At 39.1% G+C, this 461,373-nt stretch carries 471 protein-coding genes, 1 tRNA gene, 2 pseudogenes, 4 riboswitches and 2 other annotated features (1 of these 480 running past the window's edge); of the genes and pseudogenes, 373 read left to right on the top strand and 101 right to left on the bottom strand.

All coding sequences use genetic code 11. From position 1 onward, the window contains the following. Nucleotides 1-79 precede the first annotated feature (79 nt). Nucleotides 80-2,515: a DUF6359 domain-containing protein gene (locus KUV80_RS07435; RefSeq protein ID WP_222462014.1), complete on the top strand. Its 2,436-nt coding sequence runs from the start codon at nt 80-82 to the stop codon at nt 2,513-2,515. A gap of 50 nt (nt 2,516-2,565) precedes the next feature. On the opposite strand, the gene KUV80_RS07430 is transcribed toward KUV80_RS07435, so the two are convergent. Further along, nucleotides 2,566-2,769, bottom strand: coding sequence for an alpha/beta-type small acid-soluble spore protein (locus KUV80_RS07430; RefSeq protein WP_066237019.1), 204 nt, complete (start codon nt 2,767-2,769; stop codon nt 2,566-2,568). Nucleotides 2,770-3,073: 304 nt separating this feature from the next. Between KUV80_RS07430 and KUV80_RS07425 the strand changes: the two genes are divergently transcribed. The 4 genes from KUV80_RS07425 to KUV80_RS07410 all read left to right on the top strand — a co-directional run bounded on the left by KUV80_RS07425 (nt 3,074) and on the right by KUV80_RS07410 (nt 8,430). Beyond that, nucleotides 3,074-4,012 carry a DMT family transporter gene (locus KUV80_RS07425; protein ID WP_222462013.1) on the top strand — a complete coding sequence of 313 codons (939 nt, stop codon included), beginning with the start codon at nt 3,074-3,076 and terminating at the stop codon, nt 4,010-4,012. Nucleotides 4,013-4,091: 79 nt separating this feature from the next. After that, nucleotides 4,092-4,868, top strand: coding sequence for a Cof-type HAD-IIB family hydrolase (locus KUV80_RS07420; protein ID WP_222462012.1), 777 nt, complete (start codon nt 4,092-4,094; stop codon nt 4,866-4,868). 199 nt (nt 4,869-5,067) lie between these two features. Then, on the top strand, nt 5,068-6,711 hold the full coding sequence (locus tag KUV80_RS07415; protein WP_222462011.1) for an SH3 domain-containing protein: 1,644 nt from the start codon (nt 5,068-5,070) through the stop codon (nt 6,709-6,711). Between the two features lie 861 nt (nt 6,712-7,572). After that, complete coding sequence (locus KUV80_RS07410) at nt 7,573-8,430, top strand: patatin-like phospholipase family protein (protein ID WP_222462010.1); 858 nt, start codon at nt 7,573-7,575, stop codon at nt 8,428-8,430. A 77-nt stretch (nt 8,431-8,507) separates the two neighbouring features. Here KUV80_RS07410 and KUV80_RS07405 read toward each other — a convergent pair whose 3' ends face one another. From KUV80_RS07405 to KUV80_RS07395, 3 genes are read right to left on the bottom strand one after another with little or no spacing between them, the layout of a single operon-like run. Continuing rightward, nucleotides 8,508-9,476, bottom strand: a complete 969-nt coding sequence (locus tag KUV80_RS07405; RefSeq protein ID WP_222462009.1) for an ABC transporter ATP-binding protein — start codon at nt 9,474-9,476, stop codon at nt 8,508-8,510. 13 nt (nt 9,477-9,489) lie between these two features. After that, nucleotides 9,490-10,275 carry an ABC transporter permease gene (locus KUV80_RS07400; protein WP_246625043.1) on the bottom strand — a complete coding sequence of 262 codons (786 nt, stop codon included), beginning with the start codon at nt 10,273-10,275 and terminating at the stop codon, nt 9,490-9,492. 3 nt (nt 10,276-10,278) lie between these two features. Next, on the bottom strand, nt 10,279-11,058 hold the full coding sequence (locus tag KUV80_RS07395; RefSeq protein ID WP_222462007.1) for an ABC transporter permease: 780 nt from the start codon (nt 11,056-11,058) through the stop codon (nt 10,279-10,281). 311 nt (nt 11,059-11,369) lie between these two features. Between KUV80_RS07395 and KUV80_RS07390 the strand changes: the two genes are divergently transcribed. Both KUV80_RS07390 and KUV80_RS07385 read left to right on the top strand, forming a co-directional pair. Continuing rightward, nucleotides 11,370-12,212 (top strand): EAL domain-containing protein, encoded by an 843-nt coding sequence (locus KUV80_RS07390; protein WP_222462006.1) that lies wholly within the window; start codon nt 11,370-11,372, stop codon nt 12,210-12,212. Nucleotides 12,213-12,355: 143 nt separating this feature from the next. Further along, nucleotides 12,356-14,446, top strand: coding sequence for a peptidoglycan D,D-transpeptidase FtsI family protein (locus tag KUV80_RS07385; RefSeq protein ID WP_222462005.1), 2,091 nt, complete (start codon nt 12,356-12,358; stop codon nt 14,444-14,446). A gap of 116 nt (nt 14,447-14,562) precedes the next feature. Here the strand turns inward: KUV80_RS07385 and KUV80_RS07380 are convergent, their stop codons facing one another. After that, on the bottom strand, nt 14,563-14,649 hold the full coding sequence (locus KUV80_RS07380; protein WP_246625121.1) for a YjcZ family sporulation protein: 87 nt from the start codon (nt 14,647-14,649) through the stop codon (nt 14,563-14,565). Nucleotides 14,650-14,870: 221 nt separating this feature from the next. On the opposite strand from KUV80_RS07380, the gene KUV80_RS07375 reads away from it, so the two are divergent. From KUV80_RS07375 to KUV80_RS07365, 3 genes are all read left to right on the top strand, one after another. Then, nucleotides 14,871-15,392, top strand: coding sequence for a copper resistance CopC family protein (locus tag KUV80_RS07375; RefSeq protein ID WP_222462003.1), 522 nt, complete (start codon nt 14,871-14,873; stop codon nt 15,390-15,392). A gap of 138 nt (nt 15,393-15,530) precedes the next feature. Beyond that, on the top strand, nt 15,531-17,303 hold the full coding sequence (locus tag KUV80_RS07370) for an ABC transporter ATP-binding protein (RefSeq protein ID WP_222462002.1): 1,773 nt from the start codon (nt 15,531-15,533) through the stop codon (nt 17,301-17,303). Next, nucleotides 17,300-19,045: an ABC transporter ATP-binding protein gene (locus KUV80_RS07365; protein ID WP_222462001.1), complete on the top strand. Its 1,746-nt coding sequence runs from the start codon at nt 17,300-17,302 to the stop codon at nt 19,043-19,045. Before KUV80_RS07370 ends, KUV80_RS07365 begins: the two co-directional genes overlap by 4 nt. Nucleotides 19,046-19,092: 47 nt before the next feature. Here KUV80_RS07365 and KUV80_RS07360 read toward each other — a convergent pair whose 3' ends face one another. Next, nucleotides 19,093-20,022 (bottom strand): metal ABC transporter solute-binding protein, Zn/Mn family, encoded by a 930-nt coding sequence (locus tag KUV80_RS07360; RefSeq protein WP_222462000.1) that lies wholly within the window; start codon nt 20,020-20,022, stop codon nt 19,093-19,095. 219 nt (nt 20,023-20,241) lie between these two features. Between KUV80_RS07360 and KUV80_RS07355 the strand changes: the two genes are divergently transcribed. The 6 genes from KUV80_RS07355 (at nt 20,242) to KUV80_RS18825 (ending at nt 22,978) form a co-directional block, all read left to right on the top strand. After that, the gene (locus KUV80_RS07355) at nt 20,242-20,664 is read left to right on the top strand and encodes a CBS domain-containing protein (protein WP_222461999.1); all 423 of its coding nucleotides are present in this window, start codon (nt 20,242-20,244) and stop codon (nt 20,662-20,664) included. A 46-nt stretch (nt 20,665-20,710) separates the two neighbouring features. Further along, on the top strand, nt 20,711-21,100 hold the full coding sequence (crcB, locus tag KUV80_RS07350; RefSeq protein ID WP_338083470.1) for a fluoride efflux transporter CrcB: 390 nt from the start codon (nt 20,711-20,713) through the stop codon (nt 21,098-21,100). After that, nucleotides 21,097-21,441: a fluoride efflux transporter FluC gene (locus KUV80_RS07345; RefSeq protein WP_222461998.1), complete on the top strand. Its 345-nt coding sequence runs from the start codon at nt 21,097-21,099 to the stop codon at nt 21,439-21,441. Before crcB ends, KUV80_RS07345 begins: the two co-directional genes overlap by 4 nt. Nucleotides 21,442-21,462: 21 nt before the next feature. Then, the gene (locus KUV80_RS07340; RefSeq protein ID WP_222461997.1) at nt 21,463-22,047 is read left to right on the top strand and encodes a DedA family protein; all 585 of its coding nucleotides are present in this window, start codon (nt 21,463-21,465) and stop codon (nt 22,045-22,047) included. A 134-nt stretch (nt 22,048-22,181) separates the two neighbouring features. Further along, a complete protein-coding gene (locus tag KUV80_RS07335; RefSeq protein WP_222461996.1) occupies nt 22,182-22,376 on the top strand; it encodes a hypothetical protein in 195 nt (64 codons plus the stop codon). A gap of 320 nt (nt 22,377-22,696) precedes the next feature. Then, the gene (locus KUV80_RS18825; protein WP_222461995.1) at nt 22,697-22,978 is read left to right on the top strand and encodes an adhesin; all 282 of its coding nucleotides are present in this window, start codon (nt 22,697-22,699) and stop codon (nt 22,976-22,978) included. A gap of 57 nt (nt 22,979-23,035) precedes the next feature. On the opposite strand, the gene KUV80_RS07325 is transcribed toward KUV80_RS18825, so the two are convergent. Further along, nucleotides 23,036-23,740 carry a thermonuclease family protein gene (locus tag KUV80_RS07325; RefSeq protein ID WP_222461994.1) on the bottom strand — a complete coding sequence of 235 codons (705 nt, stop codon included), beginning with the start codon at nt 23,738-23,740 and terminating at the stop codon, nt 23,036-23,038. Between the two features lie 130 nt (nt 23,741-23,870). Here KUV80_RS07325 and KUV80_RS07320 point away from each other — a divergent pair, with 130 nt between their 5' ends. From KUV80_RS07320 to KUV80_RS07310, 3 genes and pseudogenes are all read left to right on the top strand, one after another. Next, nucleotides 23,871-24,053, top strand: coding sequence for a hypothetical protein (locus tag KUV80_RS07320; protein ID WP_222461993.1), 183 nt, complete (start codon nt 23,871-23,873; stop codon nt 24,051-24,053). Between the two features lie 15 nt (nt 24,054-24,068). After that, a pseudogene (locus tag KUV80_RS07315) lies at nt 24,069-24,386 on the top strand (redoxin domain-containing protein); the annotation flags it as partial. A gap of 113 nt (nt 24,387-24,499) precedes the next feature. Beyond that, nucleotides 24,500-24,862 (top strand): cytochrome C oxidase subunit II, encoded by a 363-nt coding sequence (locus tag KUV80_RS07310; protein WP_222461991.1) that lies wholly within the window; start codon nt 24,500-24,502, stop codon nt 24,860-24,862. Nucleotides 24,863-24,907: 45 nt separating this feature from the next. Here KUV80_RS07310 and KUV80_RS07305 read toward each other — a convergent pair whose 3' ends face one another. From KUV80_RS07305 to KUV80_RS07280, 6 genes are all read right to left on the bottom strand, one after another. Then, nucleotides 24,908-25,633, bottom strand: coding sequence for a hypothetical protein (locus KUV80_RS07305; protein ID WP_222461990.1), 726 nt, complete (start codon nt 25,631-25,633; stop codon nt 24,908-24,910). 15 nt (nt 25,634-25,648) lie between these two features. After that, nucleotides 25,649-25,933 (bottom strand): hypothetical protein, encoded by a 285-nt coding sequence (locus KUV80_RS07300; RefSeq protein WP_222461989.1) that lies wholly within the window; start codon nt 25,931-25,933, stop codon nt 25,649-25,651. Between the two features lie 89 nt (nt 25,934-26,022). Beyond that, nucleotides 26,023-26,784: an IucA/IucC family C-terminal-domain containing protein gene (locus KUV80_RS07295; protein ID WP_222461988.1), complete on the bottom strand. Its 762-nt coding sequence runs from the start codon at nt 26,782-26,784 to the stop codon at nt 26,023-26,025. Then, complete coding sequence (locus KUV80_RS07290) at nt 26,759-27,577, bottom strand: ABC transporter ATP-binding protein (protein ID WP_222461987.1); 819 nt, start codon at nt 27,575-27,577, stop codon at nt 26,759-26,761. The genes KUV80_RS07295 and KUV80_RS07290 overlap by 26 nt, the downstream gene beginning before the upstream one ends. 17 nt (nt 27,578-27,594) lie before the next feature. Beyond that, on the bottom strand, nt 27,595-28,638 hold the full coding sequence (locus KUV80_RS07285) for a FecCD family ABC transporter permease (RefSeq protein WP_222461986.1): 1,044 nt from the start codon (nt 28,636-28,638) through the stop codon (nt 27,595-27,597). Next, entirely contained in the window at nt 28,635-29,645 is a 1,011-nt protein-coding gene (locus tag KUV80_RS07280) for a FecCD family ABC transporter permease (protein ID WP_222461985.1), read from the bottom strand. Before KUV80_RS07280 ends, KUV80_RS07285 begins: the two co-directional genes overlap by 4 nt. A gap of 182 nt (nt 29,646-29,827) precedes the next feature. Between KUV80_RS07280 and KUV80_RS07275 the strand changes: the two genes are divergently transcribed. The 4 genes from KUV80_RS07275 to KUV80_RS07260 all read left to right on the top strand — a co-directional run bounded on the left by KUV80_RS07275 (nt 29,828) and on the right by KUV80_RS07260 (nt 33,186). Continuing rightward, on the top strand, nt 29,828-30,787 hold the full coding sequence (locus KUV80_RS07275) for an ABC transporter substrate-binding protein (RefSeq protein WP_222461984.1): 960 nt from the start codon (nt 29,828-29,830) through the stop codon (nt 30,785-30,787). 261 nt (nt 30,788-31,048) lie between these two features. Continuing rightward, complete coding sequence (locus KUV80_RS07270) at nt 31,049-32,272, top strand: MFS transporter (RefSeq protein WP_222461983.1); 1,224 nt, start codon at nt 31,049-31,051, stop codon at nt 32,270-32,272. A 105-nt stretch (nt 32,273-32,377) separates the two neighbouring features. Then, nucleotides 32,378-32,800: a DUF1992 domain-containing protein gene (locus KUV80_RS07265; RefSeq protein ID WP_222461982.1), complete on the top strand. Its 423-nt coding sequence runs from the start codon at nt 32,378-32,380 to the stop codon at nt 32,798-32,800. 11 nt (nt 32,801-32,811) lie between these two features. Next, a complete protein-coding gene (locus tag KUV80_RS07260; RefSeq protein ID WP_222461981.1) occupies nt 32,812-33,186 on the top strand; it encodes a cupin domain-containing protein in 375 nt (124 codons plus the stop codon). An 84-nt stretch (nt 33,187-33,270) separates the two neighbouring features. Here KUV80_RS07260 and KUV80_RS07255 read toward each other — a convergent pair whose 3' ends face one another. Next, nucleotides 33,271-33,450, bottom strand: coding sequence for a small acid-soluble spore protein H (locus tag KUV80_RS07255; protein WP_222461980.1), 180 nt, complete (start codon nt 33,448-33,450; stop codon nt 33,271-33,273). 140 nt (nt 33,451-33,590) lie between these two features. Here KUV80_RS07255 and KUV80_RS07250 point away from each other — a divergent pair, with 140 nt between their 5' ends. Both KUV80_RS07250 and KUV80_RS07245 read left to right on the top strand, forming a co-directional pair. Then, nucleotides 33,591-34,526: a magnesium transporter CorA family protein gene (locus tag KUV80_RS07250; RefSeq protein WP_222461979.1), complete on the top strand. Its 936-nt coding sequence runs from the start codon at nt 33,591-33,593 to the stop codon at nt 34,524-34,526. Between the two features lie 55 nt (nt 34,527-34,581). After that, the gene (locus KUV80_RS07245) at nt 34,582-34,932 is read left to right on the top strand and encodes a hydrolase (RefSeq protein WP_222461978.1); all 351 of its coding nucleotides are present in this window, start codon (nt 34,582-34,584) and stop codon (nt 34,930-34,932) included. 19 nt (nt 34,933-34,951) lie between these two features. On the opposite strand, the gene KUV80_RS07240 is transcribed toward KUV80_RS07245, so the two are convergent. Together KUV80_RS07240 and KUV80_RS07235 are read right to left on the bottom strand one after the other, a co-directional pair. Continuing rightward, a complete protein-coding gene (locus tag KUV80_RS07240) occupies nt 34,952-35,170 on the bottom strand; it encodes a hypothetical protein (protein WP_222461977.1) in 219 nt (72 codons plus the stop codon). A 45-nt stretch (nt 35,171-35,215) separates the two neighbouring features. Beyond that, the gene (locus KUV80_RS07235) at nt 35,216-35,875 is read right to left on the bottom strand and encodes a deoxynucleoside kinase (RefSeq protein WP_222462281.1); all 660 of its coding nucleotides are present in this window, start codon (nt 35,873-35,875) and stop codon (nt 35,216-35,218) included. Between the two features lie 231 nt (nt 35,876-36,106). On the opposite strand from KUV80_RS07235, the pseudogene KUV80_RS07230 reads away from it, so the two are divergent. The 3 genes and pseudogenes from KUV80_RS07230 to KUV80_RS07220 form a co-directional block, all read left to right on the top strand. Beyond that, nucleotides 36,107-36,688 (top strand): annotated as a pseudogene (locus KUV80_RS07230) (DsbA family oxidoreductase); the annotation flags it as partial. Between the two features lie 367 nt (nt 36,689-37,055). Beyond that, nucleotides 37,056-38,279, top strand: a complete 1,224-nt coding sequence (locus tag KUV80_RS07225) for an MDR family MFS transporter (RefSeq protein WP_222461976.1) — start codon at nt 37,056-37,058, stop codon at nt 38,277-38,279. Between the two features lie 16 nt (nt 38,280-38,295). After that, the gene (locus KUV80_RS07220; RefSeq protein WP_222461975.1) at nt 38,296-38,670 is read left to right on the top strand and encodes a VOC family protein; all 375 of its coding nucleotides are present in this window, start codon (nt 38,296-38,298) and stop codon (nt 38,668-38,670) included. Nucleotides 38,671-38,779: 109 nt separating this feature from the next. On the opposite strand, the gene KUV80_RS07215 is transcribed toward KUV80_RS07220, so the two are convergent. Next, on the bottom strand, nt 38,780-39,115 hold the full coding sequence (locus KUV80_RS07215; protein WP_222461974.1) for a toprim domain-containing protein: 336 nt from the start codon (nt 39,113-39,115) through the stop codon (nt 38,780-38,782). 102 nt (nt 39,116-39,217) lie between these two features. On the opposite strand from KUV80_RS07215, the gene KUV80_RS07210 reads away from it, so the two are divergent. Both KUV80_RS07210 and KUV80_RS07205 read left to right on the top strand, forming a co-directional pair. Then, entirely contained in the window at nt 39,218-40,330 is a 1,113-nt protein-coding gene (locus KUV80_RS07210) for a hypothetical protein (protein WP_222461973.1), read from the top strand. A gap of 298 nt (nt 40,331-40,628) precedes the next feature. Further along, nucleotides 40,629-41,054, top strand: coding sequence for a collagen-like protein (locus KUV80_RS07205; RefSeq protein WP_246625042.1), 426 nt, complete (start codon nt 40,629-40,631; stop codon nt 41,052-41,054). Here the strand turns inward: KUV80_RS07205 and KUV80_RS07200 are convergent. Then, nucleotides 41,032-41,568, bottom strand: a complete 537-nt coding sequence (locus KUV80_RS07200) for an NUDIX domain-containing protein (RefSeq protein ID WP_222461972.1) — start codon at nt 41,566-41,568, stop codon at nt 41,032-41,034. The genes KUV80_RS07205 and KUV80_RS07200 overlap by 23 nt on opposite strands. A 66-nt stretch (nt 41,569-41,634) precedes the next feature. Then, on the bottom strand, nt 41,635-43,110 hold the full coding sequence (locus KUV80_RS07195) for a methyl-accepting chemotaxis protein (RefSeq protein ID WP_222461971.1): 1,476 nt from the start codon (nt 43,108-43,110) through the stop codon (nt 41,635-41,637). Between the two features lie 132 nt (nt 43,111-43,242). Between KUV80_RS07195 and KUV80_RS07190 the strand changes: the two genes are divergently transcribed. Together KUV80_RS07190 and KUV80_RS07185 are read left to right on the top strand one after the other, a co-directional pair. Further along, on the top strand, nt 43,243-44,109 hold the full coding sequence (locus tag KUV80_RS07190) for a hypothetical protein (RefSeq protein ID WP_222461970.1): 867 nt from the start codon (nt 43,243-43,245) through the stop codon (nt 44,107-44,109). A 122-nt stretch (nt 44,110-44,231) separates the two neighbouring features. After that, entirely contained in the window at nt 44,232-44,801 is a 570-nt protein-coding gene (locus KUV80_RS07185) for an MEDS domain-containing protein (RefSeq protein ID WP_222461969.1), read from the top strand. Between the two features lie 457 nt (nt 44,802-45,258). Here the strand turns inward: KUV80_RS07185 and KUV80_RS07180 are convergent, their stop codons facing one another. After that, on the bottom strand, nt 45,259-45,459 hold the full coding sequence (locus KUV80_RS07180) for a cold-shock protein (protein WP_222461968.1): 201 nt from the start codon (nt 45,457-45,459) through the stop codon (nt 45,259-45,261). Between the two features lie 219 nt (nt 45,460-45,678). Continuing rightward, nucleotides 45,679-45,969 (bottom strand): late competence development ComFB family protein, encoded by a 291-nt coding sequence (locus KUV80_RS07175; RefSeq protein ID WP_222461967.1) that lies wholly within the window; start codon nt 45,967-45,969, stop codon nt 45,679-45,681. Nucleotides 45,970-46,180: 211 nt separating this feature from the next. Here KUV80_RS07175 and KUV80_RS07170 point away from each other — a divergent pair, with 211 nt between their 5' ends. From KUV80_RS07170 to KUV80_RS07085, 18 genes are all read left to right on the top strand, one after another. After that, complete coding sequence (locus KUV80_RS07170) at nt 46,181-46,855, top strand: GntR family transcriptional regulator (protein ID WP_222461966.1); 675 nt, start codon at nt 46,181-46,183, stop codon at nt 46,853-46,855. A 1-nt stretch (nt 46,856) separates the two neighbouring features. Beyond that, nucleotides 46,857-47,780 carry a 2,4-dihydroxyhept-2-ene-1,7-dioic acid aldolase gene (gene hpaI, locus KUV80_RS07165; RefSeq protein WP_222461965.1) on the top strand — a complete coding sequence of 308 codons (924 nt, stop codon included), beginning with the start codon at nt 46,857-46,859 and terminating at the stop codon, nt 47,778-47,780. After that, complete coding sequence (locus KUV80_RS07160; RefSeq protein WP_222461964.1) at nt 47,781-48,572, top strand: fumarylacetoacetate hydrolase family protein; 792 nt, start codon at nt 47,781-47,783, stop codon at nt 48,570-48,572. Continuing rightward, nucleotides 48,556-50,070, top strand: coding sequence for a 5-carboxymethyl-2-hydroxymuconate semialdehyde dehydrogenase (hpaE, locus tag KUV80_RS07155; RefSeq protein ID WP_222461963.1), 1,515 nt, complete (start codon nt 48,556-48,558; stop codon nt 50,068-50,070). Before KUV80_RS07160 ends, hpaE begins: the two co-directional genes overlap by 17 nt. A gap of 12 nt (nt 50,071-50,082) precedes the next feature. Beyond that, nucleotides 50,083-51,558: a 4-hydroxyphenylacetate 3-monooxygenase, oxygenase component gene (hpaB, locus tag KUV80_RS07150; protein WP_222461962.1), complete on the top strand. Its 1,476-nt coding sequence runs from the start codon at nt 50,083-50,085 to the stop codon at nt 51,556-51,558. A gap of 13 nt (nt 51,559-51,571) precedes the next feature. Continuing rightward, a complete protein-coding gene (gene hpaD / locus KUV80_RS07145) occupies nt 51,572-52,555 on the top strand; it encodes a 3,4-dihydroxyphenylacetate 2,3-dioxygenase (RefSeq protein ID WP_222461961.1) in 984 nt (327 codons plus the stop codon). A 143-nt stretch (nt 52,556-52,698) separates the two neighbouring features. Further along, a complete protein-coding gene (gene iadA / locus KUV80_RS07140; RefSeq protein ID WP_222461960.1) occupies nt 52,699-53,874 on the top strand; it encodes a beta-aspartyl-peptidase in 1,176 nt (391 codons plus the stop codon). Nucleotides 53,875-53,960: 86 nt separating this feature from the next. Beyond that, on the top strand, nt 53,961-54,416 hold the full coding sequence (locus KUV80_RS07135) for a pyridoxamine 5'-phosphate oxidase family protein (protein WP_222461959.1): 456 nt from the start codon (nt 53,961-53,963) through the stop codon (nt 54,414-54,416). Between the two features lie 79 nt (nt 54,417-54,495). After that, nucleotides 54,496-54,873, top strand: coding sequence for a hypothetical protein (locus KUV80_RS07130; RefSeq protein ID WP_222461958.1), 378 nt, complete (start codon nt 54,496-54,498; stop codon nt 54,871-54,873). Between the two features lie 100 nt (nt 54,874-54,973). Then, a complete protein-coding gene (locus KUV80_RS07125) occupies nt 54,974-55,579 on the top strand; it encodes a TVP38/TMEM64 family protein (protein WP_222461957.1) in 606 nt (201 codons plus the stop codon). Nucleotides 55,580-55,762: 183 nt separating this feature from the next. Further along, on the top strand, nt 55,763-56,512 hold the full coding sequence (map, locus tag KUV80_RS07120) for a type I methionyl aminopeptidase (protein ID WP_222461956.1): 750 nt from the start codon (nt 55,763-55,765) through the stop codon (nt 56,510-56,512). A 142-nt stretch (nt 56,513-56,654) separates the two neighbouring features. Continuing rightward, nucleotides 56,655-57,056 carry a DoxX family protein gene (locus tag KUV80_RS07115; RefSeq protein ID WP_222462279.1) on the top strand — a complete coding sequence of 134 codons (402 nt, stop codon included), beginning with the start codon at nt 56,655-56,657 and terminating at the stop codon, nt 57,054-57,056. A 173-nt stretch (nt 57,057-57,229) separates the two neighbouring features. Beyond that, nucleotides 57,230-58,588: a magnesium transporter gene (gene mgtE, locus KUV80_RS07110; RefSeq protein ID WP_222461955.1), complete on the top strand. Its 1,359-nt coding sequence runs from the start codon at nt 57,230-57,232 to the stop codon at nt 58,586-58,588. Nucleotides 58,589-58,845: 257 nt separating this feature from the next. Beyond that, entirely contained in the window at nt 58,846-60,666 is a 1,821-nt protein-coding gene (locus tag KUV80_RS18820; RefSeq protein ID WP_222461954.1) for a GAF domain-containing sensor histidine kinase, read from the top strand. 1 nt (nt 60,667) lies between these two features. Then, complete coding sequence (locus KUV80_RS07100; RefSeq protein WP_222461953.1) at nt 60,668-61,309, top strand: response regulator; 642 nt, start codon at nt 60,668-60,670, stop codon at nt 61,307-61,309. A 141-nt stretch (nt 61,310-61,450) separates the two neighbouring features. Continuing rightward, entirely contained in the window at nt 61,451-62,872 is a 1,422-nt protein-coding gene (locus KUV80_RS07095) for a S8 family serine peptidase (protein WP_425308484.1), read from the top strand. Between the two features lie 201 nt (nt 62,873-63,073). Then, nucleotides 63,074-65,554, top strand: coding sequence for a S8 family serine peptidase (locus KUV80_RS07090; RefSeq protein ID WP_246625040.1), 2,481 nt, complete (start codon nt 63,074-63,076; stop codon nt 65,552-65,554). 310 nt (nt 65,555-65,864) lie between these two features. Next, nucleotides 65,865-66,692, top strand: coding sequence for a GNAT family N-acetyltransferase (locus KUV80_RS07085; RefSeq protein WP_222461950.1), 828 nt, complete (start codon nt 65,865-65,867; stop codon nt 66,690-66,692). Nucleotides 66,693-66,723: 31 nt separating this feature from the next. On the opposite strand, the gene KUV80_RS07080 is transcribed toward KUV80_RS07085, so the two are convergent. Together KUV80_RS07080 and KUV80_RS07075 are read right to left on the bottom strand one after the other, a co-directional pair. Continuing rightward, nucleotides 66,724-68,319, bottom strand: a complete 1,596-nt coding sequence (locus KUV80_RS07080; RefSeq protein WP_222461949.1) for an MDR family MFS transporter — start codon at nt 68,317-68,319, stop codon at nt 66,724-66,726. Nucleotides 68,320-68,392: 73 nt separating this feature from the next. After that, entirely contained in the window at nt 68,393-68,824 is a 432-nt protein-coding gene (locus KUV80_RS07075) for a MarR family winged helix-turn-helix transcriptional regulator (RefSeq protein WP_222461948.1), read from the bottom strand. A 271-nt stretch (nt 68,825-69,095) separates the two neighbouring features. On the opposite strand from KUV80_RS07075, the gene KUV80_RS07070 reads away from it, so the two are divergent. Beyond that, nucleotides 69,096-69,734, top strand: a complete 639-nt coding sequence (locus tag KUV80_RS07070; RefSeq protein ID WP_222461947.1) for an N-acetylmuramoyl-L-alanine amidase — start codon at nt 69,096-69,098, stop codon at nt 69,732-69,734. Here KUV80_RS07070 and KUV80_RS07065 read toward each other — a convergent pair. Further along, entirely contained in the window at nt 69,731-70,093 is a 363-nt protein-coding gene (locus tag KUV80_RS07065; protein ID WP_222461946.1) for a DUF2243 domain-containing protein, read from the bottom strand. The two genes, KUV80_RS07070 and KUV80_RS07065, sit on opposite strands and share 4 nt — an antisense overlap. A gap of 142 nt (nt 70,094-70,235) precedes the next feature. On the opposite strand from KUV80_RS07065, the gene KUV80_RS18720 reads away from it, so the two are divergent. The 9 genes from KUV80_RS18720 to KUV80_RS07020 all read left to right on the top strand — a co-directional run bounded on the left by KUV80_RS18720 (nt 70,236) and on the right by KUV80_RS07020 (nt 87,055). Beyond that, nucleotides 70,236-71,066, top strand: coding sequence for an STAS domain-containing protein (locus KUV80_RS18720; protein WP_222461945.1), 831 nt, complete (start codon nt 70,236-70,238; stop codon nt 71,064-71,066). Between the two features lie 319 nt (nt 71,067-71,385). Further along, nucleotides 71,386-71,745: a hypothetical protein gene (locus KUV80_RS07055; RefSeq protein ID WP_222461944.1), complete on the top strand. Its 360-nt coding sequence runs from the start codon at nt 71,386-71,388 to the stop codon at nt 71,743-71,745. A 105-nt stretch (nt 71,746-71,850) separates the two neighbouring features. Beyond that, nucleotides 71,851-72,504, top strand: coding sequence for a serine/threonine protein kinase (locus KUV80_RS07050; RefSeq protein ID WP_222461943.1), 654 nt, complete (start codon nt 71,851-71,853; stop codon nt 72,502-72,504). A gap of 77 nt (nt 72,505-72,581) precedes the next feature. Beyond that, nucleotides 72,582-72,669: riboswitch (cyclic di-GMP riboswitch) on the top strand. Nucleotides 72,670-72,748: 79 nt separating this feature from the next. Then, complete coding sequence (locus tag KUV80_RS07045; protein WP_222461942.1) at nt 72,749-73,684, top strand: GGDEF domain-containing protein; 936 nt, start codon at nt 72,749-72,751, stop codon at nt 73,682-73,684. 113 nt (nt 73,685-73,797) lie between these two features. Next, on the top strand, nt 73,798-74,874 hold the full coding sequence (locus KUV80_RS07040) for a GGDEF domain-containing protein (protein ID WP_222461941.1): 1,077 nt from the start codon (nt 73,798-73,800) through the stop codon (nt 74,872-74,874). Nucleotides 74,875-75,218: 344 nt separating this feature from the next. Further along, nucleotides 75,219-78,722 (top strand): helicase-exonuclease AddAB subunit AddB, encoded by a 3,504-nt coding sequence (gene addB, locus KUV80_RS07035; RefSeq protein WP_222461940.1) that lies wholly within the window; start codon nt 75,219-75,221, stop codon nt 78,720-78,722. Next, nucleotides 78,719-82,462 carry a helicase-exonuclease AddAB subunit AddA gene (gene addA / locus KUV80_RS07030; RefSeq protein ID WP_222461939.1) on the top strand — a complete coding sequence of 1,248 codons (3,744 nt, stop codon included), beginning with the start codon at nt 78,719-78,721 and terminating at the stop codon, nt 82,460-82,462. Before addB ends, addA begins: the two co-directional genes overlap by 4 nt. Nucleotides 82,463-82,472: 10 nt before the next feature. Continuing rightward, a complete protein-coding gene (locus tag KUV80_RS07025) occupies nt 82,473-83,654 on the top strand; it encodes a metallophosphoesterase family protein (protein WP_222461938.1) in 1,182 nt (393 codons plus the stop codon). Further along, nucleotides 83,651-87,055, top strand: coding sequence for an AAA family ATPase (locus KUV80_RS07020; RefSeq protein ID WP_222461937.1), 3,405 nt, complete (start codon nt 83,651-83,653; stop codon nt 87,053-87,055). The genes KUV80_RS07025 and KUV80_RS07020 overlap by 4 nt, the downstream gene beginning before the upstream one ends. Nucleotides 87,056-87,097: 42 nt before the next feature. On the opposite strand, the gene KUV80_RS07015 is transcribed toward KUV80_RS07020, so the two are convergent. Genes KUV80_RS07015 through KUV80_RS07005 form a run of 3 tightly spaced genes read right to left on the bottom strand, consistent with a single transcriptional unit; the run spans nt 87,098 to nt 90,862 of the window. Beyond that, nucleotides 87,098-88,222, bottom strand: coding sequence for a Ger(x)C family spore germination protein (locus KUV80_RS07015; RefSeq protein WP_222461936.1), 1,125 nt, complete (start codon nt 88,220-88,222; stop codon nt 87,098-87,100). Further along, complete coding sequence (locus tag KUV80_RS07010; protein WP_222461935.1) at nt 88,219-89,313, bottom strand: GerAB/ArcD/ProY family transporter; 1,095 nt, start codon at nt 89,311-89,313, stop codon at nt 88,219-88,221. Before KUV80_RS07010 ends, KUV80_RS07015 begins: the two co-directional genes overlap by 4 nt. Then, nucleotides 89,306-90,862, bottom strand: a complete 1,557-nt coding sequence (locus KUV80_RS07005) for a spore germination protein (protein WP_222461934.1) — start codon at nt 90,860-90,862, stop codon at nt 89,306-89,308. Before KUV80_RS07005 ends, KUV80_RS07010 begins: the two co-directional genes overlap by 8 nt. A gap of 159 nt (nt 90,863-91,021) precedes the next feature. Here KUV80_RS07005 and KUV80_RS07000 point away from each other — a divergent pair, with 159 nt between their 5' ends. Both KUV80_RS07000 and KUV80_RS06995 read left to right on the top strand, forming a co-directional pair. Continuing rightward, nucleotides 91,022-91,693, top strand: a complete 672-nt coding sequence (locus tag KUV80_RS07000; RefSeq protein WP_222461933.1) for a hypothetical protein — start codon at nt 91,022-91,024, stop codon at nt 91,691-91,693. A gap of 18 nt (nt 91,694-91,711) precedes the next feature. Then, nucleotides 91,712-92,791: an efflux RND transporter periplasmic adaptor subunit gene (locus KUV80_RS06995; RefSeq protein ID WP_222461932.1), complete on the top strand. Its 1,080-nt coding sequence runs from the start codon at nt 91,712-91,714 to the stop codon at nt 92,789-92,791. 220 nt (nt 92,792-93,011) lie between these two features. On the opposite strand, the gene KUV80_RS06990 is transcribed toward KUV80_RS06995, so the two are convergent. Next, nucleotides 93,012-94,769 (bottom strand): B12-binding domain-containing radical SAM protein, encoded by a 1,758-nt coding sequence (locus KUV80_RS06990; protein ID WP_222461931.1) that lies wholly within the window; start codon nt 94,767-94,769, stop codon nt 93,012-93,014. A 196-nt stretch (nt 94,770-94,965) separates the two neighbouring features. Between KUV80_RS06990 and KUV80_RS06985 the strand changes: the two genes are divergently transcribed. Genes KUV80_RS06985 through KUV80_RS06975 form a run of 3 tightly spaced genes read left to right on the top strand, consistent with a single transcriptional unit; the run spans nt 94,966 to nt 98,127 of the window. Further along, complete coding sequence (locus tag KUV80_RS06985) at nt 94,966-95,850, top strand: fumarylacetoacetate hydrolase family protein (protein WP_222461930.1); 885 nt, start codon at nt 94,966-94,968, stop codon at nt 95,848-95,850. Nucleotides 95,851-95,887: 37 nt separating this feature from the next. Next, entirely contained in the window at nt 95,888-97,312 is a 1,425-nt protein-coding gene (locus tag KUV80_RS06980; RefSeq protein WP_222461929.1) for an NAD-dependent succinate-semialdehyde dehydrogenase, read from the top strand. A 26-nt stretch (nt 97,313-97,338) separates the two neighbouring features. Next, entirely contained in the window at nt 97,339-98,127 is a 789-nt protein-coding gene (locus KUV80_RS06975) for an SDR family oxidoreductase (protein WP_222461928.1), read from the top strand. Nucleotides 98,128-98,460: 333 nt separating this feature from the next. On the opposite strand, the gene KUV80_RS06970 is transcribed toward KUV80_RS06975, so the two are convergent. Continuing rightward, nucleotides 98,461-99,669, bottom strand: coding sequence for an ornithine--oxo-acid transaminase (locus tag KUV80_RS06970; RefSeq protein WP_222461927.1), 1,209 nt, complete (start codon nt 99,667-99,669; stop codon nt 98,461-98,463). Nucleotides 99,670-99,815: 146 nt separating this feature from the next. On the opposite strand from KUV80_RS06970, the gene KUV80_RS06965 reads away from it, so the two are divergent. Continuing rightward, on the top strand, nt 99,816-100,172 hold the full coding sequence (locus tag KUV80_RS06965; RefSeq protein WP_222461926.1) for a YisL family protein: 357 nt from the start codon (nt 99,816-99,818) through the stop codon (nt 100,170-100,172). A 159-nt stretch (nt 100,173-100,331) separates the two neighbouring features. Further along, a complete protein-coding gene (locus tag KUV80_RS06960; protein WP_222461925.1) occupies nt 100,332-103,259 on the top strand; it encodes a bifunctional diguanylate cyclase/phosphodiesterase in 2,928 nt (975 codons plus the stop codon). A gap of 24 nt (nt 103,260-103,283) precedes the next feature. Here the strand turns inward: KUV80_RS06960 and mtnK are convergent, their stop codons facing one another. Both mtnK and KUV80_RS06950 read right to left on the bottom strand, forming a co-directional pair. Continuing rightward, nucleotides 103,284-104,501 (bottom strand): S-methyl-5-thioribose kinase, encoded by a 1,218-nt coding sequence (gene mtnK / locus KUV80_RS06955; protein WP_222461924.1) that lies wholly within the window; start codon nt 104,499-104,501, stop codon nt 103,284-103,286. 85 nt (nt 104,502-104,586) lie between these two features. Continuing rightward, nucleotides 104,587-104,760: riboswitch (SAM riboswitch) on the bottom strand. Between the two features lie 109 nt (nt 104,761-104,869). Continuing rightward, the gene (locus KUV80_RS06950) at nt 104,870-105,658 is read right to left on the bottom strand and encodes a carbon-nitrogen family hydrolase (RefSeq protein ID WP_222462278.1); all 789 of its coding nucleotides are present in this window, start codon (nt 105,656-105,658) and stop codon (nt 104,870-104,872) included. Nucleotides 105,659-105,758: 100 nt separating this feature from the next. On the opposite strand from KUV80_RS06950, the gene KUV80_RS06945 reads away from it, so the two are divergent. From KUV80_RS06945 to KUV80_RS06925, 5 genes are all read left to right on the top strand, one after another. Beyond that, a complete protein-coding gene (locus KUV80_RS06945; RefSeq protein ID WP_222461923.1) occupies nt 105,759-106,925 on the top strand; it encodes a pyridoxal phosphate-dependent aminotransferase in 1,167 nt (388 codons plus the stop codon). Between the two features lie 68 nt (nt 106,926-106,993). After that, nucleotides 106,994-107,115: riboswitch (SAM riboswitch) on the top strand. Nucleotides 107,116-107,191: 76 nt separating this feature from the next. Beyond that, the gene (locus tag KUV80_RS06940; protein WP_222461922.1) at nt 107,192-108,433 is read left to right on the top strand and encodes a 2,3-diketo-5-methylthiopentyl-1-phosphate enolase; all 1,242 of its coding nucleotides are present in this window, start codon (nt 107,192-107,194) and stop codon (nt 108,431-108,433) included. Then, entirely contained in the window at nt 108,430-109,098 is a 669-nt protein-coding gene (locus KUV80_RS06935) for a 2-hydroxy-3-keto-5-methylthiopentenyl-1-phosphate phosphatase (protein ID WP_222461921.1), read from the top strand. Before KUV80_RS06940 ends, KUV80_RS06935 begins: the two co-directional genes overlap by 4 nt. After that, entirely contained in the window at nt 109,095-109,772 is a 678-nt protein-coding gene (locus tag KUV80_RS06930) for a methylthioribulose 1-phosphate dehydratase (protein ID WP_222461920.1), read from the top strand. Before KUV80_RS06935 ends, KUV80_RS06930 begins: the two co-directional genes overlap by 4 nt. Then, entirely contained in the window at nt 109,750-110,286 is a 537-nt protein-coding gene (locus KUV80_RS06925) for a 1,2-dihydroxy-3-keto-5-methylthiopentene dioxygenase (RefSeq protein WP_222461919.1), read from the top strand. Before KUV80_RS06930 ends, KUV80_RS06925 begins: the two co-directional genes overlap by 23 nt. A 204-nt stretch (nt 110,287-110,490) precedes the next feature. On the opposite strand, the gene KUV80_RS06920 is transcribed toward KUV80_RS06925, so the two are convergent. Next, complete coding sequence (locus KUV80_RS06920; RefSeq protein WP_222461918.1) at nt 110,491-111,579, bottom strand: AI-2E family transporter; 1,089 nt, start codon at nt 111,577-111,579, stop codon at nt 110,491-110,493. 158 nt (nt 111,580-111,737) lie between these two features. Between KUV80_RS06920 and asnB the strand changes: the two genes are divergently transcribed. After that, the gene (gene asnB, locus KUV80_RS06915) at nt 111,738-113,585 is read left to right on the top strand and encodes an asparagine synthase (glutamine-hydrolyzing) (protein WP_222461917.1); all 1,848 of its coding nucleotides are present in this window, start codon (nt 111,738-111,740) and stop codon (nt 113,583-113,585) included. 48 nt (nt 113,586-113,633) lie between these two features. Here asnB and KUV80_RS06910 read toward each other — a convergent pair whose 3' ends face one another. Together KUV80_RS06910 and KUV80_RS06905 are read right to left on the bottom strand one after the other, a co-directional pair. Continuing rightward, on the bottom strand, nt 113,634-114,989 hold the full coding sequence (locus tag KUV80_RS06910; protein WP_222461916.1) for an MATE family efflux transporter: 1,356 nt from the start codon (nt 114,987-114,989) through the stop codon (nt 113,634-113,636). Between the two features lie 105 nt (nt 114,990-115,094). Beyond that, nucleotides 115,095-116,819, bottom strand: coding sequence for a glycoside hydrolase family 13 protein (locus KUV80_RS06905; RefSeq protein WP_222461915.1), 1,725 nt, complete (start codon nt 116,817-116,819; stop codon nt 115,095-115,097). A 325-nt stretch (nt 116,820-117,144) separates the two neighbouring features. Here KUV80_RS06905 and KUV80_RS06900 point away from each other — a divergent pair, with 325 nt between their 5' ends. From KUV80_RS06900 to KUV80_RS06880, 5 genes are all read left to right on the top strand, one after another. Continuing rightward, on the top strand, nt 117,145-118,410 hold the full coding sequence (locus tag KUV80_RS06900; protein WP_222461914.1) for an extracellular solute-binding protein: 1,266 nt from the start codon (nt 117,145-117,147) through the stop codon (nt 118,408-118,410). A gap of 155 nt (nt 118,411-118,565) precedes the next feature. After that, nucleotides 118,566-119,828 carry a sugar ABC transporter permease gene (locus tag KUV80_RS06895; protein ID WP_222461913.1) on the top strand — a complete coding sequence of 421 codons (1,263 nt, stop codon included), beginning with the start codon at nt 118,566-118,568 and terminating at the stop codon, nt 119,826-119,828. Between the two features lies 1 nt (nt 119,829). After that, the gene (locus KUV80_RS06890; RefSeq protein WP_222461912.1) at nt 119,830-120,666 is read left to right on the top strand and encodes a sugar ABC transporter permease; all 837 of its coding nucleotides are present in this window, start codon (nt 119,830-119,832) and stop codon (nt 120,664-120,666) included. A 27-nt stretch (nt 120,667-120,693) separates the two neighbouring features. Beyond that, nucleotides 120,694-122,220 (top strand): alpha-amylase family glycosyl hydrolase, encoded by a 1,527-nt coding sequence (locus KUV80_RS06885; protein WP_222461911.1) that lies wholly within the window; start codon nt 120,694-120,696, stop codon nt 122,218-122,220. A 127-nt stretch (nt 122,221-122,347) separates the two neighbouring features. Next, a complete protein-coding gene (locus tag KUV80_RS06880; RefSeq protein ID WP_222461910.1) occupies nt 122,348-123,370 on the top strand; it encodes a LacI family DNA-binding transcriptional regulator in 1,023 nt (340 codons plus the stop codon). 42 nt (nt 123,371-123,412) lie between these two features. On the opposite strand, the gene ligD is transcribed toward KUV80_RS06880, so the two are convergent. The 3 genes from ligD to KUV80_RS06865 are packed head-to-tail and all read right to left on the bottom strand — an operon-like array spanning nt 123,413 to nt 126,152. Then, nucleotides 123,413-124,333: a non-homologous end-joining DNA ligase gene (ligD, locus tag KUV80_RS06875; RefSeq protein WP_222461909.1), complete on the bottom strand. Its 921-nt coding sequence runs from the start codon at nt 124,331-124,333 to the stop codon at nt 123,413-123,415. Beyond that, nucleotides 124,306-125,268: an RNA ligase family protein gene (locus tag KUV80_RS06870; protein WP_222461908.1), complete on the bottom strand. Its 963-nt coding sequence runs from the start codon at nt 125,266-125,268 to the stop codon at nt 124,306-124,308. Before KUV80_RS06870 ends, ligD begins: the two co-directional genes overlap by 28 nt. After that, nucleotides 125,265-126,152 carry a Ku protein gene (locus KUV80_RS06865; RefSeq protein ID WP_222461907.1) on the bottom strand — a complete coding sequence of 296 codons (888 nt, stop codon included), beginning with the start codon at nt 126,150-126,152 and terminating at the stop codon, nt 125,265-125,267. Before KUV80_RS06865 ends, KUV80_RS06870 begins: the two co-directional genes overlap by 4 nt. A gap of 168 nt (nt 126,153-126,320) precedes the next feature. Here KUV80_RS06865 and KUV80_RS06860 point away from each other — a divergent pair, with 168 nt between their 5' ends. Next, nucleotides 126,321-127,454 carry a histidine kinase N-terminal domain-containing protein gene (locus tag KUV80_RS06860; RefSeq protein WP_222461906.1) on the top strand — a complete coding sequence of 378 codons (1,134 nt, stop codon included), beginning with the start codon at nt 126,321-126,323 and terminating at the stop codon, nt 127,452-127,454. 286 nt (nt 127,455-127,740) lie between these two features. On the opposite strand, the gene KUV80_RS06855 is transcribed toward KUV80_RS06860, so the two are convergent. Both KUV80_RS06855 and KUV80_RS06850 read right to left on the bottom strand, forming a co-directional pair. Further along, nucleotides 127,741-127,878 (bottom strand): hypothetical protein, encoded by a 138-nt coding sequence (locus KUV80_RS06855; RefSeq protein ID WP_222461905.1) that lies wholly within the window; start codon nt 127,876-127,878, stop codon nt 127,741-127,743. A 59-nt stretch (nt 127,879-127,937) separates the two neighbouring features. Next, nucleotides 127,938-128,801, bottom strand: a complete 864-nt coding sequence (locus tag KUV80_RS06850) for a DegV family protein (protein WP_222461904.1) — start codon at nt 128,799-128,801, stop codon at nt 127,938-127,940. Nucleotides 128,802-129,001: 200 nt separating this feature from the next. Here KUV80_RS06850 and KUV80_RS06845 point away from each other — a divergent pair, with 200 nt between their 5' ends. Continuing rightward, on the top strand, nt 129,002-129,826 hold the full coding sequence (locus KUV80_RS06845) for a YitT family protein (protein ID WP_425308482.1): 825 nt from the start codon (nt 129,002-129,004) through the stop codon (nt 129,824-129,826). An 87-nt stretch (nt 129,827-129,913) separates the two neighbouring features. Here the strand turns inward: KUV80_RS06845 and KUV80_RS06840 are convergent, their stop codons facing one another. The 4 genes from KUV80_RS06840 to KUV80_RS06825 form a co-directional block, all read right to left on the bottom strand. Beyond that, complete coding sequence (locus KUV80_RS06840; RefSeq protein ID WP_222461902.1) at nt 129,914-130,177, bottom strand: hypothetical protein; 264 nt, start codon at nt 130,175-130,177, stop codon at nt 129,914-129,916. A gap of 129 nt (nt 130,178-130,306) precedes the next feature. Next, nucleotides 130,307-130,582, bottom strand: a complete 276-nt coding sequence (locus tag KUV80_RS06835) for a hypothetical protein (RefSeq protein ID WP_222461901.1) — start codon at nt 130,580-130,582, stop codon at nt 130,307-130,309. Nucleotides 130,583-130,802: 220 nt separating this feature from the next. Beyond that, nucleotides 130,803-131,417 (bottom strand): hypothetical protein, encoded by a 615-nt coding sequence (locus KUV80_RS06830; RefSeq protein ID WP_222461900.1) that lies wholly within the window; start codon nt 131,415-131,417, stop codon nt 130,803-130,805. A 32-nt stretch (nt 131,418-131,449) separates the two neighbouring features. After that, entirely contained in the window at nt 131,450-131,719 is a 270-nt protein-coding gene (locus KUV80_RS06825) for a hypothetical protein (RefSeq protein WP_222461899.1), read from the bottom strand. Nucleotides 131,720-131,878: 159 nt separating this feature from the next. On the opposite strand from KUV80_RS06825, the gene KUV80_RS06820 reads away from it, so the two are divergent. After that, complete coding sequence (locus tag KUV80_RS06820) at nt 131,879-132,691, top strand: BsuPI-related putative proteinase inhibitor (RefSeq protein ID WP_222461898.1); 813 nt, start codon at nt 131,879-131,881, stop codon at nt 132,689-132,691. Nucleotides 132,692-132,927: 236 nt separating this feature from the next. Here the strand turns inward: KUV80_RS06820 and KUV80_RS06815 are convergent, their stop codons facing one another. Both KUV80_RS06815 and KUV80_RS06810 read right to left on the bottom strand, forming a co-directional pair. Further along, nucleotides 132,928-133,188: a NifU N-terminal domain-containing protein gene (locus tag KUV80_RS06815; protein ID WP_222461897.1), complete on the bottom strand. Its 261-nt coding sequence runs from the start codon at nt 133,186-133,188 to the stop codon at nt 132,928-132,930. 19 nt (nt 133,189-133,207) lie between these two features. Next, on the bottom strand, nt 133,208-133,660 hold the full coding sequence (locus tag KUV80_RS06810; protein ID WP_222461896.1) for a GNAT family N-acetyltransferase: 453 nt from the start codon (nt 133,658-133,660) through the stop codon (nt 133,208-133,210). Between the two features lie 148 nt (nt 133,661-133,808). Here KUV80_RS06810 and KUV80_RS06805 point away from each other — a divergent pair, with 148 nt between their 5' ends. Beyond that, nucleotides 133,809-134,396 carry a GDSL-type esterase/lipase family protein gene (locus KUV80_RS06805; RefSeq protein WP_222461895.1) on the top strand — a complete coding sequence of 196 codons (588 nt, stop codon included), beginning with the start codon at nt 133,809-133,811 and terminating at the stop codon, nt 134,394-134,396. A gap of 19 nt (nt 134,397-134,415) precedes the next feature. On the opposite strand, the gene KUV80_RS06800 is transcribed toward KUV80_RS06805, so the two are convergent. The 3 genes from KUV80_RS06800 to KUV80_RS06790 form a co-directional block, all read right to left on the bottom strand. After that, a complete protein-coding gene (locus KUV80_RS06800; RefSeq protein WP_222461894.1) occupies nt 134,416-134,730 on the bottom strand; it encodes a DUF3813 domain-containing protein in 315 nt (104 codons plus the stop codon). 3 nt (nt 134,731-134,733) lie between these two features. Further along, nucleotides 134,734-134,877, bottom strand: a complete 144-nt coding sequence (locus KUV80_RS06795; protein WP_222461893.1) for a hypothetical protein — start codon at nt 134,875-134,877, stop codon at nt 134,734-134,736. Between the two features lie 138 nt (nt 134,878-135,015). Continuing rightward, complete coding sequence (locus tag KUV80_RS06790; protein ID WP_222461892.1) at nt 135,016-135,828, bottom strand: Cof-type HAD-IIB family hydrolase; 813 nt, start codon at nt 135,826-135,828, stop codon at nt 135,016-135,018. Nucleotides 135,829-135,931: 103 nt separating this feature from the next. On the opposite strand from KUV80_RS06790, the gene KUV80_RS06785 reads away from it, so the two are divergent. Then, nucleotides 135,932-136,750 (top strand): prolyl oligopeptidase family serine peptidase, encoded by an 819-nt coding sequence (locus tag KUV80_RS06785; RefSeq protein ID WP_222461891.1) that lies wholly within the window; start codon nt 135,932-135,934, stop codon nt 136,748-136,750. 2 nt (nt 136,751-136,752) lie between these two features. Here the strand turns inward: KUV80_RS06785 and KUV80_RS06780 are convergent, their stop codons facing one another. Beyond that, the gene (locus tag KUV80_RS06780; RefSeq protein ID WP_222461890.1) at nt 136,753-136,944 is read right to left on the bottom strand and encodes a hypothetical protein; all 192 of its coding nucleotides are present in this window, start codon (nt 136,942-136,944) and stop codon (nt 136,753-136,755) included. Nucleotides 136,945-137,048: 104 nt separating this feature from the next. On the opposite strand from KUV80_RS06780, the gene KUV80_RS06775 reads away from it, so the two are divergent. The 4 genes from KUV80_RS06775 to moaD are packed head-to-tail and all read left to right on the top strand — an operon-like array spanning nt 137,049 to nt 139,529. Beyond that, nucleotides 137,049-138,368: a molybdopterin molybdotransferase MoeA gene (locus tag KUV80_RS06775; RefSeq protein WP_222461889.1), complete on the top strand. Its 1,320-nt coding sequence runs from the start codon at nt 137,049-137,051 to the stop codon at nt 138,366-138,368. Further along, on the top strand, nt 138,308-138,841 hold the full coding sequence (gene mobB / locus KUV80_RS06770) for a molybdopterin-guanine dinucleotide biosynthesis protein B (protein WP_222461888.1): 534 nt from the start codon (nt 138,308-138,310) through the stop codon (nt 138,839-138,841). Before KUV80_RS06775 ends, mobB begins: the two co-directional genes overlap by 61 nt. Further along, entirely contained in the window at nt 138,828-139,289 is a 462-nt protein-coding gene (locus tag KUV80_RS06765; RefSeq protein ID WP_222461887.1) for a molybdenum cofactor biosynthesis protein MoaE, read from the top strand. Before mobB ends, KUV80_RS06765 begins: the two co-directional genes overlap by 14 nt. Next, the gene (gene moaD / locus KUV80_RS06760; protein ID WP_222461886.1) at nt 139,290-139,529 is read left to right on the top strand and encodes a molybdopterin converting factor subunit 1; all 240 of its coding nucleotides are present in this window, start codon (nt 139,290-139,292) and stop codon (nt 139,527-139,529) included. A gap of 24 nt (nt 139,530-139,553) precedes the next feature. Here moaD and KUV80_RS06755 read toward each other — a convergent pair whose 3' ends face one another. Continuing rightward, on the bottom strand, nt 139,554-139,709 hold the full coding sequence (locus tag KUV80_RS06755; protein ID WP_222461885.1) for a hypothetical protein: 156 nt from the start codon (nt 139,707-139,709) through the stop codon (nt 139,554-139,556). A 206-nt stretch (nt 139,710-139,915) separates the two neighbouring features. Between KUV80_RS06755 and KUV80_RS06750 the strand changes: the two genes are divergently transcribed. Both KUV80_RS06750 and KUV80_RS06745 read left to right on the top strand, forming a co-directional pair. After that, a complete protein-coding gene (locus tag KUV80_RS06750; protein ID WP_222461884.1) occupies nt 139,916-140,242 on the top strand; it encodes a hypothetical protein in 327 nt (108 codons plus the stop codon). A 101-nt stretch (nt 140,243-140,343) separates the two neighbouring features. Beyond that, nucleotides 140,344-140,523 carry a YjzC family protein gene (locus KUV80_RS06745; protein WP_222461883.1) on the top strand — a complete coding sequence of 60 codons (180 nt, stop codon included), beginning with the start codon at nt 140,344-140,346 and terminating at the stop codon, nt 140,521-140,523. A 31-nt stretch (nt 140,524-140,554) separates the two neighbouring features. Here KUV80_RS06745 and KUV80_RS06740 read toward each other — a convergent pair whose 3' ends face one another. Further along, nucleotides 140,555-140,734, bottom strand: coding sequence for a YjzD family protein (locus KUV80_RS06740; protein ID WP_222461882.1), 180 nt, complete (start codon nt 140,732-140,734; stop codon nt 140,555-140,557). Between the two features lie 424 nt (nt 140,735-141,158). Here KUV80_RS06740 and KUV80_RS06735 point away from each other — a divergent pair, with 424 nt between their 5' ends. The 3 genes from KUV80_RS06735 (at nt 141,159) to KUV80_RS06725 (ending at nt 143,676) form a co-directional block, all read left to right on the top strand. Beyond that, a complete protein-coding gene (locus KUV80_RS06735; RefSeq protein ID WP_222461881.1) occupies nt 141,159-141,899 on the top strand; it encodes an alpha/beta hydrolase in 741 nt (246 codons plus the stop codon). Nucleotides 141,900-142,013: 114 nt separating this feature from the next. After that, nucleotides 142,014-142,919: an NAD-dependent epimerase/dehydratase family protein gene (locus KUV80_RS06730; RefSeq protein ID WP_222461880.1), complete on the top strand. Its 906-nt coding sequence runs from the start codon at nt 142,014-142,016 to the stop codon at nt 142,917-142,919. Nucleotides 142,920-143,493: 574 nt separating this feature from the next. Next, on the top strand, nt 143,494-143,676 hold the full coding sequence (locus tag KUV80_RS06725) for a ComZ family protein (protein ID WP_276516600.1): 183 nt from the start codon (nt 143,494-143,496) through the stop codon (nt 143,674-143,676). Nucleotides 143,677-143,717: 41 nt separating this feature from the next. Here KUV80_RS06725 and KUV80_RS06720 read toward each other — a convergent pair whose 3' ends face one another. Further along, on the bottom strand, nt 143,718-144,029 hold the full coding sequence (locus KUV80_RS06720; RefSeq protein WP_222461879.1) for a YppG family protein: 312 nt from the start codon (nt 144,027-144,029) through the stop codon (nt 143,718-143,720). A 189-nt stretch (nt 144,030-144,218) separates the two neighbouring features. Here KUV80_RS06720 and KUV80_RS06715 point away from each other — a divergent pair, with 189 nt between their 5' ends. The 3 genes from KUV80_RS06715 to KUV80_RS06705 all read left to right on the top strand — a co-directional run bounded on the left by KUV80_RS06715 (nt 144,219) and on the right by KUV80_RS06705 (nt 147,317). Continuing rightward, a complete protein-coding gene (locus tag KUV80_RS06715) occupies nt 144,219-145,151 on the top strand; it encodes a beta-ketoacyl-ACP synthase III (protein ID WP_222461878.1) in 933 nt (310 codons plus the stop codon). A gap of 42 nt (nt 145,152-145,193) precedes the next feature. Beyond that, nucleotides 145,194-146,432, top strand: coding sequence for a beta-ketoacyl-ACP synthase II (gene fabF / locus KUV80_RS06710; protein WP_222461877.1), 1,239 nt, complete (start codon nt 145,194-145,196; stop codon nt 146,430-146,432). A 138-nt stretch (nt 146,433-146,570) separates the two neighbouring features. Then, nucleotides 146,571-147,317: a YjbA family protein gene (locus KUV80_RS06705; RefSeq protein WP_222461876.1), complete on the top strand. Its 747-nt coding sequence runs from the start codon at nt 146,571-146,573 to the stop codon at nt 147,315-147,317. 83 nt (nt 147,318-147,400) lie between these two features. On the opposite strand, the gene trpS is transcribed toward KUV80_RS06705, so the two are convergent. Together trpS and KUV80_RS06695 are read right to left on the bottom strand one after the other, a co-directional pair. Further along, nucleotides 147,401-148,390 carry a tryptophan--tRNA ligase gene (gene trpS, locus KUV80_RS06700; protein ID WP_222461875.1) on the bottom strand — a complete coding sequence of 330 codons (990 nt, stop codon included), beginning with the start codon at nt 148,388-148,390 and terminating at the stop codon, nt 147,401-147,403. 58 nt (nt 148,391-148,448) lie between these two features. Continuing rightward, nucleotides 148,449-148,696, bottom strand: a binding site (T-box leader). A 28-nt stretch (nt 148,697-148,724) separates the two neighbouring features. Further along, on the bottom strand, nt 148,725-149,096 hold the full coding sequence (locus KUV80_RS06695) for a DUF3899 domain-containing protein (protein WP_222461874.1): 372 nt from the start codon (nt 149,094-149,096) through the stop codon (nt 148,725-148,727). Between the two features lie 430 nt (nt 149,097-149,526). On the opposite strand from KUV80_RS06695, the gene KUV80_RS06690 reads away from it, so the two are divergent. From KUV80_RS06690 to KUV80_RS06665, 6 genes are all read left to right on the top strand, one after another. Beyond that, nucleotides 149,527-151,209, top strand: a complete 1,683-nt coding sequence (locus tag KUV80_RS06690) for a peptide ABC transporter substrate-binding protein (protein ID WP_222461873.1) — start codon at nt 149,527-149,529, stop codon at nt 151,207-151,209. 236 nt (nt 151,210-151,445) lie between these two features. Further along, complete coding sequence (opp3b, locus tag KUV80_RS06685) at nt 151,446-152,375, top strand: oligopeptide ABC transporter permease (RefSeq protein WP_222461872.1); 930 nt, start codon at nt 151,446-151,448, stop codon at nt 152,373-152,375. Beyond that, the gene (gene opp3C / locus KUV80_RS06680; RefSeq protein WP_222461871.1) at nt 152,375-153,397 is read left to right on the top strand and encodes an oligopeptide ABC transporter permease; all 1,023 of its coding nucleotides are present in this window, start codon (nt 152,375-152,377) and stop codon (nt 153,395-153,397) included. Before opp3b ends, opp3C begins: the two co-directional genes overlap by 1 nt. Before the next feature lie 16 nt (nt 153,398-153,413). Then, entirely contained in the window at nt 153,414-154,433 is a 1,020-nt protein-coding gene (locus KUV80_RS06675) for an ABC transporter ATP-binding protein (RefSeq protein WP_222461870.1), read from the top strand. After that, on the top strand, nt 154,433-155,431 hold the full coding sequence (locus tag KUV80_RS06670) for an ABC transporter ATP-binding protein (RefSeq protein WP_222461869.1): 999 nt from the start codon (nt 154,433-154,435) through the stop codon (nt 155,429-155,431). Before KUV80_RS06675 ends, KUV80_RS06670 begins: the two co-directional genes overlap by 1 nt. A gap of 137 nt (nt 155,432-155,568) precedes the next feature. Then, complete coding sequence (locus KUV80_RS06665; RefSeq protein ID WP_222461868.1) at nt 155,569-156,420, top strand: DegV family protein; 852 nt, start codon at nt 155,569-155,571, stop codon at nt 156,418-156,420. Nucleotides 156,421-156,457: 37 nt separating this feature from the next. Here KUV80_RS06665 and KUV80_RS06660 read toward each other — a convergent pair whose 3' ends face one another. The 3 genes from KUV80_RS06660 to KUV80_RS06650 all read right to left on the bottom strand — a co-directional run bounded on the left by KUV80_RS06660 (nt 156,458) and on the right by KUV80_RS06650 (nt 159,137). Then, a complete protein-coding gene (locus tag KUV80_RS06660) occupies nt 156,458-156,997 on the bottom strand; it encodes an HD domain-containing protein (RefSeq protein WP_222461867.1) in 540 nt (179 codons plus the stop codon). Between the two features lie 105 nt (nt 156,998-157,102). Further along, nucleotides 157,103-158,863, bottom strand: coding sequence for a UbiD family decarboxylase (locus KUV80_RS06655; protein ID WP_222461866.1), 1,761 nt, complete (start codon nt 158,861-158,863; stop codon nt 157,103-157,105). 91 nt (nt 158,864-158,954) lie between these two features. After that, nucleotides 158,955-159,137, bottom strand: a complete 183-nt coding sequence (locus tag KUV80_RS06650; protein ID WP_222461865.1) for a hypothetical protein — start codon at nt 159,135-159,137, stop codon at nt 158,955-158,957. 125 nt (nt 159,138-159,262) lie between these two features. Between KUV80_RS06650 and KUV80_RS06645 the strand changes: the two genes are divergently transcribed. From KUV80_RS06645 to spxA, 3 genes are all read left to right on the top strand, one after another. Continuing rightward, nucleotides 159,263-159,874, top strand: coding sequence for a GNAT family N-acetyltransferase (locus tag KUV80_RS06645; RefSeq protein WP_222461864.1), 612 nt, complete (start codon nt 159,263-159,265; stop codon nt 159,872-159,874). A gap of 36 nt (nt 159,875-159,910) precedes the next feature. Beyond that, nucleotides 159,911-160,045 (top strand): hypothetical protein, encoded by a 135-nt coding sequence (locus KUV80_RS18715; RefSeq protein WP_276516599.1) that lies wholly within the window; start codon nt 159,911-159,913, stop codon nt 160,043-160,045. Nucleotides 160,046-160,309: 264 nt separating this feature from the next. Next, entirely contained in the window at nt 160,310-160,708 is a 399-nt protein-coding gene (gene spxA / locus KUV80_RS06640; RefSeq protein ID WP_222461863.1) for a transcriptional regulator SpxA, read from the top strand. Between the two features lie 97 nt (nt 160,709-160,805). Here the strand turns inward: spxA and KUV80_RS06635 are convergent, their stop codons facing one another. Next, nucleotides 160,806-161,471: a TerC family protein gene (locus KUV80_RS06635; protein WP_222461862.1), complete on the bottom strand. Its 666-nt coding sequence runs from the start codon at nt 161,469-161,471 to the stop codon at nt 160,806-160,808. Between the two features lie 323 nt (nt 161,472-161,794). Between KUV80_RS06635 and mecA the strand changes: the two genes are divergently transcribed. The 3 genes from mecA to pepF all read left to right on the top strand — a co-directional run bounded on the left by mecA (nt 161,795) and on the right by pepF (nt 165,700). After that, on the top strand, nt 161,795-162,463 hold the full coding sequence (gene mecA, locus KUV80_RS06630; RefSeq protein ID WP_222461861.1) for an adaptor protein MecA: 669 nt from the start codon (nt 161,795-161,797) through the stop codon (nt 162,461-162,463). Between the two features lie 153 nt (nt 162,464-162,616). Further along, nucleotides 162,617-163,804: a competence protein CoiA gene (locus KUV80_RS06625; protein ID WP_222461860.1), complete on the top strand. Its 1,188-nt coding sequence runs from the start codon at nt 162,617-162,619 to the stop codon at nt 163,802-163,804. A 78-nt stretch (nt 163,805-163,882) separates the two neighbouring features. Continuing rightward, the gene (gene pepF, locus KUV80_RS06620; protein WP_222461859.1) at nt 163,883-165,700 is read left to right on the top strand and encodes an oligoendopeptidase F; all 1,818 of its coding nucleotides are present in this window, start codon (nt 163,883-163,885) and stop codon (nt 165,698-165,700) included. Nucleotides 165,701-165,745: 45 nt separating this feature from the next. On the opposite strand, the gene KUV80_RS06615 is transcribed toward pepF, so the two are convergent. The 5 genes from KUV80_RS06615 to KUV80_RS06595 form a co-directional block, all read right to left on the bottom strand. Then, nucleotides 165,746-165,922 carry a hypothetical protein gene (locus tag KUV80_RS06615; RefSeq protein WP_222461858.1) on the bottom strand — a complete coding sequence of 59 codons (177 nt, stop codon included), beginning with the start codon at nt 165,920-165,922 and terminating at the stop codon, nt 165,746-165,748. Between the two features lie 104 nt (nt 165,923-166,026). Continuing rightward, a complete protein-coding gene (locus KUV80_RS06610) occupies nt 166,027-166,926 on the bottom strand; it encodes a ClpXP adapter SpxH family protein (RefSeq protein WP_425308480.1) in 900 nt (299 codons plus the stop codon). Beyond that, entirely contained in the window at nt 166,913-167,329 is a 417-nt protein-coding gene (locus KUV80_RS06605) for a globin (RefSeq protein ID WP_222461856.1), read from the bottom strand. Before KUV80_RS06605 ends, KUV80_RS06610 begins: the two co-directional genes overlap by 14 nt. A gap of 275 nt (nt 167,330-167,604) precedes the next feature. Beyond that, nucleotides 167,605-168,270, bottom strand: coding sequence for a lytic transglycosylase domain-containing protein (locus KUV80_RS06600; RefSeq protein WP_246625036.1), 666 nt, complete (start codon nt 168,268-168,270; stop codon nt 167,605-167,607). Next, nucleotides 168,267-168,857: a CYTH domain-containing protein gene (locus tag KUV80_RS06595; RefSeq protein WP_222461855.1), complete on the bottom strand. Its 591-nt coding sequence runs from the start codon at nt 168,855-168,857 to the stop codon at nt 168,267-168,269. The genes KUV80_RS06600 and KUV80_RS06595 overlap by 4 nt, the downstream gene beginning before the upstream one ends. 125 nt (nt 168,858-168,982) lie before the next feature. On the opposite strand from KUV80_RS06595, the gene KUV80_RS06590 reads away from it, so the two are divergent. Genes KUV80_RS06590 through KUV80_RS06575 form a run of 4 tightly spaced genes read left to right on the top strand, consistent with a single transcriptional unit; the run spans nt 168,983 to nt 171,732 of the window. Beyond that, on the top strand, nt 168,983-169,381 hold the full coding sequence (locus KUV80_RS06590; RefSeq protein ID WP_222461854.1) for a hypothetical protein: 399 nt from the start codon (nt 168,983-168,985) through the stop codon (nt 169,379-169,381). Between the two features lie 2 nt (nt 169,382-169,383). Continuing rightward, nucleotides 169,384-170,025, top strand: a complete 642-nt coding sequence (locus KUV80_RS06585; RefSeq protein WP_222462275.1) for a GTP pyrophosphokinase — start codon at nt 169,384-169,386, stop codon at nt 170,023-170,025. A 14-nt stretch (nt 170,026-170,039) separates the two neighbouring features. Further along, entirely contained in the window at nt 170,040-170,834 is a 795-nt protein-coding gene (locus KUV80_RS06580; RefSeq protein ID WP_222461853.1) for an NAD kinase, read from the top strand. A 1-nt stretch (nt 170,835) separates the two neighbouring features. Beyond that, nucleotides 170,836-171,732 carry an RluA family pseudouridine synthase gene (locus KUV80_RS06575; RefSeq protein ID WP_222461852.1) on the top strand — a complete coding sequence of 299 codons (897 nt, stop codon included), beginning with the start codon at nt 170,836-170,838 and terminating at the stop codon, nt 171,730-171,732. 64 nt (nt 171,733-171,796) lie between these two features. Here KUV80_RS06575 and prpE read toward each other — a convergent pair whose 3' ends face one another. After that, a complete protein-coding gene (prpE, locus tag KUV80_RS06570) occupies nt 171,797-172,537 on the bottom strand; it encodes a bis(5'-nucleosyl)-tetraphosphatase PrpE (RefSeq protein ID WP_222461851.1) in 741 nt (246 codons plus the stop codon). A 66-nt stretch (nt 172,538-172,603) separates the two neighbouring features. After that, nucleotides 172,604-173,761 (bottom strand): FtsW/RodA/SpoVE family cell cycle protein, encoded by a 1,158-nt coding sequence (locus tag KUV80_RS06565; RefSeq protein WP_222461850.1) that lies wholly within the window; start codon nt 173,759-173,761, stop codon nt 172,604-172,606. A 149-nt stretch (nt 173,762-173,910) separates the two neighbouring features. Between KUV80_RS06565 and KUV80_RS06560 the strand changes: the two genes are divergently transcribed. The 3 genes from KUV80_RS06560 (at nt 173,911) to fabI (ending at nt 177,065) form a co-directional block, all read left to right on the top strand. Further along, the gene (locus KUV80_RS06560) at nt 173,911-175,755 is read left to right on the top strand and encodes a monovalent cation:proton antiporter family protein (RefSeq protein ID WP_222461849.1); all 1,845 of its coding nucleotides are present in this window, start codon (nt 173,911-173,913) and stop codon (nt 175,753-175,755) included. A gap of 275 nt (nt 175,756-176,030) precedes the next feature. After that, nucleotides 176,031-176,177, top strand: coding sequence for a hypothetical protein (locus KUV80_RS06555; RefSeq protein ID WP_222461848.1), 147 nt, complete (start codon nt 176,031-176,033; stop codon nt 176,175-176,177). A gap of 108 nt (nt 176,178-176,285) precedes the next feature. Then, nucleotides 176,286-177,065 (top strand): enoyl-ACP reductase FabI, encoded by a 780-nt coding sequence (fabI, locus tag KUV80_RS06550; RefSeq protein WP_222461847.1) that lies wholly within the window; start codon nt 176,286-176,288, stop codon nt 177,063-177,065. A gap of 162 nt (nt 177,066-177,227) precedes the next feature. On the opposite strand, the gene KUV80_RS06545 is transcribed toward fabI, so the two are convergent. Continuing rightward, on the bottom strand, nt 177,228-177,593 hold the full coding sequence (locus tag KUV80_RS06545) for a hypothetical protein (protein ID WP_222461846.1): 366 nt from the start codon (nt 177,591-177,593) through the stop codon (nt 177,228-177,230). Nucleotides 177,594-177,838: 245 nt separating this feature from the next. Here KUV80_RS06545 and KUV80_RS06540 point away from each other — a divergent pair, with 245 nt between their 5' ends. The 3 genes from KUV80_RS06540 to KUV80_RS06530 are packed head-to-tail and all read left to right on the top strand — an operon-like array spanning nt 177,839 to nt 179,798. After that, nucleotides 177,839-178,075, top strand: coding sequence for a hypothetical protein (locus tag KUV80_RS06540; RefSeq protein WP_222461845.1), 237 nt, complete (start codon nt 177,839-177,841; stop codon nt 178,073-178,075). 57 nt (nt 178,076-178,132) lie between these two features. After that, the gene (locus tag KUV80_RS06535) at nt 178,133-179,059 is read left to right on the top strand and encodes a glycosyltransferase (RefSeq protein ID WP_222461844.1); all 927 of its coding nucleotides are present in this window, start codon (nt 178,133-178,135) and stop codon (nt 179,057-179,059) included. A gap of 13 nt (nt 179,060-179,072) precedes the next feature. Further along, a complete protein-coding gene (locus tag KUV80_RS06530) occupies nt 179,073-179,798 on the top strand; it encodes a glycosyltransferase family A protein (protein WP_222461843.1) in 726 nt (241 codons plus the stop codon). 72 nt (nt 179,799-179,870) lie between these two features. Here KUV80_RS06530 and KUV80_RS06525 read toward each other — a convergent pair whose 3' ends face one another. Beyond that, nucleotides 179,871-180,944 (bottom strand): glycosyltransferase family 4 protein, encoded by a 1,074-nt coding sequence (locus tag KUV80_RS06525; protein ID WP_222461842.1) that lies wholly within the window; start codon nt 180,942-180,944, stop codon nt 179,871-179,873. Between the two features lie 121 nt (nt 180,945-181,065). On the opposite strand from KUV80_RS06525, the gene KUV80_RS06520 reads away from it, so the two are divergent. From KUV80_RS06520 to KUV80_RS06470, 11 genes are all read left to right on the top strand, one after another. Beyond that, on the top strand, nt 181,066-181,323 hold the full coding sequence (locus KUV80_RS06520; protein WP_222461841.1) for a hypothetical protein: 258 nt from the start codon (nt 181,066-181,068) through the stop codon (nt 181,321-181,323). A gap of 3 nt (nt 181,324-181,326) precedes the next feature. Beyond that, nucleotides 181,327-181,833 carry a sulfotransferase domain-containing protein gene (locus KUV80_RS06515; RefSeq protein WP_338083480.1) on the top strand — a complete coding sequence of 169 codons (507 nt, stop codon included), beginning with the start codon at nt 181,327-181,329 and terminating at the stop codon, nt 181,831-181,833. Nucleotides 181,834-181,957: 124 nt separating this feature from the next. Then, nucleotides 181,958-183,049 carry a non-hydrolyzing UDP-N-acetylglucosamine 2-epimerase gene (gene wecB / locus KUV80_RS06510; protein WP_222461839.1) on the top strand — a complete coding sequence of 364 codons (1,092 nt, stop codon included), beginning with the start codon at nt 181,958-181,960 and terminating at the stop codon, nt 183,047-183,049. Beyond that, nucleotides 183,042-184,028 (top strand): polysaccharide biosynthesis protein, encoded by a 987-nt coding sequence (locus KUV80_RS06505; RefSeq protein WP_222461838.1) that lies wholly within the window; start codon nt 183,042-183,044, stop codon nt 184,026-184,028. The genes wecB and KUV80_RS06505 overlap by 8 nt, the downstream gene beginning before the upstream one ends. Further along, nucleotides 184,025-184,852 carry a dTDP-4-dehydrorhamnose reductase family protein gene (locus KUV80_RS06500; protein ID WP_222461837.1) on the top strand — a complete coding sequence of 276 codons (828 nt, stop codon included), beginning with the start codon at nt 184,025-184,027 and terminating at the stop codon, nt 184,850-184,852. Before KUV80_RS06505 ends, KUV80_RS06500 begins: the two co-directional genes overlap by 4 nt. After that, nucleotides 184,845-185,774 (top strand): NAD-dependent epimerase/dehydratase family protein, encoded by a 930-nt coding sequence (locus KUV80_RS06495; protein WP_222461836.1) that lies wholly within the window; start codon nt 184,845-184,847, stop codon nt 185,772-185,774. Before KUV80_RS06500 ends, KUV80_RS06495 begins: the two co-directional genes overlap by 8 nt. 47 nt (nt 185,775-185,821) lie before the next feature. Beyond that, nucleotides 185,822-186,799: a glycosyltransferase family 4 protein gene (locus KUV80_RS06490; RefSeq protein ID WP_222461835.1), complete on the top strand. Its 978-nt coding sequence runs from the start codon at nt 185,822-185,824 to the stop codon at nt 186,797-186,799. Between the two features lie 13 nt (nt 186,800-186,812). Further along, entirely contained in the window at nt 186,813-187,919 is a 1,107-nt protein-coding gene (gene sat / locus KUV80_RS06485) for a sulfate adenylyltransferase (protein ID WP_222461834.1), read from the top strand. A gap of 3 nt (nt 187,920-187,922) precedes the next feature. Further along, entirely contained in the window at nt 187,923-188,516 is a 594-nt protein-coding gene (gene cysC, locus KUV80_RS06480) for an adenylyl-sulfate kinase (RefSeq protein ID WP_222461833.1), read from the top strand. A 5-nt stretch (nt 188,517-188,521) separates the two neighbouring features. Then, nucleotides 188,522-189,247 (top strand): glycosyltransferase, encoded by a 726-nt coding sequence (locus KUV80_RS06475; protein ID WP_222461832.1) that lies wholly within the window; start codon nt 188,522-188,524, stop codon nt 189,245-189,247. 12 nt (nt 189,248-189,259) lie between these two features. Next, nucleotides 189,260-190,471: a glycosyltransferase family 2 protein gene (locus KUV80_RS06470; protein WP_222461831.1), complete on the top strand. Its 1,212-nt coding sequence runs from the start codon at nt 189,260-189,262 to the stop codon at nt 190,469-190,471. 40 nt (nt 190,472-190,511) lie between these two features. On the opposite strand, the gene KUV80_RS06465 is transcribed toward KUV80_RS06470, so the two are convergent. Both KUV80_RS06465 and KUV80_RS06460 read right to left on the bottom strand, forming a co-directional pair. After that, complete coding sequence (locus KUV80_RS06465) at nt 190,512-190,667, bottom strand: hypothetical protein (RefSeq protein ID WP_222461830.1); 156 nt, start codon at nt 190,665-190,667, stop codon at nt 190,512-190,514. Next, a complete protein-coding gene (locus tag KUV80_RS06460) occupies nt 190,660-191,700 on the bottom strand; it encodes a hypothetical protein (protein WP_222461829.1) in 1,041 nt (346 codons plus the stop codon). Before KUV80_RS06460 ends, KUV80_RS06465 begins: the two co-directional genes overlap by 8 nt. A 120-nt stretch (nt 191,701-191,820) precedes the next feature. Here KUV80_RS06460 and KUV80_RS06455 point away from each other — a divergent pair, with 120 nt between their 5' ends. Both KUV80_RS06455 and KUV80_RS06450 read left to right on the top strand, forming a co-directional pair. Beyond that, complete coding sequence (locus KUV80_RS06455; RefSeq protein WP_222461828.1) at nt 191,821-192,954, top strand: hypothetical protein; 1,134 nt, start codon at nt 191,821-191,823, stop codon at nt 192,952-192,954. A gap of 138 nt (nt 192,955-193,092) precedes the next feature. After that, nucleotides 193,093-193,983, top strand: coding sequence for a hypothetical protein (locus tag KUV80_RS06450; RefSeq protein WP_222461827.1), 891 nt, complete (start codon nt 193,093-193,095; stop codon nt 193,981-193,983). Nucleotides 193,984-194,237: 254 nt separating this feature from the next. Here the strand turns inward: KUV80_RS06450 and KUV80_RS18710 are convergent, their stop codons facing one another. Continuing rightward, nucleotides 194,238-194,366, bottom strand: a complete 129-nt coding sequence (locus KUV80_RS18710; RefSeq protein WP_276516596.1) for a hypothetical protein — start codon at nt 194,364-194,366, stop codon at nt 194,238-194,240. Nucleotides 194,367-194,472: 106 nt separating this feature from the next. Here KUV80_RS18710 and KUV80_RS06445 point away from each other — a divergent pair, with 106 nt between their 5' ends. Next, the gene (locus KUV80_RS06445; protein ID WP_222461826.1) at nt 194,473-194,703 is read left to right on the top strand and encodes a hypothetical protein; all 231 of its coding nucleotides are present in this window, start codon (nt 194,473-194,475) and stop codon (nt 194,701-194,703) included. 75 nt (nt 194,704-194,778) lie between these two features. Continuing rightward, nucleotides 194,779-195,702 (top strand): MBL fold metallo-hydrolase, encoded by a 924-nt coding sequence (locus tag KUV80_RS06440; RefSeq protein ID WP_222461825.1) that lies wholly within the window; start codon nt 194,779-194,781, stop codon nt 195,700-195,702. Here the strand turns inward: KUV80_RS06440 and KUV80_RS06435 are convergent. From KUV80_RS06435 to KUV80_RS06420, 4 genes are all read right to left on the bottom strand, one after another. After that, nucleotides 195,674-196,369, bottom strand: coding sequence for a DUF421 domain-containing protein (locus KUV80_RS06435; RefSeq protein WP_222461824.1), 696 nt, complete (start codon nt 196,367-196,369; stop codon nt 195,674-195,676). The two genes, KUV80_RS06440 and KUV80_RS06435, sit on opposite strands and share 29 nt — an antisense overlap. An 86-nt stretch (nt 196,370-196,455) precedes the next feature. Further along, a complete protein-coding gene (locus tag KUV80_RS06430; protein ID WP_246625034.1) occupies nt 196,456-196,893 on the bottom strand; it encodes a GNAT family N-acetyltransferase in 438 nt (145 codons plus the stop codon). A gap of 4 nt (nt 196,894-196,897) precedes the next feature. Further along, nucleotides 196,898-197,413, bottom strand: coding sequence for a YjcG family protein (locus KUV80_RS06425; RefSeq protein ID WP_222461822.1), 516 nt, complete (start codon nt 197,411-197,413; stop codon nt 196,898-196,900). Between the two features lie 59 nt (nt 197,414-197,472). Further along, nucleotides 197,473-198,204, bottom strand: a complete 732-nt coding sequence (locus KUV80_RS06420; RefSeq protein WP_222461821.1) for an alpha/beta hydrolase — start codon at nt 198,202-198,204, stop codon at nt 197,473-197,475. Between the two features lie 139 nt (nt 198,205-198,343). Between KUV80_RS06420 and KUV80_RS06415 the strand changes: the two genes are divergently transcribed. The 5 genes from KUV80_RS06415 to KUV80_RS06395 all read left to right on the top strand — a co-directional run bounded on the left by KUV80_RS06415 (nt 198,344) and on the right by KUV80_RS06395 (nt 201,813). Beyond that, entirely contained in the window at nt 198,344-198,901 is a 558-nt protein-coding gene (locus tag KUV80_RS06415; protein ID WP_222461820.1) for a phosphatidylglycerophosphatase A family protein, read from the top strand. Nucleotides 198,902-199,183: 282 nt separating this feature from the next. Then, nucleotides 199,184-199,259 (top strand) — tRNA-Val (locus KUV80_RS06410). Nucleotides 199,260-199,566: 307 nt separating this feature from the next. After that, nucleotides 199,567-199,983 (top strand): CotD family spore coat protein, encoded by a 417-nt coding sequence (locus KUV80_RS06405; RefSeq protein ID WP_246625033.1) that lies wholly within the window; start codon nt 199,567-199,569, stop codon nt 199,981-199,983. 113 nt (nt 199,984-200,096) lie between these two features. After that, a complete protein-coding gene (locus tag KUV80_RS06400) occupies nt 200,097-200,843 on the top strand; it encodes an SDR family NAD(P)-dependent oxidoreductase (RefSeq protein ID WP_222461819.1) in 747 nt (248 codons plus the stop codon). A 91-nt stretch (nt 200,844-200,934) separates the two neighbouring features. Further along, nucleotides 200,935-201,813: a cation diffusion facilitator family transporter gene (locus tag KUV80_RS06395; protein WP_222461818.1), complete on the top strand. Its 879-nt coding sequence runs from the start codon at nt 200,935-200,937 to the stop codon at nt 201,811-201,813. Between the two features lie 4 nt (nt 201,814-201,817). Here the strand turns inward: KUV80_RS06395 and KUV80_RS06390 are convergent, their stop codons facing one another. Next, nucleotides 201,818-202,180, bottom strand: coding sequence for a VOC family protein (locus KUV80_RS06390; RefSeq protein WP_222461817.1), 363 nt, complete (start codon nt 202,178-202,180; stop codon nt 201,818-201,820). A gap of 4 nt (nt 202,181-202,184) precedes the next feature. After that, nucleotides 202,185-202,916, bottom strand: coding sequence for a sulfite exporter TauE/SafE family protein (locus KUV80_RS06385; RefSeq protein ID WP_222461816.1), 732 nt, complete (start codon nt 202,914-202,916; stop codon nt 202,185-202,187). 120 nt (nt 202,917-203,036) lie between these two features. On the opposite strand from KUV80_RS06385, the gene KUV80_RS06380 reads away from it, so the two are divergent. The 5 genes from KUV80_RS06380 (at nt 203,037) to KUV80_RS06360 (ending at nt 207,767) form a co-directional block, all read left to right on the top strand. After that, entirely contained in the window at nt 203,037-203,906 is an 870-nt protein-coding gene (locus KUV80_RS06380; protein WP_222461815.1) for a LysR family transcriptional regulator, read from the top strand. Nucleotides 203,907-203,974: 68 nt separating this feature from the next. Continuing rightward, nucleotides 203,975-204,691, top strand: a complete 717-nt coding sequence (gene dapD, locus KUV80_RS06375; protein ID WP_222461814.1) for a 2,3,4,5-tetrahydropyridine-2,6-dicarboxylate N-acetyltransferase — start codon at nt 203,975-203,977, stop codon at nt 204,689-204,691. Nucleotides 204,692-204,720: 29 nt separating this feature from the next. Further along, complete coding sequence (locus tag KUV80_RS06370; RefSeq protein ID WP_222461813.1) at nt 204,721-205,845, top strand: N-acetyldiaminopimelate deacetylase; 1,125 nt, start codon at nt 204,721-204,723, stop codon at nt 205,843-205,845. A 229-nt stretch (nt 205,846-206,074) separates the two neighbouring features. Beyond that, nucleotides 206,075-206,320, top strand: coding sequence for a YkuS family protein (locus KUV80_RS06365; RefSeq protein ID WP_222461812.1), 246 nt, complete (start codon nt 206,075-206,077; stop codon nt 206,318-206,320). A 124-nt stretch (nt 206,321-206,444) separates the two neighbouring features. Next, a complete protein-coding gene (locus KUV80_RS06360; RefSeq protein ID WP_222461811.1) occupies nt 206,445-207,767 on the top strand; it encodes a hemolysin family protein in 1,323 nt (440 codons plus the stop codon). 10 nt (nt 207,768-207,777) lie between these two features. Here the strand turns inward: KUV80_RS06360 and KUV80_RS06355 are convergent, their stop codons facing one another. Further along, on the bottom strand, nt 207,778-207,981 hold the full coding sequence (locus tag KUV80_RS06355; protein ID WP_222461810.1) for a ChaB family protein: 204 nt from the start codon (nt 207,979-207,981) through the stop codon (nt 207,778-207,780). Nucleotides 207,982-208,232: 251 nt separating this feature from the next. Between KUV80_RS06355 and KUV80_RS06350 the strand changes: the two genes are divergently transcribed. Together KUV80_RS06350 and KUV80_RS06345 are read left to right on the top strand one after the other, a co-directional pair. Beyond that, nucleotides 208,233-208,775 carry a peroxiredoxin gene (locus tag KUV80_RS06350; RefSeq protein WP_222461809.1) on the top strand — a complete coding sequence of 181 codons (543 nt, stop codon included), beginning with the start codon at nt 208,233-208,235 and terminating at the stop codon, nt 208,773-208,775. A gap of 177 nt (nt 208,776-208,952) precedes the next feature. Further along, the gene (locus KUV80_RS06345) at nt 208,953-209,618 is read left to right on the top strand and encodes a potassium channel family protein (protein WP_222461808.1); all 666 of its coding nucleotides are present in this window, start codon (nt 208,953-208,955) and stop codon (nt 209,616-209,618) included. Between the two features lie 44 nt (nt 209,619-209,662). Here KUV80_RS06345 and rnjA read toward each other — a convergent pair whose 3' ends face one another. After that, entirely contained in the window at nt 209,663-211,333 is a 1,671-nt protein-coding gene (gene rnjA, locus KUV80_RS06340; RefSeq protein WP_222461807.1) for a ribonuclease J1, read from the bottom strand. 3 nt (nt 211,334-211,336) lie between these two features. Then, nucleotides 211,337-211,546: a DNA-dependent RNA polymerase subunit epsilon gene (locus KUV80_RS06335; RefSeq protein ID WP_222461806.1), complete on the bottom strand. Its 210-nt coding sequence runs from the start codon at nt 211,544-211,546 to the stop codon at nt 211,337-211,339. A 625-nt stretch (nt 211,547-212,171) separates the two neighbouring features. Between KUV80_RS06335 and KUV80_RS06330 the strand changes: the two genes are divergently transcribed. Continuing rightward, nucleotides 212,172-213,062, top strand: a complete 891-nt coding sequence (locus KUV80_RS06330; RefSeq protein ID WP_222461805.1) for a DMT family transporter — start codon at nt 212,172-212,174, stop codon at nt 213,060-213,062. 42 nt (nt 213,063-213,104) lie between these two features. On the opposite strand, the gene KUV80_RS06325 is transcribed toward KUV80_RS06330, so the two are convergent. Together KUV80_RS06325 and def (KUV80_RS06320) are read right to left on the bottom strand one after the other, a co-directional pair. After that, nucleotides 213,105-214,660, bottom strand: a protein-coding gene (locus tag KUV80_RS06325) for an IS3 family transposase (protein WP_222461804.1) whose coding sequence is annotated in 2 segments (ribosomal slippage) — nt 213,105-214,018 and nt 214,018-214,660 — 1,557 coding nt in all. Because the reading frame shifts where the segments join, the coding sequence is not laid out codon by codon here. A 191-nt stretch (nt 214,661-214,851) separates the two neighbouring features. Further along, nucleotides 214,852-215,403 (bottom strand): peptide deformylase, encoded by a 552-nt coding sequence (def, locus tag KUV80_RS06320; RefSeq protein ID WP_222461803.1) that lies wholly within the window; start codon nt 215,401-215,403, stop codon nt 214,852-214,854. Nucleotides 215,404-215,957: 554 nt separating this feature from the next. Here def (KUV80_RS06320) and pdhA point away from each other — a divergent pair. From pdhA to lpdA, 4 genes are all read left to right on the top strand, one after another. After that, nucleotides 215,958-217,040, top strand: coding sequence for a pyruvate dehydrogenase (acetyl-transferring) E1 component subunit alpha (pdhA, locus tag KUV80_RS06315; protein ID WP_222461802.1), 1,083 nt, complete (start codon nt 215,958-215,960; stop codon nt 217,038-217,040). Between the two features lies 1 nt (nt 217,041). Continuing rightward, nucleotides 217,042-218,019: an alpha-ketoacid dehydrogenase subunit beta gene (locus KUV80_RS06310; protein ID WP_222461801.1), complete on the top strand. Its 978-nt coding sequence runs from the start codon at nt 217,042-217,044 to the stop codon at nt 218,017-218,019. A 105-nt stretch (nt 218,020-218,124) separates the two neighbouring features. Then, nucleotides 218,125-219,462, top strand: coding sequence for a dihydrolipoamide acetyltransferase family protein (locus KUV80_RS06305; protein ID WP_222461800.1), 1,338 nt, complete (start codon nt 218,125-218,127; stop codon nt 219,460-219,462). 4 nt (nt 219,463-219,466) lie between these two features. Continuing rightward, nucleotides 219,467-220,879 carry a dihydrolipoyl dehydrogenase gene (lpdA, locus tag KUV80_RS06300; protein ID WP_222461799.1) on the top strand — a complete coding sequence of 471 codons (1,413 nt, stop codon included), beginning with the start codon at nt 219,467-219,469 and terminating at the stop codon, nt 220,877-220,879. A gap of 352 nt (nt 220,880-221,231) precedes the next feature. Here lpdA and KUV80_RS06295 read toward each other — a convergent pair whose 3' ends face one another. Together KUV80_RS06295 and KUV80_RS06290 are read right to left on the bottom strand one after the other, a co-directional pair. Continuing rightward, complete coding sequence (locus KUV80_RS06295; RefSeq protein ID WP_222461798.1) at nt 221,232-222,725, bottom strand: glycine betaine uptake BCCT transporter; 1,494 nt, start codon at nt 222,723-222,725, stop codon at nt 221,232-221,234. Between the two features lie 122 nt (nt 222,726-222,847). After that, nucleotides 222,848-223,291 carry a DUF1885 family protein gene (locus KUV80_RS06290; protein WP_222461797.1) on the bottom strand — a complete coding sequence of 148 codons (444 nt, stop codon included), beginning with the start codon at nt 223,289-223,291 and terminating at the stop codon, nt 222,848-222,850. Between the two features lie 215 nt (nt 223,292-223,506). Here KUV80_RS06290 and KUV80_RS06285 point away from each other — a divergent pair, with 215 nt between their 5' ends. Together KUV80_RS06285 and KUV80_RS06280 are read left to right on the top strand one after the other, a co-directional pair. Further along, nucleotides 223,507-223,806: a DUF3055 domain-containing protein gene (locus KUV80_RS06285; RefSeq protein WP_222461796.1), complete on the top strand. Its 300-nt coding sequence runs from the start codon at nt 223,507-223,509 to the stop codon at nt 223,804-223,806. 111 nt (nt 223,807-223,917) lie between these two features. Further along, nucleotides 223,918-224,043: a GapA-binding peptide SR1P gene (locus tag KUV80_RS06280; protein ID WP_222461795.1), complete on the top strand. Its 126-nt coding sequence runs from the start codon at nt 223,918-223,920 to the stop codon at nt 224,041-224,043. 52 nt (nt 224,044-224,095) lie between these two features. Here the strand turns inward: KUV80_RS06280 and KUV80_RS06275 are convergent, their stop codons facing one another. After that, entirely contained in the window at nt 224,096-225,571 is a 1,476-nt protein-coding gene (locus KUV80_RS06275) for an aminotransferase class I/II-fold pyridoxal phosphate-dependent enzyme (protein ID WP_222461794.1), read from the bottom strand. Nucleotides 225,572-225,699: 128 nt separating this feature from the next. Here KUV80_RS06275 and KUV80_RS06270 point away from each other — a divergent pair, with 128 nt between their 5' ends. Beyond that, complete coding sequence (locus KUV80_RS06270) at nt 225,700-226,659, top strand: NAD(P)H-dependent flavin oxidoreductase (protein WP_222462273.1); 960 nt, start codon at nt 225,700-225,702, stop codon at nt 226,657-226,659. A gap of 101 nt (nt 226,660-226,760) precedes the next feature. Here KUV80_RS06270 and KUV80_RS06265 read toward each other — a convergent pair whose 3' ends face one another. Beyond that, the gene (locus KUV80_RS06265) at nt 226,761-227,390 is read right to left on the bottom strand and encodes a YktB family protein (RefSeq protein WP_222461793.1); all 630 of its coding nucleotides are present in this window, start codon (nt 227,388-227,390) and stop codon (nt 226,761-226,763) included. Between the two features lie 161 nt (nt 227,391-227,551). Here KUV80_RS06265 and KUV80_RS06260 point away from each other — a divergent pair, with 161 nt between their 5' ends. Further along, nucleotides 227,552-227,740, top strand: coding sequence for a hypothetical protein (locus KUV80_RS06260; protein WP_222461792.1), 189 nt, complete (start codon nt 227,552-227,554; stop codon nt 227,738-227,740). 114 nt (nt 227,741-227,854) lie between these two features. After that, nucleotides 227,855-228,649, top strand: a complete 795-nt coding sequence (locus tag KUV80_RS06255) for an inositol monophosphatase family protein (RefSeq protein WP_222461791.1) — start codon at nt 227,855-227,857, stop codon at nt 228,647-228,649. Nucleotides 228,650-228,667: 18 nt separating this feature from the next. Here KUV80_RS06255 and KUV80_RS06250 read toward each other — a convergent pair whose 3' ends face one another. Further along, nucleotides 228,668-228,838, bottom strand: coding sequence for a DUF5325 family protein (locus KUV80_RS06250; protein WP_222461790.1), 171 nt, complete (start codon nt 228,836-228,838; stop codon nt 228,668-228,670). Nucleotides 228,839-228,992: 154 nt separating this feature from the next. Between KUV80_RS06250 and typA the strand changes: the two genes are divergently transcribed. From typA to KUV80_RS06235, 3 genes are all read left to right on the top strand, one after another. After that, on the top strand, nt 228,993-230,828 hold the full coding sequence (gene typA / locus KUV80_RS06245) for a translational GTPase TypA (RefSeq protein ID WP_222461789.1): 1,836 nt from the start codon (nt 228,993-228,995) through the stop codon (nt 230,826-230,828). A gap of 79 nt (nt 230,829-230,907) precedes the next feature. Then, a complete protein-coding gene (locus tag KUV80_RS06240; protein WP_246625112.1) occupies nt 230,908-231,186 on the top strand; it encodes a YlaH-like family protein in 279 nt (92 codons plus the stop codon). A 15-nt stretch (nt 231,187-231,201) separates the two neighbouring features. Then, the gene (locus KUV80_RS06235; protein WP_222461788.1) at nt 231,202-231,480 is read left to right on the top strand and encodes a hypothetical protein; all 279 of its coding nucleotides are present in this window, start codon (nt 231,202-231,204) and stop codon (nt 231,478-231,480) included. A gap of 2 nt (nt 231,481-231,482) precedes the next feature. Here KUV80_RS06235 and KUV80_RS06230 read toward each other — a convergent pair whose 3' ends face one another. The 3 genes from KUV80_RS06230 to KUV80_RS06220 form a co-directional block, all read right to left on the bottom strand. Further along, a complete protein-coding gene (locus KUV80_RS06230; protein ID WP_222461787.1) occupies nt 231,483-231,926 on the bottom strand; it encodes a hypothetical protein in 444 nt (147 codons plus the stop codon). Continuing rightward, on the bottom strand, nt 231,916-232,116 hold the full coding sequence (locus KUV80_RS06225; protein WP_222461786.1) for a YlaI family protein: 201 nt from the start codon (nt 232,114-232,116) through the stop codon (nt 231,916-231,918). The genes KUV80_RS06230 and KUV80_RS06225 overlap by 11 nt, the downstream gene beginning before the upstream one ends. 95 nt (nt 232,117-232,211) lie before the next feature. Continuing rightward, a complete protein-coding gene (locus tag KUV80_RS06220) occupies nt 232,212-232,844 on the bottom strand; it encodes a YhcN/YlaJ family sporulation lipoprotein (RefSeq protein ID WP_222461785.1) in 633 nt (210 codons plus the stop codon). A 138-nt stretch (nt 232,845-232,982) separates the two neighbouring features. Between KUV80_RS06220 and KUV80_RS06215 the strand changes: the two genes are divergently transcribed. Next, nucleotides 232,983-234,317: a PhoH family protein gene (locus KUV80_RS06215; protein ID WP_222461784.1), complete on the top strand. Its 1,335-nt coding sequence runs from the start codon at nt 232,983-232,985 to the stop codon at nt 234,315-234,317. 217 nt (nt 234,318-234,534) lie between these two features. Here the strand turns inward: KUV80_RS06215 and KUV80_RS06210 are convergent, their stop codons facing one another. Then, nucleotides 234,535-235,032, bottom strand: a complete 498-nt coding sequence (locus KUV80_RS06210) for a peptidyl-prolyl cis-trans isomerase (protein ID WP_222461783.1) — start codon at nt 235,030-235,032, stop codon at nt 234,535-234,537. 143 nt (nt 235,033-235,175) lie between these two features. Between KUV80_RS06210 and KUV80_RS06205 the strand changes: the two genes are divergently transcribed. The 3 genes from KUV80_RS06205 to pyc all read left to right on the top strand — a co-directional run bounded on the left by KUV80_RS06205 (nt 235,176) and on the right by pyc (nt 240,282). Beyond that, nucleotides 235,176-235,445 carry a YlaN family protein gene (locus tag KUV80_RS06205; RefSeq protein WP_425308476.1) on the top strand — a complete coding sequence of 90 codons (270 nt, stop codon included), beginning with the start codon at nt 235,176-235,178 and terminating at the stop codon, nt 235,443-235,445. Between the two features lie 201 nt (nt 235,446-235,646). Beyond that, on the top strand, nt 235,647-236,816 hold the full coding sequence (gene ftsW, locus KUV80_RS06200) for a putative lipid II flippase FtsW (protein ID WP_338083469.1): 1,170 nt from the start codon (nt 235,647-235,649) through the stop codon (nt 236,814-236,816). Nucleotides 236,817-236,838: 22 nt separating this feature from the next. After that, nucleotides 236,839-240,282, top strand: coding sequence for a pyruvate carboxylase (gene pyc, locus KUV80_RS06195; protein ID WP_222461781.1), 3,444 nt, complete (start codon nt 236,839-236,841; stop codon nt 240,280-240,282). Nucleotides 240,283-240,332: 50 nt separating this feature from the next. Here the strand turns inward: pyc and KUV80_RS06190 are convergent, their stop codons facing one another. Then, nucleotides 240,333-241,220, bottom strand: a complete 888-nt coding sequence (locus KUV80_RS06190) for a COX15/CtaA family protein (RefSeq protein ID WP_222461780.1) — start codon at nt 241,218-241,220, stop codon at nt 240,333-240,335. Nucleotides 241,221-241,603: 383 nt separating this feature from the next. On the opposite strand from KUV80_RS06190, the gene cyoE reads away from it, so the two are divergent. From cyoE to KUV80_RS06155, 7 genes are all read left to right on the top strand, one after another. Next, a complete protein-coding gene (gene cyoE, locus KUV80_RS06185) occupies nt 241,604-242,497 on the top strand; it encodes a heme o synthase (RefSeq protein WP_222462270.1) in 894 nt (297 codons plus the stop codon). Nucleotides 242,498-242,671: 174 nt separating this feature from the next. Next, a complete protein-coding gene (gene coxB, locus KUV80_RS06180; RefSeq protein ID WP_222461779.1) occupies nt 242,672-243,691 on the top strand; it encodes a cytochrome c oxidase subunit II in 1,020 nt (339 codons plus the stop codon). Nucleotides 243,692-243,722: 31 nt separating this feature from the next. Then, nucleotides 243,723-245,567: a cytochrome c oxidase subunit I gene (gene ctaD, locus KUV80_RS06175; RefSeq protein WP_425308311.1), complete on the top strand. Its 1,845-nt coding sequence runs from the start codon at nt 243,723-243,725 to the stop codon at nt 245,565-245,567. Further along, nucleotides 245,567-246,187, top strand: coding sequence for a cytochrome (ubi)quinol oxidase subunit III (locus tag KUV80_RS06170; protein WP_222461778.1), 621 nt, complete (start codon nt 245,567-245,569; stop codon nt 246,185-246,187). Before ctaD ends, KUV80_RS06170 begins: the two co-directional genes overlap by 1 nt. 3 nt (nt 246,188-246,190) lie before the next feature. Further along, nucleotides 246,191-246,535 carry a cytochrome C oxidase subunit IV family protein gene (locus KUV80_RS06165; RefSeq protein ID WP_222461777.1) on the top strand — a complete coding sequence of 115 codons (345 nt, stop codon included), beginning with the start codon at nt 246,191-246,193 and terminating at the stop codon, nt 246,533-246,535. 134 nt (nt 246,536-246,669) lie between these two features. Then, on the top strand, nt 246,670-247,542 hold the full coding sequence (locus KUV80_RS06160) for a cytochrome c oxidase assembly protein (RefSeq protein ID WP_222461776.1): 873 nt from the start codon (nt 246,670-246,672) through the stop codon (nt 247,540-247,542). A 131-nt stretch (nt 247,543-247,673) separates the two neighbouring features. Next, the gene (locus tag KUV80_RS06155) at nt 247,674-248,396 is read left to right on the top strand and encodes a nucleotidyltransferase domain-containing protein (RefSeq protein ID WP_222461775.1); all 723 of its coding nucleotides are present in this window, start codon (nt 247,674-247,676) and stop codon (nt 248,394-248,396) included. Nucleotides 248,397-248,427: 31 nt separating this feature from the next. On the opposite strand, the gene KUV80_RS06150 is transcribed toward KUV80_RS06155, so the two are convergent. Beyond that, the gene (locus tag KUV80_RS06150; protein WP_222461774.1) at nt 248,428-248,778 is read right to left on the bottom strand and encodes a YugN family protein; all 351 of its coding nucleotides are present in this window, start codon (nt 248,776-248,778) and stop codon (nt 248,428-248,430) included. A 160-nt stretch (nt 248,779-248,938) separates the two neighbouring features. Between KUV80_RS06150 and KUV80_RS06145 the strand changes: the two genes are divergently transcribed. From KUV80_RS06145 to KUV80_RS06135, 3 genes are all read left to right on the top strand, one after another. Further along, nucleotides 248,939-249,367 (top strand): CBS domain-containing protein, encoded by a 429-nt coding sequence (locus tag KUV80_RS06145; RefSeq protein ID WP_222461773.1) that lies wholly within the window; start codon nt 248,939-248,941, stop codon nt 249,365-249,367. A gap of 112 nt (nt 249,368-249,479) precedes the next feature. Further along, the gene (locus KUV80_RS06140; RefSeq protein ID WP_222461772.1) at nt 249,480-250,511 is read left to right on the top strand and encodes a CAP domain-containing protein; all 1,032 of its coding nucleotides are present in this window, start codon (nt 249,480-249,482) and stop codon (nt 250,509-250,511) included. 63 nt (nt 250,512-250,574) lie between these two features. Further along, nucleotides 250,575-250,811: a hypothetical protein gene (locus KUV80_RS06135; protein WP_222461771.1), complete on the top strand. Its 237-nt coding sequence runs from the start codon at nt 250,575-250,577 to the stop codon at nt 250,809-250,811. 184 nt (nt 250,812-250,995) lie between these two features. Here KUV80_RS06135 and KUV80_RS06130 read toward each other — a convergent pair whose 3' ends face one another. Continuing rightward, a complete protein-coding gene (locus KUV80_RS06130; RefSeq protein ID WP_222461770.1) occupies nt 250,996-251,478 on the bottom strand; it encodes a PaaI family thioesterase in 483 nt (160 codons plus the stop codon). A 170-nt stretch (nt 251,479-251,648) separates the two neighbouring features. On the opposite strand from KUV80_RS06130, the gene ylbD reads away from it, so the two are divergent. The 4 genes from ylbD to KUV80_RS06110 all read left to right on the top strand — a co-directional run bounded on the left by ylbD (nt 251,649) and on the right by KUV80_RS06110 (nt 253,410). Beyond that, nucleotides 251,649-252,050 carry a YlbD family protein gene (gene ylbD / locus KUV80_RS06125; RefSeq protein ID WP_222461769.1) on the top strand — a complete coding sequence of 134 codons (402 nt, stop codon included), beginning with the start codon at nt 251,649-251,651 and terminating at the stop codon, nt 252,048-252,050. Between the two features lie 15 nt (nt 252,051-252,065). Next, the gene (locus tag KUV80_RS06120) at nt 252,066-252,374 is read left to right on the top strand and encodes a YlbE-like family protein (RefSeq protein ID WP_222461768.1); all 309 of its coding nucleotides are present in this window, start codon (nt 252,066-252,068) and stop codon (nt 252,372-252,374) included. A gap of 48 nt (nt 252,375-252,422) precedes the next feature. After that, a complete protein-coding gene (locus KUV80_RS06115; RefSeq protein WP_222461767.1) occupies nt 252,423-252,860 on the top strand; it encodes a hypothetical protein in 438 nt (145 codons plus the stop codon). A 115-nt stretch (nt 252,861-252,975) separates the two neighbouring features. Next, on the top strand, nt 252,976-253,410 hold the full coding sequence (locus KUV80_RS06110) for a YlbF family regulator (RefSeq protein ID WP_222461766.1): 435 nt from the start codon (nt 252,976-252,978) through the stop codon (nt 253,408-253,410). Nucleotides 253,411-253,414: 4 nt separating this feature from the next. Here KUV80_RS06110 and KUV80_RS06105 read toward each other — a convergent pair whose 3' ends face one another. Continuing rightward, a complete protein-coding gene (locus KUV80_RS06105; protein ID WP_222461765.1) occupies nt 253,415-253,738 on the bottom strand; it encodes a hypothetical protein in 324 nt (107 codons plus the stop codon). A 98-nt stretch (nt 253,739-253,836) separates the two neighbouring features. Between KUV80_RS06105 and KUV80_RS06100 the strand changes: the two genes are divergently transcribed. Further along, complete coding sequence (locus KUV80_RS06100; protein ID WP_222461764.1) at nt 253,837-254,112, top strand: YlbG family protein; 276 nt, start codon at nt 253,837-253,839, stop codon at nt 254,110-254,112. A gap of 45 nt (nt 254,113-254,157) precedes the next feature. Here the strand turns inward: KUV80_RS06100 and KUV80_RS06095 are convergent, their stop codons facing one another. After that, complete coding sequence (locus KUV80_RS06095; RefSeq protein ID WP_222461763.1) at nt 254,158-254,535, bottom strand: DUF7147 family protein; 378 nt, start codon at nt 254,533-254,535, stop codon at nt 254,158-254,160. A gap of 345 nt (nt 254,536-254,880) precedes the next feature. Between KUV80_RS06095 and rsmD the strand changes: the two genes are divergently transcribed. Next, nucleotides 254,881-255,435 carry a 16S rRNA (guanine(966)-N(2))-methyltransferase RsmD gene (gene rsmD, locus KUV80_RS06090; protein ID WP_222461762.1) on the top strand — a complete coding sequence of 185 codons (555 nt, stop codon included), beginning with the start codon at nt 254,881-254,883 and terminating at the stop codon, nt 255,433-255,435. Nucleotides 255,436-255,455: 20 nt separating this feature from the next. Further along, on the top strand, nt 255,456-255,944 hold the full coding sequence (gene coaD / locus KUV80_RS06085; RefSeq protein ID WP_222461761.1) for a pantetheine-phosphate adenylyltransferase: 489 nt from the start codon (nt 255,456-255,458) through the stop codon (nt 255,942-255,944). Here coaD and ylbJ read toward each other — a convergent pair. Next, nucleotides 255,941-257,158, bottom strand: coding sequence for a sporulation integral membrane protein YlbJ (gene ylbJ / locus KUV80_RS06080; protein ID WP_222461760.1), 1,218 nt, complete (start codon nt 257,156-257,158; stop codon nt 255,941-255,943). The two genes, coaD and ylbJ, sit on opposite strands and share 4 nt — an antisense overlap. Before the next feature lie 122 nt (nt 257,159-257,280). On the opposite strand from ylbJ, the gene KUV80_RS06075 reads away from it, so the two are divergent. After that, nucleotides 257,281-258,078, top strand: coding sequence for a patatin-like phospholipase family protein (locus tag KUV80_RS06075; protein WP_222461759.1), 798 nt, complete (start codon nt 257,281-257,283; stop codon nt 258,076-258,078). Next, entirely contained in the window at nt 258,065-259,108 is a 1,044-nt protein-coding gene (locus tag KUV80_RS06070; RefSeq protein WP_222461758.1) for a SepM family pheromone-processing serine protease, read from the top strand. The genes KUV80_RS06075 and KUV80_RS06070 overlap by 14 nt, the downstream gene beginning before the upstream one ends. A 336-nt stretch (nt 259,109-259,444) precedes the next feature. Here KUV80_RS06070 and KUV80_RS06065 read toward each other — a convergent pair whose 3' ends face one another. Continuing rightward, nucleotides 259,445-260,653: a nucleotidyltransferase gene (locus KUV80_RS06065; RefSeq protein WP_246625032.1), complete on the bottom strand. Its 1,209-nt coding sequence runs from the start codon at nt 260,651-260,653 to the stop codon at nt 259,445-259,447. A 149-nt stretch (nt 260,654-260,802) separates the two neighbouring features. On the opposite strand from KUV80_RS06065, the gene KUV80_RS06060 reads away from it, so the two are divergent. The 4 genes from KUV80_RS06060 to KUV80_RS06045 all read left to right on the top strand — a co-directional run bounded on the left by KUV80_RS06060 (nt 260,803) and on the right by KUV80_RS06045 (nt 263,043). Beyond that, nucleotides 260,803-261,321 (top strand): YceD family protein, encoded by a 519-nt coding sequence (locus tag KUV80_RS06060; RefSeq protein ID WP_222461757.1) that lies wholly within the window; start codon nt 260,803-260,805, stop codon nt 261,319-261,321. A 51-nt stretch (nt 261,322-261,372) separates the two neighbouring features. Continuing rightward, nucleotides 261,373-261,546 (top strand): 50S ribosomal protein L32, encoded by a 174-nt coding sequence (gene rpmF, locus KUV80_RS06055; protein WP_066240492.1) that lies wholly within the window; start codon nt 261,373-261,375, stop codon nt 261,544-261,546. 78 nt (nt 261,547-261,624) lie between these two features. Next, nucleotides 261,625-262,386 (top strand): enoyl-CoA hydratase/isomerase family protein, encoded by a 762-nt coding sequence (locus KUV80_RS06050; RefSeq protein WP_222461756.1) that lies wholly within the window; start codon nt 261,625-261,627, stop codon nt 262,384-262,386. 90 nt (nt 262,387-262,476) lie between these two features. Next, complete coding sequence (locus KUV80_RS06045) at nt 262,477-263,043, top strand: RsfA family transcriptional regulator (protein ID WP_222461755.1); 567 nt, start codon at nt 262,477-262,479, stop codon at nt 263,041-263,043. A 39-nt stretch (nt 263,044-263,082) separates the two neighbouring features. Here the strand turns inward: KUV80_RS06045 and KUV80_RS06040 are convergent, their stop codons facing one another. After that, a complete protein-coding gene (locus KUV80_RS06040) occupies nt 263,083-263,562 on the bottom strand; it encodes an N-acetyltransferase (protein WP_222461754.1) in 480 nt (159 codons plus the stop codon). A 165-nt stretch (nt 263,563-263,727) separates the two neighbouring features. Here KUV80_RS06040 and KUV80_RS06035 point away from each other — a divergent pair, with 165 nt between their 5' ends. The 47 genes from KUV80_RS06035 to KUV80_RS05805 all read left to right on the top strand — a co-directional run bounded on the left by KUV80_RS06035 (nt 263,728) and on the right by KUV80_RS05805 (nt 313,578). Further along, the gene (locus KUV80_RS06035) at nt 263,728-265,071 is read left to right on the top strand and encodes an acetyl-CoA carboxylase biotin carboxylase subunit (protein WP_222461753.1); all 1,344 of its coding nucleotides are present in this window, start codon (nt 263,728-263,730) and stop codon (nt 265,069-265,071) included. Nucleotides 265,072-265,090: 19 nt separating this feature from the next. Beyond that, entirely contained in the window at nt 265,091-265,303 is a 213-nt protein-coding gene (locus KUV80_RS06030; RefSeq protein ID WP_222461752.1) for an acetyl-CoA carboxylase biotin carboxyl carrier protein subunit, read from the top strand. Nucleotides 265,304-265,352: 49 nt separating this feature from the next. Beyond that, the gene (locus KUV80_RS06025; protein WP_222461751.1) at nt 265,353-266,894 is read left to right on the top strand and encodes an acyl-CoA carboxylase subunit beta; all 1,542 of its coding nucleotides are present in this window, start codon (nt 265,353-265,355) and stop codon (nt 266,892-266,894) included. Between the two features lie 139 nt (nt 266,895-267,033). Further along, entirely contained in the window at nt 267,034-267,927 is an 894-nt protein-coding gene (locus tag KUV80_RS06020; RefSeq protein WP_222461750.1) for a ketopantoate reductase family protein, read from the top strand. A 4-nt stretch (nt 267,928-267,931) separates the two neighbouring features. Further along, on the top strand, nt 267,932-268,315 hold the full coding sequence (locus KUV80_RS06015) for a DUF3397 domain-containing protein (RefSeq protein WP_222461749.1): 384 nt from the start codon (nt 267,932-267,934) through the stop codon (nt 268,313-268,315). A gap of 79 nt (nt 268,316-268,394) precedes the next feature. Beyond that, nucleotides 268,395-270,017 (top strand): bacillithiol biosynthesis cysteine-adding enzyme BshC, encoded by a 1,623-nt coding sequence (bshC, locus tag KUV80_RS06010; RefSeq protein WP_222461748.1) that lies wholly within the window; start codon nt 268,395-268,397, stop codon nt 270,015-270,017. Nucleotides 270,018-270,146: 129 nt separating this feature from the next. Continuing rightward, nucleotides 270,147-270,578 (top strand): division/cell wall cluster transcriptional repressor MraZ, encoded by a 432-nt coding sequence (gene mraZ / locus KUV80_RS06005; protein WP_222461747.1) that lies wholly within the window; start codon nt 270,147-270,149, stop codon nt 270,576-270,578. Nucleotides 270,579-270,610: 32 nt separating this feature from the next. After that, the gene (rsmH, locus tag KUV80_RS06000) at nt 270,611-271,543 is read left to right on the top strand and encodes a 16S rRNA (cytosine(1402)-N(4))-methyltransferase RsmH (RefSeq protein ID WP_222461746.1); all 933 of its coding nucleotides are present in this window, start codon (nt 270,611-270,613) and stop codon (nt 271,541-271,543) included. A 16-nt stretch (nt 271,544-271,559) separates the two neighbouring features. Beyond that, nucleotides 271,560-271,913 carry a cell division protein FtsL gene (ftsL, locus tag KUV80_RS05995; protein WP_222461745.1) on the top strand — a complete coding sequence of 118 codons (354 nt, stop codon included), beginning with the start codon at nt 271,560-271,562 and terminating at the stop codon, nt 271,911-271,913. A 15-nt stretch (nt 271,914-271,928) separates the two neighbouring features. Next, complete coding sequence (locus KUV80_RS05990) at nt 271,929-274,124, top strand: penicillin-binding protein (RefSeq protein ID WP_222461744.1); 2,196 nt, start codon at nt 271,929-271,931, stop codon at nt 274,122-274,124. A gap of 74 nt (nt 274,125-274,198) precedes the next feature. Next, the gene (locus tag KUV80_RS05985; RefSeq protein WP_222461743.1) at nt 274,199-276,133 is read left to right on the top strand and encodes a stage V sporulation protein D; all 1,935 of its coding nucleotides are present in this window, start codon (nt 274,199-274,201) and stop codon (nt 276,131-276,133) included. Nucleotides 276,134-276,230: 97 nt separating this feature from the next. After that, complete coding sequence (locus tag KUV80_RS05980) at nt 276,231-277,697, top strand: UDP-N-acetylmuramoyl-L-alanyl-D-glutamate--2,6-diaminopimelate ligase (protein ID WP_222461742.1); 1,467 nt, start codon at nt 276,231-276,233, stop codon at nt 277,695-277,697. Then, complete coding sequence (locus KUV80_RS05975; RefSeq protein WP_222461741.1) at nt 277,694-279,076, top strand: UDP-N-acetylmuramoyl-tripeptide--D-alanyl-D-alanine ligase; 1,383 nt, start codon at nt 277,694-277,696, stop codon at nt 279,074-279,076. Before KUV80_RS05980 ends, KUV80_RS05975 begins: the two co-directional genes overlap by 4 nt. After that, complete coding sequence (gene mraY, locus KUV80_RS05970) at nt 279,073-280,047, top strand: phospho-N-acetylmuramoyl-pentapeptide-transferase (RefSeq protein WP_222461740.1); 975 nt, start codon at nt 279,073-279,075, stop codon at nt 280,045-280,047. Before KUV80_RS05975 ends, mraY begins: the two co-directional genes overlap by 4 nt. Continuing rightward, nucleotides 280,048-281,400 carry a UDP-N-acetylmuramoyl-L-alanine--D-glutamate ligase gene (gene murD / locus KUV80_RS05965; RefSeq protein ID WP_222461739.1) on the top strand — a complete coding sequence of 451 codons (1,353 nt, stop codon included), beginning with the start codon at nt 280,048-280,050 and terminating at the stop codon, nt 281,398-281,400. A 36-nt stretch (nt 281,401-281,436) separates the two neighbouring features. Next, nucleotides 281,437-282,537 (top strand): stage V sporulation protein E, encoded by a 1,101-nt coding sequence (gene spoVE, locus KUV80_RS05960; RefSeq protein ID WP_222461738.1) that lies wholly within the window; start codon nt 281,437-281,439, stop codon nt 282,535-282,537. A gap of 227 nt (nt 282,538-282,764) precedes the next feature. Continuing rightward, on the top strand, nt 282,765-283,682 hold the full coding sequence (gene murB / locus KUV80_RS05955) for a UDP-N-acetylmuramate dehydrogenase (RefSeq protein WP_222461737.1): 918 nt from the start codon (nt 282,765-282,767) through the stop codon (nt 283,680-283,682). 241 nt (nt 283,683-283,923) lie between these two features. Then, nucleotides 283,924-284,700 (top strand): cell division protein FtsQ/DivIB, encoded by a 777-nt coding sequence (locus KUV80_RS05950; RefSeq protein WP_222461736.1) that lies wholly within the window; start codon nt 283,924-283,926, stop codon nt 284,698-284,700. Beyond that, nucleotides 284,687-285,382: a DUF881 domain-containing protein gene (locus KUV80_RS05945; protein WP_222461735.1), complete on the top strand. Its 696-nt coding sequence runs from the start codon at nt 284,687-284,689 to the stop codon at nt 285,380-285,382. The genes KUV80_RS05950 and KUV80_RS05945 overlap by 14 nt, the downstream gene beginning before the upstream one ends. A gap of 5 nt (nt 285,383-285,387) precedes the next feature. Next, entirely contained in the window at nt 285,388-286,089 is a 702-nt protein-coding gene (locus KUV80_RS05940) for a DUF881 domain-containing protein (RefSeq protein ID WP_222461734.1), read from the top strand. Between the two features lies 1 nt (nt 286,090). Then, nucleotides 286,091-286,444, top strand: coding sequence for a small basic family protein (locus KUV80_RS05935; protein ID WP_222461733.1), 354 nt, complete (start codon nt 286,091-286,093; stop codon nt 286,442-286,444). A gap of 143 nt (nt 286,445-286,587) precedes the next feature. After that, the gene (ftsA, locus tag KUV80_RS05930) at nt 286,588-287,868 is read left to right on the top strand and encodes a cell division protein FtsA (RefSeq protein WP_222461732.1); all 1,281 of its coding nucleotides are present in this window, start codon (nt 286,588-286,590) and stop codon (nt 287,866-287,868) included. 32 nt (nt 287,869-287,900) lie between these two features. Then, entirely contained in the window at nt 287,901-289,091 is a 1,191-nt protein-coding gene (ftsZ, locus tag KUV80_RS05925; protein WP_222461731.1) for a cell division protein FtsZ, read from the top strand. A 666-nt stretch (nt 289,092-289,757) separates the two neighbouring features. Next, nucleotides 289,758-290,669 (top strand): sigma-E processing peptidase SpoIIGA, encoded by a 912-nt coding sequence (gene spoIIGA / locus KUV80_RS05920; RefSeq protein ID WP_222461730.1) that lies wholly within the window; start codon nt 289,758-289,760, stop codon nt 290,667-290,669. 29 nt (nt 290,670-290,698) lie between these two features. Further along, complete coding sequence (sigE, locus tag KUV80_RS05915; RefSeq protein ID WP_222461729.1) at nt 290,699-291,421, top strand: RNA polymerase sporulation sigma factor SigE; 723 nt, start codon at nt 290,699-290,701, stop codon at nt 291,419-291,421. A gap of 122 nt (nt 291,422-291,543) precedes the next feature. Beyond that, a complete protein-coding gene (gene sigG / locus KUV80_RS05910) occupies nt 291,544-292,326 on the top strand; it encodes an RNA polymerase sporulation sigma factor SigG (protein ID WP_222461728.1) in 783 nt (260 codons plus the stop codon). A gap of 90 nt (nt 292,327-292,416) precedes the next feature. After that, nucleotides 292,417-292,701: a YlmC/YmxH family sporulation protein gene (locus KUV80_RS05905; RefSeq protein WP_222461727.1), complete on the top strand. Its 285-nt coding sequence runs from the start codon at nt 292,417-292,419 to the stop codon at nt 292,699-292,701. A gap of 73 nt (nt 292,702-292,774) precedes the next feature. Further along, nucleotides 292,775-293,596 carry a peptidoglycan editing factor PgeF gene (gene pgeF / locus KUV80_RS05900; protein WP_222461726.1) on the top strand — a complete coding sequence of 274 codons (822 nt, stop codon included), beginning with the start codon at nt 292,775-292,777 and terminating at the stop codon, nt 293,594-293,596. Between the two features lie 7 nt (nt 293,597-293,603). Next, nucleotides 293,604-294,284, top strand: a complete 681-nt coding sequence (locus KUV80_RS05895) for a YggS family pyridoxal phosphate-dependent enzyme (protein WP_222461725.1) — start codon at nt 293,604-293,606, stop codon at nt 294,282-294,284. Nucleotides 294,285-294,296: 12 nt separating this feature from the next. Further along, nucleotides 294,297-294,719: a cell division protein SepF gene (locus tag KUV80_RS05890; RefSeq protein WP_222461724.1), complete on the top strand. Its 423-nt coding sequence runs from the start codon at nt 294,297-294,299 to the stop codon at nt 294,717-294,719. Nucleotides 294,720-294,744: 25 nt separating this feature from the next. After that, nucleotides 294,745-295,017 (top strand): YggT family protein, encoded by a 273-nt coding sequence (locus KUV80_RS05885; RefSeq protein ID WP_222462267.1) that lies wholly within the window; start codon nt 294,745-294,747, stop codon nt 295,015-295,017. A 15-nt stretch (nt 295,018-295,032) separates the two neighbouring features. Then, nucleotides 295,033-295,806 carry an RNA-binding protein gene (locus tag KUV80_RS05880; RefSeq protein ID WP_222461723.1) on the top strand — a complete coding sequence of 258 codons (774 nt, stop codon included), beginning with the start codon at nt 295,033-295,035 and terminating at the stop codon, nt 295,804-295,806. Between the two features lie 76 nt (nt 295,807-295,882). Continuing rightward, nucleotides 295,883-296,392 carry a DivIVA domain-containing protein gene (locus tag KUV80_RS05875; RefSeq protein WP_222461722.1) on the top strand — a complete coding sequence of 170 codons (510 nt, stop codon included), beginning with the start codon at nt 295,883-295,885 and terminating at the stop codon, nt 296,390-296,392. Nucleotides 296,393-296,432: 40 nt separating this feature from the next. Beyond that, nucleotides 296,433-296,664: a binding site (T-box leader), on the top strand. A gap of 102 nt (nt 296,665-296,766) precedes the next feature. After that, a complete protein-coding gene (ileS, locus tag KUV80_RS05870; protein ID WP_222461721.1) occupies nt 296,767-299,529 on the top strand; it encodes an isoleucine--tRNA ligase in 2,763 nt (920 codons plus the stop codon). Between the two features lie 145 nt (nt 299,530-299,674). Continuing rightward, entirely contained in the window at nt 299,675-300,139 is a 465-nt protein-coding gene (lspA, locus tag KUV80_RS05865) for a signal peptidase II (RefSeq protein ID WP_222461720.1), read from the top strand. Further along, nucleotides 300,132-301,046 carry an RluA family pseudouridine synthase gene (locus tag KUV80_RS05860; RefSeq protein ID WP_222461719.1) on the top strand — a complete coding sequence of 305 codons (915 nt, stop codon included), beginning with the start codon at nt 300,132-300,134 and terminating at the stop codon, nt 301,044-301,046. The genes lspA and KUV80_RS05860 overlap by 8 nt, the downstream gene beginning before the upstream one ends. Before the next feature lie 190 nt (nt 301,047-301,236). Continuing rightward, nucleotides 301,237-301,779 (top strand): bifunctional pyr operon transcriptional regulator/uracil phosphoribosyltransferase PyrR, encoded by a 543-nt coding sequence (pyrR, locus tag KUV80_RS05855; RefSeq protein WP_222461718.1) that lies wholly within the window; start codon nt 301,237-301,239, stop codon nt 301,777-301,779. A gap of 156 nt (nt 301,780-301,935) precedes the next feature. After that, a complete protein-coding gene (locus tag KUV80_RS05850) occupies nt 301,936-303,255 on the top strand; it encodes a solute carrier family 23 protein (protein WP_222461717.1) in 1,320 nt (439 codons plus the stop codon). Nucleotides 303,256-303,382: 127 nt separating this feature from the next. After that, nucleotides 303,383-304,303, top strand: coding sequence for an aspartate carbamoyltransferase catalytic subunit (locus tag KUV80_RS05845; RefSeq protein ID WP_222461716.1), 921 nt, complete (start codon nt 303,383-303,385; stop codon nt 304,301-304,303). Then, entirely contained in the window at nt 304,278-305,570 is a 1,293-nt protein-coding gene (locus KUV80_RS05840; RefSeq protein ID WP_222461715.1) for a dihydroorotase, read from the top strand. Before KUV80_RS05845 ends, KUV80_RS05840 begins: the two co-directional genes overlap by 26 nt. After that, nucleotides 305,567-306,664 (top strand): carbamoyl phosphate synthase small subunit, encoded by a 1,098-nt coding sequence (locus KUV80_RS05835; protein ID WP_222461714.1) that lies wholly within the window; start codon nt 305,567-305,569, stop codon nt 306,662-306,664. Before KUV80_RS05840 ends, KUV80_RS05835 begins: the two co-directional genes overlap by 4 nt. Continuing rightward, on the top strand, nt 306,657-309,863 hold the full coding sequence (carB, locus tag KUV80_RS05830; protein ID WP_222461713.1) for a carbamoyl-phosphate synthase large subunit: 3,207 nt from the start codon (nt 306,657-306,659) through the stop codon (nt 309,861-309,863). Before KUV80_RS05835 ends, carB begins: the two co-directional genes overlap by 8 nt. Further along, a complete protein-coding gene (locus KUV80_RS05825) occupies nt 309,860-310,630 on the top strand; it encodes a dihydroorotate dehydrogenase electron transfer subunit (protein ID WP_222461712.1) in 771 nt (256 codons plus the stop codon). The genes carB and KUV80_RS05825 overlap by 4 nt, the downstream gene beginning before the upstream one ends. Beyond that, a complete protein-coding gene (locus KUV80_RS05820) occupies nt 310,627-311,565 on the top strand; it encodes a dihydroorotate dehydrogenase (RefSeq protein WP_222461711.1) in 939 nt (312 codons plus the stop codon). Before KUV80_RS05825 ends, KUV80_RS05820 begins: the two co-directional genes overlap by 4 nt. Continuing rightward, on the top strand, nt 311,538-312,272 hold the full coding sequence (gene pyrF / locus KUV80_RS05815; protein WP_222461710.1) for an orotidine-5'-phosphate decarboxylase: 735 nt from the start codon (nt 311,538-311,540) through the stop codon (nt 312,270-312,272). The genes KUV80_RS05820 and pyrF overlap by 28 nt, the downstream gene beginning before the upstream one ends. After that, nucleotides 312,241-312,879 (top strand): orotate phosphoribosyltransferase, encoded by a 639-nt coding sequence (gene pyrE / locus KUV80_RS05810; protein WP_222461709.1) that lies wholly within the window; start codon nt 312,241-312,243, stop codon nt 312,877-312,879. Before pyrF ends, pyrE begins: the two co-directional genes overlap by 32 nt. Before the next feature lie 24 nt (nt 312,880-312,903). Further along, on the top strand, nt 312,904-313,578 hold the full coding sequence (locus tag KUV80_RS05805) for a class I SAM-dependent methyltransferase (RefSeq protein ID WP_222461708.1): 675 nt from the start codon (nt 312,904-312,906) through the stop codon (nt 313,576-313,578). Between the two features lie 243 nt (nt 313,579-313,821). Here KUV80_RS05805 and KUV80_RS05800 read toward each other — a convergent pair whose 3' ends face one another. Next, nucleotides 313,822-315,531, bottom strand: coding sequence for an Rqc2 family fibronectin-binding protein (locus KUV80_RS05800; protein ID WP_222461707.1), 1,710 nt, complete (start codon nt 315,529-315,531; stop codon nt 313,822-313,824). Between the two features lie 97 nt (nt 315,532-315,628). Between KUV80_RS05800 and KUV80_RS05795 the strand changes: the two genes are divergently transcribed. The 17 genes from KUV80_RS05795 to spoVM all read left to right on the top strand — a co-directional run bounded on the left by KUV80_RS05795 (nt 315,629) and on the right by spoVM (nt 333,224). Next, nucleotides 315,629-318,301 (top strand): calcium-translocating P-type ATPase, SERCA-type, encoded by a 2,673-nt coding sequence (locus KUV80_RS05795; protein WP_222461706.1) that lies wholly within the window; start codon nt 315,629-315,631, stop codon nt 318,299-318,301. Between the two features lie 307 nt (nt 318,302-318,608). After that, a complete protein-coding gene (gene remA / locus KUV80_RS05790; protein ID WP_066240628.1) occupies nt 318,609-318,866 on the top strand; it encodes an extracellular matrix/biofilm regulator RemA in 258 nt (85 codons plus the stop codon). Nucleotides 318,867-318,881: 15 nt separating this feature from the next. Next, nucleotides 318,882-319,499 carry a guanylate kinase gene (gmk, locus tag KUV80_RS05785; protein ID WP_222461705.1) on the top strand — a complete coding sequence of 206 codons (618 nt, stop codon included), beginning with the start codon at nt 318,882-318,884 and terminating at the stop codon, nt 319,497-319,499. Beyond that, a complete protein-coding gene (gene rpoZ / locus KUV80_RS05780) occupies nt 319,499-319,705 on the top strand; it encodes a DNA-directed RNA polymerase subunit omega (RefSeq protein ID WP_222461704.1) in 207 nt (68 codons plus the stop codon). Before gmk ends, rpoZ begins: the two co-directional genes overlap by 1 nt. A 136-nt stretch (nt 319,706-319,841) precedes the next feature. Further along, on the top strand, nt 319,842-321,053 hold the full coding sequence (gene coaBC, locus KUV80_RS05775; protein WP_222462266.1) for a bifunctional phosphopantothenoylcysteine decarboxylase/phosphopantothenate--cysteine ligase CoaBC: 1,212 nt from the start codon (nt 319,842-319,844) through the stop codon (nt 321,051-321,053). Then, a complete protein-coding gene (gene priA / locus KUV80_RS05770) occupies nt 321,050-323,452 on the top strand; it encodes a primosomal protein N' (RefSeq protein ID WP_222461703.1) in 2,403 nt (800 codons plus the stop codon). The genes coaBC and priA overlap by 4 nt, the downstream gene beginning before the upstream one ends. A gap of 19 nt (nt 323,453-323,471) precedes the next feature. After that, nucleotides 323,472-323,945 carry a peptide deformylase gene (gene def, locus KUV80_RS05765; RefSeq protein WP_222461702.1) on the top strand — a complete coding sequence of 158 codons (474 nt, stop codon included), beginning with the start codon at nt 323,472-323,474 and terminating at the stop codon, nt 323,943-323,945. A 3-nt stretch (nt 323,946-323,948) separates the two neighbouring features. Beyond that, a complete protein-coding gene (gene fmt / locus KUV80_RS05760; protein ID WP_222462265.1) occupies nt 323,949-324,881 on the top strand; it encodes a methionyl-tRNA formyltransferase in 933 nt (310 codons plus the stop codon). A 2-nt stretch (nt 324,882-324,883) separates the two neighbouring features. Beyond that, nucleotides 324,884-326,257, top strand: a complete 1,374-nt coding sequence (gene rsmB / locus KUV80_RS05755; protein ID WP_222461701.1) for a 16S rRNA (cytosine(967)-C(5))-methyltransferase RsmB — start codon at nt 324,884-324,886, stop codon at nt 326,255-326,257. Next, nucleotides 326,250-327,335 (top strand): 23S rRNA (adenine(2503)-C(2))-methyltransferase RlmN, encoded by a 1,086-nt coding sequence (gene rlmN, locus KUV80_RS05750; RefSeq protein ID WP_222461700.1) that lies wholly within the window; start codon nt 326,250-326,252, stop codon nt 327,333-327,335. Before rsmB ends, rlmN begins: the two co-directional genes overlap by 8 nt. 7 nt (nt 327,336-327,342) lie before the next feature. After that, complete coding sequence (locus tag KUV80_RS05745) at nt 327,343-328,101, top strand: Stp1/IreP family PP2C-type Ser/Thr phosphatase (RefSeq protein WP_222461699.1); 759 nt, start codon at nt 327,343-327,345, stop codon at nt 328,099-328,101. Then, complete coding sequence (gene pknB, locus KUV80_RS05740; RefSeq protein WP_222461698.1) at nt 328,098-330,065, top strand: Stk1 family PASTA domain-containing Ser/Thr kinase; 1,968 nt, start codon at nt 328,098-328,100, stop codon at nt 330,063-330,065. Before KUV80_RS05745 ends, pknB begins: the two co-directional genes overlap by 4 nt. 2 nt (nt 330,066-330,067) lie before the next feature. Continuing rightward, the gene (gene rsgA, locus KUV80_RS05735; protein WP_222461697.1) at nt 330,068-330,958 is read left to right on the top strand and encodes a ribosome small subunit-dependent GTPase A; all 891 of its coding nucleotides are present in this window, start codon (nt 330,068-330,070) and stop codon (nt 330,956-330,958) included. Next, nucleotides 330,959-331,606, top strand: coding sequence for a ribulose-phosphate 3-epimerase (gene rpe / locus KUV80_RS05730; protein ID WP_222461696.1), 648 nt, complete (start codon nt 330,959-330,961; stop codon nt 331,604-331,606). A 19-nt stretch (nt 331,607-331,625) separates the two neighbouring features. Further along, nucleotides 331,626-331,732, top strand: a riboswitch (TPP riboswitch). Between the two features lie 95 nt (nt 331,733-331,827). Further along, complete coding sequence (thiT, locus tag KUV80_RS05725; RefSeq protein WP_222461695.1) at nt 331,828-332,397, top strand: energy-coupled thiamine transporter ThiT; 570 nt, start codon at nt 331,828-331,830, stop codon at nt 332,395-332,397. Then, entirely contained in the window at nt 332,394-333,038 is a 645-nt protein-coding gene (locus KUV80_RS05720; protein WP_222461694.1) for a thiamine diphosphokinase, read from the top strand. The genes thiT and KUV80_RS05720 overlap by 4 nt, the downstream gene beginning before the upstream one ends. A gap of 105 nt (nt 333,039-333,143) precedes the next feature. Further along, nucleotides 333,144-333,224 carry a stage V sporulation protein SpoVM gene (gene spoVM / locus KUV80_RS05715; RefSeq protein ID WP_066240671.1) on the top strand — a complete coding sequence of 27 codons (81 nt, stop codon included), beginning with the start codon at nt 333,144-333,146 and terminating at the stop codon, nt 333,222-333,224. Nucleotides 333,225-333,410: 186 nt separating this feature from the next. Here spoVM and rpmB read toward each other — a convergent pair whose 3' ends face one another. Next, nucleotides 333,411-333,599 carry a 50S ribosomal protein L28 gene (rpmB, locus tag KUV80_RS05710; protein WP_066240673.1) on the bottom strand — a complete coding sequence of 63 codons (189 nt, stop codon included), beginning with the start codon at nt 333,597-333,599 and terminating at the stop codon, nt 333,411-333,413. Nucleotides 333,600-333,833: 234 nt separating this feature from the next. On the opposite strand from rpmB, the gene KUV80_RS05705 reads away from it, so the two are divergent. The 11 genes from KUV80_RS05705 to rnc all read left to right on the top strand — a co-directional run bounded on the left by KUV80_RS05705 (nt 333,834) and on the right by rnc (nt 344,232). Continuing rightward, a complete protein-coding gene (locus KUV80_RS05705) occupies nt 333,834-334,196 on the top strand; it encodes an Asp23/Gls24 family envelope stress response protein (RefSeq protein ID WP_066240675.1) in 363 nt (120 codons plus the stop codon). Nucleotides 334,197-334,211: 15 nt separating this feature from the next. Next, on the top strand, nt 334,212-335,888 hold the full coding sequence (locus KUV80_RS05700) for a DAK2 domain-containing protein (protein ID WP_222461693.1): 1,677 nt from the start codon (nt 334,212-334,214) through the stop codon (nt 335,886-335,888). 94 nt (nt 335,889-335,982) lie between these two features. Continuing rightward, complete coding sequence (gene sdaAB / locus KUV80_RS05695; RefSeq protein ID WP_222461692.1) at nt 335,983-336,645, top strand: L-serine ammonia-lyase, iron-sulfur-dependent subunit beta; 663 nt, start codon at nt 335,983-335,985, stop codon at nt 336,643-336,645. 14 nt (nt 336,646-336,659) lie between these two features. Further along, nucleotides 336,660-337,547, top strand: a complete 888-nt coding sequence (gene sdaAA, locus KUV80_RS05690; RefSeq protein WP_222461691.1) for an L-serine ammonia-lyase, iron-sulfur-dependent, subunit alpha — start codon at nt 336,660-336,662, stop codon at nt 337,545-337,547. A gap of 2 nt (nt 337,548-337,549) precedes the next feature. Continuing rightward, a complete protein-coding gene (gene recG, locus KUV80_RS05685) occupies nt 337,550-339,586 on the top strand; it encodes an ATP-dependent DNA helicase RecG (protein ID WP_222461690.1) in 2,037 nt (678 codons plus the stop codon). Nucleotides 339,587-339,759: 173 nt separating this feature from the next. Beyond that, nucleotides 339,760-340,332, top strand: a complete 573-nt coding sequence (gene fapR, locus KUV80_RS05680) for a transcription factor FapR (RefSeq protein WP_222461689.1) — start codon at nt 339,760-339,762, stop codon at nt 340,330-340,332. Between the two features lie 6 nt (nt 340,333-340,338). Next, nucleotides 340,339-341,337: a phosphate acyltransferase PlsX gene (gene plsX / locus KUV80_RS05675; protein ID WP_222461688.1), complete on the top strand. Its 999-nt coding sequence runs from the start codon at nt 340,339-340,341 to the stop codon at nt 341,335-341,337. Nucleotides 341,338-341,340: 3 nt separating this feature from the next. Continuing rightward, nucleotides 341,341-342,291 carry an ACP S-malonyltransferase gene (gene fabD / locus KUV80_RS05670; protein WP_222461687.1) on the top strand — a complete coding sequence of 317 codons (951 nt, stop codon included), beginning with the start codon at nt 341,341-341,343 and terminating at the stop codon, nt 342,289-342,291. After that, nucleotides 342,284-343,024 (top strand): 3-oxoacyl-[acyl-carrier-protein] reductase, encoded by a 741-nt coding sequence (fabG, locus tag KUV80_RS05665; RefSeq protein ID WP_222461686.1) that lies wholly within the window; start codon nt 342,284-342,286, stop codon nt 343,022-343,024. The genes fabD and fabG overlap by 8 nt, the downstream gene beginning before the upstream one ends. A 94-nt stretch (nt 343,025-343,118) precedes the next feature. Beyond that, nucleotides 343,119-343,352: an acyl carrier protein gene (gene acpP, locus KUV80_RS05660; RefSeq protein ID WP_222461685.1), complete on the top strand. Its 234-nt coding sequence runs from the start codon at nt 343,119-343,121 to the stop codon at nt 343,350-343,352. 169 nt (nt 343,353-343,521) lie between these two features. After that, nucleotides 343,522-344,232 (top strand): ribonuclease III, encoded by a 711-nt coding sequence (rnc, locus tag KUV80_RS05655; RefSeq protein WP_246625107.1) that lies wholly within the window; start codon nt 343,522-343,524, stop codon nt 344,230-344,232. 48 nt (nt 344,233-344,280) lie between these two features. Here rnc and KUV80_RS05650 read toward each other — a convergent pair whose 3' ends face one another. Then, nucleotides 344,281-344,505, bottom strand: a complete 225-nt coding sequence (locus tag KUV80_RS05650; RefSeq protein ID WP_222461683.1) for a DUF1128 domain-containing protein — start codon at nt 344,503-344,505, stop codon at nt 344,281-344,283. A gap of 215 nt (nt 344,506-344,720) precedes the next feature. On the opposite strand from KUV80_RS05650, the gene smc reads away from it, so the two are divergent. The 114 genes from smc to mutS all read left to right on the top strand — a co-directional run. Beyond that, a complete protein-coding gene (smc, locus tag KUV80_RS05645; RefSeq protein ID WP_222461682.1) occupies nt 344,721-348,287 on the top strand; it encodes a chromosome segregation protein SMC in 3,567 nt (1,188 codons plus the stop codon). Nucleotides 348,288-348,298: 11 nt separating this feature from the next. Continuing rightward, nucleotides 348,299-349,288: a signal recognition particle-docking protein FtsY gene (gene ftsY / locus KUV80_RS05640; RefSeq protein WP_222461681.1), complete on the top strand. Its 990-nt coding sequence runs from the start codon at nt 348,299-348,301 to the stop codon at nt 349,286-349,288. Nucleotides 349,289-349,571: 283 nt separating this feature from the next. Further along, the gene (locus KUV80_RS05635; protein WP_222461680.1) at nt 349,572-349,895 is read left to right on the top strand and encodes a putative DNA-binding protein; all 324 of its coding nucleotides are present in this window, start codon (nt 349,572-349,574) and stop codon (nt 349,893-349,895) included. 15 nt (nt 349,896-349,910) lie between these two features. Further along, nucleotides 349,911-351,257, top strand: coding sequence for a signal recognition particle protein (ffh, locus tag KUV80_RS05630; RefSeq protein WP_222461679.1), 1,347 nt, complete (start codon nt 349,911-349,913; stop codon nt 351,255-351,257). A gap of 82 nt (nt 351,258-351,339) precedes the next feature. Then, nucleotides 351,340-351,612: a 30S ribosomal protein S16 gene (rpsP, locus tag KUV80_RS05625; RefSeq protein WP_066393596.1), complete on the top strand. Its 273-nt coding sequence runs from the start codon at nt 351,340-351,342 to the stop codon at nt 351,610-351,612. A 22-nt stretch (nt 351,613-351,634) separates the two neighbouring features. Next, nucleotides 351,635-351,862: a KH domain-containing protein gene (locus tag KUV80_RS05620; RefSeq protein ID WP_222461678.1), complete on the top strand. Its 228-nt coding sequence runs from the start codon at nt 351,635-351,637 to the stop codon at nt 351,860-351,862. A gap of 413 nt (nt 351,863-352,275) precedes the next feature. Beyond that, the gene (gene rimM, locus KUV80_RS05615; protein ID WP_222461677.1) at nt 352,276-352,791 is read left to right on the top strand and encodes a ribosome maturation factor RimM; all 516 of its coding nucleotides are present in this window, start codon (nt 352,276-352,278) and stop codon (nt 352,789-352,791) included. Further along, nucleotides 352,791-353,534 carry a tRNA (guanosine(37)-N1)-methyltransferase TrmD gene (gene trmD, locus KUV80_RS05610; protein WP_222461676.1) on the top strand — a complete coding sequence of 248 codons (744 nt, stop codon included), beginning with the start codon at nt 352,791-352,793 and terminating at the stop codon, nt 353,532-353,534. The genes rimM and trmD overlap by 1 nt, the downstream gene beginning before the upstream one ends. Nucleotides 353,535-353,649: 115 nt before the next feature. Continuing rightward, nucleotides 353,650-353,994, top strand: a complete 345-nt coding sequence (gene rplS / locus KUV80_RS05605; RefSeq protein ID WP_066289359.1) for a 50S ribosomal protein L19 — start codon at nt 353,650-353,652, stop codon at nt 353,992-353,994. Between the two features lie 84 nt (nt 353,995-354,078). Then, nucleotides 354,079-354,630, top strand: a complete 552-nt coding sequence (gene lepB, locus KUV80_RS05600) for a signal peptidase I (RefSeq protein ID WP_222461675.1) — start codon at nt 354,079-354,081, stop codon at nt 354,628-354,630. A 15-nt stretch (nt 354,631-354,645) separates the two neighbouring features. Continuing rightward, on the top strand, nt 354,646-355,503 hold the full coding sequence (ylqF, locus tag KUV80_RS05595; RefSeq protein WP_222461674.1) for a ribosome biogenesis GTPase YlqF: 858 nt from the start codon (nt 354,646-354,648) through the stop codon (nt 355,501-355,503). 98 nt (nt 355,504-355,601) lie between these two features. Next, a complete protein-coding gene (locus KUV80_RS05590; RefSeq protein WP_222461673.1) occupies nt 355,602-356,387 on the top strand; it encodes a ribonuclease HII in 786 nt (261 codons plus the stop codon). Nucleotide 356,388: 1 nt separating this feature from the next. Continuing rightward, on the top strand, nt 356,389-357,864 hold the full coding sequence (locus KUV80_RS05585) for a hypothetical protein (RefSeq protein ID WP_222461672.1): 1,476 nt from the start codon (nt 356,389-356,391) through the stop codon (nt 357,862-357,864). After that, nucleotides 357,861-358,139, top strand: coding sequence for an EscU/YscU/HrcU family type III secretion system export apparatus switch protein (locus KUV80_RS05580; RefSeq protein WP_222461671.1), 279 nt, complete (start codon nt 357,861-357,863; stop codon nt 358,137-358,139). The genes KUV80_RS05585 and KUV80_RS05580 overlap by 4 nt, the downstream gene beginning before the upstream one ends. Nucleotides 358,140-358,184: 45 nt before the next feature. Then, complete coding sequence (locus KUV80_RS05575) at nt 358,185-358,343, top strand: small, acid-soluble spore protein, alpha/beta type (protein ID WP_222461670.1); 159 nt, start codon at nt 358,185-358,187, stop codon at nt 358,341-358,343. A gap of 202 nt (nt 358,344-358,545) precedes the next feature. Further along, on the top strand, nt 358,546-359,706 hold the full coding sequence (sucC, locus tag KUV80_RS05570; protein WP_222461669.1) for an ADP-forming succinate--CoA ligase subunit beta: 1,161 nt from the start codon (nt 358,546-358,548) through the stop codon (nt 359,704-359,706). A 37-nt stretch (nt 359,707-359,743) separates the two neighbouring features. After that, the gene (gene sucD / locus KUV80_RS05565) at nt 359,744-360,658 is read left to right on the top strand and encodes a succinate--CoA ligase subunit alpha (RefSeq protein ID WP_222461668.1); all 915 of its coding nucleotides are present in this window, start codon (nt 359,744-359,746) and stop codon (nt 360,656-360,658) included. 119 nt (nt 360,659-360,777) lie between these two features. Then, complete coding sequence (gene dprA, locus KUV80_RS05560; RefSeq protein ID WP_222461667.1) at nt 360,778-361,644, top strand: DNA-processing protein DprA; 867 nt, start codon at nt 360,778-360,780, stop codon at nt 361,642-361,644. 98 nt (nt 361,645-361,742) lie between these two features. After that, nucleotides 361,743-363,818: a type I DNA topoisomerase gene (topA, locus tag KUV80_RS05555; protein WP_222461666.1), complete on the top strand. Its 2,076-nt coding sequence runs from the start codon at nt 361,743-361,745 to the stop codon at nt 363,816-363,818. A gap of 13 nt (nt 363,819-363,831) precedes the next feature. Next, nucleotides 363,832-365,139, top strand: a complete 1,308-nt coding sequence (gene trmFO, locus KUV80_RS05550) for an FADH(2)-oxidizing methylenetetrahydrofolate--tRNA-(uracil(54)-C(5))-methyltransferase TrmFO (protein ID WP_222461665.1) — start codon at nt 363,832-363,834, stop codon at nt 365,137-365,139. Between the two features lie 61 nt (nt 365,140-365,200). After that, nucleotides 365,201-366,103: a tyrosine recombinase XerC gene (gene xerC / locus KUV80_RS05545; protein WP_222461664.1), complete on the top strand. Its 903-nt coding sequence runs from the start codon at nt 365,201-365,203 to the stop codon at nt 366,101-366,103. 24 nt (nt 366,104-366,127) lie between these two features. Then, nucleotides 366,128-366,667, top strand: a complete 540-nt coding sequence (gene hslV / locus KUV80_RS05540; RefSeq protein ID WP_222461663.1) for an ATP-dependent protease subunit HslV — start codon at nt 366,128-366,130, stop codon at nt 366,665-366,667. 25 nt (nt 366,668-366,692) lie between these two features. Continuing rightward, nucleotides 366,693-368,087: an HslU--HslV peptidase ATPase subunit gene (gene hslU / locus KUV80_RS05535; protein ID WP_222461662.1), complete on the top strand. Its 1,395-nt coding sequence runs from the start codon at nt 366,693-366,695 to the stop codon at nt 368,085-368,087. Nucleotides 368,088-368,111: 24 nt separating this feature from the next. Continuing rightward, on the top strand, nt 368,112-368,891 hold the full coding sequence (gene codY / locus KUV80_RS05530; RefSeq protein WP_222461661.1) for a GTP-sensing pleiotropic transcriptional regulator CodY: 780 nt from the start codon (nt 368,112-368,114) through the stop codon (nt 368,889-368,891). 343 nt (nt 368,892-369,234) lie between these two features. After that, nucleotides 369,235-369,621 carry a flagellar basal body rod protein FlgB gene (gene flgB / locus KUV80_RS05525; RefSeq protein ID WP_222461660.1) on the top strand — a complete coding sequence of 129 codons (387 nt, stop codon included), beginning with the start codon at nt 369,235-369,237 and terminating at the stop codon, nt 369,619-369,621. 2 nt (nt 369,622-369,623) lie between these two features. Further along, nucleotides 369,624-370,073 (top strand): flagellar basal body rod protein FlgC, encoded by a 450-nt coding sequence (flgC, locus tag KUV80_RS05520; protein WP_222461659.1) that lies wholly within the window; start codon nt 369,624-369,626, stop codon nt 370,071-370,073. Between the two features lie 12 nt (nt 370,074-370,085). Then, entirely contained in the window at nt 370,086-370,385 is a 300-nt protein-coding gene (fliE, locus tag KUV80_RS05515) for a flagellar hook-basal body complex protein FliE (protein ID WP_222461658.1), read from the top strand. Nucleotides 370,386-370,465: 80 nt separating this feature from the next. Then, entirely contained in the window at nt 370,466-372,061 is a 1,596-nt protein-coding gene (gene fliF / locus KUV80_RS05510; RefSeq protein ID WP_222461657.1) for a flagellar basal-body MS-ring/collar protein FliF, read from the top strand. A 13-nt stretch (nt 372,062-372,074) separates the two neighbouring features. Next, the gene (gene fliG / locus KUV80_RS05505) at nt 372,075-373,088 is read left to right on the top strand and encodes a flagellar motor switch protein FliG (RefSeq protein ID WP_222461656.1); all 1,014 of its coding nucleotides are present in this window, start codon (nt 372,075-372,077) and stop codon (nt 373,086-373,088) included. After that, complete coding sequence (gene fliH / locus KUV80_RS05500) at nt 373,081-373,884, top strand: flagellar assembly protein FliH (RefSeq protein ID WP_222461655.1); 804 nt, start codon at nt 373,081-373,083, stop codon at nt 373,882-373,884. Before fliG ends, fliH begins: the two co-directional genes overlap by 8 nt. Next, nucleotides 373,874-375,193, top strand: a complete 1,320-nt coding sequence (gene fliI / locus KUV80_RS05495; protein ID WP_222461654.1) for a flagellar protein export ATPase FliI — start codon at nt 373,874-373,876, stop codon at nt 375,191-375,193. Before fliH ends, fliI begins: the two co-directional genes overlap by 11 nt. Continuing rightward, nucleotides 375,193-375,630, top strand: coding sequence for a flagellar export protein FliJ (gene fliJ / locus KUV80_RS05490; RefSeq protein ID WP_222461653.1), 438 nt, complete (start codon nt 375,193-375,195; stop codon nt 375,628-375,630). The genes fliI and fliJ overlap by 1 nt, the downstream gene beginning before the upstream one ends. A 14-nt stretch (nt 375,631-375,644) precedes the next feature. Beyond that, entirely contained in the window at nt 375,645-376,217 is a 573-nt protein-coding gene (locus KUV80_RS05485; protein ID WP_222461652.1) for a MotE family protein, read from the top strand. A gap of 14 nt (nt 376,218-376,231) precedes the next feature. Beyond that, nucleotides 376,232-377,386: a flagellar hook-length control protein FliK gene (locus KUV80_RS05480; RefSeq protein WP_222461651.1), complete on the top strand. Its 1,155-nt coding sequence runs from the start codon at nt 376,232-376,234 to the stop codon at nt 377,384-377,386. Nucleotides 377,387-377,392: 6 nt separating this feature from the next. Continuing rightward, nucleotides 377,393-377,845 (top strand): flagellar hook assembly protein FlgD, encoded by a 453-nt coding sequence (flgD, locus tag KUV80_RS05475; RefSeq protein ID WP_338083467.1) that lies wholly within the window; start codon nt 377,393-377,395, stop codon nt 377,843-377,845. Between the two features lie 14 nt (nt 377,846-377,859). Further along, nucleotides 377,860-378,234 carry a TIGR02530 family flagellar biosynthesis protein gene (locus KUV80_RS05470; RefSeq protein WP_222461650.1) on the top strand — a complete coding sequence of 125 codons (375 nt, stop codon included), beginning with the start codon at nt 377,860-377,862 and terminating at the stop codon, nt 378,232-378,234. A gap of 83 nt (nt 378,235-378,317) precedes the next feature. Next, nucleotides 378,318-379,142, top strand: coding sequence for a flagellar basal body rod protein FlgG (gene flgG / locus KUV80_RS05465; protein WP_222461649.1), 825 nt, complete (start codon nt 378,318-378,320; stop codon nt 379,140-379,142). 49 nt (nt 379,143-379,191) lie between these two features. Beyond that, nucleotides 379,192-379,407 (top strand): flagellar FlbD family protein, encoded by a 216-nt coding sequence (locus tag KUV80_RS05460; RefSeq protein ID WP_222461648.1) that lies wholly within the window; start codon nt 379,192-379,194, stop codon nt 379,405-379,407. Then, complete coding sequence (gene fliL / locus KUV80_RS05455) at nt 379,408-379,836, top strand: flagellar basal body-associated protein FliL (RefSeq protein ID WP_222461647.1); 429 nt, start codon at nt 379,408-379,410, stop codon at nt 379,834-379,836. Nucleotides 379,837-379,869: 33 nt separating this feature from the next. Further along, the gene (gene fliM / locus KUV80_RS05450) at nt 379,870-380,862 is read left to right on the top strand and encodes a flagellar motor switch protein FliM (protein ID WP_222461646.1); all 993 of its coding nucleotides are present in this window, start codon (nt 379,870-379,872) and stop codon (nt 380,860-380,862) included. Continuing rightward, nucleotides 380,856-381,995, top strand: coding sequence for a flagellar motor switch phosphatase FliY (gene fliY, locus KUV80_RS05445; RefSeq protein WP_222461645.1), 1,140 nt, complete (start codon nt 380,856-380,858; stop codon nt 381,993-381,995). The genes fliM and fliY overlap by 7 nt, the downstream gene beginning before the upstream one ends. An 18-nt stretch (nt 381,996-382,013) precedes the next feature. Next, nucleotides 382,014-382,376, top strand: coding sequence for a response regulator (locus tag KUV80_RS05440; protein WP_222461644.1), 363 nt, complete (start codon nt 382,014-382,016; stop codon nt 382,374-382,376). A gap of 16 nt (nt 382,377-382,392) precedes the next feature. After that, nucleotides 382,393-383,040 carry a flagellar biosynthetic protein FliO gene (locus KUV80_RS05435; RefSeq protein WP_222461643.1) on the top strand — a complete coding sequence of 216 codons (648 nt, stop codon included), beginning with the start codon at nt 382,393-382,395 and terminating at the stop codon, nt 383,038-383,040. Continuing rightward, nucleotides 383,033-383,713, top strand: coding sequence for a flagellar type III secretion system pore protein FliP (fliP, locus tag KUV80_RS05430; RefSeq protein WP_222461642.1), 681 nt, complete (start codon nt 383,033-383,035; stop codon nt 383,711-383,713). Before KUV80_RS05435 ends, fliP begins: the two co-directional genes overlap by 8 nt. A 17-nt stretch (nt 383,714-383,730) precedes the next feature. Next, on the top strand, nt 383,731-384,003 hold the full coding sequence (gene fliQ, locus KUV80_RS05425) for a flagellar biosynthesis protein FliQ (protein ID WP_222461641.1): 273 nt from the start codon (nt 383,731-383,733) through the stop codon (nt 384,001-384,003). Nucleotide 384,004: 1 nt separating this feature from the next. Continuing rightward, nucleotides 384,005-384,778 (top strand): flagellar biosynthetic protein FliR, encoded by a 774-nt coding sequence (fliR, locus tag KUV80_RS05420; protein WP_222461640.1) that lies wholly within the window; start codon nt 384,005-384,007, stop codon nt 384,776-384,778. Between the two features lie 4 nt (nt 384,779-384,782). Further along, nucleotides 384,783-385,862 carry a flagellar biosynthesis protein FlhB gene (flhB, locus tag KUV80_RS05415; RefSeq protein ID WP_222462263.1) on the top strand — a complete coding sequence of 360 codons (1,080 nt, stop codon included), beginning with the start codon at nt 384,783-384,785 and terminating at the stop codon, nt 385,860-385,862. Nucleotides 385,863-385,884: 22 nt separating this feature from the next. Continuing rightward, nucleotides 385,885-387,918: a flagellar biosynthesis protein FlhA gene (flhA, locus tag KUV80_RS05410; protein ID WP_222461639.1), complete on the top strand. Its 2,034-nt coding sequence runs from the start codon at nt 385,885-385,887 to the stop codon at nt 387,916-387,918. Beyond that, complete coding sequence (gene flhF, locus KUV80_RS05405; RefSeq protein WP_222461638.1) at nt 387,918-389,045, top strand: flagellar biosynthesis protein FlhF; 1,128 nt, start codon at nt 387,918-387,920, stop codon at nt 389,043-389,045. Before flhA ends, flhF begins: the two co-directional genes overlap by 1 nt. Continuing rightward, on the top strand, nt 389,038-389,892 hold the full coding sequence (locus KUV80_RS05400) for a MinD/ParA family protein (RefSeq protein ID WP_222461637.1): 855 nt from the start codon (nt 389,038-389,040) through the stop codon (nt 389,890-389,892). The genes flhF and KUV80_RS05400 overlap by 8 nt, the downstream gene beginning before the upstream one ends. Before the next feature lie 8 nt (nt 389,893-389,900). Then, entirely contained in the window at nt 389,901-390,944 is a 1,044-nt protein-coding gene (locus KUV80_RS05395; protein WP_222461636.1) for a protein-glutamate methylesterase/protein-glutamine glutaminase, read from the top strand. Nucleotides 390,945-390,962: 18 nt separating this feature from the next. Then, nucleotides 390,963-392,957, top strand: coding sequence for a chemotaxis protein CheA (locus KUV80_RS05390; protein WP_222461635.1), 1,995 nt, complete (start codon nt 390,963-390,965; stop codon nt 392,955-392,957). 16 nt (nt 392,958-392,973) lie between these two features. Beyond that, a complete protein-coding gene (locus KUV80_RS05385; RefSeq protein WP_246625029.1) occupies nt 392,974-393,438 on the top strand; it encodes a chemotaxis protein CheW in 465 nt (154 codons plus the stop codon). 1 nt (nt 393,439) lies between these two features. Beyond that, complete coding sequence (locus tag KUV80_RS05380) at nt 393,440-394,069, top strand: chemotaxis protein CheC (RefSeq protein ID WP_222461633.1); 630 nt, start codon at nt 393,440-393,442, stop codon at nt 394,067-394,069. Continuing rightward, nucleotides 394,066-394,554 (top strand): chemotaxis protein CheD, encoded by a 489-nt coding sequence (locus KUV80_RS05375; RefSeq protein WP_222461632.1) that lies wholly within the window; start codon nt 394,066-394,068, stop codon nt 394,552-394,554. The genes KUV80_RS05380 and KUV80_RS05375 overlap by 4 nt, the downstream gene beginning before the upstream one ends. Nucleotides 394,555-394,589: 35 nt before the next feature. Then, nucleotides 394,590-395,354: a FliA/WhiG family RNA polymerase sigma factor gene (locus tag KUV80_RS05370; protein ID WP_222461631.1), complete on the top strand. Its 765-nt coding sequence runs from the start codon at nt 394,590-394,592 to the stop codon at nt 395,352-395,354. A gap of 12 nt (nt 395,355-395,366) precedes the next feature. Beyond that, on the top strand, nt 395,367-396,728 hold the full coding sequence (locus KUV80_RS05365; RefSeq protein WP_222461630.1) for a DUF342 domain-containing protein: 1,362 nt from the start codon (nt 395,367-395,369) through the stop codon (nt 396,726-396,728). A gap of 39 nt (nt 396,729-396,767) precedes the next feature. Then, on the top strand, nt 396,768-397,196 hold the full coding sequence (locus KUV80_RS05360; protein ID WP_222461629.1) for a DUF6115 domain-containing protein: 429 nt from the start codon (nt 396,768-396,770) through the stop codon (nt 397,194-397,196). Between the two features lie 158 nt (nt 397,197-397,354). Then, nucleotides 397,355-398,086 (top strand): 30S ribosomal protein S2, encoded by a 732-nt coding sequence (rpsB, locus tag KUV80_RS05355; RefSeq protein ID WP_222461628.1) that lies wholly within the window; start codon nt 397,355-397,357, stop codon nt 398,084-398,086. Nucleotides 398,087-398,182: 96 nt separating this feature from the next. Beyond that, nucleotides 398,183-399,061, top strand: coding sequence for a translation elongation factor Ts (tsf, locus tag KUV80_RS05350; RefSeq protein WP_222461627.1), 879 nt, complete (start codon nt 398,183-398,185; stop codon nt 399,059-399,061). Between the two features lie 337 nt (nt 399,062-399,398). After that, complete coding sequence (gene pyrH, locus KUV80_RS05345) at nt 399,399-400,124, top strand: UMP kinase (RefSeq protein ID WP_222461626.1); 726 nt, start codon at nt 399,399-399,401, stop codon at nt 400,122-400,124. Continuing rightward, complete coding sequence (gene frr / locus KUV80_RS05340; RefSeq protein ID WP_222461625.1) at nt 400,125-400,682, top strand: ribosome recycling factor; 558 nt, start codon at nt 400,125-400,127, stop codon at nt 400,680-400,682. It abuts the gene before it with no gap. Nucleotides 400,683-400,885: 203 nt separating this feature from the next. Continuing rightward, nucleotides 400,886-401,641: an isoprenyl transferase gene (locus KUV80_RS05335; RefSeq protein WP_222461624.1), complete on the top strand. Its 756-nt coding sequence runs from the start codon at nt 400,886-400,888 to the stop codon at nt 401,639-401,641. 13 nt (nt 401,642-401,654) lie between these two features. Continuing rightward, nucleotides 401,655-402,443, top strand: a complete 789-nt coding sequence (locus KUV80_RS05330) for a phosphatidate cytidylyltransferase (RefSeq protein WP_222461623.1) — start codon at nt 401,655-401,657, stop codon at nt 402,441-402,443. Between the two features lie 16 nt (nt 402,444-402,459). Further along, a complete protein-coding gene (locus tag KUV80_RS05325; protein WP_222461622.1) occupies nt 402,460-403,617 on the top strand; it encodes a 1-deoxy-D-xylulose-5-phosphate reductoisomerase in 1,158 nt (385 codons plus the stop codon). A gap of 5 nt (nt 403,618-403,622) precedes the next feature. Continuing rightward, entirely contained in the window at nt 403,623-404,885 is a 1,263-nt protein-coding gene (rseP, locus tag KUV80_RS05320; protein ID WP_222461621.1) for an RIP metalloprotease RseP, read from the top strand. A 26-nt stretch (nt 404,886-404,911) separates the two neighbouring features. Then, a complete protein-coding gene (locus KUV80_RS05315) occupies nt 404,912-406,627 on the top strand; it encodes a proline--tRNA ligase (protein ID WP_222461620.1) in 1,716 nt (571 codons plus the stop codon). A 76-nt stretch (nt 406,628-406,703) separates the two neighbouring features. Beyond that, the gene (locus KUV80_RS05310) at nt 406,704-411,008 is read left to right on the top strand and encodes a PolC-type DNA polymerase III (RefSeq protein ID WP_222461619.1); all 4,305 of its coding nucleotides are present in this window, start codon (nt 406,704-406,706) and stop codon (nt 411,006-411,008) included. A 155-nt stretch (nt 411,009-411,163) separates the two neighbouring features. Beyond that, nucleotides 411,164-411,634, top strand: coding sequence for a ribosome maturation factor RimP (gene rimP, locus KUV80_RS05305; RefSeq protein WP_222461618.1), 471 nt, complete (start codon nt 411,164-411,166; stop codon nt 411,632-411,634). A gap of 20 nt (nt 411,635-411,654) precedes the next feature. Continuing rightward, nucleotides 411,655-412,758 carry a transcription termination factor NusA gene (nusA, locus tag KUV80_RS05300; protein WP_222461617.1) on the top strand — a complete coding sequence of 368 codons (1,104 nt, stop codon included), beginning with the start codon at nt 411,655-411,657 and terminating at the stop codon, nt 412,756-412,758. A gap of 20 nt (nt 412,759-412,778) precedes the next feature. Further along, a complete protein-coding gene (gene rnpM, locus KUV80_RS05295) occupies nt 412,779-413,045 on the top strand; it encodes an RNase P modulator RnpM (protein ID WP_222461616.1) in 267 nt (88 codons plus the stop codon). After that, nucleotides 413,042-413,347: a YlxQ family RNA-binding protein gene (locus KUV80_RS05290; protein ID WP_222461615.1), complete on the top strand. Its 306-nt coding sequence runs from the start codon at nt 413,042-413,044 to the stop codon at nt 413,345-413,347. Before rnpM ends, KUV80_RS05290 begins: the two co-directional genes overlap by 4 nt. 15 nt (nt 413,348-413,362) lie before the next feature. Then, nucleotides 413,363-415,687 (top strand): translation initiation factor IF-2, encoded by a 2,325-nt coding sequence (gene infB, locus KUV80_RS05285; protein WP_222461614.1) that lies wholly within the window; start codon nt 413,363-413,365, stop codon nt 415,685-415,687. Next, complete coding sequence (locus KUV80_RS05280) at nt 415,684-415,962, top strand: DUF503 domain-containing protein (protein ID WP_222461613.1); 279 nt, start codon at nt 415,684-415,686, stop codon at nt 415,960-415,962. The genes infB and KUV80_RS05280 overlap by 4 nt, the downstream gene beginning before the upstream one ends. A 32-nt stretch (nt 415,963-415,994) precedes the next feature. Then, a complete protein-coding gene (rbfA, locus tag KUV80_RS05275; RefSeq protein ID WP_222461612.1) occupies nt 415,995-416,378 on the top strand; it encodes a 30S ribosome-binding factor RbfA in 384 nt (127 codons plus the stop codon). Nucleotides 416,379-416,474: 96 nt separating this feature from the next. Further along, nucleotides 416,475-417,386: a tRNA pseudouridine(55) synthase TruB gene (gene truB / locus KUV80_RS05270; protein ID WP_222461611.1), complete on the top strand. Its 912-nt coding sequence runs from the start codon at nt 416,475-416,477 to the stop codon at nt 417,384-417,386. A 24-nt stretch (nt 417,387-417,410) separates the two neighbouring features. After that, complete coding sequence (locus KUV80_RS05265) at nt 417,411-418,352, top strand: bifunctional riboflavin kinase/FAD synthetase (RefSeq protein ID WP_222461610.1); 942 nt, start codon at nt 417,411-417,413, stop codon at nt 418,350-418,352. A gap of 138 nt (nt 418,353-418,490) precedes the next feature. After that, nucleotides 418,491-418,760: a 30S ribosomal protein S15 gene (rpsO, locus tag KUV80_RS05260; protein WP_066240919.1), complete on the top strand. Its 270-nt coding sequence runs from the start codon at nt 418,491-418,493 to the stop codon at nt 418,758-418,760. A gap of 210 nt (nt 418,761-418,970) precedes the next feature. Then, nucleotides 418,971-421,085, top strand: coding sequence for a polyribonucleotide nucleotidyltransferase (gene pnp, locus KUV80_RS05255; RefSeq protein WP_222461609.1), 2,115 nt, complete (start codon nt 418,971-418,973; stop codon nt 421,083-421,085). 120 nt (nt 421,086-421,205) lie between these two features. Further along, a complete protein-coding gene (locus tag KUV80_RS05250) occupies nt 421,206-422,180 on the top strand; it encodes a polysaccharide deacetylase family protein (protein WP_222461608.1) in 975 nt (324 codons plus the stop codon). A gap of 81 nt (nt 422,181-422,261) precedes the next feature. Then, on the top strand, nt 422,262-423,503 hold the full coding sequence (locus KUV80_RS05245) for a M16 family metallopeptidase (protein WP_222461607.1): 1,242 nt from the start codon (nt 422,262-422,264) through the stop codon (nt 423,501-423,503). A gap of 282 nt (nt 423,504-423,785) precedes the next feature. Then, a complete protein-coding gene (dpaA, locus tag KUV80_RS05240; protein WP_222461606.1) occupies nt 423,786-424,679 on the top strand; it encodes a dipicolinic acid synthetase subunit A in 894 nt (297 codons plus the stop codon). Nucleotides 424,680-424,685: 6 nt separating this feature from the next. After that, complete coding sequence (dpaB, locus tag KUV80_RS05235) at nt 424,686-425,273, top strand: dipicolinate synthase subunit B (RefSeq protein ID WP_222461605.1); 588 nt, start codon at nt 424,686-424,688, stop codon at nt 425,271-425,273. 140 nt (nt 425,274-425,413) lie between these two features. After that, nucleotides 425,414-426,457: an aspartate-semialdehyde dehydrogenase gene (gene asd / locus KUV80_RS05230; protein WP_222461604.1), complete on the top strand. Its 1,044-nt coding sequence runs from the start codon at nt 425,414-425,416 to the stop codon at nt 426,455-426,457. A gap of 21 nt (nt 426,458-426,478) precedes the next feature. Then, nucleotides 426,479-427,741 (top strand): aspartate kinase, encoded by a 1,263-nt coding sequence (dapG, locus tag KUV80_RS05225; protein ID WP_222461603.1) that lies wholly within the window; start codon nt 426,479-426,481, stop codon nt 427,739-427,741. A 17-nt stretch (nt 427,742-427,758) separates the two neighbouring features. Then, nucleotides 427,759-428,628, top strand: coding sequence for a 4-hydroxy-tetrahydrodipicolinate synthase (gene dapA, locus KUV80_RS05220; RefSeq protein ID WP_222461602.1), 870 nt, complete (start codon nt 427,759-427,761; stop codon nt 428,626-428,628). A gap of 151 nt (nt 428,629-428,779) precedes the next feature. Then, the gene (locus KUV80_RS05215) at nt 428,780-430,447 is read left to right on the top strand and encodes a ribonuclease J (protein WP_222461601.1); all 1,668 of its coding nucleotides are present in this window, start codon (nt 428,780-428,782) and stop codon (nt 430,445-430,447) included. Nucleotides 430,448-430,540: 93 nt separating this feature from the next. Continuing rightward, the gene (locus tag KUV80_RS05210; protein WP_222461600.1) at nt 430,541-431,293 is read left to right on the top strand and encodes a ClpP family protease; all 753 of its coding nucleotides are present in this window, start codon (nt 430,541-430,543) and stop codon (nt 431,291-431,293) included. Then, nucleotides 431,290-431,499 (top strand): YlzJ-like family protein, encoded by a 210-nt coding sequence (locus KUV80_RS05205; RefSeq protein ID WP_222461599.1) that lies wholly within the window; start codon nt 431,290-431,292, stop codon nt 431,497-431,499. Before KUV80_RS05210 ends, KUV80_RS05205 begins: the two co-directional genes overlap by 4 nt. A gap of 115 nt (nt 431,500-431,614) precedes the next feature. Then, nucleotides 431,615-433,981: a DNA translocase FtsK gene (locus KUV80_RS05200; protein WP_222461598.1), complete on the top strand. Its 2,367-nt coding sequence runs from the start codon at nt 431,615-431,617 to the stop codon at nt 433,979-433,981. Nucleotides 433,982-434,588: 607 nt separating this feature from the next. Next, complete coding sequence (locus tag KUV80_RS05195; protein ID WP_222461597.1) at nt 434,589-435,314, top strand: GntR family transcriptional regulator; 726 nt, start codon at nt 434,589-434,591, stop codon at nt 435,312-435,314. 87 nt (nt 435,315-435,401) lie between these two features. Next, on the top strand, nt 435,402-436,469 hold the full coding sequence (locus KUV80_RS05190) for a BMP family lipoprotein (RefSeq protein WP_222461596.1): 1,068 nt from the start codon (nt 435,402-435,404) through the stop codon (nt 436,467-436,469). A gap of 85 nt (nt 436,470-436,554) precedes the next feature. Continuing rightward, nucleotides 436,555-438,081, top strand: coding sequence for an ABC transporter ATP-binding protein (locus tag KUV80_RS05185; RefSeq protein WP_222461595.1), 1,527 nt, complete (start codon nt 436,555-436,557; stop codon nt 438,079-438,081). Then, nucleotides 438,071-439,120: an ABC transporter permease gene (locus tag KUV80_RS05180; protein ID WP_222462262.1), complete on the top strand. Its 1,050-nt coding sequence runs from the start codon at nt 438,071-438,073 to the stop codon at nt 439,118-439,120. Before KUV80_RS05185 ends, KUV80_RS05180 begins: the two co-directional genes overlap by 11 nt. After that, nucleotides 439,120-440,082: an ABC transporter permease gene (locus KUV80_RS05175; protein WP_222461594.1), complete on the top strand. Its 963-nt coding sequence runs from the start codon at nt 439,120-439,122 to the stop codon at nt 440,080-440,082. Before KUV80_RS05180 ends, KUV80_RS05175 begins: the two co-directional genes overlap by 1 nt. 121 nt (nt 440,083-440,203) lie before the next feature. Further along, on the top strand, nt 440,204-441,499 hold the full coding sequence (gene yfmF / locus KUV80_RS05170; protein WP_222462261.1) for an EF-P 5-aminopentanol modification-associated protein YfmF: 1,296 nt from the start codon (nt 440,204-440,206) through the stop codon (nt 441,497-441,499). Next, a complete protein-coding gene (gene yfmH / locus KUV80_RS05165; RefSeq protein ID WP_222461593.1) occupies nt 441,480-442,769 on the top strand; it encodes an EF-P 5-aminopentanol modification-associated protein YfmH in 1,290 nt (429 codons plus the stop codon). Before yfmF ends, yfmH begins: the two co-directional genes overlap by 20 nt. Before the next feature lie 57 nt (nt 442,770-442,826). Then, nucleotides 442,827-443,552 (top strand): elongation factor P 5-aminopentanone reductase, encoded by a 726-nt coding sequence (ymfI, locus tag KUV80_RS05160; protein ID WP_222461592.1) that lies wholly within the window; start codon nt 442,827-442,829, stop codon nt 443,550-443,552. A gap of 69 nt (nt 443,553-443,621) precedes the next feature. After that, nucleotides 443,622-443,879 carry a DUF3243 domain-containing protein gene (locus KUV80_RS05155; RefSeq protein ID WP_222461591.1) on the top strand — a complete coding sequence of 86 codons (258 nt, stop codon included), beginning with the start codon at nt 443,622-443,624 and terminating at the stop codon, nt 443,877-443,879. A gap of 137 nt (nt 443,880-444,016) precedes the next feature. Further along, the gene (locus KUV80_RS05150) at nt 444,017-444,793 is read left to right on the top strand and encodes a DUF3388 domain-containing protein (protein WP_222461590.1); all 777 of its coding nucleotides are present in this window, start codon (nt 444,017-444,019) and stop codon (nt 444,791-444,793) included. Nucleotides 444,794-444,811: 18 nt separating this feature from the next. After that, nucleotides 444,812-445,675, top strand: a complete 864-nt coding sequence (locus KUV80_RS05145) for a helix-turn-helix domain-containing protein (RefSeq protein WP_222461589.1) — start codon at nt 444,812-444,814, stop codon at nt 445,673-445,675. Nucleotides 445,676-445,714: 39 nt separating this feature from the next. Then, a complete protein-coding gene (pgsA, locus tag KUV80_RS05140) occupies nt 445,715-446,293 on the top strand; it encodes a CDP-diacylglycerol--glycerol-3-phosphate 3-phosphatidyltransferase (RefSeq protein ID WP_222461588.1) in 579 nt (192 codons plus the stop codon). Nucleotides 446,294-446,440: 147 nt separating this feature from the next. Continuing rightward, nucleotides 446,441-447,682 carry a competence/damage-inducible protein A gene (locus tag KUV80_RS05135; protein ID WP_222461587.1) on the top strand — a complete coding sequence of 414 codons (1,242 nt, stop codon included), beginning with the start codon at nt 446,441-446,443 and terminating at the stop codon, nt 447,680-447,682. Between the two features lie 123 nt (nt 447,683-447,805). Next, the gene (gene recA / locus KUV80_RS05130) at nt 447,806-448,852 is read left to right on the top strand and encodes a recombinase RecA (RefSeq protein WP_222461586.1); all 1,047 of its coding nucleotides are present in this window, start codon (nt 447,806-447,808) and stop codon (nt 448,850-448,852) included. A 307-nt stretch (nt 448,853-449,159) separates the two neighbouring features. Continuing rightward, nucleotides 449,160-450,725: a ribonuclease Y gene (rny, locus tag KUV80_RS05125; RefSeq protein ID WP_222461585.1), complete on the top strand. Its 1,566-nt coding sequence runs from the start codon at nt 449,160-449,162 to the stop codon at nt 450,723-450,725. A gap of 288 nt (nt 450,726-451,013) precedes the next feature. Beyond that, nucleotides 451,014-451,274 (top strand): stage V sporulation protein SpoVS, encoded by a 261-nt coding sequence (gene spoVS, locus KUV80_RS05120; RefSeq protein WP_018705045.1) that lies wholly within the window; start codon nt 451,014-451,016, stop codon nt 451,272-451,274. A gap of 325 nt (nt 451,275-451,599) precedes the next feature. Continuing rightward, nucleotides 451,600-453,342 (top strand): 2-oxoacid:acceptor oxidoreductase subunit alpha, encoded by a 1,743-nt coding sequence (locus KUV80_RS05115; RefSeq protein WP_222461584.1) that lies wholly within the window; start codon nt 451,600-451,602, stop codon nt 453,340-453,342. 1 nt (nt 453,343) lies between these two features. Continuing rightward, nucleotides 453,344-454,210, top strand: a complete 867-nt coding sequence (locus tag KUV80_RS05110) for a 2-oxoacid:ferredoxin oxidoreductase subunit beta (protein WP_222461583.1) — start codon at nt 453,344-453,346, stop codon at nt 454,208-454,210. Between the two features lie 178 nt (nt 454,211-454,388). Next, entirely contained in the window at nt 454,389-455,429 is a 1,041-nt protein-coding gene (gene tdh / locus KUV80_RS05105) for an L-threonine 3-dehydrogenase (protein WP_246625027.1), read from the top strand. A 17-nt stretch (nt 455,430-455,446) separates the two neighbouring features. Then, on the top strand, nt 455,447-456,622 hold the full coding sequence (locus KUV80_RS05100) for a glycine C-acetyltransferase (RefSeq protein ID WP_222461582.1): 1,176 nt from the start codon (nt 455,447-455,449) through the stop codon (nt 456,620-456,622). Nucleotides 456,623-456,830: 208 nt separating this feature from the next. Then, entirely contained in the window at nt 456,831-458,348 is a 1,518-nt protein-coding gene (miaB, locus tag KUV80_RS05095) for a tRNA (N6-isopentenyl adenosine(37)-C2)-methylthiotransferase MiaB (RefSeq protein WP_246625026.1), read from the top strand. After that, on the top strand, nt 458,348-458,782 hold the full coding sequence (locus KUV80_RS05090; protein WP_222461580.1) for a RicAFT regulatory complex protein RicA family protein: 435 nt from the start codon (nt 458,348-458,350) through the stop codon (nt 458,780-458,782). The genes miaB and KUV80_RS05090 overlap by 1 nt, the downstream gene beginning before the upstream one ends. Before the next feature lie 221 nt (nt 458,783-459,003). Further along, nucleotides 459,004-459,576, top strand: a complete 573-nt coding sequence (gene cotE / locus KUV80_RS05085) for an outer spore coat protein CotE (protein WP_222461579.1) — start codon at nt 459,004-459,006, stop codon at nt 459,574-459,576. A 112-nt stretch (nt 459,577-459,688) separates the two neighbouring features. Further along, a protein-coding gene (gene mutS, locus KUV80_RS05080) for a DNA mismatch repair protein MutS (protein WP_222461578.1) crosses the window boundary here: on the top strand, nt 459,689-461,373 show its 5' portion. 910 nt of this gene lie beyond the right edge of the window; only the first 1,685 of its 2,595 coding nucleotides appear in the window; the start codon lies at nt 459,689-459,691; its stop codon lies off the right edge, out of view.

The raw sequence follows: 461,373 nt of genomic DNA, 5'->3' as shown, positions 1-461,373 counted from the left end.
TTTGAGTTAACAAATTTGTGTTATATTTTTCATGAATTTACTACGTTTTACATACTAAATGATAGGTAGGTGGACTGATATGTTTAGAAAGAAAACAAAGATTTTTAGTCATATAGGTATCATTTTTGCCCTTGTTTTAAGTTTGTTTATTCCTTCACACCAGCTAGCAAATGCAGCTGATGTACTAACGGTGAGTGAGGCGATCGCCAACCAAGGTTTACAGGATCAAACGGTCGAAGGATATATTGTCGGAACGGTGAAGGGTGGAAGTGGTGAAACGATCACGTTTCAGCATGAGGCACCTTTTTCGAGTGAATTTAACTTAGCATTAGCTGATTCATCAAATGAAACAGACATAAAAAAGATACTCACTGTTCAATTACCCGGTGGTGCTGTTCGAGATGGATTGAACTTAAAAACACATCCTGAAAATCTTGGGAAAAAAATTCGAATTTCAGGTGATTTAACAGCGTATTATTCCGTTCCAGGACATAAAAACGCAGACGCTTATGAATTCGTTGATGAAACTCCTGCTGAGCCTCAAGTAGAAGAGGTTAAGGCAGCCCCTCAAGAAGGAATTGTTTCAAAAGGAACTCCTATTTTTTTAGCAAGTGATACACCTGAAGCACGGATTTTCTATACCATTGATGGAACATATCCAACCGTTGAGAGCACACCTTATTCTGAACCGATTACGGTTAATGAAGATACAATCATTAAAGCCATTGCCGTAAAAGAGGGGTTGAAAAATAGTAATATCTCCACTTTTGCCTATCAGGTAGCTTTGTCAGGATTAAGAATCCATGATATTCAAGGGGCAGGACACCAATCACCTGTTATGAATAAACCAGTTGATGGTGTGGAAGGAATCGTTACACATGTTGTTGACGGTAACAATTTTTACATGCAAGACTCACAACCGGATGAGGATGAAAAGACATCTGAAGGAATTCTTGTTTATAAAAAAGGACATGGACAAACAAAAGGAAATGTAGTTGCTGTGAATGGACTCGTTAAAGAATGGGTTCTGGAAGGGTATTCAAATAAATTAACAACAGACCTTGCTGTAACAGAAATTAATGCTGATAAAGGAATGATTTCTTTAGTAGCGGAAGGACAAGAACTTCCTCAATCCACAATCATCGGCATGTTCGGACGTAAACAGCCAACAGAAATCATCGATAACGATAACTTTGGACTTTTTGATCCGAAGGAAGACGGAATTGATTTTTATGAAAGTTTAGAAGGAATGCTTGTTCAAATAAACAATCCTTCTGTTATCGCCCCACAAAAATACGGAGAGATCGTAGTTGTTCCAGATTTTTGGAAACAAAAAGAGTTAAATGCTTCAGGCGGGTTGAACATTACGGAGAAAGACTACAATCCAGAACGGATCTTTATCGATATCAATGACAGCTCTTTTGTCGCAAAATCAGGAGACTTCTTCCTTGGTTCCATCACTGGAGTCGTAAGCTATGGATTTGGTAACTTCAAAGTTTTAGCTAACAGAGAGGAATTACCATCATTTATTGAAGGAAGAACAAAACAGGAAGTAACGAAACTGCACGAAAAACATAAAGAATTAACGATTGCGAGCTTTAACGTCGAAAACTTTTCCGCGAACGAATCAGGAACATCTGATGAAAAAGTAAGAAGAATTGCAGGATCGATTATTCAAAACTTAAACGCTCCCGATATTGTGGGATTAGTTGAGATGCAAGATGGAAACGGAGCAACAAATGATGGAACGACAGATGCAAAAGAAAGTGCTGACCGTTTAATCAGAGAAATTATGGCTCAAGGCGGACCAGAGTATATTTACAGTGATATAGCCCCTGTTAACAACGAAGATGGTGGACAGCCTGGCGGTAATATTCGTGTTGGTTTTCTCTATAATCCAAAACGAGTGTCACTAGCGGAAGGAACGAAAGGCACTGCTGTAGATGCAGTAGATTTTAAGGATGGAAGACTTACATTAAACCCTGGACGTATCGATCCGGCTAATCCTGCCTTTGATGACAGCCGTAAACCGTTAGCTGCACAATTTATGTTTAAAGGAGAAAGTGTGATTGTCGTTGCAAACCATTTTAACTCTAAAGGCGGGGATCAGCCGCTTTTTGGAAAAAATCAGCCACCTTATTTAGGAAGCGAAAAGCAGCGTCTTGAAATCGCTTCTGTCGTCAATGGCTTTGTGAAAGACGTAAAACAAGAAGACCCACATGCAAAAGTAGTATTACTTGGTGACTTTAATGATTTTGAGTTCGCTCCAGCTTTACAAACCTTAAAAGGTGATGAGCTTACAAACATGATTGAGGAAGTTCCTTTTAAAGAACGTTTTACGTATTCATACCAAGGAAATGCACAAGTGCTTGACCACATTCTAGTAACGAAGAATATGGCAAAGAAAACAAAGGTTGATATTGTTCATATCAACTCACCGTTTATGGAGGAGCATGGACGAGCAAGTGATCATGACCCTGTACTTATTCAAGTGAAATTAGATAAAGTAAAATAAAATAATAAAAGTCATCCTTTCTTGGATGACTTTTTTTGTCAAATTGTAGATTAACGACGGTATCCGCCACCAAGCTGCTGTTCAGCCATTTGAACAAGACGCTTAGTGATCTCACCACCAACAGATCCATTCGCACGAGATGTTGTGTCTGGTCCTAATTGAACACCAAACTCAGAAGCGATTTCATACTTCATTTGATCCAAAGCTGCTTGTGCTCCAGCTACTACTAATTCATTTGAGTTGTTACGTGCCATATGTATCACCTCCTTGTACTAATAGTCTGTATATCTATTACAAAATTATTCATGTATTGGTAAATTTTTTTATAGTCATTCAGCAATTAGGTAGGAGCATATTTTTTCATAAGCCTACACCAAATGCTCGGGATTTCGTATGATACATCATCCCCCTATTTTTATTTTTCAAGAAGCACTGTGTTGGATGTCCAGCACAGTGTCTTCTTGTTTTTATTCATAGTGAATTTTTCTGATTCCAGACTTATAATAGAGAAAGGATTTCAGAGATTATTACATCCATTTTAGAGAGCGAAGTGAAGATATGAGTTCACAGAGTAAATATGACTTTTCCAGATGGAAAGGAATCGGCTTAGCGCTAGCAGGTGCATCACTTTGGGGATTTTCGGGAAATGCAGCAGAATGGATATTCTCTCATTCAGCTGTAACCGCAACATGGCTCGTATCTGTACGTATGGTGCTTGCGGGAGCGCTGCTTTTATTGCTCGTCTCATGGAATAGCAATATCTTTACCGTTTGGAAAAACAAAAGAGATCGGGTAACCCTTCTTCTATTCTCGTTAACTGGCATGCTGGGAGCTCAGCTCACCTTCTTTTTAAGTATTGAAGCAGGTAATGCACCAACAGCCACTCTTTTGCAATTTTTAGGACCTGTTTTTATTACGATTTATTTTGCATTAAAGCTGTTTAAGTGGCCAAAACGAAAAGAATGGATAGCCGTGTTGTTGGCTCTATCCGGTACTTTTCTTCTTTTAACAAACGGCAGCCTGGATTACATAACCGTTTCAAAAGAAGCGATTTTTTGGGGAGTATTATCGGGGATTTCTGTAGCTGTTTATACTGTTTATCCAGTAGGATTATTAAAACGATATTCGTCTGCAACGATTGTAGGATGGGCAATGCTACTTGGTGGTTTATCCGTATCCATCTGGACTCAGCCTTGGAAGATTGGATTCGTTGACTGGTCTCAATCTCTCATCTGGATGCTTGCATTTGTTGTAATTTTTGGGACGTTATTGCCCTTCTATTTATATTTGGACAGTTTAAAATACATCACCTCAACAGAAACGAGTTTACTTGGCAGTGCAGAGCCTTTAGTCGCAACGATTGTTTCGGTCATTTGGCTTGGAACTTCGTTTGGAAGCTTTCAATCTATTGGAGGAATGCTGATTATATTAACGGTTTTCCTTCTATCGTTTCCTGAAAAAAGCATAATCAAAATGAATCAGACCGTAAATAAATAGGTATCACCACTTCATTTGACAATTCATAAATATCGTACCACTATGGTAAGGTACGACAAACAACAGGAGTAGATGCAAAATGGACGATAAAATTGTATTTTTTGATATAGATGGAACACTCGTAAACGAACGAAAAGAGATTCCAGAAAGTACGAAAGAAAGTATAGTTCAGCTCAAGAAAAATGGTGTGCATGTTGCGATTGCTACAGGTCGAGGGCCTTTTATGTTTGAACCGATACGGAAAGAGCTTGCAATTGATTCCTTCGTTAGTTTTAACGGATCGTATGTTGTCTTTCAAGATGAAGTCATCCATAAAACACCGCTTTCCGCTGAATTTATTCATAAAATTGAAGAAGAAGCGAAAACAGCTGGTCATCCTCTAGTTTATTTAGATCATCAAAAAGCAACCTGCAATGCAGATGATCATGAAGTCATTAGAAATTGCACGTACAATCTTATGCCCAATTATCCAATGTATCATCCTGGTTTTTATGAGGACAATGAAGTATATCAAGTACTGTTGTTCTGTCAGGAAGACCAAGAAAAAGGGTACCGGGATTCCTATAAAGGAACGTTTGACTTTATCCGGTGGCACGAGGATGCGCTCGATATCCTGCCAACTGGCGGTTCTAAAGCAAAGGGAATTGAAGCTTTTATGGAAAAAATGAACATAAAACAAGAGAACGTTTTTGCTTTTGGAGATGCGTTGAATGACATTGAGATGTTAACAGCTGCCGGGACAGGGATCGCTATGGGAAACGGACTAAAAGAAGCAAAAGAAGCGGCTGATTATGTTACACGATCTGTAGATGAAGATGGGATCTATTATGGTTTAAAACATTTTGGATTAATATAAGCGTTTTACAAACCTTTGCTTAGCAGCAGAGGTTTTTTTGTTGTCACTTTACACTGAAAAAATTGAAAAAACTTGAATTTTTGGAATATTTGTAGAAGGAATATGTCGGAATTACGCGAAAAAAAGATGTATAAAAGGTCAAGGTGTGACGATATAAGATTTACAGCTAGAAAAGACGTCTAAACAGGAGTTGAAACGGTTGAAAGTAAATCTAAAGCGTGTAAATCTAATATTTTGTTTGATCCTTCTTCTATCAACGGTTCAGGCTTTTCCTGCATCTGCTCAGAACAAAGCCACTGTTAACGCAACAAGCTTGAATGTACGAGAACAACCAAGTCTTTCAAGCAAGAAAGTCGGCTCTCTTAAAAATGGTGAAACCGTCACCGTTTTTAAAACAGAAAAAGGCTGGTCTCAGATTTCTTTCAATGGCAAAAAAGCATGGGCAAGTACAGAGTTTTTAAAAATGAACTCCACTTCACCAGCTACTGGTTCATCGCCTAAAAAAGAAGAGCCAAAAACAAGAGTCGTTAAACAAGCGAAAGTTACTGCAACCTCACTAAATGTTAGAAAAGGACCAGCCACCGACCAAGCTATTGTAGGAGCTCTAAAAAATGGAACGATAGTTGCTGTTCTCAAACAAGAAGGAAAATGGTCTTCCATAACATATGGAAAAATGACTGGGTGGGTAAGTAACGCTTATTTATTGGACCAATCCACAAACTTAAAGATTCCAGAAACCCCTCAAAATCCCGACAAGAAAAATGAGAACAACACCCCAGCAAAACAGGGGAAATGGGGAACTGTTACAGCGAATTATTTAAACTTCAGGTCATCTGGCCATCTAAACGCTCCAATCATCGGTTCATTTAAAAGTGGGACAGCTGTTCAAATACTAAGTGAAGTAAACGGCTGGTCATCGGTCCAAACAACTGACGGTAAAAAAGGATGGGTATCCAGCAAATACGTTTCTGTTCAAAATGGAACATCACCCGTTAAAATACCAACTAATTCGGAGACTAAGCCACCCGCTCCTCCTCCTGCCTCTGTATTAAAAAAAGTAGTGGTTATGGCTGACGGGGTAAATATTCGTCAAGGTCCTTCGACGTCTTATCTTATTGTTGGGAAAGCCAATCAGGGGGATGAGTACGTCTACGTTCAATCCAAAAATGATTGGGTACAGCTGAAACTGTCAAACGGTAACAGCGCTTGGATTGCAGGGTGGCTGGTCGCTATCCAACAAACAGGGTCAAGCAAGAATCCATCCAATCCTGGAACATCTGCACCGAAACCAACTACTGCAGGACTTAAAGGGAAACGCATCGTAATCGATCCTGGTCATGGGGGACATGATCCTGGTGCACTTGGAAAAGCTCATGGAACACATGAATCGGACTTAACTTTGATGAGTGCAAGATTAGTTGCAACTGAGCTGAGCAAAGCAGGTGCTGTTGTCATTTTAACGCGAAGCGACAGCACTTACGTATCTCTGAACAAACGCGTAGAGATAAGTCATTACCATTTTGCAGATGCCTTTATTAGCCTGCATTATAATTCGGCACATGATTCAAGAGCTTCAGGGCTTCTCACTTTTTATTACGGCCAAAAAGATACTAAACTTGCAGAGGCTGTCCATTCTGGTCTCGTACATGCAAACACAGGACTTTCAGGTGGAAATGTGAGATTTGGAAACTTTCACGTTCTGCGAGAGAATAAGCAGCCAGCCGTATTAGTAGAGTTAGGGTTTCTCTCTAATCCGTTTGATGAAATGACAGTAAGAAGTAATGCTTTTCAATCAAAAGCGGCAACAGGCATAACAAACGGTTTAGCGAAATATTTTCAATAAGGTAAGGTCCGTCTTCAGAACGTAGAAGGCGGATTTTTTATTAGGGTTGTTCCGGCAATCATTGGTGACCTTGAAAGAGGTTGATTTACTTTACAGTTGCTCGCTTTCCGTGGGGTGGGCGGTGCCTTCTTATCCTTTGGGTCATTAGGAGTCTCACCTGTCTAGTTACAGTGGCTAGCCCCTCTAGGTCAAAAGGTCAAAAGGCAAAAAGGCAAAAAGGCAAATGCGCCTTATTAGCCCATTTCCCTTTTGCTTGTCGGGGCTGAACGAGCCACTTCAACTTTTCTCTAGTCCCACTGATCCCACAGGAGTCTCGCACCTTGCACTTCAATCAACCGCAATCATGGGTGATTTTGAAAGAGGTTGATTTCCTTTACAGATGCTCGCTTTCCGTGGGGTGGGCGGTGAGCCTCCTTACCCTTTGGGTCATTAGGGGTCTCACCTGTCTAGTTACAGTGGCTAGCCCCTCTAGGTCAAAAGGTAAAAAGGCAAAAAGGCAAAAAGCGCCTTATTAGCCCATTTCCCTTTTGCTTGTCGGGGCTGAACGAGCCACTTCAACTTTTCTCTAGTCCCACTGATCCCACAGGAGTCTCGCACCTTACACTTCAATCAACCGCATTCATTGGTTGAAGGTGGTTGAGAGTTACAAATGCTTGCTTTCAGTGAAGTAGGGGTAGGCGGTGTCTCCTTATCCTTTGGATTAGAAGTCTATCGTCAAAGAAGAGAAGAAAAAATCATCAATAGTAACATTTTTTTGAAAAGAGTATCTATTAGAGACTTCACTGGATTTTTAAGTAGAAAGTTCTCTATAATGGAGAACATAAATAGTGAGGCTTGTTAACGATAGGTGGTGGAAGGGTTATGGAAAACTCCGGATTAATCCTTGAAGGTGGGGGTATGCGTGGTGTATACACAGCTGGAGTACTTGATGTATTTATGGAGAATGAACTTTATTTTCCATATGTAATTGGTGCATCTGCTGGAGCTTGTAATGCTGCGTCATATTTATCAAGACAGCTAGGCAGGAATCGTACAGTAAATTTGGATTATTGCTCACACCCAGAATATATTTCGTATAGAAACTGGTTATTTAAGAAAAAAGGGCTATTTGGAATGGACTTTATATTTGATGAGCTCCCAAACCGTCTTGTACCCTTTGATTATCAAGCATTCAAACAGTCTCAAGAAAGATTTGTTGTTGTTGTAACGGATTGTAAGACAGGAGATCCCGTCTATTTGAGCAGAGAGGATTATGAAGAAAAGGATATTTCTACAGTGTTGCGTGCATCTGCTTCCATTCCGTTTATTGCGCCAATGATTGAACTAGCAGGCAAACATGTAATGGACGGGGGCATCGCGGACCCTATTCCTATTCAAAAAGCATTAATAGACGGTGTTTCTAAAGGAGTTGTCGTACTGACCCAAAATAGGGGATACCGCAAAAAGAAACCAAAACTCACATGGGTAACGAAACGGTTTTACCCCGAATACAGCGGACTCGATGAAAGCTTAAAAGCTCGCTATATCAAGTACAACGAAACATTGGACTATATTGAAGAAGAAGAGAAAAAAGGCAATCTGTTTGTTCTTCGTCCATTAGAAAAAATGAAAGTAAAACGAGTAGAACGTGATTCTGGCAGATTAGGTCTTCTTTACGAACAAGGGAGAAAAGACGCAATGAATCAGCTAGAAAGCTTAAGAAACTGGCTCGCAAATTAATAGGGATAGAGATTTTGTTCGAAAAAAAAGCTGGTTCCGAATGTAACGATACATTCGGTTACCAGCTGCTCTCTATTTTAATAAATTTTACGGATTACTTCCTCGATATCAGGTTCTTTCATCTGAATATCAATAGGTTCACCCCACTTCGTCACTTCCTGCAAAAGGGAAGGGGAGGAAAGAACGGAACGGTCGTACTGAAGAACTAGTTTTTCCTCTTCCCATCTCATCTTTTCAATTCCGTCCATCACCATATCACCTATCTCTGGCTTTGTTCGATATTGTACTTCCATGACACTTGGCAGTCCAATATTCTTCCTTAACTCAGTAAGTGTACCATCAAGAACAATTTGACCGTGGTTGATGACAATAACACGGCTGCACAGCTGTTCAATATCATCCATATCATGTGTGGTTAAAAGAATGGTCTTCTTTTCCTTTTCATTCATTTCCTTTAAGAAAGATCGAATGCTTGTTTTTGCGTTCACATCAAGTCCAATGGTAGGCTCATCGAGAAATAAGACATCAGGATCATGAATCATAGCTGCAGCTAAGTCGCCACGCATCCGCTGACCAAGAGAAAGCTTACGAACCGGCGTGTTCATAAAATTGCCGATCTGAAGCATATCATCATACAGCTTTAGAAAGTGCTGATATTTCGCATCAGGCACTTTATACATCTCTTTAAGGATGTCGAACGAATCTCTTAAGGGAAGATCCCACCATAACTGAGTGCGCTGCCCAAACACGATACCGATCTTCTTCGCCACTTCTTTTCTTCTTTTTTGAGGACTCACTCCACCAACTTCAACGTAACCGGCGGTGGGATGAAGAATGCCTGATAGCATTTTTATTGTTGTTGATTTACCAGCACCGTTTGGTCCGATATATCCTACAAATTCGCCTTCTTCAATCTTGAATGAAATCTCGTTTACGGCTTTAACAACTTGGTGTTTTGCAGAGAAAAGAGAAGTCATCGACCCCATCAATCCCTTTTTTGTTTCATAGATTTTAAAATGTTTATTTAAGTGATCTGCTACGATCATACTCATAACCTCCTTAACTCCCTGTGCTGTGATAATGTCGAATTCCAAATTGCCAAAATCGGTAGGCGATAAAAAGGAAAACGAATGCAACTGCCGGCGGCAACAGGAGATTCCACAAGTCTCCGCCTTTATTTAATAGAAAAAGCACTGGTGTGTAGTTCATAAAGCCAACGGGAATAACCGTGAAAAAAATAAGCTTCAACCATCCCGGGTATATGTTCATCGGATAGTTTGCGGCATTAAAGGGTGCATAAAGAGTGAAGGTCTGAAAATCTTTAATACGCTGTGTCCAAAAGGCAATGGTTGCTGTCAACAATCCAAGTGAAAAACAAATAACGACGCCAGAGAGTATGGAGACCGGCAAGTACAAAATGAGAAAAAACGTATCAACACTTTTTTCATGTAGTCCGATAATAGAAATAATCAAGATAATAACACCTTGAAGCGTTCCGCCAATCCTGGAAAGATCCAGATTTTTGGTTAACAGAAGCGAAAGTGGTGAAACAGGACGAATTAATAGACTATCAAACTCTCCTTCAACCATGTAACGCTCAAAATTATGAATCTCAACACCAAACACTCTGTACAGCGTGATAGCTACGGATGAGATGCCGTAAAGCAAGCCTACTTCATAAAGATTCCAGCCTTTTACATCATCAAAACGCTGTAAGATAGCCGCGAGCAGAATAAAATCTACAGCCATAATCAAGGCATATGATAGGGAGGAAATTAGAAAATTCATTTTGTATTGCATACGAGAACGCAGGCTTCCAGATAATAGTTTGAGATAAAGGTGCATCACTTACCCTCCTTGAATCTCAAGTTTTTGACGTGCTTTTTCTGTTAACCATAAGTTGAACAACGTTAAGACGACTGCCCACAATAGCTGAAGCAAAATGACATCATATGAGATTTTTTCTAGCAAAATCATCACTGGGTAATAGATGGCTCCTGCAAAAGGCAAGTATTGAGTGAGCGTTGATAAAGGTGCGGGAAGAAAATCGATAGGTACGAACTGTCCTCCTAGAGCAACGAGTAACGTGAAATTAACGAAGTGAGCCCAATCAATTTCTGTTGTCCAACAAGCACTTATTCCTACCAAATAGTGTAAATTTATGGATATAATAATAGCGAGAAAGATTGAAATACATAAGAAAAGATAAGTCGTCCCTTTTTGAGGTACATAAAAACCAACAGTTAATGCAAATACAAGTCCGATTGGAATTGTACGAAAGAAGAAATTATAAATGAGTCTGCCGGCTTCTTGAGAGGTAACGTACAGAAAAAAATTTGTGGGTCTGACAAGTTCTAGTGAGATGGCTCCGTTTCGGACGCCATTTTGAATATTAAGGCCAGCCGTTAAAAAACCGGATATCCAAAGAATACACTGAACCGCAGCTATGTAATAGGTCATTTCCATCACGTTGTAGGGACTGTTCTGATCTTTCCCTTCGAGCACACCAACCCAGATAGCAATAAACACAAAACCAAAGATCGCACTTGCAGCGTTATTGATAAGGTGTGCAATCTTATACTGCATGTTGCGCAGAAAGCTTTTTTGTAAAAGAATCCAATAAACCATAAAGTCCCCCTTTTGGTGTTTTCTTTTTTTAAGCGCAGAATAATAAAATAGCAAATTTTACAAAAGTTTGCAATTCTTTTTTTTGGAGGTTTTTTTATATGTCTTGTTCTCAATGTCAGCCAGCAGGTCATTTTCCTAGCGAAGGTGTTTTACACATTCGCTAGGATCACCCTGTCCTTCAGCAAAGTTTACTGCAATTATGGAAATCATATTCTTTCCCGATCTCTCATAAAGAGGAAGTTGCAAGCTTTTCTTATGAAAGCTTTTCCACACTTCAAACAATATGTGAAGACCTTCAAGGAACATTTAATTTGAATGCGCTTCATTCGTTCTTTTGCACGTTAGCAAAATCTTCAGAAGAACCTACCGTTTTTCGGAAGTGGATTCCTTTTTTGCATGTGTACGAACGGATTAAGCATGTTGAACTGTATCACGTTATTGAAGAGCAACTGTTTACAACCTATTCACAGCCCATAATAGACTTAAAAACCAACAACATTTATGGATACGAATTTCTGCTGCGCCCTGTAGATCATGGTCCGTCTTTTCGTCCTTATGAGTTATTTCAAATGGCTGAAAGAGCTGGGATGCAAGCCCATTTGGATGCACGTGCCCGAATTGCTTCTATTCAAAATAGCGCAAGTTCAGTTCCACTTGGTGTAAAGCGATTTATTAATTTCGTCCCTTCGTCCATCTATGACCCTAATCATTGTTTAGCAACAACATTTAAAGCAGCAGCAGATGCTGGGGTTGATCCAAAGGATTTGGTGTTTGAAGTAGTTGAGACGGAGGAAATCAACGATATCAAGCATTTAAAAAGTATTTTTAAAGCGTATCAAGAGCAGGGGATGAAAGTAGCACTTGATGATCTAGGAGCAGGTCATGCCACACTCTCTCTACTGAAAGAACTTCAGCCTGATTATGTAAAAATTGACCGTGAAATTGTTTCACTCTGTGATGAAGACCACGCTAAACAGCATATGATCAGGCAGATTGTAGACATCGCAAAAGAAATGGGTGCCATTGTATTAGCAGAAGGAATTGAAAGAAAAGAAGAGGTTCAGATTGTATTACAATGTGGTGTTCAGCTTGCACAGGGCTATTATTTTGGCAGACCTGTTCCAACAGAGAAGCTTAATACAACCTCCAATTAAGCTGTTCAAAACCTTATCAAAAAAAGATAAGGTTTTTTTCATGAATATGTTGGAATTCACCCCAACATCTAGTAATCTATAGATAGATGCTTTTGTAATATAATTGTAAAATTAACGGGAAATTTTCCAAAAGGAGCGGAATGATGGTAACGAAAGCGGATCCAGAAAAAAAGAAGAAAAAAGCACAAGTACCCTTTCGTTTAAATGTCTTATTTCTGGTCGTCTTTTTTCTATTTTCTATCCTCATTTTAAGACTTGGTGTTCTTCAAATTGTGAACGGTGAAGAAAAGCGGCTTGAATCTGAAGCAGTCGAAGAAGTGATCGCGAGAAAAGAAGCGCCTCGAGGAAAGCTTTTGGACAGTAACTTTCGAGAAGTTGTAGGGAATAAACCATTCTTTTCTTTAACCTACACCAAAACGGTAGATACGAAAACAGAAGACACGATGCGAATTGCTACATGGCTGTCGAAAAGACTAGGTGTTACAGAAGATCAGGAGAAAAAGATAACAGAGCGAGACAAAAAAGATTATTTTATCGCTAAGCATGATATAAAAGAATTAATGGAAGAACGGTTAAGCAAGAAAGAGAAAAAATTAAGTGATAAAGAACAATACAAAGCGCTTGTAAATAAAATCTCAGAAGAGGAAATCAACCGTTTAACTAGTGAAGATTTGAAAATTTTGGCATACAAACGGGCGATGGAGACAGGCTACGCGTATTCTGCTCAGCGCATAAAAACGAATTTGACCAACGAAGAAGTATCCATTATTTCTGAAAACTTAGCTGATCTCCCTGGGATTGATATTATGGCAGATTCGGAGAGAATCTATCCTTATGGTGAATCCACTATTTTTGGCCAGGTAAAGCAGATACCTAAAAGCAAAATGGATTATTACCTGAGCAGAAGTTATGACAGAAGTGACCAAGTAGGTATCAGTGGTCTGGAACTTCAATACCAAGAAGTGTTAAGAGGAACAAAAGAGAAATCTGTCTATTTAACGAACCCTAAAACAGGAGCTACTATTGGTGAGCCGAGAACGATTCCCGGACAACGCGGAAAAGATATTGTTCTTACGCTAGACATGGAACTCCAATTCAAATTGGAACAAATTCTAGAAGAAGAAATTTTAAAGGCGAAACCTTTACCCGGGAATGACTTGCTAAAATCCGCATATATCGTAATGATGAATCCAAATACAGGTGCCATTCGAGGTATTGCGGGTAAAAAATATGAAAAAGGGAAGTTCATTAACGATTCGTATGGTGCATTGTTTAACTCTTATGAAATGGGATCGACTGTAAAGGGAGCGACCGTCTTATCAGGTCTTCATAAAGGGTTAATTAAAAAAGGAGATACCTTTTTTGATACTACCTATACGAAATACGGGATGAATAAATCTTCGTGGAAAAATATGGGAAATATAAACGATTTAGATGCACTCAGAATGTCTTCAAACGTATACATGTTTCATATTATGGATCAAATGATTGGACCTGAGCATTATACGAAAACGTATGAAGAAGCTCGCTACATGTACAGCCAATTTGGTCTTGGTGTTGAAACTGGAATCGATTTTCCGAACGAAGCGACCGGATATCGAGGGATACCCCCTGAAGGCGAATTAGGTACTCTTTTTGACTTAGGCATCGGTCAGTTTGATACCTATACGACCATTCAAATGGTGCAATATGTATCCACTATTGCTAACGGCGGCTACCGAGTCAAGCCGCAACTTGTTAAAGAAATACGAGAACCGACTACGGATGGTGAAAATACAGGGAAGCTTTTAACACGCTTTGAACCTGAGATACTGAATAGAATCGATGTAGAAGATGAATATATTGAGAGAGTTCAGCAAGGATTTTGGCAGGTGATGCATGCACCTGGAGGAACAGCCAAATCATACTTTGATGATGTAGAAAAATACCGTAATCCAGCAGGGAAAACAGGTACTGCTCAAAGAAGAATTATTGATCCGAAATCAGGAAGAGTTGTTGAAAAGCATAATTTAACATTGGTAGGTTACGCACCATTTGAAAATCCTGAAATCGCTTTTGCTGTCGTTGTGCCAGATGGCACACCTGTTAATGGTAATCAAAGAATTAACAAATTCATCGGACAGCGCGCTTTGGAAGCCTATTGGGATTTAAAAAAGAAGTACGGTGAAAATGCCGCAACGGTTACTGGAAATCTTACAAAAGAAAAAGAAGAAACAGAAAACTCAGCACAGTGATGCTGAGTTTTTATTCATGCAAAAAAGCCAGCTGTCGCCGGCTTTTTTAAGGATTGGAAAAAATTGTGGTACTGATTGTTCCAGGAGAGGTGCTTTTTATACACTCTCATCGTTTATTAGCAGAAGCAGGCTGCCCCTACAATAATCAATAGAATAAACAACACTACTACTATTGCAAAAGAATTGCCATAAGAATAACCCATCGATTTTTCCTCCTTTAATTCTTGCATTTGTAATTCCTTATATCCTATGCCTGTTTTCAGATTCGAAATGGGCAGGAGCGGAGTTTTAGGCAAAATAGGCTTAAAATGTATGTTTATCCCTGAAAGTGTCAACGATTTGTAAAGACTGATTACTTGTGGAGGGGGATGTTTCTTTGTTTTAATAAAAGGAGAAAGAAAATATGGTTACTGGGAGCCAATTTATGAAAAAAACGGTCTTATCCATTCTTTTATTATTGATGGTTATTTTTCAACTTCCTTCATCTATTGTTGCTCATTCCGATCTTGAATCAGCAACACCGGCAGAAGGGGAAACAGTTACTAATGAATTAGAAGCTGTTGTTTTAACTTTTTCAACTAAGATTGAATCGTTAAGCTCTATGAAGGTTAAAAATGACAACGAAGAGATACCTCTTCAAATTAGTATTGAAGATAATCAGATGACGGGTAAAATTAACAACCCCCTTCAAAATGGAAACTATTCGGTGGAATACAGAATCATTGGAGCAGACAGTCATGTGATTGAAGGCAGTTATACGTTTACAGTTGATCGTCCACAACAAGCTGAAATTGAAGAAAAAGAAGAAAAGAAGGAAGAACAAACACTGCCAGAACCTGATGAGTCGAAGCAGCCCAAAAATCCTGGTTACTTTGCTCCGTTAACAATTGGTTTACTTATCGTAGTAGCAATCATATCGTTCTTTGTTTTTAGAAAGAAAAGCTAATGGAAAAAGTCCTGAACAATTCAGGGCTTTTTTTCGTATGATTTTTGAATAGAGCGAGCAAATATTTCGTTTTTTCTAACAATTCTGTTATATGATGTATATTGTCTTTTATTTTTTAGAAGGGGGAAGGAGATAAATATGGATACATTTAAAAGGTTAAAAAGCTTTTATTGGCCATATAGAAAATATTTTTATTGGTCGATTATAACGCTGATTTTTGTATCGAGCATTACAGTCATTTACCCCATCGTGCTTCAGTTCACGATTGATGAAATTATTATTAATGGTGAATACAAATGGGTTCCGTATGTTGCAATCGGGTTTATTCTGATTATGGCTGTAAAGGGTGCTGCGACCTATTGTCATCAATATTTTGGAGATTTGTTCGGTATTCGCTCCGTCTACCAGCTTCGTGAATCCCTGTATGAGAAACTTCAATTCTTACCGTTCCGTTATTACGATAATGCAAAGACTGGTGACCTCATGTCACGGTTAACAGCAGATGTAGAAGGGTTTCGATTTTTCCTTTCTTTCGGATTTTCACAGCTTATCCATTTTGTGCTGATCGTTAGTTTTAGCCTTTCTGTCATGTTCTTCTATTCTATCCCTTTAGCCTTAATCACTCTTTGCATGCTGCCCTTTCTCGCCATTATCGTTTACAAGTTTGATAAAGAAGTACATCCCGCTTTTAGAGGAATTCGAAAATCGATGGCCAACCTTAACACGAAGGTTCAGGAAAACATAAGTGGAATAAATACGGTAAAATCCTTATCTCGTGAAGATTTTGAGATTGGTAAGTTTGATACTTCGAATGAAGACTATAAATCTCAATTTCTACATACCTCCCACATTTGGGCAAGATATTTCCCTATCATGGAACTAATTGGAAATCTGTCAGTCGTTCTTTTATTGGCATATGGCGGATATTTAGTGATAAGGGGAGATCTGACAGCAGGTGAACTAGTAGCCTTCTTTAGTCTTGTATGGTACATCATGGGACCAATCATGAACCTAGGATTTATAATGAATACGTTTTCTCAATCAAAAGCTTCAGGAGAACGACTTTTGGAGATCTTGGATGAACCGCTTGAGATGGAAAATGAAGACAGAAATGTAACCGTGACGAGATTTGAAGGAGAAGTAACGTTTGATCATGTTACGCACCGATATAAAAATGAGAAAAAGGACGCCTTACAACAGGTATCTTTTTCTGTAAAACCTGGGCAGACAATCGGATTAATCGGAGCAACAGGCTCAGGGAAAACATCGATTACCCAGCTGTTGTCCAGGTTTTATGAACCCCATTCAGGAACCATTTTCATTGACGGCAAGCCTTTGCAAGAATATTCACTAAGGACGTTACGAAAAAATATTGGAACCGTCCTGCAAGAATCTTTTTTGTTCTCTTCAACAATTAAAGATAATATTTCTTATGGAAATCCCCATGCAAATATGGAGTTAATAATCGATGCTGCCAAGCGTGCACAAGCCCATGACTTCATAATGGAATTGCCTGACGGGTACGATACGGTTTTGGGAGAGAGAGGCCTTGGTCTTTCAGGGGGGCAGAAACAAAGGATCTCTATTGCCAGAGCGATTCTAATCAACCCGACCATACTCATATTAGATGATGCGACGAGTGCGGTAGATATGGATACGGAATTTAAAATACAGCAGGCATTAAAAGAAGTCATGAAAGGAAGAACGACCTTTATTATTGCTCACCGGATCTCCTCTTTAAAGCATGCTGACGAAATTTTAGTACTTGATGGCGGTTCTGTTGAGGAACGAGGAACTCATGAAGAACTGATCCATCTAGAAGCGGGAGCGTACCGCCGCATTTACGATATTCAATATAAGGATAAAGATAAAGTCTTTCAACATACACGTTTAAAAGGGGTGAGAGGATGAAAGAAACAAAAAAATCAGACCGGTTTCGATACTCCTCTGAACAAGTAATTGATAAACCGTTCAACTGGAAGCAGATTATTAGACTGTTTGGCTTTATGAAGCCATATAGCAAGAATCTGCTTCCGAAGGCTTTCTTAGCGATGATTGTGACAACCGCCGTCAGACTTGCTGTACCTGTTTTTATAGGGGTACTTACCTTTGATCATGCGATAAAGAATAAGGATACATCACTCCTTGTTACGTTGATATTTGTGATATTGGGTCTTTATCTTGTTTCATGGGGAGCAAATACACTCCGCATAAGGTGGATGAACTATCTTGGTCAATACGTAATCTACGACATTCGGCAGCATCTGTTCAAGCATATCCAGCGCCTGTCTCATCGGTTCTTTGATCAGCGTTCAGCTGGATCGATCCTTGTTCGAATCATTAATGATGTGAATTCCTTACAAGATCTGTTCACAAATGGGGTTATCAATGTTCTGATGGATATTATCCTGCTGTTTGGAATCATTGTTATCATGTTTGTGTATAGCCCGGAGCTCACATTAGCCATCATGGTGATCCTGCCATTAATGTTCTTTATTTCCACGAGTCTTCGCAAAAAGATAAGACGGTCTTGGCAGGTTGTTCGTATCAAACAGGCGAAGCTAAACTCTCACTTAAACGAGAGTATTCAAGGAATAAGAGTCACGAAGTCATACACACAAGAAAAACAGAACATGGAATTTTTTAATGGTGTCAATAATGAGACTTATGACAGCTGGAAAACAGCAACTCAGCAAAATGCCTTGTTCCGCCCGTTTGTGGAAATGTCCAACGCCATTGGGACCGCCATTCTTTTATGGTACCTCGGAATGTTCTGGGAGCCGATTTCTCGGCTAGGTCAAGTTTATAACCAGCTATTAGTCGGGATGGCTTCCTCTGAGCGTATCTTTGAATTTTTAGATGAACGGCCAAATGTCCATGAGAAAAAAGATGCTTATGTGTTTAAAAGAATCAATGGAGAAATACAATTCGATTCGGTTGAATTTTCTTATGATCATACTCGAAAAGCGTTAAAAGGAATCGACCTTTCAATTGAAGCAGGGCAAACTGTAGCCTTTGTCGGTCATACTGGTTCAGGGAAGACAACGATTGCTAATTTGGTCAGCCGATTTTATGATCCCACTCGCGGGGATGTTTTGATTGATGGAGTGAATTTAAAGGATGCTAACCTTGCCAGTCTTCGTAAAAAAGTAAGTGTTGTTCTTCAAGATACTTTTATTTTCTCTGGAACGATTAAAGATAATATTCGCTTCGGCAGACCTGATGCCTCAGATGATGAAGTGAAAGAAGCATCAATAGCCGTTGGAGCACATGGTTTTATTCAAAAGCTTTCTAATGGATACGAAACAGAAGTTGAGGAAAGAGGGAATGTGTTATCTGTGGGTGAAAGACAGTTATTGTCTTTTGCCAGGGCATTGTTAGCAGACCCAGACATATTAATTTTAGATGAGGCGACGGCAAGCATTGATACAGAGTCTGAACAAAAAATTCAAACGGCTCTCAAAACATTGCTTAAGGGGAGAACGGCAATCATCATCGCTCACAGACTTTCTACGATCCGTGAAGCAGATAACATTGTTGTTCTTGATCACGGGGAGATCATCGAACAAGGAAATCATGAGGAATTAATGAGTTCACAAGGAGTATATTATCAATTAGTCGTCTCACAGTTTAAGATGCTTGATGCGATTTAAATATAAAAAACGCCTGGGAAATTTGAATTCCAGGCGTTTAATTCCCTTTATTGAAGTGCTTTTTCCAATGTATCGATATTCTGCTTCATAATGGAAAGATAGTTTCGCTTGTTTTTAATATCTTCTTTTGTGAGTGTTTCAAGATTATGAAGAGTCAGTGTGTTGGCACCTACTTCTTTTTTAACCATAGCAGCTACTTTGTTGTTTACGTTTTCTTCATACAATATATAGCTTATTCCTTCTGCTTTGGCATGTTCAATAATCTCTTGAATCTGATGCTGACTAGGCTCATGGGAAGGTGAGAGGCCGCTGATTGCGATTTGCCTTAGACCGTATCGTTCAGCCCAATAGCCATATGCTGCATGAGAGACAATAAACGCATCTTTAGGTGCATTCTCTACTTTTGATTGGAATGCAGAATGAAGTCCTTTTAAGTCTTTGATTAATTCATCATAATTCTTTTTAAATTCATCTTTTGCTTCTGGTTTAATTTTTCGTAATCCCTCGTAAATATTTTGAGCCATTTGCTCTGCAAGAACCGGATCTAGCCATATATGCGGGTCTACAGAACTGTGATCATGTTGTTCTTCACTGGACTCGTGTTCTTTATGTTCTTCATTATGGGTGTAAGCAATTCCTTTTGCAGCATCAATTATAGGAAGTTCTTCTTCCTTTAACGTTTCTGCTACAGAGGAGGAGAACTCATCAGATTCCCATTTATTGTAGACGAAGGCATCACCCTCTGACATTTCAACCATTTTTTTTGTGGATGGTTCATACGTATGTGCATCTGCTCCCGGTGGAATAATGGACGATACATTGACATGCTTACCGCCAATTCTTTCTGTAAAATATTCCAAAGGATACATGGTAGTATATATATTTAATGTTCCATCTTTTGTATCAGAACTGTTGTTTCCGCATGCAGCAGTTACTAACAGAAGCAATAGTAAACAAAGCAATCCAAGTTTTCGCATAGGTGTTTCTCTCCTTTTTAACAAATCCTTTCTTATTATAAGCGTAATGATTACGATTTGTAAAATATTTTTAAATTTGTTGTGACAAATGAGAATTCTTAAAATGAAGTTAGGTTTTATATAAGCAGACGGAAGTCCTTTTTGATATAATGGAATAGGTGCTAAAAAAGCGTTTTAAATAAGCGTGAATCATGCTTAAAAAGGAGAGCGCGTACTAACATGAATATTGCTTTTTATCTATTGCCAAAAGACGAAGTGAAATTTTTAAATCCAGAAGCGACGATGAGACAGGCGCTGGAAAAATTATCTTATCATAAATACACTTCTGTGCCTCTCGTTTCTGAAGACGGCCGTTACATAGGAACATTAACAGAAGGCGACTTGCTATGGAAGCTTAGAGAATCGTTTGAAAAAGGGTATGAAGAAGTTTTGAAAACAAAGCTAAGTGATGTTCCTCAGCGTGTTAACAACATTTCTGTTTCCATTAACTCGAACATGGAAGACCTTATTACTTTGTCAACAGATCAAAACTTTATACCTGTTACTGATGATGATGGGCATTTTATTGGAATTATTAGAAGAAGGGACATAATAAAGTATTGTTCAAACTTGATTTGGGATAAAGAAGTTGCAAAAGATTAAGGCATGAGTCTTAGTCTTTTTGTTCATACAGGAGGCATATGATCAAGTGAAGATAGTAGCAATCGCATCAGGCGGAATGATTGGAGCTATTTTGCGTTTCTGGATTGGTTTACTTCTGTTTGAACCTGAAGCTCTTTTTCCTTTTCCAACTTTGTTTATAAACCTCGGTGGGACTTTTATTCTTGGTTGGTTCGTCGTCTATGGGACTAAACTGTTTAATAGTAAAACGCTCATTCTGGGAATTCAAACAGGATTTTTAGGTTCGTTTACAACGTTCTCAACATTCAGTGTTGAACTTGTTTTATTGCTGGAAAAAAGCTTTTTCGAAATAGCCCTATTGTATTTCGTCATCAGTGCTTTAGGCGGTATCACAGCAATCCTACTCGGCATAGAGCTGGGATCTCGTTTGGCTAAAAAGGCAGGTGCAGAACAATGATCTTAGTCTCTTTTGCTGTAGCTGCCGGAGGTGCGTTAGGCGCGATTGGCAGATATTACGTCAGTCAGCATTTAAACGGGAGCTTTCCTTTTGGTACTCTAAGTGTAAATATTGTGGGTTCGTTTTTATTAGGATGGTATGTGGCAATGGAGGGGTTACAAATACTTGACTCTTTCTATGCAATTGGATTATTAGGTGCACTGACGACATTTTCAACCATTCAGTTTGAAGCAATTTCAATGTATTCAAAAAACAAAAGAAACGCAGTTGTTTATCTAATGGTTACATACATAATTGGATTGATCGCATCATGGACAGGTTTTATCATTGAAAAAATATAAAATAGTTGGTAAGGAGAAACAATGAAAGAATTAGTGATTTCCCTTTTAGAATGGATTATGAGTTTAGGACATTTGGGTATAGCGCTTGGATTAATGATTGAAGTTATTCCAAGTGAGCTTGTTTTATCTTATGGTGGATATATGGTTGCAAAAGGTCACTTGAACTTCACACTTGCAGTCATTGCAGGAACAATCGGAGGAACACTTGCCCAGTTGTTTTTGTACTGGATGGGTTATTATGGAGGACGGCCGTTTTTAGAAAAATATGGAAAGTACATCTTAATCTCCAGAAAACAGATCGATCTCTCTGAGAGATGGTTTAACAAATACGGTACAGGTGTTATCTTCTTTGCTCGTTTCATTCCCGTTGTGAGACATGCGATAAGTATTCCTGCTGGAATTGCAAAGATGTCATTTACTAGATTTACTTTGTTTACGACACTCGCAGTCATTCCATGGTCTATTTTCTTTATCGAGCTTGGAAGCAGGCTTGGCAGCAACTGGGAAGATATCAAAACGATTGCTGCACCTTACACAAGAGGCATAACAATTGCTGCAGTCGTTATTATTTTCCTCGTTATTTTATATAAAGTGAAAAAGAAATAAGATCAATCTCTTTTGAAAGCCCGCTTAAAATGAAGCGGGCTTTTTTTATTTGTATCTCGGACAAATTCTAATCAGGGTTGTCCATAACATATATATTCCTACTGTGAATGATGTTAGAGAAGGAGGCAGGTGTTATGGAAGTTTTCATTAAAAGCTACCATGAAACGTATGATGCTGCCAAGGTAAACGAACTGCTTCAGCGTATTAAAGCTTATAACGAAAAAGTGGTTATGGCTGCAAGAGTCTCCGAAGCGATGAGGGTATGCGGCTACTCTAAGGGGGACATCGATCAAGTTTTGAAGCAGCTTCGTGGGGGGGACAGTCCCTAGACAAATACATTTTCAGCCGAAATGTCCATTTGGAGCGGACGCTTCGGCTGAAGGATCATAAATTTTTTTGAGGGCTCATAAAATGTATGTAAGGGCCCATAAAAAAATTCGAAGGCTCATAAAACCTGATCAAGGGACCATAAATGTTACATCACACACGTTTTGTACCGCCATCTAAAGAAAAAAAGCCGCAGTTTTTAGTGATCTCTAACTAAAAAGCGGCTTTTCTTCTTTATTAAAAACTGTTCTATCCATGGACAGGCATTTTCTTCACAAAGAAGGCTAAAATACGATATACTACGTAGGAAGAGGTGATTGTTTTGGAAATTACATTAAGCGCTAAAAAATATATAGAAGAAGTGCTTGAAATGAACAACGCTAACGGTATTCGCGTTTATTTTTCGGGTATGGGCTGAGGCGGTCCAAAGCTTGGCCTGGCTCTGGATGAGCCGGAAAACTCGGATATTATTGAAGAAATTAACGGCATTCGTGTCGCTTTTGATCAGAGAATCAAAGACCAGACAACACGTTTGAAGCTTGATTTTGAAGACTCCAAAGAAGGTTCTGGTTTGGTTATGCTAGGACAGGAAGAATGTTGTTAAAACAAAAACCGCTTTTTGACAAAAAACTTTGTCATTAAGCGGTTTTTTCTTTTCCTATTATCGTTGTGATTTTCTAAAACCAGCATCAATAGCTTCTTGTTCTGTACAAAACCATTTCTCTGGCTTAGTAATCTTATAATATCTGCCGGTTTCAACATGGTAGATTTTTTCACCGGATGAGGTGATATTGCCTTTAATGGAACAGTCAGGATTTTCAACATCCTTGTTAGAAGACGTCTCTTTTGCAACAAAACCTTCCTCTTGAACATAGTTCTCAAGACTCCAAATGCCAACACCATCTTCTTGGGCCTGTTTTTGTATGCTTTGGTAGTCATCCACATATTTTGTGTTCGGTTCAAAGATATACGCAACACGAGCAAGGCCATTTTTTAGCAGTGCTTCCTGAACGCTGTTTCCGTCAGCGTAAACGTAAGCAAGAAGTCTACCATATTTATCGCGTTCACCGATACCAAGCTCAAGCTCCACATTGGAGTCAGATAGCAGTTTTTCTGTAAATCGGCTTGCTTCTTTACTAAAAGGTTGAACAGGTTTAGAGGGATGCACGCTCTCAGGTGTATCAACAAGTAAGAATCGCACTGTCTCATTTTTTCCATCTACATTCACTTTTATTGTATCGCCATCTACTACTTCGATTACTTTTACTGAAATTCTGTTTTGGTCAGAAGAATCTTTAGGCGAGCATGCTGCTATCACAACGATTAAAGCGGAAAGGGTAAAAAAGTAAATCCACTTCCTTTTCATATGTATCATCCCTTAATCAATCAATTTACTGTATAGGTATACCCTTTATCTATTATAATAAAGAGTAGATAGGAGATTATAGAATATCACAATTTTGATACATGTGATATTCATAGAAAGGAGAATACCTATGAAAATGTTACATAAGATGCTCATGATCAGTTTTGCTCTGCTTTTAACGTTGGCAGTGGCAGGTTGTGGGAATGATTCAACGTTAGAGAAAGCCCAGCTTGAAGATCAGAATGGGGAACCAGTAACCGTGTTTCCATCTAACAAACCTTCTTTAATCTTTTTGTTTACAACAGCGGGCTGAGGACTCTGTCAAGCTCAGCTGGTTCAGCTGAAAGAGAATATGGACAAGTTTGACGATTTGGATGTGAATATTTACGCAGTGAGTTCAGATACGGTTGACCATTTATCTGCTCTTCATCAGGAGATGCAGCCCACCTTTCCGTTCTTATCAGATGGAGATTTTAAATTGATTGATCATCTGGACATGAAGGGTGAAGGTGTTGCGAAAAGAGGCTATGCATTAGTCGATTCAAAAGGGAAAGTGATCTTCACCCAAGTTAATGATTATTGGGGAGAACAGATCGACCAAACATCAAAACAAATTCACGATGAATACAAAAAACTTGAACAATAGTCCGGAGCAAATCCGGGCTTTTTTTATTGATGCTAACTGTCACAGATTCTCCATATTAGCTTCATTACAATAGGGGTATAATGGATATAGAAACCATCAAGGAGGCAATCGAGATGTTGAAAAAATCATTGTGGCTCGCGGCAATCTCAATTCTGGCTGTGGGAATTCTGGCAGCTTGCGGCGGCGGAAAAGATAAAGAAGAAAGCACAAAGAATGCAGAAGAAACGATTACGATTCAAGCGAGCAATTTTGAATTTGATCAAAAAGAATATAAAATTCCCGCAAATAAAGATGTTGCTCTAAAACTTGAAAATGTTGACGGCAATCACGGATTGATGATTGAAGGAGAAAAAGTGAACATTTCAGGCGGTTCATCTGATGTTGTAAACCTTAAGCCTGGTGAATACACACTTCGTTGCAGCGTTCCATGTGGATCGGGGCACGCAGAAATGGTATCAAAACTAGTTGTGGAATAAAAAATATGCCCTCCGACTAAACTTGTTGGAGGGCTTTTAGTTTGCCTATAAAAGAGATAGGACTTGATAAAGTTTGTCATTGCTCGGAACATCCTTCGTTGTAGAAGCCCATAAATTCCCTAGCAGCCGGGGCATCATTTGATCAGATGGGATGGTACCACGGTTATTAAGAAAATAAACATAATACAAGAGATATAGCCATGAAGAAACAGGCAATAAAATATCATCAGCAAACACATGGCTTTCTGTAATCGTAGCAAAGGAGTGAGATTCCCAACCTGAAACAAAACGCGACCGTTTTCCATTGAGTTTTGATTCTATGTAATGCAGAGAGTGAGCTACTTGAGGATCATCATCACCATCCGCATGTGCTAAACGAGATTGCATTTCTAAAGAAAGATTCTCCAATTTTTCAACTTCGGCAACAACATGGCACAGTGCTTTATCGTATTGACCATTAGCAGGTATCCACCTGTTCCGTTCTAAAATGTCTACAAAAGATAGGTCATCATGGGGTATGTTTTTATAAGGTGGACGAAACGTTTGCCGTCCATATTTAATAAGATGAGGAGAGTCTTTTAAAAAATGAGCTCCTGCATACCACTGATTCTTTTGATCGTGAAATAGTCGTTCACCCGATGAAAGGGAATAAGCTCGAAACAGATTTTTTTTGTTAAACTCATAAGCCGGAAGTTTCTCTTGTTGTAGTGAGCGGATCGTTGATTCTTCTGGCGTTTCAATGGGCGTCAATACAAATGTATGAATTCGCAAAAAGTCCACGTTCCTCTAATTTTTAATTTTTTGAAAGGTATGTTTCAAATCTGAGAAAGCCTCTTTTACAGTTGTAAAGCTGTTCTTCTTCTGATGAAGGTCATATCGCAAATATTCCTTCTTTCCCTGAAGAAGCTGCTGCTGGGTTTTCACGTCATTCATTCGGGCTGTCATGCTGTCACCGGTGCTTTTCATTTTTTCCACAGTCGTAAGTGATTCTTTAATCGCTTTAAATCCTGGGAGTAAAAAAATGACTGCAAGAACGGCACAAGCTAGCAAAAACAAGATTAACCACATCATCAAAAAATCGCCTCCAATCTTCTTTCTCTTCTAAAATACCCGTAAACCTTTAAGAAAAAACAAAAAACCATGGTGATTTTTTCCGTGGTTTATCGTTTTGGGCAAGTAGAGCAGCATGTCCCGTTTTCTGTTTTATAATAAAGGCAGCATGTTTTTCGAACTTTTGTTTGTTCGCACCCGGAAGGAGGAGCGAAACGATGAAACGGATTTTTGGATAATCCAAAATGAAAGGCGGGGGCATCCATAAAGAAAGCATAATCCTCTTGAATGCGTTGTTTCATTTCTTCAGAATGATCTTCACTTAACCATGTTTCATAAATCCAGCGTATGTAAATCCATGCATTCTCCCAGAGTGTTGCTTTTGAAATCCGAGCAGCGCCTGCTACATGACTAAGCATGATCGTGACATTTTCTTTAAATAACGTTTCCAGCACAATGGATCGAAAATCTTCTCTTGACCCATTGCAATGTCGGGCAGCAGAAGCATCTTTTAACGTAAACGAGGGGAGCCACATGCTCTCGGAATTATGATCAATTAAGTAGACGTTCTCAATTTTCATATCAAACGACTTATTCAGCATTGTCATTCCATAAAGACAAGCTGTCAGACTGCAAAAAGCATACCGTTTAAAGAAAAGTGATGCGGTTACAGGTCTCTGTTTTGAACCGATACGTGGTCCAGTTTGATCCAAAAAGTCTAAAAGTTTTACTTCGTCTAATAGCTGTTCAGCCGCCACGACACCTTCATTCTTAAATGGAGCTTGAAAGGAAAATCGATAGTTATGGCTAATATGATTTTTTTCATCTGCCGTCCAGCCGGTAGACTTAGGCGTACTGAGGAGTACTGACATGGCGAAGAACACGCCCCTTTCCATATGGAATACACATTGGAGTACCAAATACAGGATCAGGAATAATGGTACATGTCATTTGGAAAACATCTTTCACAAGTCGTTCATTCATGATTTCTTCAGGTGCACCTTGTGCATAAACCGATTTATCTTGAAGCGCTACAATATGATGGGCGTATCGGCAAGCTAGGTTCAAATCATGAAGCACCATTACGATGGTACGTTGCTCTTTTTCGTTTAATTCAAAAAGCAGATCAAGAATCTCGACTTGATGAGTCATATCTAAATAGGTTGTTGGTTCATCTAGTAAAATCGTATCCGTACCCTGTGCAAGTGTCATGGCAATCCATGCACGCTGACGCTGTCCGCCTGAAAGGGAATCAACCGGAGCTTCCATAAAAGGAAGCAAGTTCGTGGCTTTTAGAGCATTCATAACCGCCTCTTCATCCTCAGAAGACCATTGTTGCAACCAGGATTGATAAGGAAACCTTCCTTGCTTAACAAGCTGAAGAACTGTCAATCCTTCAGGGGCAACAGGACCTTGCGGGAGGATAGCAAGCTCTTTTGCTACTTGTTTTGTAGAACGTTTCACGATATCTTTCCCATTTAATAGAACATTGCCTCCCTTTGGACTTAAAAGTCGGGCCATGGAACGTAACAGCGTGGACTTTCCGCATCCGTTGCTTCCTATTAAGACGGTTATTCTGCCTTTTGGAATCTGTAAATTCAATCCGTCAATGATTGGTTCTTTTCCATAAGCTAACGTAAGGTTTGAAGTTGTGATTACGCCCATTGTGAGATCCACTCCTGTTATTGATTTTTAAACAATAGATAAATGAAATAGGGTGCACCAATCGCTGCTGTAAAAACGCCAGCTGGCACTTCTAAAGGTGAAAAAAGGGTTCTGCCAGCTAAGTCTGCTAAAACGACCATGATTCCGCCAATTAATGCTGAAGCAGGGAACAATCCTCCAAATGAGGAACCTGAAATCCTTCTAGCAATATGAGGTCCGATCAATCCGACAAACCCCATCGCTCCTGCAAAAGCAACTGCTGAGCCGGCTAAAGCTGTACAAGCCATAAGCAGCATAAACCGTTCACGATGGACAGCGATTCCTGCACCTTTCGTAAGATCATCACCAAAAACTTGAATGTTCAACCTTCGAACAAGAAGGATGAGAACTGGAATCATAATAACAAACCACGGCAGCATAGCTTTTACTTCTTTCCATGAGGTTCCGTACACGGTACCTGTGAGCCAGATGGTCGCCTGACTCGCTCGATAAATTGGACCCATCAACATCATTAAAGTAGTAAGTGCTTGAAAGAGTGCCATTAGTCCAATGCCTATTAAAATGAGACGAATGGGAGTAACACCGTCTTTCCAGGCTAATCCGTAGATTAAAAAAGCTACAATAGTTGCACCTATGAATGCGAATGCAGGGAGATAATTAATGCTCATGATAAGGTTATTGCTATCATCACTGAACATTGTCAAAAACGAAACGGCAGCAAAGCCTGCACCACCCGTGATCCCAATCATGTCAGGAGAAGCAAGCGGATTTCGAATTACTCCTTGTAAGATTGCACCAGATAAAGCGAGAGAAGCGCCTGCGATAAAAGCGACCAACACTCTTGGGAGCCTGAATTCCATTACAATGAGCTGATTCATATCTATACCTGAGCCCGTCAAAGCTCTTAAAACATCCAAAGGTGCGATATACATCTCGCCGACACCAATACTAATGAGCATTAAAAAAAGGGCAACGAAAGCCATCAGAACAAGTGCAAGAGTTGTTTTTTTATCGATTAAGTAGGAGTAGGACTTTCTCTGTATGACCCAATACTTTTTCATTTTTGAAAAATTCCTTTACGAACAATGTATATGAAAAATGGTGTTCCGATTAAAGCGGTAACAACTCCAACAGGGGCTTCCTCGGGCATGATGATGTAGCGAGCACCAATATCTGCAGCAACAAGCATAATACCGCCTGTAAGTGCTGAAAAAGGAACAACCCATCGATGGTCATTTCCGACTAGGTATCTAGCAAAGTGTGGTACAACAATTCCTATAAAGCTGATCGGTCCTGCAATCGCTACAGATCCTCCAGCTAGCAAGATTACCATAAGTGCCGCTAAGAATTTGAAGAGTATTGTTTTTTGACCTAAGCTGACCGCCACGTCTTCACCTAATGCAAAAGCATTCAACTGGCGTGAGAGCAGAATGGAAATAACCCATGCAATTAATAAAGCAGGCATAACGGTGGCTAACATAGAAAGTTTTCTGCCTTCAACAGAACCTGCAAGCCAAAACAGTACTTCGTCCAACGCTTTTTCGTTTGTCACAAGCATCCCTTGCGTTAAGGATGCAAACAAGGCGGCCATTACAGCTCCAGCAAGCGTTAATTTTACAGGAGTCAATCCTCCTTTTCCGGCTGATCCGAGCAGATAAGCTAACCCAGATGCAACAGCAGCGCCTAGAAATCCAATCCACATAAATTGCTGTACAGGTGTAATTCCTAAAAATGTAACGCCAAAAACAATAAAAAAACCTGCACCAGCATTTACACCAAAAATATCAGGTGATGCGATTGGATTTCTTGTTAATGCTTGCATGAGAACTCCGGCTATTCCTAGACTGATTCCGACTGCCATTCCAACTAAAGCACGTGGAACCCGGGACAGCTGGATGATTAAATGTTCATTCGACCCATTAAACGCGGTGTATGCTTCAATTGCCATAGCAAGGGTAGTATCAGTGTATCCTAGAACAACACTTAAAATGATCATCATGAAAGCCAGGACTAAACCGATCAGCAGACCCACTGTTTTTATATGAGTATTACGTAGTATTCCATTCATAGAAGCCTCTTTTACTAATGAAAAATATTCTCAATTACAGTTTAAAAGTAAAGTAGTTTTCTGTCAATGACTTTGAAAATCATTATCATTTAGGTGTTGACAACGTATACAAGACATATTATGATACGAAATGTAATTGATTATCATTATCATTTACATAAATGAGAAGGGGAGAGAACAGAATGAAAAAGATTACATACAAATGGCTTGCACTTGCAGCTGTCCTCACATTAATGCTTGCTTTAGCTGCATGCGGAGGGAAAGAGGAAACAAAGAAAGAAGATAATAAAGGCGGATCTGATTCTTCATATAAAGTTGAACATGCTATGGGCACGGCAGATGTAAAAAGCAACAAGCGAGTAGTCGTATTAACGAATGAAGGAACAGAAGCTGTTTTGGCTCTTGGCGTAAAACCTGTTGGAGCCGTTAAGTCTTGGTTAGGCGATCCTTGGTACGACCATATTAAGGACGACATGGAAGGCGTTGAAGTAGTAGGTGATGAAAGTGCGGTTAACATTGAGAAGATCATATCGTTAAAACCAGATCTTATCATCGGAAACAAGATGCGCCAAGAAAAGCAATATGATGAACTGAATAAAATCGCACCTACCGTATTTGCAGAAGACCTTCGCGGTGATTGGAAAATCAACTTTGAACTTTACTCTAAAGCGTTAAATAAAGAAGAAAAAGGCAAGGAAGTATTAGCTGCGTTTGATAAGCGAATCGAAGACTTTAAAACGGAAGCTGGAGATAAGCTGAAAACCGAAGTATCCATGGTGCGTTTCATGCCAGGAAAATCTCGTATCTATCATCAAGATTCGTTCTCAGGTGTGATTCTTAAACAAATCGGTTTCGCCCGTCCTGGTGACCAAAACAAACCTGATTTCGCTGAAGAAGTAACACAAGAACGCATTCCTGAAATGGATGGAGACATGCTGTTCTATTTTACTTACGAAGCTGGAGACGGTAAAGCAACAGAAACGGAAAAAGAGTGGACGAATAACCCACTTTGGAAAAACCTTGAAGTTGTTAAATCAGGAAATGCACACAAAGTAAGTGACGCGGTCTGGAACACAGCTGGCGGTGTAAAAGCAGCGAACTTAATGATCGATGATCTTGAGAAATACTTTTTAGAAAAATAAGGTTTAAACAAGAGGAAGCGGGTCATCGCTTCCTCTTCTCTTTTTTCGAATTTTATGTAGAAATTCCGATAAGAAATTCGCAACGTACAATTAATCCCTCTTAACGTGGAAGAATCAAAAATACCGTTTAATTAATTCAAAAACGTGGATATAAGTATGACTAACTTAAATTTAATATAAATAATGATAATCTCTCATCGTTTTCTTCCATAAAATTTCCTATAATAGATAGAGATATAAATAGCAGGGGATTGACATTCGATGAAGGTATCAGGTGAGATTTTTCGAAACAAAAGTTTTCTTTATTTTTGGATGAGCTCGATGTTAACTGCGATGGGCGACAGCATTTTTATGATCACGTTAATGTGGCTGCTCGTACAGATTTCAGGCTCACCTGTTGTTGTTGGAACATACATACTTGTTGTTACGTTAACTAAATTTTCATTCGTGCTGTTTGGAGGTGTTGTAGTAGACCGCTTTTCAGTGAAAAAGCTTTTAATAGGATCTGCTATTGGCAGAGGTAGTATTTTGCTGCTTTTATTTGCAGTTATAGCAGCTGGTGATCCTAATCTATTCTTTTTCTATGCAGCTGGGGTGATCTTCGGTTTGATCGATGCGGTCAGTGAGCCTGCTGCTATCACGTTCAGAACAAGACTTGTTCCAGAAAAGCATTACACGCAGTCGATGAGTTTATTGATGATGGCTGGTCAGGCTGCAAGTGTCGTTGGTCCTTTGCTTGGAGCGATGCTCTATGCGATATATGATGCTAAAATGGCGTTTTTGTTGAACGGATTCGCGTTCTTTGCAGCTGCAGGATTGTTTCTATTCATTTCGGTAAAAGAAGAGAGGTCAGTAGAAGAGTCTTCATCGTTTTTTGCTGGCATCAAAGAAGGATTTGCTTTTTTTGTAGGTTCACCGGTTCTTGCAACTATGGCGGCTTTTGCTTTCTTTGCAAATGCAGCGGTAGGAGCAGTTATGGTAAGTTTGCCTTTTTTGATGAAGGACCTCAATTATGGTATTCAAGGCTATGGATGGGCTCATACGTCTCTTGCTATAGGAAGCGTCGTTGCAGCCATACTTTTTTCCTTGTTCGTCATCCATAGACCGAAGCCATACATGACGTTGTTGACTTGTTTTTTACAAGGAGCGAGCATCCTTCTCATTGGATTCTTCTCTGAAGACCTTGCTCTATTGTTATTCTTTCTTGCGTTAGTAGGCTTTTTAGAAGCGGCGGTAAACGTTATTGCTCCTAGTGTGAATCATGCGTTAATACCACCAAAACTGTTCGGACGGGTAATTGGAATCATGGTAATCATTATGGGCATTTCTGAACCAATCGCAGCAGGAACCGCGGGTCTCCTTATCGAAAAAATAGGTGCTGATGGCATTTTTGTTTGGGGTGGATCCATGGAAATGCTAGTAGCTGTAATCGTGTTCTCATTTCCTTTTATTCGACATTTTAAATCAAATGAAGAGCGTTCTTAATTTTTTCACAATATTGCAATAAAACTGACATATCTTGTACGAGGGGAATGAAAGTTTCTGCATAAATTAATTAGTAGAAGCAAATTTATTCCTGGAGGTTTTACAATGGAAAAAAAACCGTCATATGAAAAGGAACTGCAAAAACGTGAGATTTTAATGAAGGATGAACAAACGAACGCATGGTTTTACGAAGACCACATAACAGCTATTGTTAAGCGAGCACAAAAAGAAGGTGCCTTTGACGATCTTGAAGGAATGGGGAAACCGCTTAGTATTGATGAAGATTTAGTTTATAACCCCGAGAAGCGGCTTCATAAAGTGATGAATGATAATAACGTATTACCAAATTGGGTGAAACTTGGTAAGGAGATAGACGTATTAAAAGAGGAACTAAAAATGTATGCGGTAGAATACAACATAAAAAAAACAGTAGAAACCATTAATCAAAAAGTGTTTCACCACAACTTAACATGTCCGCCTACAGCTCAGCGGATGAAAGTGAAACTGGAGGACGTTTTGAACAAATAATTGGAGGTTGTATGGCAAAAATAAGTGTTATGAATGCTGAACATTATCAATGGGGAGATGCATGCGATGGCTGGCACCTCCTTAAACAAGACGACTTAAGTATCATTCATGAAAAAATGCCTCCTCATTCTTCAGAAGTAAGGCATTATCATGTGTTCTCCCGGCAGTTTTTCTTTCTGTTAAGTGGTGAGGCTATTATAGAAAAAGATGGTGAAGAATGGACGTTATATCCACAACAAGGTATTGAAATCCCGGCAGGTACTCCTCATCAGATTCGAAACGAATGCAATGAACCTGTTGAGTTCATCGTCACCTCACAACCACCCGCACACGGAGATCGAGTTGTTGTCAAAAAAGTAAAAAGCATCAGTCATGTGACCCTTTAAGTCGTATTAAAGGGTTTTTTTATTTGGACAAAAAAACTAAAACCCCACTTATATGTGATGGTTTTAGTCTCGTCTGTCAATGAATTATTCTTCGGTCAGACTCGAAACAGATACACTTTGCTTATCATTAGGGTTACTTAGCGGATGAATGGTAGCCATTTCGTTCTGCTGGTCTACGTGCTCAATGTATACAGGCTCTCCGTTATAAGTAACGTTCGCCATATGTGTAGATGAAGTAATTTCTTGTGCTCGCTGTGCGTCCATTGTATTTACCTCCTTACCTTACGATTCATAACAAATTTAATATTTGCAACCGTTTTTTGAAATATTCAGGTTGTGTGGTGAAGTTATGCATTCTTAGACGATTGGGAAAGCTATTGAAAAAACGGACTGGAGAAGATGTGATGCTAAAATACAAAAAATCCACAAACAAAACTGTCCGAATTGAAAATTTTGAAGTACCTGATGAAGATGAGACACTTTGGATCTTTTATCATTCACCTGAGGAAATGAAAAAAGACGCCATCCTCGATAAAATCGAGCTTCATCATCTAGCAATAGCAGCATTCTCTACTTTTTCAGAACACCCAAAGATCAACGTGTATGCGAATCATGCTGTTGTTTCAACCTTTTATTTAGAGACGGACAGCCTAGAACCGATTCGGATCAATCTTTTGATCGGCACACAATATTTGATAGTATTGGCTGAACATCCTACACCCTTTAGGGAACAGCTTGTAAAAGACTTTAAGGAGAATCCGGAACACATGCAGCACGTCAGTTATATGCTTTATTATTTTATGAAGGATATTGTGGATTCTTATTTAGAAGTGGTAGATCAGCTTTCCAACGAATTTTTGGAATTGGAGAAAAGTGTATTCGTTGATCCTTTAAAACGAGAGATCGGGCATAAGGTCTACCGGTGGAAAAGCCGATTGCACAAACTAAGACAATATGTTGAGGCAGAAGAAATCGTTATTCAAAAAATGGGTCATGATGATTTTGAATATGCCAATGAGGAGTCAGGGTTTTATTTTAAGGATCTGCTATCATCTTTTTCAAGAGTGACGACGGCGTTTGACAGTTTTAAAGAAAATTTGAAGGGCATTTTAGATCTTCAGATGTCATTAAAGTCAGATCACATGAACCGGATTATGAAAACGTTAACGCTCGTCAGTGCTGTTTTTGTGCCGCTTACTTTTATAGCTGGTTTGTATGGAATGAATTTTGAAGTCATTCCAGAGTTGAAATGGCAATATGGATATTTTTATGTACTCTCACTTTGCTTTGCATTAGCGGTCATAATTATGGGCTATTTTAAGAAAAAAAGATGGTGGTAGTTCTTACATAAAAAATGAGCCGAAGCGAAAAATAACAAAAAGGAGGGCATCTCATTTGGAAAAAAGACCTTATTATGTGAATGTAGAAGGTGGAGAAATTCTTCCGATTAAAACTGCATCGTCATTTCAGTTTGAAATATCTGCCTCTGATGAAGATGTGAGAAAGCTAGCGAAAATGTTTGATGAGATGGAGAGTACGGCAAACGATACATTCGTCCGCACACACTTGCCGTATGTGCCGTATTCCAACGATAGAGATAATGACAGATATGATCATAAGTTACAAGAAGTCTACCGATTCATCCACGACTTGGGGCAGGATGAAACAAGACAATTCATTGAAACGATGAAATTCTGGAACCCAGAAAAGCCCGTAACACGAGAAAAAAGGCTAGAGAATGATTGATCTCTAGGCCTTTTCTTTCTTAATAAACGAAATAAGCAATATAAATCATTATCGTGATAATCACTGTAAATGCAAATATGGCGATAAAAACCGGATTAAGAAGAGCGGTATGCCTTGTTACAGCCGGATTTACTTTATCTTCGGTGTACGTCTTTTGTTTTCTGCCAATTTGAATCGTCCACCATAGCCCTGCCGCAGCAACAAGGACAGACAATAAAATCAGGATTAGTGTCAACAAACGTTTTCACTCCTTATCTTTTTGTTTGTCCTAGTTTTTGTGGAATTACCGGGTTTCATGCATAACGACAGAAGGTTGCTCTAATGAATCAAGAGATTCAAGTTTATCCTTAACGAGTGTCATGATTTTTGCTTGATCACTCTTTTGAAAGATATTGTATTGATCACTGTCTATCATTAAAACAGGTGTTTTGTCGTAAGCTTTAATCCATTCTTTGTATTTTCCATGAAGCGTTTTATAGTAAGCCAATAGTTCAGGATTTTCTTCAATTTGCTCATAAGATCGTCCTCTTTGTCGGATGCGGTCTAGAACCGTATCAAGATCGCTGTCTAAATAAACAAGCAGGTCAGATCGGGATTTTGGCATCTTGTCGATCTCATTCATCATCGTTTCAAGCAAGTCTTTATACGTATCCAGTTCGAGCTGTGTCATGTTGCCAGAATCATAATTCAACTCGGCAAATATCAAATCTTCATAAAGGCTTCGATCCAGTACGTTATCTGGACTTGTGCGTGCCTGGCGAATCGTTTTAAAACGGGTATTTAGGAAATAAATTTGAAGCGGAAAAGCCCATCGCTTCGGGTTTTTGTAATAATCGGGTAAAATAGGGTTATCTACGACGCTCTCGTAAAAAATCTCGCTGCCGAGCTGATTGCTAAAAAACTCAGCATATGTTGATTTACCCGTGCCGATCATACCTGCCATTAAAATCACGGTATGTGTCCTCCGTTCAAGTCGTATGTAAAAATCTATATATGGTATGTATAGCTTGAAAGCCCTTCTAAATATATCACGTAATGACTAAGGTGAACAGAGGTTGTTTATCACCTATAAGATAAAAAAGAATCTACAGAAAAGTAAATAAGTTGAGATGGAGATGAGATAATGACGATCAAAATTAGAGTGTTCTCAGATTTTGTTTGACCATACTGTTTTTTAGCGGAGGCTCCGCTATTAGAGGCAACAAAGGATGAAGATGTAGAAATAGAATGGATGCCGTTCGAGTTGCGTCCATTTCCACAAGAAACGCTTAAGCCGGAAGGAAGCTATATTCAGAGAGCTTGGAATGAATCCGTTCTTCCACAAGCACAAAGGATGGGAGTCAACATGATCTTACCGGAAATATCTCCACAACCGCATACTCATTTAGCGCATGAAGGTCTATTGTTTTCCAAAAAACTTGGAAAAGAAAAAGATTATGCCCATCGTGTTTTTACAAGCTTCTATCAAGAAGGAAAAGACATTGGTCAGATTTCAGTCCTTCGACAGATTGCTGAGGAAGTCGGATTAGAGGCAGACGCATTTGAGCAAGTGCTTGTTTCCCGGGAACTTAGTGATGAAAGAGAAGCATTCTTAAAACAAGCGAATGAAGAAGTAAAGATAACGGCAGTACCGACTATGTTTATTGGGGACAGAGTGTTAAAAGGGCTGCATCCTAAGGCTAATATTGAACGAGCACTGAGAGGCGCGATCCGTGATGATAAAATGGAGTTTTGTGAAGGTGACGATTGCGAGTAAAAAAAGAGCAGAAAAAAGAGCGCTTTGAAGGATTTCCTTCTTGGCGCTCTTTTTTGTTCTTAACAATGAAAAAAGGGGGTTGTTGATAGGGATGTCTATAATATAGCAAGTCTCAAAAAAAAGAAGAGAAATATGTGATTTTTTTGATAAACGTTATCACTTTGTGACAAAGGCGCGCTGACGGACTAAAGTTACGGTACAAAAGAAAGAGCCCTTGTAAGGGGAGGGCTCTTTCAGGGAAAGGGGGGTACACTATTATCAGACGAATCAAATAAAAATAAGTTTCAAAAAATGTGAATTTTCTTATCAATCCTTTCAAAAAGTGATAAAGTTATAAAACAGAAAAAGAAGAGAGAGGGAATTGGGGATGAGTGGCTTTTTTTCTAAGTGGCATCCGGCTGTAATCGTTATCGTATCGGGTACACTGTTTACACGTGCTGCTTTTTTTATGACGATGCCGTTTTTGGCTATCTACTTGTATAGTGAAAAAGGAATAGAGCCTGCGATGGTAGGATTAATTATTGGGGTTAGTGCCTTAACAGGTACATTCGGTGGTTTCTTCGGGGGTTATCTTTCAGACCGAATCGGACGGCTTCCGGTAATGACAGCTGCTATCTTTACATGGAGTGCCGTATTTGCAGGATTTGCTATTGCTGAACATGTTTGGCACTTTTTTTTATTAAATATGTTAAATGGTCTTTGCCGGTCATGGTTTGAACCGATCTCTAGAGCACTCCTTGCTGATGTGACTACAAAAGAAAATCGTCTGCGGGTATTTAATGCTCGTTATTTTGCCATAAACGTTGGAGCTGCAATAGGTCCTCTCGTCGGCACACAGCTCGGGACAACTTCTTCTATGACGGCATTTTATATCACTTCACTAGCCTATCTTTTGTACGGAATTGTTATTTTTGGAACATTACGAGGTTATTCATCTTCTCTAAGTGGTGGAGAAGAAAGAAAGTTTTCTATAAAATCAGCGTTAACGGTCCTCTCTAAAGATAAAGTGCTTGCGTTTTTTTTAATAGGAAACACGATAGTAATGATGGCAGAGTCACAGATGGATACAACGCTGGCGCAATATATAGGGAACGCACCCCAGTTTGAGAATGGCATTAAACTGTTTGCCTACTTGGTCGTCACGAATGCTGTCACCGTCCTTATCTTGCAATATCCTGTTACAAACTACGTGAAAAGGTTTCAGCCGATGAACGCGCTCCGCTTCGGCAGTTTTGCTTTCAGTCTGGCACTGTTAGGGTTTGGATTGTCAACAAATTGGGTGTTTCTAGTAGTTAGCATGGTGTTTTTAACGGTAGGAGAAATTATCGTGTTTGTTATGAGTGATGTGTTGTTAGACGATCTAGCACCAGACCATATGAGAGGTACTTACTTTGGAGCAATGTCATTTCGTTCAATCGGATTTAGTGCAGGACCTTGGATCGGAGGAGTACTTCTTAGTACTTTCGGTTTTGAACAGGGGTTCTATGTATTCGGCTGCTTAACGCTCATATCTTTAACAGCACTGCCTTTTTTTCAATATGGAGAAGTGATAAGAAAGAACGTTGCAAGAAGTCATTCTGTTTTCACTTAAGAAAGGAGTTTACAATATGATTACAGGAATTGAGCATACAGGAATCATGGTATCAAATATGGAGAGGTCACTTGCGTTCTATACGGATACGCTAGGACTGAAGCTTTTAGATCGCTTTCATCATACGAGTGTCCCGGTTGAACTCGCTTTTTTAGGAGTTGACGAGAAGGTGTTGGTCGAATTGATTGCAGGATATACAGGGGAAGTTACAGACGAAGGAAAAGTGCATCACCTCGCCTTTTCGGTCATCAATATTCAAGAGAAGTTTGAGCAGTTGAAAGAAAAAGGAGTCCCGTTAAAAGACAAAGAGATTACTGAGCTGCCGAACGGTAAGTATTTTTTCTTCTTTGGACCTGATCAAGAGTCACTTGAATTTTTCGAACGAAAATAAAAAGGAGAGATTGCAGAGAATTTTCTGCAGTCTCTTTTTTTAAGATATTGTAAAATTGATGAACAAAAAAGAGGGATAAGATCTGAGTCGTAGAAGTTCTTCGAAACCATTAAATACCAGGCAATGTTTCTTTTAAGTACTGATTTGAGCAATATTCTACGCCATATTTGTAGCGATGTTCTCGAACATTTCGGGCTTTATTGGGATCGATGCGAATCCTTCTTATCTCTGGATAGGCTTCCATAATCTTTAGAGCAATCTTATCACCAGGTTCATCGGGGTCTGTTAGAACGTATACATCATCACAAATAAGCAATGCTTCTTCAATCGCTCTTCTTTCTTTATGACGAAAGGAAATTCCATTTAAGATAACAAAATGGGCGTGAGGGTCAACACTCTGAACTCTCAGTTGATCACTTTTGCCTTCAACAATGTATCCGGTCATAGCGCCTCCCTGTAAAACATAAGATTCATTTTCATTTTATGGAGTGCATATCGATAATAGTACAACTTCTTGAAAATACAGCCTTAGAAAGGAATATATACATTGAGAAAGCTTTTGATCATCATGAAAACCATTTTTTATATGGTATTTTGGACCTTTCTGATTTATGGGCTATTCTTGTTGCTTAATGAGTCTCAAGGATTAATCGTAACGGTAATCTCATTGATTGCTTGTTTTCTAATGTGTTGTGTCGGAATGATCGGACTTCTGAATTCGAATAGGACATGGTTCTTCAAGTACAACAAACAAGAATTGATCAGCTTGATGGTGATTGTAATGACGATTGGCGTATCGACAACTCTCTTTTCAATTTCCAATCACATCTTGCACACAACACTTGATTATGAACTATCCCCAAAGATGAAAAGTCAATATTATTCAGAAGCACTAATCTATGAAAGAGAATTTATGTTTAAAAGGATCTCATTTCTAAAGACGCTGGAAACAAAAACTACTGAGAAAGCAGTAGTTTTTCATGAAATGCCGGATGCTGGAATAGCTAAACAAGCCATTTCACATATTCGTAAAGTTCATGCCCTAAATGAGAAATTCATTGCTCGTCATGATGCTGCTCCTGTAAAAGTCATCCTTTATAGAAATCCCTTAATTTTTCAAAAGCAGCTACCCCTCCATTCCTATGAAAATTTACACGCCCTTTACGTTCCAGCTGAAAAGACGATCCACCTTCTTGTGACGAATCAAATGGATGAAGAATCATCCCTATTTTTGGAATTGATCGGTCATGAATATACGCATCACTGGATTGTAAGTTATTTAGCAGAACATGGACTGGATAACAGGCATTTGCCAAGATGGTTTGAAGAGGGAATTGCTGAATACATGGGAGAGAAAAGCATAAGAAAAATTCCTCGTTTTGTCCCTCTTAATCTCATTCCATTTACAAGGCTGGACACGGTAGGGGAATGGTCATACGAAAATCGAAGAAACTCTTCTCATCATCCATACCGGCAAAGTTACTATGCTATCGATCAATTTGTTCGAGACGGAAATAAAGAAAAGATACAAACACTATTATTGAACAAGGAGCAAAACTTTTATCAATTGTTTGAAAGGGAAATGGGCGAATCCATTTTAGCGTTTGAGGTTCGTTTTTTACGAGATGAAATGAAAGAATACAGGGAGAATAGGCAATAAAAAAAGCTCTAGCTAATTCTAGCTAGAGCTTATCTGTTTTTCAATTTTCGTTTTATGATAGGCAATAGTCTCTTTTTACCTTGTTTAAGCAAAAATGCGAAAGCCATTCCTTTTATACCTTTACTAAGTCGTCCCATTTTGTATTTCCTCCTTCGAAACCGATGATGTTTCTTGTAATATACCCTAAAACCTACCTCAGCAATCCTTTCTTTTAAAAACGGGATACTTGTCTATACGGAAAGTTAAATAGATGAATATACTGCTAGAGCACAAAGATTATATACAGGAGTTGGGTAGTTTGACGCAAAGAATGTTTCCGTTCTTTCCAGGTCAAGGTGGAGGCCAAGGACCAGGATCTGGCCAAGGATTTGGACCACCGGGAGGACCTCCGAGTGGACCTCCAGGAGGCGGAGGTGGTGGCAGTTTGGGTATGGCGCCTACATCAGCACCCCCTTCTTTTACTCCACAGCAATCACAAGGATTTAGCCTAGGTGGCGGTGAAGGAGCTGGCGGTGGCCAACCAGGACTTTACGCAGTGGATCCAGGCGCAATCAGACCTTGTTTATATCAATTCGTCTACATTTGGCCAAGATGGGGTCCAGGATTTTGGGCATGGTTAACATTTGTAGGCCGGCGATCTGTAGCTGGTTTTAAATGGAACGGCCGCCGTTGGATTTATTTCGGAATGGACACTCGCCAAATCAGCTCGTTTTATTGTTATTAAAAATATCCGCCAACTGGCGGTTATTTTTTTTATAGAGAGGTGTTTGAAGAACTTGCCAAGTTCGATAGGTTTTCATTTGTGAAGAGATTTCCTTTTCGATAGAATACTGAACGGCTTCCCATACGAGTGGTGAACACCATTCTTCTTGCAAGTGATCGACCTCTGCCCACAATGCACCGATGGAATCTTGATCTGGAATGTCAGCAAGTTTTTGTTTCGAAGTTTCATGTACCTTACATTGATAATAAACAGCAGTATGATGTGAAAATGTCCATTGTTTGTAATTCCATGGAACCTCATAACATCTTTCTCCTATTCTTTTGGCAGAAGATAGGGTATATCCGGTTTCTTCTAAAACTTCACGTACAACCGTTTCCAGTTCCGATTCTCTCTCTTCAGGTGTGCCACCCGGTAGATCAAGCCTGTTTTTATAGGGGCCGCCACACTTTTTCACGACCAACAACTGGCCGTTCTCATTCAAGCAGATCGCATAGATTCCTTTATGTGTATGCATATTTACAGCTCCTTATATAAATAAAGAATGCCTCTCCCGTTTTAACTGAAAAGGCACTCCGCTAAATTATTCTTTTACTAGTTCATTCAACTCAGAAGTTAAGGCTTCTAATCGATTGAAACTCTGCACAACTTCTTCCACACATCTGTGCTGTTCTTCGACACTAGCGAGTATTTCTTCCACAGCTCCGTTAGACGTTTCAGCTGTGCCGGAAACAGACTGGATCTCACCAACGATATATCCTGTTGATTCATATAGCTTATTGATTAATGCCTGCACTTGTGAAGATTGGTTAGCTACTTGATCGGTATTCAGTAAAATCTGACTAAAGTTATTCGCTGTTTTTTGCGTAGCTTCAAGACTTGAAGAAACAACACCTTGAGAACCATCAACGAATTGTGCAGCTTGCTTTGCTTTGTTTCGAATCTCTCCGAGGATGCTTGCAATCTGTTTGGTTGAATTTTGTGAGTCCTCAGCCAATCGGCGAACTTCATCAGCCACGACTGCAAAGCCTCTACCTTGATCACCTGCTCGGGCTGCTTCGATCGCTGCATTTAATGCGAGTAAGTTTGTTTGAGATGAAATTTCGCCAATCGTCGTTAAGATGTCCTCGATCGATTCGCTTTGATCATTTAGCTCATGCATAAGAGCGTTTGTTTGACGCATCAATTCGCTTACTTCTTCCATTTTTGCTGTAAGATCAGATACTTGAGTTTCTCCGGTCTTCGTGACATGTGCGGTTTCTTCTGAGAGTTTTTTCATATCGCTAGAATGCTGAAATAATCCTTTTGCCACATCATTTGTATTGGTAACGGACTCGTTCATTCCCCCTACACTGACGGCTTGAGATTCTACGCCTTTAGCTACTTCTGTAAAGGCAAAAGTAATAGTGTTAGAGATTTCTCCAGTTCTGGTCACATTTTCTTTTACAGTCTGACTATAGTTATGCAGATTTGCTGTTGCTTCTTTTACTTTTGAAAGCAGATGTTGAAGCTTTTCATTGTCGTTTTCGGCTTGCTTTTCTGCTTTTAATATATTTTCCTGCATGCGCTGTCCCATTTTTGCTTGTGCTACAAGGGCACCTGTAATCACAATAAGAAACACATTTAACGATATGATGATCTTTGGATCTTGCCCAGCGAACATCGTATCTTTATATTGAAAAAAGAAAAAATTCGTTAAAACTATTCCGCTTATACCCGATAGTAAGATTGAAAAGTAATTATGGTATAACGTAATGACCGCAAGACATACATAAGTCATTAAATAGGTTGAGATCTTTGGATTAGAGTGGGCCATGATGACAGTTAAGATCGTTAGACCGGTTACGACAAAATATTGCACAGCATGAGGAGCCCATTTCCGGTATGCCCAAACAGTAAGTGAGAGAAGGATGATCAACCCAGATATTCCGTACAACATAACACTATTAATTGTTTTTGTACTAGCGTATGTACTTCCTAGTCCAAGAAAATACATTCCCCACAGCATTTTGGCTACCAGCTTATTCGTTTGTAAATTTGAGGCAAATGATGGATTCAAATTTATTCATCTCCGTTTTAGAATAGATAAGTGCTGTCCTTTATATCGACAGTCTTCTTATAGAATTAAAGATGAAATTGCCAGTTTGTAACATTTTTTATTGAAGCGTCTAAACTTATGAGGTGATCAGACATGACAAAAAAGACTTGGCTAACGAGTTACATCCTTGCCCTTGCGGTAATCCTTTCAGCTTGCAGCAGTGAAGGGGAGGAATTAAAATCAAACGCGCCTGTAGAGAAAACAGGGGAATCCGCCCAACAACAAAAGGATCAAAAAAGTGAACCCCCAACTGAGGAAATCACTTCTATTGAAGAAGAAGGAATTTATGTTGGACAGGTTGACAGCAATTCAATTGAAGTCCAAGCAGGAGGCGAAACGCTCGTTCTACGCTTAACCGATGATGTGCGTGAAACGGTAGCAGGGTTAGAAGACGGTGCGAAAGTGTCCATCGTTTATAAAAAAAATGAAAACGAACAATGGGTGCTTGAAAACATTACAGCGGCTGATTCTGACACTAATGAAAAACTCACAACTAAATTGCTTCAATTTATGGTTAATGACAGTATGATAGAAAAAGAAGCTTCCTTAACAGAGAGTGAGCAAGATTATTATTTTTACAAAGTAGAAGACTTTGAGTTTACAGCTGAAGAGCCGCGAAAGGATCTATTGTTCGCTTCAGCATTTGCTGAAACGTTCGTAAGAATTGAGCCACTCTCACCTGATGCCTCATTGGATGATTTAAAGAAATGGGCTAATGAAGAATTAAGCGCCATTGGGAAAGTGAAAGAAGTCGATGGCAGCGAAACGGCAGGTCCGGCGTTTAAGAATACTTCCTTGTTCCTTACCGCCTCAAAAGATTCATTTAAGAAATACATTGTCATTCAAGAGTTAAAGAGCGGGGATATGATGAAATATACGATCAATCTTCCTCAGCATGAAAAAAGTGTAGAGTGGGAGCAAGCTGTTTGGGCAATGCTGGCCACCTTGCAAAAAAATTAACATAGAGCGACCCAAAAGTTATCATTCTTTTGGTGTCGTTCTTCTTTTTTTGCAGGTTTTATCTTCTTGATAAAGAAAGTATTTTATATCAATAAGAATCATTAATTTAGGGGGTTATTATCTTGCAAACGAAAATAAACCAACTACTGAAAAATCAAAAAAATGCCCATTTATTTTATTCATATCGAGGAATGCAGAATTATATTCGAAACACAGTTGCTTACATCCTTGCTGGGATTAAAGCGGGGGATAGCATTATCCTCATTGAGAATGAACGGATGTTACCTCATTTGCTTCGTGAGCTTAAAAAATATCTTACCAAAAACGAAATGGATAAAATACACAGAATCAATAATTTTGATTTTTATTTTTCGAGCGGCAGCTATCATCCCCCAGCCATTTTTGAACACATTAATAATACGATAAAGCCATACAGAGAGAACAATATTACGTTCCGTACATGGACACATGTAGAATGGAGTACCATTGACGGCCCTTTGGCCATTGTCGAAGAATTGGAAAGAGGAGTTGACCAGCTCGTTTCAGATTTGAATCTGGTTGTCATGTGTGCATACGAAGAAGAGCGAATGCCTGAATCTCTTAGGTTAACCTTATTGCGCACACATAAATTTATTTTGACGGATGATGATATTTTGATCTCAGAACAATACATAGAAAAGGTGGAAAACTAAATCAATTAAGAAAAAAATGAGACATAAAAAGAATCATAAATGTAGCATATGGCATATAATATTTACAAAGGATAAAAAAGTTTCCTTAAGGAAAGATGGGTGATAGCCATGTGGTACAGAGAAAGCTCTTTGTTTAAACTGCAGCAATATACGCTAATCCTTCATAAATTAGGCATATTTTCAAAGGAAGATAAGGCAGATATACTCGGTAAAATAGAAAACTATAAATCAAAGATGTCGTTCAAAGAGTAGAGGTTCCATTAGAGGAGCCTCTTCTTTTTTTGATAATGATTATATAAAGAGTTTAAAAAGTGAAAGGATAGGTATGTCTTTTTTTAATTAGAATTATTAAATGTTCGTATGAGATTTAAATATCCATAATTTCGCATTAAAAAAGAGCTTCACAGTAAAAAGAAAAGAACCGGCAAAAGATGCCGGTTCTATATATGGTTTCTGTTTATTTTGTAGTTACGTTAGCCGCTTGTGGTCCGCGTGCTCCGTCAACGATTTCGAATTCAACATCTTGACCTTCTTCAAGTGTTTTGAATCCTTCAGATTGGATAGCAGAAAAGTGAACGAATACATCTTCTCCACCTTCTACTTCGATGAAGCCAAATCCTTTTTCTGCGTTAAACCATTTTACTTTACCTGTTTGCATGTGAATGCCTCCTAGAACAATTGCACAATTGTGCCATATTACCAAACAACTTTCAAACTCTTTAATAAGACGAAATCCAGTCCTTGATTGGTTGTCCCAAATATATCATATTGGGTGTTGCGCTCGCAAGGCAACATTCAGAAAAATAGGAATAAAGAGATAATAAAAAAACCATTAGCAACAATCTGTTTGAAGAAAGCCAAAAGAAAAAACCATCTTTCACTCGTGGGTGGAGGATGGCTTTAATTCGTGTGAAGGGCGTGTTGCTACAATGCCGGTTGCCTTAACGATCTGGTTAAGAATATTTACCCGTGATTGGTCATCAAAGTTTTGAGCTTTGACATATGCATAGCCATCTTCATTTGAAACATAGCGGGGAGGCAAATTGTTAAGTGTAATGGCAAATACGTCTGCTTTACAAATCTCACATTTGCAAGGAAGCTGAAGCTGTCCCCAGTAATTTCGTAATGCTTCCTCAACAAGTATTTCCATTGCATTTTTTACATTCATGGGTGATTACCCCTTTATACACAATCTATATGAATAGAATAGCTTATTCTTACTACATATGTAAACTTCTAATACGTTTAATATGACCTTTTTACTACTAAGGAGAAGGTGACACACAGAAATCAATACTATGTTACTAAATTAACTATAATATATGATTTTTCTGAAAATAAACTTGAAATCATATATGATTTGGGATTAACATAATGGTATGAATACATCACACAAGCTCAATAAACAGCAATATGCTTATAAGATCATCCGTTCCCGCATTTTAGATGGAAGATATCCGCCAGGTCACAAGCTTGTGATTGACCAATTAGCACGAGAGCTTCATACAAGTGCTATTCCGGTTCGTGAAGCAATCCGGCAGTTGGAATCAGATTCTCTTATTTCATTTAAACCCTACTCGGGAGCGATAGTCACCCCCTTCGATGAAGAAGCATATTTGGAAACATTGTCTGTTTTAGCAGTATTGGAAGGTTTTGCGACAGCAGAATCATCTATCCATTTTCCTCATGAAAAACTAAAAAGTTTAAGAGCGTATACACAACTTATGGAAGATGCACTTCAATCGCTAGATTTTTCTCTCTTCTCCAACTACAACAAAGAATTCCACAAGCTAACGTACAAATATTGCAGAAACCAATTTTTAATGGAACAAATTCAAGATACTTGGGAAAGGCTTAGTACCGTTCGGAAAAGTGAGTCGACTATGAACCCTTCTCGTATGAAGCAATCGATTGCCGAACATTATCTGCTCATTGAAATGCTGGAAAAAAGAGAAGAAGCACAAAAGATTGAGTCATTTGCCAGAAACCATAAAATGAATACGCTAAAAGCTTTTTTAGAGGAACAAGCAAGCCAAAAAAAGGAGATGACCTAAAATGAACGTAGAAGAAGCTAAACGAACTCTTCGTGGATCGATTGCTCCCATTATTACTCCATTCCACGAGGATGAGTCACTCGATCTGGATACACTTAAAAGATTAATCGATTGGCATATTCAATCCGGCAGTCATGGAATTTCAGTAACGGGAACAACAGGAGAGCCGTCCTCGTTAACATTAAATGAACGCGAGAAGGTAATGGAAACAGCGATAAAAGCTGTGAACAAAAGAGTTCCAATCGTACCCGGAACAGGCTCGACAAACCATCAAGAATCCCTTCACTTAACAAAACTCGCTCAAGAAATGGGAGCAGATGCCGCAATGGTCATCGTTCCTTACTACAACAAGCCTTCACAGCATGCCTTATACAAACACTTCAAAACGATCGCTGATAGTGTAGATATCCCACTAATTATCTATAACATTCCTGGACGAACCGCGGTAAATCTTGAGGTGAAAACACTTGCCCGCCTAAATGAAGATTGTTCCAACATTATCGGAGTTAAAGAATCGAACAAAGATTTCGAACACATTAATCGTGTGCTGCTGAACTGTGGACGTGACTTTTTATTATATTCTGGTATCGAACTGCTTTGTTATCCGATGTTAGCCATTGGCGGTGCAGGTTACATATCAGCAACGGCAAACGTCCTTCCGTCAAAAGTGGCAGAAGTCTATAACGCGTGGGATTCTGGAAATGTAAAAGAAGCCCTTGATCTTCATTACGATCTCATGCCATTAAATGATGTTTTGTTTAAAGATACAAACCCTGCTCCTTTAAAAGCAGCTCTTGGCATGATGGGAAAAATTAACCCGAAACTGAGAATGCCAATGGATTTGCCGTCAGAATCCTTACAGATGGAAATTAGAAGTGTTTTAGCAGACTATGGACTAGTAGAAAAAATAGGGAGTGAAGCTTAGATGAAACATGCTAGAGTTATTTTCGAAGGCAGAGAACAAAAAGGAACGGTAAAAGATAACATCATTACATTTACATCTGGTAAAACAGCAAAGGTTAGCGAAATCGAAACATGGCTGCCGCCTTTTCAGCCAAACAAGATGATTGGCCTAGCGTTGAATTATGCAGACCATGCAGATGAGCTAGGTCTTGAGAAACCAGCTGAACCGGTACTCTTTATAAAACCAAACTCATCTTTAGTCGGTCATAAAGGGCAAGTGTTCTATCCAGACGGAGCAACGTATATGCATTATGAAAATGAATTAGCGGTTGTTATCGGTAAAGAAGGCAAAAACATTAAAGCAGAAAATGCGATGGAATATGTAAGCGGTTACACAATTGCAAATGATGTGACCGTTCGTGACTTTGTAAACAACTGGTACCGTCCGCCTGTTCGTGCGAAGGGGCACGACACGTTTGGTCCGATGGGGCCTTATTATGTCGATGCAGCTGATATTAAAGACCCAACCAATCTTGAACTGCGTACGTATGTAAATGGCGAGTTAAGGCAGCAAGGCAACACGAAGGACCTTATGTACTCCATACCTGAAATCATCGAGTTCGTCTCTTCTTTTATGACGCTTGAACCAAACGATGTCATCTGGACTGGAACACCTAAAGGCATTTCACACGTGCATCCAGGTGATGTTGTTCGCTTGGAGATCGATTATCTTGGTGTTTTAGAAAACAAGATTGTGGATGGACGTACAGAAAAGGTATCAACAGGAGGGAAGGAACATGAAACCAGAAGTTAAAGAAACGATCTCTCATTATATGAACGGCCAGTTCGTTTCGGGTCATCTTGGCGAATCCTTCGTTAACGTAAACCCTTTTACGAATGAAAAAATAAACACGGTTAGTGAAGGAACGAAAGAAGATATAAATGCTGCTGCCAAAGCTGCCAAAAAAGCGTTTAAAGAAGGTCCATGGGGCAAAATGAAGCAGGAAAAACGCCTTCAGTATATCTATAAAATTGCAGAACTAATTGACCGCGATATTGAAGAAATCGCCTTGTTGGAGTCTTATGATACGGGACTGCCAATCGCGCAAACGAGAAAAATGGTAGGGCGTGCGGCTGATAACTTCCGCTTTTATGCGGAAATGGTAAAAAACCGTATGTCTGGTGAAGCATACCATGTTGATGATGAGTTTATGAACTACACGATTCAAAAGCCAGTCGGGGTCGCAGGACTCATCACACCTTGGAACGCACCGTTCATGCTTGAAACGTGGAAAATCGCTCCTGCTCTTGCTACAGGAAACACGGTCATCTTAAAGCCGGCAGAATGGTCCCCGCTTACAGCTAACAAACTAGCAGAACTAGTTGATGAAGCCGGTTTGCCAAACGGTGTCTTTAACGTCGTTCATGGATTTGGAGAAACAGCAGGTGCTTCACTTGTTGCACATCCAGACGTTCAATTGATCTCATTTACAGGAGAAACAAAGACAGGTTCTGAGATTATGAGAAACGGAGCCGCTTCGCTAAAACGGTTTTCCATGGAGCTCGGCGGGAAATCTCCAATTATCGTATTTGATGATTGTGATATGGAACGAGCACTGGATGCTTGTGTATGGGGAATCTTTTCGTTTAATGGAGAAAGATGTACGGCTAATTCACGTTTGTTTGTTCAGGAATCGATTAAAGAGGAGTTTGTTGCTCGTTTAAAAGAAAGAGTGGACAACATTATTGTCGGTGATCCATCAGATCCTGATACAGAAGTTGGTCCGTTAATTCATACAGAACACTATGAAAATGTGAAGCGATATTTACAGATTGCAGAAAACGAGGGTGCAGAAGTATATAGTCAAACACTCTCTGACTCTCACAAAAAAGGAAACTTTGTAGCTCCTACTCTTTTATTACATGTAAAGAACGATATGACTGTTGCCCAAGAAGAGATCTTTGGCCCTGTTCTTTCCGTGATGTCGTTTACAGATGAAGAAGAAGTTATCGATTATGCAAACGACATTAAGTATGGTCTGGCAGGATATGTGTGGACGAACGATATGAAAAAAGGATTGCGTGTTGCAAACTCTGTTGATGCCGGAATGCTCTGGGTCAATTCCCAAAACGTACGTGATCTGCGGATTCCGTTCGGTGGATCCAAAAACTCTGGAATTGGACGTGAAGGCGGACATTATGCGTTTGAATTTTACACAGAAATGAAAGTGGTGCACGTGGCACTTACAGATCATCACATTCAACAGTTTGGAAAGAAAAAACAATCGCTTCAAACGGAAGCAAAACATTAAGGAGGGGTTTCTTTGCCTGCACGCACGGGGGAACAATATATTCAAGGGATAAAGAAGGCGAAAAATAACGTTTGGATTCATGGGGAAAAAGTAGATGATGTAGCTTCACACCCAGCATTTCGAAACATTGTAAGATCCATTGCCAACCTGTATGACCTCCAGCATGAAAAAGCAGACAAGATGTTATACACTTCTGAAAAAACAGGGGACCAAGTCGGTCTGTCATTTATTGCTCCTAAAACAGTGGAGGATCTGATTCGCCGTCGCGAGATGATATCTGAATGGGCAAGCTACACAGGCGGAATGATGGGGAGAACCCCAGACTACCTGAATACGAGTGTAATGGCATTTGGCACATCAGGGAATTTCTTTGCGCAAGATGATCCGATGTTTGCTGAAAACGCCAAAAAGTATTATGACTATTGCCGGGAAAATGACATTAGCTTAACGCATACGCTCATTCATCCGCAAACAAACCGATCAAAGAAACAATCTGAACAAAAAGATCCGTACCTTTCAGCCAGAATTGTTGAAAAGAACAAAGACGGAATCGTTGTAAAAGGCGCACGACTTCTCGCTACTCTAGGAGGAGTGACTGATGAGATCGTCGTTTTTCCATCCACCTTAAACAAGGCATCATCAGAAGACGATCCTTATGCGATGGCGTTTGCTCTTCCAAACAATACAGAAGGATTAAAATTCTTATGCCGCGAATCGTTTGATCAAGGCAGAAGCCAGTGGGATCATCCACTCGGTTCTCGTTTTGAAGAGAGTGACGCGATTGTTGTTTTTGATAATGTACTTGTTCCATGGGAGCGCGTATTTGTTAGCGGCAACTCGGATATTTGCAACCGAACTTATGTAGAGACGAACGCGATCGTTCACATGGCACATCAAGTAATCGCGAAAAACACAGTAAAAACAGAATTTGTTCTCGGCGTAATCTTAAGTATGATGGAGTCTATCGGAATTGATGCATTTCCACACGTAAAAGAAAAAGCGTCAGAAGTGATGCTTATCTTGGAAACGATGCGTTCACACCTTTACCGTGCCGAGCATAATGCATCTATTGATAAGTATGGAAACATGACGCCAGATTTCGCACCGTTAAATGCAGCACGTAACTGGTATCCTAAGATGTATCAGCGTATTGTAGAAATCGTAAAAATCTTAGGAGCGTCAGGGTTAATGGGAATTCCAACAGAAGCAGACTTCCATGCTGATGATATTGGTGAGCTCGTTCATCGCTATACACAAGGCGCGAACATCGATGGGTATGAGCGTGTTCAGTTATTCCGTTTAGCTTGGGATATTTCTATAAGTACGTTTGGCGGCCGCCAAGCACTCTATGAATATTATTTCTTCGGTGACCCAGCACGGATGTCTACTATTTACTATGACCAGTTTAATAAGGAGCCGTATAAGCTCATGGTTCAAGATTTTTTAAAGCGGGTCAAATCCTCTAACCATAATTATACGAGCGTATAAGGAGATGGGGACTGTGGATTTTAACATCGTACGAATCGCACGTGTTGTTATGAATGTAACAGATTTAAACGCTTCTCGTGATTTTTATGTGAACGCACTAGGTTTTATCGAAACCGCTTCTAGTGAAGATTGGTTGGCTCTTCGAGGTCTTGAAGAACATTGTCATCATAGTCTTCTTCTAAAAAAAGCGGAAAAACCAGGTGTTCATAAGGTAAGCTACAAGGTTTGGGAAGACAATCAGCTAAACGCTCTAGAGTCCTTTTTTACATCTAAAAATTCAAAGGTGATTTGGAAGGAACCTGATCGATCAGTTGGGATGGGCAGAACACTCTGTGTGGAGGATCCTTCTGGCATTCCGGTTGAATTTTTTACAGAGATGGAAGGTGTGGAGCGGTGCATTCAAAAATATGATCTGTACCGCGGTGCACGTGTCCAGCGTATCGATCATATAAACTGCATGGTTCCTGATGTGGAGGCTGCGGTTTCGTTCTACACGAATGAACTTGGTTTCCGGGTTTCAGAATATACGGCAACAGAAGAAAACAGAACTTGGGCAGCTTGGCTTCACCGTAAACCCACTGTCCATGATGTTGCATTTATGAACGGAGAAGGACCTCGGCTACATCACGTGGGGTTTTGGCTTTCAGATCCGATGAGCCTTATTCATTGCTGTGATGTGATGGCAAGCATGGGGTATGCAGATAACATTGAGCGGGGGCCTGGAAGACACGGTTTATCGAACGCCTTTTTCCTTTATGTTCGTGATCCTGATGGAAACCGAATCGAACTCTACAACGGAGATTATTTGACGAGTGACCCAGATTTCAAACCCATCAAATGGGACATTAACGATCCACGAAGGCAGACGTTCTGGGGACATAAAGCGCCAGACAGCTGGTTTAATGAAGCTATTTCTTTTTTGGATCTTGAAACTGGGAAACCAGTTGAGCCAAAAAAACCGACTCTTGCACAGCGCAAGCCGGATTTTGTTACGTGATATCAAGTGAAAAAAGGAAAGCTGGCTCGCATATCAAGTGCAGAGTCAGCTTATTTAATTAAAAATACTTCTTTTTTTACGGTTAACTGAAAAGGGGATATAATTGAATTATAGATTTTTGCAACTCAAAGGACTGAATAGACATGTTTACACTTATAAAAAATGGAGAAATTTATGCACCGGATTATCTTGGGAAAAAAGATATTCTATTAGCGGCTGGAAAAATAGCCAGCATCTCAGAAACTATTGATTGGCCTGCACCAGATCTCGATATTAAAGTTATAGATGCAACAGGAAAAATGGTGGTACCCGGTTTTATTGATTCTCACGTTCACATTACCGGTGGTGGAGGAGAGGGCGGTTTTAAAACACGCACTCCTGAAATTTATTTGTCTGATATTACAAAAGCAGGTGTGACAACTATTGTAGGGGTAATCGGTACAGATGGGACAGCAAGAACGATGACCAATCTGATAGCAAAAGCAAAAGCACTGAAAGAAGAAGGGATATCATGCTTTGTTCATACAGGTTCGTATCAGGTTCCGGTCAAAACGCTGACGGGAAGTATTGAAACAGACATTATGATGATTGAAGAAGTGATTGGAGTCGGTGAAATTGCGATTAGCGACCACCGTTCAAGTCAGCCTCTTGCTCATGAACTTGCTAGATTTGCCTCTCAGGCACGAGTAGCGGGAATGCTATCTGGAAAGGCAGGAATTGTCAACATTCACCTTGGTGACAGCAGGAGTATGCTATCACTGATTGAGGAAGTAATTGAAACGACAGATCTGCCTATTACACAGTTTTATCCGACACACATTAATCGAAATTCGTATGTGTTTGAAGCGGGGATTAAATACGCGAAAAAAGGCGGATATGTTGATTTTACAACAAGCACGACGAAGCAGTTTATAGAAGAAGGCGAAGTGAAATGCAGCATAGGGTTAAAAAGGATGCTAGACAGTGGGGTATTATCTTCTCAAATAACGTTTACTTCAGACGCACAAGGAAGTTTGCCTGCATTCAATGAAAGAGGTGAGTTTACAGGGCTTCGGATAGGAAAAGTAAGTTCGTTGTATAAAGAAGTGAGAGATGCTGTTTTAACAGAAGGGATACCTCTTGAAATCGCTTTACAGACCATCACTTCCAATCCAGCTTCTGTACTGAAGTTGAAGAACAAAGGTCGTCTTCAAATTGGACTGGATGCAGATGTAGTGCTTCTAAACAAGGATGATCTCCTCATTCATACAGTCATTGCAAACGGACAATTGATGGTGAAAGATAGTAAAGTCCTTATTAAAGGAACATTTGAGAATTAACTGGGCTCGCTTTTTGTTTTTTACGTTACAGAAAAATATGGTAAAATAAACAGCATACATACAAATAATAATAAGGTGGCGATCCAATGGCGAAACAGGAAATACCAACAAAGTTAAGTCCTGAATTGTTTGAACACCTGCAAGGCGAGCAACTCGTATTACTAGGGACAGTTGACGCAGAAAGTAATGCACCGTCTGTAAATGCAATTTCTTGGGTGAAGAGCTTATCAGAAGAAAAGATACGTTTTACTGTAACGAACAACTCTCGCATCGTGACAAACATCCAAGCCAATCCTAATGTCGTACTTACCGTAGTAGGACTTGAGACCGTCTATTCCATAAATGGTAAAACAACAATATTAGAAGATACGATGGCAGATGTTCCTTTAAAGCTTGCTAAAATTGAAGTGGACATCGAGCATGTTTTTGAAAGCATGTTCTGGGGTGCTAAGATCGTGCAAGAACCGGTGTATGAGAAAACATATAATGAAAAGAAAGCAAAAGAGCTTGATGAGCAAGTCTATGCTAGCTTAATGAAATAACAATTCCAAGTTTTTTGCGAAAGCCGTCTAACATCATGTTTGACGGTTTTATTTTTAATTCAGAAAGAAGGTTTTAAGCATGAAATCCGTTTGGCGCATACTTTTTCTATCTGGGATAATTTCTGTTTTTACCGGCATTCTGTATATAACGAGTGTGATAGAGGCGGAATCATCGGGATTGAACGTTTGGGGATACTTCCTTCTTTTTTGGGGTATCTTCGTAATTATGACAGTCTTCAATCGTCTATATAAGTCATGGATAATTAAAGGATTAGCGTCGATCGGTATTTTGCTGCATGGTTCTCTTGCTTTTTTTTGGCTGCTGTTCCCAGGCATTATTGAAACGAAAGAAGCAGGAAGTATAACCATCCTTTATGCTTCTGCTTCCATTATGGTAACGTTTTTTAGTATGTATATCATCGGAAAGAAAGTCAGAAATAATCCATCAAAGTTGTGATAAAATGAAAGGAATGACTCCTTGTTTTTCCTAAAATCGGTTTTAAATAAGTTAACTGTGGCAACGATGAGGGTATGAGGAAGAAAAGGGTGAACGATCTATGGACTGGAGAAACTGGGAACGGTATTTTACGGAGAAAAACATTTTGAATTTGCTTGAACAATACAAGGATCTTGGCTTTTTACCCGGCATTCTGCTTCCGATGCTAGAATCCTTTTTGCCGATATTGCCCTTGTTCATTTTTGTAGCTGGAAATGCAGCAGCATATGGATTTTGGCTTGGCTTTTTATATTCATGGATCGGCGTTTGTGCCGGATCTATCATCGTCTTTTTACTTGTCAGAAAGTATGGGCAGAAGCGTTTTCTTAATTTCCTAAATAGACATACGAACACGACGCGCATGTTAAATTGGGTGGAACGGCATGGCTTTGGAATGCTGTTCTTGATTTATTGCTTTCCGTTCACGCCATCTGCACTAGTCAACGTTGTAGGAGGACTTTCACGTATTGATATGAAAACCTTCTTATTAGCCTTAACGCTAGGAAAGCTGGTCATGATCGGTATCGTTTCTTTCATAGGTTATGATTTTGTAGATGTATTGAAAAGCCCATTAAAATTAGGGTTGATCCTATTCGGTATTTTCGTTTTGTGGCTAGGCGGTAAAGTGGTTGAATCCAGAATTAAACATTCTGAGCATCAGGTGTAGGTTCTACGCCTGATTTTTTTTGTTAAGAAATAATTTCCGCTCGTCTCTTAACGCAAATAGTATGACAAAAAAGCCCTTTTATATTAATAATTGCCCGAGATGATTACAGCGAATGCTCTCTCTATTTTCACGAAAACCTTTTGTCGAGAATATGGTTTAAAAAGGGAAAGGAGAGGTTCCATATTGATCAATATAAAAACAGAATCCGAAATTGAAAAGATGAAAAATGCAGGACACATTCTGGCTGAATGTCATAATAGGTTAAGAAATCTTGTGCAACCAGGCGTGACCACGTTGGAACTGGATCAATATGTCGATCGCTTTCTTCAAGATCACGGTGCAAATGCTGCACAAAAAGGTTATATGGGTTATCCGTATGCAATTTGTGCATCTGTGAACGATGAGGTGTGTCACGGACTTCCAAATAAAAAAAGGCTTAAGAATGGTGATATCCTTACCATTGATTTTGTGGTGGATTTAGATGGGTGGTTAGCTGATTCAGCTTGGTCCTACGGTGTCGGAACAATCTCCAGTGAAGCCGAACGTTTGCTCGATGTAACGAAGAAAGCTCTTTATAAAGGAATTGAAAAAGCTCATATTGGAAATTATCTTGGTGATATAGGGTATAGCATCCAATCATATGCTGAGAAAAAAGGCTATTCCATCGTTAGAGAATTCATTGGTCACGGAATCGGCCGGAATATACATGAAGAACCTCAAGTCCATCATGTTGGTGAACGCTATACAGGCATCCAGTTAAAAGAAGGAATGGTCATTACCATTGAACCGATCCTTAATCAAGGAATGCCATTTATTGCAATGGCGCAGGATGGATGGACAGCATTAACGTTTGATGGCCAACTTTCCGCTCAATACGAGCATACGGTTGCTATAACAAAAAATGGCCCACTCATTTTAACGGAACAACCTTAAATATATTACCGCATACCTTTACAAGAGGTTAGCGGTTATTTTTTATATAAATAATTATTTTTTTTAAGTTACTTGACATAAAAAAGTACCATACCCCAATACACTAATATAAAGTAAGGGAAAAGAAAGAGGGGATTCTATGATGTTATCTTCTGGATTATTGATTATTCGTCTTGCCGTTGGATTGACGTTAATAGGTCATGGTGCACAGAAGTTGTTTGGCTGGTTTGGCGGCTATGGATTAAAAGGTACTGGAGGTTGGATGGAATCAATAGGAATTAAACCTGGCTATACGATGGCACTATTTGCCGGACTGGCAGAGTTTGGAGGGGGATTCCTTTTTGCAGCAGGGTTATTTACAGAAATTGGAGCCATCTTAATTGCGGGAATCATGGTTGTTGCAATCGTAAAAGTCCATTTACAGAACGGATTTTGGGTTAACGCTAACGGCTACGAATTTAATTTAATCTTAATAGCTGTTGTATTCGGTGTTGCCCTTATAGGAGCAGGTAATTACTCACTTGATTACTTATGGCTTAAGTAGGGGAATAAATGAATAATGAATCTGACCATCTATTATTAGGTGGTTTTTTCTACGTAAAAAACGATATGATAAGAGTAGCTACACAAAAGGGACGAATACTACACTCCCTTCATAGTCACATCATTAAATATCCCTTATAATGAGTAAGTATTTTGCAGAGGAGGTGATGTTCCTTGTTTAAAGAGATGTCAGAAAATCAAATCTTATTATATGTTATTAAAAATTTAAAAGAGCTTCGTAAAAAAGAATTTCAGCTCCTTATTGATGAACTTCACCCATATGACATTGCCAATGTTTATAAGAACTTACCAGAAAAGCATCGGCATAAATTTGTAACCTTCTTAACAACAAGGCAGATCGCATCCTTGATACAGGAATTAGAGAGCGACCTTCAGATGGAGATCCTTCATAAATTAGGTATTGAACGGTCATCTCACATCATGAACTTAATGGAAAACGACGACCTAGCGGATTTATTAGGAAACTTAGAAGTTAATGAAATTCAAGATTTCTTGTCATCCATGAAGGCAGACGAATCGAAAACCGTCCAAAGCTTGATGCAATATGATTCAGATACTGCCGGTGGAATCATGACCAACCGTTTTGTTTGGATCCCAAAAGTGTATACCGTCCGGGATGCTGTTGAAAAATTAAAGACTTTTGCAGGGTTCGCTGAAAATATCTACTACTTATATGTTATCGATGATGAAAGAAAGCTCGTTGGAGTTGTTTCTTATAGAGACCTGCTTCTAGCTGAAATGGACGAAAAAATAGAAGAAATTATGTACAGCAGGGTTATTGCAGTTCCTGCAGAGATGGATCAGGAAGAAGTAGCACGGACTATCGAGAGGTACGATTTTATAGCAGTACCTGTATTGGACGAAGAAGAACGATTGATAGGGATCGTAACAGTAGATGACGTTCTCGACGTCTTAATCGAAGAAGCGAACGAGGACATTGAAAAATTATCAGCAACCGGTAAATCGATTGACTTCCAAACAAGCGCCATTGTTGCCTCTTATCGCAGATTGCCTTGGCTGATTCTGCTATTGTTTATCGGGATATTATCTGGCAGTATTATTAGTTCGTTTGAAGGAACGATTGAACGAGCTGTTGCGCTTACGTATTTCATGCCTATGATTGCCGGAATGACAGGAAATACGGGGACACAATCCCTTGCAGTTGTTGTACGTGGACTCGTGTCACACGATATTGACAGGCAGACCATCATTAGATTAATTATGCGTGAATTTGGTGTAGGGATGATTATCGGTGTTACTTGCGGCATCTTGATTTCTATCGTGGCTTACTTATGGAAGGGAAATTTAATTCTTGGATTTGTGGTGGGGAGTTCCCTCTTCTTCACCTTAATAATCGGAACATTAGCAGGAACTCTTATTCCACTATTGTTATACCGGTTTAAAGTGGACCCTGCCGTTGCATCAGGACCATTAATTACAACATTAAATGATATTTTCTCGTTATTTGTTTACTTTGGAACCGCAACCATGTTTTTATCCTATCTTTTATAAATTGTTTTATCATTAGTTAATTCGTACTATCAGAATATGTCTTTCGTGTAATTGGAAATGTAACAGGAACATGCCATACTTATAAAAAACTTTTCGTTTTTCCGAAATTGGTCAGCGGCTATAGAGCCATTCGACTAATTTCGGTTTTTTTCATGGATAGTAAAATATCACATTCACCACATATTGGATAGGATTTGTAGGATTAATCATGTGGTATAATGAATTAACTGAATTTTTTTGAAAAAGAGGTGAGGAAAGTGGGGCTAAATCGTGAAACAGCGGCAAGCCGCTTTGTTTCCGTTATAATAGGACTAGGTATGTTTGTCTGGCTGTTGAGTGCATTCAACTTAAATGGGATTCCTGATCTGCTCATTTTTTCTACATTATTGTTGTTCTTGTTCATCACAGAATATTACCCGATTCCTATTTGGAAAGGACTTAGTGCTCTAAGTTTTCCTCTTCTTTATACAATAGAGCTTCTTTATGGCTGGGGAATTTCACTATTGGCATTTGGTGTTATCGTTTGTCTGGTTAACGCGATGAATCAGCGTCCGCTGCGTGTTGTTTTTTTTAGTCCCGCTCAGCTCGTTATTAGTTTTTATAGTGCGGTTCAAATCACTGATTTTGTACTGTCGCCTGTAAGCGGGCAGTTAAGTGATTTCTGGTTCGCTGAATCTCGGATTATGTTAGTTACCGTTTTATACTATGTGTTTAACAATCTGATTGTAGATGCCGTTTTGCTGATAAGACCTCAGCCATATCCATTGAAGGTATGGAAAACAAAATTTATATCAGAATCCATCGTTACCCTTTTTTCCATCCTTTACGTTACGCTTATGATCATGTTGGGGAACCAGAACCGTGGTGTTGTCGATGTGTTTTCATATATCTTTTTCTTTTCTCCACTAATTGCAATCGCTCTTATTTCTTCGTTTATTGCAAGATTGCAGCAGGAGCGCAACCGACTAAAGGCGCTTTACGACATTAGCACAAAGTTTAACGCCCATCTTCCATCCAAGGATTGGCTGCAGCAAGTAGAGATGCCGTTTTTAGAGTTTTTAGGAACTGATATCGTCTTGTTGTTTTTATATGACGGTAAATCATGGAATAAAGCGTATGAAAGTGGATCGTATTCATTAAAAAAAGAGATGTCTGCCGAATTTATGGAACATCTCGAAACAGACCGGGACATGCATCTATTTAACAACAGAAAAGAAGACAACGAATGGGCGTTCACCTTTTTTTCTCCATCTATTAAATCGGTCATGGTCTCACCATTAACTGCTGAGGATGAAGTAACAGGAGTGCTCATTACAGGGAGAACTAGAGCGCATTCTTTTTCACTTGTAGATACACAATCGATGGCTACTCTTGTTAACCAGCTCGCAGTTGCTTGGAAAACAAAACTGCTTATTTCAGAAAGAGAGAAAAGGGTTTTGCTTGAAGAAAGAAACCGAATTGCTAGAGAAATTCACGACGGAATCGCTCAAACGCTTGCAGGTTCCGTAATGCAGCTTGAAACTGCTCAGCGTGTATTTACGATGAAACCAGAGAAGACGAAGGAACTGGTCGCTGTCAGTACTGAGAAATTAAGGGGCAGCCTAAAGGAACTTCGAGAGTCGATCTATGCATTAAGACCTTATCCTACGGAGAGGATTGGTCTTCATCAAGCAATCAAATCAAAAATAAAATCTGTTAAGCAAGATGGCCATCCGTTTCAAATACGTTTTCAAGAACGAGGTATACCACGTGATTTAAGTACGATGGTCGAAAAAGTGATTTTTGATATTTTTCAAGAAAGCCTTCAGAACACGTTAAAACACGCAGAGGCCAGCAAGGTGGACATTCTGTTAAGTTATTCAACAGATCATGTTCTTTTCAAGATTAAAGATGATGGAAAAGGTTTTTCTCTTTATGAATCGATGATTAAAGCACGAAATGAGCCTCATTATGGAATATTGAACATGAATGAATTATCTGACAGCCTTGGGGCTTCACTCCATATTGATTCAGCTAAAGGCAAAGGGACGGAAATTAAATTAAAGATACCTAATTTAGAACCAAGGGAGGCTTATTGAGATGATCAATATTTTACTAGTAGATGACCACGCTATCTTAAGGGATGGTTTAAAAAACATACTTTCATTTGAAGATGATATGAAAGTGATCGGCGAAGCAATATCAGGTGAGGAAGCGTTGAAACTTGCTGAAGAATTGTCTCCTGACGTTATCATCATGGATATTAACCTTCCTGGAATAAATGGCGTTGAAACCACTTCAATCATTAAGGCGAAGAATAAGGATGCTCGCATTCTTGTTCTAACGATGTACACGCATGATGAGTATTTACTTTCCGCGTTAAAGGCTGGAGCAGATGGCTATCTCTTAAAAGACGCACCTTCTGAACATGTGGTTGATGCCATTAAAGCTGTCTACCGTGGTGAATCGATGATTACGCCAAGCATGACAAAGAAACTCGTGAATATGCACCTTCAGCAATCCCAAGTAAAAAAAGATGATTCAAATTTGACAGACCGTGAGCAGGAAGTTTTAATTGGTCTTGTAGAAGGACTAAGCAATAAAGAAATAGCTGAGAAATTATTTATCAGTGACAAGACGGTAAAGATTCATGTAAGCAAGATCTTTAAAAAGTTAGAAGTGAAAAGCCGGTCACAGGCCGTAATCTATGCCGTGCAAAACCAGCTCGTGCCGATGGGATAAAAGGACAACAACCTTTAAAACACTCTTTTGAGTGTTTTTTTTAATACAAAAGAACTATGAAAATAAAACCTATCGCCAATAGATATCAACAAGTTAAGTTGAGATAATAGCTTAAACTGTTAGAAAATTCTATCAATGGGAGTGAGAATCTTGAAATTAAAACGGTTACTAACTTCGGTCATTATCGCAACGAGCCTAATTTTGCCTTCAGCGGTCTCTATCAATGCTGAGGATACAAGTGGTTCACCTTCTTTAGATAAAAGGCTGTTACAGCAATTAACGAATCATTCTGCTGTTGAAGCAATTGTCACATTTCGTCAAGGAATGAACCAAGATGCTATAAAAACATCCCTTCAAGAAGCTGGTGTTCAACAGGGAATTATTATGGAAGCGTTGCCGATTGCAGGAGTTATGATCTCTCAGGCACAGCTGGATGTAATAACTAAAAAAAGTGATGTCCGTTCAATCTATTATAATGCACCACTTATGTATGATAATGAAGATTCTACCGATTTAACGGGTGTTGACCGAGTTCGTGAAGATGCTGGTTTTCAAAAGAAAAATGGTGGACTCCCTGTCTCAGGTAAAGGAGTAGGAGTCGTTATCAATGATAGCGGTGTAGACGGATCACATAAAGATCACGAATTTGGAAAAAATTTAGTCCAAAATGTTGCAGGACAAGCAAACCTACATGCCATTCATGAACTTTTGCCTGTCCAATACGTTGAAAATGTCCCAGCAACAGATAACAACTCTGGTCATGGAACCCATGTTGCAGGTATAGTTGGCGGAACTGGCGCGATGTCAGGCGGTAAATATGAAGGAGTAGCACCAGGAGCTGATTTGATCGGCTATGGAAGCGGTGCAGGTCTAGCTATATTAGACACGATTGGTGCTTTTGATTATGCTCTAACACATCAAGCGCAATATGGCATCCGTGTAATCACCAATTCTTGGGGTGACACTGGAGATATAGGAACACCATTTGATCCCGACCATCCTGTAAATATCGCAACTAAAACTTTGTACGACCGAAATATTGTAACTGTGTTTTCTGCAGGAAATTCAGGACCGGGGGAAAACACCATTACCGGAAATTATAAAAAAGCACCATGGGTTATTACAGTGGCTGCAGGTGTAAAAGACGGAACATTAGCTGGTTTTTCATCAAGAGGTAAACGAGATACAGGTGGTTCAGCCATCATTGATGGTGTAGAATTTTTATGGCGTGACCAACCTACGATTACAGCACCTGGAAAGGATATCGTTTCAACACGTGTAGCTTCTCCTGTAGGGGCTTTAGGAACACCAAAAGATGTTCAAACGATTGATCCTGCGCATCTTCCTTATTACACGACTTTAAGCGGAACTTCTATGGCTGCACCACATGCTGCGGGGGTAGTAGCTCTTATGCTAGATGCTAATCCTCTTTTAACACCAACTGATGTTAAGCAGATTCTAGTAAACTCAGCAACCCCTATGAATGGTTATGAATCATGGGAAACGGGTGCCGGGTATATAAACGCATACGATGCCGTTACGGCTTCTTTTCTAGCAAAATAAAACCAAGAGCTAAACCACCTACTAAAGGTGGTTTAGCTTTTTTTATTGGAATAGACTCCCTAGCATGGTTAACTCTTTTGTACTATATACATATAGTTCCAGTTTTATATATTTTACAACTGATGGTGAATAGTTTTCTTATTTTTATATTGAGATAATGCAATTAGGTGGAAAATTCAGAAAATGAGAGGAGAATTCACCTTGAGAAAAAGTCTAAAGATTTTGTTTGCTTTAATTATGGTAGTATCGATTGCTCTGCCTCTGAATCAATCTGGGGCTGTGGCTGCACAAACGCAGTCGGCCGTAATCGGGAAATCTCTGCAGAATAAACTAGATTCAGGGATAAACTCTTTGGAGGTAATCGTAACGTTTCATGGGACAGGTGCACCAAATCTAGAACAGCTTGACTTATTAAAAGGAGCGGGCGTTAAAAAAGCCGTTACATTAAAATCGCTGCCAATGGCAGGTGTAATAGCAACTCCAGCTCAAATTCAGGAACTTGCTAAATCAGATCAAGTACGATCCATGTTTTTAAATGAAAAATTAAGCTACTATAACGCAGATGCAACTGCTCTAACAGGCGTTGATAAAGTGAGAACAGACAGCTCGATGACGAAAGAAAATGGTGGTCTTCCTTTTACAGGGAAAGGTATAGGGGTTGTCGTGAATGACAGTGGTGTTGACGGAACTCATAAAGATCATGAACTTGGCAAAAATTTGGTTCAAAATGTAATGGCTTCTGCAAACCTTCACTCCATCTCTGGTCTATTACCAATCAGCTATCAAGAAAACGTGCCAAACACAGATACAAATTCAGGACATGGCACACATGTTGCTGGTACAGTTGGAGGCACAGGGGCGATGTCTGGAGGAAAATATGAAGGAGCAGCACCAGGAGCAGACTTAATTGGATATGGTTCTGGCGCAGCACTATTCGTTTTAGATGGCATAGGTGGATTTGATTATGCGATCTCACACCAGGCGAAATATAACATTCGTGTGATCACGAATTCATGGGGATCTTCAGGTGATTTTGAACCTGAGCACCCCATTAATATAGCGAGTAAATCTGCTTATGACCGTGGAATTACTGTATTGTTCGCAGCAGGAAATTCAGGTCCAGGTGAAAACACACACAATCCTTATTCAAAAGCACCTTGGGTTATTTCAGTTGCTGCCGGTGAAAAATCAGGAAAGCTTGCAGACTTTTCATCACGCGGAACAAAAAATACAGGCGGAACGTTTGAAATGGACGGGAAAACGTGGACATGGAAGGACGAACCGTCTATAACGGCTCCTGGAGTCGATATCGTTTCAACACGTGTTATTGCTCCTGTTTCTTCACTAGGTGCAGCAGAGGATGCAGAAGGAATTGAGCCTGCTTATGTTCCTTATTATACGACGATGAGCGGAACATCCATGGCTACTCCACATGTAGCTGGTATTACGGCACTTCTGCTTGAAGCAGATCCAACACTTTCTCCACAAGAAATCAATGACGTTCTGCAGCAAACAGCAACAAACATGCCGGGTATGGAATCTTGGGAAGTTGGTGCCGGATATGTGAATGCATATGCAGCGATGGATGCGATTGTACATTCTGGTCAATACGGACAAACCGTTAATGCAGACAGAACATTTAACAGCAATGTTGAGATGTCAGCTACAAAAGAAACATTCGCTTTAACGTATGATCCTGCAAAATTAACGTCAACAAACCAGCATAGCTTTACGGTAAGCGAAAACTTAACAACACTCGTTGCACAAATCCATGCAAATGGAATTGACGAAGAGACAGGGAATCCGATCAACCTTGTTTTAATAGATCCTGCAGGCAATGAGTACAGCTCAGGAATTTCTTTGCTGTTCCCATTAGAATCAGATCGGACAGTTGTTGTAGATGCACCAAAAGCAGGTGAGTGGAAACTTGAAATCCGGGGCTTGCGAGGAGCAGAAGAGAATCCGACAGGTGGAGCAGGACTGCCGGAAGAAGTGGATGGAACCATAACGTTTAAAACAGCAGGCGGATATACGGGCTTGTCTGACATTGGTGGACATCCAGCAGCAAGTGCTATCCAAACAGCAGTTAGTGAACGTCTTGTTGATGGGTATTCAGATGGAACATTTAAACCGAACCAACTATTAACTCGCTCTGAACTTGCGAAATTTTTAGTGGCAGGTGCTGAAGTTCGTCAGAGCATTGATTCTAAGACAAATGATTTTACAGATGTAACAGCTTCTGATGCGCCTTTCATCAATGCAGCAACTGCCCGTGGCGGAGCATTTAGAGATGCTAAACAAACTTCAAAAGGAGTCATCTTGCCTAAAACTGCTACTGAGTTTGCTCCAAACAGCTCAGTGAACCGTGCTGAAATCGCATATTCACTTGTTCAGGCACTCGGTTTAGAAAAGCAGGCAGGAGAAGTTAATACAGCAACATTGTCTGTACAATACGGTGATGCACGAATTCCGCTTGATGATGCTTCAAATATTCCGCAAGAGTTAAAAGGATATGTACAGCTTGCATTAGATCTCAATATCTTGAACGCCTATTTTACTGTTGAACAAGGGCCTTACGATTTAGAACCAGTCGTACACGCGACGTTCAAGCCTACAAAAACGGTAACGAGAGGCGATTATGCAGTTGCCGCTGTTCGCCATTACCACGCTTTCTTAAAATAAAGCTTAGGAAAATGCGCAAATTAGCTTGAGAATGAAAAATCCTGCCAGATTTTATAGGCAGGATTTTTTCCTTTTTTGATTTGAGGTGTCAGAATTAAGCATAACCTTCAATTTACGTACATTTATCCAGAAGTTTTAGTTATATATCCAGAAGTTTGTAGCCCAAATCCACGAGTTTTAACTGAATATCCACGAGTCGACAAAAAATCCGATTTTCGACAAATCACCATTCATACACAATTAAAAAATGGTTGCATTTTTCCAATTACTCGTTAGAATGAATAGAAACATAGAAGGGGGTACGTCATAAATGATCGTAAAAACGGATCACACGTGGCATGAAAAAGTCATGGATTACTTAAGTGAAGAACCGGCATTAAATCTTTTTATCCTCGCAGATATCGAAAACTTTGGGTATGAAACAGACTTTCAGGAGATTTGGGCTGATGTTGATAGGGCGGGTGATATTCAAGGAATCCTTCTTCGCTATCTCGGAAACTACCTTCCTTATGGAAAAGATACGATTAACGCAGCAGAGTTTTCTAAAATTATTAATAATGATACCTCGTATGAAATGCTTTCTGGGAAAAAAGAGATCGTGGAGCAGTTTTATCCTTATGTTCAATTTACACGGACAAAAGAAACTTTTTTCGCTGAACTAAAAGATAACAGCCTTTTAAAAGAGGAAATTAAACGAGAAGGAATTCAGCAAGCTGAACTGCACGATGTAGATGATTTAATGGCGCTAAAAAAACAAATCGTAGAATTTTCAATTGGTGAAACCGCACGTCAAAGTTTAGAACAGGCGTTGAAAACAAAAACGGGACGGACCTATTTTATAAAAGAAGGCGAAACAATCGTATCTTGCGCATCCACAACAGCAGAAAATTCTTTGTCAGCCATGATCGTCGGGGTTTGTTCGCATCCAGACAAACGAGGACAGGGATTAGCGTCATTGTGCATGGATGCCCTTTGCCAGGATGTTCTTGCAGAAGGGAAAACATTATGTCTTTTTTACGATAATCCAAAAGCGGGTTCGATCTATAAACGGCTTGGTTTTAAAGATATTGGTTTTTGGAGTATGAATTATCCTTTACGCAATTCTGTGCAAAATGATGAATCGTCTTTTGTAAAATAAAAAGACGGACAGGGATTCCTGCCGTCTCTTTTTACGCTGATCGATCGTTTCGTTCTTCTTCGTTTGTAGTTCTGAGCGGGATCTCTTCTAAGAAGAAGAGAGTGATGAAAAAGGCAACCCCGATAACAACTGCACCGGTTAAAAATACACCGTTTAACGCATAACTTAATGATTCACGTAAAAGTCCGAGAACTTGTTTTAAAAAAATCACAGAATCAGGCGGCAACTGATTAAATTTCTCTAAGACAGCACTTTGGTTCAACAGCACTTGTGGATTTGCTAGTTCACTGACCCTTTCGTCCATTTCAGGTGTTACGTTTGGTGTTGCTTCAATGAGTTTTTGTGATTTTTCATTAAACTGACCTGCTAACATATTGTTCATCACGCTTCCCATGATAGAAACACCTATTGTTCCCCCAAGCTGTCTGAACAATTGAACAGAAGAAGTAGCTACTCCTAGATACTTATGTTCAATCGCGTTCTGAACCGTCAGTGTAAAGATAGGGAAAGCAATGCCGAGTCCTGCACCAACTAAAATCATGTTAAGGATGGCAGTCGTATTTGTTGTTTCTGTATCCATAAAGTGCATACTTGTCATTCCGCTTACCATAATGAAAAGTCCCAGCAAAGCAAGCTTCTTATATGTCCCAGTTTTTGTTACAATTTGTCCACTAATCGCAGAAGCAGCAACCATAGCAAGAGTTAATGGCATCATAACAAACCCTGATTTGGTAGCAGAAGTGCCCATGACACCTTGTATGAAAAAGGGCATATACATGATGGAACCAAACATGCCGGCTCCTAAAAAGAAACCAATAATATTTGAAGAAGTAAACACTTTATTTTTGAACATTTCAAGTGGAAGAACCGGGCTTGAAACTCGTTTTTCGGTACGGATAAACAGGAAAAAGGCGATGGTTGTAACGGCAAAAAGTCCAATAATCTCTGGTGATATCCAGTCATATTGATTTCCTGCCCATGTAAAAGAAAGCAGAAGCGGTACCATCGTTAATGTAAGGAAAAACGAACCTGTATAATCAATAGATTCTTTTTCTTTTCGCTGTACAGACGGAAACAAAAAGTAAATAGCACCAAAAGCAACGAAACCAAAAGGCAGGAAGATCCAAAACACCCATTGCCAGTGAAAATGATCAACAATATATCCGCCAAGTGTAGGACCGAATACACTGGCTAATCCAAAGACGCTGCTCATCATTCCTTGCCATTTTCCACGTTCGCGAGGGGGAAAGAGATCGCCTACTGCTGTAAAGGCTGTAGACATGATCATACCGCCACCGAGACCTTGTATTCCTCGATACAAAATGAGTTCAATTATGCTGTCCGAAACACCGCATAAAAGTGAACCGACAGTGAAAACACCTATACCTAATAGAATAAAAGGCTTTCTTCCATATATATCTGACAGTTTTCCTACGAGTATGGCTGTAATACTGGACGTTAACATAAACATGGTGAAAACCCAGCTGTAATATTCAATGCCGCCAAGATCAGCGATTATTTTAGGGAGGGACGTACCTACAATCGTTTGATTTAGTGCAGCAAAGAGCATCGCTGCCATAATGGAAATCATAATGATGATCTTCCGTCTCATTTCAAGATGTTCCACCTCTGTTCCCTCCTATTCATTTAGTAAATATTTCACAAAGTGAAGTATATAAAAAAAGTAAAACTGCTTATAGTTAATCCAGCAGTTTCGTAGAATAAGTGATCATCATCTTCATTTCATCTTCTGTTAGTTGGCTGAACTTTTTAGCCAAATACTCATTTTTAATAACGTCCATCTCACGCGCTATTTTTTTGCCATCCTCGGTAATTTCCAAATAGACGATACGGCGGTCAGAGTCAGAACGCACTCGCTCAATATAATTTTTACCTACAAGCCGGTCCGTAACGGCTGTGATGTGACTTGAAGAAACCTTAAGTTCATTGGCGATCTCTGAAGCCATCAATGGACTTTGAACATTAAGTGTTTGCAATACGGCAAATTCATTACTGGGAATATAATCTGTGTAAAGCTCATTGAGTCCCTTTCGCAAGGTTCTAAAAAGCTTGCGTAAGCTCATTTCGAGTTCGTGGTGGAGATCATTTCTAGACTGCTCTGTATTTTTCATGTAAACACCCTTGCTTTTTGTTTCTTCTCTTTCTATATGATAGTTTATATTTAATAAGAAAGAAAGTAAAAGGGTTAAGGGGAATAAATGAATGAAAAATACAACGTTGTTTTTTGTACTTCTTAGTATCGGTTTTTTAATCGGAATAGCTTATTGGATCTGGGCGATCACGACACAATCGCAACCAGGTGGAATGTAAAAAGGGCCTAAATGGCTCTTTTTTACTTTTTTAAAACACCTTATAGAGATAGGAAATTGTGGAGGTGTATGAATGAAACAGTACACGATTACGAATCAATACTTACAAAAAAATTTAAAGCAGCGACCTGGCGGCAATCGGGTTCCCCGATATGCCGTTGCGCACGACACTGGAAATCCAGACTCAACTGCCATGCAAAACTTTTTATACTTCAACAGCAAGCAACTGGCATCGTCAGCTCATGTTTTTATTGATGACAAACAAATCTTAGTAATCATTCCTTTACATGAAAAAGCATGGCATGTGCGATCTAATTTGTCTGACGCCAATGAATGGTCAATCGGTGTTGAGCTGTGCTATGGTCCTTCGATTGACTTTCAAGAAGCTTATTTAAGGTACGTTTGGTTCTTTGCCTATTTGTGTAAAACGTATAAATGGGACGCGAACCATCATATTAAAGGACATTTCCAGCTTGATCCGAAGCGAAGAACAGATCCTTTAAACAGCTTTCATCAGTATGATAAAACGTTCCCTGGTTTTATTGAAGATGTAAAACGTGAAATGAAAAAACAATTTCTGAAAAGAGAAAAATCTGAATCACATAAACATCACAAAGTTCAAATCGGTGCATTTTCCTCACGAGAGAACGCTGAAAAACTCGCTCTAAAAGCAAAAACTGCCGGATTTGAGGTGTTTATTGAACATGATTAATTCTGTGGTTGTTCATTTTTCCAGGCGTAATACACGAATCCTGCACCGATCATGATGAAAACAGGTTCAAGCCAATTTGCTTCAGGTCCGCTCGTTATACGGTGCAATTGAAACACCCAATGAAATAAGATGTTATCAACCGTTAGGAATAAGCCGATAGCTGCCAGGAATCCGTGAAAATAAGAAGAGTTATAGCGTTTATAAATGAACAACAAGAGTATGATTAAGATGGCTACCCCTGTTAATACAGCTCCGACCCTTTCAATGGGTGAGACGGCTCTTAGTTCCCATGCATATGCATAGGTTGACCAATGAGACATCGCAAATAATCCGAAAAGAAATCCAATCAAAAGCCTCATAGTACCTCCTTACTAGCTATTTTCGCAAAACACGACATAAAATTAGCATTTTTTAAAAAAATAGGTTTATCACTAGTATAATAGTGGTATATATATTTGGGGTTTGCAATCATTTAGATTTCTATAGGGGGATTAGAGAGAAATGGAAAGTCAATTGCGTGAATTAGGGGAGAAAATAGTTAAGCATAAATACGATTTCGCTAGAAAAATTGATGAAACAAAGAAGAAACATGGAGAACATACCTCTCCTTTGACAGACGAAGTTCTTGAGATTCGAGGAGAACTTTTCACCTTCTTTGGCGAAGCTCTCTATCAAGATTTAGAGGATGTTGAAAGACGTTTTATTGCGTGGGGACACAAATATGGTGAACTCGCTGTTCAATTCGAAATACCTTTAGATATGGCTTTAAAGAGCACTCGTTACTACAGAGTGGTTTTATGGGATTTTATACGTAACGAAATTGATAATGAAAACTTCTCCGTACAAACGGTGTTAAAAGCCGCTTCAATCATCGATCCTTTATTGGATGAAACGGTACATGCATTCAGTTTGGCTTATGTTGAAAAGAACAACCGAGTACTCGGCCTTGCTCGAGAAGCGATCGAAGAGCTTTCTGTTCCCGTTGTCAGGTTAACAAGGTCTGTTGCGGTGCTTCCACTTGTAGGTACGATTGATACACACCGGTCAAAATTAATTATGGAAACTTCTTTAGAGAAATGTACGGAGCTTCAAGTGGAGCATTTATTTATCGACTTATCTGGCGTACCTGTTATTGATACGATGGTGGCTCATAATTTATTTAAAGTCATCAATTCACTTAAACTGTTAGGAGTAAAGGTTACACTGAGCGGAATGCGTCCTGAGTTAGCGCAAACTGTCGTTTCTCTTGGCATCAGTTTTGAAGAAATCTCAATTTCCGGTAATCTCTATCAAGAACTTGAAGCCATGGGAATCGCTCCTCAACCAAATTAATCATGCAAAATATCTGCCATATAAGGCAGGTATTTTTTTCTAGTATAAAAAGAACGTTTGTTCGCATATAATATAAAAAAAGGAGGTTTTATCATGACGAACATGTTTTTGAGATGCATCCAGGAAAGGGGAGCGATAGAGATGATCTATGTTTCGGATAAGGGTGTGATTACTCACAGGCTCGTTACCCCATATGCGTACGACGGGAAACTGATAACCGCCTATTGTAGCGTTCGGAAGCAAATACGAACTTTTAACCTAAATAATATTTTATCTGTACAATTTAGATTTTCATCTTCTTAAGATTGGAGGGGAAGACATGCAATACGGAAATGAAGAAGAGCGTTCTCTCATTGAAAAGTTTGTCATGTATCCGATTGTATTAACGCTCTTTAATCGGGACCTACAGGTTGTGAACCGCTCTCCGTTTAAGTTGAAGCAGCCGTATATTCTATTGATCGAACAAATGATGAATCAAGTTAGTAAAGATCTGCATGATGTTAGGTTAGACCTTCAGAAAAGAAAGATTAAAGTGATGGATGGCCGGCGTGACAATGATATTACAGAATACGAAATATTCATTCGGGGATATCGGGAAATTATGAGATTTCCGAATGTCCACTTAAGAAACAAGGCTGAAACCCTCATGTTAACCTATCTTCGAGTCACAACAAGCTAAGAAACACACATCCCTATTAGTTTCCTTTTAAGTACCTTCTGTATACAATATACGTAGTGCATAAAATCCTGTAAGCACGGAAGAAATCAGAAATTGAGGAAACGAATGGAACAGTTTATACAACTCGCGAGACAATTGAATAAAGAAATCATGATAGAAAGCCGTAGTCCATTTGATCCGGTATGCCCCGTTCATACACCTCATCCGTGGAAGATGTTAGGCTGTGGAAATTATGCAGCTGTTTTTTTTCATCCAGACTATCCATTATATGTTGTGAAAATTTACGGACGGGGAGAACAGGGTCTTCTTGAAGAAAAAAAAGCATATGCGCGTTTAGGGGAACATCCTGGATATTCACTTTGCTATTATACAGAAAAAAGATTTCTTATTTTGAAGCGAATTGAAGGTATTACCCTTTATGATTGTGTTCATAAAGGAATTAGAATTCCAGAGAGCGTCATTCATGATATCGATGCTGCCATTCAATACGCTGAAAAACAAGGGCTTTATCCCAGTGATGTACATGGAAAGAATGTGATGATCTCAAATGGAAAAGGAATCATTGTGGATGTTTCTGATTTTTATAAAAGAGAAATGTGCCGGAAATGGAAAGATTTAAGAAAAGCTTATTTCTCCTTTTATAAAAGAACTTTGTATCGTTTTCCGATCCAAATTCCTTATTTTGTTTTAAATTTAGTTCGAATGGGGTATAGATACTATCGTAAGTTAAAATTAGCCAAAAACAAGGGTATAAAATAATAGTATAAAATACCCATAAAAAGTATTGGCACTTTTTACCTTTATAGGATATACTATCTATAAATGAATAGAAACCTTTGTAATAAGGGCAAACCAGTTGAAAAGCTGGGACGCAAAGCTATGGGCCTAAAGTATGTAAACATACGATGGTAGCCGGTTGCCAAAGGGAAACGGATGAGCCATTTCCCTATTTTTGGGTAATGGCTTTTTGTATGTAATTTTTATGATTTGAGGGGTTGCAAAAATGGAAGATTTCCAACTAGAAATTCGCACACTCAAAAAGAACATTTTTACAAGGATTATGAAGTCCATACCAAGGATGTTACATACACATAATGAAGATTTAAGAAAATATGATGACTTCACCACATTCATGAATGGATTTGTACAACAGTACGAAAAAGTTCTTTGGAAGTTCCTTCGTGGAACTGTACATGCAGTATTTCTGGGGGAGGATCGGTTTCGGTTCTTCTTGAACCAAGCGGAGGCATTGGCTTTCCGTTCAGGAATTCATTTCTTTAAACATCAGCATATTCCCCATCAGGCACTTGCTTGCTTTGCAACGAGTATAAGAGAAGCGGTATTAACTGAAATAAAAGGGCTTATGAAAAAAGAGCCCATACATGTTCAGTTATTTATGTTAGATCGTTGGAACACTGTGGCACACCGTTCTATTACAGGCTTTTTGAGTGGTTATTCTTCTCAGCAGTTTAAAGATCTGAAAGAGATCAGTATCCGTGATCCATTAACAAACCTTTATAACCGCCGCTATTTTTATGATTGTTTAGAGAAGGAAATCAATAACGCTCATACTTACAAAAAGCCAATTACACTCGTCATGTTTGATATTAATAACTTTAAACATATAAACGACGAGTATGGTCATCATGCAGGTGATGAACTTCTGCAGCTGATTGCAGAATTATCAAAGAGGTTGAAATTGTCGTCTGGGTTCCGGTTTGGAGGAGATGAATTTGTTTATTTACTGCCTGGCCTAACTGAGACCGAAGCGTACATACTTGTAGAAAAATTAGAAAGTCAACTTATTGCATGGAACTCATCAATCTCACTAGCCTATGGAGCGATTGAGCTATTAAGTGATGCATGTGAAAACATTGATTATTACCTTCAGCTAGCAGACGAACGGATGTACAGCAAAAAAAGGGAAGTTAAAGCGTAAATTGCTACTAAAGTATGGTTTAAATGATTTGTAAGTAAAAGTATGATTAGTAAAGAAAGACCATATGATGTTTTTAAAATCCTATCATGAAAAATGCAGAGGGAGATGGCAGCATGAGAGAGTTTTTTGTTATTACCGAACATCGATCAGAAACCATCTCGTCTTTATTACGGTGGTTCTTTCTAGTTTTATGTATTCCGTTATTTTATTACCCTCCTATTGCAGATGTTTTACACTTTAATCATGATACTTTTCTTATCCTTTTAACTATTGGGATTGTCTATATGACAGCAACACAGTTTGTCTTGTACCGTTTTCATGAAAAATCATTGTACTATCGCCTATTTACGCGTGGGGGTATCGTGTTTGATTTCGTCTGTTACATATGGCTAATGGCACTTACAGGTGGATCGGAAAGTCCGTTTATGCCTGTCGGCTATTTAATTGTTATCCATGCGGCTCTTTATTGGAGACTAAGAGGATCATTTGTTTTAGCGGCTTTAAGTTTTTCCATGTACTTGTTCTTCTTTATTCGAGATGGTGGTATTCAAAGTACAGAAACCTTTTTTAACTTTTTTATGAAAAGTACGTTTCTGTGGCTGATTGCCTTGTATGGCGGGATTATCGCTTCTAAAGAAAGGCAATATTATTTTGAGAAAAACATGTATCAATTGCAATCCGTTCAAGATTATTTAACAGGCTTACTGAATCATCGAAAGTTTCAGGAAGATGTTTTAGAGAGAACAAAGCTGAAAACTCCGTTTACGTTAGTGCTCTGTGATATTGACCACTTTAAACGATTTAACGACGCACATGGACATGTTATCGGTGATGAAGTACTTAAGATGGTCGGGGCAACATTTAAAAGATATCTTTCCTCTAAGGATGGAACGGCATACCGTTATGGAGGAGAAGAATTTGCTTGGATCATGAACACAGAAAATGAATCTGTCGTAAAAAAGACGATAGAACAAGTGAATCAACATCTGTATCAATTCCCTTATACGACATCTCAAAACAGGAAGCTGCCTGTAACCTTAAGTTATGGCGTTGCTTTTTATGCAGAAGAGGATAGTCCAGCTGATATCATCCAAAGAGCAGATTCGCTGCTTTATGAAGCAAAATCAGATGGTAGAAACACATTAAAAGTAGATAAACTAAAAAGTGAGGAAAATCAGCTGATCGTTTAGCTGCTTTTCTTTTTTTTGGCTGTTTCTAAAAGATTTTTGCTTTCGGCTCATTTTGTCCATTCGCTTCTTTGAAAAGATGATTGGAGTGCAAGGTGCGAGACTCCTAATGGTGCTTGCACGAGGGAGCCTCACCGCACGCCCCGTGGAGAGCAAACATTCTGAAACGGAAATCAATCACTTTCAAGAGCAACAACGTTTGCGAAAACGTTCTTTTTTTATAAACAGTCATATCCTTTAAATACCAGGGGTTTTTGATTCGATTTAACGATACTATCCTTTGCCCTAATACTAGATTGTGAGATAATAAAAAGAGAAATATTGTGTGCGGAACAGGGGTTGAAAATATGAGCTTGCAATTTATTTTGGGACGATCCGGAAGCGGAAAGTCCCACTCTGTCTTTCAAGACATTCAGCAAAAACTTGCAGAGGATCCATCTGGAAGTCCTATCATCTATTTAGTGCCAGATCAGATGACCTTTCAATCTGAGTATAAATTAGCTGCTTCACCAGGTTTACAGGGGTTGATGAGGGCGCAAGTGTTTAGTTTTTCCCGGCTCGCTTGGCGTGTTCTCGGAGAAACAGGAGGTATGACGAGGCTGCACATTACGAGCACAGGTGTACGGATGATGCTTAGAAAAATTATCGAACATAAAAAAGAAGAACTTAAAATCTTTAAAAAAGCTTCTGAACAAAATGGATTCTATGAATTACTCGAATTGATGATGACCGAACTGAAGCGCTATTGTGTAACCTCAGAAGATCTGTCGTGGAATGCAGAAACACTGCTCTCGCTCGGTCAGAAGGAAAACAATAAAAAAGTACTTAAAGATAAACTGTCTGATTTAAGCATTATTTCAAGTTCTCTTGAGAAGTCTCTTGCTGAAAAATATTTGGATTCAGAAGATTACTTGAAATTGATGCAGGAAAAAACTCCTTTTTCTGAAACAATCAAGAATTGTGAGATATACATAGATGGCTTTCATTCTTTCACTCCACAAGAACTTGAGGTTACGGCTGAATTGATGGCCAATGCGAAAAAAGTGACGATTGCTCTTACCGCAGAGCACACGGATGATACCCAATCAACTCCGCATGAATTAGATTTGTTTTATATGACAAAGAAAACCTTACAAGTTCTTACCCAAAAAGCACGTGAACGTGGAGTGGAAATCATTGATCCAATTGTTCTGCATGAAACTCCTAAGTTCCGATCTTCATCCATTGCGCATATTGAACGAAACTTTGACAGAAGACCTGCGGTAGGTTCATCTCATCATGACGGTGTCCATCTTGCAGCTGCAGTTAACTTGAGAGCAGAAGTTGAAGGTGCTGCCCGAAACATTATTGAACTTGTTCGTGATGGCGGTTACCGATACCGTGATATTGCTGTTACAGTTCGAAATGCAGGCTCCTATCAGCCGCTTATTGAAACGATTTTTGCTGATTATGGCATTCCTGTCTTTTTGGATCAAAAAAAATCGATGCTTCACCATCCGTTAGTTGAACTGATTCGATCTTCTTTAGATATTGTTTTAAAGAACTGGCGCTATGAAGCCGTTTTTCGTGCTGTGAAGACAGATATGCTCTATCCCCTCGATGAGATGAGAAAAACAACCTCTGAAATAAGAAGAGGCATGGATGAACTCGAAAATTATGTATTAGCTCTTGGTATTCAAGGAAAAAGATGGACGGATTCCAAGCCGTGGAAGTATAAGAGATTTAGAGGATATGAAGCGGATGACTTTGGAAAAACGACCAGCGATGACGAAAAAGAGCAATTGATCAATGATCTAAGAGATATGATTGTTTCACCTTTAGATAGACTATCAAGAGGCTTATCAAATAGTGTAACGGTGGTGGATTATTGCACGGTTCTTTATAAGTTTCTAGAAGATCTTCATGTTCCAATGAAACTCGAACGGTTGAAGCTGCAAGCAGAAGCTTCTGGAAAGCTAAGAGCGGCAAGGGAGCACGATCAGGTTTGGAATGCTGTTCTCAATCTATTAGATGAGATGGTTGAATTAACAGGAACAGAACGCCTTTCAAAAGACACATGGCTGCAGATGCTTGAAACAGGGTTGGAGAGCATGAAGTTTGCTCTTGTTCCACCGTCACTCGATCAAGTCCTGGCCGGAACTCTTGAAAGATCTCGTTTTACAGATGTAAGGGTAAATTTTTTATTAGGTGTGAACGACGGCGTTATCCCTGCAAAACCAAAGGATGATGGCCTTTTATCTGAAGATGAACGTGAAGCCCTTGAACGAAATGGTGTTGTTCTGGCACCGTCAGCACGCAGAAAATTGCTGGATGAACAATTGATGATCTATTTAGCATTAACAAACGCTAGTGACCGTTTGTTTGTTTCTTATGCACTTGCAGATGAAGAAGGGAAAACCATGCAGCCCTCCATGGTCATCCAAAGGCTAAGAGATTTATTTCCTTCTGTAAAAGAACATCTTTATCAAAATGAGCCTGGATTAGACGAAGATCTTGCATTTGTTCAGCACCCCGTAAAAAGTGTTTCTTATTTAAGTGCACAGCTTCGTGAATGGAAAAAAGGTTATCCCATCTCTTCTGTTTGGTGGGATGTTTATAATTGGATAATCAAGGATGAACAATATCATCGTCATGCCCAAAAGGCTTTATCAAGTTTGTTTTACTTTAATCGTGAAGTACCGTTAGGAAAAGAAGTCTCAAAAGAGCTGTATGGTGAAAGTATTTTAACGAGCATATCACGCATGGAACTGTTTCAATCGTGCCCGTTTTCTCAGTTTGTGTCTTATGGTTTGAAATTAAGAGAACGGCAGATGTATAAGCTGGAAGCTCCAGATATCGGACAGTTATTTCATGCTGCATTAAAACAGATGAACGATGCACTACAGCAGAGAAGAGTGTCTTGGAGAGATCTGTCAAAAGGGGACTGTTACCGGATGGCTGGAGATATTGTGGACCTTTTAGCGCCACAGCTGCAGCACGAAATCCTGCTAAGTTCAAATCGTCATCTTTATATAAAAAAGAAGCTGAAAGAAGTAGTCGGAAAAGCATCGCATATATTAAGTGAACATGCTAAGGCGAGCGGGTTCACTCCAGCTGGTCTTGAACTTGCATTCGGATCAGGGGGACCGCTTCCACCTCTTCATTACAAGCTTCCAAACGGAACAACGATGGAAGTTGTAGGACGTATTGACCGTGTGGATACAGCGAGTAGTTCAAACGGACTTTTAATGCGGGTGATCGATTACAAATCGAGTTCAACAGGATTGAATTTGTCAGAACTTTATCACGGTATAGCACTCCAAATGCTTACGTATCTTGATGTAGCGGTAACACACTCACAAAAATGGTTAGGTCAAGAGTCAATTCCTGCAGGAGTTTTATATTTTCATGTTCATAATCCTCTCTTAAACCAAAAGAAACTTTTAACGGCAGAGGAAATTGAAAAAGAAGTGATGAAAAAATTTAAGATGAAAGGCCTTGTATTAGCAGAAGAAGAAGCGGTTCAGCTTATGGATCACACCATGGAAAAACGGTCCGATATTATTCCGGTTGCCCTCACAGCAAGTGGTTTTCATAAATCACATTCTTCCGTTGCAACAAGGTCTCATTTTCAGACGATGAGACACCATGCGAGAAAGATGGCCGTAAAGAGCGGCACAGGTATATCTGATGGTGTGATTGATATATCTCCTTATGAAATGAAGAAGAAAGTGCCTTGTACGTATTGTTCTTATAAACCAGTGTGTCAATTTGATCAAACTCTTGAAGAGAATCAGTACAGAGAGCTTAAACTCGAAAAGGACGATATCATCTTAGAAAAAATGCAGGAGGAAGGGGGAGAACTCGTTTGAAAACGTTAATCCCGAAACCAGAAGGCTCAACATGGACGGATGAACAATGGCAGGCGATTGGAGCAAGAGGAGAGAATATACTCGTCGCTGCAGCGGCAGGTTCAGGTAAAACCGCTGTTCTCGTAGAAAGAATCATTACGATGATTCGTGAACAATCTACAGATGTGGACAGACTGCTTATCGTTACCTTTACGAATGCAGCAGCAGCTGAAATGCGAAAGCGTATAGGTGAAGCAATTGATAAAGAACTTACTCAGCATCCTTCTTCTCTCCATTTGCGAAGACAATTAAATTTATTAAATAAAGCGTCGATTTCTACTCTTCACTCTTTTTGTATAGAAGTTCTCAGGAAATATTATTATGAAACAGATCTTGATCCAGGATTTAGAGTTGCGGAAGAAACAGAAGCTGAACTGATACGGCAGGAAGTGATAGAGGAGCTTTTTGAAGAAGAGTACAGCAAGGGTGAAGACAACATTTTTTATCAAGTAGTAGATGCCTATAGCTCAGACAGAAATGATATGGATCTTCAAAAGCTTGTTCTCTCACTCTATGATTTTGCACGAAGTCATCCAGACCCTGAAAACTGGTTGGAACAGATGGCTCAAATTTATCAGTTAGGTGCATCATCAATCGATGACCTTCCATGGACAAAAGAACTGATCTCAGATATTTCCCTTCAACTAGAAGGACTTCAAACGATGGCCAAACGTGCAATTGCGCTTGCACATATGCCTGGAGGGCCTCTTCCGTATGCAGCGACATTAGAGGAAGATTTAGAGTTTTTATATGCACTAAATAACAAGAGACATAGCTGGCAAGCATTGTATGAAGTGTTCCAATCCTATGAGCCTCCAAAATTAAAAGCGGTTCGTGGGAAAGATGTAGACGAAACCTTGAAGAATAAAGTAAAAGCGATTAGAGATAGCGTGAAGAAAAAAATGAGCGGCCTGAAAGAAGACTACTTTGAGCGCCATCCTGATTCTTATGTTACACATATTGAAGAAATGGCACCCATTGTAAATGAACTTTCTTCCATAGTAAAGAAATTTGGCAGACGTTATTCACAAGCGAAGCGCGAAAAATCACTTGTGGATTTTGGTGATCTTGAGCATTATTGCCTTCAAGTGTTAAAAGGGGAAGGTTCAACGATGGAAAACCCCGTTCCATCTGATGCTGCGCATGAATATAGAGAGCGTTTTGTAGAGGTTTTAGTTGACGAATACCAAGATACAAACTTTGTACAAGAATCAATCGTAAGGCTTGTTTCAAAGGATTCTGATGGTGGGAATCTATTCATGGTTGGCGATGTTAAACAGTCCATCTACCGTTTTCGTTTGGCAGAACCCTTTCTCTTTTTGTCCAAATATAAGCAGTTTACAAAAGAAGGCGGACAAGGACTGAGAATTGACTTAGCGAAAAACTTCAGAAGCCGTAACAGTGTCCTTCAAGCTACTAACTTTCTGTTTAAACAGATCATGAACGAAACAGTCGGAGAGATCGAGTACAGTGAGGATGCTGAACTGAAGCAAGGTGCGACATACTATCCTGATCAGCCTGGTAATGAACCAGAACTGATCTTAATTAATAAAAGCGAGTCTGTCGTGGATGAAGAAGGTTTGGATACAGGTGAGATGGAAAAGTCAGACTTGGAGACGGTTCAGCTTGAAGCCCGTGTCATTGCTGAAAAAATAAAAAAGATTGTCGGAGCGTCAAACGATTCTCCTCATCTTGTGTTTGATAAACATACAAAAACGATGCGACCTGCTAAATACAAGGACATTGTTATGCTCTTTAGAGCTACGTCTCAATGGGCACCTGTCATCTTAGAGGAATTTAAACAGCAGGGAATCCCTGCGCATGCAGAACTTTCAACAGGATATTTTGATGCAACAGAAATACATGTCATGATGTCGCTGCTGAAAGTGATTGATAACCCACTTCAGGATATTCCGCTTGCAGCCGTACTTCGCTCCCCCATTGTAGGCATGTCAGGGGAAGAACTCGCAATTGTAAGGCTTATTCAAAAAAAGGACAATTATCTTGGAGCTGTTGAGCTATACAGTTCTGAGGGAGACAATCCTGAGATCAAGACTAAAGTGTCACTTTTTTTGAAGCAGCTGGAATCATGGCGATATCAAGCTCGCCAAGGCTCTCTTAGAGACCTCATCTGGGATATTTACAGAGATACTGGTTACTTTGATTATGTGGGTGGCTTGGCAGGCGGGAAGCAGAGACAAGCTAACTTAAGAGCGTTGTATGACCGGGCTAAAATGTATGAAAGCACATCGTTCCGAGGGCTTTTCCGTTTTCTCCGATTTATTGAGAGGATGCAAGAGCGGGGCAAGGATCTTGGTGCAGCAAGGGCGCTAGGAGAGCAGGAAGATGTTGTTCGTATTATGACGATCCATAAGAGTAAAGGTTTAGAGTTTCCGATCGTATTTGTAGGAGGACTAAATAAACAGTTCAACACAAGAGATTTAAAAGAAAAAGTACTTCTTCACAAAGAGCTTGGGTTAGGCACTCAATACATTAATCCTACCTACCGGGTAACGTATCCAACGCTTCCGAAGCTTGCGATCACCGGCAGAAAAAAGAGGGAACTTATCGCAGAAGAGATGCGCGTTCTTTACGTGGCACTTACTCGTGCAAAAGAAAAACTGTACCTGGTAGGAACAGTAAACGACATAGAAAAAGCGGCAGACATATGGAGTGATTCACTATTTGAAGAAAACTGGCTCCTTCCTGACGCTGAACGTGCACAAGCGAAAAGTTATCTTGACTGGATCGGAAGAGCAATTATCAGGCATAAAAATGCTGATCCGCTTTTATCACTGTTATCATCTGCAGAAAGAGGCAGAGGAGAAGTCTATATTGATGAAACAGATTGGAAGATTACAATTTTACAAGCGAGTGATTATGGAGAATTACAACAATTAGAAGAAGAAAAGCAAGAAGAACTATTGTCTAAATTGAAAAGAAACGAACCCATAGAGATAACTAGTGGGGCAAAGGATGAAATTGAGCAGCGTTTACAATGGAAATATCCTTTTACTCATTCCTCTGTTACACGATCTAAACAATCAGTAACAGAGATTAAAAGACAGTATCAATTTAACGATGAATACAGCAGCACGGATTTTGTAAAAGCGGCTCAGCCTGTTATACATGATCGACCCCGATTTATGCAAGAGTCACAGTTGAACGCGGCTGAAGCAGGCACGGCTATGCATATGGTGATGCAGCATATTGATTTATCACGCGAAGCCACTCTAGAGGAATTGCAGATGCAACTTGCTGCTATGGAAGCCAAAGAGCTGCTGACTTCTGAACAATCTCGTTATATACAACTATCTCAAATACACGATTTTATTCATGGACCACTCGGACAGAGAGTGATAGAGGCTCCGAACATTCAAAGAGAAATTCCGTTCAGCATGGCCCTTCCCTTATCTGAAACAAGGGCAGCGTGGAACGGAGAAGAGGAGCATGTTCTTGTTCAAGGTGTTATTGACTGCTTAGTTGAAGAAGACGACGGGTTCATCCTGATAGATTATAAAACAGATAAGATTACAAATCGCTTTGCAGATGGATTTAATGGAGCAAAGCAGACATTGTTCAATCGATACGAAATGCAGCTCACTCTCTATGCAAAGGCAATCGAACGAATACTAAGAAAACCGGTTAAAGAAAGCTATCTTTACTTTTTTGACGGAGGACATATTTTACAAGTGAAATAGGAGGCTTATAATGCGATTGCTTCACACAGCAGACTGGCATTTAGGACGTTCGTTAGAAGGGCGAAACCGAATGAATGAACAGCAAGCGTTCTTGGACGAATTGGTCGAGATCGTTAAACAAGAAAAAATTGATGCTGTATTGATGGCTGGTGATGTATTTGATACAGTGAATCCGCCTGCTGCCGCTGAGCAGATGTTTTATGATACGCTTGCTCGAATCAGCCAAATGGGAAGATGTCCATTTATTGCGATAGCAGGAAACCATGATCATCCAGACAGGCTCGCAGCCTCTTTTCCTCTTTCTAAAGAATTAGGAATTACATTAGTGGGACTTCCCACTTTAGAACTTCAGCGAATCCCCATTAAAAGAACAGATGAGATGCTTGAGATAGCTGCCCTTCCTTATCCGTCTGAATCGCGGCTAAAAATGCTGCTGAGTGAATCAGCTGAAGAGCTTGATGTTCGAAAACAATATGATGATTGGGTAGACTCTTATTTTAAAGAGATATCTCATCATTTTAATCCAGGAAATGTTCATGTTGCGATGAGTCATTTGTATGTGGCAGGGAGCAAAGAAAGTGATTCGGAGCGTCCTGTTCATATTGGCGGTGCATACACAGTCGCTGCAGAAAGTCTTCCTTCTCAAGCTCAATATGTTGCGCTAGGTCATCTCCATAGACCGCAGATCATTAAACGCGCAAAAACAGAAGCTCGTTATTCTGGTTCTCCGCTTTCTTATAGTTTTTCTGAAAGCGGCCAATCCAAATCTGTTACCATTATTGATGTTGAACCGAATCAGAAAGCAAAAGTTGAAGAAATCTTGTTGCAAAGCGGGAAACCACTCGTGATTTGGGAAGCAAAGAATGGTGTCTCAGAGGTTTTTAAAGGAATCGAGCAAGGCTTGCATCATAACAGCTGGATTGATTTGTCTGTTCATGTACAAGATGCTCTTTCTATGGAAGAGATCCAAAGAATTCGAAGAGCACATGAAGGAATCGTGCATATAAAACCTGTTTACACACAAAATGCAGAAGAACAAATCAATGTTTCTGCACAAAAACTGCCAGTTGATGAGTTGTTCACAACATTCTATAAGCGCCAAACAGGCGGTGCAGTTCCAGAAGATGCACTTGTATCCCTTTTCTTAGACTTAATAGGAGAAGAAGGTATGGAAGGAGAGAGGGAAGAATGAGGCCAATAGCATTAAGTGTTTCAGGGCTGCAGAGCTTTCGTGAAAATCAAACCATACCTTTTGATGAGCTTTGTTCAGGCGGTGTGTTCGGTATTTTTGGGCCGACAGGAAGTGGTAAATCTACGATCCTTGATGCAGTAACACTTGCGCTGTATGGAAAAGTAGAGCGAGCAGCAGGCGGAACACATGGCATTATGAATCAGGCTGAAGATAAACTCTCCGTTTCGTTTTCATTCCAACTAGGGCAGAACGATCAAGAAAAGTATTTTACCGTTGAGCGCTCTTATAAAAGAAGCGGCGAGTATACTATTCGGACAAGCACTTCAAGGCTGATTGAGACTGTTAATGGTGAGTCTGTAGTGCATGCAGATAAAGAACGAGATGTTACACGTCTTGTTCAGGAACTGATTGGACTGACTATTGAAGATTTTACCCGCGCTGTTGTTCTTCCGCAAGGAAAGTTTGCGGAATTTTTATCGTTAAAAGGAGCAGACAGAAGACAGATGCTCCAGCGCTTATTCCAGCTGGAGAAGTATGGGGATGTATTAAATCAAAAGTTAAAGAAAAGATCGGACAATCAAAGAAATCGATTGAATGAAATTACTGCAGAACAAGCTGGATTAGGTGACGCTTCGAAGAGTTCGTTAAACGAGGCAGAAAAGCTTCTTAAAGATAATGAAGCCATGCTGCAAACCGTTTCAGATCGCTTGAAAAAAGAAGAAGATCACGTAAAAACGCTTCAAATTTTATGGGAAACTCAGACTGAAAATGAAAAGCTTTTAAACGACCAGGAAGATTTATTAAAACTAAAGCCTGAGATGGAACGTTTAAAGCAACAACTGCAATTTGCTAGAAGCGCAGACAAATTACAACCTTATGCAAAAGAATGGCAGGAATCAGTAAAGACAGAAAGTAAAATCAGTGCCGAAAAAGAAGAGCTCCACAAGCGCACACAAAAATTAAAATCAGCGATGACAGATTTTGAACAACAATATGAGTTTGTTAAAAAAGAGAAAGACGAAGAAGAACCTCGTTTAATCGAGAAGAAAAGCGGCTTAAAAGAAGCATTTGACTGGGAGAATGAAGGAAAAGAAAAGAAGCATACCTTAAAGAAAGAAAAAGAAAAACACGAAGAATTACTTAAAGGGTATGAAGAACTTCAAAAGAGTGAGACAGATGCGGCTCAAGTGTTGAAAAAAGGGAAAGACAAGCAAGCCCTTTTAAAGACGGAATTATCAACGATTGAAATTACATCAAAAGAAAGAGCGATGTTTCAACAGGCATTATTAATATTTCAACGATTTCAAGATGTAGATGCTGAAGAAAAAAAACTGCAGAATGAATTAAAATCAGCAAATAAAGAATTGATAGAAGTAGAGCAAAACAAAAAGCAGTTAGAGAATGTTCTAGCTGAAGAGTATAAACAAGGTAAGACTTTATCACTTGATGTTCAGTGCTTATACGAGGAAGTGTGTTCGGCGGTCAGAGAAAACGAACAGATGACCCAGTCGCTGCAAAACGAATTAGCGATAACAAAAAAAAACCATGAGCAGAACAGGATAAAGCATCTTGCGGCACAGCTCTCTTCACAGCTAAAAGAGAATGAACCATGTGCAGTATGTGGTTCAACGGTGCACCCCTCTCCTATACAAGAGTGGAGTCGTTATGATGATGAACAAAGCACCATTGATGATCTTGAGGCTGCAAAAGAAATACTGAACCGTCTTTATCATGATCTGCACCACATGAAAGATTCTCTTGAAAAGCTCTCAGCTAACATGTGGAATAAATTTCAGGGTGAATCCGTGATAGAGACAGCTGCTGCAAGAGATAGTATTACGATAGAATCGGCAGGAGTCATTCATGGATTTGAGAAGGATCAAATAGATAAGCATGCCACAAGAGTAAAAGGAATTCAGCAAGACCGAATAGCTATGGAGCAAAGATATGATGCTTTACTGAGCCGCTTAGATGAAGAGCAAAAACAATTTGAACGTTTGGAATTTGACTATAGAAATGGTGAAAGACAAACAGAGCGATTAAAGCTAGAGCTTTCGGCGATACAAAAAAAGAAATCCAATTTAAATCTTGAATGGGAGAGTGCAGCTATTCCTTTTTCTAAAGAGGATCTTACTCTAAAGCATCAACAATTTCAAACACGAGATGCGCGGCAAACAGCTATTCAAAAAAGCCTGGATGTGGCTGTTGAGTTTTTGGAAAAGCAAAGTGACCAACTGGAATCAGCACAAAAAGAAAAGACAAAACTGGAACTTGCAATAAACACTAGCTTAAATCAACAAATGATGATCCAAAAAGAAATTGATGCGCTTCAGGAAAAGATTCAAAAGCGGATTGGAAATAAAGCGGCTTCTGAAGAATATGAGACTGTAGAAATGCAATTGAGAGGTCTGCAAACAAAATATAAACGTGCTGAAGAAGATCAAGAAAAAGCGAAATCATTGTTTTTAGAGTGTGACAAAGCTTATCACTCCATTATTCAGCGCTTAGAGGATATACAAGAAAGAAGAACAAAGGCAGAAGAAGAATGGAATAAGCAGCTAGATAATTCAGATTTCACTTCTTACGATGAATACGCCAGCAGTATGACTGACGAACAGAATCAGCAAAGCTGGGAGCTGGAACTGACACGATATACGGATCAATTGAAAGCAAATGAAGCCGCGCTCTTTGCACTGAAAGATAAGCTGCCTAGAGAAAAAATAACAAAAGACCAAATGGATTTCAGAGAGGTTCAGCTTCAAAAGCTGAAGGATGAAACGAATAGCGCGAGAGAAGCGGTCGGACAGGCAAGACAAAACTGGCTGACGATTGAAAGAAACCATTCTCGATTCCAAGAGCTTGAGGAAGAGAAGAAAAAGGTGTCAACCTTGCTCGAGCAGATAGGGAAACTTCAAAGTGTGTTCAGAGGAAACGCTTTTGTTGAATTTATGGCAGAGGAACAGCTTATGCATGTAACACGTGATGCTTCAAGCCGTCTCTCAAAATTGACGAGAGGGCGTTATGCCATTGAAGTGGATTCTAACAGTGGTTTTGTGATTCGTGATGATGCCAATGGAGGAATCAAACGGCCTGTTACTTCTCTATCTGGGGGTGAAACGTTCTTAACCTCTTTAGCATTAGCACTAGCACTTTCAGCTCAAATTCAGCTGCGTGGCAAATTTCCACTTCAGTTCTTCTTTTTAGACGAAGGGTTTGGAACTCTTGATCAGGAACTGTTAGATACGGTAGTTACCGCCCTGGAAAAAGTACGTGTGCAAAACTTTGCGATCGGTGTAATTTCACACGTACCTGAACTGAAAGCAAGATTAACGAAGCGATTAATAGTAGAGCCTGCTGAACATTCTGGTAACGGAACACGAGTAAGACTAGATCAGGGATAGACAAAAAAGACTCAATGGAAACTATCCATGAGTCTTTTTTTATTATTCAATAATTCCATGCCCAATAATCTCAACATCTACAGAAGCTGTAAAATTTATCTTCGGATATTCCTCAGACCATTTGATCTTTTTCCAAGTGGGATAATGAAATGCCATGACTTTTCTTCCGACTCCAAAAGGGTCGCTGTTCATTTCCTGAAGTTGTTTAATGATTTTAGTGGCATCTTTTGTCATGACTCTTGATAAATTTTTTTCGAGTTTTTTTAATACTTTTTCGTCTCCTAATTTATCAGAAGGATATTCTGTTACTACTACCTTTGTTTTTAAGTCAATATGAGCGGATATTTTTCCGTCTGAAGAAACGTTGACTTTGAAGTCGCGTTTGTTTTTTTTGATTTTTATTGAGGCATAGTTCAAAATATTTTCTTTTTGCCCCTTTAAAATTTTTTTCGTCGTGGCCATTGAGATGGTACTCTTTTCTCCGGTAAGTAAAACATAGATAACGGCATCGGGCCCAGTTATCGTACCTGCCATTTTATGACCACTAAAAAGAGCAATCCCTTCAACATCGACAACATCCTTTCTTGGTACAAGATAAGGAAGTGCGAAATCCTGTCCTGGATCAAATAGTAACGGACAAATGGATTGGATGTTTTCCTCTGGTACAGTAGCTGATTCTTCAGCACTCCGAATAATATCTCTTAAATATTCTCCAACGCCAATGGATGACGTGGTTTCTTCAAACTTAGTGCTAATTACATCAGAAGCCTTTCCTTTCGTTATGGCTAACTTAGCATTTAATGAGGATTTAGGATCTCTATAAAAAACATCTAAAAGCAAATAAATATCTTTTTTTGCGGTTTTCTCACCAAAAACTAAAACGAGGTTTTTAGAAGCGTCTAATCGTTCAGAAACTTCCCGGTCTAATTTTAAGCGGCTTTGACGGGCAGTGAATCCCGATGTTGAAAAAATTTGATTCGCCACATTTTCTTCTCCAGACTCTGCTGCGATCGCCTGGGGAACGGCAACCGTTGAAATTACCTTTCCATCATTTTCATAATCAATTCCACCAGCTGATATGAGCTTTGTTTCACTTAGAAGGGACTGATCCCAACAGCCTGATAGCAGAAAGAGAGAACAGAATAAAATCAATCCTTTTTGATTCATGAGGAGATTACCTCTTTCTCTTTTTTATTGCGGATGGCCGCAAGCAGTAACAAAAGAATAGGAGAAAAAACAGAAAGAATCAGAGAGGTCATTCCAATGTATTTACTCCACATAAGGGTTTCTAGTTTCGAACTAGGAATTGTAGCAATGATTCCAACAACGATGCCTAAATAAGGAGCTGCTTTTTTATGATGCTTTAACGATAAGATTTTTTGAACGCCTTTTACTGTAACAAATAAATAGCCAATAAAAGAAGTAGCTACTGATACAACCCAAAGGGAAAGAAAGATTAAGTCTGTCCGTTCAATGATTTTAAAAGAAAAGGCTTTTAACATATACAACACAGGTTCTGGAACGATCACAATTTCCATTGGATTAAAGAAAATGTAGGTCGTGAAAATGATAAAACAATAAAACAGTGTTACACAAAGAGATGCAAATGAAATGACCTTTAATTTTTTTGTGGAAGTTCCATTTGTATAGGCTAAAAACACGAGTGCTGCATCAAAACCTAATAATGAAATCACAGCATCTTTAGAGCCTTTAAGAATGGTTAAAAAGCCCGTCTCACCCATTGGTAAGATATATAGAAAATGAACATCCGTATAGGCATATAAAATAAAAAAGAATAAAACGAGAAGGAGAGGTGTTACCAACATAAAGAATCTCGCCAACTCTCTTGGTGTACTGCTAATAAAATAAACACCTACCATTGCGAGTGTAAATATAATCACCCAGCCTGGTGTCTGAAAAAAAATCCATTTTGATACGATGTTGTTGTATAAGATTAAGATCAAAACTGTAATGAATAAAAAATGCAGCGTGTAAAGAAAGTTAAACACAACCCCTAATTTCCCACCCATTATTTTGGGAAGGATATCAAAGATGGTTTGCTGTGGAAATCGTTCACATAGCTTCCAGATTGCCAGTATCGAAAATTGAACAAATATTCCTGCTAATAACAGAGACATCCAGCCGTCAATCTTTGCGATCGTAAACAATGAAAAGGGGAGAGAGAGGATGCCAACCCCAATTTGCGTTTGAACAATCACAAAAAACAACTGTCTATACGTTATGGTGTGTTTATTCATCCGTATCCCACTTTCTCGTTTGATTATCCTGACTTTCTTTAATCGGTCTAATATTTTTTGGACGTGTATTCATTTTCCAAAATGGCATTCTGAAAAATGTATCCTTAAGATCACTAAAATGAAAGGGTGCTATTGGTGCAAAGTATGGGGTGCCGAATGAGTACAATCGGCATAGGTGAAAAAACAAGATCATAAAGCAGAATACGATGCCTAAAAAACCTAAAGTAGCTGCAGCTAACATTAGCGGAAACCGCAAGAGACGTATAGCTCCACTCATTTCATTAGAAGGAACAATATAAGCGGCAATTGCTGTTACCGCCACTACAATGATCATGAGGTTTGATACAAGTCCTGCTTTAACGATGGAATCCCCGATTACTAAACCCCCAACGATGGCTATCGTAGAACCAATCTTTGTATGAAGGCGGACTGAAGCTTCACGGATCAGCTCAATCGTAAGCTCCATTAACATAGCTTCAAACAGAGGTGGATAAGGAATATTTTCTAGTGAACTCTTCATTAATAATACAAGTGCAGAAGGTATTACCTCAAAATGAAAGGATACAATAGCGATGTAAAAGGACGGTAAACTGATAGCGATAAAGAAACTAAATAGCCGGATAAAACGGAAAAATGATCCGAGAATCCAGCGTGTATTATAATCATCTGGCGATTGGTAAAAAACAAAAAAATCAACAGGAACGACATTTACGGTAGGAGAACTGTCGTAAACTAATGCGATTCTCCCTTCCATTAAATTTGCAGCGACACGATCAGGTCGTTCAGTACTTAGCATTTGAGGAAAAGGGCTGAACGGTTTATCTTCAATACTTTCCTCCACATTTCCGGGAGTCATGACGGCATCTGCTTCAATGGATGTAAGCCTTTTTTCGACCTCTTTGACGTGAGAGGGATTTGCTAAGTTTTCAACATATATCATAGCAACAACCGTATGCGTTTCTTTTCCTAACTTAAAATATTTCACTAGCAGTTTAGGACTTTTTAAACGTTTTCGGATAAGTGCCACGTTCGATGAAATATTTTCAATGAATCCTTCATGGGAACCTCTTATGACTTTTTCGTTCTCAGGTTCAGTGAAATCCCGATCTACTTTTTCAGGAGTAACAACAGAATAGTAACAGGAAGGATCATCAGTAAAAATCAGAGTATTTGAAAGCAAAAGCAACTCTTGTGACTTTGTAAAATCGGTCTGTTTTTTAAGGTCGAGTGAAATGACTTTTTCGAAAGAGATAGTATCTATTTCTTTGCTCATCTCAAATAAAGGATTTAATATCTGCTGTTGTATAATTTGCTTATCAACGATGGAATCAATGAAAAGAAGAGCTATTTTTCTCTTGTCGGAAGCTAGCTCTACCCAATGTGTTCTTAGATCTTCTGTTGAAGAGAAAGGCTCTCTTACTTTTTTTAATAGATCTTCAATCGTTTGAGGTGGTTCATAAACATTGCTCTCAAGTTCACAAGAAGTGTCGCTAACTTTATTTTGATCATTTTCTTTTATGAGTTTTTTAGGCTTCTTAAAGAAAGTCATAGACCCATCCCGTTTCTGCAGTAATTTGGTATAGTTTTAGCTTCAAAAACGGATTTATGCGGAGAAGTTCCTATTTTTTAAAAAACGCCTCAATATTTGTCATTTCCAGTAAAAATCTGTGATACGATAGACACATAAAGAGATAAAGGGGGAGGCCGTATGACAGGAAGAGCGCATTTTATTCCTGCTTTAACTAAGCCTTATACATATTTTTCTATAATTAAAGAAGAGAGAGACCAAGAAGGGTTTTGGCTGCGATTTTTTCTAATCTTAGCGGTTAGTGGATTGCTCCATGCATTGTCCTTTTTCGCTGCTTTTCCCTCATTTAAGACGTTATTATTTGTTGAAGCAGCTAAGCTGTCTGCAGCAGAACTTGAACTGTTACGATATATCGTTACGGTAGTTGGGGGCGTATGGGGTATTATCGTTCCACTATTGGTCATTGGAACTGGGACATTGTTTTTTTATGTTTTCTTTCGAGATGTTGGATATAAACAGCTATTTTATCTCATGAGCGTCGTTTATGTGCTGTTTTTAGCCGGTTTGGCGTTCGAATTGCCTTTTCAGTTTACAACAGGAGCAGAAGAGGTCGTGCAGCCGTTAGGATTTGGATTAGTAGGTGTTCTATTTTTTAAACACGGTTTTTGGCAGGAACTTTTGAACTTTATCAATGTGTTTACGATCTGGGGAACGATCGTAACGTATTTGGCTTTGAGGCAATTATCCTTTAAAGAAAAGAAATATTGCCTTGTCGTTACCGTTGGAAGTTCCCTTTTCTGGATGGTTCTCTATTCTCTATACGCTGCACTTGTGAGCGGACAACTTGTGTAAGGGGAGGCAAACAAAGTAATGAATAAATGGAAATGGACAGCTGCAGCTTTGATGATGATTCTCCTTTTAGTAATGAACCTTTTGATTTTTGATAAAAAAGAATCTAGCGCGATCGAAGCTCCACGACTCAAAACGGTGATTTCAAAAGAACACGATTTTATTAAAAAATGGGATGTAACAGGAACTGCACAGTCTAAGAACACGTTTCACATCTATTACGATCCATCTAGAGGGACGATTCGTGAAATTGCGGTTTCTAAAGGAGAAACGGTGACATCTGGTCAAACGTTGCTCACTTATGAGAATGCAGAAATTGAAAAAGAACTGCGTGAGCTTAATAGAGAAAAAGAAGCGGCCGATGTTCGTGCTGATCATTATTCTTCTCAGATTAGTGAGTGGGAAAGGGAGATTTCCAGTTTCGATGAAAAGAAAGACAATGCTGATGCTAAAGTGATGCTGCAGCAGCAGCTTGCGGAAGCTGAACTGCAAAAAAGTTTGGCTGAGAATGAAAGCTCTGTATTGACAGATGGAATAACAGAATTAACAAAACAAGTTGAAGATCTTTCAGTTAAAAGTCCTGCAGATGGTGTAGTCTCAGAAGTGAATGAAACACATGGAGACGAACCTATTCTTACGATTGTTGGACAAGGAAATTTCGAACTGAAAGCGATTATTGACCAAAACGTTGCACGTGTTGTGAAGACAGGGAAATCGGTTCAAATACAATCACCGAACAATAAGAAGAAGCTTAAGGGAACCGTTCAAACTGTCCTGCCAACAGACAAAGATCAAACCTTTTCGATGACCGTCCTTGTTGAAGAAGAGGCGGATTGGGTGGAAGGCCAGCCCGCTACGATTATTATTTCTGAAACATTGGCAGAAAATGCAGTAAGTATTCCCGAAAAATCGGTTTTCACTGATAACGGAAGTCAATATGTTTGGATACTCGTAAAAGAGAAAGTGTATAAAATCAAAGTAAAAACAGGGTTAAGGCAAGGGGGAGTCGTTGAAATAAATAAAGGGCTCAAAAAAGGACAAGTGGTTGTATTAAATCCTTCACCTGTCTTTGTTTCCGGACAACCTGCTTTAACGAAATAAAGAAAAAAAGGCTGTTTTAAGTGGGAACTGAATTGTTGAGGTGATTTACCCTCTGAATACATGCTTTCCAAGGGGAGTGGAGTGAGCCCATTCCTCAATTTCTGAGTACACAAAATGTATACGAATCTAAAAGAACAAGGACCTCGCACGTACATCACATGCGAAGCCCTTGTTTTTTTATTGAATCAGAAGAAAACCGTTGTTTCAGAAACGCATTGTTTTAAGCATCCCTTTTAATAAGAAGTTTGGATTTTGGGAGTGTGTAGATAGAAGTGTTTTGCTGCTTTGGGTCAAACAATGCTATTAATAAATAATCATTTTCAACATCCCGTTCCCGTTTAGCAGATAAAGGGTCAATCGCTGTTTCCGTTACGAACGCATGCTTATGAAGGTCTTTTTCCGTTAAGTGAGGGAAACCTTCGATCATTCCAGGGTCTTTTGATAACAGCGATAAAACGTTAGACGTTTCTTCCTTGTTCTGTGAATTTTCCCACCAAGGCTTACGTGGCTTAAACTGCTGACGCTCCAAGTAATCTAGCTTCATTAAACTTTCTGCTGCTAAAAGTGCATGTGGTGCAGCTTCCGTCAAAAACGCAATCAAGCGGGTATACAAATCTTCGAGCTGATGGCCAATTCGTGACCACCCTCTTGTTTCCCAATACGTGCCAAACGCTTGGAAGAAATCAAAAGGTGACTCAAAGACATTGTTAATTAAATAGGTTACCGTATGATCCATACGATGGTCGTTCCAATACTTTTCTAGTACATCTTCTACTTGCTTAATTCGAATGATCTCATCGAACGACAATACACGATTTCCTAAGATCTCATATGGAGAATGATCCATATACACGTAATCATGCTGTTCTGCTGTTAGACGAAGGCCAGTTCCGCGCAGCATTTTTAAAAAGCCGAGCTGAACTTCCTCAACACCGAATGCGAAGACGTCGTTAAATGTTTTTCGGAAAGACGTGTAATCTTCTTCAGGTAATCCTGCAATTAAATCAAGATGCTGTACGATTTTTCCTCCATCACGGACGGTCGTTACGGTTCTGGTGAGCTTTTCAAAGTTTTGTTTACGCTGAACGAGCAAGTTCACTGCATCATTCGTTGATTGCACACCGATCTCAAATCGGAACAATCCTTTTGGCGCATGTTCATTCAAATATTCTATAACTTCAGGTCTCATAATATCTGCTGTAATCTCAAACTGGAACACAACCCCAGGCCGGCGGTTTTCTATTAAGAAAGAAAACATATCAAGCGCGTAATCTCGGCGAATATTGAATGTACGGTCAACGAATTTTATTATTTTTGCGCCGTTATCCATTAAAAAGATCAAATCTTCTTTGACAGAATCAGGGTTAAAATACCGCACACCCACCTCGATTGAAGATAAGCAGAACGCACAAGAATAAGGACATCCGCGGCTTGTTTCAAAATACGTAATCCGTTTTGATAAATCTTGAACGTCTTCTTCAAAGCGAAATGGAGAGGGAACATTTTTCAGCTCCAGTTTCTCGCGGGGACCGTTAATCTTTGGTTTTCCCTCTTTTCGATAAGCAAGTCCAGCCACCTTTTCAACTGAACCATTATCTTGTATTTCCTGCAAAAGATGTTTGAACGTTTCTTCACCTTCATTTACGACAATAAAATCCACTTCTGGTATGCGATCCAGCCAATAAGCAACATCATAGGAAACTTCAGGTCCTCCGAGTACGATCTTCGTTTCAGGTTTAATTTTCTTAAACATTTGAATGACCTTTATTGTTTCTTCGATGTTCCAAATGTAACAGCTGAATCCAAGGACATCAGGTGCTTGGCTGTATAGATCTGTTACGATGTTTATGGACGGATCTTTTATCGTAAACTCCCGAATTGCAACAGGAAATTCAGGCTCGCTGTAGGCTTTTAAATAGCGAAGTGCGAGGCAGGTGTGTATATATTTAGCATTTAACGTACTTAGTACAGTTTTCATAGTTTATAACCTCATTACGATTACCCAAAAATAAGGGAGATTTAGATGACACATTATTTTAACATATTTTAAAACGAAGAAAAAACTAGTTATTGTTCATTAATTTAACAGCACATTTCTTTACGGTTGAAAGAAGGAGGTTATATAGTAGAACTAATTGGGTTGAAAGCGTTTTTAAAAGGAGGAAACCCCACAGATGAAATTAGCTACAGCTGTTAAACAGGGAGCTTCATTTATTGGATGTGTTTTTAATGAAAAGATCGTTAACGTATCTGCCCTAGCGAATCTAAATGGAAGAAACTTTCCACCTACTATGTTGGAAGGCATAGGGCAAGGAGAAGCATTTATTGCTTTGATTGAGGAACTTCTCTCTCATCAACAAAAAGAAGAACATACATATCGGTTAGATGAAGTGATATTCCTTGCTCCTATTCCGCGGCCATCAAAAAATATTTTCTGTATTGGAAAAAATTACAGAGATCATGCGATTGAAATGGGAAGTGAAAGTGATATACCAGAAGATATTATGGTGTTTTCGAAAGCTCCAACCGCTGTGATTGGGCATCAAGCAGGTATCCCGAGTCACTCAAACCTTACGAAGCAGATGGATTATGAAGGTGAACTGGCTATTATCATCGGAAAAACGGGTACATGTATAAATAAGGACGAAGCGATGGATCATGTTTTTGGTTACACCATCATCAATGACATCACTGCAAGAGACCTTCAGCAAAGACATAAGCAATTTTTACTCGGAAAAAGCTTAGATGGGTCGTGTCCGATGGGGCCATGGATCGTCCATCATTCGGAAATGGATAATCCACTGAATCTTTCTATTCAGACGAAGGTCAATGGGGAACTGCGACAGAACGGCAACACGTCTAATTTAATCTTTGATATTAAGGTGATGATTGCTGAGCTATCAAAGGGAATGACTCTAGAAGCGGGTGACATTATTGCAACTGGTACTCCTGCTGGTGTTGGTAAGGGAATGAAACCCCCAGTCTTTTTAAAAACAGGGGATACGATCGAAATTACTGTAGAAGGAATCGGAACACTCTGTAATGAAATAGTAGAATGAAAACGAATTTTACAAGTTACATAGAGGAGGAAATCACATGGAAAAGCTTCTTTATATTAACGGTTCTTGGACAGGGAACTCTCTTGAAAAAATAGAAGTATTCAACCCTGCGAATGGTGAAGTGGTTGGGACAGTTCCATCTTGTGGAAAAGAAGAGACGGATGCGGCAATTGATGCGGCACATTCAGCCTTTCCGGCATGGTCGAAACTGACTGCTTATGAGCGAGCTGATTATCTGATGAAACTTCATGACCATATGGTGGATGAAAAAGAAGAGATTGCTGAACTGATGACGCTTGAAATGGGTAAGCCGTTAAAAGAATCTGTCGGAGAAGTGATGTACGCCGCATCATTTATTAAATGGTACGCCGAAGAGGGAAAGCGTGTTTATGGAAGAACCATTCCTTCGAGTGCTGAAAATAAGAGAATGTCTGTGCTGAAACAGCCCATTGGGGTCGTTGCTGCTATAACGCCATGGAATTTCCCAGCTGCTATGATTACAAGAAAGATGGGACCCGCACTTGCTGCAGGCTGCACTTTTATCGTAAAGCCCCCAAAGGAAACACCTCTTACAGCTATAAAACTAGTAGAGCTGGCACATAAAGCAGGATTTCCAAAGGGCGTAATCAATCTTGTAACAGGCTCATCCTCTATTATTGGTAAAGCCATTATGGATAGTGAAAAAGTTAGAAAAGTAACCTTTACGGGTTCAACGGAAATTGGAAAAAAACTGATCGAACAAAGTGCGTCTACAGTAAAAAACATCTCCATGGAACTTGGGGGTCATGCCCCTGCTGTAGTTTTAGACGATGCCGATTTAAAAAAAGCGGTAGCAGGAATCGTAGCATCCAAGTTTCGTAACGCAGGCCAAACATGTATTTGTATCAACCGTGTGTATGTGCAGGAAAACGTATACGACGAATTCGTAACCCTCGTTGCTGCTGAAGCGAAGAAACTAAAAGTCGGAAACGGATTAGATGAAGGAACAGATATCGGGCCGATCATCAATAAAGACGGTTATGAGAAAATTTCGGAACATGTCGAGAATGCCCTTTCTAACGGAGCAGAATGTGTAACTGGTGGAAAAGGAAAGGCAGAGAACGGGGCTTATTACTACGAACCAACCGTACTGAAAGATGTGTCACAAGATATGCTCATTATGAATGAAGAAACGTTTGGCCCAGTCATTCCCATCCATAAAATCACAACAATTGAAGAGGGGATTCAGCTTGCAAACACAAGTCCGTTTGGTTTAGCGGCATATGTTTATACCGAGAGCATGTCAAAAGGAACAAAAGTAGTAGAAGGCCTTGATTATGGTATCATCGGCTGGAATGACGGTGTGCCATCGGCTGCACAGGCGCCTTTTGGCGGGATGAAAGAGAGCGGTCTTGGCCGCGAAGGCGGAAGTGAAGGTATGGAAGCTTACTTAGAAACGAAATACGTAAGTTTCGTCCTATAAAATTTTAGAAAACCGGGTGATTTCAAATGGACTTAGGTTTAAGAGGAAAAAATGTATTGGTTCTTGCTTCAAGTAAAGGACTTGGAAAAGCATGTGCGCTGCAGTTTGCTAGAGAAGGCGCGAATGTTATGCTTACGAGCCGCGATGAAGATCAGCTTTCAAGAACAGTTGAAGAAATCATAAAGGAAACAGGTGCGAGTGTTCATTTTAAAAGATGTGACATTACACAGCGGAATGAGATCGATGAACTTATTGCAGAAACGGTAGAAACGTTAGGCAGCATCGATGTACTCGTGAACAACGCAGGAGGTCCGCCTGCTGGCGGATTCTTTGATTTCGAGGATGACCATTGGCAAGGAGCATTTGAATTAACATTGTTAAGCTTAGTGAGAACTGTTCGGGCTGTTACACCAAACATGCGAAAAAATGGTGGCGGACGCATCGTAAATATCGCGTCTTCTTCATTTAAACAGCCGATCGACGGATTAATCTTATCCAACACGTTCCGTACAGCGATCAACGGATTATCGAAAAGTCTTTCACAAGAGCTTGGAAAAGACGGAATCTTAATCAACACGATCGGACCAGGACGCATAGGTACAGATCGTGTAGGCGAGCTCGATCAGATGATGGCTGAGAAAAAAGGAATATCAGCCCAAGAAGTTAAAGTTAGCATGGAGAGTGGAATTCCACTTGGACGATATGGAACTCCTGAGGAATTCGCAAACATGGTCATCTTCCTCTGCTCTGGGGCAAACACTTACATAACAGGGCAATCGCTCTTGATTGATGGCGGTATGGTAAAAGCGTTATAAAATAGAAACAAGAAAGTCCTTTTGCTTTTTTTAAAGAGCTGGAGGGCTTTTTTTGATGGACGTGGGGTATAAGGGAGGCGAAAGTTGTCGAAGTTTGTAGACTCGTGGATATATGGCCAAAATTTTAGGATTCATGGTAAAAATTCGTGGATAAAGAGGCAAAACTTTTGGATTGGGCACTGCTTTTTATGGATTCAACTTCAATAAAATGGTTTTATACCCCTATTGGTATAACCGAAAATTAGTTTCGGCTTCTGAAACTGACATCTTTTAAAGGGTTTCGTCTTTTATAAAAGGAAAGAGCTGACTCGGTGAGTCAGCTCTTCATATTTATTAAACCGAAAGTACGTTTTCGATACGCTCAATTGCCCAATCAAGATCTTCTTCAGAAATGATAAGCGGCGGCGCGAAACGAATGACATTTTCATGCGTTTCCTTACATAACAGACCTTGCTCTTTTAGTTTCTCGCAATAAGAACGTGCTGGTTCATTCAGTTCAACACCAATGAATAGTCCTTTACCACGAACTTCTTTAATCGCAGGGTTATTGATCTTTTTTAGTTTTCCTAAGAAATATTCACCAAGCTTCAACGAACGCTCTACTAAATTCTCTTCTACTAACACTTCAAGAGAAGCTACAGAGACTGCACAAGAAAGCGGGTTTCCTCCAAAGGTTGAACCATGTGATCCAGGATTGAAAACGCCAAGAACTTCACGGTTTGCAGCAACACAAGAGATTGGCATTACGCCTCCGCCAAGCGCTTTTCCTAAGATATACATATCCGGCTCAACTTGCTCCCAGTCACATGCAAACATTTTTCCTGAACGCCCTAGGCCTGACTGAATTTCGTCGGCTACAAAGAGAACGTTCTCTTCTTTACAAACTTCAAGCGCTTCTTTTAAGAAACCTTCTCGTGGCATAACAATTCCTGCTTCACCTTGGATTGGCTCTAGAATAAACGCTGCGGTGTTAGGAGTTATGGCTGCCTTTAAAGCATCTAAGTCGCCATAAGGAATTACTTTAATACCAGGAAGCATTGGACCGAATCCGCGTTGATAATCAGGATCAGAAGACATGGACACAGCTGTCATCGTACGGCCGTGAAAGTTTCCTTCACATACAATGATCTCAGCTTGGTTGTCGGCAACACCTTTTACATCATAAGCCCAGCGACGAACCGTTTTGATTGCTGTTTCAACAGCTTCGGCACCAGTGTTCATAGGAAGTACCATCTCTTTTTTCGTTAAAGCCGATACTTTTTCGTAAAAATCACCTAGTTGATCGTTATGAAAGGCACGAGAAGTCAAAGTTACTTTGTCTGCTTGATCTTTTAACGCTTGAATGATTTTTGGATGACGGTGTCCTTGGTTTACCGCTGAGTATGCACTAAGCATATCCATATAACGGTTGCCTTCAGGATCTGTTACCCATACACCTTCAGCTTTTGAAATAACGATTGGAAGCGGATGATAATTTTGTGCACCATACTGTTCCGTTTTCGTAATGACCGTTTCCGTATTTTTTGTTTTTGTCTGTTTCATGGAAACACCTCTATTCTGCAAGATTTCTCACAATGCTATTATAACAATGAAAGTGCTTTCTTTACAGAGGGAACTCTTTTCATTGCCTAGATGAACAGACTTCGTGGTATAGTAATATGGAGAATTATACATAGGAGGATATATTTATGATTCATGCTCATGTTACATCTTGGTTTCTGGCGCTTGTTTTATTTTTTGTTGCGTATATGTTATACAAAAAAAATGCCGGAAAAAAATCGAAAATACTTCATATGATTTTACGCGTTTTATATGTAGCCATCCTTGCAACAGGTGGCCATATGCTAGCTAATTACTTAACAGATCCTGGCATCGTCAATCAAGGCCCAATCATTATTAAAGGCATTTTAGGTCTTGTTGTCATAGGATTGATGGAGATCATCCTTGTTCAACGAAAGCGAGGAGAAGGAAGACTTCTTAACTGGGTATTCTTCTGGTTATCTCTTTTGCTCGTTTTATTTTATGGATATGCCGTACTAGGATAATAGCTTGAAAGAAAATCGTCTGAAAGAAATCAGGCGATTTTTTATATGGTAAAAATACCCACATATTCTGCTGTTAAAAATGTGTGCACTTCACCGATATTAAGAGAGGTAGAAATCAGATTTAGACATGATTTTTCTTCAGCAGGTGAGGTGTAAGGCATGAAAACCTTCAATTATTTATATAAAAATAAGAGAAATGTAAAAAGATGGGTCGATGAACATAATCTGAGACAGGAAGAAAATGTTCTTCTTCAAATTTTTACAGGCAATCTTGATAAAGACTGGATAAACAGGCTGAGAGATACCCTTTTAACTGAATTGCCACAAGCAAAACTAATTGGCGTTACAACGGATGGAGAAATATTCAAAAGCCGAGTCACTACAGGTGAAACGGTTATTTCTGTTTCTGTTTTTGAAAAATCTGTCCCACGAACGTTCTACATACCGAGAGAAGCGAATGGGACGAGTTCAGAATTGGGAAAAAGATTGGCAAATACCGTAATCAATGAACGTACCAAGTTGGTCATCATCTTTGGGGACGGGATGAATATGGAGGGTTCATCCTTTCTTCGCGCGATTCACAAATCAGCACCAGGTGTTGTTATAGCAGGTGGTAACGCGGGGGATAATGGATTCTTTAAGAATATTCATCTTTTTACAGAAGAAGGTGTGTATAACAACGGAGTAGTTGCTGCAGCCGTTGATAGTGATGAACTGTATATTCACACCTTATCTTACACAGAGTGGAAACCGGCAGGTAAGGTTTTTACGGTTAGCGACGTTTTGCCATCCGGAGAAATACTTGTTGATGGTATGACGATAAATGAGCTTTATTCACAGTATTTAGGAAAAGATATTGCTGCAAATCTTCCTTCTTCTGCTGTAGAATATCCTTTGATGATTAAGCAAGGCAAAGTCTATCATCCATTATCTATTATCTCGTCAAAACCAGAAGAGCCAACTCTGTTTCACCAAAGCGCAAAAAAGGGAACTAAACTCCAAATTGGATACAGAGATGCAAGTCTGTTATTAAAGTCGATTGATATCGTAACGAGAGATCTGCAAGATAAGCCTGCCGAGGCTATCTTTATCTACTCCTGTATGGCACGGAGAAGATTTTTAAAAAGTACATTAGAAGAAGAGTTTGTAAGGATTGATCAATTCGTTCCTACAGCTGGATTTTTTTCGTATGGTGAATATTTTCATGACGGATCAAGACTGAATTTTCTCTCACATGCCTTAACATTATTAGTAATAAGTGAATCCGTTGATGCAACACTTCAAAAGAAGTTCAATCTTAAAAGACCTGAAAAATCTAAAGAGATTGATGATCTTTTAGCTTTGTCACACTTAATCCAAACAAGCACACAAGAGATGGAGCAGTTAAATGATAATCTGTTAGAATCTGAGCAAAGGTACAAGTCTTTGTTCGATCATAATCCTGACATGATCTATTCAATGGACCTGAAGGGATTTATTACGAGTGTGAATCATGCACTCATTCAAACACTCGGATTCTCGCAAGATGATATGTTAAAAACACATGCATTGGACTTTATATGTCCAAATGATCATCAGCGCGTTGTCGATCATTTCAAGCGGGCTATTCATGACAAACCCCAAACATATGTTACAACGATTCGAAAGAAAGACGGACAAGATATTGTATGCAGCATTACAAACATTCCGATTGTTGTGAATCAAGAAGTTGTAGGGGTTTACGGTATCGGTAAAAATATTACATGGCAGAAAAAAGCCGAAGAAAAGATAGAAAGATTAGCATTTCATGACTCTTTGACAGGACTTCCTAACAGAAGTTTATTTGAAAAAAGACTTCGCGAGTTGCTGAGTGAAAAGACAACTGAAAAACTCGCAGTCCTGTTTATTGACATCGACCATTTTAAAATCATTAACGAAAGTCTAGGCCATCATATCGGTGATGTGGTTTTAAAACATGTGGGTAAACAATTGAGACAGACGATAAAAAGTCATGACTTGCTTTGCCGATTTGCAGGAGATGTATTCACGCTTATCTTACCTTCTATTCATAAGCATGAAGAAGTGCTTGATACAGCAGACAGAATTGCAGAAGCTTTAAAAATGCCAATTTACTTAGATGGTCAAGAGCATACCGTAAGTGCATCGATTGGAATCAGTATATATCCCGATGATACGCACAGCCCAGATATTTTAATTAAAAATGCCGATATCGCCCTTCATAAAGCAAAAGAAAAAGGGCGAGACAAACGTGAATTTTTCACAGGAGAAATGAACGCATATACATTAGAACGCCTAAAACTGGAAAGCTATTTGCGGAAAGCGATACAAAAAGGAGAGCTCGTCCCTTATTATCAGCCGCAATTATGCATGAGGTCGGAGAAAGTAATAGGGTTTGAAGCATTGATTCGTTGGAATCATCCCGATCTCGGGCTTGTTTCACCCATGCAATTTATTCCATTGGCAGAAGAGATAGGTCTCATTGATGATATTGGCAGTTTTGTTTTAGTTGAAGCGTGTAAACAGTTAAAAGTATGGCATGATGAGGGAGCAGGTCATCTCTCCATCTCAGTAAATGTGTCAGGAAAACAGTTTCAAAGGCTATCTTTTGTGTATGAAGTAAAAGACGCACTTAAAACCTCTGGTATACCTGCAGACTGTCTGAACCTTGAACTTACAGAAAGCACAATGATTCAAAATGTCCAATATAGCATCAGCATCATGAAAGAGTTACGAGAGTTAGGAGTGAAACTGTCGATCGATGATTTTGGGACAGGCTATAGCTCTTTAAGTTATTTAAAAGATTTTCCGGTGGATTCATTAAAAATTGATCAAAGCTTTATTCGTCATCTAAGCGATGATTATTTTAACACGAGTGATGCGGCAATCATCAAAGCCATTATCATGATGTGTGAGGGGCTGGCCGTTTCAACAGTCGCTGAAGGTGTAGAAACGTTTGAGCAGATGAAGCTTTTAAGAGAATATGGCTGTCATACCGCTCAAGGATACTTTATTAGTAAACCGATGCCCGCTCATAGTGCCGATCGGTTTTTAAAAGAAACATTTATGATAGAAAACAGCACATCCTAAAAGGTTAGGAGTGCTGTTTTTTGCTTATGCATCTTTAATTTTATTAACAAGTTCTGTAATGGACGTGAATGTTTTTCTGTACTTAATGAGGCAGCTTCCGAGCTCAAGCGCTTTTTTCTTATAGAACACCTCGATGTCTTTTTGTTCAATTGAATCAAGGTCGGCAACATGAGCGAGTCCGATGGTTCTTCTAATGATCTCACATCCTGCAAAACCGACAGCATCTTGAAAGGTTTTGTGCAGGAATCTTTCTAAAACTCCATCTGTTTTAGCAAAAGGATCAAGTGCATGTTCATGCCACAAATTAGTAAAAACTGTTTCATATGTCATCCATGTTTTATTAATGGTTTCCAGCAAATAGCCTTGAACAGACTCACGATGAAAAGGTTCTTTGGCGTGGACGTTTTGTGCAAGATGATTGAGTGCGAGATTTGCAAAAAAGTGAGCGATGTCAAATCCTGCAGGGCCGTAAAAAGCGAATTCTGGATCGATGACTTTCGTTGAATTTTCTTTCACAAAAATGCTGCCTGTATGCAGGTCACCATGAAGTAAGATCTCAGCTCTTGTGAGGAAGGAATACCGTAAATCTGCAACTTCTCTTAAAAGTTCTTTATCGTTCCAGATCTTCTCCACTTGACTCTGCAGTTCTTTTGGAAAATCGTTTGTGTCATGGTTAAAAAATGGGTCTGTAAACACGAGGTCTTCAGTAATTTTACAAAGCTCAGGATTTGAAAAACGTTGCACTTGGTCTTTTTTCTCAAAAGGATGCAGATAAAAATCACTCGTATAAAAGGCCATTTTAGCGGTAAACGTTCCGATGTCTTCTGCTAGTTTTCGATAGGTCTTGCCTTCGACCAGTGCTTTGCGCAGAATAACATGATCAGACAGGTCCTCCATTATAGTTATTGCCAACGTTTGATCGGAGTAATAGATCTTTGGAACAAGTGTAGAAACAAATTCGGATTGCTTTAACAAAGCGTCACTTTCAATTCTTGCTCGGTCTAATGTAAGAGGCCAGCTTTCACCAACTACCTTTGCATAGGGAAGAGCCTGTTTGACGATTAAGGATGTTTGGGATGATGGATGTTCAACATGAAAGACGAGATTTAAATTGCCGTCTCCGATCTCTTTTACCTTTAATTCGTTCTCTGCAGCCGCTTCAAAATAATGGATGTCTTTGACTATCTCAAGCACTGTTAACTCATTCAATGGTTCATATGCTGATTTTACTTTTACACTCATCAATCGTTCCCCCCAGAAAGTTAATGGCATTAAAAAAGCCTCTTTTCGTATGAATAAGAGGCTCGGATTGACAGCAATTCCGTGCCTCTTATCTTAGCAAAACAAAGTGTTTTGCTGGAATTAGCACCGTGCCATACGCTTATTGATACTATCAATTAAGCGGCTCCCAAAATCTGGCGGGCGCCCCATCTCACAATGGTATTACAGTCGGTTGCTGGGTTTCATCGGGCCAAATCCCTCCACCTGCTCTTGATAAGAGACCAAGTTATTTTGTTTGTTTAAAGTGTAATACTATTCACGCAATTCATAATCGTTATACTACAACGAATGGAAATCTTTTGTCAAACTTTTTTTGAAAATGATAAAATTTAATAAAGATCTTCGCGGCGGTCATTGAGGACAGGGACTTTTAATCGCACGTCATCTACCAAGTCAGGTGAAATATTAGCGACTAGTATTTCTTCAGAAGCAGGAGAGGCTTCTGCTACAATGTCTCCCCAAGGGTCGATGATCATGGACTGACCGGCAAACGTATTGTTCGGATCACTTCCTATTCGGTTACAGGCAACCACGTAGCATTGATTTTCAATAGCCCTTGCAATGAGAAGAGCTCGCCAGTGAGTCTGTCTTTGAATCGGCCATTGAGCGGGCACGAAAAGAATCTTTGCGCCTTTTAGAAACGGCTTGCGAACCCATTCTGGGAAACGGATATCATAACAGATCACAGCTGAAGATAATATCCCGTCAACCGAAAACATGCCGTTCTTTTTTCCCGGAGAGATGTACTTTTCTTCTTCCATGAGTGTTATGAGGTGCGTTTTTTTATATGTGCCGATATGCTGTCCTTTTCGATTAAAACTGAGCATCGTATTATAAACGACATCTTCCTCACGAAAGGCGATAGAGCCACCGATTATATTTATGGCATGCTCCTTAGCAAGTGAACGTAACCATTTTTTTGCATGATCACCATTTTGATCACTAATTTCATCTAATCGGGTCAGGTCATATCCTGTATCCCAGAGCTCTGGCAGCACCAATGTATCCGGTTGATGAAGACGAACAGCTTCACGAATGGTTTTCTCCAGATGCACATAGTTTTTTTCAGGTTTGCCAAATTGGACATCAATTTGTAAACAAGCAATCTTCAAAGAAATACCCCCTAGACTAAAAAAGTCTTTACAGAATTTCCTTAAGCGTATAACATAACTCATTAGAATTTCAAGAACATTCAAATTAGACTGGAAGTGATGGAAAGTGAAACGGTTTGAACAGGCAGAGGTTATGGGAAAACTGCCCGAACAATTTTTTGCGAAGCTTGTAAAAAAAGTAAGTTACTATATGGAACAAGGCTATGATGTTATTAATCTAGGTCAGGGAAATCCTGATCAGCCGACGCCATTACATATTGTTGATGCTTTGAAAGAAGGAGCAGATGACCCGAATTTTCACAAGTATTCACCATTTCGTGGGCACTCCTTCTTAAAACAGGCAGCATCCGATTTTTATGAAAGAGAATATGGAGTTACGTTGAACCCAGAAAAAGAAATAGCTATTTTGTTTGGAGGTAAAGTTGGTCTAGTAGAATTATCGCAATGCTATTTAAACGCTGGAGATATAGCCCTCGTTCCAGATCCAGGGTATCCGGACTATTGGTCTGGCATTGCAATGGCCGGAGCAAAAATGGAGACGATGCCCCTAAAAGAAGAAAATCAGTTCTTGCCACGATATGCCGATTTAGAAGAAAGTATACTAAATGAGGCAAAGCTCATGTTTTTAAACTATCCGAACAATCCAACGGCGGGCGTGGCAACAAGAGAATTTTTTATTGAAACCGTGGAACTTGCAAGAAAACATGATATTTTAGTTTGTCATGATTTTGCTTATGGTGCGATTGGTTTTGATGGACAAAAACCTGTAAGTTTCCTGGAGGTGGATGGTGCTAAAGACGTTGGTATTGAAATCTATACCCTTTCTAAAACATACAACATGGCAGGATGGCGTGTAGGTTTTGCGGTCGGGAACGAACATGTTATTGAGGCGATCAATCTCTTGCAGGATCATTTTTATGTCAGTTTGTTTGGGGCGGTTCAACATGCAGCGGCTGCTGCACTAAACGGACCTCAAGTATGTGTAGAAAATCTTGTTTATACCTATGAAAAGCGTCGCAATGCCTTTATTGGCCGACTAAAGCAGCACGGCTGGGATGTAGAGGCACCAAAAGGATCGTTCTTTTGCTGGCTGCCAGTACCAGAAGGCTATACATCAGAATCCTTTGCTGACTATGTGTTAGATAAGGCACATGTGGTTGTTGCACCTGGAATCGGATTTGGTAAAGCAGGTGACAAATATGTGCGTGTCGGATTGCTGACGTCAGAAGAGAGATTGATCGAAGCCGCTGACCGGATTGCAAAACTGATGTAAATTTGTAGTTGACAGATACTTATTGCCCTGTCATAATCACATTTAACAATATATTCAAACAATTTGCACTCTTATTAAGAGCAGGTGGAGGGACTAGCCCGATGATACCCGGCAACCATTCAGTTAACAAGTGTTTAGCTGAAAACGGTGCTAATTCTTGCAGTCTATGATTCGGGCTGAGAGATGAGAGGAAGCGGAACTGCTGATTTTAGTGCCCCTTCCTTGTGAAGGGGCTTTTTATTGTGTTTGAAAGGAGATTAAACAACATGGGGAAAGTAACAGCGACTTATTTGGTGCATGACAACAAAGGAGATCTTGAGAAAAAAGCGGAGGGAATTGCACTCGGTCTGACGGTAGGATCATGGACGAATCTTCCTCAATTAGAGCAAGAGCAGCTAAAAAAACATAAAGCTGTGGTAGAAAGTGTGACCGTCTTGAATAATGACGAATCAGCTAATCAATTCCTAGGCAGCAGAAGAACGAAGGGATTGCTAAAAATCTCCTATCCAAGCGCTAACTTTTCAAATGATCTGCCAGCTATCTTAACGACGGTGTTTGGAAAACTGTCATTAGATGGGGAGATTAAACTTGTAGATTTAGAGTTTGATAAACAGCTTGAGCAACAGTTTCCAGGTCCAAAATACGGAATCTCTGGAATACGCGATATCCTGGGAGTATACGATCGTCCTCTTGTAATGAGCATTTTTAAAGGGGTGCTTGGAAAAGATCTCTCTTTTTTCAAAAAACAGTTATTTGAACAAGCAATTGGCGGTGTGGATCTAGTAAAAGATGATGAGATCCTCTTTGATAATCCGCTAACTCCATTTGAAGAACGAATTAAAACAGCAAAAGACGTTCTGAGACAAGCGGAAAGCGAAACGGGAGAAAAAACACTTTACGCCGTTAACTTAACGGGGAGAACAAGCGAGTTAAGAGATAAAGCAAAAAGAGCTGCTGATTTAGGTGCAAACGCCTTATTGTTTAATGTTTTGGCATACGGTCCAGACGTTCTTCAGGAGCTGGCAGAAGACAAAAACATTCCGCTGCCAATCATGGCCCATCCAGCACTGTCTGGAGCAATAGGTTCATCTTCTCTTTATGGAATCAGCTATTCAGTCTTACTAGGAAAACTGTTGCGCTATGCTGGTGCAGATCTCGTCTTGTTTCCGTCTCCGTATGGAAGTGTCGCCTTGGAAAAGAATGAAGCAATGAGCATTGCTGAATCCTTAACTACAGCCGATATATGTCTAAAAAAAGCTTTTCCAGTACCATCAGCTGGAATTCATCCAGGATTAACCCCTGTCTTATATCATGATTTTGGTCTAGATAGTGTCATAAATGCGGGTGGAGGAATTCATGGCCATCCAGAAGGTGCCTCGGGCGGGGCTCGTGCTTTTCGCCAAGCCATCAATGCTTCTGTAAAAGGCGAGAATTTGGAAGAGTACGCAAAACAACATCCGGAGCTTCAAAAAGCGTTACATCTATGGGGAGGGGTGCCTGTTACATGACTCATCGTCCTGTAATTTTCTGTGACTTTGATGGGACTGTAACAGAGAAAGATAACATCGTAGCCATTATGGAAGAATTTGCACCTGACGGGTGGCAGGCTATCGTAACCGAAATATTAAACGAGACCATCTCGATTCGAGAAGGAGTAGGAAATTTGTTTTCAAAAATTTCTTCTAGCCAAAAAGAGGAAATCATTCAGTTTGTCTTAACCCGTTCTAAAATACGAGAAGGTTTTCAGGAGTTTATTCATTATACAAAAACAGAAAATATACCGCTTTATGTCGTGAGTGGCGGAATCGATTTCTTTGTTTATCCTGTACTTGAGAAGAAATTACGTACAGATCAAATCATCTGTAATTCAAGTGATTTTAGCGGAACTCATATTCGTATCACATGGCCTCATCTATGTGATAAAAAATGTCATAAGGATTGCGGATGCTGTAAACCTTCTGTTATTCGCAGACTAGAATCTCAATTTCCAGAACACAAAAAAATTGTAATCGGTGATTCAATCACAGACCTTCAAGCGTCAAAACTAGCTGATATGGTGTTTGCAAGAGATTACTTGATTGAAAAATGCGAGGAAAACCGAATTCCATATACACCTTTTGAAACATTTTTTGATGTCATTCAAGCTCTCAAAAAAGAGGAGGTAAAAAGTTGACGGCAAAAGAACAACGCTGGAATGAACTGGCCGATGTGAAAGACGAACTCGCTAGAAGGGACTGGTTTCCGGGAACGAGTGGAAATGTGTCTATTAAAGTTACAGATGATCCACTTACCTTTTTTATATCTGCAAGCGGGAAAGATAAAACGAAGCGTACGTCAGAAGATTTTTTGCTTGTTGATGGGATAGGGAATCCGATTGAACAAACGGGGCTTAAAGCATCAGCTGAAACAAGCATTCATTGTGAAGTGTATCGGTTAACAGATGCTGGCTGCTGTCTTCACGTACATACAGTCGACAACAACCTCATATCAGAACTGTATGCAAATGAAGGAGAGATCACGTTTAAACAACAAGAGCTGATCAAAGCGTTTGGAATCTGGGAAGAAGATGGCAGCATCACGGTGCCCATTGTAGAAAACTATGCAGATCTGACTAAGCTATCAAAGGCGGTAGCAAATGGTATAAAAGCTGATACGAAAGCGGTTCTTATCCGTAACCACGGAATAACCGTGTGGGGAAGAAACGCTTTTGAAGCAAAAAAGCATCTTGAAGCCTTTGAGTTTCTTTTCTCTTATCATTTAAAGCTGCAAACCCTTCTCTTTTTAAACAGAAACCAAAAAACAATCTCATTTGGAGGCGTTAAAAATGGCACAATTAAGATTTCATGACAATAACGAAAGAATTGAAAATCAACATGAAGTAGAACTCTATTTAAACAGTCAGGAAGTCATCTATGAAAAATGGGACATCAAAAAGCTTCCGAAACATCTTCGAGAAAATTTTGCGCTGACTGATGAAAATAAAGAAGAAATCATTCAAACCTTCCGAAGTGAAATCGATGATATCTCACTTAGAAGAGGCTACGTAACAGAAGACGTGATCTCGTTATCTGAAGACACACCGAACTTGGATGAACTGTTAAAAAACTTTTTAGCCGAGCATCACCATACTGACGATGAAGTGCGGTTCATCGTTTCAGGTCATGGCATCTTTGCGATAGAAGGACCGAACGGAAGGTTTTTCGATGTAGAACTTGAGCCTGGTGATCTTATATCGGTCCCGGAAAATTATCGTCATTATTTCACCCTTCAAGAAGATAGAAAAGTAGTAGCCGTTCGAATCTTTAAATCAAAAGAAGGCTGGGTACCAATTTACGAAAATCAGCCGCAAGAAGCGAAATAACTCTATTAAAACAAACCATTTTTAGCGAAAATGGTTTGTTTTTTTGATATAGATAGGAAGCGTGGACGTGGAGTAATACTGAAGCTCGTTCAGCGGGATTTATCCTCGCTGAACGAGCGGTCCGAGAGATTTACGAGCGGTCCGAATACAAACATCCTTCCAACAAAAAAGAGCACCGATCCTTATCGGTGCTCTTCTTATTCTCTAATGTTTTCGATCTTTTCGTAAGTTAATCAGTCTGTACGTGTGGAGTACGATTACTTTTAACACGGCATATACCGGTACAGCTAAGATCAAGCCAAGCAATCCTCCTAGACTGCCTGCAACAAGTAAGAGCGAAATGATGGTAAGCGGATGGATGTCCAGCTTTTTACCCATAACTTGCGGGGAGATAACATTCCCTTCAATCTGTTGGGCAATTACCATGACAATCAGCACTTTTATAACCATAGCAGGTGAGTCAACGACTGCAACGATAAGTGCTGGCACAACCCCAATAATCGGACCAAGAAACGGAATCACATTCGTAAACATCGCGATAATGGCTAAGATCAGTGAATATTCGATTCCAATGATTAAATACCCGATGTACAGCATTGTACCTACACATACACTGACTAGAATTTGACCTTGAATATAAGAGCTTAGCGCGATATCCATATCTTTTAAAATCTTTGTTCCATTATTACGCTGTTTTTCAGGCAGTGTTTGCAACACCATCTGAGGAGCTTTTTCGCCTTCTTTTAGCATGTAATACAAAATGAACGGAACCGTAACAAAAATCATAATAATGTTTGTAATGATTCCAATAAAGTTAGCGATGTTCGTTCCAATCGTCTCTACACTATTAGAGAGATAAGCCGTAACTTTTTCCGAAATCTCCTTAACATCAAACTGTTCACTTTCCTGGAAGCGATTCACCCACTCATTCTGTTGAAGATCATTCAATTTCGAGCGAATGGCATCAATCAAGGCTGGCGTGTTTTCGATAAGATTGCTGACCTGTCTTTGTAAAACGGGTCCGATGGAATAAAACAAGAGAACGAACAATCCGATTGCCAGTAAATATATGAGCAAGATGGATAACATCTTTGGAACCTTCCGCTTATGTAGAAACTGGACTACGGGTCTGAATAAATAGTACAAAACACCGCCTAATAAGAATGGGAAAAACAAGGTCTGAACGAGAACAACAAGCGGTCTAAAAATAAAGTCAATCTTTGTTCCAACCCAAATAATAAGAAAAATGAGGAGCAATCCGTAACCAATACGGAAAAACTTCGACTGTGGCATTCGTTTATCACCTTTATCCTCTGAAATATACATTCATTATATACAAAATGGAAGAACTTGCACAATAAATCGTTAACACCCGTACAAGGACGAAAGCATATGCTTAAGTATTGGGCATACGTAAAATACTTGCAGTTTGAAGAGAAAGGATGAAACCAATGTGCGGAATAACCGGTTGGGCAGATTGGAATCGTAACCTCATCAACGAAAAAAATGTTTTATTGAAAATGGCAACTTCTTTATCCAAAAGAGGACCTGACGCTCTAAATGTCTGGAGTACCGCTCATGCTGGTTTTGGTCATGCACGATTAGCGGTAGTGGATATCGCAGGCGGGGCTCAGCCGATGAGCAGAAGAAAAAACGACTTCACTTACACGCTCTGTTATAACGGTGAGTTATATAACACAGAAGAAATTAGAAAAGAGCTGTTTCAAAAAGGATATATGTTTGAAGGGCATTCTGATACAGAGGTTTTGCTGCTTGCTTATATGGAGTGGGGAGAAGCATGCATCGAAAAGTTTAACGGAATCTTTGCATTCGGAATATGGGATGAAGAAAAAGAAAGCTTGTTTGTGGCCAGAGATCGATTAGGAGTGAAACCCTTCTTTTATTCTGAAAGAGGAGGAATGTTTCTCTTTGGATCAGAAATAAAGTCAATTTTGGCTCATCCGGATATAAAAGCTGAGATTGATCGGGAAGGGCTTCAAGAAGTGTTTGGACTTGGTCCTTCAAGGACGCCTGGCAACGGGGTATATAAGGGAATAAATGAACTTCGTCCTGCACATGCAGCAACCTACACGAAAAACGGGCTTAAAATTTGGCGGTATTGGAATGTCGAGAGCAGACCACATCAAGATTCATTGGAAGAAACGATTGAAAATGTCGGCAATCTAGTAAAAGACGCCGTAACACGCCAGTTAGTGGCAGATGTACCCGTTTGTACGTTTCTATCAGGTGGACTTGATTCAAGCGCGATAACGGCAATTGCGGCGAACTATTTCCAAGAAGAAAATAAGGGTGAACTGCATACGTTCAGTGTTGATTATATCGACAATGAAAAGTACTTTAAGGCGAGCGTTTATCAGCCTAATTCTGATGAGCATTGGATTGAAAAGATGGTTGAGGCAACAGGTTCAGTTCATCATCGTTGTGTGATTGATAACGAGCTATTAATCAATCATTTACGTGAAGCAGTTACAGTTCGTGATTTACCGGGTATGGCTGATGTGGATTCATCGCTACTCTGGTTCTGTCGTCAGATCAAACCGCAATCTACTGTAGCTTTGTCAGGGGAATGTGCGGATGAGATCTTCGGAGGATACCCATGGTTTCATAAAGAAGAGCTTATGAACCGAGACATGTTTCCGTGGATGCGCTCAACAGAAGCTAGACAAAACCTTTTACAAGATTCGTGGGCCAATAAGCTGAATCTTGCATCCTATGTTCAGCAAAGATACGAAGAAACGGTAAGTGAAACACCTGTTTTGTTTGGAGAAACACGAATAGAAGCAAGACGCAGGGAAATCTTCTACTTAAATATGCTATGGTTTATGACAACACTTCTTGATCGGAAAGACCGTATGAGTATGGGGGCGAGTCTAGAAGTAAGGGTGCCGTTCGCTGATCATAGAATCGTAGAATATGCTTGGAATATCCCTTGGGAAATGAAGATGTATGACGGCAGAGAGAAGGGAATACTCAGAAAGGCATTAAAAGGGGTTCTGCCTGACGATGTGCTGTATCGCAAAAAAAGTCCCTATCCGAAAACATTCCATCCTGAATACACAAATGGTGTAAAAGACTGGCTGCAAGCTATTGTGAAAAAGAAAAACTCACCACTTTTTGAAATATTGAACCGTAAAAAGGTGCAAAGCATCATTGATACGAATGGAGAAACCTTTAAGGAACCATGGTTTGGTCAACTCATGACAGGTCCTCAGCTTATGGCGCATCTAGCCCAAATCGATAGCTGGCTTACAGACTATAACGTAAATATTTTGGATTAGAAAATATAATAAAAACCGGAGTACGATTCGTTCTCCGGTTTTTGTCTGTTATGCGGTTGCTTCGTTTTGAATGATATATTTATTTTGCCATTTTCGCTTGCGCCATCTCCATAGCATAAAAAGGCCGCGCAGCCATTCATCTGCTGTAAAAGCAAGCCATATTCCCGCTAAGCCTAGGTCGAATGTGATGCCAAGCAAATACGCAAGAGGCACACTAACACCCCACATTGATAGAACACCCATCACGACAGGAAACTTCACATCACCAGCTGCCCGCAGACTTGAGATGATAACCAGGTTGAATGAACGCCCAGGTTCAAGCAGCAGTGTGAGGTATAAAAGAAGCGTTCCTTCTTTAATAATCTCAGGATTATCTGTAAAAATGGATAGAAGCGGTTTTGCGAAAAGTGACGCAACTCCGGCCATCAAGAAACTGATAATCATGGCGTACGTTTGGCTTTTAAGACAAGTCTTATAAGCTCGATCGTATGACTTCGCACCGATTAAATGTCCGATTAAGATCTGGGTACCTTGACCGATTGCGACAGCGAAAAGAAAGATAAACATCATGATGTTAAAGGTATAAACTTTTGTAGTTAGCGCTGTTGTGCCCAATAAAGTAATAAAGAACGTAATTACCATCTGTGAACCGCTATAAGACAGATGTTCTCCTGCAGACGGAAGTCCGATCTTTAACACGCTCTTAATATGAAGAGGAAACAATTTTAACGAGTCACGAAATGGAAGCGGGATAGATGAGCGTTTAAGCAACAAATAAAGAATAACGAACAACCCTAGAAACCGGCTGACAGTTGTAGAGATTGCAACGCCTTCTACTCCTAGGACAGGAAAGCCGAATGCTCCAAAGATGAATAAATAATTTCCAATAACATTTAAGATGTTCATGCCAATCGTGACGTACATCGCATCCTTCGTAAATCCATAACTTCTGATCGCGGCACCGATCGTCATGATCACAGACTGAATGAAAGAAAAACCGCCTACTATGAGTAAATAACTTGAAGCTTCTTTCATTAGTTCAGGAGGGGTGTTCATCCAAGTTAAGAAAACATCTCCCCACACAAATAACGTACCACTTAAAAGCAATCCAAATAACAAGTTAGCGACAATGGCTACCACAGCAACTTGGGCTGCCGTATGATCTAGCTTGGCACCAATCGCCTGAGCGATGACTACTGAGGCGCCGGTAGCAACAAAACCGAACATTACGATGACGATGGAAAGGAGCTGGTTGGTGAGACCAACTGCTGCTACAGAGTGATCTGAATACTGACTAAGCATAAGTGTATCTGCGTTTCCCATCAGCATATGAAGCATAATTTCTATAAAAATGGGCCACGTAATGGCAAAAAGGGAAAGCTTGGCGACGTTTTTTCCTTTCATGTATATCCCTCTCCATCTATACTTTTTGAATATTTTCCTATTGTAGCAGTAAAAAGGAGCACATGAAATAAAATCCCCTTACTTTTTACAGTAAGAGGATAGGATTTATCTTTTTCTATAGACGCCAAAACCGTATGGCGGAAGAGAATGAGAATGCTCTTGACCGAAGAGCAATTCATAATCCTCAGGAATAGTGAATAAATGTTTCTCAACTTTTCCCCCAGCATTTAATAAAATGAGGATGCTCTCATCATATGAAGATCTTTCGTAGAGAAGTACTTTTCCTTCTGCAGAAATAAAACGCATCTCTCCTTCGTTAGCTAATACTTTGTGCTTTTTTCGAAGTGAAAGAAGTGTTTGAATATGCTCAAACAATTCTATGTCTTGTTTGGATTCATCCCATTCCATGCACTTTCTGCAGCCAGGATCACGTCCGCCAGACATTCCAATTTCATCTCCATAATAAATACAAGGTGTTCCTTTAAATGTCAGCATCAATAAGTAAAGAAGTTTTAATTTATCTTTGTTGTCATCACATAATGTTAAAACGCGAGCTGTATCGTGTGACCCGAGAAGATTGAAAGCCACTTCATTCACGTTCTCTGGATACATTTGCATAACGGCTGTCAGTTTTTCTGCGAATACTTTTGCATCAATGGATTCTGTTGCGACAAAATCAAGAACAGCATTCGTGAAAGGATAGTTCATTACCGCATCAAATTGATCACCTTGCAGCCAATTCATGGAATCATGCCAGATTTCTCCTAATATATACGCATCAGGCTTTACCGATTTTACAGCAGTCCTAAATTCTCTCCAAAAGGAGTGGTCGACTTCATTTGCCACGTCAAGTCTCCAGCCATCCACATTAAATTCTTCGATCCAATAACGAGCGACTTTTAGCAAATATTCCCTTACTTCAGGATTTTCTGTGTTCAGCTTTGGCATGGATTTTTCAAAAGCAAACGTATCATAATTTGGACGCGGTTCTGTTTGGATTGGGAACTCGTTAAGATGAAACCAGTTTTTGAAGCGAGAATGCTCTTCATTCTTCAACACATCTTGAAAAGGTTCAAAGAAGAAGCCACTATGATTGAATACAGCGTCAAGCATCACTTTAATGCCATTTTCGTGGCAGATCTTAACGAGTTTCTTAAATGTATCTTTATCCCCAAACTGTGGATCGATCTCCAAATAATCGATTGTATCATATTTATGGTTCGATTTTGCTTTAAAGATAGGGGTAAAGTAGATGCCGGTAACACCTAGTTTAACAAGATGGTCTATATGGTCGATCACACCTTGAAAATCACCGCCAAAAAAATTATTTGGTTTCGGTTCTTCACTAGCCCAAGGAAGAGTGCCTAGAGGGTCGTTGCTTATGTCTCCATTTGCAAAACGCTCAGGGAAAATTTGATACCAAACCGTATCCTTCACCCAAGATGGGGCGCGAAAAATATCGATCGCATTTAAAAAAGGAAAACAAAAATAATAAGCGGTATCGTCAAAAGGCGCTTCTTCATAAAACCCTTTTTCCGTATACGTCAATACCTCATCTTTGTTAGCAATCTCAAACCCATACCGTAAACGTCGGTGAGGGGGTTGGATTTCAATAAAATAATAATCAAACCATTCATCAGATCCGCTTAAGGTCATTGGTGCGGTCGAAGTTTGCCAACCGTCTTCTGTCCAGTCATAAGGATCTCCATAAATGAGAGTTACTTTGTCAGCATCTCCTTTTTTCGTTCGTAGGCGGATATGAAGTGTTTTTTCATCATAAGCATACGCATAATTGTTGCCTGGTCTGTGGTAAATCGCTTCTTTTATCATATGTGTATTTTCTCCCTTCTCTTAAAAAACATAAAAAAAGGGCACAACCTATAAAATACCTAGGTTGTACCCGAATACATGTACATTGCCTTCACTTTGTTACTACTTATAGTATACAAGAATCAAGAAAAAATGAAAGCGAATTCAAAAAAAAATAAAAAACTATTGTAATAATTTAATGCCGATGTATAATGAAATTGAGCAGGTAATGCAATCGTTTTCATAAACGGCAAAACCACATAATCAAACATGATTCTATTTTTTTGCTAGGTTGTGCAAACGTTTGTATGCTTTGAATTTTATATATCAAATGGGGGGTACATTCATGAAAAAGTTATTAGCATTGCCTTTAACTTTTGCTCTTGCTGCAAGTGCTCTAGCTGCTTGCGGACCGCAAGAAGAAAGCGGTTCTACTGGCGGAAAGAAAGAAGCTTCTAGCGATAAGCCAGAAAAGCTAGTCATTTGGGAAGACCAAGAAAAAGGTGTTGGAACAAAGGATGCTGTCAAGAAGTTCGAAGAGAAGTATGGCATCAAAGTTGAGCTGAAAGAAATTCCGATGCTTGATCAACAAGAGAAATTACGTCTTGATGGACCAGCTAAAAAAGGACCAGATGTAATCACAACTCCACATGACCGAATTGGACCTTTAGCAATTGAAGGACTAATCTCACCAATTAAAGTAGCTGATGATGTAACAAAACTTTATACAGAATCATCAATTAATGCATTAACATATGATGGGAACCTTTATGGACTTCCAAAGTCTACTGAAACTCCTGTATTCATCTACAATAAAAAGCTTATGGAAAAAGCACCTGAGTCTTTAGAAGATCTTATGGCTTTCTCTAAAGGTGACAAAGGTGGAGCTGATTATGGCTACCTTGCAAACTGGACTGATTTCTACTTCGCACACGGAGTTCTTTCTGGATTTGGTGGATATGTATTTAAAGATGACAACGGTACTCTAGATCCAGCTGATGTTGGACTAGCTAACGAAGGTGCTGTTGAAGGTTTAGAATATATCACTAGCTGGTACAACGACGGTTTGTTCCCGAAAGGTATCATCGGTGAAAAAGCTGGTTCTACAATCGACGGATTGTTCACTGAAGGAAAAGCGGCATCTGTTATGAATGGCCCTTGGTCTTTCCAAGGTTACAAAGATGCTGGAATTGATATCGGTGTTGCACCAATGCCTAAACTTCCAAACGGGGAGTATGTAAAAACGTTCATCGGTGTTAAAGCTTACAACGTAAGTGCTTTCTCTGAAAACCAAGAATGGGCTACAAAGCTTGTTGAATTCCTTACGAACGAAGAAAGCGCGAAAGTTCGTTATGAAAAAACAGCAGAAATCCCTCCAGTAGTTTCTCTTATGGAGGACCCAATCATTGCAGACAACGAAGCAGCTAAAGCTGTAGCAGTTCAATCAGAACGTGGTGTTCCAATGCCAAACATCCCTGAGATGGCAGAAGTATGGGCGCCAGCTGCGAACTCACTTCAACTATCTGCAACTGGAAAATCTAAGCCAAAAGCAGCGTTAGAGAGTGCTGTTAAAACCATTCAAGACAACATCAAAGCAAACCACAGCAAATAATTAAACAGCAATAAGAGGAAAGCGGTACCCAGACGTCGCGGGTACTGCTTTCTCTCACTTATTGTGTGTGTTGGAAAGGTTTCGCTTAAAATGGGTCCTGAATTCTTTCGAACATATTACAATAATAGGTGAGCAAAAGAGAGGAGAACCCTGTAATGACACATCGTAAGACGGCAGCTCTGCTGTCCATCATTCCAGGAATCGGGCAATTTTATAATAAACAATGGGTAAAAGGATTTGGTTTTTTATTCCTTGCAGTATGTTATTTTATTGCGTTTCTGGATTTTTTAAATATTGGGTTATGGGGACTTGTAACTTTAGGTACTGAAGTTCCTCGTGATCATTCTATTTTCTTACTAGTGAACGGTGTTATTTCAATCATTGTAGTAGCAATCGGGCTAGCATTTTATGCATTGAATTTATATGACGCCTACCAAAATGGTAAGAAGCGTGATATGGGGTTACAGCTAAATACACTTCGTGAGCAATATCACAACGTAATCGATAAAGGGTTTCCTTATTTAATGGTTGGACCTGGATTTCTATTATTGGTATTCGTCGTTATTTTTCCAATCGTGTTTATGCTTCTACTATCTTTTACGAACTACAACCTATATAATTCACCGCCTAACAAACTAGTAGATTGGGTTGGATTTAAAACGTTTATCGAAATGTTCACCCTTGACATTTGGCGTGAAACTTTCATATCTGTATTTGCTTGGACGATAATTTGGACATTTACAGCAACAACTTTACAGATTGGCATAGGAATATTCCTTGCTGTTATTCTTAACCAAAAAGATTTGAAATTTAAAGGCTTTATACGAACATTATTAATTCTTCCTTGGGCAGTACCGGCTTTCGTATCGATTCTCATTTTCTCAGGATTGTTTAATGATACGTTCGGAGCCATTAATAAAGATATTTTAGGAGCAGTTGGAATCGATTCCATACCTTGGATGACTGATCCTTTTTACACAAAGATCGCACTGATCATGATTCAATCCTGGCTCGGTTTCCCGTTCATCATGGCGATGACAACGGGTGTGCTTCAATCCATTCCTGGTGAACTTTATGAAGCTGCAACAGTAGATGGAGCGACAAACTGGGATAAGTTCAGAAAGATAACTTTGCCAATGATCTTATTTACAACGGCACCTATCATGATTACGCAATATACGTTTAACTTTAATAACTTTAACGTCATTTACTTATTCAACAACGGTGGACCTGCAGTGCCAGATCAAAATGCAGGTGGAACTGATATCTTGATTTCCTGGATCTACAACTTAACGATGACTTCTGCACAATACAGCAAGGCGGCTGCCGTTACAGTTATGTTATCAATTATCATCGTTTCCGTAGCTCTTTATAATTTCAGAAAAACCAAATCATTTAAGGATGAAGGAATGATTTAATATGAGTATAAAAACAGCAAAAAGGATCCGTTTAACTCTGTCATATCTTATTTTATCAGGTGCAATTGCTGTTGTGATCTATCCCATCTTATGGGTAGTCGGTTCTTCGTTTAATCCCGGTAATAGCTTATCGAGTTCTACGATCATTCCTGAAAATGCGACACTGGATCACTACAAAAAGCTCTTTGCAGAAACAGAATATTTAACGTGGTACTGGAACACCCTTAAAATCTGTTTTATTACAATGGTGCTATCGGTTATCTTTATTGGCCTTACTGCTTATGCCTTCTCAAGATATAAGTTTATCGGCCGCAAAAATGGCTTGTTATTGTTCTTGATTCTTCAGATGATTCCACAGTTCGTTGCGATACTAGCCATCTATATCCTTACGTATCAAATTGGATTATTAGATACACATCTTGCATTAATCCTTGTTTATGTCGGTGGATTAATTCCAATGAACACCTATTTGGCAAAAAATTATTATGACACGATTCCGAAAGAACTGGATGAATCCGCACGCATTGATGGTGCTGGCCACTTCCGTATCTTCTGGCAGATCATTTTGCCGCTGTCTAAGCCAATCTTAGCGGTTATTGCGTTATTCAGTTTCATTTCACCGTTTGCAGATTTTATCTTAGCATCCATCCTTATCAGCTCAGATGAAAAACAAACTTTGGCAGTTGGACTGTTTAACATGATCTCAAACAAATTTGGCAACAACTTTACACTTTTTGCGGCAGGCTCTGTATTAGTTGCAATTCCGATCGGTCTGTTGTTCTTATCTCTGCAGCGTTATTTCATCTCAGGATTAACAGCTGGCGGAACAAAAGGTTAAACGCAAAGCAAACAAGGAGGAACGGCGATGGGCAAAAGAATGATTTTCTTGGCTATGTCGTTTCTTCTTTTTTTATCTGTGCAAAATAAAGCGCTTGCAGAAAAAAAGGAAGAGCGGTCATGGCAAGATGAAATCATCTATTTTATTATGATAGATCGGTTTCACAACGGAGATAAAACCAATGATTATGATGTGAATACAAGTGATCCATCTGCCTACCATGGCGGTGACTTCAAAGGTATCATACAAAAACTAGATTACCTTAAAAAACTTGGAATAACGGCTATTTGGTTGACGCCAGTTGTGAAGAATGAGCAAAAGGGCTACCACGGATATTGGACCGAGGATTTTTATGAAACAGAAGAACATTTTGGAACGAAAGAAGAATTGAAGCTTCTTGTAAGAGAAGCGCATGATCGTGACATTAAAGTGATTTTGGACCTTGTCGTCAATCACACAGGATATCAGCATCCTTGGTTAGTTGACGGAAATAAAGAGGATTGGTTTCATCCTCAAGAAGAAATCACCAATTGGGATAACCAGCAAAATGTTGAGAATGGGTGGCTGGCTGGACTGCCAGATCTTAATACAGAACATCCAGCAACAAGGAGATATTTACTGGATGTTGCAGCATTTTGGATAAAAGAAACGGATATTGATGGCTATCGTTTAGATACCGTGAAACATGTACCTAAAGATTTTTGGAACGAACTTTCTAATGTAGTAAAAGAAAAGAAGTCTGATTTTTATTTAATCGGTGAAGTGTGGCATAACGATCCAAGGTACATTGCAGCGTACAATAAGTCAGGAATTGAGTCATTCGTAGACTATCCTTTATTTAATGAAATGGTTCGGATATTTAAAGAGAGTGGACAATCGCTTTCAGAACTCTATTCGGTATGGGAAAGAAACAACTATTATTATGAAGATCCGTATACGTTAGGTAACTTTATCGACAATCATGATAATATTCGATTTGTTCGTGAAGCTTTGTTGAAACAGGAAAATCCTGAAAAAAGATTAAAGATGGCACTTATGTATCTCTATACAGCACCTGGAATTCCGATCATATATCAAGGAACGGAACATATGATGGACGGTGCAAAAGATCCTGATAATCGCCGAATGATGGAATTTGATCAAAACAATAAGATGGAAGCATATACGGCAAAACTTGGTGAACTAAGAAAAAAACACCCCGCATTAAGACGCGGAAATTATGAAATGGTGTATGAAAAAGATGCAAAAGCTGTATTCAAGAGAACATACAAAGACGAAACGATGTACATTGTCTATAATAACGAAAAAAGTGATTTCACGATTTCGTTATCAGATAATGACCTTAAAAAACACAAGCTTGTGAACATCCTGAACAAAGAGGAAATAAAAGCGCAAAACAACAACGTGAAAATAGAGATCGAAGCAGAGACTGCTCACGTTTTTCTTTTGAAGGAAAACAATGGAAATATAATGCTTTCAATAAGTATGGGTATCGTTATTCTTTTCCTTGGAACTTTGTCCATCTTTATCTATCAGAAAAGAAAACGTTCATAAATTTCATTGCTGATAGAGAAAAATTAGATATATCTTTTTTGTTTCTGATTTTATACAATTAGTCTTGGATTCTGAAAGCGTATACAGATAGGTTAACAGAGCTTTAGTGAAAGGAGGACTCTTAAAAATGTCAGTGACAATAAAAGATGTAGCAAAATTAGCAGATGTTGCTCCCTCAACGGTATCCAGGGTCATCGCCAACAATCCTCGCATATCAGAAAAAACGAAACGGAAAGTAAAAGAAGCGATGGAGTACCTTGGCTATCATCCAAACTTTAATGCAAGAAGTCTAGCAAACCGATCAACTCAGGCAATTGGACTTGTCATGCCGAGTTCTGCAGATAAAGCGTTCCAAAACCCTTTCTTTCCTGAAGTAATAAGAGGGATCAGTACGATGGCTCATGAGCAGGAATATGCTCTTTATATGTCTACCGGGAATACGGAAGATGAAATCTTTGAAGGTGTAGTCCGTATGGTACAAGGACGCCGGGTTGACGGTATTGTTATGCTGTACTCTCGTGTAGATGATCGAATCATGTGTTACTTGCAAGAACAAAGCTTTCCTTTTACTGTGATCGGAAAGCCGTTTAAGAACGCAGACTCCATAACGCATATCGATAATGACAACTTTAAGGCCGCACAGGAGATGACAGAGTATCTATTGTCACTCGGTCATGAAAGAATTGGGTTTGTCGGTGGTAATCTAAACCTCGTTGTTACGATTGATCGTTTGCTAGGTTACGAGAAAGCGATTCGGAATGCAGGTCTATCCTATAAAGATGAATATATCGTCCACGAAGAGTTCTTAAAAGAAGGCGGTCAAGAAGCAGTAAAAGAGTTATTGGCTCTCGAAAACCCGCCATCTGCTTTACTCGTGATGGATGATCTTATGTCGTTTGGTGTTTTAAGCACATTGAATGAACTAGGGTTAAGTGTGCCTGAGGACATATCATTATTAAGCTTTAATAATGTGATGTTGTCAGAGCTTTCTTCTCCTTCGTTAACATCAGTAGACATTAATATCTTCCAATTAGGATATGAAGCTGCGAAAGGTTTATTGGAGTGTATCCAGTCGCCAGGTAAGCCCGCTAAACGAGTTGCCGTTCCTTTTGAACTAATTGAGCGCCAATCTTGTAAAAACGTAAAATAACCATTTAAAAGCCTCTACACTGATGAGTAATTCCTTTTTCAGTTAAAGGCTTTTTTCTTTTAATGCTTTTATAACAGGTCGTATAGGCTGTAAGTTCTTAGTGGAAAAGAAATTCTGAAACGGGTCACCGCTGTCCTTTATTCTTTTTTCAATGATCGTTAGTGGAAAGAAGTCCGGTTTTAAGGATTGTTTTACCTCATGCCAATAGAGAGGTGTTGCAACGAGTGCATCCTCATTTCCTCTAACAGAATAAGGTGCAATGATCGTCTTGCCTTCAGCGTGTTGGATGTAGTCAATATAACACTTGTTTCCTCGGTTTTTCTTTAATCGTTCGATTGTAAACCAGTCTGGCTCACGTTCGATCAAATAATGAGCGAGAAACTCTGTAAAAAGGCGCGATTCTTCAAATGTTACTTCATTGTCAGGTAATGGAATGTAGATCTGCATGCCCTTATTTCCGCTCGTCTTAATAAACGTTTTCAGGTGTAGGCTGTCACATATTTCTTTAATCATTAAAGAAGCCTCAACAGACAGCTGAAACTCACTAGGAGATGGGGGATCAAGATCCATAACGATTTCAGATGGATAAGACGAGTCTGTTGTACGAAATGGAATATGAAACTCAAAAGCAAGCTGATTACATAGCCACAGCAATGTAGGGAGATTATTGCAAACGATATATTCAATATCATCTTCTTGAACAGTTTCTACATAATGGGGAGCATAATCTGGACAATTTTTTTGATAAAAGCGCTCATCTCCCACTCCATGAGGATATCTGATTACAGTTAGTGCTCTGTTATTCAAAAATGGAAGCATGTACGGAGCTGCTTGAGTTAAATAGTTCATATATTCTGCTTTTACAATTGTGTGTTTGGGCCAAAGCGGTTTGTCAGGACTTGTTAAAGTAACGATCTCACCATTAACGTGGAGATCTAATTGTTTCTTTGCAGCTTTTCCCACGTGCAATCCTCCCAATCTGCATCAAAGCGAAAACGTATAAAACGAGGCTGTCTTAATTGCTCTTTGTACCATTCCAAAAAAGAAAGCTCTACACATAAAGAGGGTTCAATCCTAATGAAGGAACCTTTTTTTTCGCTTTGATTTCTTTTTACGATATGGATTAAAGCTTCTTTTTCTTCTGTGGATATCCCATGTGCAAACAGTCCTACTGGTTGTATGGTAGTTCCTTTTACGAGACCAACATGAAAAAAACTGTTCTCCGTATCATATCCGAGCAAGATAAATACACCAATCTTCAGGTTCTTCACTTTTATCCATTGTGTTGTCCGAGTTCCAGCAGACCATTTGCTATGGATGGTTTTAGCGACAATTCCTTCACTATCCTTTTTTTTAACAAGATCATCGATTGATTTCTCATCTGCTGAATACGGAACAAAATTGATAAACGATGACTTCTCAACATGGCTCACATCGATTCCTAGCATTTCAAAAACACTCTTTAAGGATTTTTTTCTGTTCATAAAAGGTTCTTGAAACGTATACTGGCCGTTAAACGCTAATAGGTCGAAAGCGCAAAACGAAGAAGGAAAAAGCTTTGCTGATTGTATGATTCTTTCAGTTTGTTTAAGCCTGCCTCTTTTTTGAATGTATTCAAAATTTGCTTTATACGAATCAGCTAAAATGCATAATTCCCCATCAACTAATAAAGGCAACAAGTGTTTTACTTTGTGTTGAACACTTTTTAAATAATCCGGAATCTCAGGGAAAATCGTATGGAATGGATGACCATTTCGTGATGTCATCGTAATCAAAGAATGATCCCAATAGAGTAAACATCGAAATCCATCGTACTTTACTTCATACACCCATTTTTCGCCTGTCGGAAGCTCTTCTGACAAGGTTGGGAGCATCGGTTTTAAAAAGGATTGGATCATGAACTAGAGGCTTTCTTTTTACTGGAAGATTTTTTCTTTTTCGTTTTCGTCTCCTCAGTTCCTTTATGGTCGCCAGATTCTTTTTGTTTTGTCTCTTTTTTAGTGGAAGTCTCTTTTCCTTTGCTTTCATTGATTGAGGCTTGAAGTGCTTCCATAAGATCAACAACATTTGATTTTGGTTTTTCTTTTGCTACTTTTATCTCGTTACCAGATATTTTGCTGTTGATCAATTCTAGGACAGCTTCACGGTACTCGTCTTCATATTTTTCCGGTTCAAATGGAGCGGTCAATTGCTCGATAAGCTGTTTTGCCATCTCTAGTTCTTTTTCGTTTAACGTTACCTCATCCTGTAATCCTGGTACATGATCAACATTTCTCACTTCGTCGGGATAAAAGATCGTTTCAAGAACGAGCCCATTTTTATAAACGCGTACTGCAGCTAAATGTTCTTTAGAACGCAGAGTGAACTTTGCAAGGCCGATTTTGCCCGTGTCTTCCATAGCTTGCTTTAATAGAGCAAATGATTTAGTGCCGTTTTCTCCTGGACCGATAAAATAAGACCGGTTATAAAAAATAGGATCGATTTCTTCTAATTGAATAAAATCAATGATCTCAATCGACTTATCTGAAACACCAGCTATTTCATCCAGCTCTTCCTTTTCCACGACAACAAATTTTCCCGGTTCGTATTCGTAACCTTTCACAACTTCTTTCGTATCAACCGTTTCTTCGCAGACCGGACAGATCTTTTCGTATTGAACGGGACTATGGCATTTTTCGTGTAAGTATCGCATCTTAATATCTTTGTTTTCTGTAGCTGCAAAAAGCTTTATCGGTATATTAACAAGGCCGAAGCTAATTGCCCCTTTCCACATTGTGTGCATGGAAACCATCCTTTCACGTCTTTTATACCTTAGTGTTTGATTTCCATCAAATTAAACATCATGTATATTTTTCCAAGCTATACCGACATTTCGACAATAGATTGTAGAATCTGAAATATTCCTTCATAATACAGTTAGAAATTGTTTATATATAAAAGGGTGATTACATTGGGTGAGAGCAGTGCGCATGCACAAAGAAATAAGGAATTGACTCTGTTTTTAAATGAACAGAAATCAAGTATTGTTGAAACGTGGCTCCAAAATGTGCTGTTGCCGTCGAATGACCCTTTTTATGAAGAAGTCAAAAAGAACGGCTATCATACCATCGAGGAGCTGATTTCCTTTTTGGAAACAGGGTCACTTGAGCGAATCAGTTTGTTAACAAGCAAGATCGCAAAAGAACGGATTGAAGCCAAAACAAACATCGGAGACTTTGTTTATAACATTAACATTGGCCGAAGTATTGTTTATGAACGCATGATGTGTTCGTTGTTGAACGAGGATGAAAAAGGGGAAGGCGTTATGCAGATGCAGCGCTATTTTGACCATCTCTTGTATTTGAGTGTAAAAGATTATACCGCGTTAAAAGATTCCATCATTGACCGAAAAAATCAGTTCATACAAGAGATGCATCATGATAGACTGACGATGCTCGGGCAGATCGCAGCGAGCTTTGCCCATGAATTTCGCAACCCGCTCACTTCTGTAAAAGGGTTTATCTATTTGCTTCAACGCGAAGGAAAGAAAACCGATCAATCAGAATACTATTTTGACATCATTCAAAATGAACTGGTGAGCTTAGAAGAAAAGATCAGTCAGTTTTTATATTTGTCAAAGATGAGAGGTCTTCAGGATAAACTTGAAAAAATACCCGTTACATCCCTTTTAAAAGAGATGCTAGAGTTTATGTACCCGCGATTTACAGAAGCCAATATAGTCGTTCAATCCAACTTCGAAAAAGAAGCATTTATTGAAGGGGATAGTGCGCAAATCAAACAAGTTCTTTTAAACATTCTCGTAAACGCCGTTGAAGAGTTATGTGAATGGAATGGTGAACGCACGATTGAAGTGAAGTTAAAAAGTGTGGACGAGACGGTTGAGCTATCGATATGCAACAACGGGAAGCCTATTCCAGAATACTTATTAGAGAATGTATTCCAGCCGTTCGTTACGACAAAATCACTTGGCACAGGTCTTGGCCTGTCTGTCTGTAAGCAGATCGTTGAAAAACATAATGGAACGATTGAAGTAAATTCAAAAGAAGATTTTACATGTTTCACAATAAAGTTTCCTGGAATTTAAGCAAAAACTCACTAGTATTGCAAGAAACTTGGGAATTTTAACAACTGCTGTTCTAGTGAGTCTTGTTGCTCTTGAAAGTGGTTGATGTCCGTTACATGGCTCGCTTTCCGTGGGGCGGGCGGTGAGCCTCCTTTACCCTTTGGGTAATTAGGAGTCTCACCCGGTCTAGTTACAGTGGCTAGCCCTCGATTTAGTCCAGCCTTGAGGATCCATTTCAATCCGCAAGCCTAAGTCAGGTTAATGCAAAAAAGCTCCCCTTACTGGGAGCTTTTTTTTACTAACTGTCTTACAGATGATCTGGCTTTTTAGAGTAAGGCTGTTTGCCTTTTTGTTTGATCTCGAGTTCTGCTTCGTTTTTCAGCTGATTCATCGCCTGATTGTCTTCTGGACGTTTGTTATCATCTTTCGTATTTCGGTGTGTCATTATAGAATCCCTCCTGTACCTAACATCTGTCAGAAGAATCCTGTTTATGCATGATCAGTTTAAGAAACTTTATTTGGTGTATTTAAAAAGAATAAAGCGATAGTTCCTGGACCAGCATGCGCCCCAATCGCACAGCCAATCATCGTAATCAAAATGTTTCGATTTCCGGTTTCTTCAATGATCAGTTCTTTTAGTGCCTGTGCGGTTTCCGTATCATCTGCATGACTAATTCCTATTGTCATACCATCTAATGAACCGGCACGTTCTTTCATAATTTCTACCATGCGGCCTAACACTTTTTTCTTGCCGCGCAGCTTTTCCAAAGGAAAGAGCTTTCCGTCTTCCATATGTAAGACAGGCTTTATCTTAAGAAGAGTCCCCATGAAAGCTGCGGTTTTGCTTACTCGGCCGCCGCGCAATAAATAATCAAGGTCATCAACGGTAAAGATATGTTCAAGATGATCTCGGTAATGCTGTAGAGTTTGTATAATCTCAGAAAAGGTTTTGCCTTCTTTTGCTTGCTTAGCTGCTTCATATACCATCAATCCATATCCAAGTGAAGCGGCCTGGCTATCAAAAACTTCGATCTCTGCATCTGGGTATTCTTCAAGTACTTCATTTTTCATGAGTACGGCAGTTTGATAAGTCCCGCTAATTCCGGAAGATAGGGTTACGTAAATGGCTGACTTCCCATTTTTCGCTAAGGAACTCAATGTTTCCTTAATGATAGAAGGGGGAACTTGTGCTGTTTTTGGGACGGCGCCGTCTTTCATATGTGTATAAAGCTGTTTCGGTTCAATGTTAGACCGATCTAAAAATTCTTCGTTATTCAGCTGAACGATTAACGGCAGCATCATAATTTCATACTCGTCCAATATTTGTTTTGGCAAATCCGATCCGGTATCTGTAATAATATGTATCATTTCATTTTCACCTGCTTATTTCGCTTTTTCTATAGTTTAACTTGTGTTGGAATGAAAAGGCAATGATCATATCTGATATTAGGTAATCTTACTATTGACTTGGTTCCCCTTTTTCTGTTAAAAATGAATCTTGGATAATGAAAGGAGGGACCCGAAATATGAAAGAACGTTTTCGGATTTCTGATCTAGGAATAACTGAAATGAAAAAAATCTTTTTTATCATCGTAGGAGCAATTTTAAACGCGATCTCCTTAAATATGTTTTTAATTCCTGCTAAAGTCTATGCAAGTGGCTTTACTGGAGTTGCACAGCTATTATCATCATTATTAGCGAATACAGCGTTTCCTGTTACAACGGGTATCTTATATTTCATCTTTAACATTCCAGTTACCATTTTAGGGTGGATGAAGGTAGGGAAAGCGTTTACGGTATATAGTTTCTTAAGTGTCATCATGATTACATTTTTTCTTGAGATTATTCCCATTACAGTCGTTTCATCGGACATTTTATTAAACGCCGTTTTCGGGGGAGTAATCGCTGCTCTCGGTGTTGGGATTACATTAAAGTACGGTGCATCAACAGGGGGACTAGACATCATCGCGATGATCTTATCAAGAATGAAGAACAAGCCAATCGGTGGATACTTTTTCGTATTGAACGGCTTAATTATCGTAGCAGCAGGGTTTCTTTTCGGATGGGAAAAAGCACTTTATACACTTGTAGCCTTATATGTATCTTCTCGAGTAATCGATGCTGTTCATACACGTCATGAAAAACTTACAGCCATGATTGTTACGAAAAAAGGAAAAGAGATTCAACAAGCCATCCATGGAAAAATGGTCCGTGGCATCACGATCGTACCCGCAAAAGGCGCATTTTCTAACCAGGAAAAAGAGATGCTTATCATCGTTATTACACGTTATGAATTGTATGATTTAGAACAAGTGCTAAAAGAAGTAGATCCGAATGCATTTACGAACATCGTACACACAACAGGCATCTTTGGCTTCTTCCGGAATGATTAATAGGGGACAGACCCCATACAAATACAAAAACATAAAAAATGTAAACATGGCACGGACAAAGTCCGTGCCATGTTTATTATTAAGCATTTATCTTTCGTTATCTGCTTCGTTTTTCTTGCCAAGAGCAACAGCGCTCTTATACGGGTTATCCGATGCGTTACTCTTCTTTTGAGCAACTGCACTGTTATACGGATTATCAGAAGCATTACTGTGGTCTTGCGCTACAGCACTGTCATCCGGATTATCCGAAGCGTTACTTTTTCCAATTGCAATTGCGCCATTATCAATATAGCCGATAGCTATCTGATAAGGACTATATTTTCTTTTATAAAAGTCGTCTTTACAACTCAAAGGAAATCCTCCTGTCTCAGTGTTATCCAAATATTTGTCTGGTGTACAGGATTTTTTTAAGAAAATTTCTTTTTCCTATCTGCTACGTGTTTGGATCTCGTTTTTGTACATAAACGAATGTTTGTATCCTTACGAAGATTCGTTTTCAGCTTCATTCTTCTTCCCAAGAGCAACTGCACTCTTATTCGGGTTATCAGAAGCATTACTCTTACCTTGTGCTACTGCACTGTTGTTCGGGTTGTCAGAAGCGTTACTCTTCTGTTGTGCTACTGCACTGTTGTTCGGATTGTCAGAAGCGTTACTTTTCTTTATAGCAATTGCACCATTATTGATATAACCAATTGCAATTTGTACGGGATGTTGTTTTTGATCATAATCCCACTTTTTCTTTTCTTTTCTACTCATTTTAAAAAAACACCTCCTTGATGTACTACAATATATTCAAGTGATTCTTCAAATGTACAGGCATGTTTACTAAGTGATTTGTCCAATTTTTCTTTTTTATCTATTTAATAGAGGGATATTCTTAGAAACAGAAGGTAGGATACATGTTTTCGCCGAATAAAGAGAGTAAAAAAACCTGAATCTAACAGTGTAGTTAGATCCAGGTTGTTGACGTGGGGGTCTACCAAATTCGAGCAGGTCTTTGGTTTTCTTTATTTTTTGATAGTTCTTTTAAGGAAGTGGGTGAAACGTCTATTTTTTTTGTTGGAACTCTCATTTCATTTTCTAGAGCTGACTCTACCTCAATTTCTATAGGAAGCTGTACAGATTCAGTTACCGGTTCAATGGTTTCTGGAATTGAAATTTTTTCTGAATCGTTGCTGTTTTTCGATCGCTTACTCTTTTTAACCTTGTTCTTTGCGTTGCTCTTATCTAATGCAACGGCACTTTTAGTCGGGTTATCGGAGGCATTGCTTTTTTCTTGAGCTACAGCACTCGAATTAGGATTATCTGAAGCATTGCTCTTCTCTTGAGCTACAGCACTGTTAGTTGCTCTATCTATAGCATTACTGTCTTTAATAGCAATTGCCGCATTGTCAACGTCACCAACAGCGATTTGTTCAGGGTTTTGTTCTTGTTGAACATTTAGATAAAGATTAAGTTTTACTTTTACTGGATATTCGCTAATTTCTCTTTCCATCTGCTTCTTAAGCTTTTTTCTTAGCTTCTTCTTCAATTTTTTTCTTAATTCTTTTTCTAATTCCTTTTCTAAATCTTTCTTTGATTTCTCGTCCATAATTTTCTCCTTTCTATTAATTTCGGAGTGCTCTATTCGTTCTCAGCCTCATTTTTCTTACCAAGTGCAACAGCACTCTTATTCGGATTGTCCGAAGCATTACTCTTATCCTGAGAAACAGCACTACCAGTCGGGTTATCCGAAGCGTTACTCTTTTGTTGTGCAACTGCACTAGAATCAGGATTATCTGAAGCGTTCGCTTTATTGATCGCGATCGCACCGTTATTAACATATCCAAGAGAAACCTGAACAGGATTGTCTTTATGATCATCTTCATGTCTCTTCTTTTCAAACTTACTCATTAAAACACACCTCCTATGTCACTGTTCAATATATTCATTCTTTTAGTAGAAGGTAAGGGCATGTTTACTAGGTTATCAGAAATTTTTTTTCGATTAGAATCTTTTCGTTAAAATCACCATATAAAGGTAAAGATGAAAGATAAGGTGGTGAATAGATAAATGAAACAGATCATGAAACGATTTTTTGCTTTTCTACCTCTTCTATTTCTAGTTTTTAACCTATCGGCCTGCAGTAAACAAGATGAAAAGAAAGAGGACGAGGATCAGCAAGTTAGCTCACAACTTAGTCCCATTCTATCCATGCAGCAAAATAACGATGGAATTGATTTTTTATTGGCTTTAGAAAACAAAAGCAATCATTCTGTTACATTATCTTTTAATAGTTCGAAAATGTTTGATATCTCTGTTAAAGATTCCGCAGGTAAAGAACATTTTAGACACTCTAAAGAGAAAAATTATAATCAAGAAGCGGTAAAGGTGGAAATACGACCGGGTGCCAGCCATATTTGGAAGGCGAAGTGGAAGCTATCTCCTTCAGAAAGAAAAGCGGGAATATACAAAGTGGATGCTGAGTTAACCCCAAATGAAATATCACCAGGGTCTTTAAAAACAGAAAAGCTGAAAGTAAATGATCGGTTAACCTTGCAATCAGGAACTTCAGATCTAAAGAATCATTCGTTTCGGAATATCCATTTCACAGGTTCGGACGGAAAATATAAGGTATCAGGAGAGGCTAGGGTTTTTGAGGCATCTTTTGCCTATTCTGTTACAGATGGTCATGAAATTTTTGTTGAGAGTCATGAACAAACGGCAGAGGGAGCACCAGCATGGGCCCCATTTTCATTTGATATCACTATTGCTTCCGAAGATTTACCGATTAACGGCACGCTTATGTTAGAACTTTTCTACTTCAGTCCAAAAGACGGTGAGAAAACGGATCTTTTAGCTGTTCCGTTGCAAACATTTAGATAAAAGAATGCATACGTAATTTGTACCAGGATGCTTGCTTTCCAGAGGGTGAAGCCCACTTGGCGTTAAGCACCATTTGGAGTCTCGCACCTTCCGCTCCAATCAACTTGCAAATGGTGAGAATAGAAAAGCCAAAAGCAACAATCCTTCAGAAAATAGAGTTTAAAAAAGCCCAAAATAAAAAACTAACTCATGAGGTTAAGTCCTCGAACTGAGTTAGTTTTTTCCGTTCATTCGTATTAAGCATTTTCATCCAATGCTTTTTCAATTTCAGGCATAAGCTGATTCCAATCACTGTCATTTGTTTTGTTAACAGTAATAAAGTTTTCAAAACCAAATATGGATTCAACACCATCGATAGATAACAATGCTTTTGCAAGCGGTGAATCTGTGTCGTCACCAACACGGGCAGAAAGTCGTCCTTCCAGAAATTTTTCTGATGCGTCAAACTTAATCGCGTTTGGATTAGGTGTTGGTTGAATAGAAAATTCAATAGCCATTTTTAAACACTCCTTTTTATTAAAAATGAAAAGCGTACCTGTTAGAGATGATATCATGAAAATCAAGCGAGTTGTACAAATGCTTCGTAACAGAATTGTTTATACCTGTTTCTAACTCGATGGATTTAATCCCATCACGTTCAGCCCAATAGATTAAATGAAGCAGCATTTTCCGTGCAATCCCTTTGTTTCGGTGTTTTTCTTGAACATAAAGCTCGTTAAGCCATAGATAGGGTCCACCGATGCGAATACTAATTCCTAAATTAAAAAAGGCAAGTCCAATAACTGAATCTTCTTCTTCAGCCACGATGATGCCGCTTTTATCTGGATTTTCTAAAACGAGTTTTATGCCAGCAATCGTTCGAGACTGTTCTTCTGGTTCTCCGTCCATCGTGCGCTGCTGTAAAAAGAGCTGAGCGATTTCTTCAATTACATGGGATTCTGCCTCATTCGTAACACGATATATTTTCATATAATGCCCCCATATTACTAAAAAACATATGACTTGATTAAATATACATAACACATTATAGCAAATTAATTATAGTTATGACGTTTGAGAAATGAAAATTTCTTTCGAATACTTTAAAAATCGATAATGGAAGAGGAGATGAGAGGGAATGAAAACGCTTGTTTGTTTTGGAGACAGCATTACATCAAAAGAGAAGAGTAAAGACGGCAGTTTAAGATTAACTTCTCGTCTGAGACAAGAACTAACCGAGTGGGTAGTGATGAACGCTGGCATACCTGCTGAGACAACAAGGTCTGCACTTGTCAGGCTTCAAGACGATGTTCTTAGGCATGAACCTAATTTTGTAACCATCCTATTTGGAGCCAACGATTCAAGCGACCAGAGACTCATTCCATTAAAAGAGTACGAAAAAAACCTTACGTATATGGTAAATAAAATAGGCGCAAATAGAGTGATTTTAATCAGCCCGGCACCTGTCTATGAAAAAAAACAAAAAGCTCGAGCGAACGAAAGAATGAAAACATATGCCCAAACCGTCAAAAAGGTGGCGAAACATGAAGGAACCGCATATGTACCTCTTTTTGAAACATTAATTGAAATGGACATCGAACATTTTGTCACAGAAGATGGATTGCATTTCAATCAATTTGGATACGAAGAATTAAGTGAATTGGTTCTTAGAAAAGTTCATATGTTAACAGCCATAAGCTTTCCAAAAAAACAGCTTTCTCTATAACGAGAAAGCTGTTTTTCGCTTATTTTTGTTGATTATCTTCTAAAGGATCCTGAAGTGCAGATAAACTTGAGTCAGGCTGTTCAGCTTGCTTCGATGCAGCTGAATGAGAATGGGCATCAAGTTCTTGCTGAAGTTCAGCTAGTTGGGCACGTTCAGCATCAGAAGAATTAGCCATGGCGGAAGACAATGCATTTTGTGCAACTTCCATGTCATGACCTGAAAGCTGTGTTTGTTCGGAAGATGTATGGTTGCTCATATTTTGTGCTGTATCCCCAAATCGTCCAACCGCTTGCTGAACAGCACTTCTGGCAATTTGAAATAATTTATTTGCCATGGATTATATGCCTCCTAAAGAGTTTCTTTCTTCTTTATCACGTTTACGATCTTCTTGTTCGTTTTTGCTGAATGCCATCGTTGTTTCTTGGTTCACCATGTCAGCACCTTGCTTAATTGCACGCTTTGAACGGCTTTTTTTACTCATCTCAACATTCCTCCTTTTCTCCCGTATGCTTAGTGTTCACTGTGGTTGTGACTTTATGTTAAGCAGAAGTTGGAACTGTTGAAATAATGAAATGAAAAATCCCCAGCATCAGCCAGGGATTTTTAACGGTTCGTTCATTTAAAGGATGGCTAACACATTTTGCAAATAGTGAGCAATCCCTTCTTCTTCATTAGAGAGTGTTACATAATCCGCGCGATTCTTTAATTCATCTATCGCATTTTCCATAGCCACACCATGCCCTGCATATTCAATCATTTCAAAATCGTTGTCCTCATCACCAAAGGCAACGATACGTTCTTTCGGAACATTATAATAAGCCGCGACTTTCTCAAGTCCTGTTGCTTTATTAATCCCAGAGCGGATGACCTCTATTATGTTCCATGGTGCAGCCCAAACTCTTTGATCAACAACTTCTGCATGTTCCTGTTCAAGCATAGAACGCAGCTCAGCGATGTGATGATCTTCAGGATGAACAAGAATGGCTGTAGGATCTTCTGTTAATGTTTTTTGAAGATCTCCGATTTGTAATGGATTTTCATTCATGATGAATGTATTGACAATAACCTCATCATGTTTTTTTAAATAAACGTCATCAAGAACTTCAACCATGATATTTTTTACTTTGAACGTTTCGCATGCTTGAATAATCCTTTTTGCCACATCAAGCTCCAGTGGAGAATGGTGGATGCCGAATCCGGCATCGTGAGGATGATGAACAAACGCACCGTTAAAATTGACGATGGGAGTTTTTAACCCTAACTCTTCATAATACATGTTGGATGAACGATAAGGTCTTCCTGTTGAAATACATACATGATGCCCCTTTTCGATCAACGTAAACAACATTTCTTTTGTTTTTCGTGGAATTTTCTTTTCATCCGTTAATAATGTGCCATCTAAATCAAGCGCAATTAAGTATGGTTGTGTCACAAAAGTACCTGCCTTTTTATTTTTGCTTTACATAAAGTGTAATATCTTCCCTTGAAAAAGTCTATTCATATAGGTCTTCATTTATGAAAAAGGGGTGCGTCTCATGATAAGATGGAAAAAAAGAGAAAGAGGAGATAAACATATGGTTTCGATTCTTAAAGGAACGATAGGGGAGATTCCTTTCTTAATGGCAGAAAAGGAAGAAACGGAAGGAACGCCGTTACCGCTAGTTATTTTTTTGCATGGCTATACGAGCGCGAAAGAGCATAATTTACATTTTGCTTATTCTCTTGCAGAAAAAGGACTAAGGGTTATTTTACCCGATGCTTTGCATCATGGTGAACGAATGTCGTCCCATTCGCCTAAAAGCAGGGATTATGATTTTTGGAATATTGTTCATCAAGGAATCGGTGATGTTACAACCCTTATAAACTGGGCAAAAGAGAACGAATATGTTTCTGAGAATGGGGAAATTGCTGTAGGCGGGATTTCCATGGGTGCCATCATGACATATGGATCAATAGTGAACAACCCCGAAATATCAGCAGGATGCGCTCTAATGGGAACACCTGCTCATGAAGAGTTCGCGAGATGGCAAATTGAAAAAATCGGGAAGTCAGGACACAACCTGCCGTTTACAACGGAAGAATTAGAGCAGTCTTACGAACATATTCGCCATTATGATTTAACGCAGAAACTAGATAAATTGAACAATCGTCCTTTATTTATATGGCATAGTGAAGTTGATGATGTTGTTCCATATGAGTTTGCAAATCCATATGTAAAAACACTTATAGAAAATAATCCAAAATCCGTGTATATGCATGACAAAACGTCCGGTCACAAAGTTTCCCGTCCTGCATATTTAAACGCGGTTGAATGGATTGCAGAGCATATAAAAGCAAAGAAAGAAACGGTGTAGGTTTACCCCGTTTCTTCCAATTTTAATCGATACGTTTTTTTTGGCTGATACATATGGTCAATTTCGTCTATTTGCTTTTGTAAAGAATGCATAATTCGAAGAGTCCAAACGCCTTGTTCATTAAATTCCTCTGGGATGTCTGTGATGGTCACTTTATTGCCGGTACGATGGTAATATTCATAAGAAACCTTCATACGAATCTACATCCTTTCACTAATTTTAAAAAAATAATAGCAAACTTTTTGAGAAAAGTAAACTGAAAAGTGTTTATATTCAGATAATTTAAGGAGGGTCAAATTTGTCTGTTACAAAAAGAACACCAATCCCCGTTTCTGAAGCGGTTGAAAGGGTAATGAAACATACGAACCATTGGCATTCAGAAAGGATAAGTCTGACAGAATGTGACGACAGGGTACTAGCGGAAGACGTAACAGCTGCAAATGATGTACCTCCTTTTAATCGTTCACCTTATGATGGGTTTGCTATTTTTTCAAGTGATACATGTGAAGCATCTGAAAACAATCCAATAAAGCTTCAAGTTTTAGAGACGATTGGAGCCGGACATGTGGCTCAGCATTCCGTTACAAGTGGAACAGCAATCAGGATCATGACTGGAGCTCAAATACCTGATGGTGCAGATGCTGTTATCATGCTGGAATTAGTGAAAGAAATAAAAGAAAATGATATATCCTTTATTGAAATTAGACGGACTGTCAAAAGAAACGACAACATTTCGTTTCAGGGAGAGGATACAAAAGAAGGTACGGTATTAGCTGAAGCTGGAACTCTCATAACACCGGGATTGATCGCCGTACTTGCGACATTTGGATTTCATACCGTTTCTGTTTTTAAAAAGCCTGTAGTAGGTATCTTATCAACCGGCACGGAACTTTTAGATATACACGAACCGTTACAGCCTGGAAAAATCAGAAACAGCAACGCTTATATGGCGGCAGCACAAGTAAAAGCTATGGGGGCTGACGTTAAACTGTATCAGCACCGTGAAGACGACTTAGATGCGTTGTATGAAAACGTTCAAGATTGTTTAAATGAATCAGATATCGTGATTACGACAGGTGGAGTGTCTGTAGGAGATTTCGATTACCTACCGGCTGTTTACGAAAAATTAGGTGCTCAAGTGTTATTTAATAAAATTGCAATGAGGCCCGGAAGTGTAACGACAGTAGCTACCTGCAATGGAAAATGGCTTTTTGGACTTTCAGGGAATCCTTCTGCGTGTTTTGTAGGATGCGAATTATTTGTACGGCCTGTAATATTAGCTGGAATGAAACGTTCAAAACCGCACTGTTCCGTACATAAGGCGATATTGACGACTGATTTTCCTAAACCCAATCCATTTACTCGATTTGTCAGGGCTATTCTAAAGGATGGAGAAAACAATCGACACGTAACACCAGCTGGACTAGATAAATCGAGCTCCATTTCTTCTCTTTTGGCAGCAAATTCACTCATCGTTCTGCCTGGCAGGACTAGGGGATGGGAAAGAGGAAGTGAAGTAGGCGTGCTTACTTGGTATGGTGAAGGGAGTGAATGGCCTTGGGATTTCCCGTTATTCTTCAAATCATCGGCTACCAAAACAGCGGAAAAACAACCGTAATTACGAAGTTGTTAAAATCACTTTCTTCAGAAGGGATCAGATGCGGTGTGTTGAAGCATCATGGTCACGATGAACCAATGTTGCATGATTCCGGAAAAGATACACAACGTCACAGGCAAGCGGGAGCAATAATGACAGGGATATCATCATCCCATCAATCGATTTTTTCAATGGATGTGGAAATGCCACTTGAAAAAGGAATTCAGTTGTATAAGATGTTAAATATCGAATGTGTTTTAATAGAAGGTTATAAGCATCATCAATATCCTCGCGTCGTAATGTGCCGGAACGAAAAGGATGAAGAGTTAATTACTTATTCAGAAACGATAGTGTCGATCATTAGTGATCAAAAATTATCTAAAGAACATAAGGCACCCCTCTTTTTATGGTCAGAAGAGAGGGAGTGGTTACCTTTCTTAATAAATATTGTTAAAAAGAGACAGGGAGACATGAATCATCATGAAACTTTTTGAGATTTGCAACGCCCCAATCCAAACTCAGGATGTAATCAATAAGGTAATTCATCATAATTCAGGAGCTGTTTCTGTCTTTATCGGGACTGTAAGAGAAATGACCGGAGAAAAACAAACTCAGTTTCTTCAATATGAGGCCTATGTTCCGATGGCTGAAAAGCAGCTCGAAAAAATTGGTGAAGAAATTCAAACAAGATGGCCGAAAGCAAAGGCAGCAATCACTCATCGTATCGGGACACTTCAAATTTCTGATGTAGCAGTAACGATCGCCGTTTCTACACCACATCGACAAGATGCTTTTGAAGCGAGTCGATACGCGATAGAACGTATAAAAGAGATCGTTCCTATCTGGAAAAAAGAACATTACAGAGACGGTGAAGAATGGGTGGGAAACCAAAAAGGGAATGTAAGCTATCCTCTTGGTCATCCAGAAGGGATTGAAAAATAGATGGTGCATATATTGTTGTTTGCAAACCTTGCTCAAGAAGCAGGTACACAAAAAATAGAGATCGAGATGGATTTGCCTGCATCTGTAGAACAGGTTAGAAAGAAATTTAAAGAAGAAATCGGACATTTGAAGGGTATCGATCATTGTTTGATAGCGGTTAACGAAGAATATGCCGAAGAAATGGATATCGTAAAAGCAGGAGATACGATTGCATTCATACCACCGGTAAGCGGTGGGTGATTTTCAAATTTAGGAAATTGACATTCATTCGGTGTCAATTTCCTTTTTCATTTCATTAACACTATTCATACAAGACATACAGTAGAGGTTGCCATTCTCAGCTACCTCACCTTGAAAGAAGCCATCTAAACAGTACAATTTTTTCTTGCAGCGCTCACAAATTCCCACAAGTTCAAGCATATTATGTTCTCCTTTTTACTGTGATATCATAAACTCCTTCTTTTATTAACTGATAAGGTGATGAATGGGTACTTTACTGCGCATATCTTTACATCGTTCATAAACACTTTCTCTCTGAGACCCATCATTCCCTTTTTCAACAATGACATGGACATTGTACCAACTCGTTTCCTTTTGAATAGGATAGGTTAAAAGGAGGGGGTATTATGTATCCACAACCACATCAGTTTAGCGGTTCTGGTCATTCAGGACAGTCACCACTCGGGATGGGACGTTCACCATTCAAAAAAATCTATAAAACGTGTATGAAAAATAAAAACCAGCACGTTCAGTTAATGTTGATTGACGGCATGACTTATACCGGATTTATTGAACACGTTGATCAGCAGAATGTATATTTTGCCATTCCTTATGTTGAAAACCAAAAAGAAGAAACACGAAATCCAGAAGCCCAATACCACGTAACAGGCTATCAGCTCTATAGGTGTATGTTTCCTCTTCAAGCTGTTGCAGGAGTAAATGGAGCTTTTTAAGAGAAGAAATTTTAAAAAAGAAGATGTGAATCTTTTCTTTTTTTTAGCAAGTGTTATCGTGCAAAGCGCGGGTAACCTATAAGAGAAAGGAGGCATATCAAATGGGACAGCATAGACACTTTAAACATGGTCAAAAAGCACCGAATAATGGTATGTATGTTGAAGTAGGAGAGACAGGAAGCATGGTCAATGACCCGAGGCAAATACATTTGTCAGCTGGTGACCGTTTTCCTGAAACGGCAAATCATAACCGGGTATGGACATACAAAAGAAAACCATAATAAAAAAACCCGGCTAATGACCGGGTTTTCTTTAAATCTCTTCACTTTTAGATGGTAAAACTTCACCAAGAACGGAAATGATTACTGTAAAAATAACTCCAAAGATCGAAGCTTTTACTAAATCGAATGTTCCGCCTTGCATGGAGACCAATACATAAAAGATCATATTACTTAACAATAAAGACCAGATTAATGTCCAAATATAACGCATGCCCACATTCACCTCTTTATGTAAACGAATTCTTTTCCCTTCTGTATAGTAACAAAAGTTTAGACAAAGGAAAAGATTCTTTCATGAAATTATCAGGTACAACGTTACAAATATTAAAAAATTTCATAAAATGTTCAAGCTTAACAGGAATGCCCATCATAAACAAAGAAAGAAATACATAAACCAACACTATATGGTACGAACACCTTTGAACATTTTTTTAGGGGGTCATTTTATGGAACAAAAGTGGGAGGAACTTAAGGCGTTGGAAGAACAGGATGAGAAGAATCTTACACCAGAAGGTAAAGAAGCGTTAGAACAGTTAAAAAAAGAGCTCAATTCGTAAAACATAGGCAGATAACTTTATCTAAAATTTTCCCTCTGCATACATTAGTTAAGAAAAGCTTAATGCGAGGGGAGAAATGTGAGTATCGAAAAACGCACTTTCCAAATAGACAATCAATGGAATATTATTCATCTTCCGCAGCGGCCGAATGGTTTTGCCATCCTGATCATCGGTGACTGCAGCCACTACGTTGACGCTCATACGAGTCTTTGGAAACAAAACACTGAACGCGCCCATCTCATCCAATCCCTCAAAAAAGAAGGCTATACGATATTTTATTCTAACTTATATGGTCGGCACTGGGGAAGTCCAAAAGCCGTCACCCTAGCCAAAAGGCTGTATCATTATGTGATGAAGCATGAAATATTGAATCCTCGAATACATGTAATAGCAGAGGGTATGGGTGCATTGGCAGCACTGCGGCTTATGGAGGATTTGGAAGAATGCATCCGTTCAAGTCTTTTTATTAACCCTTGCTTTGATTTGAGACATCATTTTCACCATGAAAGACAAAATCGATTATTCTTTAAAAGACTTGTTAGAGAATTAAGCCTTTCCTACAACGTGTCTGAAAATGAAGTTCCTTCTCTTATCGATTGTCTCCCACCTATAACAGACTATAAAGCAAAAACTCCCGCAAAAATTTGGCATGCTGCAAGAGGTGTTTCCTTCCATTTTAATGATCATAGCCGAGCATATGAAAAAAGACGGCTTGAAATAAATGCCCCCTTATCTTTATCTATTCATGTCCCTGAAAATACATTCAATCCAGCAAGGGCATTTCATAAATTTTTCAAAGAAAATGAAAAAGTATTATGACCTCATTGTGCGTAAAAAACGGCGATGAGGTTTTTATATGTAAAAAAGTATCGTATTCTCTAGTTTTCTCCCATAGGATAATATGAAGAGAAAAATGATACTGGAGGCTCATACATGAAAAAGGCATTCGTGACAGGAGCAGCAGGATTTATTGGTTTTCATTTGTGCAGCCGGTTGTTGGATGAAGAAATTGAGGTAGTTGGCATTGATATGTCAGACTCACCTGATCGTATAGACTTTATTGGACGTCATGCCGGTTTTCAATACCTGCCATATGAAATTAACGACACAGATCTAAAGCCATACACACAAGACTGTGATGTGATTTTTCATTTGGCATGCTCTGTAAAACCAACAGAACCTTGGGAAAATATTGAGGATGCCGTACAAAGACATGTTGGAGTTTTAAAAAAAATAGCGTCCGTTGCTACCGTTCAAACAAAGCTAATCTATGTATCATCATACGATGTGTACGGTAAGAGGCAAGGAGAGATATCTGAGCACTCACCTAAAAATCCCGAATCGTTGTTTGGTTTGATCAAATTAACGGAAGAAAACATGGTCAAACAATTAGCAGAGCAAAACGGTTTTCCGTTTATCATAATGAGATTGCCTACCGTATACGGCCCAGGGCAGCCTGACCATAACACGTACCATCAGCTTATTTCCATTGAAGAACCAGAAGATCATCCACGGGACTCTATATTAAAAGATTCCGTTACAGAAGATGTACTTTTTGTTGAAGACGCTGCAGAAGCACTATTTTTAGCGGGGAAATCATCTGCCAAAAATGAAATTTATAATGTTTCAAGCGGTAATCCAAATCAGTGGCTAGAAGGACTTACAGAATTAAAAGCTGAAAAGCTAACGTTTACTGAGAAAAGAAAGATGAAGATCAAAGGGGAGAAAGCAGAACTAGAACTTGGATTTCGGGCAAAAACAAAGATTAAAGAAGGCATACAAAAACAGATTCTTCATTTTAAAAATAAAAAAACAGATTCAAATTCAAATGGTATCTAAAGCAGAAGGTGAGCCACAGCTGTTCAACGCTGATGGCCTCGCCTTTTTTTAAATGGAGGCATTTGGCTATAAAAAATCCAGGAGTGAACGAATTCATAACTAGTTTTGAATGAAACTTAATAATTTTTACAGGGACAATTCTTGTTGTTCTTGATTTCCGTTACAGATGCTCGCTTTCCGTGGGGCGGGCGGTGAGCCTCCTTGACCCTTTGTGTCAATAGGAGTCTCACCTGTCCCACTATTCCCACTGGAGTCTCCCATCTTACACTTCAATCAACGTAATGAAAGTTGTTGGAAAGCTGTTCCCCCAATGATTGTTGCTCTTGTATGTGGTTGATTTCCGTTACAGATGCTCGCTTTCCGTGGAGCGGGCGGTGAACCTCCTTGACCCTTTGTGTCAATAAGAGTCTCACTCCACTTTTCAACAGACCCACTAGGCTAATGTATGAAGAAAGTGGACAGACTCAGTAAAAAACCATACAGAATAACAAATAGTTTCAACTCATGACGGTTTTTCATTATAATAAAAAAGAGTCATGCTTAAAAAGTATACATAAAAAAGGTGGAATTCGTGATGATGGACAACGAACGTAATATGAAATTTATGCAGATTGCAATGTCGCATTTACCAGAAGCGAAAGCTTTTTTAGAACAAAAAGGGATTGAGATCGGTATGGAAGATATTCAGCCGATGCTTCAGCTTTTAATGAATGTAATGAATGATGCCTATGATCTTGGTAAAGAAGAAAATCAATAATTTGAGAATCAAAAAAGCCAACCTGTTCCGGTTGGCTTTTTTTACTTCTTCTTAAACGCAGAAAAAATAGGTGAGATCTGTTGAGCAACTTTTACCGATTGATCAATAACGGCAAAGATCTTATTGTAATCAAGTGAACCTTCCTGCGTTCTGAAAGAATGTAAAAATGGGCGCGGATAGGGTGGCTGCTGAAACGGGATTGGCATTTGTTGTCTGAATCCTTGTGCGCCAAAGGCTTGAGGATGCTGCATGCCAGGCTGCATTTGTCGATGCTGCTGTCCATGGCCCATCGGATACTGTCCAGGAAACTGCGGAGGATACATTGGCTGTTGCCTATCTTGAGGATTGTACATGTAGAACCACTCCTAATATCAATTTCACCAAACTTACATTTTTCTTCTATACAGGATATGCCCTATGCCCTGCATTGGTGAAAGAAAACACATTTAACTAGACAAAATCCTTCATTTAACATAAAATTAGTACCAGGTCATAATATTTGATATAAACTTTTTTAAAATTACAGCCAAAGGGGTAATGTTATGAATGCAGGAATCATTGGGATAGGTAGTTATATCCCAGAAAAAATTCTGGCGAACTCCGACCTGGAAAAAATGGTAGATACGAATGACGAGTGGATCAGAACTCGTACGGGAATCGTTGAACGTCGAATTGCAGAAAAATCAATGACAACATCTCATATGGCAAGATATGCTGCAGAAGAAGCATTAAAAGATGCTGGAATTACTGGTGAGGACATTGATTTAATCGTTGTAGCCACTGTGACACCAGATAATCCCTTTCCATCTGTTGCTTGTCTCCTTCAAGACTATTTGGGAGCTAAAAATGCGGTAGCGATGGATGTGAGTGCTGCTTGTGCTGGATTTATATACGGCACCGTTGTAGCAAAACAGTTCATTGAAACGGGAACATATAAGAACGTATTAGTGGTAGGCGCAGAGAAGCTTTCCAAAGTTACAGACTGGAAAGACCGCAACACAGCTGTGTTATTTGGGGATGGTGCGGGTGCAGTTGTTTTATCAGCAGTTAGTGATGGCAGAGGAATTCTTTCCTTTGAATTGGGGTCAGATGGAACAGGTGCAAAACATCTGTATCAGAATGAATTTATTCATATGAACGGACGTGAAGTCTTTAAGTTCGCGGTTAGGCAAATGGGCGAGTCGTCTTTAAGCGTTGTGCATAAGGCTGGCCTTGCAAAGGAAGATGTTGACTATTTAATCCCGCATCAGGCAAATATTAGAATCATGGAAGCAGCTAGAGAACGTTTAGAACTTCCAAAAGAAAAAATGATCGTCACGATAGACAGGTTTGGAAATACATCATCTGCTTCCATTCCGATGGCGTTAAAAGAAGCGTTGAAAGATGGTAAAATAAAAGAAGATCATACAATCGTACTCGTTGGATTTGGTGGAGGATTAACCTGGGGAGCTGTAGCACTTCGATGGGGCAGATAACACATCATCCAACATGATGAATAAAGGAGAGTTGGTTTTACAATGAAAAAAAGAGTAGTCGTAACTGGTATGGGAGCCGTAACTCCTCTTGGAAACAGTGTAGAAGAATCATGGAAAAAGATTGTTGAAGGTCAGAGCGGTGTTGGTCCGCTAACGAGAAGAAACGCAGACAAATTTCCGGTAAAAGTAGCGGCAGAAGCAACTGATTTTAATCCAGAAGAATTTATGGATAAACGTGAAGCGCGCAGAATGGACCGTTTTACTCAATTTGCTGTCGCTTCTTCCCTTATGGCCGTTAAAGATGCAGAGTTAGAGATCACAGAAGACATTGCACCACGAGTTGGTGTTTGGATTGGATCTGGAATTGGCGGTATGGACACACATGAAGAGCAGTTCCGGATTTTTGAACAAAAAGGTGTTAGACGTGTGAGTCCTTTCTTTGTACCGATGATGATACCTGATATGGCAGCCGGTCAAGTTTCCATTACGATTGGGGCTAAAGGAATGAACTCATGTACCGTAACGGCTTGTGCTTCAGGCGCAAACTCGATTGGTGATGCATTTAAAGTGATTCAGCGTGGTGACGCAGATGTTATGGTAACAGGTGGGACAGAAGCGCCGATTACGGACATGGCACTTGCTGGATTCTGTCAGGCTGGTGCATTGTCTACAAATCCAGACCCAAACACAGCGAGTCGTCCTTTTGATAAGAACCGTACCGGTTTTATTATCGGAGAAGGTGCTGGTATATTAATTCTTGAAGAATATGAATTTGCTAAAAAACGCGGTGCAAAGATTTATGCTGAAATTGTTGGATATGGTGCAACTGGTGACGCTCATCATATTACACAGCCAGCTCCAGGTGGAGAAGGCGGAGTTCGTGCCATGAAACAAGCCATTGAAGATGCCGGTTTATCATTAGAAGACATCTCTTATATTAATGCTCATGGAACGAGTACGGATTATAATGATAAGTTCGAAACAGCAGCTATAAAGGCATTGTTTAAAGACCAAGCCTATAAAATTCCTGTAAGTTCAACAAAATCGATGACAGGACATCTGTTAGGTGCCGCAGGCGGAATTGAAGCAATCTTTTCTGTAAAAGCGATTCAAGAAGGTATTTTACCTCCGACGATCAATTATGAAACACCTGATGAAGAGTGTGATCTTGACTATGTACCGAACAAAGCAAGACAGGCTGAAGTGAAGGCTGTAATTAGTAATTCACTTGGGTTTGGCGGCCATAACGCAACACTTGTATTTAAAAAAATAGAAGAATAATATATCTAAAGCCCTGTTTTCTTTATGAGAACGGGGTTTTATTTTTCAGCAGGTAAATTGCCTTATTTTAGAATAAAATGGACAACCTCTGACTATACTGATTTTAAATACAAATCGGTAAAAAAGTGAGGGGTACAAATGTTATACTTACGTGATGTTTGGGTCAACTGGTTTGAAGGAGAGGAGAACGGCTATAACGTTTGTGAGTTTCATGAATGGCGAAAAGACGACTATATAGAGTTGTTGGACCAAGTACCCATTATTAAAATAGAATCTACACTCTTCCATTACATTGAAAATGATTTAAATGATCTCCCAGATGCTCTATTAGAAGAAGTGCATCAAAAAGCGTATGTGAGAAAGAACAACCAGCGTGTACAGCTCGAACATTGCTTTATCATTACGGACGAGAAAAAATCATTAATCATTGATACGATGGGATACAGAATTCCAATCCGAAAAAGCAGACTCATTCCACGACAAGAACAATTAGTTTTTGAGATGGCTGAACAGACAGAAACAAAGATTTACACGTTTAGCGCAAAACAAATGAGCAAGGAATATCACATTCTATCTCCGAATCCTGACATCATGAGAGGGTTAACTCGAAAAGAAAGACAGTTGAAGCAGCTTCTCTTCATGGCGCTGGATCAACTTCATTCAACAAAGAATGCAGCGGAAATGAGATATTGGTGCACAGAGTGGATGCCTGAACAGTATGGGAAGATTCAAAGAATGGAATTTGACGAGGCATGGGAAGCTCTGTATTGCGAATTAAAGAGTGGTTGGTCAAAACAGCATTTAGATATGTGCGAACGGCTAGTGAAAGGCCAGCCGTACTTTGAAAAGATCTGGGAACTTGAAAATGGTACGCACGTTAATTAAAAAAATCAGCGGATTGTAGACTCCGCTGGTTTTTATTTTGTACATATAGTAGAAGAGTTCATCTTCGTAAATCTGGTCTCATGCTAAACGCGTTTACGCGCTAATCCCATCGCACGTTCCGCTTTGTTTAGCGTTTTATTCGCAACAGAATTTGCTTTTTCAGCACCACGGTCAAGGATATCATCAAGCTCGGTAGAATTCACATAGTTCTTATAGCGTTCTTGGATAGGTTTTAACGTGTTGATGATGGCATCAGCAACATCTTGCTTGAACTCCCCATAGCCCTTATCTTCGTATTTACCTACTAAAGAAGAAATGCTTTCTCCTGTCAATTGAGAGTAGATCGTAAGCAAGTTTGAAATACCAGGTTTATTTTCCTTATCAAAGGCAACGACCCCATCAGAATCGGTGGTTGCACGTTTAATCTTTTTCAAAATAACCGATTCATCGTCAAGCATTGAAATAAATGCATTTTGGTTAGGATCAGATTTACTCATCTTCTTTTCGGGATCCACAAGGGACATGATTCGTGCGCCTTCTGAAGCGATTCGCGGTTCTGGCATCACGAAAATGTCACGATATTTTTTATTAAAACGGTCTGCAATGTCACGAGTAAGCTCAAGATGCTGCTTCTGATCATCACCGACTGGTACAATCCCTGTATTGTACAGAAGAATGTCTGCAGCCATTAGTGGGGGATAGGTTAATAATCCAGCTGAAACGGCTTCTTTACCTGTTGATTTATCTTTAAACTGCGTCATACGCTCTAATTCCCCAATATAAGTCACGCATTGCAGCATCCATCCCATCTTTGTGTGGGCAGGAACATCTGATTGAATGAATAACGTAGACTTGTCAGGATCAATACCTGCAGCTAAATAAAGTGCAGCTAAGTTTCTGCTGTTCCTTTTTAATGAAGCAGGGTCTTGTGCAACCGTAATGGCGTGTTGGTTCACCACGCAAAAATAACATTCATGTTCCTCTTGAAGCTCTACAAAATGCCTTAGAGCCCCAATATAGTTTCCAATGGTGATGTTTCCGCTTGGCTGAATGCCTGAAAAGATTACAGACATGATTCATCTCTCCTTTTTCTTTTAAATTCAATATAAAAAGGCCCACTCGTCGCCTCATGCAAGGGACGAATGGACCGCGGTGCCACCCTTATAATTCTCAAATAAAAATGAAAATCACTCAATACGTACAGGAATTCCGATACGCTGTCCATTTATATCGTGCGGACATCTACACGTCTGAGCCTACTACAAGGTTCGGTCAGAATGCTCTAAAGCCCATTCCATGACAATTCACTGCCTGTTTCCACCACCCACAGGCTCTCTATAAGCTTCTCATCATGTACTCTTCTTTATCATCGCATGTAACATTTAGTTTTTTAGTAGTATACACAAATTACAATACATATGCAACGGCTATTGACAGGAATGTTAAAAAAAGACCGCTGTACAAAAATAACTTCATATAAGACACGTTAACACGTTCTGAAAATCGGAAATTGGATTTGAAAGATATTTCATCATGTAATTCCGGGGTACGTGAAAGAGATCTGGCTACTTTCTTAACACTATATGAAAAGAAATCAAAAAATCCGCCGTTAAGAACGAACATTGCTATACCAATTAATGCAATGATGATCGCAAAGTAAAATAATGTATTTACATACTTCTCAAGGGTAAAAGACCCAGAAGTACTAAGTGCAACGATTAAAGAGATAACTATAGAAATCCCCGTTATTATAAGGAATCGATTAAAATTTGGATTCATCATTTATTTCTCCCATCTAGTAAAAAATACACCACAACCACCTAAAAATGTATCACATATTCTCAATTATACCGTCAGACTTTACTCCCATTGTAACAAATGAAATATAAAATTGACGAATGATAAAACAAACTCAACTTAAATCTAATGACACATAAGATCGAGAATGTAATATTCATGCTAGTTTCAACATAATTTTGGTAAAATTTGTAGAATAATCAGAAAATACGAGCTTTCACAATGTAGGTCCTTTTACCTATTTTTTGTTAAGGAAAAGTAAATATCATGGGCTTTTTGTAAAACTCTTAAAAAAAATAAATGCACAATTGTTTGAAAACTTGTATAATCGAACTTGTAGATGAAATGTCTGATAATTCTTGAGACTTTCGTTTGCTTACAAATTAACAGGATAAAAAGGGGAGGTCAACTCATGAAGAAGTCAAAATGGTCATTGCTTCTTACACTAGTTCTTGTCTTGAGTATGTTCCTAGCTGCTTGTAGTGGTGGCGGAGACAAAGAAACAGGTAAGGATACTAAAGGTGGAGACGACGGTAAAGCAGCTGAAAAGCCAGCTGAGCCGCAAGTACTTAACTTGCTAGACTCAGAAGAAATTCCATCAATGGATTCTTCACTTGCAACAGACTCTGTATCTTTTGAAGTATTAAACAACGTTATGGAAGGTTTATACCGTCTTGATAAAGACAACAAACCAACTCCAGGTGTTGCTGAGAAACACGATCTAAGTGAAGATGGAACAGTTTACACATTCCACTTAAATCCAAATGCTAAATGGAGTGACGGATCTAAAGTTACAGCTAACGATTTCGTATACTCATGGAGAAAAGCTTTACACCCAGATACACTTTCTGAGTATGCTTACATCATGGGACCTGTAAAGAACGCTAATGCGATCCAAACTGAAGGAGACCCTTTACAAGGCAAAGTTGAAGAGTTAGGAGTTAAAGCGGTTGACGAGTCAACACTGGAAGTAACTCTTGAAGCTCCAGCACCTTATTTCCTAGGATTGACTGGATTCGCAACTTTCTATCCACAAAAAGAAGAGTATGTTAAATCTAAAGCTGATCAATACGCTCTAGAAGCTAACACACTTTTATACAACGGTCCTTTCGTTCTTAACGAATGGAAACATAACGAAGGATGGCAGTATAAGAAAAATGATAACTATTGGGATAAAGACAACGTAAAGTTAGACGAGATTAACGTTAAAATTGTTAAAGACGTTGCAACTGGCGTAAACCTATATGAAACTGGTCAAACAGATATTACTGGTCTTAGTATGGAATATGTTGACCAATATAAGGGTCACGAAGATCTTTATACTCGTGGAGAAGCAGCAGTATTCTTCTTACGTTTAAACCAAAAATCAGAAGCACTAAAGAACCCTAACATTCGTAAAGCAATCGACATGGCTTACGACAAGAAATCTATGGTAGATGTACTTCTTAACAATGGATCTACACCTGCTTACTACCTAGTACCTGGTGACTTCACACCTGGTCCAGATGGTGATGATTTCCGTAAGACAAACGGCAACTTCGGTAAATATGATTTAGAAAAAGCTAAAGAACTTTGGACTACTGGTCTTAAAGAGCTTGGAAAAGATTCTGTAGAGCTTGAACTATTGAACTACGATTCTGACGGTGCTAAGAAAATGGGTGAGTTCTTTAAGAACCAACTTGAAAAGAACCTTCCTGGAATCAAAGTTAGCATTAAAGCACAACCATTTAAGCAAAAGCTAGAACTTGAATCAAAAGGTGATTATGACTTCTCATATGCTGGTTGGGGACCTGACTATCAAGATCCAATGACATTCCTTGATATGTTCATCACTGATGGAGGTCATAACCAAATGGGATACTCAAATCCTAAATACGATCAGCTAATCAGCGATGCTAAGAAAGAAACAGATCAGAAGAAGCGTTGGGAAATGATGCTTGAAGCTGAGAAAGTACTTTTCGAAGATCAAGCAATTTCTCCATTATACCAACGTGGTGTAACTGGACTTCAGAAGCCATACGTAAAAGGCTTAGCTCATCATTTATTCGGAGCTGATACTTCTTACAAGTGGGCTTACATTGAAGGAAAACAATAAAAAAGCTACTGGAAAATAGTAAATAGTTTTTTTCAGGAGAGTACATGTGTTCCTGACATGTACTCTCCTTTTTGCCTTGAAATCAATGATTGAGAAATATATATATTTATTGAGAAATCAGAAAATGTCGAAAAAAAACTTTTTTCTATTGATATAAAGTTTTCTGTCCCTTAAGATAGATATTACAGAAAGATTTCAAAATATTATGCTTGAAACATTTGGGGGAGGTGTTTGTAATGTTGCGTTATATAGCGAAGCGAGTGTTTTCAATGTTTTTAACACTCTTGATCATTGCAACAATTACATTCTTTTTAATGAAATTATTACCGGGTTCTCCGTTTAACAATCAAGAGAAGTTAACTGAGTCCCAGCGTTTTGCATTAAATGAAAAATACGGGTTAAATGACCCGGTGCCTGTTCAATACATCAATTATTTAGGTAAATTGGCACAGGGTGATTTAGGATATACGTTCCAATATGACGGGCGTACCGTGAATTCAATGATTTCAAACGGTATTGGTCCATCTGCTACAATAGGAGCTGAAGCAATATTATTTGGTACGTTAATTGGCTTAATTTTAGGAATTGCAGCTGCTCTTAAGCATAACTCGGTAATCGACTATGGTGCTATGGTAGTAGCGGTATTTGGCATAGCAATCCCATCTTTTGTTTTTGCGGGACTTTTGCAGTACTACGTAGGTGTTAAGTTAGGTTGGCTTCCAGTAGCGTTTTGGAATGGCCCAGAATATCACATTTTGCCAGCATTCTCCCTATCCGTAGGAGTTATTGCTACCGTAGCACGTTTTATGCGTACTGAAATGCTTGAAATATTAGGCACAGACTATATATTAATGGCAAGATCAAAAGGGATCAGTAAAAATGCAGTTATTTTAAAGCACTGTGTTCGTAACAGCATGATTCCAATCATTACAATCCTTGGTCCATTGTCTATTGGACTCATCACAGGGACACTTGTAATTGAGAACATTTTCGCAATACCTGGTTTAGGCGAACAGTTCGTAAAGAGTATTAATCTAAATGACTATCCAGTAATTATGGGAACAACTTTATTTTATAGTTTTCTACTTATTACTATCATTTTAGTAGTAGATATTCTTTATGGCATCATCGATCCGCGAATTCGTGTAGCAGGAGGTAAATCATAATGAGTATGTCAGAAAGAAAACTAACACCTGATTTATTTCGACCTGCTTCTGTGGACACAGGAAAAAGTGAAGAAATATCGAAGCCAAGCTTAAGTTTCTGGCAAGATGCTTTTAGAAGACTAAAAAAGAATAAAGCGGCAATGCTAGGACTTTTTGCTATTGTATTCATCATTCTGTTTTCGTTAGTTGCTCCAACTTTAAGCAAATACGGAATGGATGATCAAGAGTTGATGCGTGCTAATTTGCCTCCAAAAATCCCAGGATTAGAAAAAATCGGTTTCTTAGGGGTAAATGGTGTAGACATTCGAGGTGTAGATCAGTATGAGATGAAAAATGTACCAGCTAACCAAGAATTTTGGTTTGGTACAGATCCACTTGGTCGTGACCAATGGACCCGCATTTGGAAAGGTACTCAAATCTCACTTTATATCGCATTTCTGGCTGCAACCATCGATTTAATAGTAGGTGTAGTATATGGTGGTATATCTGCTTTCTACGGTGGCAGAACAGATGACATTATGCAAAGATTTGTTGAGATCCTGTATGGTATACCAAATCTGGTTGTAATCATTTTGTTCATCATTATCCTGGATCCAGGTATACTCTCGATTACTCTAGCACTCGTTATTACCGGTTGGATAGGGATGTCGCGTATCGTTCGTGCCCAAATCCTTTCATTAAAGAATCGTGAATTTGTTTTAGCATCTAAAACACTTGGTTCATCAAATGGCAGATTAATTTCGAAACATCTTTTGCCTAACACGTTAGGTGCTATCATTATTACAAGTACATTTACCATTCCTGGTGCGATATTCTTTGAAGCGTTTTTAAGCTTCATTGGACTTGGTATCCAACCGCCAACAGCTTCACTAGGCGCGTTAATTTCTGATGGTTTCAAATCGTTAAGAATATACCCGCATTTAGCGATTTATCCGGCCTCAATTATGTGTGTCTTAATGATAAGCTTTAACTTATTAGGGGATGGATTACGTGATGCACTAGATCCAAAAATGAGAAGATAGGAAGGGGATTAATGATATGGATAAACTATTAGAATTAGAAAACCTGCATGTCTCCTTCCAGACATATGGGGGAGAAGTTAAAGCCGTTCGTGGTGTTAGCTTTACATTAGAAAAAGGTGAATCACTTGCAATCGTAGGTGAATCCGGTTCCGGTAAATCGGTTACTTCAAAAGCAGTAATGAGATTATTGCCAAATAAAATTGGTTCCATTAAAGAAGGAAGTATTCGTTTTGAAGGAAAAGATCTAGCAAAAGCAACAGAACGTGAGATGGAAAAAATCCGTGGCTCTGAAATCTCGATGATCTTCCAAGATCCGATGACATCATTAAATCCAACGATGACAATCGGTAAACAGATTATGGAAGGTCTTCGTAAGCACCAAAACATGAATAAAAGTGAAGCAAAGGAACGTTCAATCAATCTTTTAAAGCTTGTAGGAATTCCTAACCCTGAATTGCGTGTCGACGAATATCCTCACCAATTCTCAGGTGGAATGCGTCAGCGTGTAGTTATTGCAATTGCTCTTGCATGTAATCCTAAAGTATTGATTGCAGATGAACCAACAACAGCATTGGATGTTACCATTCAAGCTCAAATCTTAGACTTAATGCGTGACCTGCAGGATAAGACAGGTACTGCGATCATCTTAATCACGCATGACCTTGGCGTAGTAGCTAACCTTGCTCAACGTGTTGCTGTTATGTATGGCGGTATGATTGTTGAAACAGGTACAGCCGACGAAATTTTCTATAAGCCAAAACATCCTTATACATGGGGTCTTTTAGCTTCCATGCCTAAGATTAACTCTGATTCAAAAGAATTATTGGCAATTCCAGGAACACCGCCTGACTTAATGAATCCTCCGAAAGGATGTCCGTTTGCAGCGCGCTGTCCACATGCAATGGAAGTTTGTATAGATCACATGCCAGATGCAACAGACGTATCTTCAACCCATAAAGCGGCATGCTGGTTGTTAGATGAGCGTGCGCCTAAAGTTGAACCGCCTGAAGCGGCAGTAGTTGGAGGTGCTCGATAATGGCAGTAGTTGAAAGAGAAAAGTTACTCGAAGTTAAAAATCTTAAAAAGTACTTCCCAGCTGGAAAAAAGGGTGTTCTTCAAGCGGTAGACGGTGTATCGTTTGATATTTATAAAGGTGAAACGCTTGGACTAGTAGGAGAATCAGGTTGTGGTAAATCAACAACCGGACGTACAATTATTCGATTATACGATGCTACAGATGGAGAAGTTTTCTACGAAGGGGAAGACGTTCACAATAAGAAATCCCGTTCAGAGTTGAAGAAGTTTAACCGTAAAATGCAAATGATTTTCCAAGATCCTTACGCATCGTTAAATCCGAGAATGACCGTTAAAGATATCATTGCAGAAGGTATTGATATTCATGGTCTTGCGAAAACAACAAAAGAGCGTAACGAGCGTGTTTACGAACTTCTTGAAACCGTTGGATTAAACAGAGAGCACGCTAACCGTTATCCACATGAATTTTCTGGTGGTCAGCGTCAGCGTATCGGGATTGCCCGTGCATTAGCTGTAGATCCAGATTTTATCATTGCCGATGAACCGATTTCAGCTCTTGATGTATCCATCCAAGCGCAAGTAGTAAACTTGATGATGGAGCTTCAAAAGGAACGTGGCCTAACGTATTTATTCATTGCTCATGACCTTTCCATGGTTAAACATATTTCGGATCGTGTTGGTGTTATGTATTTAGGAAATATCGTTGAACTTACAACAAGTGATGAGCTTTATGAAGAGCCATTGCATCCTTACACACAAGCTCTTCTATCAGCGATTCCGGTTCCGGATCCTGAATTAGAAAGAAGCCGTGAACGAATCATTCTTGAAGGGGATGTTCCTAGTCCAATCAATCCTCCAAGCGGGTGCAGATTCCGTACACGCTGTCCTCATGCGATGGATGTATGTGCTGCTGTTAAGCCAAAATGGCAGGAAGCAAGAGAAGGACATTGGGTAGCTTGTCATCTTTATGATGAAGAGGCTGTAAAGCAAAATAACTAACACATTTTAGACGGTCTCCTATATGTATAGGAGATCGTTTTTATGTTAAAATGAAACGAGTGTGTAAAGCGTATACATTTTGTGTACAAATAGCTGCACATCCCTAATAATGATTGAAGCAGAAATGGGGTAATTTTATGAATATTAGTTTTGTAGTCGATAGCGCAAGTGACCTAAAAGTAAATACGGAAGAATTGGATGTATCCTTAACGATTGTCCCATTAAATGTCCAGTTTGGAGAAGACCACTATTTAGATGGGATTAACATAACAGAAGATGAATTTTATAAGCGAATGGCAAGTGAGCCTGAGCTTCCGAAAACAAGTCAGCCTTCACCGCAATCTTTTTTTGAAGCCTTTCAAAAGGAAGTCAATAAGGGGAATGAAGTTCTTTATATCGGCATTTCTTCTAATTTAAGTGGTACCGTTCAGAGTGCTACGATTGGGAAAAGTATGCTCACTGAAGAAGAGCAAGAACGTGTAACGATTGTTGATTCAGGAATTGCTTCTGGCGGCGTACAAATCTTATTAAACGAAGCGATAGGGATGTCAAAACAAAATGTCCCACTTGAAGACATCGTTGCACAGCTTGAGAAAACAAAAGTAAATATTAAAGCTTATGTACTGCTTGAGACGTTAGAAAACCTCAAAAAAGGGGGAAGAATTTCTGCAGTACAAGGCGCAATTGCAGGAATGCTGAATATTAAACCGATGATTTCCATTGTTGACGGTGTTGTCGAGACAATCGGGAAATTTAGAGGCAGTAAAAAAGGAATAGCTAAAATGAAGGAAATCATTCTCGACTGGAAAGAGAATAATCCTGAAAAGACGCTATATCTCATTCATAGCTTCTCGTCTACTGAAGAAGTAAAAAATGAATTTGAAGAATTGTTTTCGTTATCAAGCTTTCCGAACGTGATTTATACTCGATTTGGGAGTACGATCGGAACCTATTCTAGTGAACGGGCTATTGGATTTTTAGCTTATTAACTTCTATGTAAGAATGTTAAAAACACTCTTTTCCATCTTAGGAAACAGAGTGTTTTACTTTTTCTTCTTCATGATATTCATCTACCATTTCATCTAATTTTTTGATCATGGTTTTCGCTTTTCTATCAGTGATTGTGCGGTAGTGATGACTTCCGCCTGGCTCTTCATCTGCTTCATCAGCTAATGATACGACTTTCTGAAGAGGATTTAATTTCAATGTTCCTGCAGGCAAATAAGAATCAGTATGAAGCAAGATCGCCAAAGCAATTTCTTTTGCATGCTTGCGGTTTTCTCCAAGGGAAACTAATATCTTATGCGCCCGTTCAGCCCCTTTAATCGCGTGAATATCATTGTCTTTATACATGTCATAATCCCAATGGCCATTTTTGTACCACGTATAATGTCCGATGTCATGAAGAAAAGCAGCCTTTGTAGCCAAATCAGGATCCACTCCGTTTTTCTTGGCTAAACGATAGGCATGGTATGCTGTTGAGATGGCATGAACCATTCCAGAACGTTTTACATACTTTTGAACATGTGAATGATTGTATAAATCAATTAATTTAATGTTTCGCATATCAGAATCTCCTTTCTGCAAAAATGTATATTGTTATATACAATACCACCCATTGGACAATATATCAACTTAAATAGTAAAAAAAGAAACGCAAATGCGTTTCTTTTACGATCTAAAATATTCATTCCAGCGAGCACTTACTTTTTTATCGATGTCGTCTCTCGTTTCAACCACATCTGGATAGAATGGCTTCATTCGAGCATCAATAATGATTGTTCCTTCATATTTAATACGATTGCGATCAATCGTGCTTTTTGCATAAACATCATATGCTGGATCAAAGCGTGTAAATGTTGTCCATAAAAACTCAGCTTGTGAAGAAGCAATGGATGCATCATCTACTAAAAAGACAAGAGGCCAATCCTTGAAAGAGTCATGTGCGTTTGTTAATAAATGCTCCGCAAAATCAGGTGCCTCATCGAATGATGGTCCGCTTACAGTTAAGCAGCCTCCACAGAACACCCCTACATTTTGAATGCCAGAAATGCTTCCGCCTTTGTACGTTCGCTTCAGCTCTCGAATGGGCTCACCAAGCCCAGTCATTATGGCTTTGGATCCCGTATTAAATTTACGGCCCGTATAATCGAGTGTATCCATCGATGTATCGTGAATGATCAATAGATCCCGTTCAGGAAGGAATCTCTTAAGCACGCCTTCAGCTAATTCAGCAAAGTTTTGCAGGTTAACAGGCTTATTGGTTACCATTAAAAACTTCGTTAACGTGAGTTGTCCTTCACCCATTATTCGAAAAGCATGTGCTAAACCTTCTTTGTAATAGGATTCACGTACTACAGCTCCTGCCAATGCGTGAAATCCTGTTTCTGCATACGTCCACAGATCACGAACACCGTTCATCACAACGGGGAATAAAGGGCTCATCAAGCGCTGCAAATATTCACCGATAAAATAGTCTTCTTGTTTTGGTTTTCCGACAACAGTAGCAGGATAGATAGCGTCTTTTCGTTTCCACATTTTATCTATATTAAAAACAGGGAAGTCATGTGCCCAAGAATAATAACCGTAATGATCGCCAAAAGGCCCCTCTGGTTCCCGAATATGAGGAGGAACAACACCTCCAAATGCGAATTCAGCTTCTGCTATTAAAGGATGCGGATAGCCATCAACGTGGGCGAGGCTAAGCTTTTCTCCCATTAACATCGAAGAAAACATGAGTTCAGGAACGGCTTCAGGCAGTGGCGCAATCGCACTGATCATAAGTGATGGCGGTCCGCCTAGGAACAGTGTAACAGGAAGAGCTTGATTTTTTTGTTCCGCAGCATAGTGGTGAAATCCTCCGCCTTTATGAATCTGCCAGTGGATTCCTGTTTTGTTTTCTTCTCTAATTTCAATCCGGTACATGCCAAGGTTATGTTCATGCTTATCTGGATGTTCGGTGTAAACTAGCGGTAGTGTAACGAAAGGATTGCTGTCAAGGTGCCACCCTGTTAAAGCTGGAAGTTCTTTCATGTTAACATTTGTCGTAAATGTTTCAAGCAAAGGCGCTTTATTTTTACCGACTTTTTTAGTTCCTAACGTTAACACATCTTTGATCATCCCTTTTTTCTTCCATAATACAGAAGGAGAAGGGGGCATGAGTTCATCGATGGATGAAACAAGGTCTTTTACCAATTGTTCAGGTTTAGGACCAAATGCCATATCAACGCGTTTAATCGTACCAAATAAGTTCGTTACGACAGGGGTATTTTTACCTTTAACATTCGTAAAAAGCAAGGCTGGACCTTCTTCAGAAATGACCCTTCTATGGATTTCAGGCATTTCGAGATAAGGATCCACTTCTGCATGGATTTCAACGATTTCTTTTTCTTCTCTTAACTGGCTAATAAATGTTCTAAGATTTCTATGCATTTGTACACCTCAATTATGTATGTTACCCTTATAGTATAAAGCAGTTCGTTCTCTACATGTAAAAAACAACCCCGAGTTTCAGGTTGTTTCACTAAAATCTTCTTTTAATCGGGTTCCAGTTTTGCTGAAAGGACTTCGATTTATCCACGAAATGAGAAACTTTTTTACCGCCGAACAATTTAACCGCGATGACTTGGGATATCGTTCCCATCAGTGCTGTAATGCCAACAACACATATAGCTAATAACGTTAAATCAGTAAAGAATGAAATCAATAGGACTCCTCCTTTATAACATCTTATTCACCACGTACTTCTTTCTCTATTGTATCTGATGATAACATAGGAAGAAAGAGGGAAAACTATAAATGATAAATAAATAAGGAGCTGATGGGGAAACCATGAATTGGTACGAGAAATTAAATCAATATTTTCCGATTGAAGAGATGAAATCAAAGGAACATATGGAACTCTTACTGGATGAGAAAAGTGATATTTATCATAAAGATGAAGGCGAGAATCACGTATTGATGTATGTTGAACTTCCAGACTTTGTTTTTATTGATTATTTATTTGTTTCAAAAAATGCCAGAGGGCAAGGCCTTGGACATAAGCTGCTCGAAAAATTAAAGGAAAAAGGCAAGCCGATCATACTAGAAGTAGAACCTGTTGATTATGATGATACTGACACCGAGAAACGTCAGCGTTTTTATAAACGGGAAGGATTTGAGCATGCTTCAAGTATTGGTTATAGAAGACGTTCACTTGCTACCAATCAGATCAATGAAATGGAAATCCTTTATTGGTCTCCGACAGAAGAATCAGAAGAAACTATTTATGAAAACATGAAAAAGACGTATAATGAAATACACACGTACAAAGATAGTGAGTTGTACGGAAAGTCTTACCAGCCGGCAAGTGAAGTGCTTACCTTGGAAGAACCAGAAGAACTTAAACCAGAAATGGTAAATGACGAGTCATCAGTGACACCGAGGGAACCCGCTTCCGAGTAATTTTACTATTTTCCTTTTTAAAGGAGGAGCAGGTAAATGAAACAAAAAGACAAAAAGAAAAAAACAAGACGCGAGCTATGGAAAGAGATGCTTAAGAAGAACTTAAAAAACTTAAAACCCACAATCTCGCGTAAAGGCCCTGCATCACAAGTAAAGAAAACAATCGCTTAATTAAGAGTGACTTCGGTCACTCTTTTATTTTTATGTTTTATGAAACTTATCTTCGGGTATTACGTCTATATATGTGTAAGAAAATAACGGAAACGTTAAGAGACAAGCTGTATATGTATTACATTTGTATGACAAATTCGTAAAAATGTACAAAAGTCTGTATAACCTCTACCGAAAATGTAAAATGTGTAGTATACTATGAATGTTGATTTAATAACTTTTTTAAAGTACCTAAATCAGAGAGAGGGGAAGGAGATTTCCAATATGGTCACACTATTTACTTCGCCGAGCTGTACATCATGCCGAAAAGCTAAAGCATGGTTAAAAGAAAATGACATTCCTTATCAAGAAAGAAATATTTTTTCGGAACCTTTATCAATAGAAGAAGTTAAGCAAATCTTAAGAATGACTGAGGACGGTACAGATGAAATTATTTCTACTCGTTCAAAAACATTCCAAGAGCTTAACATTAATCTTGAATCTATGCCTCTGCAGGACTTATATCAGTTAATTGCTAATCATCCTGGTTTATTACGTAGACCGATCATTCTCGATGAAAAGCGTCTGCAAGTTGGTTATAATGAAGATGAGATACGTCGTTTCTTACCAAGGAGAGTGCGTACTTTTCAGCTTATGGAAGCACAGCGTCTTGTGAATGAATAAAATAAAAGAACTTCTGCTGATTTAGCAGAAGTTTTTTTTGTTTATGACCTAAAAAATCCTGCCTAAACAGGAGGCAGGATTAAAACAGTTTCGGTTTCTATTTAGCTCTTCGTTTAAACGTGTTCGTCATCATTCCAGCAAAGATAACCCCAACAACCAAAAAGGCATATAATCCATACTGAAGCAAGGTATTATCGATAAATACGGAGTGAATCATTTTTTCTTCAATAATCATACCTGCAGCTGTAAAGGCTAGAACCCCTGATCCGATATAAATCAAAATAGGAAAACGCTCCATAAAGTGTAATATTATTTTACTTCCCCATATAATGATTGGTACAGATACTAAAAGGCCAATAACCACTAAAACGATATTTCCGTGAGCTGCTCCAGCAATTGCCAGCACGTTATCTAGTCCCATCGCGATATCTGCAAAAACGATCGTTTTGACAGCGTCAGATAGATTTTTGCCTGCCTTCACTTCAAGTTCATCATCTTCTTCGAGGATAAGCTTGTAAGCAATAATAAGCAGCAGTACACCACCTATTAAATATAAGAAAGGAATATTTAATAAGTATACGGCTACAATGGTTAGTACGACTCGAACGAGGATAGCAAGTCCAGTTCCTAAGAAGATGGCTTTGTTCCTTTGTTTCTCGGGCAGGTTTCTGCTAGCTAACGCTATGACGATGGCATTATCTCCACCAAGCAGTATATCGATTGCAATAATCTGCAGAAGGGATATCAGAAAATCAGTTTCCAAATGTAAAACCCCCGTATGTAATGAAATTTCATTTGAGTTATGGTACAATATGTTAACCTTAAAGACCTAATGAATTATAGTCCAGCTTGACCATATACGTCAAGTGAGGGCTGACTTCAGCACGATTCTTAAGGATAAAAAAGGGCAGTAAATAAACGCCTTTTTTATTTCCATATTTACCGTTTTGTCATAGAATAAGGTACAAGAGGTTTAATTGTGATTGACGTGTTTTTAGATGGGGAATAAAAGCTAATAAGATTTGCTTTTTTCTAGGGGTATTTATCCCTTCACGAACAAACCGGAGAGAAGGGAGAGAAGCAGAAATGGAAATTGAAAGAGTGAATGAGTTCACCATCAAATTTTTCATAACGTATAGAGATATTGAGGATCGTGGTTTTGACCGTGAAGAGATATGGTCTGATCGCGAAAGAGGAGAAGAGCTATTCTGGGAAATGATGGACGAAGCACACCAGCAAGAACAGTTTCCATTAGAAGGTCCTCTTTGGATTCAAGTCCAGGCTCTGGATAAAGGTCTCGAAATAATTGTAACACGCGCTCAAATGTCTAAGGACGGGAAAAAGATTGAGCTTCCAATAGGTGATGACAAACTAGACTTACCAGTTGATCAAAACATTGAAAAGTTACTCGATCAGCAATTTCAAGTAGAAGAAGACTATGATGAATTAGAAGAAACAGAAGAAGATTATCTTTCATTCTTGTTTGCTTTTAGAGATTTTGAAGATGTCATCCTTCTAAGTCATACCATTGATTCTTCCTCTTTTGAAAACTCGCTGTTTCACTTCGAGGGAAAATATTATCTTTATGTGACGTTTGATGCAGATGCTCCAGATCGGGAACAAGACGATTTGTTAGCTCAGCTGCTTGAATACGGCAATGATTCTGATTTATCTGTATACCGCGTACAGGAGTATGGAAAAACAATTATTGCTGATGGTGCATTAGAACACATACAGAAGCATTTTAAATTATAATAAATTACCGATTTCAGTTTCTATTGAAATCGGTTTTTGTTTTTTCTAAGTAAGGTTATCATAATTGGTCTATTTTTTGGGGTTGAAAATAGTGAAAGGTAGACATGATAATTTCCCCTTTTTCTTTCATTATGGTGGTTGAAGGAGGTATGAATGTCTATGTTAGTTGCGCTTTATAAGGAACAGTATGTTGATATGTTGGGTGAGGTTACAAAAGCACAATGGCATTCAATGGCGAAAACGGGAATGCTCGTATGCCCAGTTTGCAGAAAGCATGTCATACCTAAGTGTGGCACGAAAAAGATATGGCATTTTGCTCACTTAGAGAAAGATTGTACGGGGACTCATGAATCAGAAACGACTTATCACATGCTCGGAAAAAAATATCTGTATCACTGGCTGAAAAGAATGAATGTTGATCCGAAGTTGGAACATTATATTGGGGAAATCGGACAGCGGCCAGATCTGTATCTGCCAAAAAAGAATCATGCATTTGAGTTTCAATGCGCCACCATGGATGATGAAAGATTTAAACAAAGAATTGAAGGATATCGCTCTTATGCACTAAAGTCTGATTGGATATTTGGAATGAAACGTATCCACAAGAAAGGAGACTCGCTATATAACATTCATGGGACAGATTTAGCTGCTGCCAAAAAAGACAAGTTCGGAAATCTGTATCTCAATTATTTTTGCCCGCTGAAGCAACAGTTTTTATTCCTTAAAGACATCCATCCTTTATCACAGAAAAAAGTGTTCGGTAAAGGAATGACGTATGCGGATAAAAACATCACTACTATTGAAATGTTGTTTGAAACTAAAACAAACCATGAAGAATCATTGTTTCGAACGATTTGGAACAAGCAAAAAACAACGTGGAGAATGACAGCATACAAAAACAATTCGCCTGCAAATGTGTACGTAAAGAAAGTCTTATACTTTCATCATAAATTCATATCTTTGTTTTCCCCTTTAGCTGGAGTGCCTTCTTCAAATTATTTTCAATTCCAAACATCCCCATACCTTTGGCAATCTTATCTCCTTCTTTTGATTGAACAACTTCCGACACGTTTATTTACCATACAACAGCTCGTGCATGAATGTTTAAGGCTCGTCGATAGACGTGTTTTCCGTGAACGGAACTTTTATTATTTAGACAAAAATCATGTTTGTGCCATTGAAGGTTATTTAAAATACTTGGAAACGGAAGAAGTAATAGAAGCTGTGAATGAGGGATTGTATAAAAAGAGGACCTCAATCCCTTATCCAAAATCAGTAGAAGAAGCTATTCAACAAGACGAAATTTTCAGTAAAAAAGCCGTAATTTTTGACTTTATATAAGCATTTTCTGGTAATATGTAGATATACATAAGGAGAATGTTTTCATTTTCTTTAATTCTATGGAGGTGTAGTATAGGTATGTCTCAAACTAAAACAAAATCTTTGCCAAAACGTAATGAAGTTCCAGTAGAAGATACGTGGGATTTAGAAGCGATATATGCATCTGATGAGGTGTGGGAAAAAGAATTTGAAGAAACGAAAAAGTTACTTCCTGAACTAAAATCCTTTCAGGGCAAACTAGGAGAATCTGCAGAAACTCTGTTCTCTTATTTTCAAAAACAGGATGAAGTAACGAAAAAGCTTGGAAAACTTTATACATACGCACATATGAGATATGACCAGGATACAACAAACTCTCACTATCAAGGCTTGAACGATCGTGCATCTAACCTTGCAACACAAGTAAGCAGCACCGTTTCATTCGCGGTTCCTGAAATTTTATCTCTATCTGAAGAAGCGCTTGTTCAATTTTTAAATAGCTACGAACCATTAAGGCTTTACAAACATGCACTTGATGAAGTCAATCGTCAGCGTCCGCACGTTCTTTCAAAAGAAGAAGAAGCCTTGCTTGCAGATGTTCGAGAAGTTGCGAACACTTCGAGCAATACGTTTGGAATGCTCAATAATGCAGATTTGAAGTTTCCGGTGATTAAAGATGAGAACGGTGAGGAAATTGAAGTCACGCACGGACGCTACATTCGCTTTCTTGAAAGCTCTGACCGCAGAGTAAGAGAAGACGCTTTTAAAGCCGTTTACGGCACGTATGACTCTTATAAGAACACGTTTGCTAGTACACTAGCGGGCACGGTGAAACGAGATAATTTCTTCGCTAAAACACGTCACTTTGATTCAGCTCGACAAGCGGCTTTAAATAACAATAATATCCCAGAAGCTGTTTATGATAACTTGGTGAAAACCGTAAATGATAACCTCCATCTCTTGCATCGTTATGTTCGCCTTCGTAAAAAGGCACTTGGTTTGGATGAGTTGCACATGTATGACTTATACACACCGCTTGTGAAAGATGCGAAGATGGAAGTAAGCTTTAAAGAAGCACAACAACTCGTATTAGACAGCTTGGACCCAATGGGTGAGGAGTATAAGAATATTGTAAAAGAAGGCTATGAAAAGCGTTGGATTGACGTTCATGAAAATGCGGGTAAGCGCAGCGGTGCCTATTCTTCAGGTGCATACGGTACAATGCCATACATTTTAATGAACTGGCAAGATAACGTAAATAATTTATTTACTCTAACTCACGAGATTGGTCACTCTGTACACAGCTATTATACACGTGAGAATCAGCCTTATCCGTATGCTGATTACTCAATCTTTGTTGCGGAAGTGGCATCAACATGTAATGAAGCTCTTCTGAATCATTATATGCTTCAAAAGACATCTGATAAAAAGGAAAAACTTTATCTTCTTAATCACCATCTTGAAGGTTTCAGAGGAACTGTTTTCCGTCAGACGATGTTCGCAGAATTCGAACAGGAAATTCATGTTCGTGCAGCACAAGGGGAGCCGTTAACGCCTGAATTGCTGACAAAAATCTATTACGATTTAAACGTGAAATATTTTGGGGAAGATCTTGAGATTGATAAGGAGATTGGATTAGAATGGGCGAGGATTCCTCATTTCTATTACAACTTCTACGTATATCAATATGCAACAGGGTTTAGTGCTGCAGCCTCTTTATCAAAACAGATTTTAGAAGAAGGAAAACCAGCGGTAGATCGCTATCTGGAATTCTTAAAAGCAGGTAGCTCTGATTATCCGATAGAAGTATTGAAAAAAGCAGGAGTAGACATGACCACGCCAGAGCCGATCGAAAATGCGCTTAAAGTTTTTGAATCGATTCTAGATGAGATGGAAGAACTCCTTTTTGAAAAATAAGATATATAAAAATCCTGTCCGATACTTCGGATAGGATTTTTAATGTTATAGAATTCTTTTTAGTTTTGATCGGTAATTAAAACATAACGTTGTTAGAAGGACGGCCATAAACAGACCAGGTATGGCCAAAATTTTTGGTGCCATATTTAATAGGGAGAGCACAAAGTAATAAAAGCTCCCTCCTAATGAGACCAGACTAACGATGAACAGCAGTAAATACATGACATTCTCCCTCCTTTGTACATGTTTATTCGTATATAAAGAGGATATGCAAGACTGTACGAAGGCGTAAGGGAAGATTCACGTAAAAACCCGCTGAATAATCTTCAGCGGGTTTTGGTGTAACGCCAAAACGTACCATATTTAACAGGAACTCGTTCTACTTTTTGTTGCAGAACCAGTCTTTTTAACTGCTTTTCAGCCTCTTCATTGCTGATTTGGTAAACTACAGATACTTCCTTTGTTGCAACAAAGGAATAAATGGAAAGGAATTCTTCCAAATCTGGAAGAGGTGCCGGCTCTATGGTTATGCCAGACATTTCTCTTAAGATTTCAACATATACATCATACGAGTAGCAGCCTGATATTTTGATTCCTTCATCATCCGATTTATCGTTAAAAACGATCAATGTTGGGATTTGAGTAACGTCCATTTCCTGAGAAAATTTCAGATCACAATGTAATGCTTTGATCGCTGCTTCGGATGATAAGTCATTCAAAAATTCCTCTTGATCCAGTCCAACTGAACGTGCAATTTCGAGCAAAACCTCTTCATTTCCGATATTTTGCTTATTTAAAAAAAGATTTTCCCTAAGCTTTCTAAGGAATTTTAATCCTTGTTGCTTCCCTTGAAGTTCTGCTGCTTTTATCGCTAATGTTGCTTTATGTGGCGCTTTAATAGGGTTCTCTAACCAAACATCACCATCGCAGCTCATCCCCGTCAATGATGCTGTTTTTTCCCATTTTTCAGCAATCTGCTCCGCTGAGTTCATGCCCTTCTTTTTAGGGATGTAGGTATTTAAAGACTCTAGACTGCCACTTACAAAATGACGCAACGTAAAATAATGACCATACTGAACTTGAAGTTTTTTTAATACAGGTTCCAAAGACCAGCATTCTGGACAAAGCGGATCGATGACAGAATAGATTTCCAATGGCTTTTGACAGGCCTGGCTTTTATGATTTTCTTGATCGTCGAAAAAGGAATTGGAATTATACAGTGTCAGCATTCTCGCCCCTTTCTGAATCCCCCGTTGTATTAACCATATGATATGCCGTCATTTTAAGGCGGCTTAATAGTAATTCCTGTAGTTCTGGTTGGATTTTTTGAAGAGTCATCGCACGTTCCATACAGTTAAGCCAAGCTTTTGCATGCATATTGGTAATAGGGAAAGGCATATGACGTGCTCTAAGCATAGGATGTCCGTGTTCTTCCGTATATAAAGGCGGTCCTCCAAAAAACTGACTCAAAAACTGAGTCTGTTTATAGGCCGTTTCCGTTAAATCATCCGGAAAGAGAGGGGACAACAAAGGATCTTCACTAACCAAATGGTAAAAAGTGGTTACGAGTTTTTCGATTCCTTGTTTTTCTCCTAAAAGTATATAGGGTGATTTTGTTTCTTCTAACATGGTGCAAAAGCTCCTTGCGTGAATTTGTATTTTTATTGTAGCAAGGTTCATGAATTGTAAGCAAACAATATGAATATTGCTCTGTCTTACTAACGGTTGTTTATGTAATCATTGCTGCTATTTTTCAAAGAGTGTTTCCCTTCTTGCACCTGTGGAGTTTCACACCTTAGGGGTCCAATTAACAGCATCTCGGAACGGAAATCAATAACTTCCAAGAGCAACAATGTTTGTGAAAAAAGCACTATTCAAAAACAAAAACCCGCCAAAAGGAGGGTTTAGGTGCTTAATTGATACGTATTCATAACCTTTTTAACATAGCTGATGGTTTCTTTAAATGGTGGAATTCCATTATATTTATCTACATTTCCTGGCCCAGCGTTATATGCTGCAAGTGCAAGCTGCTCATTTCCGTCGTAACGGTCAAGCATCATTTTCAAATATTTAGTACCTGCTTCTACATTTTGTTTCGGGTCAAAAGAATTTGTTACGCCAAGCATTTTAGCTGTTGCTGGCATTAACTGCATTAATCCTTGTGCACCGGCATGGCTCTGTGCTGTACTTTTAAAATTCGATTCATGTTTAATCACTGAACGAATTAACTGAGGATCTACTCTGTACTTTTCAGCCGTTCGCACAATCAAATCATCCAGATTTTTCGAAGGGATATTTAACGTTTCAGGAGCAGTGACCCCACCTGTAATCGTTGGAAACATAACATTATTAGATAAGCTAGATGAAACAGGTAAGGGTACGGATTGAAAGTTCTTATCTTGAAACCCATTACTCCATGGTTTCGTGTTTTCTCCTGCGCTTGCATATGCTTCTTGAAGTAATGATGAAAAGGAGCTTAAACCGGAATCATCATTTGAAGAGGCAGGATTTACTTTAAACTGCTGTAACGCTTGAATTTCCATTAAAGCTCTAAATGATTGTATATTCAAGAGTATTCCTCCGAGTTATGTTTTTCGTAAAAAAAGCGGTGAATCTTACTTTTCGTTTCCCGCATCGGAATATTTTTGGATTGTAACAATTCAAGAAATATTTTCTGTCCTTTATTATAATCGGCAAATTCATATTCGAGTTCATAGTCGATTTTACCTAAATAATGATTTTCATCCAATACAAGTATTCCTTCTTTGTAAGAAAGCTCAACTCGCATTGTAGTTAAATCCCCAAGGAACAAGATGTTAGATACGTTTATACCTAACCTTTGAAGAGCTTCTGTTACTTCTCCATGTGGGAGTGTTTGTCCTTTTAGAACTGTAGAAAATAGTTCTTTACTGATTGGTTGATGAGTTTCAAGAATATGTTTTTCAAATTGCTGTTTAAGTGTGAGTGTATATGTATCCTTTTTCAAACGAACCCGAAGTGCGGATTGGTTGTTTTTTAATTGCAAATCTAATGTATCAAAATAATAGTTTGTTTGTTCCTTAAAATCTGTTTTATCCACACTGAAATCATGGATTAATCGTAAGAATTCATCATAAGTCAGTATATTTTTAAACTCAATCTCGATTTCTTGAGTCACTGTTAATTCCTCCTGTTGTGGTTTGAACGTATTCTGATTATCTCATAGGAAGTGGAGCTTCTCAATTTCTTAATCATTTCCCATTTTGTGTTACACTATTAGTGAAGAAACAGGAGGTTTTTATGATGATGCCACTACGATTGAATGTGCAGTCAACTGCATGGGAACAAAATAAGCTTTTATTACTTCTGCCAATTGATACAAATCAGGAAATCTTAAAATGTACGGATAGTGAAAGAATGCTTGTTGATTCTGACGGTTTAGCTTTTATTTACGTGCTAGAAAACAAAGATGGTTTTGTTTACATATCCATCGGCAACAAGCACTGGGAAGATGTCAGAAAAGCGTTAAGAGATCACTCAGACGTTTTGATTCAAAATGGTACAGGGGATGAGCTTAAATTGTCTGCTTTCTCCAAGGAAATGGAATACTTGACTGAGAATATTCAAGGAAACGCAAACTATGGTCAACAAATGGAAGATGAAGTTGTTAAAATCTTCGGTAAAGAGGAAAAAGCTCAATGAATATGGACTGGGAAGCTCTTTTAATTCCATATAAGCAAGCTGTCGATGAACTTAAAATAAAGTTCAGAGGAATCCGAGAACAATTTGAAAGGTCAAATCAGCACTGTCCTATAGAATTTGTAACCGGAAGAGTGAAGCCTGTAAAGTCCATAGTGAACAAAGCCTACCAGAAAAATATTCCGGATCAAAGCTTAGAACAAGAGATCCAGGACTTAGCAGGACTTCGGATCATGTGCCAATTCACGGATGACATCTCAACGGTTATAAATTTGCTTAAACAGCGCAATGATTTTAAGATTGTTGAAGAACGGGATTACATCACACATAAAAAGCCAAGCGGCTACCGTTCCTATCACCTAGTGATTGAATATCCTGTCCAAGTGTTAAATGGTGAAAAAAAGATTTTGGTTGAAGTCCAGGTTCGTACACTTGCCATGAACTTTTGGGCAACGATCGAACATTCCATGAATTACAAATACCAGGGTCAGATTCCAGAGGATATTCGTCAGCGCCTTCAACGAGCAGCAGAAGCGGCAAATCGCCTGGATGAAGAGATGTCTCAGATTAAAGGCGAAATTCAAGAAGCACAGTTAATCTTTTTGGACCGGAATGATAAATCAAGTGAGACGAATCTAGGATCGTAAAGGATGGATGAACAATGAAATTTGCCATCATTTCTAAAGGAGACAGTAAATCCAATATACTTACCGAAAAAATTCGGGCGTATTTGGAAGAGTTCGAATTGGTTTACGAAGAGAAGGAACCTGAAATCGTTATTACGGTCGGAGGAGATGGAACGTTGCTTCATGCCTTCCATCATTATGTACACCGCATAGACGAAACCGCATTTGTTGGCGTGCACACCGGACACCTTGGTTTTTTTGCAGATTGGCTGCCAGAAGAAGTTGAGAAACTTGTTATACATATCGCGAAAACTCCATTCCAGATTGTTGAATATCCTCTTTTGGAAGTGACTGTTAGATATATCGATGGTATAGATGAAAAAAGATATTTAGCCGTAAACGAGTGTACCGTTAAAAGTGTTGAAGGATCTCTTGTAATGGATGTAGAGATAAAAGGGGAAAGATTTGAAACGTTTCGTGGAGACGGCTTATGCATCTCTACGCCATCAGGGAGTACCGCTTACAATAAAGCCTTAGGCGGCGCAATCATCCATCCTTCGCTTGCATCGATTCAACTGTCGGAGATGGCTTCGATCAACAACCGTGTGTTTCGAACGATAGGCTCTCCGCTTATTCTGCCTCAACATCACACATGTATCTTAAAGCCTGTAAACGATGTTGATTTTCATATCACTATCGATCATTTGTTTTTAGTTCAGAAAAAAGTAAAATCGATTCAATATCGAGTAGCGGAAGAAAAAATACGTTTTGCTCGTTTCCGTCCTTTCCCGTTTTGGAAAAGGGTAAAAGAATCATTTGTTGGAGAATAAGATGAACAATCCGTTTTCAATAAGTTGGAGTGTTACTGAGAGAGACGTACCGATCTTTTTAAGAGAGTTTTTGAAAAATAAACAAATATCTAAAGCAGCGCTGACCGATATTAAGTTTCACGGCGGCGCTCTTTTTGTAAATGATGAAGAAGTTACGGTAAGACGGATGCTAAATGCTGGTGACGAGGTAACGGTTCATTTTCCTAAGGAGTCTATAAGTGATTCAATGGAAGGAGAAGATATTCCGTTAAACATTGAATTTGAGGATGACCATTTTATAGTTATAAATAAGCCACCCTCTATGCCGACCATTCCATCCCTTTATCAGCCAAAAGGGTCACTTGCTGCAGGAGTTATGTTTTATTACCATAAAAAAGGAATTCCTTCAACTTTCCATGCTGTAAACCGATTAGATAAAGATACTTCAGGTATCGTTTTAGTCGCCAAACATCGGTTTGCCCATTCTCTCATGTCCAGACAGCAAAAAGAGAAGACGATTAAACGTGAATATATCGCGTTTGTACATGGAAATGTAAAGAACAAAAAGGATACAGTGAATACCCCCATCGGGAGAAATCCTGACAGCATCATCGAACGTATGATAAGAAAAGATGGACAGCCATCTGTCACACATTATGAAAAAGTAGCATATGTTTCAGCATATGATTTTTCTGTTGTTCGACTCACACTTGAAACAGGAAGAACCCATCAAATTAGAGTTCATATGGCTTCAATCGACCATCCGTTATTAGGTGATGATTTATACGGTGGAAAGCGTCAATGGATTAACCGTCAAGCGCTGCATAGTGTAAAAACAAGATTTCAACATCCGTTTTCCGAGGAACTTGTTGAAGTAGCGGTGGATCTCCCTCTCGATATGAAGAAACTTTGGAAATAAAGAAATGAAGACAATATAAAAAAGGCAGGTCCCAATGAAGGTAAACTTTTGGGACTGCCTTTTTTTAATCATCAAATGAGCGGAATTTTTCAGGAACTAACGGGAGGGAAGAGGCTACACTTACAACTTTCATTTCAGGATACCGAAGTGCACTTAAATGCCCACCAAATACACATCCCGTGTCAATGTTCCATGTGTTTTTCATATGCCTTACCTTCTTTACAGGAGTATGACCGTAAACAATCGTTAACTCTCCTTCATGTTCTTTAGCCCAGTCCCTTCGGACGGGAGATCCATCAGGGTTCGTCTCTCCAGTAATGTCTCCATAGAGGACAAACGTTTTTACTTTTTTATTTGTTTGACCAACATAATCTGCTCGTATCCCTGCATGAGCAACAATTAAGTTTCCATCATGTAGCTTAAGGTAAAGAGGCGCATTTTCATATAAAATGCAAAAATGGTCGCTCACCGTTTTTCTTGTTGTTTCGTCCAGTTCATCAAGTTCTGCAACCGTCGTTTCTAACCCATGTTTAACTTGAACATTTCGTCCTTGCAAGTATCGATAAAGCTTATTGCAATGATTGCCTGGCGTATATAAAGCTAGATCTTGTTGGACAAGCTGGTAAACGTGTTCCATCATGGTTACAGAATTCGGTCCTCTATCAGTTAGATCTCCCAAAAACACGAGTTTTCTTCCTTCTTTATGCTTTGGTAAACCGTCTACCCATTCATAACCGAGCTGCTCAACCAGTGTTTGATATTCCTTAAAACACCCATGAATGTCACCAATAATATCATATTTCATGATTTCACCTCATTCTTCATTAGGATACTTCAATCCAATAAAAAAAACACCTGAAGACTTCAGGTGTTATTCAAACATGTACTTAACTGTGCGCGATCGAACATTAAGGACAAGTCCAAACGCAATCATATAAGCAAGGATTGAACTTCCTCCATAACTGATAAATGGAAGTGGAATACCGGTAATCGGCATAACTTGAATGTTCATTCCAATATTTTGGAACACTTGAAACGTTAGCATTCCGATTACTCCGGCACAAATATAGCTGCCAAACGCTTCGTTGCTTTCAAGAGCAGTATTGATCATGCGATAAACCATAAGGAAAAATAAGGAGATGACAATACTTGTCCCTAAAAATCCGAATTCTTCACCGATAATGGAAAAGATAAAATCAGTCTGTGCTTCTGGTAAATAAACGGACCCTTCTGTAAACCCTTTCCCAAACAGCATCCCACTCCCAATGGCAAGCAATGCGTTTCGGGTGTGATATCCTGCATCTTTGTGCTCATATGGTTCAAGCCAAGCATAGAAACGATTCAGCTGATATTGATCAAGAATATGGTCAACGAAAAATTGCGGAAACGTAAAATATATCCAAACTAGGATTGCAATGAACAAAATAAAGGAAAGAATAAGGAATAGGATAATTCTCCACCTTACCCCTGATACGAGTAAGAGGCTTCCTGTAATCGCCATGAAGACAAGGCTTGTACCAAGATCTGGCTGCATGAGGACAAGTAAAGTTGGTACTCCTGCAATTAAGGCGATTTTCCCAAGCAATAATAGGTCTTCATGCATCGTTCGAATAATATACTTTTCATTATGAGTAGCTATCGTATTGGCTATGGCAATGACAAGTGATACTTTTACAAGCTCAGACGGCTGTAGAGCGAAAGGGCCGAATCTGTACCAGCTTTGTGCACCATTAATATTCGGAACAATGCTTTCAGGTGCAGCAAGAATTCCTAATAGCAAAAGAATTCCTAGACCATAAAGGTACCAGGATAATTTTCTAAACTGATCAAAATCCAAGACCATTACACCAACAACAGCTAATCCGCCAATGAAATACCAAACGAGCTGCTTAATTACGAAGTTGCTTCCATACTGATCCATCATTTGGGCACTATAAATGGCAACACAACTCGTAATAATCATGAGGAATAACAGAAATAAGAGATTATAATCAATTTGTTGCCATGGAGACTTATGATTATTTTGCATGTCGAATCGACTCCTTAAAGTAAAACAATAACATGTATTATCTTACCGAAAAACACAAGCTTTGCCTATCATTTTGAGTATAATCGTTTGACATTTCTTTTTGTACTTTATTATATTAACCAATATGAATTGGAAATTATGGAGGGTCTATGGAAGAACATGCATCTTTTACATCACTCGTATTAGTTATTTTAACAGCATTTTTAATCCCCATCTTATTAAATAAAATGAGGTTGCGTGTCATACCCGTAGTGGTCGCTGAGATCATAGCAGGAATAATTCTCGGGAAAAGTGGTTTTGACATCGTACACCCTGATGCGTGGCTTGAGATCTTATCTGTTTTAGGCTTTATATTTTTAATGTTCTTAAGCGGATTAGAAATTGATTTTAGCATTTTTGCTGGAGGAGCTAACAACAAGAAATCAAAAGATAAAAAGAAAGAACCGAATCGTATATTTGTAGCTTCCGTTATCTTTCTCTTTATTATCATCCTTTCATACTTACTCTCTTTATTGTTTGTATGGGGTGGTTTTGCAAACAGTGCATTATTTATGACGTTAATCATTTCAACGATTTCATTAGGCGTCGTTGTCCCAACATTAAAAGAAGAAAAATTGTCGCGAACCACAATTGGCCAGATTATTTTATTAGTCGCTGTTATCGCAGATTTAGTTACAATGATTCTTTTAGCATTATTTGTTTCCTTTGAATCAGGGGATTCAAACCGAATGTGGCTGCTTCTTATTTTATTCGCGGCAGGTATCATACTCTATTTTGTCGGAAAGCAGCTTCGTCACCAATCGTTCATCGATACGATGTCAAAAGGAACAGTTCAGCTCGACACAAGAGCTGTATTTACATTGATCATTGTATTAGTCGGATTGTCTGAAACGGTAGGAGCTGAGAACATCCTTGGTGCATTTTTAGCCGGAGTTCTCGTTTCGTTATTATCGCCAAACAAACAGCTAGTTCATAAACTCGATTCCTTTGGCTACGGGTTCCTTATCCCGATTTTCTTCGTAATGGTTGGGGTAGAACTGGATATTCGATCGATCTTAGCAGATCCAAAAGCATTAGCACTTATCCCGCTCTTACTTTTAGGATTGTTGATCTCGAAGTTCCTGCCGATTTTATTCTTGAAAAAATGGTATGATTGGAAAACAGTAACAGCGGCGGGCTTTTTATTAACTTCCACATTATCACTCGTGATCGCTGCTGCTAAAATTGGTGAAAGAATTGAGATTATCGATGCCAGAACGTCTTCTGCTCTCATTCTAACAGCCGTAATTAGTTCAATCATTACACCGATTTTCTTTAAAAAATTCTTCCCTAAGCAAAAGGCTGAAGAGGGTGGTAAAGAACAGTTAGTCATTGTAGGAGCGAATCAATTTACGTTGCCGTTAACATCACAGCTTGATAAAACTCGTTTCGAGCAGAGAGTCTATCATACAAAACAAGATGAAAAAGACCAAAAACAACTGGATAGCTTTAACATTCAAGAGATAAAAAATTATGATCTTATCACGTTAAAAGCAGCTAAAGTGTTTGCCACTGATGTGATCATCTGCGCGACTGGCAACGATAAAACAAATGAAGACTTGGCTTTGTTTGCGAAAGAAGAAAAAGTAGGAAGAATCATTGCCCGAATTGAAGATCCAAAAAAGCGGGATTCTCTGAAAGAGCAGGGCATAGAGGTGTATTCTGTTTATTTCTCTTCTCAAGTGCTATTAAAAGCCTTAATCGAGAATCCATCAGTTGTAGATATTTTAACAGGTCAAGAAAATAGCTTGAATGAGATCTTAGTAACAAACAGTTCATATAACAGGACAGCACTTAGAAATTTCCCATTTTTAGGAGACAGCATCATCGTTAGGATCTATAGGGGTACAGAATCGATCGTACCGCATGGGGATACGGAAATTTTATTAGGAGATAAGCTCGTTGTTACGGGAAGCAAACAGCAAATTAAACAAATGAAAGATATGTTATCGTAATTCCAAAAACGCTGGAGATCTCCAGCGTTTTTATTTTTAGCTATTTGCACATGCTACTAGTAGAAGGCTTTTTCTGAAAGGCTGTTGAGTAGCTCATCACGAGACAAGGAAGGGTCTCTTCATTTTTGTTTTTCTTGTAGGGGCACAAACAGCTTTTTCTAATTCACCGTGGCTCACAGCATGCCCGGAGCACTCTGAAACGGAAATCAATTACTTTCAAGAGCAAGAGCAAAAAAGTTGCTAACATATAATCAAAAGAAAAGGTGGATAAAATCATGGTCCCAATCGTTTATTGCCCAAAATGTGAAACACAGCATAACTTAGATAATGAGGTTCTCATCGCGCAATCGAACCAAAATGTCATCTATCGCTGTCATGCTTGCGGGTTTGAAGTGAAAAATATTCAGACAAGCAAAGGTTAACTAGTGAATTCCTCTCCCATATCTGATATACTAATTAGGACTTGGTACTAATATCAATTACTAATACATCGATCTTTATGAAACAGAACCTTTGGGAGGAGTGTTTTTATGTATCAACTATCATTAAAAGATAAAACCTTCGTAGTTATGGGAGTCGCAAACAAACGAAGCATCGCTTGGGGAATTGCTCAATCTCTTTCTAAAGCAGGTGCACGTCTAGTTTTTACATACGCGGGTGAGAGACTTGAAAAAAACGTTCGCGATCTTGCAGAATCGTTAGATCGTAATGATTCCATCGTGTTACCGTGTGATATTACAAACGACGAAGAGATTAAAAAAACGTTTGCTGAACTGAAAGAACAAGTAGGTGTCATTCATGGATTGGCACATTGTATTGCATTTGCAAATACGGAAGAGTTAAAGGGAGAATACTTGAACACAACACGTGAAGGGTTCCTTCTTGCACACAACATATCTTCTTACTCGCTCACTGCAGTGGTTAAAGAGGCACGTCCCCTCATGACAGAAGGTGGAAGTGTTGTCACCCTTACTTATCTTGGCGGTGAAAGAGTTGTATCTAACTATAATGTGATGGGTGTAGCGAAGGCTTCCTTGGATGCGAGTGTGAAATACTTGGCAAGCGATGTTGGTAAAGACGGCATTCGTGTAAATGCCATCTCTGCAGGACCAATCCGAACGCTCGCGGCAAAAGGAATCGGTGACTTTAATTCTGTATTAAAAGAGATCGAAGAAAGATCACCTTTAAGAAAAGCGAACACACAAGAAGAAGTAGGAGACGCTGCCTTATTCTTGATGAGTGACTTAGCAAGAGGAATCACGGGAGAAATCCTGCATGTTGACAGCGGTTATAATACCATTGCTCGATAAAAACATAACAAAAACCCCGAATGCTCTCGATGGGATTCGGGGTTTTTTCTGTTCTTTAGACTGTATCCTATACTCTTCAGTCTTTGGAATGTTGTTGTAGCTGTATCCTATACTCTTCAGCTACTAAAAATAAGCTCTCGCTTACATAGGGGAGTGTAAAAATTAGACTCCTCTACGACCAGGAGGTTCATTTACACAAATAACTCCGCATAAGCAACGGCAGTCAAGAACGACCGTTTGCGTATAGCCGCTTGGTCTAACACCAGTGTAGTATGATAGAACAACACAGCATGTTTCAGGATCAAAGCGAACCAACGTAAATTCAGTTCCGTAATCGCTTCCGTTCACATCTAGTGGCTCATCAGCACCCTTTGGTATTACACGAATCAATGTTGGTTCACCAAGTCTGCACAAATCAGCAGTGTTTACAAGGTCGTTCAACAATTCACACACACAGCCCTTACACTTAAGTTCTTTTTTACCGTGTGTGTTACCACAACATGAGCCATGATTAAATAGGCTACCCATTGTTTTTCCTCCTTTGAAATAGATACATGTACCTGACTTCAGTCCGAATAATCAGGTTAATACACTATATTAAAGTTGGGAGAAAAGGGACTAGGTATCAAACCAATTAATTTAAAATAGGCCAAATATTGGATATATAACTATTTTTTTATATTATGGATATTTGTCCGAACAAGAATTTACACTTTACATATTATACATTACGGCTATTTAAAGCCTGTACTATTTTAAAGGAAGTGTTAAATTTGGCAGGAATTAGTTCACAATCCTTACGTGATTACCTAGTTTCATTGTATATAAATGGAAAAGTGATTACTGAAGTATACCTTGAAAATTCTAACCAAGAACCAGGTACTCCTGATTTAACAGGAGTTACAGTCGTGGAAGTTACTGGAAACTATGTAACATTTGCTCAAGCTGGTTCTGCAGGTGCAGCTACTATGTGTGTACCATTTGAAAAGATTCTTCTAATCGAAGAATAATAAGAGGCTCCGTGCGTTTTTGCATGGAGCTATTTAATAGTTTTTAGGAGTGAGGATTTGAAAACATTCAATCTTCTTTTTATTACGAAAGACCATTCCCAACAATTAGAGAGAAGTAGTTTTTACCTTTCTAAAGAACTTTCAAAACTTGTACATCTAACATTATGGCATGAAAATGGCCATATACAGGACATATTAAACAAAATTCAGGTGAAACCTGATTTTATTTTGTTAAACGATTATAAGAGTGATTACAGACCTTTCATTAGAGGACTTGAAACCTTAACCATACCACATGGCATTATCATGCATGATTTGCACTATAAATTGCCAAGAAGAAGAAGATTAATTGAAAAAGAAAAGCCTGCTTTAATTTTTTCTCATTACCGTGATGCTTTTAAAAAATCATTTCCAAACCATGCTGATAAATTTGTTTGGTTCCCACACCATGTTCCAGAAGAACTATTCAAAGACTTTGGACTTCAAAAAGATATTCCGATGTTAATGGCAGGGGCTATGTTTCCTCATATTTATCCTTTTCGAAATATGCTTTTTAATTATTATCGAAAAGACAAAAGGTTTCACTCTATTCAACACCCTGGATATCGAAAAGTCCGTGATTCAAACAGAGGTTACGTGGTAGGAGAATCCTATGCCAGATATCTTAATCGTTCAAAAATTTTTTTTACATGTGATTCCGTATACAAATTTCCTGTATTAAAGTATTTTGAAGCATTAGCATGTCATACACTATTACTCGCACCCGGGTCTAAAGAATTATTAGATCTAGGTTTTATCGATAACATGACTTATGTTTCCATAAACCAAAATAATTTCGCTCAGAAAGCAGAACACTTTTTGGCAAACGATGCAGAGCGGAACAGAATAATTCGTAACGGTTATGCATTAATTAAACAAAGACATACAACGGCGATTAGGGCGAAGGAAATGGTAAACACGATTAGAAGGTTCTTACAAAAGTAAAATGACAAGGAGAATGGAATTGAAGAAAGTATCAATAATTATTCCTTTCTATAATTGTGAATACGTTGATAAAGCAATCGAAAGTGCGATAAAGCAAACGTACAAAAACATTGAAATCATTGTGGTCAACGATGGTTCTACAATGTACAAGGAGAAGATAATTCCATATTTAAAGAAAATAAAATACATTGAAAAAAGTAATGGGGGAACAGCGTCTGCGTTAAATGCAGGAATTCAAAATGCGACCGGTGACTATTTTTCATGGCTCAGCTCTGATGATATTTATGTTCCGGATAAAATAGAGAAGCAACTACACTTTATGCAATCAAATAAATTTTCAGTCAGTTATTCGAATTTTTTATTAATTAATGAGCGTGGGAGTATTATATCAAGTCCTTTAGGTACGGGGTTAGCAACACAGACTCAATTTTTAAAAAGAATGAGGCGTGGATGTATAATCAATGGCTGTACTGTTATGCTGGATATGCATATTTTCAAAGAGTTTGGTTTATTTGATGAAACATTGCCGTATACTCATGATTACGATTATTGGTTACGAATTCTTTCCAAGTATCACTTTCACTATTACCAAGATCCTTTAGTTAATTATCGAATTCATAACAATATGGGTACTATTAAGCACAGTGCTGAAATAAAGCTTGAAATAAGAAAAACAATTAGAAGGCATAAAGCTCAATTGAATGAACTGGTTCGAAAAGCAGTGCAAAACGGGTTATAAGAATAAAGTAAAAAAACGACAGATCAGTATAAGTTCTTTAATAAAAGAACACACTGACCTACTCGTTTTTTTTTATAATACGTATCCTAATGATCTTAGCATCTGTTTAAAATGATTCACATATAAAGTGGGATTGCAGTTCGCTTCAAGGTGGTTGAATGCATTGATCTTAAAAGCCTCTCTTTGTTGAACATTCGTTAATAATTCTTGGGCTTCTTTTACCGCCTGTTGGATATTGTTTACCGGATAAAATTTACCTGTTTGATTATGAACAATAAATGTTCGAACACCATCAGAATCAGTCGTTAAGACAGGACATCTGCAGCTTATTGCTTCTGCAATGGCATAACCGAAACCTTCCACTTTCGAAGTAGACAAAAGAAACCCACCTGAATCTCCTATCATAGAGTAATAATCTGGCATTTCAACATGCTTTACATTGGACCTTATGACTAAGCTTGAACTTAACCCAAGTTGTTGAACCATTTCTGAAAACTTATTCCGTTCTGAGGGCTTAGAAAGTGTAGCATCTTCAAACATCCAGAGTTTAATAGCAGGATTATCTTGTATAAGCTTGTGACCAATATGGAGGTAATCCGTCCAATTCTTATTCTCCTCTAATCTACCTACCCAGCCGATAATTGGACTATTGGGTTTAGGATTTTTCCGGTAAGTAAAAGATGAGGTATCCATAAGATCATGAAAACAAAAACGTGGAAGTGTTTGATAAAATCTTTCAATTAACTCCATTAGATGTGGTGTTTTTGGATATAAGATACCATTACAAGTACTTAGCACATTACTCTTTGCATCTGAAAGAATTATTTTAGCAGACTCTTTACTACCTAGTCCTTGAACTTCATAGATCATATGTCCTTTAAATCCTAACCTTCTTATACGAGGCAGAATTAAATAGTTGGAACATACAATTATACAATCATAGTTCTGTTTATTAAGTAACTGTCGAATTTCTCTATCTCTACTCATTACAAAGGTTGGAATATCGGTTATGTTCTGCATGCCTGAACCAGCTTGTAAATATAATAGATGACATTCTATCCCTTGTGCTTTAAGTGCTTTACAACGCATACGATTGAGTGTTTCTACACCGCCACTTGGAATATAGAAGGCAAACAATATTTTCATTAAATCTCTCCTCGACACAAAACAGATTAATTTATCTTATGAAAATCAAAAAATTAAGTTCATATTGAAAGCCCTATTTTGATTAATATGCATATACATATGGGTACGAGGAGGGGAAGAAATGAATTACTCAACAGATATATCTCCATTTTTTGTTAACACAATCCCCAAAAGTGGCTCACACCTGTTAAGACAGATATTACTGGGGATACCCGATATGAAGCATGATTGGGATCATCATTGGTATTTTGAAGGCTATCACTATCAGCTTGAAGAACATCAAAAACGACTCCAAACATTAAAGAATAATGAATGTGCATTTGGTCATGTGTATTTTTCAAATGAATGGTATAACATGATAAATCAACTAGCAATGTAACGTATTTTTCTATTTCGCGACCCTAGAGATGTGGTTGTTTCTTTTGTTTATTATGTAATGAATAAACTCCGAACAGATCCCTCTTATCCGTATCTATCCAATAAATGCTCTTCACAAAAAGATCGGTATCAAGCAATGATTGAAGGGTTTCAAGACGGAAATTATAGGAGACCTGGCATTACTGAATGGTATGAGCGGTTTATGAGATGGTCAAAAGATGAAGGAGCACTTGTTCTTAAGTTTGAAGATTTAGTTGGCAGCAACAGAAAGAATGAATGTGAGCGAATTATAAAGTATTTGATGCCGAACGTTAAGCTGCAATCAGATATTCTTTCTCTTATAAATGTGATGGAAGAAAATATAAAGCCTGAGAATTCGTTAACCTTCAGGCAGGGAAAAGTAGGCTGTTGGCGCGATGAATTTGATGAGGAATTAAAACGAATAACAAAAGAACTTTGTGGTCCACTGTTAATAGACTTAGGCTATGAAACTACAAATAGGTGGTTGTAAAAAAAAGCGGTAGTTAAAAGCCGCTTTTTTCTATGTAGAGGTCATTTGTCTATTGCAACTATTGAATAATTTCATAGTTTATTACATATGTACCCTTAGTTTATGACTAAGGAAGGAGAGTATCATGAAAATAGTTACAGTGTTAGGAACACGACCAGAGATTATCAGGTTAAGTTTAATTATCGAAAAGTTAGACCGTTTAGCAGATAAACACATTCTCGTCCATACTGGTCAAAACTTTACGTACACGTTAAGTGATGTGTTTTTTAAAGAAATGAACGTTCGCCTTCCTGATTATACACTTAGTGTGAAACACCCATCATTAGGTCATCAATTGTCCAATATGTTTATTGAACTTGAGAAAATATTTCTCAAAGAACGACCTGATAAAGTTTTAGTATTAGGTGATACAAACAGTGCGATGGCAGCTATTCTAGCAGAAAGGATGAACATTCCAGTCGTTCATATGGAAGCTGGCAACCGATGTTTCGATCTTCGAGTACCAGAAGAAAAGAACAGAAAAGTAATTGATAGTATTTCTACGTTTAATCTACCATACACCCCACAAAGCAAAAAAAACCTTTTGGCAGAAGGAGTACCTGTAAATCGCATTATGCTATCAGGAAATCCCATCCATGAAGTGTTAAAGGCCTATGAAGATCAGATCAGTCAAAGTGTGATCTTATCTACACTTGGTTTAACGAAAAATGAATATTTTCTTGTTACAACTCACCGTGCAGAAAATGTGGATGATCCCTTTTCCTTAAATGAAATTTTGCAAGGTCTGAATCTAGTAGCTGAAAATTATCAAAAACGTGTCATCTGCTCCATCCATCCTCGAACAAAATCTAAGATAGAGGGTATGAAAGATTTAGAGATGAACCCGCTTGTTGAATTTCTTGAGCCTTTCGGATTTTTTGATTTTGTACATTTAGAACAAAATGCCTTTTGTGTCTTAACAGATAGCGGCACTGTGCAGGAAGAATGCTGTATTTTCCATGTGCCGACCGTAACCATTAGAAATAGTACAGAAAGACCAGAGACCATTGATTGTGGGAGTAATACTGTCTCTGGTGTTAGAGCCCACCAAATTTTACAGGCTGTAAAAGTCATGGTTAATCAGACAAACCAGTGGCAGCTGCCAGCCGGATACGATGATCTTGATGTTTCAAGTAAAGTCGTAAAATTTATTTTAGGAGGAAAAAGTTTTGTTTAATAGCACGATTTTGATTACAGGTGGGACAGGTTCATGGGGACATGAGCTTGTAAAGCAGCTGTTGCAAAAGAACCCGAAAGAAATCAGGATTTTATCACGTAATGAAGCGAGCCAAGTAGCGATGCAGCGTCAATTTGACTACAATGAAAAACTGAATTTTATTATTGGTGATATACGTGATAAAGAAGCCATTTTAAAAGCGAGCAAGAATATTGATTATGTTTATCACCTGGCAGCTCTTAAACACGTTCCGATTTGTGAACACCAGCCATATGAAGCTTTAAAGACGAACATTATCGGAACACAATATGTAATTGAAGCAGCAGTTGAAAATAAAGTAAAAAAAGTAATTTATATCTCAACTGACAAATCCGCCAATCCCTCCAATTTTTATGGAATGACGAAAGCAATTGGCGAAAAGTTAATTATTCATGCCAATCTTTTAGAATCAGAAACAAAATTTGTCTGTGTAAGAGGCGGGAACGTTCTCGGTACGAACGGAAGTGTTATCCATGTTTTTAAAGATCATATTAAGAATAAAGGGCAAGTCGGAATTACGGACAAAAGGATGACGCGCTTCTTTCTAACCCTTCAAGATGCCATACAACTATTGTTCAAAGCGACTTATGAAAGCAGGGGCGGAGAAATATTTGTCATGAAAATGCCCACGTGTAAAATAACAGATCTTGCAGAGGTTTTGATCGAGGAATCAGGTAAAGAAGGAATCAAGATGGTGGAGCTTGGTATTCGCCCAGGAGAAAAATTGCACGAACTGCTTTTATCAGAATATGAAAGTACCACAACGGTATATTATGACGAAGAGTACTTTGTAATTTTGCCTACCATTGATATTAAAGGACTAAATGAATATTATACCCCTTTTAGAAAGGTAGAGCTTGAGAGTTATAGTTCAGCAGAAAATTTAATGTCAAAGGAAGAAATTCGCCAAATGCTCATTAAAGGTGGCTTTCTGGAATGATGATACTTGTTCTCGGAGGAAAAGGGATGGCCGGACATATGGTCACCTCTTATCTTAAGAAAAATACACCATACCATATCAGTCACACATCCAGAGATTGTGATGATACCGAAGGGTATTATTTAGATGTTATGGATTTGGAACGTGTTCGCGAATTAATTTTAAGCAAAAAACCTGATGTAATCATAAACTGTGCTGGAATTTTAAATGATTTCGCTGAGCGACATAAACAACAAGCCATATTAGTAAACAGTTTTATACCCCACTTTGTAGCTTCACTTCTTGATTCATACGGTGGAAAGCTCATTCATATTAGTACAGATTGCGTGTTCACTGGTGACCAAGGGAAATATACAGAAACAGCCGTCCCAGACGGAGTTACCATTTATGCTCGCACGAAAATGTTAGGTGAAGTTACCGTCGGAAGACATTTAACGTTGCGCACATCCATTGTAGGCCCTGAATTAAAAAATGGCATTGGGCTCCTTCACTGGTTCATGAATCAACAAGGAAACATTAAAGGTTTTACAAACGTGTATTGGAATGGAATCACTACTCTTGAACTAGCAAAAGCTATAGCAGCGAGTATTGAACAGGATATTACAGGCCTTTATCAATTAACATCACCAGAGATCGTTTCAAAATATGAACTATTAAAACGTTTTCAAACGGTTTTTCAAAAGGATGATGTGACGATCCATCCCTTCCAAACTCAATTTTGTGACAAATCTCTTCTAAATACGAGAACAGATTTTCAATACACAGTCCCTCCTAACTTAGAGATGATTACAGAGCTAAGGGATTGGATGAAAGCACATGAATGATAGCAGGCCTATTATACTCATAACCGGGGCAGGAGGATTTACTGGCATTCATGCATGCAACTATTTTTTTTCCAAAAACTATAGAGTGATAGGTACCTATCGTAATGCAACAAAAGAATCAATGGGAATGTGGGAGAAGAGAGAGGTCAATCTAACCTGTTATTCTTCTGTTGCCAACTTAATAAGAGAAATTCAGCCACATTATGTGCTCCATTTAGCAGGAAGTAATTCGGTGGGTGATTCGTGGAAATATCCTTCTGACTACTTTCAGTCAAATGTTTACAATACATTGAACGTTTTAGAAGCGATAAGAACTACATCACCTCAAACCAAGATTGTCATCGTTAGTTCACTTCTTCAATTCTCTCCAACAAACAATGAACACCCAAATCATCCTTATGGAGTTACGAAAATGTTTCAACAATTACTAGCTAAATATTGGGAATCCCTTTTTTCAATGAACATTGTGATAGCAAAGCCCTCAAATTTAATTGGACCTGGAACGTCAAATGGCATATGTACAGTATTAATAAAAAAGATCATAGCAATGGAAAAGATCAAAGATATTAATCCGGTAATAGAGGTGTCACATCTGCAGAATACTCGTGATTTTCTTGATGTAAGGGATGTTGTTAAAGCGTATGAAGTGTTGTTGTTGCATGGGAAATCAAGTGAAGAGTATGAAATTGCTTCAGGTATTCCTCGAACTCTAGAGCAGCTCCTTTCTATCATCAAATCCCAAACATCAATAGACTTTAAAACGAAACAAGAAAAAGACACAAAGCCAGATATTTATTTATCAAATGATCTATCAAAGATTAAATCTCTCAACTGGGTACCTTTGATTCCCATTGAAGAATCCATTCAAGATATTTTTAAAGATATTAGAGATGAACATGCTAAAAGGAAGTTAACTCCATGAAAATTACGTTTTCAATAATTACCCTCTGTAAAGGGGGCGCTCAAAGAATGCTTGCTGAGTTAATCAATCATTTAACTCGGATGGGCCATGATGTGAAAATTGTTATGCCTTCTTTTGGTTTAGTGGAGTACACAATTCTCGCCAACATTATACGTGTTCCAAATTCAGTGCCAAAGGCAAGTGATTTTCCGGTTTCTGACATACTTGTCTCTAACTATTATACGACTGTGCCTGAAGTGGAGGCTGCAAGCCGTGCAGGAAAAGGTAAGCATGTGCGCTTAAGCTTATGCTATGAACCTACTTTTTTGCCAGAAAACAATGTTTCCTTCAGAAGTTATCATCTTACCCCTCATGTTTTTGTACTATCAAAATGGCAGCAAGACATCATCTTACTTAATCATGGAATTAAAGGAAGTATCATACCTGTAGGAGTCTCTTCAGCATTTAAGCCATTGGGCATAAGAAAAGGGAATGGTCTCAATATTTCAGCCGTGATGAGAAAAACGGAAGATGGTTATTCCTCTCATCGAGAACAGGATTTTTTAGTAGACCAATTATATCAAGTAAAGGTTGCTAATCCTTCAGTAAAAATAAATTTTATTACACCTCCGAATGAGTTTCACACTTCTGATTCACTTCAAAAACTTAAACTAGCTCCTTGGGTAAACTTTTATACACCTGCAGATGATATTGAATTGAACTATCACTTAAACCAGACAGATATTTTTGTGAATTCTTCAACGTATGACAGTGCGTCTCTACCGAGTCTTGAAGCGATGAAAACGGGTGCAGCAGTCGTAACAACCTATGCTGGAGGAAACACAGATTATGGTAAGCATGGAGTGAACTGTTTAATGTCTTATCGGTATGAAGAGAAATTGAGTAAGCAGGTAACTGAACTGATTCAGAATCAAACTTTGCGAAATAGAATTGCAGCAGCAGGGATGCAAGAAGCGCAAAAATGGACATGGGAAAGAAGTTCGAGACTTTTCCATCAAGCTCTTCTTAAACTATTATCTTCATAGATTGGGTGAACTTATGAAAGAAACGAGTAAAAATGAACAGAAACAAAACACCATCGAAATGGATGAAATGGCCCTTACGGATCTGTACATGATTCATATAGGTGCGTACCATCCTCTCGACGGTTTTATGACGAAAGAAGATTATAGAAGTTGTTTAACACACATGCGATTAAAGGATGGACATATTTGGAGTTTGCCCATCGTTCTGCCTGCATCGAAAGAGGAAACGGTAAGGCTGGAAATCGGTGAAACAGCTCTGCTTTTATATAGAAATGACATCTATGGTGAAATAGATATTGAGGAAATTTATGAAGTGGATCGAACAAAGGAAGTTAAAGCCGTTTATTTAACAGATGATACAATCCATCCAGGAGTAAAAGCTGCGTATGGAAGAAAAGCGTTTTATGTTGCTGGCAAAATTCGGATGACTAAAGAAATGGCTTTTCCTTTCAGTCAATATCCCCATACACCAAGTGATACGAAAGCCTATTTTACTGAGAAGAGCTGGAAAACGATCGTAGGCTTTCAAACACGTAATCCCATTCACAGAGCTCATGAATATCTTCAAAAATGCGCATTAGAAACGACTGATGGACTGTTCATACACCCGTTGGTCGGAAAAACAAAATCGGATGACATTCCAGCTGATGTAAGAATGGCCAGTTATGAGAAGCTGTTAACTAACTATTATCCGCAAGATCGTGTTTTGCTCGGTGTTTTTCCTGCCAGCATGAGATATGCAGGACCACGAGAAGCTATTTTTCATGCACTTGTAAGAAGAAATTATGGATGTACACATTTCGTGGTAGGAAGAGATCATGCAGGGGTGGGAGATTATTACGGCACATATGATGCACAACGCATTTTTGACCAGTTTACTCCAGAAGAATTAGGGATTACCCCTCTGTTTTTTGAACATAGCTTCTATTGTAAAGAATGTCAGCAAGTAGCCTCCTATAAAACCTGTCCTCATGACTCAGCCTCTCATCTTATTTTTTCCGGCACAAAAGTAAGAGAGTTACTGCGCCAAGGAATTACCCCTCCAGAGGAGTTCACTCGAAAAGAAGTCGCCGAGATATTAATTAACGGTATGAAACATGATGAAGAAAGAGGGACATAGATTATGAGTGACAACATTTTTTGGCATCAGACACATATAACTAAAACAGATCGTCAAAAAAAACATGGTCATAAAAGTGCTGTATTTTGGTTCACAGGTTTATCAGGTTCAGGCAAGTCTACATTAGCCAATCAATTGGAAAAAGAACTATTTGCATTAAATTATTCAACCTATTTGTTAGACGGAGATAACATTCGTCATGGTTTGAATAAAGATCTTCATTTTTCAAATGCGGATCGAGTAGAAAATATCAGAAGGATCGGTGAAGTGTCAAAGCTTTTTGTAGATGCTGGAATAGTTGTCCTTTCAGCATTTGTATCCCCCTTTGAAGCGGACAGGAATATCGTAAGAAGCTTGTTTTCTGATTCGGAATTTTACGAGATTTATGTAGAATGTCCGGTGGAAGAATGTGAGAAAAGAGATCCGAAAGGTCTATACAAAAAGGCTCGTGAAGGAAAAATTAAAGAATTTACGGGTATTCAATCTCCATACGAAATTCCTGAAAATCCTGATTTGCTTATTAATACCCAGCAAAATAACTTAGAGCAATGCACTGAACTATTAAAAAACTTTATTCAAGAAAAGCTAAAGGATTGAGATCCATGACATTACGAAAAACACCGCTTGTGTCGATCCTTATTCCCTTTTACAACTGTCCCTTTATTCACTTAGCCATTGAAAGTGCCTTAAATCAAACCTACCCTCATGTTGAAATTATAGTCATAGATGATGGCTCTACAATAAACGCCCATTTAATAGATGCCTATCGTTCTAAAATCAAATGCATCAAACAGGAAAACAATGGGGTTTCAGGAGCGTTAAACACAGGGTTAAGAAATGCTGCAGGTGAGTACATTGCATGGCTGAGTTCTGATGACTTATTTGATGAACACAAGATTAATAAGCAGCTGGAGTTCATGCTTACTAGAAATAGTGTTATAAGTTTTACCAACTTCAACTTGATCAACAGTGAAAATAAGATCACCAAATCGAATGTAGGATATCCTTTTAAAGATGAGTGGGACGTTGCAAAAACGATGTTAGTTTCTAACCCGATTAATGGATGTACAGTCTTAATGAAGAAAAGTGTTATTGGAGACGTAGGCTGGTTTGACGAGAATTTGCTATATGCTCAGGATTATGAATATTGGATAAGATGCAGGCTTCGCTATTCCATAGATTATTATCATTGTACGCTAACCAATTACCGAGTACACAACAGCATGGGATCGATTGTTTACAAAGAAAAGCAAATGAAAGAGTTTCATCAAGTGAGATCAAAGTATACAAATGCTATTAATGCATTGATTAACGAACGAAATAATTAAGGAGGTGGAATTTTGAAAAAAAAGACGTATGGACCTTTTCAAAATAAGAAGAAGAAAATAAGTGTTATTCTGCCTACTTATAACAAAGGAATTGAACTGCTTTTAACCTTATACTCTTTGAACAATCAAACGTTTCCAAAATCAGATTACGAGGTTATTGTCGTGGATGATGGTTCTGTTGATGGTACAAACATGATGATCAATAATCATACTTTTCAGTTTTGTCTGCATTATATAGAAAGCGAACAAAATATTGGAAGATCGAAAATAAGAAATTTAGGTATAGAGCATGCAACAGGAGATATCATTATTTTTTTAGACGCCGAAATTCTGGTGAATCCTGATTTTGTTTTTCAGCATTATGTAAAACAGATTGAAAAGGATAAAAGAGTAGTATCAGGAAGTATGGTCTTAAGTGGTATTTATACGATCTATCATCCAGAATTCAATCAAAAACAACTTGATTCCTTTCATGCACTCATTCAAACCTATCCAAATAGTGCTATACAAACTTGGATAAAACATAAAGGGGTAAAACCTGCTCAATTAATAAAGTCTGATCAAATTATCGATCAGTCCTTTAAAAAACTAACTTTTCCGAAACCGCATGTAGCCATCTATAGAGAGAAGCTGTTTGATGTATTCGGTAATGAATTAAAAGGCTTTCATTTTCCATGGCTGCTTTTTTGTACCGGCAATGTATCGATTAAAAGAGAAGCTTTTGATAAATATGGGTTATTTGATGAAGCGTTTTCCGGTTATGGATGGGAAGATATTGAATTAGGGTATCGCTTATATAAAAAGGGATATACTTTTTTGAATCATGAGCCTTTAGTTGCCTATCACCAAGAACACCCTGTTCAAGAGTCAAATGGACAGCAAGCTGTACAAAATTTTTTGAGAGTGTTTAGAAAATACCATGAACTGCAACTACGTGTTTTTATATTACATTATCTCGAAATTGATACGGTGAATGTCCATCATATCTATCATTCTTTTCTAAAAGTTATTGAGCGTTTCCCGGGAAGCTACAAAGAAGTGAAAACGGCTTTTCCTCATGCAATAAATCAATTAGCAGTAAACATCCAATCCAACAAACAGCATCCTTTGTTAACAGGCTATCCTGGAAAAAAAGATGTGGTATTAAAACAACTAGAAGAACTAACTTTAATCAAAGACACTTCTGTATTTGCAAAAAATTTTAAAAACATTCTTAACACCTAGTCGTAGAGAATGAAAAAAAGCCGCTAAACGCAGCTTTTTTTTATATGGATTTTTTTTTCGGTTTCCAAGTTACTTTTCCACAAGAACCGCAGCCTTTTTTGACCGGAGGGGTTAAGAGAGTATCGTTTTTTGCGGCAACTTTGGATTTATTCGCTTTAATTTCTGCATAAAGCTTTTGAAGGTCATCCTTATTCACGTTTTTCATCTCTCCTCTTTCTAAATATACTGGATGCATTGTCAGTATATTCTCGAGTCATGGACGGGGTGTTTTGATTTGTTTGAAATGGACGGATGACGGAAGTATCTTTTTTCCTTGAAGGGTTGGTGTTAAATGGTTGGATAGGCTTTTCTTGATGAGAGCTTGATTTAAATGGATTAATGGCTTGAGCATTTTTTTTCAAGACATGACCTTGTTCATAGGTTTTGGGTACTTTACTCGTTATTAAGGATCCTTTTGCAGAAAAGGGTCTAATTTGCGGTACAGCTATCTTTTCTCCAGAGGGTTTTTGTAGACTAGAATCGGTAAATGAATCTTCTTCCTCTACATAATTAACAATCACTTCTTTTTTGATATTTTCATTTTTTGGTTTGATGGTTGTTTGTGGACTTTTTTCAACATATTGCTCGTTTTTGAGATTTGGAAGCTGCTTTGCAGCAAAAATAGGATTCACCTGAGTGAGCACTTTTTCAGCACATGAAATAAATATTGTTTCTGAGATAGATGTAAGAGATTCAAACGAAAAACGTAAAAAGGATTGAATGACAAGATAGCTGATCCATTCAGCAATTTGTTTTTCATAAGAAGGCTGAACGGCTAAAAATAGTGGACCATCCTTTCTTTTTAATGTAATGCCTTTGTGGATCGCTGATTGTACAGGAAAACGAACAGATGTAGCCGGATTCAAGTAATAAAGCTGTTTATCAGGTGTATTCAATGCAAGTGGCATCGGGTGATTTTCATAAAAATCTACATAAAAACGTTGGTCGCATTTTACTTGATCATTCGATGTAATGGAAATACCAGTATGCTGTAAAAGTTGATCGAGCTCTTTTACTTTTTGTTGTGTTAAGCCTTGAATTCCTATCATAAAAGTGGAGAGAGCACCTGTAATTTCTTCACCTGCTTCAGACATCTGCAATCCCCAATAAGGCAATAGAAGACAAAGAGCTTCATATTCTGATGGTGTTAAGTCGCACACTTTTTCATTGTTGTACCAAACAGTTCTCATAATTGTTCCTCCTTAAGCTCTTTCCTATAAAAATAGGCTTTCGTTCTTGTGTCATAACCCACTCTATTCCCATAGTATGTATGGAATCTTCAGATCATGATGAGGAAAGGAAGGGAAACAATGGGAAACAATCATAAACACTTGCAGGATGAGTGTATCCGCGTCCAGAAAGTTTACGACTGGGTGACTGATACATTAAACGTAAGAAAAACAGTTTCTTTTACTCCTGAACAAATCGCTGCAATTGAAGAAGCGCTGGATGATCCTTCTCGTCGCCCGTTAAGGATGGTATCAAAAGTACCTAAAACACCACCAGCATTCCCGCTTTCAAACGAAACGAATGAAAATTGCAGTGAACATTATCTTTGTGAACAGGTAGGTGAAAAGAGAGATGTAACTGTCGCTATTAACGGAGGATTTGCTGATGCTCAGCTTGTCGAACTCTTGTTTACAACAGATATTAAAGTTCAGGTTGTAGACCGTAATGGAGTGGTAGTATGTGAAATGATGGTTAACGCTTCTGTTTTTGAGTCATTTTGCCTTTGCTACCCAGATGGAACAGACCTGTATTGCAGAATCACAAAGATCTTTGCTCGTATTCCATCAGGAACAGTTATGTTAAACAGTCCTTCACCAACTTCTTTTGTTGTGGACATCACGTTCTGCATCGATATCCAAGTAGAAGCAGAAGTAAAGCTTGAGGTTATGGCTAAATACTGTTCTCCACGTGAGAATGACTTAGTCGCACCAGAGAACGATGGTGAATATTGTCCGCCTATCACTTTCCCTCAGCAATGCCCTGACATTTATCCCAGGCCAGGATGTCTGTGTAAAGCATCTGGAGAGGCAAGCGGATTAACAGGCGAGGGTGCAACGGAAAGCGGGCGTGCAACTGTTTTAGTTGATATTTGCCCAAACTATCAAATGGCAAATAGCTCATTCCGATTAAGCTTTAACGACTCAGACACTTCAAACGGTCAAACCGATTTCAACTACACAGCAACCGAATTTACCCAAGACACACAATGCTGTGATGGTTATGAGGATGGCTGGAAAATGACGATCTCCGGTAGAGGACATATGGATTCAACTGGAGAGAAGTATCAATTCAACCTGGCTCTTGTTCAAACAAGTGACGGTAATCTATTCGAAGCTGAACTGATTAATGCCAGGGGTGAAAGAGTATTCACAACAGGTAAAGTATGTGCTGATGAAGGCAAAATCTCAGTAGATAACTGCTTGCAGCACCACTAAAAATGATCTGAAGAATAAAGAACCGCTGGTACACAAAATACCAGTTGGTTCTTTTTTGTTCTCGAAAAAAGAGTGAACGATTAGATGAGCGTTACATACAATAAAATAAGAGCCTATTTTTTGCAGGGGGGAAGATGAATGGGTACAAAAGATAAACTAAGCTATGAGCGGCTCATATCGAGGGTAGAGTATTACAAGGAAAAAGCGCTTGATCTTGAAAAAAAACTCGTGTTTGCAGAAGAAACGATCGAACGGTTAGAGAGTGAAACCAATACAAATGATTCACTAGCAGTGATCGAAGAAAAGGAAAAGGAACTCATTCAATTGCGCTCACAAGTGGGTGACCTCACTAATAAGATAAATCGGTTTCAAGAACATGAGATGGAAAAAAGAATGAAAAGCTACGAAGAACTCCTCAGTACTATCCAGGAAGAATTAAACGATAAAGACCAGCAGATCGACTTATATCAGCAAAGAATAAAAAGTATGGAAAAACGATTGAACATTAACCGTTCGCCTGAACCTGTTTTTGACGAATCAGAGCCTGAAGCAGAAAACATGAAACCAAGGAACAAAGAAAAACTAAATTGCATGAGCTATTTTGATTACTCCGTGATTTTCACGAAAGATAACAAAGGTTTTGTAAAGGGCTCATTTTATTTGGAAAACACCGGAACTCAAATATTAGAGAACCCGTATGTTTGTTTTCGATTTCACCCAGCAGAGGCATCCGCACTAAAGGGGAAAATTATATCTTTAATGGCATCACCGTCACAAGATGAGATGTCACAGTCTATATGGATGTACATGGATAACGAATGGGCTACAAAAGCAAAAGATAGAGGTGAAATCTGGATTTGTCCACTTCGGGAAACGAAGTTTAAAAGTGGTGACCGGTTATCTCTGGACGACTTTCAAATCCCTGTTAGAAGCAAAATTGATGAGAACATCACAGTCGAAGCTTTTGTATATTTTCATAAGCAAAATTTTAGAGTTAAAGCAGTAAATCATATTGCTATTAATTTTTAGTGAGACAGCCTATAACCAACTCGTAAGAAACGCATAAGATGTACTATACGAGGAGGTTGAAACATGGAAGATTGTTTTTTTCATAAAAAGAAGAAAAAGAAGAAGTGTAAGAAGAAGTACAAGAAGATTAAGGCGCATAAAGTAATCATCAAAGCAAACAAAGTGATCGTTAAGGAAGATAAACACCATAGCGAATCTTCTAGCTCTTGCAAACATGAATCTAGCCATAAAAAGCACGATTCTTCTTCTAAACATCACTCTAGCCATAAGAAGCATGAGTCTTCTTCTAGCTCTAGTTCAAGTTCTAGCTCAAGCTCAAGCTCAAGTTCTAGCTCAAGCTCTAATTCGGGCTTATACGACCCTTGGCTGTAAGCAATTAACATGTTTTTTGAGCACTCTTATAGAAGAGTGCTCTTTCTTAATTTGAATGCATATTTATAAAGGAAAACGGGAAAGAAATAGGGAATAGTTATAAAAGGAGATGAGCATATGGGTTATATTTTGCCGTATATTCCAATTCAAAGAATGCAATATGCCAGCCGTATGGAAAAACCAGAGCAAGGGCTCCCGGTCATTTCTAATGTTTCTCCCATTCAAAATAACGATGTTCATACACCATTACATCAGAAGAAAAATGAATTATTACACGAGAAAAAGACTTTCCACCAAGTGTTGAGTGAAATAGAAGGAAAAGGATTGATTATTAACGAAACCATTTAATAGGTTTCTTTTTTTTTTTATCAATGTCATTAGGGATACAGAGTTTAATAACTTCTTACAAGAGGAGTGATCTTTTTGAAATTTATTGAAATAAAAAAGAACTGCTACTATTTTAATAGTGCTGTTAATATCGGATATATTGTAAGTGAAAGTCGTAAGCAAGGAATGTTAATCGACGCAGGACTTGAATCGTCAGCGGCTAAAAAAGCCATCCAACTTTTACAGAAACATGATCTTCCCATCACCCATTTAATGATTACTCACGCACATGCTGATCATTTTGGAGGAGCACAATATATCCAGAAAAATTATGACGTACACACCATAGCTCCTTCTTTAGAAGAAGCCATTATGAGATACCCAATATTAGAGCCCATCTACTTATTTTATGGTAATTTTCCAATGAAAGAGATGAGAAACAAATTCTTGGAAGCTCCTTCAATCTTTATTGACGAGATTTGTGAGGCAGGAAATTGGGCTGGATGGGATGGCCAGTGGTGTATAGAGTTTATTCCTTTGCCAGGGCACAGTCATAATCAGTTTGGACTTTTATACAATGACATTTTGTATGCAGCAGATGCATATTTAGGTATGGAAGTGTTAAAGAAACATAGCATTCCTTTTATTGTAGACGCCGGGTCAAACTTGTCGACTTTACACTATTTGCTTAATCTAGAGGTGAAGGGGATGCTTCCCGGTCACGGTACTTTTGAAAGTGCGTTTCAAGAGACGGTCCAAGCTAATATTGATGTTCATCAGAGACTGGCAAGCCACGTATACAATATGATTTTGGTTCGTGGTGACCGAGGCATTTCGGTTGAAGAACTTGTTGCCAAAATGCTCATTAAACATGAAATAGAACCTGCAAATTTTGGGGTGTATTCGCTGTTCCGTACAGCGATCACTGCTTATCTGATACAATTTATCGAAGAAGGCAGAGCTGTTTATACAATCCACGAAGGTCGCCCTGTTATTTTTTCGGGTCAATCATCGGCATGATTAAAATCTTTCCTTCTGATATTTCAGCATAAACCACTTCTTCGATGGATTTATAACCTTGTATATGAAGTTGTTCCATCAGCTTCTTTTTTGACATTCCCGCTGTAGATAGGTTATCAACATTTAGTTCACCGTCTAGAATCAATGTAACCGGCAGTTCAGGTTGTTGATCCGTGTGCATATTTAAATCTAGTCTATTTGGAGAACCGTATTGAAATTTTGGAAGTATGCTTATCGTCCCGTTTGTTTCAAGAATCGCATATTCCACTTCACGCAGTCCAAAATAGCCTTTTTGTCTGATTAAGTTTTGCAATTGGTTAATATCGAGTTTATTCTTTTTAAGTTGTTCTCTATCTATCAACCCTTTCCGAATTACAATGGAAGGACCGCCTTCAAGAAACCTTCGAGTGCCCTTAAATTTTTGTGAAATGATTTCTATTATATAAACCATTGAACCCCATATTACGATTGCGTACAAAATGACAAAAATAGAAATTTCATCATCGTACATAGCATTACCAACTAATTCTCCCAAAAAGATTGAAGAAATAAAATCAAATGGGGTGATCTGTGTAATTTGTGTTTTACCTAATACTTTTGTCAGGATAAAAAGCGAAAGAAAGCCCACCGTTAACTCGACTGTCAATTGCCCAACGTGTATGTCCATTCAACCCATGTCTCCTCATAAAAAACGTCTTATTGGACAGTTTTGACTATATTGATTAATTGTAAACAAAAAAAGTATTGAATCCGTCAGATGGACGTGTTCAATACTTTTTTCATAGCTACATGAGGAATATTTGCATCTAAAAAGGGTTCAGCTGAAGTTGTATGATACCCTAGTTTTTTATAAAAGTCTTCTGCTTGAATTTGTGCATATAATATAAGGCTGGAAATTGATTGATTATGGGCAGTCTGCTCCATAGCGCTCATCAGTTCTTCGCCTAATCCTTTATTTCGATGCGATGAAAGGATACAGACACGCTCCACTTTACCATCACTATTTACTTTACGCATTCTGCTTGCTCCAACAGGTTTGTTGTTTTCGTACAGAACAAAATGAATGGAGGAGTCTTCATATCCGTCAATCTCTTCACTTTCATCGATTTGCTGTTCCACAACAAAAACTTCTCTTCTTACGTGTAAAGCATCTTGGTAGCCTTGTTCTTCTGTTGTATACGTTTTAATCAATGATTCAGACACCCTTTCCAAGACGAAACGTTTCATAAACGGTCCATGATCCATTTTCTAATTGGTAAAGTAACTGAAAGCGATCAATCATTTCTTCATGTTCGATGTCAATCATTCGGAGACGTTCCAATACATCTGAATGTTCTTCATCCGAAAGTTTTTGTCCGACTGTTAAATGAGGTACGAAATTATAAGGTTGCTGATGATCAAGTGGTCCCATATAAAGTTGATCATGTAAAGACTTCAATTCTTCAGATTCATTGACTTTTAAGTAGATAACATTATTAACAGGATGGAATGAACCAACCTTGTTAATTAAAATCGAAAAAGGATTTATGGATTGCGCGACTGAAGAAATATAACTAATTTGTTCATGTAGTTCTTCCTGACTCGCTTCATATGGTTCCTTTAACGTGATGTGAGGTGCGATAAGGGCATAATGCGGATCATACCTTTTTCGGTAGGAATTGACTTTGTCTTGTAAATTTTTTGATGGAAAAATAGCAATGCCGTATTTCATAATTCTTCCTCCCTCATCTTTTGAAATAGTATATCAAATATTCGTTTTATTTCCCACAGTTAGTGATTATTGTAAAGAAACGTTAATGCTGGAACCAAATCTTTCTGCCAATTTACCCATAGATGATTTCCTTGAAACTCCGTATATTCGTAGTCAAGTGAAAGATTATTCAGTAGTTTGTTCAACCGGCGGTTAGGATCAAGAAAATCACGTGTGATGCCTTCAGGGTTTGTAAAGGTATGCTCTTCATCACCAATTGAATGATAGATCGTCAAGGCTTGCATCTGCTCCATAGTTTCAATCGTTTCAATAAGTTCTTCTGGAACGTAAGGAGACTGCAGAATCACTTTCCCGAATGTGTTTGGATATAAAAGACTTAGTTTAAATGCAACATATCCGCCAAGTGAATCACCGATTAATCCCATGCCTGCTCCGAGCTGCAACGTATTAAATTTTTCGTTTAGGTAAGAGGTTAATTCGATCGCCATGAACCTGATATAGTTTTCGTGTTTGTCTCCTGTTGGATCGTATTTCGCTTTTCTATCTGAGATTCCCTTATGATTGACTCCAATAATGATGCAGTCCTGCATTTGGTTTTCATCCATTAGGCGATCAGCTGTTTTAGCCAGTTTTCCTAATTGGAAATAATCTCTGCCATCTTGTGCAATTAATATAGGATACTTTACTAATGGAGTGTAACGAGAAGGCAGATAGATAAGCAAATCTATCGTTTCATTCAAATAATTGCTATGTATTTTATCGTCTGTCATGGAACCTTTCAGAATGGCCATAAACGGACCTCCTTTGTAAAAATCAAAATGAGAAGTAAAGCGTTTTCAATCGGCTCGTATAATTGTAACACATAATGATATAATGAAAGAATCAAAGAAAAGCAACTTTTGAGTGATCACTAAGAAGAGGTGAAGTCTGTTGAGAAATAGAGTGCACAGTCAGGAAGTTGAAGCAGCAGCAAGAAGACTGCTAATTGAAAGAGGTGTCACCATACCTGAGATCGCTGAAATCGTATATGAGATGCAAATTCCGTTTTCCCCAGGGTTAACGAAAGAAGAATGTGTCAAAAGTGTTGATGCGGTCTTAATGAAGCGTGAAATTCAACATGCTATTTTAGTAGGTGTTGAACTAGATATATTAGCAGAGCAAAAAAAGCTTTCAGAACCCTTACAAAGCATTGTTGAACAGGATGAAGGTCTGTTTGGAGTGGATGAAACCATAGCCCTAGGAGCGGTATTCGGTTATGGAAGTATTGCCGTTACGACATTCGGTCACTTAGATAAATTTAAAATGGGCATTATACAAAAGCTCGATACAAAAATAGCAGATGGAAAAGTCCACACGTTCTTAGATGATCTTGTTGCAAGTATCGCAGCGAATGCCTCAAGCCGTCTTGCTCATAGACTTCGAGATAAGCAAGAACGACTGGATTCAGAAGAAATTAAAATTCGGGAAGAAGAAGAGAAAATCGGTTAATTAATGAAACCTCCGCAGCCGGCGGAGGTTCTTTTTATGGAGTGGACATTTTGTGGTGGAGTGATGGAGTCGTGGTTTGTCGAAAAGTCTATGAATCATTTTGAAGGATCATAAAAAAATCTGAAGGATCATAAAAAAATTAAAAGGATCATAAATTAATTTGAAGGATCATAAAAAAATTTGAAGGCTCATAAATCAATTATCACACTGTACAAACGATAAAATTATGTTGACAGGCATGAATCGGTATCGTATATTTTAAATTGTTCCAAAAATAATAGAGATCCGATAGCTCAGCTGGGAGAGCGCTACCTTGACAGGGTAGAGGTCGTGGGTTCGAACCCCTCTCGGGTCACCATAAAGTTGTTTAAGAGTAAACTTTCATACATAAATAACACCTCTTTCTTTCTGCAAACTGCGGAAAAAGGGGTGTTTTTGTTTTATTTCTTCATAAATCTTCGAAAAAACTACATTTTTTCATTTCTCGCTTCAACTAACAAATGTATTTCCACAATATGAAGATATAAATAAATCACCACATAGCTTAACCATATATCTATCTCCAAAAGACTACTATTTCTTACTAAATTGGACGAACTTTTTTAATTCGTCCTACATAAAATATAGAGAAATGTAATTTATGTTTTATGAAAGGAGAACTATTTTTGTTTAAACGCCCACGTATTTTCCCTAAAAAGGGAATGGGAATGCCTTCTGCAGCTGCTGGAATGGGACAAATGGGACCAACAATGGGAGCAATGGGACAACAACCGCAAATAGGTGGAAGCGGCTATCCTGCTGTTGTACCTTCACAGTATTATCCTCCACAAGTATTGCCGGCGCAATATAGCCCAACGAATCAGCAAATGCAATATAATCAGCAGGATGTTTATGTTCCAATGATTCATCCGACTCAAACCACACAGGTTAACCAGACGAATTATAAATATGTTCATTATTTCCCTCAAAACACGAATGTTGTGAACCAGACCACTCAGCAAAATCTTTTGGGAACAGCTCAACCTGTTATGCCGTACCCTTGTCCTCCGCCATGTCCTCCATATCCATGCAGGAAAAAATAATCAATCATGCTGTCGACTTTGTCGGCAGCTATATTTTTTGCCTCTTTAATAGTTGGATTTTAAGAAAATTAGGGAATGAATAGTAAAATAAAAAACTGGCTGGAGGGTATATAGTGGATTCAAACCAAAAAATTGTCCTTATAACAGGAGCTGCACAAGGAATAGGTAAACAGATCGCAATGGATTTTGCAAAATTAGGATGGATTCCATCACTGATCGATTTTAACCAAAATGAATTAGAGAATACGTTATCTGAGGTTCGTATGTTTCAGCCTCTATCCATTGGGGTGCCATGTGATGTCAAAAATCCAAATGAGATAATAAAAGCAGTTTCACAAACACATGATAAACTTGGCGGATTGAATAGTGTCATCAACAACGCAGGTATATCAAAATGGAAGTCTCCTTATGAACTATCAGTTAATGAATGGGATGAGATCATTCAAACGAATTTAACAAGTGTATTTCTTTTTTCAAGAGAAGCTGCAAAGTTTATGGCTAAGTCAGGAGGTGGAACCATCATAAATATGGCGTCAACGCGAGCGTTCATGTCAGAGCCACATTCAGAAGCTTATGCTGCAACAAAAGGTGGTATCGTTGCCTTAACACATGCACTTGCCGCCTCTTTTGCGGAAGATCGCATAAGAGTGAACAGCATTAGTCCAGGCTGGATTCATACAGGTAAAGAATCTGAATTACGAAGAATTGATCATGAACAGCACCTCTCCCAAAGAGTTGGAAAGCCATCTGACATATCACGAGCTTGTTTATTTCTTGCAGCTCCAGAGAATGATTTTATAACAGGAGAAAACCTTACAATTGATGGGGGTATGTCTCGGAAAATGATTTATGAACATTAAAGTTTCCTATAGGGAAAAAGATTGCTCTAGACCCACTCGGGAACCATTCTTTATGATTAATGAGGAATTATAGGACGAAGGAGAATAGAGAATGCAATTGGATCAACAAAAAAGAGTGGAACGCGGAGTTTACCTTAGTTTAGGAGCATATATCTTTCTTTCAATTATTAAGCTCATCTCTGGGTTTGTATATCATTCAGACGCACTCATCGCTGATGGTTTAAATAACGCAACTGATATTATTGCGTCTATGGCTGTATTGATCGGATTAAAAATTTCACGTAAACCAGCAGATGAAGATCATCCATATGGTCATCTTCGTGCAGAGACTATAGCCTCCATGGTAGCCTCGTTTATTATGGTTGTAATTGGGATCGAAGTGTTAATTTCATCGATAAAAAAAGTGGTTAGAGGGGTAGAAACTGAGCCGTCTTTAACGGCTGCCATAATTGCAATATTTGGTGCTGCCGTAATGTTTTGTATTTACTTTTATAACATGAAGGTTGCCAAAGAAACGGACAGCCAAGGATTGAAGGCAGCAGCTCTTGACAACCGTTCTGATGCATTTGTGAGTATTGGGGCAGCAGTAGGAATTTTTGGTTCGCAAATTGGATTAGCTTGGCTAGATCCAGCTGCCGCCGTGTTAGTAGGACTTATCATTATAAAAACGGGATGGGAAATTTTCACTGAAACGTCGCATAATCTCTCTGACGGGTTTGATTATGAAGAGGGAAAAGAAATGGAGCATAAAATTCTTGATGTGGATGGCGTTGAGAACGTAGGCGACTTAAAAGCGAGAAAGCACGGGAACCGAGCGATTATTGATGTTACCATTAAAGTCAATCCTTCTTTAAATGTGATTGAGAGCCACGAGATTACAGAAAAGATAGAAGATACGATTAAAGAAGCTTACAATGTTGAAAGTATACAAGTTCATGTTGAGCCAGAAGATGGGGAGAAACAAAATTAATCTCTTATTGCAGTTGCTCTATGAATTCAATTCGATTTTGGAATGGATCGCGAATGGAAAATCGTTCAAAGCCAGGGATAGGGATCTCCTCTTGAATGTCTACTCCATGTGCAATAAGAGTACGTTTACATTCATGCAACCCTTTTACTAAAAAAGCAGGATGATGTTTCCCTCTGAAAGATAGATTTTCGATTCCTATGTGCAATTGTTGGCTTCCGATCTCGAACCAAATACCTCCGTTTTTTTGAAGGGCTTCTGGTTTATTGATTTCACGTAATTGAAGAACTTCACCATAAAACGCTTTAGCTTCTGCTTCTTTACCTGCAGGAATACATAGCTGTACGTGATGAATACCGGAAATTTTCATATTTTTACCTCCATTGTAGAAAAAGTTGAATAATCAGCAACACGGTTACAGTCCTCATAAGGATTGTAACTTGTTTTTTTTGCAGCTTAGGTGCGAGTTTTACAGCTGCTTGTGCACCACAGATGCTTCCGATGGTTAAAGGGATAGCAACGTCCCACCAATAATGACCGGCCAAATAATAAGTGATAACGGCACCCGTGCAGCTTAAGAACGTATTAAATCTTGTAAACGAGACGGTTCTTATATAAGAGAAGCCGTTCCTTAAAAACAACTGCATCTGCATCGTTCCTTGTCCAGGACCGAACATGCCATCATAAGCTCCAATGCCAAACAGGTAAGGATATTTGGTCGGGGGCAATTCTTTCACTTCACTTTCAGCATCCACCTCTTTTTTCGTTCTTAGAAACGTTAGAAACAATGCGCCACTTAACAAAAATAAGGCAATAATCGTTAAATTTTCTCGAGAAATGGAAGATGCGATCAATCCGCCGCTAATTCCTCCAAGTAAACTCACAACACCTGAAATAAAATAAGGAGCAACATTTGTTTTGCTTTTCCGTAATAGTACATAAAAACTAGAAAGTGAGCTGAACATGTTAGCGAACTTATTTGCAGCAATGGCAGAATGAACAGGAACGCCTAACAGAAGCATCACAGGAAAGTTTATCATCCCACCGCTTCCAGATAGAGTTCCGATAAAAGTTGCAACAAACCCGACGACCAAGAGGATGTACATGAAATCACGTCCTTTTTGCGGTTTACATATCTATCCTATGTTACGGTATACTTAAAATAAATTACGTAAAACAGACGATAGTCTATAAGAATAACTTATGGCATGAAAGAAGGCACGATTATGCAGTTATCAGAGTTTCGTATCTTAAAAGTACTCGCCGAAGATTTAAATATGAGGAAAGCATCTGAACGGCTTTACGTTTCCCAGCCTGCGCTTAGCCAACGGCTGCAAACCATCGAGAATAACTGGGGAACCATTATTTTTGTTCGATCTCAAAAAGGCTTGACCTTAACACCTGCGGGTGAAAAAATCATTGGCTTTGTTAACGAAGTCCTTCATAAGGAGGAAGCAGTTAAAGAAGAGCTGCAATCCCTTTCGGAGCATGTTCACGGTACACTAAAGCTTGCGGTAGCTTCCATTATCGGCCAGTATTGGCTGCCGCATGTCTTGAAAGAATATGTGAGTCTGTATCCTCATGTAAATATTTCACTCATTACCGGCTGGAGTTCTGAAATTATAAAGCATTTATATGAAGACCGGATTCATATTGGTATCGTAAGAGGAAATCCAGAGTGGCGGGGCAGTAAAGAGCATCTTCTATCTGATCACCTATATTTGGTGGATACAACGATTTCTTCTATACAAGAACTCTCTGAAACGTCAAAACCTTTTATCCAATTTAGAAGCCATTCGACATACTATCAAGAAATACAGGACTGGTGGCACAGCCAGTTTAAGGCAACACCGCAAAAGACGATTGTCGTTGATCAGATTGAAACATGCAAGCAGATGGCTTTAAACGGAATCGGCTATGCCATTTTGCCGTCCATCAGCCTCAGACCAGAAGATGAGTTTTATAAAATACCGCTTACTGACAAAAAAGGAAATATCCTAAAAAGAGATACATGGCTGATCCATCATGGAACAGGTTCAGAGCTCAAGCAAGTAAATGTGTTTATGGATTTAATTCAGAAATTATCGGAAGAATAACGTTTGAATGTTTCTAAATTTAGTGGTTTAATACAATACAGAATGACTTTTAAGGAGGATATAAAAAGATGAAAATGATGGATGCAAATGAAATTATCTCATTTATTCAAAACAGCACGAAATCAACACCTGTAAAAGTTTATGTGAAAGGAAATCTTGACAATATAGATTTCGGTAAAGAAACGAAAGTATTCCCTTCAGGCAACACTGCAGTACTCTTCGGAGAGTGGAAAGAAATCGATGCTGCACTAAAAGCGAACGAAAGCAACATTGAAGATTTTGTTGTAGAAAATGATCGCCGCAACTCAGCGATTCCGTTACTAGACACTAAAAATATAAAAGCACGTATCGAGCCTGGAGCGATCATTCGTGATCAAGTTGAAATTGGTGATAATGCCATTATCATGATGGGTGCTTCAATCAACATCGGTTCTGTAATCGGTGAAGGCACAATGATCGATATGAATGTTGTTTTAGGAGGACGAGCTACAGTAGGGAAGAACTGTCACATTGGAGCAGGTTCTGTATTAGCAGGCGTAATTGAGCCACCTTCTGCAAAACCTGTAGTGGTAGAAGACGATGTTGTCATTGGTGCCAATGCAGTTGTTCTTGAAGGGGTAACTGTCGGAAAAGGTGCTGTTGTTGCAGCAGGAGCGATTGTTATTGAAGATGTACCTCCATATACGGTAGTTGGCGGAACTCCAGCACGCGTTCTTAAGGAAATTGATGAAAAAACGAAGTCCAAAACAGAAATTAAGCAAGAGCTTCGTCAGTTAAACGACTAATAAACTTTCCAGCTAGGGGATGAGAGAAGATGAAACCATTAATTGAGATCAGAAAAGACCTGCACCGAATCCCGGAGCTTGGTTTTCAAGAACACAAAACTCAACGGTATCTGCTCGATCTCATCTCTTCTTTACCACAAGATCATATAGAGGTTCATACGTGGGAGACAGGAATTTTTGTGAAGGTAGCTGGTGGTAATCCTTCAAAAACGATAGCTTACCGGACTGACATGGATGGTCTGCCTATCACAGAAGAAACGGGCTACGAGTTTTCCTCTCATCATAAAGGCATGATGCATGCGTGCGGGCATGATCTTCATATGACAATCGCTATCGGCTTATTGTCACACTTTGCAGCTAATCCTGCAGACGATCACATGCTGTTTATTTTTCAGCCAGCAGAAGAAGGACCGGGCGGGGCTCTTCCGATGAGGGAAAGTGAGCTCTTTCAACAGCTAAAGCCTGATTTGATTACCGCCCTTCATATTGCTCCTGAATATCCAGTCGGAACAATAGCTGTAAAAGAAGGACTCTTGTTTGCGAATACGTCTGAACTTTTTATCGATCTGATCGGAAAAGGCGGTCATGCCGCGTACCCTCATCTAAGCAATGACATGGTTGTTGCAGCGAGTCATCTCGTAACGCAAATGCAGACAATCGTTTCACGCAACATTGATCCTCTGGATTCAGCAGTTGTTACAGTTGGAAAAATCACAGGGGGAACAAAGCAGAATATTATTGCGGAACAAGCAAGGCTGGAGGGGACGATACGCACTCTTTCTCCTGAAGCGATGAATAAAGTGAAAAAGCGAATTGAGTCTTTAATAGAAGGAATCTCTCGTAGCTTTGGTTGTGATTCAGTAATTGATTACGGATCAAACTACCGCCAAGTAGATAACGAACCTGGGTTAACACGGGAGTTTATTGAGTTTGCTAAACAACAAGGTAGTGTGGATGTTGTAGAGTGTAAAGAAGCGATGACAGGTGAAGACTATGGATACTTTTTAGAAAAAGTTCCTGGCTTCATGTTCTGGCTTGGGGTGGATACACCATTTGGCCTGCATCATTCGAAATTAAAGCCTCAAGAAGCTGCAATTCAATATGCGGTAGACCTGTTAATTCAATATTTCACCTTCAAAGGGACACAACAATAAAAAAACGGCGATTTGCCGTTTTTTTTTTGCTCTAAATGATGTTTGTGAACGGTTATGCTCCTGCAAGCAGATCATGCGATTTCTGATATTTCTTTGTGTTTAGAAAATAATATAGTGTACCATTAAAAAAATATGCCTCTTACGCTTCTGTCTGACCGTTTATTATTCTCCTCCATTACATATTCCCATGGCGAGTTGGAAACATTAACAACAGTAAGGAGGTGGGAATATGGCTAAAATTGGTGTGGAACAATCATTATCAAATGTTTCGGATGCTTTGCGTTCAAAAGGATATGATGTTGTGGAACTTCGACAGGAGCAAGACGCAAATGGCTGTGATTGCTGTGTAATTTCCGGGCAGGATCAAAATGTTATGGGCATTCAAAATGCGGTGACTCAAGGTTCTGTATTGAACGCTCATGGGATGTCAGCAGAGGAAGTGTGTCAGGCTGTTGAAAGTAGATTACAATCATAGCACTGCCGGGGACAGCCATGCTGCCCCTTTATTTCTGTTTAGCGATAGTTTTAAAAGGGAAATAGTTGACCAATCTAACAAAAATAAACTGAATGGATATGTATCGTGACGGGAGGAGGACCCTATGCCAATATTTAATGTTCTGATGATTATTATACTTATCATATTAACGGCCTTCTTTGTTGTAACTGAATTCGCCATTGTTAAAGTGAGAAAAACAAGAATCGACCATTTAGCATCTGAAGGTAACAGTAAAGCATTAGCTGCACAAAAAGTGATTGGGAATTTGGATGGCTATCTCTCGGCGTGTCAGCTAGGCATAACCATTACAGCACTTGGACTTGGCTGGCTTGGAGAACCGACAGTTGAAATCTTTATGCGTCCACTGTTCGTGAACTTTGGATTGAGTGAAGGACTTACGCATACGTTGTCATTTTCTATAGCATTTTTCATTATTACCTTTCTTCATGTTGTTTTAGGGGAGTTAGCACCAAAGACAGTAGCCATTCAAAAGGCAGAAAGTATGAGTTTAGCGACAGCAAAACCTATTATCCTGTTCCATAAGGTGATGTATCCTTTTATTTTTCTATTGAATGGTTCTGCCAACTTACTTACGCGGATTTTTGGAATCAGTCCAGCAAGTGAACATGAGGTTGTACATACTGAAGAAGAGCTTCGGCTCATTCTGTCTGAAAGTCTGCAAGGCGGTGAGATCAATCAGTCAGAATATCGCTATGTTAACCGTATATTTGAATTTGATGATCGTGTGGCAAAGGAAATCATGATACCAAGAACCGAGATGGTTTGTTTGTTTCTTGAAAATTCAAGTGAAGAGAACCTGGGTATCATGCGAGAAGAAAAATTCACACGTTATCCTGTAGGTAAAGATGATAAAGATCATATCGTTGGACTTGTAAATATAAAAGAATTCTTTAATGAGCATTTTAGCAACCAAGAATTTGAACTGAACGACTATATTAGACCAATTATTACCGTTCATGAAACCATACCTATTCAAAAACTGCTTGTGAAAATGCAAAAAGATCGCACACATATGGCAGTTTTGGTGGACGAGTATGGTGGAACGGCAGGAATCGTGACGGTTGAGGATATTTTAGAAGAAATAGTGGGTGAAATCCGCGATGAGTTTGATGCTGATGAAGAGCCAGAGATTCAGCATGTAACAAACACAAAAACCGTAGTTGATGGAAAAGTTCTGCTCTCTCAAATCAATGAAATCTTTGCACTTGATATTGATAATCGAGAAATAGATACAATTGGGGGATGGGTATTAACGAGATCCATTGATCTTGAAAAAGAACACTCCTTTGAATATGAGAGCTACCGATTTACCATTTTGGAGCTCGAAGGCAGACAGATTAAAAAGATAGGGATTGAAAAAGTGTCTGATGGAAAAGAAATCAATGCCCAAAAAGAAGACTCCTGAAGTGAAGTAATCAGGAGTCTTTTCTTATCCAGTAGCCATCCTCTGATTTTTCATACTTGTTTTTGACTGCGCTCCAAGCCACCTTATGAGCTGTTTCTTCTTTTTTATATTCATTAAGAGCTGAATTGAATGCTTCTTTATAGATTTCCTGACCATGGTGGGGGAGATTATCTTTAACTCCTTCAGGCAAATCCTTTAATGAATCATAAGGCATTTACATGCACCTCCTTGACCTATGATTTCCCACGCAATGCTCAAAGTAAACCATGAAAATGAGAATGAAGATTGTAAAATAAGAGCGAAAAATTTCACATTCGTCGTTTAACTTGCTATCATTAAGGAGAAATTAAAAGATGGGCAGAAAAACCTTATTTAAATTAATTATTATTTAATATTGACTAAAAATAAGGTCTGTACTATAATTACCCATGTAAATAAATCATGTTTTTGGAGGGATTTTCACCTATGGCAGAACGTATGGTAGCAAAACAAGCACCTCGATTTGAAATGGATGCAGTATTACCAAATAAAGAATTTGGCAAAGTAAGTTTAGAAGAGAACATGAAGAACGACAAATGGACAGTTCTTTACTTCTACCCAATGGACTTCACTTTTGTATGTCCAACAGAAATTACTTCTCTAAGCGATCGTTTTGATGAGTTTGAAGACCTTGATGCTGAAGTTATCGGTGCTTCTACGGATACTATTCACACTCATAAAGCTTGGATCAACACGCCTCGTGACATGAATGGTCTTGGAGAGTTGAAATATGCTCTAGCTGCAGATACAAACCACACAGTAGCTCGCGACTATGGTGTACTAATCGAAGAAGAAGGTGTTGCTCTTCGTGGATTGTTCATTATTTCTCCAGAAGGTGAATTAATGTACTCTGTTGTTAACCATAACAACATTGGTCGTGATGTGGATGAAACATTACGTGTACTCCAAGCGCTTCAAACAGGCGGACTCTGCCCGGCAAACTGGAAGCCAGGTCAAAAGACTTTATAAGTTTAATAAACAAAAAGGATAACCCAAGACATGTTCTTGGGTTATTTTTATAGGATTGATTCGGAGTTAAGAGGTTTCCATTACAAATGAAAATACATAAGATGCTGTAAGCTATAATTGATAAAAGTATGGTAAAATAAGGCTATATCTTATCGTAAGGGAAATGGAGTGAGGCCTTTGAAGAAGCAATTTGCTGTCATTGGTTTAGGACGTTTTGGCGGAAGTATGTGTAAAGCTTTATCTGATCAAGGTATGGAAGTCTTGGCGATTGACGTGGATGAAGACCGCGTGAATGAGTTTTCTAACATTGTCACTCATGCTGTGATTGCAGATTCTACAGATGAAGGTGTCCTAAAAAGTCTTGGGATCAGAAACTTCCAGCATGTAGTAGTGGCAATCGGCGACAATATACAAAACAGTATTCTAACGACTCTTATCTTAAAAGAACTTGGCGTAGCCAAAATCACGGTTAAAGCGCAAAATGATTACCACGAGAAAGTTCTTCGGAAAATTGGTGCGGATAAAATCATTCACCCTGAACGTGACATGGGAGTGCGAATCGCTCATCAGATCGTCTCAAGCAACGTTTTAGATTATTTAGAGCTTTCTGATGAACATAGTATTGTAGAATTAATCGCCTCAAAGAAGATGGATGGAAAATCTCTTATTGAGCTTGATATCCGTGCAAGATTCGGGTGTAACGTAGTAGCTGTTAAAAGAGGCAAAGACATCTTTGTTTCACCACAAGCGGATGTATCCATACAGCACGGGGATATCCTAATCGTCATTGGTGGAGATAAAGATATTAATCGGCTGGAAAAACATATGGCTAATGAAGAATAAAAAAACCGTTTCCCTTCTTAAAAAAGGGTAACGGTTTTTGTTTTTTATATTTCCATGATGATCGGTAAGATCATCGGGCGTCTTTTCGTTTTCTCGTATAAAAACGGTGCCAACGTATCTGTGATTTCATTTTTAATTTCGGACCATTGAGTCGTTCTTTTTTCGTTCATGATGTTTTGAAGATGCTTGCTTAATAAGCTTTGTGCATCATGAATAAGGTCACCTGACTCCCGCATGTATACGAAGCCACGCGATATAATATCAGGTCCAGCTTCAATTCTAAATTCTTTCATGTCCATACTCACTACAACCACTACAAGACCTTCCTCAGATAAAATCTTTCGGTCTCGAAGTACGATGTTCCCGATATCACCAATACCGCTTCCATCTACATAAACGGAACCGGAAGGAATCTTTCCGGCAATCATAGCTTCGTTTTGGGAGAGAGCAAGTACTTCACCGTTATCCATAATAAAGGAATTCTGTGTCGGCACATCACAATCTGCGGCAAGCTTCGTATGCATTTTTAACATGCGATATTCACCGTGAATCGGCAAAAAGTATTTAGGTTTCATCAGACGCAGCATTAATTTTTGTTCCTGTTGACCACCGTGGCCGGATGTATGAATATCATTTAACGAACCATGAATGACTTCAGCTCCAGCACGATATAATTGATTGATGGTTCGGCTTACACTAAGCGCGTTTCCTGGAATAGGTGAAGAAGAGAACACAACGGTATCTCCAGGGATAATTTGAATCTGACGGTGAGTGCTGTTTGCTATCCTTGATAGTGCTGCCATAGGCTCACCTTGGCTTCCTGTGCATAGAATCGTTACTTGATTATCAGGAAGCTTATTAATTTGATTTGCATCTACAAAAGTGTTCTTTGGAGCTTTAATAAATCCAAGCTCTTGACCGACAGTAATGGCAGAATCCATGCTCCGGCCGAATACTGCAATTTTTCTGTTATTGGCTACAGATGCTTCAACGACTTGCTGCAATCGGTGAATGTTAGAGGCAAATGTCGCGAAAATAACACGGCCTTCCATTTTTCTAAAGATATCCTGAATACTTTCTCCTACACGTCTTTCAGATAAAGTAAATCCAGGAACTTCACTATTGGTACTGTCAGATAGTAAACAAAGTACGCCTTCTTTTCCGATCTCTGCCATCTTCGTTAAGTTAGCTGGTTCACCAACAGGTGTAAAATCGAACTTAAAGTCTCCCGTGTGTACGATGTTTCCTGGAGGTGTTTTCACAACTAGCCCGTATGAATCGGGGATGCTGTGTGTGGTTCGGAAAAAGCTGACAGAAGTCTTTCTGAACTTAATTACATCATCTTCTGTTATTTCGTGAAGCTGTGCACGGCGAAGTAATCCGTGTTCTTCTAACTTATTTTTGATCAAGGCAAGTGCAAGCTTTCCTCCATAAATCGGAATATTAACCTGTCTCAACAAATAGGGAATACCGCCTATATGGTCTTCGTGTCCATGGGTGATAAATAATCCTTTAATCTTATCTTCGTTCTTTACGAGATAGGTGTAATCGGGAATAACGTAATCAATTCCTAACAGCTCATCTTCTGGAAACTTAATTCCGGCATCGATAAGAATGATCTCATCTTGAAATTGAACGGCATACGTATTCTTGCCGATTTCCCCTAGACCACCGAGGGCGAAAACGGCGGCTTGATGGTTTTTAACAAATTTCATATGTTACACATTCTCCAATTCCAATGAATTCGTATCTTTTTCATACTCAAGAAAATTACCGTTAATTTCTTGTATGTATTCAATGTTGTACTTGCGATCAGCGAGTTTTATACGAACGTCATTTATCGTTTTTGCCTCAACATATACGGTTTGTGTGTGTTCGCGAATAGGAACCTCAGTTAGGCTTTTTTGAAAAAATACTTTAAAAATCATGCTTCATGTCTCCTTACCCGTCTGTAGTATTTGAGTATCTTCGTTCTATTATAAAGGAAAGCGACATGTTTTTCATGTATTTTTCATAACGCAACTTTAGTCGTCATAAAAGATAAGAAAAATATTAACTATTAAGAGAGAGTTGAATCCCTTATAATACTCTATATCTCTTTAAATTAATGCATAATCAATTTTCCATTATTATTTTGCTGTCTTACCCATTTTCTAAGCTTTTTTAATAGACGTAATCTCTTTTTCATTTATTCCCCTCCGTTCTAGTTTTTAGTACATAGTATGTGTAAAACAAAAGGGATTTTGAGAGGGAAATTGTGGTTATGTGCTTGTCGTGTCTAAACGGTTGTTTCAGCATTTCATTGTCCAGCTTCAACAACCAGACACTCGAGGTCACAACGTTTTTTCGCACGACACAAAAAGCGTGTTGCACTCAAAAACTTTTGTGCTTGTCGTGTCTACCCGGTTGTTTCAGCATTTCATTGTCCAGCTTCAACAACCAGACACTCGAGGTCACAACGTTTTTTCGCACGACACAAAAAGCGTGTTGCACTCAAAAACTTTTGTGCTTGTCATGTCTATCCGGTTGTTTCAGCATTTCATAGGAGGTCACATGAAACTTTATTCTGCTCTTTTTATTTTAAGCCTGATTTGGGGTATGTCTTTTTTATTCATTAAAGTACTGCTGAATGTCTTTGATCCGTGGCAGATTGTTTTTATACGGTGTGTGCTCGGTATACTTACGATACTTCCTCTTTTTCTTTTAACTAAGCAAAAAGTACATTGGAAAGTCCTTCCCATAAAAGCATTAGTGATCGTTGGTCTATTGAATGCAGGTATCCCTTGGGGACTGATTGCATGGAGTGAGACTTTTTTAGATAGTGGTTATACAGCGATTCTAAACGCTACAACACCGATCTGGACGGCAATGATGGGTGTGTTGTTTTTTTCTGTAAAAATGCAATGGAAACAATGGTTTGGAGTAATGGTAGGATTTGTTGGCATTATTTTTTTAATGGATGCCGATGCTCCTGGGTTAAGTCAGAAAGAACTGATTTTAGGTATCTTTTTAATGCTGATTGCGACATGCTGTTACGGATATAGTTCACAATTTGCAAAAAAACATCTTCAAGAGACGACGGTTTGGATAACAGCATCTACGACTCTGATTGTAGGTTCATTGCTGAGCGCGTTAATAATGAGTTTTTCAGGTGGGTGGCAATTGCCTGAACGTGCCTTAGAAAGTAATGTAATCTTACCACTCATCGGTTTAGGGGTGTTCGGTTCAGGTTTAGCTTATCTTATGTATTATTATATGATTTCTGCGGGTTCGGCTGAGTTTGCTACATTAGTTACCTATTTAGTTCCAGTGTCAGCTGTGATATGGGGAAGTGTGCTGCTGCAAGAACAGATTCCTCCTATTGCTTTTCTAGGTCTGTTTCTTATTTTTCTAGGGGTATATTTAACGGGAAGAAAAAAACGTACAAGAGCAGTAAAGATATGAACTGCACCCCGTCAAGTAGACAGTTGAAATAATAAAAACAGCTTAAGCGGCGTTAGTCCTGTATTCCAAGGGGCTAAGGCCGTTTAATCGTTTTTGATATCTCTTATGATTATAAAAATATATGTACTCATCAATGGCCCCAGAAAGTTCATCAAACGTGTCATATTTATCCAGGTAATATTTTTCGCTTTTCAATGTTCCCCAAAAGGATTCCATTGGACCATTGTCAATACATCTTCCGACTCGGGACATACTTTGAGTCATCTGTGCATTATCTATTCTTCGTTTAAAACCTAAGTGAGTGTACTGGAATCCTCGGTCGCTATGGATGAGTGGACGAGCTCCATCTAAAAGGGCTGTAGCCAGATCCAGTGTTTCAAACACTAGTTTATTGTTGTTTGAATGTCCCAAAACGTAGCTGACAATGGATCCATCATATAAGTCTCGAATTGCACTCAAATAAGCCTTCTTGGCCACTCCATACTTAAATTCAGTGACATCCGTAACCCACTTCTCATTTGGCTTTTTAGCTTGAAATTCACGGTTCAACACATTTTCTGCGACGTGTTGAGGGGTGGATTGTTTGTAACGTTTCTTCTTTTTCCTTATGACACTTTGAATGCCGGCAATCTTCATCAGCCTATAAATTCGTTTAAGATTGAAACTCTTTCCTAACCTACGGTTTAAAGTCATCGTGATCCGGCGGTAGCCATAAATTCCTTTAACCTCCTGATGAAGTGACTTTATTTCTTTTATAAGCTCCTCATTCTGGCGTTGACGCACGGTGGGTGTTCGTTTCAGCCATTTATAATACGCGGACCTAGCTATGCCTGCAATTTTACAAAGTAAGATAACAGGGAACTCCTTCTGATGAAGTTCCTGAATGGCAATATATTTCTCCTCAAGGCGTATCTGGCTTATCTGCGCCTCCTTTCGATTTCTTCTAACTTTTTTAGGAATGCGTTTTCTGCACGTAAACGTTCGTTTTCTCTCTCAATTTTTTGCATCTCTAATTTCATTTTCTGCTCTGCAGAGAGTTCAACTTCTTCCTTTTTCCTCCCTCGCTTATCTCTAAGGGCTTCTTCACCGCCATTCTCATACTTTTTAACCCATTGGTATACTTGTTGGTAAGAGACCTTGAAGGTCTCAGCTGCCGTCTGATAATCTTTCCCGTTCTCAATGCAATAAAATACGATTTCTATCCGTTCATTCAAAGTAGTGTTTCTGCCTTTAGTCATAGTAGTTGTCCTTCCTTTGGAAGTATCCTTTAATTCTCTATGACTAGTATACTTTTTAATCCACTTACGAAGGAGGGTTGTACTAGAAATTTCATAATTTCTGGTAACCTCACTGTAGGAATAGTCCCCGCTAAGATAGTCCTGAACTGCCGCAAGTTTAAGTTCCTTAGAATACTTCTTCCAGGAAGAGGATACATTTAATCCTGCTACTCCGTGTTTTTCATATCTATAGACCCAATTATTAATTGTCCCTTGAGATACTGTGTATTTGAATACCAGTTCTGAAAGGGTATGACTTCCGTTTTTCATTGCCTCTATGACTTTAATTTTATTTTGGAGGGAATGTGCCTTTTTTGACATAATAAATACTCCCCTTAAAGTAAACAGATTTTTATTTTTTAATCTGTCTACCTTTAGGGGAGCATATCAATACCTCATAATCGAACAGCTTAGGGGATTAAAAGCACTTCAATTAAAAAGAAGTGCTTTTTTATATAAAAAAAAGCTGACCTTAACAGACAAACTTGTTAAGACCAGCTAATTATAGTTGTTTACCTATGTGTTACTAAGTCCGAAGGTGGGGTGAAAGGCTGTTTTTTATCTATTCGATCATAAAACATGATGCCATCTAAGTGATCCATTTCATGCTGAAAACAAATGCTTGGCAACCCTTTAAGTTTTAATTGTACTTCCGAACCATCAGGCGTATACCCTTTAACCGTAATCTTCGCATAACGGGGAACTAACCCTGGAACATCTCTATCCACAGACAGACATCCTTCACCTCCATCCAAGTAGGTCATTTGAACAGAATGGCTTATCATTTTCGGATTTAATAAAGCATAGCTGAATAATTTTCCGTTCTCATCTCTAACATGGACAGCGAATATACGTTTTGATACTCCAATTTGTGGAGCGGCTAAACCGATTCCAGCTCTTAGTTGATATTTTTGTGAAACGATGGGGTCCTGACTGTTTATGACAAATTCGAGTAGTTCGTTTGCAATCTTTACATCTTCTTTAGAGAAAGGTAAGGGTACTTCTTCTGCTTTCTGTCGAAGAATAGGTTGACCTTCCTTCACAATGTTTTTCATTGTTAACACAAGCAAAACCTCCGTGCATCTATCTGCCTATAAGATAAATTTCTTCTTATCATAACATAGAGGAAAATTAATAAAAAAGAACAGATATAAAAATTTTTATATCTTTTTCAAAAGCATACCTTGTTAAATTACATCTTTTTTACTACCTTTTTATCTTTGATACTGTCCACTAATACAGAAGTCCTTTTTTTATGAAACAGTTTTATCCAAGAGGTTTGTAGGTAATAGTAAGCAAAGGCTGCAAAATGAAAGAGAACTATATTCAGTCTATGGATTGACTGAGTTTGGCAGCTGGTGTAAACTAATTTACGTAAAAAGGATTATTGTGTTACTCTATATACATATTGAAGTAATACAGCTAGGATGCCACATCATGGTTTAGCTCTTTAGTTCAAGGGAAAACTTGAATGGGGACACACAGGCACGCCTGAAAGCCTTTAATAATAATATACCTGTCTTAAAAATGGGGTACATTGGGCAACCTGTTAAATATGTGCATGTTTTTAAGATAAGGGAAAATTGACTGGGTAAAAGAAAGGAAGAGGTGACTTTTCATGACGAAAACAATTGATGCTGTTCAAGATCAATTTGAAACGTTTCAGATTCTTTCTGAAGATGGAGAAGTAGTTAATGAATCAGCAATGCCTGAATTGTCTGATGAGCAACTGCAAGAATTAATGCGCCGTATGGTTTACACTCGTATTTGGGATCAGCGTGCTATCTCATTAAACAGACAAGGACGTCTAGGTTTCTATGCACCTGTAGCAGGCCAAGAAGCTTCTATGCTAGGAACGCAATTTGCTTTAGACAAAGAGGATTGGATTCTTCCAGGATACCGTGATATTCCTCAAATCGTATTCCACGGACTACCTTTATATCAAGCTTTCTTATATTCTCGCGGACATTTCCAAGGTGGACAAATCCCTGAGGGCGTTAACGTATTAATGCCGCAAATCATCATCGGTGCTCAAATTATTCAAGCAGCTGGTGTTGGATTTGGTTTGAAGAAAAACGGTAAAAAGAATGTTTGTATTACTTATACTGGTGATGGTGGAGCTTCTCAAGGGGACTTCTATGAAGGTTTGAACTTTGCAGGTGCTTACCAAGCAAATACGATTTTTGTCGTTCAGAACAACCGTTTTGCCATCTCTGTTCCAGTTGAAAAGCAATCTGCTGCAAAAACAATTGCACAAAAAGCAGTTGCTGCCGGTATTGAAGGCATTCAAGTTGATGGAATGGATGTACTTGCTGTTTATGCGGCTACACAACAAGCTCGTGAACGTGCAATTGAAGGCGACGGTCCAACATTAATTGAAACACTTACTTACCGTTATGGTCCGCATACAATGGCAGGTGACGACCCAACTCGTTACCGTACGAAAGAATTGGATGACGAGTGGGAAAAGAAAGATCCTTTAGTTCGTTTCCGTAAATTCTTAGAAAAGAAAAAACTTTGGTCTGAGGATCAAGAACAAAAGGTCGTTGATGAAGCGAAGGAAGATATAAAAGCGGCAATTAAAAAAGCGGATGGAGCTCCAAAACAAAAAGTTACAGATCTTATTAACTTTATGTTTGAAGAACTGCCATACAACTTGCGTGAACAATTAGAAGAATATACAGCAAAGGAGTCGAAATAATATGGCTCAAATGACCATGATTCAAGCAATTACAGACGCAATGCGCAATGAATTGAAAAACAATGAAAATGTGCTTGTTTTTGGTGAAGATGTAGGTCAAAACGGAGGGGTTTTCCGTGCGACTGAAGGCCTTCAAAAAGAATTTGGTGAAGACCGTGTATTTGACACCCCACTTGCAGAGTCTGGAATTGGGGGACTTGCATTAGGTCTTGGGCTTACTGGCTTCCGTCCAGTAATGGAAATCCAGTTCTTCGGATTTGTTTTTGAAGTAATGGATTCTGTTGTTGCTCAAATGGCTCGTATGCGTTACCGTTCTGGCGGAGTGTATAACTCACCAGTTACAATCCGTTCTCCATTCGGCGGCGGAGTTAAAACGCCTGAATTGCATGCAGATAACCTTGAAGGGTTAATGTATCAATCGCCAGGCATTAAAGTAGTTATTCCTGCAACGCCTTATGATGCAAAAGGGCTGTTAATCTCTGCAATACGTGATAATGACCCGGTTGTTTACTTAGAGCACATGAAGCTGTACCGTTCTTTCAGAGGCGAAGTGCCAGAGGAAGAGTACACAATTGAAATCGGTAAAGCTGACGTGAAACGTGAAGGTAAAGACATTTCAATCATCACGTACGGTGCGATGGTACACGCTTCTTTAAAAGCTGCTGAAGAGTTAGAAAAAGACGGGATCTCTGCAGAAGTTATTGACCTTCGTACGATAAGCCCGCTTGATATTGATACGATTATTGCATCAGTCGAAAAAACAGGTCGAGCAATCGTTGTGCAAGAAGCACAAAAACAAGCTGGGATCGGAGCTTTCGTTGTAGCAGAAATCAATGACCGTGCAATCCTTAGTTTGGAAGCACCAGTATTGCGTGTAGCTGCACCAGATACTGTATTCCCATTCGCATCTGCAGAAGATGTTTGGATTCCAGATCATCGTGATATTGTAGAGAAAGCAAAGAAAGTCTACAATTTCTAAAAAATACATGAATGGTAGCTGAAAGGGGAGTCAACTTTTGACTGTTTCTTTCAGCCTTTTCACATCAATGACAAAATAGATTGAACAAATTAGGAGGCGTTAATCGTGGCATTTGAATTTAAGCTTCCCGATATTGGTGAAGGAATTCACGAAGGTGAGATTGTAAAGTGGTTTGTTAAAGCAGGGGACACTGTTAAAGAAGACGATATTCTGCTTGAAGTACAAAACGACAAAGCCGTAGTAGAAATTCCATCTCCAGTAGACGGTAAAATTTTAGAAGTAAAAGTAGATGAAGGAACAGTTTCAATTGTTGGAGATGTTCTTGTAACGATCGAAGCAGAAGGTGAAATTCCTGCAGACGCTCATGGCGGAAGTGATGAAGCACCAGAACAGCCTAAAGCAGAAGAAGAAAAAGAAGTAACTGCTGAACAAGCAAAAGAAACGGAGCATTCTGAAGACAAAAAAGAAGCGTCTCAAGATAAAAAAGAAGAAACAAAAGAAGAGCCGGCTGATGACACAAAACGTGTAATTGCAATGCCTTCTGTTCGTAAATACGCTCGTGAAAAAGAAGTGGATATCCGTAAAGTACAAGGTTCTGGAGATAACGGCCGTGTATTAAAAGAAGATATCGATAAATTTGTAAGCGGCGGTGGAGAAGCACCAGCTGAAGCACCAAAAGCAGCTGAAGAAGCTCCAAAAGCCGAAGCGAAGAAGGAAGCTCCAAAAGCAATTCCAGCTGGAGAAATGGAAACGCGTGAAAAGATCAAAGGAATCCGAAAAGCGATCTCTAAAGCGATGGTTAACTCCAAACATACAGCTCCACATGTTACACTTATGGATGAAGTGGACGTTACTGATCTTGTTGCTCACCGTAAGAAGTTCAAACAAGTTGCAATGGATAAAGGCATCAAGCTTACTTATCTTCCATATGTGGTAAAAGCATTAACTTCTGCACTTCGTGAGTTCCCAGTGCTTAACGCATCAATCGATGATGCGAACGAAGAAATTGTGTACAAGCACTATTACAATATCGGAATTGCTGCAGATACAGATAACGGATTAATGGTTCCAGTAGTTAAAGAAGCAGATCGCAAGTCTATCTTTAAAATCTCTTCTGAAATCAATGAACTAGCTACTAAGGCACGAGAAGGCAAGCTTTCAGGCGAAGAAATGAAGGGCGGATCTTGTACGATTACAAACATCGGTTCTGCAGGCGGACAATGGTTCACTCCAGTAATCAACCACCCGGAAGTAGCTATTCTAGGAATCGGCCGTATCGCTGAAAAAGCAGTTGTTAAAGATGGAGAAGTTGTTGTTGCACCAGTATTAGCTCTTTCTCTAAGCTTTGATCACCGTCTGATCGATGGTGCGACTGCACAAAATGCATTGAATCACATTAAGCGTTTATTGAACGATCCACAACTATTAGTAATGGAGGCGTAATTCGATGGTAGTAGGAGATTTTCCAATTGAGTTAGATACACTTGTCATTGGTTCAGGTCCTGGGGGTTATGTAGCCGCAATCCGAGCTGCACAATTAGGACAAAAAGTGGCGATTGCGGAAAAGGCAGAAATGGGCGGCGTTTGCTTAAATGTTGGATGTATTCCATCTAAAGCTCTTATCAATGCAGGTCACCGTGTAGAACACGCTAATCACTCAGAAGATATGGGGATTACGGTTGATAATGTAACGGTTGATTTCAGCAAAGTTCAAGATTGGAAAGCAGGCATCGTTAAGAAGCTTACAGGCGGTGTTGAAGGACTTTTAAAAGGAAATAAAGTTGAAATCATCCGTGGTGAAGCTTATTTCGTAAATGAAAATACAGTACGTATCATGGACGAGAAAAACTCTCAAACCTATACGTTCAAAAATGCAATCATCGCAACGGGATCCCGTCCGATTGAAATCCCTGGTTTCAAATGGAGTGACCGCATCATTTCTTCTACAGGAGCTCTTGCTCTTACAGAAGTACCTAAAAAGATGGTCGTTATCGGCGGCGGTTACATCGGTATGGAACTTGGAACAGCTTATGCTAACTTTGGTACGGAAGTAACCATCCTAGAAGGAAGCAAGCAAATTCTTCCTGGTTTTGAAAAGCAAATGAGCCAAGTTGTTTCGAAGCGCTTAAAGAAAAAAGGCAACGTAGAAGTATTTACTGAAGCTATGGCTAAAGGCGTTGAAGAAACAAAAGACGGTGTTACAGTAACGGCTGAGATCAAAGGTGAGTCAAAGACATTTGAAGCTGACTATGTTCTTGTAACGGTTGGCCGTCGTCCAAACACAGAAGAGCTTGGACTTGAGCAAGTTGGTGTTGAGATGTCTGAGCGCGGTTTAATCAAAATTAACAAAAAAGCTCAAACAAACATCAGCGGCATCTATGCAATTGGGGATATCGTTGAAGGGCCAGCTTTGGCGCATAAAGCTTCCTATGAAGGTAAGATCGCTGCCGAAGTAATCAGTGGACATGCTTCAGAAATCGATTATATGGCGATTCCTGCTGTAGTCTTTACAGATCCTGAACTTGCTACAGTAGGACACGATGAAAAATCTGCTAAAGAAGCAGGATTTGAAGTAGCTGTTTCTAAATTCCCATTTGCTGCTAACGGAAGAGCTCTATCCATGAACGAAACAGATGGCTTCATGAAGCTGATCACTCGTAAAGAAGATGGACTTGTTCTTGGAGCGCAAATTGCAGGTGGAAACGCCTCTGATATGATTGCTGAATTAGGTCTTGCTATTGAAGCAGGAATGACTGCTGAAGATATCGCAATGACAATTCATGCACATCCAACATTTGGAGAAATTGCAATGGAAGCTGCTGAAGTAGCTATCGGATTACCAGTTCACATTGTAAAATAAATTTTAAAACCCCCGTTTAGGCCATTCATCACGGCCTAAACGGGGGTTTTTTGTTTGTTCATATATTTGATATATGTTCATAACCTTTATTAATAACATGTACATGGAGGGCAACATGAACATATTTTTTTCAATCTTCATACAAACCATCATGTGGGTTGGATATTCGCTAGTGCTGTATCTCTCACATCATGACCATACATTTTATGAAACCGTTTTATTGATCATGTTCTTTTACTTTAATTTTCTCTTATCTACCAGGTTGATTCCAAATAGAACAATTGCCGTAAACATCACCATTCTTATAACCATGTTCTATGTTGCTCTAAGATTCCTGATTTAAGCCGATGTCTTATCGTTTTATTTTTTCTTCAGAAAGTGCTTTGTTTAGTGAAACCATCATTAAGATCATGACAAAAGCAAAAGGAAAAGCGGCGATAATTGATGCAGTCTGTAAAGCCTCCAAGCCTCCTGAATATAACAAAATCGCTGCAGCTGCTGAGATAACCATTCCCCAAATAAATTTAGTCATCGACGATGGATTTAAGCGTCCATGTCGTGTCTGCATGCCAAGTACGAACGTAGCTGAATCTGCAGAAGTGATAAAGAACGTACTGATTAAGAAAATAGCCAATATGGACATGATCGTACCAAATGGAAGGTTCTCAAACAGAGCGAATAATGCCACTTCTGTACCTTTATCAGCAATGATTTTGTTTAACCCAACATCATTGAATATTTCGAGATGCAATGCTGCTCCTCCGAAAATAGAAAACCACAATGCTCCAAAAAGGGTTGGTACAAGCAGTACGCCTAGAATGAATTCTCGAATGGTTCTTCCTTTTGAAACACGGGCGATAAAGGTGCCAACAAACGGTGCCCAAGCAATCCACCATGCCCAATAGAAAACGGTCCAACCTTGTATCCAGCCGGCTTCTTTAGGCTGAAACGGACTAAGTTTCAAACTCATGCTTGGCAAGTATTGTAGATAGTTCCCTAAAGATTGAACAAATACGTCCATTATAAAGTTTGTAGAGGAAGCGAAAAGTAAGAACATCATTAATAAAAATGCAATTCCAATGTTAAGATTGCTCAAATATTTTATGCCTTTATTGAGACCGGTTTGGGCAGATAGTGTAAACAGAACGGTTACTATGGCTATGATGGTAAGTTGTGTTGTGAAATTATTCGAAATATCCGTTAAATACGCAACACCTCCGCTTATTTGCACCGCTCCTAATCCGAGAGAAGTAGCAACCCCAAAGATCGTTGCAAAAACAGCAACTATATCTATTGTCTTACCAATGGGTCCTTCCACTTTATCACCTAACAAAGGGGTAAAGATCGAACTGATTAACCCTGGAGAACCTTTTCTGAATTTGAAATAAGCTAAGGAGAGACCTATGAGCGTATAAATAGCCCAGGGATGAAGTCCCCAATGGAAGAAGCTGTACCGAAGAGCGGCTTGTGCAGAAGCTGCATTCCCTCCTTCTCCTGATGGAGGTGCGTAAAAGTGGCTGATTGGCTCGGCTACGCCCCAAAATACTAAACCAATACCCATACCTGCACTAAATAACATGCCAAACCATGTAACGGTATGATAATCAGGTTTGTCATCTGGCTCGCCGAGTTTAATTTTTCCATATTTACTGAATGCTAAGTAAAGTACGAAGATTAAAAAACTTGTAGCTGATAATAAGTAAAACCAGCCGAATTTTTCTTGTAAGAAAGTCTGGACAGTTGTAGCTCTGTCTTTGAATTCGGCAGGAAAGAGAAACCCTATTACAATAAAAACGATCGAGATAAGCAGTGAAACGATAAAAACAGTGTTAGATTGTTTTTTCATTTCTTCACATCCTTTCTAGATATGTATTCTTTTTATTTTCCCCTAAGGTCCCGAAAGTTTACATTTTAGTTGAAATAAAAAAAGAAGTCCAATCATATGATTGGACTTCTCCTTGGAATATCTTATTTTTTGGGGTAATAATACATCACTCTTCCGTTAAAAAGATGAAGTTCACCTTTTAATTTGGTGGCCAAAAACTTACAATATTCATTTGCTTTTCCTTTATCTCCATGGGTGGAGATTTCAGTAAGGGATACTTGAATATAGGATGATTCATTTCTTTGTGATTCTGAGTCAATCTCTTCTCGATTTTCAGTTCCCACTCCAATTAAAATATATCTGTTTTTTTTAGGATCGGTGCCCTTTAAATAGAACCAATTTCCTTCAGATTCGTCTCCTTCTTCAATCGTATATGGAAACGCAGCCTCCGAATATCCCCAAGATAGCTGTTCGCCCGTTTTCGAGGTTATTGTTTTGTAATACAGAAGTAAGTCCTTAACCTCTTCAACGGTGATGCTTTGTTTTTCAGATGCAGGAACAAGCTTTATATAAGCATTTACGGACATTAACACTCACTCCAGTTAGTCATTTTTACAGATATGTATACATACAATAGTTTATCATATTTTAAAAAGATTTTGACAATTTCGGTTTAAGTTTTCAATTTTTAGGGAATTGCTCTTACACTCAATACGCACTTAATCAGTATTTATCATCCATTTGTGGCAGTGAATACGAAACCTTAATCGGTGAACATTTTTATCATACGAGGAGGGATAACATGGAATGGTTTGAAAAATTATATGATGAGAGTGAGTCCGTGAATGTTAGGTTTGTGGGGTTTACAACAGATACAGTCCGGTATGATTTTGGAATTGTATACACAAATATGTTTTTCGGAAAACCTTTAGTCGTCTGTATGCAAACAGGAAGGTCTGCGTTGCTTGATTCGAATGATATGAGAAACTTGGAATACATTAAACAAGTATTTAAAATAAAAAGCTTGAAAGAAGCGGAAGATCTCGCGCTTTTTTTTGAAGAAGCAGTTCCCCATATCCCTGTCATCGAGCAGTATGATTAATGAGCATATTTTTTTAATGTGTCATACTAAAAGGGTTGACAAACTAAATGTGACATAATATTATACAGATATAAACGTAAGCGCTTACAAGTGCGAAGGGAGATGGGACGGATGGGAGTAATCATTTGCCAAACGTGTGAAACAACAATCGAACATTTTGAAGAGGAAAAGGTAACAACTTTGTACTCAAAAACGTGTCCTCATTGCCAAGAACAAGCGAAATTAGATAAAAAATAGAAAGAAGGCCTATTATAAATAGGCCTTCTTTTTTTTGGGATTAATGCATTACCTAGCGGATGGCTACTTGTTCTTGTATGACTTTTAAATAATTTATATCAGCATCTTCTGGGCCTTGTACAGGTAATCCAGCTTCAAGATTCTCTTTTATATAAGCTAAGTTTTCATTCGTTATAATTTCGCCGGGGATAAAGATTGGAATCCCTGGAGGATACACCATAACAAATTCAGCAATAATTCTGCCTGCTGACTCTTCAAAAGGGACGCTTTCTGTATTTGCATAAAAGGCATCACGTGGTGATAGAGCAAGTACTGGAATTTCAGGAACGTGAACGGGCAGTGATTTAATCTCGCCTACTTTAACCGAACTCTTCTCTTTTGATAATTCTGTTAACGCGTGAACAAGCATCATCGTGTCTTTCTCATGATCCGCAGTCGTAATAAGACACAAAATGTTATACAGATCAGATAATTCAACTTCGATGTTATATTTTTCGCGAAGCCACGTTTCTACTTCATAGCCAGTAATCCCAAGGTCTTTTACAGAAATGAGCAGTTTAGAAGGATCGTAATCAAATGTTGCAGAAGAAGCGAGTTTTTCTTCACCAACACAGTAGAGGTTAGGAATCTCGTTGATCCTTGCTCTTGTTTCGTTAGCAAGTCGTATCGTTTTTTCGATTAACGTATATCCTTCAGTTGCAAGCCGTCTACGTGCTGCATCTAATGAAGCTAATAGAATATAAGATGTTGATGTCGTTGTCATCATACTTAAGATCGTTTGGACTCGTTCTGGCGAGACAAGACCTTCTTTTACATTTAAAATAGAACTACCAGTCAATGATCCGCCAAGTTTGTGAACGCTTGTAGCAGCCATGTCTGCACCAGCTTGCATCGCAGACAAAGGCATATGATCATGAAAATGAATCAATACCCCATGGGCTTCATCCACAAGAACGGGAACGTTAAAGCGATGAGCAACATTCACGATTCCTTTTAAATCTGCTGCGAACCCAAAGTAAGTAGGGTTGATTACAAGTACGGCTTTTGTATCCGGATGCTGGTTCAATGCTTTTTCAACACTATCAGGTGTAATTCCATGAGAGATCCCTAACTCCGGATCGATTTCCGGATGAATAAAGATTGGAGTTGCTCCAGAAAAAACAATAGCAGTCATAATGGATTTATGAACATTTCTTGGTACTAGAATTTTGTCACCAGGTGAAACAACCGACATAATCATCGTCATAATAGCGCCACTTGTTCCTTGAACGGAAAAGAATGTGTGATCAGCACCAAATGCTTGGGCAGCCAAATCTTGAGCCTTCTTAATCATCCCTTTTGGATGGTGAAGGTCGTCAAGCGGTGTAATGTTAATAAGGTCGATCGAAAGGGCATTAGACCCAATAAAATCTTTAAATTCTTCATCCATCCCTTGGCCTTTTTTGTGACCGGGTATGTGAAATTGTAATGGGTTTTTGTTCGCATGTTCCCGCAAACCAGTAAATAAAGGAGTTTCATGTTGAGACAATTTATACTACACCTCATCATTCGTGAACTAAAAGTTGTGGTCTATAATTTATAAAACAAAAGAAGTATAACAGAAAATGCATGAAGATGTAAGCAAATGATTTAATTTTCAAGGAGGATTGTTTCGTGATGAAAACACGAGTAACAACTTTGTTAAATATTGAACTTCCTATCATACAAGGAGGTCTTGCGTATTTAGCTTATGCTGAACTGGCTTCTGCTGTTTCAAATGCTGGCGGTTTAGGCCAGATAACAGCAATGTCATTGCCAAGTAGTGATGCACTTCGAGCTGAAATCAGAAAAACAAAAAACCTGACTTCTCGGCCATTCGGCGTTAATTTCGCAATTGGTCAACATGGACGATCCTACGAAGAACAACTTGAAACAGCCATTGAAGAAGGAGTTGAAGTGATAAGTATTACAGGTGGTAATCCAGCTCCTGTGTTAAAACGGTTAGAATCAACTTCCATTAAGAAACTTGTTCTTGTCGCCAGTAAAAGACAAGCGGTAAAGGCCGAACAATTAGGTGCAGATGCTGTCATGGTCGTTGGTCAAGAAGGTGGAGGCCATATTGGAAAAGAGGACACGGGCACGATCGTTTTGATTCCTCAAGTAGCTGAAAGTTTGTCCATTCCTGTAATCGGTTCAGGGGGTATTGGAGATGGAAAAGGGCTGATGGCCGCTCTGGCTCTTGGTGCTGAAGGCATTGAGATGGGAACGAGGTTTATTGCTACGAAAGAATGCGTTCATGCTCACCCTCTCTATAAACAAATGATTGTTGACAGTACAGAGAACGATACGGTCGTTATAAAGAAACAGTTAGGCATGCCGGGGAGAACGCTAAATACACCGTTCGCGCTAAAGATTATTAAGGAAGAGAAGCAAAATCCTACATATGAGAATTTAAAGAATTATATTAGTGGAGACGCGAATAAGAAATTCATATATGAAGGGAAGGAAGATCAAGGTTTTGGCTGGGCTGGTCAAGTAGCAGGAAGGATTAATGATATCGTTTCAGTTGAAGAGTTGTTTCAGCAGATAAAGAAAGAGGTAAGTATTGTTCAGCTGAGATGGAATGGCCTTTTTTAACACTTTTCTAACAATAGTGATACACACCCATACAATTATGTATTACGGCAATATACTAGTGGTAAGAAGCAGTGAATTCTCTGCTTCCTGCCACTTTTTTATTAAAGGTTATTCTTTAAATGATAAAGAGGTAATAGAGTTTTAAATGTTTCATCAATTCGATGGAACCAATCATTTTCAGACATTGAGACTGCCTCGTTCTTGCTGACGCGGATTCCACAAAGTAATTCTGCTTTCTTAACCGTAGAAAGGCGGGTAGCCATTTCTTCCAGTTTGTTTTTTTTAACGTCTCGATGCTGGTAGCTTTCTGGTTTTGTATGATCCTCTGACCAAACATAATCATCGGGTATTTCTTTTTTAATCTTCTTTACGTTCTTTAAGAACGCTTTCCCGTATAAATCTTTCATTGGTGCTTCATAAATCAGAGCAAACCAGACAAAAACGTGGGTCTCAAACAATCCTATCTGAAAATGAGGCAGCATTTTGTACCCTCGTTTACTTGGGGCAAACGCAACCCAAGTGTCATTAGGTGGATTAACGGTTCGTCTAGCATGTTTTGCAACGTGATAGTGCATTTCTTCTCCAGTTAATCCTGTTAGTTCATCAGCATATTTATTGCCAAGAGCTTCTAACTTCGGTCGTATTACTTCAATGATTTGATCCATACGCTGTTCTAAACCTTGAGTTTGAAACACTTTAAAATCTTGTTCTGTAAATCCATTAAAAACCATGAATGTTCCTCCTGATTAAACGATACGAAAATATTAACATACTGTTCCCTCTAATTAAAAAAGTTTGCATTAGAATCCGCAAAGTGCCGTTTCACTATACATTAGTCATTCATAAAATAAGTAAAAGATGAAAACGAAAAAAGAAAGGATGTGCCGGCGAAATGAAACAAGTAATGAATACTTTAAAAAGAACGGATGCAGAAAGAAGAATCCCTGTATTAAAATTAGAGATTGATTATGAGTTAGCTACATTGTTTGATGCTTTAAAAGCGAAAGATCAAAAACAGATTAATGATTCAAAACGTAAACTCGAACGATTACGGCTGGAGCTCGTGAGACTAGAAGCATGATAAAAAGAAATAGCGGGTAGCAAAAACGAATCCATCATGAACGGATGGTTCGTTTTTTTGTGAAGAAGATGATTTTGACATATACTAAAATAAAGAAAGGTGAGGGGTGAGAATATGAACTATGAAGAGTGGTATAAAATAGAAAAACTCGCTAAATCTTGGACGTTAGAGGCTGCTCAATTATTAAAGGACTCGTTCCAAAATTCTTTATCAATTACATATAAATCACATATTTCGGACTTAGTAACGAATATGGATAAAAATATTGAAAAGTTTTTTATTGAAAAAATTCAGAAGACCTTTCCCCATCACAAAGTACTTGGTGAAGAAGGCTATGGCGATGAAATTTACGATAATGCCGGGATAATTTGGATTATTGATCCGATCGACGGAACGACTAACTTTATCCACCAGCAATCCAACTTTGCGATCTCAGTCGGAATTTATGAAGATGGGATAGGAAAGATAGGAATTATATACGATGTAGCTGCAGATGATTTTTATTTTGCGAAAGTCGGCGAAGGGGCTTTCTTAAATAACAGTAAACTGAATACGTTGGAAAAGGTTACTCTGACAGAGGCTGTTGTAGGGATTAACGCAACATGGGTAGGTCCAAATAAACGAGTTAACCACGAAAATGTACAAAATATCGTTAAACAATCAAGAGGTACGCGATCATACGGCTCTGCCGCAATCGAACTCGCCTTTGTGGCAGCAGGGAAAATCGATGCATATATGACGATGAGACTTTCTCCATGGGATTTTGCAGCAGGTCTTATTCTGTTGAATGAGGTCGGAGGAGTCGTAACGAAAACAAATGGAGAACCGATTTCAATTCTTGAACAAAATAGCATTCTGGCTGCAAAACCTGGATTACATGAAGAAATGCTGGAGCATTTATCGAAGTAAAGCAAGAGAGAGCATTCTTCATGAACGCTCTCTTTGTTTTTTCTTTAAAGAAAATCCGTACCCCATTAATATGAAAACAGAAATGATGGATATGATAAATAGTGACCAGCTTTTTTCGCTGATTGCAACACCAATAGCACTGATCGCTAAGGCTGTAAGTATGGCAATTAATAAGAAAACAAGTTTCATGATGACCTCCAAAATTAAAAATCAAGTCCTATTTCCATATAAGTGTATCGAATTTACATAAAAAGAAAAAGCCTTTAAATAAATTTGTGATATAATAGTCAAGTTGAACAAAAAAGATTAGGAAAAAGAGATAGGATATAAGGAGAGAATAATTTTGAATAGAAGAGATGATTTACGTAATATAGCAATTATTGCCCACGTTGACCATGGTAAAACAACGCTAGTAGATAAGTTGCTTCATCAGTCAGGGACATTCCGTGACAACGAACAAGTCAACGAACGTGCGATGGATTCCAATGCTTTGGAACGTGAGCGCGGGATTACAATTTTAGCTAAGAATACTGCCATTAATTACAATGAAAAACGCATAAATATCATGGATACACCTGGACACGCCGATTTTGGTGGAGAAGTAGAACGTATTATGAAAATGGTTGACGGTGTGTTACTCGTTGTAGATGCTTATGAGGGTTGTATGCCTCAAACTCGTTTCGTGTTGAAAAAAGCACTCGAACAAAAGCTAACACCAATCGTTGTCGTAAATAAGATTGACCGTGATTTCGCTCGCCCTGAAGAAGTAGTAGATGAAGTTATCGATCTATTTATTGAATTAGGTGCAGAAGAAGATCAACTTGAATTCCCAGTTGTATATGCATCAGCACTAAAAGGGACAGCAAGTATGGACCCAAGCAAGCAAGATGATGACATGACAGCTTTACTTGACACGATTATTGATACTATTCCAGCGCCTGAAGATAACAGCGAAGAGCCGCTTCAATTCCAAGTTACGATGCTTGATTATAATGACTATCTTGGCCGTATTGGTATCGGGCGTGTTTTCCGTGGAACGATTAAGGTCGGTCAGCAAGTATCACTTATGAAACTTGATGGATCAATGAAAAAGTTTCGTGTTACAAAACTTTTCGGTTTCTTAGGACTTAAACGTATCGAAATTACAGAAGCAAAAGCTGGAGATCTTATCGCCGTCTCTGGAATGGAAGAAATCAACGTTGGTGAAACCGTTTGTCCAGACGGTCAAGAAGAAGCATTACCGATTCTTCGTATTGATGAGCCAACACTAAAGATGACTTTCCTTGTTAACAATTCACCATTTGCTGGCCGTGAAGGAAAATTTGTTACGAGCCGTAAAATCGAAGAGCGTTTGATGGCTGAATTAGAAACGGATGTAAGTTTGCGCGTTGAAAATACAGACTCTCCAGACGTTTGGACCGTTTCAGGCCGTGGTGAACTTCATCTATCGATCTTAATTGAAAACCTTCGTCGTGAAGGCTTCGAACTTCAAGTATCAAAGCCTGAAGTAATTGTTCGTGAAATTGATGGAGTGAAGTGTGAGCCAGTAGAACACGTGCAGATCGATATTCCTGAAGAGTACACAGGTTCAATCATGGAATCCTTAGGAGACCGTAAAGGTGAAATGAAGAACATGGTCAACAATGGTTCAGGTCAAGTTCGTCTTGAATTCATGGTTCCAGCTCGTGGACTAATCGGTTATACTACGGAGTTCTTAACACAAACTCGTGGTTATGGTATCTTAAACCATACTTTCGATAGCTACCAGCCTATGGTTGCAGGTAATGTTGGTGGTCGCCGTCAAGGTGTATTAGTATCTATGGAAAACGGTAAAGCTTCTCAATACGGAATCATGGGTGTTGAAGACCGCGGGACGATTTTTATTGAACCTGGAACAGAAGTTTACACAGGTATGATCGTTGGGGAGCATACTCGTGAGAACGATATTACGGTTAACATCGTTAAAGTGAAACAGATGACAAATATGCGTTCAGCGAATAAAGATCAAACAGTAAGTATGAAAAAGCCTCGTATCATGTCGCTTGAAGAAGCGCTTGAATATTTGAATGATGACGAATATTGCGAAGTAACACCAGAAAGCATCCGTCTTCGTAAAAAAGTATTAGATAAGAACGAACGTGAAAGAGTAGAGAAGAAAAAGAAACTTGCTCAAGGCTAAACTTCTTTTCTAATAAGCGGGAGTGGGAATCGTGAAAGAAACAGAAATCATGGAAGCGACAGGGGAAAATTCATCTTCAATGGCTCTTTTGTTAGGCATTGAAAATGACCCTGTCAGAGCTTTCTTGTTGCTTTATTTAATCATAACGATGCTTAGTATTATTGTTTTTAAATTAGGATTTGCTAAAAAGCTGCCTCCATTGAAAACGGTTGTGATCTATTTGTTTTTGATCATCGGGTGTATGCCATTGGCGTTTTTCGGGATCGGACTTCCTGTTGCTGAAGGGTTGATTGTAGCTGCACTTATCTTAATCATATACAAAGTCAGATTGCACCAAAGCAAAAAAGAAAATAGCTAATAGGGGGTTTCTCTATTGAAGCTCGTTGATGCTCTTTCGAATTGGTTAAGCATTAAAAAAGTATACGAAGAACGCCCCCACGACTTAGCAGCTAAGGATACTTTTGAATTCTTTAGTGAGATTTTGAAAGATGATCATCATGTTGAAAAGATCTCTGTCACCATTCAGGGGCCATTTTATATGGTGGCGTTTGAAGTAGACGGAAATGAAGAGTCAGAGAGATTCTTTGTGGATATGGTTGATGCTCTATATGAAGGTATTCAAAATGAACCTAGATTTAACGAGGAGTGCTGATTTTAATCAGCGCTCCTTTTTTTGTTTATTTTTAATACGTAATAGGCGATCAAACAAGCATATAATAAGTGACCAATAAACCATAGGATAAACGGAAGAAGTAAAGGAGGGAAAAAAGGCTTAGTAACGGCAAAGTTGTAGAGTGGAAAGAAGGTTAAAGCCATTATACTGTTAATCATAATCGCTACGATGTAAGGCCGTTTGTACCCCTTCTGATACATACGATCAACAAAAGCTATAAGTATAACGGAAATGACGATATGCAGCACAAACTGCAAAGGAGCTGAAAAAATAATTTCACGAGGCAGCGGTAAAAAATCGATGTTTACTAAGAAAGTATATAGACGTATGCTCCATACTTTTTCAAGTATAAAAAAAAAACAAGCCAGCAAGGTGCCGGCTATACTTCCAAAAAACACCCATTGATATAATCGGTTACCAATCATTGTTTGTATCAGGACTTCTGTAAAGTGTAAAATTTCCAGTTGCTTCCCGCTGTGCCGTTTTTCTTGTAATCCTTTCTCTGCATGGTTCGCACATAAAGGTGTGTATTGGTCTGTTTCTTAATTTCTTCGCTAGTGTACATTCATTTTCAATGGTTTCAATATTATCACATAATACGCATTTTACACGCATCCTCATTCACCTCTTTTTCCTAGTATACCATAAAGAAAATTGGAGTATAAATGAAAGCCCCGTACGTCATAAATTGTGACATACGGGGCAATGTGTTAGCTTTCTTTTAATCGTTGTGGCTGATCTTTTTCAGCCTTCTCTTGTTTTTTCTGGTTATCTTTTAGTTCCCGTTCTTCTTTTTCAGAAAGCTGGCTGTTATTTGTTTCAGTAGGAGATGGTTTTTTCGTCTGGATGCTGTGCGGAACTTGTGGCATTAAACGGCCAACGATGGCAGACAATTCTTTCGCAATTCCAGCTATAGGATGACCCTGGCGAATCTGTCTGCCCATTTGGCGCAATCTTTCTACAGTATCTGGATCAGCTGTTACTACAGCGTTTCTTCCATTTGGATCAGATTTGAGGGCTTCTGCTACCGAGTACTTAATAGAACCTACTCGTGAATTATCAAGTTGGCGATCAACGTCGATTCCTACAACTGCATATGGTCCTAAAACGACAGCTGTTGCATCTTCAACACCTGGAATTCCTGTTGAGAGCCTTACAAGATGTTTAGAAATTTCTTGTGATCCTTTCGGCTGATCAGGTTTTTTACTATTAGCGGTTTGATTTACTTTTGTAAGTCGAGGTGTATTCTCGTCCTTTTGAGCATTTTTATCATTATTATTCATACAGCCGCCGAACAAAATAAAAAGGGCACTTAAAACGGCAACCATTCGGAATGCTTTCATCGGTATCAATCCTTCCAAGTCATTTCCGTTATTTTTTGTACATTCTTCTAACTTTATTCCTTCACACATACATTTTTAATAGGCAGTCCATAAAAAAGCACAAATAGTTAATGGATTACATTTAAGTCAGGAGGCTGAATGTTGAATAAACGATACGTCCTTGATACGAACGTACTGTTGCAGGATCCTTATTCGATACAATCATTTGGAGATAGTGAAGTAATCATACCAGCTGTTGTGTTAGAAGAAGTGGATTCCAAAAAACGCTACATGGACGAAATAGGCAGAAACGCAAGGGAAGTCTCTCGTTTAATTGATCGCGTGAGACAAAATGGAAAACTACATCAAGGTGTTCCTCTTGAAAACGGAGGCAAACTTCGGGTTGAACTAAACCATAAGTCCTTTCAAAGACTTCAAGAAACATTTGTTGAACAGACGAACGACAATCGTATACTTGCCGTCACCTTAAATTTGAAATTGGAAGAAGAAGCTAAAAAAAGCGGTGTGAAGGTGATCTTAGTATCAAAAGATGTACTTGTTCGCGTAAAAGCTGATGCACTTGGCATAGAGGCTGAAGATTTTTTGAGTGACCGAGTAATTGATACGAATGATCAAACGTATACAGGTTATAAAGAAATATATGTTCAAGGTGATCTTCTCAACAAATTTTATGAAAAAAATGAACTGCAGCTCATTGAGTTAAAAGGTCATTCTTTTTTTCCCCACCAATTTGTGATCTTAAAAGATGTTTTTAGATCATCTGTTTCAGCGTTAGGTAAAGTGGATGAATCGGGGAAAGCACTTAAGCCGCTGCGCTATGATTCTGAACATATATGGGGAATAAGGGCAAGAAATGTGCAACAAAAAATGGCTTTTGACCTCTTGCTTCGAAAAGATATTCCACTCGTTACGCTCATTGGAAAGGCGGGAACAGGTAAGACATTAATCACGCTAGCAGCTGCACTTCTGCAGACAGAGGACCTTAAAGATTATATTAAATTATTTATCGCACGTCCGATCGTTCCTGTTGGAAAAGATATTGGCTACTTGCCTGGGGAAAAAGAAGAGAAATTAAAGCCGTGGATGCAGCCTGTTTATGATAACCTTGAATATTTATTTAATACGAAAAAACAAGGTGAACTGGAGAAAATCTTAGCTGGTATTGGTTCTATCCATGTTGAGGCATTGACATATATAAGAGGCAGGAGTTTACCGGATCAGTTTATTATTATCGATGAAGCGCAAAACTTAACGAAGCATGAGGTGAAGACCATTCTGACTAGAGTCGGGGAAGGAAGTAAGATTGTTCTGCTCGGAGATCCGCAACAGATCGATCATCCTTACTTAGACGAGTTTACGAATGGATTAACGTATGTTGTTGAAAAATTTAAAGACCAAGCCTTGAGTGGCCACGTTAGGCTTGAAAAAGGAGAGCGTTCTTCTCTTGCGCAGATTGCTGCAGATCTATTATAGAATCCATCTAATTCTTCGAGAGTTAGCGGTTAATGTCCGCTCCAGGAGTCACTTTCCGCGGGGCGGGCCGTGAGTTTGCTATGCGGCCAGCACCTGTCCAGATGCATTTGCAGGAGTCTCGCGCCTTGCACTCCAATCAACGTGTTTAAAAAAAGAGAAAACATAAAAAGAATGACACCAATGGACGATTTGGAGTCATTCTAAAATAAAACGAGGTCTATTGAATGGTGATTGCTGTTATATGTTTAATCGGATTTTCTTTGTTTCTTCCATCACCAAAATAAAAATGTACTGGGCCATCGTCTTTTAAAGGTTTCCCGTTATTAGAAAAGGCAAGATAACCTTTTTGAGCTTCCTCAATCGTGATCTCAACATCGCCGTCTCCTGTTTGAATTAACACGCTTTCTGCGTTTGGGAACGGTTGTGCATTATAGATAAAATAAGATAGAGATATGGCAAACGAACTGGTGAGGAGTGTTTCTTTTAAAGTCGTTTTCGGCTTTACTTTTTCAGAAGGAGGTATAGCACCTTCTTGCAGTTCTCTATCCCAATGGGCCGAAACGTCTTTTAAATACTTCTCCTGTTCGCTTTCTGTATCTTCTTTTATGTCAAACAATTTTGTAAGATCTTCTTTTCTTTCATCAAAAATCCAGACTCCAGGATCTAAAGTTAAGGGATAGTTTACTTTCCCGTTCAGAGCAACAATAAATTCCATATGAACCTCCTTAAATTTTAAAACACTAGTAAAAGCATAGCACGATTATCTGAATACTGTAATATGTTGATTTTTTTAATTTAAACCTTTATATTTAAAGGTAGAAATTCGTTCGAACGGAGGGATGATCATTGTCAGCTGAGATGGCAACAGGACATCGGGAAAGGGCATTTGAACTCTTAAAAGCAGATGCAGATAAAATCCTGAAATTAATTGAAGTTCAAATGGAAAACTTAACAATGCCACAATGTCCCCTCTATGAGGAAGTATTGGATACGCAAATGTTCGGTTTATCCCGTGAAATAGATTTTGCAGTTCGCTTAAACCTTGTTGATGAGGAAGCGGGAAAACAATTATTAGAATCGCTTGAAAAGCAATTAACCTCATTACACGATGCATCGTTGAAAAAGTAAAGCACAGCCAGTCCGAAAATAATTTGGGCTGGATTTTTTTATTTATGTCTTTATTCACATTTTTATCAGAAAGCAATAACAGGGTACGAATTAGTATGATCAGGCAAAACGTATGTAATGAAAGACGAAGAAAAAGGTTTTCTATGATACAATATCTAATAATTATAAAGAGTACATAAAAATTCTAACGAGAGGAGAAATGTGAAAAACGTGAAAAAAGCAGTAAGACCCTATGACTATTCTCTGCTTGTAGCCGTGCTTTTGTTGTGCAGTATTGGTTTAGTCATGATCTACAGTGCAAGTATAGGGGTAACGATAAACAAATATGAATACAGCAGCAGTTTTTTCTTCGTCAGACAGCTCATTTTTTTACTTGCCGGACTTTTTCTCATGTATTTTACAATGAGGTTTAATGTTCAAATTTATAAAAAATTAATGATGCCGATCGTGTTAATTTCTATAGGAGTGCTAATAGCAGTATTAGTGTTTGGGCGAGAAGTAAATAATGCAAAAAGTTGGCTTTACATAGGACCGATAGGAATTCAGCCAGCTGAGTTCATCAAATTAACACTTACCATCTATCTAGCGGCCATCTACTCGAAAAAACAAGGAAAGATGCATGACTTTAAAAAAGGGATCATTCCACCGCTAAGTATATTTGCTGTCATGTTTCTGCTGATTCTCATGCAGCCTGATTTAGGGACAGGCATAATCGTAGCAGGAGTGGCAGGAATTATTCTTTTTTGTTCAGGGATTAGATTTAAACACATCTTTTCAATGGCTGCGTTAGCAAGTATCGTAGGTGTCGCTTTGTTCTTTCAACTAAGCGAAGAGCAGTTATCCCGTTTTGATGCAGCATACGAACCGTTTAAAGATCCAAGCGGTGACGGGTATCAGCTAGTGAATGGATACATTTCAATAGCCGCTGGTGGGATGACCGGTTCAGGTCTTGGAGAGAGTATTCAAAAGTATGGCTTTCTGCCTGAACCTCATACCGATTTTATTATTGCGATTATCTCAGAAGAACTTGGATTCGTTGGCGTTCTGTTAATCATTGCGCTATTAGGGTATATCGTATTAAAGGGTTTCTGGATTGGTATGCAGAGCAATGATACATATGCGAGTCTTTTAGCGTTTGGAATATCGGGCATGATCGGAATTCAAACCGTTGTTAATCTAGGGGCGGCAGTAGGATTATTACCGATCACAGGTGTTCCGCTGCCATTTATTTCGTATGGTGGATCATCACTCCTGTTGTTCCTGACTTCAATGGGGATTCTTATTAACATTTCTGCAAAGGTTAAATTAAATAAAAAAGTACCTGACAGACAACCGAATGTAACTGATAAAAGATTAAGAGCTATTACGTAACGGTAAAAGGAGAGGAACTTGTATGAGTAAAAAAATCAGCAAAGTCTTAGTAGCAAACCGAGGAGAAATCGCCATCCGGATCTTCAGAGCGTGTACAGAGCTGAATATTCGCACTGTAGCCATTTATTCAAAAGAAGATACGGGTTCCTATCATCGTTATAAAGCAGATGAAGCCTATCTGGTTGGAGAAGGGAAAAAACCTATTGAGGCCTATTTAGATATTGAAGGCATAATAGAAGTGGCAAAGAAGAACGATATTGACGCCATTCATCCAGGGTACGGATTCTTATCAGAAAACAAAGAGTTTGCTCAGCGATGCCGAGAAGAAGGAATCGTTTTTATCGGTCCTGAAGAACGACATCTCGATATTTTCGGAGATAAAGTAAAGGCAAGGCAAGCAGCCATTGATGCGAACATTCCTGTTATCCCAGGAAGTGATGGCCCTGTTAATAGTCTTGCAGAAGTAAAAGCTTTCTCTGATGAAAATGGATTCCCTATTATCATAAAAGCTTCCATGGGTGGCGGAGGCCGCGGGATGAGGATCGTCAGAAGCGAGAACTCACTTGCAGAAAGCTTTGAACGAGCAAAGTCTGAAGCAAAAGCCGCATTTGGAAAAGATGAAGTGTATGTTGAGAAATTTATTGAGAAACCAAAACATATTGAAGTTCAGATCCTTGCCGACCAGGAAGGTAATCTTGTTCACTTATATGAGCGGGATTGCTCCGTTCAAAGAAGACACCAAAAGGTAGTAGAAGTTGCACCGAGTGTTTCTTTGACGGATGAACTAAGGCACGAAATCTGTCAATCTGCTGTATCGCTCATGGAGCATGTGGGTTACTTAAATGCAGGTACTGTTGAATACCTCGTCACACAAAACGGAGAGTTTTATTTTATTGAAGTTAACCCTAGAGTACAGGTCGAACATACCATTACAGAAATGGTTACTGGCATTGACATTGTGCAATCACAGATTTTAATCGCTCAAGGACATTTGCTGCACGGAAGCGAGCTCAGAATTCCTCTTCAGAAGGATATTTATACTCACGGCTTTGCAATCCAATGCCGTGTAACGACAGAAGATCCATCAAATCAATTCATGCCGGATACCGGAAAGATTATGGCTTATCGCTCAGGAGGAGGGTTTGGAGTTCGTTTGGATGCTGGTAACGGCTTCCAAGGGGCAATCATAACCCCTTATTATGATTCTTTGCTTGTTAAGCTATCAACATGGGCGCTAAGCTATGAACAGGCTGCTTCTAAAATGTTTAGAAATTTAAAAGAGTTCCGGATTCGCGGGATTAAGACGAATATCGCTTTTTTAGAAAATGTAGTCACACATCAAAATTTTTTATCAGGAAATTATGATACTTCCTTTATTGATACAAGCAGTGAATTGTTTGTGTTTCCTAAGCGGAAAGACAGAGGAACCAAAATGCTGTCATATATTGGGTCCACTACCATTAACGGATTTCCTGGTCTTGCAAAACAAGAGAAACCATTATTTGATAAACCGCGAATTCCAAAGCTGAAATACTCTGAACCTATTCCAAACGGCACAAAACAGCTCTTAGACAATGAAGGACCAGAAGCGGTGGCTGAATGGATAAAAAATCAAAAGAAACTCTTATTAACGGACACGACATTCCGTGATGGACATCAATCATTGCTTGCAACCAGGGTGAGAACGAATGACCTTCTTCATATCGCTGAACCTACTGCGAGAATGTGGCCAGACCTTTTCTCTCTGGAAATGTGGGGTGGAGCAACCTTTGACGTTTCATATCGTTTCTTGAATGAAGATCCTTGGGATCGTCTCTTGAAGCTAAGAGAAAAAGCGCCGAATGTGCTGTTTCAAATGCTCTTAAGAGCTTCAAACGCAGTTGGGTACAAAAATTATCCAGATAATGTAATAGAAGAATTTGTGAAAAAATCAGCTATGGCAGGAATAGATGTATTTAGAATTTTTGATAGCCTGAACTGGGTAGAGGGTATGAAGGTTGCTATTAAGGCCGTCCGAGAAACAGGAAAGATCGCGGAAGCGGCAATCTGTTATACAGGTGATATTCTTGACTCTAACAGAACCAAGTATGATTTAAAGTATTACGTAAACTTGGCTAAAGAACTCGAACAAGAAGGTGCTCATATTCTTGCCATTAAGGACATGGCTGGTCTTTTAAAACCACAGGCAGCTTATGATCTTGTCTCAGCTTTAAAAGAAGCAATTACTATTCCGATTCATCTGCATACGCATGATACAAGTGGTAACGGCATTTACACGTATGCTAAAGCAGCGGAAGCAGGTGTAGATATCGTGGATGTCGCTTTAAGTGCTATGGCAGGTCAAACATCACAGCCGAGTGCTAACTCTCTTTACTATGCTTTAGCAGGGAATGAAAGACAGCCTGATTTGAACATCGACCATGCCAAACAGCTTTCTGCTTATTGGGAAGATGTGAGAAAGTATTATTCAGGATTTGAAAGCGGTATGACAGCACCAGATCCTGAAGTGTATGAACATGAAATGCCTGGCGGACAGTTCAGCAATCTTCAGCAGCAAGCAAAAGCAGTAGGGCTTGGAGAGCGTTGGGATGAAGTAAAGCAAATGTATCGAAGAGTAAATGATATGTTTGGTGACGTAGTAAAAGTTACGCCATCTTCTAAAGTTGTAGGTGACATGGCGCTTTATATGGTTCAAAACAACTTAACAGAAGACGAAGTTTATGATAGAGGCGAATCACTTGATTTTCCTGATTCAGTTGTTGAGTTCTTCCAAGGATATCTTGGACAGCCTTATGAAGGGTTCCCAAAAGAGCTACAGCAGATTATTCTTAAAGGCCGTGAGCCATTGACAGTGAGACCTGGTGAACTATTGGAAGCAGCAGATTTTAATGATATAAAAGAGACGCTTTTCCATAAGATTAACCGTCAGATTACAAGTTTTGATGCACTTTCTTATGCACTGTACCCGAAAGTGTTTTTAGATCGGGAAAAAATGTACACTCAATTTGGCGATGTTTCAGTATTAGACACACCTACGTTTTTCTATGGAATGAGATTAGGTGAGGAAATTGAAGTGGAAATCGAGCAAGGTAAAACATTGATTGTTAAACTTGTTTCGATTGGAGAAGCTCAAAATGATGGGTCACGAGTATTGTATTTTGAATTGAACGGACAATCTCGTGAAATTGTAATTGTTGATGAAAGTGCAAAAGTAACAGTATCTGCAAAACAAAAGGTAGATCCTTCAAATCCATCTCAAATCGGAGCTAGTATGCCAGGGACTGTAATCAAAGTTTTGGTTGAGCCAGGCGAACAAGTGAAAAAAGGTGACCATTTAATGATTACAGAAGCAATGAAAATGGAGACAACAGTACAGGCTCCTTTTGACGGAAGAGTAAAAGAATTATCTGTACAAAATGGGGACAGCATCAGTGCAGGAGACCTATTAATCGAGCTAATAAAATAATGCAAACGAAAAGACCAACGTGCATTTGAAGCACGCTGGTCTTTTTTTCTTTACTTTCGATATACGATTAATGCGATAAAGCTTAAGGTTCCAAACAAGAAGGAAATAATTAATCCATGAGACAATGCAACGAATAAGTTCAAATTAGACAGAACGATTAGTGCGCCCGATGCTCCTTGTAATAACACAAACAATAGAGCGAATTGAAAGCCCCTGTTTAAGACAACTTGATTACGGTAGTGCTTTCTGGAATGGTACCAAGAGTATATAATCCATAAAAATAACACTAAAGCAGCTATGCGATGCATGAAGTGGATACCTGCTTGTGATCCAAAAAAGTTTGCGACTGAACCATTGCATAAAGGAAAATCGGGTCCGCAGCCCATACTTGATCCAGTATGTCTTACAAGTGCACCTGTATATACCACTACATATAAATAAGCAAATAACCAATAGATGTTCTTTTTAAAGCCTGCAGAAACCTTCGCTGTGAAAGGTTTTTCCGGATTCTCAAATGAAAGAATCGCAAGTAATAACACACTCGCAAAGGAGACAAGAGAAAATCCGAAGTGCGATGCTAAAACAGCTGATGACTGACTCCAGATAACGGCAGCAGCCCCTAGAAGCCCTTGCAGTACGATGAAGAAAACAGCAGATCCGGCAAGTACTTTGACTTCTTTTCTGTTCTTATCTCTTCGCCAGGCCCAAATCGCTAGAATGATAACCAATATACCAAGCCATGCAGAAACATATCGATGGCTGACTTCAATAATCGTTTCTAACTTAGGCTGAGTAGGAAGAATCTCGCCATAGCACAACGGCCAAGAATTGCCGCACCCATCACCAGAATCTGTTTTTGTTACAACTGCCCCCATGAGCAAAACAAGAAGCATTCCAAGGGATGTAAGTATAGCGTGAATTTGATAAAGTCTTTTCATTTGATTCACCTGCTTTTTATCAATAATTAACTCTTCACAAATTTGTAAAAAATTCAACTAGTATTCAATGGAGCCTGATAGTACAAATAATATAGGGTGTTGTCAATATTAGTCGAAGTATACAAAGTATTTGTTTTGATTTATAATGTTAAAGGACATTTTCTTTCTTTATGTCCATCGTACCATACGATTAAAACAATGAACTTGTTATATTGTGAACAGATAAAGACATTTTTTTTCCGTTGATTTTAAACACAAGCCCATATAGAATGAATGAGGGCTTACATAAACATCATGAATGAAGTAGAACAGAAGTTTACCCTATAAAGGAGGTGTATCTGTTGAGCAAAACACCAACTGCTTATGAAGCAGCGAACAAAGTTATGGAACCTGGACCGCTTTCAGAAGCAAATCCATCAGGCACCTGGAAAGACTTTTTGACTATTGCAAAACTTGGGATCGTAATGAGTAATCTAATCACGACATTTGCTGGTTTTTTCTTGGCCATTAAATATAATGAGGTCATGTTTTCTGAAAACATACTGACATTAGTACTCTGTATACTTGGGGCAGCTTTAGTTATTGCTGGGGGATGCTGTTTAAATAACTACATTGATAGAGATATTGATCAATTGATGGAGCGGACGATTGAGCGTCCAACAGTGACAGGCAGAATATCAGCGAATCAAGTTTTATGGGTTGGTATTATATTATCCGCAATTGGAACTATTTTATTGGCAATGACCACATTAACAGCGGCTGTTATTGGACTTATCGGACTTTTTGTTTATGTTGTTGTTTATACGATGTGGTTAAAACGCACACATTCTATTAATACCGTTGTTGGAGGAATATCGGGTGCAGTTCCGCCGCTTATCGGCTGGGCAGCTGTCGATGCAAACCTTCACTGGGTTGCTTGGATCCTTTTCCTCATCATGTTTCTCTGGCAGCCTCCGCATTTCTTGGCACTTGCCATGAAGCGTTGTGAAGATTACCGAAATGCAGGAATACCGATGCTTCCAGTTGTATCTGGATTCGCGATAACAAAGCGCCAGATGATTTGGTATGTCGCAGCTCTGCTGCCTGTATCACTATATTTGTTTGATTTTGGAATCGTATATTTAATTTTGGCTGCTGTTTTAGGCACAGGGTGGTTAATTTTAGCCCTTTCAGGATTAAAAACGAAAGATGATATGAAATGGGCACGCATGATGTTCGTATATTCACTGAACTACTTAACCATCATGTTCGTAGCCATGATATTAGTAAACATATAGTCTTACTTTGCCGGAACAGCGCACTATTCGTGCTGTTCCTCTAATTGCTCTTACATAAAAGGGCTTTCAAAAGCTATTTAGCTATTTCCATTCAAATAAATTTGTATTTGAATTGAATAGAAAGAAGATCTTAGTCAAAACAGTTTACAACGAGAAAGTGGGGTATATGTAGTGATGAGAAAATGGCTACAAAAAGGACGTATGCTTTCCTTATTTGCCATGTTGGCTCTTCTTTTGATGGGGTGTGGAGATCCGACTCTATCAACTTTAATTCCGCAAGGTGAAGTTGCTGACAAACAGTTCCAGCTAATGCTGATTTCAATTAGTATTATGATTCTGGTTCTCGTGGTAGTATTCGTTCTTTATGCATTCGTATTAGTGAAGTTTAGAAAGAGAAAAGGCGATGAATCTACTCCAAAGCAAGTGGAAGGAAACCACATGCTTGAATTATTGTGGACAGTTATACCAATTCTTTTGTTAATTATTTTAGCGGTACCAACTGTAATGAGAACATTTGAATTCTCTGCAGATGCACAGCCAGCTTCAAAACAAGAGCTAAGTATTAAGGTAACTGGACACCAATATTGGTGGGAGTTTGAGTATCCGAAAGAAGAACTGATTACATCTCAAGAATTAGTATTGCCAGCAAACACAAAAGTGCATGTTGAGCTATCTTCTGCTGATGTTATTCACTCTTTCTGGATACCGTCACTTGCAGGGAAAACAGATACAAACCCAGGGGATAAAAACAAGAACTATATGTGGTTTGATACTGGGAGCAAGACAGATGTTGTTTACAAAGGTAAATGCGCAGAGCTTTGTGGTGCATCACATGCTCTAATGGATTTCAAAGTTAGAGTTGTTTCTAAAGAAGACTATCAAAACTGGGTTGCAGGGTATAAAGCTGCAGACGGTAAATCTTCTGCTAATGCAAACGGACAACAAATCTTTGCTAAGAACTGTCTATCTTGTCACGCAGTTGGACAAGAAGGTGGTAACACTGGACCGAGCTTAACTGGTTTTGGAGACAAAGACCGTGTAGCTGGAATCTTAGACCATAACAAAGAAAATTTAGTGAAATGGATAAAAGATCCTCAGGAAGTTAAACCAGGGAATAACATGCCTAAAGTTAACCTTTCTGATGAGGAAATTGAAGCTGTTTCGGATTACTTGTTAGGTCTTAAATTGAAATAGTCTAAAGCATGGCAAAAAAGGAGGTTACACCGTGGCAACTCACGAAAGTCATAAAAAGAAAAGTGTTTTTATGGACTGGCTCACTACCGTTGACCATAAAAAAATCGGTATTTTGTATCTTTTGGCTGGTGGGTTCTTCTTCTTAATAGGAGGACTTGAAGCCATTTTAATGCGTATTCAATTAATGGAGCCGGATAGTAAAATTTTTACTGGCGAACTTTACAATCAATTATTAACAATGCATGGAACGACCATGATCTTCTTGGCAGCAATGCCGATCATCTTTGGTTTCATGAATGCGATCGTTCCCTTACAGCTAGGGGCTCGTGACGTAGCGTTCCCATTTGTGAACGCAGTTGGATTTTGGTTATTCTTTTTTGGAGGATTACTACTAAATCTGAGCTGGTTCTTAGGCGGGGCACCTGAAGCAGGTTGGACAGCTTATGCACCACTTTCAACAGTTGCAGAAGATACAGGCGTAGATTTCTACGTATTAGGTCTTCAAATCGCTGGGGCAGGTACACTAGCTGGAGGTATTAACTTCCTTGTAACGATTATTAACATGCGTGCACCAGGTATGACATTCATGCGTATGCCATTATTTACATGGGCATCATTCGTAACATCTGGACTTATTTTATTTGCATTTCCTGCACTAACAGTTGGATTCTTCCTTCTAATGTTTGAACGTGTATTTGATGCTAATTTCTTTAATCCAGATATGGGTGGTAACGTATTGATCTGGGAACACATCTTCTGGATTTTTGGTCACCCGGAAGTTTACATCTTGATATTGCCTGCTTTTGGTATCATCTCTGAAATTGTTTCTACATTTTCCAACAAGCGTTTGTTTGGATACAGTGCGATGGTATTTGCAACAGTACTTATCGGATTTTTAGGATTCATGGTTTGGGTCCACCACATGTTTACAGTAGGTCTTGGACCAGTTGCGAACTCCATCTTTGCGGTGGCAACGATGGCAATTGCAATTCCTACTGGAGTTAAGATCTTCAACTGGATCTTCACGATGTGGGGCGGACAAATCCGCTTCTCCACAGCAATGCTTTTTTCAGTTGGATTTATTCCAACTTTCGTTATGGGTGGAGTTACAGGAGTTATGCTTTCTGTTCCTGCAGCTGATTATCAATACCATGACAGCTACTTTGTAGTAGCTCACTTCCACTATGTTATCGTAGGTGGTTTGATTTTAGGTTTGTTCGCAGGGTTATACTATTGGTACCCAAGAATGTTTAACCGAGTGTTGAATGAGACATTAGGAAAATGGAACTTCTGGCTATTCTTTATCGGATTCCATCTAACGTTCTTCCCGCAGCACTGGTTAGGATTAATGGGAATGCCTAGACGTGTGTATACATATATGTCTGGTCAAGACCTGGATGGATCAAACTTTGTAAGTACCATTGGTGCCATTCTTATGGGTGCCGGAACGATTGTACTGTTAATCAATATTATTATATCTGCATCTTCTAAATATAAAACAACGAAAGATCCTTGGGATGGACGTACGCTAGAATGGTCTATGCCGCTTCCAACGCCAGAATACAATTTTGCTCAAACACCTCTTGTTCGTGGTCTTGATGCTTTATATGTTGAAAAATCTGTTGGAAATGGTGAAATGACACCTGCTGAACCGGTAGGAGAAATTCATATGCCGAATGGTTCGATTCTTCCATTTATCTTATCTCTTGGTATGTTTATTGCTGGATTTGGCTTTATTTATTCAAGTTGGATTGTTGCAGGAGCTGGTATGGGATTAGTGTTAATCACGATGTTCCTTCGTTCAGTAATTGATGACCACGGTTATCATATCCATAAAGAAGAAGTAGAAGCAGACATTAAAGGGGGTAGAGCTTAATGAATGCTGGTGAACGTTTAACAGATGCTAATTTTCCCGCTCATCCGGAAAAAGCTACCCTTGAAGGTAAAAATAAATTTTTAGGTTTTTGGCTTTTCTTAGGTGGAGAAACGGTTCTATTTGCAACACTTTTTGGGACTTACTTAGGACTTAGAAACATGCATTTGGATGGCCCTTCGAGTGAAGAGATATTCCAATTGCCGTTAGTGTTTATTGCAACAATGCTGCTTTTAACAAGCTCCCTTACGAGTGTGTATGCAGTACTTTCATTAAAACAAAACAAAGTTCGTTCTTTACAAGGTTGGTTTATCGTAACTTTCTTATTAGGTGCTGCATTCCTAGGCCTGGAAATTTACGAATTCATCCACTATGTACATGAAGGACACACCTTTACTAGCTCTGCATTCGGTTCAGCGTTTTATACTCTAGTTGGTTTTCACGGAGCTCACGTTTTATTTGGAGTACTTTGGATCGCAACTTTATTGGCTAGAAACTGGAACCGGGGTATTACATTATCCAACGCACCAAAGTATTATTTGTTTGCTCTTTATTGGCACTTTGTCGATGTAGTATGGGTATTCATTTTTACAGTTGTTTATCTAATGGGAAAGGTGGGTTAAACGATGGCTGATCACCAAAAGACTCCAGAAACAACCGTGCACCGTCATGAGGAGATTCAGCGTAAACTTGCCTTAAAAGAGGAACGCAAGCACCATAACGTTTCCTTTATTATGATGATTCTTCTTACGATCGTAGCTTTTTTTGCCATTTGGAGTGACAAGATAAGTGATTCTTTCGCTATATTGTTTATTCTCACATTGGCAGTAGTGCAAGTATTTTTCCAGCTGTATGTTTGGATGCATTTAAGCCACAAAGGCCATGATTTCCCTATATGGGGAATGGCAAGCGGTATACTGGTTGCAGCAATTACTGTAGCTACGTTAATGGGATTGATTTGGACCTCGTAATACAAGAAGGGCTGCAGTTAATGCAGCCCTTTTTATATGTTACAATATTACGAATTGTCCTTGAATTCCCATTACAAGCATCCGAAACACTGTTATAGTTAGGGAGGGTACTACCCATTAAGGAGTTGACAAACATGCAACATAATCATCATGATGTAAAACATAGTTTAGCCCACTATAGCTGGTCCGAGCTGTATCCGCCAAGCATTTATATAGTTGCAATCATTCTTGCTTTCGTTTATTTCCGTTGGGTAACACGTGGAAAAAGCGGAGAAGTCATTGCGACATTCTGGCAAAAAGCAGCTATGATATCTGCTCTAGTTTTACTTATCGTAATCAAAGGTACACCTATTCAGATACTTGGCCATCATTATCTTTTTAGTGTGCATATGGCTCAGATGGCTGTCCTTTACTTGATGATTGCTCCATTGATCATTCTAGCCATTCCTGGACTAAAGTGGAGGAGCTGGCTTCATACAAGTTCTATTCTGACTAAGATTTTTCACGCTTTGACAAAACCATTGATTGCCCTGTTACTTTTCAATACGGTGTTCTCTCTTTATCATATACCTTTAGTGTTTGACGCAGCGGTTTCTAATCCAATCCTTCATTATTCTTATCACGCCCTTCTGTTTCTGACCGCTTTTACGATGTGGTGGCCAGTCCTTTGCCCTGTTAAAGAGCTGGATACATTATCAGATATTAAAAAGGTCGGTTATGTGTTTGCTAATGGCGTTTTAATGACCCCTGCATGTGCTCTAATCATGTTCGCTGATTTTCAGCTGTATGAGACGTATCGAAACGTTCCGCAGTTGTTTGCTACTATGACACCTTCTGAAGATCAGCACGTTGGAGGAGTAACAATGAAAATTTTCCAGGAAGTCATCTATGCTTTTGTCCTTGGTTTAATTTTTTATCGCTGGGTTAAAAAAGAACGGGCACGTGATAAGGAAGATTTAGAACTGATTAAACGCCAAAACCATTCATTAAATCCAGAAATGAAATAACCTGGTGAACTATGCAGGTTATTTTTTTTTAGCTTCATCAGCGATAGTAAAAAAGCTGTGTGTAAAAAAATGAATCTGTTGATCATTGTAGAATATATAAAGAAAGATAGAGAAGAAGGAGTAGATCAACCATGAGAATCAGTGCTAGACAAGCTGCTAAAAGATTTGTTGAAACTAACTTCCCAGCATGTGAAGTTGCCTATTTGGCAGGAAGTGTCGTTAGAGGAGAAGAAACTGAAAGCTCTGACCTAGATATTATTATTATTGATAGTTCAGTAGGAGAATCTTATCGCCAATCACTAATGGAATTTGATTGGCCTATTGAAGTTTTTGTACATAATTTGTTTACTTATAAAAATTTCTTTAAAGAAAATGTTGATCGAGCTAGACCTTCTCTGCCTCAAATGTGTGCAGAAGGCATTATTTTACGTGATAACGGTCATGCTTCAAGGATTAAGAATGAAGCTCTTCAATTATTAAAAGCTGGCCCTACCCCTTGGAAGACAGTTGAAATCGAGAATGCAAGATATCATTTAACAGATTTATTGAATGATCTTGAAGGTTCTACAAATTCAATAGAAGATTTATTTATCGTATCTAAACTGGCTGATTTAACACATGAATTTGTTTTGCGTGTAAACGGCCATTGGATCGGAGAAGGCAAATGGATCATTCGTGCGTTAAAAGAATATGATGAATTTTTTGCAGAAAGGTTTGCCGAAGTTTTTGATACTTACTATTCGACCCGTAAAAAGGTAAGTGTTATTCAATTTGTTGATGAGATCATTTCTCCATTTGGAGGTAGATTGTTTGAGGGATACTCTTCTCCTTCACATAAAAGTGCTGTTGAATAAAAAAATCCCTCATGATTTGAGGGATTTTTGCTTATACGTGAAGTTCACTATGAAGAGCTTCAATTAATTTATTGCATTGTTTTACAACGTGTTTTGGAAATTCTTCATCATATTCGACACCATGAGGGTAATAGTGTTTGCCAACATATGGTGTACCAAGTTCAACTTTTGCATGCGGTGTTTCCGTTTCTGCTTCAACAATGTGGCAAGGGAAACGGAAATAATAAACATCACCATTTGTCATATCTTCGAATTTGTAATCGTATGTAATACGGTCATAGTCCCATTGACCTGCGCGGATCATTCCGTGTTCTTCCATAACATGTTCTAATAGTGAGAATTCAATAACCTTCCCGTTTAAGCCGCTTTCTTCAAATTTCATTGTGAAACCTCCTAGGAATTCAATAAAAAATAACAATCACTTCTTAATGATATTATGAAAGCGCTAAAGATGCAATCCTTGTCAAAAACATGCATATTTGTGCCGTTTGCGCAAAAGCTAAGAAATGTGTAAAAAGGCTATACTAGGAAGGATGATAAAAATGAAAAAGATTAGCGAGATCATGACCAGAAATGTTGATTTTGTAACTCCTTTAGACAATGTGTATGAAGTGGCTGTTAAAATGAAACAAGACGGAGTCGGCGTCATACCCGTTTGCGAAAACGATCAATTAGTGGGTGTTATAACCGACCGTGACATCGTTATAAGAGGAGTAGCAGATAAACGGCCGGGATCTACAAAAGTAACAGATATTATGAGTGAAAATTTATATACAGCATCACCAGACATGAGTGTTGAAGATGCTGCGTCTCTTATGGCAGAAAAGCAAATAAGAAGGTTGCCCGTGGTGGAAAACAATAAACTTGTTGGAATTCTATCACTAGGCGACTTGTCACTCACAAAGGAAAGTGATAACGCAGCAGGTCATGCCTTATCAGAAGTCTCAGAGCATAGAGATCAACTTCAATAAAAAGTACAAACGGTCTTGTCATTCGATGAGGCTGTTTTTTGTATCCCCATAAACCATATGCTTCCTCCATGTGCTAAACTAGTTATAGAAGAAAGACACAGGGGGAACCACAATGCGAGGATTGGTTACTTTTTTTCTATCCATACTTATTTTGATCGGATTATTTCTTTACGATCTCTTTCCAGACATAACGCTTCAGGAAAATCCTACGAAAACGAAATTAGAATATACAGAAGAGACGCTTCAGATTCCAGATGAAGCCGTTTCTAATTGGATAGGTAAAGATATTGATGCTTTTAAGAAAGAATGGGGAGAGCCTGACAGAAGTGATCCATCTGCTTATGGATACGATTGGTTGATTTATGGCAATAAGAGTCCGAAAGGGTATTTGCAGGCTGGGGTCGAAAAAGGGAAGATAGTGACCTTGTTTACGATTGGTTCAGAAGTGAATACAAAACCTTTTACAATCGGAGATTCCTCGAACAGCATCATTCAAAAATTTCCGATTGAAAGTGATATCACGATCAATGAAGGTGAAGAATTTTTTAGATTTGAACTATCGGAAGAAGAAGTTATGCTTAGACCGCTTATCAAAGTCAAGGGAGATGTGTGGGCGCAATTATACTTTGACAAATTCACAAATAAGTTATCTAGTGTAAGATATACGACTTCAGATGTACTTTTAAAACAAAGACCGTATTCAATCGTTTATCGGGGGGACCTTCCGGAGGTAACGGTGATTTCAGAAGAAAAGCAGCAAAAGATAGATGCTTCTGAAGAAAGACAAATTTTTGAACTTACTAACATTATTAGGCTGGCTTATAAAAAGTCTCCGTTAGAATGGGATGAAAAAACTTCGGATGTGGCTTTCTTACATTCGGAAGATATGACAAATCAGCAATATTTCTCACATGAAAGTAAAGATGGCAGAACGCTTTCAGATCGGTTACAGGAAGGAAATGTAGCGTTTATACAAGCTGGAGAAAACATTGCTGCGAATTATACAGATGGAATCGCAGCTGTTGAGGGATGGATGAATAGTGATGGACACCGAAAAACATTATTGAACAATGATTTTACTCACTTAGGTGTAGGTGTGTACAAAAAATATTATACACAAAACTTTTTTACCCCATTAAATTAAAAGAGTGCTTTTGTCACACTGATTTTAGTAAATAACGTTTCATTTGGAACGGGTGTTAATGTTATGAAAACTTGGATCTCAATGATAGCAGGACTAGTGATAGGAGTTATACTATCTTTCTTCTTTCTTGATGATAACAGTGTGACTTTAATGGAACTTGATGACAGCGGTAATATGATTAAAACAACGAGTGAATTAGATTTTAACCTCATAACTAATAGATTCTTGATAATAGTTGCCGTATCCATTTTAATTTATAGCATATGGACACTAATAGAAAGAAAAGGAAAAGAGTTATAACTACTTGTTCCCATAAAAATGTGCTTTAAAGGTATAAGGATATAAGGATAGTAGAAAAAAGACCAGATAAAAAAATCTGGTCTTTTTTTGAATTATAGTACAATTTCATCTGCTAAAAGCTTTACTAATTATTTATTATCGACTAAAAGAGTACCATATACCGTATTGCGCAAGTTTTTATCGTCTACTCACTAGACAGTTTAAAAAATGTGCCAGAAGCAGAAGCAATTACGATTCCATTTTCGTTACTTACTTTTCCTTCCATACGAACTAATTGACGGCCATTATGTATGACATGAGCACGACATATGAATTTCTCTCCAACACCTGGATTGATGAAATCTACTTTCAATTCTACAGTAACTGCTCCTCTTTTATTACCGGGAACAAGGCTTGCCATCGTACCCATGGCTGTATCAAGCAAAGTTGCGGTAAGCCCACCGTGTACGATTCCGATTGAATTATCAAGTAACGGTGAGTTTGGCATCTCCATTTCTAGTGTATAATCATCTATCCGTTTTGTTTTAATTTGTAAGAGTGAAGCGATATGAGTAAGGTTTTTATTTTCTCTTTTTGCTTTCAAGCTAGTAAGGAATAATTTGATCGCTTCTTGTTCTTCTGTATCACTTGTTTCTATAAAGTGGTTCCATTCCTCTTTAGTGTCCAATTGTTAATCCCTCAATCTTTTTACATCTATTGTACCTTTTTTGCAGTGACCGAATAAAGTAAACAGGATTATCCTTTATCTTTTTTAAAAAATGGGCGCACCATTTTATGGGCATTTATGTATCATGTAGTAAAACATGATTCGTCAGTGAACGGCTGGGGGTGGAATCTGTGGTAAAGACTGATATTGAAAGTTTCAAGGAATTTGTGCATAAACATCCTGAATTAATTAAGGAAGTTAAAAAAAACAAGCGGCCTTGGAAGGAAGTTTATCAGGATTGGATTGTTTTAGGCGGAGAGCATGAAAGCTGGAATCAGTATGCAAAAGAAAAAAATAATCAAAAACAAGAAAGAACCTCAAAGACTACACATACAAAAACGGAACTGACTGTTGGAGATATTGTAGAGGGATTAAGCAAACTGCAAATCAGTGATGTGCAAAAATATTTATCCCAATTTGGCAGTTTGATGGATGCAGTTCAAGAATTATTGCAACAATTTAACAATCAGTCTGACAGACCAAACCAGCTGCCGGAAAATAAAATGAATGATTATCCTTCTTACAAAGATTAAAAGGATGTGTGTCCGTTGCGAAGAGAAATTCAGGAATATTTAAACACAAGACCTGATCTTAAATATTATATTAGAGAGAAACCCGAGTGGTATCGTAAGCTGAGCCGTAATCCTTTTTCCGTTTCAGAACTGGAAGAAGGAGCTAAGGTATTTTACGGCCGAACTTTTGGTCAGAGAGTTGATCGTTTTCACCAGCAGGTGCAAAATTTTGGATTGTTAATGGAACTGATCTCTGTAATGGGAGATGAGAAACAAGAAGGTACTATACCAGAAGGATTTAATAATCCAGGTCTTGATATTGGGGATAACGGACAAAACGGATAATATAATGAAAATTGGAAAAAACTATTTCTATAAGGAGTGGTTTTTTTCATGGATAAAAAGAAAAGAGTTTTACTCGTTGCTGGGTTATTCATTGTACTTTGTGTCTCAATTGTTACCACAGCTATGGATTCTCCGTTAACAAAGAAAAATGAGCATAATGAAAACATTACTGCTATTGAAGCCGCAAGCCCCTATCCTTTAATGGAAAAGGATTGGTCCGTTAACTACAAAGTTAAAAAACAGAAAATTTATATTGAAAACATAATACCAAGATTCTCATTTCAAGGAAATACGGCAAATTTTCCTAACCAGCTGGATGGTTATATTGCTGTTTTCATGAATGGAAAATGGAAGTTAAATGCCAACCAATCCATTTTCATATTAAAAGATGTGAGTCCTGGTAAGCATTTAATAACATTGCATCTAAAGAAAAAAGACGGTTCAGATTATGGAATGAAAAAAAATATCTATGTCCAAGTAAAATAACTCTTCGATAAGAAGGGTTTTTATTTTTTCATAGAATAGACGACCATGCTTTTATATAGAATCATTATCCGTTATAATAAATAGGAAACCTCATACCGAAAGGGAGGTGTGTTGTATGAGTTTAGATCAAGTTGTTTTGCTGGAAGAGTCTTTGCGCTTAGCAGAGATGGTTTCATTTTCCAGCGCAGCACATGATTATAGAAAATCGAAATATGTTTTAGAGCGGGACGAGCAAGCTCAGGAAATGATATCACGTTTTGCTGATATGAAAGATAAATACGAAGAGGTACAGCGCTTCGGCAAATACCACCCGGATTTTCATTCTGTTTCTACTCAGGTTCGAACACTTAAGAGAGAACTTGATTTTCATGAGAATATTGCTAATTTCAAAAAAGCGGAAAAGGAACTAGAAAAACTGCTCATCGAGTGCAGCCGGATAATTGCACAAAGTGTTTCAGAGCAGATTAAAGTCCCTACAGGCAATCCGTTTTTTGATGAAAGTTCATGCAGTGGTGGATGCGGGTCTGGTGGATCTTGCGGCTGTGCGTAATGCATCACAGATTCCGTAACCTTATACAATCAAAGCAAAGGTTTCCACAGCAGAACATTTTCTCCTGTGGAACAAGGAAACGCATCCGATAAACATGAAGGTTCTCTTCTGACCTGACAAAGTTTAATTCTAGTGTAAGCCGTTTCCCTTGCATTGCTTTAACGGCATGTTTTTTTATGACTTGTGTTGTTAAATCTAATGAAGTATGAGGCTCGACTGTTACATAAACAAAGGGAATTCCCGCCATGATCTTTTTTTCAATAAAGATAACGACGTGGTCTAAATGGATTCGATTGATAAAATCTTCCCAAATATTATTTAAGTCCACTCTGTTTCACATCCTTGTTTCACTTCATTTTATCACGGGCTTCATTTTTACGTGTGTAAATAATATATTTGTAAAGTATAGGTAAAGGGGCTTTAGTTATGATAGGTAATCGTCGAGGTCTTTCTGTTTTTCTACATTCATTAAAATTCTCAAAGCAGCTGCGCCGGTACGGAAATGTTCATTACGTCTCCAGAAGACTGAAATATGCCGTGTTGTATTGTGACGGCAATAAAGCAGACGAGATTGCAGCAAAGCTTGAGTCACTTCATTTTGTGAAAGAAGTTAAAAAATCTCACAAACAAGAAATTAAGACAGAATACGAAAGCAAGATTGTAGATAAAGCAAAAGAATATGATTATAAAATGGGAATATAAAAAACAGGCAAACAAAGCTAATCGTGGCTGCTGCCTGTTTTTTTCTTATGTTAATGGCGGTAGTAGATAATTAAGTCTTAATATGCCAGTTAAGTAGTGATAGAATAACTCTGTTTCAGCGAAATCAGTGGATGGTTTTACGTCAAATGAAATCACATCCTTGTTTAAATCCGCAGCCTTGCTATGAAATAGATCATAACGTTTTGAAGGAACAGGAATCCCTTCACGGCATATGTATAAAGGCAGAAAATTACCTTCTGATGCAGGATGTAATACGACAACAAAGGATGCATATTCTTTGTTTTCTTTTTTAACCTTTAAACATAATAACTGTGAAACTCTTTCTTTGTTTGTATACATAATCTCTAACAATTCGTAAAGGTCAGAATAGCCTTCACCTAGTTCAATGAAACGTTGAATCATATCGTGATGCTCCTTTCTCTATCTAAAATGTAGCATAACAGAAAGAACGGATAAAGAGCTTTTGTCACAAAAAAAAACCTGCAGCCAAAAGCTGCAGGATGCCTCTAAAACAAAACTCACTTCTGTTTAAAGGCGATGGGAGAGGAGAAACCGGATGAAGAACTTATGGGGAGTAAGTCTTCTCCGCGGTTGGCAACAACATCGTTCGCAGATGTTGTTATATGTAGTATGACCTCATTTATTTTGACTTATACTTATAAGAATAAGATTTGATTGTTTGAATACATGATTACTTATGATAGGATAGGTAATGGAAAAAAGGATAAAAGAATCAGGTGAAAAAACGTGAGAGTAATAGCTGGAGAATGTAAAGGAAGACCATTAAAAGCGGTGCCAGGAACAAGTACAAGACCGACCACCGATAAGATTAAAGAGTCTATTTTCAATATGATCGGTCCATTTTTTGAAGGTGGCATCGGATTAGATCTTTATGGCGGAAGCGGCGGCCTTGGATTAGAAGCCTTGAGCCGTGGGATGGAACATTTTATTTTTATCGATAAAGATCAAAAAGCAATACATACGATTAAAGAGAATTTAAAGCAATGTAACTATGAAGAGAAAGCAGAAGTATTTAGAAACGATGCTAAACGTGCGTTGAAAGCGCTTCACAAACGAGAACTTCAGTTTGAAATGATATTTCTCGATCCTCCGTATGCAAAACAGATGCTCTTAAAAGATATAGAGGAAATTGATAAACTAAAACTTTTGTCTCCAGATGGAAGTATTGTAGCTGAATACGGGTCGGATGTTTCCCTGCCTGAACAGATCGGTGATTTTCAACAGGTAAGACAGGAAACGTATGGCAAAACAACTACGATTTCAATTTATAGACGCAATTAAGATAATATGAGGTGAAGATCATGCCAACGACTGCTGTATGTCCTGGAAGCTTTGACCCTGTTACATTAGGTCATTTGGACATTATAAAACGCGGAGCAAACGTATTTGACGAAGTAATTGTAGTAGTAGCAAATAATCAGAGCAAAGATCCATTGTTCTCTGTAGATGAAAGAATTGCTCTTTTAAAAGAGGTTACAAAAAAGTTCCATAACGTAAAAGTAGACTCATTTAATGGTCTATTGATCGATTATGTAAAAAGTATCGGAGCTAATGTAATTTTAAGAGGCCTTCGAGCCGTATCAGATTTTGAATACGAAATGAAAATAGCTTCTATCAACAAAAAATTAGATGATGAAGTAGAAACGTTCTTTATGATGACGAATAATCAATATTCATTCTTAAGCTCAAGCATAGTTAAAGAAGCTGCTAAATATCACGCTAACGTAACAGATCTTGTACCTGATGTTGTGGACAAGGCACTTAAAGAAAAATATAACAGCCCCCGTTAGAAGCGGAGGCTGTTTTTCTTCATTACATTTCTGTTCCATAAAAAGATAGAAAGCAACAAAGAGACAAGTGTTACATAATGACTATACGAAAGAGCCATGATGCCAAATGTTCCTAAGGACTCACTTTTTTCTTGTATAAACGCATATGCAGGGAGAGCGCTGCTTTTAACGTTATACAAATAGGGGAATACTAAAACACAAATTGCCGCTGATAAAAATCCATGTAGAATCCTTGCAAAAAAGAACGGCGAAAACTTAATATCTGTATCGGCAAGGATACTTGCGACTTGAGCCTGAACCGATAGACCGCTAAAGGCTAGAATAAAGCTAGTGATTGTAGCCTGCTGTAAAATTGATGATTGTGCAAGGCTTGTTAAGTTGCTTCCGAGTGTTATCTCAAAGAGTCCTTTTATTAACGGAAGACTTAATGTTTCCGAAAGGGAGAATAAAAGGAAAATATAGCTGATTAATTTTGAAAGAAGTTCGGCAATATGCAAAAGATCCATCATTCGGCTTAAGACGGAAAACAGAATGATAAAGCCTCCAATCATGAGCAATGTTTTTGTGGATTGCTGTACAGCATCTCCTAGTAATTGCCCTATAGGTCGATTATCTGCTAACCGGGCCTCATGCATATGTTTTATGGCGTTCTTTATTCCTTTACCCCTGTATATATCGTTTTGTTGTTTTGGGTTTTGTTTTATTCCATGAAACCTCATGATCAACCCAACAAAAATATTGCCTACATAATGACTGACTGCAAGTATAATTCCGATAGCTGCGTTATGAAAGAAACCAACAGCGATTGCACTGAACATAAATAAGGGATTTGAACAATTCGTAAAAGATACTAATCTTTCTGCTTCAACCGTTGTAATTTGTTTTTGGTGCCATAAACGAGCGGTTAGTTTCGCTCCTGCAGGAAATCCTGAAGAGATTCCCATTGCCCAAACAAATCCACCGCTGCCAGGTACACGAAACAATGGGCGCATGAGTGGTTCAAATAGTACACCGATGAGATGAACGACACCAAAGCCCATTAGTACTTCAGACAAAATAAAAAATGGCATAAGAGACGGGAAAACGACATCCCACCACAATTTAAGCCCGTTAACTGATGCCATATACGTTTCTTTTGGGTATATAATAATAGAGAAGGCAATAATTATAGCCGAAGCTGCCATTACGACAGATTTTATATATGCTTTGTTCATAAGGGGGAGCCCTCCTCTCACCAACATGCTGCTTACTTGTCCTCATCCTTATTTATACGTATAGCGATTCTCTTTAGACCATATGTTAAAAAAAGACGATGCTTCCAAAGGAGGAGCAAAGGATGAATGAACCAAAAATCGGACTTGCTCTTGGTTCTGGAGGAGCAAGAGGATTCGCCCATCTAGGAGTAGTAAAAGCGTTAAGAGAAGCCGGTATTCCTATTGATATGCTCGCAGGAAGCAGTATGGGAGCTTTGGTAGGAGCGATGGTATGCATGGGACATAGCGATGAAAATTTGTATCGCATGGCAACTCTTTTTAAAAGAAAATATTACATGGATTATACGGTCCCGAAAATGGGTTTCATTACTGGCAAAAAAATAAAAGAATTAATGAGACTGCTTACAAAACAAAAGAATATCGATGAAACCGAAATTCCGTTAGCGATTGTTGCAACAGACTTGCTGTTAGGTGAAAAAGTTGTCTTTAGAACCGGACCAATTGCTGATGCAGTGCGTGCGAGTATATCTATTCCTGGCATTTTAGTACCAGAAAAAATCGACGGAAAGCTTTTGGTTGACGGTGGTGTAATTGATCGAGTTCCCGTTTCAGTAGCGAGAGAGATGGGAGCAGATTTAGTCATTGCTGTTGATATTTCGCACTTTAAAGCAGAGCATGAGGTAACCTCCATTTTTGATGTGATTATCCAAAGCATTGATATTATGCAGCGCGAAATGGTCAGATGGCATGAAGTGTCAGCGGATATTATGATTCGTCCGATGGTTGAACAATTCAGTTCAACCGCTTTTAAGGATGTTAACGACATTATTGCAATAGGAGAAGAAGCGGGAAAGAAGCAAGTTCCGAAAATATTAGAAAAGATCAACGAGTGGAAGGAGTCAACGAATGGACATCACTAGGGAGGAGAAAAAGAAAAACTTTTTCTCTAAAAATAAATTTGTTTTATTGTTTTTACTTGCGTTTGCATTTATCACTTTTTATCCTCTTCCTTACTACATAACATCTCCCGGGGATGCAAGGGTGCTTGATCCTATTATCCAAGTAGAAAATGGAGATAAAGATAAGGGGGTGTTCATGCTTACTACGGTTTCGATCGGAACAGCTAACATTCCTCAATACTTATGGGCAAAATTCAGTGACTATCGCGAAGTAATTCCGGCTGATCAAATAAGAAGTGAAGACGAGACAGATGAGGAGTACAACCAGAGACAACTGCAAATGATGGAAGATTCACAGCATGCTGCAACGATTGTCGCCTATCAACAAGCAGGAAAAAAAGTGAATATCGAGTATCACGGGGTGTATGTGACAGGAATCATGTCAGGTATGCCAGCAGAGGGTAAGCTGAAAATAGGGGATAAAATAGTAGCCGTTGACAATAAACCTGTTATGGAAACTAAAAAACTTCTTGATGTGTTAAGTCCTAAAAAAGCCGGAGATAAAGTAGATCTTACCATATACCGCGGCAATAAGAAGATGCAAATCCCTTTAAGCATCGAACAGTTCCCAAAAAAGTATATTGGGGATGAGGGCCCAAAAGCAGGACTTGGGATCACTTCACCGGTAACCGATGTTTCTATCTCAACAGATCCAAAAATTAAAATCGATACTTCTCAAATTGGGGGACCATCTGCAGGTCTCATGTTTACGCTGGAGATTATTGACCAGCTAGAAGACAAAGATATGACTCATGGCAAAAAAATTGCTGGAACCGGCACGATGGATCTTCAAAAAAACGTTGGACCGATTGGCGGTATTCAGCAAAAAATTGTCGCTGCAGATGAAGCAGGTGCCGACATATTCTTTGCACCAGTTGACGGGAACAACTATAAAGATGCGGTAAAAGCACAAAAAGATATTGGATCTAAAATGAAGATCGTTCCGGTAAAAACGTTAGATGATGCCTTAAAGTATTTAGAAAAGTTATAAAAAAAGGATGCAGAGGCTGTTAAGGCGGTTCTGCATCCTTTTAAATTTTGTTCTGTGTATTGCTGCAGGTGATTATTTAGAATCCAGAGCCAAATAATGCTCGTCCTGCAGGTTTTATGCTCGCCCTGCAGGTTTTATGATCGCAATGCGGGTTTTATGCTCGCCTTGCAGGTTTTATGCTCGCCCTGGAGGTTTTTATGCTCGCCTTGCAGGTTTTATGCTCGCCCTGCAGGTTTTATGCTCGTACTGCAGGTTTTATGCTTGCAATGCGGGTTTTATGCTCGTCAGCCAAGAAATCCTTACACCATCCCAGATATACATTCACTATGTACTGAATCATTTCACCATAACTGGCGGCGTGTTAAACTCCTCTTTCTCTGCTTCTTGTCTGTTTTTACCGAATCCCTGCGCATATACTAGGGATGTTTTTGCTTCCATCTTCAGACCAGCAAAATCATATTTCGAAACAGTCGTGACCAATGGGAGGTCTAATGATTTTTTGACAGTGCCAAGATATTGTTTACCTGTCTCCGTCATTCCAAGAACGCGAATATAAGCTGGTGGATTTTCTAAAATCCCGAACATGTCGTCCTTTCGGATTTTGTTTAAGACATGAAGACACGCTCGTTGCAGTCTAGTCCATGTGTAACGCTTCGTTTTTAACAAAGTCATAAAGGAGTAAAAGCTGTTAGATTTTTTCATTGCATCAATCATTCTGTACTCTAATCCTTCTTCCACTTCATAATAGCTGTTTAAATCAGAAGGACTTGAAGATAATAGTTGATAACGAAGCAGCGGATAAAATCTCTCCCAGTTCAACAATGTACCATTTTCCTGTTGTTTTTGTGCAAGGATGTTATATGTATAGGAAGGCATATAACTTTCAGCTTTTGAAAGATCCTCTGAGAACACAGCTTCTCGGATTGCAGTTGCACTAGCGATATCTCCTTTTCCAAGCATCATATCGTGATAATCCGCATTTTTACGTTTAATGGTTAAAGGTTTAAGTTTTGAACCTAGCTCACGGCTCGACCGTATGTATTCAAATCCTAATATATTGTTCGGTCTACTAAGGTCCAACAAATGAGGGGTTTCAAGTAACTCATACGCCTTTGACGTGGCAGAAGGGTAAGATAAACCTTGATTCATAAAATCACGTACATGAGCTTGATAGGCTTCGTTTTGATTACTTAATGCGTCATATGTTTCATTGAAAATGCCTATATCGCCAGATTCACTTCCAAAACAAAAGGATTGCGCACCAACTGCCTGCAACAAAAAGATACTTCCAAAAGCAAAGCGAGGTGCATGGCTAGTGGCAAAGGCATAAGGCAGTTCAATCACAAGATCTGCACCGCCTAGCAGAGCCATTTTTGATCGGGACCATTTCGAAAGTAGAGCAGGTTCACCACGCTGAAGGAAATTTCCGCTCATAACGGCTATCACACAGTCAGCATCTGTTACTTTTTTCGTTTCTTGTAAATGATAATAATGTCCATTGTGGAACGGATTGTATTCTACAACTACACCAGTTGCTTTCAACATGCTCAACTCCTTTGAGAAGCCTTCGATCTTACTTGTTTACATTGTACTAAAAAGAGTTTAGAATCAAAAGTATTACTGTAAAGATATAATATTGACAATTTATATTTTGACCGATATAATTACTACTGTTGCCTTGAGGTGATAAAGACATGAAATGGTCACTACAAGAAATAAAAAATTTTTACCGTAAACCGTTAACGTTTGAACAAAATGTTGATGCGAGCGGTGTGATGGAAAAAGACCGAGAGATCAGAAGCATCGATCCTGTTTATGTAAAAGGACATGCAGATGTTACTCAACAAAAAGCCACTTTTTATTTGACGATAAAAGGAAAAATGGTGTTGCCTTGTGCAAACACATTGGTGGATGTGGAATTTCCATTTTCGGTAAAAACAACGGAAATTTTCATTTTCGACCCGAACTATACGGAATTTGAAGATGAAGAAAGCCTTCATAAAGTTGAGGGACATTACGTTGATCTTCTTCCTGTCATCGAAGAGCATATATTGCTTGAGAAACCGTTGAAAATAACGGCTGCTGATGTTACAGAAAGTCCTGCTCCTGATGAGGGAAAAGGATGGAAGAGGGTTACGGAAGAAGACCTAAGTAACCGGGTTGACCCGCGTTTAGCTGGTCTGGCTAATTTTTTTGATGAAGACAAAAAGTGAGAGAATACGATATAATGTTTCTTTCATGACCTTTAAGGAGGTGGATACAAAATGGCAGTACCTTTTCGCAGAACTTCACAAACTCGCCAAGCGAAGCGTCGTACACACTACAAGCTTTCCATGCCTGGTATGGTAAAGTGTCCACAGTGCGGAGAATACAAGTTATCTCACCGCGTTTGCCGTGAGTGTGGATCTTACAAAGGAAAAGAAGTAGTTAGCAAGTAATGAAAAACAGGAAGCTTTTGCTTCCTGTTTTTTCATATACATAAAAAGAAGCGCTTTCTTTTATTGGAGGTGTAAGGATTGAGTGAAAAACCCGTACTGTGGCATAAAGAAAATAACATAGGCTGGATTACTTTAAATCGTCCTTCGGTTAGAAATGCAATAAATTTTGAAGTGATGAATGAACTAACAGCTCTCTTGAGAAGAGCAAAAATGGATGAGGATGTTAAAATCCTCGTGATTACTGGGGCAGGAACTAAAGCGTTTTGCTCTGGCGGTGACTTAAGCGCGTTTCATTCGTTGAAAACGGAAGACGAGGCATTTGGTATGCTCTCTCAAATGGGAAAAGTTTTAGACGAATTGTTCTTCTTTACAAAACCAACTGTAGCCCTTTTGAACGGTTCGGCGGTTGGAGGGGGATGTGAGATAGCAGCAGCTTGTGATATAAGGCTTGCGCGAGCTGAAGCAAAGGTAGGCTTTATTCAGGGTAGATTAGGGATTACGACCGGTTGGGGCGGCGGCAGTTACTTATTAGAGCGAGTAGGGCAAGCTGAAGGAATGGATCTATTGTACAGTTCATCTCCTATTACAGCCAAGCAAGGGATGGATCGCGGTTTTATTCAGTATGTGATTAAAGGCAGCAGCAAAAGAGAAACAGAACGGTATTTAAAGAGATATACGCAACAGCCGTTAGGAGTCATTGCTTCATACAAAGCATTACAGCTCCAAAGATACGATACACAAAAAATAAAACAGAATGTTCTGCTTGAAATTAAAAGATGTGCAAAACTGTGGGCCTCTGATGAGCACCATAAACGAGTAGATGCATTTTTAAAGAAATAAGTATTTCTCTCCATTTTAGTAGAATAAAAAGTCTATCTTATCTAGTACTAGCATATTCTTATTACAAACCACTAAAATGGGGGGATCAAAATGACGATTTTGCGCCAGGATGCCTGGACAAATGACGAAGATGCTATACTTGCAGAAGTTACACTCAGGCACATTCGCGAAGGAAGTACCCAGCTCGTTGCATTTGAAGAAGTAGGAGAAAAATTAACAAGAACTCCTGCTGCCTGTGGGTTTAGGTGGAATTCACTTATTCGTAAACAATACGAAAAAGCGATTGCAGAAGCAAAAAAGGTTCGTAAAGAGCGTAATAAAAGAAAAAGAAAACAACAAGGGTCTGATAAAGTTGAAAATCCTTTTTCATTAAGTGATGAAGCGTATCAGTATGAAAGAGAAAAGAATCTTTCTCTTCAGGAAATTATTCTATTTTTACAGAAATTGCAATCAGAAGGTACAACAACAAAAAATCTTGAAGCAGAAAATAAAGCCCTGCTAACAAGAATACAGCATATGAAAAAAGAGAATGGAACTCTGAGAAATAAGCTAGATAAAATGAATAAGGAATATGAATCGGTCTGCAAGGACTATAAAGAAGTTTTGCAGATTATGGAAAGAGCGAGGAAGTTAACAGAAGTACCTGTAAGCAATTAAAAAAAAGATGGCAGACGCCATCTTTTTTATTTTATTTTATTAAGCTAACCGTTGTTCACTAACCCCTGTAGGGTACCATACATATGGATTTTGACCGCGGTCACGATCTTTATTATAGGTAACAGCCTCGAATCCCATCTTTTCCCAGAAACCTCCGGATTGTTGTCTTCCGTTCGTCTTGATTGGCAAGGAAAAAGTTTTAGCAAATTCAACAAGTGCTCTGCCAAGTCCCTTTGTTTGATGATGAGGAAGAACCTCGAGTTTCCATAATTCTAAATAATCTTGTGGCGGATCAAAATACTGATCGTAGGCAGCTTCAATTTGATATAAACTCATTCTGGCCACTAGCTTATCACCATAATAAATTCCGTAAAAAGGGGACTCGCTGTCATTTTCAATCATATTCTCTTGAAGATCCTCAAGCATGGACAGTTCCTGTACACCATACTCCTTGAATTGTTTGAACTCTTCTAAAGTTTTATAGTTAACTAAGAGCTTTTTCACTTCGTATTTAACCATTTTCTCTCCCCCAAACATCCTGTACTTTTCTCTATAGATATAGTATATACTAATTAGGCTAAAAATTCTTTAAAAATAAAATATTCGTTTAGTTTACGCTTACAAAAAGGAAATTTACCTTTTTTGTCGAAAAACGTAATGTTGACAACAGGAAGGAGGATGATTATGAAAAAAATCTTAATCGCAAATCGTGGAGAAATCGCACTTCGCATTATCCAAACGTGTAAGGAGATGAATATTGAAACGGTTGCCGTTTATTCTGATGCAGACAAAGACCTCCCATTTGTAAAAGCAGCAGATGAAGCTATACATATTGGGGAATCTCCGGTTGCCAAATCCTACTTGCAGAGTGAAGTAATTTTAGAAGCGGCTATCAACCATAAGGTGGACGCTATTCACCCAGGTTATGGTCTTTTATCTGAAAATGATGAATTTGCCAAAAAAATAGAACAAGCTGGAATTACGTTTATTGGGCCATCCCCTCAAACCATTGAGTGGATGGGTGACAAGATCATGGCTCGTAAAACGATGCAGCAAGCGGGGGTTCCAATTGTACCCGGAACGATTGAGCCTATTGGAGATGTTGAAGAAGGTATAAAGCTTGCAGAGCAGATCGGCTATCCAGTTATGCTTAAAGCGAGCAGCGGTGGGGGCGGCATCGGAATGGTAAAGTGTGAAAATGAAGAAGATCTTCATAAACATTTTATCTCCAGTCAGCAACGTGCAAAGAATTATTTTGGTTCAGGAAGAATGTTTATCGAAAAATATATCGAGAATGCAAGACATATTGAAGTGCAAATCATGGGTGACACACATGGAAATATTGTTCACCTTTTCGAACGTGACTGCAGCATCCAAAGACGAAATCAAAAAGTAGTAGAAGAGTCTCCTTCACCGTTTTTAACCGAAAGTTTACGGTCTAAAATTACGAGTGCTGCAATAGAGGCGGCTAAAGCTGTGAACTATGTTAATGCAGGAACAGTTGAGTTTGTAGTAAGTGAAAATGGAGATTTCTACTTTTTAGAAATGAACACTCGCTTGCAGGTAGAACACCCTGTTACTGAGTCCATTACGGGTCTTGATCTAGTAAGGTGGCAGATTCAAATTGCACAAGGGGAAAAGTTGCCGCTTACTCAAGACGAAATCATCTGCAAAGGGCATGCGATCGAATTTAGACTGTATGCAGAAGATCCGGTTACATTCTTTCCTTCTCCCGGTAAAATTGAAGAGCTGAAATGGCCAAAAATGGATCAGGTTAGAATTGACTCAGGCTATGAAGAAGGAAACCAGGTTACACCTTTTTATGATCCCATGATTGCGAAGATTATTGTAAGCGATTCCAATCGAATAGGATGTTTAAAAAATGCTAAAAAGTTCTTTGGAGAAATCAAAATTAGCGGATTGAAATCCAATGTCCCTCTATTTCAAAATCTATTGATTGAAGAAGAATTTTTAAATGGAGAATACACAACGAGTTTCTTAAGTAAACGATCTGTAAGTAAACCGTAACATAAAAGGGGAGAGAAATATGAAAGAGATAACAGCTTCTATGGCAGGTACAGTATGGCAAGTATTAGTGAGTGAAGGTGATGAAATAACTGCTGGACAAACGGTAATCATTTTAGAGTCTATGAAAATGGAGATTCCTGTTGATGCTACAGATGCCGGAACAGTAGAAAACATTAAATTTGCTTCAGGTGATTTTGTTAACGAGGGAGACGTTCTCGTCACATTAAAATAAAAAATCTGCATACAATCTGAGCGAGCGCTCACTCTCTTTAAGGAGGTACATGATGGTTGCAAAATTAGAAGAACATTTAAAGGAAAAAATAGACCAGATCGAAGCTGGCGGTGCACAAAAATATCACGAAAAAAATAGTGCTCAAAATAAGATGTTTGTCCGCGACCGATTAAAACTTTTGTTTGATAACGGAGAATACTCTGTTGAAGATGCAAAGTTCGCCAACAATCAGGCTGGTGACCTTCCGGCAGATGGTGTTGTAACGGCTATCGGAAAAATGGGTGGTAAGACAGTTTGTGTAATGGCGAATGATTCAACCGTTAAAGCTGGTTCATGGGGAGCACGAACGGTCGAGAAAATCATTCGCATTCAAGAAACAGCTCAAAAACTTAAAGTTCCGATGCTTTATCTTGTTGATTCAGCTGGAGCTCGTATCACAGATCAAATTGATATGTTCCCTAACCGCAGAGGAGCAGGGAAAATTTTTTACAATCAAGTAAAAATGTCAGGAATGGTTCCTCAAATCTGCATTCTCTTTGGTCCATCTGCAGCTGGAGGTGCATATATTCCAGCATTTTGTGATGTTGTAATCATGGTTGATCAGAATGCTTCCATGTATTTAGGAAGCCCTCGTATGGCGGAAAAAGTAATCGGAGAAAAGGTGACGCTTGAAGAGATGGGCGGAGCAAGAATGCACTGTTCAATCAGCGGCTGTGGCGATGTTTTAGCTGCAAATGAAACAGAAGCGATTGAAGAAGCACGCCGTTATCTCACTTACTTTCCTGTGAATTACAAGGAAAAGGCACCTGTAACGGAAGCTGCTTCACCAAAACCAGGAAGAGAGCTTGAAGAGATCGTACCAGAAAATCAAAACGTTCCATTTGATATGTATGAGTTTATTGATGGACTGATTGATGAAGGAAGCTTTTTTGAAATGAAAAAGCTGTTCGCTCAAGAAATTGTAACAGGTTTTGGTCGAATCGATGGAAAGCCAGTTGGTATTATTGCGAATCAGCCTAGAGTAAAAGGCGGAGTTTTGTTTGTAGATTCTGCAGATAAAGCTGCAAAATTCATCACACTGTGTGACGCGTTCTCGATTCCTCTTCTTTTCTTATCGGACGTACCAGGGTTTATGATTGGTACAAAAGTGGAGAGAGCGGGAATTATTAGACACGGAGCAAAATTAATCGCTGCTATGAGTGATGTAACCGTTCCTAAGATTTCTGTTATCGTTCGAAAAGCATACGGTGCTGGACTTTATGCGATGGCAGGTCCTGCCTTTGAACCTGATTGCTGTTTAGCACTTCCTACTGCTCAAATTGCAGTAATGGGTCCTGAGGCAGCGGTGAATGCTGTTTATTCCAACAAAATAAACGAGATTGAAGACATGAAAGAAAGAATTCAATTCGTTCAGCAAAAACAGCAAGAATATAAAGAACATATTGATATTTATAAGCTTGCTTCAGAAATGATCATTGATGATATTGTTTCACCATCTTCCCTTCGAGATGAATTGAAAAATAGATTTGCCTTTTATGAAAATAAAGAAATCGTTTTTAGTGAACGTAAGCATCCGGTTTATCCTGTTTGATTTAAATGAGCTGACATCTTAAGAGCGGGACTCTCGCTACTTCAGGATGTCGGCTTTTTTTATGCCCTACTCGTTTTCATAAACTTTCCTTTAATATGGTAAAATCATACTAAATGACTTACATGTGTGGAGGCTACAGATGAAAGTATGTGTAATCGGCGGAGGAGCGATCGGTTTATTAGTTTCTTATTTTCTAAAGATGAATGGAGTAGAGCCTGTTATTTATACGAGGACAGAAGAACAAGCTCAAAAATTAAACGCTTCAGGAATTACATATCGTGATAAAAACAGAAAAAAACATTCTGTACCCGTTCAAAGTAAACCGATTCAGGCGTTTTCGGGTAGTGAAGAGCGGTGTGTGATTGCTGTAAAGCAAACCGCTATTGAAGAATTAAGTTTTTTAAAAGATCAACAGTATGCATCCCTTTCTTGTCTATTTTTACAAAATGGAATTAGTCATCTTACCTTTTTAAATACAGTTGTACAAAAAGATATATGTGTTGGTGTAGTGGAACATGGTGCTGGAAGAGATGGGTATTCCATGGTAAATCATTTAGGTTCAGGTCGGATTAAAATCTCTTCGTATAGAGGAAACAGATGTGGTGACTGGCAATCTATTTTTAATAACCCTACATTTCCGATTGTTGTTGAACAGGATTATGAACGCATGCTTTTCGAAAAATTAGTAATGAATGCCTCCATTAATCCTGTAACAGCGATGCTTAGAATCACAAACGGTGAACTCTTAGAGAATAAATATGCTTTGAGTTTGATGAACCGGCTATTTGATGAAACCATCATAGTGTTACAAATGGAATTCAAACGGGATGAATTATGGAAGGAATTGTTATCACTCTGCAGAACTACTTCTTTAAACCGCTCTTCTATGTTTAAGAGCGTTGAAATTGGCGAGCAAACGGAAATAGATTCGATTACGGGGGAAATATTAAAACTTGGAAAAAAACGAGACCTGCATTTACCCTTTTCGGAGTTTGTTTATCTTGCGGTGAAAGCCTTGGATTGGAGAGGATGAGTGATTGTCTAGCGTTTTAGGAGCCATTATTGCTACTTTAATAACAGTACCGTACATTGTTTTTTTTATTGTAAACAAAAGTGTTTATAAGTTAACGGGAAAAAGAAAAAAAGCCTTTAAAACCGGAACAGATTTTACAACCTTTTTCTTATTTATCGCCATTGAAAGAATGAGTGTAGAAATTTGGGGCCAATCTTATTATTGGGTCCTCATTTTATTGTTTTTAACGGGTTGTTTACTTTTTACCCTGTTCATCTGGAAAAATGACATTGAACTATCGGTCGGTAAAATACTAACGTTAAATTGGCGTCTGCAGTTCTTGATTCTTTCGTTCGGTTATTTTTTATTAATGACATATGGAATCATTGATCGCATATTAGAAATATAGAGCAAATCTTTTATTGTCTTGGATGAATATTTGCTATACTCGGTTAGGATGTTATTGACACGCAGAAAGGAAGTACAAAATGAGACTGGAGGAAATGAATCTTCAAACATCACCATTTCTAAAAGGGTACTCCAACGGAGATTCGGAAGTTGCTCGGTTTTTTGATTATAAGACATCATTTGATAACGGAGAATGGGCAAAAAGACAGCAGGAACTGAAGCGTCATTTATTTCCTAGAAAAGAACTTACAGAGTATTTGTTAGCATACAATCGAAAAATTGGAAATTCATCTAACACTGTTGAAAACATACAAAAACTGCACCATCCTGAAGGATTAGCAGTTGTTGGCGGTCAGCAAGCCGGACTTCTCACTGGGCCTCTTCTTGTAATCTATAAGTGTATCAGTACGATCCAGCTTGCTAAACAAGCTGAGAAAGAACTTGGCGTACCAGTAGCTCCAGTATTTTGGATCGCTGGCGAAGATCATGATATGGATGAGATTAATCATGTGATGATTCCGAAAAATGATACAGCAAAAAAAATCTCGTTAAAGTCAGCTACTGCTGTAAAGTCGTCTGCTTCTCTTTGGAGGTGGAATCCCGATGATGTCAAGCCATGGTTGGTGGAAGTGTTTCGATCTTTCGGAGAAACGGCGTACACTCAGGATTTTCTTGCTGAAACACAGCGGATTCTGCATGATTCGGACTCAATCGTTACGTTCTTTGCTAAACTACTTGCAAAATGGTTTTCTGATGAGGGTTTAATATTATTGGATTCAGGTGATCCGGCATTTAAAAAACTGCAATCTTCTTACTTAAAGAAGATGATCATAAACAATTCTGAAATTGATAAAGCCTTTATTTCTCAAACAAAGAGATTGAATGAAAAAGGATTTCAAGATCCGATTGAAGTTCAGCCTGATAACGCACATTTGTTTTATACAAAAAATGGAGAAAGAATTCTTTTGTATCGATCTGAAGAAGGTTATACCTCTAAAGAAAAAGATTTTGTTATATCAGAAGAAAAGCTGTTGAAAGAAGCGTTAGATTATCCAGAGAAATTTAGTAACAATGTGGTTACGCGGCCTTTGATGCAAGAGTTTCTCCTGCCTACCTTATCCTTTATTGCAGGACCTGGAGAAATCTCATACTGGGCTGCTTTAGGAGAGATTTTTCATCATTTTGATAGAAAAATGCCTATCCTTACGCAACGGCTTTCGCTTACACTTGTTCTTGAAAACACGGACCAACTTTTAGCTTCCAAACAGTTAACCGTTAAAAACGTAATAGAGAATGGCACAGAAGACTACAAAAGAGAATGGTTTGAAAAAAATAGACCAGTAGAGACAAACGATACGATAGAAAGAGTAAAAGCAGAGATCGCACAATCGTATTCTCAATTAATGAAGTTAGCTGAAAACATTGATTTTGCCTTGCTGCCTGTTACTGAAAAGAATCTAAACCGAGTCTTTGGTGAGATTCATTATATCGAACAAAAAATGGAACAACGGATAAGAAGAAAAGTGAAGAAACCGTTGGCAGAATTTGATGAGATCATGCTCGAACTTAAACCTGGTAACGTCTTGCAAGAAAGAGTCTGGAACGTCTATCAATTTGCGAATGAATGGGGACCAGACCTTATTAAACAACTAGTAGAACACCCTTTTTCATTTAATGAAAAACATAAAATTGTCTACCTATAGGCGATATTAAATAATTTTTCAAAAAATCCTGTGAGACAGCAGGATTTTTTTTTTTGCAAACGAATTATACTTGTAGTGGTGAAAAGTGGAGTGATGTGGTAGATTTAGGGGAGAAAGTGGGGTGATTATATGTTCATGGGAGAGTATCAGCACAGCATCGACGAAAAAGGACGTATGATCATCCCTTCCAAATTTCGTGAAGAATTAGGCACAGAGTTTATTTTGACTCGTGGGTTGGATCAATGTGTATTCGGCTATCCTTTAGATGAGTGGAAGGTTATTGAAGATAAACTTAAGAGCTTACCATTCACAAAGAAGGACGCCCGGGCTTTTACCCGATTTTTCTTTTCTGGAGCTGCTGAATGCCAGCTGGATAAACAGGGAAGAGTGAATATTGCATCTCCACTCAGAGACTACGCAAAACTAGAAAAGGATTGCGTTGTCATAGGTGTGTCGAATAGAATTGAGATTTGGAGCAAATCGATATGGGAAGAATACTTCTCAAAGTCAGAAGACTCTTTTGGCGAAATCGCAGAAAGTCTCATGGACTTCGATTTATAAACCCTTAAGTTTACAGCAGAAAGGAATTTTCCATGTTTGACCATATAACCGTATTAAAACAAGAATCAGTAGATGCCTTAAACGTTAAGCCAGATGGAATTTATGTAGATTGTACGTTAGGCGGGGCAGGGCATAGCGCTCTTTTACTTTCCCAACTGGGATCAGGCCATTTATATGCATTCGATCAAGATGACAAAGCAATCCAGAATGCAAAAGAAGTATTAAAGGAATACGAAGGTAAGTTCACCATTATCCGCCGCAATTTTCGCTATATAAAAGAAGAACTGAACGCTCTTGGTGTTGAGGAAGTGGATGGTATCCTGTTCGATCTTGGTGTCTCTTCACCACAACTGGATGAAGCAGACAGAGGATTCAGTTATCAGCATGACGCTGACCTTGATATGCGAATGGATCAAACGAGTGAGCTTACAGCAAAGCAAGTTGTAAACGAATGGTCTTTTCATGACTTAATGAGAATTATTTCTCGCTATGGCGAAGAAAAATTCGCTAAACAGATCGCTAGGAAAATTGAAGCAGCGAGAGAGAAAAAAGAAATTCAAACAACAGGTGAACTTGTCGAAATAATAAAGGATGCTATACCTGCTCCTGCAAGGAGAACAGGCGGACATCCTGCAAAAAGAACCTTTCAAGCTATTCGGATCGCTGTCAATGATGAATTAAACGCCTTCGAGGATGCACTAAAAGACTCCATTGAACTATTAAAGGTTGGTGGTAGAATTGCAGTCATCACGTTTCACTCACTTGAAGATCGCGCGTGTAAAAATATACTAAAACAAGCAAGCACTGGGCCGGAACTCCCTCCAGGCTTACCCATCATTCCAGAAGAATACAAACCAACATTAAAACTGATTACAAGAAAACCGATAGTGCCGACTGACAACGAGCTGGAAGAAAACAGACGATCTCGTTCTGCGAAACTAAGAATTGCCGAAAAACAGAAATAGAGAGGAGAAAATTATTTTGAGCAATTTAGCATATCAAGTTCATAAACAACAAATACAAACACAAAGTAACCCAAGACCTATTGAACAGCACGGACGTAAACTTTTTACAAAAGGTGAAGTCGTTCTTTGGGGAATGATGGGGATCGTCCTCGTAGCTGGACTTGTTTGGCTCATTTCACTTTATGCATCTGTTTATCAGGCAACCGCAAAGATTGAAACGATTCAACGAGAAATCTCTTCAGAATCCAAGATTGTAGAAGATTATCATCTGCAAGTAACAGAATTAAGCAATCCAGAACGCATCATGAAGATCGCAAAGCAACAAGGCTTTATTTTTGATGATAAGAATGTAAAAGTGGTCCAGGATTAAAAAACAGGTGCTGTTATGAAATTAAAAAGAAAAAATGTAGGAGCAGGTATTCTTATGGTTGCGTTTACCGTGCTCTTTTTTATATTGACGGGCAAGTTTTATCTCGTTGCATCTTCTCAGTCTGCTGAAGGTGTAGATTTAATTGAATATGGAAAAAGAAAATGGTTAAAAAGTGATGTGCTTGATGCAAAAAGAGGTACGATGTTTGATAGGAATGGTGAGGTAGTTGCGCAAGATATCCCTTCGTATAGCGTCATTGCCATATTGGACAAAGATTATCCGAACCACATAAAGGACCCTGAGAAGGCAGCAGAAAAACTGGCAAAGATTTTGGATGCAGACAAAGAGGAACTTGTGGAACTGTTAAGCAAAGAAGGTCGATTTCAAGTGGAACTGCCTGCGGGTAGAAAAGTATCATACAGAAAAAAAGAACAGATTGAAGATTTAAAGATTCCAGGAATTGATTTTATTAGAGAATCAAGACGTTATTACCCCAATCAAACGTTTGCTTCTCATGTCATAGGCTACACAGGTAATGGAGAAGAAGGTGTTCAGTCAGGTTTAATGGGGCTTGAGAAATCTTTAGACAAATACCTAAAAGAGAAAGATGGCAAGATTACCTTTCTTGGAGATGCCTTCAGCCGTGCGATCCCCTCAAACAAGGAATCTATTAAACCGCCAAAGCATGGTCAAGATATCTATTTGACCCTTGACGAAAAAATACAGCTTTATTTAGATGAAGCGATGGGTGAAGCGGCAAAAGAATTTGAGCCTGAGAAGATGACAGCTATCGTGGCAGATCCGAAAACAGGAAGAATATTGGGGATGAGCAGCTATCCTACGTTTAATCCGAATAAAAAAGAGATTGATAACTATACGAATTTTGCTGTCTCTTATCCTTTTGAGCCTGGATCTACGATGAAAATCTTCACGTTAGCAGCAGCGATAGAAGAAGGTGTATATAACGGCAACGAACAATTTCAAAGTGGTTCTTATAAACTCCCTAATATTGGAAGGCCTATCTATGACCATAACCGTAAAGGCTGGGGAACAATTTCTTATGATGTAGGAGTACAAAATTCTTCAAACGTTGCTTTTTCAAAGCTCGTACGTGAAAAACTAGGATATGAAAGATTTAGAAACTATATTTCAAAATTTGGATTAGACCAAAAAACGAACGTTGATATACCGAATGAGAAAAACGGTTCTATTTTATATAACTATGAGATTGAAAAAGTAACGACTGCTTTTGGACAAGGATCAACAATAACGCCAATTCAGCAGATCCAAGCCGCAACAGCAATCGCAAACGGAGGTACGATGATGCAGCCGTATGTGATTAATAAAATTATTGACCCTGAGACGAAGAAGACGGTTCTCACTCGTGAACCTAAAGTGGCAGGTAAACCGATATCTGAAGCAACTGCCAAACAGGTTAGAGATATTCTAGAAACGGTTGTGACCGATGGAACAGGAAAACCATATATGATTGATGGTTATCGTGTAGCAGGCAAGACTGGTACAGCCCAGATTCCTGGAAAAGATGGAAAATATATTTCTGGATGGGGAGAAAATGTTTTTTCCTTTTTAGGAATGGCCCCTAAAGATGACCCGAAATTACTTGTCTATGTAGCAGTAGAACGCCCGAAGATCGAGTATCCGGAGATGGGTTATACACCAGTTGCAAACATTTTTACAAGTGTTATGAAAAGCAGTCTTCAATATTTGAATATCCAGCCTGAAGCGAAAGACAATTCTAGTAAAGCGACAACCCATAAATCATACGGTAGTGAATTGCCCGATTACACGGGCCAATCTGTTAAACAAGTAAAATCCGAACTAGAAAAGTTAGGTATGCATGTGTCTGTAATTGGTTCTGATGATAAAATTATTAAGCAAGAACCTTATGAAGGTGCATATGTAATTAAAGGAGAACGTGTCATCCTCCAAACGTCTGGTGATATGAAGATGCCAGATATGAAAGATTGGTCATATATGGACATTTTACGAATCAGTAAGCTCATCGGTTTAAAAGAAACGATCACAGGCAGCGGCTTTGCCGTGAAACAAAGTATTAAAGCAGGAAATCCGGTAAAAAAAGGCGATTTCCTTGTTGTACAGCTTGATCCTCCAAAAGAGACCGAGCCTAACCCTGATGCAAATGAGGAAGAAGAACAGCAAAATGAAGAAGAACGAACGGTAACAGACTAAGTACGGGCTATATGTTCTATGCGCTTGTGTACAAGCATATATTTGAAACGAACCATACAGGGGAGGTATTTTGTGTGCGAGTTTCAAATGTAACAGTACGCAGGCGCTTAATTTTAGTTCTTGTATTTGGACTAGCCTTCTTTTTCGTCATATCTGTTCGGCTTGGCTACGTTCAATTTGTATTAGGAAACATGCTTACAGATCAAGCACTTGATTCATGGAGCCGTAATATTCCTTTCGAACCTAAAAGAGGTAAGATTGTAGACCGCAATGATGTTGTACTCGCAACAAACATTAGTGCTCCTACCGTTTTTGTTGTACCACGACAAGTGAAAGAAGCAGATGAAACAGCTGAAAAACTCGCTGCCGTGTTGAATATTTCGAAAACGGAAGTGTATAAGAGGATTACAAAAAAAGAATCGATTGTTCGAATCGATAATGGCGGCAGAAAGATCACAAACTACAAAGCGAAAGAAGTAGAATCATTAAATCTTCCTGGTGTTTTTGTAGCAGAAGATAGTAAGCGGCATTACCCATTTGGTTCTTATCTTTCACATGTGTTAGGCTTTGCAGGGATAGACAGCCAAGGGTTAACAGGACTTGAGCTTTATTATGATGATCAATTAAACGGAAAAAAAGGACATGTTTCTTTTTTCTCAGATGCACGAGGAAGAAGGATGCCTTCATTATCTGATAAATATGAAAAACCGAAAGACGGCTACGATTTGCGTCTTACCACTGATGCAAGAGTACAAACGATCATTGAACGAGAACTCGATATTGCTCAGGCTACCTACAATGCTGATGGAGCAATTGCCATTGCAATGAATCCGAATACAGGTGAAATATTAGGCATGAGTTCAAGACCTGATTTTGATCCTGAAGAATACAAGCGCGTAGCTCCAGAGGTATACAATCGCAACTTGCCAGTTTGGGCGCAATATGAGCCAGGATCTACCTTCAAGATCATCACGCTTGCTGCCGCACTTGAAGAAGGTAAAGTTGATCTTGAGAACGATCATTTTCATGACCCAGGTTCGATTGAAGTCGCAGGAAGAAAGTTGAAATGCTGGAAAGCGGGAGGTCATGGGAGCCAGTCCTTTTTAGAAGGAGTACAAAATTCCTGTAACCCTGGTTTTGTCATTTTAGGACAGCGATTAGGAAAAGATAAACTTTTTTCGTATATTAAAGATTTTGGTTTTGGCGAAAAAACAGGAGTCGACTTAGCAGGTGAAGGAAGAGGGATATTGTTTTCGCTCGATCGAGTGGGTCCTTTAGAGTTGGCAACAACAGCGTTCGGGCAAGGGGTATCGGTTACACCTATCCAGCAAGTTGCAGCAGTTTCTGCGGCCGTAAATGGGGGGTATCTATACGAACCTTATATAGCTAAAGAATTAGTAGATCCTGTTACGGGGAAAGTGGTAAGTAAACAAACACCAAAATTAAAAAGAAGAGTTATATCAGAGGAAACATCAAAGCAAGTAAGAAGAGCATTAGAAAGTGTAGTTGCTCAAGGTACAGGGAAGAATGCTTTTGTAGATGGTTATCGAGTGGGAGGAAAAACAGGTACCGCCCAAAAAGCGGAAGGCGGCGTCTATTTAAAAAATAATCATATCGTTTCCTTTATTGGAATGGCTCCAGCCAACAATCCAGAAATCGTCGTGTATGTAGCTATCGATAATCCGAAAGAAACATTGCAGTTCGGTGGAATAGTAGCCGCGCCAATTGTAGGCAATATTATAGAGGATAGTCTTTCTGCAATGGGTGTAGAAAAACAAAAAGGCCAGATTGAAAAAGAAAAAACATGGCTCGACGCACCAGAAGTAATCGTTCCAAATTTAGTCGGAAAAAAAACAAAAGAGCTATCCAATCTTTTATATAACTTGAAGATTGATACATCTGGTAAAGGGGAATATATTGTCCAGCAAGCCCCGCAAGCAGGTGTTAAGCTACAGGCAGGCAAAACGATACGTTTATTTTTGGGTGACAAAAAAGAAGTGGAAGATTAAAATAAAGAATGTACACATAGCCAAGCGCGGATTCTTGCCTTGGCTTATTTTTCTTAAAACGAGAATGGTTAAGGGATATAGAGGAGAGGTCAGGATTATGGAATTAAAAGAACTGCTTACATATTTAGTGAACTATAAAATGGATACCGAAGCCAATCCTGAAATTACCTCCATTGAAATGGACTCCAGGAAAGCGGGAGAAGGCTGTCTTTTTGTTTGTATGAAAGGACATATTTTTGACGGTCATGATTTTGCTGAGACAGTTGCTAAGAATGGAGCAGCTGCTATTTTGGCTGAAAAGGATCTAAATGTTAACATTCCTGTTATAAAGGTTAAGGATTCGAAAAAAGCACTAGCGGTATTGGCAGATGCGTTTTATGGTCATCCTTCACAGAAAATGCATTTGATTGGTATTACAGGTACGAACGGAAAAACCACAACTTCACATATCATTGAAAAAGTGTTTCGTGATGCTGGTAAAACTACTGGTATGATTGGAACGATTGAAATGAAAATTAAAGACCAAAGTTTCAAAGTAGCAAACACAACACCAGATTGTTTATTCCTTCAAAATGCATTTCATAGAATGACGGAAGAAAAAGTAGATGCAGCCGTGATGGAAGTATCTTCACATGCTCTTGATCAAGGGAGAGTTTGGGGCTGTGATTTTGATATCGCAGTATTTACGAATCTTACACAAGATCACTTAGACTACCACAAAAACATGGAAGAATATCAATACGCAAAGAGTCTTTTGTTTTCTCAGATGGGGAATACTTACCATAAGTCTGATAGAAAAGTTGCCGTACTTAACAATGATGATCCAGCTTCTAAAATGTTTGAAAGAGTTACTTCAGCGCAAGTAATTTCTTACGGAATTGATCATGAAAGTGATATTCGTGCCAGTGAGATCATGATCGGATCTCATGGTACATCATTTACCCTTGAAACACCTTTAGGTACAAAAAAGGTAACGCTCAAACTTATTGGTAAATTTTCAGTGTATAATGTGCTAGCTGCTATATCCACTTGTTTACTGTCAGGGTTGGACCTCGACCAAATCATTTCTTCTCTTGAAGATATTTCTGGTGTGCCGGGGAGGTTTGAGCCTGTTATCGCCGGGCAGGATTATACAGTTATTGTAGATTATGCACATACTCCAGATAGCTTGGAGAATGTATTAAGAACGATAAAAGAGTTTTCGAAAGGAAAGATTACTGCAATAGTTGGATGTGGGGGAGATCGGGATAAAACGAAACGTCCACTCATGGCTGGTATAGCTGCTGATTTAGCTGATTTAGCAATCTTTACAAGTGATAATCCACGCACTGAGGATCCACTGCAGATTTTAAAAGAGATGGAAGAAGGCATAGATGAAGCAAATTATGTAACGATTCCAGACCGGAAACAGGCGATCCACTATGCGATAGAAAAAGCCCATACAAATGATGTCATTTTAATTGCTGGAAAAGGGCATGAAACATATCAAATTATTGGTCATCATGTATTTGATTTTGATGATAGAGAAGTTGCACGGGAAGCGATTAGGACGGTGAAAAAATGAAATTGGATATAAAAGAACTTGTTACTTTAGCTAGTTACACATCTGGAAAACAAGAAAGCCTTATTATCGAGGGTGTATCTAAAGACACGAGACAAAGAACTGAAAATGCTCTGTACTTGCCGATTGTGGGAGAGCGTTTTGATGGACATGATTTCTTGTTGGATGCAATCAAACAGGGATGCATAGCAACAGTTTGGCAGGAAGGAAGAGAGCTTCCTGATGGGTTGCCTGAAGATTTTCCTGTTCTATATACTTCAGAGACTGTTGAATTTTTACAAAAGATTTCAAAATATTATTTAAAAAAGATAAACCCGATTGTTGTTGCTGTAACTGGCAGCAACGGGAAAACAACAACAAAGGATATGATTGAAAGCGTGTCATCCACGACTTTCAAAACGTTTAAAACACAAGGTAATTATAACAATCATATCGGTTTACCGCTTACTATTCTAGCAATGGAAGAAACGACAGAAGTTTTAATCCTTGAAATGGGCATGAGCAACTTTCATGAGATTTCACTTTTGAGTAAACTCGCTGAACCAGATGCTGCGGTAGTTACGAATATTGGCGAAAGTCACCTTGAACAATTAGGCAGTCGTGAAGGTATCGCAAAAGCAAAGCTTGAGATTGCTGACGGACTGAAGCAAGGCGGTCTGCTCATCATTGATGGAGATGAGCCACTCCTATCCCATGTCAAGGGTGAAAATGTTTTAAAAGTTGGCTTTGGAGATACTTCTACGTTAAAGTTGTCCAATCTTCAAACAGATACAAGAGGTGTATCTTTTACTTTGGAAGAAGGAACAACTCATTACCGTATACCGATGCTTGGCCGTCACAATATAAAAAATGCGGCATATGCGATAGCTGTTGGGCATTATTTGAATATAGAAGATAACAAAATTATAGACGGACTCGAAAAACTTAAAGTCACTTCGATGAGACTTGAGATGCAAAAGGGGAAGAAAGATACACTTCTTATAAACGATGCGTATAATGCGAGCCCCACAAGTATGATCGCAGCTCTTTCAACACTTAGCGAACTGAAGGACTTTACAACAAAAGTTGCCGTATTGGGAGATATGTATGAGCTTGGACCTAGTGAAGAAGAGATGCATAGAAAAATTGCCGAACACGTTGATTCTTCTATTAACAACGTAATTACAATCGGACAAAAAGGTGCTTGGATTGCAGATGAATTAAAGAAGCGAAAAACGAAAAACCTTGAAGTCATCGAATGTCTTACAAAAGAAGAAGCGGTTCTTCCTATTCAAAATTTGTTATCGAAGGACACGGCGATTCTTTTCAAAGCATCTAGGGGGATGGTACTTGAAACCCTTATTTCTACATTTTTAGAAGAAGAACAGGAGTCGAAAAAATGATTGAGCAAGTTTTACTTTTTACATTAATTGCATCTTTTTTAATAGCAGTATTGAGCTCACCCTTCTTTATTCCGTTCTTAAGAAGATTGAAATTTGGTCAGAGCATTCGTGACGAAGGTCCGAAATCACATCAAAAGAAGCAAGGAACACCAACGATGGGTGGTATCGTTATTGTACTTGCTCTTCTTGTTGCTACGTATGCTATGACAGCAAAATTTTTTACGGTAACGGTGGAAACGCATCTGTTGCTGCTTGTAACATTAGGGTATGGACTTTTAGGATTTTTAGATGATTTTATTAAAGTGGTAAAGAAAAGAAATCTTGGTTTAACTTCTAAACAGAAACTGATTGGTCAGCTAATCATTGCAGCTATTTTTTACATTGGACTTAAAACGATGGATTTTTCAACTGAGATCTCAGTTCCAGGAACTGACTGGTCAATCGATCTTGGTTGGTTTTATCCTATTTTAGTCGTATTTATGTTGATTGGAGCTTCTAACGCCGTAAACCTGACAGATGGATTAGATGGTTTGTTGGCAGGAACTGCTGCCATCGCATTTGGTGCGTTTGCAGTTCTATCTTCTACAATGCTTCAATTTGAAGCAGCCATCTTTTGTGTAGCAGTTGTAGGTGCTGTGTTAGGATTCTTAGTATTTAACGCACATCCAGCTAAAGTGTTCATGGGTGACACAGGTTCTTTAGCACTCGGGGGAGCGATAAGTGCTGTAGCGATATTAACAAAAATGGAAATCTTGCTTGTAATCATCGGGGGAGTTTTCGTAATTGAAACCATTTCCGTAATGTTACAAGTAGCTTCATTCAAGCTTACAGGAAAAAGAGTATTCAAAATGAGTCCCCTGCATCACCATTATGAATTGTCTGGTTGGAGTGAATGGCGTATCGTCGTAACGTTCTGGTTGGTGGGACTAATTTTTGCAGCATTAGGAATTTATTTAGAGGTGTGGGTTTAAATGAAAAATACACATTTTTTTCAAGATAAAAATATTTTAATTGTTGGATTAGCCAAAAGCGGTTTTGCGGCAGCAAAACTGCTTCATTCATTTGGAGCGAATGTTATTGTTAATGATCGAGACAAAAGAGAAGGAAATCTTGAAGCAGAACAGCTTGAGAAATTAGGAATTAGAGTGGAATGCGGCGGCCATCCTTTAAGCCTCCTTGACAACCAGCTTGATTTTTTAGTGAAAAATCCTGGAATTCCTTATCATAATCCTTTAATCGAAGAAGCGATAAAACGAGGTCTTCCTGTTTATACAGAAGTGGAGATTGCAGGATTGATTGCAGAAGCTTCGATTATCGCGATTACAGGATCAAACGGGAAGACGACCACTACGACACTAATCGGCGAAATGCTAAAGAATAGTGAAAAAAACCCAATCGTTGCAGGTAATATTGGAACAGTCTTCTCTGAGGTTGCTGCCCAATCGACTCCTCGCGATATTTTAGTTGCGGAGCTATCCAGTTTTCAGCTTATGGGTACGGAAAGATTCAAACCGCAGATCTCCGTCTTTCTGAATCTATTTGAAGCCCATTTAGATTACCATGGATCACTAGACGAATATGGAAAAGCGAAGGCTAAGATTACAGAAAATCAGAATCAAGATGACTATGTGATTTACAACAGAGATGACGAAAACGTAGTAGAACTTCTAAAGCATTCCAAAGCAATGCATGTCCCGTTTTCTGTAAAAAATAAGGTTGTAGAAGGTTCTTACATACAAGATGGTGCATTGTTTTTCCAACAAAAGAAGATTATTAACCTAAAAGATATTGTACTGCCAGGTGAACATAATCTATCAAATATTATGGCGGCGATATCTGCTTCATTGCTTGCAGGAGCTAGTGTGGAGCAGATTCAAAAAGTGTTGACGACATTTGCTGGAGTAACACATAGGCTTCAATATGTGGGAGATGTAGAAGGCAGACGGTTTTATAATGATTCCAAAGCAACGAATATTTTAGCTACAAAAGCAGCAATTTCAGCATTTCCGAATCCAGTAATCCTTTTAGCAGGGGGACTTGACAGAGGTAATTCTTTTGATGATCTCATTCCATCATTGAAAAATGTGAAAGTGCTTGTGACATTTGGTCAAACGGCAGATAAAATGGCTGAAGCCGGAAAACAGGCAGGAATAGAAACGATCAAACGTGCTGATAATGTGGAAGAGGCTGTTCCCTTGGCATTCGGTCTTTCGAAAAAAAGTGACGTCATATTGCTTTCTCCTGCATGTGCAAGCTGGGATCAATATAAGACTTTTGAACAAAGAGGGGACATGTTTATCAACTCCGTGCATAAACTTAAATAAAGTTTGTACAAATAACAAGAGTTGAGGTGTTTCCCTTTGCCTGCAACGAAATCAACCCCTGATATTATCATGATCATTGTTACATTATTGCTTTTGTCAATCGGTATTATTATGGTATATAGCGCCAGTGCTGATTTGGGGCTGTATAAGTTCGATGATTCATTCTTTTTTGCTAAAAGGCAGCTGCTGTTTGCTGGAGTAGGGATTGCGGCCATGTTTTTTATTATGAACGTGAACTATATGACTTGGAGAGTGTGGTCAAAAATTCTTCTGATCATATGTTTTCTCTTATTGATCGCAGTTCTCATTCCAGGAATTGGAATGGTCCGTGGAGGCGCAAGAAGCTGGATAGGTGTAGGCGCGTTTTCCATTCAGCCGTCTGAATTTATGAAACTTGCAATGATTACTTTTTTAGCAAAATATCTATCTGAACATCAAAAAAAGATTACATCTTTAAAAAAAGGTTTGGTTCCTACTCTTAGTTTGGTCATGATTGCTTTTGCAATGATTATGCTTCAGCCTGATTTAGGAACTGGGGCAGTAATGGTAGGTACAAGTCTTGTGATGCTGTTCGTAGCAGGAGCCCGAATATCACATTTTGTAGGAATGGGGCTAATCGGACTAGTCGGTCTTGCGGGTTTGATCATCTCTGCACCATATCGGATTAAACGTATTACATCCTTTCTTGATCCTTGGAGTGATCCCCTGGGAAGCGGCTTTCAGATTATACAATCCTTATATGCATTAGGACCAGGTGGACTGTTAGGTCTTGGACTAGGACAGAGCCGTCAAAAATTCGGCTACTTGCCTGAACCTCAAACCGATTTTATTTTTGCAATCATATCAGAGGAATTAGGGTTCATTGGCGGTGTTTTTGTATTACTGTTGTTTAGTTTATTGTTATGGAGAGGGATTAGAATCGCTTTGGGTGCACCTGATCTTTTTGGGAGTTTTTTAGCGATTGGAATTATTGGAATGGTTGCCATTCAAGTTATGATTAACATCGGTGTAGTAACTGGTTTAATGCCGGTTACTGGAATAACTTTGCCATTTTTAAGTTATGGAGGTTCTTCATTAACGTTAATGCTCGCATCAATTGGGGTAATCTTGAATATAAGCCGTTACGCACGTTATTAATACTTGAGTTTCAAAAGAATATCTCTTATTCTAAACATAGGAAAGTAATGCTGGTTACCCTGTCTCTATATGACAGGGTATCTTCTTTTTTATTTCGAATAATACCAACAAATAAGATCATTTATACGAATACTACAAAATCGATGTTTATGAAAGAGATAAACATGGAAAAGAGTAATGCATAGCATATAAATAGAGATATGCCTAAGAACGCAGGGGGTTTTAATATGTTTACGTTAAATCAGTTAGCCGAAAAGCTGAAAAATGAAGATCTAGGAACAGTTATGCTTAACGAACCGTTAAAAAACCATACGACATTAAAAATTGGCGGTCCAGCTGATCTTTACTATGAACCAAAGAATATTGAGAGTCTTAAGACAGCCGTTTCCTATATGAAGAAAACGAATGTCCCGATCCGTGCTATTGGAAGAGGGTCTAACCTCCTCGTAGCAGACGGAGGGATAGAGGGTGTCGTCATTAAAGTGGGGGAAGGCCTAAATCATTTAATAAGAAATGATGATAAGATCACGGTCGGAGGAGGCTATTCACTCATTCCGCTTGCAACACTTATGTCACGCGAAGCATACACAGGGCTTGAGTTTGCAGCTGGAATCCCAGGTTCTGTTGGTGGTGCTGTATTTATGAATGCAGGTGCACATGGTTCCGATATGTCTCAAATTGTAGAGAAGGCTTTGATCCTATTTCCTGACGGTGAGCTGAAGTGGCTTTCTAATAAAGAGTTAGAGTTTTCATACCGTACTTCCGTTTTGCAGGAAAAAGGTGGAATTTGTGTTGAGGTTGTTTTGGTTCTGGAAAAAGGCGACAAAGAAACAATCATGGCCGAACTGAAAAAGAATAAAGACTACAGAAGAAATACACAGCCTTGGAACTTTCCATGCTGCGGAAGTGTATTCCGCAATCCGTTACCCAATTATGCTGGCCATTTGATCGAATCTTCTGGTCTAAAGGGTACTCAGATCGGTGGAGCGCAAATATCTGAGATGCATGCGAATTTTATTGTGAATACGGGGGAAGCAAGAGCAAAAGATGTATTAGATTTGATTCAGTTTATTCAAAAAACGATAAAAGAAAAGCATGGAGTGGACCTTCATACGGAAGTAGAAATCATCGGAAGAAATGAATAACAAAAAAATGGATAAATAGTGCTTTATTGGTACTTATCCATGCTATAATACAAGGAACAAGAAAAAATGATGGTTGCGTTTGAAACGATTATGCAGTTTTGTTTTTTACCGAATAAACCGGCTGTATAGAAAGCCTTTAGTATAAGAAGGGCTTGGCGTTTTAAGCCAAGTTCTTTTGTTTGATAGAAATACGAAGGAACACTACTTTTCTTGTACTAAAACTTTTAAACGGAGGAAGAGGATGGACAAGGTAAAGGTTGTCACGATTGAGGACCGAATTCCGAAGCTTAAAGAACATCGTAAACAAAAAGCGAATCGACGCCTTATTTTTTACTTGTCATTTTTCTTTCTGTTATTAATGGTCGTAGTTTATTTTCAGTCTGATTTAAGTCATGTTAAAAAAATATCTGTTTCAGGGAATTATTTTGTAACTGATCATGAAATTCTTGAAAAAAGCCTTATATCAACCAAAACAAAATACCTGAATATTTCCGAAGATGATATAAAGAAAAGACTAGACCCCATCTCTGAAATCCATTCCGTTTCTATTGAAAAAAATTTTTTCAACCATGTCATTATTAATGTTAAAGAATATAAACGTGTTGGTTATTTTAAAAAGGACAATACATATTATCCGATGATGGAAAACGGAAAGATGCTAGAACCGTTAAAGGAAAATGAGAGACCCGTAAATGCTCCAGTTATCGTAAGCTGGAAGGATCCAGCACAGCTGGAGTTCATGGCACAAGAGCTACAAAAACTGCCTGAAGGAATCATACACAGAATTTCAGAAATCATGCATACTCCTGATTCAAACAACGCTAGTAAACTAACATTGTTTATGACTGACGGAAATAAAGTAGTTACTTCTATTTCTAAATTTTCTGAGGGACTTTCAAATTATCCAGCATTAATCAGTATAAAGCCTGAAGAAAAAGGTACGTTCTATTTGGGGATCAGTACCCGATTTGAACCCTACAACCGAGAAGTTACGGAGGAAAAAGATGAGAAAAATTAAAGGGAAGCACCTCTTTTTATCTCTTATCCTTTTGGTTACCGGATTCATTTTAGCTTTCTCATACCAAAGAGCTCAATTCGAAAAGAACGAGGTTGCGCAGAATAATGAATGGAAAAAAGAAGATTCATTAAGAAGTCAAATATTAAATTTCCAGAAAACAAATCGTGAGTTAGCCGGTGAACTAAAGGGCTTGCAGCAAAATGTTGAAGAGAAAGAAAGTAAACTCGCTAATCAAGAAGAGATTTCATCAAACCTCGTAGAAGATTTGAAGCAACTGAGAATGGTAGTAGGAAATGTTAAAGTGGAAGGGGAGGGGGTAAAAGTTACCCTGCAAGACTCCTCATATATTCCAGAAGATGAGAACCCAAACAACTATATCGTTCATGAAGAACATATTAGAAGTGTCATTGATGAACTTCATGTTTCTGGGGCAGAGGCAATTGCGGTTAACGGTCAAAGGATTTCACACGATACTTATATAGCTTGCATAGGACCGGTAGTTAGTGTGGATGGGAACCAGTATCCTGCGCCATTCGTTATTACTGCAATAGGTGACTCACCTGCACTGGAGAAATCACTTAACCTTTATATAGTGGATAAGGTTGTAAATGATGGTGTTGAAGTGCGTGTGGAACAAGAAAACGCAATCGAAATGGAGCCATTTCTTACAGAAGAGGGATGAGTAAGTTGAAGGAAAGACAATTTATGTTTGCAACGATTGCCCTCATAATAGGCGGAATGCTGGCGGTTCAGTTTGAGACTACGAACAACCCAATCGTAAGAGATACCCGGGACCTGTGGGAACTAAGAGCAGACCTTGAAAAAGAAAAACAACGTCAGCAAGAGCTAAATGAGGAACTTCAGCGTTATAATGAATTATTGAATAAGTACGAATCAGAAGGTAACGATGAAAAAATTAAAGCGATGGAAAAAGCTTTGGCGGATTTGAAAAAACAAGCGGGATTAACAACCGTTAGCGGACAAGGAATTGTAATGACTATCGAACCTTTTAGTGACCAGCTAATTGGAGATCGCCCGCTGCCAAAGATTGATCCTGATATGCTTAGAAGACTTGTTAATGAATTAAATAGATATGATGCAAAGGAAATCAGTATTGATGGACAGCGGATCGTATCAAAAACACCAATCAGGGAAGTAAATGGTGACATTTATATCAACAATGAGCCTGTTTCTTCATTCCCCATCCAAATTCACGTACTGGCAAAAAACAATGAAAAGCTGCATCGGAAAATCATTGCATCTCCAGCTGTAGAAGAGTTTGTGCGAGAAAATTTTTTCGTGGAAGCCTCTCTTGCTGAAGTTATACTGCCAGCCTATGAACAATCAGTGAAGGTGAAGTACATGAAACCGGCAAAGGAGGAAACGTAAGATGTGGTTACCGGTACTGGGACTTTTACTAGGTCTTTTATTGGGTTTCATGTCTGATCTTCGGGTCCCTCCTGAATACTCAAATTATTTATCAATCGCTGTCTTGGCTGCACTTGACACATTATTTGGCGGTATACGTGCACATTTACAAGGCAGCTTTGAAGATAAAGTGTTCATTACAGGTTTTTTCTTTAATATTTTACTGGCTGCCGGATTAGCGTATCTAGGTGTTCATCTTGGTATAGACCTGTATTTAGCCGCAATTTTTGCTTTTGGGGTAAGGTTGTTTAATAATATTGCTGTGATAAGGCGACTATTAATCTCGAAATGGACTGAATCACGTAAAAAGGCCTAAAAAATTTGAAAAACCGGTAAAAAAAAAGAGGGATAACCTGTTGTTTGTGGAATTTATTCCATAATTAAGCGAAAATGAAGGAATAGTGTTTATTTATTTAAAGATGAAGATTTATTGGATGAAAGGTTAGGAGGTGCCACAGAATGAACAGCAATGAAATTTATGTAAGTTTAGACATCGGTACATCCAATATTAAAGTAATCATTGGAGAAATGACCAGTGAGTCCTTTAATGTTATTGGTGTTGGCCATGCGAAATCAGCTGGAATCAGAAAAGGTTCCATTGTAGATATTGATGAAACTGTTCGTTCCATTAAAAAAGCCGTAGAACAGGCAGAAAGAATGTTGGGTATTCCAATCAACGCTGTTATAGTAGGTGTTAAAGGAAACCATATTCAACTTCAGCCTTGCCACGGTGTTGTAGCCGTTTCCAGAGAAGACCGTGAAATTGGCGATGAAGATATTGCTAGAGTTATAGAGGCAGCTCAAGTAATGTCAGTGCCTCCAGAGCGTGAAATCATCGATGTGATCCCTCGTCAGTTTATTGTTGATGGAACAGATGAGATTATTGATCCTAGAGGCATGCTAGGTGTGCGATTAGAAATGGAAGGAACGGTTATTACCGGTTCTAAAACCATCTTACATAACTTACTTCGTTGTGTGGAGCGAGCAGGACTTACAGTAGCTGATATTTGTTTAGAACCATTAGCTACTTCATCTATCGCTCTTTCACGTGATGAAATGGAGCTTGGAGTGGCACTGATTGATATTGGCGGAGGTTCAACAACGCTTTCCGTTTTTGACCAAGGAACGATGCAAATTACATCTGTTCTTCCTATAGGCGGAGACTTTATTACAAAGGACATATCAATCGGGTTAAGAACTTCTGCTGAAGATGCTGAAAAAATCAAGTTGAAACACGGGCATTCATTTGTTGATTATGCATCAAAAGATGAAACGTTTACTGTTTCACAGATAGGGTCTTCTCAAGAACAAGAAATATCTCAATATGAATTGTCGTTAATCATTGAGGCTCGAATGGCTGAAATTTTTGAAATGATCGATGATGAATTGCATGAACGAGGTTATTCAGAATTGCCGGGTGGCTTTGTTATAACAGGTGGAGTCGCTGCAATTCCTGGAGTGCTTGAGTTAGCTCAGGATATCTTCCAACAAAACGTAAGAGTTTCATTGCCTGATTACATTGGTGTTAGAGAACCTAAGTTTACGGCAGGAGTAGGGCTGATTCAATTTACTCATAAAAACATAAAAGTACAAGGTAAGGAAGTAGCTTCTGCACTAGCTGAAAATGCTGGTGAATCCTTGCCTAAAAAGAAACAGTCAAGCCAAAAGTCAGCACAAGAAAAACAATCAGGCACAATGAAATCAAAAGTGAAAGACTGGTTTGGATTATTTTTCGAATAACTTAAAGGAACTAGTCATTAGGAGGAACGCTCATGTTAGAGTTTGATATGAATATGGATCAATTGGCAACGATTAAAGTGATAGGTGTTGGCGGCGGCGGAAGTAACGCTGTTAACCGTATGATTGAACATGGAGTACAAGGTGTGGAGTTTATCTGTGTCAACACAGATGCACAAGCATTAAATCTTTCTAAAGCACCAGTAAAGATGCAAATCGGAACTAAGTTAACAAGAGGACTTGGGGCAGGTGCGAATCCTGATATCGGTAAAAAAGCGGCTGAAGAAAGCCGTGAACAGATTGAAGAAGCCCTTAGCGGTGCTGATATGGTTTTCGTGACAGCTGGAATGGGTGGGGGTACCGGAACAGGTGCAGCACCAGTTGTAGCTGAAATCGCAAAAGACTTAGGTGCACTTACTGTTGGGGTAGTTACAAGACCGTTCACGTTTGAAGGACGTAAGCGATCAACTCAAGCAGTTGGCGGAATTTCTGTATTAAAAGAAAAAGTAGACACTCTAATCGTTATTCCGAACGACCGCTTGTTAGAAATCGTTGATAAAAACACTCCGATGCTTGAAGCTTTCCGTGAAGCGGATAACGTTCTGCGTCAAGGTGTACAAGGTATTTCTGACTTGATTGCTGTACCGGGATTAATTAACTTGGACTTTGCAGATGTAAAGACGATTATGACTGAGCGTGGTTCTGCATTAATGGGAATCGGTGTAGGTACAGGTGAGAACCGTGCAGCAGAAGCTGCTAAAAAAGCTATTTCATCTCCTCTTCTTGAAACATCCATTGATGGAGCTAAAGGGGTGTTGATGAATATTACAGGTGGTGCGAACTTAAGCTTATATGAAGTAAATGAAGCTGCAGACATCGTATCATCAGCGTCAGATCCTGAAGTAAATATGATCTTCGGTTCTGTAATCAATGAGGAACTAAAAGATGAAATTCTTGTTACTGTAATTGCAACGGGGTTTGATGAGGCTGAAAAGCTTGTAAATAATCAGCAGCGAGCAGAGCGACCTAGAATGCAGCAATCTCCTGCATCTTCTAATCAATCTCACTCAAATCAAAGTCAGCCGCAATCACAAGGGCAGGCTCAATCACAATCACGTGAGGATAACCAGTCTGAATCAAGAAACACTTCTTATACAAACACTGATTCGGATACACTCGATATTCCAACGTTCTTACGCAACCGCAGCCGTAACAGAAGAAGATAAATACAGCAAATAAAAGCATGTTCTCGATAGAGAGCATGCTTTTTTTATTTTGTTACTCTTCGTATTCAAGGTTGCTTTTGTTAGATTGCTCGCTTTCCGCGGATCGTACGGTGAACCTCCTGCTGCTTTGCGCTATTATGAGTCTCTACCTGACCGGTCCTCCACTAGGCAACCTTACTCCAATCAACCATGCAAATGTAGAGAATAAAAAAGATTAAAACATTCAAAAGCTACAATTTTATAGAAAACAGCCTTTCTTAACTTCTTTTGGCTTTATATTTAAAAGGATTATTGAAAAGTAGATTGTTGCTGCAGAGAGATTTATGTAATGCTTCATGTAATAGTTGATTGGAGTGTAAGGTGGGAGACTCCTGTGGGACAGGTGGGCAGGTGAGACACTTAAGAGTGAAACGTACGAATGTGGCTCACCGCCTGCCTTGCGGAAAGCGAGCACCTGAAACGGAAATTAACCATTTCCAAAAGCAGCAAGGATTACAAATACAGCGTTTAATTCTGTCATATTCTTGTCCCTAAAACGTATATCTAACATATAAGCTTTTTTGACAAAAAAAGTGAAAATAAGAACAATACTTCTCTCATAAACTGACAGACTTTCAAACAACCTATAGGGTATACTAACTTCAAATTTAAGAAAGGAGAAAACCAATGACCCTTTATTTGGATGTCATTTGGTTTCTTAATTTCTGCATTGATTATGTATTGATTTCCTTAACAGCCTATGTATTAAAGCGCAATGCATCGAAAACAAGAATCCTTCTTGCTTCTTTACTTGCATCTTGCTATGTATTCTTAGTCATTTTCCCAGATCTCATGCTATTTTCGCAGCCTGTAAGTAAGTTTATGTTTTCCATTGTGATCATGCTTGTAGCCTTTGGTTTTAACCGAATACGATTTGTTGTCAAAAATGTTGCCATGTTCTATTTTGTTTCCTTTGTGACCGGTGGTGGAATTTTTGCACTTCATTATTTTATGCAAAGCGATGTAGCGATTATGAACGGTGTCATTTCAACAAAAAGCTCCGGAATGGGTGATCCCGTCAGCTGGTTTTTTGTTGTCGCAGGTATACCTGCCTTGTGGTATTTCTCCAAAAAGAGAGTGGATGACATCACTGTGGAAAAAATGGATTCCAACAGTCTGGTCTCCGTAAGAATTTCGATAGGAGAAATCATGATTCATGCAAATGGACTTATTGATACTGGTAATAAATTATCCGATCCTATTTCAAAAATGCCGGTTATGATTTTAGATATGAACATTCACGGAGCTCAGTTTCCAGAAGTAATTCAATCAGCGGCGAGAGATGTACTGACGATGGGTACAGATGATCAAGAGGATCCGTTAATCAACCGATTACGTATCGTACCTTACCGTTCCGTAGGACATCAACAGTTTTTGGCATGCATGAAGCCAGACTGCATTGAGATTGAGAAAGATGGCATCACAACACAAGCACCAAAGAGTTTAGTTGGTTTAAGCTGGACCTCATTATCAAGCGAAGGACAATTTGATGCGATTGTGCACCCTAAGATGATTCTTCAACATGTACAAGCGTCTTAAACAGGAGAAGATATGGAAGGGGAGTAAACATGTTTAACAAATGGCGTCTTAAGCTAACGATGTACTGGTATAAGCTATTGTTTAAGCTGGGTTTGAAATCGGATGAAATTTATTACATTGGCGGTAATGAAGCGTTGCCACCTCCGTTAAGCAAAGAAGAAGAAGCACTTCTACTCGAAAAACTTCCATCTGGAGATCAGGCAGCTAAATCACTTTTAATCGAACGGAACCTTCGTCTTGTTGTTTATATCGCTAGAAAGTTTGAAAACACGGGTATCAACATTGAAGATTTAATCAGCATTGGAACGATAGGATTAATAAAAGCAGTGAATACATTTAATCCTGAAAAGAAGATCAAACTCGCTACGTATGCTTCACGCTGTATTGAGAACGAGATCTTAATGTATTTACGCCGCAATAATAAGACACGCTCAGAAGTATCATTTGATGAACCGTTAAATGTCGATTGGGATGGCAATGAGCTTTTATTATCAGATGTTCTTGGCACAGACGATGACATTATTACAAGAAGAATCGAAGCAAACGTAGATAGAAAACTATTATTGAAAGCCTTGTTCACACTTAACGACCGTGAAAAACAAATAATGGAACTGAGGTTTGGTTTATCTGGTGGTGAAGAGAAAACACAAAAGGATGTTGCCGATATGCTCGGGATCTCTCAATCGTATATTTCAAGACTGGAAAAGAGAATCATAAAACGACTTCAAAAAGAATTTAATAAAATGGTTTAGAGCATTAGCCTGTATAGGATTTGAATCTGTAATACGTATGATTTGAAAATGACAATTGCATAAATTTCCCTCCGTTCGGTGATACTTAATTTGAAATTAGCTCCCGGCAGGAGGGAAAAGACTTGACAAGAAATAAAGTTGAGATTTGCGGAGTTGACACATCAAAGCTTCCTGTTTTAAAAAATCCAGAGATGCGTATTTTATTTGATAAAATGCACAAGGGTGACCCAGATGCCCGTGAAACACTGGTGAATGGCAACCTTAGACTGGTTCTAAGTGTTATCCAACGATTCAACAACCGCGGAGAGCATGTTGATGATCTATTTCAAGTAGGCTGTATCGGTTTAATGAAGTCGATAGACAACTTTGATCTAGGTCAGAATGTTAAATTTTCGACCTATGCAGTACCCATGATTATCGGAGAAATTCGCCGTTACTTGCGAGACAACAATCCGATACGTGTTTCCAGAAGTCTTAGAGATATTGCTTATAAAGCGTTGCAGGTTCGTGACCAGCTCATGAATAAATTGTCTCGCGAACCAACGGCACAACAAATTGCAGAAGCGCTTGATGTTCCAAAAGAAGAAGTAGTTTTTGCGTTAGATGCCATTCAAGACCCTGTTTCACTATTTGAACCCATCTATAATGATGGTGGAGATCCCATATTCGTAATGGATCAAATCAGTGATGACAAAGCGAAAGACATGCAGTGGATTGAGGAAATCGCTTTAAAAGAGGGCATGCGCCGCTTAAATGAAAGAGAAAAGATGATACTAACGATGAGGTTCTTCCAAGGAAAAACGCAAATGGAAGTAGCAGATGAAATCGGTATCTCCCAAGCCCAAGTGTCAAGACTTGAAAAAGCGGCAATCTCTCAGATGAATAAAAACATTCAAAGCAGTTGAAACCCGCAAATTTTGCGGGTTTTTTTTCGTTCGTAAACATGAAATAGCCTGTTCACTCATATAATGGAAAAAGAAAGGCGGGGTTGTTAGATGAATAAGATATCTGACTTTCAAGTCAAAGATGTGGTTAACGTTGCGAACGGAAAAAAACTTGGCCATATAGCAGATTTAGAAATTAACTTAAACACGGGCAAGATTGACGCAATCATCATCCCTGGTGCAGGAAAGATGCTTGGATTTTTTGCAAGAGAGAATGATATTATTATCCCTTGGCGAAACATTGTCAAGATCGGAAAAGATGTTATACTTGTCAGGCATATGGAAACAAGTGAAATAAATGAATATGTAAAAGAGCCGTTTGATCAGTTGAAATAACGGTTCTTTTTTTCTTTCTTTTCTAAAAATGTGGTAAAATAAAGATAAAACTTTCCAGGAGGATTGCTTACATATGAAGAATTTTATACAAACTGGAAAGCATATTGCCTTACATAGCTGGCAAGAAGAAAATCCTCGAATTGTAGCTGGTTTTACTACACGTGATGAAGGGTATAGTCCAATGCCGTTTCTTTCCTTAAATATGGGTTTTCATGTAAATGACGATCCTGTTGCTGTTCAAAAAAACCGGAAATCTTTTGCTGAAGAAATTAAATTTCCGGTTCAATATTGGGTAGGTACAAAACAGGTTCATGGTACGGACATCGTGCAAATAAGAAAAGAAGACCGCGGACAAGGTTCATTAGATTTTGAAACAGCTATACCTGATGCAGATGGGATCTACACAAAAGAAGCAGATGTTTTATTAACCTCTCTTTATGCTGATTGTGTTCCGCTTTATTTTTATTCTCCAAAGCATGAGCTCATTGGTTTAGCCCATGCGGGATGGCGAGGATCAGTAGGCAAGATTGGACCAAAGATGATTCAGATTTGGTGTGAAAAGGAAAGTGTGAATGAAGAGGAAATAAAAATAGCGATTGGCCCTTCGATTGCCTCTTGCTGTTATGAAGTGGATGATACCGTGATAAAAGAGGTTAAAGCAGCTTTGGGTAATACTGCAGAGCCGACTGTTTTTATGGAAAACGAAGCAGGGAGATATCAATTAAACTTACAAAGATTTAATGAGATATTATTCATACAATCAGGGATACTTCCTGAAAATATCACGATATCTAATCAATGCACGAGCTGTGAAAATGATGTCTTTTTCTCACATCGAAAAGAAGTTGGCAAAACGGGCAGGATGATGAGTTTTATTGGTAGGAAGGGAGTTTAATGATAGTTTGAGTATCCTTGAAAATCGAAATATCATTCAACAAAATATTGAGGTTGCTTGTCTAAAAACGAAGAGATCTCCAAAGGACGTTAACATCGTTGCAGTAACGAAATATGTGAGTAACGAAACAACAAAAGAAGCTGTTTCAGCAGGTGTCGGCCACATAGGCGAAAATAGGATAGAGGGATTGCTGGAAAAGAAAGATTTTCTTTCCGAAATGTCTGTTAAATGGCACTTTATCGGTACATTACAAACAAGAAAAGTGAAAGAGATCATTAATCATGTGGATTATATTCATTCCCTAGATCGATTAAGTTTAGCAAAAGAAATCCAAAAAAGAGCCGATCAGACCATTTCGTGTTTTATTCAAGTAAATGTTGCCGAAGAAGACTCGAAACACGGACTAGCTGTAAAAGAAGTGCTTACCTTTGTCGATAAACTAAAAGAGTACGATCGAATTAAAGTAGTAGGACTTATGACAATGGCACCTTTTACAGAAAATAAAGAGGTAGTCCGAAACGTTTTTTCAACGTTAAAACAATTGCAAATGGACATTCAAAAGAAAGAACTTCCGCATGCTCCTTGTCAGGAACTATCTATGGGAATGTCAAACGATTATGTTATAGCTGTTGAAGAAGGAGCAACCTTTATCCGTATTGGAACAGATTTAGTAGGTAAAGAATTTTAGGAGGTGGAATAAATGGGAATCAAAACAAAGTTCAAGCGTTTCTTTGATCTTGAGGATGACTATGATTATGAATATGAGAATGAAGAAGAGTCTTTTGTTGAAGAAGAGGAAATTACGCCATCTCATACAAAAAAAGGGAAACCAAATGTTGTAAGTCTGCAAAGCATCCAGCAGCAGGTTAAAGTCGTTCTGGTTGAGCCTCGTGTTTATGCAGAAGCTCAAGATATTGCTGACCAATTAAAGAACAGAAGAGCGGTTGTGATGAATCTGCAGAGAATTCCTCACGACCAGGCAAAGCGAATTGTAGACTTTTTGTCAGGTACTGTATATGCTATAGGCGGTGACATACAAAAGCTGGGACCAAATACGTTTTTGTGTACGCCAGAAAATGTTGATGTTTCTGGAACGATTTCAGAGATGATGGACGAAGATTAATTCAGGATGGTGAAATTTATTGATCATTGAAACAATTACAGACGTAGTGCTAACTCTAATCCAACTTTACTATTATATGATAATCGGTTACATACTTTTATCTTGGTTTCCTAATGCAAGAGAATCTTCTATCGGACAAGTGATTGCAAGACTTGTGGAACCCTATCTTTCTCCATTTCGAAAGATTATTCCGCCTCTTGGTATGATTGATCTGTCTCCAATCGTTGCACTAATGTCTCTTCACTTTGCTCAATATGGAGTAAGAGCTGTTGCCGATATGATTGCACGCTCTCTATAGACAGAGGTAAAAGAAATGAGTATCTATCAGCATTTCAGACCAGAAGAACATGAATTTGTAGATCGAGTGTCCAGCTGGAAAACAGAAGTTGTTGAGCGATATCGTCCAAAGCTGACAGATTTTCTCGATCCGCGTGAACAAGAGATTATGAAATCTATTGTAGGAAACGATTCAGGAGTACGCCTCTCTTTTTGGGGAGGCTCTTCTTTTTCTGAGCGACAAAGAGCACTGTTATATCCCGAATACTACGAAGCCGAACAAGACGATTTTCAGCTCATTTATTATGAAATTGAGTACCCCTCTAAATTCACGACAATTGAACATCGCGATGTTTTAGGTGCACTTATGAACATTGGGGTTAAAAGAAGCAAGTATGGCGATATCCTTGTAGCTGGGGATAACGTTCAATTTATTTGCGCAAGTGAGATTTCTGGGTTTATGGAAATGAATTTAACGAAAATCGGCAAATCGGGTGTGAAGCTAAAAACCATCGAAGAGAATCAGCTCAAGCAAATTAAGACAGATTATAATGAAAAAATGGGGACTGTTTCTTCATTACGCCTTGATGTTATCATTGCAGAAATCTATAGTCTTTCTCGGTCCAAAGTATCACCTTTAGTTCAACAAGGCCGTGTAAAATTAAATCATAAATTAACCGATCAAGTATCTGTAGAAGTAATGGAAGGCGATGAACTTTCATTAAGAGGATTTGGAAGAAGTAAACTGATCGCCATCGAAGGTACAACTAAGAAAGAAAAGTGGCGGATCCGTTACGGATTATTAAAATAATTTCCAGTAAGAGAAGGAATGACAGAAATTTTGTCGAAATTAGGATAAAAAGAATGCATCTATGGAGGTGGCTGTTTTGCCTTTAACGCCGTTGGATATTCATAACAAGGAATTTACAAGAGGTTTCAGAGGGTATAGTGAAGATGAAGTTAATGACTTTTTAGATCAAGTCATTAAAGATTACGAAGCGGTAATCCGTGAAAAGAAAGACTTAGAGGAAACCGTTTCCAAACTCGAAGAAAAGATATCTTATTTTAAAAATATTGAAGAGACATTGAATAAGTCCATTCTGATTGCCCAAGAAACTGGGGAAGAAGTGAAGCGTACAGCTAATAAAGAAGCACGATTAATCGTGAAGGAAGCTGAGAAGAACGCGGACAGAATCATCAATGAATCGTTATCAAAGTCCAGAAAGATTTCAATGGAAATAGATGAACTAAAAAAGCAATCATCTGTATACCGAACTCGGTTTAGAATGTTGATTGAAGCACAATTAGAAATGTTGAAAAATGATGATTGGGATTCATTGAACGCTCCTGAAAATCTAGAAGGTTATGAACTGCAAGGAGTTAAGACGGAAGCTTGACATTCGTTTTAAAAATCGCATATACTTTTGTAAGATTAAATATGTGACGAAGACGGGGACAGTAGAATGCGTGTATCTCTATTTAAGCGAACTAGGAAGTGGTGTAAGCCTAGTATAGAGTAGTATTTGAAAATCACCCCTGAGTTCCTGGACTGAACCATTGTAGTAAGTCTAGGCGCTTCATCCACGCTACGGATGGCTAAGCGGGTTTTAAATCGATGATTTCAGAACCTATTAGGGTGGTACCGCGGGTAAACCTTCTCGTCCCTACTTTCGAAGTAGTGGACGGGAAGGTTTTTTTGTTTCCACTTTCGATTTTTGTGGACCCTAAAGACATCTGTAACGGTTTGATTGAATTTAAGGAGGAAATGGTCATGAATTATAAAGACACATTATTAATGCCAAAAACAGAGTTCCCGATGCGTGGTAACCTTCCACAGCGTGAGCCTGTTGTTCAAGACAAGTGGAATGAATTAAATATTTATGAGATGGTATTGGAAAACACAAAAGGTCTGCCGCCTTTTATTTTACATGATGGTCCTCCATATGCGAATGGTGACATCCATATCGGACACGCAGAAAACAAGATCTTAAAAGATATCATCGTTCGTTTCAAATCGATGACTGGCCATTATGCACCATACGTTCCTGGTTGGGATACGCACGGACTACCAATCGAAACCGCTTTGACAAAGAGTGGAAAAGTAAAACGTAAAGAATTAACGGTTGCTGAATTTCGTAAGCTTTGTGAAGAATATGCTTTAAAACAAGTCGATCATCAGCGTGAACAGTTCAAACGATTAGGTGTTCGTGGTGATTGGGAAAATCCATATATCACATTGGATAAAGGGTACGAAGCAAGACAGATTGAAGTATTTGGAGAGATGGCGAAAAGGGATCTTATTTATAAAGGATTAAAGCCGGTTTACTGGTCGCCTTCTTCAGAGTCAGCTCTTGCAGAAGCAGAGATCGAATATCAAGATAAACGTTCGGCTTCTATTTATGTAGCCTTTGAAGTGAAAGATGGAAAAGGTGTCCTTGACGCTGATGAAAAACTCGTAATTTGGACAACTACTCCATGGACGATCCCTGCAAATTTAGGAATCTCTGTTCATCCTGAATTAGATTATGTTTCCGTACAAACGGAAAACGGGAAGTACGTTGTTGCAGAAGCACTATTGGAATCTTTAACAAAAGAATTTGAATGGGAACAAGCTGAAGTTGTTAAACGTTTCAAAGGTGCTGAGATTGAAAATGTATTAGCAAGTCATCCGTTATATGATCGTGACTCCCTAGTTATGCTTGGTGACCATGTTACAACTGATGCTGGAACAGGCTGTGTTCATACAGCGCCTGGACATGGGGAAGATGACTTCTTAGTAGGTAAGCGTTACGGTCTTGATGTGTTATGCCCTGTAGATGATAGAGGTGTAATGACGAAAGAAGCTCCTGGATTTGAAGGGTTGTTCTACGATGAAGCGAATAAGCCGATCACCGAACAGCTGCAAGAAAAAGGTGCCCTTCTAAAGCTTTCATTCATCACACACTCTTATCCGCATGACTGGAGAACGAAAAAACCAGTAATCTTCCGTGCAACCGCACAGTGGTTTGCATCAATTAAAGGAATCCGTGAAGATATGCTTCGTGCGATCGAAGAAGTGAACTGGGTTCCGACTTGGGGTGAAACTCGCCTTCATAACATGATTAAAGACCGCGAAGATTGGTGTATTTCACGTCAGCGCGCATGGGGTGTTCCGATCCCTGTCTTTTATGGAGAAGACGGGGAAGCCATCCTTACAGAAGAAACGATTGCTCACGTGGTTGAACTGTTTAGAGAACACGGTTCAAACGTGTGGTTCGAAAGAGAAGCGAAAGATTTGCTTCCTGACGGATTTACATCTCCTCACAGTCCTAATGGCCGTTTTTCAAAAGAAACGGATATCATGGATGTATGGTTTGATTCAGGTACTTCTCATTGGGGTGTACTTGAAGAAAGAGAAAATTTAGTTCGTCCTGCAGATCTCTATCTTGAAGGATCTGATCAGTATCGCGGCTGGTTTAACTCTTCTCTCTCAACTTCTGTTGCCATCACAGGAAAAGCGCCATATAAAGCGGTTCTAAGTCATGGATTCGTTCTAGATGGTGAAGGCAGAAAGATGAGTAAATCTATCGGTAACACACTTGATCCAATCAAGGTGATGAAGCAGCTTGGAGCTGATATTATTCGTCTATGGGTTTCATCTGTAGATTATCAATCAGACGTTCGTGTATCAGATGATATTCTGAAACAAGTAGCAGAAGTTTACCGTAAGATCAGAAACACACTTCGTTTCTTGTTAGGGAACCTTCATGGTTTTGATCCAAAACAGCATGCTGTAGCTTTTGAAGATATGCCTGATCTTGAAAGATATATGATGGTAAAGCTTGATAAGGTTGTCGCTAAAGTAAAAAAAGCATATGAAGAATATCAGTTTATTACGGTCTATAACACGATTCATAACTTCTGTACGATTGAATTAAGTTCTTTCTATTTGGATATGGCAAAAGATACGCTTTACATCCAAGCAGAAGATGATCATAAACGAAGAAGCATCCAAACGGTACTTTATGAAACCCTTATGGCATTAACGAAGCTTTCTGCCCCTGTTCTTTCTCACACTGCTGATGAAGTATGGGAATACATCCCTGGTGTTGAGGAAGCAAGTGTACAATTAACAACAATGCCTGAAGTTAAAAACTATTCTAGTACAGAACAGCTTGAAAAAGACTGGGATGTATTTATGGATGTCCGTGATGAAGTGTTAAAAGCACTGGAAGAAGCAAGAAGCCAAAAAACAATTGGTAAATCACTCACTGCATCAATCACGTTATATCCAACAGAATCCCTAAAACCTTGGCTTGAAACGGTGGAAGATCTTAATAAATTATTTATCGTTTCTAAAGCTAATGTTGGCGGAGTTAAGTCTGATGCTCCAGAACATGCAGGTCAATATGATCACATAGCTGTAACAGTTACCTCTGCTGAAGGGGAAACATGTGAACGCTGCTGGGTCGTTTCTGAAGATGTTGGGTCTAACGCTGATCACCCAACACTTTGTGCAAGCTGTGCAGAAATCGTAGAAAAGCATTACGCATAACCACGAGGAAATCCCGCTTTGGCGGGATTTTTCTTATTGTTATCCACACACAAATTATATTAACATTGGGTAAATTAAATTGTAGAAGTTCCGATTGCTGTGCTACAATTCATAAAGACATCATTTCTGAATCGGAGGAGTTCTATTGTTTTATTATCTTGTGGCCTTGCTAGTATTCGCCGTTGACCAAGTAACAAAATGGATGATTGTAAAAAAAATGGATCTAGGGCAATCTATCCCTGTAATTGATCAAGTTTTTTACATAACCTCTCACCGAAACAGAGGAGCGGCTTTCGGTATACTGCAAGATCAACGTTACTTTTTTATTCTAATAACGATTGTTGTTGTTGGGGCAGTTGTCTACTATTTGCAAAAACATGCTACTGACAAATTGCTGAAATTTGCATTGGCACTTGTTCTAGGTGGAGCGCTAGGGAACTTTATTGATCGCCTTTTACGTGGAGAAGTTGTCGACTTTTTGGATACGTATATTGGAAGCTATGATTTCCCGATTTTTAATATTGCAGACAGTGCATTAGTAGTTGGTGTGGGATTGATTTTTATACAGAGCTTTATGGAAAGCAAACAGAAGGAGACAGAGAATGAATAAATTTGAGTATACGGTAACCAGTGAGCAGGAAGGCAACCGTATTGATAAAGTTTTGTCTGATGTGCAGAATGATTGGTCACGATCACAGATACAAAACTGGATAAAAGAAGATATTGTTTTGTTAAATGACAAACCAGTAAAGTCCAATTATAAATGTGTGACTGGTGATGTTGTAGAGATTGTAATCCCTGAACCACAAGAACTAGACGTTGTACCTCAGGAAATGAATCTTGATATTGTTTATGAAGACGAAGATGTTCTTGTTGTCAATAAACCAAGAGGGATGGTTGTTCATCCTGCTCCTGGTCATTTTGACGGCACACTCGTTAACGGTCTGATGGCTCATTGCAAAGATCTTTCTGGTATTAACGGAGTCTTGCGCCCTGGCATCGTACACCGAATAGATAAAGATACTTCAGGCTTACTGATGGTTGCCAAAAATGATTTGGCTCATGAATCTCTTGTTAACCAGCTCAAAGAAAAAACAACGACAAGAGTGTATAAAGCTATTGTTCATGGCGTTATGCCGCATGATCAAGGAACGATTGATGCACCGATCGGAAGAGATAAGAGCGATCGTCAAAAGATGACTGTGACGGATGATAACAGCCGCGATGCTGTGACACATTTTAATGTAATCAAACGTTTCACTAACTTCACATATGTGGAATGTCAGCTTGAAACGGGAAGAACTCATCAAATTCGTGTTCATATGAAATATATTGGTTTTCCGTTAGCGGGAGACCCTAAGTATGGTCCGTCTAAAACACTTCCGATTGAAGGACAAGCCCTTCATGCTCAAACTCTTGGGTTTAATCATCCGAGAACGGGTGAATACATGGAATTTGAAAGAGGCATTCCTGCTGAAATGACAGAGCTTCTTGATTTATTAGAGAAAAGAAGTTGACAAAAGAATACCACTTTGTCATAATCAATGTAACTTAATAGTCCTTTAACTTTAGTCCCGTGAGGCTGAGAAGGAAACGTCATTTAAGAGATTCTTTATTGGGATTCTCTATCCTCTCGTCATGCGTGACGGGAGGATTTTTTTGTGAGAAAAACGGTTAAAGGCAGTGCTTTAAAAAGGAGGGAACGTTATGTCAAAGACAGTAATAATGGATGATCAAGCCATACGAAGAGCGCTTACGCGAATCGCTCACGAAATTATCGAACGGAATAAAGGCGTAAAGAGCATCGTATTAGCTGGCATAAAAACCCGCGGTGAATTTTTGGCTAAACGGCTTGCTGAACGAATCGAACAGATCGAAGGTAACGCAGTTTCAGTAGGTGTTATTGATATTACACTTTACAGAGATGACCTAAAGATTAAGACAGATGACCAAGAACCACAGCTAAAAGGAACAGATATTCCGGTAGAAGTGTCCGACAAAAAAATTATCCTCGTTGATGATGTACTTTATACGGGAAGAACGGTAAGAGCAGCCATGGACGCAATCATGGACCTTGGACGAGCATCAAATATTCAGCTTGCCGTCTTAATTGACAGAGGGCATAGAGAACTTCCAATAAGAGCCGATTATGTTGGTAAAAATGTTCCAACATCGAGTGAAGAAATCATATCTGCTTCATTAATCGAAGTAGATGGACTTGATGAAGTTGCTATCTCAACAAACAAATAAATTCCCTTTAAAATCAGTCCAGAGAGGCTGGCAAGGGAGGTAATGAAAAGTCGTGCAGCTAAAGGAATTAGTGTGTACGTATACCTCCAGCAGCCTCTCTTGCTACGCAAGAGAGGTTTTTATCGTTTAGTCTTTCAAAAATAGGAGGTAAAACATATGGAAAACAACAGAAAAGCCATTTTAGATGTAAATGAAAAACCACCTGTAACACAATGGTTTACTTTAAGCCTTCAGCACTTATTCGCCATGTTTGGTGCAACAGTATTAGTGCCTTTCTTAGTAGGACTTCACCCAGGTGTTGCACTTATTTCAAGCGGGCTTGCTACATTAGCTTACCTTTTAGTTACGAGAGGCCAGATACCTGCTTATCTAGGATCCAGCTTCGCATTCATTACACCTATTTTGACTGTAAAAGCTTTTGGCGGGCCAGAAGCAGCGATGATTGGTAGCTTTTTAGCTGGACTCGTATATGGGGTCATTGCCCTCTTAATCAAAGGATTTGGTTTTAAATGGCTTATGCGCATATTGCCGCCAGTTGTAGTGGGGCCTGTAATTATTGTAATCGGACTAGGTCTGGCAAATGTTGCGGTTGGCATGGCGATGAATTTGCCAGGAACAGACACTTACAGCCTTACTCATTTCACAGTTGCACTCTTCACACTAGGAGTAACCATCGTGTTCTCCATCTTCTTTAGAGGTATATTAGGAATTATCCCGATCTTAATCGGAATCATAGCTGGATTTTGCTTCGCTTTTTACAAAGGAATTGTTGATTTTTCAAAGGTAGCTGAGGCAAAGTGGATCGAAGCTCCAGATTTTATAGTCCCATTTGTCACATACACACCTGACTTTTCATGGACGATCGCAGCGATCATGATGCCGGTCGCAGTAGTAACCATCTCTGAACATATCGGACATCAGCTTGTGTTGTCGAAAGTAGTAGGACGTAACTTTATTGAGAAACCAGGTCTTCACCGCTCTATTTTAGGAGACGGATTAGGAGTTATGATCGGTTCAATGATCGGAGGACCGCCGGTTACAACGTACGGCGAAAACATTGGGGTGCTAGCCATCACACGAGTTTATTCCGTATTTGTTATCGGAGGCGCAGCAGTAACCGCCATCCTGTTCGGTTTTTCAGGCAAGGTAACTGCATTAATCAGCACGATACCGACTGCCGTGATGGGCGGAGTTTCGATCCTGCTGTTTGGAATTATCGCTTCATCTGGATTAAGGATGCTTGTGGACAACAATGTTGATTTTGGCAACAAACGAAACCTGATCATCTCTTCTGTTATTCTTGTCACCGGAATTGGCGGTGCAGCATTGAAGATAAACGCGAACTTTGAAATAGCAGGCATGGCACTTGCTACGATAATCGGGATTATCTTAAACCTTGTGCTGCCAGGCAGGGAAAATGATAATGATCTAATCACCAAAATGTTTAAAACAAATGATAACGATACAGCTGCATAATCCACCTTTTAAATAAGTACGAGAGACTTAAAAGGGTGAACAACTAACAGGAACTATATTTGTTTCTGTTAAGGGCACCCTGAAACTTTTTTCAGGGTGCTATTTTTTTACAAAAGGAGTGTCGAGAATGAAACATCTGTTATCAATGAGTGAACTATCAATCAGTGATGTTCAATCCCTATTAAATGAAGCTGAAGATTTTAAAAATGGAAAACAAGACCGATTTCTTCAGGATAAAATGGTCGCGAATTTATTTTTTGAGCCAAGTACACGGACAAAATTTAGTTTTGAAGCAGCAGAACACAAACTGGGACTTAAGCCGCTAAATGTGGAAGTAGGAGGTTCGAGTGTTCAAAAAGGGGAAACGTTATATGACACATTAAGAACATTAGAGGAAATAGGAGTATCTGCCTTTGTGATACGTCATCCCCAAGATCGTTACTTCGAAGGCTTAGCTGAAAAAATAAACATCCCAATTATCAATGCAGGTGATGGATGCGGAAACCATCCGACACAATCTCTCTTAGATTTATTAACGATACAACAAGAATTTATCGTTCTGCAAGGTTTAACAGTCGTTATCGTAGGAGATATCCTTCACAGCCGAGTTGCAAGATCTAATGCGGAAGTACTGCGTAAAATGGGGGCAAACGTATTATTCTCTGGACCAAAAGAGTGGTTTGTTGATGAGTGGAAAGACGATTTTATCCCGATGGATGAAGCCGTTGAGACTGCAGACGTCTTAATGATGCTCCGCATTCAACATGAACGGCATAATGGCGGCATGCTATTATCCAAAGAAGAATATCATCAGCTCTATGGTTTAACAGTTGAACGTGAAAAAAGAATGAAAGCTCACAGCATTATTATGCATCCTGCTCCTGTAAACCGGGGAGTAGAGATCGCAGATGAACTAGTAGAATCTCAGCGCTCGAGAATATTTAAACAAGTACAAAATGGAGTGTGGATCAGGATGGCTGTATTGAAATGGACATTAACAACAACTCAGGAGGCGGTTAATGATGGGATTTCTCTTAAAAAACGCTAATATTTTAGACGGAAACAACAACTTGATACGTACAGATATTTTGTTAGAAGGTAATCGTATTAAACAAATTGAAAACAACATCCCAAAAGAACAGCATGATGTTTTTGAGGCAGAGGGAAAGCTCGTTACTCCAGGCTTTGTAGATTTGCATGTTCATTTAAGAGAGCCTGGCGGAGAACATAAAGAAACGATTGCTACAGGAACAAAAGCTGCTATAAAAGGGGGATATACCACTCTTGCAGCTATGCCAAATACACGACCCGTACCAGATACGATAGAAACGATGGAAATGGTGCAAAAGAGGATAGAAGAGACGGCAAACTGTAGAGTGCTTCCTTATGCATCCATTACGATCAGGCAGATCGGAACCGAGCTAACAGATTTTAACGCCTTATTAAACAAGGGAGCCTTCGCATTTACAGATGATGGAGTAGGGGTGCAGTCGGCTGGAATGATGCTGCAGGCAATGAAAGAAGCAAATAAGCAAAATGCAGTCATCGTCGCTCACTGTGAAGATAACTCCTTGTTGCCAAGAGGAGGAGCTTTTCATGAAGGGCAGTTTGCACAAAAAGAAAACCTGCCAGGAATACCATCTGTAAGTGAAAGTGTTCATATCGCTCGTGATGTTCTACTCGCCGAAGCTGCTAATGCAAGATATCATGTTTGCCATGTGAGTACGAAAGAGTCCGTACGGGTAATCAGAGACGCGAAACGAGCAGGCATCAAAGTGACAGCAGAAGTAACACCTCATCACTTAATCTTAAGTGATGAAGACATTAAGAGTAATGATACGCATTACAAAATGAACCCACCTTTAAGAAGCAAAGAGGATCGGGAAGCATTACTTCTTGGATTAATAGAGGGCACACTTGATTTTATTGCGACAGATCACGCTCCGCATAGTGAAGACGAAAAAAAGCAGGATGTTGAAATAGCTCCATTTGGAATCGTAGGGCTTGAAACTGCTTTTCCGCTTTTGTACACAGAGCTGGTTTTAAAAGAAAAGAGACTTACATTGCAACAGTTAGTAGATATGCTGACGAAAAAACCTGCAGATTGTTTCAACCTGCCTTTCGGGAGGCTAAACACAGGAGCACCCGCTGATCTTACGGTAGTCGACTTAGATGCTAGAGAAACAATAAATGCTAAAACGTTTGTATCTAAAGGAAAGAACACACCTTTTGACGGCAGGGAATGCACAGGATGGCCAGTTGCTACTATATTTGATGGAAAGCTAGTTTACCACAAGGAGGAGAGCTTAGTATGAAACGTTATTTAATTTTAGAAGATGGGACAATTTTTAACGGTCTTGCATTTGGGTCACAGCGAGAGTCTAGCGGAGAAGTAGTTTTCACAACAAGTATGACTGGGTATCAAGAGGTACTTACAGACCCATCTTATTGTGATCAAATTATCGTGTTCACATATCCGTTAATTGGAAATTACGGAATTAACCGTTCAGACTACGAATCCATTCGCCCTGCAACAAGTGGAATTATTGTTAACGAACATGCTGAGTTTCCAAGCCACCATGAAGGAATGCAATCATTAAGCAGCTGGCTTACAGCAAAAGATATTCCTGGCCTTTATGGAATTGATACACGCAAGTTAACAAGAAAGATACGTGAGCATGGAACTTTGAAGGGGAAGCTGTCCAACACGATTGATAATGCTCCAGAAATAATCAACGAGTTAAACGCATCCCCGTTAATTGTAAATCAAGTTATGAAAGTATCTACGAAAACTCCTTACCATCTGCCAAACAGCGGATATCGTGTTGTAGTAGTAGATTTTGGTGTAAAGAGCGGGATGCTTCGTGAATTATCAAGAAGACTTTGTGACGTGATTGTTGTTCCTTTTAACACGTCTGCAGCTGATATTATCAGATTGCAGCCTGATGGTGTACTGCTGAGTAATGGACCTGGAGATCCAAAAGAGGTGCAGCCAGGCATAAAGATGATCCAAGAACTTTTATCTCATAACATTCCGATTTTAGGGATTTGTCTTGGTCACCAGCTGCTTGCACTAGCTTGCGGTGCGGATACAGAAAAACTGAAGTTTGGTCATAGAGGTTCAAATCATCCGGTAAAAGATCTTTCTACGGGAAAAATCGCTCTCACCTCCCAAAATCACGGTTACTCTGTTACAGAACATTCGTTAGCACATTCTGACCTTGAACTTACCCATCAAGCAGTCAATGATGGAACGGTTGAAGGGTTAAAACATAAAGTTAAACCAGCGTTTTCCATTCAGTATCATCCAGAAGCTTCACCAGGACCGCACGACTCAAATGTGATTTTTGATGAGTTCATGAGTTTGATAAAAACAACGAAGAAAGAAGGTTTGATGCATTATGCCTAAACGACATGACATTCGAAAGATTTTAGTGATTGGATCAGGCCCTATCGTGATCGGACAAGCAGCTGAATTCGATTATGCAGGGACGCAGGCTTGTCAGGCTCTAAAAGAAGAAGGGTATGAGGTAGTTCTAGTAAATTCAAACCCAGCCACAATCATGACAGATCCAAATATGGCAGATAAGGTATACATCGAACCGTTAACCCTTGAATTTGTGTCAAGAATTATCCGCCAAGAGCGTCCAGATGGATTGCTCGCGACGTTAGGCGGACAAACCGGGTTGAACCTTGCTGTAGAATTATCTGATTCAGGAATTCTAAAAGAATACAATGTAGAATTGTTAGGAACAAAACTACATTCCATTCAGCAGGCTGAAGATCGCGATTTATTTAGAAATCTAATGAACGATCTAAATGAACCAGTACCCGAAAGTGCTATTGTTCGGAACATGGATGAAGCGAAAGCGTTTGTAGAACACAACGGATATCCAGTGATCATTCGCCCAGCCTTTACTTTAGGCGGAACAGGTGGCGGAATCGTTCACAATGAAGAAGAGTTCTTAGAGATTACACCAGCCGGGCTACAAGCAAGCCCAGTCGGTCAAGTACTGATCGAGAAAAGCATTGCAGGTTTTAAAGAGATAGAGTATGAAGTGATGCGTGATAAAAATGATACAGCAATCGTTGTCTGTAACATGGAAAATATTGATCCTGTCGGCATCCATACAGGTGATTCAATTGTTGTTGCACCGAGCCAGACGCTAACAGACCGCGATTATCAGTTGCTTAGAAACGCGTCACTGAAGATTATTAGAGCTCTTGAAATTGAAGGTGGCTGTAATGTACAGTTAGCTCTTGATCCAAAAAGTTCACAATACTATATCATCGAGGTAAATCCTCGAGTGAGTCGCTCATCTGCACTCGCTTCAAAAGCAACAGGGTATCCTATCGCAAAGCTTGCAGCCAAAATTGCAGTCGGGTATACACTTGATGAGGTCAAAAATCCAGTGACAGGAACGACGTATGCTTGTTTTGAACCTGCACTCGATTATATCGTAACAAAAATACCAAGATGGCCTTTTGATAAGTTTGAAGGAGCAAATCGTAAGCTAGGAACACAGATGAAAGCTACAGGGGAGGTTATGGCGATCGGACGGAACTTTGAAGAATCTCTTTTAAAAGCCGTACGTTCACTCGAAATCTCTGCCTATCATCTTGAGACAAAAGAGAAGCAACAAACAAAATCCCAGGTAGAAGAAAACATTCTCCGTGCCGATGACGAGCGATTATTTTTTATTGCTGAAGCACTTAGAATGGGCATCACAGTAGAGGAAATTCACGAATGGACGAAGATCGATCCATTCTTTTTAGAGAAGCTGCACGGCATTATTTTATTAGAGAATCGAGTTAAGGAGCGAAAGAACGATCTTTCAATCCTGCAAAAAGCAAAAGAAAAAGGATTCAGTGACCGCTGGATCGCGAAAGCTTGGGAGATAGATGAATACGAGCTTTATCACATGAGAAAGAACGAAAATGTAATGCCGGTATTTAAGATGGTAGATACGTGTGCTGCTGAATTCGAATCAGCTACTCCCTATTATTATGGAACATACGGGGAAGAAGACGAGTCTGTGATCACAGACAAAAAGAGCGTAGTTGTGTTAGGATCAGGACCGATCAGAATTGGACAAGGGATCGAATTTGATTATGCAACTGTCCATACGGTGTGGGCGATACAAGAAGCAGGATATGAAGCCATCATCATCAATAATAACCCTGAAACGGTATCGACAGACTTCAGTATGTCAGACAAGCTATATTTCGAGCCGTTAACCGTGGAAGATGTTATGCATGTAATTGAGCACGAAAATCCAGAAGGCGTAATCGTCCAATTTGGCGGCCAAACGGCTATTAACTTATCTGAGGAACTTGAAAGAAGAGGGATCAAGATTTTAGGTACTTCACTTGACAGCATGGATCTTGCTGAAGATCGAGAACGCTTTGAAAGAGTGATGGAACAGCTTGAAATCCCGCAGCCTGCAGGTAAAACGGCCTTTTCAGTCACTGACGCTGTTAAGATAGCGTCATCCATAGGCTACCCAGTCTTAGTTAGACCATCTTACGTACTTGGCGGAAGAGCGATGGAGATCGTTTATCAGGAAAGCGAACTGCTTCAGTACATGGAAAATGCTGCAAGAGTTAATCCTGATCACCCTGTATTGGTTGACCGGTACCTTGAAGGAAAAGAAATCGAAGTGGATGCCATATCAGACGGAAACGATGTTTTTATCCCTGGGATGATGGAACATATTGAACGCGCCGGCGTCCATTCAGGAGATTCTATCGCTGTATATCCTCCACAGACATTACCTGAAACAATTAAACAAAAAATCATTGATCGTACCATATCGATCGCTAAAGGGTTAAAGATTATTGGATTGTTGAATATCCAGTTTGTCTGGCACAAAGAGGAAGTATATGTTCTAGAAGTCAACCCGCGTTCAAGTCGAACGGTTCCGTTTTTAAGCAAAATAACAGGAGTTCCAATGGCGAATGTCGCTACGAAGGTTATACTCGGTGAAAGCTTACAAACACAAGGCTATCAAACAGGCTATCAAAAAGAAGCAGAAGAAGTTTCGGTTAAAGTTCCAGTTTTCTCATTTGCAAAGCTGCGCAGAGTAGATACGTACCTTGGACCTGAGATGAAATCTACAGGAGAAGTAATGGGGCGGGATAAAAATCTCCAAAAAGCACTATATAAAGGACTGATCGCTTCAGGAATGAAGATCCCTTCGTATGGAACTGTACTCTTTACAGTAGCAGATAAAGATAAATCAGAAGCCCTTGAAATGGTAAAACGTTTCTATGAAATTGGTTATACGATCATGGCTACAGAAGGGACAGCTCACATTATTGAAAAAGAAGGCATTCCAGTTGATGTCGTCGGGAAGATCGGCAGTAAGGGAAGAAATTTACTAGACGTCATCAGAAAAGGTGAAGTACAGTTTGTTGTTAACACACTGACAAAAGGAAAAATACCTGCAAGAGACGGTTTCCGAATTCGAAGAGAATGTGCAGAAGGCGGAGTCGTATGTCTCACAAACCTGGATACGTCAGTTGCACTGTTGGAAGTTCTTGAGTCCATTTCGTTTTCGGCTCACGCACTTTCTTCCTTTACCCAAAATGAAAAGGTGTTTGTATGAGAAAGCACGAGTTAACGATTACATCAAATGATGAAATCGCTCATCGGATTTATGAGATGAAACTAAATGGCCCTGGTGTGAAAGGAATGACCACACCAGGAAAATTCCTCCACGTTTCAATTGGAAAACACTCTTCAAAGCTATTAAGAAGGCCGATTTCCATTTGTGATGTAGATTTTGAAAAAGAAGAAGTAACCTTACTTTACAGAGCACATGGTGACGGAACGATACAGCTTAGTCAAAAACAAAACGGGGAACGACTTGATATACTAGGACCGCTTGGTAATGGCTTTTCGGTAGAGACCACTCCCAAGAAAAAGAATGCTCTATTAGTTGGAGGCGGCATCGGTGTTCCCCCACTGTATTACCTTGGTAAACAATTGAAAGATCAAGGGGTAAATGTCACGTTCGTCATTGGTTTTCATTCCAGAAAAGACAGTTTTTATGTGGAAAAGTTTTCGGAACTTGGTGAAACAGCTGTAACAACAGTAGATGGGACACTTGGGACAAAAGGTTTTGTAACGGATGCAATGGAACCTTTCATGTGTACTGAATCAATGATTTACTCTGTTGGCCCCGCAGTGATGTTAAAAGCAGTCGAACAAAAAGCAGCTGGACTTGATGGTTATCTTTCATTAGAGGAACGAATGGGTTGTGGAATTGGAGCTTGTTTTGCATGTGTGTGTCCGACAGAATCAAAAGAGTCAGGTTATGTAAAGATTTGCAGTGACGGACCCGTATTCAAAATGGGGGAGGTTGTATTATGAGTCGTTTACATGTTTCTTTGCCAGGACTAAACATGAAGAACCCCATTCTTCCTGCTTCAGGTTGTTTCGGGTTTGGAAAAGAATACGCAAAATGGTATGACTTAAGTGTTTTAGGAGGAATTACGATTAAAGCAGCTACCCTTGAAGGACGCTTTGGAAATCCTACTCCTCGGGTGGCTGAAACGGAAAGTGGCATGTTAAATGCAATCGGGCTCCAAAATCCTGGTGTAACCAAAATCTTGGAAAACGAAATACCTCATTTAGAACCATATCATATACCGATTCTAGCCAATATTGCGGGATCGACAGAAGAAGAGTATATCGAAGTAACGAAACAAATTTCTGCTCATCCTCTAGTTTCAGCTGTAGAACTGAACATCTCATGCCCGAACGTCAAAGAAGGCGGAATTCAGTTTGGTACGCATTACCAGTCAGCAGCTGATTTAACTCGAAAAGTGAAAGAGGTATCCGAAAAGCCTGTTTACGTAAAACTTTCTCCAAATGTTTCAGATATTGTAGAGATGGCAATAGCCGTAGAAGATGCAGGTGCTGATGGTTTATCTATGATCAATACACTAGTTGGCATGAAGCTGGACTGGAGAACTGGTCTGCCGATCTTAGCAAATAAGACAGGTGGTTTATCGGGACCAGCGATAAAACCAGTTGCAATCCGTATGATCTATGAAGTGAGTAAGCGTGTTTCTATCCCTATCATCGGAATGGGTGGAGTTGCAACAGCAGAAGATGTTCTAGAAATGATGTCAGCAGGAGCTTCAGCGGTAGCAGTCGGGACTGCAAATTTTGTGAATCCTTACGTCTGTCCAGAAATCATTGAGAAACTTCCAGAACTTTTAGACCAGATTGGCATGGAACACATTAGTGAATTGATTGGAAGGAGCACGAAAGAATGGAAAACCCCGTTATCATCGCGCTAGACTTTGAGAATGGAAAAAAAGCCAAAAAATTTTTATCTGCATTCGAAGGTCATGCTCCCTATGTAAAGGTGGGGATGGAATTGTTTTATGCAGAAGGTGCTCCATTTATTTATTGGCTGAAAGAAAGGAATTTTCAAGTTTTTCTAGATTTGAAGCTTCATGACATTCCTACAACCGTCAATAAAGCGATGAAAGTCCTTGGCTCACTTTCAATTGATATGGTTAATGTACATGCAGCAGGAGGTACCTCCATGATGAAGGCTGCAAAAGAAGGTCTCATTTCCTCTGGTTCTAGTCATACAAAATTAATAGCAGTTACTCAGCTAACGAGCACGAATGAAAGAATGCTCTATGACGAACTTCTCATTCAACACACCACTGTAAAAGAGTGTGCTACACATTACGCAATGTTGGCGAAGAACTGTGGACTTGATGGAGTGGTTTGTTCTGCCCAAGAAACAAAAGGAATTAAAGAAGCATGCGGAAGTTCGTTTTTATCTATAACGCCTGGAATACGTCCTTCTGGGAGTGACATCCATGACCAGGCTCGTACGGCAACACCGAAGGCAGCGGCTGAAGCAGGAGTGGATTATATGGTAATCGGAAGAAGTATTACGAAGTCAGAGCAACCTGTAGACATGTACGAAACAATTGTAAAAGAATGGAGAGACGCTTATGCATACAACAATCGCCAAACATTTGCTTAATATTGAGGCCGTTACTTTATCTCCTGAAAATCCCTATACATGGTCGTCTGGACTTAAATCACCCATCTATTGTGATAACCGGCTTATTATTGCCTATCCTGAAATTCGCAAACAAGTTGCAGAAGAACTCGCTTCTTTAATTCATATTCACTATCCTGAAGCTGACCTAATTGCGGGTACTGCGACAGCAGGAATTCCCCATGCCGCTTTTGTTGCTGACCAAATGGGTTTACCCATGTGCTATGTCAGATCGAGTGCGAAAGGTCACGGTAAAGCGAAGCAGATCGAAGGCTTAACAGAAAGAAGCAAGAAAGCGGTTGTTGTAGAGGATTTAATCTCTACTGGAAAAAGTTCCATACAATCATGTATCGCCTTGCGTGAGGCAGGAATTGAAGTATTAGGCGTTGTAGCGATCTTTAGCTATGGACTTAAAAAAGCAGATGAAGCACTAGGACAAGAAGACATTTCCTTTCAAACCGTTACAAATTTTAGTACATTAATAAAGGAAGCTCAAGAATACGGAGCGATTAGTGAAACGGGATTGTCATTGCTGAAAACTTGGCAAAAAGATCCTGAACATTGGGAGACTGTCTCTGCTTCCAAATAGACACGTTTAAGGAGAAGAATGGCTATGAGAAAAATGAACGGTGAAGAATTTGATGAGCTCGTTTCTTTTTTTGATAGCATGGCTCGAACATCATGGCTTAAGGGTATTCATGATTCGTTAAAAGAAAAATCAGGATCATGGAAAGAGTTACATGTGTTAGATGTTGGCTGCGGAACGGGAAGACTTTTATTGCGAGGAGCAGAAGAAGCTGACAGATTGGTTGGAGTTGACATATCCTCTGAGATGGTTAAAGCTAGCATTCAGCAATTTTTTTATCACGAGCTAAGCGGAAAGAGTGAATTTTTAGTGGCTGATGCAGAAGATCTTCCTTTTGAGAATGAAGCGTTTCATCTTGCATTATCTACGTGCGTTATGTTTTTGCTGCCAAATCCAGCTCAAGGAATAAAAGAAATTCATCGGGTTCTCAAAGAAGGTGGAATAATCGCAATGCTAAATCCATCTGAAAAAATGAGTCAAGATTCAGCTGTCTTGTATGCAAAAGAACATGATATTTCAGGATTTGAAAGAACCGCTTTACTAAAATGGTCAAATGTGAGTACGAGAAGACATCGTTATACGAAAGATGAGTTGACTGCTTTGTTGCAGGATCTTCATTTTAAAGATGTTATTCACACAGAAGTACTGGGGGGACTCGCCCTAATCAGTATCGCAAAAAAAGAGCAGATCAGCCCATCATAAGGAGCTGTTCTGCTTTTTTGTTTTTATATGGCTGATTTCTAAAAGATTGTTGCTTTCTTTTCAATTCATCTTCATCGAAAAGTTGATTGAAGTAAAAGGTACGAGACTCCTAGGGGATCAGCGTGACAGGTGAGACAACTAGCACAGAGTGCCAAGGTGGCTCACCGCACGCCCCCAGGAAAGCGAGTATCCTGTAACGGAAATCAATAACTTTCAAGAGCAACAATCTTTAAGAAAAGAGCTTTATTTTTTTAATTGCCATACAATGTCTTCATCTGGTGTTACATAAAGTGTTTGCTGATTATCATAGATGACAAATCCAGGCTTTGATCCGTTCGGTTTCTTTACATGTTTAATTAAGGTGAAATCGACAGGAACAGAACTGGAGCTTTTCGCTTTGCTAAAGAACCCTGCTAAGATGGCTGCCTCATTTAGGTCTGTTTCACTAGGTGACGCAGATCGAATAACAACATGTGACCCAGGGATGTCTTTTGTGTGAAGCCACGTTTCATTTGCTCGTCCTAGTTTAAAAGTGAGATGGTCATTTTGTTTATTATTCTTGCCGACCAATATCTCAGTACCATCACTTGAGATGAATTTTTCTGGCTGAGGTGCGGCATTTTGTTTTTTCTTTTGTTTACTTTGTCGAGTTTTAAGATAACCACCTTCTCCAAGCTCTTCTCGGATCTCTTCTACATCTTTCATAGAAGCTGAGTCCATTTGGACGATAAGGCGTTCAAAATAGAGAAGTTCATTCTCTGCTTTTTCAATTTGATCTTTGATGATGGATACTGATTTCTTCAGTTTTGCATATTTTTTAAAATAGCTCTGTGCATTATCTGCAGGGTTTTTTAGAGGATCCAATTCGATCTTTACTACTGCCTGATCTTCACTGAAATAATCTTCAACTTCGATGTATTTATCCCCTTTTTTTGCTAAATACATATATGCAGTAAGAAGCTCTCCTTTTCGCTGAAATTCTTCAGCGTTAACGGTTTGCTCGAGTTCTCGTTTTAATTTGCCAATTTTTTTTGTGATTTTATCGTATTCGTTAGACAAATATTTTTCCAAATCATTTGCCTGTTGTTTAATTCGATCACGATCTGCTTTACCAAAAAAGAAACGATCCAACAACATACTCACAGTTTTAAACGTGCGAATGTTACCTGTAACATGTGTCAACGGAATCACGGAAAAGTACTCTTTCTTTTCAGCAGCGATCATCTGTGGTTCATACTTTCCTTGTGCAAGCTGATTTGTTACAGACAAAAACGATTCTGCAACTTGATCTTTTACAGATAAAACAGCCCGATGGATGATCTCTTTTGCAAGGATAGGAGAAAATCCGCTAAAACTTGAAACGAGCTGTTTGTCCAGCTTTCCTTCGTTCCAAGAAATGTTAGATATGAATTCTTCTTTTGTTGTAATGGAAAACGGATCCTTTTTTTCCTGGGCAGGGGGCATCACATAAGGAAACCCAGGAAGAATGGTTCTATGCCGATTTTGGAAACTAGGAATATGTTTAATGCTGTCAATTATTTTTTTTGACTTATCATCGGTCAAAATGATGTTGCTATGTCTTCCCATGATCTCCACGTATAGGACTTTTCTTGTTTCATCACCAATTTCATCACGGTTTTTTACGGTGATTTTTAAGATTCTTTCCATGTCAAGCTGTTCGATCGATTCGATAAATGCCCCTTCTAAGTGTTTGCGTAAAAGCATACAAAACATCGGGGGAGAATCGGGATTTTCGTATTGATGCTCTGTTAAATGAATGCGAGCAAAGGATGGGTTAGCAGATAACAATAGTTTATGATTTTTGCCGTTTGCTCGTATCGTAAACACAAGATCTGTTTTATGTGGCTGATATACTTTAGAAATTCTTCCAGATGTTAATGTATCTTTCAGTTCATTGGTTATTGCGCGTGTCATTATTCCATCAAAACTCATGATTTGGTTCACCTCTTATTTCTGATTCATAGTATAGCATTTTTGCGGACATGCCTGCATATAAATGCATTAACTAATCTTATTAGAGGTGGAAGCTATGAATTGGTACCAGCTGCCGCAAGACGAGATCGAATCAATACTCAACAGCAGGTTGACAGAAGGGTTAACAAAGAACGAGCAAGAAAAGCGTTTAAAGCTCCATGGGCCGAATCAGCTTGAAGAAGGTAAAAAGACGTCTGCCATTTTAATGTTTTTAGCTCAATTTAAAGATTTTATGGTACTTGTTCTTTTGGCAGCTACCTTGCTGTCTGGTTTCTTAGGCGAATATTTGGATGCGATCGCCATCATCTTAATTGTAGTAATGAATGGGGTACTTGGTTTTATTCAAGAACGTAAAGCTGAAAAATCATTGGCATCCTTAAAAGAACTGTCTGCACCCACGGCACAAATATTGCGAGACGGAAAATGGATATCGATCGCGGCAAAAGATGTAGTTGCTGGGGATGTAATTAAGATCAATAGCGGTGACAGAGTCGGTGCAGATATTCGTTTATTAAAAACATCGGGGCTTCAAATTGAAGAATCGGCATTAACGGGAGAATCTGTTCCGGCACAAAAGAGCAACAACATTCTTTCAGCTGACGATCTCGCACTTGGTGATCAGGATAATATGGCATTCATGGGTACGATGGTCACGAGAGGAACAGGACAAGGAATCGTCGTCGCAACCGGTATGAAAACCGAGATGGGTAAAATAGCACATTTAATCCAAACTGCAGACCACTTGGCGACTCCTCTTCAGATGAAGCTCGAACAGCTTGGGAAGATCTTAATCGCACTTGCTCTTGTTTTAACTGTTCTCGTGGTACTAGCCGGAGTGATGCAAGGGCACGATTTATACAGCATGATATTAGCAGGTGTTTCGTTAGCTGTTGCGGCGATACCAGAAGGTCTTCCTGCCATTGTGACCATTGCACTTGCGCTTGGCGTTCAAAAGATGATCCGAAAAAGAGCGATAGTAAGAAAATTACCATCTGTTGAAACACTTGGATGTGCCACAGTTATTTGCTCTGACAAAACAGGCACACTTACTCAGAATAAAATGACTGTTACTCGTATTTGGTCTCAAGGCAGGCAATGGATGGTTAGTGATGACGGTTTTGATGTAGTGGGTGATGGCATTAAGGAAGATGAAAAGCGAGATGACAAGCTGACAGAAGTACTGGCATATGCAGCTCTCTGTAACAACGCAACTCTTGAAGAAGGAAAAAAAGGCTCATTTGTTCAGACTGGTGATCCGACGGAAACAGCGCTGCTCGTAAGTGCTTATAAAGCAGGGATTACAAAGCAATCATTAAGTGAGCAGTTCACGATTTCTCACGAGTTTCCATTTGATTCTACGAGAAAAATGATGAGTGTCATTGTGCACGATTCAGACGGCAATCAAATGCTCGTTGTAAAGGGCGCACCTGATGTTTTATTAGAAAAAAGTGATTATATTATGTGGGATGACAAAAAACAGTTGATGAAACAAGCTCACAAAGAACGAATTAAAGAGGCGATCTATGCCCTAGGAAGTCAAGCTCTCAGAACGATAGCTGTTGCCGTGAGACCACTAAAAGAAGAAGAGTTTTACACACAAGCATCGTTTGCGGAAAGAAATCTTACATTTATCGGTCTGCAAGGCATGATGGATCCTCCCCGGCCAGAGGTTGAGGAAAGTATAAGAGATTGCCAGACAGCGGGCATAAAAACCATTATGATAACAGGAGATCATGTTGTAACAGCAGCAAGCATTGCAAAAAAATTAAACATGCTCCCAGATGGCGGAAAGGTAATGGAAGGTGCTGAACTTTCTCAGCTCAGTGATGAAGAACTAGATAAGGTGTCAGAAAACGTTTATGTGTATGCAAGGGTTTCTCCTGAACATAAACTGAAAATCGTAAAATCACTTCAGCGAAAAGGTCATGTAGTTGCAATGACAGGCGATGGTGTGAATGATGCTCCAGCTATCAAGTCAGCCAATATTGGAATTGCAATGGGGATTACCGGAACAGATGTTGCAAAAGAAGCATCCTCTCTTGTATTAGGCGATGATAACTTTGCGACCATTCGATCTGCAATTGAAGAAGGAAGAAATATTTATGAAAACATTAGAAAGTTTATTAGATATTTACTCGCATCAAATGTTGGGGAAATTTTGGTCATGCTATTCGCGATGATCATGGGTCTACCACTTCCGCTAGTACCCATTCAGATCCTATGGGTAAACCTCGTCACAGATGGTTTGCCAGCAATGGCGTTAGGAGTGGATCAAGCAGAAGAAGACGTGATGAGAAGAAAGCCGCGACAAGCAAAAGAAGGCGTCTTTTCACGTGGATTAGGCTGGAAGATTGTTTCTCGCGGGTTTTTAATAGGTGCTGCCACGATACTGGCCTTTTGGGTAACGTTAAAAGAAAATCCTGATCAATTAATCGTAGCTCAGTCAGTTGCATTCGCCACTCTTGTTATGGCGCAGTTAATTCATGTTTTTGATTGCAGAAGTGAACGTTCTGTTTTTCACAGAAATCCGTTTCAAAATGGATATCTTGTTCTTGCGGTCATTTCTTCCATCCTCTTACTGCTTGTCGTTATGTATGTGCAGCCATTACAAGAAATTTTCCATACCGTTTCACTTTCATTACGACAATGGCTTCTCGTAATGGGGATGGCATCTATCCCAACCTTTGCATTAGCAGGATTTCAGCTATTTAAAAGAGAATTACGATAAAAGAAGGGCCAGACTCAAAGGGTAACTTACTTACGGGTCTGGCTGTTTGTTGTTTTACGATACGTATTCTTCCTGTTACACATTTACTCCTAGAATCTTGGAATTTACTCTTAGAATAAAAAATAAACATGGAGCACATATACGATTTTACGATTTTTACGTAAAATGAGGGAAATGTAGTTTAGATTCTAGTATTTGTGTGCTAAAATATAAGAACATGTGTACAGTTTTTCACAATATCGTACAAATAGCGTATGACCCGTTATTCCATTTGGTTAGAATAGTAGCAGGTTAGGGGCGTTTAGAGATGAAATTAATTAATATTGGGTACGGAAATATTGTTGCTGCTCACCGGATCATTGCGGTAGTCAGTCCAGAATCTGCACCGATCAAAAGGTTAATTACGGTAGCAAGAGAAAAGAATATGCTGATTGACGCTACATATGGTCGAAGAACGAGAGCGGTTGTAGTGACCGACAGTGACCATGTCATTTTGTCGGCTGTACAGCCAGAAACTGTTGCTCACAGACTGATGTCAGTAGATGAGGGCTCAGAAGAAAGTTAGGTTGTGGAGGTTTTTATGGAAAAAGAAAGAGGCATTCTGTTTGTGCTTTCCGGTCCGTCCGGTGTTGGTAAAGGTACTGTGTGTAAAGCGCTTCGAGCACAAGACCTGGACATTCAATACTCAGTTTCAGCCACAACAAGGCAACCGCGTGAAGGCGAACGGCATGGGGTAGAATACTTTTTTAAGACAAAAGAAGAGTTTCTGCACATGATTGAAAATAAAGAACTGCTAGAGTGGGCAGAATATGTTGGCAACTATTACGGTACGCCGATTGAATATGTAAACCGCACACTTGATGAAGGCAAAGACGTTATTTTAGAGATTGAAGTTCAAGGTGCACTTCAAGTAAAAAGTATTTTTCCAGAAGGTGTGTTTATCTTTTTAACACCGCCTAGTTTGGAAGAGTTAAGAAGTCGTATTGTTGGGCGTGGAACAGAAACTGAAGATTTGATTAACAATCGGATGACTGTTGCTAAAGAAGAGATAGAACTAATGAAACATTATCATTATTCAGTAGTAAATGATGAAATCGAATCCGCATGTTCTCGAATAAAAGCTATAATTACAACGGAACATTGCCGGGTAGACAGAGTTCGTCCAAAATACGAGAAAATTTTAGGAGATGACAAATAATGCTATATCCATCCATTGATTCTCTTATGGAAAAAATAGATTCAAAGTACTCTTTAGTTACTTTAAGTTCAAAACGTGCGAGAGAAATTCAAAAGCATAACAACCAACAGATCGTAAAACCGGTATCACATAAGTTTGTTGGCAAGGCACTTGAAGAGATCCAATCTGGGATTTTAACCAAAGTCGGAGAAACTCCTGCTGATTAATAGAATGATTTGAAAAAATATACAACCTTAACTCAAGGTTGTTATTTTTTTGTTCTTTAATTCGAAAAAGTGTTTTATACATATAAATGCTGTAAAATAGATGTAATTGTGAAACAAATGAACGGCGGAGGGGTTTATTATGGAAAAGAAAAAAGTATTGCTTGCTGTATCAGGCGGAATCGCGGCTTACAAGGCAGCAACCGTTGCAAGTAAGTTATATCAAAGCGGATATGAAGTAAAAGTTATACTCACAAACTCTGCTCAAAAATTCATTACACCACTAACCTTTCAAACGCTAACAAGGCAAGAAGTATATACAGATACGTTTGAAGAAAAAGAACCTGCAATCGTTAGTCATATAGATATTGCAGACTGGGCTGATCTCGTTCTGATTGCCCCTGCAACGGCAAATGTAATTGGAAAACTAGCAAATGGAATCGCGGATGATATGCTGAGTACGACATTGCTGGCAACTAAAGCTGATGTTATCATCGCACCTGCTATGAATGTGAATATGTTCAATCACCCTGCAGTGCAAAAGAATATGAAAACACTCTCGTCGTTCGGATGGCGTTTTATTGAGCCGAATGAAGGTTTGCTTGCCTGTGGATGGATCGGAAAAGGCAGGCTAGCGGAACCGGAAGAGTTAATCGAAGCTGTTCATGATTATTTTAATGAGATAACCAATCAGAAAACATTGCCACTCTCCGGGAAAAAGATATTGGTGACAGCCGGTCCGACGAGGGAAGAACTTGATCCGGTCCGTTATTTTACAAACCATTCATCAGGAAAGATGGGATATGCGTTAGCCTCTGTTGCCAAACAACTGGGGGCAGATGTGACGCTTGTAACAGGACCTACGGCAATAGACTCACCTGAAGGAATCAAGGTTGAAAAAGTCACTTCCGCAAAAGAGATGTTCGATCAAACACTCTTTCATTATGCAGAGCAAGATGTTGTTATCAAATGTGCTGCAGTTGCTGATTATACACCTGTGACGGTACATGAGAACAAATTCAAAAAAAAGAACGACACGTGGACGGTCGAACTACGAAAAACAGATGACATTTTACAGACGTTAGGTGAAAAAAAAGAGCATCAAATTCTAGTAGGTTTTGCTGCGGAAACAGAAAATCTGGAGAATTATGCAACTGATAAATTACGAAGGAAAAACCTGGACATGGTAGTTGGAAATGATGTGTCGAAAGAAGGATCAGGTTTTGGCAGTGATACAAACGAAATCGTCATCATTAAAAAAGACGGTTCGATTTCCAAGCTCCCCATTCTTACAAAAGAAAAAGCTGCAAAAGAAATCCTTCAACAAGTGTTGGAAATGATGGAACAATGATTGCAGCTGTTGTCGTTGATGTCCCATCAGGCAGTGTGAATAAAACGTTTGATTATAAAGTTCCTCCCGAGTGGGAGGGCTGGGCTGAACCTGGAATGAGAGTAATTGTTCCGTTTGGCCCTAGAAAACTGCAAGGATTTATTTTGGAGCTTAAACCAACTTCTTCAATAAAAGGTATGAAAAACATCACCGAAATTTTAGATCCGCTCCCTGTCCTTACTCCGGAATTAATTGATCTTGGGCAATGGCTTGCTAAACAGACATTAAGTTTTTTTATCACAACATACCAAGCAATGCTCCCTGCTGCAATGAAAGCCACTTATGAAAAGTTTTTTACGGTTCTGCATCCAGAAAAAATACCTGATGAACTTTTTTTGCTTTTTCCGGCAAACGGAGAACTAAGTCTTAATGAAGTGACGAAACAGTTTCCAGATCACCTGAAAGCTCTTCGAAACCTTGCAAAAGCAGGATTTCTTGATGTTATCTACAAAGTGAAAGACAAAGCCAACAAAAAGAAAGTGAAATTTATTTCTATCGCAAATAGGCAAATGGCTGAAGAAATAGCCAGTCAAAATAAAGCAGAAAAGCAGAAAGCTGTCGTATCTGAACTGATTAGCCGTCCGCCCGGTGAATATCCCCTCCAGGAAGTTTTAATAGAATCTGGAGCATCTCTTTCTTCCGTTCAGTCACTTTGTAAAAAGGGTGTCCTCTTTATGGAAGAAAAAGAGATCTATAGAGATCCTTTTCAAGGGAAAAATATGAAACAAACAAAACCATTGGAGCTCACAGAAAACCAGAAAAACGCCATAACTCCTATTCTGTATGCAATTGAAAATAATGAACATGATACAGTGCTTGTTCATGGGGTAACAGGAAGTGGAAAAACAGAAATCTACCTGCAATCCATTCAGTCTGTTCTTGATAAAGGGAAGGAAGCCATTTGTTTAGTACCAGAGATATCATTGACACCGCAGATGGTTAACCGTTTTAAAGGGCGCTTTGGATCCAGGGTCGCTGTTCTTCATAGTGGCTTGTCAATTGGTGAAAAATTCGATGAATGGCGAAAAATATTAAGAAAAGAAGTTTCTGTAGTGATAGGTGCTCGTTCGGCTGTTTTTGCTCCCTTTCAAAATTTAGGTATCATCATTATAGATGAAGAGCATGAATCGAGTTATAAGCAGGAAGATCATCCGCGATACCATGCAAGAGACGTAGCCATTTGGAGAGGAAAGCATCATTCATGTCCCATCGTTTTAGGCAGCGCGACACCAGCTCTTGAAACATATGCGAGAGCCAAAAAAGGATTGTATAAATTGGCTGAACTAGATTCTCGTGTTCATTCAAATCCTATGCCTGAAGTGACAATCGTGGATATGCGTAATGAATTAAAAAGCGGAAACCGCTCCATGTTTTCGATTGAATTGATGGAAAAAATGAAAGCTGGTCTAGAAAGAGGCGAACAAACCGTTTTGTTTCTAAACCGCAGAGGATATGCTTCCTTTATTTTGTGCCGAGATTGCGGTTATGTGGCACAGTGTCCGCATTGCGATATTTCTCTTACGTTTCATAAAAAAAATGCAACTCTAAAATGTCATTATTGTGGCTATCAAGAAGAAACACCATCTGTTTGTCCATCTTGTACAAGTGAGCATATTCGTTTTTTTGGGACAGGTACACAAAAGGTGGAAGAAGAGCTTGCAAAAGTATTGCCTGAAGCAAGGGTGATTCGAATGGACGTCGATACAACCTCTAAAAAAGGAAGTCATGAGCGCTTGTTGACCGCATTCGGTAACGAAGAGGGAGATATTTTGCTTGGAACACAGATGATTGCGAAAGGGCTGGATTTTCCAAAAGTAACGCTAGTTGGTGTGTTGGCTGCAGATACGATGCTTCATCTGCCAGATTTTAGAGCATCTGAAAAAACGTTTCAATTACTCACCCAAGTTAGCGGAAGAGCGGGAAGGCATGAGCTTGAAGGCAAAGTAGTCGTTCAGGGATATGATACGGAGCATTACAGCATCCAGCTCGCTTCACAGCATGACTATCATCGTTTTTATGAGTATGAGATGAAAACAAGAAAGCTGCATCAATACCCACCATTTTATTATTTAGGGTTATTAACCTTCAGTCATTTAGAACTTATGGAAGTTGTTGAAGCAAGTGAAAAAGCGGCTCGTTTTTTAATAAACCGTCTAGCACCTGAAAGTCTGTTGCTTGGCCCAGTAACTTCTCCTATAGCACGGGTGAAAGATAGATATCGGTATCAGGTCATGATAAAATACAAAAATGAACCTGAATTAAGTGATTGGTTTGAAGAGATCATCAATCATTTTCAGAAAGATAAAAACATAAAAGATCTGCAGATTACAGCAGAATTAAATGCGCAAACACTTATGTAGCCACATTAAGGAGAAAAATATGACCATTCGTAAAATTGTAGAACATCCAAATCCAGTCTTAGAAATGAAATGTGAGACTGTTACACAGTTCGATAAACCATTAAAGACATTGGTTAAAGACATGTTTGAAACGATGTATGATGCAGAAGGAGTCGGTCTTGCTGCCCCGCAAATTGGTATTCCAAAACAAATAGCAGTAGTTGATGTAGGCGATGAAAAAGGTCAGATCGTACTCATTAATCCAGTTGTTACATCATCTAATGGCAGTCAAACAGGACCAGAAGGCTGCTTAAGCTTCCCTGGACTGTTTGGTGAAGTGGAACGACCATTTGATGTGACTGTGAAAGCACAAGATGAAAACGGTAAATATTTTACAATAAAAGCGAATGATTTTCTAGCTCGTGCTCTGCTTCATGAGATCGATCACTTACATGGAATTTTATTTACTTCTAAGGTAATTGCTTATTACGAAAATGAAGAAATGGAGAGATAAGATATCATGAAGATTTTATTTATGGGAACACCAGATTTTTCTGTTCCTGTTCTTCGACAATTAGTAGAAGACGGCTATGACGTGGTTGGTGTCGTTACACAGCCAGATAAACCGGTTGGCAGAAAAAAAGAAATAAAACAAACACCAGTCAAAGAAGAAGCACTTAAACATGGGATTTCTGTGTATCAACCTTTGAAACTGCGTGAAAACTATGAAGAGATCTTAGCTCTTCAGCCAGATTTAATCGTCACAGCTGCTTACGGACAAATTTTGCCAAAAGCAATCTTAGAATTGCCTAAACATGGCTGTATCAATGTTCATGCATCATTGCTTCCAAAGTATAGAGGTGGTGCTCCTATCCATAAAAGTATTATCGATGGAAATGAAAAAACAGGTATCACCATTATGTATATGGTTGAAAAATTAGACGCAGGTGATATACTTACCCAAGTTGAAGTAACGATCGAAGAAAAAGATCATGTTGGATCCATGCATGACAAGCTTAGTGAAGCTGGAGCAAAATTATTGTCTGAAACCATTCCGATGCTCGTTGAAGGGAGCATTCAGCCGATTCCGCAAAAGGAAGAAGAAGTTACTTTTGCTTGGAATATAACACGGGAACAAGAGAAGATCGACTGGACGTTATCTGGCGTTGAGATATATAACCATATTAGAGGTCTTCATCCGTGGCCTGTTGCTTTTACGTTTTTGAATGGACTTCCACTTAAAGTTTGGTGGGGAGAAAAAGCAGAGACGAACATACAGGCTGAACCAGGTACTATCATTGGTATCCATCAAAAAGGATTGCAGGTTGCAACCGGAGATCAGACGAGCATCATCATTACCGACTTGCAGCTTTCTGGAAAAAAGAGAATGTTGGCAAGTGATTATCTTAAAGGAGCAAGCATTGAACGAGGCTTGAAATTAGGTGAATAAAGTTGGACAACAACATACGGGCAATTGCCCTGGACGTATTATTGAAAGTGGAACAAAATCAAGCTTACAGCAATTTGCAGTTAAATCAGGCGCTTCAAAAAGCGAATGTTAAACAAATTGATAAAGGGCTAATAACGAGTATAGTTTATGGAACCATTCAACGTAAAAATACGATTGATTTTTACTTGGATCAACTCTTAAATAAACCGATTAAGAAAAAAGACCGGTGGGTGCTAACACTGCTCCGATTGTCTATTTTTCAAATGCTTTACATGGATCGTGTTCCTGATCATGCTATCATCCATGAAGCAGTAGAAATCACTAAACATCGAGGCCATCAAGGTCTAGCCGGACTTGTGAACGGTATTTTACGAAAATTGCAGCGTGAAGGCACAGAAACCATGGATAAAAAATTAGGTGAAGGTGCAGAAAGAGCTGCTTTAGAATACAGCATGCCACAATGGCTATTTGAGCGCTGGAGTGATCAGTTCGGTTTAGAGGACGCTAAAAAAATGGGTGAGACTAACCTCTTGGCTTCACCTGTTACTGCAAGAGTAAACACAATGTTAACTAATAGAGAAGAAGTCATTTTACAGCTTCAAGAAGAAGGAATTGTTGCAGTGGAAGGAGAATTGTCTCCTGAAGCTATCATCATCCAAGAGGGCTACCTTCCTGAATCGAATGTCTATAAAAAAGGATGGGTTACCATCCAAGACGAAAGTTCGATGCTTGTTGCTAAAGCTGTAGCTCCAGTTCCTGGAGAAAAAATTCTCGATGCATGCGCAGCTCCAGGCGGCAAATCAACGCATATGGCGGAAATGATGAAGAGCAAAGGAAAAGTTGTTTCGCTTGATTTGCATGAGCACAAAATCGATTTGATTAAAAACCAAGCGGCCCGTTTAGGCTTAGAAAACATACACGCGTCTGTTTTAGATGCAAGAAAAGTAAACGATGAATTTGAATCACAATCGTTTGATAAGGTACTTGTGGATGCTCCTTGCAGTGGATTTGGTGTAATCAGAAAAAAACCGGATCTTAAATGGTCAAAATCAGAAGAAGATGTATCAAGGCTATCTGTGATTCAAAAAGATATTCTGCAAAGTGCCTCACAGATGGTTACAGCAGGAGGCGTACTTGTTTATAGTACCTGTACCGTAGACAATGAAGAAAACAAACAAGTAGCAGATTGGTTCTTAGAGAATCAAACAGATTTTGAATGGGATTCTCAATTCTCAGAAAAGATGCCAATCAACGTTAGAGGATTTATTATAGAAGGAAGATCGGATTTACAAATCATGCCTCATTATTTCAATAGTGACGGATTTTATATTGCGGCTTTCAGAAAAAAGACAACAGGTGGTGAGAAACATGCTTAAACCATTATCAGAAAAGCAAACAAAGCCAGACATTAAGCCTTCCATATTTTCATTGGAGCTTCACGAACTTGAAGCTTGGTTAACAGATATTAGAGAACCCAAGTTTAGAGGAAAACAAATATTTGAATGGCTCTATAAAAAACGCGTGTCTTCTTTTGAGGAGATGACAAACCTCCCTCTAGGATTGCGTGAAAAACTTGAAAAAGACTATCACATTAATCCTATGAAAGAAGTTGTTCGCCAAGAATCTACAGATGGAACAATTAAATTCTTGTTTGAACTTCAAGATGGATATTCAATCGAAACCGTGTTGATGAGACATGAATACGGAAACAGTATTTGTGTTACGACACAAGTAGGGTGCAGACTTGGTTGTACGTTTTGCGCTTCTACTCTTGGAGGGTTAAAACGTAATCTTCAAGCAGGAGAGATCGTTTCGCAAGTTCTTCAAGTTCAACGTGCATTAGATGAAACAGAAGAACGCGTAAGCTCAATTGTAGTAATGGGTATCGGAGAGCCATTTGATAATTACGATGGGCTGATGTCTTTTTTGAAAATCGTCAATCATGATCAAGGACTAAACATTGGAGCACGTCATATAACGATTTCTACAAGCGGTGTTGTACCTTATATTTATAAATTTGCGGATGAAGGTATGCAGATTAACTTTGCCATATCTCTTCATGCAGCGAATACGGAAACAAGAAGCCGTTTAATGCCAGTTAACCGTATGTATCCGCTAAACGAATTAATGGATTCTATTCGGTATTATATTAAGAAGACAGGAAGACGAGTAACTTTTGAGTACGGACTTTTTGGTAAAGTTAATGATTCCGTAGAAAGTGCAAATGAATTAGCTGATCTTATTTCGGATATTAAATGTCATGTGAATTTAATTCCAGTGAATTATGTTCCAGAAAGAGATTATGTTCGAACACCAAAGGCACAAATATTTAAGTTCTTAGAGACGTTGACCTCAAGAGGCATAAATGCCACCATCAGAAGAGAACAGGGACACGATATTGACGCTGCGTGCGGACAATTGCGTGCGAAGGAACGTAAAGAAGAGACGAGGTGACGGGTAAATGCAGATTGCTATTCAAACAGATGTTGGAATGGTAAGGAAGCATAATGAAGACAGCGGGGAAGTGTTCACAAAAGGTGAACACTTTCTTGCAGTTATTGCTGATGGTATGGGCGGACATAAAGCTGGTGATATCGCCAGTCAAGAAGCTTTAACATGTATAAAAGATGCATGGAATCAGTTTGAAGAAAATATGGAGAGTATTAGAGAGTGGATTCAAAACGTATTACGAGATACCAATAATCATATTTTTCAATTTTCACAAGAAAATCCTGAAACAAGAGGGATGGGTACGACTGTAGTTGCTGCTCTCGGTAACAGCAATGAGGTTACCGTTGCTCATATTGGGGACAGTCGTTGCTATCTTTATTCAAACGGAGAGCTAAAACGAGTAACAGATGATCATTCACTCGTTCAAGAACTCGTAAAATCTGGTCAGATTACAGAAGACGAAGCGGAGATCCATCCTAGACGTAACATGATCATGAAAGCAGTTGGAACAGACGAGACGGTAGAAGCAGAGTTCAATCAAATCACTTGGAATAACGGTGACTACCTATTGCTTTGTTCAGATGGATTGTCTGATAAAGTTTCTTTTAAACGTATTCAAGAAGCGCTCTTAAATCCTCAGGAATCTGTTGCCGAAAAAGTAGAGACCTTGATCACATGGGCAAAAGATGCTGGTGGAGAAGATAATATTACAGCGATCCTTATTCAAAATCGATCTGACACAGAAACAAAAGGGGAAGCAAGAGCATGATTGGAAAAAGAGTCAGTGGCCGCTACAAGCTTTTAGAAATAATAGGTGACGGCGGAATGGCCATCGTTTATCGCGCAAAGGATTTAATACTCGATCGGGATGTTGCTGTAAAAGTGCTTCGTTCAGAGTTTAATAAAGATGAAGACTTTATCAGACGTTTTAAAAGAGAAGCAGAATCTGCTACGAGTTTGGATCATCCTAATATTGTAAGTATTTATGATGTTGGAGAAGATGAAGATATCTATTTTATTGTCATGGAATATGTTCAAGGCAAAACACTCAAGCAATACATAAAAGAGCACGGAAAGATTTCAGTAGAAAATTCACTGCACCTTATGAAGCAGATTGTTTCAGGCATGGCTGTTGCACATGACCATGGGATTATTCATCGGGATATCAAGCCGCACAATATATTAATTACGGAAGATGGAACAGCGAAGCTAACCGATTTTGGTATAGCCTTAGCCATCACTTCAGCAACGATCACACATACAAATTCTATCTTAGGTTCAGTCCATTACTTCTCTCCTGAACAAGCACGAGGCGGCATTGCTAACGCAAAATCGGATATCTATTCATTTGGAGCTGTCATGTATGAGATGGTTACTGGAAGAGTCCCTTTTGTCGGAGAATCTCCTGTGTCAGTCGCACTTAAGCACCTTCAGGAAAATGTAATTGAACCAAGAAGGTTAAATCCAGAGATTCCACAGAGCGTAGAGAATATCATTTTAAAAGCGTTAGCGAAAAGTCCGTTAAGAAGATATGACAGTGCAGAAGAACTTTTACAAGATATGAATACTGCCCTTGATCCTGAGCGTATGTATGAACAAAAATGGACGGAAGATTCAGACGACGATGAAAAAACAAAATATATACCAGCTGTCGTGCCGCCTGTTGGTGCTTCAAGTCCTCTTAAAAAAGCAGAAGCCATTCCTGAAAAAAAGAAAAAGAAAAGAAGATGGTGGCTCATTATTTTGCTTGCCTTGCTTCTTTTTGGTGGAGCAGCTGTTGCAGCATTTACCATTTTACCTTCTATTTTTTACGTACAAGAAGTCAATGTACCAGACGTAGTTGGTAATGATTACGAAGACGCCTTTGATAAATTAAAAGCGGAAGGTCTCGATGTAAAACGGCAGGAAGTATTTGATCCTGAAGTGGAAGACGGGCATGTGATCAGACAAAATCCTGCACCAGGTACGAAGGTGAAAGAAGGAAGCACCATTATCTTACAAGTATCAAAAGGTGCTGAGAAAGAAAATATGCCAGATATAGAAGGATACAATATTGATACCGCTAAAGATATTTTAAAAGAAAAAGGGTATTCTGATATTGATATTAATTATGAGGCATCTGATACAGAACCTGAAGGAACCGTTTTAACTCAAAGCCCAGATCGCAACGAAAAAGTGACACCTGCTGAAACGACTGTTACGTTAACCGTCAGCTCTGGAAAACCAACTGTTCAAGTAATGAACTTGAGTGGATTAACAAAAGAAGAAGTAGAGAATTACGCTAAAAGTGAAGGACTTGTAGTAGAATTCGCTTCAGCATTTTCGGAAACCGCAGAAAAAGGAAGAGTCATTTCACAAAATCCTACTGCTTTTACTGAAGTTGAACAAGGTGCAACGATAAGTGTTGTACTTTCAGATGGTCCCGAACCAAAAGAAGAGCCCGTTAACGAACAAAAGATTACTAAGAAGATAAAAGTGAAAGTAGATAAGAAAGAACCTGTCCAGGTAAAAATAGTATACTCAGACAAGAACGCTTCAAATGAAGTATTCGTAGATGAATCCATTTCAGACACAAAAGAATATGCGATTCCATTGACCATTGCAGAAGGCGGTTTCGCATCATATGTCGTTTACATTAATGGACAAGAAGAGAAATCCGAAAGAATTAATTATAAAAACGCTAACAGCAGCAACAACAGTGAAGATGATGAGGAAGGGGACGATGGTGATTAAGGATGCCTGAAGGAAGAATCGTTAAAGCATTGGCTGGTTTTTACTACGTAAAGGAAAGTGGGAAGTCTGAGATTTTCCAATGCAGAGGAAGAGGAAACTTTCGAAAGAAAAAGGTAAATCCGTTAGTGGGTGACTGGGTAGAATATGAATCAAGCAATGTTACGGATGGATATATCTTAGATGTAAAAGAACGAAAGAATGAATTAGTCCGGCCTCCAATCGCAAATGTAGATCAAGCCATTCTCGTTTTTTCGGCAACTGAGCCTAATTTTAGTCCTTTGCTCTTAGACAAATTTCTTGTCCACATTGAAGCGAATGATATTCTACCCGTAATCTGTATCTCAAAAATGGATCTTGTAGAAGAGACGGAAGATTTTGCAGAGATTCAAACGTATATTGAAGCGTATACAAAGTTGGGATATGAGGTCATTCCGACTTCCACAAAAACGGAAGGCAGTCTAGAAATGTTTTATCCGCTTTTCAAAGACAAAGTGACCGTTTTTGCCGGTCAATCTGGTGTTGGGAAATCATCCCTATTAAATGCCATTAATCCTGAGCTTATGCTTGAGACGAATGAAATCTCAAGCCATCTAGGGCGTGGGAAACATACGACTAGACATGTTGAGTTAATTTTATTTGGTAACGGTCTAGTTGCGGATACGCCTGGATTTAGTTCATTGGATTTCTTTAACATGGAGGCTGAAAACCTCTCGATGTATTTTCCGGAAATGAATGAACGTCGGGGGGATTGTAAATTCCGAGGATGTTCACATACTTCAGAGCCAAAGTGTGCCATCAAAAAGGGTGTTGAAGAAGGACACATCCCCCAATTTCGCTATGACCATTACGTAACCTTTTTGCAGGAAATTAAAGATCAAAAACGGAGGTACTAAATGATTAAGATAGCTCCTTCTATTTTATCCGCTGACTTTTCAAAGTTAGGCGAGGAGATCAAAGCAGTAGAGATGGCCGGTGCAGACTATATCCACATTGATGTTATGGACGGTCATTTTGTTCCTAACCTTACACTGGGACCTCTTGTGGTACAAGCTATTCGTCCATTAACAAAACTGCCATTTGACGTACATCTAATGATAGAGAACCCAGACAGATATATTGAAGCGTTTGCTGAAGCAGGCGCAGATATCATAACGGTCCATGTTGAAGCAACTCCGCATCTTCATAGAACGATACAACTAATTAAGAAAACAGGTGTAAAAGCGGGAGTGGTGTTAAATCCTGCAACCCCTGTTGAATCAATCAAGCATATTATTCACGACATTGACCTTGTATTGTTGATGACTGTAAACCCAGGGTTTGGGGGACAATCGTTTATTGAAAACGTCGTATCTAAAATAAGAGAAGTTTCTATACTCGTTGAAAAGCTTGAATTGGATGTAGAAATAGAAGTAGACGGTGGTATAAATCCTGAAACTGCTCCGTTATGTATTGATGCTGGCGCAAATGTACTAGTCGCTGGGTCAGCCATCTATGGGAAAAAAGATTTAAAGGATGCAATCAACTCGATACGTGGTGTATAATAAAATCGAATAAAAAAATAGTAACCACAGGGGGAGTCTCGAAAGGGGCTGAGAGGGGAGTGTTCTCCCGACCCTTTGAACCTGAAGCTTGATCATACTTGCGTAGGGATGTGGAGTCGTATGATTTTTTGATTCTTTATCGAAATGAATCTTAAAGCAACCGCACTCACATGCCGGTTGCTTTTTTTATTTTCTTCAACATTTTAAGAGGAGGATGAAAGATGAAGAACAACAATGTGTCATTGATAACTGAAATGGCTATTATGGCCGCTCTCTCATTAATTTTGGGACTTATAAAATTTTCTGGTATATGGGCGCAAGGCGGGTCCGTGTCATTAGAAATGGTGCCTATCTTTTTAATGGCATTTAGAAGAGGATTAAAAGCAGGTGTTTTTACAGGTTTAATTGTTGGGTTGCTTCAATTGCTTGTTAACCCATACATCGTTCATCCAGCACAGCTCTTTCTCGACTATCCGTTAGCATTTGCATTAGCTGGTGTAGCTGGGGCATTTGCGCCATCTATTACACAAAACAAAGCAAAAAGAACCGTATTTATGATAACTGGAATATTTGTAGGTTGTCTCTTAAGATTGCTCTCTCACGTGGCTTCGGGCGTTATTTTCTTTAGTGACTTTGCAGAAGAAATGAACGTATGGCTTTATTCATTCATGTACAATGGTTCCTACATGATCGTGATTTTTGTCATCACTTCGGCAGTTGTTATTCTGTTGACGAATACTTCTCCAAAGTTATTGCATACATCACGCAAAGATCTTCATCAAGTGGCATGAAAATAAGAATTGTAGCTGGAGGACCTCCAAATCTTATACCAGAATTAAAAGTTTACAATAATTCTTCAGATGTGATTTGGATTGGCGTTGACCGGGGGACGTTTGTTTTATTACTTCAAGGAATAAAGCCCAGTTATGCGTTTGGAGATTTTGATTCTGTTTCTGAAGCTGAAAAAAATGCAATCTTGCAATCGCATGTTACTCTTAACCTCTATCAATCTGAGAAGGATTACACGGATATGGAGCTCGCCTTCAATTGGGCGATTGCACAAGATCCAGATGAAATTTTATTGTTCGGTGCTACTGGAGGAAGATTGGATCATGAGATGATGAACATTCAGCTTCTCTATAAAGGTCTCTCTAGCAATGCAACTATTAAAGTAATAGACGATAAAAATGAATTATCTTTAAAAAAGCCTGGTACGTATACAGTTAATGAGAACAATTCGTTTTCCTATTTTTCATTTTTAGCCTTTAATCAAGAGGTTACAGGCATAACATTGGAAGGTTTTAAATATCCATTAAAAAATGCTTCCTTGCAAATCGGATCCTCACTTTGCATTTCGAATGAGCTTGTAAAGAAAAGTGGTACTTATTCTTTTGCCTCTGGCATAATATTGATGGTAAAGAGCCGTGATTAAAAAATTACGGAAAACAGGCCCCTAAGCACCATTTTATAAAACGGGGAATATTGTATTTTAGGTTTTTGCTCTTATCATTTTTTGTGGGCCTGGAGGAGGGGTAAGATGAAATTTTATACCATTAAACTTCCTAGATTCTTAGGGGGATTCGTTCGTGCCATCTTAGGTTCTTTTAAAAAAGGATAACAAACAAAAAAAGCGCATATGCGCTTTTTTTGTTTGTTATCCTTGTTTCTAGCTGTTTTAGTGAACTATGCTGTTTTTGCAAATAGTTGTTTTCCGTTCCAAGATGCTCTCTTTCCGCGGGGCGTGCGGTGAACCTCAAACTTTTTAGGCAAATAAAAAAACAGCAGCTCGTGCTGCCGTTTTTTATTAAACGCGTTCTACTTTGCCAGATTTAAGAGCACGAGCAGAAACATATACGCGCTTTGGCTTTCCGTCCACAAGAATGCGAACCTTTTGGACATTAGCTCCCCAGCTTTTCTTTGATTTGTTCATAGCGTGAGAACGCTTGTTTCCGGTTTTAGGTCCTTTTCCAGTAATAAAACATTTACGAGCCATAGTAGGTGAACCTCCTTTACAGCAAAAAAGCTTTGCATCAATTCAATCGTATGTTAAATACTAAATAATATTAGCACGACTCTGAGGCTATTGCAACATATTCATTATGGGATTTCAAGTAAATTTCCTTGACATTACTATTTACATAGTGTGAAATGTAGTAGTCCTTTCAAAAAAGTGTAATGTATAGTAAAATATTTTTAGCCATTTAACAATTTAAAGGGGGATGTAAGCATGTCCATTGAAATGAAAACAACCTATGGTCAAATTGATATTTCTAATGAAGTGATTGCCACTATAGCTGGTGGAGCTGCAATCGATTGTTATGGAATTGTTGGCATGGCATCAAGAAAACAACTCAAGGATGGAATAACTGAACTTTTAGGACGTGAAAATTTCTCCCGAGGGATCGTTGTCCGACAAGAGGAAGATGAAGTACATATCGATATGTATATCATTGTAAGCTACGGAACAAAGATTTCTGAAGTGGCTCACAACGTACAGAACAAAGTGAAATATACCCTGGATCAAATGCTTGGTTTGGCGGTTGACTCAGTCAATATTTACGTTCAGGGTGTCAGGGTGACAACCCCTTAGTTAGGAGGAAGTTTTGTGTCTTTAAAAGGATTAGACGGAAAAAAGTTTTCAAAAATGGTGCTCGAAGGTGCATCGAACCTTTCTAGAAATGCAGCGATGGTGGACGCTCTTAATGTTTTTCCTGTGCCAGATGGCGATACAGGAACAAACATGAACTTAACGATCACATCTGGTGCCAAGGAAGTTGAAAAGAACATAAACCATCAAATAAGCGCTGTTGCAAATGCATTTGCTAAAGGTCTCTTAATGGGAGCGAGAGGAAACTCTGGCGTTATCTTGTCACAGCTCTTCAGAGGTTTTTCTAAGGCGATCGAAGGTAAAGAAACGATTACTGCTGCCGAATTTGCTAACGCGTTTGATAAAGGTGTCGAAACAGCTTATAAAGCAGTTATGAAGCCTGTTGAAGGTACAATCTTGACCGTTGCAAAAGATGCTGCAAAAAAAGCCGTAAAAGAAGCGAAAAAATCTGACGACATTCTTTATATTATGAAAGAAGTTGTGAAAGAATCTAAAGCATCATTAAACCGTACGCCAGACCTTCTTCCAGTATTAAAGGAAGTTGGCGTTGTTGATTCAGGCGGACAGGGACTTGTAACGGTTTATGAAGGTTTTTTAGCCGTATTAGAAGGTAAAGAACTTCCGAAAGTATCGGTTAACGCTCCTTCTATGGGTGAACTCGTAAATGCTGAACATCATAAAGCCCAGCTTCATATGAAAACAGAAGACATTCACTTCGGATATTGCACAGAATTTATGGTGAAATTTGAAGAAAACAAGCTGAAAAATAACCCGTTCGATGAAATTGGATTTCGAAACGAGTTAAGTGAACACGGAGATTCTTTACTTGTTGTTGCAGATGAAGATGTAGTAAAGGTTCACATTCATACTGAACAACCCGGAAACATGCTATCTCTTGCACACCGTTATGGAAGTCTAATTAACATTAAGATCGAAAATATGCGTGAACAGCATTCAGCAATCTTAGAGAGCGAAAACGAAGTAATCCCTTCATATTCTCAGCCAGTCACTGAAAAGAAGAAAGAATATGGCATAGTTACTGTAGCGATGGGTGAAGGAATCGAAGAAATGTTTTCATCCATGGGTGCAGCTGTAATCCAAGGCGGACAAACGATGAATCCAAGTACAGAGGACATCGTTCGTGCGATTTCTGAAGTAAATGCCGAAAAAGTATTTATTTTGCCAAACAACAGCAACATCATTATGGCTTCAGAACAAGCTGCAAGTGTTGTTGATCAAGAAGTAGTCATCATCCGAACGAAAACAGTGCCTCAAGGAATTGCATCAATTCTTGCGTTTAATCCTTCTGCAGATATGAAGGAAAACGAAAAGAAGATGAACGAAGCCATTTCGAGTGTTAAGTCCGGACAAGTAACATATGCAGTTAGAGATACCTCTATTGATGGGGTGGAAATTGCGAAAGGTGACTTTATGGGGATTTCAGAAGGAAAAATCATTTCTTCTAAAACAGATAAACAAGAAGTAACAAAAGAACTTTTATCTACAATGATGGACGAAGACTCAGAGATCGTGACCATTATTTATGGCGAAGATTGTTCTGAAGAAGAAGCAAAAGAACTAGCTGATTATGTCGAGGATAAGTTTCCTGATGCTGAAGCTGAGATCCATAATGGAAAACAGCCGATCTATTCATTTATTTTAGCAGTTGAATAATCCCTAAAAGTATTCTCTCTTTAACTTAAAGTGTGATAAAGTTAAGGAGGAATACTTATTTTATTGGGAAAAAACGCAAGTGAAGGAGATCGTCATGAAATATAAAAGTGTTTTTGATATAATCGGTCCCGTGATGATCGGACCATCAAGTTCACATACTGCTGGAGCAGCCAGAATCGGCAGAGTTGCCCGGCATTTATTCGGCAGAAAGCCTGATTTTGCAAGAATCTCTTTTTATGGATCGTTTGCTAAAACCTATAGAGGTCATGGAACAGATGTTGCGATAGTCGGGGGTATTTTAGATTACGATACCTTCGATACTCGGATTGTGGATGCGCTTACAATCGCTAAGCAAGAAGGGATCGCCATAACGATGACGGAAGAAGACGCGATTACAGATCATCCGAATACAGCTCGAGTAATCATTGGAGACAGCGAAGCTCAGATAGAACTGGTTGGTATCTCCATCGGTGGAGGGAAAATCGAAATCACTGAGCTGAACGGGTTTGATTTAAGGCTCTCTGGCAATCATCCTGCTTTGCTAATCGTTCATAACGATAAATATGGAGCCATTGCTGGTGTTGCCAACATATTAGCTAAACATGAGATCAATATTGGTCACATGGAAGTATCGAGAAAAGAAAAAGGGAAAGAAGCCCTCATGGTGATTGAAATCGATCAAAATGTTGATGGTGTCATCATAGATGAATTAAATTCTCTTCCTATTGTTCAACAAGTTGTTAAGATTCATGATTAAGAGGTGAATAGCATATGTTTCGTAATGTAGCTGAACTAATAGAATTAGCGGAATCAAAAAAATGCAAGATTTCAGAGATTATGATTGAGCAAGAAATGGAAGTTACCGGCCGAACAAGAGACGAAGTTACATCCTTTATGGACCGGAACCTAACGGTAATGGAAGAAGCAGTATTGCGCGGGATTACAGAAGATGTTAAGTCTCATTCAGGATTGACGGGTGGAGACGGGAAACTTTTACAAGACTATATCAAACGAGGGAAATCCTTGTCTGGTGATCTGATGATGGATGCGGTTAGTAAAGCGATGGCGACGAACGAAGTAAATGCTGCAATGGGTACAATCTGCGCAACGCCTACTGCAGGATCTGCAGGAGTAGTTCCAGGGACTCTATTTGCGTTAAAGGAGAAACTAAAGCCGACTCGCGAAGAGATGATACAGTATTTATTTACAGCAGGTGCCTTTGGATTTGTTGTCGCTAACAATGCTTCCATTTCAGGAGCAGCAGGAGGTTGTCAGGCAGAGGTGGGATCTGCAACTGGTATGGCGGCAGCTGCAATCGTTGAATTAGCTGGTGGAACACCTTCACAAGCTGCTGAAGCGATGGCGATTGCACTTAAAAACATGCTGGGATTAGTTTGTGATCCTGTAGCAGGTCTTGTTGAAGTTCCATGTGTGAAGAGAAATGCTATGGGAGCAAGTAACGCTATAGTTGCTGCAGACATGGCTCTTGCAGGCATCGTAAGCCGTATTCCATGTGACGAAGTTATTGATGCAATGTATAAGATTGGTCTCTCTATGCCATCAGCTCTACGCGAAACGGCACAGGGTGGTCTAGCTGCCACTCCTACTGGCAGAGAACTTGAGGCGAAAATATTCGGCATCCCATTAAATGAGAAGTGATGATGCTTACAGAACCAACAACAACCGTACAAGGAATCGGTGAAAAAAAAGCAGAAGAATTAGCGAGTATGGGAATTATCACTGTTGGAGATCTTCTTGAATATTTGCCGTATCGCTATGAAGATTATCAAAAGAAAGATCTATCAGACATCGCACATGATGAAAAAGCAACAATCGAAGGGAAGGTTCATTCAGAGCCTTCTCTACGTTATTTTCCGAAAAAAAAATCAAGACTGACGTTCCGTATGCTAATCGGCAAGTATTTAGTTTCAGCGGTAATCTTTAACCGTCCTTTCTTGAAAAATCAAATCTCCTTAGGTCTAACACTTACTCTTACAGGAAAGTGGGATCGCAATAAAATGACGTTAACGGTCAGTGATGTTCATTTTGGTCCTTTTTCAGACGACCGTAAAATTGAACCCGTTTATTCTTTAAAAGGATTGATGCACGGGAAAACGATGCGCAAAATCATTGAACAAACGTTTAAACAATTTACGGGGCATGTCCCGGAACCGCTCCCTCTATATTTACGCGAGAAATACCGGCTTCCTGGAAAAGAAACGGCACTTAAAATGATGCATTTCCCAGAAAACTTTCAAGAGTTAAAGGCTGCTAGAAGAAGACTCGCATATGAGGAGCTTCTTTTCTTTCAACTAAAAATGCAGATTTTTAGAAAATGGAACCGGCAGCAATCAGAAGGTGCTTCACTTTTATTTGATCAGAAGCGTGTAGAGTCATTCATTGCTTCTCTTCCCTTTCAGCTCACACAAGCACAAGAGCGTGTAGTAGAAGAAATATTAAAAGATCTAACAGATGCTAGTCGGATGAACAGGCTTCTTCAAGGTGACGTTGGTTCAGGAAAAACAGTTGTAGCGGCCATCGCATTATATGCTTCTGTAACTGCGAACAGGCAAGGGGCACTGATGGTGCCTACTGAGATACTTGCTGAACAGCATTTTCAATCCCTTAAGGAAATGTTCGCGCCTTTTGGTATTACGGTTGCTCTGTTAACGAGCTCTGTAAAAGGGAAGTTAAGAAAAGAAACGCTGCATTTGTTAAGTCAAGGTGAGATACAGATAATGGTAGGGACTCACGCTCTTATACAAGAGGAAGTGAATTTTCACAAATTAGGATTGGTAATTATCGATGAACAGCACCGTTTTGGAGTCAACCAAAGAAGGGTGCTGAGGGAAAAAGGAGAAAGTCCAGATGTGCTGTTCATGACAGCTACACCCATCCCTCGAACATTAGCCATTTCTGCATTTGGTGATATGGATGTATCTACGATAGATGTCATGCCTGCTGGAAGAAAGCCTATCATCACTCATTGGGCTAAACACGGCATGTTAGAAAGAGTTCTTGATTTTATAAAAAAAGAAATCGTGAATGGAAGGCAGGCCTATGTGATCTGTCCATTAATTGAAGAATCCGAAAAAGTAGATGTCCAAAATGCGATTGACGTTCATGGGCAGCTCAGCCAATATTTTCACGAATATGAAGTAGGATTAATGCACGGACGGCTTCATGCAACTGAAAAAGATGAAGTGATGAGAAGATTTGCAGCTAATCAGTGTCAGATTCTTGTCTCTACGACTGTTGTTGAAGTTGGGGTCAATGTCCCGAATGCCACAATAATGGTGATCTATGATGCAGAAAGATTTGGATTATCCCAATTGCACCAGTTAAGGGGAAGAGTGGGGCGCGGGAGTGATCAATCTTATTGTGTGTTGATTGCAGATCCTAAGACTGAAGAAGGCCAAGAGCGGATGAGAATCATGACCGAGACGACTAATGGCTTTGAACTATCAGAAAAAGATTTAGAGCTTCGCGGCCCTGGAGATTTCTTCGGTAATAAGCAAAGTGGAGTTCCCGCCTTTAAAGTAGCGGATCTTATTCACGATTATCGTATATTGGAAACGGCAAGAAATGATGCTGCAAAACTTGTGAATTCTGAAGAGTTTTGGAAAGAAACGATGTATGCACCAATACGGGCTATCCTTGAAAATGAAGGGGTCCTTGACAAGGAAAGACTGGATTAATAGTTGAAAGAGGAGTACTGATACTATATACTACTATTAGTACCAGCTCATAATAGCAGAAAAACGCGGCAGGTACGCCTTATTTTAGGGCACCTGCTTTTCTAACGCTTTTTTATAGAAATAAGGATGAATCCATAAATAAGACCTCTTTAATGGAAGAAGGAAAAGTATTTATGAAAAAAACAAAGCGAGAGCGGCAAGAGCTCTTAACTGAAACCATTAAACAAACACCTTTTATTACAGATGAAGAACTAGCAGATAAATTCAGCGTCAGTGTCCAGACTATTCGGCTTGATCGTTTAGAACTTTCAATCCCTGAACTTAGAGAAAGAATTAAATCTGTTGCTGAAACGAAACTGGATGATGTTAAAGCACTTCCGATTGAAGAAGTAATCGGTGAAATCATTGATCTGCAATTAGACGAGTCTGCTATTTCAATATTAGATATTAAAGAAGAACACGTATTCTCACGTAATAAAATTGCTAGAGGACATCATGTGTTCGCACAAGCTAATTCCTTAGCTGTGGCAATAATAAACGACGAACTAGCATTGACTGCAAAGGCAAACATTCGTTTCTCACGTCCTGTTAGGGTTGGAGAAAGAATTATCGCAAAAGCAAAAGTGACAGAAAAGGGCTCTGAACGGACAAAAGTAGAATTAAACAGTTATGTCGAAAAAGAGCTTGTTTTTAACGGTGAGTTTACGATGTATCGATCAAAACAAGATCCAAAGGAAGGAAGTTAAATCAGCATGAGAATCGCATTAGATGCCATGGGTGGAGACAACGCGCCAAAAGAAATTGTGAAAGGCGCATTGCTCGCTGTTGAACAATATCCGGAACTATCAATCACTCTCGTAGGTGATGAAGCTAAAATTAATGAACATCTACCAACCAATCATACTTTTACCATCATACATACGGATGAAGTCATTGAAACCTCTGAGGAACCCGTTCGAGCAGTTCGACGAAAAAAGAATGCATCAATGGTACTCGCAGCTAATGAAGTGAAAACAGGTAAAGCAGATGCATACATTTCAGCAGGAAACACAGGTGCTTTAATGGCAAGTGGCTTATTTTACGTTGGAAGAATTAAAGGGATAGAGAGACCCGCATTAGCACCAACACTTCCTACCCTAAATGGCCAAGGCTTCCTATTCTTAGATGTAGGTGCGAACATGGATGCTAAACCTGAACACCTTCTACAATATGCGTTAATGGGCTCTGTCTACTGCCAGCAAGTAAGAGGAATTGAAAACCCTCGAGTAGGACTACTAAACATAGGGACAGAGAGCGAAAAAGGAAACGCACTATCAAAGGCAGCCTATCTATTGCTGAAAGAAGCTGATATTAACTTTGTCGGAAATGTAGAATCAAGAGATCTTCTCATGGGAGCTGCAGATGTTGTTGTTTGTGACGGATTTTCTGGGAATCTAGTCTTAAAATCAATTGAAGGAACAGCTATGAGCATGTTTTCCATGATTAAAGAAACATTAACGTCAAGTTTAACAAGCAAACTGGCAGCGGGAGTATTGAAACCAAAGCTTCGCGGAATAAAAGATAAGCTCGATTATACAGAGTATGGTGGAGCGGGACTATTTGGTTTAGCCGCTCCAGTAATAAAAGCACACGGTTCCTCAAATGCGAACGCCGTATTAAATGCCATCCGCCAAACGAAAGAGATGGTAGATAAGAATGTCGTTCATACGATTTTGAATCATATTCAAGCTGACGATAAAAAGGAGGAGTAACAGATGGGTAAAATCGCCTTTCTTTTTCCTGGACAGGGTTCTCAAGTTGTAGGAATGGGGAAAGAACTAGCTGATCAAGAGCCACGAGCAAAAGCTGTATTTGATAATGCCGACAAAAAACTGCAGATCGACTTGTCAAAAATTATCTTTGAAGGACCTGAAGAGTTGCTGAAGAAAACAGAAAACACACAGCCTGCTTTATTAACCGTTAGTACTGCTGTTCTTGAAGTATTTAAAGAGCATGGGATTTCAGCTGACTTTACTGCTGGGCACAGCCTGGGAGAATATTCAGCTTTAGTTGCGGCTGGCAGTATTTCTTTTGAGGACGCAGTGTATGCGGTAAGAAACCGCGGATTGCTTATGGAAGAAGCAGTTCCTGCAGGTGTGGGGACCATGGCTGCTATTATCGGTTTTGATCAAGAGCGACTTGAAGTCATAACAGCGGATGTTACGCAAGCAGGAAACAGTGTACAAGTAGCCAACTTGAACTGCCCAGGTCAAATTGTTATTTCCGGAACGGTATCAGGCGTAGAGGAAGCTGGAAAGCAAGCGAAAGAAGAAGGCGCAAAAGTAATCCCATTACAAGTTAGCGGACCTTTTCACTCATCCTTAATGAAACCTGCAGCTGACCGATTTTCTGAAGTTTTATCGGAGATTGAAATTCATGATGCTCTAACACCAGTAATCGCTAACGTAACAGCGAAACCTGTTACATCTGGAGAACAGATTAAACAACAACTGATCGAACAGCTTTATTCACCCGTTCGCTGGGAAGAGACTGTTAGAGAATTGATGGATCTTGGCGTAGATACTTTTATTGAAATAGGACCTGGTAAAGTTTTATGCGGCCTTGTAAAGAAAGTGAATCGCCGTGCCAATGTAATGGCTGTTGGAGACATGGATACTTTAATGCTGGCAGTAGAGAAACTGAGAGGAGAATCGGTAGATGCTTAACAATAAATCTGTATTGGTTACAGGTGCCTCCCGTGGAATTGGTCGCGCGATTGCCCTTTATTTTGCTAAAAATGGAGCAAAAGTAGCAGTAAATTATTCCGGCAGTGAAGCGAAAGCAAACGAAGTTGTAGAAGAGATAAAAGCAAACGGCGGTAATGCATTTGCCATCAAAGCTGATATTTCTAACTCAGAAGATGTTTCGAACATGGTAAAGTCAGTTATTGATGAATTTGGCAGGCTTGATGTTCTCGTAAACAATGCTGGGATTACAAGAGATAACTTGCTTATGAGAATGAAAGAAGAAGATTGGGATGCAGTCATCAACACGAACTTAAAAGGTGTATTCCTGACCACAAAAGCAGTTAGCAGACAAATGATGAAACAGCGTCATGGACGCATCATTAATATCGCATCGATCGTAGGGGTTTCCGGTAACGCAGGCCAGGCCAACTATGTAGCAGCAAAAGCAGGTGTAATTGGTCTAACAAAAACGGCTGCAAAAGAGTTGGCTTCAAGAGGTATTACCGTTAATGCGATCGCACCTGGTTTTATAGAAACAGATATGACAGGTAAGCTAGAAGAAGGAATCAAAGAGGATATGCTGAGAAACATTCCGTTAGCCCGTTTTGGTCAGCCAGATGACATTGCAGCAGCAGCTGTGTTTCTAGCAGGAGATGAGAGTTCTTATATTACAGGACAAACTCTTCATGTTGATGGCGGAATGGTAATGTAGTTTTCTTTTGGAAACTTGTTTTTTTAACAGCACGTATCCCTCTAGTTTTTTATGATAAAAAAGCATATACTATTGAAAGGAGGTGACACACAAAATGGCAGACGTTTTAGAAAGAGTTTCAAAGATCGTTGTTGACCGTCTAGGTGTTGACGCGTCTGAGGTTAAGCCTGAAGCTTCCTTTAAAGAAGATCTTGGTGCAGACTCTCTTGATGTAGTAGAATTGGTAATGGAACTTGAAGATGAGTTCGAATTAGAGATTTCTGATGAAGATGCTGAAAAAATTGCAACTGTTGGTGATGTTGTAAATTACATAAACAGCAAACAATAAGTAACGGATAAAGTCCCGTGTTTATAGCGGGGCTTTCTTCCCATTTAAGGGGAGAAACAACAAAATAGCCCTTTTACGAGATTTTTGGAGGAAGTTTATGAAAGGTTCAAAACAATCAACTCAAAAGAAAACAGTTAAAAATCGGTTTAAGTCGGCTTCCAAAAAGGGCATGGATGACAAGGTACGCATTCAGAAAGTAGCCCCTCTTCAGGAACGCTTAAATATTACGTTTAATAATGAAAAACTATTAGCACAAGCTTTTACCCATTCATCATATGTGAATGAGCATCGCGGAAGAACGTTCGAGGATAATGAAAGACTTGAATTTCTTGGAGATGCTGTTCTCGAACTAACGATTTCTCAATATTTGTACAGCAAATTTACAAACATGAGCGAAGGTGAACTCACAAAGCTTAGAGCAGCCATCGTTTGTGAACCATCACTTGTGCTGTTTGCGAACGATTTGCACTTCGGTGATTTTGTTCTATTGGGAAAAGGGGAAGAAAACACTGGTGGAAGATCGCGTCCTGCTCTCTTAGCGGATGTGTTTGAGGCATTCATTGGAGCACTTTATCTAGATCAAGGACTCGAAAAAGTGATTGAGTTCCTGAATCAGTGCGTCGTACCACGAATAAACGAAGGTGCTTTTTCTCATGTGATGGATTTCAAAAGTCAGCTGCAAGAATTTGTTCAACGTGAAGGTTTAGGTCATATTGATTATAAAATTGTTCAGGAAAAGGGTCCTGCGCATAACCGAGAGTTCGTTTCTGAAGTAAGATTAAACGATGAGACGTTTGGCATCGGTTATGGAAGATCAAAAAAAGAAGCGGAACAGCATGCTGCACAAGAAGCGATCGGCAAGGTCGCAAAGAAAGAATAAAGAAAACCCCCTAAGATGAGGTGAATACGTCACTTTAGGGGGTTTCTACTATTTCTTTTTTAGAGAAGCAAGTTCTTCTACGATTCCTTCCATGTCTCGAATGCTGAAGGAGGGCATTTTCATAACCATATCGTACAGTTCTTTTATGTCATCATAACGATTTAATTCATAATCCTCTGGCTGAATCAATCCGCTGTTTACTAATTGCAATTTCTTTTTCAAGCTCTCAATCATAAAAGATAGATTTTCGAAATTTTCATTCGTTAAGTCCATTATAGGGCTCCTTTTTACGCTGTAGTATTATGTAAAAAACAAAAACAGAACTATTGATTGTACTTTCATATTTTATCACACTGTAATCTTTATGACTATGAGCGGGTAAATCTATGATAAAATAAATAAGTTAGATACATAGTAGAAAAACATAAAACGGCCATTCCACTCAAAATATATGAATGGTCTAGATGGATGTAAGGGGGATTGTAGAGATGTTCCTCAAACGAATTGATGTAGCAGGATTTAAATCATTTGCAGAGCGGATCCAAGTTGAATTTGTCCAAGGAGTTACCGCAGTTGTTGGTCCTAACGGAAGCGGCAAGAGCAATATTTCGGATGCGGTGCGTTGGGTATTAGGTGAGCAATCGGCAAAATCCCTTCGTGGATCAAAGATGGAAGACATCATTTTTGCTGGCAGTGATAACCGAAAACCGTTAAATGTCGCAGAAGTAACACTTACATTAGATAACGAAGATCAGCATTTGCCTCTTGATTATAACGAAATATCCATTACTAGAAGAGTTTATCGCTCAGGGGACAGCGAATACTTAATCAATAAACAACAATGCAGATTAAAAGACATTGTTGAGCTTTTCATGGACTCTGGACTAGGTAGAGAAGCATTCTCAATCATTGGACAAGGCCGTGTAGAAGAGATACTTAGCAGTAAATCTGAGGAGAGACGCAAGATTTTTGAAGAAGCAGCAGGTGTTTTAAAATATAAGACACGAAAACAGAAGGCTGAACAAAAACTTTCCGAAACACAAGAAAACTTAAACCGAGTGGAAGATATCCTGCATGAGTTGGATACTCAAGTAGAACCACTCAAAATACAAGCGTCTATTGCAAAAGATTTTCTCGAAAAGAAGCAGGAGCTTGAAATTGTAGAAACGGCAGTGCTTGTTTCGGAGATTGAAGACTTGCACGGACGTTGGGAAAAACAAAAAGTTTGGGTAGCCGAGCTGCAGAAACAAGAAAGTGAATTATCTACAAATGTAAAACATGGAGAAACAGCGATTGAAAGAGCAAGACTTGATATGCAGGCGATGGATGAATCCATTGATGAACTTCAGGGCGCACTTCTTTTAGCAAGTGAAACACTTGAGAAACTTGAAGGAAAAAAAGAAGTTTTAAAAGAAAGAAAGAAAAACTATGACCAGCACAAGACTTCTCTTTTAGAACAGATACAGCAGTTAAAGATCAAAAAGGAAGAGCTTCAGAAACAAGTTTTAGCAGAAAAAAGCGTTCTTGCGGAAAAAGAACAAGAGTTAAAAACGGTTAAGAAGCAGGTAAAAGAGGAAGAGAGTCGCTTAACTGTCCTGGAAATGGATGTTGAAGCAGAGCTTGAAAAATTAAAGAGCGACTATTTTGAACGCCTTAATGAACAAACAACGATCAAAAATGAAATGCGTTACCTTGAAGATCAAGCTAAACAGCAAAACTTTAAAAGCACTAGACTTGATGAAGAGAACAATAAGTTTCTCCTTCAAAGAGAAGATCTAAAAGTAGCAAAAGAAATGGCAGAAAAATCGTATCTTGAAGCTGAAACGGATCTAAAAAATAAGCAAGAAGAGTATCAAACATTAAAGGCGTCTATGCTGAATGAAGAGCAAGAAAGCCAGTCAAACCAAGAAAAACTGTATCAGGCTTATCAATTTATCCAACAGTTTAAATCAAAAAAAGAAATGCTAGAGTCCATGCAGGACGAATATGCGGGCTTTATGCAAGGTGTTAAAGAAGTTTTAAAAGCGAAAGAATCTCGTCTAGCTGGCATAGAAGGTGCTGTTGCGGAGCTTCTTTCTGTTCCTCCTGAGATTGAAACGGCGATTGAAACTGCATTAGGAGCTTCCATGCAGCATGTCGTTGTGGACCATGAACAGAATGCCATGAAAGCTATCCAGTTTTTAAAACAAACGAAAGCGGGAAGGGCGACGTTTTTACCGTTAAATGTAATAAAAAGCCGTCGCATTTCAAGTGCTGACACCTATCACGCCCAGTCAATTGAAGCGTTTGTTGGAGTAGCATCAGATTTAGTGCAATATGATGCGAAATATGAAAACATTATCGGTAATTTGTTAGGAAACATTATCATCTCTAAAAATCTTGCTGGCGCGAACAGCATTGCAAAACAAGTAGGTTACCGGTATCGAATCGTAACGCTTGAAGGAGATGTTGTAAGTCCAGGTGGATCTATGTCTGGGGGAAGTTTAAAACAAAAGAGTTCATCACTCTTGAGCAGGCAGCGAGAAGTAGAGTCACTTACTGAGAAAATTGCGTCAATGGAGAAACAGACCCTTCAATTAGAGTCGAATGTAGCAGAGAAGAAAGCCGAAGTTTTAAAAATGAAAGAACAACTTGAGGCTCTTCAGACTGAAGGCGAACGCTTGAGAGATCTTGAACAAGAACTAAAAGCTAAATTCCGTGAGATTGAGATGAATGAAAAGAGCTTGAACGATAGACTGCAATTATATGATAGGGAGAAAAACTCTTATGAATCTGAGAAATCTGCTGCAGATTCAAGAGTGATCGATCTTCAAAAGAAACTAAATCAAGCGGTCAAGGCAGGTAACGAACTTGAAAAAACGATCGCTGATCTAACAGAAAAGAAAAAGATGCATCAGACCTCTAAAGAGGAACTTAGAGAAACGTTAACACATTTAAAAATAAAAGCAGCCGAACTTGAGCAGCAAGTCTCTAACTTAAAAGAAAGGTGCGGGCGTCTTCAAGAAGAACGTGATGATGTGGAAACGAAAAGCAAAGAAACGGAAGAAGACTATTGGCTGCTTGAGGAAGAAATGAACTCTAGTTCATCAGGAGAAGATTCCCTTGATGAGCAGATTAAACAGAGGCGACATGAGAAAAACACGGCCGTAAAGCTCATTGCAGAACGAAGAGAAGAAAGAACTAACTCTTTCCAATCCATTGAAGAGATGGAACGTGAATTAAAAGAATCAAAACGGCTATATAAACAGCTAAGTGACGGTCTAAGGACTGAAGAAGTCAGTATCAACAGGCTGGATGTCGAATTAGAAACTCGACTTACACATTTGCGAGAAGAATATGAACTCTCGTACGAAGGTGCAAAGGAAAAACACAGACTCGAGATGCCGCTTGAAGATGCGAAACGAAAAGTGAAACTGATTAAATTAGCGATCGAAGAGCTTGGCGTCGTTAATATCGGAGCGATAGAAGAATACGAAAGAGTCAGTCAGCGCTTTGACTTTCTTTCAGAACAAAGAAATGATCTAAATGAAGCAAAAGATACGCTATATGGTGTGATTTCAGAGATGGATGAAGAGATGAAGACCCGCTTTGAAGAAACGTTCATGGCTATTCGCTCTCATTTTGGCGTCATTTTCAAGGAATTATTCGGAGGCGGCAAGGCTGATCTTGTTCTAACTCAGCCTGAAGACTTGCTTTTAACAGGAGTCGATATTATGGCGCAGCCACCAGGTAAAAAATTGCAGCAGCTGGGACTGCTATCCGGTGGAGAACGCGCACTTACTGCGATTGCTCTGTTGTTTGCTATTCTTAAAGTACGGCCGGTTCCTTTTTGTATTCTTGATGAAGTGGAAGCTGCGCTAGATGATGCAAACGTAAACCGTTTCGCAAAATTCTTGCGCGCGTTTAGCAAGGAAACACAGTTTATTGTGGTAACACACCGAAAAGGTACGATGGAAGAAGCGGATGTTTTGTACGGTGTAACCATGCAGGAATCAGGTGTATCTAACCTTGTATCAGTACGACTCGAAGAAACAAAAGAACTTGTAACATCGTAGGAGGAAAAATAGTGAGCTTTTTAAAACGATTAAAAGATAAATTTTCAAATCAATCAGAATCGGTATCTGAGAAGTTTAAAACAGGTTTGGAAAAAACGAGAGGTTCTTTCTCTTTTAAAGTTAATGATCTGTTGAAACGTTATCGAAAAGTGGATGAAGAATTCTTTGAAGAATTGGAAGAGATCTTAATTGGAGCAGATGTTGGTGTTCATACGGTTCTCGATATAATTGACCAACTTAAAGATGTTGCCCGAACGAAAAACATTCAAGATCCGATGGAACTTCGATCAGCAATCACAGAAAAACTTGCTGAGATGCTTCAAAAAGATGATGGCGACCACAAACTTCTCCTGCAATCAGAAGGTATGACCATTATTTTATTTGTTGGTGTGAACGGAGTCGGGAAAACGACTACAATTGGTAAACTTGCGCATCAATTAAAAAATGAAGGAAAAAAAGTGATTTTAGCGGCAGGAGATACTTTCCGAGCTGGGGCGATCGATCAACTCGAAGTTTGGGGAGAACGTGCTGGAGTTGATGTGATCAAGCATCACGAAGGAGCTGACCCTGCAGCGGTAATCTATGACAGCATTCAAGCTGCAAAATCGCGAAAAGCGGATGTTTTATTATGCGATACAGCTGGACGATTGCAAAATAAAGTAAATCTAATGAACGAGCTTTCAAAAGTTAAACGGGTAATCGAAAGAGAAGTACCAGGCGCACCACACGAAGTCCTTTTAGTCGTTGATGCTACGACTGGGCAAAATGCGATGAACCAGGCCAAAACATTCGGCCAATCTACTGATGTTACAGGTCTTGTCTTAACAAAACTTGATGGAACAGCAAAGGGCGGAATCGTTCTTGCTATCCGTCATGAACTGGATATCCCTGTTAAATTTGTAGGCTTAGGCGAGAAAATTGATGATCTTCAAGAATTTGATCCTGAACAGTTCGTTTACGGGTTGTTTGCAGGAACGGAAGATGAGGAAGAAGCAGAGTAAATCTGCTTCTTTTTTTTGGAATGGCGAACTTCACATAAAAAGAGTCATCCATCATTTAAAAATGCACAATAATCATATAAAAAATGGACTCAATCAAATAAAAACAGGAGGCAATCACATAAATTGACATTTACAGGAAATTCATGTACTCAATCTCTCCTAGAGTTGAGCACCAGAGCATGTGTTGGGTATTCATTCTGTTAAGAAAAAAACTTGACATCTAATTTTCATCCTTGTATAGTATTCATGTAAAGGCATTTCACTTAACAAGGGTTGTGAAAGTATGCTCGATAAAACGATGAGAATAAATTATCTCTTTGATTTTTACCAATCACTGTTGACCCCTAAACAAAAGAACTATATGGGTTTGTATTATTTGGACGATTATTCTCTAGGTGAAATTGCTGAACAATATAATGTCAGCCGCCAAGCTGTTTATGATAATATTAAACGGACAGAGGCGATGCTGGAAGAATACGAAGATAAGTTAGGGCTTTTTGCAAAGTTTCAGGAACGTGACCAGTTGCTGTCATCTTTAAGAGAGCTTCTGAAATCTGAACCTGATAACGTAATTGCAATTATCGATCGCCTTGAAAATATGGAATAGGAGGCGTTCAGTGAGATGGCATTTGAAGGTTTAGCCGACCGTCTTCAGAGCACTTTACAAAAGATTCGTGGAAAAGGGAAAGTAAATGAAACGGATGTAAAGGAAATGATGAGGGAAGTACGCCTTGCTCTTCTTGAGGCGGACGTTAACTTTAAAGTGGTTAAGGATTTTGTGAAAAGGGTATCTGAACGTGCAGTTGGTCAGGAAGTTTTCAAAAGCCTGACACCTGGACAGCAAGTTGTAAAAGTAGTTAACGAAGAACTTACGTCACTTATGGGTGGAGAACAGAGCAAGATTGCTGTTTCTAACCGGCCGCCAACCGTCATTATGATGGTAGGTCTTCAAGGTGCAGGTAAAACGACTACTACTGGAAAGCTTGCGAACCATTTACGAAAAAAACAAAACCGCAAACCGCTTCTTGCTGCAGCTGATATTTATCGACCTGCGGCGATTAAGCAATTAGAAACGGTTGGAAAACAGCTTGATCTTCCGGTTTTTCAAATGGGAGACAAAGTTAGCCCCGTTATAATTGCTGAATCAGCTATTGTAAAGGCAAAGGAAGACCATCATGATTATGTCATTATTGACACAGCGGGACGTTTGCATATTGATGAAACGTTGATGGACGAGTTGAAACAGGTTAAAGAAGTTGCTAAACCTGACGAGATTTTCCTTGTTGTAGATGCGATGACAGGTCAAGATGCGGTCAATGTTGCCCAAAGCTTTAATGATGCATTAGGAATTACAGGTGTTGTATTAACCAAGCTTGATGGTGATACACGCGGTGGTGCAGCCCTATCGATCAAAGCTGTTACAGGACTTCCAATAAAATTTGTTGGTCTTGGTGAAAAGATGGATGCGTTAGAGCCGTTCCATCCGGACCGAATGGCTTCTAGAATCTTAGGAATGGGTGACATGCTGACTCTTATCGAAAAGGCACAGTCCTCAGTAGATGAAGAAAAAGCGCGTGATCTTCAAAAGAAAATGCGTGATATGTCGTTTACATTTGATGATTTTCTTGATCAGATGGGGCAGGTTCGAAATCTTGGACCATTAGATGAAGTACTTGGCATGCTTCCAGGTTCAAACAAGATGAAGGGCTTGAAAAACGTTCAGATTGACGAAAAGCAGATCAATCACGTTGAAGCTATCATTCGTTCAATGACTCTTCATGAAAGAGAACAGCCTGAAATTATTAATGCCAGCCGGAAACGACGTATTGCTAAAGGCAGCGGACGACCGGTGCAAGAAATTAACCGCCTGATCAAACAGTTCGAGGACATGAAAAAGATGATGAAACAAATGTCCGGTATGATGAGCGGCAAAAAGAAAAAAGGTGGATTTAAATTCCCTTTTATGTAAACTGAATTTTCAGGTTTACAAACCTGTCAATTTATACTATTATATTATTTTGTGTGAACTATTTTCGGAGGTGCAAGTTATAATGGCAGTAAAAATTCGTTTAAAACGCATGGGTGCTAAGAAAGCTCCTTTTTATCGTGTAGTAGTAGCAGATTCTCGTTCTCCTCGTGATGGACGTTTCATTGAAGAGATCGGAACTTACAACCCAGTTGCTAACCCAGCTGAAGTTAAGATCAATGAAGAGAAAGCTCTTGAGTGGATGACAAATGGTGCAAAGCCATCTGACACAGTTCGTAACCTATTCTCAAAAGCTGGACTTATGGAGAAATTCCATAACGCAAAGAACCAAAAATAATTTTGACTAAAGGGGAACTATGATGACAGAGTTGATCGAAGCGATTGTGAAGGCTCTAGTTGATCACCCAGAGGAAGTTAGCGTCAAAGAAGTCAAAGACGGCCATCGTCTTGTCTATCAGTTAACCGTTCATCAAACCGATATGGGGAAAGTGATCGGTAAACAAGGACGAGTGGCAAAAGCGATTCGTACTGTTGTTAATGCAGCGGGAACCAATCAAAATAAAAGGATTTCAATCGAAATCGTTTAAAAAGGATGAGGGATACCTCTTCCTTTTTTTCTTTTCCTGTTTTTCGTAAACGTAGTTGTTTTTGAGAAGAGTTGTTTTCTGTTTCAGCATGCTCGATTTCCGCGAGACGTGAGGTGAGCCTTGTTTAGAGAAAGAGTGTTCCTGCGTCTGCAGCAGATCCACCGAACCATGATTACTCGGCGCATGCCTTTGATGTATTCTCATGTAGTAGGCACGCTTATCCTATCCTAGCCATAGTATCGCACCTTGTACTCCACTCAACTGTCTACGAAGACTTATACATGACGATTAGCAACAATCTTTTAGAAAACTGGCTTTACTTTTATTAAGAACGAAGTATACATAACGTGTTTTATGCTAAAATTTAGAACAGAGAACAAATAGAAATTATTGTACGAGAGAAGGGTTTAACAATGGATAAATGGCTGAACGTTGGCAAAATCGTAAACACACATGGAATTAGAGGAGAAGTTCGTGTAATTTCTAGAACTGATTTTCCAGAGGAACGATATAAAATTGGAAATACTTTATATGTAGAAAAAGGTCCAAACGAACTTGTACCTGTAACCATTGAAACACACCGAAAACATAAACAGTTTGATCTCTTAACCTTTAAAGACCACGGAAATATAAATGATGTTGAGCCATTTAAAGGGTATTTATTAAAAGTGCCAAAAGAACAATCTGTTACACTAGATGAGGGTGAATTTTTTTACCACGACATCATAGGTTGTTCTGTATTTACTCTAGAAGGTGAAGAATTAGGAAAAATCAAAGAGATCCTGTCACCTGGTGCAAATGATGTATGGGTGGTTAAACGAAAAGGATTCGGATCAGACATATTGATCCCTTACATTCCTTCAGTTGTAAAGACAGTAGATATTGATAATAAAAAAGTTATCATCGAACCGTTAGAAGGATTGTTCTAATGAAAATAGATGTGTTAAGCCTGTTTCCAGACATGTTTTCAGGTGTTTTTGGTCAATCCATCCTAAAGAAGGCTCAAGAAAAAAGTGCTGTTAGGTTTCAGGTGCTGGATTTTCGCGAGTTTTCGACGAACAAGCATCGAAATGTAGATGATTATCCTTATGGTGGCGGGGCAGGTATGGTTTTAACGCCTCAGCCGCTGTTTGACGCTGTAGAAACGCTGTCAAAAGAAGTCTCGCATAAACCGCGCATTATCTTGCTCTGTCCTCAAGGAGAGCGTTTTACTCAAAGAAAAGCAGAAGAGCTTTCACAAGAGAAGCATCTCATTTTTTTATGCGGGCATTATGAAGGCTATGATGAGCGGGTAAGAGAACATTTGGTGACTGATGAGATATCGATTGGCGATTATGTGTTAACAGGCGGAGAGCTTGGAGCTATGGTAGTGATTGATGCGGTGACGAGGCTGCTTCCTGGGGTTTTAGGAAAGGAAGAATCGCATCTGCAAGATTCATTCAGTACAGGAATGCTAGAGCACCCTCAATATACGAGACCTGCTGATTTTAGAGGGATGAAAGTACCTGAAGTACTAACGTCTGGAAACCATAAAAATATAGAGATCTGGCGTAGAAAAGAGTCACTGAGAAGAACGTTCGAGCGAAGACCGGACTTACTTGAAAAGATCGATCTTACTCGTGAAGAAGAAGATTGGCTTCAAGAAATAAAAGATAATCATAAAACAACTTGATAGTCATTTGTTAAGTATGTTATGATATTGTTTGTGGCTTATGCCCGTTTAATCCGGTGTTCCGCTGCTTAGTAATGTAAAGCAAGAACATCTATGGGAAGGGAGGCAATAAACTATGCAACAGCTTATTGCAGATCTAGCAAAAGATCAATTGAAATCAGATTTACCTAAATTCCGTTCAGGTGACACTGTACGTGTACACGTGAAAGTAATTGAGGGTACTCGTGAGCGTATCCAGCTTTTTGAAGGCGTTGTTATCAAAAAGCGTGGGTCTGGGATTTCTGAAACGTTTACTGTTCGTAAAATTTCTTACGGTGTAGGTGTGGAGCGTGCGTTCCCTGTACATTCACCTAAGATCGCGAACCTTGAAGTTGTGCGCCGCGGTAAAGTTCGCCGTGCGAAGCTATACTATCTTCGTGCACTTCGTGGTAAAGCAGCTCGTATTAAAGAAATTCGCTAATAATTTTCGAAAGGAGCTTGACTACTCAAGCTCCTTTTTCCATATTATAAGTAAGGAATTTCTAGGAGACGGTGAGGATTTAGAATGGTACGAACAAAAAACGAAACATGGGAATGGATTAAAGCATTAGCTGCAGCATTATTGTTAGCAGGAATTATACGATTCTTTCTGTTCGCACCTGTAGTAGTTGATGGACAATCCATGATGCCTACACTTCAGGATGGCGATCGATTAATTGTTAATAAGTTCAGTTATATGATGGGTGAACCTAAGAGATTTGATATCGTCGTATTTCATGCATCAGAAGAAAAAGATTACATAAAGAGAGTAATTGGCTTACCGGGTGATACAGTTGAATATAAAGATGACACCCTTTTCGTGAATGGTAAAAAGGTAAAAGAAGAATACTTAGAACCGTATAAGAAAAAAACGAAAGACGGCAACTTTACGTACGACTTTACATTGCTTGAAGTGACTGCAGAGCAAAAAGTGCCTAAAGGAGAGCTGTTTGTATTAGGGGATAACCGCCGCAATTCCAGCGACAGCAGAAACATCGGAACAGTAGAAGATGAATATGTTTTAGGAAAAGCTTCCTTCCGCTTCTGGCCGTTATCAGAAATAGGATTTGTAAAGTAAAGTAGGGTGAAGTAAATGACAATTCAATGGTTTCCAGGCCATATGGCGAAAGCAAGGCGGGAAATAACTGAAAAACTTAAAATGATCGATGTTGTTTTTGAACTCGTGGATGCAAGGATTCCGCTAGCTTCAAGAAACCCAATGATCGATGAAATCTTGTTAGGAAAACCCCGAATCGTACTTTTAAACAAAGCTGATCTTGCTGATCCGAAGGTTACGTCATTATGGCAAAGTTATTTTTCGGAGAAGGGAATTCCTTCATTAGCGATCAACTCTCAAGACGGTAAAGGGATTAAAAATATAGAACCACTGGCTCATGAACTTGTTAAAGAAAAGTTCGATAAAATGAGAGCGAAGGGAATCGTGAAAACGCGTGCAGTGCGTGCATTGATTGTCGGTATCCCGAACGTAGGAAAGTCAACCATCATTAATCGTATGGCAGGCAAGAACATCGCAGTTACTGGTGATAAACCTGGCGTAACGAAAAGACAGCAATGGATTAAAGCTGGTCAAACATTAGAACTTCTAGACACACCTGGAATTCTGTGGCCAAAGTTTGAAGATCAAGCAATCGGACTAAAGCTTGCAGTAACTGGAGCTATTAAAGAGACATTGTTTGACTTTACAGAAGTCGTTTTATTTGCTGTGAAGTACTTAAGCGAACATTATCAAGACCGTTTAAAAGAAAGATATAAACTCACTACTTTGCCTGAAGATAACATGAAGTTATTTGAAGAAATCGGCAAAAAAAGAGGGTGTATCATGAGCGGCGGAGAGATTGATCTTGAAAAAACCGCTGAGATTGTTCTTCGGGATCTTCGTTCTGAAAAACTTGGTCGACTTTCTTATGAACAACCAGAATTAATCAAATAAATACTTGAAATTAAACAGGTGCGTAAATATATGTGCCTGTTTTCTTTACACTTTTCGTTATTGGGACGATATAAAATACATAATAGAGCGTGGGGAAAATGAGAATTTCAATTAAAGAATGGGAACAACGATTAAAGAGCAGTCAAGAGGAGAAGATACCTCAATTGTTAAAAGGGCTTGCTCTTGATGATAGACAAGGCGCAATAAAACTATATAACCTTTACACTAAAAGGTTGTTAGAAAAAGAAGCAGAATTAAACAGACTAGAAACGATGCGGTTTTTTGAGAATGAGTGCATATCTAATGGGAAAATATTAATTGCTGGCGTAGACGAGGTTGGGCGCGGACCATTAGCTGGACCAGTTGTTGCCGCAGCTGTCATCTTGCCTATTGGCTACACAGTTACAGGGATCAACGACTCTAAAAAACTTTCTGAAAAAAAACGGGAAGCTTTGTACGATAAAATTAAAGAAGATGCCATAAGCTATAGTGTTACTTTAGTTCAACCTGCTGAGATCGATAAGATTAATATTTACCAGGCTTCAAAGCTAGCAATGACGGAGGCAATTACCAAGCTTGCAGTTGAACCTGATCAATTATTAATTGATGCTATGGAAGTTCCTTTGCCTATCGATCAGCGAAAGATTATAAAAGGGGATGAAAAAAGCATCTCCATTGCAGCCGCCTCGATCGTAGCAAAAGTGACGAGAGATCGATACATGAGAAAATTAGATGAGAGATATCCTCACTATGGATTTAGTACAAATATGGGATATGGAACGAAAGAACACTTAGAAGCGTTAAGAACGTGGGGCGCAACAGATATTCATCGTAAATCATTTAATCCTGTAGGAGAATTTATACAGATTACCGGGAGTGATTAAGGTGTTACCATTTAACAACATCATCAGTCCACAACACATATCACCAAAAATGATAGAAGGAATGATCTCTTTAAAGCCAAATCAGCTGCTAATGGCAAAAATACTTGAGATTTTTCCTGATCAATCTGCAACCATTTTATACAATGGCGCAACGATCCACGCAAAACTTGAAGCTCCATTAACAAAAGGCAATCGGTACTTGTTTGAAGTAGCAGAAAATAAGGGAACGATTCTTTTAAAGAAAATAGATGTAGACACTATAAAATCTACAACGGACCAGATCTTACAAAAGTTGAATGTCGTTTCTTCTGATCATATGAAAAAAGCCGTTGAATTTGCTGTGTCAGAAAAAATACCGTTAACGAAAGAAAATGTAAAACAAATTGGCGATCTTATGCAGTTAACCACAGGGTTACCTTTTACTATAAAAAAAGAGGTTATCCATCGTATGCTGGAGCTTCAACTAGCTGCACATCCTGATTCCGTAAAAGCCGTAGCGAACAGTTTGACTAAAACAACGGGACAAGCGGAGATGGTCGAATTATATGAGTCATTACTTCCTTCAGCACATAAGGATAAACAAATAGCAAAAACGGTAAACCTTCTTCAAGACCTATTTGGTTTTCAACCAAAAAACAGTAAGTTGGAGCAAAGGTCAGCTCTCTCTACAACCGTAAATGCGGATGGTCAAATGAGTAAAGGTGAACCTTCCACTTCCATTTCAAATACAAAACTTGTTTTACAAGACGGGAAGCACAACTCAGCTTTTAAGCATACAACGGATGACCTAATCAGGACTGAAACTCTTCAAACGGGGAAATCTGATGGTTCCTTAAATGAAGTTAAGCGTCATCCTGCTTCAAGTGAGTTTTTGCAGGCTGTTCAGAAATGGCTGCATAAATCAGGTCTTTTACATGAAAGAAATCTCTTGTTTGATCCAGTTCAAATAAAGCAAACAGAAACTTTAAAATCACAGCTGCTTTTATTGCAGCAGAGTACCCAACTGCTTGAGCTGCCAGAAAGTGTCCTGCAAAAGGTTGAGCAAGCTCTTCTGAAAATAACAAGTCAGCAGATTCAAAATCATCCGAACAACGATGGAATGCAGCAATTTGTTCTACAGATTCCTTTTGGTCAGGAGACAAATCCCAAAGAAATAACGATTCATTGGGAAGGCAGAAAGCAAAAAGGACAATCATTAGATCCAAACCATTGCAGAATGCTGTTTTGGCTGGAGATGAAGAGTCTAAAAGAAGTGGCAGTAGATGTGCAGATCCAAAACAGAATAATATCTTTAAAAGTTTATAGTGACTACCCGAATATCGAAAAGTTATCAGGTGCATTCATCCCTTCATTAAAAAAGAGCTTAAACGTTATTCATTTCACGCTCTCTTCCATCTCATTTACACAAAAACCACAAAAAGAGATCGGACAAAAAGACACAATTACATCTTATAAAGGAATGGACTTGCGTGTATGAAGAAGAAAAACACAAAAGAAGCAGTTGCTCTTAAATACGATCCCTTAGAGTCAGGTTCTCCTGTCGTAGTAGGTAAAGGTAGAGGAGAGACAGCTGAAAAGATTGTTCAACTCGCTTCAGAGCATAATATTCCTGTTCAGGAAGATCCTTCACTTGTTCAGTTGTTATCTAAATTAGAAATACAAGAAAGTATTCCTGAAGAGCTGTATGAAGTAGTAGCAGAATTGTTCGCATTTATTTATAAGCTGGATAAAGAAGCAGAAAATAAAACATAAATAGGTCTGTTTTTGGGCATTGCTAACATAAAAGGAGTGAGTACCATGCCAAGAAACAAACTAGTTGTTAAGCAATCTGAACAGTTGGTGAACCAGTTTAAAGAAGAAATGGCTGAAGAGTTTGGAATCTATCGATCGGTCGGAGAAAAAGAAGCTATTACACCTAAGCTCATTAAAGAACAGCAAAACGGAAAAAAGAAATGAAGGGCAATATGGAATTGGCTTTTTTCTAAAGATAAAATGCCGTAAAACCAAAATCGCATTTATGTGGTTTTGGTTTTTTTGGTGGCTTTAAAACGTTGTATGCGCTTGCAATTTTCTGAAGAATAGTAGACATTATTCGCGCGGTCTTATACAATGATAACGGTACTTTAAGTTTTCACCATGATAGGAGGATGGAGAGTAAATGAATATCCACGAATACCAAGGTAAAGAGATACTTAGAAAATATGGTGTGGCTGTTCCAAACGGGAAAGTAGCATTTACTGTCGAAGAGGCTGTAGAAGCTGCAAAGGAACTGGGGAGCACTGTATCTGTAGTTAAAGCACAGATTCACGCAGGTGGCCGCGGTAAAGCGGGTGGCGTAAAGGTAGCCAAAAGCCTTGATGAAGTGCGTACATACGCAAATGATATTTTAGGTAAAGTCCTAGTAACTCACCAAACAGGACCTGAAGGCAAAGAAGTAAAGCGCTTACTCATAGAAGAAGGCTGCGATATTAAAAAGGAATATTATATCGGACTTGTTCTTGATCGTGCTACCTCCAGTGTAGTCATGATGGGATCTGAAGAAGGCGGAACTGAGATTGAAGAAGTAGCTGAAGAAACGCCAGAAAAAATCTTCAAAGAAGTGATCGATCCAGCTATCGGTCTTCAGGCATTCCAAGCAAGACGTCTTGCATACAACATTAACATTCCAACTGAACTAGTAGGAAAAGCAGTTAAGTTTATGTTGGGATTATATACAGCGTTTGTTGACAAAGATTGCTCTATCGCAGAGATCAATCCGTTAGTTGTTACAGGTGATGGAAGCGTTATGGCACTTGACGCTAAAATGAACTTTGATTCAAATGCACTTTATCGCCATAAAGATATTTTAGAATATCGCGATTTAGAAGAAGAAGATGCAAAAGAAATTGAAGCTTCAAAATACGATCTTAGCTATATCTCACTTGATGGAAACATCGGTTGTATGGTTAATGGTGCTGGACTAGCTATGGCTACTATGGACATCATTAAGCATTACGGTGGAGATCCCGCTAACTTCCTTGACGTTGGGGGCGGTGCTACAACTGAAAAAGTAACAGAAGCATTCAAGATCATTCTTTCAGACAAGAATGTTAAAGGAATCTTCGTTAACATCTTTGGTGGTATCATGAAATGTGACATTATTGCCAACGGTGTAGTTGAAGCTACAAAACAAGTCGGTCTTGAATTGCCACTCGTTGTTCGTTTAGAAGGAACGAATGTTGATCTTGGTAAAAAGATTCTAAAAGAGTCCGGACTTAATATTACAGCTGCTGATTCTATGGCTGACGGTGCAGAGAAAATCGTCGCGCTAGTAAAGTAATAGAGAAAACATTGTAGGAAGGATGGGAATTTAAAGCATGAGCATTTTTATTAATAAAGACACGAAAGTTATCGTTCAGGGTATTACAGGTTCTGTTGGTCTTTTCCATACGAAACAGATGCTTGAATATGGTACGAAAATTGTGGGCGGAGTAACACCTGGTAAAGGTGGTTCAGAAGTTGAAGGTCTTCCTGTATTCAATACGGTTGTTGATGCAGTTAAAGAAACTGGGGCAAATGCTTCTGTTATTTACGTTCCTCCTGCATTTGCTGCAGAAGCAATCATCGAAGCTGTTGATGCCGAGCTTGACCTTGCTATCTGTATTACAGAAGGTATTCCTGTAATGGATATGGTTAAAGTTAAGCGTTATATGGAAGGCAAGAAAACACGCCTAGTAGGACCAAACTGTCCTGGAGTCATTACACCAGAAGAGTGTAAAATTGGTATTATGCCAGGATATATTCACACAAAAGGTCATGTTGGTGTAGTATCTCGTTCTGGAACATTAACGTATGAAGCAGTGCACCAATTGACAGAGCGTGGAATCGGACAATCAACAGCAGTAGGTATCGGGGGAGACCCAGTAAACGGGACAGACTTTATTGACGTTTTAAAGGCGTTTAACGAAGACGAGGATACGTATGCTGTAATCATGATCGGTGAGATTGGCGGAACTGCAGAAGAAGAAGCTGCTGAATGGGTTAAAGCGAACATGAAGAAACCTGTTGTTGGTTTTATCGGTGGTCAAACAGCTCCTCCAGGAAAACGTATGGGGCATGCTGGAGCTATCATTTCAGGCGGTAAAGGTACTGCTGACGAGAAGATTAGAACAATGAAAGAGTGCGGAATTAAAGTAGCGGCAACTCCTTCTGTAATGGGAGAAACGTTGGTAGAAGCACTTAAAGAAAACAATCTGTACGATCGTTGTGTGACACACAAAACAAAAGCATAATCTAGATTTGAGCAGTAAAAAAATCGTATTTTCTATTCATCATGAAAAGCTCCCAGATTCGGGAGCTTTTTCATTTAATAAAATAACTTGTATTTGATTTACTTAAGGGGGAAGAAGAGTTGGATCATGAACGCTTAATTTTTCTTCATCATTGCGAAGGGCTGACATGGAAACATATCTATACTATTTTAAAAGTTGATCCAGAATTAGTAGAAACTTTTTCGTTGAGTATCTCAGCTATGATGAAGACATTCGGGTTCACTGAACGAATGGCAGAGCGTTTATACAGCCACTTGAATCATAAAAACAGTACATACATAATGAACCATTTAAAGAAAAACGCAATCTGTGCGGTAACTATTTTTCATAAAGATTATCCAGTACGATTGAAGACTATTTTTGATCCGCCGTGGGTACTCTATGGCAAAGGGGATTGGAGTGCACTAAAACAGGATAAAATGATAAGTGTCGTCGGAACTAGACATCCAAGTAAAGAGGGATTGTTAGCTTTAAAAAAAGTCATTCATCCTCTAATTTGCGATTCTTGGACAGTTATTAGCGGTCTTGCATTAGGAATAGACACATTTAGCCATGAATTATGTATAAAAAACGATTCTAAAACGGTAGCCGTATTAGGTTCAGGTTTACAACGGGTGTATCCAAGGGAAAATAGTAAACTCGCTGAGCAGATAACGAAACAAGGCTTGCTGCTTTCAGAGTTTCCGCCGACTGTCCCGCCGAAACGCTGGCATTTTCCAATCCGGAACCGTATAATTAGCGGTCTAAGCAAGGCGACATTAGTAGCTGAGGCGAGAACGAAGAGCGGTTCATTAATTACAGCTGACCAAGCACTTGAACAAGGCAGAGATGTTTTTGCGATACCTGGATCGATTCTTGAAGAGTGTGCAGCAGGCACCAATTTTTTAATCCAAAATGGAGCAAAACTTGTGATGAGTGCTGAAGATATTCAAAATGAATGGTTATAAACGCTATCATTTTAATAGGAAAGAGTTTGACAAATGCAGATACATTATTTAATAATAGGGAAGATTTCACTAAACCCTTAAAGGGGGATAAACTGTAAATGGAAAAATACTTAGTCATTGTTGAGTCTCCCGCAAAAGCAAAGACGATAAAAAAATATTTAGGGAGCAAATATGACGTTAAAGCTTCAATGGGACATGTACGTGACCTGCCTAGAAGTCAAATAGGTGTTGATGTTGAAGAGAATTATGATCCTAAATATATAACGATCCGAGGAAAAGGTCCTATCTTAAAAGATTTAAAAACAGCAGCAAAAAAAGCGAAACAAATTTTTCTCGCGGCTGACCCGGATCGTGAAGGTGAAGCAATTGCTTGGCATTTAGCTCATAGTTTAGATATTGATTTAGATTCAGAATGCAGAGTCGTATTTAATGAAATTACAAAAACCGCGATTAAGGACTCCTTTAAACGTCCTCGCAAGATCAACATGGATCTTGTAGATGCTCAGCAGGCTCGCAGAATTCTGGATAGACTCGTAGGTTATAAAGTCAGTCCTTTATTATGGAAGAAAATTAAAAAGGGACTGAGCGCCGGACGTGTTCAGACCGTTGCCGTTCGTTTAATTGTAGAACGTGAAAAAGAGATTGAAGCATTCCAACCAGAAGAATATTGGAAGATAAAAGGTATCTTCTCTGCTTCTGGAGATGATTTTGAAGCACAGTTCTATGGAGTTGATGGGAAAAAGAAAGAGCTTTCTAATGAACAAGAGGTAAAAGATATACTCAGCAAAATCAAAGGTAAGTCGTTTACGATTGATTCTGTTCAAAAGAAAGAAAGAAGAAGAAATCCTTCTCCCCCGTTTATCACTTCTTCTCTTCAGCAGGAAGCCGCTCGAAAACTAAACTTCAGAGCGAAGAAAACGATGATGATTGCCCAGCAATTATATGAAGGTATGGATTTAGGGAAAGAAGGAACGGTAGGTTTAATCACCTATATGCGTACAGACTCTACTCGTATATCCGATACCGCTAAAGAAGAAGCGTCTCAGTTTATTTCAGATGAATTCGGAAAGCAATACGTAAACAGCAGCAGAGCTGAAAAGAAAGCGGGGAAAAATGCTCAGGATGCTCACGAAGCAATCCGTCCGACTTCTGTTATGTACCATCCAAAAGATCTGAAGAACTACTTATCGAGAGATCAGCTCCGTCTATACAAATTGATCTGGGAACGCTTTCTAGCTAGCCAGATGGCCTCAGCAGTATTAGATACGATGACGGTTGATCTTCAAAACGGGGGAGTTACCTTCCGTGCTACAGGATCAAAAGTTAAGTTTCCTGGATTTATGAAAGTATATGTAGAAGGAAATGATGACGGTAAAAAAGAAGAAGACCGCATCCTGCCAGACGTACAAGAGGGTATGAAGGTCGATAAGAAAGAACTTGAACCTACGCAGCATTTTACACAACCACCACCTCGATATTCTGAGGCGAGACTTGTTCGCACGATGGAAGAACTGGGTATTGGACGACCGTCGACATATGCGCCAACATTGGATACGATCCAAAAAAGAGGATATGTCGCCCTTGATGATAAGAAGTTTGTTCCGACTGAACTAGGTGGTCTTGTTCTTGAAATGACACTCGAATTTTTTCCTGAAGTGTTTAACGTTGAGTTCACTGCCAAAATGGAAAGTGATTTGGATGAAGTCGAAGATGGAAAAGAAAATTGGATCGGCATAATTGATGATTTCTATAAAAAGTTTGAGAAGAAACTAAAGATTGCAGAAGAAGAAATGCAAAAAGTAGAGATCAAAGATGAACCTGCTGGTGAAGATTGCGAGAAATGCGGACATGAGATGGTATTTAAGATGGGGCGTTTCGGGAAATTTATGGCATGCTCTAACTTTCCTGATTGCCGGAATACAAAGCCGATCGTTAAAGATATCGGAGTGACGTGTCCAACTTGTCATAAAGGAAATATCGTTGAAAGAAAAAGTAAAAAGAAACGACTATTCTACGGCTGTAATCGCTACCCTGAATGCGAATTTGTATCTTGGGATAAACCTCTTGCGAGAACTTGTCCAAAATGCAATAGTATGTTAGTAGAAAAGAAAACGAAAAAAGGGAAAGTTGTACAGTGTGTATCCTGCGACTATTCCGAAGAGGAAGTTAAATAAGGAGTTTTTCTTCATGGAATACCAACATGTAAATGTAATCGGTGCGGGTCTTGCTGGAAGTGAAGCAGCTTGGCAGATCGCTAGCCGAGGAATCAAAGTAAAATTATATGAGATGAGACCGGTAAAACAAACACCGGCTCATCATACAGAGAAGTTTGCCGAGCTTGTTTGCTCAAACTCATTACGGGCAAATACATTAACGAATGCAGTTGGTGTATTAAAAGAAGAAATGAGAAAGTTGAATTCTGTAATTATCTCTTCTGCAGATGATTGTGCAGTGCCTGCAGGCGGAGCTTTGGCGGTAGATCGTCATGAATTTGCCAGCCTTGTAACAGAGCGTGTGAAGAATCATCCGAACGTTGAAGTAATTAATGAAGAAGTTTCGGAGATTCCAGAAGGACCTACCATTATTGCCACAGGGCCATTAACATCCGACAATCTATCAAAAGCATTAAATGCTTTAACAGGTGAAGAATATCTTTACTTCTATGATGCAGCTGCTCCGATTATTGAAGTAGACAGCATCAATATGGACAAGGTTTATTTAAAGTCTCGTTATGACAAAGGTGAAGCAGCGTATCTAAACTGTCCAATGACTGAAGAAGAATTTGATCGTTTTTACGAAGCTCTCATTTCCGCAGAGACTGTGCCGTTAAAAGAATTTGAAAAAGAAATCTTTTTTGAAGGTTGCATGCCTGTTGAAGTCATGGCAAACAGAGGGAAGAAAACCTTATTATTCGGACCAATGAAACCTGTTGGTCTTGAAGATCCAAAAACAGGGAAAATCCCGTACGCGGTGGTCCAACTTAGACAAGACAACAGTGCCGGAACTCTATATAATATCGTAGGATTTCAAACTCATTTAAAATGGGGCCCGCAAAAAGAACTCATCCGCCTTATTCCAGGATTGGAAAATGCAGAAATCGTACGATACGGAGTTATGCACCGTAATACGTTCTTAAACTCACCGAACCTTTTAAAAGACACGTATCAATTAAAGGCAAGAAATGACCTGTTTTTTGCAGGACAGATGACTGGCGTTGAAGGGTACGTTGAAAGTGCGGCATCCGGATTAGTCGCAGGTATAAATGCTGCTAAACTTGTAAAAGGTGAGGAAGTAGTTACTTTTCCTAAAGAGACAGCAATTGGGAGCATGGCCTATTATATTACAACGGCAAACCCTGATAACTTTCAGCCTATGAACGCTAACTTTGGACTATTGCCTCCGTTAGAGAAAAGAATTAAAAACAAGCAAGAGCGAAACACAGCACTTGCTGATCGAGCACTTGGAACAATTCAGAATTTTATAACAAATTTGTGAACATGTATTGCTTTGGCCCCTAAGTTGTGTTAAGATTTAGGGGCTTTGTGAGGTGTACAATATGGTAGCAGAACGCCAGCTCGTGGTGGACTTTCTTCAATATTTAATGATTGAAAAAAACAGTTCGCCATATACGATTGAACATTATGAAAAAGATATTTTAGACTTTACTTCTTTTTTGAAACAGCAAGCAATCGAAGGATTCGCTGCTGTTTCTTATGTTTTAGTCAGACATTATCTTGTTACGCTGCATGAAAAACAGTATGCGAGAAATACAGTCGCTAGAAAAATTTCGTCACTTCGCAGTTTTTATCGCTTCTTAAATCGAGAAAAAATCGTAGAACAAAATCCGTTTGCCATGGCTTCACTGCCTAAAAAAGCAAAGATGCTTCCTCAATTTCTTTACGAAAAAGAGTTGGAGAAGCTTTTTAACGTGTCTGATATTAACACGCCAATCGGACAAAGAAACCAAGCGATTCTCGAATTACTCTACGGAACGGGCATACGTGTGAGCGAATGCTGTAAGATGCAAGTGAAAGATCTGGATTTGTATGTGGAAGCTGCCTTAGTAAAAGGAAAAGGGAAAAAGGAAAGATACGTTCCTGTAGGATCTTTTGCAAAGGAAGCGCTAATAAGATATATAGAAGATGGACGTAAGCTTTTGCTTGAAAAAACTGAAAATAAAACAGATTCTTTATTTTTAAATTATAAAGGGGAACCTTTGTCCGCGAGAAGCGTAAGAGAAATATTGAATAAAATGATTGAGCAATCTTCGCTGACCATACATATTAGTCCTCACGTATTGCGCCATACCTTTGCGACTCATATGCTCAATGAAGGTGCAGACTTAAGAGCAGTTCAGGAATTGTTGGGACACGCTCATCTTTCCTCTACTCAAGTCTACACACACGTGACAAAAGATCATTTAAAAAAAATCTATAATAATACTCATCCGCGAGCATAAAAACAAAAAGGGAGGGATTTTTCAATGTCAACTTTTCATGCAACTACCATATTTGCCATCCAGCACAATGGGGAAGCGGCCATGACAGGAGATGGTCAGGTTACATTCGGTAATGCTGTCGTTATGAAGCATACTGCAAAAAAAGTAAGAAAGCTTTATGGAGGCAAAATTCTTGCAGGCTTTGCCGGTTCTGTCGCAGATGCATTTACTCTATATGAGAAATTCGAAGGCAAGCTAGAAGAGTATAGTGGGAACCTTCAAAGAGCGAGTGTTGAAATGGCCAAAGAATGGCGCACAGACCAGGTGTTACGAAAATTAGAAGCATTGCTTATTGTAATGAACAAAGAGCACATGTTATTGATTTCAGGAACAGGGGAAGTAATTGAACCTGATGACGGAATTTTAGCCATAGGCTCAGGTGGGAATTATGCGCTTGCAGCAGGGAGAGCATTGAAGAATAACGCTTCCCACCTTTCGGCAAAAGAAATTGCATTAGCTTCTTTGCAAACAGCAGGAGAAATTTGCGTGTACACGAATACAGAGATCGTGTTAGAAGAACTGTAATATTCTGTTAAAGGAGCGATTTAGAATGAACAGTCAATTAACTCCAAGGCAAATCGTTGAAAAGCTTGATCAATATATTATTGGTCAAAAAGATGCAAAAAAAGCAGTCGCTGTTGCTCTGCGAAATCGTTATAGAAGGAGCTTGCTCGACGATAAATTGCGTGATGAAGTATCGCCAAAGAATATTTTAATGATCGGTCCTACAGGTGTAGGAAAAACAGAAATAGCAAGAAGGCTCGCTAAACTGGCACAAGCTCCATTTATTAAAATTGAAGCTACTAAGTTCACTGAAGTAGGATATGTTGGCCGTGATGTAGACTCGATGGTGCGGGATCTAGTTGAAACATCCGTACGTCTTGTAAAAGAACTGAAGATCAACGAAGTAAAAGACAAAGCAGAAACGAATGCAAATAAAAGGCTAGTCGATCTTCTCGTCCCAAGCAAGAAGACAGAAACAAACTATAAAAATCCACTGGAAATGTTTTTTGGCGGAGGGAATCAAAACGATGACCAGCCTCCACAACAGGATGATACAGCAGATTTGAACCAAAAACGAAAACAAATGGCACACAAGCTAGCTCTTGGAGAAATGGAAGACCATCTTGTTACGGTTGAAGTAGAAGAACAAAATCCTTCAATGATGGATATGTTTCAAGGCTCTGGACTTGAGCAAGTTGGCATGAATATGCAAGATATGCTTGGCGGACTGATGCCGAAGAAAAAGAAAAAAAGAAAACTTATCGTTCGTGAAGCAAGAAAAGTATTAACTCAAGATGAAGCAGCAAAATTGATTGATATGGACGATGTGACGAGCGAAGCGGTTTACAAGACAGAGCAAACAGGTATTATTTTTTTAGATGAGATTGATAAGATCGCTGGCAAAAATCAAAACTCAGCTGATGTGAGCCGCGAGGGAGTTCAAAGGGACATTCTTCCGATCGTTGAAGGATCAACCGTGATGACAAAATACGGTTCTATAAAAACAGACCATATTTTATTTATTGCAGCTGGAGCATTTCATATGGCAAAACCATCTGACCTGATCCCGGAGCTTCAAGGAAGATTTCCGATCCGTGTAGAATTAAATAACTTGTCTGTAGATGATTTTACACGTATATTAATAGAGCCTGACAATGCGATTATTAAACAGTACAAAGCTCTATTAAGTACAGAAGGTATAAATGTTGAATTTTCTGACGATGCTATTGCTAAGATTGCAAGTATCGCTTATGAAGTAAATCAAGATACCGATAACATTGGTGCAAGGAGACTTCATACGATATTGGAGCGTTTATTAGAAGATTTGTCTTTTGAAGCGCCAGATATCAGTTTAGAACAGATTACGATTACACCCGAGTATGTAGAAGAAAAACTGGCTAACATCGCAAAAAATAAAGATTTAAGCCAATATATATTATAGGATGCACTAGGAGGAAGAAAGAAAATGAATTTATTGAACAAAGCAAGAAGCATTAACTCAATGCTACAACAAACTGGTGGCAAACAAGTAAACTTTAAAGAGATGGCTGAAACACTAAGCTCTGTAATCGGTGCTAATATATTCGTAGTGAGCCGCCGCGGTAAGCTGCTCGGATTAGCTTTAAAACAAGAGATTGAGAACGAGCGTATGAAAAAGATGATTACAGACCGTCAGTTCCCAACTGACTACACTAAAAATCTTTTCAACATTACAGAGTCTCTATCCAATATTGACATTGAGAGTGACTACACAGCTTTCCCTGTTGAAAACAAAGACTTATTCTCTACAGGATTAACTACAATCGTCCCTATCGTTGGAGGCGGAGAGAGATTAGGTACGCTCATTCTTTCAAGACTATCAACTTCTTTCGAAGAAGATGATCTTGTATTAGCTGAGTATGGTGCTACAGTAGTTGGAATGGAGATCCTTCGTGAGAAAGCGGAAGAGATCGAAGAAGAAGCTAGAAACAAAGCTGTTGTACAAATGGCGATCAGTTCATTGTCATACAGCGAACTTGAAGCAATCGAACACATCTTCGAAGAACTTGAAGGAAACGAAGGATTACTTGTAGCGAGTAAAATTGCAGATAGAGTAGGGATTACACGATCTGTAATCGTAAACGCACTTCGAAAATTAGAAAGTGCTGGTGTAATCGAGTCGCGTTCTCTTGGAATGAAAGGAACGTATATTAAGGTTTTAAACGACAAATTCTTGTTAGAACTTGAAAAACTAAAAACATCATAATGATGAAAAAATGAAAAGCCCATTCTTTTTACTAAGAATGGGCTTTTTTTTAGGTTTTAATCCATCAAAACATAGACAAAAAAGATGATTTTCAATGAGTAATAAAAAATTTGTCGATTCATTAGAAGCAATAAAAACACCAATTCAGCTTGGAAAAAGACAGGATATTATTACTATTAAAGTTTTTGGGTATATAGAACTAGTCGAAATATAGTGCTTTATATCGAAAAACGTCACTTTGGGAAAAAATACATAGACACTTTTTGGATATATCACTTAAAATATGATATAGCGGTAAGATTTAACATTAAATGAAACATCTATAGTAAAAAAGAGGGAAGTGATGGACTTGTTCTCTAGCCCTGTCATGAGAAACTTGGAAATGGCATTAGATGGGTCAGCACTAAAACAAAAAACCATTTCAAATAATTTGGCTAATGTGGACACTCCTGGATATAAAGCGAAAGAAACAGTTTTTAAACAGGAGTTCGATCGAAGTTTAAACGCAAATCAAACGGATAAGCGGCATGTTTCCTTCAGCACTCAGACTCCTTCTTCCTTTTATGTAAAAGAACAAGGAAATACAACGATGAATCACAATGGCAACAACGTAGATGTTGATAAGGAAATGGCAGAATTAGCGAAAAACCAATTGTATTATCAAACACTCGTGCAGCGAATAAACGGAAAATTCAGCTCGATTAAGATGGTTGTTAAAGGTGGGAGATAGGTATGGGAGTATTTGATGCTTTAAATGTATCTGCATCTGGACTAACTGCTCAAAGACTTAGAATGGATGTTGCTTCAGCAAACATGGCGAATGTGGATACAACAAGAGGTAGACTAGTAAACGGTGAATGGGAGCCGTATAAAAGAAAAATGGTTGTACTGGGTTCAGGGGAATCCAGTTTTAAAAGTATGTATAACAAAGCGGTTAATAAAGAAGAAAATGTAAACGGTGTTAGAGTGAATGGGATCATAGCAGATGATACACCGTTCAAATCGGTATATCAGCCAGATCATCCAGATGCAAACGAAGAGGGTTTTGTCCAGTTGCCTAATGTAGATCCACTAAAAGAGATGGTTGATTTAATGAGCGCGACAAGATCATATGAAGCAAATGTTACTGCATTAAACGCAGCAAAAGGGATGTACTTAAAAGCCCTAGAAATCGGCCGTTAGGAGTGGTGACTCATGGATAAAATTTCAATTGGAGCACTTCAAAGTTTAAACAGTATTACTCCAACGTCAAAAACTACACCATTTGAAGCTCAAGAAAGCTTTAAAAATTATCTTCAAGGTGCAATAGAGAATTTAAATGAGACTCAAACGCAGTCAAACCATGCTACACAGGCGTTAATGAATGGCAATATGGATGATCTTCACCAAGTCATGATTACAGCTGAAAAAGCAAGTGTTACATTGCAAACTACTCTTGAAATTCGCAATAAAGTAGTTGAAGCTTACCAGGAAATCATGAGAATGCAGGTTTAAGACCTATTATATAATTCGTAATGTGCGTTCTAATTTGGGGGTAGCTATAAAATTTTTTATTGCGTTTATCGGGGGAAAAAATGAACGAGAAAATGAAACAAGTCACTAAGCAAATAACAGAACGGTTTAAAGCCCGTTCAAATACACAAAAAGGAATAATACTCGGGGGTATTTTCCTTTTTATAGCAGGTTTTATTTTTCTGACCGTCATGATGTCCACCCCTAATCTAGTTCCTTTATATACGAATCTATCACCTCAAGAAGCAGGCCAGATTCAGGAGAATTTAAATAGTAAAGGAATCGCAAATGAGGTAGGGGACGCCGGAAAAACCATCCTTGTTCCAGAAGGTCAAGTGAATAATCTGCAAGTTCAGCTAGCTGCAGAAGGGCTGCCGAAAAGTGGAAATATTGATTTCTCTTATTTTGGAGAAAAATCAGGGTTTGGTATTACGGATAAAGAATTCGGTGTTCTTGAACGGGAAGCAACTCAAACGGAAATAGCCAATTTAATTAAAAGTATTAATGGGGTAGAAGATGCAAGTGTAATGATCACACTGCCAGAAAGCAGTGTTTGGGTGAACCAAGAAGAAGAAAAAGCATCTGCATCAGTTGTTCTTTCATTAGGTGATGGAGCGAGACTAAATGAGGATCAGGTAAAAGCACTTTATCACCTTGTATCCAAAAGCGTATCTAATCTCCCTATGGAAAATATCGTCATCACTGACCAATACTTTAATTATTACGATCTAAATCATTCTGGAAATGCTAATTCTTCTGCTTCAAAATACGAAGAACAGAGGAAGATTAAGCAAGATGTAGAGCGAGACTTACAGCGACGTGTTCAGCAGATGCTAGCAACGATCATGGGACAAGATAAAGTGGTAGCTACTGTAACGACTGATATCGATTTCACGGAAGAAAAGAGAGAAGAAACGATCGTCGAACCTGTTGATAAAGACAACATGAAAGGGATCGAGATTAGTGTTGAGAGAATTCGTGAAACGTTTACTGGTGAAGGAGCAGCGGCGGGCGGTGTAGGAGGAACAGGCGATCAAGAAGTGCCTACATATCCGGGAGCAGCTGGTGGTTCTAACGGAGATTATGAAAAAGTTGAAGAACGAATAAATAATGAAGTAAATAAGATTCGGAAAGAAATTGTTGAGAGTCCATACCAGATTAGAGATTTAGGTATTCAGGTTATGGTGGAGCCTCCAAACCCGAAAAAACCTGAATCATTGCCACAAGAAAGACTAGATGATATTGAACAAATCTTAAGTGCAATTGTAAGAACGAGTATATCTAAAGACGTGAACAACCAATTAACAGACGAGCAGATTCAAGAAAAGATATTTGTTTCTGCCCAACCCTTTAATGGAAAGCCAGACGCAAAGCCGGCATCTACAGGCATACCCATTTGGATTTACATAACCGGAGGGATTTTGCTTCTCATTATCATTCTACTAATCTTCTTACTTTCACGTAAAAAGAGAGTTGAAGAGGATAAGGGTACGATTGAAGAATACGAGATGGAAACACAACAGACGTATTACGTTCCTGATGTGAATAAAGAGCAAGGTTCTGAAGGTACAGTTCGTAAAGAACAACTTGAAAGAATGGCAAAAGAAAAACCGGAAGAGTTCGCAAAACTTGTTAGAACGTGGTTAACAGAGGAATAGGAGGTAGCGAAAGATGGCTAAAGGCGCAAAAGAGTTGTCAGGCAAAGAGAAAGCAGCAATCCTCGTTATCTCTTTAGGTCCTGATGTAGCGGCTCAAGTGTATAAGCATTTGAGTGAAGAAGAAATTGAAAGACTGACGCTGCAAATCTCTCAAGTTAGAAAAGTAGATTCAACATTAAAAGAAGAGATTATTACACAATTTCATCAATTAGCCCTTGCTCAAGATTATATTACGCAAGGTGGAATTGGTTACGCTAAAACGGTTTTGGAAAAAGCGATGGGCAAAGACGAAGCGATGCAGATCATTAACAGGCTAACGTCAACTCTGCAAGTTAGACCATTCGATTTTGCTCGAAAAGCAGAGCCGGGGCAAATCTTAAATTTTATTCAAAATGAACATCCGCAGACAATTGCACTCATATTAGCTTACTTAGATTCATCGCAAGCAGGTCAAATATTATCTGAGCTGCCAACTGAAATGCAGGCAGATATTGCAAAACGTATTGCTTTAATGGACAGAACGTCCCCTGAAGTAATCAGTGAAGTAGAACAGATCTTAGAACGAAAACTTTCAGCAACCGTAACACAAGATTTCACACAAGCTGGTGGTGTTGAAGCAGTTGTAGAAGTCCTTAATGGTGTTGATCGCAGTACAGAAAGAACGATTCTGGATGCACTGGAAATTCAAGACCCTGAATTGGCAGAAGAGATCAAAAAGAGAATGTTTGTGTTTGAAGACATTGTTACGCTGGATAACCGTGCCATTCAGCGCGTTATACGCGAAGTTCAAAACGAAGACTTGCTACTTTCATTACGAGCTTCTAGTGAAGAAGTGAAAGAAGTGATGTTTAACAATATGTCGCAGCGTATGGCAGAGAACTTTAAAGAAGAAATGGAATTCATGGGTCCTGTCCGCCTTCGTGATGTGGAAGAAGCTCAATCAAGAATCGTTGGGACAATCCGCAGACTTGAAGAAGCTGGAGAACTCGTTATCGCTAGAGGCGGAGGAGATGATGTGATTGTCTAAGGTAATTAAATCTTTTAACAATCAAAGCAATCATCGTGCCCCTGATCAAGATGTAGTAATCGGGATACAACCTCTTACCCTTTTTGCACAAATAAATGAGAGCATACCTGAAGAAGATGATGACACTACAATACATCGTCTAAAAAATGAAGCTTCCACTTTGTTAGAAGAAGCTAAAAAAGAAGCAGCTCAACTCAAAGCTGATGCTGAAATGTTTGTACAATCACAGCATGAAAAAATAAAAGCAGAAGAACAAGAGTGGCGCTTGAAGATGCAAGAAGAATTCGAGAGAACAAAACAAGAAGGTTTTGAAGCGGGGTTCCAATCTGGGGTTGAACAAGGTCATCAAAACTGGAAGAAACAACTAGATGAAGTAAAGAGTTTCATTGACAAAATGAAAGAAGATTATGATGAAGTCATAAATGAAGCAGAGCCACAAATAATTTTATTGGCGATTAAGGCTGCTGAGAAGATTATTGGAAGAACATTAGAAGATACTCCAGAAGTATGGGTATCAATCGTGAAACAACTTGTAAAAGAAGCTCGCGAGTTTGAAACGGTAAAATTATATGTTCCTACCCAATGGTTTGATCTAACCCTTCATCATCGTGAAGAGTTAAAAAATATGCTGCAATCAACGGCAACATTGTTTATTTATCCGGATGAATCATTAGAGGAAAATGGTGCTGTCATCGAATTCCCTTTTGGAAAAATCGATGCCACTCTCGATGTTCAGCTAAAAGAGATTAGAGAAAAGCTGATTGAGCAGATTGAGGTATTCAAGCATGAATGTTGATTACCTGATAGATTCCTTGCAGTCCATCGACTCATTTAAAAGATATGGAAAAGTAATCAGGGTAATCGGGTTGATGATTGAGTCAAAGGGGCCGAAGACATCCATTGGAGATGTTTGCTACATCCATACATCGAATGGAAAAAAACAAAAAATTAAAGCAGAAGTTGTTGGTTTCCAAGAAGAAAACGTGCTGCTCATGCCTTTTACTCATGTTAAAGATATTGCGGTCGGCAGTCTTGTAGAAGCGACTCACAGACCACTGGAAATTAAAGTAGGACAATCACTGATAGGAAAAGTATTAGATGGTATGGGCATTCCGCTTGATGGGTCTTCTCTTCCTCGGGGATTGTTTCGATATCCTACTGAAAATGAGCCCCCCAATCCAATGGAACGGCCAAGAATTCATGAGAGCATTCAATTGGGAATTCGCTCTATCGACAGTCTTTTGACTGTAGGAAAAGGACAGCGTTTAGGCATATTTGCTGGTAGCGGTGTTGGGAAGAGTACTTTGCTTGGTATGGTAGCGAGAAACTCAACAGCCGATCTTAATGTTATAGCACTCATTGGCGAGCGTGGCAGAGAGGTACTCGACTTTATAGAACGAGACCTTGGTGAAGAAGGGTTAAAGCGTTCAGTTGTAATCGTTGCAACCTCAGATCAGCCTGCATTAATGCGGATAAAGGGAGCCCAAACTGCAACCGCCATAGCAGAATATTTCAGGGATCAAGGAAAGAATGTCATGTTGATGATGGATTCTGTAACACGTGTCGCAATGGCGCAGCGAGAGATCGGACTTGCCGTAGGGGAACCTCCAACAACAAAAGGTTACACACCAAGCGTCTTCGCAGTCTTGCCAAAGCTTTTAGAACGGTCGGGTACAAACAAGAACGGTACGATCACTGCCTTTTATACAGTTCTCGTTGACGGAGACGACTTTAATGAACCGATATCAGATACAGTACGAGGAATTTTAGACGGGCACTTTATACTGGATCGAAGTCTAGCGAATAAAGGTCAGTTTCCGGCAGTGAATATTTTAAAAAGCATTAGCCGAGTAATGAATGATATTGTCCAAGTGGAACATCGTCAGGCCGCTGATAGATTTAGAGAACTTCTTTCCTCATATGTTGAAGCTGAAGACCTTATAAGCATTGGAGCATACAAAAGAGGATCGTCTAAAATCGTTGATGAAGCCATTCAGACATATCCTAGCATTCTGTCATTTTTAAAACAGCAAGTGGACGAAGATGTAAGTTTTGATGAAGCCGTACAGCGGCTTTTGATGGAATTTGGAAAGGATGATCTGTAATGTCGTTTCAATTCTCAATGGAAAAAGTTTTATCAGTTAAACAAAAAGAAAAAGAATCCATTGAACTTGAGCTAGGTGAAGCAGTTCAGGCATTTGAAAGTATTGCAGAAGAAATTTACAGCCTTTTAAAACGCAAAGAAGACGTAGAAAACCATTCAAACCAACAATTTCAGCAAAAAATAGTTGTAAATGATCTTCAGAATACACAACGCTTTTTATTATCCATGACAAACAAGATTAAAGAGTTACAGCCCCTTCTTCAACGGGCTAGAGAGAGAATGCAAATCATTCAACAAAAACTTCTTCAGCAAACGATTGAAGTGAAGAAGTTTGAAAAGCTGAAAGAGAAACAATTACACGTCTATAAAATGGAAGTGACTTCTTATGAGAACAAGCAAAATGATGAATTTTCTGTTTTGCGTTATGCGAAGTCGTGAAAACAGGTGAGCCGATGAAACAAAATGAAAAATCGAGTAAATTTGTATGGTTTCTCTTAGTAATCGTCGTTCCTGCAATTTTTGCTGTAACCGTCTTTGCTATTGTTCTTTCGTTTATGGGAGTAAACGTTCTTGAAGAAGCGAAGAATACTGGCAAAAAGATTCCGTTAATCAAGAATGCATTTGATGAAGATGAACTAGTTACAACGATTGTAAATAATGAAAATCTTGAAAAACAATATCAAGCAAAAATTGATGAGCAAGAAGATTACATAAAATTACTAACAGCCGATCTTCAAAAAAAGGAAAAAGAAGTGATTACTCTAAAAGGTGATATTGCTTTACTTGAAAAGCAAGTTGAAGATGCAGAAACAACAGTTAAGGAAGAAGAGAACGAACAATTAAAAAAGCTTTATGAGGCAATGAGTGCAAAAGATGCCGCTGCAGTCATGACAGAGATGAGCAATAACGAAGTTCTTGGAATATTAACTCTTTTACAATCAGAAACACAAGCCGCCATTCTTGCAAAACTTGATAGGAAACGTGCAGCCGAGCTTACCGTTTTAATGGCGAGTAATTCTCTTTAAAGGAGGTGAAGAATATGCAAGTCATGCTATCCCAATCATCAACTTCCATTCCGATGTCAAATGGCAGTAAACAACCAAGTACTGGAATGCTTTTTTCACAATTGCTCTCAACTTCTGAAACCCCACCTGCAGAAAGTTCTGATGGGTTAGGTGGAATCATTATGAACCTTTTGTCCGTTGGAGAAGAAATAGAGCACCTTTGGAATTTAGAATCGGTAAATGAAGAGGAAGTTCAGTCTTTATTAGATGGATTTCCAGCTGAACTGAGAGAAGAGATTGAGAGATTACTTCAGGAACGGATCGACGCCTCTGATGTTATGAATGGTGCACCAGAAATGAAGTTAGCAATCCTTTTACAAGTAATGGTACAAGATCAACAGCAAACGCTAACAGATTCGCAAAAGAAAGAGTTAACATCACTTTTAGAAAAGTGGTTTCCATCCGCAAATCTTGATCAAAAACATTCATTGCCAAAACAAATCGAGCAAATTTTTAATCAAGTCAAAAAGCTGATGAATGATCAAGCAACACAAGATAAAAATACGTTTCACAAGATCATGGAACAACTATCTGTCGTAAAGAAAGTACAGACCTATGCCGAACAAGCTTTTCAAAGGTATGTACCAACAAAGACTAGTGAACAGTTGACACCAGCTTCAAAAGAGTTTCAAACGTTTCAGAGTCCACTCTCACCTTTAGAACAATGGACGTTAAGAGTTCCCGCTTCTAGTGACGAAGGACAAAAACAGTTTACAAGAGAAATACAGCAGCTGATCACAAGAGGTAAATTGATTGTAAACGAAGCCGGTTTTGCCAAACTGCACATTAAACTCACTCCGGAGCACTTAGGAACGATTGAAATTCAGCTCGTTCAAAAACAGGGAGAGATCACTGCTAGAATAATAGCATCCAGTCAAGCTGCAAAAGAAGCGTTAGACGGCCAGCTGTCCCAATTAAAACAATCGTTTGCAGGACAAAATATCGAATTTGAAAAGCTTGAAGTATTTTTTCAAAAAGACGAGCAGTCTTTTGAATTTCATGATCAGGAAAATCAAAATCATGAAGACAGGAAACGGACTGAGGATGATGATTCAAGCGATGAGCTTGATTCTAACGGTATGTCATTTGAAGAGCAGCTCTCACAAATTGTTTTAAATGAAAAGGTGTGATGAAGCGTGACAAAAATATCAGAAGATTTAATGCTGTCGAACTATCAAGCAAAAACAAAACAAACAGGATCTAGCATGCTAGGGAAAGATGACTTTCTTAAGATTCTTATTACACAACTGCAAAATCAAGATCCAACTAATCCTATGCAAGACCGTGAATTTATTGCACAGATGGCCAGTTTTTCATCTCTAGAGCAAATGACAAACATGAATTCAACAATGCAGCAATTTCTTACCTTTCAGTCAGAATCCTCTCTTCTGCAGCAGAGTCAGATGATTGGTAAACAAGTAACCTATGAATCAGAGACTGTTGATGCGGAAGGTAAAAAGGTATTAGAACTTAAAGAAGCGACAGTGAAATCCGTATTGTTTGAAAAAGGTAATGTCTTACTAGAAATGACCGACGGATCAAAAATCAGCAGCTTTCAAGTGATTAAAATTACAGATTCAGAGAAGTAACAGGAGTTGATACTATGAGCGAACGTATACACGCTCATCAATTATACCAGCCTACTCTTTTGCCAAAACGGACCAACAAGACCGAGAGTAATCATGCGTTCAAGTCGCTTCTTAATAAAGAATTACAGTCCGCACTCACAATAAGCAAGCATGCACAAAAAAGACTGGACGACAGAAATATTAAAATTACGGACAGCAGCTGGAACAAGATTAGCGAAAAGGTAAAAGAAGCGGGAACTAAAGGCGTAAAGGATTCATTGGTCATCTTAAGAGATGTAACACTAGTCGTAAATGCGCCAAATCAAACCGTTATCACTGCTTTAGGTCGGAATGAAGCAGATTCTAAGATTTTTACAAATATTAACGGCGCCATAGTGATAGACGAATAACCGAGCTGGACCTTTACAGGAGGCTCACAAAACTGCCGAATGATAGACGCAGTCATTAAATCAAGTAAGGGAGATAAAAACAAATGTTACGTTCGATGTACTCAGGAATCAGTGGTATGAAAAACTTTCAGGTGAAGCTTGATGTAATTGGTAACAACATTGCAAACGTAAACACATACGGGTTCAAAAAAGGCCGTACAACATTTAAAGATTTAGTAAGTCAACAGATAGCTGGGGCAAGTGCGGCAGGTGGTGGACGTGGAGGAGTTAACCCTAAACAGGTAGGGTTAGGATCACAACTTGCAACAATCGATACTGTTCATACACAAGGAAGCTTACAGACAACAGGACGTCCATTGGATCTGGGGATTTCCGGGGATGGATTCTTTAGGTTAGGGACAGGAACAGTTGCAGGTGCAGGAACTGCTATCACACTTACAGAAACGACGTATTCAAGAGCTGGAAACTTTTATCTTGATCAAACAGGCTATGTGGTTAATGGAGACGGTAAGTTCTTGTTAGGTACAGGGAATTCAGTTTTAAAAATACCTACAGACGCAAAAAGTTTTAGTGTTGGTTCTGACGGTACTCTTAATTATATTGATAATGCAGGAGTATTACAGCCTGCGGGTCAAGTGCAGCTTGCTAAGTTTGCGAACAATGAAGGTTTAGAAAAATCAGGCAGCAATGAATATCGTCAAAGTACAAACTCAGGAGCCCCGACTGGAGCATTGCCTGGTGCAGGCGGAGCTGGAACTCTAGTAGCAGGTGCACTAGAAATGTCCAACGTCGATTTATCTGAAGAGTTTACGGAAATGATCGTAGCTCAGCGTGGCTTCCAAGCGAATACAAGAATAATCACAACATCTGATGAGATCCTTCAAGAATTGGTGAACTTAAAACGTTAACGTGAAGGGAGGGAGGGTTAAGCAAGCAGATGCTTAGCCCTATATTCATATGATTTCCGTAACGCAATTAAATGGCCATACGTTTACACTGAATGCAATCTATATTGAACAAGTTCAATCCTTTCCTGATACGACGATTACATTGACGACAGGCAAAAAGTTTGTGGTTAAAGAAAGCGAAGAAAGGGTTGCACAAAAAGTGTCCGATTTTTATCGAAATATTACTTTACTGCCATTTGACAGTAATAAAAGGGAGGGTTTGTAGTTGGGTAAAAATAAAGCTGTTACGATCATGGTTTCCATGCTTTTGGCTATAGGCCTGATGGGTGCTGCCGGATACTTTGGTTTTAAACATTTTTCACCTAAAACTGAAGCTGCTGAACCTACTGCAGAAGAACTTGAAGAGTTAATGGTCGAAACAGATGAAATCACGACAAATTTAGCGGATCAGTCTTATGTAAAAATCAAGTTTAAGATTCAGGCTGATAGCAAAGATGCTAAGCATGAGCTGGAAAAAAGGCTATTTCAAGTAAACAATCTGATTATCTATGAAATTTCGAACATGAAAACGGCCGATCTTTCAGGACAAAAAGGATTGATTAACCTGGAGAGCACATTGCAAAAGCACATCACAAAGGTCATGCAAGATGGAAAAGTAATAAGAGTCTACACAACCCAAAAGATCGTTCAATAAAACCATATAACCGCATGAAAAGAGGTGAGACTCTTGGTAGATGTTTTATCACAAAACGAAATTGATGCACTTCTCTCAGCCCTCTCAACTGGTGAGATGGATGCAGAAGAGTTGAAGAAAGAAGAGTCAGAGAAAAAAGTAAAAGTTTACGATTTTAAGAGAGCACTTCGTTTTTCAAAAGAACAAATACGCAGTTTAACCCGGCTGCATGAAAATTTCGCCAGACTTTTAACAACTTATTTTTCAGCTCAGTTAAGAACCTATGTACAGATTGGAGTGGCTTCTGTTGACCAGCTGCCATACGAAGAATTCATTCGATCTGTCCCTAAAATGACACTCTTAAACGTATTTGAAGCTCAACCGTTTGAAGGACGCATCCTAATGGAAGTGAATCCGAACATCGCATATGCCATGCTCGACAGGGTAATGGGCGGCAGTGGTGCAGGCATGAATAAAATCGAGAACTTAACAGAAATTGAAACGAAAATCATGAGCCAGCTGTTTGAAAATACACTGGAAAGTTTTAAAGAAGCGTGGACAAGTGTTATCGAGTTAGATCCATTTATGGTGGACCTAGAAGTAAATCCACAGTTTTTACAAATGGTATCACCGAATGAAACGGTTGTAGTTATCTCGTTAAACACAACCATTGGGGAAACGAGCGGAATGATTAATATCTGTTTGCCTCACGTTGTGATTGAACCGATTATTCCTAAGCTTTCTGTCCATCATTGGATGCAGAACAAAAAGAAGACGCGGATTCCAGGTGAGACTGAATTTATTCAGCATAAATTAAAGAATGCCTTTCTGCCCTTTAAAGTGGAACTAGGATCTTCAGAGATGTCTATTGAAGAATTCCTTCATCTTTCCATAGGTGATTGTATTGAACTAGACCAGGGAATTAATCAGCCTCTTGTCATTAAAGTAGAAAACAATCCGAAATTTCATGGGCAGCCTGGAAAAGTAAAAAAGAAATTAGCTGTACAAATAATAGAAACCATTAAGGAGGATGAGGATCAATGGTAAGTGGTGATATGCTTTCACAAGATGAAATTGATGCTTTGCTAAACGGTGGAAGTCCTTCCTCGTCCGGAACGACATCAACCGAAGACTATTTATCTTCCATCGAACAAGATGCTTTAGGTGAGATTGGGAATATTTCTTTCGGAAGTGCTGCCACTGCTCTCTCTACACTTTTGAATCAAAAGGTAGAGATCACAACCCCTACTGTTGATGTTGTAAAGAGAACGGAATTAAAAGATGAATTTCCACTTCCACATGTTGCCGTTCAAGTTACATACACAGAAGGAATCGAAGGAGCTAACCTTTTAGTCATTAAGAAGTCAGATGCGCAAATAATAGCTGATCTTATGTTAGGCGGAGAAGGTACAAATCCTTCACCTGACTTTGGAGAACTGCAATTAAGCGCTGTTGGTGAAGCGATGAACCAGATGATGGGATCTGCATCTACTTCAATGTCTACTATCTTTAACAAAAAAGTTGATATTTCGCCACCTAAGATCGACTTCTTAGATGTTGAATCGGATACTGATCTGATACCTCAAGAAGAAATTTTAGTAAAGGTTTCATTCCGGTTAAAGGTTGGAGACTTAATTGACTCGAACATTATGCAATTGATTGATGCTGAGTTTTCGAAAAATTTAGTACAAAAACTAATGAATCCCGACCCTGTTGTAGAACAAGAACCAGTAGCAGATTACAAGCCTCAAGAACAAAAAGAGCAGGTACAGCCTGTCATGCACCATTATGAAGAACCACCAGCACAGAGGGATTCAAGGCCAGCCTCAGCACCAAGTTATCAGCCGCAAATGAGAGACGTATCTGTGCAGCCAGCAAGTTTTTCGGATTTTAGTGACTTCGGTTCAAGTCAAGTAGAATCAAAAAATTTGGATATGCTCTTGGATATTCCGCTTCAAGTAACGGTGGAATTAGGTCGAACGAAAAAAACGATAAAAGATATTTTAGAAATGACAGCCGGTTCTATAGTTGAACTTGATAAATTAGCTGGTGAACCAGTCGATATCTTTGTTAATCATAAGATGATTGCAAAAGGTGAAGTGGTCGTCATTGATGAAAATTTTGGTGTTCGTGTAACAGAGATATTAAGTCAGCGTGATCGTTTAGAAAAACTGAAATAATTAACGGAGGTTAGTGTTATGGGAGAGCGTATTTTAGTAGTAGATGATGCAGCATTTATGAGAATGATGATTAAAGATATCTTAGTGAAAAATGGATTTGATGTGGTTGGTGAAGCAGCTGATGGTGCACAAGCTATTGAAAAATTTGGAGAATTAAAACCAGATCTTGTAACGATGGATATTACAATGCCAGAGATGGACGGCATTACTGCACTAAAAGAAATAAAAAAATCACATCCTGAAGCAAAAATTATTATGTGCTCGGCAATGGGACAGCAGGCAATGGTTATTGATGCAATTCAAGCGGGTGCGAAGGATTTCATCGTAAAGCCATTCGCAGCTGACCGTGTAATTGAAGCAATAAAGAAAACATTGGGATAAGAGAGTGTCCATATCAATGTTCAAATGGTTTATCGGTTTGATTACAGCAGTATGTCTTTCGTTTGTACCTGTCACAGTACAAGCGGAAGGCAACAGTCAAGGGAAAAGCGTCTACGATACGATAAATAACTCAAAAAGTGACGACAAAGAGAAAAAACAAAACACGGAGCTAAAAACCGCGCCTGATGAAGGCGGCACTTTCTTTATGCTAGTAAAGCTCATTTTCATGCTTGGGATTGTACTTGCAATTTTGTTTTTCGTTTTACGTTTCATACAAAAAAAATCAGTAAGCTTTCAGGACGGCAAAAACCTTCAGTCATTAGGTGGAATAGGTGTCGGTCAGAACCGTTCTGTACAGTTGATTAAAACGGGAAATACAGTGTTAGTTTTAGGGGTTGGAGACACTGTAACACTTTTAAAGGAAATAACCGATGAAGCTGAAGTGGATGCGATGCTCGAACAGCGTCCTGCGCAAAGTGTAGGCACTGTTACAAGCCAGCTCAAGTCCAGATTGCTGAACCGAAACGAAACAGAAACAAGATCAAAAGATAATGTTGATCCAAAAACCAATTTTAAGAACATGTTACATTCAATCTTGAATGACAAAAAAGAGCAGCGTAAGGAAATTGAAAAGGCGTTTGAGAAAGGTAAACATCATGAGTGAATTTATCCCTGGTCTGGATCTAGATTTTATTAATAATAGTGACCCGGCAAACATGGAAACGACAATTCAGCTTTTGCTTCTGTTAACAGTCTTGTCGCTCGCGCCCAGCATTCTTATCCTTATGACCTGTTTTACGCGGATCATTATTGTTCTTTCGTTTGTTAGAACTTCTCTGGCCACTCAGCAGATGCCGCCAAATCAGGTTTTAATCGGGATTGCCTTATTTCTAACATTTTTTATCATGGCACCAGTTATGCAGGAAGTAAACAAAGAAGCCATTCAGCCTCTTGTAAAAGGTGAAATCTCACAAAATGAAGCATATGAAAAGGGTAGTATCCCAATAAAAGAATTTATGGCAAAACATACAAGACAAAAGGACTTGATGCTTTTTTTAGAATATTCAGGGGCAAAGAAGCCTGAGAGTATTCAAGATATTCCTTTAACAACTCTTGTACCTGCGTTCGCCATCAGTGAACTGAAGACTGCCTTTCAAATGGGTTTTATGATTTTTGTTCCTTTTCTCATTATCGACATGGTCGTTGCCAGTGTTTTAATGGCAATGGGGATGATGATGCTTCCACCTGTTATGATTTCACTGCCATTTAAAATCTTATTATTCGTGTTAGTTGATGGCTGGCATTTAATTGTTAAGTCATTGTTATTAAGCTATTAAAACGGGCAGGTGGAAACATGGATTCTCAATTTGTCGTATCTCTTGCGGAAAAAGGGGTATATATTACTCTTTTATTATGCGGTCCGCTCCTTGCCTTAGCGTTAGTTGTCGGTTTAATTGTCAGTATCTTTCAAGCAACAACTCAGATTCAGGAGCAGACTCTTGCATTTATACCTAAAATCGTAGCTGTTTTGGTAGGGCTTGTATTTTTTGGACCGTGGATGTTATCGCAAATATTAGCCTTTACTTCAAATATCTTTCAAAATCTTCATCATTATGTAGGGTTATAACATGATAGATTTACTTTCTTTCCCGGCATTTTTATTAATACTAACTAGAGTATCGGCATTTCTTCTAACAATTCCTGTCTTTTCTAATAAAAATCTGCCGGTCTTTCATAAGATAGGACTTTCTTTATTCTTATCATGGATCATGTTATATGCGGTAAATCCGGACCCTATTGGCATAGATGGAGGTTTCATACTGCTTGCTATCAAGGAAGCAATGATAGGGCTCTCCATTGGTTTTATTGCGGCGATTGTTTTCTACGCTCTCCAAGTCGCAGGGGGATTTATCGACTTACAGATGGGTTTTGCTATCGCAAATGTTTTTGATCCTCAGACTGGCATTCAAACACCATTGATGGGGAGATATCTTTATACGTTTGCTATGCTTTTTTTGCTCGCAACAGATGGACATCATATGCTGTTGGATGGCATCTTTTACAGTTATCAATTTCTGCCGATTGATTCAGCAATTGCCAATTTCGGAAACGGAAGTTTGACGAGATTCGTTCTAAGTGTTTTTTCTGGAATGTTCCTTGTTGCTCTGCAGATGGCCATTCCTATTGTAGGAACCTTGTTTTTAACGGACCTTGCCCTAGGAATCGTTGCAAGGACGGTTCCACAAATGAATATTTTTGTAATCGGTCTTCCTATAAAGATACTCGTAGCACTCGTTTTATTTTTAGTTGTGCTGCCTGCTTTCTTTGTATCGATCCAAATGCTGATCGAACAGATGCGTGAGAGCATGATCAGTTTAATGGAATTGTTAGGGGCTGCTTAAATTGATGAGATACAAAATGAACTTACAATATTTCTCACAAGAAAAAACAGAAAAAGCTACTCCTAAAAAGAGACAAGAAAGCCGGAAAAAGGGGCAGGTCGCAAAAAGTGCTGATATAAACGCTGCACTCGTATTGTTTTTCTCTGTCATGTTACTTGCGTTTATGGGTGGTTGGATGGGTGAACGTTTGCTTCATCTTTTCACACACAGTCTCGATAAAAAACTTCTCTACGATGTGTCAGAAACGAGCATTCCGAAATTATTTTGGGAGCTTTCCATGGAAGTAGCCATTATTTTAGCCCCTATTATGATCGCTGCAATGACTGCTGGTGTCATAGGCAACTATATGCAAGTTGGTTTCTTGTTATCAACAGAAGCTGTTCAGATGAAACTTGAACGCATCAATCCTTTATCAGGTTTTAAACGAATCTACTCCGTAAGGGCACTTGTGGAGCTGTCCAAATCATTATTGAAAATTCTGTTCATTGGCGGTGTAACTTTCTTTATCCTATGGATGGAGCGTGACGTTTACTTAAGAATGTCTTTAGTAAGTATTGAAGCATCTCTTCCGGTGTTTGGAGGACTTGCCGTTAAGATGGGTTTTTTTGCTTCACTCGTTTTACTGTTTCTTGCGTTTCTCGATTATATGTATCAAAAATATGATTTTGAAAAAAACATCCGGATGTCTAAACAAGATATAAAAGATGAATATAAAAAGTCCGAAGGTGACCCGAAAATCAAAGGGAAGATTAAAGAAAAACAAAGGCAGATGGCCATGAGACGAATGATGCAAGAAGTGCCGAAAGCTGATGTGATTATCACAAACCCGACCCACTTCGCTATTGCACTAAAATATGATGATGGCGGCATGGATGCACCTGTCGTTGTAGCAAAAGGCGTCGATTTAATTGCTCAAAAGATCAAAGAAATCGCAAAAGAACATAATGTTGTCACGGTTGAAAATAAACCGTTAGCTCGAACTTTGTACGCAAAGGTCGACATTGGCGGTGTGATTCCAGAAGATCTTTTTAAAGCAGTTGCTGAAATTTTGGCCTTTGTTTATCGGGTTAAGAAAAAAGTGTAAGGCTGAATAGGAGAGTAAACAGATGAAAGCTAGAGACATAAGTGTATTAGCAGGTGTTATCTTAATCATTGCCATGCTAGTCATACCGATGCCGACGTTTATGTTGGACTTCTTAATCATAATAAATATATCGCTTGGCCTATTGATTATTTTAATAGCTATGAATACGACAAAGCCTCTTCAGTTTTCTATCTTTCCGTCATTGCTTTTATTGGTGACACTTTTCAGGCTAGGACTTAATGTTTCAACAACAAGAAGTATCCTTTCAACAGGACATGCAGGAAACGTTGTACATACCTTTGGTGAGTTCGTTGTACAAGGGAACATTTTAGTCGGAATCGTTGTATTTTTTATACTTGTTATTATTCAATTCGTTGTAATTACAAAAGGATCTGAGCGTGTATCGGAAGTAGCGGCAAGATTTACTCTCGATGCGATGCCTGGTAAACAGATGAGTATCGATGCTGATTTGAACGCTGGTATGATCTCAGATCGGGAAGCGAAAGAAAGACGTGAAACGATTGAACGTGAGGCTGATTTTTATGGTGCGATGGATGGTGCCAGTAAATTCGTAAAAGGAGATGCGATTGCTGGAATTATTATCGTACTGATTAATATGTTATTTGGTATCATCATCGGCATGGTTCAAATGGGGTTAAGTTTTGGTGAGAGTGCTGAAACCTTTACACGTTTAACGGTTGGTGATGGATTGGTATCTCAAATACCTGCACTTATCATTTCAACGGCTACAGGTATTATCGTAACAAGAGCTGCATCAGAAGGAAATCTAGGATTTGATATCAGCAAGCAACTATTAGCGTATCCCGTCATGCTTTTCGTAGCAGGGGGAACGATAGCCATGCTCGGTTTATTTACACCGATAAATGATTTTTTTACTTTAACAATCGGTGGTTTTCTTGCCGCAGGCGGTTATTTCCTTATTAAAGCGGAACGGGAACAAAAAGAAAAAGAAGAAGTCGTAGAGGAAGATATACAGACAGAGCAGCTGAAAAGCCCCGAATCTGTAGTGAATCTATTGCAGATCGATCCGATAGAGTTCGAATTTGGATACAGTTTAATTCCTTTAGCGGATACTTCTCAAGGAGGCGATCTCTTAGACAGAATCGTCATGATCAGAAGACAGCTCGCACTAGAACTTGGAATGATTGTACCAGTAGTGCGCATTCGAGATAATATTCAGCTTCAGCCGAATGAATATCGGATCAAGATAAAGGGGAGTCAAGTAGCAAAAGGGGAGCTTCTGCTCGATCACTATTTGGCGATGAGTCCAGGCATCGAGGATGAAGAAGTCCAAGGAATCGAAACAGTTGAGCCTGCGTTTGGTTTACCAGCGATCTGGATCGGTGAAGAGATGAAGGAACGTGCCGAGTTCTCAGGTTATACGGTTGTTGATCCTCCATCAGTTGTTTCGACACATTTGACAGAGATTATTAAAAAACACGCACACGAATTAATCGGTCGACAAGAAACGAAACAGCTCGTTGAGCATCTAAAGGAATCTTATCCGGCAATTGTTGAAGAAGTTACTCCAGATGCGCTCACGATCGGAGAGATACAAAAAGTATTGTCCAAGCTTCTTAAAGAACGCATTTCTATCCGGAACTTAGCGGTTATTTTTGAAACACTTGCAGACTTCGCAAAAATGACGAAGGATACCGACCTTTTGACAGAATACGTTCGGCAAGGTTTATCGAGACAAATATCAAAGAGCTATACGATGGAAAACGAACCTTTGCATGTGATTACATTGGGAGGATCTGTAGAGAAAAAAATAGCTGATTCGGTTCAGCAAACGGAACATGGAAACTTTCTCTCTCTTGATCCGATAGATTCTCAATCCATATTCGACAGCATCACAAGAGAGCTTGAATCAGGAAGAAGCTTTGATCAATCAATCGTCTTATTATGTTCTCCAGCTGTGAGAATGTACGTAAGACAGCTGATCGAAAGGTATTTGCCTGATGTTGCGGTATTGTCCTATAACGAGTTGGAACCTGAACTTGAAGTTAAAAGCGTAGGGGTGGTGAATATTTAATGAAAGTAAAAAAGTATACAGCAAATTCCCTTCCGGAAGCTATGAAGCTTGTACGAGCGGATCTTGGAAGCGGTGCAGTTATTCTGAACACTAGAGAAGTTCAGGCTGGAGGATTTTTAGGATTTTTTACAAAGAAGAATATTGAAATTTTTGCTGGATTAGATCAGGACGTCGAATACGAAAAACCTAAAAAAACTGTTCAAACCAGCGTGAAACAACAATCTATTCAAGATTTGCAGCAAGACCATGAACTTACACAGGAAATCCGTCAATTGAAAAAGATGGTACAAACACTGAATATGCAGAATAAAGCTGGAGATGAACTTCCTGATTTTGTGAAGGATTGGCATACTTTTTTAAGTGAACATGAAATTGAACCGACTGTATTAGAGGAACTGATTGCGAATTTGAACCGCAAGTATGTCAGTCTTGAGAAAGAGGAAACAGAAAGTTATGACTGGCATAAATGGATCACTGACTGGCTGGGTGCTCGGATGAAAAAGAGTGAGTTCGGTGGGTTTCATTATGAAACGAAATTTTTAAACCTGATCGGTCCTACTGGTGTCGGGAAAACAACCACTATAGCAAAAATCGGTGCAAAAGCGGTTTTGAAAGACGGAAAAAAAGTAGCCTTTATTACGACGGATACATATAGGATTGCCGCGATCGAACAGCTGAAAACGTATGCGGAAATATTAAATATTCCTTGTGAAGTAGCCTATACAGCGGAAGACTTTAAAAAAGCAAAAGAGAAATTCAAGGACTTTGACCTTGTTCTCGTTGATTCAGCAGGGCGAAATTTTTTAAACCGTTTTTATATTGAAGAACTTCAGCGTGTTGTTCACTTTGATAAAGATATGAAAAACTATCTTGTTCTATCACTGACTTCTAAATATAAAGACATGGAGACGATCTACAACCAATTTAAAAGTCTGCCAGTTCATAAGGTCATATTCACAAAAAAAGATGAGACCACCACATTTGGCTCGATTTTGAACCTAGCCATTTCTCATGGTGTTCCGCTTGGCTATATCACAAACGGGCAAAACGTACCAGATGATATGTTTGAAGCAGATGCTGATGAGCTGATCCACATGTTATTAAAGGAAAAAGTAAATCATGATTGATCAAGCAGAAAGTCTTCGTAAACAATTGCAGTCCTCATCTCGAAGCGCAAGAGTCATATCTGTCGTTAGTGGAAAAGGAGGAGTTGGAAAAACGAACATAACCGTTAATCTTGCTTTATCTCTGATCAAAATGGGCAAAAGAGTTCTTGTATTGGATTTGGATGTTGGAATGGGGAATGTCGACTTAATTCTAGGCAGAAGAGCACAGCATCATATTATGAATCTGCTGGAGAACCAGCTGTCTGTTTGGGAAATCATCGAAGAAGGCAGCGATGGTCTTCATACGATTGCGGGCGGCAGGAATTTTGGATCGCTAGCTCACATTTCGGACGACATGCTGAATCATTTTATCAACCAACTCGAGGAGCTTGAAAACTTTTATGATTTTATTTTTCTAGACATGGGTGCTGGAGCTACAGAAACAGCTTTAAAATTTATTTTATCCAGTCATGAAATATTAGTTATTGCAACACCTGAGATTACTTCAATGACAGATGCTTACTCGATGATGAAATTTATTTATACAAAAGATAGCAGCCTTCCTTTTTATCTAGCGATCAATCGCTGTGAGAATGATAGAGAAGGTAAGGAGACCTCTTTAAAATTAATGAATGTTTGTCAAAAGTTTTTAAAGAAGGACTTGATTTGCTTAGGGATGATTCCCTTGGATCATTCTGTACTGGATTCTGTTAAAAAACAAGTTCCTTTTACGCTGAACCAGCCATCCTCACATGCGTCTCTAGCCGTTATGCAACTAGCTAAAACATATGCAGGAGTTACAGAAGAACAAAAAGCATCCTATAAATCTTTTATCACCAGGTTAAAGTCACTTTTTCGTGAAAGGTAGATGCGAAGATGAAACAAATATCGGTACTCGTTGTAGATGATTCAGCTTTTATGAGAAAGCTCATCAAAGACTTTTTAAATGAAGATCCTAGAATAAAAGTCTTAGACACAGCTAGAAATGGTCAGGAAGGGATCAATAAAACGATAAAATTGAAACCTGACGTTGTTACGATGGATGTGGAAATGCCCGTTCTAAACGGAATTGAAGCTGTAAAAGAAATCATGAATCAGCAGCCTGTGCCAGTCATAATGTTATCGAGCACAACGAAAGCAGGTGCGGCTAATACCATTTTAGCAATGGAAGCAGGTGCTATCGATTTTATTGCAAAACCTTCAGGTGCGATATCTTTAGATCTGCATAAAGTGAAGGAAGAATTAGTAGAAAAAATAATTACCTCATCTAGAGCAAAAATAAAGCCTAGTGTAACCATTCAAGCACCTAGCATTTATAAAAAAGAACCACGAGCTCCTAGAATGAATAATCTGCCAAAGTTAGTACTGATTGGTACATCAACTGGCGGTCCGCGTGCGTTGCAGGAAGTTATCACAAAACTGCCTGAAGAAATACCAGCACCAGTATTAGTTGTACAGCACATGCCGCCAGGGTTCACACAATCTTTGGCCAACAGACTTAATTCTCTATCACCGGTACAGGTAAAGGAAGCTGAACATCATGAAATAATTAAAAAGGGAACCGTTTATATTGCTCCAGGCGGCTTACATATGCGTCTCACAGAAAAAATGGGACAGCTAATGATTACACTTGATAAAGAACTTCCAGTTGGAGGTCACAGGCCAGCGGTAAACGTTCTTTTCGAAAGTGCAGCAAAGCTTAAAAACTACCAAAAAATTGCCGTTATCATGACAGGCATGGGGTCAGATGGAACGGATGGAATTTTAAAACTGAAAGAAGCAGGTCTTACTTCGGTGATTGCAGAAGCTGAAGAATCTTGCATCGTTTATGGAATGCCTAAGGCTGCCGCGTTAACAAAGAAAGTAGATGAAGTTGTACATCTTGAATCTATTGCAGAAGCGATACAGAACAATTTGTGAAATGGGAGGGTTTAAACGATGGAAATGACTCAGTATCTCGACATATTCATTGATGAAAGTAAAGAACATTTGCAAGCTATTAATCAACAAGTCTTATTGCTGGAAAAATCTCCGGAAGAATTAACGATCGTAAATGAAATTTTTCGGTCTGCTCATACACTAAAAGGAATGTCAGCAACGATGGGGTATGAAGATTTAGCGAGCTTAACCCATAATATGGAGAATGTGCTTGATGCCATCAGAAATAAAAAAATCTCGGTCACACCAGCAGTTCTTGATGTGCTTTTCGCTTCTATTGATCATCTTGAAGCGATGGTTTTAGAGATTTCAGAAGGCGGAACCGGTAAACGTGACGTATCAGAAACGGTTCGAGATCTGGAAGCTCTTGAAAAAGGTGAAAGTGTGAAACCTTTATCAAACCAATCTCCAGAGAAAGAAGACCTTTCACAATCCTATGATCAGTATGAAAGACAAATCATTCTTCAATCGAAAGAACAAGGCTTTAATGCTTATGAGTTAACGGTTAGTCTTCGTAAGGATTGCATCTTAAAAGCAGCCAGAGTTTATATGGTCTTTGAAGTGTTAGAGCAGATTGGTGAAATTATAAAGTCATTGCCATCGGTTGACATGCTCGAAGCAGAACAATTTGAAACAGAATTTAAGCTTGCCTTGCTTACAAAAGAGTCAAGTGAAGAAGTTAAACAACGTATTTTAAAAGTTTCAGAGGTTCAACAAGTTGATATTTCTGAGTTTCAGGAAAATGAAAGCGTGAGGGAATCTGTAGAGGCAAGCAATGCAAATTCTCCTGGAAGCATTGAAAAGAAAAAAGAAGAAACTCCAGCTGCAGCAGCAAATAGTTCGGCTTCTGGCAAAACGATACGTGTCAATATTGATAGACTGGATCAACTGATGAATTTGTTTGAAGAGCTTGTCATTGACAGAGGACGCCTTGAAGAGATCTCAAAAGTACTTAAAAGCGGAGAATTAAATGAGACAGTAGAGCGTATGTCACGTGTATCGGGCGATCTTCAAAACATCATTTTAACCATGAGAATGGTTCCTGTTGAACAAGTATTTAACCGATTCCCACGAATGGTCAGAGGTCTTGCAAAAGATTTAGGAAAGCAAGTAAACCTTGAAATCATAGGTGCTGACACTGAATTAGATCGCACCGTAATTGATGAAATTGGAGATCCGCTCGTACATCTGCTTCGAAACTCGATCGATCATGGAATCGAAAAACCATCTGTAAGAAGAGCAGCTGCTAAAGATGAAGCAGGCACGATCTTTTTAAGAGCGTATCATAGCGGAAACCATGTATTTATTGAAATAGAGGATGATGGAGCTGGTATTAACAGACAGAAAGTTGTTGAAAAAGCGCTTGAAAACGGGATCATTACGAAAGAGATGGCTGACAATCTAACAGATAAGCAATGTTATGAATTATTGTTTGCTTCTGGGTTTTCAACAGCTGAAGTGATTTCAGATATATCAGGGCGTGGCGTAGGACTTGATGTAGTGAAAAATAAGATTGAATCATTAGGCGGGTCGATTTCCGTAGATTCTACAGCCGGATATGGAACAATTTTCTCTATTCAACTCCCATTAACGCTCTCGATCATGTCCGTCATGCTTGTTGAAGTTCAAAAAGAAAAATATGCGATCCCGCTTTCTTCAATCATTGAAACAGCCATTATTAAAAAGGAAGATATTCTATCCGCACATAATCAAAAAGTTATGGATTTCCGCGGGAAAGTTGTTCCATTAGTGTTCATGAAAGAAATTTTTGATGTTCCTTCAACAATGGAAGACAGTCAGCATGTTCCAGTAGTGGTAGTACGTAAAGGTGATAAAATGGCAGCCCTTGTTGTTGATTCATTTATTGGACAGCAAGAAATCGTTTTAAAATCATTAGGTCAATACTTATCTTCTGTTTTTGCAATATCAGGTGCAACGATTTTAGGGGACGGTCAAGTGGCATTGATTTTAGATTGTAATGCTCTTATTAAATAAGAAGGTGGTCGTTAGGATGTCAAACGAACAAAAAATTATTATTTTTCAATTAAAAGATGAAGAATACGCGATACCTGTCGAGGATGTAAAATCAATTGAAAGAATGCAGCATATTACAAGGATTCCAAGAACAATCCAATTTGTAAAAGGTGTTATTAATTTAAGAGGAGTCGTAACGCCTATCATAGATCTTAGGTCGCGATTCGATATTGAAGAAAGTGATTATACGGATACAACACGAATCATTATTGTATCAGTTGGCACAATCGAAGTAGGCCTGATTGTTGACTCTGCAAATGATGTAATAGATATTGATACAGCAGCGATTGAACCCCCTCCAGAAGTTGTTGGAGGAGTTGATGCAGAATACATCAAGGGTGTCGCTAAAATTGATAAAAGACTTCTTGTACTGCTTGATCTCGAAAAAGTTCTTAATCCTGAAAAGCTTGGAGTATTGAATCCATTAGAAAGCAGCAAGTAAGATGGATTTTACGAAGATAACACCTATTCATCTCGATATATTACGTGAGATTGGTAACATTGGAGCGGGACATGCTGCGACTGCTCTTTCCACAATGCTAAACAAAGCAGTGGATATGAAAGTTCCATCTGTAAAAATCATTTCATTTGAAGAAATAACGGAAATGGTTGGAGGCTCAGAAAATATAGTAGCATCGGTTTTTTTGCGAATTGTTGGTGATGCACCAGGATGTATGTTTTTTATGCTTCCGATTGAGCAAGCTGAACATCTTTTAGGAGACTTGCTTGGAGGACAAACCGTACAGTTGGCGGAAGGCGAATACTCTGAGATGGCTCTATCAGCTCTTCAAGAAGTCGGTAACATTTTGTCAGGTTCTTATCTTACCTCTTTTTCTGATTTTACAGGACTTAATTTACAGCCTTCTGTTCCAGCTACAAGCATCGATATGGCTGGTGCGATTTTAAGCTTTGGGCTGTTCGAAATATCTACCGTAAGCGACTATGCCATAGTAATCGATACTGCTTTTACAGACATGAAAAAACATGACGAAGTGAAGGGACACTTTTTCTTATTGCCTGACCCAGAGTCATTTTCAAAAATTTTTAATGCACTAGGAGTTCCGATGGGATGAGCGAAATCGTAAAAGTGGGGATCGCAGATATTGATCTTGTAACCCCTCCTGACACAATAAGAACAACAGGTCTTGGTTCATGCGTAGGAGTAATCATATTCGATGACAGAAAAAAAATAGCGGGAATGGCACACGTTATGCTTCCGGATTCATCTTTAATAAAGTCAGCTTCCATGAATATAGGTAAATACGCGGATACCGCAATCGAGGCATTGTATGACATGCTTATAAAAAAGGGAGCAATCGCCAAAAACTTAAAAGCAAAAATTGCTGGTGGAGCTCAAATGTTTCAGTTTACCTCAGGAAGCGAAATGATGAGAATCGGACCTAGGAATGTAGAAAGTGTTAAGCATCAACTAAATCAATTAAATGTCCCTATCATTACGAGTGATGTTGGTGGATCAAGTGGAAGAACAATTGAATTCGATCCGGAAAGTACTCGATTAACGATTAAAACAGTGAATGCAGGAACTAAAGTGATATAGACCGGATAACGGGAAAATAAATGAGGAGGATTACCATGACGGAGCCATCTTTAGTAGAAGAACAATCTTGCTGGGAAAAATGGAACACTAGTCGTGATCGAGAAGCAGGTGATGAACTGCTGCGGGCTTATTTGCCTCTTGTTAACTACCATGTACAACGTATATCGGTCGGACTGCCAAAAAGCGTCAATAAAGATGAGCTCCGGTCGCTTGGAATGCTAGGCCTGTATGATGCACTTAAGAAATTCGAACCAGAGAGAGACTTGAAGTTTGATACATACGCTTCGTTCCGTATTCGGGGGGCAATTCTTGATGGACTTCGAAGAGAAGACTGGCTTCCGCGCAGCCTTAGGGAAAAAACGAAAAAAGTAGAAGCGGCAATTGAAAAGCTAGAACAGGAAAACTTGCGATCTGTCAGTGCAAAAGAGGTAGCAGAAGAAATTGGGTTTTCTGAAAATGAAGTAACGACCGTTATGTCAGAAAGCTTTTTAGCAAATGTACTGTCAATTGATGAAGAGAATAAAGAAACAGAGAGCAGAGAAAAAGTCAGCTATACAATCGAAGACAAGAAAGCGATTACTCCTGAAAATAGTTTGCTTCAGGAAGAACTACATGGTGAACTAGCTTTAGTGATTAAAGAACTAACAGAAAAAGAACAGCTTGTTGTAAGTTTATTCTATTTTGAGGAATTAACTCTTACTGAAATCGGACAAGTACTTGGTTTATCCACATCAAGAATATCTCAGATACATTCAAAAGCACTTTTCAGAATTAGACAGGTTCTGCAACGTTATATGTAAGGGGTATGAGATATGGACCGTTGGTTTACCATTAAAACGAAAGAAAAAGATACGATTGCTCTTTTATTTCATCAAAAGGATCGTGATTTTAATAAAGAAGAGTTAACGTTTGAAGTTCTTTCGAGCTGGATCGCTTCAAAAAAAATCCAACATGGTGTTAAAAATGAAATTCTGTATCAAATTGTTCAACAGTTGGAAGAAATCAAATTTCCTGTTGAATTTGCTTATGGAAAATTGCCTGTGGACGGAGAACCTGCTGAATTAATACCTGTTGTTGGGGTGGAATCTGCCAGAAATATTGAAGGTGATGAGAAGATAGATTTTAAACGTCTCTTTACCATCCCGACTGTTTCCATAGGGCAGCTCCTTGCACGAAAAAAATCGGCAACTCAAGGAATTGAAGGTATCAGTGTATATGGAACTGCTCTTCCTGCAAAAAAAGGAAAAGAACTCTTGATTAAAAATGGAGACAACACGGTCTTTAATCCAAAAGATTTTGGTGTTTACGCTGCAGCAAACGGAGAAGTCAGTTTTAGAACAAACTGCGTACACGTTTATCCTGTATACAAAGTCGAAGGTGATCTGTCTTTAAAGACAGGGCATATCGATTTTGTTGGCAACGTTCATGTTACTGGGAATGTACCATCTGGCTTCAAAATTAATGCACAAGGCGATATACGAATAGAAGGATTAGTTGAGGCTGCTGATATTGCAACACCGGGTAACATCGTCATTAGCGGTGGAGTTCTTGGTCAAGGCAAAGGATCGATCCGGTGTGGAGGGAACTTCACGAGTCTTTATATTAATCAAGGGAACGTTGTTGCAGGAGAAAGTATTGAAGTTGCTCAAACCATACTGCACAGCACATGCGAAGCAGGTAAAAACATTATTTGTTTAAGCGGAAAAGGGAACATAGCTGGCGGTTCATGTGCGGCTGGCCATTTAATAAAAGCTAACGAAATCGGAAATGAAACGTATTCTAAAACGTTTTTATATATGAATGCATATGAAGCTGATCAAAAAGGAATTGCAGAGGCTGAGCGGAAAATAGCGGAGTTAGAGAACGGTTTAAGTAAACTCCAACAGCTTAAGGATGCAATGCTAAAACAAGCAACTGCTTCAAACCGTGTCGATCAAGGAACGATAACGAAGATTGAAAATACAATCTCTAAAACGTTCGCAGAGCTCAAAGAATGTGAAAATAAGAAAAATAACCTTGTCATGCAAGAGGATAGGTCACACATCATTGTCAAAGAAACACTGCATCCGAACGTAGAAATTAGTATTGGTAAATATAAGCGAAAAGTTCAATCCGTTTTTCAAACAGCAAAAGTTTTTATGGAAGAGAAGGAAATCGTCATTCATTCCTTATAAAAGAACAGAATGTATGCAGATAGGGATAGGTGAAACGCAGTGAATGGTTTTATTTTCATCAGTGTATTGTTACATGTAGTAAGTCTTTATTTCATTGTCGTACTCTGGAAAAAAAACGAAAAAATCAATACAATAGATCAAGAATTTTCACTTGAGACATTGGAAGAGCTCATGGAACTTTTCTCTCAGGAGATGAGAGAAGAGAATGAACGTTTACAGCAATTAATGATCCAGCTATATGATGAAAATAAACGAATGCAAACGAATAGTACGAATCAGTCTTTTACCTCGGAAGCGGATCTTCCTATAGACGAATCTATTTCATTAGAAGATAAAGAAGTGTATCCTGAACAGAAAACAAATGAAGTTCTTCTTTTAGCGAAAAAAGGGTATGATGCAACAGAAATTGCTAAAATGCTGAATCGAGGAAAAGGCGAAATAGAACTTCTTCTAAAGTTTTACGGTTAACTCGTTAAAAGGACTTGCAGAAACGGATTGAAATATGTTATATTATTTCTCGGTGTTAATCACACACGTTTGCGGATTTGAGTAATGTGGTGCTGCATACATGTAGTTATTACTCGAAGTTGAAACAAACGGAGGAAAAAACCTAGGAGGTGCCTATCATGGCAGTAATTTCAATGAAACAATTGTTAGAAGCTGGTGTACACTTTGGTCATCAGACTCGCCGTTGGAACCCGAAAATGTCTCGTTACATTTTCACAGAAAGAAACGGCATTTACATTATCGATCTTCAAAAGACGGTAAAGAAAGTTGAAGAATGCTACAATGTTATGCGTAACATCGCAGCAGACGGCGGAAAGATTCTTTTCGTAGGTACTAAAAAACAAGCTCAAGATTCTGTTAAGGAAGAAGCTGAACGTTCTGACATGTACTACATCAACCAACGCTGGTTAGGTGGAACATTAACAAACTTCGGTACAATTCGCAAGCGTATCAACCGTTTGAAGGATCTTGAAAAAATGCAAGAAGACGGTACTTTTGATGTTCTTCCTAAGAAAGAAGTAATCCTTCTTAAAAAGGAAATGGAGCGTCTTGAAAAGTTCCTAGGCGGAATTAAAGACATGAACAAGCTTCCTGATGCATTATTCGTTGTTGACCCTCGTAAAGAGCGTATCGCGATTGCTGAAGCACGTAAATTAAACATTCCGATCATTGCTATTGTTGATACTAACTGTGACCCGGATGAAGTAGATCACGTTATCCCTGGTAACGACGATGCTATCCGTGCAGTAAAGCTTCTTACAGGTAAAATGGCTGATGCTATCATCGAAGCTAACCAAGGCGCTGAAGAAGAAGTATCTTCTGAAACGGCTGAAGAAGAAACAACTGCTTAATTAATTGAATGGAATGCTCAAGGGTGGTAGAGGGGATGACCCTTTATCACCCTTTTTTATGGAAAACATTACATATCACACAAGGAGGCAAAAACTATGGCTATTACAGCTCAAATGGTTAAAGAATTGCGTGAAAAGACTGGCGCAGGAATGATGGATTGCAAAAAAGCACTTACAGAAACAGACGGAAACATGGAGCAAGCGATCGATTATCTTCGTGAAAAAGGAATCGCTAAAGCAGAAAAGAAAGCTGACCGTATCGCTGCAGAAGGATTAACTTCTGTAATCGTAGACGGTAACAAGGCAGTTATTCTTGAAGTGAACTCTGAAACAGATTTCGTTGCAAAAAACGAAAACTTCAAAAACCTAATTGCTGAACTTGGTAATTTCTTATTAGTTTCTGAACCAGCATCAGTTGAAGCTGCACTTGCTTCAGAATTCAATGGTACGACTGTTAATGACTTCATCAACACAGCAATTGCTAAAATTGGTGAAAAACTGACACTTCGTCGTTTTGAAATTCTGAAAAAAGACGAAAACGCTGCTTTCGGTGCTTACATGCACATGGGCGGACGAATCGGAGTACTTTCAGTTGTTGAAGGAACAACGGATGAGAACGTTGCTAAGGATGTATCCATGCACGTTGCAGCTGTAAATCCTAAATACATTTCTCGTGATGAAGTAAGTGAAGAAGAAGTGTCACGTGAGCGTAAAGTATTAACTGAGCAAGCACTTAATGAAGGCAAGCCTGAGAATATCGTAGCTAAAATGGTTGAAGGGCGCCTTGGCAAGTACTTTGAAGATATTTGCTTAAACGATCAATCTTTCATTAAAGATCCAGACCAAAAAGTTGGGAAATATGTAGCTTCTAAAGGTGCTACTGTTAAAGCCTTCGTTCGATTTGAAGTTGGAGAAGGTCTTGAAAAGCGTGAAGACAACTTCGCTGAAGAAGTTATGTCTCAAGTGAAAAAGTAAGCACCAGCAGTAAAAGAGGGGAGCACGTTGTGTTCCTCTTTTTTTACAGAAATAACTTTGGATAATTAAGGATTTATCTTTTTAAAAAGATGTTGCTTTTAATCATTACTTTAAAGACTTCACTGAATGGTTGATTGAAGTACAAGGTGCGAGACTCCTCGAAAATAAAACTCGAGCGGTCAGGTGAGACACTTTAAGGTGCAAAGCGGCATGTGGCTCACCGCATGCCCCGCGAAAATGCGAGCACCTGAAACGGAAATCAACACTTTCAAAAGCAACAAAAAACACGAAATTACAGTCTTAATTAAATATATTTTTTTAGGTGATGGAGGGACAAATGACAACTTCAAAGTATAAAAGAGTCGTCTTGAAATTAAGTGGAGAAGCTTTAGCAGGTGAACAAACTTCCGGTATAGATGCGAAGATCGTTCAATCAATCGCTGAGCAAGTGAAGGAAATTGTCGAATTGGATGTAGAAGTTGCCGTAGTTGTAGGCGGTGGAAACCTTTGGCGCGGCAAAACAGGCAGTGAGATGGGCATGGATCGTGCATCAGCAGATTATATGGGCATGCTTGCTACTGTCATGAATTCATTAGCTCTACAAGACAGTCTTGAAAATATCGGGGTTCAAACAAGAGTACAAACATCTATAGAAATGCGTCAGGTTGCAGAGCCTTATATCAGAAGAAAAGCCATTCGTCACCTTGAAAAAAAACGCGTTGTCATTTTCGCGGCGGGAACAGGGAATCCGTATTTCTCTACTGACACGACAGCCGCATTAAGAGCCGCTGAAATAGAAGCAGAAGTAATCTTAATGGCGAAAAATAATGTAGATGGCGTATACTCAGCAGACCCGAAGCTTGATGAAAATGCTGTGAAATATAACACATTATCTTATCTAGATTTATTAAAAGACGGATTAGCTGTCATGGATACAACGGCATCCTCTCTATGTATGGATAATGACATACCTTTAATTGTTTTCTCCATCATGGAAGAAGGAAACATTAAGCGCGCAGTCGCCGGTGAAAAAATTGGAACAGTCATAAGGGGGAAAAACTAAATGGCAAAGCAAGTTTTAACACAAGCGGAAGAAAAAATGCAAAAAGCAATTGGTTCTTTAAGACGTGAATTTTCCACTCTACGTGCAGGAAGAGCAAATCCTTCTTTACTAGACAGAGTACAGGTTGATTATTATGGTACACCAACACCTATTAATCAATTAGCAGGTGTTACCATCCCTGAAGCAAGACTTTTAGTGATTCAGCCTTATGATAAAACGGCTATGGGTGATATTGAAAAAGCAATCTTAAAGTCTGACCTTGGATTGACACCATCCAATGACGGTCAAGTTATTAGAATAGCTATTCCTCCGCTAACTGAAGAAAGAAGAAAAGAGTTAGTGAAACTAGTTAAAAAGTTTGGCGAAGAAGCAAAAGTAGCTCTTCGTAACATTCGCCGAGATGCAAATGATGACTTGAAGAAACTTGAAAAAGAAGCTGAGATTACGGAAGATGAACTTCGTCGTTATAATGATGACGTTCAGAAACTTACGGACAAGTACACTTCTGAAGTAGACTCTGTAAGTGCAAGTAAAGAAAAAGAAATCATGGAAGTATAATGCTTTTCCATGTACAATTAAATAAAAAAAGCCCTCTTTAAAGGGGGCTTTTTTATTAGACACTATCACTTGGTATACAAACGTAGTCTATTTGCTGTTTCCCAAGTTGAAGTCGACAGAATAAGGAAAACGCCTAGTGATTTGAATGGATGATAAAAAGTAATGGGTTTTCTTTATTAAGTCTGGAAGATGGAGGCTTATACATGCTTGACAAGCTATTCTTTAGAAAAAAAAGTCAGGAACATAAAATAGATCTTGACGATAATATTCCATCCCATGTGGCAATTATTATGGATGGAAATGGCCGCTGGGCTAAAAAAAGAGCCCTGCCGCGGATAGCAGGTCATCACGAAGGAATGAAAACTGTCCGGAAGATTGTAAAAGAGTCGAACTTTATCGGAATTAAAGTACTCACCTTGTATGCTTTTTCTACTGAAAATTGGAAAAGACCGCGTGAAGAAGTTGATTTTCTTATGAAGCTTCCAGGTGAATTTTTAAGTACATTTCTCCCTGATCTGATTAAAGAGAACGTTCAAGTGCGCATAATGGGTAAAAAAGAGCTATTGCCGCTTCATACGATTAAGGCGGTTGACCAAGCGATTGAACAAACGAAAAACAATAGCGGTATGATTCTAAATTTTGCACTTAACTATGGAAGCAGAGATGAGATGACTTCTGCCGTTAAATCTATTGCAGCAGAAATTAAGAACGGAACGCTCGACCCATCTCAGATCAAGGAGTCAACGATAGAAGAACATCTTATGACTCATGGGTTAAAGGACCCTGATCTTCTAATTCGTACGAGTGGTGAAGTGCGATTGAGCAACTTTATGCTCTGGCAACTTGCTTATTCTGAATTTTGGTTCACTGATGTTTATTGGCCAGATTTTTCAGAGAACCATTTACGTGAAGCTGTATCTCAGTTCGCGCAACGCGGAAGAAGATACGGTGGGGTATGATTAAGGAGGACTTATGAAACAACGTATTATAACAGGTGTAATCGCAGCCGTTTTATTTATAGGGATTACCCTTTATGGAAGCTGGCCATTTTCTATACTGATTCTGTTGCTTGCTGGTATCGGTATGTACGAGCTTTTACGTATGAAAGGGATGCAGCGTTCTTTTATTGGACTCATTGGATACGGTTTAGCGATCGTGTTGGCATTACAAGACTCTTGGATGGATGTTCTGGCACCCTTTACTAAAACGGATGCCATTATTCTTGCGGTTCTCTTGTTGCTTGTTGTAACGGTAGTGAAGAAAAATGAAACAGACTATAATCACATTTCTTTTATTCTGTTTAGTTCGATCTATGTAGGTTTCGGTTTTTACTATTTAGTAGAGACTCGAATTCTAGAAGATGGAATACAGCTATTATTCTTTATCTTGTTTATGATTTGGGCTACAGATTCGGGCGCTTATTTCGTTGGAAAGTCAATGGGCAAGCGTAAATTATGGCCGGTCATATCACCTAACAAAACAATCGAAGGGGCAGTTGGAGGCATTTTCTTCAGTATTGTCGTGGCTATTATTTGTTATGTTACAAGTTTTGTTGATTTATCTTTAATAACTATCCTGATCATATCGGTGTTAGTGGGTGTATTTGGTCAAATAGGCGATCTAGCTGAATCTGCGTTTAAACGAATTTATCATGTGAAAGATTCAGGGGTTCTTCTCCCGGGTCATGGTGGTATCCTTGATAGGCTTGATAGTGCATTATTCGTATTGCCATTGCTTCACGTGCTCCACTTGTTAGGATAATAGTAGGAGGAATTGTATGAAGTTTGTCAGTTTATTAGGAGCAACAGGTTCAATTGGCCAGCAGACTCTTGATGTGATTGCTTCTCATCCATATCAGTTTAAATTGAGTGCGATGTCGGTTGGACGAAATATTGAAGCTGCACAACATATTATTCATAAGTTCAACCCTGAAATCTGTGCAGTACAGAATGAAGAAGATGCAGCAGCTTTACAGTCCAAAGTAAGTACTAACACAAAAATTGTCTTCGGGATGGATGGACTTATTGAAGCGGCAGTTTCCACAAAAGCTTCAATTTTAGTTAATGCAGTTATAGGAAGTGTAGGGCTTCTTCCTACGCTAAAGGCGATTGAAGCTAAGAAAACAATTGCTCTAGCCAATAAAGAAACCCTTGTAACCGCAGGTCACATTGTGATGAGAGAAGCAAAAAAACACAATGTTACTATTTTGCCAGTTGACTCTGAACATTCAGCTATATTTCAATGTTTAAACGGTGAAGCCGTTGATGAAGTCGAAAAATTAATTTTAACCGCATCTGGCGGAAGCTTTCGGGATAGAACGCGTGAAGAACTTAAGAATGTAACAGTTAAAGAGGCTTTAAACCATCCGAACTGGTCAATGGGAGCAAAGATTACCATTGATTCAGCAACAATGATGAATAAAGGATTAGAAGTTATAGAAGCACATTGGTTGTTTTCATTCGATTATTCAAAAATAGACGTCATTTTACATAAGGAAAGCATCATACACTCTATGGTAGAGTTTGCTGATACAAGCATCATTGCTCATCTTGGACAACCTGATATGCGTGTGCCGATCCAATATGCACTAACATATCCCCAAAGACTTGAATTGATAAACGGGAAAAGGTTAAACTTATGGGAAGTTGGCAAACTCCATTTTCAAAAGATGGATTACGACCGATTCAGATGTCTTAAACTTGCGTTCGATGCTGGTGAGATGGGCGGTTTGATGCCTGCAGTATTGAATGCAGCAAATGAAAAAGCAGTAGAATTGTTTTTAGATGGAAAGATTACATTTCTGGAAATAGAAGAAATGATTGAACAAGCGATGCTTCAGGCAGTAAATGTTAGCAATCCTGAACTGGGTGCTATACAAGAAACCGATCAGAGGACTCGACAATTTGTAGAGTCACTACTAAACAAAGGCAGGTAATGGAAATGAACACTGTGATAGCCATTATCATCATTTTAGGGGCTTTAATTTTCTTTCACGAACTAGGACATCTCATGCTGGCAAAACGTGCAGGTATATTATGCCGCGAATTTGCAATCGGATTTGGCCCGAAAGTGTTTGCCTTTAAAAAAGGGGAAACAGTTTATACGATTCGACTTTTGCCGCTCGGCGGATTCGTTCGAATGGCTGGTGAGGACCCTGAAGGCATCGAGCTTAAGGCAGGTCACAGAGTTGGATTGATTTTCAACGATGCTAACGAAGTAGAAAAGATTATCGTAAATCACCGGGAAAAATATCCCGTTCAAAAAACGATTACGATTGAAAAGGCAGATTTGGAGCATGAATTATTAATAACAGGATTCGAAAATGAAGAAACTGGGTCAGAGTCCTATCCTGTAAAAGAAGATGCTTTATTTGTTGCCGATCATCAAGAAATGCAGATTGCTCCTTACAATCGTCAGTTTGGATCTAAGACGATCATGCAGAGAACATTAGCTATTTTTGCAGGTCCCTTAATGAACTTCTTGCTGGCGTTCATCATTCTTGTAGCGTTTTCTATTATGCAAGGGATCCCTACGAATGAATCAAGGCTAGGTACACTCCAAGAAGGTGCGGCGGCTGATAAAGCAGGTCTACAAAAAGGTGATAAGATTATAGCTGTTCAAGGAGAAAAAATGGATGACTGGAAAGAACTCGTTTCCGTTATTCAGCAAAATCCTGGTGAAAAATTAATGTTTACGATCAATAGAGACGGTAAAGAGCAAGTAGTACCGATCACGCTAGGTTCCAGAAAAGGGGCACAAGAGCAAAATGAAGGCTTTATTGGTGCCCATCCGTTCACTGAATCATCGTTTTTGGGGTCACTTGAATACGGTGCAAAACAAACCTGGTTTATGACAACTGCTATTTTTACAGGCATCGGTCAGCTCGTAACAGGTCAACACGGGATCGACCAGCTTTCTGGACCACTTGGGATTTATGAATATACAGATCAGGCGGCTAAAGCAGGTGTTTATATGCTGTTGCAATGGGCGGCAATCCTTAGTATTAACTTAGGTATCTTTAATTTGTTGCCTCTGCCAGCACTTGATGGGGGAAGACTGCTTTTCTTAGGTGTAGAAGCTTTAAGAGGGAAACCGATCGATCCTCAAAAAGAAGGATTGGTCCACTTTATCGGATTTGCGTTTTTGATGCTATTGATGCTAGTTGTAACATGGAATGACATTCAGAAAATATTTCTTAGTTAATATAGGGATTTTGAGGAGAAGAGATTATGAGACAAAGCCAGTTGTTTTTGCCAACACTTAGGGAAGTACCAGCAGATGCAGATGTAAAAAGTCATCAACTGCTTTTAAGAGCTGGATTTATTAGACAAAATGCAGCGGGGATCTATTCATTTTTACCCCTCGGGAAAAAAGTTCTTCATAAAATAGAAAATATTGTACGTGAAGAAATGAACCGTGCTGGCTCACAGGAAATGATGATGCCAGCCCTGCAGCTTGCAGAGCTGTGGCAGGAAAGTGGAAGATGGTATAGCTACGGCCCAGAACTGATGAGGTTAAAAGATCGTCATGAGCGTGATTTTGCACTTGGTGCTACTCATGAAGAAGTAATTACAAGTATCATTCGTGATGAAGTAAAGTCTTATAAAAAGCTTCCTTTAAACCTCTATCAGATACAGACGAAGTTCAGAGATGAAAAGCGTCCACGATTTGGACTTTTAAGAGGGCGTGAGTTTATTATGAAGGATGCTTATTCTTTCCATGATAAACAAGAGAGCCTAGATGCTACGTATGAAAGAATGAAGGATGCTTATTCAGCCATTTTCAGCCGTTGTAACTTAAACTTCCGTGCAGTTCTTGCGGATTCAGGTGCGATTGGCGGAAAAGACAATCATGAGTTTATGGTTTTATCTGAAATTGGAGAAGATCTTATTGCCTATTCTACAGATTCGGACTTTGCTGCCAACATCGAAATGGCTCCGGTTGTACTTCCGGCAAAGGAAATATCAACTGAAACGTTGTTAGAGTTAGAAAAAGTAGAAACTAAAGGTGCAAAGAACATTGAAGAAGTATCAAACTATTTACAAGTACCATCTCATACCATTATTAAATCCTTATTCTATATGGTTGATGAGCAACCTGTTTTAGTTCTTGTACGCGGAGATCATGAAGTAAACGAAATCAAATTAAAAAATGAGCTTTCTGCAAATGAAGTTATGATGGCGACTGAGGAAGAAACGGTTAAATGGTTAAACACTAAACCAGGTTCCATTGGACCTGTTGCTGTTTCTAAAGAAGTTAAAATTATTGCCGATCAAGCTGTGCCGTTAATGACTAACGCTGTATGCGGTGCGAATGAAGAAGGCTATCATTATCTTAACGTTAATGGCGAGCGAGATTTCACATGGCATGAAACGGCTGATCTGCGTTTTGTTGTTGATGGTGATCTTTCGCCAGACGGCAAAGGTACGATCGTTTTTGCAAAAGGAATCGAAGTGGGACATGTATTCAAATTAGGAAAAGTATACAGCGAGCCGATGAAAGCTTCTTATTTAGACGAAAATGGAAAAAATCAAATCATGTCTATGGGTTGCTATGGAATTGGAGTATCCCGAACTTTAGCAGCCGTAGCTGAAGAGAATAACGATGAAAATGGTTTGATCTGGCCTTTATCGTTAACACCATTTGATGTTCATCTACTTGCTGTAAACAGCAAAAATGCTGAACAAGCTGAAGTCGCTGATGAACTATATGAGCAATTAAAAAGTGAAGGCTATGATTGTTTATATGATGACCGACCAGAGCGTGCTGGTGTTAAATTTACAGATAGTGATCTGATCGGAATTCCTCTCCGCGTTATGGTAGGAAAGAAAGCGGGAGAAGGAATCGTTGAAGTGAAGATCCGCAAGAGCGGTGAATCTATGGAAGTATCAGTCTCAGAACTTAAGAGTGTCTTAAAACGTGAATGGGATAAACTCGCAAACTAATGATGAGGTACCTCTTACTTTTGAGGTGCCTTTCCCTTTTTTACATGATAATAAACCCCTTTAAAAGGAGGTTCTTATGAGCGGAAATGATCAGCAGATTAGACAAGAAAGATTGTCACTACTCTTAGAACAGCTCGGAATTCCAGAAGAGATGAAAATAGGTTTTTCTGGTGGAACGATAGAAAAACTTACAATTGATAAGATGAACAGAAGCTGGCACTTTGCTATAGGGATAACACGGCCACTTTCGATAAACAGCTATGCCTGGTTTAGTACTAGCATTCGTAAAACGTTCGAACATATTGCTAAAGTTTCTTTTTCTATTCAGACTTCGGAAAATTTTCATAGTGATGAACTCCTAGCATACTGGCCGCTTTGTAAAGAAGAACTTTTAGAAAAAGCAGGACCGAGTCTCGCAAACGTGCTTTCTGCACAAGATCCGAAAGTCGATGGCAATTTTTTATGTTTCACCGTTCGGAATGATGCTGAAGAAGGTCTCGTCCAACGAAAGTTATCTCCGATTTTGAAGGAAGTGTTTCATAATTTTGGTCTTCATTCTGTACTTGTGAGAACAGAGGTTAAACATTCTGAAGAAGAGTATCAGAAGTTTATTGAGCAGAAAAAGCAAGAAGACGAACACAAAGTAATGGAAGCTCTCGTTGAAAAAGAAAAAGCAGCAAAGCGGGGAGGAGATTCTCCTGCTGCAAGAACGGACATCATGATCGGTTACTCCATCAAAGATGAGGCTGTTCCAATACAGACCATACAAGATGAAGAGAGAAGAATTACCATTCAAGGATATGTTTTTCATTCAGAAGCAAGAGAACTTCGAAGCGGCCGAACGTTATTAACCTTTAAGATTACGGACTATACGGATTCTTTGCTAGTAAAAATCTTTTCACGTGATAAAGAAGATATTCCAATTCTTCAAGGTATCCAGAAGGGTATGTGGCTTAAAGTTCGCGGAGGTATTCAGAACGATACTTTCGTAAGAGATCTAGTGATGATTGCCAATGATATAAATGAAATTAAACCCGAAACGAGAAAAGACCTGGCTGATGAAGATAACAAACGTGTAGAACTTCATCTTCATACACCAATGAGTCAGATGGATGCAGTATCCTCAGTATCATCACTCGTCAGTCAAGCAAAGAAATGGGGTCACCCCGCAATCGCTATTACGGATCACGCGGGAGTACAATCATTCCCTGAAGCATACTCAGCAGGAAAGAAAAACGATATAAAGATCCTATACGGACTAGAGGCGTATTTAGTAGATGATGGTGTTCCCATTGCCTACAATGAAGCCCCAAGAAAATTAACAGACGAAACATATGTCGTTTTTGACGTTGAAACGACTGGTTTGTCAGCCGTTTATAATAAAATCATTGAACTTGCTGCAGTTAAGATTAGAGGCGGTGAGATCGTTGATCGCTTCGAATCTTTTGTGAACCCGCATGAATCTTTGTCACAGACAACGATAGAGTTAACAGGTATTACAGATGACATGGTAGAGAATGCACCTGAAATAGAAGAAGTTATCCGTAATTTCCATCGTTTTATGGCGGATGATATATTAGTCGCGCACAACGCGAGCTTTGATATGGGATTCTTAAATGAAGGCTTAAGAAAGATCGGATTAGGTGAAGCAACAAATCCAGTTATCGATACTCTAGAACTTGCACGGTTCTTGCTGCCTCAATTGAAGAATCATAGACTGAACACACTTTGTAAACGATTTGATATCGAGCTGGTTCAGCATCACAGAGCTATTTACGATGCAGAAGCAACTGCATATCTATTATGGAAATTATTAAAAGAGACGTTTGAAAAAGAAATATATGATCATGACCGTTTAAACGATAATATGGGTCAAGGCGGTTTTCAGCGGTCACGTCCGTTCCATTGTACGCTGCTTGCTGCTACTCAAGAAGGACTTAAGAATTTATACAGACTTGTATCAGAATCTCATCTTTCTTATTTTTACAGAACGCCACGTATCCCTCGTTCAAGATTAAGTAAGTATCGAGAAGGAATACTAGTCGGATCAGCTTGTGATAAAGGTGAAGTTTTTGAAGGGATGATGCAGAAGCCGATTGAAGAGGTTGAAAAGATCGCTTCTTTCTACGACTATTTAGAGATCCAGCCGCCTAGCAACTATTTTCATTTGATCGAAAGAGAACTTGTTCAAGATGAAATGAACTTAAGAGACATTCTCACAAATATCGTAAACCTTGGAGAAAAGCTGAACAAGCCAGTCGTAGCTACCGGTAATGTTCATTATTTGAACCCTGAAGATGCGATTTATCGTAAAATATTGATTTCTTCTCAAGGCGGTGCAAATCCGCTCAATAGACAAACGTTGCCAGAAGTTCATTTTAGAACGACAGATGAAATGTTGGATTTATTCTCATTTTTAGGTGAAGAAACAGCAAAAAAAGTGGTGTGTGAGAACACAAGGAAGATTGCCGATTCCATAGCAGACATTAAACCGATACCGGACGACCTGTACACACCAAAGATTGAGGGAGCGGATGAGGAAGTCCGTTCCATGAGTTATAACCGGGCAAGAAGTATTTACGGAGAGAATCTGCCTGATCTAGTAGAAAAAAGACTTGAAAAAGAATTAACTAGCATCATCGGCCACGGTTTTGCTGTTATCTATTTGATCTCTCATAAACTTGTTAAAAAATCACTGATAGATGGTTACTTGGTAGGATCACGTGGTTCCGTAGGTTCTTCATTCGTTGCGACGATGACAGAGATAACGGAGGTGAACCCTCTCCCGCCACACTATGTTTGTCCAAGTTGTAAAGAATCTCATTTCTTTAATGATGGTTCAGTTGGATCAGGATTTGACCTTCCAGATAAAGAATGTCCTGCATGTGAAGTTCTGTATATAAAAGATGGACAAGACATTCCTTTTGAAACATTCCTTGGTTTTAAAGGAGATAAAGTCCCTGATATCGACTTAAACTTCTCTGGAGAATATCAACCGAGAGCACATAATTATACGAAGGAACTCTTTGGTGAAGATTATGTGTATCGAGCAGGTACGATTGGAACGGTTGCCGAAAAAACGGCATACGGTTATGTAAAAGGTTATGCAGGGGATCATAATTTAACGATTCGTTCTGCTGAAGTTGACCGGTTAGTTTCAGGTTGTACTGGGGTGAAACGGACATCTGGACAGCATCCAGGAGGAATAATAGTAGTTCCTGATTATATGGATATTTATGATTTTTGTCCTGTTCAATTCCCCGCAGATGATAGCGGATCTGAATGGAAAACGACACATTTTGATTTTCATTCAATTCATGATAACTTGCTGAAACTAGATATTTTAGGTCACGATGATCCAACAGTCATTCGCATGTTACAAGATTTAAGCGGAATCGATCCTAAAACGATCCCAGCATCTGATCCAGAAGTAATGAAAATATTTTCAGGTCCGGAAGTGTTAGGTGTCACAGACGAACAGATTATGTGTAAAACGGGTACGCTCGGAATACCCGAATTTGGTACAAAGTTCGTAAGGCAGATGCTAGAAGAGACAAAGCCTAGCACTTTCTCAGAACTCGTACAAATATCAGGTTTATCACACGGAACGGATGTATGGCTGAATAACGCTAATGAACTTATTGCAAATGGCACTTGTGTGTTAAAAGACGTTATTGGCTGCCGTGATGATATTATGGTTTACCTCATCTACAAAGGACTTGAGCCTTCGCTTGCATTTAAGATTATGGAAAGTGTGCGAAAAGGAAAAGGGCTTCCTGATGAGTGGATCGAAGAAATGAAGAACAATGATGTACCAGACTGGTATATTGGCTCATGTTTGAAGATCAAGTACATGTTCCCCAAAGCCCATGCTGCCGCTTACGTTTTAATGGCAGTGAGGATTGCTTATTTTAAAGTTCATTATCCAATTTGGTTTTATGCAGCTTACTTTACGGTTCGAGCAGATGACTTTGACGTAGAATCTATGGTTCGAGGTTCTAAAGCGCTTCGTACTAAGATTGAAGAGATATCTGCAAAAGGACTTGATGCATCCACTAAAGAAAAGAATCTGCAAACCGTACTCGAACTGGCACTCGAGATGTGTGAAAGAGGTTTGTCGTTTCAGAAGATAGATTTATATCGCTCAAGTGCTACTGATTTTCTTGTGGAAGGCGACACGTTAATTCCGCCATTTAATTCGATTGCTGGCCTAGGTACGAATGCCGCACTTAATATTGTAAGAGCTAGAGAAGAAGGCGAGTTTCTTTCCAAGGAGGATTTACAGCAGCGAGCTAAATTATCGAAGACCATTATCGAGTATTTGGACGACCAAGGTTGTCTAGAGGGATTACCAGACGCAAATCAGCTCTCCCTCTTTTAATGGCGGGCTGAAAGCCTCCTGAAAGTTGCAGTATTTTATTGGTTATGGTATAGTATTTTTGGAAATACTGTTGAATGAATAACTGTCGGCGAAAGAGTGGGGCTCCCCACTCTTTCGTTCCGTTTTAAGGTCATTCAGCCAGAAGGAGGGCAGCTATGAGTCAAAAGATTACTGAGCTCGCGACCGAGCTTGTAACCCCTATCGTTGAAAAACTAGGACTTGAACTTGTTGATGTTGAATTTGTTAAAGAAGGTAAAAACTGGTTCCTTCGCGTATATATTGATTCCACAGGTGGAGTTGATATTGAAGAATGCGGGACAGTCAGTGAACAGTTGAGTGAAAAGTTAGATGAACTTGATCCGATCGAACAGCCCTACTTTTTAGAAGTATCTTCTCCTGGTGTGGAGAGACCTCTAAAGAAGTCTGAAGACGTTAAAAACGCGATTGGCAAAAATGTGAACGTAAAACTTTATGAGCCTATTAATGGGGAAAAAGTATATGAAGGACTTTTAAAAGACTTTGACGGTGAAACGCTGTTCATGGAAATTAGAGTAAAAACGCAAGTCAAAAAGGTAGAATTGCCATACAAAAAAGTGGCAAATGCCCGTCTTGCAGTTGTTTTTTAATGAAAGAGGGGAGTAGAAAAATGAGTACCGAGCTGTTAGATGCACTCACATTGTTAGAAAAAGAAAAAGGGATTAGCAAAGACGTAATTATTGAGGCGATTGAAGCAGCCCTTATTTCGGCATATAAGCGTAACTTTCACCAAGCACAGAATGTTCGTGTTGATTTTAACCGTGATACGGGAAGTATCAGAGTATTTTCAAGAAAAACCGTTGTTGCTGAAGTTGAAGATGATCGTCAAGAAATTTCAGTTTCTGAGGCACAAGCTGTTAATCCAGGATATGAGCTTGATGATGTAGTAGAAGAAGAAGTAACTCCAAAGGATTTTGGACGCATTGCCGCACAAACTGCAAAGCAAGTTGTTACACAACGAGTTCGAGAAGCAGAACGCGGAATTATTTTCTCAGAATTCATCGATCGTGAAGAAGATATTATCACAGGAATCGTGCAACGACAAGACCACCGTTACATCTATGTCAGTCTTGGGCGTGTTGAAGCACTATTGCCTGCAGCAGAACAGATGCCTGGTGAAACTCATCAGACGAATGACCGTATAAAGGTATATATCACAAAAGTAGAAAAAACGACTAAGGGACCACAGATTTTAGTTTCACGGACACATCCTGGACTATTAAAGCGTCTTTTCGAACTTGAAGTACCTGAAATATATGATGGTACAGTTGAGATTAAGTCCATTGCTCGTGAAGCAGGTGACAGATCAAAAATTGCTGTTCATGCCGCAGATCCTGAAGTTGATCCTGTAGGTTCATGCGTTGGCCAAAAAGGTGCTCGTGTACAAACGATCGTAAACGAATTAAATGGTGAGAAGATCGATATTGTCCGTTGGAGTGAAGACCCGGTTGTCTATGTTGCCAACTCTTTAAGTCCTGCAAAAGTTTTGGAAGTTCAGGTAAATGAAGAAGATAAGATGACGACTGTTATCGTACCAGATTACCAGTTATCTTTAGCAATCGGAAAACGCGGACAAAATGCTCGTTTAGCAGCAAAATTAACAGGTTGGAAGATTGATATTAAAAGTGAATCAGATGCGATTGAATCAGGAGCGTATGATCCAGCAAGCTCATCTAACGATTCTTTATTTGATTCCGATGAGGATGAAGAGTAAGAGAAGACGAGGTGGAGACAATGAAAACCCGCAAGATCCCAATGAGAAAATGCGTAGCTTGCCAAGAAATGAAGGCAAAAAAAGAATTAACACGTATTGTCCGCTCACCTGAAGGGGATGTCTCTGTCGACTCTACCGGAAAAAAATCCGGAAGAGGGGCTTATCTTTGTCATGAAGCTGCATGTATTGAGCAAGCCAAAAAGAAAAAAGTACTAGAGACGCATTTAAAAACAAAGATTCCAGCTGATTTATACGAACAGCTTGAAAAAGGAAGTCATACATCTTGAAACCAAGTCAGTGGGAAAATTTTCTTGGAATAGCTGCTCGTGCCGGAAAAGTAATATCTGGTGAAGGGCTTGTCGTAAAAAGCATACAAAAACAGAATGCAAAGATTGTCCTGTTATCAAAAGATGCATCTGAAAACACAAAAAAGAAAGTAACAGATAAGTGTCTTTTTTATAACATTGATTATGTTTGGATAGAAGATAGAAATATTCTAGGTAAAGCAATTGGAAAAGAGCAACGAGTTGTAGTTGCTGTAAATGATCAAGGATTCTCAAAGCGTTTAAAGGAACTTCTTGATCACTAACACGGGGGTGAACATATGAGTAAAATACGCGTATACGAATATGCGAAACAGAAAAATGTTCAAAGTAAAGACATTATTGAAAAGCTGAAAACAATGGATGTCCATGTAGCGAATCATATGTCGATGATTGATCAGGCTGCTTTAAAAAAGTTAGACGAAGCTTATAAACCAAAAGCTCCAAAAGATCAACCAGCTAAACCAAAAAATCAAAATCAACTCCCTAAAACAGATAAGAACATTAACAACCCTGGTAACAACACCAAATCTAATAAAAAGGAAGTTCAAAAAGAGAGTAATATGAAAATAAAAAAAGAGACCGATAACCGTAATTCTTCACAAGCAAAAGGCCCGCAAACACAAAATACACAAAAGTCAGGCAACACAAATACTCAGAACGCTCAAAAGAACAATAACAATGCAAAGAACAACAGCGGAGCAAAAAGCAATAACAACAACAGAAACAACAACAATAGAAATAATCAAAACAACAACAGAAACAATAACAACAAGAACCAAAACAGAAATAACCAAAACAGAGGCGGGGGCAGCCAGCAGCAGCAAGCTCCTCAAAAAAAGGTTCTTGAAACACCAAGTAAAATTACGTTTACTGAATCACTACAAGTTGGTGAACTAGCTAAGAAGCTTAACAAAGACACTTCTGAGATCATTAAGAAGTTAATGGGATTAGGAATTATGGCTACCATCAACCAAGAGCTTGATAAAGAAGCGATTGAATTAATCGCTGCAGATTATGATGTAGAAGTTGAAGAAGAAATCATCGTTGATGAAACAGAATTTGAAAATTATGAAGTGGTTGATGATGAAAAAGACATGCAGGTACGCCCTCCAGTCGTAACGATCATGGGTCACGTTGACCATGGTAAAACAACCCTTCTAGATGCGATTCGCAACACGAAAGTAACAGCAGGAGAAGCGGGTGGCATCACACAGCATATAGGTGCTTATCAGATCAACAACAATGGAAAAGTGATTACTTTCCTTGATACTCCAGGACATGCTGCTTTTACAACGATGCGTGCTCGTGGTGCACAAGTTACAGATATTACGATTCTTGTTGTAGCTGCTGATGATGGTGTAATGCCTCAGACCGTTGAAGCGATCAACCATGCAAAAGCTGCAGAAGTTCCGATTATTATTGCTGTCAACAAAATGGATAAAGAAGCAGCAAACCCAGATCGTGTTATGCAAGAACTGACAGAACATGGACTTGTTTCTGAAGCTTGGGGAGGAGATACGATCTTTGTAAACGTATCTGCGATTAAAGGTGACGGAATCGATGATCTTCTAGAGATGATCAACCTTGTTTCTGAAGTTGAAGAATTGAAAGCTAATCCTAACCGTACTGCAGCTGGAACGGTTATTGAAGCACAGTTGGATAAAGGCCGTGGTTCAGTAGCAACTCTACTCGTTCAGTCAGGTACTCTAAACGTTGGTGATCCAATCGTAGTCGGTCACACGTATGGCCGTGTACGTGCAATGGTGAATGACCTTGGGCGCCGCGTTAAATCAGTTGGACCTTCAACTCCTGTTGAAATTACAGGTTTGAATGATGTACCGCAAGCAGGAGATCAGTTCATGGTCTTTGCTGATGAGAAAAAAGCTCGTCAAGTCGGTGAGTCACGCTACAAAAAACAACAAGATGCTCAACGTAAAGAATCTTCAAAATTAAACCTTGATGACCTCTTTAATCAGATTAAAGAAGGCGATATTAAGGAAATTAATGTCATCATTAAAGGTGATGTTCAAGGTTCAGTAGAAGCGCTAGCTGGTTCTCTGCAAAAAATTGACGTTGAAGGCGTTAAAGTTAAAATCATCCACTCAGGTGTTGGAGCGATTAATGAGTATGACATCATGCTTGCATCTGCTTCAAATGCTATCGTAATCGGATTTAACGTTCGTCCTGACAGTGGGGCAAAGCGTACAGCTGATGCTGAAAAAGTGGATGTTCGTCTTCACAGAATCATCTATAATGTTATCGAAGAGATCGAGTCGGCGATGAAAGGGATGCTTGACCCTGAGTTCCAAGAAAAAGTTATCGGTCAAGTTGAAGTTAGAACGACGTTTAAAGTTTCTAAAGTAGGAACGATCGCTGGTTGTTACGTGACTGACGGTAAAATTACTAGAGATTCTACAGTCCGCTTAATTCGTGATGGTGTCGTATCTTATGAAGGTAAGATTGATGCACTTAAGCGATTTAAAGATGATGCTAAAGAAGTATCAGCCGGATATGAGTGCGGAATTACACTTGAAAAGTTTAATGATATTAAAGAAGGCGACATCATTGAAGCTTACATCATGGAAGAAATTAAAGTTCAATGATCGGGCTGTTAACGGTTGAGGTTTTCATCTATGAAGCACAGTCGTTAAAAGATAAGCGTTCAGTTGTCCAAAAAGCGGTTAACAGACTTCGCCAACGCTTAAATTTAGCTGTATCAGAAACTGATTTTCAAGATTTATGGCAGCGAGCGGAGATAAGTATGGTAACTGTTTCTTCGGACAAAATAATAGCAGAAAAAGAATTGCAAAGAGCACTTGCGATCATTACATCTATTACAGAGCTCGAAGTAACAGAGTCTAATGTAGAGTGGTTATAGTGGCAAGTGGTAAGAAACGGGGTGTATAAACTATGGGCACAATCCGTTCCAATCGTATTGGGGAACAGATGAAGAAAGAGCTTAGTGATATTATAGGCCGGAAAATCAAAGACCCCCGCGTTGGTTTTGTTACCGTTACGGCGGTTGATGTAACGGGTGATTTACAGCAAGCTACCGTTTACGTTTCTGTTTTTGGAGACAGCGAACAGAAAGAACAGACATTGCGCAGTCTGGCTAAAGCGACTGGCTTTATCCGAACTGAAATCGGAAAACGAATCCGTATGCGCAAAACACCTGACATCTTTTTTAAGTTTGATGAATCCTTAAATTATGGAAGCAAAATCGAAAGTCTTTTGTCTGACATTAAAAAAGAAGACGAAGACAGCGAAGAAAATGAAGATTATCCGAAACCATAATAGCAAATGGATAGGCAATTAACATTAATTGTCTATCCTTTTTTGCTTGTTTACCTATATAGCACATCGTGAAGGAATGAAAAAGGAGAAATAGTTATGACTGTTAGGCAAGGAATTTTAGCTTTACAAAAACCTGCCGGAATGACATCACATGATTGCGTTGCCAAAATACGAAGAATTTTTTCTACTAAAAAAGTAGGGCATACAGGTACCCTTGATCCAGAAGTGACAGGTGTATTACCAATCTGTATCGGACGAGCCACGAAAATTGCCGAGTATATGTCCGATTATGGCAAGGAATACATTGGAGAAGTAACACTCGGATTTTCAACGGAAACAGAAGATGCTCATGGCGAAAAAATTAGGGAAAAAGAAGTCGAGTCTGATATCGATTTTGATGAGATTAAAGCTATTTTGAAATCACTCACGGGTGAGATTGAACAAGTTCCTCCGATGTATTCAGCAGTGAAAGTGAACGGCAAGAAATTATATGAATACGCTAGAAAAGGCATTGAAGTAGAAAGACCAAAGCGCAAAATTACGATTTTTGAATTAGAACTTCTAACAAAAGAAGACACCCTAAAAAAGGACCATCCTGTGTTTTCATTCAGGGTGAAGTGTTCAAAAGGGACATATGTAAGAACACTTGCCGTGGCAATAGGTGAGAAGCTTGGATATCCCGCACACATGTCTTCCCTTATCAGGACGGCATCTGGTCCGTTTACATTAAGTGAATGTGTTACGTTCGAACAGTTAGAAAGCCCGGAAGCTCAGTTAGATCAATACTTATTTCCATTGGAAAGAGGGATATCACATTTTCCTAAATGGATCGTTGATCAAGAGATCGAGGCGAGTGTAAGAAACGGCTCTGTGCTGCCACAACCAAAAGACTTGGAACAAAGTCCGTTTGGTGTTTATAATGAAGAAGGAAAATGTCTAGCCATCTATCAGTTGCATCCATCTAAACCTGGTTTGATAAAACCAGCCAAAGTGTTAGCCATTGAATAACGAAACAGGTTAGTAGGTGAGTATTTGGAAACAATCGTTATAAATCATCCGCATCAATTTAAAAGAGATAGCTTACCGCCATTAATCTTGGCACTTGGCTATTTTGATGGCATCCATATCGGACATCAGCGCGTCATATCTACAGCTGTTGAACTCGCAGAAACAACCGGCAGCATACCAGCTGTCATGAGCTTTCATCCTCATCCTTCTGTTGTTTTAGGAAAAGCTGATGAAACTTGGACATATCTTACACCTCTTGAAGAAAAGAAAAAGATTTTAAAAAGTATGGGAGTTAAGCGGTTTTTTCTTGTGAAATTTGATCTTGACTTTGCTTCGCTTTCTACCGTTGATTTTGTTGATCAATATATTGTTGGACTGAACGTTCAACACGTAGTAACGGGTTTTGATTTTACATACGGAAAGTATGGAAAAGGAAATGTTCAAACTTTAGTTAACGAAGCAGATGGCAGATTTGGACAAACAGTCATAGAAAAGATCGAAAAAAATGGTCAGAAAATCAGCTCTACTCTTATCCGCCAATGCTTAAAAGAAGGCTTAGTTCATGAGATTGGTCCTTTCTTAGGAAGACATTATACATTGAACGGAACAGTGATACATGGTGATAAAAGGGGACGCACGATAGGTTTCCCTACGGCGAACATAGAGACTGAGGAGTATACGCTGCCAAAAGTCGGCGTGTATGCAGTCGAAGTGTCTGTCGACCATAAGAAGTATTTTGCTATGGCCAATGTTGGCCACAAACCGACATTCAAAGATAACCAAAAGAAGCCATCCCTTGAAGTCCATATTTTTGATTTTCAAAAAGAAATATACGGAAAAACGATTTCCGTAACTTGGCTCAAAAGGATTCGAAACGAAAAAAAATTCAGTTCGATCAATGAACTGATAGAACAGTTAAAGAAAGACAAGCAGCAAACGCTAGAAATTATTCAAACCATGTATTAAAAATACTTGCAATTGATTATTAAAAAGGCTATGCTAGTACATGTACATTTTTAATGTGCAAATAACCGTTGCTTGGCAAGTCGAATCACCGACGCTTGCTCGGTAATTGGTGTTTTTAATATTAAGGAGGTGAAAAGGATGGCTATTACTCAAGAGCGTAAAAACGAACTAATTAGTGAGTATAAGGTACATGATACGGACACTGGATCTCCAGAAGTTCAGATCGCTATCCTTACAGAACAAATTAATGAGTTGAATGATCACTTGCGTACACACAAGAAAGATCACCACTCACGTCGTGGTCTATTGAAAATGGTTGGTAAGCGTCGTAACTTGTTAACGTACCTACGTAACAAGGACATCACGCGTTACCGCGAATTGATCGGAAGACTAGGATTACGTCGTTAATCCAACAAAAGCGGGATTTAATTCCCGCTTTTTTTATTGCAAGTAATCATTTTTTTTAAAGATGAACAAATCAGATGAAGTTAAACAGTGTATGTTTTCAAAGGTAAGCAAATTCTTTCTGAGTTTTTCTTTTTAGGAAGGACTACGTTAGGATATAATAGAACCATATAATACAGGATTTTCATAGTGTCGAGAGGAGTACCAAGTAAAATGGATCAACAAAAACGAACATTTACTATGGACTGGGCGGGTAGAACGCTTACGTTCGAAATTGGAGAATTAGCAAAACAAGCAAATGGTGCTGTTATGGTCAGATATGGTGATACTGCTGTTCTTTCTACAGCTGTAGCATCAAAACAGCCAAAAAATTTAAGTTTCTTTCCACTGACAGTAAACTACGAAGAGCGTTTATATGCAGTTGGTAAAATTCCTGGCGGATTTATTAAACGTGAAGGTCGTCCTAGTGAGAAGGCAGTATTGGCGAGCCGATTAATTGACCGTCCTATCCGTCCTTTATTTGCTGAAGGTTTCCGAAATGAAGTACAAGTTGTCAGTACAGTAATGAGTGTTGATCAAAACTGTTCTTCAGAAATGGCAGCGATGATCGGATCTTCTCTAAGCTTGTCAATTTCAGATATTCCTTTTGAAGGACCTATTGCTGGAGTTACCGTTGGTCGCATCAATGGTGAATTTGTTATTAACCCGACTGTTGACCAAAATGAAAACAGCGATATTCAATTAATTGTTGCGGGAACAAAACATGCGATCAACATGGTTGAAGCTGGAGCAGAAGAAGTTTCAGAAGAGGTTATGCTTGAAGCCATCATGTTCGGACATGAAGAAATTAAGAAATTAATTGCTTTCCAAGAACAGATTGTAGCTGAAGTCGGTAAAGAAAAAATGGAGATTGTTTTACATGAGCTTGATAAAGATCTTGAACAAGAAGTTCGTGATTTTGTCGGCGATGATGTAAAAGAGGCAGTTAAAGTAATCGAGAAACATGCACGTCAAGAAGCGCTGGATGCTGTAGGTACTAACTTGGCTTCTCGTTATGAAGAAGATGAAGAAAAAGCTTCTGAAGCAAAAGAGATTCTACATAAACTCATAAAAGAAGAAGTCAGACGCTTAATTCTAAAAGAAAAAGTACGTCCAGACGGCAGAAAGACCGATGAAATTCGTAAGCTTTCTTCAACAGTTGGTATTTTAGCACGTACTCACGGTTCAGGATTGTTTACACGCGGGCAAACTCAAGCATTAAGTATCTGTACACTAGGTGCGTTAGGTGATGTTCAAGTACTCGATGGTCTTGGAGTGGAAGAATCCAAACGATTTATGCATCAGTATAACTTCCCGCCGTTCAGTGTGGGTGAAACTGGATTTATGCGTGGCCCAGGCCGACGTGAAATTGGTCATGGTGCTTTAGGTGAACGTGCTTTAGAGCAAGTGATTCCTAACGAAGAAGAATTTCCATACACGATCCGTTTAGTTTCAGAAGTACTTGAATCAAATGGGTCTACATCACAAGCAAGTATTTGTGCGAGTACTTTAGCTTTAATGGATGCTGGTGTACCGATCACAGCACCTGTTGCTGGTATCGCAATGGGTCTTATCTCTGATGGAGAAGACGTAACTGTGCTTACAGACATCCAAGGAATGGAAGATCATCTTGGAGACATGGACTTTAAAGTAGCAGGAACGCCGAACGGAATTACTGCTCTTCAAATGGACATTAAAATCTCTGGTATCAATCGTGAAATCCTTCAAGAAGCGCTTACTCAAGCAAAAGAAGGACGCATGATCATTCTTAAGTCGATGCTTGAAACCATTTCTGAGTCGCGTACAGAGTTGTCTCGATATGCACCTAAGATTTTAACGATGAAAATTAATCCAGACAAGATTCGTGATGTTATTGGACCAAGCGGAAAGATCATCAACAAGATCATCGAGGAAACAGGCGTTAAGATTGATATCGAACAAGACGGTACAGTCTTTATTGCTTCCACGGATGAGTCTATGAATAAAAAGGCGAGAAAAATCATTGAAGATATCGTCAGAGAAGTTCAAGTGGGCGAATACTACATGGGTAAAGTTAAACGGATCGAGAAATTCGGTGCATTTGTTGAGCTCTTTAGCGGTAAAGATGGATTGGTTCATATTTCAGAATTAGCTGAAGAACGTGTTGGAAAAGTAGAAGATGTTCTAAAACTTGGCGATGAGATCTTTGTTAAAGTTATGGAGATCGACAACCAAGGCCGTGTTAACTTATCACGAAAAGTGGTTCTAAAAGAAGAAAAAGCGAAAAACGAACAACAGCAAAATGCATAATCAGTAGCATCATAAAAAGTCAGCCTTTTTTAAGGTTGGCTTTTTTCATCGTTCATAAATGTTACGGCTGTTCTAACCTGTCCCAGTCGTTCATACCTTGATAAAAGGGAGGGGAGTTTCGTGAAAAATTCAATTCTTTATTGGTCAATCGTGATCTTAATCATAACCGTTACGGCATTTTCCGTGCATAACCCTTTTACAAGCACCTATATTGAAAGCATTAAAGCACAAAGCACAGCTGTTTCAAAAATGGAGTCCAACTCTATTTATCAACAAATTAAAGAAAAAGCAAAAGAATTAAACAAACCGCCCCAAAATGCAGAGATCGACCCCGTTTGGAAAGCCACTCCCGGTTACAATGGACTTGTTGTTGATATGGAAGAATCACTTAAAGCTATGAAAAAAGAAAATATATTTGATGAAAAAAAACTAGTCGTAAAGCAAATAGAGCCGGCTATCCATTTAGATAATTTACCCGCTTCGCCCATTTATCGCGGAAACCCTGAAAAACCGATGGTCACACTTCTTGTAAATGTTGCCTGGGGCAATGAACATCTTCCGGGGATGCTGCAGACAATGAAAAAACATCATGTTCAATCCACATTTTTTCTCGATGGCTCATGGGTAAAAAAGAACCCGTCACTCGCGAAAATGATTGCCGAAGAACAGCATGAAATCGGCAACCATGCCTATTCTCATCCGGATTTAAAAAAGATGACTAATGCACGAATTACAGAAGAACTAAAAGCAACAAATGAAGTTATAAATGCTACATTGGACAAATCGCCAAAATGGTTTGCCCCGCCAAGCGGGAGTTATCGAAACGATGTTGTACAGATTGCGGCAGATTTAAATATGAAAACTATTCTTTGGTCAGTTGACACAGTTGACTGGCGTAATCCAGACCCTGATGAAATGGTTGAGAGAGTATTGAGCAAAGTGCATCCTGGGGCTATGATCTTGATGCACCCTACGTCGTCTTCTGCGGCAGGACTAGAAAATTTGATAAAAGGCATAAAAGATAAGGGGTATAGCATCGGAACTGTTTCTGATCTGATGGATGAGAAAAGGCTGATCCCGAAAACATTAAAGTAGAGTTGTATATTGAGTTGTGATAATGGTATATTGTTCCTATGATATTTTGGTGGAACAACTGACAGCTAGGAGGAAACAAGTTTGATAAAAAGACATACTTGTTCAAACGGCGTACGCGTCGTTTTAGAAAATATTCCAACGGTACGATCTGTAGCGATCGGTGTATGGATTGGTACAGGTTCAAGATTTGAAAATACAAAAAACAACGGGATTTCCCACTTTTTAGAGCACATGTTTTTTAAAGGGACAAAAACAAGAACGGCGAGAGAGATTGCAGAGTCATTTGACAGTATCGGCGGTCAAGTGAATGCGTTTACATCGAAAGAATATACCTGTTATTATGCAAAAGTTCTTGATACGCATGCCCCATATGCTCTTGAAGTACTAGCAGATATGTTCTTTCATTCAACATTTGATGAAGGCGAGCTATTAAAAGAAAAGAATGTGGTGCTAGAAGAAATAAAAATGTACGAAGATACACCAGACGATATTGTTCATGATATGCTTAGCCGCGCTAGTTTTCAGAATCACGAACTCGGATTTCCTATTTTAGGAACGGAAGAGACCCTTCATTCTTTTAATGGAAATACGTTGCGTGATTACATGAATACACACTATGTTCCCGAAGAGGTTGTTATTTCGATAGCTGGAAATATTGACGAATCCTTCATCCAAAAGGTTGAGGATTGGTTTGGCAGCTACACGACGACTTCCGTTCCAAAGATTGAAATGATATCTCCTGTTTTTCATTCAGAAAAATTAGCTCGCAAGAAAGAGACGGAACAAGCTCATTTATGTTTAGGTTATCCGGGTCTGTCTTTAAAAGATAAGCGGAGCTACAGCTTAATCATCTTGAATAATATTTTTGGTTCAAGCATGTCGAGTCGCCTTTTTCAAGAAGTAAGAGAGCAAAAAGGACTTGCGTATTCTGTATTTTCCTATCATTCTGCATTTCAGGATAACGGAATTTTTACGATTTATGGTGGAACAGCTCCTCATCAGCTCGATGAACTGTATGATACGATCACAAATATCGTAAACGACCTAAATGAAAACGGAATTACGGAGAAAGAACTGAGAAATTCAAAAGAACAAATCAAGGGCAACCTGATGCTTAGTTTAGAAAGTACAAACAGCAGAATGAGCAGAAATGGTAAACATGAGCTCATATTAGGTTATCATCGTACGTTAGATGATATGGTAGAATCAATCGATAAAGTAACAAAGGAAGATGTTGATAGTCTGATTTCTACCATCTTTAATGAAGGCTGTTCAGCTTCACTTGTGAGTCCGCAAGGCGAGTTGCCAAAGGGCTTGCAATAAAACAGTAAACCCTTTTTGAAATCCGGGATCATTCCCGGATTTTTTATTTTGGAAAAATGGGCGTCATGTATAACCATTGCCCCAAACATGGAAAAGTCTATTGAATATAATGATGTTGATTGTAACCATAGTTCGTTAAAACAATTTTTTGTTGATGGTATATATCAGTAATGCCGTTGTAAATGGGGTTTTGAGTAACCAGATAGGCGGATCGTTCATATGATGATGAACGTGGATAGCAATCCCCTGCAATAAAGGAACAACGGAGAAAGGGGAGAAAGAATGTTAACGGATTTGCATATCGCAGTTTTTGGCGGCGATGCGAGACAGTTAGAAGTCATTCGAAAATTAACTGAGTTGGATGCGATACTTACACTTATTGGCTATGACCAGCTGGACCATGGGTTTACCGGTGCATCAAAAATGGATATAGATGAAGTTGATTTTTCTAAGTTGGATAGCATTATTTTGCCTGTAAGTGGAACAGGTCTGCAGGGGGAAATTGATACGATCTTTTCAAACCGCCAGATTATCTTGACAGAAGAACAGTTAAAACAAACGAAGAGTCATTGTCAAATCTTCTCTGGTATTAGCAATGGTTATTTAGATTCGATCGTGAAAAACAGTGATCGAAAGCTTACAAAATTGTTTGAGAGGGACGATGTAGCCATCTACAACAGTATTCCGACCGTTGAGGGCACGATTATGATGGTGATACAGCATACGGATATAACAATCCATCAGTCTAATACAGTCGTCCTAGGCTTTGGCCGAGTTGGAATGAGCGTAGCCAGAACGTTTCAAGCGCTGGGAGCAAATGTGAAGGTAGGGGCAAGAAAATCTGAACATATGGCAAGAATTTCAGAAATGGGCATGGTTCCTTTTCATTTAGATGATTTAAAGAATGAAGTTTATGAGACGGATGTATGTATTAATACGATACCCACTCAGATCGTAACTGCCGATGTAATCTCTAAGTTTCCGTCCCATACTTTAATTGTTGACTTAGCTTCTAAGCCTGGAGGAACAGATTTCAAATATGCAGAAAAAAGAGGCATAAAGGCTTTGCTTGCTCCTGGATTACCAGGGATTGTAGCTCCAAAGACGGCAGGAAAAATAGTAGCTAATGTACTTTCGCAGCTTTTAATAACTGAATTTAATAAGCGGAAGGGGTAATCTTACATGGATGTAAAGGGTAAACATATCGGTTTCGGTTTGACTGGGTCTCATTGTACGTATGAAGCTGTTTTTCCGCAAATTCAAAAGTTAGTAGACTTAGGTGCAAAGGTTACACCATTTTTTACCCATACAGTGCAAAACACGACAACCCGTTTCGGAGCAGAAGGGGAATGGGTAGAAAAAATAAAAGAGATTACAGGTAATGAACCTGTAGATTCGATCGTAAAAGCAGAGCCGTTCGGACCGAAAACACCTCTGGATTGTATGGTGATCGCACCATTAACAGGTAATTCAATAAGCAAATTTGCGAATGCAATGACAGATTCGCCTGTATTGATGGGAGCAAAAGCTACCTTAAGAAACCAGAAGCCCGTTTTACTTGGTATATCAACAAATGATGGATTAGGGCTAAATGGCGTTAATATCATGAGACTGATGGCCACAAAGAATATTTATTTTATACCGTTCGGCCAGGATGATCCTGTAAAGAAGCAAAATTCTCTAGTAGCTCATATGGACACATTAGTTGATGCTGTAGAATATGCCCTTGAAGGTAAGCAGCTTCAGCCCGTATTAAGGGTAACTGAATAAAACAACAGAAGAAAATCCGTTCATTGCGACGAAGTTTATGATAAAATATGATAAATTATATGGATTAACGAGGAGAAACCATAAAATTGTGTTTCTCCTTCTGTTGTAGCTTACTTTATAGAATAGAGGAGTTTATAAAAATGAGCCAAAAATCGTTTCATGTAGCTGTTGTAGGTGCAACAGGAGCTGTTGGTCAGCAAATGTTGAATACATTAAAAGAAAAGAATTTTCCGATACGAAAACTTTCACTTCTTGCGAGTAAAAGATCTGCAGGACAGGTCATCACTTTTAATGGTGAGACTCATACCATCCAAGAAGCAACACCAGAAGCATTTGAAGGGGTAGAGCTAGCTTTGTTCTCTGCAGGTGGCTCAGTTTCTAAACAACTGGCGCACGAAGCTGTAAAAAGAGGGGCAATTGTTGTGGATAACACAAGTGCTTTTCGTATGGACCCTAATGTACCTCTTGTTGTTCCAGAAGTAAATGAACATGATCTGCTAAATCATAAAGGTATTATCGCAAATCCGAATTGTTCAACCATTCAAATGGTCGTTGCTCTTCAGCCGCTTCATGAAAAGTACGGTCTGAAAAAAGTGATCGTATCAACTTACCAGGCCGTTTCAGGAGCTGGTGCAAAGGCAGTTCAAGAGTTAAAAGAACAATCAGAAGCGATCTTAAACGATAAAGCATTCGAACCGTCTATCATGCCGTGTGCATCAGATAAAAAACACTATCAGATCGCATTTAATGCTGTCCCTCAGATTGATAAATTTGAAGAGAACGGCTATACATTTGAAGAATTAAAAATGATGAATGAAACGAAAAAAATCATGCACTTAGAAAACCTTGAAATTGCGGCAACCTGTGTCAGATTGCCAGTAGAAACGGGACATTCTGAATCTCTGTACGCTGAATTTGAAGGTGGCAACCCTTCTGTTCAGGAAGTGAGAGAACTGTTAAAATCCGCACCTGGCGTAACTCTTCAAGATCAGCCTGAACAACAGATCTATCCGATGCCTGCGTTGGCTGCAGGATTGCCAGATGTATTTGTAGGCCGTATTCGTAAAGACTTAGACCGTGATAACGCCTACCACATGTGGGTAGTGTCAGATAACTTGTTAAAAGGCGCAGCTTATAACTCCGTACAGATTGCGGAGAGCTTGATTAAGCTAAACTTGCTCTAATTTTATAAAGAAGGTGCATTCATGAAAATTATCGTTCAAAAATTTGGGGGAACGTCTTTAAAAGACAACGAGGGACGCTTAGAGGCAGTCCGACATATTCAAAAGGCAGTTGACGAAGGCTACAAAGTAATCTGTGTCGTTTCCGCAATGGGGCGCATTGGGGATCCTTATGCTACAGACACATTGCTGAGTCTATTAGGTGAAAACAACAAGATATCAAACCGGGAACAAGATCTTCTGCTTTCATGTGGGGAAATTATATCTTCTGTTGTCTTTTCAGGATTATTAAATGCTTCAGGATTAACTTCCACTGCATTAACAGGTCCACAAGCAGGATTTCGCACAAATGATGATTTCTCAAACGCAAGAATTGTAGATATGAAATGTGACCGAATAAAAGAAGAATTGGAAAACAAACAAGTCGTAGTGGTTGCTGGTTTTCAAGGACAATCTAAAAATGGTGATATCGCGACGCTTGGAAGAGGAGGGAGCGATACGAGCGCTTCAGCACTTGGTGCAGCACTTCAAGCTGAATTTATCGATATCTTCACTGACGTAGAAGGAGTAATGACGGCAGATCCTAGACTTGTAAAGGATGCGAGATCTCTCTCCGTTGTTACGTATGCAGAGATCTGTAATATGGCTTATCAAGGGGCGAAAGTTATCCATCCTAGAGCGGTTGAGATTGCGATGCAAGCAAAGATTCCATTGCGAATCCGATCAACTTATTCAGATCTGCCTGGAACGCTTGTTACATCTTCTTTAAAAGGTCCCGCAGGTAAAGACGTACAAGAGTCGATCATAACCGGTATCGCACACGTTTCCAACATTACACAGATCAAAGTGTTTGCGAATGACGGCCAGTATGATTTACAAACAAGAGTTTTTAAGGCGATGGCACAAGAACAAATATCAGTCGATTTTATTAACATCAGTCCAAAAGGTGTTGTTTACACCATCATGGAAAATAAGACCGACCAAGCGTTAGCAAAATTGAATGAACTAGGTTTTGAACCTGAAGTTACACGAAACTGTGCAAAAGTTTCCGCTGTTGGTGCAGGAATTGCTGGAACTCCAGGAGTAACAGCAGCCATAGTGGAATCACTTTCTAGCAGAAATATTCAAATCTTACAATCAGCAGACTCTCATACTACAATCTGGGTATTAGTGAAAAAAGAAGATCTAATCGAATCAGTAAATGCTCTTCACAGGACGTTTCGTTTAAATGAAGAAGGAATTACTGCAAATTTACAAGAAATTGTACAGCAACAGTTTAAAGAGTAGTAGAGGAGTGAACGTAAATGAATTTTGGAAATATTAGTACGGCAATGGTAACACCGTTTGATAGCAAAGGGAACGTGGACTTTGCAAGGACAACAAAACTTGTCAACCATCTGCTAGAAAATGGGACCGACAGTTTAGTAGTGGCTGGCACGACCGGAGAATCGCCAACGTTAACAACAGAAGAAAAAGTAGCATTGTTTAAGCATGTCGTGAAAACGGTCAACGGAAGAGTTCCTGTTATCGCAGGAACAGGAAGCAACAACACGAAAGCATCGGTTGATCTGTCTAAAAAGGCAGAAGAGGTTGGTGTTGATGCTATCATGATTGTGGCCCCTTATTACAACAAACCAAGCCAAGAAGGAATTATTGCCCATTATAAGGCGATCGCTCAAGCTGTAAGTCTTCCGATTATGGCTTATAACATTCCTGGAAGGTCTGTGATTTCTTTTTCGGTGGATACCGTGATAAGACTTGCTGAAATTCCAAATGTTGTAGCGTTAAAAGATGCCGGCGGCAACCTTGATATGATGAGTGAAGTCATTGAAAAAACACCTGAAGACTTTTTATTGTATAGCGGAGATGATGGATTGACGCTACCATCATTAGCGGTTGGAAGTGCTGGTATCGTTTCGGTAGCTTCTCATGTTATAGGCAATCAAATGCAGTCAATGATTAAAGCCTTTTACGAAGGTGAGAATAAAGAAGCCGCACGCATCCATCGGAAACTTTTACCCGTTATGAATGAGTTGTTCAAAGCACCAAGTCCTGCACCAGTAAAAACAGCATTACAGTTAAAAGGTCTTGATGTTGGTGGCGTTAGACTGCCATTATTACCATTGAACGAAGCTGAGCGTAACTCACTATCCGTACGCTTGAATGACTTGTAAAAAAAGCAAACCGGTTCCGGTTTGCTTTTTTTATTTTTTATTTGTCAACCGCTCAGTCTTGTTTTGTAATCAACTGATACGTTATAATGTTTGTAAGTGACGTGATCGGGATTATAATTTTTTTACATACAACATAGGAGGAATATACACATTGTCAAAACAAAATAGAGAGAAAATAAAAGTTTTTGCCTTGGGCGGAGTAGGTGAGATCGGCAAAAACATGTATGTAGTGGATACGGGTGAAGAGATTTTTGTAATGGATTCTGGTTTAATGTTTCCGCAGGAGGAAATGCTCGGAATCGACATCGTTATTCCAGATGTAACTTACTTAAAAGAAAACCTCGAACGTGTAACAGGAATCTTCTTAACTCATGCCCATGAAGATCATATAGGAGGACTTCCTTATGTATTGAGACAAGTCCCTGTCCCTGTCTATGGCACACGCCTAACATTAGGTCTCGTGGAAGCGAAACTAAAAGAGGCTGGACTATTGCGTTCAACCAAACTGAATTTAATTGAAACAAACCAAAAATTGTCGTTTAACAGTGCAAAAGTAAGCTTTTTTCATGTGAACCACAGTATTCCAGATGCAGTTGGTATTGCAATTCACACGTCACAGGGAATCATTGCAAATACTGGTGATTTTAAGATTGATCACACACCTATCGATGGTCAGCATACAGAATTCGGTAAAATTTCAGCGTTAGCAGAAGAAGGGGTATTATGCCTTCTGTCAGACAGTACAAATGCAGAGCGTCCTGGATCAACCGGTCCAGAAGCTCAAGTCGGACACGAAATTTTAGATGTCTTCCAAGCTGCAAAAGGCCGTATTATCATTGCATCCTTTGCTTCAAACGTTCACCGTGTTCAGCAAGTGATGAACGCAGCGGCTAAAACGAACCGTAAAGTAGCAGTAAACGGCAGAAGCATGGTAAAAGTAGTAGACATTGCTTCACAGCTTGGTTACTTAAACGTCGAAAAAGATTTGCTTATTACGATTGATGCAGCAAACAATTACAGTGATGAGAAAGTAGTCATCTTAACAACGGGAAGCCAAGGAGAATCGATGGCAGCGTTGTCGAGAATGGCACAAAAATCACATAAACAGATAGCATTACGTCCATCAGATACTGTCGTTATTGCCGCTACCCCGATACCTGGCAATGAAACATCAGTTGCGAAAATGGTAGACAAGCTCATGCGAACTGGTGCAGATGTGATATTTGGCCAGAAGAAAGTACATGTTTCCGGACATGGAAGTGCTGAAGAGTTAAAGTTCATGCTCAGTATGATGAAACCAAAATATTTTATACCTGTTCATGGAGAGTATAAGATGCAAAAAGCGCATCAAAAACTTGCGATTGAAGTAGGTGTAGAAAAAGACAATATCTTTATTATTGATAAAGGTGAAGTTGTCGAATTCATGAGTGGACAAGCGCAAAAAACTGGGAAAGTTCCTTCTGGGAATGTTCTGGTCGACGGTTTAGGTGTTGGTGATATCGGAAATATAGTCTTACGAGATCGGAAATTATTATCTCAAGATGGTATTTTAGTTGTTGTTGTTACGATCAGTAAAGATTCTCATCAGCTTATCTCAGGGCCTGAAATCATCTCTCGTGGATTCGTATATGTAAGAGAAAGCGAAGCACTACTGCACGAAGCGAACACAAAGGTTCGGGAAGTGCTTGAAAAATGCATGAATGAGAATATGAAAGAATGGTCCAGCTTAAAGTCCAATGTAAGAGATACTTTAAGTCAGTATTTATTTGAAAAAACGAAAAGAAGACCGATGATTATGCCAATCATAATGGAAATATAACCTGCTAATTTAGCAGGTTTTTTTATTTTTCTTCTCATACGAATGAAGATAACGCCCATACTAAGAAGAACTTACTTAGAAGGGGTAGAAATTATGGATCAGACACCTGAAACGGAAACACCGAATCAACCCGAGATATCACCTAAAAAAACCGATGACAACAACTCAGGGCTATTACAAAAGATTCAATCATTGGGACAAACAAACGTACCTCAGATGGAAGGATCAAGTATTCATTGTTTAACGATCGTCGGACAAATTGAAGGGCATATGCAGCTGCCGCCTAATAATAAAACTACAAAATATGAACATTTAATCCCTCAGCTCGTTGCCATAGAACAAAACCATAAGATTGAAGGACTTCTTGTCATTCTGAACACTGTTGGAGGAGATGTTGAAGCTGGGCTTGCTATATCAGAAATGATTGCCTCCTTATCCAAACCAAGTGTTTCACTCGTCTTAGGCGGAGGGCATTCAATCGGTGTTCCGATTGCCGTAAGTGCTAATTACTCTTTTATCGCTCCCACAGCCACGATGACAATTCATCCTGTAAGATTAACAGGTCTTGTAATCGGTGTTCCACAAACGTTTGAGTACCTGGATAAGATGCAGGACAGAGTAATCTCTTTTGTAACAAGCCATTCAGATATAACGGAGGAGCGGTTTAAGGAGCTCATGTTTTCAAAGGGAAACTTAACGAGAGACATCGGAACGAATGTAATTGGGACGGATGCTGTGAAAGACGGCTTGATTAATGCGGTTGGAGGAGTAGGACAAGCTATTCAAAAGCTGAATGAACTAATCGAAGAAAACAAAAAAAATGAAAGTGAAGGACTAAAACAATGATCTTGTACACCGTGCAGCCGTTTCATTTAATGTTTCCTGAGGAAGGAAACTATGGTAATGCGCAGAATGTAATAATGTATAATAATATCCCCATGCTTGTTGAACGAATGGGTGATGAAACGAGAATTGTTCAGATCATGAGTACCGATCCTTCTCATTTTTTATTAGAAGATTGCCAACCAGGAAAGACGCTCGGAAACGTTTAATCAGTCATCAAGAATATGCTATACTTATGTTGAGCAGCCTTCTTCTTGCAAGGCTGCTTTTCTTACCTTTTGAATACATACATATAAAAAACAGCATGCATGTGAGGTGAATTTGATGGCAAAAAACAAAAAAAAGAAAGCTAAAAATAAAGGTCGCTGGAAAGAACAACTGACGTTTGAGATCGCAGGACTCTCTTTATTAGCGCTTGCATCTTTAGGAATGGCAAAGATGGGCAATGTTGGGATGGCATTCGTACATCTCTTACGTTTTTTTAGTGGGGAATGGTATGGACTTTTATTATTATCATGTATCTTATTGTCTTTATATTTAATCTGGAAAAGAGCATGGCCTCAGTTGGTTTCCAAAAGGTTGACGGGATTGTATATCTTGTTTTTCTCCTTTTTAGTGTTGAGCCATTTAACGTTGTTTGAACATTTAACAAACGGTGGAGAGTGGAAGGATGCTTCCGTCATAAGAAATACGTGGGATTTGTATTGGCTTCAATTACAAGGAGAGACCGCTACTCAGGATATTGGAGGTGGTTTGCTAGGTGCTATAGGCTTCGCTCTCTTTTATTTCTTATTCGGAGCAGGGGGCACAAAACTTGTTATCTTTTTTCTGATCTTAGGGAGTTTGCTCCTTGTTACAGGAAAATCTCTATCTGTTTTTCTTGAAAAAGTGGTAAATGGCACGAAGGAAACTTCTAAAAAAATGAAAGTATTTTTACTTGAAAAGAAGAACGCACTTTCCGAAGAACGTGAAAAAAGAGCGAAAGAGAAATTGAAAACGGAAAGCACTTCCTCTTTAGATGATGCAGACGATGAAACGGAAGAGATCATCATCGAAGAGGAGCCCGTCATTGAAGACTTTACAAAAAGGGTTCATCATACGGAAAGTGGTGTTCAGCTAAAGTTTGGTTCACAAAGTTTTCATGATACAGATGAATCAGTAAAAGCCAATGAAAAAGAAAAAGAAGATAATGAAGTCATCAACTCTCCGTTACAGGTTAATTTTGGAGATGAAGTCATTCAGAACGAACATTATCAGCTTCCGACGATGAAACATCTCCGTATTCCTCAAAATAATGGGCAGCACAAGGACAAGCAGTATGCAGCAAGCAAAAGCAATGCTAAAAAGTTAGAAAAAACATTTGAAAGTTTTGGCGTAAAAGCGAAAGTGCTTAAAGTTCACTTAGGTCCTGCTGTTACAAAATACGAGGTCTATCCTGATGTCGGCGTTAAAGTTAGTAAGATCGTTAATTTAACAGATGATCTTGCACTAGCACTGGCAGCGAAAGATATTAGAATCGAAGCGCCGATTCCAGGTAAGTCTGCAGTTGGGATCGAGGTTCCTAACCAGGAAATTTCTATGGTTACGCTAAGGGAAGTGTTAGAAGCGCCTCAATTTTCAGGACAAAAATCGCCACTTGCTATTGGACTTGGAAGAGATATATCAGGTGAACCGATTATCGCAGATCTATCAAAAATGCCTCATTTACTAGTAGCAGGTGCAACGGGAAGCGGAAAAAGTGTATGTGTAAATGGGATTATCACCAGCATTCTCATGCGTGCAAAACCACACGAAGTGAAAATGATGATGATCGATCCTAAGATGGTCGAGTTGAATATGTATAACGGGATTCCACATTTATTGGCACCTGTTGTTACGGAACCGAAAAAAGCAGCTCAAGCGCTCAAGAGAGTCGTTTCGGAGATGGAGCGAAGATATGAACTGTTCTCACATAGCGGTACAAGGAATATCGAAGGATATAACGAATCCATTCGTAAACAGAATGGAAGAAGTGATGCGAAACAGCCGTTTTTACCATACATCGTTGTTATTGTAGATGAATTAGCCGATTTAATGATGGTCGCTTCTGGAGATGTAGAGGATGCCATCACCAGGCTTGCTCAGATGGCACGTGCTGCGGGCATACACTTAATCATTGCTACGCAGCGTCCGTCCGTTGATGTAATCACCGGAGTAATCAAAGCAAATATACCGTCAAGAATCGCCTTTAGCGTTTCCTCTCAAACGGATTCACGCACGATTCTAGATATGGGTGGTGCTGAAAAATTGCTAGGAAGAGGAGATATGCTATTTTTCCCTTCCGGAGCTTCAAAGCCAGTACGTGTCCAAGGAGCTTTTCTATCGGACGAAGAAGTAGAGACGATTGTGGATCATTGTGTCAGTCAGCAAAAAGCTCAATATCAAAAAGAAATGATTCCAACTGAAGAAGCTGAACCCGCAGTCATGGAGTCTGAAGATGAGCTGTTTTCCGATGCCGTTAAGCTTATTGTAGATATGCAAACAGCTTCCGTGTCCATGCTGCAGAGGAGATTTAGGATTGGGTACTCAAGAGCCGCAAGATTAATTGATTCGATGGAATCAAAAGGCATCGTCGGACCTTATGAAGGATCGAAGCCTCGAGAGGTGCTAATCTCTTCAATGCCGGAGGAAAAAGAAGCATCGAGTTCTTAAAAAACAGGTAGATTTACTACAAGAATGGTGGGTATGATTTCCGCTCCAGGTACTCGCTTTCCGCGGGGCGGGCGGTGAGCCCCTTCGTCGCTTTAAGGCTTTGAGGGGTCTCATCTGTCTAGCTACAGCGTCTAGCCCCTTGAGGTCAAAAGGTAATGGGTGATGAAGGGAAAATACGCCTTCTTTGCCCATTTACCTTTTGCTTGTCGGGGTTTCGGACTTTCTCACTTGTCTCGCAGGACTAGGAAGGCGTCGATAGCGCTGCATCGCACGAAGAAAATGTGAAGTTCATTTTCGAGGAGTCTATGCACCCTTCTGCTTCAATCAGAACATGGTTGCATTCCAGCAAAATCATAAATGCAAACCGGAAAGGGTAACCCAACTCGTAAAAGTCGAGGCGGATTTACCTTTTTTTCATTGCTCTCATTTCTTTCGTTTTAGATCTACGTTTATCCCAAACTTTTGAAATGATGGAAAATCCAATTGGTTCCTAATAAAAATTTGTAAAAATAGTATTTATTTATAAGTGTAAAAATGGTATAGTAATGTCGATTATTCAATTAATTTGTCAAAAAATTCGTGAACAATTCATTAAGGTGGTTTTATGATGTCAATAAAAGTGGACCATCGCTTACTTTATATAAAAGTGATAGAAAAAATAAAAAAGGATATCGAACAAGGAATTTACAAAGAAGGAGAAAAACTTCCTTCCGAGTTTGAACTTTCTAAACAGTTAGGAATAAGCCGTGCTACATTGCGTGAAGCCCTTCGTATTTTAGAAGATGAAAACGTGCTCATTCGCAAACACGGTGTCGGTACATTCGTAAGAACACGAGCACTCTTTTCATCGGGGATCGAAGAACTTTACAGTGTTACCGAGATGATAGAAAGAGGAGGAAAGAAAGCGGGGACGATATTTCTTTCTTCACAAATCACAGATGTAACCGATGAACTACTTGGGAAGTTTAATGATTCACTACCGGAAGGACTTATGAAAATGGAACGGGTCCGTACAGCTGATAGTGAACCCGTTGTTTTCTGTATCGATCATGTCCCGTCCCATCTCTTTTCTTCAAAGGGACTTCATGATTACGAATCCTTCTTGGAGATGTTAGAAAAAGAGACCGGCAGACGAGTGATGTATGCGGTTACAACGATTGAGCCTATCGGATACCATGATAGAATTTCCGAAATTCTCGAGAGCGACGAAGGTGTACCGCTTCTTGTTTTGAAACAAATGCACTATGACCAGTATGATGAACCCGTTCTTTATTCTTGTAATTACTTTAGATCAGATAAGTTCTTATTTTCTGTATTAAGAAAGCGCTTTTAACTAACGTTTTTTTTAGGGGGTGATCGGTACACTATTGCAGCTTAGGTTTAGTCATAAAAAATGAAAACATTTTTAGGGGGAAATGACTTGAAAAAGAAATTAGGTTTAATGGTAACTGCAATGCTGACTGCCGGTACAATTCTAGCAGGATGTGGGTCTTCAGATGATGGGAAGACTACAGGTGGAGAAAATAAAAAAGAATTTAAAGTAGCTATGGTAACAGATACTGGCGGTGTAGATGATAAGTCTTTTAACCAGTCAGCTTGGGAAGGTTTAACAAAGTTTGGTAAAGATAATAGCTTAGAAGAAAACAAAAGCTACAAATATTTGCAGTCTACTGCTCAAAGTGACTACAAACCAAACTTAAACTCCTTAATTCGTCAAAAGTATGATCTTGTTTTTGGAATCGGTTTCTTAATGGGAACAGACGTTGAAACAGTTGCAAAACAACAGCCGGATGCAAAGCTTGCGATCGTTGACATGGTAGTAAAAGGTGACAACGTTGCAAACATTACGTTTAGTGAGCACGAAGGTTCTTTCTTAGTTGGATTAGTAGCTGGAATGCAAACGACATCAAACAAAGTTGGATTCGTAGGCGGAGTAAACAGTGAACTTATTAAGAAGTTTGAAAACGGATTTAAAGCGGGCGTTCTAACTGCGAATCCAAAAGCTGAGATCTTAGTTCAATATGCTGAAGACTTTAATAAAGCTGAAAAAGGACAACAGATCGCCAACACGTTCTATCAGCAAGGCGCTGACATCATCTACCATGCAGCAGGTGGAACTGGAATGGGTGTATTCACAGAAGCGAAAAACCGTAAGAAGAATGGTGAAGACGTTTGGGTAATCGGTGTTGACCGTGACCAGCATGAAGAAGGTATGCCTGAGAACGTAACACTAACATCAATGGTTAAACGTGTAGACCAAGCCGTTTACGAAGTATCTGAACAAACATTGGCTGGCAAGTTCCCTGGTGGGAAAATTGTTGAATTCGGTCTTAAAGAAGACGGAGTAGGTATTGCACCAACTCAAGATAACGTAGCTAAAGATGCTCTTACGTCTGTTGATGATTTCAAGAAAAAAATTATCGCTGGTGAAGTAAAAGTTCCTAAGACAGATGCTGAATTTGAAGAGTTCAAAGCAAACTTAAAGTAAACCTTATGAAACAATTTAAATAACAGCCAGGACTTGGCAGAAGCCAAGTCCTTCCTTATGTACAAAAAGGGGGGAGCAGCTTCAGATGGAATACGTAATTGATATGCGCAATATTCGTAAGGAATTTCCAGGTATTGTAGCGAATGATGATATCACGCTTCAAGTAAAACAAGGTGAAATCCATGCACTTCTTGGTGAGAATGGAGCAGGTAAGTCAACATTGATGAATGTCTTGTTCGGACTTTATGAGCCTGAGCAAGGTGAGATATATGTAAAAGGAAATAAAGTGGTGAACAATGATCCGAATATTGCCAACTCGCTTGGTATTGGGATGGTTCATCAGCACTTTATGCTCGTTGATAAATTTACTGTAACGGAAAATATTATACTTGGAAAAGAACCGACAAAAGTCGGGAAAGTGGATTTGCAGACTGCCGCTAAAGAAGTAAAGGCACTTTCAGATCAGTACGGACTTAGAGTCGATCCGTTTGCAAAAATTGAAGATATCTCTGTTGGGATGCAGCAGCGTGTAGAGATTTTAAAGACACTCTATAGAGGTGCCGATATTCTAATCTTTGATGAGCCGACAGCTGTCTTAACTCCTCAAGAGATAGTAGAACTTATTCAGATTATGAGAAAGCTGGTAAGCGAAGGTAAATCGATTATCTTAATCACTCACAAGCTGAAAGAAATCATGGAAGTTTGTGATCGCTGTACCGTTATTAGAAGAGGAAAAGGCGTTGGAACAGTGGATGTTAAAGATTCCAATCCTGATTCATTGGCTGCGATGATGGTAGGCCGTGAAGTGAACTTTACGGTATCAAAGGGAGTATCAGAACCGAAAGAACCTGTTCTTACGATTAAGGACTTAGTCGTTTTAGACAGTCGAAAAGTACCTGCTGTAAACGGTTTGAATTTAACGATAAAAGCGGGAGAGATTGTAGGTATTGCTGGAGTTGACGGGAACGGACAATCTGAGCTTCTCGAGGCTATCACGGGTCTTAGAAAAGCAAGTGAAGGTTCCATTCAATTAAGAGAGAAAGATATTACGAATAAGACTCCACGGAGTGTTACTGCCAACGGACTCGCTCACATTCCTCAAGACCGACATAAGCATGGACTTGTTCTGGATTTTTCCGTTGGTGAAAACATGGTGCTTCAAACGTATTATCATAAGCCATTCTCAAAAAACGGAATCCTTAAATTCTCTCCAATTTTTGAAAAAGCAAATCAATTAATCTCTGAGTATGATGTTAGAACACCTGATGCGTACACTCCTGCAAGAGCACTTTCAGGAGGGAATCAGCAAAAAGCGATCATCGCACGAGAAGTGGACCGTGATCCCGATTTTCTGATCGCAGCTCAGCCTACTCGAGGCCTGGATGTGGGTGCGATTGAGTTTATTCACTCAAAACTTATTGAACAAAGAGATAAAGGCAAAGCCGTTTTGCTCGTCTCCTTTGAACTAGATGAAATTATTAACGTCAGTGACCGAATCGCCGTCATGTATGAAGGTAAAATAGTAGCTGTCGTTGATCCAAAACAAACGACGGAACAAGAACTTGGCTTACTCATGGCTGGTGGAAAGAGGGGTACGAATGATGCAGAATAATAATAAAATAAAACTTCTTGTTCCCCTTATATCCGTTATTTTAGGTTTATTAATCGGCGGACTCATTATGTTAATAAGTGAATACGATCCGATTGAGGCATATGCTGCGTTGTTTGAAGGAATAGTTGGTGGCCCTTATTACATCGGTGAAACGGTAAGACAGATGTCACCTTTAATCTTGTCAGGTCTAGCAGTTGCTTTTGCTTTTCGTACCGGATTATTCAATATCGGTGTAGAAGGTCAGCTCTTGGTTGGCTGGCTGGCAGCAGTATATGTAGGAGTGTTTGTCGATGCACCTACTTTCATTCACATTCCACTTGCTGTTTTGGCAGCAGCAGCTGCAGGCGCGTTATGGGGATCTGTTCCGGGAATCTTAAAAGCGAGATTCAAAGTTCACGAAGTTATCACAACAATCATGATGAACTATATCGCGCTTTATAGCACAAATGAGATTATCCGTAAATTTATGCTAGCGCCTGGGGAAAGAACGGAAAACGTTAAAGAATCAGCATCTCTTGCTTCACCTTTTTTACAAAGCATCACGAATTTCTCAACATTGCACTACGGAATCATCATCGCTCTCATCGCAGCAGTTATTATGTGGTTCATACTATGGAGAACTACGTTGGGTTATGAGCTTCGTGCCGTTGGATTCAATCAGCATGCTTCTCAATATGCAGGTATTAACGTTTCCAAAAACATCGTTCTGTCCATGGCGATCTCAGGTGCATTTGCTGGTATCGCTGGAAGCATGGAAGGACTGGGAACGTATCAATATATGACGATTAACGCTGCTTTTACTGGTGTAGGTTTTGATGGTATCGCAGTCGCTCTGTTAGGGGCGAATAGTGCAGTTGGCGTCGTTTTAGGTGCGGCATTATTTGGAGGATTAAAGATTGGCGCATTGAACATGCAATCAATCGCTGGTGTTCCGACTGAACTGGTTGGAGTAGTTATTGCATTAATCATCTTCTTTGTTGCATGCAGCTATATTGTTCATTGGCTGATCAACCGCGTTAACAAAGGGGGTAAAATCTAATGGACTTCATGGATATTCTTGCTTTGATCATCCCTGCTGCTATCGTTTCTGCAGCTCCATTAATTTTCACTGCACTTGGAGGGGTTTTTAGTGAACGCTCGGGTGTTGTTAACATTGGTTTGGAAGGTCTCATGCTTTTTGGTGCCTTTACAGGGGCTGTTACGATCTATTATGGCGAACAGTTCGGGTTAGGAGAAGCATCACCTTGGTTAAGTTTTATCGTGGCGATGATTGTTGGAGCCATGCTAGCTTCCATTCATGCATTAGCAAGCATCACACTTAAAGCAGATCAGGTCGTAAGTGGTGTAGCTCTTAACTTCCTTGCAGCTGGACTGGCTATCTTTTTAACAAAAAAAATCTTTAACGCAGGTCAAACACCTGTTATTTCAGAGAGAATTTCAAAAAGTGATATACCATTCTTATCAGACATTCCTTTTTTAGGCAGATTGTTTTTCTCAAATGCCTACTTAACTTCATATGTTGCGGTTTTTGTAGCGATCATCGTTTGGTATGTATTATACAAAACACCTTTCGGACTGCGGCTTCGTTCCGTCGGAGAGCATCCGATGGCCGCTGATACGATGGGGATCAACGTTACAAAAATGAGATATGTTGGCGTTTTGCTGAGTGGTGCGCTTGCGGGTCTTGGTGGAGCTGTTTATGTTGCCTCAATCTCAGGAAACTTTACGCATTCAACCATTACAGGGCAAGGCTTTATGGCTTTAGCAGCCATGATTTTTGGTAAGTGGCATCCGCTTGGAGCTCTAGGAGCAGCTTTGTTCTTTGGATTAGCTCAAGCCATCAGTATTTCTGGATCACAAATTCCTGTATTAGAGGATATTCCAAAAGTATTCTTGTTAATTGCACCTTACGTGCTTACGATCCTTGCATTAGCTGGTCTTGTTGGGCGAGCTGATGCACCTAAAGCACTCGGAACACCTTACGAAAAAGGTAAGAGATAAGATAAAAAGTTCGCCTTCTGGCGGACTTTTTTTCATTTAGAAGAAGGAATGTCATGTGGAGTATCGAAAATGGGTAAACTAGGATGTAGGCTATAATGAAAGGGGTACTTATTTAATGGGAATCGTTAATCATAGAAAAACTGATCTCCACGGCATGACCGTACATACGATCGAAACAAAAAAGTATAAGACAACTTCTTTTATTCTTCAAATAAAAGAAGCGATTGATGAGAAAAACGTAACCAAACGAGCGTTGCTTTCATATGTTCTTCAAAGTGGAACGAAAGACTTTCCGTCTAGTAAAGAGCTTAGAAGTGCTTTAGATGATCTTTACGGTGCAACATTAAACGCTGATTTATCGAAAAAAGGAGAAAATCAAGTAATCAGCATTCGCATGGAAGTCGCGAATGAAAAATTTCTAGCCAACTCAGAACCCGTTCTAGATCAAGCCTTTCATTTGCTGTCACAAGTTTTGCTTGCACCTGCCCTGGAGAATGGTGCGTTTAAAGAAGGAATCGTAAAAAAAGAAAAGCGAAGTCTAAAACAGCAGATCGAATCTATCTACGATGACAAGATGCGTTATGCCAATAAACGATTACTCGAAGAAATGTATGAATCTGAACCATACCGTTTAAACGTATACGGAAATGAAGGTGAAGTAGATGTGATTACTTCTCAAGAATTGTTCGATTATTACAAAAAAGTAATTGCAACCAATAGATTGGACCTGTATGTAATCGGGGATATCTCAACAGATGAGATGATTGAAAAAGTTAAAAAGCATTTCCGATTACCAGAAAATCGGGCTACAGAAGATTCTCCTTTACATTCAATCGATGAAAAGAAAATTTCTGACGTGAAAGAGATTTTTGAAGAACAAGATGTCCAACAAGGAAAGCTTCACATGGGTTACCGGACGTATACAACATATCGTGATGATGAATATTTTGCTCTTCAAGTCTTTAATGGTGTGTTTGGAGGATTTTCTCATTCAAAGCTTTTTATTAATGTGAGAGAAAAAGAAAGTCTTGCTTATTACGCAGCTTCCCGTTTCGAAAGTCATAAAGGAGCTGTCTTTGTAATAAGTGGCATCGAGACAGGGAACTATGAAAAAGCGGTTAAAATCATAAAAGAACAGCATGAAGAAATCAAGAATGGCAACATAACCGATGATGAATTTAATCAGACAAAAGCGATGATCAACAATCAAGTTCTTGAAACGATCGACCATCCGATCGGATTATCTGAAGTGCTCTATCACAATGTAGTCGCAGGGACGAACAGGACGATCGAGGAATGGATGGAAGGAATCAAACGTGTAACAAAAGAAGACGTCGTAAAGGTTGCACAAAAAGTCACATTGGATACCATTTTCTTCTTGAAAGGAGCAGGCACAAATGGGAATGAAAACGTTTGAGCAACTAGATGAAACATTACACTTTGAAGAATTCGATAACGGGTTGAAAGTTTATGTACTCGAAAAGAAAGGATTCAATAAAACATACGCTACTTTTACAACACATTATGGATCGATCGATAACCATTTTAAGCCTCTTGGAAAAGAAGAGAACGTCAAAGTACCTGATGGAATCGCGCACTTTTTAGAACATAAGCTGTTTGAAAAAGAACATGGCGATGTGTTTCAGGATTTTAGCAAACAAGGGGCATCTGCTAATGCATTCACAACGTTCAACAGAACAGCTTATTTGTTTTCAACGACTGGCGATGTGAAAACGAATTTAACGACATTGATCGATTTTGTTCAAGAACCTTATTTTACTGAAAAAACAGTTGAAAAAGAAAAAGGAATCATCGGTCAAGAGATTAGAATGTATGATGATAACCCAGACTGGAGAGTTTACTTCGGCCTGATCGAAAACATGTTTCATCATCATCCAGTTAAAATTGATATAGCAGGAACCGAAAAATCAATCGCTGAAATCACGAAGGATACGCTATATGAATGTTATGAAACGTTCTATCACCCGAGCAATATGATTCTGTTTATCGTCGGACCAGTTAATTCTAAAGAAATTCTTGATTTTGTTAAGGAAAATCAATCAAAGAAAACGTTTAAAGAAAAAGCTCCGATTGAAAGATTTTTTGAAGAGGAACCTCCTTCGGTAGCGAAGCCTAAAAAAGTAATTGAAATGACCGTTCAGACACCAAAGTGTTATATCGGCTTCAAAGAGGCTTCAGCTAATCGTAAAGGAAAAGAATTAATGCGCCATGAGCTTTCTGTAAATCTGCTTCTCGAAATGATGTTTGGAAAAAGTTCACCAAATTATGAAACACTCTATGAAGAGGGGCTGATCGATCAGACGTTTTCGTTCGATTACACAGAAGAAAACGGATTTGGATTCAGCATGCTCGGTGGTGATACGCAATCACCGGATGAGTTAGTCGAGCGCATTTCTGAGATGGTCGAATCTTTCAAGAATGAATCTGTATCACAAGATTCATTTGAACGAGCTCGCAAAAAGAAAATTGGTGCTTTCTTAAGGTCTTTAAACTCACCTGAATTTATAGCAAATCAATTCACAAGATATGCTTTTAATGAAATGGATCTGTTTGATGTGATTCCGGTTTTCGAATCACTTAAAATGACTGATGTGGAAGAAGTCCTTCAGAACCATTTTAAAAAAGAAGCAATGACTGTTTGCCAAGTTCGTAAAAAGAAGTCATAATTAAATCAAAAACATCCTAATTCATTAGGGTGTTTTTTCTAGTAAAGAGGGGTTGTATTGAAAACCGCACTTGTAACCGGTGCAACAGGCAGCATCGGTGCCCAAATCAGCCATATGCTAGCAAGAAAGGGCTTTAGTTTATTTCTGCACTATAACAAAAATGAAGAATACGCGCTAAAACTTAAAAACGAGCTTGAATTTAGCTATAACGTAACATGTTTGCTTGTTTCCGCAGACTTATCTAAGCCTGATGGACCTCTTGAATTATTAAAGAAAATACCATCTGTAGTTGATGCATTCATCTACAATTGCGGATCGGGACATTATGGACTTTTGACTGATTTTACAGATGAATCAATAAACGAAACGATTCAGTTGAATCTTTTAAGTGCAATCACCATTTCAAAATCGATCATACCGGGAATGGTTCAAAAAAAAGCGGGTAAAATCGTCATGATCTCTTCCGTTTGGGGTCAGGTTGGTGCATCCTGCGAAACGGTTTATTCAGCTGCAAAAGGCGGCCTGGATGCGTTTATGAAGGCATTGGCCAAAGAGGTTGCGCCTAGTCACATTCAAGTGAACAGCGTGGCTCCAGGTGTTATTGATACAGGTATGCTTGATCACTTCTCGGAAACAGAAAAAGCAAATCTTACAGAAGATATTCCTGCGGGCCGTTTTGGAAATCCTGAAGAAGTCGCATACGCTGTCGAGTTTTTACTAAGTGAAAAAGCTGACTATATTTCAGGTCATATTCTCTCTGTAAACGGTTCATGGTTTACGTAAAAAAAGATGTATAAAAACGTACGATCTAAGGGATATTAATGCTGTATCAACCTTGAAGGAGGAGACAGCATGTCTGTATTAGACAACTTCGGCCAATGGAAACATTTCTTGGCGGACCGCTTAAATCATGCAGAACACCAAGGCATGAACCACGAGACGATCTCGAATTTAGCAACAGAAATCGGTGGATATTTAGCAAACCACGTTGAACCAAAAAACGAGGAAGAAAAAGTACTTGCCGATCTTTGGAAAGTGGCGGATGAAAACGAAAGACACGCCATTGCTAATATGATGGTTAAGCTAGTGCAAAACGACGGAAGCCGCTAAAAGCAGAGAGGATGTTAAGAATTTTTTCTTAACATCCTTTTATTTTTCTTTCATAATAAATTGAAATCATTTATTATTAGTAACATGATGAATGAATGTAGAAATTTGTTTCATTTTGAAGAATAAGGAGATGAGCAATGGGAGAGCAGGAATGGTATTTAGAGTATGAAATACATAAAAACCGCCCGGGGCTCCTAGGAGATATATCATCCTTGTTAGGTATGCTGGGTATTAACATTATAACGATTAATGGTGTTGATAACGAACGGCGTGGTATGTTGCTGATCATAGATAATGATGAAAAAGTGAACCGATTAAAATCAATACTTGATTCTATGGATAATATTACGGTAACCAAATTTCGTAAACCAAAGCTTCGTGACCGTCTTGCAGTAAGACATGGAAGATACATTGAACGTGATGCAGATGACAAGAAGACGTTTCGGTTTATTCGCGATGAGCTTGGTATATTGGTTGACTTTTTAGCTGAATTATATAAAGTTGAGGGACATAAATTAATTGGCGTTCGTGGGATGCCTCGTGTTGGAAAAACGGAAAGTATAGTAGCGTCTAGTGTTTGTGCAAATAAAAGGTGGGTGTTTATTTCATCCACACTGCTTCGGCAAACCGTTAGGAATATGCTTGCCGATGATGAATATGACGCTGATCATGTTTTTATCATCGATGGTGCGGTTTCTGCGCGAAATATGAATGACAAACACTGGCAGTTAATTCGTGAAATTATGCGGTTACCAGCTGCCAAAGTAGTAGAACATCCTGACTTATTTGTTCAACAGACGGAATATACGTTAGAGGATTTTGACTATATCATAGAGCTGAAGAGTCATCGGGATGAAGAAATTACATATGAAGCTCTTAAAGAAGATCCAACTGGTTTTGGAAATTTAGAATGACGTAAGTGGGTGGGAAGGTTGACAGAACTCGGAAAATTATTGAAACAAAAGCGTGAAGAAAAAGATATGTCACTAGAAGAACTTCAAACAGCTACAAAAATACAGAAACGCTACTTAGCTGCAATTGAAGAGGGGAATTATGATGTTCTTCCCGGAACGTTTTATGCGAGAGCCTTTATAAAGAATTATTGTGAAGCGGTAGGGCTTCAATATGAGACGATATTTGATGAATATGCCCATGAGATTCCTCAAGCTGCGAAAGAGACGGCTTCAGAGTTTGAACCGCGGTCTAAAAGAGATAATAAAACGGGTGTTACGACAGAGAATTCATTACTAAAACGCATCATACCTATTTTTCTTATCGGGATATTAATCATCGCAATCTTATTTCTTGTTATGAAACTCCTTCCTGATGGAAATGATCAGGCGAAGAGTGGAAGTGAAGCACCATCAGTCGAAGTAGATACTGATGATGACAAGCCAAAGAAAAAAGAAGAGCCAAACGATGCAATTGATGAAGATGAAAAAGAAGAAGAACCAGCAAAACAAGAAGAGAAACCGAAGCAGACGTTAACGAAACTTCAAACTAACGGCAAAGTAACGACTTATGAGTTATCTGATGCTGAAAAACTTGTTGTTGATTTGAGTGCTACTGGTCCAAGCTATGTAGGAATCCAAGATGAAACTGGGAAGAGTTATTTTAATAACCAAATTAAAGAGGGCGAAACACAAACGTTTGATCTTTCACAATCGAAAGAAGTCACATTGAATATTGGGGCTTCTCATGTTACATCCATCAAAGTAAACGGCGAGCCTTTTGATTATCCTGTGCCGCCTTCTGATTTTGTTCACCAGAAAATCGTTATTAAAATGGTACAATGATGTAAAGAAGATTTGGACCGCATTTTTGGAGGAATTTGAGTGAATTTACCTAATAAGATTACACTATCTCGAATCATTTTAATCCCTATATTTATGATTATCCTTCTAGGAGGATTTAACTGGGGTACATGGACAATAGCCGGAGAACAATTGCCTATAACTCATTTTGTAGCAGCATTAATCTTTATTTTTGCTTCAAGTACGGATTGGGTAGACGGTTATTATGCTAGAAAATATAACATGGTTACAAACTTAGGCAAGTTTTTAGATCCTCTTGCAGATAAACTGCTTGTATCTGCAGCTTTAATCGGATTAGTTGAACTTGGGGCAGCACCTGCATGGATGGTTATCGTTATTTTGAGCAGGGAATTTGCTGTTACAGGAATTCGAGCGGTAGCTGCAGCAGAAGGCGAAGTGATTGCTGCAGGGCAGATGGGGAAACTCAAAATGTGGATACAAATCATCAGTATTTCCGCTCTATTGCTTCATAACCTTCCATTTGAATGGATCGGGTTCCCATTTGCTGCGATCAGTTTATGGCTTGCAACTCTAATTACGCTATATTCCGGATGGGAGTATTTTGTAAACAGCAAACATATTTTATTAAAATCAAAGTAATCACAAAAAACAGGAGCAAATTACTCCTGTTTTTTTGTTCCTTCCTTAATAAAATGGCATAAGTACGAAACATGTATAAGTTGTTATTTAGCATTTTAGAAATTGAACAAAAATGAAAAGAAGATACAATGAGAGGTAGTGGAAGAGATGAACGCAGAAATCATAGCTGTAGGAAGTGAACTTCTTTTAGGACAGATCGTGAATTCCAATGCTCAATTTATTTCGAAGAACCTTGCTGATATTGGGATAAATGTGTTTTATCATACAGTTGCCGGAGACAATGAAAAGCGGCTTAGATCGGTCATTGAAACTGCAAAATCACGTTCCGATCTTCTCATATTTACTGGCGGACTCGGACCGACGAAAGATGATCTTACAAAAGAAACCATCGCTAAAGTATTTCAAAAAGATCTCGTACATGATGAACAATCCTTAACGTACATAATGGAATACTTTGTGCAAACAAACAGAGAGATGACTCCGAACAATAGGAAGCAAGCATTAGTGATAAAAGGCTCTGAAGTATTTCCAAACGAAAATGGAATGGCTCCAGGAATGGCTTTTACACATGAAAAAAGTACTTGCGTTTTACTTCCAGGTCCTCCAAGTGAAATGAAACCGATGTTTGAAAAATATGTAATCCCGTTTCTCTTCGCGAAAACAGACGTGCAAACACGATTATATTCACGCGTGTTGAAATTTTTTGGTATCGGAGAATCTGTGCTGGAGACGAAGCTGCAGGACCTGATCGATCAACAAAGCAATCCTACGATTGCCCCGCTCGCATCAGATCACGAAGTTACGATACGTTTAACAGCTTCCCACCATGATCCTAATGAAGCAAAATCATTGCTGGATCAAACAGAGTCTGAAATCATGAAGAGAACGTCATCTTTCTTTTATGGTTATGATCTGGATACGTTAGAGAATCAAGCGATGAGCCTCCTATTACAGAACAAAGCTACACTTGCAGCTGCAGAAAGCTTAACTGGCGGATTGTTCAGTAAAGTGGTAACGGATATGCCAGGATCGTCAGCTATCTTTAAAGGGGGAGTAGTTTCGTATTCTAACGAAATTAAACAATCCATACTCGGAGTCCCACCATCCTTAATAAAGGAATACGGTGCTGTGAGCAAAGAGTGTGCCCAGTGGATGGCTAGCCACGTAAGAAGTATATCAGACTCAGATTACGGCATTAGTTTTACTGGAGTAGCTGGGCCGGAAAGACAGGAGAATCAACCTGTAGGAACCGTTTTTATCGGCATTGCAAGTGCTAATGAAACACATACTTTTCCATTGAAACTCGCTGGAACAAGAAAGAGTATTCGAGAAAAGGCTGTCAAACATGGTTTTTACTTATTAAATCAATTGGTCAAAGAAAGACAATAAAAAAAACGAATAAATGTTCGTAAAATGATTGGCAAAACATAAAAAAAGAGATATGATAGAAATGTAGTCAACACAGGAATAAAGAAGTATAAATAAATGAAACAAATTAGAGGAGTGAATACGATGAGCGATAGAAAAGCGGCTTTAGATATGGCTTTGCGCCAAATTGAAAAGCAATTCGGTAAAGGTTCCATTATGAAACTGGGCGAACAGACAGAACAGCGGATCTCAACGGTTTCCAGTGGTTCCATTGCCTTAGATATTGCATTAGGAATTGGCGGATACCCACGCGGAAGAATTATCGAAGTGTACGGACCAGAATCATCAGGTAAAACAACTGTTGCATTGCATGCCATCGCAGAAGTACAGCGTAATGGTGGACAAGCAGCGTTTATTGATGCCGAGCATGCGCTTGATCCTGAGTACGCTCAAAAATTGGGTGTTAACATCGATGAGCTTTTATTGTCTCAGCCTGACACTGGAGAACAAGCGTTAGAGATTGCAGAGGCACTAGTTCGAAGTGGTGCGGTTGACATTTTAATCATCGATTCAGTTGCAGCTCTTGTACCAAAAGCTGAGATCGAAGGCGAAATGGGAGACTCTCACGTCGGTCTTCAAGCCCGATTGATGTCTCAAGCTTTACGTAAACTTTCTGGTGCAATCAACAAATCTAAAACGATCGCGGTATTCATCAACCAAATTCGTGAAAAAGTTGGGGTAATGTTCGGGAATCCTGAAACAACGCCTGGTGGACGAGCTTTGAAATTCTATTCATCTGTTCGTTTAGAAGTACGTCGTGCAGAACAGCTTAAACAAGGTCAAGACGTTGTCGGGAATAAAACAAAGATTAAAGTTGTTAAAAATAAAGTGGCTCCTCCATTTAGAACTGCTGAGGTTGATATCATGTATGGTGAAGGAATCTCGTATCAAGGAGAGATTCTAGATATCGGCTCAGATATTGACATCGTTCAAAAAAGTGGTGCTTGGTACTCGTATGAAGGCGAACGTCTCGGCCAAGGCCGTGAGAACTCAAAACAGTTTTTGAAAGAGAATCCCGAGATTGCTACAGCAATTGTGGGTGAGATCCGAAACTATTATGAACTTGAGAAAAAAGGAACTTCTGATGTGGAGATTCCAGCTCCAACAGAAGAGTTTGAGCTTACTGAATAGTTAACATGAGACCGGTCGATAATGACCGGTCTTTTATGTTTTTTTGGACAATAAAAGCATCAAATGAATGGGAAGAATTAAGTAAAAATATGCTCCTTGCTATTTTTAAGTCAACCTATTATTATAGAAGATTGACTCTCTTGACAAGCTATGGGCACACCTATAAAATGAAGATATATTTTGATTTCTTACGAAATTAAAAGATATGTATAGAATTTGTACGACATGAATGGTGCACAGCACATGTAAGACGAATTGACGCCAAGAAATGCAGTATGAAAAGCAGAAAGCAAGAGGAGGTGGAAATATGCCAAGTATAGCAGTATTCATCTCCAGTTTGCTTGTCTCATTAGGTGTCGGTGCAATTGTCGGATATCTTGTTAGGAAATCAATTGCTGAAGCGAAGATTTCAAGCGCAGAGCGTGCAGCTGCGCAAATTGTTGAAGATGCAAAGCGCGATGCTGACGCCAGCAAGAAAGAAGCGCTGTTAGAAGCAAAAGATGAAATCCATAAGCTACGTACTGAAGCAGAGCGCGAGATTCGCGAACGCCGAAACGAGCTTCAAAAACAAGAACATCGATTGGTTCAAAAAGAAGAGATCCTGGACAGAAAAAGTGAAACTCTTGACAAAAAAGAGGAATCTTTAGAAAGACGTGAGGAATCTCTCACCAAAAAACAGCGACAAATTGAAGAGATTGAAAGCAAAGTGGAGGAATTGCTGGAGGAACAGCAGCGAGAGCTTGAGCGCATTTCCAGTATTACCAGGGATGAAGCACGCCAAATCATCATGACTGAAACCGAGAATGAAATGACACATGAATTGGCGATGTTGGTAAAAGAAATGGAAAATCGTGCAAAAGAAGAAGCGGACAAGAAAGCGAAAGAAATTCTTTCACTGGCTATCCAACGCTGCGCAGCCGATCACGTAGCAGAGACAACGGTTTCTGTTGTAAATCTTCCTAACGATGAGATGAAAGGAAGAATTATTGGACGTGAGGGACGAAACATTAGGACGCTTGAAACGTTAACCGGTATTGATTTAATTATCGACGATACTCCGGAAGCAGTTATTTTGTCCGGTTTTGATCCGATTCGCCGTGAAATTGCGCGAATGGCATTGGACAAGCTTGTACAAGATGGAAGAATTCACCCTGCTAGGATTGAAGAAATGGTTGAAAAATCACGCAGAGAAGTGGATGAGTACATTCGTGAAGTTGGAGAACAGACTACTTTTGAAATAGGTGTTCACGGACTTCACCCAGATCTAATTAAAATCCTTGGCCGTTTGAAGTACCGTACAAGTTACGGTCAAAACGTATTAAAACATTCAACAGAAGTAGCTTACTTAGCTGGATTAATGGCGGCTGAAGTAGGAGAGGACGTACATCTTGCAAGACGAGCAGGATTACTGCATGACATCGGAAAAGCAATTGATCATGAAGTAGAAGGCAGTCACGTTGACATAGGGGTTGAACTTGCTACGAAGTATAAAGAGCACCCTGTAGTCATCAATAGTATCGCCTCTCATCACGGTGACACTGAGCCAACATCAATCATCGCTACACTGGTTGCAGCAGCAGATGCGTTATCAGCCGCTAGACCAGGTGCTAGGCGGGAAACATTAGAAACGTATATTCGAAGACTTGAGAAGCTGGAAGAAATTTCAGAATCCTTTGATGGTGTTGAAAAGTCATTTGCCATCCAAGCTGGACGTGAAATACGCATCATGGTTAAACCTGACATGATTGATGATGTAGCATCTTACAGGCTTGCTAGAGATATAACGAAGAAGATCGAGAGTGAACTGGATTATCCAGGACATATAAAAGTAACGGTCATTCGTGAAACAAGAGCGGTTGAGTATGCAAAATAAAAAGATGATCCAAAAGTAATCTTACTTTTGGGTCATTTTTTTTACATGTTTAGCAAAAAAAGGGGCGTCACCCCCTATCTCGCGCCATGAAAGGATAGAACCTCCTTTTAGAACAGGTTTACATCACAGAAGTTAAGGGAAGAGTAAACCGGGGTTTATTCATAAGCTCAGACTGCCAAATACAAGTTAAATTAGATAGAACACCTTGAAATTTGTTTCGGCAGGCATACAAGCCATTATCCATGAATATAGTAGAACAGGTATCTATCCTGAAGGAGGTTCAAAACAATGGAAATATTAAAAGTTTCAGCAAAATCCAACCCCAATTCTGTAGCTGGTGCACTTGCTGGTGTTCTCCGGGAAAGAGGAGGCGCTGAAATACAAGCAATCGGAGCAGGTGCATTGAATCAAGCCGTAAAAGCAGTAGCGATTGCACGAGGATTTGTAGCACCAGGCGGAGTCGACCTCATTTGTATACCAGCATTTACAGATATTTTGATTGATGGAGAAGAAAGAACAGCCATTAAATTAATCGTTGAACCGCGTTAAGTCGCAAAACCTGTTTACTCTAAAAAAGAGTAAGCAGGTTTTTTAGTGTGCTTTTTACCCTGAATCACTAGTTCGTGTTGTCTTTTCTGAAGGATATATGAAAGACGTTCTAGAAAGGATAAAGGGAACATTATAAAAGGAGTTACATCATTTGCCTTTTTTTGAAATAGTTTGAATAATTTCTTTTGAATACTTGCATTTTTTTAAAGTTAAGTCTAGAATTGTAGACGTTTAGTACATAATTTATTTAACGTATCAAAACGTTGAATTCAGCATGAGAATAATACAATAAATTAACGTTTGGGTTACTGAAAGGGTGGAGTACATGATTGATCAACTTTCTTGGAAAGTTGGCGGACAGCAAGGGGAAGGAATCGATAGTACAGGTGAAATTTTTGCGATGGCACTTAATCGCCTTGGCTATTATCTCTATAGCTATCGACACTTTTCTTCGAGAATAAAAGGCGGTCATACCAACAATAAAATTCGTGTAAGCACGAGTGAAACCCGTTCTATTTCTGATGATCTTGATATTTTAATAGCATTCGATCAGGAAACAATTGATGTGAATGTTCACGAGCTTCGCGATGGTGGAGTTGTTATTGGTGATTCTAAATTTAACCCAACAGTTCCAGAAGATCTGAATGTCAGATTGTATGCGGTTCCATTTACGGAGATCGCAAGCGAACTTGGTACGTCTCTTATGAAAAACATGGTGGCTATCGGTGCAACAAGTGCCGTATTAGGACTGCCGGTAGAAAGCTACCTTGAAGTTGTCGAAGAGATTTTCTCTCGCAAAGGTGCAAAAGTAGTAGAAAAGAACATGGAAGCCATCCAACGAGGCGCGGACCATTTCAATGGATTGTCTGGAGGTCAGATTGATGGCTTCCAATTAAATAAAGCAGATGGCATGAAGAGAATGTTCATGATCGGCAACGATGCAATTGCGCTAGGATTTGTAGCAGGCGGTGTCCGTTTTATGGCAGCCTATCCTATTACTCCAGCTTCTGAGATCATGGAATATTTGATTAAGAAACTTCCTGAATTCGGAGGTACCGTTATTCAAACAGAAGATGAGATCGCAGCATGTACGATGGCAATTGGAGCTAACTATGCAGGTGTAAGAACGATTACTTCATCTGCAGGACCAGGTCTTTCCTTAATGATGGAAGCACTAGGTCTCTCTGGTATGACCGAAGTACCTTTAGTTGTGGTTGATACACAGCGTGGAGGCCCTTCAACAGGACTGCCAACAAAGCAGGAACAATCTGATCTTATGGCTATGATCTATGGTACTCACGGAGAGATTCCGAAGGTAGTCATGGCACCGAGTACTGTAGAAGAAGCGTTTTACGATGCAGTTGAAGCATTGAATATTGCCGAAGAATATCAATGTCCTGTTATTTTACTTACAGATCTTCAGCTTTCCCTTGGAAAACAATCTGTGGAACCGCTTGATTTCAGCAGAGTGGAGATCCGCCGCGGAAAACTTGATCCTAGTAAAGAATTACCGGATACAGATGATAAAGACGGCTATTTCAAGCGATATGAAGTAACAGAAGATGGTATTTCACAACGAGTAATACCAGGCATGAAAAATGGTATCCATCATGTGACAGGTGTTGAACATGATGAAACGGGTAAACCTTCAGAGGTTGCAGGGAACCGTCAAAAGCAGATGGATAAGCGTCTTCGCAAGCTGAATGGACTCCGATTCAATGTACCAGTTGTAAAGCAGGCACCTCATGAGGAAGCTGACATTCTTTTAGTAGGCTTTAACTCTACAAGAGGTGTAATAGAAGAAGCGATTCCGCGTCTTGAAAAAGAAGGGCTTAACGTGAATCATGCACATATTCGATTGATTCATCCATTCCCTACAGACGAGATTAGACCATTGATCGAAAATGCTAAAACGGTGATCGTCGTTGAGAATAACGCAACCGGCCAGTTAGCTAACATTATCAAAATGAATGTCGGTCAACATGAAAAGATTAAAAACCTGTTGAAATATGATGGGAATCCTTTCTTGCCATCAGAAGTTGTCATGAAATGCAAGGAGCTGGTTTAATATGGCTACATTTAAAGATTTTCGTAACAGTATAAAACCTAACTGGTGTCCGGGTTGTGGCGATTTCTCCGTACAAGCAGCTATTCAAAGAGCTGCTGCAAATGTCGGTTTAGAACCAGATAATCTTGCTGTTGTATCAGGAATCGGCTGTTCAGGTCGTATCTCCGGGTACATTAAATCGTACGGATTCCACGGGATCCATGGACGGTCTCTTCCAATTGCACAAGGTGTTAAGATGGCAAACCGAGATCTCACGGTTATAGCTTCTGGCGGTGACGGTGATGGTTTTGCGATCGGTATGGGTCATACGGTACACGCGATTAGAAGAAACATTGATATCACTTACATCGTAATGGATAACCAGATTTATGGTTTAACAAAAGGGCAGACATCTCCACGTTCTGATGTTGGATTTAAAACGAAGAGTACACCTGAAGGTTCTGTTGAATCTGCTATCGGAATTATGGAACTTGCCTTAACAGCTGGCGCGACATTTGTTGCTCAAAGTTTCTCTACCGACTTAAAAGAATTAACATCCATTATTGAAGAGGGTATTAATCACAAAGGATTCTCTTTAATCAATGTATTCTCACCATGTGTAACCTACAATAAAGTAAACACGTATGACTGGTTTAAAGAGCATCTGATTTCATTAGGAACAATAGAGAATTACGATTCGTCTAACCGAATGATGGCGATGCAGACATTGATGGAGAACAAAGGTCTTGTAAAAGGCATCATCTATCAAGACAAAGTTAAACCATCATACCAAGATCTAGCGCATGGCTACAGCAAGGAAGCTCTTGCGAAAATGGACTTGAACCTCCCAGAAGAAAAGTTCAATGAACTAATGACAGAATTTATGTAAGTATGAGTCCTTCTCCTTTTTTAAAGGAGGAGGCTTTTTCTCTTTTGAAAAAAATTCGCACATTTTTTTTGGTATCTGCGAATGTCCACCTCGTGTGAACACTGCTCTTTACCTCATTATCTATTAAATGTACAATAATGTTGGGATTGATATTGATGTTTAGTGAGGAGTGTTCAGCTTGGAAGGAAAAATGAAAGCAATTGTTAAGCATCACGCTGGGTATGGTGCTAGATTAGAAACGGTAGATATACCTGAGATAAATGAAAATGAGGTATTGATTAAAGTAAGAGCGACTTCCATCTGTGGAACTGATGTCCATATTTATACGTGGGATGAGTGGTCAGAGAGCCGTGTGAAGCCTCCTTATATTTTTGGTCACGAGTTTTCAGGTGTAGTTGAAAGGATCGGAAATTCTGTTACGAATGTAAAAGTAGGAGATCATGTCTCTGCTGAAACACATATTGTTTGTCATTCTTGTCCTCAATGCTTAAAAGGACAATTCCATATCTGCAAGAACACAAAAATTATTGGTGTAGATACGAATGGCTGCTTTGCGGAATACGTTGCGATGCCAGCAGAAAACATCTGGATAAATGATCCGAACATGTCTTTTGAACACGGGTCTATACAAGAGCCAATGGGGAATGCAGTCCACACGGTATTAGCTGGAGATGTAGCGGGGAAAACAGTTGCTGTTATCGGGTGTGGACCGATCGGAATCATGGCAGTTAATGTTGCTAAGGCAGCAGGAGCAAGCCAAGTAATCGCTTTGGACCTCAATGAATACCGTCTTGACTTGGCAAAAAAAGTGGGAGCTTCAGAAGTCATTAACCCGAAAAATGAAGATCCTGTTAATAGAGTTTTAGAGCTTACAGACGGAAATGGTGTAGATGTGGTTTGTGAGATGAGCGGACATCCTGTTGCCATCAACCAAGGTTTCAAGATGATAACAAACGGAGGACGTGTATCGATCTTAAGTCTTCCAGTGAAGCCAGTTGAGATTGACCTTACGAACGACGTTGTTTTTAAAGGGATTACAGTACAAGGAATCACCGGCAGAAAAATGTATGAAACATGGCAGCAAGTTTCTGGATTGCTACAATCAGGGAGCATGCACCCAGAAACGATTATTACCCACACTCTTCCAATGGAACGCTTTGAAGAAGGGTTTGATTTAATGATAAAAGGTAATTGTGGAAAAGTAGTTCTTATTCCGTAGAGAGGAGATTGATAGTGATGAAAGGTTTCGAATATCTACAAAAAGAATTAGATCAGATGAAAGAAGAGGGGACATTTAGAAAACTCGTTCCTCTTGAGTCAGAACAAGGTTCTAAAGTAGTGATTAACGGCAAGGAAGTGATTCAGCTTTCTTCTAACAACTATTTAGGCTTGACGAGCCACCCGAAAATGAAACAAGCGGCATTACAAGCAGTTGAAGAGTTTGGTGTAGGTACAGGTTCAGTCCGAACGATCGCGGGTACATTGTCCATGCATGAAGAATTTGAACAGAAGCTGGCTAAATTCAAGCATACAGAAGCTTGTCTTGTATTCCAATCAGGTTTTTCGACGAATCAAGGAATCTTATCTGCGATTCTTACAGATCAAGATGTTGTTATTTCAGATGAATTGAATCATGCCTCAATCATCGATGGAATCCGTTTAACGAAAGCGAAAAGAAGAATCTATAAGCATGTGGATCTAGAAGATTTAGAAGCTGCATTAAAAGAGACGCAAGAATATAGAAAGAGAATTGTTGTTACTGATGGTGTATTCTCAATGGATGGCAACATCGCGCCGCTTCCGGGGATCGTTGAGCTTGCTGAAAAGTATGATGCTCTCGTTATGGTAGATGATGCTCATGCAAGCGGTGTTCTCGGGAACAACGGACGTGGAACGATTGATCATTTTAACCTGAACGGACGTGTTCACATTCAAGTAGGAACGTTGAGTAAAGCAATTGGTGTGTTAGGCGGCTATATTGCAAGTACGCAAACGTTAAGAGATTATCTGATCCATAAAGGCCGTCCATTCCTATTCAGTACTTCACACCCGCCTGCAGTAATCGCTGCAAGTTCGGCAGCGATTGATGTACTTGAAGAAGAACCAGAACATATGGAGCGTCTCTGGGAGAACACAAGGTTTTTTAAAGAAGGATTAAAAAATCTTGGGTTTGATACGGGTGTGAGTGAAACGCCAATTACGCCTGTCATTATCGGGGATGATGCACTTGCACATCGATTATCGGATACACTCTTAAAATATGGTGTTTTTGCGCAAGGGATCGCGTTCCCAACTGTGGCAAAAGGAAAAGCACGCGTTCGTACGATCGTGACCGCTCAGCATACAAAAGAGGAACTGCAAGCAGCACTGGATGCTTTTGAAAAAGCAGGCAAAGAACTAGAGATCATTTAGCCAAAAAGAAGGAGTTTATCCTTCTTTTTTATTTGTGTGGAAAGAGACTTTAGTTTACTATATTAATTTTATGTAAACTAACGAGAATTCACATTTAACTATTAACCAATAATTTGATATAATGTTACAGTTGGATTTAAAAGACAGGCTTATATGAGTTAAGTTAAGAACAAAATGGAATGAACGGCAGTAAGGAGTGAAATACGTCTTGGATACTACGAAAGACAATCATAAGGAAATAGATCATAAAAAAAGAGACTACTCACAATACTTTCAAACCACTTATGCTCCTCCTTCTTTAAAAGATGCGAAGAAGCGAGGCAAAGAACAGACACAAATTTTAAAGGACTTTTCGATTCCAGAGAATTTAAAAGATATCGGAATGGGCAAGAAGTTCTATATTCGAACGTACGGTTGTCAAATGAACGAACATGACACGGAGATCATGGCTGGTATACTCAATGAAATGGGATATGAAGTGACTGATAGTACGGAAGATGCGGACGTTATTCTTCTTAATACATGTGCCATTCGTGAAAATGCTGAAAACAAAGTGTTTGGTGAACTGGGTCATTTGAAACATACAAAAGCAAACAATCCTAATCTGCTCTTAGGCGTGTGCGGCTGTATGTCACAGGAAGAATCAGTCGTAAACCGTATTTTATCAACTTATCCTCAAGTCGATATGATCTTTGGAACTCATAATATTCATCGATTGCCTCAAATCATTGAAAATGCCTTATTCTCAAAAGAGATGGTCGTTGAAGTATGGTCTAAAGAAGGGGATATTGTTGAGAACCTTCCAAGAAAACGCAAAGGAAATGTTAAAGGCTGGGTAAACATTATGTACGGCTGTGACAAGTTTTGTACGTATTGTATCGTACCTTATACACGAGGAAAAGAAAGAAGCAGACATCCTCAGGATATTATCGAAGAAGTCCGTCAGCTGGCAAGAGAAGGATATAAAGAAGTTACGCTTTTAGGACAAAATGTAAATGCTTACGGCAAGGATTTTGAAGACTTGAACTACGGACTTGGTGATCTGATGGATGAAATCCGCAAGATCGATATTCCGAGGCTCAGATTCACAACAAGTCATCCGCGTGATTTTGATGACCGTTTAATTGAGGTGCTTGCAAAAGGCGGCAACATCGTGGAGCATATCCATCTGCCTGTGCAGCATGGAAACAGCGAGATCTTAAAATTAATGGCTCGTAAATATTCAAGAGAGCATTATTTGGAATTAGTGAAAAAAATTAAAGAGGCTGTACCAAATGCTGCTCTAACAACAGATATAATCGTCGGTTTCCCTAATGAAACGGATGAACAATTTGAGGAAACGATCACTCTCGTTAAAGAAGTGGAATACGACGCAGCCTATACCTTTATTTATTCCCCGAGAGAAGGAACACCTGCTGCGAAAATGAAAGACAATGTTCCGATGGAAGTGAAACGAGAACGGCTTCAACGCTTAAACAGTGTGTTAAACGATATTTCTCTGAAAAAGAACCAAGCTTTTGTAGGTAAAGTAGTTGAAGTGCTTGTTGAAGGTGAAAGCAAGAAAAATCCAGATGTATTAACTGGGCATACGGGATCGAACAAGGTTGTAAATTTCAGGGCACCTAAACATTTAATCGGTGAGATTGTTAAAGTAAAAATAACTGATGCAAAAACATGGAACCTTGGTGGAGACTGGATCGAAGAAAAATCAGAGGTGGTAAACTAATGACAACATATACGAAAGAAGAAATATTAGGTAAAGCAAAAGAACTTGCAAAGATGATTGCGACGACTGAAGAAGTTGAATTTTTCAAGAAAGCTGAAGCACAGATCAACACGAATGGTAATGTAGCTAAACTGATGGGACAAATCAAGAACCTTCAAAAACAAGCAGTTAACCTTCAGCACTATCAAAAGCATGAAGCTTCAAAAGAAGTGGAAACGAAGATTGATGCGTTGATGGCTGAACTTGACAGCATTCCTGTCGTTCAGGAATTTAAACAGTCTCAGAGTGATGTGAATGACATTTTACAGATGGTTTCTCATACGATCTCAAACAAAGTGACAGATGAAATCATCGAGTCTACAGGCGGCGATCTTCTAAAAGGAACTACAGGCTCACAAGAAGGATGTTCACCAGGCGGCTGTGGCTGTCACTAATAGCAAGTAATCTTAAGAAACGCGGTACACTTTCATGTGTATCGTGTTTTTTTGATACAAACAGAAAAATTTCACGTACCGTAATCAAAATATTATTTTAAGAACTATGGACAACAAGAGCCCATATACATAGACTAATTCCCTGAAATTTGGATTAATTAGCACAATAGGCATTTGCCCCGCATAAAATGTATGGAGATCGGATGAGGAGGGATTTAGGTATGTCTAGACGCGTTGAACAGGAGTTGACTTACAGAGAGATCATTACGAAAGCGGTATGCGGTAAAGGGAGAAAGTTTTCTCAAGCCACACATACGATAGCACCCAGTCACCGTCCTAGCAGCATTTTAGGTTGCTGGATCATCAATCATGCTTACAAACCAAAAAGAAATGATGAATGTGTTGAAGTGGAAGGAAGCTATGATATTAATGTCTGGTATTCTTATAACGATAATACAAGAACTGAAGTAGTAACCGAAACGATTCATTTTAAAGATAAGGTCGACCTAAGTGTAAGAGATAAACATGCGATGGGTAACCAGTATGAAGTATCATGCCGTGCATTACAAGAACCTAATACGCTAGAAGCTACGATCTCTCCTAACGGAAATAAAGTCATTGTTCAAGTAGAAAGAGAGTTTGTATGTGAAATTATCGGTGAAACAAAAGTATGTGTATATGTGAATCCTGACGGCTTTGATGATGAGAATACAAGAGATTGGGAGTATGACGTTGATGAAGAAGACTTTGAAGATCTGGATCCTAATTTCCTAATTGGGGACTTAGAAGAATAAAAGCTAAAGCGGGGAGTAGTCTTCCCGTTTTTTTCATGCTCACAAAAACGAAAAGACGTCTTGAGTTATGCTATAATAACAACATCGAAAGTTATGAAAATAGGTGAAAAAAATGTCGCAATATACTCCAATGATTCAACAATACTTATCTATCAAGGCAGCTCACCAAGATGCCTTTTTATTTTTCCGTTTAGGCGATTTTTATGAAATGTTCTTTGAAGATGCTGTTCAAGCAGCTCAGATTTTAGAGATTACATTAACGAGCAGAGATGGTGGAAGTCGAGACCGTATCCCGATGTGCGGTGTTCCTTACCATTCTTCTGCCGGATATATTAAAGCATTAGTAGAGAACGGCCATAAAGTAGCAATCTGTGAACAAGTTGAAGATCCAAAGCAAGCAGTGGGCGTAGTGAAGCGTGAAGTCGTTCAGATCATCACACCTGGAACGGTCATTGATGATCATCTATTGCAAGATCGAGAGAACAATTACCTCGTTTCTATTGAAAAAGAAGGTAATTTGTATGCTTACGTGCTCTCTGACTTATCAACTGGTGAATTAAAAGGGTATACGTATGAAGGAAATCATCTTCCCTTTATTCAATTGCTGTTAAGTCACGGTGTTAAGGAAATCGTTGGTAATGGAGAATTACATAGTTTATGGAATGAGACGATCATTCAAAACGGACAAGCCTTTGTTTCTATTCAAGCTGAGAATACGGTAGATGCCAAGTTCGAGCATCTGGTTAAAAATCTATCACATGAAGCTGTTAAAAAAGCAGCAGGAAGATTGTTTCACTATTTAAGCTTTACACAAAAAAGATCGTTTGACCATTTGAAAGCTGTTGAATTCCAGCAAAATGACAAAAGAATGATTCTAGATGCCTTTTCGAAAAGAAACCTGGAATTAACCGAGTCCATACGTGGAAAAGGGAAAAAAGGTTCGTTATTGTGGCTGTTAGATTCTACGATGACTGCTATGGGAGCAAGAAAGCTGAAGCAATGGGTGGAAGAACCTTTATTTGTGAAGCAAACGATTGAAAAACGGCTGGAATTGGTAGGAAACCTTATCAACGAATTTTTTATACGTGAAGAGATGAAAGAACAGTTAAAATCTGTGTATGATATGGAGCGTCTTATCGCAAAAATTTCATACGGCAACGCTAGCCCAAGAGATTTAGTGCAATTGAAGAGATCACTTATGAGCGTTCCTGTGCTTAAAGAAAAAATAAAGCAAATCCCAGGGGCATATGCTTGTGAAATCTATGAAAAGATGAAAGATCATAAGGAACTAGCTCATTATTTAGATTCAGCCATTCATGATGAAGCTCCCGTTCAGATCAAAGAAGGCGGGATAATCAAAAAAGGCTATCATGCACAGCTAGATGAATATAAAGATGCAAGTCTGAACGGAAAAGAATGGATAGCAGCACTAGAACAGCAAGAAAAAATGTCTACTGGTATCAAGTCGTTAAAAATCGGCTTTAATAAAATATTCGGATATTACATTGAAGTGACGAAATCAAACCTTTCAATGGTTCCTGTAGAGAGATATGAACGAAAGCAGACTTTAGCAAATGCCGAACGTTACGTCACTCCTGAACTCAAAGAAAAAGAACGCGTTATTTTAGAAGCAGAAGATAAGATTACAGAACTTGAGTATTCTTTATTTTTAGAAGTCAGAGAATATGTAAAACAATTCATTCCAGGACTACAGCAATTGGCTGGTGTACTATCAGAACTCGACGTTATCCAATCCTTTGCCTCAATCAGTGAACAATACCATTACGTAAGACCTGA

Origin of the sequence: Fictibacillus nanhaiensis (assembly GCF_019801215.1) — a bacterium.
Classification (GTDB): domain Bacteria; phylum Bacillota; class Bacilli; order Bacillales; family Fictibacillaceae; genus Fictibacillus; species Fictibacillus nanhaiensis_C.
Note: the sequence above shows the minus strand (reverse complement) of the source record. Positions and strands in the feature narration are given on the sequence as shown.

Coding starts and splice junctions, on each gene's coding strand:
- KUV80_RS07435 (WP_222462014.1), top strand. CDS start 80: ATGTTTAGAAAGAAAACAAAGATTTTTAGTCATATAGGTATCATTTTT.
- KUV80_RS07430 (WP_066237019.1), bottom strand. CDS start 2,769: ATGGCACGTAACAACTCAAATGAATTAGTAGTAGCTGGAGCACAAGCA.
- KUV80_RS07425 (WP_222462013.1), top strand. CDS start 3,074: ATGAGTTCACAGAGTAAATATGACTTTTCCAGATGGAAAGGAATCGGC.
- KUV80_RS07420 (WP_222462012.1), top strand. CDS start 4,092: ATGGACGATAAAATTGTATTTTTTGATATAGATGGAACACTCGTAAAC.
- KUV80_RS07410 (WP_222462010.1), top strand. CDS start 7,573: ATGGAAAACTCCGGATTAATCCTTGAAGGTGGGGGTATGCGTGGTGTA.
- KUV80_RS07405 (WP_222462009.1), bottom strand. CDS start 9,476: ATGATCGTAGCAGATCACTTAAATAAACATTTTAAAATCTATGAAACA.
- KUV80_RS07400 (WP_246625043.1), bottom strand. CDS start 10,275: ATGCACCTTTATCTCAAACTATTATCTGGAAGCCTGCGTTCTCGTATG.
- KUV80_RS07395 (WP_222462007.1), bottom strand. CDS start 11,058: ATGGTTTATTGGATTCTTTTACAAAAAAGCTTTCTGCGCAACATGCAG.
- KUV80_RS07385 (WP_222462005.1), top strand. CDS start 12,356: ATGGTAACGAAAGCGGATCCAGAAAAAAAGAAGAAAAAAGCACAAGTA.
- KUV80_RS07380 (WP_246625121.1), bottom strand. CDS start 14,649: ATGGGTTATTCTTATGGCAATTCTTTTGCAATAGTAGTAGTGTTGTTT.
- KUV80_RS07375 (WP_222462003.1), top strand. CDS start 14,871: ATGAAAAAAACGGTCTTATCCATTCTTTTATTATTGATGGTTATTTTT.
- KUV80_RS07370 (WP_222462002.1), top strand. CDS start 15,531: ATGGATACATTTAAAAGGTTAAAAAGCTTTTATTGGCCATATAGAAAA.
- KUV80_RS07365 (WP_222462001.1), top strand. CDS start 17,300: ATGAAAGAAACAAAAAAATCAGACCGGTTTCGATACTCCTCTGAACAA.
- KUV80_RS07360 (WP_222462000.1), bottom strand. CDS start 20,022: ATGCGAAAACTTGGATTGCTTTGTTTACTATTGCTTCTGTTAGTAACT.
- KUV80_RS07355 (WP_222461999.1), top strand. CDS start 20,242: ATGAATATTGCTTTTTATCTATTGCCAAAAGACGAAGTGAAATTTTTA.
- KUV80_RS07345 (WP_222461998.1), top strand. CDS start 21,097: ATGATCTTAGTCTCTTTTGCTGTAGCTGCCGGAGGTGCGTTAGGCGCG.
- KUV80_RS07340 (WP_222461997.1), top strand. CDS start 21,463: ATGAAAGAATTAGTGATTTCCCTTTTAGAATGGATTATGAGTTTAGGA.
- KUV80_RS07335 (WP_222461996.1), top strand. CDS start 22,182: ATGGAAGTTTTCATTAAAAGCTACCATGAAACGTATGATGCTGCCAAG.
- KUV80_RS07325 (WP_222461994.1), bottom strand. CDS start 23,740: ATGAAAAGGAAGTGGATTTACTTTTTTACCCTTTCCGCTTTAATCGTT.
- KUV80_RS07320 (WP_222461993.1), top strand. CDS start 23,871: ATGAAAATGTTACATAAGATGCTCATGATCAGTTTTGCTCTGCTTTTA.
- KUV80_RS07310 (WP_222461991.1), top strand. CDS start 24,500: ATGTTGAAAAAATCATTGTGGCTCGCGGCAATCTCAATTCTGGCTGTG.
- KUV80_RS07300 (WP_222461989.1), bottom strand. CDS start 25,933: ATGATGTGGTTAATCTTGTTTTTGCTAGCTTGTGCCGTTCTTGCAGTC.
- KUV80_RS07295 (WP_222461988.1), bottom strand. CDS start 26,784: ATGTCAGTACTCCTCAGTACGCCTAAGTCTACCGGCTGGACGGCAGAT.
- KUV80_RS07290 (WP_222461987.1), bottom strand. CDS start 27,577: ATGGGCGTAATCACAACTTCAAACCTTACGTTAGCTTATGGAAAAGAA.
- KUV80_RS07285 (WP_222461986.1), bottom strand. CDS start 28,638: ATGAAAAAGTATTGGGTCATACAGAGAAAGTCCTACTCCTACTTAATC.
- KUV80_RS07280 (WP_222461985.1), bottom strand. CDS start 29,645: ATGAATGGAATACTACGTAATACTCATATAAAAACAGTGGGTCTGCTG.
- KUV80_RS07275 (WP_222461984.1), top strand. CDS start 29,828: ATGAAAAAGATTACATACAAATGGCTTGCACTTGCAGCTGTCCTCACA.
- KUV80_RS07270 (WP_222461983.1), top strand. CDS start 31,049: ATGAAGGTATCAGGTGAGATTTTTCGAAACAAAAGTTTTCTTTATTTT.
- KUV80_RS07265 (WP_222461982.1), top strand. CDS start 32,378: ATGGAAAAAAAACCGTCATATGAAAAGGAACTGCAAAAACGTGAGATT.
- KUV80_RS07260 (WP_222461981.1), top strand. CDS start 32,812: ATGGCAAAAATAAGTGTTATGAATGCTGAACATTATCAATGGGGAGAT.
- KUV80_RS07255 (WP_222461980.1), bottom strand. CDS start 33,450: ATGGACGCACAGCGAGCACAAGAAATTACTTCATCTACACATATGGCG.
- KUV80_RS07250 (WP_222461979.1), top strand. CDS start 33,591: ATGCTAAAATACAAAAAATCCACAAACAAAACTGTCCGAATTGAAAAT.
- KUV80_RS07235 (WP_222462281.1), bottom strand. CDS start 35,875: ATGGCAGGTATGATCGGCACGGGTAAATCAACATATGCTGAGTTTTTT.
- KUV80_RS07225 (WP_222461976.1), top strand. CDS start 37,056: ATGAGTGGCTTTTTTTCTAAGTGGCATCCGGCTGTAATCGTTATCGTA.
- KUV80_RS07220 (WP_222461975.1), top strand. CDS start 38,296: ATGATTACAGGAATTGAGCATACAGGAATCATGGTATCAAATATGGAG.
- KUV80_RS07215 (WP_222461974.1), bottom strand. CDS start 39,115: ATGACCGGATACATTGTTGAAGGCAAAAGTGATCAACTGAGAGTTCAG.
- KUV80_RS07200 (WP_222461972.1), bottom strand. CDS start 41,568: ATGCATACACATAAAGGAATCTATGCGATCTGCTTGAATGAGAACGGC.
- KUV80_RS07190 (WP_222461970.1), top strand. CDS start 43,243: ATGACAAAAAAGACTTGGCTAACGAGTTACATCCTTGCCCTTGCGGTA.
- KUV80_RS07180 (WP_222461968.1), bottom strand. CDS start 45,459: ATGCAAACAGGTAAAGTAAAATGGTTTAACGCAGAAAAAGGATTTGGC.
- KUV80_RS07175 (WP_222461967.1), bottom strand. CDS start 45,969: ATGAATGTAAAAAATGCAATGGAAATACTTGTTGAGGAAGCATTACGA.
- KUV80_RS07170 (WP_222461966.1), top strand. CDS start 46,181: ATGAATACATCACACAAGCTCAATAAACAGCAATATGCTTATAAGATC.
- hpaI (WP_222461965.1), top strand. CDS start 46,857: ATGAACGTAGAAGAAGCTAAACGAACTCTTCGTGGATCGATTGCTCCC.
- KUV80_RS07160 (WP_222461964.1), top strand. CDS start 47,781: ATGAAACATGCTAGAGTTATTTTCGAAGGCAGAGAACAAAAAGGAACG.
- hpaE (WP_222461963.1), top strand. CDS start 48,556: ATGAAACCAGAAGTTAAAGAAACGATCTCTCATTATATGAACGGCCAG.
- iadA (WP_222461960.1), top strand. CDS start 52,699: ATGTTTACACTTATAAAAAATGGAGAAATTTATGCACCGGATTATCTT.
- KUV80_RS07135 (WP_222461959.1), top strand. CDS start 53,961: ATGGCGAAACAGGAAATACCAACAAAGTTAAGTCCTGAATTGTTTGAA.
- KUV80_RS07130 (WP_222461958.1), top strand. CDS start 54,496: ATGAAATCCGTTTGGCGCATACTTTTTCTATCTGGGATAATTTCTGTT.
- KUV80_RS07125 (WP_222461957.1), top strand. CDS start 54,974: ATGGACTGGAGAAACTGGGAACGGTATTTTACGGAGAAAAACATTTTG.
- KUV80_RS07115 (WP_222462279.1), top strand. CDS start 56,655: ATGTTATCTTCTGGATTATTGATTATTCGTCTTGCCGTTGGATTGACG.
- KUV80_RS07100 (WP_222461953.1), top strand. CDS start 60,668: ATGATCAATATTTTACTAGTAGATGACCACGCTATCTTAAGGGATGGT.
- KUV80_RS07085 (WP_222461950.1), top strand. CDS start 65,865: ATGATCGTAAAAACGGATCACACGTGGCATGAAAAAGTCATGGATTAC.
- KUV80_RS07075 (WP_222461948.1), bottom strand. CDS start 68,824: ATGAAAAATACAGAGCAGTCTAGAAATGATCTCCACCACGAACTCGAA.
- KUV80_RS07070 (WP_222461947.1), top strand. CDS start 69,096: ATGAAACAGTACACGATTACGAATCAATACTTACAAAAAAATTTAAAG.
- KUV80_RS07065 (WP_222461946.1), bottom strand. CDS start 70,093: ATGAGGCTTTTGATTGGATTTCTTTTCGGATTATTTGCGATGTCTCAT.
- KUV80_RS18720 (WP_222461945.1), top strand. CDS start 70,236: ATGGAAAGTCAATTGCGTGAATTAGGGGAGAAAATAGTTAAGCATAAA.
- KUV80_RS07055 (WP_222461944.1), top strand. CDS start 71,386: ATGCAATACGGAAATGAAGAAGAGCGTTCTCTCATTGAAAAGTTTGTC.
- KUV80_RS07050 (WP_222461943.1), top strand. CDS start 71,851: ATGGAACAGTTTATACAACTCGCGAGACAATTGAATAAAGAAATCATG.
- KUV80_RS07045 (WP_222461942.1), top strand. CDS start 72,749: ATGGAAGATTTCCAACTAGAAATTCGCACACTCAAAAAGAACATTTTT.
- KUV80_RS07040 (WP_222461941.1), top strand. CDS start 73,798: ATGAGAGAGTTTTTTGTTATTACCGAACATCGATCAGAAACCATCTCG.
- addB (WP_222461940.1), top strand. CDS start 75,219: ATGAGCTTGCAATTTATTTTGGGACGATCCGGAAGCGGAAAGTCCCAC.
- KUV80_RS07025 (WP_222461938.1), top strand. CDS start 82,473: ATGCGATTGCTTCACACAGCAGACTGGCATTTAGGACGTTCGTTAGAA.
- KUV80_RS07020 (WP_222461937.1), top strand. CDS start 83,651: ATGAGGCCAATAGCATTAAGTGTTTCAGGGCTGCAGAGCTTTCGTGAA.
- KUV80_RS07015 (WP_222461936.1), bottom strand. CDS start 88,222: ATGAATCAAAAAGGATTGATTTTATTCTGTTCTCTCTTTCTGCTATCA.
- KUV80_RS07010 (WP_222461935.1), bottom strand. CDS start 89,313: ATGAATAAACACACCATAACGTATAGACAGTTGTTTTTTGTGATTGTT.
- KUV80_RS07005 (WP_222461934.1), bottom strand. CDS start 90,862: ATGACTTTCTTTAAGAAGCCTAAAAAACTCATAAAAGAAAATGATCAA.
- KUV80_RS07000 (WP_222461933.1), top strand. CDS start 91,022: ATGACAGGAAGAGCGCATTTTATTCCTGCTTTAACTAAGCCTTATACA.
- KUV80_RS06995 (WP_222461932.1), top strand. CDS start 91,712: ATGAATAAATGGAAATGGACAGCTGCAGCTTTGATGATGATTCTCCTT.
- KUV80_RS06990 (WP_222461931.1), bottom strand. CDS start 94,769: ATGAAAACTGTACTAAGTACGTTAAATGCTAAATATATACACACCTGC.
- KUV80_RS06985 (WP_222461930.1), top strand. CDS start 94,966: ATGAAATTAGCTACAGCTGTTAAACAGGGAGCTTCATTTATTGGATGT.
- KUV80_RS06980 (WP_222461929.1), top strand. CDS start 95,888: ATGGAAAAGCTTCTTTATATTAACGGTTCTTGGACAGGGAACTCTCTT.
- KUV80_RS06975 (WP_222461928.1), top strand. CDS start 97,339: ATGGACTTAGGTTTAAGAGGAAAAAATGTATTGGTTCTTGCTTCAAGT.
- KUV80_RS06970 (WP_222461927.1), bottom strand. CDS start 99,669: ATGAAACAGACAAAAACAAAAAATACGGAAACGGTCATTACGAAAACG.
- KUV80_RS06965 (WP_222461926.1), top strand. CDS start 99,816: ATGATTCATGCTCATGTTACATCTTGGTTTCTGGCGCTTGTTTTATTT.
- KUV80_RS06960 (WP_222461925.1), top strand. CDS start 100,332: ATGAAAACCTTCAATTATTTATATAAAAATAAGAGAAATGTAAAAAGA.
- mtnK (WP_222461924.1), bottom strand. CDS start 104,501: ATGAGTGTAAAAGTAAAATCAGCATATGAACCATTGAATGAGTTAACA.
- KUV80_RS06940 (WP_222461922.1), top strand. CDS start 107,192: ATGGGGAAAGTAACAGCGACTTATTTGGTGCATGACAACAAAGGAGAT.
- KUV80_RS06935 (WP_222461921.1), top strand. CDS start 108,430: ATGACTCATCGTCCTGTAATTTTCTGTGACTTTGATGGGACTGTAACA.
- KUV80_RS06925 (WP_222461919.1), top strand. CDS start 109,750: ATGGCACAATTAAGATTTCATGACAATAACGAAAGAATTGAAAATCAA.
- KUV80_RS06920 (WP_222461918.1), bottom strand. CDS start 111,579: ATGCCACAGTCGAAGTTTTTCCGTATTGGTTACGGATTGCTCCTCATT.
- asnB (WP_222461917.1), top strand. CDS start 111,738: ATGTGCGGAATAACCGGTTGGGCAGATTGGAATCGTAACCTCATCAAC.
- KUV80_RS06910 (WP_222461916.1), bottom strand. CDS start 114,989: ATGAAAGGAAAAAACGTCGCCAAGCTTTCCCTTTTTGCCATTACGTGG.
- KUV80_RS06905 (WP_222461915.1), bottom strand. CDS start 116,819: ATGATAAAAGAAGCGATTTACCACAGACCAGGCAACAATTATGCGTAT.
- KUV80_RS06900 (WP_222461914.1), top strand. CDS start 117,145: ATGAAAAAGTTATTAGCATTGCCTTTAACTTTTGCTCTTGCTGCAAGT.
- KUV80_RS06895 (WP_222461913.1), top strand. CDS start 118,566: ATGACACATCGTAAGACGGCAGCTCTGCTGTCCATCATTCCAGGAATC.
- KUV80_RS06890 (WP_222461912.1), top strand. CDS start 119,830: ATGAGTATAAAAACAGCAAAAAGGATCCGTTTAACTCTGTCATATCTT.
- KUV80_RS06885 (WP_222461911.1), top strand. CDS start 120,694: ATGGGCAAAAGAATGATTTTCTTGGCTATGTCGTTTCTTCTTTTTTTA.
- KUV80_RS06880 (WP_222461910.1), top strand. CDS start 122,348: ATGTCAGTGACAATAAAAGATGTAGCAAAATTAGCAGATGTTGCTCCC.
- KUV80_RS06870 (WP_222461908.1), bottom strand. CDS start 125,268: ATGATCCAATCCTTTTTAAAACCGATGCTCCCAACCTTGTCAGAAGAG.
- KUV80_RS06865 (WP_222461907.1), bottom strand. CDS start 126,152: ATGCACACAATGTGGAAAGGGGCAATTAGCTTCGGCCTTGTTAATATA.
- KUV80_RS06855 (WP_222461905.1), bottom strand. CDS start 127,878: ATGACACACCGAAATACGAAAGATGATAACAAACGTCCAGAAGACAAT.
- KUV80_RS06850 (WP_222461904.1), bottom strand. CDS start 128,801: ATGATACATATTATTACAGATACCGGATCGGATTTGCCAAAACAAATA.
- KUV80_RS06845 (WP_425308482.1), top strand. CDS start 129,002: ATGAAAAAAATCTTTTTTATCATCGTAGGAGCAATTTTAAACGCGATC.
- KUV80_RS06835 (WP_222461901.1), bottom strand. CDS start 130,582: ATGAGTAGAAAAGAAAAGAAAAAGTGGGATTATGATCAAAAACAACAT.
- KUV80_RS06830 (WP_222461900.1), bottom strand. CDS start 131,417: ATGGACGAGAAATCAAAGAAAGATTTAGAAAAGGAATTAGAAAAAGAA.
- KUV80_RS06825 (WP_222461899.1), bottom strand. CDS start 131,719: ATGAGTAAGTTTGAAAAGAAGAGACATGAAGATGATCATAAAGACAAT.
- KUV80_RS06820 (WP_222461898.1), top strand. CDS start 131,879: ATGAAACAGATCATGAAACGATTTTTTGCTTTTCTACCTCTTCTATTT.
- KUV80_RS06815 (WP_222461897.1), bottom strand. CDS start 133,188: ATGGCTATTGAATTTTCTATTCAACCAACACCTAATCCAAACGCGATT.
- KUV80_RS06810 (WP_222461896.1), bottom strand. CDS start 133,660: ATGAAAATATATCGTGTTACGAATGAGGCAGAATCCCATGTAATTGAA.
- KUV80_RS06805 (WP_222461895.1), top strand. CDS start 133,809: ATGAAAACGCTTGTTTGTTTTGGAGACAGCATTACATCAAAAGAGAAG.
- KUV80_RS06800 (WP_222461894.1), bottom strand. CDS start 134,730: ATGGCAAATAAATTATTTCAAATTGCCAGAAGTGCTGTTCAGCAAGCG.
- KUV80_RS06795 (WP_222461893.1), bottom strand. CDS start 134,877: ATGAGTAAAAAAAGCCGTTCAAAGCGTGCAATTAAGCAAGGTGCTGAC.
- KUV80_RS06785 (WP_222461891.1), top strand. CDS start 135,932: ATGATAAGATGGAAAAAAAGAGAAAGAGGAGATAAACATATGGTTTCG.
- KUV80_RS06780 (WP_222461890.1), bottom strand. CDS start 136,944: ATGAAGGTTTCTTATGAATATTACCATCGTACCGGCAATAAAGTGACC.
- KUV80_RS06765 (WP_222461887.1), top strand. CDS start 138,828: ATGAAACTTTTTGAGATTTGCAACGCCCCAATCCAAACTCAGGATGTA.
- moaD (WP_222461886.1), top strand. CDS start 139,290: ATGGTGCATATATTGTTGTTTGCAAACCTTGCTCAAGAAGCAGGTACA.
- KUV80_RS06755 (WP_222461885.1), bottom strand. CDS start 139,709: ATGCTTGAACTTGTGGGAATTTGTGAGCGCTGCAAGAAAAAATTGTAC.
- KUV80_RS06750 (WP_222461884.1), top strand. CDS start 139,916: ATGTATCCACAACCACATCAGTTTAGCGGTTCTGGTCATTCAGGACAG.
- KUV80_RS06745 (WP_222461883.1), top strand. CDS start 140,344: ATGGGACAGCATAGACACTTTAAACATGGTCAAAAAGCACCGAATAAT.
- KUV80_RS06740 (WP_222461882.1), bottom strand. CDS start 140,734: ATGCGTTATATTTGGACATTAATCTGGTCTTTATTGTTAAGTAATATG.
- KUV80_RS06730 (WP_222461880.1), top strand. CDS start 142,014: ATGAAAAAGGCATTCGTGACAGGAGCAGCAGGATTTATTGGTTTTCAT.
- KUV80_RS06725 (WP_276516600.1), top strand. CDS start 143,494: ATGATGGACAACGAACGTAATATGAAATTTATGCAGATTGCAATGTCG.
- KUV80_RS06720 (WP_222461879.1), bottom strand. CDS start 144,029: ATGTACAATCCTCAAGATAGGCAACAGCCAATGTATCCTCCGCAGTTT.
- KUV80_RS06715 (WP_222461878.1), top strand. CDS start 144,219: ATGAATGCAGGAATCATTGGGATAGGTAGTTATATCCCAGAAAAAATT.
- fabF (WP_222461877.1), top strand. CDS start 145,194: ATGAAAAAAAGAGTAGTCGTAACTGGTATGGGAGCCGTAACTCCTCTT.
- KUV80_RS06705 (WP_222461876.1), top strand. CDS start 146,571: ATGTTATACTTACGTGATGTTTGGGTCAACTGGTTTGAAGGAGAGGAG.
- trpS (WP_222461875.1), bottom strand. CDS start 148,390: ATGTCTGTAATCTTTTCAGGCATTCAGCCAAGCGGAAACATCACCATT.
- KUV80_RS06695 (WP_222461874.1), bottom strand. CDS start 149,096: ATGAATCCAAATTTTAATCGATTCCTTATAATAACGGGGATTTCTATA.
- KUV80_RS06690 (WP_222461873.1), top strand. CDS start 149,527: ATGAAGAAGTCAAAATGGTCATTGCTTCTTACACTAGTTCTTGTCTTG.
- opp3b (WP_222461872.1), top strand. CDS start 151,446: ATGTTGCGTTATATAGCGAAGCGAGTGTTTTCAATGTTTTTAACACTC.
- opp3C (WP_222461871.1), top strand. CDS start 152,375: ATGAGTATGTCAGAAAGAAAACTAACACCTGATTTATTTCGACCTGCT.
- KUV80_RS06675 (WP_222461870.1), top strand. CDS start 153,414: ATGGATAAACTATTAGAATTAGAAAACCTGCATGTCTCCTTCCAGACA.
- KUV80_RS06670 (WP_222461869.1), top strand. CDS start 154,433: ATGGCAGTAGTTGAAAGAGAAAAGTTACTCGAAGTTAAAAATCTTAAA.
- KUV80_RS06665 (WP_222461868.1), top strand. CDS start 155,569: ATGAATATTAGTTTTGTAGTCGATAGCGCAAGTGACCTAAAAGTAAAT.
- KUV80_RS06660 (WP_222461867.1), bottom strand. CDS start 156,997: ATGCGAAACATTAAATTAATTGATTTATACAATCATTCACATGTTCAA.
- KUV80_RS06655 (WP_222461866.1), bottom strand. CDS start 158,863: ATGCATAGAAATCTTAGAACATTTATTAGCCAGTTAAGAGAAGAAAAA.
- KUV80_RS06645 (WP_222461864.1), top strand. CDS start 159,263: ATGAATTGGTACGAGAAATTAAATCAATATTTTCCGATTGAAGAGATG.
- KUV80_RS18715 (WP_276516599.1), top strand. CDS start 159,911: ATGAAACAAAAAGACAAAAAGAAAAAAACAAGACGCGAGCTATGGAAA.
- spxA (WP_222461863.1), top strand. CDS start 160,310: ATGGTCACACTATTTACTTCGCCGAGCTGTACATCATGCCGAAAAGCT.
- mecA (WP_222461861.1), top strand. CDS start 161,795: ATGGAAATTGAAAGAGTGAATGAGTTCACCATCAAATTTTTCATAACG.
- KUV80_RS06625 (WP_222461860.1), top strand. CDS start 162,617: ATGTCTATGTTAGTTGCGCTTTATAAGGAACAGTATGTTGATATGTTG.
- pepF (WP_222461859.1), top strand. CDS start 163,883: ATGTCTCAAACTAAAACAAAATCTTTGCCAAAACGTAATGAAGTTCCA.
- KUV80_RS06615 (WP_222461858.1), bottom strand. CDS start 165,922: ATGTATTTACTGCTGTTCATCGTTAGTCTGGTCTCATTAGGAGGGAGC.
- KUV80_RS06605 (WP_222461856.1), bottom strand. CDS start 167,329: ATGTTAGAAGAAACAAAATCACCCTATATACTTTTAGGAGAAAAACAA.
- KUV80_RS06590 (WP_222461854.1), top strand. CDS start 168,983: ATGATGCCACTACGATTGAATGTGCAGTCAACTGCATGGGAACAAAAT.
- KUV80_RS06585 (WP_222462275.1), top strand. CDS start 169,384: ATGGACTGGGAAGCTCTTTTAATTCCATATAAGCAAGCTGTCGATGAA.
- KUV80_RS06580 (WP_222461853.1), top strand. CDS start 170,040: ATGAAATTTGCCATCATTTCTAAAGGAGACAGTAAATCCAATATACTT.
- KUV80_RS06575 (WP_222461852.1), top strand. CDS start 170,836: ATGAACAATCCGTTTTCAATAAGTTGGAGTGTTACTGAGAGAGACGTA.
- prpE (WP_222461851.1), bottom strand. CDS start 172,537: ATGAAATATGATATTATTGGTGACATTCATGGGTGTTTTAAGGAATAT.
- KUV80_RS06565 (WP_222461850.1), bottom strand. CDS start 173,761: ATGCAAAATAATCATAAGTCTCCATGGCAACAAATTGATTATAATCTC.
- KUV80_RS06560 (WP_222461849.1), top strand. CDS start 173,911: ATGGAAGAACATGCATCTTTTACATCACTCGTATTAGTTATTTTAACA.
- KUV80_RS06555 (WP_222461848.1), top strand. CDS start 176,031: ATGGTCCCAATCGTTTATTGCCCAAAATGTGAAACACAGCATAACTTA.
- fabI (WP_222461847.1), top strand. CDS start 176,286: ATGTATCAACTATCATTAAAAGATAAAACCTTCGTAGTTATGGGAGTC.
- KUV80_RS06545 (WP_222461846.1), bottom strand. CDS start 177,593: ATGGGTAGCCTATTTAATCATGGCTCATGTTGTGGTAACACACACGGT.
- KUV80_RS06530 (WP_222461843.1), top strand. CDS start 179,073: ATGGAATTGAAGAAAGTATCAATAATTATTCCTTTCTATAATTGTGAA.
- KUV80_RS06525 (WP_222461842.1), bottom strand. CDS start 180,944: ATGAAAATATTGTTTGCCTTCTATATTCCAAGTGGCGGTGTAGAAACA.
- KUV80_RS06520 (WP_222461841.1), top strand. CDS start 181,066: ATGAATTACTCAACAGATATATCTCCATTTTTTGTTAACACAATCCCC.
- wecB (WP_222461839.1), top strand. CDS start 181,958: ATGAAAATAGTTACAGTGTTAGGAACACGACCAGAGATTATCAGGTTA.
- KUV80_RS06500 (WP_222461837.1), top strand. CDS start 184,025: ATGATGATACTTGTTCTCGGAGGAAAAGGGATGGCCGGACATATGGTC.
- KUV80_RS06495 (WP_222461836.1), top strand. CDS start 184,845: ATGAATGATAGCAGGCCTATTATACTCATAACCGGGGCAGGAGGATTT.
- KUV80_RS06490 (WP_222461835.1), top strand. CDS start 185,822: ATGCTTGCTGAGTTAATCAATCATTTAACTCGGATGGGCCATGATGTG.
- sat (WP_222461834.1), top strand. CDS start 186,813: ATGAAAGAAACGAGTAAAAATGAACAGAAACAAAACACCATCGAAATG.
- cysC (WP_222461833.1), top strand. CDS start 187,923: ATGAGTGACAACATTTTTTGGCATCAGACACATATAACTAAAACAGAT.
- KUV80_RS06475 (WP_222461832.1), top strand. CDS start 188,522: ATGACATTACGAAAAACACCGCTTGTGTCGATCCTTATTCCCTTTTAC.
- KUV80_RS06460 (WP_222461829.1), bottom strand. CDS start 191,700: ATGAGAACTGTTTGGTACAACAATGAAAAAGTGTGCGACTTAACACCA.
- KUV80_RS06455 (WP_222461828.1), top strand. CDS start 191,821: ATGGGAAACAATCATAAACACTTGCAGGATGAGTGTATCCGCGTCCAG.
- KUV80_RS06450 (WP_222461827.1), top strand. CDS start 193,093: ATGGGTACAAAAGATAAACTAAGCTATGAGCGGCTCATATCGAGGGTA.
- KUV80_RS18710 (WP_276516596.1), bottom strand. CDS start 194,366: ATGTTAATTGCTTACAGCCAAGGGTCGTATAAGCCCGAATTAGAGCTT.
- KUV80_RS06445 (WP_222461826.1), top strand. CDS start 194,473: ATGGGTTATATTTTGCCGTATATTCCAATTCAAAGAATGCAATATGCC.
- KUV80_RS06435 (WP_222461824.1), bottom strand. CDS start 196,369: ATGGACATACACGTTGGGCAATTGACAGTCGAGTTAACGGTGGGCTTT.
- KUV80_RS06425 (WP_222461822.1), bottom strand. CDS start 197,413: ATGAAATACGGCATTGCTATTTTTCCATCAAAAAATTTACAAGACAAA.
- KUV80_RS06420 (WP_222461821.1), bottom strand. CDS start 198,204: ATGGCCATTCTGAAAGGTTCCATGACAGACGATAAAATACATAGCAAT.
- KUV80_RS06395 (WP_222461818.1), top strand. CDS start 200,935: ATGCAATTGGATCAACAAAAAAGAGTGGAACGCGGAGTTTACCTTAGT.
- KUV80_RS06390 (WP_222461817.1), bottom strand. CDS start 202,180: ATGAAAATTTCCGGTATTCATCACGTACAGCTATGTATTCCTGCAGGT.
- KUV80_RS06385 (WP_222461816.1), bottom strand. CDS start 202,916: ATGTACATCCTCTTGGTCGTCGGGTTTGTTGCAACTTTTATCGGAACT.
- KUV80_RS06380 (WP_222461815.1), top strand. CDS start 203,037: ATGCAGTTATCAGAGTTTCGTATCTTAAAAGTACTCGCCGAAGATTTA.
- dapD (WP_222461814.1), top strand. CDS start 203,975: ATGAAAATGATGGATGCAAATGAAATTATCTCATTTATTCAAAACAGC.
- KUV80_RS06370 (WP_222461813.1), top strand. CDS start 204,721: ATGAAACCATTAATTGAGATCAGAAAAGACCTGCACCGAATCCCGGAG.
- KUV80_RS06365 (WP_222461812.1), top strand. CDS start 206,075: ATGGCTAAAATTGGTGTGGAACAATCATTATCAAATGTTTCGGATGCT.
- KUV80_RS06360 (WP_222461811.1), top strand. CDS start 206,445: ATGCCAATATTTAATGTTCTGATGATTATTATACTTATCATATTAACG.
- KUV80_RS06355 (WP_222461810.1), bottom strand. CDS start 207,981: ATGCCTTATGATTCATTAAAGGATTTGCCTGAAGGAGTTAAAGATAAT.
- KUV80_RS06350 (WP_222461809.1), top strand. CDS start 208,233: ATGGCAGAACGTATGGTAGCAAAACAAGCACCTCGATTTGAAATGGAT.
- rnjA (WP_222461807.1), bottom strand. CDS start 211,333: ATGAAATTTGTTAAAAACCATCAAGCCGCCGTTTTCGCCCTCGGTGGT.
- KUV80_RS06335 (WP_222461806.1), bottom strand. CDS start 211,546: ATGATTTTTAAAGTATTTTTTCAAAAAAGCCTAACTGAGGTTCCTATT.
- KUV80_RS06330 (WP_222461805.1), top strand. CDS start 212,172: ATGAAACTTTATTCTGCTCTTTTTATTTTAAGCCTGATTTGGGGTATG.
- pdhA (WP_222461802.1), top strand. CDS start 215,958: ATGACGAAAACAATTGATGCTGTTCAAGATCAATTTGAAACGTTTCAG.
- KUV80_RS06310 (WP_222461801.1), top strand. CDS start 217,042: ATGGCTCAAATGACCATGATTCAAGCAATTACAGACGCAATGCGCAAT.
- lpdA (WP_222461799.1), top strand. CDS start 219,467: ATGGTAGTAGGAGATTTTCCAATTGAGTTAGATACACTTGTCATTGGT.
- KUV80_RS06295 (WP_222461798.1), bottom strand. CDS start 222,725: ATGAAAAAACAATCTAACACTGTTTTTATCGTTTCACTGCTTATCTCG.
- KUV80_RS06290 (WP_222461797.1), bottom strand. CDS start 223,291: ATGTCCGTAAATGCTTATATAAAGCTTGTTCCTGCATCTGAAAAACAA.
- KUV80_RS06285 (WP_222461796.1), top strand. CDS start 223,507: ATGGAATGGTTTGAAAAATTATATGATGAGAGTGAGTCCGTGAATGTT.
- KUV80_RS06280 (WP_222461795.1), top strand. CDS start 223,918: ATGGGAGTAATCATTTGCCAAACGTGTGAAACAACAATCGAACATTTT.
- KUV80_RS06270 (WP_222462273.1), top strand. CDS start 225,700: ATGAAAACACGAGTAACAACTTTGTTAAATATTGAACTTCCTATCATA.
- KUV80_RS06265 (WP_222461793.1), bottom strand. CDS start 227,390: ATGGTTTTTAATGGATTTACAGAACAAGATTTTAAAGTGTTTCAAACT.
- KUV80_RS06260 (WP_222461792.1), top strand. CDS start 227,552: ATGAAACAAGTAATGAATACTTTAAAAAGAACGGATGCAGAAAGAAGA.
- KUV80_RS06255 (WP_222461791.1), top strand. CDS start 227,855: ATGAACTATGAAGAGTGGTATAAAATAGAAAAACTCGCTAAATCTTGG.
- KUV80_RS06250 (WP_222461790.1), bottom strand. CDS start 228,838: ATGAAACTTGTTTTCTTATTAATTGCCATACTTACAGCCTTAGCGATC.
- KUV80_RS06240 (WP_246625112.1), top strand. CDS start 230,908: ATGGCTCTTTTGTTAGGCATTGAAAATGACCCTGTCAGAGCTTTCTTG.
- KUV80_RS06230 (WP_222461787.1), bottom strand. CDS start 231,926: ATGATTGGTAACCGATTATATCAATGGGTGTTTTTTGGAAGTATAGCC.
- KUV80_RS06225 (WP_222461786.1), bottom strand. CDS start 232,116: ATGCGTGTAAAATGCGTATTATGTGATAATATTGAAACCATTGAAAAT.
- KUV80_RS06220 (WP_222461785.1), bottom strand. CDS start 232,844: ATGAAAGCATTCCGAATGGTTGCCGTTTTAAGTGCCCTTTTTATTTTG.
- KUV80_RS06215 (WP_222461784.1), top strand. CDS start 232,983: ATGTTGAATAAACGATACGTCCTTGATACGAACGTACTGTTGCAGGAT.
- KUV80_RS06210 (WP_222461783.1), bottom strand. CDS start 235,032: ATGGAATTTATTGTTGCTCTGAACGGGAAAGTAAACTATCCCTTAACT.
- KUV80_RS06205 (WP_425308476.1), top strand. CDS start 235,176: ATGGCAACAGGACATCGGGAAAGGGCATTTGAACTCTTAAAAGCAGAT.
- pyc (WP_222461781.1), top strand. CDS start 236,839: ATGAGTAAAAAAATCAGCAAAGTCTTAGTAGCAAACCGAGGAGAAATC.
- KUV80_RS06190 (WP_222461780.1), bottom strand. CDS start 241,220: ATGAAAAGACTTTATCAAATTCACGCTATACTTACATCCCTTGGAATG.
- cyoE (WP_222462270.1), top strand. CDS start 241,604: ATGGAACCTGGACCGCTTTCAGAAGCAAATCCATCAGGCACCTGGAAA.
- coxB (WP_222461779.1), top strand. CDS start 242,672: ATGAGAAAATGGCTACAAAAAGGACGTATGCTTTCCTTATTTGCCATG.
- KUV80_RS06170 (WP_222461778.1), top strand. CDS start 245,567: ATGAATGCTGGTGAACGTTTAACAGATGCTAATTTTCCCGCTCATCCG.
- KUV80_RS06165 (WP_222461777.1), top strand. CDS start 246,191: ATGGCTGATCACCAAAAGACTCCAGAAACAACCGTGCACCGTCATGAG.
- KUV80_RS06160 (WP_222461776.1), top strand. CDS start 246,670: ATGCAACATAATCATCATGATGTAAAACATAGTTTAGCCCACTATAGC.
- KUV80_RS06155 (WP_222461775.1), top strand. CDS start 247,674: ATGAGAATCAGTGCTAGACAAGCTGCTAAAAGATTTGTTGAAACTAAC.
- KUV80_RS06150 (WP_222461774.1), bottom strand. CDS start 248,778: ATGAAATTTGAAGAAAGCGGCTTAAACGGGAAGGTTATTGAATTCTCA.
- KUV80_RS06145 (WP_222461773.1), top strand. CDS start 248,939: ATGAAAAAGATTAGCGAGATCATGACCAGAAATGTTGATTTTGTAACT.
- KUV80_RS06140 (WP_222461772.1), top strand. CDS start 249,480: ATGCGAGGATTGGTTACTTTTTTTCTATCCATACTTATTTTGATCGGA.
- KUV80_RS06135 (WP_222461771.1), top strand. CDS start 250,575: ATGAAAACTTGGATCTCAATGATAGCAGGACTAGTGATAGGAGTTATA.
- KUV80_RS06115 (WP_222461767.1), top strand. CDS start 252,423: ATGGATAAAAAGAAAAGAGTTTTACTCGTTGCTGGGTTATTCATTGTA.
- KUV80_RS06110 (WP_222461766.1), top strand. CDS start 252,976: ATGAGTTTAGATCAAGTTGTTTTGCTGGAAGAGTCTTTGCGCTTAGCA.
- KUV80_RS06100 (WP_222461764.1), top strand. CDS start 253,837: ATGATAGGTAATCGTCGAGGTCTTTCTGTTTTTCTACATTCATTAAAA.
- KUV80_RS06095 (WP_222461763.1), bottom strand. CDS start 254,535: ATGATTCAACGTTTCATTGAACTAGGTGAAGGCTATTCTGACCTTTAC.
- coaD (WP_222461761.1), top strand. CDS start 255,456: ATGCCAACGACTGCTGTATGTCCTGGAAGCTTTGACCCTGTTACATTA.
- ylbJ (WP_222461760.1), bottom strand. CDS start 257,158: ATGAACAAAGCATATATAAAATCTGTCGTAATGGCAGCTTCGGCTATA.
- KUV80_RS06075 (WP_222461759.1), top strand. CDS start 257,281: ATGAATGAACCAAAAATCGGACTTGCTCTTGGTTCTGGAGGAGCAAGA.
- KUV80_RS06070 (WP_222461758.1), top strand. CDS start 258,065: ATGGACATCACTAGGGAGGAGAAAAAGAAAAACTTTTTCTCTAAAAAT.
- KUV80_RS06065 (WP_246625032.1), bottom strand. CDS start 260,653: ATGTTGAAAGCAACTGGTGTAGTTGTAGAATACAATCCGTTCCACAAT.
- KUV80_RS06060 (WP_222461757.1), top strand. CDS start 260,803: ATGAAATGGTCACTACAAGAAATAAAAAATTTTTACCGTAAACCGTTA.
- rpmF (WP_066240492.1), top strand. CDS start 261,373: ATGGCAGTACCTTTTCGCAGAACTTCACAAACTCGCCAAGCGAAGCGT.
- KUV80_RS06045 (WP_222461755.1), top strand. CDS start 262,477: ATGACGATTTTGCGCCAGGATGCCTGGACAAATGACGAAGATGCTATA.
- KUV80_RS06040 (WP_222461754.1), bottom strand. CDS start 263,562: ATGGTTAAATACGAAGTGAAAAAGCTCTTAGTTAACTATAAAACTTTA.
- KUV80_RS06035 (WP_222461753.1), top strand. CDS start 263,728: ATGAAAAAAATCTTAATCGCAAATCGTGGAGAAATCGCACTTCGCATT.
- KUV80_RS06030 (WP_222461752.1), top strand. CDS start 265,091: ATGAAAGAGATAACAGCTTCTATGGCAGGTACAGTATGGCAAGTATTA.
- KUV80_RS06025 (WP_222461751.1), top strand. CDS start 265,353: ATGATGGTTGCAAAATTAGAAGAACATTTAAAGGAAAAAATAGACCAG.
- KUV80_RS06020 (WP_222461750.1), top strand. CDS start 267,034: ATGAAAGTATGTGTAATCGGCGGAGGAGCGATCGGTTTATTAGTTTCT.
- bshC (WP_222461748.1), top strand. CDS start 268,395: ATGAGACTGGAGGAAATGAATCTTCAAACATCACCATTTCTAAAAGGG.
- mraZ (WP_222461747.1), top strand. CDS start 270,147: ATGTTCATGGGAGAGTATCAGCACAGCATCGACGAAAAAGGACGTATG.
- rsmH (WP_222461746.1), top strand. CDS start 270,611: ATGTTTGACCATATAACCGTATTAAAACAAGAATCAGTAGATGCCTTA.
- KUV80_RS05990 (WP_222461744.1), top strand. CDS start 271,929: ATGAAATTAAAAAGAAAAAATGTAGGAGCAGGTATTCTTATGGTTGCG.
- KUV80_RS05980 (WP_222461742.1), top strand. CDS start 276,231: ATGGAATTAAAAGAACTGCTTACATATTTAGTGAACTATAAAATGGAT.
- KUV80_RS05975 (WP_222461741.1), top strand. CDS start 277,694: ATGAAATTGGATATAAAAGAACTTGTTACTTTAGCTAGTTACACATCT.
- mraY (WP_222461740.1), top strand. CDS start 279,073: ATGATTGAGCAAGTTTTACTTTTTACATTAATTGCATCTTTTTTAATA.
- murD (WP_222461739.1), top strand. CDS start 280,048: ATGAAAAATACACATTTTTTTCAAGATAAAAATATTTTAATTGTTGGA.
- murB (WP_222461737.1), top strand. CDS start 282,765: ATGTTTACGTTAAATCAGTTAGCCGAAAAGCTGAAAAATGAAGATCTA.
- KUV80_RS05950 (WP_222461736.1), top strand. CDS start 283,924: ATGGACAAGGTAAAGGTTGTCACGATTGAGGACCGAATTCCGAAGCTT.
- KUV80_RS05945 (WP_222461735.1), top strand. CDS start 284,687: ATGAGAAAAATTAAAGGGAAGCACCTCTTTTTATCTCTTATCCTTTTG.
- KUV80_RS05935 (WP_222461733.1), top strand. CDS start 286,091: ATGTGGTTACCGGTACTGGGACTTTTACTAGGTCTTTTATTGGGTTTC.
- ftsA (WP_222461732.1), top strand. CDS start 286,588: ATGAACAGCAATGAAATTTATGTAAGTTTAGACATCGGTACATCCAAT.
- ftsZ (WP_222461731.1), top strand. CDS start 287,901: ATGTTAGAGTTTGATATGAATATGGATCAATTGGCAACGATTAAAGTG.
- spoIIGA (WP_222461730.1), top strand. CDS start 289,758: ATGACCCTTTATTTGGATGTCATTTGGTTTCTTAATTTCTGCATTGAT.
- sigE (WP_222461729.1), top strand. CDS start 290,699: ATGTTTAACAAATGGCGTCTTAAGCTAACGATGTACTGGTATAAGCTA.
- KUV80_RS05905 (WP_222461727.1), top strand. CDS start 292,417: ATGAATAAGATATCTGACTTTCAAGTCAAAGATGTGGTTAACGTTGCG.
- pgeF (WP_222461726.1), top strand. CDS start 292,775: ATGAAGAATTTTATACAAACTGGAAAGCATATTGCCTTACATAGCTGG.
- KUV80_RS05890 (WP_222461724.1), top strand. CDS start 294,297: ATGGGAATCAAAACAAAGTTCAAGCGTTTCTTTGATCTTGAGGATGAC.
- KUV80_RS05880 (WP_222461723.1), top strand. CDS start 295,033: ATGAGTATCTATCAGCATTTCAGACCAGAAGAACATGAATTTGTAGAT.
- ileS (WP_222461721.1), top strand. CDS start 296,767: ATGAATTATAAAGACACATTATTAATGCCAAAAACAGAGTTCCCGATG.
- KUV80_RS05860 (WP_222461719.1), top strand. CDS start 300,132: ATGAATAAATTTGAGTATACGGTAACCAGTGAGCAGGAAGGCAACCGT.
- pyrR (WP_222461718.1), top strand. CDS start 301,237: ATGTCAAAGACAGTAATAATGGATGATCAAGCCATACGAAGAGCGCTT.
- KUV80_RS05850 (WP_222461717.1), top strand. CDS start 301,936: ATGGAAAACAACAGAAAAGCCATTTTAGATGTAAATGAAAAACCACCT.
- KUV80_RS05845 (WP_222461716.1), top strand. CDS start 303,383: ATGAAACATCTGTTATCAATGAGTGAACTATCAATCAGTGATGTTCAA.
- KUV80_RS05840 (WP_222461715.1), top strand. CDS start 304,278: ATGGGATTTCTCTTAAAAAACGCTAATATTTTAGACGGAAACAACAAC.
- KUV80_RS05835 (WP_222461714.1), top strand. CDS start 305,567: ATGAAACGTTATTTAATTTTAGAAGATGGGACAATTTTTAACGGTCTT.
- carB (WP_222461713.1), top strand. CDS start 306,657: ATGCCTAAACGACATGACATTCGAAAGATTTTAGTGATTGGATCAGGC.
- KUV80_RS05825 (WP_222461712.1), top strand. CDS start 309,860: ATGAGAAAGCACGAGTTAACGATTACATCAAATGATGAAATCGCTCAT.
- KUV80_RS05820 (WP_222461711.1), top strand. CDS start 310,627: ATGAGTCGTTTACATGTTTCTTTGCCAGGACTAAACATGAAGAACCCC.
- pyrF (WP_222461710.1), top strand. CDS start 311,538: ATGGAAAACCCCGTTATCATCGCGCTAGACTTTGAGAATGGAAAAAAA.
- pyrE (WP_222461709.1), top strand. CDS start 312,241: ATGCATACAACAATCGCCAAACATTTGCTTAATATTGAGGCCGTTACT.
- KUV80_RS05805 (WP_222461708.1), top strand. CDS start 312,904: ATGAGAAAAATGAACGGTGAAGAATTTGATGAGCTCGTTTCTTTTTTT.
- KUV80_RS05800 (WP_222461707.1), bottom strand. CDS start 315,531: ATGAGTTTTGATGGAATAATGACACGCGCAATAACCAATGAACTGAAA.
- KUV80_RS05795 (WP_222461706.1), top strand. CDS start 315,629: ATGAATTGGTACCAGCTGCCGCAAGACGAGATCGAATCAATACTCAAC.
- remA (WP_066240628.1), top strand. CDS start 318,609: ATGAAATTAATTAATATTGGGTACGGAAATATTGTTGCTGCTCACCGG.
- gmk (WP_222461705.1), top strand. CDS start 318,882: ATGGAAAAAGAAAGAGGCATTCTGTTTGTGCTTTCCGGTCCGTCCGGT.
- rpoZ (WP_222461704.1), top strand. CDS start 319,499: ATGCTATATCCATCCATTGATTCTCTTATGGAAAAAATAGATTCAAAG.
- priA (WP_222461703.1), top strand. CDS start 321,050: ATGATTGCAGCTGTTGTCGTTGATGTCCCATCAGGCAGTGTGAATAAA.
- def (WP_222461702.1), top strand. CDS start 323,472: ATGACCATTCGTAAAATTGTAGAACATCCAAATCCAGTCTTAGAAATG.
- rlmN (WP_222461700.1), top strand. CDS start 326,250: ATGCTTAAACCATTATCAGAAAAGCAAACAAAGCCAGACATTAAGCCT.
- KUV80_RS05745 (WP_222461699.1), top strand. CDS start 327,343: ATGCAGATTGCTATTCAAACAGATGTTGGAATGGTAAGGAAGCATAAT.
- pknB (WP_222461698.1), top strand. CDS start 328,098: ATGATTGGAAAAAGAGTCAGTGGCCGCTACAAGCTTTTAGAAATAATA.
- rsgA (WP_222461697.1), top strand. CDS start 330,068: ATGCCTGAAGGAAGAATCGTTAAAGCATTGGCTGGTTTTTACTACGTA.
- rpe (WP_222461696.1), top strand. CDS start 330,959: ATGATTAAGATAGCTCCTTCTATTTTATCCGCTGACTTTTCAAAGTTA.
- thiT (WP_222461695.1), top strand. CDS start 331,828: ATGAAGAACAACAATGTGTCATTGATAACTGAAATGGCTATTATGGCC.
- KUV80_RS05720 (WP_222461694.1), top strand. CDS start 332,394: ATGAAAATAAGAATTGTAGCTGGAGGACCTCCAAATCTTATACCAGAA.
- spoVM (WP_066240671.1), top strand. CDS start 333,144: ATGAAATTTTATACCATTAAACTTCCTAGATTCTTAGGGGGATTCGTT.
- rpmB (WP_066240673.1), bottom strand. CDS start 333,599: ATGGCTCGTAAATGTTTTATTACTGGAAAAGGACCTAAAACCGGAAAC.
- KUV80_RS05705 (WP_066240675.1), top strand. CDS start 333,834: ATGTCCATTGAAATGAAAACAACCTATGGTCAAATTGATATTTCTAAT.
- sdaAB (WP_222461692.1), top strand. CDS start 335,983: ATGAAATATAAAAGTGTTTTTGATATAATCGGTCCCGTGATGATCGGA.
- sdaAA (WP_222461691.1), top strand. CDS start 336,660: ATGTTTCGTAATGTAGCTGAACTAATAGAATTAGCGGAATCAAAAAAA.
- recG (WP_222461690.1), top strand. CDS start 337,550: ATGCTTACAGAACCAACAACAACCGTACAAGGAATCGGTGAAAAAAAA.
- fapR (WP_222461689.1), top strand. CDS start 339,760: ATGAAAAAAACAAAGCGAGAGCGGCAAGAGCTCTTAACTGAAACCATT.
- plsX (WP_222461688.1), top strand. CDS start 340,339: ATGAGAATCGCATTAGATGCCATGGGTGGAGACAACGCGCCAAAAGAA.
- fabD (WP_222461687.1), top strand. CDS start 341,341: ATGGGTAAAATCGCCTTTCTTTTTCCTGGACAGGGTTCTCAAGTTGTA.
- fabG (WP_222461686.1), top strand. CDS start 342,284: ATGCTTAACAATAAATCTGTATTGGTTACAGGTGCCTCCCGTGGAATT.
- acpP (WP_222461685.1), top strand. CDS start 343,119: ATGGCAGACGTTTTAGAAAGAGTTTCAAAGATCGTTGTTGACCGTCTA.
- rnc (WP_246625107.1), top strand. CDS start 343,522: ATGGATGACAAGGTACGCATTCAGAAAGTAGCCCCTCTTCAGGAACGC.
- KUV80_RS05650 (WP_222461683.1), bottom strand. CDS start 344,505: ATGGACTTAACGAATGAAAATTTCGAAAATCTATCTTTTATGATTGAG.
- smc (WP_222461682.1), top strand. CDS start 344,721: ATGTTCCTCAAACGAATTGATGTAGCAGGATTTAAATCATTTGCAGAG.
- KUV80_RS05635 (WP_222461680.1), top strand. CDS start 349,572: ATGCTCGATAAAACGATGAGAATAAATTATCTCTTTGATTTTTACCAA.
- ffh (WP_222461679.1), top strand. CDS start 349,911: ATGGCATTTGAAGGTTTAGCCGACCGTCTTCAGAGCACTTTACAAAAG.
- rpsP (WP_066393596.1), top strand. CDS start 351,340: ATGGCAGTAAAAATTCGTTTAAAACGCATGGGTGCTAAGAAAGCTCCT.
- KUV80_RS05620 (WP_222461678.1), top strand. CDS start 351,635: ATGACAGAGTTGATCGAAGCGATTGTGAAGGCTCTAGTTGATCACCCA.
- rimM (WP_222461677.1), top strand. CDS start 352,276: ATGGATAAATGGCTGAACGTTGGCAAAATCGTAAACACACATGGAATT.
- trmD (WP_222461676.1), top strand. CDS start 352,791: ATGAAAATAGATGTGTTAAGCCTGTTTCCAGACATGTTTTCAGGTGTT.
- rplS (WP_066289359.1), top strand. CDS start 353,650: ATGCAACAGCTTATTGCAGATCTAGCAAAAGATCAATTGAAATCAGAT.
- lepB (WP_222461675.1), top strand. CDS start 354,079: ATGGTACGAACAAAAAACGAAACATGGGAATGGATTAAAGCATTAGCT.
- ylqF (WP_222461674.1), top strand. CDS start 354,646: ATGACAATTCAATGGTTTCCAGGCCATATGGCGAAAGCAAGGCGGGAA.
- KUV80_RS05590 (WP_222461673.1), top strand. CDS start 355,602: ATGAGAATTTCAATTAAAGAATGGGAACAACGATTAAAGAGCAGTCAA.
- KUV80_RS05580 (WP_222461671.1), top strand. CDS start 357,861: ATGAAGAAGAAAAACACAAAAGAAGCAGTTGCTCTTAAATACGATCCC.
- KUV80_RS05575 (WP_222461670.1), top strand. CDS start 358,185: ATGCCAAGAAACAAACTAGTTGTTAAGCAATCTGAACAGTTGGTGAAC.
- sucC (WP_222461669.1), top strand. CDS start 358,546: ATGAATATCCACGAATACCAAGGTAAAGAGATACTTAGAAAATATGGT.
- sucD (WP_222461668.1), top strand. CDS start 359,744: ATGAGCATTTTTATTAATAAAGACACGAAAGTTATCGTTCAGGGTATT.
- topA (WP_222461666.1), top strand. CDS start 361,743: ATGGAAAAATACTTAGTCATTGTTGAGTCTCCCGCAAAAGCAAAGACG.
- trmFO (WP_222461665.1), top strand. CDS start 363,832: ATGGAATACCAACATGTAAATGTAATCGGTGCGGGTCTTGCTGGAAGT.
- xerC (WP_222461664.1), top strand. CDS start 365,201: ATGGTAGCAGAACGCCAGCTCGTGGTGGACTTTCTTCAATATTTAATG.
- hslV (WP_222461663.1), top strand. CDS start 366,128: ATGTCAACTTTTCATGCAACTACCATATTTGCCATCCAGCACAATGGG.
- hslU (WP_222461662.1), top strand. CDS start 366,693: ATGAACAGTCAATTAACTCCAAGGCAAATCGTTGAAAAGCTTGATCAA.
- codY (WP_222461661.1), top strand. CDS start 368,112: ATGAATTTATTGAACAAAGCAAGAAGCATTAACTCAATGCTACAACAA.
- flgB (WP_222461660.1), top strand. CDS start 369,235: ATGGACTTGTTCTCTAGCCCTGTCATGAGAAACTTGGAAATGGCATTA.
- flgC (WP_222461659.1), top strand. CDS start 369,624: ATGGGAGTATTTGATGCTTTAAATGTATCTGCATCTGGACTAACTGCT.
- fliE (WP_222461658.1), top strand. CDS start 370,086: ATGGATAAAATTTCAATTGGAGCACTTCAAAGTTTAAACAGTATTACT.
- fliF (WP_222461657.1), top strand. CDS start 370,466: ATGAACGAGAAAATGAAACAAGTCACTAAGCAAATAACAGAACGGTTT.
- fliG (WP_222461656.1), top strand. CDS start 372,075: ATGGCTAAAGGCGCAAAAGAGTTGTCAGGCAAAGAGAAAGCAGCAATC.
- fliI (WP_222461654.1), top strand. CDS start 373,874: ATGAATGTTGATTACCTGATAGATTCCTTGCAGTCCATCGACTCATTT.
- fliJ (WP_222461653.1), top strand. CDS start 375,193: ATGTCGTTTCAATTCTCAATGGAAAAAGTTTTATCAGTTAAACAAAAA.
- KUV80_RS05485 (WP_222461652.1), top strand. CDS start 375,645: ATGAAACAAAATGAAAAATCGAGTAAATTTGTATGGTTTCTCTTAGTA.
- KUV80_RS05480 (WP_222461651.1), top strand. CDS start 376,232: ATGCAAGTCATGCTATCCCAATCATCAACTTCCATTCCGATGTCAAAT.
- KUV80_RS05470 (WP_222461650.1), top strand. CDS start 377,860: ATGAGCGAACGTATACACGCTCATCAATTATACCAGCCTACTCTTTTG.
- flgG (WP_222461649.1), top strand. CDS start 378,318: ATGTTACGTTCGATGTACTCAGGAATCAGTGGTATGAAAAACTTTCAG.
- KUV80_RS05460 (WP_222461648.1), top strand. CDS start 379,192: ATGATTTCCGTAACGCAATTAAATGGCCATACGTTTACACTGAATGCA.
- fliY (WP_222461645.1), top strand. CDS start 380,856: ATGGTAAGTGGTGATATGCTTTCACAAGATGAAATTGATGCTTTGCTA.
- KUV80_RS05440 (WP_222461644.1), top strand. CDS start 382,014: ATGGGAGAGCGTATTTTAGTAGTAGATGATGCAGCATTTATGAGAATG.
- KUV80_RS05435 (WP_222461643.1), top strand. CDS start 382,393: ATGTTCAAATGGTTTATCGGTTTGATTACAGCAGTATGTCTTTCGTTT.
- fliP (WP_222461642.1), top strand. CDS start 383,033: ATGAGTGAATTTATCCCTGGTCTGGATCTAGATTTTATTAATAATAGT.
- fliQ (WP_222461641.1), top strand. CDS start 383,731: ATGGATTCTCAATTTGTCGTATCTCTTGCGGAAAAAGGGGTATATATT.
- fliR (WP_222461640.1), top strand. CDS start 384,005: ATGATAGATTTACTTTCTTTCCCGGCATTTTTATTAATACTAACTAGA.
- flhB (WP_222462263.1), top strand. CDS start 384,783: ATGAGATACAAAATGAACTTACAATATTTCTCACAAGAAAAAACAGAA.
- flhA (WP_222461639.1), top strand. CDS start 385,885: ATGAAAGCTAGAGACATAAGTGTATTAGCAGGTGTTATCTTAATCATT.
- flhF (WP_222461638.1), top strand. CDS start 387,918: ATGAAAGTAAAAAAGTATACAGCAAATTCCCTTCCGGAAGCTATGAAG.
- KUV80_RS05400 (WP_222461637.1), top strand. CDS start 389,038: ATGATTGATCAAGCAGAAAGTCTTCGTAAACAATTGCAGTCCTCATCT.
- KUV80_RS05395 (WP_222461636.1), top strand. CDS start 389,901: ATGAAACAAATATCGGTACTCGTTGTAGATGATTCAGCTTTTATGAGA.
- KUV80_RS05390 (WP_222461635.1), top strand. CDS start 390,963: ATGGAAATGACTCAGTATCTCGACATATTCATTGATGAAAGTAAAGAA.
- KUV80_RS05385 (WP_246625029.1), top strand. CDS start 392,974: ATGTCAAACGAACAAAAAATTATTATTTTTCAATTAAAAGATGAAGAA.
- KUV80_RS05380 (WP_222461633.1), top strand. CDS start 393,440: ATGGATTTTACGAAGATAACACCTATTCATCTCGATATATTACGTGAG.
- KUV80_RS05375 (WP_222461632.1), top strand. CDS start 394,066: ATGAGCGAAATCGTAAAAGTGGGGATCGCAGATATTGATCTTGTAACC.
- KUV80_RS05370 (WP_222461631.1), top strand. CDS start 394,590: ATGACGGAGCCATCTTTAGTAGAAGAACAATCTTGCTGGGAAAAATGG.
- KUV80_RS05365 (WP_222461630.1), top strand. CDS start 395,367: ATGGACCGTTGGTTTACCATTAAAACGAAAGAAAAAGATACGATTGCT.
- rpsB (WP_222461628.1), top strand. CDS start 397,355: ATGGCAGTAATTTCAATGAAACAATTGTTAGAAGCTGGTGTACACTTT.
- tsf (WP_222461627.1), top strand. CDS start 398,183: ATGGCTATTACAGCTCAAATGGTTAAAGAATTGCGTGAAAAGACTGGC.
- pyrH (WP_222461626.1), top strand. CDS start 399,399: ATGACAACTTCAAAGTATAAAAGAGTCGTCTTGAAATTAAGTGGAGAA.
- frr (WP_222461625.1), top strand. CDS start 400,125: ATGGCAAAGCAAGTTTTAACACAAGCGGAAGAAAAAATGCAAAAAGCA.
- KUV80_RS05335 (WP_222461624.1), top strand. CDS start 400,886: ATGCTTGACAAGCTATTCTTTAGAAAAAAAAGTCAGGAACATAAAATA.
- KUV80_RS05330 (WP_222461623.1), top strand. CDS start 401,655: ATGAAACAACGTATTATAACAGGTGTAATCGCAGCCGTTTTATTTATA.
- KUV80_RS05325 (WP_222461622.1), top strand. CDS start 402,460: ATGAAGTTTGTCAGTTTATTAGGAGCAACAGGTTCAATTGGCCAGCAG.
- rseP (WP_222461621.1), top strand. CDS start 403,623: ATGAACACTGTGATAGCCATTATCATCATTTTAGGGGCTTTAATTTTC.
- KUV80_RS05315 (WP_222461620.1), top strand. CDS start 404,912: ATGAGACAAAGCCAGTTGTTTTTGCCAACACTTAGGGAAGTACCAGCA.
- KUV80_RS05310 (WP_222461619.1), top strand. CDS start 406,704: ATGAGCGGAAATGATCAGCAGATTAGACAAGAAAGATTGTCACTACTC.
- rimP (WP_222461618.1), top strand. CDS start 411,164: ATGAGTCAAAAGATTACTGAGCTCGCGACCGAGCTTGTAACCCCTATC.
- nusA (WP_222461617.1), top strand. CDS start 411,655: ATGAGTACCGAGCTGTTAGATGCACTCACATTGTTAGAAAAAGAAAAA.
- rnpM (WP_222461616.1), top strand. CDS start 412,779: ATGAAAACCCGCAAGATCCCAATGAGAAAATGCGTAGCTTGCCAAGAA.
- infB (WP_222461614.1), top strand. CDS start 413,363: ATGAGTAAAATACGCGTATACGAATATGCGAAACAGAAAAATGTTCAA.
- KUV80_RS05280 (WP_222461613.1), top strand. CDS start 415,684: ATGATCGGGCTGTTAACGGTTGAGGTTTTCATCTATGAAGCACAGTCG.
- rbfA (WP_222461612.1), top strand. CDS start 415,995: ATGGGCACAATCCGTTCCAATCGTATTGGGGAACAGATGAAGAAAGAG.
- truB (WP_222461611.1), top strand. CDS start 416,475: ATGACTGTTAGGCAAGGAATTTTAGCTTTACAAAAACCTGCCGGAATG.
- rpsO (WP_066240919.1), top strand. CDS start 418,491: ATGGCTATTACTCAAGAGCGTAAAAACGAACTAATTAGTGAGTATAAG.
- pnp (WP_222461609.1), top strand. CDS start 418,971: ATGGATCAACAAAAACGAACATTTACTATGGACTGGGCGGGTAGAACG.
- dpaA (WP_222461606.1), top strand. CDS start 423,786: ATGTTAACGGATTTGCATATCGCAGTTTTTGGCGGCGATGCGAGACAG.
- dpaB (WP_222461605.1), top strand. CDS start 424,686: ATGGATGTAAAGGGTAAACATATCGGTTTCGGTTTGACTGGGTCTCAT.
- asd (WP_222461604.1), top strand. CDS start 425,414: ATGAGCCAAAAATCGTTTCATGTAGCTGTTGTAGGTGCAACAGGAGCT.
- dapG (WP_222461603.1), top strand. CDS start 426,479: ATGAAAATTATCGTTCAAAAATTTGGGGGAACGTCTTTAAAAGACAAC.
- dapA (WP_222461602.1), top strand. CDS start 427,759: ATGAATTTTGGAAATATTAGTACGGCAATGGTAACACCGTTTGATAGC.
- KUV80_RS05210 (WP_222461600.1), top strand. CDS start 430,541: ATGGATCAGACACCTGAAACGGAAACACCGAATCAACCCGAGATATCA.
- KUV80_RS05205 (WP_222461599.1), top strand. CDS start 431,290: ATGATCTTGTACACCGTGCAGCCGTTTCATTTAATGTTTCCTGAGGAA.
- KUV80_RS05200 (WP_222461598.1), top strand. CDS start 431,615: ATGGCAAAAAACAAAAAAAAGAAAGCTAAAAATAAAGGTCGCTGGAAA.
- KUV80_RS05195 (WP_222461597.1), top strand. CDS start 434,589: ATGTCAATAAAAGTGGACCATCGCTTACTTTATATAAAAGTGATAGAA.
- KUV80_RS05185 (WP_222461595.1), top strand. CDS start 436,555: ATGGAATACGTAATTGATATGCGCAATATTCGTAAGGAATTTCCAGGT.
- KUV80_RS05180 (WP_222462262.1), top strand. CDS start 438,071: ATGCAGAATAATAATAAAATAAAACTTCTTGTTCCCCTTATATCCGTT.
- KUV80_RS05175 (WP_222461594.1), top strand. CDS start 439,120: ATGGACTTCATGGATATTCTTGCTTTGATCATCCCTGCTGCTATCGTT.
- yfmH (WP_222461593.1), top strand. CDS start 441,480: ATGGGAATGAAAACGTTTGAGCAACTAGATGAAACATTACACTTTGAA.
- KUV80_RS05155 (WP_222461591.1), top strand. CDS start 443,622: ATGTCTGTATTAGACAACTTCGGCCAATGGAAACATTTCTTGGCGGAC.
- KUV80_RS05150 (WP_222461590.1), top strand. CDS start 444,017: ATGGGAGAGCAGGAATGGTATTTAGAGTATGAAATACATAAAAACCGC.
- KUV80_RS05135 (WP_222461587.1), top strand. CDS start 446,441: ATGAACGCAGAAATCATAGCTGTAGGAAGTGAACTTCTTTTAGGACAG.
- recA (WP_222461586.1), top strand. CDS start 447,806: ATGAGCGATAGAAAAGCGGCTTTAGATATGGCTTTGCGCCAAATTGAA.
- rny (WP_222461585.1), top strand. CDS start 449,160: ATGCCAAGTATAGCAGTATTCATCTCCAGTTTGCTTGTCTCATTAGGT.
- spoVS (WP_018705045.1), top strand. CDS start 451,014: ATGGAAATATTAAAAGTTTCAGCAAAATCCAACCCCAATTCTGTAGCT.
- KUV80_RS05115 (WP_222461584.1), top strand. CDS start 451,600: ATGATTGATCAACTTTCTTGGAAAGTTGGCGGACAGCAAGGGGAAGGA.
- KUV80_RS05110 (WP_222461583.1), top strand. CDS start 453,344: ATGGCTACATTTAAAGATTTTCGTAACAGTATAAAACCTAACTGGTGT.
- KUV80_RS05100 (WP_222461582.1), top strand. CDS start 455,447: ATGAAAGGTTTCGAATATCTACAAAAAGAATTAGATCAGATGAAAGAA.
- KUV80_RS05090 (WP_222461580.1), top strand. CDS start 458,348: ATGACAACATATACGAAAGAAGAAATATTAGGTAAAGCAAAAGAACTT.
- cotE (WP_222461579.1), top strand. CDS start 459,004: ATGTCTAGACGCGTTGAACAGGAGTTGACTTACAGAGAGATCATTACG.